At 51.0% G+C, this 456,463-nt stretch carries 478 protein-coding genes, 1 tRNA gene and 34 pseudogenes (2 of these 513 cut by a window edge); 300 read left to right on the plus strand and 213 right to left on the minus strand.

Annotation, left to right across the window (positions count from 1 at the left end):
* Window positions 1-1,373, minus strand: the 5' portion of a protein-coding gene (dnaE, locus tag MKQ70_RS05545) for a DNA polymerase III subunit alpha (RefSeq protein ID WP_248069005.1). It extends 190 nt beyond the left edge of the window; the window shows 1,373 of its 1,563 coding nt (coding positions 1-1,373); its start codon is at window positions 1,371-1,373; the stop codon falls past the left edge of the window.
* 573 nt (window positions 1,374-1,946) lie between these two features.
* Complete coding sequence (locus MKQ70_RS05550) at window positions 1,947-2,501, minus strand: type 1 glutamine amidotransferase domain-containing protein (RefSeq protein ID WP_248069008.1); 555 nt, start codon at window positions 2,499-2,501, stop codon at window positions 1,947-1,949.
* 194 nt (window positions 2,502-2,695) lie between these two features.
* Here MKQ70_RS05550 and MKQ70_RS05555 point away from each other — a divergent pair, with 194 nt between their 5' ends.
* The 6 genes from MKQ70_RS05555 to MKQ70_RS05580 all read left to right on the plus strand — a co-directional run bounded on the left by MKQ70_RS05555 (window position 2,696) and on the right by MKQ70_RS05580 (window position 10,527).
* Window positions 2,696-3,085: a hypothetical protein gene (locus MKQ70_RS05555; protein WP_248069011.1), complete on the plus strand. Its 390-nt coding sequence runs from the start codon at window positions 2,696-2,698 to the stop codon at window positions 3,083-3,085.
* A complete protein-coding gene (locus MKQ70_RS05560) occupies window positions 3,079-3,870 on the plus strand; it encodes a FecR family protein (RefSeq protein ID WP_248069015.1) in 792 nt (263 codons plus the stop codon). Before MKQ70_RS05555 ends, MKQ70_RS05560 begins: the two co-directional genes overlap by 7 nt.
* An 831-nt stretch (window positions 3,871-4,701) precedes the next feature.
* Window positions 4,702-5,316 carry an RNA polymerase sigma factor gene (locus MKQ70_RS05565; RefSeq protein WP_248069018.1) on the plus strand — a complete coding sequence of 205 codons (615 nt, stop codon included), beginning with the start codon at window positions 4,702-4,704 and terminating at the stop codon, window positions 5,314-5,316.
* Window positions 5,317-5,674: 358 nt separating this feature from the next.
* Window positions 5,675-8,602, plus strand: a complete 2,928-nt coding sequence (locus tag MKQ70_RS05570; RefSeq protein ID WP_248069022.1) for a SusC/RagA family TonB-linked outer membrane protein — start codon at window positions 5,675-5,677, stop codon at window positions 8,600-8,602.
* 4 nt (window positions 8,603-8,606) lie between these two features.
* On the plus strand, window positions 8,607-9,179 hold the full coding sequence (locus MKQ70_RS05575) for a hypothetical protein (protein WP_248069025.1): 573 nt from the start codon (window positions 8,607-8,609) through the stop codon (window positions 9,177-9,179).
* A 16-nt stretch (window positions 9,180-9,195) separates the two neighbouring features.
* Window positions 9,196-10,527, plus strand: a complete 1,332-nt coding sequence (locus tag MKQ70_RS05580) for a RagB/SusD family nutrient uptake outer membrane protein (protein WP_248069027.1) — start codon at window positions 9,196-9,198, stop codon at window positions 10,525-10,527.
* A 20-nt stretch (window positions 10,528-10,547) separates the two neighbouring features.
* Here MKQ70_RS05580 and MKQ70_RS05585 read toward each other — a convergent pair whose 3' ends face one another.
* Window positions 10,548-10,886 carry a hypothetical protein gene (locus MKQ70_RS05585; RefSeq protein ID WP_248069030.1) on the minus strand — a complete coding sequence of 113 codons (339 nt, stop codon included), beginning with the start codon at window positions 10,884-10,886 and terminating at the stop codon, window positions 10,548-10,550.
* A gap of 445 nt (window positions 10,887-11,331) precedes the next feature.
* Entirely contained in the window at window positions 11,332-11,487 is a 156-nt protein-coding gene (locus MKQ70_RS05590) for a hypothetical protein (RefSeq protein ID WP_248069033.1), read from the minus strand.
* A gap of 65 nt (window positions 11,488-11,552) precedes the next feature.
* Here MKQ70_RS05590 and MKQ70_RS05595 point away from each other — a divergent pair.
* Together MKQ70_RS05595 and MKQ70_RS05600 are read left to right on the plus strand one after the other, a co-directional pair.
* Window positions 11,553-11,921 (plus strand): annotated as a pseudogene (locus tag MKQ70_RS05595) (DEAD/DEAH box helicase); the annotation flags it as partial.
* Between the two features lie 107 nt (window positions 11,922-12,028).
* Entirely contained in the window at window positions 12,029-12,907 is an 879-nt protein-coding gene (locus MKQ70_RS05600) for a helicase-related protein (RefSeq protein WP_282456237.1), read from the plus strand.
* On the opposite strand, the gene MKQ70_RS05605 is transcribed toward MKQ70_RS05600, so the two are convergent.
* Complete coding sequence (locus MKQ70_RS05605; protein ID WP_248069036.1) at window positions 12,827-13,231, minus strand: hypothetical protein; 405 nt, start codon at window positions 13,229-13,231, stop codon at window positions 12,827-12,829. The two genes, MKQ70_RS05600 and MKQ70_RS05605, sit on opposite strands and share 81 nt — an antisense overlap.
* 456 nt (window positions 13,232-13,687) lie before the next feature.
* On the opposite strand from MKQ70_RS05605, the gene MKQ70_RS05610 reads away from it, so the two are divergent.
* Window positions 13,688-14,101, plus strand: a complete 414-nt coding sequence (locus MKQ70_RS05610) for a hypothetical protein (protein WP_248069038.1) — start codon at window positions 13,688-13,690, stop codon at window positions 14,099-14,101.
* A gap of 44 nt (window positions 14,102-14,145) precedes the next feature.
* Here MKQ70_RS05610 and MKQ70_RS05615 read toward each other — a convergent pair whose 3' ends face one another.
* From MKQ70_RS05615 to MKQ70_RS05650, 8 genes are all read right to left on the minus strand, one after another.
* Entirely contained in the window at window positions 14,146-14,820 is a 675-nt protein-coding gene (locus tag MKQ70_RS05615) for a hypothetical protein (protein ID WP_248069041.1), read from the minus strand.
* Window positions 14,793-15,200 carry a M56 family metallopeptidase gene (locus tag MKQ70_RS05620; protein WP_308199420.1) on the minus strand — a complete coding sequence of 136 codons (408 nt, stop codon included), beginning with the start codon at window positions 15,198-15,200 and terminating at the stop codon, window positions 14,793-14,795. The genes MKQ70_RS05615 and MKQ70_RS05620 overlap by 28 nt, the downstream gene beginning before the upstream one ends.
* On the minus strand, window positions 15,083-15,469 hold the full coding sequence (locus tag MKQ70_RS05625; RefSeq protein ID WP_248069044.1) for a M48 family metalloprotease: 387 nt from the start codon (window positions 15,467-15,469) through the stop codon (window positions 15,083-15,085). The genes MKQ70_RS05620 and MKQ70_RS05625 overlap by 118 nt, the downstream gene beginning before the upstream one ends.
* The gene (locus tag MKQ70_RS05630) at window positions 15,412-15,651 is read right to left on the minus strand and encodes a hypothetical protein (protein WP_248069046.1); all 240 of its coding nucleotides are present in this window, start codon (window positions 15,649-15,651) and stop codon (window positions 15,412-15,414) included. Before MKQ70_RS05630 ends, MKQ70_RS05625 begins: the two co-directional genes overlap by 58 nt.
* A 205-nt stretch (window positions 15,652-15,856) precedes the next feature.
* On the minus strand, window positions 15,857-16,228 hold the full coding sequence (locus MKQ70_RS05635) for a BlaI/MecI/CopY family transcriptional regulator (RefSeq protein ID WP_248069048.1): 372 nt from the start codon (window positions 16,226-16,228) through the stop codon (window positions 15,857-15,859).
* A 179-nt stretch (window positions 16,229-16,407) separates the two neighbouring features.
* Entirely contained in the window at window positions 16,408-17,340 is a 933-nt protein-coding gene (locus MKQ70_RS05640) for an alpha/beta hydrolase family protein (protein WP_248069049.1), read from the minus strand.
* Entirely contained in the window at window positions 17,340-18,920 is a 1,581-nt protein-coding gene (locus tag MKQ70_RS05645) for a DPP IV N-terminal domain-containing protein (protein WP_248069051.1), read from the minus strand. Before MKQ70_RS05645 ends, MKQ70_RS05640 begins: the two co-directional genes overlap by 1 nt.
* A gap of 317 nt (window positions 18,921-19,237) precedes the next feature.
* Window positions 19,238-19,663, minus strand: coding sequence for a Dabb family protein (locus MKQ70_RS05650; protein WP_248069053.1), 426 nt, complete (start codon window positions 19,661-19,663; stop codon window positions 19,238-19,240).
* Between the two features lie 159 nt (window positions 19,664-19,822).
* Between MKQ70_RS05650 and MKQ70_RS05655 the strand changes: the two genes are divergently transcribed.
* The 6 genes from MKQ70_RS05655 to MKQ70_RS05680 all read left to right on the plus strand — a co-directional run bounded on the left by MKQ70_RS05655 (window position 19,823) and on the right by MKQ70_RS05680 (window position 24,855).
* The gene (locus tag MKQ70_RS05655) at window positions 19,823-21,166 is read left to right on the plus strand and encodes a transglutaminase family protein (RefSeq protein WP_248069056.1); all 1,344 of its coding nucleotides are present in this window, start codon (window positions 19,823-19,825) and stop codon (window positions 21,164-21,166) included.
* On the plus strand, window positions 21,139-21,843 hold the full coding sequence (locus tag MKQ70_RS05660) for a DUF3858 domain-containing protein (protein ID WP_248069058.1): 705 nt from the start codon (window positions 21,139-21,141) through the stop codon (window positions 21,841-21,843). The genes MKQ70_RS05655 and MKQ70_RS05660 overlap by 28 nt, the downstream gene beginning before the upstream one ends.
* Window positions 21,840-22,652 carry a DUF3857 domain-containing protein gene (locus MKQ70_RS05665; RefSeq protein ID WP_248069061.1) on the plus strand — a complete coding sequence of 271 codons (813 nt, stop codon included), beginning with the start codon at window positions 21,840-21,842 and terminating at the stop codon, window positions 22,650-22,652. The genes MKQ70_RS05660 and MKQ70_RS05665 overlap by 4 nt, the downstream gene beginning before the upstream one ends.
* An 8-nt stretch (window positions 22,653-22,660) precedes the next feature.
* Window positions 22,661-23,743, plus strand: a complete 1,083-nt coding sequence (locus tag MKQ70_RS05670) for a DUF3858 domain-containing protein (RefSeq protein ID WP_248069064.1) — start codon at window positions 22,661-22,663, stop codon at window positions 23,741-23,743.
* A 113-nt stretch (window positions 23,744-23,856) separates the two neighbouring features.
* Window positions 23,857-24,159: an MDR/zinc-dependent alcohol dehydrogenase-like family protein gene (locus tag MKQ70_RS05675; RefSeq protein WP_248069066.1), complete on the plus strand. Its 303-nt coding sequence runs from the start codon at window positions 23,857-23,859 to the stop codon at window positions 24,157-24,159.
* 75 nt (window positions 24,160-24,234) lie between these two features.
* Complete coding sequence (locus MKQ70_RS05680) at window positions 24,235-24,855, plus strand: NADP-dependent oxidoreductase (RefSeq protein WP_248069067.1); 621 nt, start codon at window positions 24,235-24,237, stop codon at window positions 24,853-24,855.
* A 34-nt stretch (window positions 24,856-24,889) separates the two neighbouring features.
* Here MKQ70_RS05680 and MKQ70_RS05685 read toward each other — a convergent pair whose 3' ends face one another.
* Entirely contained in the window at window positions 24,890-25,537 is a 648-nt protein-coding gene (locus tag MKQ70_RS05685; protein WP_248069070.1) for an OmpA family protein, read from the minus strand.
* Window positions 25,537-26,145 carry a DUF937 domain-containing protein gene (locus tag MKQ70_RS05690; protein ID WP_248069072.1) on the minus strand — a complete coding sequence of 203 codons (609 nt, stop codon included), beginning with the start codon at window positions 26,143-26,145 and terminating at the stop codon, window positions 25,537-25,539. The genes MKQ70_RS05685 and MKQ70_RS05690 overlap by 1 nt, the downstream gene beginning before the upstream one ends.
* A 402-nt stretch (window positions 26,146-26,547) precedes the next feature.
* Between MKQ70_RS05690 and clpB the strand changes: the two genes are divergently transcribed.
* Window positions 26,548-29,055, plus strand: coding sequence for an ATP-dependent chaperone ClpB (clpB, locus tag MKQ70_RS05695; RefSeq protein WP_248069073.1), 2,508 nt, complete (start codon window positions 26,548-26,550; stop codon window positions 29,053-29,055).
* Between the two features lie 146 nt (window positions 29,056-29,201).
* A complete protein-coding gene (locus MKQ70_RS05700; RefSeq protein ID WP_248069076.1) occupies window positions 29,202-29,690 on the plus strand; it encodes a nucleoside deaminase in 489 nt (162 codons plus the stop codon).
* A 38-nt stretch (window positions 29,691-29,728) separates the two neighbouring features.
* Here MKQ70_RS05700 and MKQ70_RS05705 read toward each other — a convergent pair whose 3' ends face one another.
* The 5 genes from MKQ70_RS05705 to MKQ70_RS05725 all read right to left on the minus strand — a co-directional run bounded on the left by MKQ70_RS05705 (window position 29,729) and on the right by MKQ70_RS05725 (window position 32,360).
* Window positions 29,729-30,058, minus strand: a complete 330-nt coding sequence (locus MKQ70_RS05705) for an anti-sigma factor family protein (protein WP_308199421.1) — start codon at window positions 30,056-30,058, stop codon at window positions 29,729-29,731.
* A gap of 50 nt (window positions 30,059-30,108) precedes the next feature.
* Entirely contained in the window at window positions 30,109-30,696 is a 588-nt protein-coding gene (locus MKQ70_RS05710) for an RNA polymerase sigma factor (RefSeq protein WP_248069083.1), read from the minus strand.
* A 60-nt stretch (window positions 30,697-30,756) separates the two neighbouring features.
* Window positions 30,757-31,404: a tetratricopeptide repeat protein gene (locus MKQ70_RS05715; RefSeq protein WP_248069086.1), complete on the minus strand. Its 648-nt coding sequence runs from the start codon at window positions 31,402-31,404 to the stop codon at window positions 30,757-30,759.
* 124 nt (window positions 31,405-31,528) lie between these two features.
* Window positions 31,529-31,801, minus strand: a complete 273-nt coding sequence (locus MKQ70_RS05720; protein ID WP_248069089.1) for a zf-HC2 domain-containing protein — start codon at window positions 31,799-31,801, stop codon at window positions 31,529-31,531.
* Window positions 31,794-32,360, minus strand: coding sequence for an RNA polymerase sigma factor (locus tag MKQ70_RS05725; protein ID WP_248069092.1), 567 nt, complete (start codon window positions 32,358-32,360; stop codon window positions 31,794-31,796). Before MKQ70_RS05725 ends, MKQ70_RS05720 begins: the two co-directional genes overlap by 8 nt.
* Before the next feature lie 71 nt (window positions 32,361-32,431).
* Here MKQ70_RS05725 and MKQ70_RS05730 point away from each other — a divergent pair, with 71 nt between their 5' ends.
* The 3 genes from MKQ70_RS05730 to MKQ70_RS37760 are packed head-to-tail and all read left to right on the plus strand — an operon-like array spanning window position 32,432 to window position 33,200.
* A complete protein-coding gene (locus tag MKQ70_RS05730; protein WP_248069095.1) occupies window positions 32,432-32,686 on the plus strand; it encodes an SH3 domain-containing protein in 255 nt (84 codons plus the stop codon).
* On the plus strand, window positions 32,683-33,072 hold the full coding sequence (locus MKQ70_RS05735; protein ID WP_248069099.1) for a C40 family peptidase: 390 nt from the start codon (window positions 32,683-32,685) through the stop codon (window positions 33,070-33,072). Before MKQ70_RS05730 ends, MKQ70_RS05735 begins: the two co-directional genes overlap by 4 nt.
* Window positions 33,066-33,200 (plus strand): hypothetical protein, encoded by a 135-nt coding sequence (locus MKQ70_RS37760; protein WP_282456238.1) that lies wholly within the window; start codon window positions 33,066-33,068, stop codon window positions 33,198-33,200. Before MKQ70_RS05735 ends, MKQ70_RS37760 begins: the two co-directional genes overlap by 7 nt.
* A gap of 75 nt (window positions 33,201-33,275) precedes the next feature.
* Here MKQ70_RS37760 and MKQ70_RS05740 read toward each other — a convergent pair whose 3' ends face one another.
* From MKQ70_RS05740 to MKQ70_RS37770, 4 genes are all read right to left on the minus strand, one after another.
* Complete coding sequence (locus MKQ70_RS05740) at window positions 33,276-33,812, minus strand: inorganic diphosphatase (RefSeq protein WP_248069102.1); 537 nt, start codon at window positions 33,810-33,812, stop codon at window positions 33,276-33,278.
* A 187-nt stretch (window positions 33,813-33,999) separates the two neighbouring features.
* Window positions 34,000-34,380: a nuclear transport factor 2 family protein gene (locus MKQ70_RS05745; protein WP_248069104.1), complete on the minus strand. Its 381-nt coding sequence runs from the start codon at window positions 34,378-34,380 to the stop codon at window positions 34,000-34,002.
* Window positions 34,381-34,653: 273 nt separating this feature from the next.
* Window positions 34,654-35,022: a PhoH family protein gene (locus MKQ70_RS37765; protein ID WP_282456240.1), complete on the minus strand. Its 369-nt coding sequence runs from the start codon at window positions 35,020-35,022 to the stop codon at window positions 34,654-34,656.
* Complete coding sequence (locus MKQ70_RS37770) at window positions 35,019-35,609, minus strand: PhoH family protein (RefSeq protein WP_282456241.1); 591 nt, start codon at window positions 35,607-35,609, stop codon at window positions 35,019-35,021. The genes MKQ70_RS37765 and MKQ70_RS37770 overlap by 4 nt, the downstream gene beginning before the upstream one ends.
* 484 nt (window positions 35,610-36,093) lie before the next feature.
* Here MKQ70_RS37770 and MKQ70_RS05755 point away from each other — a divergent pair, with 484 nt between their 5' ends.
* The 4 genes from MKQ70_RS05755 to MKQ70_RS05770 are packed head-to-tail and all read left to right on the plus strand — an operon-like array spanning window position 36,094 to window position 39,505.
* Window positions 36,094-36,852, plus strand: coding sequence for a PAS domain-containing protein (locus tag MKQ70_RS05755; RefSeq protein ID WP_248069107.1), 759 nt, complete (start codon window positions 36,094-36,096; stop codon window positions 36,850-36,852).
* Between the two features lie 35 nt (window positions 36,853-36,887).
* Window positions 36,888-38,891: a PAS domain-containing sensor histidine kinase gene (locus MKQ70_RS05760; protein WP_248069111.1), complete on the plus strand. Its 2,004-nt coding sequence runs from the start codon at window positions 36,888-36,890 to the stop codon at window positions 38,889-38,891.
* Window positions 38,891-39,106, plus strand: a complete 216-nt coding sequence (locus tag MKQ70_RS05765) for an ATP-binding protein (protein WP_248081090.1) — start codon at window positions 38,891-38,893, stop codon at window positions 39,104-39,106. The genes MKQ70_RS05760 and MKQ70_RS05765 overlap by 1 nt, the downstream gene beginning before the upstream one ends.
* A 6-nt stretch (window positions 39,107-39,112) precedes the next feature.
* Complete coding sequence (locus tag MKQ70_RS05770) at window positions 39,113-39,505, plus strand: response regulator (RefSeq protein WP_248069114.1); 393 nt, start codon at window positions 39,113-39,115, stop codon at window positions 39,503-39,505.
* A gap of 110 nt (window positions 39,506-39,615) precedes the next feature.
* Here the strand turns inward: MKQ70_RS05770 and rpe are convergent, their stop codons facing one another.
* The 7 genes from rpe to MKQ70_RS05805 form a co-directional block, all read right to left on the minus strand.
* A complete protein-coding gene (rpe, locus tag MKQ70_RS05775; protein ID WP_248069115.1) occupies window positions 39,616-40,188 on the minus strand; it encodes a ribulose-phosphate 3-epimerase in 573 nt (190 codons plus the stop codon).
* A gap of 19 nt (window positions 40,189-40,207) precedes the next feature.
* The gene (locus tag MKQ70_RS05780) at window positions 40,208-41,224 is read right to left on the minus strand and encodes a tetratricopeptide repeat protein (RefSeq protein WP_248069118.1); all 1,017 of its coding nucleotides are present in this window, start codon (window positions 41,222-41,224) and stop codon (window positions 40,208-40,210) included.
* A 373-nt stretch (window positions 41,225-41,597) separates the two neighbouring features.
* On the minus strand, window positions 41,598-42,905 hold the full coding sequence (gene thrC, locus MKQ70_RS05785; RefSeq protein WP_248069121.1) for a threonine synthase: 1,308 nt from the start codon (window positions 42,903-42,905) through the stop codon (window positions 41,598-41,600).
* A gap of 10 nt (window positions 42,906-42,915) precedes the next feature.
* Complete coding sequence (locus MKQ70_RS05790) at window positions 42,916-43,854, minus strand: homoserine kinase (RefSeq protein WP_248069124.1); 939 nt, start codon at window positions 43,852-43,854, stop codon at window positions 42,916-42,918.
* Between the two features lie 14 nt (window positions 43,855-43,868).
* Window positions 43,869-44,996 (minus strand): homoserine dehydrogenase family protein, encoded by a 1,128-nt coding sequence (locus MKQ70_RS05795; RefSeq protein WP_248069128.1) that lies wholly within the window; start codon window positions 44,994-44,996, stop codon window positions 43,869-43,871.
* Window positions 44,993-45,952 carry an aspartate kinase gene (locus MKQ70_RS05800; protein ID WP_248069131.1) on the minus strand — a complete coding sequence of 320 codons (960 nt, stop codon included), beginning with the start codon at window positions 45,950-45,952 and terminating at the stop codon, window positions 44,993-44,995. Before MKQ70_RS05800 ends, MKQ70_RS05795 begins: the two co-directional genes overlap by 4 nt.
* 92 nt (window positions 45,953-46,044) lie before the next feature.
* Complete coding sequence (locus MKQ70_RS05805; RefSeq protein WP_248069134.1) at window positions 46,045-46,311, minus strand: amino acid kinase family protein; 267 nt, start codon at window positions 46,309-46,311, stop codon at window positions 46,045-46,047.
* A 538-nt stretch (window positions 46,312-46,849) separates the two neighbouring features.
* On the opposite strand from MKQ70_RS05805, the gene MKQ70_RS05810 reads away from it, so the two are divergent.
* The 9 genes and pseudogenes from MKQ70_RS05810 (at window position 46,850) to MKQ70_RS05845 (ending at window position 53,846) form a co-directional block, all read left to right on the plus strand.
* Window positions 46,850-47,101 (plus strand): hypothetical protein, encoded by a 252-nt coding sequence (locus MKQ70_RS05810; protein ID WP_248069137.1) that lies wholly within the window; start codon window positions 46,850-46,852, stop codon window positions 47,099-47,101.
* Between the two features lie 32 nt (window positions 47,102-47,133).
* A complete protein-coding gene (locus tag MKQ70_RS05815) occupies window positions 47,134-47,991 on the plus strand; it encodes a homogentisate 1,2-dioxygenase (protein ID WP_248069140.1) in 858 nt (285 codons plus the stop codon).
* 46 nt (window positions 47,992-48,037) lie between these two features.
* Entirely contained in the window at window positions 48,038-49,030 is a 993-nt protein-coding gene (locus MKQ70_RS05820; RefSeq protein WP_248069143.1) for an aldo/keto reductase, read from the plus strand.
* Between the two features lie 36 nt (window positions 49,031-49,066).
* On the plus strand, window positions 49,067-49,927 hold the full coding sequence (locus MKQ70_RS05825; RefSeq protein WP_282456242.1) for a 4-hydroxyphenylpyruvate dioxygenase family protein: 861 nt from the start codon (window positions 49,067-49,069) through the stop codon (window positions 49,925-49,927).
* Window positions 49,858-50,193, plus strand: a complete 336-nt coding sequence (locus MKQ70_RS37775; protein WP_308198941.1) for a 4-hydroxyphenylpyruvate dioxygenase family protein — start codon at window positions 49,858-49,860, stop codon at window positions 50,191-50,193. The genes MKQ70_RS05825 and MKQ70_RS37775 overlap by 70 nt, the downstream gene beginning before the upstream one ends.
* 336 nt (window positions 50,194-50,529) lie before the next feature.
* Window positions 50,530-50,934: a L,D-transpeptidase family protein gene (locus tag MKQ70_RS05830; RefSeq protein WP_248069146.1), complete on the plus strand. Its 405-nt coding sequence runs from the start codon at window positions 50,530-50,532 to the stop codon at window positions 50,932-50,934.
* A gap of 121 nt (window positions 50,935-51,055) precedes the next feature.
* Window positions 51,056-51,280, plus strand: a complete 225-nt coding sequence (locus MKQ70_RS05835) for a hypothetical protein (protein ID WP_248069148.1) — start codon at window positions 51,056-51,058, stop codon at window positions 51,278-51,280.
* 248 nt (window positions 51,281-51,528) lie between these two features.
* Window positions 51,529-52,104: a gluconate 2-dehydrogenase subunit 3 family protein gene (locus tag MKQ70_RS05840; protein WP_248069150.1), complete on the plus strand. Its 576-nt coding sequence runs from the start codon at window positions 51,529-51,531 to the stop codon at window positions 52,102-52,104.
* Window positions 52,105-52,148: 44 nt separating this feature from the next.
* Window positions 52,149-53,846: pseudogene (locus tag MKQ70_RS05845) on the plus strand (GMC oxidoreductase).
* A 129-nt stretch (window positions 53,847-53,975) separates the two neighbouring features.
* Here MKQ70_RS05845 and MKQ70_RS05850 read toward each other — a convergent pair.
* Entirely contained in the window at window positions 53,976-54,734 is a 759-nt protein-coding gene (locus tag MKQ70_RS05850; protein ID WP_248069153.1) for an NYN domain-containing protein, read from the minus strand.
* Window positions 54,735-55,058: 324 nt separating this feature from the next.
* Here MKQ70_RS05850 and MKQ70_RS05855 point away from each other — a divergent pair, with 324 nt between their 5' ends.
* Window positions 55,059-55,502 carry a CBS domain-containing protein gene (locus tag MKQ70_RS05855; RefSeq protein WP_248069155.1) on the plus strand — a complete coding sequence of 148 codons (444 nt, stop codon included), beginning with the start codon at window positions 55,059-55,061 and terminating at the stop codon, window positions 55,500-55,502.
* On the opposite strand, the gene MKQ70_RS05860 is transcribed toward MKQ70_RS05855, so the two are convergent.
* Window positions 55,499-55,900, minus strand: coding sequence for a hypothetical protein (locus MKQ70_RS05860; RefSeq protein WP_248069157.1), 402 nt, complete (start codon window positions 55,898-55,900; stop codon window positions 55,499-55,501). The genes MKQ70_RS05855 and MKQ70_RS05860 overlap by 4 nt on opposite strands.
* Window positions 55,873-56,730 carry an amino acid kinase family protein gene (locus tag MKQ70_RS05865; RefSeq protein ID WP_248069159.1) on the minus strand — a complete coding sequence of 286 codons (858 nt, stop codon included), beginning with the start codon at window positions 56,728-56,730 and terminating at the stop codon, window positions 55,873-55,875. The genes MKQ70_RS05860 and MKQ70_RS05865 overlap by 28 nt, the downstream gene beginning before the upstream one ends.
* 218 nt (window positions 56,731-56,948) lie before the next feature.
* Here MKQ70_RS05865 and MKQ70_RS37780 point away from each other — a divergent pair, with 218 nt between their 5' ends.
* The 6 genes and pseudogenes from MKQ70_RS37780 to MKQ70_RS05890 all read left to right on the plus strand — a co-directional run bounded on the left by MKQ70_RS37780 (window position 56,949) and on the right by MKQ70_RS05890 (window position 60,712).
* Complete coding sequence (locus MKQ70_RS37780) at window positions 56,949-57,494, plus strand: class 1 fructose-bisphosphatase (RefSeq protein WP_282456244.1); 546 nt, start codon at window positions 56,949-56,951, stop codon at window positions 57,492-57,494.
* Window positions 57,433-57,956: pseudogene (locus tag MKQ70_RS37785) on the plus strand (hypothetical protein). Before MKQ70_RS37780 ends, MKQ70_RS37785 begins: the two are co-directional and overlap by 62 nt.
* 110 nt (window positions 57,957-58,066) lie before the next feature.
* Window positions 58,067-58,540: a CAP domain-containing protein gene (locus MKQ70_RS05875; protein ID WP_248069160.1), complete on the plus strand. Its 474-nt coding sequence runs from the start codon at window positions 58,067-58,069 to the stop codon at window positions 58,538-58,540.
* A gap of 310 nt (window positions 58,541-58,850) precedes the next feature.
* Window positions 58,851-59,681: an ABC transporter ATP-binding protein gene (locus MKQ70_RS05880; RefSeq protein ID WP_248069162.1), complete on the plus strand. Its 831-nt coding sequence runs from the start codon at window positions 58,851-58,853 to the stop codon at window positions 59,679-59,681.
* Window positions 59,624-60,157, plus strand: coding sequence for a YfiT family bacillithiol transferase (locus MKQ70_RS05885; RefSeq protein WP_248069163.1), 534 nt, complete (start codon window positions 59,624-59,626; stop codon window positions 60,155-60,157). Before MKQ70_RS05880 ends, MKQ70_RS05885 begins: the two co-directional genes overlap by 58 nt.
* Before the next feature lie 6 nt (window positions 60,158-60,163).
* Window positions 60,164-60,712 (plus strand): NUDIX hydrolase, encoded by a 549-nt coding sequence (locus MKQ70_RS05890; protein WP_248069165.1) that lies wholly within the window; start codon window positions 60,164-60,166, stop codon window positions 60,710-60,712.
* 39 nt (window positions 60,713-60,751) lie between these two features.
* Here MKQ70_RS05890 and MKQ70_RS05895 read toward each other — a convergent pair whose 3' ends face one another.
* The 3 genes from MKQ70_RS05895 to MKQ70_RS05905 all read right to left on the minus strand — a co-directional run bounded on the left by MKQ70_RS05895 (window position 60,752) and on the right by MKQ70_RS05905 (window position 65,400).
* The gene (locus tag MKQ70_RS05895) at window positions 60,752-62,038 is read right to left on the minus strand and encodes a bifunctional folylpolyglutamate synthase/dihydrofolate synthase (protein ID WP_248069166.1); all 1,287 of its coding nucleotides are present in this window, start codon (window positions 62,036-62,038) and stop codon (window positions 60,752-60,754) included.
* Window positions 62,039-62,050: 12 nt separating this feature from the next.
* Window positions 62,051-63,535 (minus strand): DUF5723 family protein, encoded by a 1,485-nt coding sequence (locus tag MKQ70_RS05900; RefSeq protein ID WP_248069169.1) that lies wholly within the window; start codon window positions 63,533-63,535, stop codon window positions 62,051-62,053.
* Between the two features lie 149 nt (window positions 63,536-63,684).
* Window positions 63,685-65,400 (minus strand): sulfite exporter TauE/SafE family protein, encoded by a 1,716-nt coding sequence (locus MKQ70_RS05905; protein WP_248069171.1) that lies wholly within the window; start codon window positions 65,398-65,400, stop codon window positions 63,685-63,687.
* Between the two features lie 71 nt (window positions 65,401-65,471).
* Between MKQ70_RS05905 and MKQ70_RS05910 the strand changes: the two genes are divergently transcribed.
* Window positions 65,472-66,716 carry an MFS transporter gene (locus tag MKQ70_RS05910; protein WP_248069174.1) on the plus strand — a complete coding sequence of 415 codons (1,245 nt, stop codon included), beginning with the start codon at window positions 65,472-65,474 and terminating at the stop codon, window positions 66,714-66,716.
* Here the strand turns inward: MKQ70_RS05910 and MKQ70_RS05915 are convergent.
* Genes MKQ70_RS05915 through MKQ70_RS05925 form a run of 3 tightly spaced genes read right to left on the minus strand, consistent with a single transcriptional unit; the run spans window position 66,679 to window position 69,543 of the window.
* Window positions 66,679-67,974: a radical SAM family protein gene (locus tag MKQ70_RS05915; RefSeq protein ID WP_248069176.1), complete on the minus strand. Its 1,296-nt coding sequence runs from the start codon at window positions 67,972-67,974 to the stop codon at window positions 66,679-66,681. The genes MKQ70_RS05910 and MKQ70_RS05915 overlap by 38 nt on opposite strands.
* Before the next feature lie 23 nt (window positions 67,975-67,997).
* On the minus strand, window positions 67,998-68,597 hold the full coding sequence (locus MKQ70_RS05920; protein ID WP_248069180.1) for a hypothetical protein: 600 nt from the start codon (window positions 68,595-68,597) through the stop codon (window positions 67,998-68,000).
* Window positions 68,590-69,543 carry an agmatinase family protein gene (locus tag MKQ70_RS05925; RefSeq protein WP_248081093.1) on the minus strand — a complete coding sequence of 318 codons (954 nt, stop codon included), beginning with the start codon at window positions 69,541-69,543 and terminating at the stop codon, window positions 68,590-68,592. The genes MKQ70_RS05920 and MKQ70_RS05925 overlap by 8 nt, the downstream gene beginning before the upstream one ends.
* A 244-nt stretch (window positions 69,544-69,787) precedes the next feature.
* On the opposite strand from MKQ70_RS05925, the gene MKQ70_RS05930 reads away from it, so the two are divergent.
* The 21 genes and pseudogenes from MKQ70_RS05930 (at window position 69,788) to MKQ70_RS06030 (ending at window position 85,435) form a co-directional block, all read left to right on the plus strand.
* Entirely contained in the window at window positions 69,788-70,186 is a 399-nt protein-coding gene (locus MKQ70_RS05930; RefSeq protein WP_248069182.1) for a cytochrome c maturation protein CcmE domain-containing protein, read from the plus strand.
* Between the two features lie 163 nt (window positions 70,187-70,349).
* Complete coding sequence (ccsA, locus tag MKQ70_RS05935; protein ID WP_248069186.1) at window positions 70,350-72,308, plus strand: cytochrome c biogenesis protein CcsA; 1,959 nt, start codon at window positions 70,350-70,352, stop codon at window positions 72,306-72,308.
* Window positions 72,250-72,804, plus strand: coding sequence for a hypothetical protein (locus MKQ70_RS05940; RefSeq protein WP_248069188.1), 555 nt, complete (start codon window positions 72,250-72,252; stop codon window positions 72,802-72,804). Before ccsA ends, MKQ70_RS05940 begins: the two co-directional genes overlap by 59 nt.
* A gap of 126 nt (window positions 72,805-72,930) precedes the next feature.
* Window positions 72,931-73,896, plus strand: a complete 966-nt coding sequence (locus MKQ70_RS05945; protein ID WP_248069191.1) for an alpha/beta hydrolase — start codon at window positions 72,931-72,933, stop codon at window positions 73,894-73,896.
* A gap of 377 nt (window positions 73,897-74,273) precedes the next feature.
* Entirely contained in the window at window positions 74,274-74,444 is a 171-nt protein-coding gene (locus MKQ70_RS05950) for a hypothetical protein (RefSeq protein WP_248069193.1), read from the plus strand.
* Between the two features lie 50 nt (window positions 74,445-74,494).
* Entirely contained in the window at window positions 74,495-74,887 is a 393-nt protein-coding gene (locus MKQ70_RS05955; RefSeq protein ID WP_248069195.1) for a DUF4294 domain-containing protein, read from the plus strand.
* A gap of 77 nt (window positions 74,888-74,964) precedes the next feature.
* Window positions 74,965-75,609, plus strand: a complete 645-nt coding sequence (gene bshB1, locus MKQ70_RS05960) for a bacillithiol biosynthesis deacetylase BshB1 (RefSeq protein WP_248069196.1) — start codon at window positions 74,965-74,967, stop codon at window positions 75,607-75,609.
* A 201-nt stretch (window positions 75,610-75,810) separates the two neighbouring features.
* Complete coding sequence (locus MKQ70_RS05965) at window positions 75,811-76,494, plus strand: TlpA family protein disulfide reductase (protein ID WP_248069198.1); 684 nt, start codon at window positions 75,811-75,813, stop codon at window positions 76,492-76,494.
* 40 nt (window positions 76,495-76,534) lie between these two features.
* Window positions 76,535-77,437, plus strand: coding sequence for a serine hydrolase (locus tag MKQ70_RS05970; RefSeq protein WP_248069200.1), 903 nt, complete (start codon window positions 76,535-76,537; stop codon window positions 77,435-77,437).
* A 447-nt stretch (window positions 77,438-77,884) separates the two neighbouring features.
* Window positions 77,885-78,289: a redoxin domain-containing protein gene (locus tag MKQ70_RS05975; RefSeq protein WP_248069202.1), complete on the plus strand. Its 405-nt coding sequence runs from the start codon at window positions 77,885-77,887 to the stop codon at window positions 78,287-78,289.
* Window positions 78,290-78,506: 217 nt separating this feature from the next.
* Complete coding sequence (locus MKQ70_RS05980; RefSeq protein ID WP_248069204.1) at window positions 78,507-79,097, plus strand: carboxymuconolactone decarboxylase family protein; 591 nt, start codon at window positions 78,507-78,509, stop codon at window positions 79,095-79,097.
* A 158-nt stretch (window positions 79,098-79,255) separates the two neighbouring features.
* On the plus strand, window positions 79,256-79,492 hold the full coding sequence (gene rpmB, locus MKQ70_RS05985) for a 50S ribosomal protein L28 (protein ID WP_248069206.1): 237 nt from the start codon (window positions 79,256-79,258) through the stop codon (window positions 79,490-79,492).
* 28 nt (window positions 79,493-79,520) lie between these two features.
* Window positions 79,521-79,703, plus strand: a complete 183-nt coding sequence (rpmG, locus tag MKQ70_RS05990; RefSeq protein ID WP_149837928.1) for a 50S ribosomal protein L33 — start codon at window positions 79,521-79,523, stop codon at window positions 79,701-79,703.
* 99 nt (window positions 79,704-79,802) lie between these two features.
* Window positions 79,803-79,976, plus strand: coding sequence for a DUF4295 family protein (locus MKQ70_RS05995; protein WP_248069209.1), 174 nt, complete (start codon window positions 79,803-79,805; stop codon window positions 79,974-79,976).
* Between the two features lie 88 nt (window positions 79,977-80,064).
* Window positions 80,065-81,023, plus strand: a pseudogene (ftsY, locus tag MKQ70_RS06000) (signal recognition particle-docking protein FtsY).
* Window positions 81,024-81,217: 194 nt separating this feature from the next.
* On the plus strand, window positions 81,218-81,475 hold the full coding sequence (locus MKQ70_RS06005) for a cupin-like domain-containing protein (RefSeq protein WP_248069212.1): 258 nt from the start codon (window positions 81,218-81,220) through the stop codon (window positions 81,473-81,475).
* A 123-nt stretch (window positions 81,476-81,598) separates the two neighbouring features.
* A complete protein-coding gene (locus tag MKQ70_RS06010; RefSeq protein WP_248069215.1) occupies window positions 81,599-82,093 on the plus strand; it encodes a cupin-like domain-containing protein in 495 nt (164 codons plus the stop codon).
* A 183-nt stretch (window positions 82,094-82,276) separates the two neighbouring features.
* Complete coding sequence (locus MKQ70_RS06015; protein ID WP_248069218.1) at window positions 82,277-83,074, plus strand: radical SAM protein; 798 nt, start codon at window positions 82,277-82,279, stop codon at window positions 83,072-83,074.
* A 5-nt stretch (window positions 83,075-83,079) separates the two neighbouring features.
* The gene (locus tag MKQ70_RS06020) at window positions 83,080-83,583 is read left to right on the plus strand and encodes a TRAM domain-containing protein (protein ID WP_248069221.1); all 504 of its coding nucleotides are present in this window, start codon (window positions 83,080-83,082) and stop codon (window positions 83,581-83,583) included.
* Between the two features lie 77 nt (window positions 83,584-83,660).
* The gene (locus MKQ70_RS06025; protein WP_248069223.1) at window positions 83,661-84,275 is read left to right on the plus strand and encodes a DEAD/DEAH box helicase; all 615 of its coding nucleotides are present in this window, start codon (window positions 83,661-83,663) and stop codon (window positions 84,273-84,275) included.
* Window positions 84,203-85,435 carry a DEAD/DEAH box helicase gene (locus MKQ70_RS06030; protein ID WP_248069224.1) on the plus strand — a complete coding sequence of 411 codons (1,233 nt, stop codon included), beginning with the start codon at window positions 84,203-84,205 and terminating at the stop codon, window positions 85,433-85,435. The genes MKQ70_RS06025 and MKQ70_RS06030 overlap by 73 nt, the downstream gene beginning before the upstream one ends.
* 161 nt (window positions 85,436-85,596) lie before the next feature.
* Here the strand turns inward: MKQ70_RS06030 and MKQ70_RS06035 are convergent, their stop codons facing one another.
* Window positions 85,597-85,782: a hypothetical protein gene (locus MKQ70_RS06035; RefSeq protein WP_248069226.1), complete on the minus strand. Its 186-nt coding sequence runs from the start codon at window positions 85,780-85,782 to the stop codon at window positions 85,597-85,599.
* On the opposite strand from MKQ70_RS06035, the gene MKQ70_RS06040 reads away from it, so the two are divergent.
* From MKQ70_RS06040 to MKQ70_RS40975, 10 genes and pseudogenes are all read left to right on the plus strand, one after another.
* The gene (locus MKQ70_RS06040; RefSeq protein ID WP_248069227.1) at window positions 85,772-87,040 is read left to right on the plus strand and encodes an alpha-amylase family glycosyl hydrolase; all 1,269 of its coding nucleotides are present in this window, start codon (window positions 85,772-85,774) and stop codon (window positions 87,038-87,040) included. The genes MKQ70_RS06035 and MKQ70_RS06040 overlap by 11 nt on opposite strands.
* A 17-nt stretch (window positions 87,041-87,057) precedes the next feature.
* Entirely contained in the window at window positions 87,058-87,582 is a 525-nt protein-coding gene (locus MKQ70_RS06045; protein WP_248069229.1) for an alpha-amylase family protein, read from the plus strand.
* Between the two features lie 46 nt (window positions 87,583-87,628).
* Window positions 87,629-87,902: pseudogene (locus tag MKQ70_RS06050) on the plus strand (alpha amylase C-terminal domain-containing protein).
* 107 nt (window positions 87,903-88,009) lie between these two features.
* Complete coding sequence (locus tag MKQ70_RS06055; RefSeq protein ID WP_248069231.1) at window positions 88,010-88,165, plus strand: lmo0937 family membrane protein; 156 nt, start codon at window positions 88,010-88,012, stop codon at window positions 88,163-88,165.
* A 260-nt stretch (window positions 88,166-88,425) separates the two neighbouring features.
* The gene (locus MKQ70_RS06060; protein WP_248069233.1) at window positions 88,426-88,875 is read left to right on the plus strand and encodes a DUF4382 domain-containing protein; all 450 of its coding nucleotides are present in this window, start codon (window positions 88,426-88,428) and stop codon (window positions 88,873-88,875) included.
* Entirely contained in the window at window positions 88,872-89,321 is a 450-nt protein-coding gene (locus MKQ70_RS06065) for a DUF4382 domain-containing protein (protein ID WP_248069235.1), read from the plus strand. Before MKQ70_RS06060 ends, MKQ70_RS06065 begins: the two co-directional genes overlap by 4 nt.
* Window positions 89,322-89,431: 110 nt before the next feature.
* Entirely contained in the window at window positions 89,432-90,025 is a 594-nt protein-coding gene (locus MKQ70_RS06070; RefSeq protein WP_248069237.1) for a toxin-antitoxin system YwqK family antitoxin, read from the plus strand.
* A 239-nt stretch (window positions 90,026-90,264) separates the two neighbouring features.
* Window positions 90,265-90,525 carry a hypothetical protein gene (locus MKQ70_RS06075; RefSeq protein WP_248069239.1) on the plus strand — a complete coding sequence of 87 codons (261 nt, stop codon included), beginning with the start codon at window positions 90,265-90,267 and terminating at the stop codon, window positions 90,523-90,525.
* Window positions 90,519-90,734, plus strand: coding sequence for a hypothetical protein (locus tag MKQ70_RS06080; RefSeq protein WP_248069241.1), 216 nt, complete (start codon window positions 90,519-90,521; stop codon window positions 90,732-90,734). The genes MKQ70_RS06075 and MKQ70_RS06080 overlap by 7 nt, the downstream gene beginning before the upstream one ends.
* A gap of 17 nt (window positions 90,735-90,751) precedes the next feature.
* A complete protein-coding gene (locus MKQ70_RS40975) occupies window positions 90,752-91,588 on the plus strand; it encodes a sensor histidine kinase (RefSeq protein WP_248069243.1) in 837 nt (278 codons plus the stop codon).
* Window positions 91,589-91,729: 141 nt separating this feature from the next.
* On the opposite strand, the gene MKQ70_RS06090 is transcribed toward MKQ70_RS40975, so the two are convergent.
* The 6 genes and pseudogenes from MKQ70_RS06090 to MKQ70_RS06115 form a co-directional block, all read right to left on the minus strand.
* Window positions 91,730-92,950, minus strand: coding sequence for a sterol desaturase family protein (locus MKQ70_RS06090; RefSeq protein ID WP_248069245.1), 1,221 nt, complete (start codon window positions 92,948-92,950; stop codon window positions 91,730-91,732).
* Between the two features lie 119 nt (window positions 92,951-93,069).
* Complete coding sequence (locus tag MKQ70_RS42010; protein WP_372490093.1) at window positions 93,070-93,699, minus strand: DUF5110 domain-containing protein; 630 nt, start codon at window positions 93,697-93,699, stop codon at window positions 93,070-93,072.
* Window positions 93,700-93,792: 93 nt separating this feature from the next.
* Window positions 93,793-95,044, minus strand: a pseudogene (locus MKQ70_RS42015) (glycoside hydrolase family 31 protein); the annotation flags it as partial.
* Entirely contained in the window at window positions 95,034-95,459 is a 426-nt protein-coding gene (locus MKQ70_RS06105; protein WP_248069246.1) for a DUF4968 domain-containing protein, read from the minus strand. The pseudogene MKQ70_RS42015 and the gene MKQ70_RS06105, both read right to left, overlap by 11 nt.
* 234 nt (window positions 95,460-95,693) lie before the next feature.
* Window positions 95,694-96,086 carry a WD40/YVTN/BNR-like repeat-containing protein gene (locus tag MKQ70_RS06110; protein WP_248069247.1) on the minus strand — a complete coding sequence of 131 codons (393 nt, stop codon included), beginning with the start codon at window positions 96,084-96,086 and terminating at the stop codon, window positions 95,694-95,696.
* Entirely contained in the window at window positions 95,999-96,688 is a 690-nt protein-coding gene (locus MKQ70_RS06115; RefSeq protein WP_248069248.1) for a WD40/YVTN/BNR-like repeat-containing protein, read from the minus strand. The genes MKQ70_RS06110 and MKQ70_RS06115 overlap by 88 nt, the downstream gene beginning before the upstream one ends.
* 172 nt (window positions 96,689-96,860) lie before the next feature.
* Between MKQ70_RS06115 and MKQ70_RS06120 the strand changes: the two genes are divergently transcribed.
* From MKQ70_RS06120 to MKQ70_RS41005, 13 genes and pseudogenes are all read left to right on the plus strand, one after another.
* Complete coding sequence (locus tag MKQ70_RS06120; protein ID WP_248069249.1) at window positions 96,861-97,577, plus strand: two-component regulator propeller domain-containing protein; 717 nt, start codon at window positions 96,861-96,863, stop codon at window positions 97,575-97,577.
* Between the two features lie 4 nt (window positions 97,578-97,581).
* Window positions 97,582-97,764: a hypothetical protein gene (locus tag MKQ70_RS06125; RefSeq protein ID WP_248069250.1), complete on the plus strand. Its 183-nt coding sequence runs from the start codon at window positions 97,582-97,584 to the stop codon at window positions 97,762-97,764.
* Complete coding sequence (locus MKQ70_RS06130) at window positions 97,761-99,767, plus strand: sensor histidine kinase (protein WP_248069251.1); 2,007 nt, start codon at window positions 97,761-97,763, stop codon at window positions 99,765-99,767. The genes MKQ70_RS06125 and MKQ70_RS06130 overlap by 4 nt, the downstream gene beginning before the upstream one ends.
* Window positions 99,764-99,931, plus strand: a complete 168-nt coding sequence (locus MKQ70_RS06135; RefSeq protein WP_248069252.1) for an ATP-binding protein — start codon at window positions 99,764-99,766, stop codon at window positions 99,929-99,931. The genes MKQ70_RS06130 and MKQ70_RS06135 overlap by 4 nt, the downstream gene beginning before the upstream one ends.
* 85 nt (window positions 99,932-100,016) lie before the next feature.
* Complete coding sequence (locus MKQ70_RS06140) at window positions 100,017-100,397, plus strand: response regulator (RefSeq protein WP_248069255.1); 381 nt, start codon at window positions 100,017-100,019, stop codon at window positions 100,395-100,397.
* 103 nt (window positions 100,398-100,500) lie between these two features.
* Window positions 100,501-100,644, plus strand: coding sequence for a response regulator transcription factor (locus MKQ70_RS06145; protein WP_282456246.1), 144 nt, complete (start codon window positions 100,501-100,503; stop codon window positions 100,642-100,644).
* Between the two features lie 163 nt (window positions 100,645-100,807).
* Window positions 100,808-101,143: a hypothetical protein gene (locus tag MKQ70_RS06150; RefSeq protein WP_248069257.1), complete on the plus strand. Its 336-nt coding sequence runs from the start codon at window positions 100,808-100,810 to the stop codon at window positions 101,141-101,143.
* Between the two features lie 90 nt (window positions 101,144-101,233).
* A complete protein-coding gene (locus MKQ70_RS06155) occupies window positions 101,234-102,634 on the plus strand; it encodes a TolC family protein (protein ID WP_248069259.1) in 1,401 nt (466 codons plus the stop codon).
* 55 nt (window positions 102,635-102,689) lie between these two features.
* Window positions 102,690-105,054: pseudogene (locus MKQ70_RS40985) on the plus strand (efflux RND transporter permease subunit).
* Window positions 105,027-105,881 carry an efflux RND transporter permease subunit gene (locus MKQ70_RS40990; protein ID WP_308198943.1) on the plus strand — a complete coding sequence of 285 codons (855 nt, stop codon included), beginning with the start codon at window positions 105,027-105,029 and terminating at the stop codon, window positions 105,879-105,881. Before MKQ70_RS40985 ends, MKQ70_RS40990 begins: the two are co-directional and overlap by 28 nt.
* A 132-nt stretch (window positions 105,882-106,013) precedes the next feature.
* On the plus strand, window positions 106,014-106,160 hold the full coding sequence (locus MKQ70_RS40995; protein ID WP_308198944.1) for a hypothetical protein: 147 nt from the start codon (window positions 106,014-106,016) through the stop codon (window positions 106,158-106,160).
* Entirely contained in the window at window positions 106,154-106,333 is a 180-nt protein-coding gene (locus tag MKQ70_RS41000) for a hypothetical protein (protein WP_308198945.1), read from the plus strand. Before MKQ70_RS40995 ends, MKQ70_RS41000 begins: the two co-directional genes overlap by 7 nt.
* Entirely contained in the window at window positions 106,330-106,971 is a 642-nt protein-coding gene (locus tag MKQ70_RS41005) for an efflux RND transporter periplasmic adaptor subunit (protein WP_308198946.1), read from the plus strand. Before MKQ70_RS41000 ends, MKQ70_RS41005 begins: the two co-directional genes overlap by 4 nt.
* 55 nt (window positions 106,972-107,026) lie before the next feature.
* On the opposite strand, the gene MKQ70_RS06165 is transcribed toward MKQ70_RS41005, so the two are convergent.
* Both MKQ70_RS06165 and MKQ70_RS06170 read right to left on the minus strand, forming a co-directional pair.
* A complete protein-coding gene (locus MKQ70_RS06165; RefSeq protein ID WP_248069261.1) occupies window positions 107,027-108,004 on the minus strand; it encodes a hypothetical protein in 978 nt (325 codons plus the stop codon).
* A gap of 12 nt (window positions 108,005-108,016) precedes the next feature.
* Entirely contained in the window at window positions 108,017-108,454 is a 438-nt protein-coding gene (locus MKQ70_RS06170; protein WP_248069262.1) for a hypothetical protein, read from the minus strand.
* Window positions 108,455-109,319: 865 nt separating this feature from the next.
* Between MKQ70_RS06170 and MKQ70_RS06175 the strand changes: the two genes are divergently transcribed.
* From MKQ70_RS06175 to MKQ70_RS06195, 7 genes and pseudogenes are all read left to right on the plus strand, one after another.
* Window positions 109,320-111,092, plus strand: a complete 1,773-nt coding sequence (locus MKQ70_RS06175; protein WP_282456247.1) for a toprim domain-containing protein — start codon at window positions 109,320-109,322, stop codon at window positions 111,090-111,092.
* Window positions 111,068-111,214: a hypothetical protein gene (locus MKQ70_RS37810; protein ID WP_282456248.1), complete on the plus strand. Its 147-nt coding sequence runs from the start codon at window positions 111,068-111,070 to the stop codon at window positions 111,212-111,214. Before MKQ70_RS06175 ends, MKQ70_RS37810 begins: the two co-directional genes overlap by 25 nt.
* A 12-nt stretch (window positions 111,215-111,226) precedes the next feature.
* On the plus strand, window positions 111,227-112,093 hold the full coding sequence (locus MKQ70_RS41010; RefSeq protein ID WP_248069264.1) for a DUF1835 domain-containing protein: 867 nt from the start codon (window positions 111,227-111,229) through the stop codon (window positions 112,091-112,093).
* On the plus strand, window positions 112,086-112,493 hold the full coding sequence (locus MKQ70_RS06185) for a hypothetical protein (protein ID WP_248069267.1): 408 nt from the start codon (window positions 112,086-112,088) through the stop codon (window positions 112,491-112,493). The genes MKQ70_RS41010 and MKQ70_RS06185 overlap by 8 nt, the downstream gene beginning before the upstream one ends.
* A gap of 174 nt (window positions 112,494-112,667) precedes the next feature.
* Window positions 112,668-113,775: pseudogene (locus MKQ70_RS43715) on the plus strand (DNA gyrase subunit A); the annotation flags it as partial.
* 174 nt (window positions 113,776-113,949) lie between these two features.
* Window positions 113,950-114,573: a hypothetical protein gene (locus MKQ70_RS43720; protein ID WP_504909714.1), complete on the plus strand. Its 624-nt coding sequence runs from the start codon at window positions 113,950-113,952 to the stop codon at window positions 114,571-114,573.
* Entirely contained in the window at window positions 114,548-115,027 is a 480-nt protein-coding gene (locus MKQ70_RS06195) for a hypothetical protein (protein ID WP_248069269.1), read from the plus strand. The genes MKQ70_RS43720 and MKQ70_RS06195 overlap by 26 nt, the downstream gene beginning before the upstream one ends.
* A gap of 97 nt (window positions 115,028-115,124) precedes the next feature.
* Here the strand turns inward: MKQ70_RS06195 and MKQ70_RS06200 are convergent, their stop codons facing one another.
* From MKQ70_RS06200 to MKQ70_RS06230, 7 genes are all read right to left on the minus strand, one after another.
* Window positions 115,125-116,096 carry a hypothetical protein gene (locus MKQ70_RS06200; RefSeq protein ID WP_248069271.1) on the minus strand — a complete coding sequence of 324 codons (972 nt, stop codon included), beginning with the start codon at window positions 116,094-116,096 and terminating at the stop codon, window positions 115,125-115,127.
* A 68-nt stretch (window positions 116,097-116,164) separates the two neighbouring features.
* The gene (locus MKQ70_RS06205) at window positions 116,165-117,304 is read right to left on the minus strand and encodes a glycosyltransferase (RefSeq protein WP_248069272.1); all 1,140 of its coding nucleotides are present in this window, start codon (window positions 117,302-117,304) and stop codon (window positions 116,165-116,167) included.
* Window positions 117,305-117,315: 11 nt separating this feature from the next.
* Window positions 117,316-118,182 (minus strand): glycosyltransferase family 2 protein, encoded by an 867-nt coding sequence (locus tag MKQ70_RS06210; protein WP_248069275.1) that lies wholly within the window; start codon window positions 118,180-118,182, stop codon window positions 117,316-117,318.
* Window positions 118,183-118,370: 188 nt separating this feature from the next.
* Window positions 118,371-118,769: a DUF4199 family protein gene (locus MKQ70_RS06215; RefSeq protein WP_248069277.1), complete on the minus strand. Its 399-nt coding sequence runs from the start codon at window positions 118,767-118,769 to the stop codon at window positions 118,371-118,373.
* A 7-nt stretch (window positions 118,770-118,776) separates the two neighbouring features.
* On the minus strand, window positions 118,777-119,148 hold the full coding sequence (locus MKQ70_RS06220; RefSeq protein ID WP_308198947.1) for a hypothetical protein: 372 nt from the start codon (window positions 119,146-119,148) through the stop codon (window positions 118,777-118,779).
* A 167-nt stretch (window positions 119,149-119,315) separates the two neighbouring features.
* On the minus strand, window positions 119,316-120,041 hold the full coding sequence (locus MKQ70_RS06225) for an amidohydrolase family protein (RefSeq protein WP_248069279.1): 726 nt from the start codon (window positions 120,039-120,041) through the stop codon (window positions 119,316-119,318).
* 156 nt (window positions 120,042-120,197) lie between these two features.
* Window positions 120,198-121,175 carry a helix-turn-helix transcriptional regulator gene (locus tag MKQ70_RS06230; RefSeq protein WP_248069280.1) on the minus strand — a complete coding sequence of 326 codons (978 nt, stop codon included), beginning with the start codon at window positions 121,173-121,175 and terminating at the stop codon, window positions 120,198-120,200.
* 284 nt (window positions 121,176-121,459) lie between these two features.
* On the opposite strand from MKQ70_RS06230, the gene MKQ70_RS06235 reads away from it, so the two are divergent.
* Together MKQ70_RS06235 and MKQ70_RS06240 are read left to right on the plus strand one after the other, a co-directional pair.
* Window positions 121,460-122,071, plus strand: a complete 612-nt coding sequence (locus tag MKQ70_RS06235; RefSeq protein ID WP_248069281.1) for a hypothetical protein — start codon at window positions 121,460-121,462, stop codon at window positions 122,069-122,071.
* A gap of 121 nt (window positions 122,072-122,192) precedes the next feature.
* Window positions 122,193-122,266: transfer RNA gene (locus MKQ70_RS06240), tRNA-Pro, on the plus strand.
* 120 nt (window positions 122,267-122,386) lie between these two features.
* Here the strand turns inward: MKQ70_RS06240 and MKQ70_RS06245 are convergent.
* The 14 genes and pseudogenes from MKQ70_RS06245 to MKQ70_RS06305 form a co-directional block, all read right to left on the minus strand.
* Window positions 122,387-122,983, minus strand: coding sequence for a short chain dehydrogenase (locus tag MKQ70_RS06245; protein WP_248069282.1), 597 nt, complete (start codon window positions 122,981-122,983; stop codon window positions 122,387-122,389).
* Window positions 122,984-122,994: 11 nt separating this feature from the next.
* Window positions 122,995-123,216, minus strand: a complete 222-nt coding sequence (locus tag MKQ70_RS06250) for a putative antibiotic biosynthesis monooxygenase (protein ID WP_248069283.1) — start codon at window positions 123,214-123,216, stop codon at window positions 122,995-122,997.
* A gap of 67 nt (window positions 123,217-123,283) precedes the next feature.
* Window positions 123,284-123,520: pseudogene (locus MKQ70_RS42020) on the minus strand (helix-turn-helix domain-containing protein); the annotation flags it as partial.
* Window positions 123,521-123,799: 279 nt separating this feature from the next.
* A complete protein-coding gene (locus tag MKQ70_RS06255; RefSeq protein WP_248069284.1) occupies window positions 123,800-124,132 on the minus strand; it encodes a cupin domain-containing protein in 333 nt (110 codons plus the stop codon).
* Window positions 124,133-124,281: 149 nt separating this feature from the next.
* Window positions 124,282-124,740: a DOMON domain-containing protein gene (locus MKQ70_RS06260; protein ID WP_248069285.1), complete on the minus strand. Its 459-nt coding sequence runs from the start codon at window positions 124,738-124,740 to the stop codon at window positions 124,282-124,284.
* A gap of 44 nt (window positions 124,741-124,784) precedes the next feature.
* Complete coding sequence (locus MKQ70_RS06265; protein ID WP_248069286.1) at window positions 124,785-125,219, minus strand: hypothetical protein; 435 nt, start codon at window positions 125,217-125,219, stop codon at window positions 124,785-124,787.
* A complete protein-coding gene (locus tag MKQ70_RS06270) occupies window positions 125,216-126,004 on the minus strand; it encodes a sialidase family protein (protein WP_248069288.1) in 789 nt (262 codons plus the stop codon). The genes MKQ70_RS06265 and MKQ70_RS06270 overlap by 4 nt, the downstream gene beginning before the upstream one ends.
* Before the next feature lie 332 nt (window positions 126,005-126,336).
* Window positions 126,337-126,804, minus strand: a complete 468-nt coding sequence (locus MKQ70_RS06275) for a hypothetical protein (protein ID WP_248069290.1) — start codon at window positions 126,802-126,804, stop codon at window positions 126,337-126,339.
* Window positions 126,805-126,806: 2 nt separating this feature from the next.
* Window positions 126,807-128,675, minus strand: coding sequence for a hypothetical protein (locus MKQ70_RS06280; RefSeq protein WP_248069292.1), 1,869 nt, complete (start codon window positions 128,673-128,675; stop codon window positions 126,807-126,809).
* A gap of 23 nt (window positions 128,676-128,698) precedes the next feature.
* The gene (locus MKQ70_RS06285; RefSeq protein WP_248069293.1) at window positions 128,699-128,932 is read right to left on the minus strand and encodes a carboxypeptidase-like regulatory domain-containing protein; all 234 of its coding nucleotides are present in this window, start codon (window positions 128,930-128,932) and stop codon (window positions 128,699-128,701) included.
* Between the two features lie 6 nt (window positions 128,933-128,938).
* Window positions 128,939-129,367 (minus strand): GLPGLI family protein, encoded by a 429-nt coding sequence (locus MKQ70_RS06290; RefSeq protein ID WP_308199423.1) that lies wholly within the window; start codon window positions 129,365-129,367, stop codon window positions 128,939-128,941.
* Window positions 129,364-129,768 carry a hypothetical protein gene (locus tag MKQ70_RS06295; RefSeq protein WP_248069294.1) on the minus strand — a complete coding sequence of 135 codons (405 nt, stop codon included), beginning with the start codon at window positions 129,766-129,768 and terminating at the stop codon, window positions 129,364-129,366. The genes MKQ70_RS06290 and MKQ70_RS06295 overlap by 4 nt, the downstream gene beginning before the upstream one ends.
* A 94-nt stretch (window positions 129,769-129,862) precedes the next feature.
* Window positions 129,863-130,174, minus strand: coding sequence for a hypothetical protein (locus MKQ70_RS06300; RefSeq protein ID WP_248069295.1), 312 nt, complete (start codon window positions 130,172-130,174; stop codon window positions 129,863-129,865).
* A 52-nt stretch (window positions 130,175-130,226) separates the two neighbouring features.
* Window positions 130,227-130,586 carry a hypothetical protein gene (locus MKQ70_RS06305; RefSeq protein WP_248069296.1) on the minus strand — a complete coding sequence of 120 codons (360 nt, stop codon included), beginning with the start codon at window positions 130,584-130,586 and terminating at the stop codon, window positions 130,227-130,229.
* A 232-nt stretch (window positions 130,587-130,818) separates the two neighbouring features.
* Between MKQ70_RS06305 and MKQ70_RS06310 the strand changes: the two genes are divergently transcribed.
* From MKQ70_RS06310 to purE, 3 genes are read left to right on the plus strand one after another with little or no spacing between them, the layout of a single operon-like run.
* Window positions 130,819-131,277, plus strand: a complete 459-nt coding sequence (locus tag MKQ70_RS06310; protein ID WP_248069297.1) for a 5-(carboxyamino)imidazole ribonucleotide synthase — start codon at window positions 130,819-130,821, stop codon at window positions 131,275-131,277.
* Complete coding sequence (locus MKQ70_RS06315; protein ID WP_248081101.1) at window positions 131,277-131,936, plus strand: ATP-grasp domain-containing protein; 660 nt, start codon at window positions 131,277-131,279, stop codon at window positions 131,934-131,936. The genes MKQ70_RS06310 and MKQ70_RS06315 overlap by 1 nt, the downstream gene beginning before the upstream one ends.
* Before the next feature lie 5 nt (window positions 131,937-131,941).
* The gene (purE, locus tag MKQ70_RS06320; protein WP_248069298.1) at window positions 131,942-132,436 is read left to right on the plus strand and encodes a 5-(carboxyamino)imidazole ribonucleotide mutase; all 495 of its coding nucleotides are present in this window, start codon (window positions 131,942-131,944) and stop codon (window positions 132,434-132,436) included.
* 53 nt (window positions 132,437-132,489) lie between these two features.
* Here purE and MKQ70_RS06325 read toward each other — a convergent pair whose 3' ends face one another.
* From MKQ70_RS06325 to MKQ70_RS06345, 6 genes and pseudogenes are all read right to left on the minus strand, one after another.
* Window positions 132,490-133,437 (minus strand): hypothetical protein, encoded by a 948-nt coding sequence (locus tag MKQ70_RS06325; protein WP_248069300.1) that lies wholly within the window; start codon window positions 133,435-133,437, stop codon window positions 132,490-132,492.
* A gap of 1,097 nt (window positions 133,438-134,534) precedes the next feature.
* The gene (locus MKQ70_RS06330; protein WP_248069302.1) at window positions 134,535-134,984 is read right to left on the minus strand and encodes a LytR/AlgR family response regulator transcription factor; all 450 of its coding nucleotides are present in this window, start codon (window positions 134,982-134,984) and stop codon (window positions 134,535-134,537) included.
* Between the two features lie 124 nt (window positions 134,985-135,108).
* On the minus strand, window positions 135,109-135,642 hold the full coding sequence (locus MKQ70_RS06335; RefSeq protein WP_248069304.1) for a LytR/AlgR family response regulator transcription factor: 534 nt from the start codon (window positions 135,640-135,642) through the stop codon (window positions 135,109-135,111).
* Window positions 135,593-135,841 (minus strand): LytR/AlgR family response regulator transcription factor, encoded by a 249-nt coding sequence (locus MKQ70_RS42025; RefSeq protein ID WP_372489937.1) that lies wholly within the window; start codon window positions 135,839-135,841, stop codon window positions 135,593-135,595. Before MKQ70_RS42025 ends, MKQ70_RS06335 begins: the two co-directional genes overlap by 50 nt.
* A gap of 16 nt (window positions 135,842-135,857) precedes the next feature.
* Window positions 135,858-136,928 (minus strand): annotated as a pseudogene (locus MKQ70_RS06340) (sensor histidine kinase); the annotation flags it as partial.
* Between the two features lie 120 nt (window positions 136,929-137,048).
* Window positions 137,049-138,128, minus strand: coding sequence for an L-dopachrome tautomerase-related protein (locus tag MKQ70_RS06345; protein WP_248069307.1), 1,080 nt, complete (start codon window positions 138,126-138,128; stop codon window positions 137,049-137,051).
* A gap of 318 nt (window positions 138,129-138,446) precedes the next feature.
* On the opposite strand from MKQ70_RS06345, the gene MKQ70_RS06350 reads away from it, so the two are divergent.
* From MKQ70_RS06350 to prfH, 4 genes are all read left to right on the plus strand, one after another.
* Complete coding sequence (locus MKQ70_RS06350) at window positions 138,447-139,142, plus strand: hypothetical protein (protein ID WP_248069309.1); 696 nt, start codon at window positions 138,447-138,449, stop codon at window positions 139,140-139,142.
* Between the two features lie 124 nt (window positions 139,143-139,266).
* The gene (locus MKQ70_RS06355) at window positions 139,267-139,767 is read left to right on the plus strand and encodes a hypothetical protein (protein ID WP_248069311.1); all 501 of its coding nucleotides are present in this window, start codon (window positions 139,267-139,269) and stop codon (window positions 139,765-139,767) included.
* A 217-nt stretch (window positions 139,768-139,984) separates the two neighbouring features.
* The gene (locus tag MKQ70_RS06360) at window positions 139,985-140,752 is read left to right on the plus strand and encodes a hypothetical protein (RefSeq protein WP_248069312.1); all 768 of its coding nucleotides are present in this window, start codon (window positions 139,985-139,987) and stop codon (window positions 140,750-140,752) included.
* Entirely contained in the window at window positions 140,749-141,366 is a 618-nt protein-coding gene (gene prfH / locus MKQ70_RS06365) for a peptide chain release factor H (protein ID WP_248069314.1), read from the plus strand. Before MKQ70_RS06360 ends, prfH begins: the two co-directional genes overlap by 4 nt.
* 80 nt (window positions 141,367-141,446) lie before the next feature.
* Here prfH and MKQ70_RS06370 read toward each other — a convergent pair.
* Window positions 141,447-142,268, minus strand: a pseudogene (locus MKQ70_RS06370) (AraC family ligand binding domain-containing protein); the annotation flags it as partial.
* A 44-nt stretch (window positions 142,269-142,312) separates the two neighbouring features.
* On the opposite strand from MKQ70_RS06370, the gene MKQ70_RS06375 reads away from it, so the two are divergent.
* Entirely contained in the window at window positions 142,313-142,543 is a 231-nt protein-coding gene (locus tag MKQ70_RS06375) for a hypothetical protein (RefSeq protein ID WP_248069316.1), read from the plus strand.
* Window positions 142,540-143,739 carry an arabinose isomerase gene (locus tag MKQ70_RS06380; RefSeq protein WP_248069318.1) on the plus strand — a complete coding sequence of 400 codons (1,200 nt, stop codon included), beginning with the start codon at window positions 142,540-142,542 and terminating at the stop codon, window positions 143,737-143,739. Before MKQ70_RS06375 ends, MKQ70_RS06380 begins: the two co-directional genes overlap by 4 nt.
* Window positions 143,740-143,749: 10 nt before the next feature.
* Here the strand turns inward: MKQ70_RS06380 and MKQ70_RS06385 are convergent, their stop codons facing one another.
* Together MKQ70_RS06385 and MKQ70_RS06390 are read right to left on the minus strand one after the other, a co-directional pair.
* On the minus strand, window positions 143,750-144,535 hold the full coding sequence (locus MKQ70_RS06385) for an SIR2 family protein (RefSeq protein WP_248069320.1): 786 nt from the start codon (window positions 144,533-144,535) through the stop codon (window positions 143,750-143,752).
* Window positions 144,536-144,654: 119 nt separating this feature from the next.
* Window positions 144,655-144,861: a hypothetical protein gene (locus tag MKQ70_RS06390; protein WP_248069321.1), complete on the minus strand. Its 207-nt coding sequence runs from the start codon at window positions 144,859-144,861 to the stop codon at window positions 144,655-144,657.
* Between the two features lie 120 nt (window positions 144,862-144,981).
* Between MKQ70_RS06390 and MKQ70_RS06395 the strand changes: the two genes are divergently transcribed.
* Window positions 144,982-147,396, plus strand: coding sequence for a phosphocholine-specific phospholipase C (locus MKQ70_RS06395; RefSeq protein ID WP_248069322.1), 2,415 nt, complete (start codon window positions 144,982-144,984; stop codon window positions 147,394-147,396).
* A gap of 130 nt (window positions 147,397-147,526) precedes the next feature.
* Here the strand turns inward: MKQ70_RS06395 and MKQ70_RS06400 are convergent, their stop codons facing one another.
* The 15 genes from MKQ70_RS06400 to MKQ70_RS37830 are packed head-to-tail and all read right to left on the minus strand — an operon-like array spanning window position 147,527 to window position 157,808.
* Window positions 147,527-148,144: a hypothetical protein gene (locus tag MKQ70_RS06400; RefSeq protein ID WP_248069323.1), complete on the minus strand. Its 618-nt coding sequence runs from the start codon at window positions 148,142-148,144 to the stop codon at window positions 147,527-147,529.
* Between the two features lie 50 nt (window positions 148,145-148,194).
* On the minus strand, window positions 148,195-149,970 hold the full coding sequence (locus tag MKQ70_RS06405) for a DUF4838 domain-containing protein (RefSeq protein WP_308199424.1): 1,776 nt from the start codon (window positions 149,968-149,970) through the stop codon (window positions 148,195-148,197).
* Window positions 149,882-150,439, minus strand: coding sequence for an alpha-glucuronidase family glycosyl hydrolase (locus MKQ70_RS06410; RefSeq protein WP_248069325.1), 558 nt, complete (start codon window positions 150,437-150,439; stop codon window positions 149,882-149,884). Before MKQ70_RS06410 ends, MKQ70_RS06405 begins: the two co-directional genes overlap by 89 nt.
* A gap of 2 nt (window positions 150,440-150,441) precedes the next feature.
* The gene (locus MKQ70_RS06415; protein WP_248069326.1) at window positions 150,442-151,383 is read right to left on the minus strand and encodes a YaiO family outer membrane beta-barrel protein; all 942 of its coding nucleotides are present in this window, start codon (window positions 151,381-151,383) and stop codon (window positions 150,442-150,444) included.
* On the minus strand, window positions 151,308-153,311 hold the full coding sequence (locus MKQ70_RS06420) for a tetratricopeptide repeat protein (RefSeq protein WP_248069329.1): 2,004 nt from the start codon (window positions 153,309-153,311) through the stop codon (window positions 151,308-151,310). Before MKQ70_RS06420 ends, MKQ70_RS06415 begins: the two co-directional genes overlap by 76 nt.
* 2 nt (window positions 153,312-153,313) lie before the next feature.
* Window positions 153,314-153,532 (minus strand): hypothetical protein, encoded by a 219-nt coding sequence (locus tag MKQ70_RS06425; protein ID WP_248069330.1) that lies wholly within the window; start codon window positions 153,530-153,532, stop codon window positions 153,314-153,316.
* Window positions 153,492-153,905: a glycosyltransferase family 2 protein gene (locus MKQ70_RS06430; protein ID WP_248069332.1), complete on the minus strand. Its 414-nt coding sequence runs from the start codon at window positions 153,903-153,905 to the stop codon at window positions 153,492-153,494. Before MKQ70_RS06430 ends, MKQ70_RS06425 begins: the two co-directional genes overlap by 41 nt.
* Entirely contained in the window at window positions 153,893-154,807 is a 915-nt protein-coding gene (locus MKQ70_RS06435; protein WP_248069334.1) for a glycosyltransferase family 2 protein, read from the minus strand. Before MKQ70_RS06435 ends, MKQ70_RS06430 begins: the two co-directional genes overlap by 13 nt.
* A gap of 4 nt (window positions 154,808-154,811) precedes the next feature.
* Window positions 154,812-155,405, minus strand: coding sequence for a glycosyltransferase family 2 protein (locus MKQ70_RS06440; protein ID WP_248069336.1), 594 nt, complete (start codon window positions 155,403-155,405; stop codon window positions 154,812-154,814).
* Complete coding sequence (locus MKQ70_RS06445) at window positions 155,365-155,739, minus strand: glycosyltransferase family protein (RefSeq protein ID WP_248069337.1); 375 nt, start codon at window positions 155,737-155,739, stop codon at window positions 155,365-155,367. The genes MKQ70_RS06440 and MKQ70_RS06445 overlap by 41 nt, the downstream gene beginning before the upstream one ends.
* Window positions 155,691-156,248 (minus strand): glycosyltransferase, encoded by a 558-nt coding sequence (locus tag MKQ70_RS06450; RefSeq protein WP_248069339.1) that lies wholly within the window; start codon window positions 156,246-156,248, stop codon window positions 155,691-155,693. Before MKQ70_RS06450 ends, MKQ70_RS06445 begins: the two co-directional genes overlap by 49 nt.
* The gene (locus tag MKQ70_RS06455) at window positions 156,248-156,667 is read right to left on the minus strand and encodes a HEAT repeat domain-containing protein (protein WP_248069341.1); all 420 of its coding nucleotides are present in this window, start codon (window positions 156,665-156,667) and stop codon (window positions 156,248-156,250) included. The genes MKQ70_RS06450 and MKQ70_RS06455 overlap by 1 nt, the downstream gene beginning before the upstream one ends.
* Window positions 156,649-157,392 (minus strand): hypothetical protein, encoded by a 744-nt coding sequence (locus MKQ70_RS06460; protein WP_248069343.1) that lies wholly within the window; start codon window positions 157,390-157,392, stop codon window positions 156,649-156,651. The genes MKQ70_RS06455 and MKQ70_RS06460 overlap by 19 nt, the downstream gene beginning before the upstream one ends.
* Before the next feature lie 39 nt (window positions 157,393-157,431).
* Window positions 157,432-157,572, minus strand: a complete 141-nt coding sequence (locus MKQ70_RS37825) for a response regulator transcription factor (protein ID WP_308198949.1) — start codon at window positions 157,570-157,572, stop codon at window positions 157,432-157,434.
* On the minus strand, window positions 157,569-157,808 hold the full coding sequence (locus MKQ70_RS37830) for a response regulator transcription factor (protein WP_282456249.1): 240 nt from the start codon (window positions 157,806-157,808) through the stop codon (window positions 157,569-157,571). The genes MKQ70_RS37825 and MKQ70_RS37830 overlap by 4 nt, the downstream gene beginning before the upstream one ends.
* A gap of 381 nt (window positions 157,809-158,189) precedes the next feature.
* Here MKQ70_RS37830 and MKQ70_RS06470 point away from each other — a divergent pair, with 381 nt between their 5' ends.
* The 12 genes and pseudogenes from MKQ70_RS06470 to MKQ70_RS06520 all read left to right on the plus strand — a co-directional run bounded on the left by MKQ70_RS06470 (window position 158,190) and on the right by MKQ70_RS06520 (window position 165,250).
* Window positions 158,190-158,657, plus strand: coding sequence for a CHASE3 domain-containing protein (locus MKQ70_RS06470; protein WP_248069345.1), 468 nt, complete (start codon window positions 158,190-158,192; stop codon window positions 158,655-158,657).
* Between the two features lie 50 nt (window positions 158,658-158,707).
* Complete coding sequence (locus tag MKQ70_RS06475) at window positions 158,708-160,432, plus strand: sensor histidine kinase (protein WP_248069347.1); 1,725 nt, start codon at window positions 158,708-158,710, stop codon at window positions 160,430-160,432.
* Window positions 160,383-161,084, plus strand: a complete 702-nt coding sequence (locus MKQ70_RS06480; protein WP_248069349.1) for a response regulator transcription factor — start codon at window positions 160,383-160,385, stop codon at window positions 161,082-161,084. The genes MKQ70_RS06475 and MKQ70_RS06480 overlap by 50 nt, the downstream gene beginning before the upstream one ends.
* Before the next feature lie 180 nt (window positions 161,085-161,264).
* Window positions 161,265-161,495: pseudogene (locus MKQ70_RS06485) on the plus strand (response regulator); the annotation flags it as partial.
* Between the two features lie 136 nt (window positions 161,496-161,631).
* Window positions 161,632-161,829, plus strand: coding sequence for a protein-glutamate O-methyltransferase CheR (locus MKQ70_RS06490; RefSeq protein WP_248069351.1), 198 nt, complete (start codon window positions 161,632-161,634; stop codon window positions 161,827-161,829).
* Window positions 161,830-161,840: 11 nt separating this feature from the next.
* A pseudogene (locus tag MKQ70_RS06495) lies at window positions 161,841-162,433 on the plus strand (CheR family methyltransferase).
* Entirely contained in the window at window positions 162,433-162,624 is a 192-nt protein-coding gene (locus tag MKQ70_RS42030) for a chemotaxis protein CheB (protein WP_282456250.1), read from the plus strand. The pseudogene MKQ70_RS06495 and the gene MKQ70_RS42030 overlap by 1 nt, the downstream one beginning before the upstream one ends.
* A gap of 10 nt (window positions 162,625-162,634) precedes the next feature.
* Entirely contained in the window at window positions 162,635-162,991 is a 357-nt protein-coding gene (locus MKQ70_RS42035; protein ID WP_282456251.1) for a chemotaxis protein CheB, read from the plus strand.
* 34 nt (window positions 162,992-163,025) lie between these two features.
* Window positions 163,026-163,772, plus strand: a complete 747-nt coding sequence (locus MKQ70_RS06505) for a response regulator (protein WP_248069352.1) — start codon at window positions 163,026-163,028, stop codon at window positions 163,770-163,772.
* Window positions 163,773-163,798: 26 nt separating this feature from the next.
* A complete protein-coding gene (locus MKQ70_RS06510) occupies window positions 163,799-164,125 on the plus strand; it encodes a sensor histidine kinase (RefSeq protein WP_248069354.1) in 327 nt (108 codons plus the stop codon).
* 247 nt (window positions 164,126-164,372) lie between these two features.
* Window positions 164,373-165,077, plus strand: a complete 705-nt coding sequence (locus MKQ70_RS06515; protein ID WP_248069356.1) for a cupin domain-containing protein — start codon at window positions 164,373-164,375, stop codon at window positions 165,075-165,077.
* Window positions 165,065-165,250 (plus strand): helix-turn-helix domain-containing protein, encoded by a 186-nt coding sequence (locus MKQ70_RS06520; protein ID WP_248069358.1) that lies wholly within the window; start codon window positions 165,065-165,067, stop codon window positions 165,248-165,250. Before MKQ70_RS06515 ends, MKQ70_RS06520 begins: the two co-directional genes overlap by 13 nt.
* Window positions 165,251-165,526: 276 nt before the next feature.
* Here the strand turns inward: MKQ70_RS06520 and MKQ70_RS06525 are convergent, their stop codons facing one another.
* Together MKQ70_RS06525 and MKQ70_RS06530 are read right to left on the minus strand one after the other, a co-directional pair.
* The gene (locus MKQ70_RS06525) at window positions 165,527-166,999 is read right to left on the minus strand and encodes a DUF885 family protein (RefSeq protein ID WP_248069361.1); all 1,473 of its coding nucleotides are present in this window, start codon (window positions 166,997-166,999) and stop codon (window positions 165,527-165,529) included.
* Complete coding sequence (locus MKQ70_RS06530; protein ID WP_248069363.1) at window positions 166,996-167,220, minus strand: hypothetical protein; 225 nt, start codon at window positions 167,218-167,220, stop codon at window positions 166,996-166,998. Before MKQ70_RS06530 ends, MKQ70_RS06525 begins: the two co-directional genes overlap by 4 nt.
* A 146-nt stretch (window positions 167,221-167,366) precedes the next feature.
* On the opposite strand from MKQ70_RS06530, the gene MKQ70_RS06535 reads away from it, so the two are divergent.
* Entirely contained in the window at window positions 167,367-167,570 is a 204-nt protein-coding gene (locus MKQ70_RS06535) for a phosphatidate cytidylyltransferase (RefSeq protein WP_248069365.1), read from the plus strand.
* On the opposite strand, the gene MKQ70_RS06540 is transcribed toward MKQ70_RS06535, so the two are convergent.
* On the minus strand, window positions 167,567-168,070 hold the full coding sequence (locus MKQ70_RS06540; protein WP_248069367.1) for a sigma-70 family RNA polymerase sigma factor: 504 nt from the start codon (window positions 168,068-168,070) through the stop codon (window positions 167,567-167,569). The two genes, MKQ70_RS06535 and MKQ70_RS06540, sit on opposite strands and share 4 nt — an antisense overlap.
* A gap of 1,165 nt (window positions 168,071-169,235) precedes the next feature.
* On the opposite strand from MKQ70_RS06540, the gene MKQ70_RS06545 reads away from it, so the two are divergent.
* Window positions 169,236-170,150, plus strand: a complete 915-nt coding sequence (locus MKQ70_RS06545) for a FecR family protein (RefSeq protein WP_248069369.1) — start codon at window positions 169,236-169,238, stop codon at window positions 170,148-170,150.
* Between the two features lie 161 nt (window positions 170,151-170,311).
* Window positions 170,312-172,597 carry a S9 family peptidase gene (locus MKQ70_RS06550; protein WP_248069370.1) on the plus strand — a complete coding sequence of 762 codons (2,286 nt, stop codon included), beginning with the start codon at window positions 170,312-170,314 and terminating at the stop codon, window positions 172,595-172,597.
* Between the two features lie 142 nt (window positions 172,598-172,739).
* Here MKQ70_RS06550 and MKQ70_RS06555 read toward each other — a convergent pair whose 3' ends face one another.
* A complete protein-coding gene (locus MKQ70_RS06555; protein WP_248069371.1) occupies window positions 172,740-173,621 on the minus strand; it encodes an AraC family transcriptional regulator in 882 nt (293 codons plus the stop codon).
* Window positions 173,622-173,823: 202 nt separating this feature from the next.
* Here MKQ70_RS06555 and MKQ70_RS06560 point away from each other — a divergent pair.
* From MKQ70_RS06560 to MKQ70_RS06740, 40 genes and pseudogenes are all read left to right on the plus strand, one after another.
* Window positions 173,824-174,758, plus strand: a pseudogene (locus MKQ70_RS06560) (dihydrodipicolinate synthase family protein).
* A 22-nt stretch (window positions 174,759-174,780) separates the two neighbouring features.
* A complete protein-coding gene (locus MKQ70_RS06565) occupies window positions 174,781-174,930 on the plus strand; it encodes a hypothetical protein (RefSeq protein WP_248069372.1) in 150 nt (49 codons plus the stop codon).
* Window positions 174,931-174,959: 29 nt separating this feature from the next.
* A complete protein-coding gene (locus tag MKQ70_RS06570) occupies window positions 174,960-176,264 on the plus strand; it encodes an aldehyde dehydrogenase (NADP(+)) (protein ID WP_248081104.1) in 1,305 nt (434 codons plus the stop codon).
* Between the two features lie 149 nt (window positions 176,265-176,413).
* Window positions 176,414-177,055, plus strand: a complete 642-nt coding sequence (locus MKQ70_RS37845; RefSeq protein ID WP_282456252.1) for an amino acid permease — start codon at window positions 176,414-176,416, stop codon at window positions 177,053-177,055.
* Window positions 177,037-177,468, plus strand: coding sequence for an APC family permease (locus MKQ70_RS37850; protein WP_282456253.1), 432 nt, complete (start codon window positions 177,037-177,039; stop codon window positions 177,466-177,468). Before MKQ70_RS37845 ends, MKQ70_RS37850 begins: the two co-directional genes overlap by 19 nt.
* On the plus strand, window positions 177,462-177,863 hold the full coding sequence (locus MKQ70_RS37855) for an amino acid permease (protein WP_308198953.1): 402 nt from the start codon (window positions 177,462-177,464) through the stop codon (window positions 177,861-177,863). The genes MKQ70_RS37850 and MKQ70_RS37855 overlap by 7 nt, the downstream gene beginning before the upstream one ends.
* Before the next feature lie 788 nt (window positions 177,864-178,651).
* Window positions 178,652-179,208 (plus strand): annotated as a pseudogene (locus MKQ70_RS42040) (alpha-L-arabinofuranosidase family protein); the annotation flags it as partial.
* A gap of 120 nt (window positions 179,209-179,328) precedes the next feature.
* A complete protein-coding gene (locus MKQ70_RS06585; RefSeq protein ID WP_504909716.1) occupies window positions 179,329-180,405 on the plus strand; it encodes an alpha-L-arabinofuranosidase C-terminal domain-containing protein in 1,077 nt (358 codons plus the stop codon).
* A gap of 96 nt (window positions 180,406-180,501) precedes the next feature.
* The gene (locus tag MKQ70_RS06590) at window positions 180,502-180,786 is read left to right on the plus strand and encodes an RNA polymerase sigma factor (RefSeq protein ID WP_248069376.1); all 285 of its coding nucleotides are present in this window, start codon (window positions 180,502-180,504) and stop codon (window positions 180,784-180,786) included.
* Window positions 180,787-180,811: 25 nt separating this feature from the next.
* Window positions 180,812-181,099, plus strand: coding sequence for a sigma-70 family RNA polymerase sigma factor (locus MKQ70_RS06595; protein WP_248069378.1), 288 nt, complete (start codon window positions 180,812-180,814; stop codon window positions 181,097-181,099).
* Window positions 181,100-181,161: 62 nt separating this feature from the next.
* The gene (locus tag MKQ70_RS06600) at window positions 181,162-182,322 is read left to right on the plus strand and encodes a FecR family protein (protein WP_248069379.1); all 1,161 of its coding nucleotides are present in this window, start codon (window positions 181,162-181,164) and stop codon (window positions 182,320-182,322) included.
* Between the two features lie 245 nt (window positions 182,323-182,567).
* Window positions 182,568-186,056: a SusC/RagA family TonB-linked outer membrane protein gene (locus MKQ70_RS06605; protein WP_248069381.1), complete on the plus strand. Its 3,489-nt coding sequence runs from the start codon at window positions 182,568-182,570 to the stop codon at window positions 186,054-186,056.
* A 112-nt stretch (window positions 186,057-186,168) separates the two neighbouring features.
* A complete protein-coding gene (locus MKQ70_RS06610; protein WP_248069383.1) occupies window positions 186,169-187,698 on the plus strand; it encodes a RagB/SusD family nutrient uptake outer membrane protein in 1,530 nt (509 codons plus the stop codon).
* 11 nt (window positions 187,699-187,709) lie between these two features.
* Entirely contained in the window at window positions 187,710-188,648 is a 939-nt protein-coding gene (locus tag MKQ70_RS06615; RefSeq protein ID WP_248069385.1) for a hypothetical protein, read from the plus strand.
* A gap of 154 nt (window positions 188,649-188,802) precedes the next feature.
* Window positions 188,803-189,348: pseudogene (locus MKQ70_RS06620) on the plus strand (DUF5117 domain-containing protein); the annotation flags it as partial.
* A gap of 31 nt (window positions 189,349-189,379) precedes the next feature.
* Window positions 189,380-191,176, plus strand: coding sequence for a zinc-dependent metalloprotease (locus MKQ70_RS06625; protein ID WP_504908037.1), 1,797 nt, complete (start codon window positions 189,380-189,382; stop codon window positions 191,174-191,176).
* Between the two features lie 29 nt (window positions 191,177-191,205).
* Window positions 191,206-193,431, plus strand: coding sequence for a DUF5117 and DUF5118 domain-containing protein (locus MKQ70_RS06630; protein WP_248069387.1), 2,226 nt, complete (start codon window positions 191,206-191,208; stop codon window positions 193,429-193,431).
* A 15-nt stretch (window positions 193,432-193,446) separates the two neighbouring features.
* Window positions 193,447-194,535 carry a thioredoxin family protein gene (locus MKQ70_RS06635; protein WP_248069389.1) on the plus strand — a complete coding sequence of 363 codons (1,089 nt, stop codon included), beginning with the start codon at window positions 193,447-193,449 and terminating at the stop codon, window positions 194,533-194,535.
* Window positions 194,516-196,708 (plus strand): S9 family peptidase, encoded by a 2,193-nt coding sequence (locus tag MKQ70_RS06640; protein ID WP_248069391.1) that lies wholly within the window; start codon window positions 194,516-194,518, stop codon window positions 196,706-196,708. Before MKQ70_RS06635 ends, MKQ70_RS06640 begins: the two co-directional genes overlap by 20 nt.
* 530 nt (window positions 196,709-197,238) lie before the next feature.
* Complete coding sequence (locus tag MKQ70_RS06645; RefSeq protein WP_248069393.1) at window positions 197,239-198,591, plus strand: hypothetical protein; 1,353 nt, start codon at window positions 197,239-197,241, stop codon at window positions 198,589-198,591.
* Complete coding sequence (locus MKQ70_RS06650; protein WP_248069395.1) at window positions 198,537-199,757, plus strand: hypothetical protein; 1,221 nt, start codon at window positions 198,537-198,539, stop codon at window positions 199,755-199,757. The genes MKQ70_RS06645 and MKQ70_RS06650 overlap by 55 nt, the downstream gene beginning before the upstream one ends.
* Window positions 199,758-199,801: 44 nt before the next feature.
* On the plus strand, window positions 199,802-200,362 hold the full coding sequence (locus tag MKQ70_RS06655) for a hypothetical protein (protein ID WP_248069397.1): 561 nt from the start codon (window positions 199,802-199,804) through the stop codon (window positions 200,360-200,362).
* Window positions 200,363-200,508: 146 nt separating this feature from the next.
* Window positions 200,509-206,358: a Calx-beta domain-containing protein gene (locus MKQ70_RS06660; protein WP_248069398.1), complete on the plus strand. Its 5,850-nt coding sequence runs from the start codon at window positions 200,509-200,511 to the stop codon at window positions 206,356-206,358.
* Window positions 206,319-207,422, plus strand: a complete 1,104-nt coding sequence (locus MKQ70_RS06665; protein WP_248069399.1) for a Calx-beta domain-containing protein — start codon at window positions 206,319-206,321, stop codon at window positions 207,420-207,422. Before MKQ70_RS06660 ends, MKQ70_RS06665 begins: the two co-directional genes overlap by 40 nt.
* Complete coding sequence (locus MKQ70_RS06670) at window positions 207,419-207,646, plus strand: T9SS type B sorting domain-containing protein (protein WP_248069400.1); 228 nt, start codon at window positions 207,419-207,421, stop codon at window positions 207,644-207,646. The genes MKQ70_RS06665 and MKQ70_RS06670 overlap by 4 nt, the downstream gene beginning before the upstream one ends.
* Before the next feature lie 85 nt (window positions 207,647-207,731).
* Window positions 207,732-208,733, plus strand: a complete 1,002-nt coding sequence (locus tag MKQ70_RS06675; protein WP_248069401.1) for a PorP/SprF family type IX secretion system membrane protein — start codon at window positions 207,732-207,734, stop codon at window positions 208,731-208,733.
* Between the two features lie 18 nt (window positions 208,734-208,751).
* Window positions 208,752-209,465 (plus strand): tetratricopeptide repeat protein, encoded by a 714-nt coding sequence (locus MKQ70_RS06680; protein WP_248069402.1) that lies wholly within the window; start codon window positions 208,752-208,754, stop codon window positions 209,463-209,465.
* 100 nt (window positions 209,466-209,565) lie between these two features.
* Window positions 209,566-210,492, plus strand: a complete 927-nt coding sequence (locus tag MKQ70_RS41020; RefSeq protein ID WP_248069403.1) for an OmpA family protein — start codon at window positions 209,566-209,568, stop codon at window positions 210,490-210,492.
* Between the two features lie 206 nt (window positions 210,493-210,698).
* Window positions 210,699-210,860, plus strand: a pseudogene (locus MKQ70_RS42045) (two-component regulator propeller domain-containing protein); the annotation flags it as partial.
* A gap of 83 nt (window positions 210,861-210,943) precedes the next feature.
* Window positions 210,944-211,462: pseudogene (locus MKQ70_RS06690) on the plus strand (two-component regulator propeller domain-containing protein); the annotation flags it as partial.
* A gap of 29 nt (window positions 211,463-211,491) precedes the next feature.
* Complete coding sequence (locus MKQ70_RS06695) at window positions 211,492-211,707, plus strand: hypothetical protein (RefSeq protein WP_248069409.1); 216 nt, start codon at window positions 211,492-211,494, stop codon at window positions 211,705-211,707.
* Window positions 211,629-212,147, plus strand: a complete 519-nt coding sequence (locus MKQ70_RS06700; protein ID WP_308198955.1) for a two-component regulator propeller domain-containing protein — start codon at window positions 211,629-211,631, stop codon at window positions 212,145-212,147. Before MKQ70_RS06695 ends, MKQ70_RS06700 begins: the two co-directional genes overlap by 79 nt.
* The gene (locus MKQ70_RS06705) at window positions 212,144-214,372 is read left to right on the plus strand and encodes a hybrid sensor histidine kinase/response regulator transcription factor (RefSeq protein ID WP_248069411.1); all 2,229 of its coding nucleotides are present in this window, start codon (window positions 212,144-212,146) and stop codon (window positions 214,370-214,372) included. Before MKQ70_RS06700 ends, MKQ70_RS06705 begins: the two co-directional genes overlap by 4 nt.
* A complete protein-coding gene (locus MKQ70_RS06710) occupies window positions 214,339-214,707 on the plus strand; it encodes a helix-turn-helix domain-containing protein (RefSeq protein ID WP_248069412.1) in 369 nt (122 codons plus the stop codon). The genes MKQ70_RS06705 and MKQ70_RS06710 overlap by 34 nt, the downstream gene beginning before the upstream one ends.
* A 91-nt stretch (window positions 214,708-214,798) precedes the next feature.
* Entirely contained in the window at window positions 214,799-215,494 is a 696-nt protein-coding gene (locus tag MKQ70_RS06715; RefSeq protein ID WP_248069413.1) for a sugar-binding domain-containing protein, read from the plus strand.
* Window positions 215,495-215,536: 42 nt separating this feature from the next.
* A complete protein-coding gene (locus MKQ70_RS06720) occupies window positions 215,537-217,210 on the plus strand; it encodes a glycoside hydrolase family 2 TIM barrel-domain containing protein (protein WP_248069414.1) in 1,674 nt (557 codons plus the stop codon).
* A 449-nt stretch (window positions 217,211-217,659) separates the two neighbouring features.
* Entirely contained in the window at window positions 217,660-218,055 is a 396-nt protein-coding gene (locus MKQ70_RS06725) for a carboxypeptidase-like regulatory domain-containing protein (protein ID WP_248069415.1), read from the plus strand.
* Entirely contained in the window at window positions 218,052-220,670 is a 2,619-nt protein-coding gene (locus MKQ70_RS06730) for a SusC/RagA family TonB-linked outer membrane protein (protein ID WP_248069416.1), read from the plus strand. The genes MKQ70_RS06725 and MKQ70_RS06730 overlap by 4 nt, the downstream gene beginning before the upstream one ends.
* A gap of 53 nt (window positions 220,671-220,723) precedes the next feature.
* A complete protein-coding gene (locus MKQ70_RS06735; protein ID WP_248069418.1) occupies window positions 220,724-220,879 on the plus strand; it encodes a hypothetical protein in 156 nt (51 codons plus the stop codon).
* 10 nt (window positions 220,880-220,889) lie between these two features.
* A complete protein-coding gene (locus tag MKQ70_RS06740; protein WP_248069419.1) occupies window positions 220,890-222,875 on the plus strand; it encodes a RagB/SusD family nutrient uptake outer membrane protein in 1,986 nt (661 codons plus the stop codon).
* A 642-nt stretch (window positions 222,876-223,517) separates the two neighbouring features.
* On the opposite strand, the gene MKQ70_RS06745 is transcribed toward MKQ70_RS06740, so the two are convergent.
* Complete coding sequence (locus tag MKQ70_RS06745) at window positions 223,518-223,910, minus strand: helix-turn-helix domain-containing protein (RefSeq protein ID WP_248069421.1); 393 nt, start codon at window positions 223,908-223,910, stop codon at window positions 223,518-223,520.
* Between the two features lie 44 nt (window positions 223,911-223,954).
* On the minus strand, window positions 223,955-224,395 hold the full coding sequence (locus tag MKQ70_RS06750; RefSeq protein WP_248069423.1) for a hypothetical protein: 441 nt from the start codon (window positions 224,393-224,395) through the stop codon (window positions 223,955-223,957).
* Between the two features lie 132 nt (window positions 224,396-224,527).
* Between MKQ70_RS06750 and MKQ70_RS06755 the strand changes: the two are divergent.
* From MKQ70_RS06755 to MKQ70_RS06775, 5 genes and pseudogenes are all read left to right on the plus strand, one after another.
* Window positions 224,528-225,732: pseudogene (locus MKQ70_RS06755) on the plus strand (alpha-L-fucosidase); the annotation flags it as partial.
* A 42-nt stretch (window positions 225,733-225,774) separates the two neighbouring features.
* Window positions 225,775-226,152: an alpha-L-fucosidase C-terminal domain-containing protein gene (locus MKQ70_RS06760; protein WP_248081111.1), complete on the plus strand. Its 378-nt coding sequence runs from the start codon at window positions 225,775-225,777 to the stop codon at window positions 226,150-226,152.
* Window position 226,153: 1 nt separating this feature from the next.
* Window positions 226,154-227,008, plus strand: a complete 855-nt coding sequence (locus tag MKQ70_RS06765; RefSeq protein ID WP_248069424.1) for an aldo/keto reductase — start codon at window positions 226,154-226,156, stop codon at window positions 227,006-227,008.
* 134 nt (window positions 227,009-227,142) lie between these two features.
* Complete coding sequence (locus tag MKQ70_RS06770; RefSeq protein ID WP_248069425.1) at window positions 227,143-227,484, plus strand: alcohol dehydrogenase catalytic domain-containing protein; 342 nt, start codon at window positions 227,143-227,145, stop codon at window positions 227,482-227,484.
* Window positions 227,481-228,152, plus strand: coding sequence for a zinc-binding dehydrogenase (locus tag MKQ70_RS06775; protein WP_248069426.1), 672 nt, complete (start codon window positions 227,481-227,483; stop codon window positions 228,150-228,152). The genes MKQ70_RS06770 and MKQ70_RS06775 overlap by 4 nt, the downstream gene beginning before the upstream one ends.
* Here the strand turns inward: MKQ70_RS06775 and MKQ70_RS06780 are convergent.
* From MKQ70_RS06780 to MKQ70_RS06815, 8 genes are read right to left on the minus strand one after another with little or no spacing between them, the layout of a single operon-like run.
* Window positions 228,149-228,655, minus strand: coding sequence for a hypothetical protein (locus MKQ70_RS06780; protein ID WP_248069427.1), 507 nt, complete (start codon window positions 228,653-228,655; stop codon window positions 228,149-228,151). The two genes, MKQ70_RS06775 and MKQ70_RS06780, sit on opposite strands and share 4 nt — an antisense overlap.
* A 36-nt stretch (window positions 228,656-228,691) precedes the next feature.
* Window positions 228,692-230,518 carry a CHAT domain-containing protein gene (locus tag MKQ70_RS06785; protein ID WP_248069428.1) on the minus strand — a complete coding sequence of 609 codons (1,827 nt, stop codon included), beginning with the start codon at window positions 230,516-230,518 and terminating at the stop codon, window positions 228,692-228,694.
* Window positions 230,519-230,571: 53 nt separating this feature from the next.
* Window positions 230,572-231,843 (minus strand): tetratricopeptide repeat protein, encoded by a 1,272-nt coding sequence (locus MKQ70_RS06790; protein ID WP_248069429.1) that lies wholly within the window; start codon window positions 231,841-231,843, stop codon window positions 230,572-230,574.
* A 3-nt stretch (window positions 231,844-231,846) separates the two neighbouring features.
* Complete coding sequence (locus tag MKQ70_RS06795; RefSeq protein WP_248069430.1) at window positions 231,847-232,572, minus strand: tetratricopeptide repeat protein; 726 nt, start codon at window positions 232,570-232,572, stop codon at window positions 231,847-231,849.
* A gap of 1 nt (window position 232,573) precedes the next feature.
* A complete protein-coding gene (locus MKQ70_RS06800) occupies window positions 232,574-233,122 on the minus strand; it encodes an RNA polymerase sigma factor (RefSeq protein WP_248069432.1) in 549 nt (182 codons plus the stop codon).
* Between the two features lie 59 nt (window positions 233,123-233,181).
* Window positions 233,182-233,544, minus strand: a complete 363-nt coding sequence (locus MKQ70_RS06805) for a hypothetical protein (protein WP_248069434.1) — start codon at window positions 233,542-233,544, stop codon at window positions 233,182-233,184.
* Window positions 233,541-234,533: a hypothetical protein gene (locus MKQ70_RS06810; RefSeq protein WP_248069436.1), complete on the minus strand. Its 993-nt coding sequence runs from the start codon at window positions 234,531-234,533 to the stop codon at window positions 233,541-233,543. Before MKQ70_RS06810 ends, MKQ70_RS06805 begins: the two co-directional genes overlap by 4 nt.
* Window positions 234,518-235,729 (minus strand): hypothetical protein, encoded by a 1,212-nt coding sequence (locus MKQ70_RS06815; RefSeq protein ID WP_248069438.1) that lies wholly within the window; start codon window positions 235,727-235,729, stop codon window positions 234,518-234,520. The genes MKQ70_RS06810 and MKQ70_RS06815 overlap by 16 nt, the downstream gene beginning before the upstream one ends.
* A 151-nt stretch (window positions 235,730-235,880) precedes the next feature.
* On the opposite strand from MKQ70_RS06815, the gene MKQ70_RS06820 reads away from it, so the two are divergent.
* From MKQ70_RS06820 to MKQ70_RS41025, 13 genes are all read left to right on the plus strand, one after another.
* The gene (locus tag MKQ70_RS06820) at window positions 235,881-236,462 is read left to right on the plus strand and encodes an RNA polymerase sigma factor (RefSeq protein WP_248069440.1); all 582 of its coding nucleotides are present in this window, start codon (window positions 235,881-235,883) and stop codon (window positions 236,460-236,462) included.
* A 92-nt stretch (window positions 236,463-236,554) separates the two neighbouring features.
* Window positions 236,555-237,151 carry a hypothetical protein gene (locus tag MKQ70_RS06825; RefSeq protein ID WP_248069442.1) on the plus strand — a complete coding sequence of 199 codons (597 nt, stop codon included), beginning with the start codon at window positions 236,555-236,557 and terminating at the stop codon, window positions 237,149-237,151.
* Window positions 237,148-237,555 (plus strand): FecR family protein, encoded by a 408-nt coding sequence (locus MKQ70_RS06830; protein WP_248081114.1) that lies wholly within the window; start codon window positions 237,148-237,150, stop codon window positions 237,553-237,555. Before MKQ70_RS06825 ends, MKQ70_RS06830 begins: the two co-directional genes overlap by 4 nt.
* Before the next feature lie 10 nt (window positions 237,556-237,565).
* Window positions 237,566-237,733, plus strand: coding sequence for a DUF4974 domain-containing protein (locus MKQ70_RS42050; protein ID WP_372490095.1), 168 nt, complete (start codon window positions 237,566-237,568; stop codon window positions 237,731-237,733).
* Between the two features lie 272 nt (window positions 237,734-238,005).
* Window positions 238,006-238,464: an STN and carboxypeptidase regulatory-like domain-containing protein gene (locus MKQ70_RS06835; protein ID WP_248069444.1), complete on the plus strand. Its 459-nt coding sequence runs from the start codon at window positions 238,006-238,008 to the stop codon at window positions 238,462-238,464.
* Window positions 238,465-238,487: 23 nt separating this feature from the next.
* Window positions 238,488-240,080, plus strand: coding sequence for a TonB-dependent receptor plug domain-containing protein (locus MKQ70_RS37870; RefSeq protein WP_308198956.1), 1,593 nt, complete (start codon window positions 238,488-238,490; stop codon window positions 240,078-240,080).
* Window positions 240,038-241,375: a SusC/RagA family TonB-linked outer membrane protein gene (locus tag MKQ70_RS37875; RefSeq protein ID WP_308199425.1), complete on the plus strand. Its 1,338-nt coding sequence runs from the start codon at window positions 240,038-240,040 to the stop codon at window positions 241,373-241,375. The genes MKQ70_RS37870 and MKQ70_RS37875 overlap by 43 nt, the downstream gene beginning before the upstream one ends.
* 16 nt (window positions 241,376-241,391) lie before the next feature.
* Window positions 241,392-243,068, plus strand: a complete 1,677-nt coding sequence (locus MKQ70_RS06845; RefSeq protein ID WP_248069446.1) for a RagB/SusD family nutrient uptake outer membrane protein — start codon at window positions 241,392-241,394, stop codon at window positions 243,066-243,068.
* A 34-nt stretch (window positions 243,069-243,102) separates the two neighbouring features.
* Window positions 243,103-244,347 carry a TonB-dependent receptor plug domain-containing protein gene (locus MKQ70_RS06850; RefSeq protein WP_248069447.1) on the plus strand — a complete coding sequence of 415 codons (1,245 nt, stop codon included), beginning with the start codon at window positions 243,103-243,105 and terminating at the stop codon, window positions 244,345-244,347.
* 17 nt (window positions 244,348-244,364) lie between these two features.
* On the plus strand, window positions 244,365-244,721 hold the full coding sequence (locus MKQ70_RS06855; protein ID WP_248069448.1) for a hypothetical protein: 357 nt from the start codon (window positions 244,365-244,367) through the stop codon (window positions 244,719-244,721).
* Entirely contained in the window at window positions 244,696-245,883 is a 1,188-nt protein-coding gene (locus tag MKQ70_RS06860; protein WP_248069449.1) for a SusC/RagA family TonB-linked outer membrane protein, read from the plus strand. The genes MKQ70_RS06855 and MKQ70_RS06860 overlap by 26 nt, the downstream gene beginning before the upstream one ends.
* 177 nt (window positions 245,884-246,060) lie before the next feature.
* Window positions 246,061-247,737 (plus strand): RagB/SusD family nutrient uptake outer membrane protein, encoded by a 1,677-nt coding sequence (locus tag MKQ70_RS06865; protein ID WP_248069450.1) that lies wholly within the window; start codon window positions 246,061-246,063, stop codon window positions 247,735-247,737.
* The gene (locus MKQ70_RS41025; protein ID WP_248069451.1) at window positions 247,727-248,839 is read left to right on the plus strand and encodes a glucuronyl esterase domain-containing protein; all 1,113 of its coding nucleotides are present in this window, start codon (window positions 247,727-247,729) and stop codon (window positions 248,837-248,839) included. Before MKQ70_RS06865 ends, MKQ70_RS41025 begins: the two co-directional genes overlap by 11 nt.
* A gap of 183 nt (window positions 248,840-249,022) precedes the next feature.
* On the opposite strand, the gene MKQ70_RS06875 is transcribed toward MKQ70_RS41025, so the two are convergent.
* Entirely contained in the window at window positions 249,023-249,724 is a 702-nt protein-coding gene (locus MKQ70_RS06875; protein ID WP_248069452.1) for a hypothetical protein, read from the minus strand.
* Between the two features lie 164 nt (window positions 249,725-249,888).
* Between MKQ70_RS06875 and MKQ70_RS06880 the strand changes: the two genes are divergently transcribed.
* Both MKQ70_RS06880 and MKQ70_RS06885 read left to right on the plus strand, forming a co-directional pair.
* On the plus strand, window positions 249,889-250,218 hold the full coding sequence (locus MKQ70_RS06880) for a SemiSWEET family sugar transporter (protein WP_248069454.1): 330 nt from the start codon (window positions 249,889-249,891) through the stop codon (window positions 250,216-250,218).
* A 151-nt stretch (window positions 250,219-250,369) separates the two neighbouring features.
* Window positions 250,370-251,290 carry a ClpXP adapter SpxH family protein gene (locus MKQ70_RS06885; protein WP_248069457.1) on the plus strand — a complete coding sequence of 307 codons (921 nt, stop codon included), beginning with the start codon at window positions 250,370-250,372 and terminating at the stop codon, window positions 251,288-251,290.
* A 50-nt stretch (window positions 251,291-251,340) separates the two neighbouring features.
* Here the strand turns inward: MKQ70_RS06885 and MKQ70_RS06890 are convergent, their stop codons facing one another.
* The 6 genes from MKQ70_RS06890 to MKQ70_RS06915 all read right to left on the minus strand — a co-directional run bounded on the left by MKQ70_RS06890 (window position 251,341) and on the right by MKQ70_RS06915 (window position 254,979).
* Window positions 251,341-251,700, minus strand: coding sequence for a winged helix-turn-helix transcriptional regulator (locus MKQ70_RS06890; RefSeq protein ID WP_248069459.1), 360 nt, complete (start codon window positions 251,698-251,700; stop codon window positions 251,341-251,343).
* A gap of 9 nt (window positions 251,701-251,709) precedes the next feature.
* Window positions 251,710-252,675 carry a fatty acid desaturase family protein gene (locus tag MKQ70_RS06895; protein WP_248069461.1) on the minus strand — a complete coding sequence of 322 codons (966 nt, stop codon included), beginning with the start codon at window positions 252,673-252,675 and terminating at the stop codon, window positions 251,710-251,712.
* Window positions 252,676-252,848: 173 nt separating this feature from the next.
* Window positions 252,849-253,823: a lysophospholipid acyltransferase family protein gene (locus MKQ70_RS06900; RefSeq protein WP_308198957.1), complete on the minus strand. Its 975-nt coding sequence runs from the start codon at window positions 253,821-253,823 to the stop codon at window positions 252,849-252,851.
* Window positions 253,824-253,853: 30 nt separating this feature from the next.
* A complete protein-coding gene (locus MKQ70_RS06905; RefSeq protein ID WP_248069465.1) occupies window positions 253,854-254,078 on the minus strand; it encodes a hypothetical protein in 225 nt (74 codons plus the stop codon).
* Window positions 254,048-254,290 carry a hypothetical protein gene (locus MKQ70_RS06910; RefSeq protein WP_248069467.1) on the minus strand — a complete coding sequence of 81 codons (243 nt, stop codon included), beginning with the start codon at window positions 254,288-254,290 and terminating at the stop codon, window positions 254,048-254,050. Before MKQ70_RS06910 ends, MKQ70_RS06905 begins: the two co-directional genes overlap by 31 nt.
* 2 nt (window positions 254,291-254,292) lie before the next feature.
* A complete protein-coding gene (locus MKQ70_RS06915; RefSeq protein WP_248069469.1) occupies window positions 254,293-254,979 on the minus strand; it encodes a family 43 glycosylhydrolase in 687 nt (228 codons plus the stop codon).
* A gap of 208 nt (window positions 254,980-255,187) precedes the next feature.
* Here MKQ70_RS06915 and MKQ70_RS06920 point away from each other — a divergent pair, with 208 nt between their 5' ends.
* The 4 genes and pseudogenes from MKQ70_RS06920 (at window position 255,188) to MKQ70_RS37885 (ending at window position 259,264) form a co-directional block, all read left to right on the plus strand.
* Window positions 255,188-256,192, plus strand: coding sequence for a 4-hydroxyproline epimerase (locus MKQ70_RS06920; RefSeq protein WP_248069471.1), 1,005 nt, complete (start codon window positions 255,188-255,190; stop codon window positions 256,190-256,192).
* 38 nt (window positions 256,193-256,230) lie between these two features.
* A pseudogene (locus MKQ70_RS06925) lies at window positions 256,231-257,492 on the plus strand (NAD(P)/FAD-dependent oxidoreductase).
* Window positions 257,493-257,561: 69 nt separating this feature from the next.
* Window positions 257,562-258,851, plus strand: coding sequence for a DUF885 family protein (locus MKQ70_RS06930; RefSeq protein WP_282456256.1), 1,290 nt, complete (start codon window positions 257,562-257,564; stop codon window positions 258,849-258,851).
* Window positions 258,833-259,264, plus strand: coding sequence for a DUF885 family protein (locus MKQ70_RS37885; RefSeq protein WP_282456257.1), 432 nt, complete (start codon window positions 258,833-258,835; stop codon window positions 259,262-259,264). Before MKQ70_RS06930 ends, MKQ70_RS37885 begins: the two co-directional genes overlap by 19 nt.
* A gap of 120 nt (window positions 259,265-259,384) precedes the next feature.
* Here the strand turns inward: MKQ70_RS37885 and MKQ70_RS06935 are convergent.
* Together MKQ70_RS06935 and MKQ70_RS06940 are read right to left on the minus strand one after the other, a co-directional pair.
* Window positions 259,385-260,716 (minus strand): annotated as a pseudogene (locus MKQ70_RS06935) (TonB-dependent siderophore receptor); the annotation flags it as partial.
* Window positions 260,717-260,897: 181 nt separating this feature from the next.
* The gene (locus tag MKQ70_RS06940; RefSeq protein ID WP_248069475.1) at window positions 260,898-261,734 is read right to left on the minus strand and encodes a TonB-dependent receptor; all 837 of its coding nucleotides are present in this window, start codon (window positions 261,732-261,734) and stop codon (window positions 260,898-260,900) included.
* Between the two features lie 233 nt (window positions 261,735-261,967).
* Between MKQ70_RS06940 and MKQ70_RS06945 the strand changes: the two genes are divergently transcribed.
* The 7 genes and pseudogenes from MKQ70_RS06945 (at window position 261,968) to MKQ70_RS06970 (ending at window position 269,418) form a co-directional block, all read left to right on the plus strand.
* Window positions 261,968-262,117: a hypothetical protein gene (locus MKQ70_RS06945; protein ID WP_248069477.1), complete on the plus strand. Its 150-nt coding sequence runs from the start codon at window positions 261,968-261,970 to the stop codon at window positions 262,115-262,117.
* Window positions 262,118-262,848: 731 nt separating this feature from the next.
* Entirely contained in the window at window positions 262,849-263,556 is a 708-nt protein-coding gene (locus MKQ70_RS06950; RefSeq protein WP_248069479.1) for an NUDIX hydrolase, read from the plus strand.
* A gap of 132 nt (window positions 263,557-263,688) precedes the next feature.
* Window positions 263,689-265,344 carry a ribulokinase gene (locus tag MKQ70_RS06955; RefSeq protein WP_248069481.1) on the plus strand — a complete coding sequence of 552 codons (1,656 nt, stop codon included), beginning with the start codon at window positions 263,689-263,691 and terminating at the stop codon, window positions 265,342-265,344.
* A complete protein-coding gene (locus tag MKQ70_RS06960) occupies window positions 265,341-266,039 on the plus strand; it encodes an L-ribulose-5-phosphate 4-epimerase (protein ID WP_248069482.1) in 699 nt (232 codons plus the stop codon). Before MKQ70_RS06955 ends, MKQ70_RS06960 begins: the two co-directional genes overlap by 4 nt.
* Before the next feature lie 36 nt (window positions 266,040-266,075).
* Window positions 266,076-267,575: an L-arabinose isomerase gene (gene araA, locus MKQ70_RS06965; protein WP_248069484.1), complete on the plus strand. Its 1,500-nt coding sequence runs from the start codon at window positions 266,076-266,078 to the stop codon at window positions 267,573-267,575.
* A gap of 144 nt (window positions 267,576-267,719) precedes the next feature.
* Window positions 267,720-268,256: a sodium:solute symporter family transporter gene (locus tag MKQ70_RS41030; RefSeq protein ID WP_308198958.1), complete on the plus strand. Its 537-nt coding sequence runs from the start codon at window positions 267,720-267,722 to the stop codon at window positions 268,254-268,256.
* Window positions 268,253-269,418: pseudogene (locus tag MKQ70_RS06970) on the plus strand (sodium:solute symporter family transporter). Before MKQ70_RS41030 ends, MKQ70_RS06970 begins: the two are co-directional and overlap by 4 nt.
* A gap of 219 nt (window positions 269,419-269,637) precedes the next feature.
* Here the strand turns inward: MKQ70_RS06970 and MKQ70_RS06975 are convergent.
* From MKQ70_RS06975 to MKQ70_RS06985, 3 genes are all read right to left on the minus strand, one after another.
* Window positions 269,638-270,111 (minus strand): hypothetical protein, encoded by a 474-nt coding sequence (locus MKQ70_RS06975; protein WP_248069486.1) that lies wholly within the window; start codon window positions 270,109-270,111, stop codon window positions 269,638-269,640.
* 41 nt (window positions 270,112-270,152) lie between these two features.
* Window positions 270,153-270,869, minus strand: coding sequence for a hypothetical protein (locus tag MKQ70_RS06980; RefSeq protein WP_248069488.1), 717 nt, complete (start codon window positions 270,867-270,869; stop codon window positions 270,153-270,155).
* 140 nt (window positions 270,870-271,009) lie between these two features.
* On the minus strand, window positions 271,010-271,495 hold the full coding sequence (locus tag MKQ70_RS06985) for a hypothetical protein (RefSeq protein ID WP_248069490.1): 486 nt from the start codon (window positions 271,493-271,495) through the stop codon (window positions 271,010-271,012).
* Between MKQ70_RS06985 and MKQ70_RS06990 the strand changes: the two genes are divergently transcribed.
* The gene (locus MKQ70_RS06990; RefSeq protein ID WP_248069492.1) at window positions 271,494-272,447 is read left to right on the plus strand and encodes a hypothetical protein; all 954 of its coding nucleotides are present in this window, start codon (window positions 271,494-271,496) and stop codon (window positions 272,445-272,447) included. The genes MKQ70_RS06985 and MKQ70_RS06990 overlap by 2 nt on opposite strands.
* A 197-nt stretch (window positions 272,448-272,644) precedes the next feature.
* Here MKQ70_RS06990 and MKQ70_RS06995 read toward each other — a convergent pair whose 3' ends face one another.
* From MKQ70_RS06995 to MKQ70_RS07060, 14 genes are all read right to left on the minus strand, one after another.
* The gene (locus MKQ70_RS06995) at window positions 272,645-273,397 is read right to left on the minus strand and encodes a hypothetical protein (protein ID WP_248069494.1); all 753 of its coding nucleotides are present in this window, start codon (window positions 273,395-273,397) and stop codon (window positions 272,645-272,647) included.
* 17 nt (window positions 273,398-273,414) lie between these two features.
* Entirely contained in the window at window positions 273,415-274,356 is a 942-nt protein-coding gene (locus tag MKQ70_RS07000) for a RagB/SusD family nutrient uptake outer membrane protein (protein ID WP_248069496.1), read from the minus strand.
* A complete protein-coding gene (locus MKQ70_RS07005) occupies window positions 274,353-274,604 on the minus strand; it encodes a RagB/SusD family nutrient uptake outer membrane protein (protein WP_248069498.1) in 252 nt (83 codons plus the stop codon). The genes MKQ70_RS07000 and MKQ70_RS07005 overlap by 4 nt, the downstream gene beginning before the upstream one ends.
* A complete protein-coding gene (locus MKQ70_RS07010; protein WP_248069500.1) occupies window positions 274,537-274,974 on the minus strand; it encodes a hypothetical protein in 438 nt (145 codons plus the stop codon). The genes MKQ70_RS07005 and MKQ70_RS07010 overlap by 68 nt, the downstream gene beginning before the upstream one ends.
* Window positions 274,975-274,987: 13 nt before the next feature.
* Window positions 274,988-275,569, minus strand: a complete 582-nt coding sequence (locus tag MKQ70_RS07015) for a hypothetical protein (protein ID WP_248069502.1) — start codon at window positions 275,567-275,569, stop codon at window positions 274,988-274,990.
* Entirely contained in the window at window positions 275,505-275,849 is a 345-nt protein-coding gene (locus tag MKQ70_RS07020; protein ID WP_248069503.1) for a hypothetical protein, read from the minus strand. The genes MKQ70_RS07015 and MKQ70_RS07020 overlap by 65 nt, the downstream gene beginning before the upstream one ends.
* On the minus strand, window positions 275,834-277,144 hold the full coding sequence (locus MKQ70_RS07025) for a SusC/RagA family TonB-linked outer membrane protein (protein ID WP_248069505.1): 1,311 nt from the start codon (window positions 277,142-277,144) through the stop codon (window positions 275,834-275,836). Before MKQ70_RS07025 ends, MKQ70_RS07020 begins: the two co-directional genes overlap by 16 nt.
* Window positions 277,145-277,209: 65 nt before the next feature.
* Window positions 277,210-277,527 carry a TonB-dependent receptor plug domain-containing protein gene (locus MKQ70_RS07030; RefSeq protein ID WP_248069508.1) on the minus strand — a complete coding sequence of 106 codons (318 nt, stop codon included), beginning with the start codon at window positions 277,525-277,527 and terminating at the stop codon, window positions 277,210-277,212.
* The gene (locus MKQ70_RS07035; RefSeq protein ID WP_248069509.1) at window positions 277,520-278,023 is read right to left on the minus strand and encodes a carboxypeptidase-like regulatory domain-containing protein; all 504 of its coding nucleotides are present in this window, start codon (window positions 278,021-278,023) and stop codon (window positions 277,520-277,522) included. Before MKQ70_RS07035 ends, MKQ70_RS07030 begins: the two co-directional genes overlap by 8 nt.
* A 93-nt stretch (window positions 278,024-278,116) precedes the next feature.
* The gene (locus MKQ70_RS37890; protein WP_282456258.1) at window positions 278,117-279,250 is read right to left on the minus strand and encodes a glycoside hydrolase family 31 protein; all 1,134 of its coding nucleotides are present in this window, start codon (window positions 279,248-279,250) and stop codon (window positions 278,117-278,119) included.
* Window positions 279,250-280,905 (minus strand): TIM-barrel domain-containing protein, encoded by a 1,656-nt coding sequence (locus MKQ70_RS07045; RefSeq protein WP_282456259.1) that lies wholly within the window; start codon window positions 280,903-280,905, stop codon window positions 279,250-279,252. Before MKQ70_RS07045 ends, MKQ70_RS37890 begins: the two co-directional genes overlap by 1 nt.
* Window positions 280,906-281,100: 195 nt before the next feature.
* Window positions 281,101-282,690 carry a hybrid sensor histidine kinase/response regulator transcription factor gene (locus tag MKQ70_RS07050; protein WP_248069511.1) on the minus strand — a complete coding sequence of 530 codons (1,590 nt, stop codon included), beginning with the start codon at window positions 282,688-282,690 and terminating at the stop codon, window positions 281,101-281,103.
* Window positions 282,675-283,094, minus strand: a complete 420-nt coding sequence (locus MKQ70_RS41035; RefSeq protein WP_248069513.1) for a triple tyrosine motif-containing protein — start codon at window positions 283,092-283,094, stop codon at window positions 282,675-282,677. Before MKQ70_RS41035 ends, MKQ70_RS07050 begins: the two co-directional genes overlap by 16 nt.
* A 38-nt stretch (window positions 283,095-283,132) precedes the next feature.
* Window positions 283,133-285,145: a two-component regulator propeller domain-containing protein gene (locus tag MKQ70_RS07060; protein WP_248069515.1), complete on the minus strand. Its 2,013-nt coding sequence runs from the start codon at window positions 285,143-285,145 to the stop codon at window positions 283,133-283,135.
* A gap of 360 nt (window positions 285,146-285,505) precedes the next feature.
* Here MKQ70_RS07060 and MKQ70_RS07065 point away from each other — a divergent pair, with 360 nt between their 5' ends.
* On the plus strand, window positions 285,506-286,387 hold the full coding sequence (locus MKQ70_RS07065) for a pectinesterase family protein (RefSeq protein WP_248069517.1): 882 nt from the start codon (window positions 285,506-285,508) through the stop codon (window positions 286,385-286,387).
* A gap of 38 nt (window positions 286,388-286,425) precedes the next feature.
* Here MKQ70_RS07065 and MKQ70_RS07070 read toward each other — a convergent pair whose 3' ends face one another.
* From MKQ70_RS07070 to MKQ70_RS41050, 9 genes are all read right to left on the minus strand, one after another.
* Window positions 286,426-287,211 (minus strand): PorP/SprF family type IX secretion system membrane protein, encoded by a 786-nt coding sequence (locus MKQ70_RS07070; RefSeq protein WP_308199426.1) that lies wholly within the window; start codon window positions 287,209-287,211, stop codon window positions 286,426-286,428.
* Entirely contained in the window at window positions 287,166-287,342 is a 177-nt protein-coding gene (locus MKQ70_RS07075) for a hypothetical protein (protein ID WP_248069519.1), read from the minus strand. The genes MKQ70_RS07070 and MKQ70_RS07075 overlap by 46 nt, the downstream gene beginning before the upstream one ends.
* Before the next feature lie 27 nt (window positions 287,343-287,369).
* Window positions 287,370-289,565 carry a T9SS type B sorting domain-containing protein gene (locus tag MKQ70_RS07080; RefSeq protein WP_248069521.1) on the minus strand — a complete coding sequence of 732 codons (2,196 nt, stop codon included), beginning with the start codon at window positions 289,563-289,565 and terminating at the stop codon, window positions 287,370-287,372.
* A complete protein-coding gene (locus MKQ70_RS07085; RefSeq protein ID WP_248069523.1) occupies window positions 289,559-291,004 on the minus strand; it encodes a cadherin domain-containing protein in 1,446 nt (481 codons plus the stop codon). The genes MKQ70_RS07080 and MKQ70_RS07085 overlap by 7 nt, the downstream gene beginning before the upstream one ends.
* On the minus strand, window positions 291,001-292,275 hold the full coding sequence (locus MKQ70_RS07090) for a hypothetical protein (RefSeq protein ID WP_248069525.1): 1,275 nt from the start codon (window positions 292,273-292,275) through the stop codon (window positions 291,001-291,003). The genes MKQ70_RS07085 and MKQ70_RS07090 overlap by 4 nt, the downstream gene beginning before the upstream one ends.
* Window positions 292,276-292,327: 52 nt before the next feature.
* On the minus strand, window positions 292,328-293,017 hold the full coding sequence (locus MKQ70_RS07095) for a hypothetical protein (protein ID WP_248069526.1): 690 nt from the start codon (window positions 293,015-293,017) through the stop codon (window positions 292,328-292,330).
* 258 nt (window positions 293,018-293,275) lie between these two features.
* Window positions 293,276-294,049, minus strand: a complete 774-nt coding sequence (locus tag MKQ70_RS41040) for a cation:proton antiporter domain-containing protein (RefSeq protein ID WP_308198959.1) — start codon at window positions 294,047-294,049, stop codon at window positions 293,276-293,278.
* Entirely contained in the window at window positions 294,025-294,375 is a 351-nt protein-coding gene (locus MKQ70_RS41045) for a cation:proton antiporter domain-containing protein (RefSeq protein ID WP_308199427.1), read from the minus strand. Before MKQ70_RS41045 ends, MKQ70_RS41040 begins: the two co-directional genes overlap by 25 nt.
* Window positions 294,376-294,463: 88 nt before the next feature.
* Window positions 294,464-294,850 (minus strand): cation:proton antiporter domain-containing protein, encoded by a 387-nt coding sequence (locus MKQ70_RS41050; protein WP_308198960.1) that lies wholly within the window; start codon window positions 294,848-294,850, stop codon window positions 294,464-294,466.
* 416 nt (window positions 294,851-295,266) lie between these two features.
* Between MKQ70_RS41050 and MKQ70_RS07105 the strand changes: the two genes are divergently transcribed.
* The 3 genes from MKQ70_RS07105 to MKQ70_RS07115 all read left to right on the plus strand — a co-directional run bounded on the left by MKQ70_RS07105 (window position 295,267) and on the right by MKQ70_RS07115 (window position 298,252).
* Complete coding sequence (locus tag MKQ70_RS07105) at window positions 295,267-295,533, plus strand: hypothetical protein (RefSeq protein WP_248069528.1); 267 nt, start codon at window positions 295,267-295,269, stop codon at window positions 295,531-295,533.
* Complete coding sequence (locus MKQ70_RS41055; RefSeq protein ID WP_248069530.1) at window positions 295,458-296,573, plus strand: pectate lyase; 1,116 nt, start codon at window positions 295,458-295,460, stop codon at window positions 296,571-296,573. Before MKQ70_RS07105 ends, MKQ70_RS41055 begins: the two co-directional genes overlap by 76 nt.
* A gap of 143 nt (window positions 296,574-296,716) precedes the next feature.
* Window positions 296,717-298,252: a glycoside hydrolase family 43 protein gene (locus MKQ70_RS07115; RefSeq protein WP_248069532.1), complete on the plus strand. Its 1,536-nt coding sequence runs from the start codon at window positions 296,717-296,719 to the stop codon at window positions 298,250-298,252.
* Window positions 298,253-298,420: 168 nt separating this feature from the next.
* On the opposite strand, the gene MKQ70_RS07120 is transcribed toward MKQ70_RS07115, so the two are convergent.
* The 8 genes from MKQ70_RS07120 to MKQ70_RS07155 form a co-directional block, all read right to left on the minus strand.
* On the minus strand, window positions 298,421-298,969 hold the full coding sequence (locus MKQ70_RS07120; RefSeq protein ID WP_248069534.1) for a hypothetical protein: 549 nt from the start codon (window positions 298,967-298,969) through the stop codon (window positions 298,421-298,423).
* Window positions 298,970-298,983: 14 nt separating this feature from the next.
* The gene (locus tag MKQ70_RS07125) at window positions 298,984-299,448 is read right to left on the minus strand and encodes a helix-turn-helix domain-containing protein (RefSeq protein WP_248069535.1); all 465 of its coding nucleotides are present in this window, start codon (window positions 299,446-299,448) and stop codon (window positions 298,984-298,986) included.
* A 157-nt stretch (window positions 299,449-299,605) separates the two neighbouring features.
* A complete protein-coding gene (locus tag MKQ70_RS07130) occupies window positions 299,606-299,908 on the minus strand; it encodes a hypothetical protein (RefSeq protein WP_248069537.1) in 303 nt (100 codons plus the stop codon).
* Between the two features lie 221 nt (window positions 299,909-300,129).
* The gene (locus MKQ70_RS07135) at window positions 300,130-302,064 is read right to left on the minus strand and encodes a sigma 54-interacting transcriptional regulator (protein ID WP_248069539.1); all 1,935 of its coding nucleotides are present in this window, start codon (window positions 302,062-302,064) and stop codon (window positions 300,130-300,132) included.
* A gap of 353 nt (window positions 302,065-302,417) precedes the next feature.
* Window positions 302,418-304,814, minus strand: a complete 2,397-nt coding sequence (locus MKQ70_RS07140; RefSeq protein WP_248069541.1) for an ABC transporter permease — start codon at window positions 304,812-304,814, stop codon at window positions 302,418-302,420.
* Window positions 304,815-305,258: 444 nt separating this feature from the next.
* Entirely contained in the window at window positions 305,259-305,546 is a 288-nt protein-coding gene (locus MKQ70_RS07145) for a substrate-binding domain-containing protein (RefSeq protein ID WP_248069542.1), read from the minus strand.
* A complete protein-coding gene (locus MKQ70_RS07150; protein ID WP_248069544.1) occupies window positions 305,524-306,171 on the minus strand; it encodes a LacI family DNA-binding transcriptional regulator in 648 nt (215 codons plus the stop codon). Before MKQ70_RS07150 ends, MKQ70_RS07145 begins: the two co-directional genes overlap by 23 nt.
* Window positions 306,165-306,287 carry a LacI family DNA-binding transcriptional regulator gene (locus MKQ70_RS07155; protein ID WP_248069546.1) on the minus strand — a complete coding sequence of 41 codons (123 nt, stop codon included), beginning with the start codon at window positions 306,285-306,287 and terminating at the stop codon, window positions 306,165-306,167. Before MKQ70_RS07155 ends, MKQ70_RS07150 begins: the two co-directional genes overlap by 7 nt.
* A 321-nt stretch (window positions 306,288-306,608) precedes the next feature.
* Between MKQ70_RS07155 and MKQ70_RS07160 the strand changes: the two genes are divergently transcribed.
* The 22 genes and pseudogenes from MKQ70_RS07160 to MKQ70_RS07265 all read left to right on the plus strand — a co-directional run bounded on the left by MKQ70_RS07160 (window position 306,609) and on the right by MKQ70_RS07265 (window position 328,927).
* The gene (locus MKQ70_RS07160; RefSeq protein WP_248081124.1) at window positions 306,609-306,983 is read left to right on the plus strand and encodes a carboxypeptidase-like regulatory domain-containing protein; all 375 of its coding nucleotides are present in this window, start codon (window positions 306,609-306,611) and stop codon (window positions 306,981-306,983) included.
* A gap of 41 nt (window positions 306,984-307,024) precedes the next feature.
* Window positions 307,025-309,493 (plus strand): SusC/RagA family TonB-linked outer membrane protein, encoded by a 2,469-nt coding sequence (locus MKQ70_RS07165; protein WP_248069548.1) that lies wholly within the window; start codon window positions 307,025-307,027, stop codon window positions 309,491-309,493.
* A gap of 10 nt (window positions 309,494-309,503) precedes the next feature.
* The gene (locus tag MKQ70_RS07170; protein ID WP_248081127.1) at window positions 309,504-309,599 is read left to right on the plus strand and encodes a lipoprotein; all 96 of its coding nucleotides are present in this window, start codon (window positions 309,504-309,506) and stop codon (window positions 309,597-309,599) included.
* 37 nt (window positions 309,600-309,636) lie between these two features.
* Window positions 309,637-311,142, plus strand: coding sequence for a RagB/SusD family nutrient uptake outer membrane protein (locus MKQ70_RS07175; protein WP_248069549.1), 1,506 nt, complete (start codon window positions 309,637-309,639; stop codon window positions 311,140-311,142).
* Window positions 311,143-311,153: 11 nt separating this feature from the next.
* Window positions 311,154-311,630 carry a glycosyl hydrolase family 28-related protein gene (locus tag MKQ70_RS07180; RefSeq protein WP_248069550.1) on the plus strand — a complete coding sequence of 159 codons (477 nt, stop codon included), beginning with the start codon at window positions 311,154-311,156 and terminating at the stop codon, window positions 311,628-311,630.
* On the plus strand, window positions 311,627-312,520 hold the full coding sequence (locus tag MKQ70_RS07185) for a glycoside hydrolase family 28 protein (protein ID WP_248069551.1): 894 nt from the start codon (window positions 311,627-311,629) through the stop codon (window positions 312,518-312,520). The genes MKQ70_RS07180 and MKQ70_RS07185 overlap by 4 nt, the downstream gene beginning before the upstream one ends.
* Entirely contained in the window at window positions 312,496-312,804 is a 309-nt protein-coding gene (locus MKQ70_RS07190; protein WP_248069552.1) for a hypothetical protein, read from the plus strand. Before MKQ70_RS07185 ends, MKQ70_RS07190 begins: the two co-directional genes overlap by 25 nt.
* Window positions 312,805-312,812: 8 nt before the next feature.
* Window positions 312,813-314,726, plus strand: a complete 1,914-nt coding sequence (locus MKQ70_RS07195; RefSeq protein ID WP_248069553.1) for a DUF4350 domain-containing protein — start codon at window positions 312,813-312,815, stop codon at window positions 314,724-314,726.
* 3 nt (window positions 314,727-314,729) lie between these two features.
* Window positions 314,730-316,241, plus strand: coding sequence for a tagaturonate reductase (locus MKQ70_RS07200; RefSeq protein ID WP_248069554.1), 1,512 nt, complete (start codon window positions 314,730-314,732; stop codon window positions 316,239-316,241).
* 10 nt (window positions 316,242-316,251) lie between these two features.
* Window positions 316,252-317,692: pseudogene (uxaC, locus tag MKQ70_RS07205) on the plus strand (glucuronate isomerase).
* Between the two features lie 124 nt (window positions 317,693-317,816).
* Window positions 317,817-318,218: a BlaI/MecI/CopY family transcriptional regulator gene (locus tag MKQ70_RS07210; protein ID WP_248069558.1), complete on the plus strand. Its 402-nt coding sequence runs from the start codon at window positions 317,817-317,819 to the stop codon at window positions 318,216-318,218.
* Window positions 318,219-318,237: 19 nt separating this feature from the next.
* Window positions 318,238-320,178 (plus strand): M56 family metallopeptidase, encoded by a 1,941-nt coding sequence (locus MKQ70_RS07215; RefSeq protein ID WP_248069560.1) that lies wholly within the window; start codon window positions 318,238-318,240, stop codon window positions 320,176-320,178.
* Window positions 320,136-320,330 (plus strand): hypothetical protein, encoded by a 195-nt coding sequence (locus MKQ70_RS07220; protein ID WP_248069562.1) that lies wholly within the window; start codon window positions 320,136-320,138, stop codon window positions 320,328-320,330. Before MKQ70_RS07215 ends, MKQ70_RS07220 begins: the two co-directional genes overlap by 43 nt.
* Before the next feature lie 251 nt (window positions 320,331-320,581).
* Window positions 320,582-322,012, plus strand: coding sequence for a M28 family peptidase (locus MKQ70_RS07225; RefSeq protein ID WP_248069563.1), 1,431 nt, complete (start codon window positions 320,582-320,584; stop codon window positions 322,010-322,012).
* Entirely contained in the window at window positions 321,931-322,764 is an 834-nt protein-coding gene (locus MKQ70_RS41060; protein WP_248069564.1) for a transferrin receptor-like dimerization domain-containing protein, read from the plus strand. The genes MKQ70_RS07225 and MKQ70_RS41060 overlap by 82 nt, the downstream gene beginning before the upstream one ends.
* 86 nt (window positions 322,765-322,850) lie before the next feature.
* On the plus strand, window positions 322,851-325,973 hold the full coding sequence (locus MKQ70_RS07235; RefSeq protein WP_248069565.1) for a SusC/RagA family TonB-linked outer membrane protein: 3,123 nt from the start codon (window positions 322,851-322,853) through the stop codon (window positions 325,971-325,973).
* 24 nt (window positions 325,974-325,997) lie between these two features.
* Window positions 325,998-326,138 (plus strand): hypothetical protein, encoded by a 141-nt coding sequence (locus MKQ70_RS07240; RefSeq protein WP_248069566.1) that lies wholly within the window; start codon window positions 325,998-326,000, stop codon window positions 326,136-326,138.
* Window positions 326,138-326,665: a RagB/SusD family nutrient uptake outer membrane protein gene (locus MKQ70_RS07245; RefSeq protein ID WP_248069567.1), complete on the plus strand. Its 528-nt coding sequence runs from the start codon at window positions 326,138-326,140 to the stop codon at window positions 326,663-326,665. Before MKQ70_RS07240 ends, MKQ70_RS07245 begins: the two co-directional genes overlap by 1 nt.
* Entirely contained in the window at window positions 326,590-327,486 is an 897-nt protein-coding gene (locus MKQ70_RS07250; RefSeq protein ID WP_248069568.1) for a RagB/SusD family nutrient uptake outer membrane protein, read from the plus strand. The genes MKQ70_RS07245 and MKQ70_RS07250 overlap by 76 nt, the downstream gene beginning before the upstream one ends.
* 54 nt (window positions 327,487-327,540) lie before the next feature.
* Window positions 327,541-327,867 (plus strand): DUF4369 domain-containing protein, encoded by a 327-nt coding sequence (locus MKQ70_RS07255; RefSeq protein ID WP_248069570.1) that lies wholly within the window; start codon window positions 327,541-327,543, stop codon window positions 327,865-327,867.
* The gene (locus MKQ70_RS07260; RefSeq protein ID WP_248069572.1) at window positions 327,839-328,483 is read left to right on the plus strand and encodes a peroxiredoxin family protein; all 645 of its coding nucleotides are present in this window, start codon (window positions 327,839-327,841) and stop codon (window positions 328,481-328,483) included. Before MKQ70_RS07255 ends, MKQ70_RS07260 begins: the two co-directional genes overlap by 29 nt.
* Window positions 328,484-328,612: 129 nt before the next feature.
* On the plus strand, window positions 328,613-328,927 hold the full coding sequence (locus MKQ70_RS07265; RefSeq protein WP_308198961.1) for a DUF6686 family protein: 315 nt from the start codon (window positions 328,613-328,615) through the stop codon (window positions 328,925-328,927).
* 282 nt (window positions 328,928-329,209) lie between these two features.
* Here the strand turns inward: MKQ70_RS07265 and MKQ70_RS07270 are convergent, their stop codons facing one another.
* The 3 genes from MKQ70_RS07270 to MKQ70_RS07280 form a co-directional block, all read right to left on the minus strand.
* Entirely contained in the window at window positions 329,210-330,550 is a 1,341-nt protein-coding gene (locus tag MKQ70_RS07270; protein WP_248069576.1) for a DASS family sodium-coupled anion symporter, read from the minus strand.
* Window positions 330,551-330,648: 98 nt separating this feature from the next.
* Window positions 330,649-331,554 (minus strand): porin, encoded by a 906-nt coding sequence (locus MKQ70_RS07275; RefSeq protein ID WP_248069577.1) that lies wholly within the window; start codon window positions 331,552-331,554, stop codon window positions 330,649-330,651.
* Complete coding sequence (locus tag MKQ70_RS07280; RefSeq protein WP_248069578.1) at window positions 331,548-331,802, minus strand: hypothetical protein; 255 nt, start codon at window positions 331,800-331,802, stop codon at window positions 331,548-331,550. Before MKQ70_RS07280 ends, MKQ70_RS07275 begins: the two co-directional genes overlap by 7 nt.
* A gap of 115 nt (window positions 331,803-331,917) precedes the next feature.
* Here MKQ70_RS07280 and MKQ70_RS07285 point away from each other — a divergent pair, with 115 nt between their 5' ends.
* Window positions 331,918-332,457 (plus strand): hypothetical protein, encoded by a 540-nt coding sequence (locus MKQ70_RS07285; RefSeq protein ID WP_248069579.1) that lies wholly within the window; start codon window positions 331,918-331,920, stop codon window positions 332,455-332,457.
* Here the strand turns inward: MKQ70_RS07285 and MKQ70_RS07290 are convergent.
* From MKQ70_RS07290 to MKQ70_RS42060, 4 genes and pseudogenes are all read right to left on the minus strand, one after another.
* Complete coding sequence (locus MKQ70_RS07290) at window positions 332,454-332,879, minus strand: SGNH/GDSL hydrolase family protein (protein ID WP_248069580.1); 426 nt, start codon at window positions 332,877-332,879, stop codon at window positions 332,454-332,456. The genes MKQ70_RS07285 and MKQ70_RS07290 overlap by 4 nt on opposite strands.
* Window positions 332,880-332,914: 35 nt before the next feature.
* Window positions 332,915-333,766 (minus strand): SGNH/GDSL hydrolase family protein, encoded by an 852-nt coding sequence (locus tag MKQ70_RS07295; RefSeq protein WP_248069581.1) that lies wholly within the window; start codon window positions 333,764-333,766, stop codon window positions 332,915-332,917.
* Between the two features lie 55 nt (window positions 333,767-333,821).
* Window positions 333,822-334,061 (minus strand): T9SS type A sorting domain-containing protein, encoded by a 240-nt coding sequence (locus MKQ70_RS42055; RefSeq protein WP_372490097.1) that lies wholly within the window; start codon window positions 334,059-334,061, stop codon window positions 333,822-333,824.
* A gap of 50 nt (window positions 334,062-334,111) precedes the next feature.
* Window positions 334,112-336,728, minus strand: a pseudogene (locus tag MKQ70_RS42060) (polysaccharide lyase family 8 super-sandwich domain-containing protein).
* 190 nt (window positions 336,729-336,918) lie between these two features.
* Between MKQ70_RS42060 and MKQ70_RS07315 the strand changes: the two are divergent.
* The 6 genes and pseudogenes from MKQ70_RS07315 to MKQ70_RS07335 all read left to right on the plus strand — a co-directional run bounded on the left by MKQ70_RS07315 (window position 336,919) and on the right by MKQ70_RS07335 (window position 344,189).
* On the plus strand, window positions 336,919-337,353 hold the full coding sequence (locus tag MKQ70_RS07315; RefSeq protein ID WP_248069586.1) for a hypothetical protein: 435 nt from the start codon (window positions 336,919-336,921) through the stop codon (window positions 337,351-337,353).
* A 98-nt stretch (window positions 337,354-337,451) separates the two neighbouring features.
* Window positions 337,452-337,988 carry a hypothetical protein gene (locus tag MKQ70_RS07320; RefSeq protein WP_248069587.1) on the plus strand — a complete coding sequence of 179 codons (537 nt, stop codon included), beginning with the start codon at window positions 337,452-337,454 and terminating at the stop codon, window positions 337,986-337,988.
* Between the two features lie 434 nt (window positions 337,989-338,422).
* Window positions 338,423-339,550, plus strand: coding sequence for an efflux RND transporter periplasmic adaptor subunit (locus tag MKQ70_RS07325; protein WP_248069589.1), 1,128 nt, complete (start codon window positions 338,423-338,425; stop codon window positions 339,548-339,550).
* A gap of 41 nt (window positions 339,551-339,591) precedes the next feature.
* Window positions 339,592-341,160, plus strand: a complete 1,569-nt coding sequence (locus MKQ70_RS41065) for an efflux RND transporter permease subunit (RefSeq protein WP_308198963.1) — start codon at window positions 339,592-339,594, stop codon at window positions 341,158-341,160.
* Window positions 341,115-342,766: pseudogene (locus MKQ70_RS41070) on the plus strand (efflux RND transporter permease subunit). Before MKQ70_RS41065 ends, MKQ70_RS41070 begins: the two are co-directional and overlap by 46 nt.
* Window positions 342,767-342,776: 10 nt before the next feature.
* A complete protein-coding gene (locus MKQ70_RS07335; RefSeq protein WP_248069590.1) occupies window positions 342,777-344,189 on the plus strand; it encodes an efflux transporter outer membrane subunit in 1,413 nt (470 codons plus the stop codon).
* A gap of 129 nt (window positions 344,190-344,318) precedes the next feature.
* Here MKQ70_RS07335 and MKQ70_RS07340 read toward each other — a convergent pair whose 3' ends face one another.
* The 14 genes and pseudogenes from MKQ70_RS07340 to MKQ70_RS07400 form a co-directional block, all read right to left on the minus strand.
* Complete coding sequence (locus MKQ70_RS07340; protein WP_248069591.1) at window positions 344,319-345,782, minus strand: PKD-like family lipoprotein; 1,464 nt, start codon at window positions 345,780-345,782, stop codon at window positions 344,319-344,321.
* Between the two features lie 18 nt (window positions 345,783-345,800).
* Window positions 345,801-346,559: a DUF4843 domain-containing protein gene (locus MKQ70_RS07345; RefSeq protein WP_248069592.1), complete on the minus strand. Its 759-nt coding sequence runs from the start codon at window positions 346,557-346,559 to the stop codon at window positions 345,801-345,803.
* A gap of 19 nt (window positions 346,560-346,578) precedes the next feature.
* Entirely contained in the window at window positions 346,579-346,887 is a 309-nt protein-coding gene (locus MKQ70_RS07350) for a RagB/SusD family nutrient uptake outer membrane protein (RefSeq protein WP_248069593.1), read from the minus strand.
* Window positions 346,812-348,011 carry a RagB/SusD family nutrient uptake outer membrane protein gene (locus tag MKQ70_RS07355; protein ID WP_248069594.1) on the minus strand — a complete coding sequence of 400 codons (1,200 nt, stop codon included), beginning with the start codon at window positions 348,009-348,011 and terminating at the stop codon, window positions 346,812-346,814. The genes MKQ70_RS07350 and MKQ70_RS07355 overlap by 76 nt, the downstream gene beginning before the upstream one ends.
* A 19-nt stretch (window positions 348,012-348,030) precedes the next feature.
* Complete coding sequence (locus MKQ70_RS07360; protein WP_248069595.1) at window positions 348,031-348,597, minus strand: hypothetical protein; 567 nt, start codon at window positions 348,595-348,597, stop codon at window positions 348,031-348,033.
* 274 nt (window positions 348,598-348,871) lie between these two features.
* A complete protein-coding gene (locus MKQ70_RS07365) occupies window positions 348,872-349,645 on the minus strand; it encodes a SusC/RagA family TonB-linked outer membrane protein (RefSeq protein ID WP_248069597.1) in 774 nt (257 codons plus the stop codon).
* A complete protein-coding gene (locus MKQ70_RS07370) occupies window positions 349,636-350,439 on the minus strand; it encodes a SusC/RagA family TonB-linked outer membrane protein (RefSeq protein WP_282457151.1) in 804 nt (267 codons plus the stop codon). Before MKQ70_RS07370 ends, MKQ70_RS07365 begins: the two co-directional genes overlap by 10 nt.
* Window positions 350,419-350,658, minus strand: a pseudogene (locus MKQ70_RS37910) (hypothetical protein); the annotation flags it as partial. The pseudogene MKQ70_RS37910 and the gene MKQ70_RS07370, both read right to left, overlap by 21 nt.
* Before the next feature lie 8 nt (window positions 350,659-350,666).
* Entirely contained in the window at window positions 350,667-350,918 is a 252-nt protein-coding gene (locus tag MKQ70_RS07375; RefSeq protein WP_248069599.1) for a carboxypeptidase-like regulatory domain-containing protein, read from the minus strand.
* Entirely contained in the window at window positions 350,897-351,409 is a 513-nt protein-coding gene (locus tag MKQ70_RS07380; protein WP_248069601.1) for an STN domain-containing protein, read from the minus strand. Before MKQ70_RS07380 ends, MKQ70_RS07375 begins: the two co-directional genes overlap by 22 nt.
* 128 nt (window positions 351,410-351,537) lie before the next feature.
* Window positions 351,538-351,966: a FecR family protein gene (locus tag MKQ70_RS41075; RefSeq protein ID WP_248069602.1), complete on the minus strand. Its 429-nt coding sequence runs from the start codon at window positions 351,964-351,966 to the stop codon at window positions 351,538-351,540.
* A gap of 23 nt (window positions 351,967-351,989) precedes the next feature.
* Window positions 351,990-352,565 carry a FecR family protein gene (locus MKQ70_RS07390; RefSeq protein ID WP_248069605.1) on the minus strand — a complete coding sequence of 192 codons (576 nt, stop codon included), beginning with the start codon at window positions 352,563-352,565 and terminating at the stop codon, window positions 351,990-351,992.
* A 100-nt stretch (window positions 352,566-352,665) separates the two neighbouring features.
* Complete coding sequence (locus MKQ70_RS07395; RefSeq protein WP_248069606.1) at window positions 352,666-352,956, minus strand: RNA polymerase sigma factor; 291 nt, start codon at window positions 352,954-352,956, stop codon at window positions 352,666-352,668.
* Window positions 352,957-352,979: 23 nt separating this feature from the next.
* Window positions 352,980-353,237 carry a sigma-70 family RNA polymerase sigma factor gene (locus MKQ70_RS07400; RefSeq protein WP_248069607.1) on the minus strand — a complete coding sequence of 86 codons (258 nt, stop codon included), beginning with the start codon at window positions 353,235-353,237 and terminating at the stop codon, window positions 352,980-352,982.
* Between the two features lie 142 nt (window positions 353,238-353,379).
* Between MKQ70_RS07400 and MKQ70_RS07405 the strand changes: the two genes are divergently transcribed.
* Window positions 353,380-353,733, plus strand: coding sequence for an MmcQ/YjbR family DNA-binding protein (locus tag MKQ70_RS07405; RefSeq protein WP_248069608.1), 354 nt, complete (start codon window positions 353,380-353,382; stop codon window positions 353,731-353,733).
* A gap of 91 nt (window positions 353,734-353,824) precedes the next feature.
* A complete protein-coding gene (locus MKQ70_RS07410; protein WP_248069609.1) occupies window positions 353,825-354,757 on the plus strand; it encodes a ring-cleaving dioxygenase in 933 nt (310 codons plus the stop codon).
* Between the two features lie 87 nt (window positions 354,758-354,844).
* Here MKQ70_RS07410 and MKQ70_RS07415 read toward each other — a convergent pair whose 3' ends face one another.
* From MKQ70_RS07415 to MKQ70_RS07450, 9 genes and pseudogenes are all read right to left on the minus strand, one after another.
* Window positions 354,845-355,672 (minus strand): PorP/SprF family type IX secretion system membrane protein, encoded by an 828-nt coding sequence (locus MKQ70_RS07415; protein ID WP_248069610.1) that lies wholly within the window; start codon window positions 355,670-355,672, stop codon window positions 354,845-354,847.
* Window positions 355,603-355,833 (minus strand): hypothetical protein, encoded by a 231-nt coding sequence (locus tag MKQ70_RS07420; protein WP_248069611.1) that lies wholly within the window; start codon window positions 355,831-355,833, stop codon window positions 355,603-355,605. Before MKQ70_RS07420 ends, MKQ70_RS07415 begins: the two co-directional genes overlap by 70 nt.
* Window positions 355,834-355,862: 29 nt before the next feature.
* Window positions 355,863-356,554, minus strand: a pseudogene (locus MKQ70_RS07425) (T9SS type B sorting domain-containing protein).
* Window positions 356,555-356,653: 99 nt separating this feature from the next.
* Window positions 356,654-358,609: a translocation and assembly module lipoprotein TamL gene (gene tamL, locus MKQ70_RS07430; RefSeq protein ID WP_248069614.1), complete on the minus strand. Its 1,956-nt coding sequence runs from the start codon at window positions 358,607-358,609 to the stop codon at window positions 356,654-356,656.
* On the minus strand, window positions 358,588-358,995 hold the full coding sequence (locus MKQ70_RS07435; RefSeq protein ID WP_248069615.1) for a hypothetical protein: 408 nt from the start codon (window positions 358,993-358,995) through the stop codon (window positions 358,588-358,590). The genes tamL and MKQ70_RS07435 overlap by 22 nt, the downstream gene beginning before the upstream one ends.
* Before the next feature lie 3 nt (window positions 358,996-358,998).
* Entirely contained in the window at window positions 358,999-360,033 is a 1,035-nt protein-coding gene (locus tag MKQ70_RS07440) for a translocation/assembly module TamB domain-containing protein (protein WP_282457155.1), read from the minus strand.
* On the minus strand, window positions 360,017-360,529 hold the full coding sequence (locus MKQ70_RS37920) for a translocation/assembly module TamB domain-containing protein (RefSeq protein WP_282457156.1): 513 nt from the start codon (window positions 360,527-360,529) through the stop codon (window positions 360,017-360,019). The genes MKQ70_RS07440 and MKQ70_RS37920 overlap by 17 nt, the downstream gene beginning before the upstream one ends.
* Window positions 360,516-361,892, minus strand: coding sequence for a translocation/assembly module TamB domain-containing protein (locus tag MKQ70_RS07445; RefSeq protein WP_248069616.1), 1,377 nt, complete (start codon window positions 361,890-361,892; stop codon window positions 360,516-360,518). The genes MKQ70_RS37920 and MKQ70_RS07445 overlap by 14 nt, the downstream gene beginning before the upstream one ends.
* A gap of 17 nt (window positions 361,893-361,909) precedes the next feature.
* A complete protein-coding gene (locus tag MKQ70_RS07450) occupies window positions 361,910-364,036 on the minus strand; it encodes an AsmA family protein (protein ID WP_248069617.1) in 2,127 nt (708 codons plus the stop codon).
* 212 nt (window positions 364,037-364,248) lie between these two features.
* Between MKQ70_RS07450 and MKQ70_RS07455 the strand changes: the two genes are divergently transcribed.
* The 3 genes from MKQ70_RS07455 (at window position 364,249) to MKQ70_RS07465 (ending at window position 366,232) form a co-directional block, all read left to right on the plus strand.
* Window positions 364,249-364,890, plus strand: coding sequence for a hypothetical protein (locus MKQ70_RS07455; protein WP_248069618.1), 642 nt, complete (start codon window positions 364,249-364,251; stop codon window positions 364,888-364,890).
* Window positions 364,891-365,372: 482 nt separating this feature from the next.
* A complete protein-coding gene (locus MKQ70_RS07460) occupies window positions 365,373-365,594 on the plus strand; it encodes a hypothetical protein (protein WP_248069619.1) in 222 nt (73 codons plus the stop codon).
* On the plus strand, window positions 365,588-366,232 hold the full coding sequence (locus MKQ70_RS07465; protein ID WP_248069620.1) for a hypothetical protein: 645 nt from the start codon (window positions 365,588-365,590) through the stop codon (window positions 366,230-366,232). Before MKQ70_RS07460 ends, MKQ70_RS07465 begins: the two co-directional genes overlap by 7 nt.
* A gap of 166 nt (window positions 366,233-366,398) precedes the next feature.
* Here MKQ70_RS07465 and MKQ70_RS07470 read toward each other — a convergent pair whose 3' ends face one another.
* The 3 genes from MKQ70_RS07470 to MKQ70_RS07480 all read right to left on the minus strand — a co-directional run bounded on the left by MKQ70_RS07470 (window position 366,399) and on the right by MKQ70_RS07480 (window position 368,620).
* Window positions 366,399-366,866 (minus strand): hypothetical protein, encoded by a 468-nt coding sequence (locus MKQ70_RS07470; protein WP_248069621.1) that lies wholly within the window; start codon window positions 366,864-366,866, stop codon window positions 366,399-366,401.
* A gap of 168 nt (window positions 366,867-367,034) precedes the next feature.
* A complete protein-coding gene (locus tag MKQ70_RS07475) occupies window positions 367,035-367,997 on the minus strand; it encodes a peptide chain release factor 3 (RefSeq protein WP_248069623.1) in 963 nt (320 codons plus the stop codon).
* Window positions 367,970-368,620: a GTP-binding protein gene (locus MKQ70_RS07480; RefSeq protein ID WP_248069625.1), complete on the minus strand. Its 651-nt coding sequence runs from the start codon at window positions 368,618-368,620 to the stop codon at window positions 367,970-367,972. Before MKQ70_RS07480 ends, MKQ70_RS07475 begins: the two co-directional genes overlap by 28 nt.
* 98 nt (window positions 368,621-368,718) lie before the next feature.
* On the opposite strand from MKQ70_RS07480, the gene MKQ70_RS07485 reads away from it, so the two are divergent.
* The 7 genes and pseudogenes from MKQ70_RS07485 (at window position 368,719) to MKQ70_RS07515 (ending at window position 373,913) form a co-directional block, all read left to right on the plus strand.
* On the plus strand, window positions 368,719-369,627 hold the full coding sequence (locus tag MKQ70_RS07485) for an ABC transporter permease (protein WP_248069627.1): 909 nt from the start codon (window positions 368,719-368,721) through the stop codon (window positions 369,625-369,627).
* A gap of 29 nt (window positions 369,628-369,656) precedes the next feature.
* A complete protein-coding gene (locus MKQ70_RS07490) occupies window positions 369,657-369,971 on the plus strand; it encodes an ABC transporter permease (protein WP_248069629.1) in 315 nt (104 codons plus the stop codon).
* Between the two features lie 36 nt (window positions 369,972-370,007).
* Entirely contained in the window at window positions 370,008-371,021 is a 1,014-nt protein-coding gene (gene tsaD, locus MKQ70_RS07495; RefSeq protein WP_248069631.1) for a tRNA (adenosine(37)-N6)-threonylcarbamoyltransferase complex transferase subunit TsaD, read from the plus strand.
* A 162-nt stretch (window positions 371,022-371,183) separates the two neighbouring features.
* A pseudogene (locus tag MKQ70_RS07500) lies at window positions 371,184-372,130 on the plus strand (alpha-L-fucosidase).
* On the plus strand, window positions 372,127-373,098 hold the full coding sequence (locus MKQ70_RS07505) for a hypothetical protein (RefSeq protein ID WP_248069633.1): 972 nt from the start codon (window positions 372,127-372,129) through the stop codon (window positions 373,096-373,098). The pseudogene MKQ70_RS07500 and the gene MKQ70_RS07505 overlap by 4 nt, the downstream one beginning before the upstream one ends.
* Window positions 373,099-373,335: 237 nt before the next feature.
* Window positions 373,336-373,629 (plus strand): annotated as a pseudogene (locus MKQ70_RS07510) (methyltransferase); the annotation flags it as partial.
* Complete coding sequence (locus tag MKQ70_RS07515; protein ID WP_248069635.1) at window positions 373,596-373,913, plus strand: hypothetical protein; 318 nt, start codon at window positions 373,596-373,598, stop codon at window positions 373,911-373,913. The pseudogene MKQ70_RS07510 and the gene MKQ70_RS07515, both read left to right, overlap by 34 nt.
* Here MKQ70_RS07515 and MKQ70_RS07520 read toward each other — a convergent pair whose 3' ends face one another.
* Genes MKQ70_RS07520 through MKQ70_RS07530 form a run of 3 tightly spaced genes read right to left on the minus strand, consistent with a single transcriptional unit; the run spans window position 373,914 to window position 377,077 of the window.
* Window positions 373,914-375,125, minus strand: coding sequence for an NAD(P)-dependent oxidoreductase (locus MKQ70_RS07520; protein WP_248069637.1), 1,212 nt, complete (start codon window positions 375,123-375,125; stop codon window positions 373,914-373,916).
* 45 nt (window positions 375,126-375,170) lie between these two features.
* Window positions 375,171-375,926: a DEAD/DEAH box helicase gene (locus MKQ70_RS07525; protein WP_248069639.1), complete on the minus strand. Its 756-nt coding sequence runs from the start codon at window positions 375,924-375,926 to the stop codon at window positions 375,171-375,173.
* Window positions 375,827-377,077 (minus strand): AAA domain-containing protein, encoded by a 1,251-nt coding sequence (locus tag MKQ70_RS07530; RefSeq protein ID WP_248069640.1) that lies wholly within the window; start codon window positions 377,075-377,077, stop codon window positions 375,827-375,829. The genes MKQ70_RS07525 and MKQ70_RS07530 overlap by 100 nt, the downstream gene beginning before the upstream one ends.
* A 100-nt stretch (window positions 377,078-377,177) precedes the next feature.
* On the opposite strand from MKQ70_RS07530, the gene MKQ70_RS07535 reads away from it, so the two are divergent.
* The 7 genes from MKQ70_RS07535 to MKQ70_RS07565 all read left to right on the plus strand — a co-directional run bounded on the left by MKQ70_RS07535 (window position 377,178) and on the right by MKQ70_RS07565 (window position 385,129).
* Window positions 377,178-377,621, plus strand: a complete 444-nt coding sequence (locus MKQ70_RS07535) for a hypothetical protein (protein WP_248069641.1) — start codon at window positions 377,178-377,180, stop codon at window positions 377,619-377,621.
* Window positions 377,584-378,564 carry a hypothetical protein gene (locus MKQ70_RS07540; RefSeq protein ID WP_248069642.1) on the plus strand — a complete coding sequence of 327 codons (981 nt, stop codon included), beginning with the start codon at window positions 377,584-377,586 and terminating at the stop codon, window positions 378,562-378,564. The genes MKQ70_RS07535 and MKQ70_RS07540 overlap by 38 nt, the downstream gene beginning before the upstream one ends.
* Window positions 378,522-378,854 carry a hypothetical protein gene (locus MKQ70_RS07545; RefSeq protein WP_248069643.1) on the plus strand — a complete coding sequence of 111 codons (333 nt, stop codon included), beginning with the start codon at window positions 378,522-378,524 and terminating at the stop codon, window positions 378,852-378,854. Before MKQ70_RS07540 ends, MKQ70_RS07545 begins: the two co-directional genes overlap by 43 nt.
* Window positions 378,848-379,720, plus strand: a complete 873-nt coding sequence (locus MKQ70_RS07550; RefSeq protein ID WP_248069644.1) for a hypothetical protein — start codon at window positions 378,848-378,850, stop codon at window positions 379,718-379,720. The genes MKQ70_RS07545 and MKQ70_RS07550 overlap by 7 nt, the downstream gene beginning before the upstream one ends.
* 3 nt (window positions 379,721-379,723) lie before the next feature.
* Complete coding sequence (locus MKQ70_RS07555; RefSeq protein WP_248069645.1) at window positions 379,724-381,187, plus strand: alpha-2-macroglobulin family protein; 1,464 nt, start codon at window positions 379,724-379,726, stop codon at window positions 381,185-381,187.
* 57 nt (window positions 381,188-381,244) lie between these two features.
* Window positions 381,245-384,169 (plus strand): alpha-2-macroglobulin family protein, encoded by a 2,925-nt coding sequence (locus MKQ70_RS07560; protein WP_248069647.1) that lies wholly within the window; start codon window positions 381,245-381,247, stop codon window positions 384,167-384,169.
* 117 nt (window positions 384,170-384,286) lie between these two features.
* Window positions 384,287-385,129 carry a phosphatase PAP2 family protein gene (locus tag MKQ70_RS07565; protein ID WP_248069649.1) on the plus strand — a complete coding sequence of 281 codons (843 nt, stop codon included), beginning with the start codon at window positions 384,287-384,289 and terminating at the stop codon, window positions 385,127-385,129.
* 99 nt (window positions 385,130-385,228) lie between these two features.
* Here MKQ70_RS07565 and MKQ70_RS07570 read toward each other — a convergent pair whose 3' ends face one another.
* The 3 genes from MKQ70_RS07570 to MKQ70_RS07580 all read right to left on the minus strand — a co-directional run bounded on the left by MKQ70_RS07570 (window position 385,229) and on the right by MKQ70_RS07580 (window position 387,466).
* Entirely contained in the window at window positions 385,229-385,384 is a 156-nt protein-coding gene (locus MKQ70_RS07570) for a hypothetical protein (protein ID WP_248069651.1), read from the minus strand.
* A complete protein-coding gene (locus MKQ70_RS07575) occupies window positions 385,368-386,027 on the minus strand; it encodes a KilA-N domain-containing protein (RefSeq protein ID WP_248069653.1) in 660 nt (219 codons plus the stop codon). The genes MKQ70_RS07570 and MKQ70_RS07575 overlap by 17 nt, the downstream gene beginning before the upstream one ends.
* A gap of 110 nt (window positions 386,028-386,137) precedes the next feature.
* The gene (locus tag MKQ70_RS07580; RefSeq protein WP_248069655.1) at window positions 386,138-387,466 is read right to left on the minus strand and encodes an APC family permease; all 1,329 of its coding nucleotides are present in this window, start codon (window positions 387,464-387,466) and stop codon (window positions 386,138-386,140) included.
* A 582-nt stretch (window positions 387,467-388,048) separates the two neighbouring features.
* Here MKQ70_RS07580 and MKQ70_RS07585 point away from each other — a divergent pair.
* The 21 genes and pseudogenes from MKQ70_RS07585 to MKQ70_RS07680 all read left to right on the plus strand — a co-directional run bounded on the left by MKQ70_RS07585 (window position 388,049) and on the right by MKQ70_RS07680 (window position 407,068).
* Window positions 388,049-388,225 carry a hypothetical protein gene (locus tag MKQ70_RS07585; protein ID WP_248069657.1) on the plus strand — a complete coding sequence of 59 codons (177 nt, stop codon included), beginning with the start codon at window positions 388,049-388,051 and terminating at the stop codon, window positions 388,223-388,225.
* 47 nt (window positions 388,226-388,272) lie between these two features.
* A complete protein-coding gene (locus tag MKQ70_RS07590; protein ID WP_248069659.1) occupies window positions 388,273-389,184 on the plus strand; it encodes a WD40/YVTN/BNR-like repeat-containing protein in 912 nt (303 codons plus the stop codon).
* 5 nt (window positions 389,185-389,189) lie between these two features.
* On the plus strand, window positions 389,190-393,644 hold the full coding sequence (locus MKQ70_RS07595; protein ID WP_248069661.1) for an Ig-like domain-containing protein: 4,455 nt from the start codon (window positions 389,190-389,192) through the stop codon (window positions 393,642-393,644).
* Between the two features lie 2 nt (window positions 393,645-393,646).
* A complete protein-coding gene (locus MKQ70_RS07600; protein WP_248069663.1) occupies window positions 393,647-393,910 on the plus strand; it encodes a T9SS type A sorting domain-containing protein in 264 nt (87 codons plus the stop codon).
* 792 nt (window positions 393,911-394,702) lie between these two features.
* Entirely contained in the window at window positions 394,703-395,092 is a 390-nt protein-coding gene (locus tag MKQ70_RS07605) for a carboxypeptidase-like regulatory domain-containing protein (protein WP_248069665.1), read from the plus strand.
* Window positions 395,077-395,490, plus strand: a complete 414-nt coding sequence (locus MKQ70_RS07610) for a TonB-dependent receptor plug domain-containing protein (RefSeq protein ID WP_248069667.1) — start codon at window positions 395,077-395,079, stop codon at window positions 395,488-395,490. The genes MKQ70_RS07605 and MKQ70_RS07610 overlap by 16 nt, the downstream gene beginning before the upstream one ends.
* A complete protein-coding gene (locus tag MKQ70_RS07615; RefSeq protein WP_248069669.1) occupies window positions 395,451-397,823 on the plus strand; it encodes a SusC/RagA family TonB-linked outer membrane protein in 2,373 nt (790 codons plus the stop codon). Before MKQ70_RS07610 ends, MKQ70_RS07615 begins: the two co-directional genes overlap by 40 nt.
* 21 nt (window positions 397,824-397,844) lie before the next feature.
* The gene (locus tag MKQ70_RS07620) at window positions 397,845-398,048 is read left to right on the plus strand and encodes a hypothetical protein (protein WP_248069671.1); all 204 of its coding nucleotides are present in this window, start codon (window positions 397,845-397,847) and stop codon (window positions 398,046-398,048) included.
* Window positions 398,026-398,598, plus strand: a complete 573-nt coding sequence (locus MKQ70_RS07625; RefSeq protein WP_248069674.1) for a RagB/SusD family nutrient uptake outer membrane protein — start codon at window positions 398,026-398,028, stop codon at window positions 398,596-398,598. Before MKQ70_RS07620 ends, MKQ70_RS07625 begins: the two co-directional genes overlap by 23 nt.
* Window positions 398,549-399,454: a RagB/SusD family nutrient uptake outer membrane protein gene (locus MKQ70_RS07630; protein ID WP_248069676.1), complete on the plus strand. Its 906-nt coding sequence runs from the start codon at window positions 398,549-398,551 to the stop codon at window positions 399,452-399,454. The genes MKQ70_RS07625 and MKQ70_RS07630 overlap by 50 nt, the downstream gene beginning before the upstream one ends.
* 178 nt (window positions 399,455-399,632) lie before the next feature.
* Window positions 399,633-399,953, plus strand: a pseudogene (locus MKQ70_RS42065) (ArsR/SmtB family transcription factor).
* 7 nt (window positions 399,954-399,960) lie between these two features.
* On the plus strand, window positions 399,961-400,431 hold the full coding sequence (locus tag MKQ70_RS07640) for an SRPBCC domain-containing protein (protein ID WP_248069677.1): 471 nt from the start codon (window positions 399,961-399,963) through the stop codon (window positions 400,429-400,431).
* 6 nt (window positions 400,432-400,437) lie between these two features.
* Entirely contained in the window at window positions 400,438-400,821 is a 384-nt protein-coding gene (locus MKQ70_RS07645) for a DoxX family protein (RefSeq protein ID WP_248069678.1), read from the plus strand.
* Window positions 400,818-401,399 (plus strand): YdeI/OmpD-associated family protein, encoded by a 582-nt coding sequence (locus MKQ70_RS07650; protein WP_248069679.1) that lies wholly within the window; start codon window positions 400,818-400,820, stop codon window positions 401,397-401,399. Before MKQ70_RS07645 ends, MKQ70_RS07650 begins: the two co-directional genes overlap by 4 nt.
* Window positions 401,396-401,569 (plus strand): annotated as a pseudogene (locus MKQ70_RS37925) (DUF4256 domain-containing protein); the annotation flags it as partial. The gene MKQ70_RS07650 and the pseudogene MKQ70_RS37925, both read left to right, overlap by 4 nt.
* 59 nt (window positions 401,570-401,628) lie before the next feature.
* On the plus strand, window positions 401,629-401,958 hold the full coding sequence (locus MKQ70_RS37930) for a DUF4256 domain-containing protein (RefSeq protein WP_282456263.1): 330 nt from the start codon (window positions 401,629-401,631) through the stop codon (window positions 401,956-401,958).
* A 308-nt stretch (window positions 401,959-402,266) separates the two neighbouring features.
* Window positions 402,267-403,199 (plus strand): tetratricopeptide repeat protein, encoded by a 933-nt coding sequence (locus MKQ70_RS07660; RefSeq protein WP_248069680.1) that lies wholly within the window; start codon window positions 402,267-402,269, stop codon window positions 403,197-403,199.
* Window positions 403,126-403,875: a sensor histidine kinase gene (locus tag MKQ70_RS07665; RefSeq protein WP_248069681.1), complete on the plus strand. Its 750-nt coding sequence runs from the start codon at window positions 403,126-403,128 to the stop codon at window positions 403,873-403,875. Before MKQ70_RS07660 ends, MKQ70_RS07665 begins: the two co-directional genes overlap by 74 nt.
* On the plus strand, window positions 403,868-404,620 hold the full coding sequence (locus MKQ70_RS07670) for a LytR/AlgR family response regulator transcription factor (protein WP_248069683.1): 753 nt from the start codon (window positions 403,868-403,870) through the stop codon (window positions 404,618-404,620). The genes MKQ70_RS07665 and MKQ70_RS07670 overlap by 8 nt, the downstream gene beginning before the upstream one ends.
* A gap of 153 nt (window positions 404,621-404,773) precedes the next feature.
* Window positions 404,774-406,876, plus strand: coding sequence for an outer membrane beta-barrel family protein (locus tag MKQ70_RS07675; RefSeq protein ID WP_248069685.1), 2,103 nt, complete (start codon window positions 404,774-404,776; stop codon window positions 406,874-406,876).
* A gap of 24 nt (window positions 406,877-406,900) precedes the next feature.
* Window positions 406,901-407,068 (plus strand): hypothetical protein, encoded by a 168-nt coding sequence (locus tag MKQ70_RS07680; protein WP_248069687.1) that lies wholly within the window; start codon window positions 406,901-406,903, stop codon window positions 407,066-407,068.
* Here the strand turns inward: MKQ70_RS07680 and MKQ70_RS07685 are convergent.
* On the minus strand, window positions 407,065-407,982 hold the full coding sequence (locus tag MKQ70_RS07685; protein ID WP_248069688.1) for a family 43 glycosylhydrolase: 918 nt from the start codon (window positions 407,980-407,982) through the stop codon (window positions 407,065-407,067). The genes MKQ70_RS07680 and MKQ70_RS07685 overlap by 4 nt on opposite strands.
* Before the next feature lie 155 nt (window positions 407,983-408,137).
* Between MKQ70_RS07685 and MKQ70_RS07690 the strand changes: the two genes are divergently transcribed.
* Window positions 408,138-408,701 (plus strand): Crp/Fnr family transcriptional regulator, encoded by a 564-nt coding sequence (locus MKQ70_RS07690; protein WP_248069690.1) that lies wholly within the window; start codon window positions 408,138-408,140, stop codon window positions 408,699-408,701.
* A 29-nt stretch (window positions 408,702-408,730) separates the two neighbouring features.
* On the opposite strand, the gene MKQ70_RS07695 is transcribed toward MKQ70_RS07690, so the two are convergent.
* Complete coding sequence (locus MKQ70_RS07695) at window positions 408,731-408,961, minus strand: LytTR family DNA-binding domain-containing protein (protein WP_308199429.1); 231 nt, start codon at window positions 408,959-408,961, stop codon at window positions 408,731-408,733.
* Window positions 408,931-409,134 carry a hypothetical protein gene (locus MKQ70_RS07700; RefSeq protein WP_248069692.1) on the minus strand — a complete coding sequence of 68 codons (204 nt, stop codon included), beginning with the start codon at window positions 409,132-409,134 and terminating at the stop codon, window positions 408,931-408,933. The genes MKQ70_RS07695 and MKQ70_RS07700 overlap by 31 nt, the downstream gene beginning before the upstream one ends.
* A 191-nt stretch (window positions 409,135-409,325) precedes the next feature.
* Here MKQ70_RS07700 and MKQ70_RS07705 point away from each other — a divergent pair, with 191 nt between their 5' ends.
* Window positions 409,326-409,952, plus strand: coding sequence for a hypothetical protein (locus MKQ70_RS07705; protein WP_248069694.1), 627 nt, complete (start codon window positions 409,326-409,328; stop codon window positions 409,950-409,952).
* A 561-nt stretch (window positions 409,953-410,513) separates the two neighbouring features.
* On the opposite strand, the gene MKQ70_RS07710 is transcribed toward MKQ70_RS07705, so the two are convergent.
* Complete coding sequence (locus tag MKQ70_RS07710) at window positions 410,514-411,005, minus strand: DinB family protein (RefSeq protein ID WP_248069696.1); 492 nt, start codon at window positions 411,003-411,005, stop codon at window positions 410,514-410,516.
* Between the two features lie 99 nt (window positions 411,006-411,104).
* Between MKQ70_RS07710 and MKQ70_RS07715 the strand changes: the two genes are divergently transcribed.
* Together MKQ70_RS07715 and MKQ70_RS07720 are read left to right on the plus strand one after the other, a co-directional pair.
* The gene (locus MKQ70_RS07715) at window positions 411,105-411,776 is read left to right on the plus strand and encodes a hemerythrin domain-containing protein (RefSeq protein WP_248069698.1); all 672 of its coding nucleotides are present in this window, start codon (window positions 411,105-411,107) and stop codon (window positions 411,774-411,776) included.
* Between the two features lie 163 nt (window positions 411,777-411,939).
* Entirely contained in the window at window positions 411,940-412,800 is an 861-nt protein-coding gene (locus MKQ70_RS07720; RefSeq protein WP_248069701.1) for a helix-turn-helix domain-containing protein, read from the plus strand.
* Here the strand turns inward: MKQ70_RS07720 and MKQ70_RS07725 are convergent.
* Window positions 412,787-413,884, minus strand: a complete 1,098-nt coding sequence (locus MKQ70_RS07725) for a TFIIB-type zinc ribbon-containing protein (RefSeq protein ID WP_248069703.1) — start codon at window positions 413,882-413,884, stop codon at window positions 412,787-412,789. The genes MKQ70_RS07720 and MKQ70_RS07725 overlap by 14 nt on opposite strands.
* 12 nt (window positions 413,885-413,896) lie before the next feature.
* Window positions 413,897-414,892, minus strand: a complete 996-nt coding sequence (locus MKQ70_RS07730) for an SPFH domain-containing protein (protein ID WP_248069705.1) — start codon at window positions 414,890-414,892, stop codon at window positions 413,897-413,899.
* A gap of 169 nt (window positions 414,893-415,061) precedes the next feature.
* Between MKQ70_RS07730 and MKQ70_RS07735 the strand changes: the two genes are divergently transcribed.
* The 9 genes from MKQ70_RS07735 to MKQ70_RS07775 all read left to right on the plus strand — a co-directional run bounded on the left by MKQ70_RS07735 (window position 415,062) and on the right by MKQ70_RS07775 (window position 421,163).
* A complete protein-coding gene (locus MKQ70_RS07735) occupies window positions 415,062-415,904 on the plus strand; it encodes an MBL fold metallo-hydrolase (protein ID WP_248069706.1) in 843 nt (280 codons plus the stop codon).
* Window positions 415,889-416,131, plus strand: coding sequence for a hypothetical protein (locus MKQ70_RS07740; protein ID WP_248069707.1), 243 nt, complete (start codon window positions 415,889-415,891; stop codon window positions 416,129-416,131). Before MKQ70_RS07735 ends, MKQ70_RS07740 begins: the two co-directional genes overlap by 16 nt.
* 22 nt (window positions 416,132-416,153) lie before the next feature.
* Window positions 416,154-416,801: a hypothetical protein gene (locus tag MKQ70_RS07745; RefSeq protein ID WP_248069708.1), complete on the plus strand. Its 648-nt coding sequence runs from the start codon at window positions 416,154-416,156 to the stop codon at window positions 416,799-416,801.
* Window positions 416,756-417,643 carry a hypothetical protein gene (locus tag MKQ70_RS07750; protein ID WP_248069709.1) on the plus strand — a complete coding sequence of 296 codons (888 nt, stop codon included), beginning with the start codon at window positions 416,756-416,758 and terminating at the stop codon, window positions 417,641-417,643. Before MKQ70_RS07745 ends, MKQ70_RS07750 begins: the two co-directional genes overlap by 46 nt.
* Window positions 417,570-418,397, plus strand: coding sequence for a hypothetical protein (locus MKQ70_RS07755; protein ID WP_248069710.1), 828 nt, complete (start codon window positions 417,570-417,572; stop codon window positions 418,395-418,397). Before MKQ70_RS07750 ends, MKQ70_RS07755 begins: the two co-directional genes overlap by 74 nt.
* Window positions 418,398-418,520: 123 nt before the next feature.
* Entirely contained in the window at window positions 418,521-419,543 is a 1,023-nt protein-coding gene (locus MKQ70_RS41080; RefSeq protein WP_248069711.1) for a sensor histidine kinase, read from the plus strand.
* Complete coding sequence (locus MKQ70_RS07765; protein WP_248069713.1) at window positions 419,540-419,911, plus strand: LytR/AlgR family response regulator transcription factor; 372 nt, start codon at window positions 419,540-419,542, stop codon at window positions 419,909-419,911. The genes MKQ70_RS41080 and MKQ70_RS07765 overlap by 4 nt, the downstream gene beginning before the upstream one ends.
* A gap of 17 nt (window positions 419,912-419,928) precedes the next feature.
* Window positions 419,929-420,252, plus strand: coding sequence for a LytR/AlgR family response regulator transcription factor (locus MKQ70_RS07770; protein WP_248069715.1), 324 nt, complete (start codon window positions 419,929-419,931; stop codon window positions 420,250-420,252).
* Between the two features lie 293 nt (window positions 420,253-420,545).
* Window positions 420,546-421,163 (plus strand): TapB family protein, encoded by a 618-nt coding sequence (locus MKQ70_RS07775; protein ID WP_248069717.1) that lies wholly within the window; start codon window positions 420,546-420,548, stop codon window positions 421,161-421,163.
* Window positions 421,164-421,253: 90 nt separating this feature from the next.
* On the opposite strand, the gene MKQ70_RS07780 is transcribed toward MKQ70_RS07775, so the two are convergent.
* Window positions 421,254-421,520 carry a hypothetical protein gene (locus MKQ70_RS07780; RefSeq protein WP_248069719.1) on the minus strand — a complete coding sequence of 89 codons (267 nt, stop codon included), beginning with the start codon at window positions 421,518-421,520 and terminating at the stop codon, window positions 421,254-421,256.
* Window positions 421,521-421,652: 132 nt separating this feature from the next.
* On the opposite strand from MKQ70_RS07780, the gene MKQ70_RS07785 reads away from it, so the two are divergent.
* The 3 genes from MKQ70_RS07785 (at window position 421,653) to MKQ70_RS07795 (ending at window position 423,860) form a co-directional block, all read left to right on the plus strand.
* Window positions 421,653-422,102, plus strand: a complete 450-nt coding sequence (locus tag MKQ70_RS07785) for a glycoside hydrolase family protein (RefSeq protein WP_248069721.1) — start codon at window positions 421,653-421,655, stop codon at window positions 422,100-422,102.
* On the plus strand, window positions 422,053-423,321 hold the full coding sequence (locus MKQ70_RS07790; protein ID WP_248069723.1) for a GH39 family glycosyl hydrolase: 1,269 nt from the start codon (window positions 422,053-422,055) through the stop codon (window positions 423,319-423,321). Before MKQ70_RS07785 ends, MKQ70_RS07790 begins: the two co-directional genes overlap by 50 nt.
* Before the next feature lie 176 nt (window positions 423,322-423,497).
* The gene (locus tag MKQ70_RS07795) at window positions 423,498-423,860 is read left to right on the plus strand and encodes a response regulator (RefSeq protein ID WP_248069724.1); all 363 of its coding nucleotides are present in this window, start codon (window positions 423,498-423,500) and stop codon (window positions 423,858-423,860) included.
* Between the two features lie 62 nt (window positions 423,861-423,922).
* Here MKQ70_RS07795 and MKQ70_RS42070 read toward each other — a convergent pair.
* Window positions 423,923-424,221 (minus strand): annotated as a pseudogene (locus tag MKQ70_RS42070) (winged helix-turn-helix transcriptional regulator).
* A 183-nt stretch (window positions 424,222-424,404) separates the two neighbouring features.
* On the opposite strand from MKQ70_RS42070, the gene MKQ70_RS07805 reads away from it, so the two are divergent.
* A complete protein-coding gene (locus tag MKQ70_RS07805; RefSeq protein ID WP_248069726.1) occupies window positions 424,405-425,544 on the plus strand; it encodes an SDR family oxidoreductase in 1,140 nt (379 codons plus the stop codon).
* Between the two features lie 82 nt (window positions 425,545-425,626).
* Entirely contained in the window at window positions 425,627-426,595 is a 969-nt protein-coding gene (locus tag MKQ70_RS07810; protein ID WP_248069727.1) for a hypothetical protein, read from the plus strand.
* A 75-nt stretch (window positions 426,596-426,670) separates the two neighbouring features.
* On the opposite strand, the gene MKQ70_RS07815 is transcribed toward MKQ70_RS07810, so the two are convergent.
* From MKQ70_RS07815 to MKQ70_RS07825, 3 genes and pseudogenes are all read right to left on the minus strand, one after another.
* Window positions 426,671-427,306, minus strand: a complete 636-nt coding sequence (locus tag MKQ70_RS07815) for a hypothetical protein (protein WP_248069728.1) — start codon at window positions 427,304-427,306, stop codon at window positions 426,671-426,673.
* Window positions 427,303-427,983 (minus strand): annotated as a pseudogene (locus MKQ70_RS07820) (glycoside hydrolase family 43 protein); the annotation flags it as partial. The gene MKQ70_RS07815 and the pseudogene MKQ70_RS07820, both read right to left, overlap by 4 nt.
* Window positions 427,968-428,162 (minus strand): hypothetical protein, encoded by a 195-nt coding sequence (locus MKQ70_RS07825; RefSeq protein ID WP_248069729.1) that lies wholly within the window; start codon window positions 428,160-428,162, stop codon window positions 427,968-427,970. The pseudogene MKQ70_RS07820 and the gene MKQ70_RS07825, both read right to left, overlap by 16 nt.
* 199 nt (window positions 428,163-428,361) lie before the next feature.
* Between MKQ70_RS07825 and MKQ70_RS42075 the strand changes: the two genes are divergently transcribed.
* The 12 genes from MKQ70_RS42075 to MKQ70_RS07885 all read left to right on the plus strand — a co-directional run bounded on the left by MKQ70_RS42075 (window position 428,362) and on the right by MKQ70_RS07885 (window position 439,560).
* A complete protein-coding gene (locus MKQ70_RS42075) occupies window positions 428,362-428,574 on the plus strand; it encodes an RNA polymerase sigma factor (protein ID WP_372489939.1) in 213 nt (70 codons plus the stop codon).
* A complete protein-coding gene (locus tag MKQ70_RS07835; protein WP_308199430.1) occupies window positions 428,529-428,993 on the plus strand; it encodes a sigma factor-like helix-turn-helix DNA-binding protein in 465 nt (154 codons plus the stop codon). Before MKQ70_RS42075 ends, MKQ70_RS07835 begins: the two co-directional genes overlap by 46 nt.
* Entirely contained in the window at window positions 428,971-429,879 is a 909-nt protein-coding gene (locus MKQ70_RS07840) for a FecR family protein (protein WP_248069732.1), read from the plus strand. The genes MKQ70_RS07835 and MKQ70_RS07840 overlap by 23 nt, the downstream gene beginning before the upstream one ends.
* 198 nt (window positions 429,880-430,077) lie before the next feature.
* Window positions 430,078-430,998, plus strand: a complete 921-nt coding sequence (locus MKQ70_RS07845) for a DUF4974 domain-containing protein (protein WP_248069734.1) — start codon at window positions 430,078-430,080, stop codon at window positions 430,996-430,998.
* The gene (locus MKQ70_RS07850; protein ID WP_248069735.1) at window positions 430,995-431,339 is read left to right on the plus strand and encodes a hypothetical protein; all 345 of its coding nucleotides are present in this window, start codon (window positions 430,995-430,997) and stop codon (window positions 431,337-431,339) included. Before MKQ70_RS07845 ends, MKQ70_RS07850 begins: the two co-directional genes overlap by 4 nt.
* Window positions 431,234-432,631 (plus strand): SusC/RagA family TonB-linked outer membrane protein, encoded by a 1,398-nt coding sequence (locus tag MKQ70_RS07855; protein WP_248069736.1) that lies wholly within the window; start codon window positions 431,234-431,236, stop codon window positions 432,629-432,631. Before MKQ70_RS07850 ends, MKQ70_RS07855 begins: the two co-directional genes overlap by 106 nt.
* On the plus strand, window positions 432,613-433,416 hold the full coding sequence (locus MKQ70_RS07860) for a hypothetical protein (RefSeq protein ID WP_248069737.1): 804 nt from the start codon (window positions 432,613-432,615) through the stop codon (window positions 433,414-433,416). The genes MKQ70_RS07855 and MKQ70_RS07860 overlap by 19 nt, the downstream gene beginning before the upstream one ends.
* 12 nt (window positions 433,417-433,428) lie before the next feature.
* Window positions 433,429-434,853 carry a RagB/SusD family nutrient uptake outer membrane protein gene (locus MKQ70_RS07865; RefSeq protein ID WP_248069738.1) on the plus strand — a complete coding sequence of 475 codons (1,425 nt, stop codon included), beginning with the start codon at window positions 433,429-433,431 and terminating at the stop codon, window positions 434,851-434,853.
* 9 nt (window positions 434,854-434,862) lie between these two features.
* Window positions 434,863-435,627 (plus strand): DUF4843 domain-containing protein, encoded by a 765-nt coding sequence (locus MKQ70_RS07870; RefSeq protein ID WP_248069739.1) that lies wholly within the window; start codon window positions 434,863-434,865, stop codon window positions 435,625-435,627.
* 6 nt (window positions 435,628-435,633) lie between these two features.
* Window positions 435,634-437,193, plus strand: coding sequence for a PKD-like family lipoprotein (locus MKQ70_RS07875; protein WP_248069740.1), 1,560 nt, complete (start codon window positions 435,634-435,636; stop codon window positions 437,191-437,193).
* 49 nt (window positions 437,194-437,242) lie between these two features.
* Window positions 437,243-438,400 carry an AhpC/TSA family protein gene (locus tag MKQ70_RS07880; RefSeq protein ID WP_248069742.1) on the plus strand — a complete coding sequence of 386 codons (1,158 nt, stop codon included), beginning with the start codon at window positions 437,243-437,245 and terminating at the stop codon, window positions 438,398-438,400.
* Window positions 438,397-439,560 carry a TlpA disulfide reductase family protein gene (locus MKQ70_RS07885; protein ID WP_248069743.1) on the plus strand — a complete coding sequence of 388 codons (1,164 nt, stop codon included), beginning with the start codon at window positions 438,397-438,399 and terminating at the stop codon, window positions 439,558-439,560. The genes MKQ70_RS07880 and MKQ70_RS07885 overlap by 4 nt, the downstream gene beginning before the upstream one ends.
* A 117-nt stretch (window positions 439,561-439,677) precedes the next feature.
* Here MKQ70_RS07885 and MKQ70_RS41085 read toward each other — a convergent pair.
* A pseudogene (locus tag MKQ70_RS41085) lies at window positions 439,678-440,436 on the minus strand (helix-turn-helix domain-containing protein); the annotation flags it as partial.
* Between the two features lie 16 nt (window positions 440,437-440,452).
* Window positions 440,453-441,424, minus strand: coding sequence for an aldo/keto reductase (locus tag MKQ70_RS07895; RefSeq protein ID WP_248069744.1), 972 nt, complete (start codon window positions 441,422-441,424; stop codon window positions 440,453-440,455).
* A 144-nt stretch (window positions 441,425-441,568) separates the two neighbouring features.
* Here MKQ70_RS07895 and MKQ70_RS07900 point away from each other — a divergent pair, with 144 nt between their 5' ends.
* On the plus strand, window positions 441,569-442,429 hold the full coding sequence (locus MKQ70_RS07900) for a hypothetical protein (protein ID WP_248069745.1): 861 nt from the start codon (window positions 441,569-441,571) through the stop codon (window positions 442,427-442,429).
* 728 nt (window positions 442,430-443,157) lie between these two features.
* Here the strand turns inward: MKQ70_RS07900 and MKQ70_RS07905 are convergent.
* From MKQ70_RS07905 to MKQ70_RS07935, 7 genes are all read right to left on the minus strand, one after another.
* Window positions 443,158-444,195 carry a hypothetical protein gene (locus tag MKQ70_RS07905; protein WP_248069746.1) on the minus strand — a complete coding sequence of 346 codons (1,038 nt, stop codon included), beginning with the start codon at window positions 444,193-444,195 and terminating at the stop codon, window positions 443,158-443,160.
* Between the two features lie 286 nt (window positions 444,196-444,481).
* Window positions 444,482-445,162, minus strand: a complete 681-nt coding sequence (locus MKQ70_RS07910; protein WP_248069747.1) for a DUF421 domain-containing protein — start codon at window positions 445,160-445,162, stop codon at window positions 444,482-444,484.
* Window positions 445,163-445,296: 134 nt separating this feature from the next.
* Window positions 445,297-446,763 carry a RagB/SusD family nutrient uptake outer membrane protein gene (locus tag MKQ70_RS07915; RefSeq protein ID WP_248069749.1) on the minus strand — a complete coding sequence of 489 codons (1,467 nt, stop codon included), beginning with the start codon at window positions 446,761-446,763 and terminating at the stop codon, window positions 445,297-445,299.
* A 19-nt stretch (window positions 446,764-446,782) separates the two neighbouring features.
* Window positions 446,783-447,016 carry a hypothetical protein gene (locus tag MKQ70_RS07920; RefSeq protein WP_248069752.1) on the minus strand — a complete coding sequence of 78 codons (234 nt, stop codon included), beginning with the start codon at window positions 447,014-447,016 and terminating at the stop codon, window positions 446,783-446,785.
* On the minus strand, window positions 446,988-449,579 hold the full coding sequence (locus MKQ70_RS07925; protein WP_308199431.1) for a SusC/RagA family TonB-linked outer membrane protein: 2,592 nt from the start codon (window positions 449,577-449,579) through the stop codon (window positions 446,988-446,990). Before MKQ70_RS07925 ends, MKQ70_RS07920 begins: the two co-directional genes overlap by 29 nt.
* Window positions 449,498-449,947 (minus strand): carboxypeptidase-like regulatory domain-containing protein, encoded by a 450-nt coding sequence (locus MKQ70_RS07930; protein WP_248069754.1) that lies wholly within the window; start codon window positions 449,945-449,947, stop codon window positions 449,498-449,500. Before MKQ70_RS07930 ends, MKQ70_RS07925 begins: the two co-directional genes overlap by 82 nt.
* Window positions 449,948-450,455: 508 nt before the next feature.
* Entirely contained in the window at window positions 450,456-450,932 is a 477-nt protein-coding gene (locus MKQ70_RS07935) for a nuclear transport factor 2 family protein (protein ID WP_248069756.1), read from the minus strand.
* A gap of 285 nt (window positions 450,933-451,217) precedes the next feature.
* Between MKQ70_RS07935 and MKQ70_RS07940 the strand changes: the two genes are divergently transcribed.
* From MKQ70_RS07940 to MKQ70_RS07960, 5 genes are all read left to right on the plus strand, one after another.
* A complete protein-coding gene (locus MKQ70_RS07940; RefSeq protein ID WP_248069758.1) occupies window positions 451,218-451,610 on the plus strand; it encodes a hypothetical protein in 393 nt (130 codons plus the stop codon).
* Between the two features lies 1 nt (window position 451,611).
* On the plus strand, window positions 451,612-452,277 hold the full coding sequence (locus tag MKQ70_RS07945) for a sensor histidine kinase (protein WP_248069759.1): 666 nt from the start codon (window positions 451,612-451,614) through the stop codon (window positions 452,275-452,277).
* Window positions 452,255-453,001, plus strand: coding sequence for a LytR/AlgR family response regulator transcription factor (locus MKQ70_RS07950; protein WP_248069760.1), 747 nt, complete (start codon window positions 452,255-452,257; stop codon window positions 452,999-453,001). Before MKQ70_RS07945 ends, MKQ70_RS07950 begins: the two co-directional genes overlap by 23 nt.
* A 129-nt stretch (window positions 453,002-453,130) precedes the next feature.
* Window positions 453,131-453,580, plus strand: a complete 450-nt coding sequence (locus MKQ70_RS07955; protein WP_248069761.1) for a hypothetical protein — start codon at window positions 453,131-453,133, stop codon at window positions 453,578-453,580.
* The gene (locus MKQ70_RS07960) at window positions 453,547-454,011 is read left to right on the plus strand and encodes a hypothetical protein (RefSeq protein WP_248069762.1); all 465 of its coding nucleotides are present in this window, start codon (window positions 453,547-453,549) and stop codon (window positions 454,009-454,011) included. Before MKQ70_RS07955 ends, MKQ70_RS07960 begins: the two co-directional genes overlap by 34 nt.
* A 10-nt stretch (window positions 454,012-454,021) precedes the next feature.
* Here the strand turns inward: MKQ70_RS07960 and MKQ70_RS07965 are convergent, their stop codons facing one another.
* From MKQ70_RS07965 to MKQ70_RS07975, 3 genes are all read right to left on the minus strand, one after another.
* Window positions 454,022-454,981 (minus strand): helix-turn-helix domain-containing protein, encoded by a 960-nt coding sequence (locus MKQ70_RS07965; RefSeq protein ID WP_248069763.1) that lies wholly within the window; start codon window positions 454,979-454,981, stop codon window positions 454,022-454,024.
* Window positions 454,935-455,675, minus strand: coding sequence for an SDR family oxidoreductase (locus MKQ70_RS07970; protein WP_248069764.1), 741 nt, complete (start codon window positions 455,673-455,675; stop codon window positions 454,935-454,937). Before MKQ70_RS07970 ends, MKQ70_RS07965 begins: the two co-directional genes overlap by 47 nt.
* A gap of 127 nt (window positions 455,676-455,802) precedes the next feature.
* On the minus strand, window positions 455,803-456,463 hold the end of the coding sequence (locus MKQ70_RS07975) for a redoxin domain-containing protein (RefSeq protein ID WP_248069766.1). Its footprint extends 725 nt past the window's final position; only the last 661 of its 1,386 coding nucleotides appear in the window; its start codon lies off the right edge, out of view — the gene reads right to left on this strand; it ends in the stop codon at window positions 455,803-455,805.

The raw sequence follows: 456,463 nt of genomic DNA on the forward strand, positions 1-456,463 counted from the left end.
ATGGTACCATAGGTAATGATCTGCGCTACCTGGTTTTTGCCGTATTTATCAACTACATAATCAATTACCTTCTGACGGCCTTCATCATCGAAGTCCGTATCAATATCGGGCATGGACTTACGTTCCGGGTTCAGGAACCTTTCGAACAGCAGGTTATACTTAATAGGGTCGATATTGGTGATGCCGATACAGTAGGCTACCGCAGAACCTGCGGCGGAACCACGTCCGGGACCGATAAATACCCCCAGGTCGCGGCCGGCTTTGATAAAGTCGGATACAATAAGGAAGTAACCGGCGAATCCCATGTTCTCGATTACATTGAGCTCAAAGTTGAGGCGTTCCTCAATTTCGGCCGTCATTTCAGTATAACGCTGATGGGCGCCTTCCATGGTGAGGTGGCGGAGGTAGTGGTCCTGCGTGAAGAACTGTGGTGGGATAGGGAAGTTGGGCAGCAGGATGTCGCGTTTGAGGTCCAGCAGTTCCACCTTATCCACGATTTCGTTGGTATTGTCAATGGCGGCGGGGATGTCCGAGAATATTTTCGTCATTTCCGCGGTGCTCTTGAAATAAAACTCGTCGTTGTAAAACGCGAAGCGCCTGTTTTTCATCACCGTGTCGTCATCGAAGTCCTTCATGGTGGGCGTGCTCTTTTTCTCGCCGGTGTTGATACACAGGAGGATGTCGTGCGCGTTGGCGTCTTCCCTGTCTACATAATGCGAGTCGTTGGAGGCAATGATTTTCACATTGTATTTCTCCGCCCATTTCACGAGCAGCACGTTCACTTTGTCCTGCTCCGGAATACCGTGGCGCTGCATTTCTACATAGAAGTCCTCGCCGAAAATATCCAACCACCATTTGAATTCCTTTTCCCCTTCGTCTTCTCCTTTTTTAAGGATGGTTTTTGGTACAGAGGCGCCGAGGCAGCAGGTGGTAGCGATAAGTCCTTTATGATATTGCAGGATCAGTTCTTTGTCGATACGGGGATATTTACCGTAGAGTCCTTCCATATATCCCAGGGAACATAGCTTGATGAGGTTGCGGTAACCTTCATCATTTTTGGCGAGTAAAACCTGGTGGTAGCGGATATCCTTTTCCTCACGCGTAAACGCTCGCTTATGGCGGTTTTCCACGAGATAAAACTCACATCCTACGATAGGCTTTACCTTCAGGCGTTTGTCTTTCGGGTCTTCCGGGTTCAGCTTGTTGTTATAGGCCTCTGCAACGAACGAAAACGCGCCGAACATGTTGCCATGGTCCGTAATGGCCAGGGCTGGCATGCCGTCGGCAATCGATTTTTTGTAAAGCGACTTGATGTCCGCGGCGCCGTCCAAAAGGGAATACTGCGTATGCACGTGCAGGTGAGAAAACTTCATATAATCGGTCTAATTAGGTTTAAACGGCCGGGGACCGCTTTTCTTTTACATCCAACCAGCAAAAAAACAACAGTTACCCCAGATCACAAAATCACCTTATCCACAGTTTTTGAAGAGTTTTTCTTTAACTATCAATCAGTTAGTTAGAAATAGAGATTGGCCAAATGTGAGTATTTCAATATTGTGACGGGCTTCAGGAAGTTGCCTCGGGCGCGGTCAAACGGTCTATACATTTACGACCCGGCTGAGCGCTACAAACCTGTTGGACGAGCCAAAGTGTAAACCTTAATCCGGATTACTTAACATGGGCGTACACCTATTTCAGGACGTGGCACCTTGGGGTATATTTTATACATCTTAGGTTCATCCTAGGTTCAAGGTAGGTTCAAGGTAGGTTCAAGATAGGTTCGGGAACCTACCTCGAACCTAAGATGAACGAAGTATAAGCGAAGCATCAACGAAGGATGTATTAAGGATGGTCCGGGGGATACAATGGCGGCTGATAAGCCATAAGTGATTGACGGTGAGCTAACTAATAAAAAAGGCGGCCCTTCCGGACCGCCTGTTATTACCTTAGTTCCTGTTATGTATCCCTTCGCCTAACTCCTCGATCAACTTTCGATTAAAGGCCTCGAGGTCTTTCGGCGACCGGCTGGTGACCAGTCCCTGGTCTACCACCACTTCTTTGTCCTCCCAGCTTACACCTGCGTTGGTGAGGTCGGTTTTAAGCGACGGGTAGGAGGTCATTTTACGGCCACCGAGTTTGCCGGTTTCGATGAGCAGCTGCGGTCCGTGACAGATAGCGGCTACGGGTTTGCCGCTGTCGAGAAACTGGTTGGCCAGCTCCACGGCGCGGGGCTCGGTGCGGAGTTTGTCCGGGTTCATGACGCCGCCGGGGAGCAGCAGGGCGTCGTAGTCAGACTCCTGCACTTCGTCGAAGGTTTTGTCGACTTCGAGTTCAATGGACCAGTGGTCGTGGTCCCACGCCTTCACCTTTCCTTTTTGGGAGGAAATAATATCTACCCGCACGCCGGCGGCCTCCAGTGCTTTTTTGGGACTGGTGAGTTCTACCTCCTCAAACCCACTTTCGGTGAGGATCGCTACTTTTTTACCTGTAAGATTTGCCATAGAATAGTATTTTACGGTCTGAAATAAGAGGGGAGGCCCAAATACCCTGCCATGCCCCGCAAACTATTTTTAAATTTTTATTGAAACCTTTTTGTTGAAAATCAGTCACATAGATCCCTATTTTGAGAAAGTTGCTCCACTTTTTGAAATTTTTTTCTCATGATATGGTCCCTCGTGATACAACTTGTCGTTTTATGGATAGAATGAAGCACAAAAGCCATTACATATTGCAACTATATGTTCAGAAGGTTTCAGGCACCATCAGCGAAGATGACCTGAAGGAACTGGAAAATGTGCTGAAGGAAGACGCGGAAATGAGGGCGATGTGTGAGGAGTGGGATCGCGATCTTTCTACCGAGGAGAGTAAACGCCAGCAAGACCCCGAATTAACGAATCAGCGCTGGCAGCGCATTAAGCGACAATACGAGGACCGTGGTCCCGAGAGGCTGGCCGAGCGGCGCAAAGCACGTGTAGTGCGACTTGCGACAATCGGCAGTGCTGCGGCAGCAGTTGTAGTACTGGCCATTGGGATTAGCGTGTTCCGGACCCCAGAGGAGAGCGGCCATCATCCCCTGGCTTGTTAGCCACAAACACACAAACACATCTGACTTTACCCGGCGGCAGGGTGGTTAACCTCAACGATGCCCTGCCTGCTCAACCTTTCACCATTGGGAGTGTTACCCTGAATAATGACAAAGAGGTACTCGTTCTTTCTGCCGGTAAAGGAACCGGTGCTGGCAAAGCCAGCCTAGAAGTGCCTGCAGGTAAGCAGCACTCTGTTAAGTTGCCCGATGGCACTGTGGCGCGCCTGAATTCGGCATCCAGCCTGAAGTTTTCGGTGGATTTCAACGAAGGCGTAAGGGAAGTGGAGCTCACCGGCGAGGCGTACTTTGATGTGGCCAGAGACGAGAAGCGGCCGTTTATAGTGCGCAGCCATGCTGCCCAAATTAAAGTACTGGGCACTTCATTCAATGTTAACTCGTATAACCCCAAAAATATTATCACCAGCTTGCGCAGCGGAAGTATAATGATGCAAGGCGCGGGTAAAGACACCGTGCTTAAGCCTGGTGAGGCGGCGACTGTAACCGCCAGCAGCATGACCGTAAGCAAGTATAGCGACGACAAGGCATTCACCTGGAAAGATGGTATTATCGACTTTGATAAAGCCTCCCTGGAAGAAATAGGCGATGCCCTCGCGCGCTGGTACGATGTTAAAGTGGCATATGCCCGGCCCGGACTGAAGGGTGGCAGCTATAAGCTGCGTATCGACAAATCTAAACCAATACAGAAATCATTAGACGTATTAAAACGCTTGTCAGACGGGAAAGTAAATTACACATTAGAAAAGGGACAATTAACTTTCAAATAAACAATGAAGGTTGAGTATATAATGAATTCGCTTTTCTCCATTTCTAAATATATAGCCATGTTAACAGGGAAACCTTTCCAGGGTTCCCTTTTTTTTAGCCTAAGACAGCAATATTACATCATATCCTGTGAAAGCCGCAACTTGTTTGCACCCCTTACTAACAGACAGTGCTCGTTCGTTGTTTGAAGATCCTTTCCAATTCAGCTTAAGTGCCGCATTGCACTGCATCCTTGTTTGAAGTAATCCACCTCGCATCCATTGTTAACACCCCCTTTAGCTAAAGACAGCTGTCATTTGCTGTCGCCATCCATGTTTGCTGAATCCGGTTTAGCTTAAATATCCATTACGGTTTGCCCCTCTTTTTAGCTTGATTTGCGCGATCGATCGCCGTACATCCATGTTAACCTCCAATTTAGCTTAAGACAAAGTATCTGCGTAAATATTCCATATTTACGAGAAGGTTTTTTATTTTGCGGCGTCTTTGCAATCCATTCAGAATGAAGGGATACCGAATACATTTTTCGTTAACATAGCATTAACCATGTTTTCATTTTTTATGGTAACGCGGTTGTGTTGCAGTGCGTGTTAATAACGGCTCGTTAACGAATAAAAATCGTATATTCGGCCCTAACATGTCGGTTTGAATTGCATGGCTAATGGCTAAATGAAGGATTTTTCGTGTGGATTCACCACCAGCTGTCGCATTTAAAATCCTATTTATTCCAATCCATAGCTTAAGAAGTAATTATTAATTACTGGCTGATTTGCTTTTGGCAGATGGGGACTGCTTCCCATACACCGCAGCAGTACAGCACTTAAAATTGCAATACCATGGATAAATTGCGGAAGTCACCGTCGGCACTTATCGTGGAATCACAAACGCTTTCGAAAATGGAGGAAAAGGAGAAAGCTCTCGCACAAGCCTGTAATGAATTATACCTGACCTACGGGCCTCAGCTGATTCGTTATGTCATGGCGCTTGGTCAGCTCGATTCCGAAGTGGCCGATCAAATCGTTTCGAATGTATTTATCCATATCTGGGAAAAAGGGATGACGACCCGTATCCGGGAAATGGAAAAACCACAGTCTTACCTCTACACCGCCGTACACAACCGTTATCGTGATTACAAAAAGAAAACGGAGCGTGAACGAAAAAAGTCAACCGCCTATATGTTAGGCATGGCCGATTACCAGGACGAAACGTTCAGTGAACAATTCAGTACACGCGGAAGAATCGCCGTGGCCATGAACGGTCTTACCGACCAGCAACGCCTCGCCGTCGTATTTACCCGGGTGGAGGGAAAGTCGCACGAAGAAGCCGCCGCGGAAATGGGAATTTCAGCCAGCACGGTAAAGAAACACCTGAAAGCTGCATTGTCGAAATTGCGTAAAAGTTTAAAAGATCTATATACATTCGTCGTCTTGTTAAGTTTGCTGCTGTATTAAATACGCTGTCTTTTTATTTATGTATTTTCCTATTCCAGTTTTTTTACCGAAAAGCCATCTAAACCGAAATATTAAAAACACAACGTTGCGTAGGGGTGAAAGCCTGTCTGACTCGCATGCTTTTCTTTTATCCGGCAAAAAAATTGTGTGTTCAAGTATGCCACATCCTGCAACCAATGCTGCGGGAGGGCATAGATATACATAAACGCCTCCCGGGTGGTGGCAAGAAGGGAGAACAGTGTAAAGATAAACAGGAGAATGATTATGGAATTACCAATTTGCGTGATAGATTATCAATTTTCCCATTAGCTCGTAGCCGGGTATCCTGAACCATCTGAAATTATTTTATTACATATCAATGATCAAGTACCTTACACCTAAAAAACTGATCCGGCATATTATTATGCTGGCTTTGTTATGGGCAGGTACCACCGTGGCGCAGGACCGTAAAACCGTTACGATTACTGCCCGCAACATTACGATAGAAAATGTATTGTCGGTAATCGAAAAGCAAACGGGTTATACTTTTCAATACGATGCCCGCCTCCTCGAGCTTTCCCGTAAGGTAACTATCAATGCACACAACAAGCCTGTTGCTGAAGTAATCTCGCTGCTGTTCGGCCAAACACTGGTCATGGAACTCGACGGCCCGCTGATTCTGTTGTTGCCCAACAAGGAAGACCCGGGCGTTTCCAATAAAGGCATTACGGTTAATGGTAAAATCATCACCGACGATGGCACACCCGTTATCGGCGCCAACGTTATGGTGAAAGGCAGCGCCATGAGAGCTATGGCAAACACCGATGGCCGCTTTGCATTAACGGACGTGCCGGCCGGCGCTACGTTAACGATCAGTAGTATTGGCTTTAAGACGCGCGATTTTATTGTAACGCAAACCCGCCCGGTGATTCGCCTCGACATGCAGGTGCAGCAAATGAAGGCACTGGAGGTGGTGAGTAATGGTTACCAGTTTGTGCAGCAGGGGAAGATTACAGGGTCAGTGGAGAAAGTGCCCAATGCGTTGTTTAACAGAACCATGTCGACGGATGTATTGAGCCGCCTGGAAGGAACGGTGCCGGGGCTTGTTTTTAACAGGTACTTGGGCTCAAAGCAGGCTAACTTCTTAAGTGTACGCGGAGTGAGTACAATTGGCACCACAAATGGAGCAGATGCACAGCCGTTGATCATCGTCGATAATTTTCCGTATGATGGAAATATGGACAACATTAACCCGAACGATATTGAAAGTGTTACTGTGTTAAAGGATGCCGCTTCCTCGTCTATCTGGGGAGCGCGTGCAGGAAATGGGGTAATTGTTTATACGACTAAGAAAGGAGGGTACGATAAGAAGTTGAGAACGTCGTTCACTACTAATATTATGGTCGGTGGCAAGCCGGATTTATACTATCATGATCAATTTCCTTCGTCCGAATTTATTGAGGTCGAGCGGATGTTGTTTGATAAGGGTTTTTATAATAACATGCTGAATAATACAGCGACCAGGCCAGTAGTATCACCGGTGGTAGAATTACTGGCGGCGGTAAAAGCTGGTACAATGGATGCAACAGTGGCGGAGAAAAAGATAGCTGAGTATAAAAGGAATGATGTGCGGAAAGATTATGAGCAGTATTTGCTGCAGCCCTCCGTTAGGCAGCAATACGCTATTAATGCATCCGGAGGTGGCCAGCGATTGAACTACTATTTTTCGGCAGGATATGATAAGGTACGACATAGTTCCGTTGGCGATGCCATGGAGCGCATGAGCTTCAGAAGCTCGATCAATGGCAGGGTGACGAAGAAACTGGAGATCGAAACCGGCGTCGCATTCGTTGAAACAGATACAAAGGATAATGGGATCGACCTGCCGTTGCGTACTGCCACCTTAGGCATCGGCACTACTTCCCTGAATAAGACATTGTATCCATACGCTCAGCTCGCCGATGAAAATGGGCGGCCTTTGCCAACATTGATGTCTTTCAGGCAGCGTTTTCTCGACACGGTTGGCGCCGGAAAAATTCTGGACTGGAATTACCGGCCTCTTGATGAACTATCGCTAAACGATAACACGACTAAATTAAATGATGTCGTGCTCTACCTGGGAGCCCGGTACGAGCTATTTAAGTCTTTGCACTTAGACCTGAAATATCAATACGAGGAAGCTAATTCAAAACGGAAGGATGAGCATGCACTGGCCAGCTTTTTTACCCGGAGTATGATCAATCTGGTTACGCCCACAGGCGGTGATAGCAGCCAGTCACTGGTGCCATACGGAGCGATCCTGGACTATTATAAGGATAACCTGAACTCGCAGAACTTAAGGGCGCAACTGAATTATGGACAAATATTTTCAGGAAATCATATTGTGGATTTTATTCTCGGAGGGGAAGTGAAACAGCTTCGTCAGCGCGGCAACAGTGGCCGTTTTTATGGGTATGATAAAGACGGACCCGTGTTCTCGGAAGAACCTAAGTCGTTTACTACGCCTACTTATTATGGATTGCAGGGAACATTGTATACTATACCGGATTTAGCCAGTTTAACCGGCAGCTTATCAAGATTTGTATCCCTGTACGCGAACGGTACTTATAGTTATGATAAGCGATATGTTTTCACAGGTAGTGTCAGAAGAGACGCATCTAACGTGTATGGTGTTGCGACAAACGCGAAATGGAAGCCTTTGTGGTCAATAGGAACAGGTTGGGTGATATCTAAAGAGCATTTCTATGATGTTGACTGGTTGCCTTTGCTTAAGGTCAGGGTAGCATATGGTTATAGCGGAAACTCCAACGTAAACGTGGCCGGGATAGCTACAGTGCAAACGGTCGGCAATAATTTGTATAGCGGACTTCCCGCATTGTCGCTCTCCAATGTGCCTAATCCAGACCTTAGATGGGAGCAGGTGAGGACGCTCAATTTTGGATTGGATTTGGTGGCAAGTAACAGGATCACTGCCAGCATTGAGTATTACAGGAAGAATTCGGAAGACCTGATATCGCCGGCTCCCGTGAGTTTGCTAAGTGGATTCAAGGCGTTAACCCTGAATAGTGCAGCTTTTAAAGCACATGGTTTCGATCTGAATATAAACACGTTAAACCTGAAAGGGGTATTGAATTGGCAAACAGCATTCATCCTGTCTTATAATCAAACCAAACTTCGGACTTATGCGACGGCGTCTGACAGAGCGAATAGCGCTTTCATTGGTTCCGGGGACTTAATCCGATTGATAATGAATATGTCTATGGCATCGTTAGTTATAAATGGGCCGGGCTGGACCCCTAACAGGTGATCCCATGGGTTTTATCGGAAGTGAAGCTAGTACGGATTATGCCAGGATTTTTGCCAGCACAGATCGGAGAGGGCTGGTTTTTCACGGTCCTGCGAGGCCGCAGATTTACGGAAGCCTGAGAAATACTTTTAGATATAGAAGCCTGTCGTTATCGGTCAACATCGCATACGAACTAAAGTACTTTTTCAAGGATCCTCATGCTTTAGGATACTCGGCCCTGGCAAATGACTGGAATTTGGACGGATATGATAAGTATTTAAATAGATGGAAGCAACCGGGGGATGAATTAGTTACCAGCGTTCCATCGTTCGTATATCCTTTAAATACCCGGCGCGATAACTTTTATACAGCGTCATCTGTTAATGTTCATCCCGGCGATCATATCAGGTTGCGAGACATTGCCTTAGACTGGATTGTTCCCGGTGAAAGGTTAAATAGAAAAGGGATTACGGTCGCGCTGAAAGGGTATGTGAACAACCTGGGAATTATTTGGAAACAGACGAATTTAAAAGTCGATCCTGCATACGGAATACCACCGCCCATCGATTTTGGGATAGGCGCCATGATCAGCTTATAATATTGAACTGTTATTTATGAAAGGCATTTTAAAAAGCTTCTTCACGATATTGGTTTTTGCGTCTGTCAGCACCTGGTGCAGCAGCTGCAAGGATTTTCTTGCCGCGTCCCCCAATCGTGATCTGAACGAGCTGGATAATCTGGAAGATCTCCAGCGGTTGTTGGACCAATCCACGCACAATAGTGAATATCCCAGCTCCGTGATGCTATGTGGCGAGAGTTATTATATTAGAACCGTTGATTGGGTTAATTCCACCAATGCTTACGAGAAAGCCTGTTACATATGGAGCAAGGATGTTTTCGTGGAGGATGACTGGTATTACACCTATCGCAGACTATTCGATCAGAATTTAGTTTTGAAGTCGCTCGGAAAGCTGAACGTGGATAAAGACAATGAAGACTTTAAAAGAATTAAAGGCACGGCGCTCTTTTTAAGAGCATATAATATGTACCACTTATCGCAGGCGCTGGCGCCACAGTATTCATCGGCTACGCTTAATACTAAAACCGATATAGCCCTGCTGGATCAACCTGTCATCAATGAAACCAGGGGCGACGCCACTGTTAAGGAAATTTATGAGTCGCTGGTAGGCGACTGTCTGGTGGCTAAAAATCTGTTACCGGATATAATGATCTATAATACACGGCCAAGCAAGGCGGCTGTTTGGGCTCTTTTAGGAAAGATATACCTTCAGATGGGAGAATACCGGCTTTCGGGCCAGGCGGCAGATTCAAGCCTGAAGTATCAACCTACGTTGCTTGACTTTAACCGTGTTGATTCAACGGTGGCAGCCCCTTTCGTCCCAAAGGATAATCCTGAGGTGTTATTTTTATCACTGGTGCGAACCAGTTCATTTATGGGCCCATCGACTTGTAAGGTAGACAGCGTACTTTATAAATCATACGGCAAAAATGATTTAAGAAAGGGATTGTTTTTTCAACGAAATACTGATGGTAGTTTTCGTTTCAGAGGCAATTACAATGGAACGGTAAGTGCGTTTTTATTTAACGGACTTGGTGCTGACGAAGTTTATCTTATCGCCGCTGAGGCAAGAGCACGTTTAGGAGAAATAGAAAGCTCCATGACTTATTTAAACAAAATGGCTGAAAAACGTTACAAAGCCGGTTCGTTTTCCGGATTTAATCCTGTAAGTCAAGAGGAGGCGCTATCATTAGTCCTGTCAGAAAGACGTAAGGAGATGATATTTAGGGGAGTTCGGTGGTCCGATTTGAAGCGCTTAAATCTGGATGAGCGATTTAAGGACACTATTGCAAGAGTGGTCGATAATGTTGCGTATAAGTTACTTCCCAACTCGCCCCAATATAAGTTGGGGTTAACAAAACCATAGTTGAAAAGAACATGGATGCACTAGCGCATGGCATCTGAATAATATATTACACCAACCATCTGGTCGTTGTTTTCGAGCGCAAGCTCCAGTTCGCCATTAGGTACGATGTACGGATAGGTACCACTTCCATTAGTGTAAACGCCGCATAGATTATCACTTCCCTGGCCGCAGCTTGATGAAGTAGGTGGCTGATTGGCGACAAAAACATAGTTGGTTGGATCCGTTCTTTCGTAGGCGTCATAAGGATTTCCTACGTACTGATAATAGCCGATTGTAGAAGGTTTGGTCTGGGCTTTCACAGCATAAAAAGTGCCCGCTGCAATTGCCAGCAGCGCTAGTGACAACATGTACTTTTTCATAATCTTACTATTGGTTTTAAATAAAAGATATTGCTCTCATTCCGAAAATCCGGAATAGCTTTTCACTGGCATAGGTCTGTAAATTTGTTGTGGTGTAAGATTCATCCCCCGAATGCGATCACATGATTAATAAAAATCCGGGTGGATTTTGGAGAAGTGAAGTGGTGTTCCAGGATATTGCGTTGTGGTCGTCAACAACACGTAGGTGTTGCGTTGTAACCGTTATACAATACATACGTGCCCCGGATATAGGACAGTTTTTTTCTCTTCGAACATTCAAGTCAAATTCTCAAAACGCTAGTATAATAACAAGCTGTTCACTGTAATTTATACTTCACATGATTTACACACCATCTAACAAGCAAGCTTATACGTGACAGTGGGATAGCCAGGCCTAAAATTAATAATATCCCGGAATTGTGCAATTATTTTTTTATTTAATACGTTAATCCCATTCATTTTTCTTTAGGTGGTCATAATCCTCTTTCTTCACCGTACCCTTCTTCTTACTGCGTGAGATGCCCTTATTCTTCCGCGCATTGATGTTGTTAACCAGCGAGTTTTTAACGCCCAGCTTGTTCTTTTTCCTACGTGTCGCCATGGTAATGCTTTTGCTACAGGTAACACAAAGTACGGGCCGTAACTTTTTCGTACCTTTGCAGCCACATGAAATTCGAACAATACAATATTTCGCACGAAGTCAAACGCAGCCTGGAAGAACTGGGCTTTAAAAGGCCTACGGACATCCAGTTCAAGGCCATCCCGTCCATCCTGAACGGCGACGACGTGCTGGCGATCGCGCAGACCGGTACCGGTAAAACTGCCGCCTTTGCCATCCCGGTGATCCACATTCTCCAGCGCAAACGCCAGCGTATTGCCCGCAAAGAGGTGCGTTGCCTGGTCATGGTGCCTACCCGCGAACTTGCCATGCAAATCGCGCAAGTGTTCGAAACCCTCGCTAAGTATACCAAACTGAATATTCTTGGCCTCTTTGGCGGCGTAGAGCAGGCCGACCAGGTAAAAAAGCTCGATAAGGGCGTGGATGTAATGATTGCCACACCAGGCCGTATGTTCGACCTCATCAACCAGGAACATATCGACCTCAGTAACCGGACATCCTTATCCTCGACGAGGCCGATCATATGCTCGACCTCGGCTTTATCCGCGATATCCGCGACGTGCTTAAGCATATCCCGAGAGATCACCAGACGCTGTTCTTCTCCGCCACGATCGATAAAAATATTAAAGAACTGGCCTATTCTGTTGTGCGTAACGCGATCAGGATCCAGATATCGCCGCAGGACCCGGTTTCCAAAAACGTAAACCATGCGGTGGCTTTCGTGGAAATGGACGATAAGCGCTTTTTCCTTGAGCGATTGGTGAAAGAACTGCCGGAGGCGAAGATACTCGTGTTTGTACGCACTAAAGTACGCGCAGAGCGGGTGTTCGCGGCAATGGAGCGGGTGGGGATCAAGTCGCTCACCATGCACGGCGGTAAGGAACAGAAGGATCGCCTGCAGATCATGGAGGAGTTCAAAAACGGAGATGCTAAATTATTGATAACCACCGACGTTAATGCCCGCGGTATTGATATTCCGAACGTAGATTATGTAGTCAACTACGATCTGCCGGATGTGCCCGAAAACTATGTTCACCGTGTTGGTCGTACCGGCAGGGGCGTGCAGCATGGCCAGGCCGTATCCTTCTGCGCCACGGAAGAAAAGCCCTTGCTCGAAGCGATCGAGGCGTACATCACCAAAAAGGTGACCGTCATGAAAATTGATGTAACCGACTACCGCGAAACGCTGAGCTTTTCGGAAGATATTCCCAACGATAACTGGCAACTGCTCATTGACGAGCACGAGAAACAGCTGAAGGGCAAAAAAAAAAAAGAAGTAAGCAACTGCCTACTCCTTTTTCTATTCACGAAACATTGTAGCCTACCGTTCTACACCAACGATCAGTCCCTGATCCAGCCATATTTTAAGGTCCTTTCGCGAAAACCCGACCGGTGCGGGTAAATAAGCGGAAGGGCCTTTTCCTTTGATGACATTCAAGCCGCTTTCCTGGTCGGTCTCGAACTGGTTCATCAGCAGGTAAGCCGAATCGGCCGTGGTGTTTTGTACTTTATAAAGGGTATAAGTGCCGCCCCCACGCTTCACTGCCAGCACATCGCCAGCTTCCGGCGCCACTACCCGCGATGCCGTGCGGACCGTTTCCCGCTGATCGCTGATAAAGCCCGTAGCGATAATACCCAGCGCAAGGATAATCCCGGTATAAGTCCAGGCCGGTGCGCGTATCGGCTGCTTCACCTTATTATAAGCTGTTTTCAGAGAAGACGGCATCTGCCGGTTATGCAGCGTGTCTTTGCAATAGCTGCACTGGCTCCGGCCCGTTTTGCCGACAGGAAAAAAAAGGAACCATCAGCACATGCCAGTAGTGCTGGTGAATGTCCATTGTGACTGTCCTTTCTTTACCGCAGGTAGGGCATCGCTGCTCCAGCAGCGCCGCACCAACATGGGTACTTTTTGATCCTCCGACGATCATAGGAAAATAATGTCCTGTTTTAACAAATATGGATGTTTTTCTTCACATAACAGATAGCACAAAAATGTAATATTCTTGCCTGGCTACTGTGACCGGTCCCATTAAACCACAACGAATGTGCCGAAATCGTTTAACCAGTCAATAACACTGCCGTCATTGGCCGGTATACACAACTTCTTTACCTTCAGGCAACTTCGCGATCGTTATCCGCGTAATCATGTAAAGTGAACAACTTATCTGAAATCTAAATGTGTATGAAAAAATTAGGCATGTTGCTGTTATTGTCAGGCGCCACCTTGTTTGCGGCCTGTTCGAGAAATGATGATAATAACGCGGTAAACCCCGGCCCGGTCGCTGCTTCCGGTACCTGGAGGGTAACATTGTTCTCTGAAAGGGGAGGGGATGAAACGTCGGACTTCAGCGGGTATACTTTTACGTTTGCCGATGGCGGTACGGCTACGGCAGCCAAAGGCGGCACTTCCAAAACCGGCAGCTGGAGCAGCAGCAGTAAAAAGTTCAATATCGATTTCGGCGTTAAGTCAGATGCCAATAAGCCGCTCGGCGAACTCACCGACGACTGGCTGGTTATTTCCGCCAGCAGCACGGAGATCAAACTCCGCGATGATAATAGCAGCAGCGCAGAATACCTGACCTTCACCAAAAACTAGTTCATAAAAAAGCGGCCCGGAGGCCGCTTTTTTATTTATGATGATTAACAGCGATCGTCCGGATCTACTGGTTTGGGCGGGTACCATGACTGGTAAACCTGCGTCCGTACCGGTCCTTTGCTTTTCACGTCGTCTGCCGGCACCGGTTTACGCTTGTCTTCCTTCGATGGCTTTTGCGGTTTGATAGGTTGCTCCGCTTTTAAGGCTTTCGCTGGCTTACTCGCTTTTTCAGGTTTAATCTTTTTCCCGGGTTCAACCTGTATGTTCATTGCCTCAATGGGCTTTATCTTCACGTTTAACGGCCGTACCGGTTGTATTTGTACGTCCAGGTTATGCAGGGCCTGCACCTTCACCTGCAGGTTATGCGTGGCGTTTATATGCGTTTCCATCTCCTTCACCTGCACATTCAGTTCCTGTATCTTTTTGTCAATGTGGAACTCGTAATTAGCCGCTAATGTGTCCATCCCGGCTTTCGGCTTTTGAAAAGCAGGTGTCTTATGATAATCAGCGTGCATGGTGTCCGGTGCTTTATCTTTTGATTGCACCGGTTTCATTGACTTCGGGCTGCCAACGTTCTTATTTTTTTCAGTTTGATGTTTGGGTTTTGCAAACGGCACGTATTTCTTTTTGGGTACGGTATCCTTTACCGGCGCAGCGGAAACCGTGGGCGCAATAACCGGCGTAACAGGAGTCACCGCGGAGGCAGCGACCGGGCGCATATTGCTGAATACCAAAAGCGCGGCAAGCGCGAGTGCACCGCCCAGCAGCAGCAGTTTACCTTTGCTGCCGAGGGGGCCGTTTTCCCGGTAATCATGCGTTGGATCCGGATAAATAATTGCCCGGGGTGGTCTTTTAAGCTCATGGCGTAACTATTTTGGGTGAGGGTAAATTCCTGGAACGACACAAGGGCCTGCATATAGGCATCTTCTCCACGGGTTTGGTCCAGCACCATTTCGTCACAGCAGGCCTCCCGCTCTTCCTTCAGCAAAGCCGAAATCCACAGCAAACCGGGATTGAAAAAGAAAATGGTTTCCGTAATATGTTGCACCAGGTTAACCAGGTAATCATTCCGGCGGATGTGCGCCAGTTCATGCAGCAGGATGGTTTCCAGCTGCTCTGCCGGTAAGTTTCAAGCAGCCCCAAAGGTACCAGCACAATGGGTTTCAGCGTACCAATGGTAACGGGTACCTTCACCAGCCGCGACTCCAGCAACTTCACCACTTTGCGGATGCCCATATCATGTTTCAGGTCGTAGAAGCGGTTGCGCCACTTCGTGTCCGGCACTTGTATTTCCCGGGTACGCAGTTGTTTTATCCGCCATAAGCCACTGCCGGTTTGTACCAGTTTAAAAGAAAAACCAGCATCCATGCCGCCACGATCCACCCCGCGTATGCGTTGCTCCAATCCACCACAGCGGCCACCAGCCCGGGCCGCGCAACGTGAATGGCGGAAGGAGCGGCATCAGCGACGGAAACCGCCGCCTGGCCCGGACTGTTGGCTGCCAGCTGCAGGCACAACGTGAGCGCCGTACCGCATAGGAATAATAGCATAATCCCCCGATCCACCAGTACCTCACCCGTGCCGCGCTGCGTCGCGTGCTCATAATTACAATACCGGCAAGGGCCGCAGCCAGCACGCCCTGCCAGAGCGAATGCAACAGGGTAAGGCCGAAAGCGCTTACCAAAGGATGATGTAACAAGTGTTGAAAAAGGGTGCGGACATAACGAATAGTTTATTGTTCTTTATCCATCTTCTTTAAGAGTGCTTTAATGGCATCCAGCTCTTTTTAGAGGTCTTATGGTTGCCCAACAGCTGCATCATCAGGTTGCTCGCCGAGCCATCGTACAGGTTTTCCACGAACTTGTCCAACAGCATGCTCTTCGTTTTGCTCTCTTCCATCGCGGGACTGTACACATGTTTCATCGCGCTTTCATCGCGCACGAGCAAACCTTTCTCCACCATGATCTGCATCAGCTTCAGGGTAGAAGTGTATTGCACTTCACGTTTCTCCTCGTTCAGCTTGTCATTTACCGTGCGCACGGTAGAAGGACCGTACTTCCACAGTACCTGCAATATCTCCAGCTCCGAACGGGTAGGTTCCTGTAAATCCTGGTTTTCCTTTTTCATAGTTTAAAGGTAGGAAAAATTTCGTACGAAAAAAGTTTTATGTTATTTTTACCGCGGTTGAGTGGGAAGAATAACTTCCCACAGAAGAAAGTCTTCCTATGGAAGTAACTTTTTCATCATGATAAAGAAAATCCCCCGCGCTGTCCAGCACAGGGGATTCTTTCTTATGTTGATGTCGTTTATCGCCTTCCACCCATCGCGGCAGCACGGGCAGCGGGACTGCCTTTCTGTTCCACTTCGCGGTTCATTTCCATAATGTCCACCGGTTGCGAGAAGTCGCCCAGCAGCCATTTGGCGTAGTAGTCAGCCAGTCCCCAGAAGAACCATTCCTGCATATCGCCGTAAGCGTGTGCCTGGCCGGGTAGCAGCATAATGTCAAAACGTTTGTTCGCGCGGATCAGCGAGTTGATCACACGGATGGTATTGGCCGGGTTCACATTATCGTCCACATCGCCGGTAGTCAGCATCAGGTGCCCTTTCAGGTTACGTGCCAGGTCCGGGTTTTTATCGATGTTGTAAACAAAGCTGGTATCGCCTTTTTCGCCGATCACCTCTTTTACGCCGTGATGTTTTTCGCTCCACCAGCGGTTGTAAATGCTGTTATCGTGGTTGCCCGAGCTGGATACCGCTACTTTAAAGAAGTCGGGGTACACCAGCATGGCTGCGGTAGACATAAACCCGCCACCAGAGTGGCCGTGGATACCAACACGGTTGATGTCGATGTAGTTGTAGCGATCAGACAGTTGTTCGATGGCGGCCTTCTTATCAGCCAGGCCATAATCGCGCAGGTTGCCGTATCCATAGTTATGATACCATTTGGAACGGCTCGGGTTACCACCGCGATTGCCCATCGTTACCACGATCATCCCGATCTGCGCGAGGCGGTCGGTACGATCAGCGCCTTTATTGAAGCTTTTCAATACCGCTTCGGTTTGCGGACCAGGGTACACGTACGCCACGATCGGGTACTTCTTCGTGCTGTCGAAGTTGTAAGGCTTATACATGACGCCGTAGATGTCGGTAATGCCGTCATCGGCCTTTACAGTAAAGATTTCCGGGAACTTATAACCGGCAGCGAATAGCTGACTGAGATCGGCGCTTTCCAGGTCCATTACTTTTTGCCGTTCGCGTCGTACAGCGCCGATTTAGGCACCGTGTTCACACGGGAATAGTTGTCAACAAAGAAAGTATTGTTATCGTTCAGGCTCATGTTATGGTCAAAGTCGCCGGCATTCAGCAGCGTCAGACCAGAACCGTCGAAGTTTATTTTATAGAGATGCAGATAGTACGGATCTTCTTTGCCCTCACGGCCGTTGGCGGAAAAGTAAAGTACCCTTTTCTTTTCGTCGATACCCACGATGTCTTCGCAGTGGAACGCGCCGGAAGTGATTTGGTTTTTAAGGGTACCATTGCCATCATACAGGTAGAAGTGGCCCCATCCGTCTCTTTCGCTCCACTGGATCAGTTCTTTGCCATCGTTTACCAGGCCCAGTTTACGGATTTCCACGTAGGTATTCATGCGCTCTTCGATCAATACTTTAGGGGTGCCGGTGGCCACGTCGATGCTTACTACGTCAATACGTTTCAGGTCGCGGCTGGTACGGTTCAGGTAGAATTTATCTTTTGTACCAAGCCAGGTCAGCGGGCGCCAGTCATCGTCTCTTTCATTTTGTTTGAAGTTGGAGGACCAGATGCCAACATCCTGGTTTTTGAACGCGGAAACCGCCAGCGCCTGCTGGTTACCGGTGGCAGCGTCGAACAGGAGTACAAACTCGTCCGGCGCTTCTTTTTCGCCAGGCAGCTGGTATTTATATGTTTTAAGGGTAGGGCGGGGATCGGCGACGCTGTTGATCACCCACATTTCCTTCAGTTTACGGGTATCTGAACGCACCATGGCGAACTTCTTGCTGTCGGGCGACCATAACACGTAAGCCGCGCGGCGCTTGGGTTTTGCCTTCGTGCTATCGCTTGCGTTATCATCGTCTTTTTCACCGCCGCCATAAGCGAAAAACTCAATACCATCTTTAGTGAGCTGTGTTTCCACGATGGTGCTGTCGCTTTCGTTTTTCAAAGCCTTTTCGTAGTTGGCTTTGTCCATCTTATACAGGTTGTAGTTACGTGCAAAGATGATGGTGGAGCTGTCGGGCGATACAGACGCCCAGTTCGGGCGGCGCGCCGGCTTTTTAAACTCCTTCAGTTCCTGCAACTGGCCGGTACTGAAAGTATACTCGAAATAAAAGATCTTTTTACCACGCGGCTGCGGTGTTCCACGGCGTACGGTGGTATCTTTTCTTTCTTCGTCGATCGTGCTTTTGATCTCAAAGCGCATCCCGTTCTCGCTCTCCGTCAAACGAAGGCTGTCGATCGGCAGGTGTTGCGCATCGAAAGGGTCTTTGACGATCTGTGTAAGCTGGGCGGCGAGTTTCTCCAGGTCGAACATCTCTTTTTTCTCACGGGTAGCGGGATTTACGAGGTACCATTTTCTTCCGGAAGTCGTTTCGTACATATACCAGAACCGGTCCGATTTCTTGAACCAGTGCGGGCTTACGGAAGTAGAGAACACCATCTTGCCCAGTTTCTTTGGCGAAAACTTAGAAGCCAGCTGGTAATTGGCTTTCTCCGCTGCGGGCGCCTGCGCCATCAGCAGTTGCACGTTCAACAGGAAGAAGGAAAAGCATAAGAGTTTTTTCATTCAGCAGTAGATTTTGATAAAGTTGACAGGCTTTACCGCGGTATAACAGCCCCGGTGAATGCCAGGGATATTTACGGTTAAGTAATGGATAATTTTTGATAATTCAAGCCCAGTAAGGGTTTGGACGGATTGCAAAATAAGCAGCGGGTAGGGGAAACAGAAAAAAAGGAGTATGAAAGGTTGATAGGCGGTACGGGTGGCGGGCGCGCTGTCCGCCTACCGCCACGCCAAACAGGACGGCTTTCACAAGAAGTTCCATAGTAAAGGTGTATTGGAAAAAAAATGCAGGCGGCCGGCCTGCATGGGGAATGATGTTGTTATACGTCCACCGAATCGTACACGATCACCTTACTCCATAGCGAAGAACATTCTTCAATGAACTTCAGGTGTATCGGGTCCGTCTGGTAAGCATCCTGGTCCGCCTTATTCTTGAAAAACAGCAGCCAGGAAACGGCATAAGAGCGGTCAATCACATCGCGGTTGGTGGGCGCAGGCTGGCCAATATAAAACCTGTCAATGGTAGATGCGGCGGAAAGTTTCTTCAATCCCGCTACCAGCTTGGCCTTATCATCCTGGCTCGTGGCATTTTTAAGCCAGAAGTACACGTGATGGATAAACGGGCCTTCTGCGTTTTCATTAGCTGCCGCCCTGGCGGACCGGCCCGCCAGGAAAGGAGTGATGGCCGTTACAGCGGCTGCTTTGCCGGCGTTGGTCAAAAACTGTCTGCGGGATGGTTTGCGCATATATTGGTGAGTTTTGTTCAGGGGCTAATGTAGCAAATCCCGGCCGTGTTTTTACTTTTATATATTATCATGCTGATAATCAATGTAAAATATTTTACGGATGGATACGAAGGTTTACTTTAATTTTATCCTCAGATTGCGATTAACCTATCATCCCATATGCCATTCAAAGTATCCCTTATTGCAACGATCAGTTGCCTGTTAATCCTCCGGGCAGGTGCCCGGGATAAACTCGACGTTAAGTATGGCAAGGTCTCTGCCGATGACCTCCAACGTAATTACACTATTGATACCAGTGCTGCCGCCGTGGTCTTATTCGACATCGCCAGCTCCGAAATTGAAGCGGATGCCGATTGGTTTCAGCTGGTATTCAAACGCCATTGCCGCATCAAGATCCTCAACAAAAACGGGTACGATGCCAGTAATGTGAGCATCCCGGTGTATGTAGACGGGATGAAAGAGGAGCGTGTATCCAACCTCAAAGGCGCTACCTACAACCTTGTGAACGGGGCCGTGGTGAGTACTTCGCTGGAAAGTAAATCTGTTTTCACAGACAAACTGGACAAAAAGCATTCGGTGAAGAAGTTCACCCTGCCGAACGTGAAGGAAGGCGCTATTATTGAGTTTTCGTACACGATTACCTCAGACTTCCTGTTCAATCTGCAGCCCTGGGAGTTTCAGTCGAAAGACTATCCCACGATGTGGAGTGAATATTCGGTGGCGATCCCTTCATGGCTGGAGTACATTACGTTGCGCCGCGGATATGAGCGGGAACATGTTCCCAACAACCCGAAAACCAACATGCGTTCCTTCAACTTCCGGATAGATGGCGGCGCCGGACAGGCGAACGAGCGGGCCACCTACACCATTCCTGTTACCACGCACCGCTGGGTGTATAAAGACCTGCCCATGTTGAAGGAGGAGGACTTCACCACGTCGATCGACAATCACCTGACGGCCATCCGCTTTCAGCAGTCGGCCATTCGTATACCGGAAAGACCCGTGCACCCGGTGCTAAGCACCTGGCCTAAGTTGTATGAAGATTATATGAAGGAAGAGGCGCTGGGCGCCTGCCTGAAAGCCAACAACAACTATTTGAGCGATAAAGTGGACGAACTGGTAAAAGGCGCAGGGTCCAACATGGAGAAAGCGAAACGCATCTACGCATTTGTGCGCGATAACTACACCTGTACCGCCCACAGTGCGCTGTCGATGCAAACCTCGCTGCGCAACGTGTACACCCGTAAAAATGGTAACGTAACAGAGTTGAATATGCTGCTGACGGCGATGCTGAACAAAGCGGACCTCGAAGCTTATCCCATGATCCTGAGCACACGCGCTAACGGTACCGTGTATGCGTTTTACCCGATCATCGACATGTTTAACTACACGATCTGTGCGTTCAGAGATGGCGAGCAGTATCACTACCGGATGCGAGTTATCCTTATCTCGGTTTCGGTAAACTGCCGGTATCCGTGTACAATGGCCATGCGCGCATCCTGAATGCCGGTGTGGAGCCTATGGCGCTGAATGCCGACTCTGTGCGCGAGCGGAAAATGACGACCGTGATGATTACGCCGGATGAGAACGGCCATATGAAAGCCATGTGGCGCCAAACGCCTACTTATTTTGAGTCCTGCGCCATGCGCGCCATGATCAAGGAAAGTGGTGAAGAAAGTTATTTTAAAAAGACCGCGAAAAGCTTTCCCGGCGAGGTAACGCTGGAGCATGCAAAAATATCGAACCTTACGGAAATGGAACTGCCACTGAGCGTGGAATATGAGTTTGCCGCACAGGAGGATGCAAAAGCAGATGTACTGTATTTTAACCCGATGTTTTCCGAGGCTTATAAATCTAATCCCTTTAAGTCTGCGGACCGCACTTATCCCGTGGAAATGCCATGTGTGATGGATGAATCCTATGTGTTGTCGATTATGGCGCCGGAAGGATACGTGGTGGACGAGCTGCCCAAATCCGTGCGGGTAAAGTACGGCGATGATGAAGGACTTTTCGAATACCTCACGGCAGAAATACCCACCGGCGTACAGATGCGTTGCCGTATTAAACTGAACCGCGCCACTTTTGAGCCCGATGAATACGACGAGCTTCGCGGTTTCTTCGATATGATCGTAAAAAAACAGGCGGAGCAAATTGTATTGAAAAAGAAAAAGTCGTCATGAGAAAAACGCTGATTAGTCTGTTTTTGCTGATCCCCTCGCTGGCCGTTGTCGCCGGCGACCCCGATTATAATGTGGCGGCTATTCCCGCCCCGTTGCAAATCGGCGCCGACGCGGTAAAGCGTATGGAGCGCTATAGCGTGCGCATGGAAGGTTTAAAGGACGTGACGGTGGTACACACCTTCGCGATCACGGTGATGAACGAAAGCGGCGTCGATTATGCCGACGTGCAGGAGGATTACGGGCCGCTGCGTGATGTGAAATCTATTAAAGGCATACTGTTCGACGCTTCCGGCAAACAGATACGCAAATTGAAATCTTCAGAAATAAAAGATGTGAGTGGCGTAGACAACGCGGCGCTCATGGAAGATACACGGTATAAGCTGCATAGTTTTTATCATCGCAGTTATCCTTATACCGTGGAGTACGAGATCGTCACCAACAACAGGCAGTCGTTTGCACTGCCGCTCTGGATTCCGCAGGAGGGGCCGAGTTTCGCTGTGCAGCAAAGTCTGTTCGAAGTAACAGTTCCCGAAAGCTACCCGCTGCGTTGGCGGACATTCGGCTACCACGGAGAGCCGAAAACCCAGGTGGTAAAAGGGCAGAAAACGTTCACCTGGGAAGCCACCATGCTGCCCGCGATCAAGTCCGAACCCTTTAGTCGCGACTGGCACAACCGTGCTACATCGGTGTTTTTAGGTCCGGCGGAATTTGAGATGGGCGCATACAAAGGGCAAATGAATTCCTGGCAAGACTGGGCTCTTTTGTATTTACGCTCAATAAAGGCCGCGATGTACTGCCCGACGCCGTAAAAAAGACGGTGCACCAGCTGACCGATCATCTTACAGATCCGAAGGAAAAGATTTCCGCATTGTATACCTACCTGCAGCAAAATACCCGGTACATCCTGGTGATGTTCGGCATTGGGGGCTTCCAGACCTATGACGCCATGTACGTGGCCACTAAGGGCTACGGCGATTGTAAGGCATTGTCGAATTATATGTGCGCCCTGCTGAAAGAGGCGGGTATCCGTGCCAATTATACGCTGGTAAGGGCAGGACAGGGGAACACTGAAATGATGGAGGATTTCCCGGTATCGCGCTTTAACCACGTGATCGTGAACGTGCCGCTGGAAAAAGACACGGTATGGTTAGAATGTACCAGCCAGACTTTACCCGCCGGCTACCTGAGCGGTTTTACGGCCGGCAGGCCCGTACTCTCCGTGGATGAAAATGGCGGTAAACTGGTGCGAACGCCCAAGTATGGCATGGCGCAAAACCAGGCGACGTCATTAGTGAACGCAGTAATTGATGAAAACGGAGATGCATCGATCAAAGTGTTGAATCATAGCACGGGGCAACTGCAGGACGAGCAGCACAGTATCATCCACAGCATGTCCCGCGAAAAACAACTGGAAGAGCTGCGCGATAATATCAGCCTGGCCAGTTACGATATCGTGGACTTCGGGTATAAAGAATATCCCGGAAGGTTGCCTGCGCTGGACGAGCAATTGCACATAAAAGCAGCTGCGTATGCATCGGTAACCGGTAAGCGCATGTTTATTGTACCGAATATATTGTCCCGCAGCAATACGCGCCTGCCCGACGATTCTGCCCGCCTTTCCGAAATATTTCTGCCTTACTCGGCGCGTTCGGTAGATACGGTGATGATTACCATCCCGTCAGGATATAAACTGGAAAGTGGTTTTCAGCCGGTAGCTATTGCCAATAAATTCGGAAAGTATGCCGCGAGCGCCAAGCTGGAGGGCGACCGAATTGTATATGTGCGTAGCAGGGAAATTTATGATGGGGTATTCCCGCCTTCGGACGTACAAGAGTTGAAAGCGTTTTACGACCAGGTGTTTAAATCGGACCGCAGCCGCATGGTATTGGTCAAAGAATAGTTTTATTTTGATAAGAATATAGGAAAGCGGCCTGCAAGGGCCGCTTTTTTTTACCGCTGGTTCAACTTTTGATGCATTGCGGCGTTGATGAATAACCGAGAAAATTATAAAGCATGAGCGCAAAACAAATTGTACTGGCCGCGCGACCGAAAGGTTTGCCCGATGCCTCCACCTTCCGCACCGAAACGGTGGAAGTAAAAACGCCCGAAGCGGGCGAAGTGCGGTTAAAAGGACTGTATTATTCTGTTGATCCTTACATGCGCGGCCGTATGAGCGACGCCAAGTCGTATGCGGCGCCTTACGAGGTAAACCAGCCTATCGTAGGCGGTATGGTGGGTGAGGTGCTTGAAAGCAAAGCGGACGGTATCGCAAAGGGCGACCTGGTAACCGGCCGCGTACCCGGGCAACAGAAATGACCGTGCCCGCCTCCGAATTGTCCAAAATCGATCCCACGCTGGCGCCACCCTCGCATTACCACGGGTATTTTGGGCATGCCTGGTTTAACGGCTTATTTTGGGTTGATGGATATCGGGAAGCCGAAGGCAGGCGAAACCGTGCTGGTATCCGGCGCGGCCGGGGCAGTAGGCACCGTGGTAGGACAACTCGCCAAACAGGCGGGCTGCCGTGTTGTGGGCATTGCCGGGAGTGACGAGAAGGTAGAACTGTTAAAAAATGAGTTCGGTTTCGACGAGGCCATTAATTATAAAACCACGCCGGACATGACCACCGCCATTGCCACTGCCTGTCCCAACGGTGTGGATATTTATTTCGATAATGTAGGCGGAGAAATTACCGATGCTGCCATTATGAACCTTAACTTCCATGCACGTATTGCGCTGTGCGGACAAATTGCGCATTACAACGCCACTGAAGTGCCGATGGGTCCAAGGTTGTTTCCCCGGTTACTTACGCGTAAAGTATTGCTGAAAGGTTTCATCGTAAGCGATTACCTTGACCGGGTGCAGGAAGGTTTTGCAGCCCTGGCAAAAGGGGTAAAGGAAGGAAAGCTGAAATACAGGGAAACGATCGTGGAGGGCTTTGATAAGTTGCCTGAAGCGTTTTTAAGCCTGTTTTCCGGCGAGAATAAAGGAAAGATGATCGTGAAGGCATAAAAATAGAAGGGCTGCATTTCGCAGCCCTTTTTCGTTATTTTTCCCGTACACTGACGGAGATGCGGCGATCTTTTACCCGCTCTTCGTCCGGCGCATCGGCCGCAGCTTTCGCAAACCGGGAGCCATATCCTTCGGCGCCCTGCAGCTGGCCGGCTTTTACACCTGCATTTTGCAGGGCGGCATGCACGGCTTCGGCGCGGTCTTTCGATAATTTGAGGTTCACGGCTTCGTCGCCCTGTTTGTCGGTATAGCCGCCGATTTTGATCCGGGTGGATGGGAAAGCATTGAGGATAGCCGCCAGGTTGTTTACCTGTTGCTGGCTTTCCGGCGTAATGGTAGCGCTGCCCGTCTCAAAGTTAAGGTTGTCGAAATCGAACCATACGTCTTTGCCGGGCCTGCTGGCCGGATCTTTCAGGAAACTGACGAGTTGGTCTTCGATACCGCCTTTGTAAGCGTCCAGTTCGCGGCCATCCGGCAACATGACTTTGATGGACGCGCGGGCAGGTGTGCTTACGTTGGCAATGGCGTCGTTTTCCATTTGCCCGGTGGTCACGGTATCTTTCACAGGCATTTGCATATTTGTTTTATTGCCGCAGCCGCGGAGCAGCCACCAGAGGATGATCACGAGCAGCAGTAAGAACAGCAGGGGCGTGGTCCACTTGCGGCGGCTTACGTGGGTCACTACTTCCGGATGTTCATTGGTATTGTGTCGCCAGCGCCAATGCTCGAAATGATGCCCGAGAGTTTGCGGCCGATATCGTCCAGGTGGCCAACGCCTAAGATAGACGCAAGACCGAGATGGGCGGGAACGGCTTTGAGTATAGCATCCTTATGATTATTGAGGAAGGCCATGAAACCCAGTGGGCTCATGCGGTGGTCGAGTGCATATTTGCCGACTTCGCCCAATGTAAGCGGGGCCGTGGTTTGCAGCAGGGCAAGTGCGGAAGTCTGCTTGATGCCGGCATATTGGGCGAGCGAATTAGCAACATCCTCCGATTTATGGCCAAAGAGCGACGATAAAAATTGAGATCCTTTCTGGATGAGGCCTGCCGCCACTCCCTGCGTGGAAGTGCCCGCCGGGTGCTGGGCTGCATCTTTCACCAGTCCGAAAACGCTGCCTGCATCGTCAGGGGCAGATACCTTGGCCAGCAGTCCGGCTAATACCGTTGGAATCGCCGCTGCGAGCGCTTTCTGGATACCCTGTTCCGGCTCGGCTAATTGTCCGGATACTTTACTGATAAAATCGCCTGTAAAAATTGCCCTGGCGGATTGAAGCAGATCATATGACATAACGCATTTTTTTGAGGGGTGAGAAAATGTTGAAGGGTGCGACGCAACGGCGGCTGAGGAGCCCGTTGCGGCTGAATTCAACAAAAAAACCGGTCAACAAGGGATACGTTCGTTTGCGTGTGTACGTTGGGTCGGCAATCTCGGGGATGAAGCAAAACCTGCAATTTTAGCAGAGAACTCCGCTGCAACCTGTTAAAGGTGCAGTTTTTGGACGCAATAGCTGCCAAAATTGCCTTTTTTGTTTTGGTGCACCGTTTGCTTATTTACAACAAAACAATCAAAGAATTGTTAGCCAAAAAGGAAGAAAGTAAAACATTATGAACCTGAATAACTTCACCATCAAATCGCAGGAAGCGCTTCAACACGCGCAGCAACTGGCCTTCAATCACAAGAATCAGTCGATTGAAACAGCATCTCCTGAAGGCACTGCTGGACGATGAAGACAACGCTATAGATTACTTATTAAAGAAGAACGACGTTAATACGGGCTTTCTCGAAAATAAACTGAACGAACAGTTACAACGCTACCCGGTTGCCAGCGGCGAGCCGGGGCAAACGTTGAGCCGCGACGCCAACAACGCGATCTTACGCGCCGGTTCGGTGATCAAGGATTTTAAAGATGAATTTGTAAGTGTGGAACACTTGCTGCTCGGACTGATGGGCAGCGATGACACGGGCAAACTCTTAAAGGACGCGGGTCTTACCGAAAAAGGTTTGAAGTCTGCCATACTCGAACTGCGTAAAGGCGGCACCGTGAACTCACAAACGGCGGATGCGCAATATAATTCGCTGCAGAAGTACGCGAAAAACCTGAACGAGCTGGCTGCCGCGGGCAAACTGGACCCGGTGATCGGCCGTGATGAAGAGATCCGCAGAACGCTGCACATCTTAAGCCGCCGCTCCAAAAACAACCCGATATTAGTGGGTGAACCGGGTGTTGGTAAAACAGCCATCGCAGAAGGATTGGCGCATCGTATCGTCAACGGCGACGTGCCTGATAACCTGCGTTCCCGTATCATTTTTGCCCCGGATATGGGTAGCCTGATGGCAGGCGCCAAGTACCGCGGTGAGTTTGAAGAAAGGCTGAAAGCCGTGATCAAGGAAGTGACCGAAAGCGAAGGGAATATCATCCTGTTTATCGATGAAATACATACGCTGGTAGGCGCCGGCGCCATGGAAGGCGCAATGGACGCGGCCAACATCCTGAAACCCGCCCTGGCGCGTGGTGAGCTGCGCGCGGTAGGTGCGACTACGCTCACCGAATACCAGAAATATTTCGAGAAGGACAAGGCGCTGGAACGCAGGTTCCAGAAGGTGCTGATCGATGAGCCTACTGTAGATGACGCCATTTCCATCCTGCGCGGTTTGAAAGAACGTTACGAAACGCACCACCATGTGCGCATCAAGGACGAAGCGATCATTGCCGCGGTAGAACTGTCGCACCGTTATATTACCGACCGCTTTTTGCCCGATAAGGCCATTGACCTGATCGACGAAAGCGCAGCGAAACTGCGGCTGGAAATGAATTCTATGCCCGAAGAGCTGGACGAACTGGAGCGCCGCATCCGTCAGCTCGAAATTGAAAGAGAAGCGATCAAAAGAGAGAAAGACGAAGATAAATTACGGGAACTGGCCGCACAGATCGAGAATTTAAGTGAAGAAAGGAATGCGTTTAAAGCAAAATGGCAGCAGGAGAAAGAGGTAGTAGATAAGATCCAACAGGCGAAAGCTGCTATCGAAGACCTGAAGCATGAGGCGGAACAGGCCGAACGTAATGGAGAATACGGCAAGGTAGCGGAAATCCGCTACGGCAAGATCAAGGAGCAGGAGGAAGTAGTGGAAGAGCAAACGGCGGTGCTGGCCGCGATATCCGACAACCAGAAGCGTTTGTTGAAAGAGGAAGTGGATGCGGAGGATATTGCGGAAAACGTGGCGAAAGCTACCGGTATCCCGTTGGCAAGGATGATGCAGAGTGAGAAAGAGAAGTTGTTGAACCTGGAAGCAGAACTGCATCAACGTGTAGTAGGACAGGAAGAAGCGATTACTGCCGTGGCGGACGCCATCCGCCGGAGCCGTGCGGGTTTACAGGATCCGCGCAGACCTATCGGGTCTTTCATTTTCCTGGGTACGACCGGTGTGGGTAAAACCGAACTGGCCAAGGCTTTAGCGGATTATTTGTTCGATGATGAGAGCATGATGACCCGTATTGACATGAGCGAGTACCGGGAGAAACATTCGGTAAGCCGCCTGGTAGGCGCGCCTCCGGGATATGTAGGATACGATGAAGGTGGGCAACTGACAGAGGCGGTTAGACGTAAACCTTATTCGGTAGTGTTGCTCGACGAAATCGAAAAAGCACACCCGGACACCTTCAACATTTTGTTGCAGGTGCTGGACGATGGCCGCCTGACCGATAACAAAGGCCGCGTGGTGAACTTTAAGAACACCATCGTGATTATGACGAGCAATATGGGTAGCCATATCATACAGGAGAATTTCGAGCGGATTAACGAAGAGAATAAAGATGAAGTGGTGGAAAATACCCGCGACCAGGTGATGGAATTACTCAAACAGACGATTCGTCCGGAGTTCCTGAACCGTGTAGACGAGGTGATAATGTTCCAGCCGCTGATGAAGAGCGAGGTGCGTGGCATTATTAACATACAATTACAAAACCTGAAAGAATTGGTCGCGAAAAATGGCATGATATTGGAATTCTCTGATTATGCGATTGATTACCTCGCTGAACAGGGTTACGACCCGCAGTTTGGCGCCCGACCGCTGAAACGTTTGATCCAGAAACAGATTGTGAACTTGTTGAGCAAAAAGATTCTGGCAGGAGAAGTGGAGAAAAGCAAACCAGTGCTGATAGACGTGTTCGACGGGGTGGTGGTAATCCGAAACAAATAACTTCAAATACGACGATATACAGTTACAGAAAACGCCCGGGTGATTCCTCACCCGGGTTTCTTGTTTTTGGGGACTGGTATACTAAGCTTCATTTGCCATGGTGGCAGCTGATATTTCCCGTATCTTTAAAACAAACCCACATCGAAATGACTTATCCAATCGGAAAAAGAGAACAACACTTTATGGAGATAGCAGTGGCCTTGTCGGAAAAAGGCATGAAAAACGGCGATGGCGGCCCTTTCGGCTGCATCGTTGTAAAGGGTGATGAAATAGTGGGAGAGGGCTGGAACCAGGTGTTGCTGCATAACGACCCCACGGCACATGCCGAGGTCGTAGCCATCCGCGATGCCTGTAACCGCCTGCATACTTTTCAGCTCGACGATTGCGAAATATACACCTCCTGCGAACCTTGTCCCATGTGCCTCGGCGCCATTTACTGGGCGCGGCCGGCGCGGGTCTTTTATGCGAATACCAAAGAGGATGCAGCGAATATTTTGTTTGATGATTCGGATATTTACGAGCAGCTTAATTTACCGCATGCCGAAAAACGGATTCCTTTGATAGCGCTGCCAGACGGGCATGCGATAGAAGTGTTCAAAATGTGGGCGGGGAAAGGGGACAGGACGTTGTATTAGGGCATAAAAAAGGTGCTGCTCCGCAACACCTTGATTCTTTATTTCTTCACCATAAAATGATACGCGAAAAAGCAGGCCAGTACTATAAAAAGTAACACCAGCGTAATCATTCCCAGTGATACATAAAACTCGCGTTTCCGCTTTTTACGGTTCTTCCGGCGCAGGTTCTGCAACACGTTCCATTTCATTTGCCGGATGACCCCGGGTATTTTTTCCTTTTCGGGGATGGCGGACAATCCTTCCATGGCGTCGCTGCAGAACGGGCAATCGGCCAGGTGCATTTCCACCCGGTGCCTGTCTGCCTCAGGCAGCCGTCCCTGCAGGTAATCCAGCAGCTCCTGCTGCGATACGCAGCTCGTTTCTAAAATATGTCGCGAAAATTTTCGTTCATAACTATTACCGCTAACCGTCGTCTAAGTTAGCGTTTATTTTTACTGTACTTTTCTAATAATAACTTCAGGTTACGCTTTCCGTTCTGGATGTAGCTCTTCACATGCGAAAGCGAATAACCGGTATCGTCGGCAATTTCCTGGTAGGAGCGCTTATCCAGGTAAAACTGCTTCACGCAGGTTTGCTGTTCTGCGTTGAGCATGCTCATGGCGTCCTGCATATTTTCGAGCATCAGGTCTTTATGCTCTTTTTCTGCTTTGGCCTCTTTTTCCAGCTCCGGTTCGGAGGCGCCACCCATGGTGGTTTCGTCCAGTTCCTTTGCATAACGCGTGTTGGTTTTGCGCAGCTGCATCAGGCAATGGTTTTTAGCCACCTGGTAAATCCAGGCTTTAAAATGTTGTACTTCGTGCTTATGTACTTCGGACAATACTTTCAGGAAAATATGCTGAACGCTGTCGCGCGCATCCTCTTCATGCTTGAGGTATTTCATACATAAACCCAGTAGCAGGATAGCATAACGATCGAACAATATGCCTATCCATTCGCTATTGCCGTCGGTTTTGTACCGTTGCAGCAATTCCAGGTCGGTAAGGTTTTGAAAGCCAGGATAATTCACAGCGTAAATATAGATATCAGTCAGTAAGATGCAGCTTCTTTATAATTCCATAAAAATGGATTAATCTTTCAGCGCATTTTCGGCGGCTACTTTCATGCTGCCGTCCATTCTTACTACTTCCTTAAAAAGTTTGCGGGCTTTGCCGGATTGTCCCCGGTTTTTATAACATACCGCCATCTGGTACCGCGCCAGCTCTCCGAAACGGCTGCCAGGGGATACTTTCTTGTATCGTTCAATGGCCTGGTCGAGGCTGCCCTGCTGTTGCAGCATCATGGCAGATTTGTACAGCGATTCGTCGATATTCACCGATTTGGAGGAAGATTCTTCCTTCTCTTTTTCCTTTTCTTTAGGCGCTGGTGTAGCCTCCGTTTTAGCCGGTTCCGGTTTTTTCTCGTTTACAGGCGCTGGCGCCGGATGTGCTACAGAATCCTTCGCCACGGTTTTGCGCGGCGCCGGTGTTGTGGCGGAGTCTCGTTTAGGCAATGCCGTAGTTTGCGCGGCTGCCAGTATTTTTACCGAATCTTTCTTTAAGTTGAGCTGTTTCGTGGTGTCGCGGGTTACTGCCACAGCGTGTTGCGTGGTAGTGGGAGGCGTTTCCGCTGTGGGCTGTCCTGTGCTATTTAAAGTAGCGTACCGTGCGTCACCATCCGTTTGCGACACGGTTTCGGGCACGGCTACTGGTATGCTGCTGATATTAGCGGCCTTCATACCGCGGTGTTTGATGGCGGCCTGCACCACGTAAATCCCCCGCCGATAAAACCAATAATGGCCAGTGTCCAGAAGTAGGCGAGCAGACTTTCCTGCTTGCGTCCTTTGCGGATTGCCTGTTGTTTTACAACATCGCGTGGCGCGGGTAATAATGTTGATGGATATATGAAATCGTATTAGTCGTGAGTGATTCGTAAGGTTCACGGTTGGCGGCCTTTTCCAGCGTTTGCATGGCGGTGTAACAGAGGTCACAGGCTACCAGGTGCTCTTCCACTAAGTGTTTTTCGATGGCGGTCATTTTGCCATCTATATAACGGGGAAGCTGGTCGCGGTTCAGGCAGCGTACCGGCGTAAAGATCTTGAGGATCCGTTCTTTTATGGGAAACTTGTTATTCATAGGCCTGGTCCATCAGTTGAGTGGCTAATTTTTTACGCGCGTCCTTCAGGATATTGCGCACCTTGTCCCTGCTTATGCCCTTCGCCACCGCAATTTCGTCAAAGGATTGCTGTTCCGCATAGAACTGCGTTACCACTTGCTGATCGTCCGGAGAAAGTTGAGCGAACCGCTGCAGCAGCTCGTCACAGAGTTGTTGTCGTTCAATAGGATTGCTGCCGGATTGTTGTACACGGTTTTCGGCGCGGTAAATCGCCTGCACTTCCCTTGATACGTGATTCGGGTGGATATTGCTCTTCGGGTTGAAATAGGTGGCCAGCGTATGTGCTACACAGTCGTTGGCGCGGGGGATGTGCATGGTCCTGAAGTTCTGGTCCAGCGTACCAAGCAGGGCCGGAATCACTTCCGCCGACTTTTCACGACTGGCCATTTTTGGAATGCAATAGGCTACCAACAGGTGGCTGTAACGCTCCAGTAAAGCGCCTACAGCTTCCTCGTCACGCATTTTGCGGATGCGGTTCAGGAGTTCCTTGTCGTTCATATTATTTAGTAGCGGCTGCATAATCGTATTTATAATTTACGCATTTTCGTGTTCAGTTCTTCGAACACTTATATAAAAAAATAACAATTAGTATGCCATACGCCGTAACCATTGTACCGGTAAGTCCCATGCGGGCTGAGCCAAAGCACCGGAGCGAGATCATTTCACAGGTATTGTTCGGGGAATTTGTTGAAACCGAACCAGTTAATACAGACGGCTGGGTGAAGGTACGGAACCGGTACGACAATTATGAAGGTTGGGTAACCGTATCGCATCTCGAACCGGTGGAAAAGGACGTTTTCGACGCACCTGCCCGCTTTTTGCGCCCGGGTGGATCAACCCCGTGATCTTCAATGGCCAGCCCATGCAGGTGCCGTTTGGCGTACTGCTACCGCATAACGGAAGCGAGGTCACGAATTGGGGAAAGTATACCGTACAGTTTGAGGCGCCCCTCGAACCATTGCCGCTTACGCCCGATTTAGACGCCGTATTACGCTACGCAGCTGTTTTCCTGAACACTTCTTACCTATGGGGCGGAAAATCCGTATTTGGGGTCGATTGCTCCGGTTATACGCAAACGTTGTATAAGCTGGCAGGCATTCCCTTATTACGGGATGCCTATCAACAGGCTACACAAGGGGAGGGCGTAGGCTTTTTGCAGGAAGTGCAGCCCGGCGACTGGCCTTTTTCGACAATGCGGAGGGCCGCATTACCCATGTGGGCGTGTTGCTGAACGATCATGAAATCATTCACGCTTCGGGCAAGGTGCGTATAGACGCCATCGATAATGAGGGGATCGTCAATAGTGACACGGGGGAAAGAACGCATAAACTGCGGTTGATCCGTCGCTATCGCCAGTAAAGGGATGCATATCCGGTTGAAAATAAAAAGCGCAGTGGCCAGGGCCGCTGCGCTTTCTCAATATTTGTTCAGGAACTATTTTTTAAAGGTAGTGTTGTACAGCTCAATGCTTTCCAGTACGATGCGCTCTGCAACGGCTTTATTCTGGAACTCTTCCACCTTAACGGTTTTATGCTCCAGTTTTTTGTACTCTTCAAAGAAGTGGCGCATTTCGTGGATGAAGTGCGGCGGTAATTCTGAAATATCGTTGATGTGGTTTACACTCTGGTCGTGTGCGGCAACGGCGATAATTTTATCATCGGCCTCGCCACCGTCGATCATCTGCATTACACCAATTACTTTGGCTTCTACCAGGCACATAGGTACGCAGGTGATCTGGGAGATGATGAGGATGTCCAGCGGATCATTATCGTCGCAATAAGTTTGCGGGATGAAGCCGTAGTTGGCGGGATAATATACGGAAGAATACAATACCCTGTCGAGTTTCAGCAAACCACTTTCCTTGTCCAGCTCATATTTGGCACGCGAGCCCTGGGGGATTTCGATGATACCTGTAACGATGTGCGGTGCTTTATCACCGTAACTCACGCTATGCCAAGGATTTGTTGTCATAATCTTAGATGCTTTCTGGTTTTGTATATGTGTTCAATTGCATATCCTCGTAATCCGAGGGGGCAAATTTAAAAAAAAAAGAAATAAATACCGGCAATATTGTCATTGCGGTACATGTGAACGATGGAAATATAAAGGGGAATTGCCTGACTTACATGGTGAGCAGGTGCATGGTCCGTATCTTAAGCTAGTGCGACGCTGTATCCAAAGGCACAAGGCTGGTGTCGAGTGTCACGATGGTAGAGTCTAATACCGGAGTTTCTACGCCCGGAGCTGAAATGGGAATGATGCTTTCGAATGTAAGCGAGATTTTCCAGGTGGCATTTTCTTTTACCAGCTGAAGCGTTTCTTTTTGTTGGGTAGATGAATTCAGGATCGTTACCTGCGCTTTGTCGCCGGCATCGTTTTGCTTGGTATCCAATACTTTAATCTCCGCCTGTTTAATCTTTTCCCTTTCTTCGGCCGTTCTCCTGCCATCGAAAAACGAGTAGAGGGTAAGGACCTGGTGCGATTCTTTCGTAATGTATTCCTTGGCCTGTTCGAAGTTTGACTGTTGGATGGCGTGCATAAATTCCAGTGCTACTTCGTCCGGAGTGGTCTGTTTTTGACAACCAACTATCAGAAGGCCTAAGAAGATACCAAACAAAAGTACAAGTCGCCTATAATAGCTCATGTGGCTGATAAATTAAAAATTTTGCACAAAAATAGGGGGATTGTTTGAATTGCACAACTTACAAATACGGAAGTTAAGGTTCTGTTAAACCGTTTTGGAAAAGCCAGGCCACGGTTGACACACGGCTTAATTACGTGTTGCAACATGGGCCTGGCTTTGTTATAATAATCAGTTTTCGTCTTTGTTCGCCTCGTAAGCCTTGATGATGGCTTTTACGAGCCTGTGGCGCACCACATCTTCCTCATCGAGTTTCAGGTTGCCGATACCGTCGATGTTCCGGAGGATCCTGGAGGCTTTTTCGAGTCCCGAGCGTTGGTTCTTAGGAAGGTCGATCTGCGTAAGGTCGCCGGTAATAATGGCTTTGGCGCTGGAACCGATACGGGTAAGGAACATTTTGAGCTGCAGTTCGGTCGCGTTCTGGGCCTCATCGAGGATGATGAAGGCATTATCCAGCGTACGGCCGCGCATGTAGGCCAAAGGCGCGATCTCGATTACACGGTTGGTCATGAAGTACGTGAGCTTGTCCGGCGGGATCATATCGTCCGGGCGTCGTAGAGCGGGCGCAAATACGGATCAATCTTTTCCTTGAGGTCACCGGGCAGGAAACCCAGGCTTTCGCCGGCTTCCACCGCGGGGCGGGTAAGGATGATTTTTCGTACGGCCTTATTTTTCAGTGCACGAACCGCGAGGGCTACCGCGGTATAGGTTTTACCGGTACCGGCAGGACCTATCGCGAACACGATGTCGTTTTTGTCGACCATACTCACCATCTTTTTCTGGTTGGCGGTTTTGGCGCGAACAGTGCGGCCATTGGGGCCAAACACGAGCACCTCGTTCGGGTTGCGGTCGCTGAAATTGTCCACACTCACCTCTTCATCACCCAGTATCTGTTCGAAATAATTTTCGGAAAGGTTACCGTTGCGTTCGAGGTATTTAACGATCTGACCGATCTTCTCCTGGGCCGTGGCTACTTCTTCTGCGGACCCCGACAGTTTGAGCTGCGTACCGCGGGAAAGGATTTTAAGCAGGGGGAATTTCTTTTTCAGCAGATCAAGTTTACCATTGTTGACCCCGAAAAACTCTATGGGATTTACGCTATCCAGGCTAATGATCGACTCTGTCAATGGACCTTAAGTTTAAGATAAATAATACGGTTTAGTTCCCGGGATAACTGCGATCAACGTTTATTGAACGCTGCTTGTTGGCCAGCTCCCCGTTCTGATTTGTGGCCTGCCTGACCGGGCAGAGCAGCGTGTATACAGCAGCAATAACAACGCCAAAACTTTTTCTGTAACGGTAATAACGCATTGACGTTTATCACTTTTAGTTACCATGAAATTTTCATTGAACGTTTCCAACCAAAGATATTTGAAAAAATGCAGAAAAGGCGCAGCACAATATCCCAGTTAGCTATCAGGTCCTTATGGATAAAGGGTTTGAGTTATCCACAGTTTATCCCCTCCCGCTCATCAATGATAATATTGATTTTTCCGGGTGACAAGGAAATGTGTTATATTATACATACTTTTATGTTTGATTTTATTGGCCGTCTAAGCAGAGCATGATGAATTTCCGGGAGTACAAAATGCCAACAGACTTACTTACAACATGAACGACGCTGCTTTAAGTCAGGTGCTGGATGATATCCAGGACGGGATTGCCATATTTGATATGGAATGTCGTTTTGTGCGGGTGAACAAGGTATTCGCGGCAGAATGCCGCAGGCTTTATGGAGCCGATATCAGGCCGGGCATCAGTGTTTTATCCCTTTGTGAAGCGTACCCGCAATGGGCTCAGCAATGGTTATATCATTGCAAACGGGCGCTTGCCGGGGACAGCAATACGTATGTCTGTTCCATTCCCAACGTGGTACCGGGCGGCGCACATCACCGCATTTCTTTTAAGCCACTTTACGATCAGGAAGGCCGGGTAACCGGCGCCTTCATGATGAGCCGTAATGTTAGCCACGAGCTTGCCATTTACCAGGACATGCTGCACGCAAACGACCACCTGCACCAGGTACAGGCGGCGCTGGATGCATGCGCCCTGGTAGCATTGCTCGATAGCCGCGCGCGTATCATGCGTGTAAATGAAGCGTTTTGCCAGGCTACCGGTTTGCCCGCCCCGGCCCTGGTTGGCTTGTCGTTCGGACAAATCATCAGCCAGATAGAATCTGCCTGCGATATTGATGATATATGGCGTACCCTCAAAACCGGGAAAAACTGGCATCATGAAGTTGCCTATAACAGCGCCGATGGCAGCCTTATTTGGGTAGACGCCACCGTGAGTCCGTTCAGTACGAGCGACGGACAATCGGGGTATCTCGTGATTTGTTTTGATATCACCACGCGCAAGCGCGGGAACTGAAAGCGCGGGAGAATGAACAGTTCTTCCGTTCCGTATTGGAAAACCTGCCCGTAGGCCTGCATCAATACACGCCCGATGGCTGGAGTGTTGATCTTAACGGGCATATGCGCGATATCCTGGGGGAAGGCCACCTGGCTGTAAGCGGCTTGCCGTACAATGTTTTGGGCGATCCTATCAACCGCCACAATGGCCTTAACGCACTATTCGAAGAGGTGATCCGTCGCCGGGTACCCATCAAAAAGGAAATACTGCTGAAGTATACAGAAGTACAAAACGGCTCCATTACGCGTATCAAGCCTGCCTACTATGAAGCCACCGCCTTCCCGGTTATCGGCCAGCAGAACGACCTGGCGTACCTCTTTCTCATCCTCAGCGAAATCACAGAGAAAAAACTGGCAGAACTCAGTCTCGAAAAGAGCGAGCGACTCCTTAATAATATTGTGGAAAATCTGCCCATCGGGTATATCCAGTTTGATAATTTCGGCTTCATCCGTCGCGTAAACCAGACGCAGCGCCTGTTCTTCGGCAATGTCGGCGATTCGCAGGAAGAGGCCTATAACATGATCAACGATCCGTTCGCGAAACTGTTTGAGCTTGACCAGTTGTTCATGCAGGTGCTGCAACACGGCAAAATGGTGCGTATGGAGAAAAAGCTGGATTTCTCACTCGACAAGGAATGGACGAAGAATGAGCGCGAGGTTTACCTCGATCTGACCATGTTCCCGGTATACGATCCGGTGGATAAGGACCAGATCGTGGTGGCGCTTGTCAATGATATCACCGATAAGAAACGCCAGGAGATCGAGAATGCGAAGTCGCAGGAATTCATGTTGCAAACCGGCGAAATCGGTAAGATAGGCGGGTGGGAGATCGATGTGCCGTCTTACAAAGTACGCTGGTCGCCGCAAACCTACCGCATCCACGAACTGCCGCCCTATACGCAGATGTCCATGGAAAAAATGGGCACCTTTTACGGCGACGACGAGCGTATCCGTATGGAGACCGTAATCATGGAATGCTGCCATACCGGCAAGTCGTTCGATGAGCAACTGACACTCGTAACCGCACGCAACAACGCTATCAAAATAAGAATGATCGGCCGGCCCGAGTTTAAAAACGGCCGCATCGTACGCATACACGGCGTGATACAGGATATTACCGAACAATTCCAGATCCGCGATCAGCTGTCGAGAAATACAGAGCTGATGAGCCTTTTCTTCGATACCATCGATATGGGTTACGCGGTGTTGGGGCAAGATGGTAAAGTGAGCTTCCTCAATAAAAAGGCGGAAGAGATCATTGACCATAATTCGGTAGTGGGGAATAATATCTTCGAAGTGTTCCCGTGGCTGGTGGGCAGCACGTTCCACGCAAAGGTGATGGAGTGTATTGAACACAGGCGACCGGTATCGTTCTTTAATTATCTGCCGAAAACCAATAAGTGGTACGAGTTTTTGCTGGCTTCCATGCAGGATGGCAGCATCTCTATTTTTACCAGGAATATTACGTCCAGCCGCCAGATGCAGAAAGAGCTGCGTAAGGCGAATGAGCAATTGCTAAGTCTGAATAAATACCTGGTAAATCAGAACAAACAGCTGGAAGACTTTGCCCACATTACGTCGCACAACCTTCGGGCGCCTATCGCCAACCTGAAGGCGCTGATGCAGATTTATAATAATACCGAGAGCGAGAGCGAACGTGAACTGTATATCAATATGCAGCACGATGTGATCCTGAACATCGATGAAACATTGAACGACCTGATCGAAGTAGTGCAGATCCGCAAAGACCTCAACCTGGAGCGGGAACGATTGTCGTTCCAGGAAAGGCTGCAGCGCATCAAAGAAATTCTTACGGTGGACATTGAAACCAGCGGGATAAAGCTGACTGCCGACTTCGAGGATTCGCCGGAAATAGAATATCCTAAAATTTATCTCGACAGTATTTTGCAGAACCTGCTCACGAACGCGATTAAATATCGTGCGTCGGACAGGCCGCCCACGGTGCACTTCAGGAGCTGGAAGGTAGAGGGGGCGTGATGTTGACGGCGGAAGACAATGGTGTGGGCATTGATCTGGACCGTTATGGCAACAAATTATTCGGGTTCAGGAAAACATTCCATAAGAACAAAGATGCGAAGGGCATCGGGCTATTTATCACCAAAAGCCAGATAGAAGCTATGGGCGGCAATATACTGGCAGAGAGCAAACCTGGGAAAGGAACGAAATTTATTATTACTTTTAGGCCCGAATAAGAAGATATGAAGCCGTTAAATACAATTTTTATTGTAGACGATGACCCTATACATCAGCAGATCACCGAGATTATGCTGGATCGTTTAAATATTACCAATGCAGTGAGCAAATACAGCGACGCGCAGGAAGTGCTCGACTATCTTAGCGCTTTCGGTAGTGATGCTGCAAAACTCCCGGACATTATATTACTGGACTTAAACATGCCCGTCATGGACGGCTGGGAATTCCTGGACCGCTTCCAGCAATTTCGCCATGGCCTTACCAAACCGATACGCGTGTATGTACTGACTTCTTCGATTGATGAAAAGGACCAGGAGCGGGTATCTTCCTACGGTTTCGTGAACGGGTACCTGACGAAGCCTTTGACGAACGATGTGATTATGCAGCTGGCCGACTAAGTGTGGGAGTGCTTACTCCCGCCACGGATATTTCAATTGACCGATCATCTTTTTCGGATCGGGCGCGCTGAATACGGTGTTCCCAGCCACCAGCACATCGGTGCCTGCCGCTACGATCTCCTGGCATTCGCCAGCGTTACACCGCCATCAATCTCGATTAACGCTTCGGAACCGGCGTCGTCTATCATCTTACGCAGCTTGCGGATTTTTGAAAGCGTTTGCGGAATGAACTTTTGTCCGCCAAAACCAGGGTTTACACTCATGATCAGCACCAGGTCCAGGTCGTTGATTATGTTTTCCAGTACATTGATCGGTGTATGGGGATTCAATGCCACACCGGCTTTCATGCCCAGGTCTTTGATTTGCTGGATGTTGCGGTGCAGGTGGGGGCAGGCTTCTGCGTGTACGGTAAGACTATTCGCACCCGCGTCACGGAATGCTTCCGCGTATTTCTCCGGCTCCAGTATCATCAGGTGCACATCGCACACTTTATCCCTTACAATTTTCGTGACCTGCGAAATAACCGGCAGGCCGAAGCTGATATTGGGCACAAAGCGGCCATCCATCACATCGAGGTGCAGCCAGCCGGCTTCGCTTTCATTGATCATTGCTATTTCCCTGTCCAGTTGCAGGAAGTTGGCCGCGAGTAACGACGGCGCAACAATTACATTCCGATTTTCCATATCGCTACAAACCTAAGGTTTATTTCTTTTCCGACACGCGATTAAGTGCTTCAGTCGCCTCCGGGTAGTTTTTCCGGAAGCCCGGGGCTTTCTGGTAATCCGCCTTTGCAGCCACTTTATCGCCCAGGTTTTCTGTGGCCAGTCCCCGGAAATAGTAGCCCCTGGCACTGTTCGGACGGTTACGTACCGTCAGGTTGGCGTAGTGGCGCGCCTCTTTCCATTTACCCGACTGCGCAAAAATATGGGCGATCGAGAGGTAGGCATCTTCATATGCAGGATCGGCCAGAATAGCTTCCTGGTAAGCCTTGATGGCCTCCTGCGGATTACCGGCCGCTTCAAAGTATTGTCCGGCCTCGTAATGCGGCTCTGCCATCACAGGATCTATTTTATTGGCCAGCGCATAGTATTGCAGCGCCTCCTGTGAACCACGGCTTTTCAGCAGGGAAGCCAGTTCCATGACCGCATCGTAGTCGCTTTCCTCGCCGGCAGCTTTTACAGCAAACTTCAGTTGCATAATCGCGTTGCTGGTATCTCCCTTATCTTCCGCAATGCGGGCTTTCAGGTAAAACCCTTTATCCTGCTCAGCGGAGCGGATCAACAGGCCCGCCATGCTGTCCGCAGCAATGGTTTGCTTATCCTCGATTAGGGCAATGCCCAGCTTATACTGGATGTACGGATGCGTAGGTGCTGTAACCAGCGCCTGTCGGAAGGCGTTTACCGCCAGTGAATATTTTTCGGTTACCAGTGCGGCTTCGCCGGTTGTGGCCCAATAATCAGTATAAGAAGGATTTAATTTCGCGGCAGCCTCAAAATCCTGTAAGGCCAGTTCGGGCGCATCATTAAACAGCGCCAGGCCGCGCCGGTAGTACAAATCATGTTGTTTCGGAAACTGCTGGATCGAATCGGTTAAAGGCTTTACCAGCGGCGAATACAGCACCGAGTCCGGACGAGCCGCCACCGGTTTGCTATCGTTGTTGCAGGCAGTCAGCGCCAGTACGCCAGCTGTGAATAGGGAAATGTACTTCGGGTACTTCATAAGGTCAAACCTACAAATTTTTATAAATAGGAAGGGTGCATCTATAACGATGTACCCCATCAACATAGTATATTTTTTTTTATCTGCTTTTTTCTCTCTTCTCGGCCGCCATTGTGTCACTCACTTCAGCGGCTGTATCGCTATTAAACCAAAAGTAGCGCAACCCATTCATCTGAAAATGCAGGTGGTGGTGAATGCAGTCGAAAAATGTGGTGAAAGCGCTCCAAAGTGGGGCTGAAATCGGGGTAAGTCCTATAATCCTTCGATGATCCCTCGGTGATCCTTCGGTCATCCTTCGGTTAAAGCAGGTCAAAACCAAGCCTGCACCGAACAACACCGAAGGATGACCGAAGGATTGCCGATGGAACACCCGCTATTTAACCGGCACTGACATCAGCCAGCTTTTCATGGCTTCATAGTCGTTCGGCAGCAACACCGATTGTTTTTCCTTGTCGTACAAGGCTTTTACTTTTTCGGGAACCGTAATTTCCTTGCGCAAGGCCTCCGGCATGGTATCATCAAACTTTACCGGGTGGGCGGTTTCGAGAAATACACCCACGTTGTTCGGGGACTTTTTCAAATATTCCTTCAATCCTAAATAACCCACGGCGCCATGTGGTTCCATCAGGTAACCATGCTCTTTAAACACAGATTCAATGGCGGCTACGGTCTGCGCATCCGTAAAGCTGTACGAGGATAATTGTGCTTTTAATGAAGTTTCGCTTTTTGAGAACAGTTGCAGTATCCTTACAAAGTTGCTCGGGTCGGCAACGTCCATGGCATTCGACAGGGTAGGGATGGCCGGATGCGGCTCGTACTGACCGTTTTGCATGAAGCGCGGCACAGTGTCGTTCACATTCGTGGCGGCTACGAAGTGGGCGATCGGTAAGCCCATCTGCGCAGCCAGCATGCCGGCGCAAATGTTACCAAAGTTGCCGCTCGGTACGGCGATAACGGCATCTTTCTTCCACTGCTTGATTTTCCGGTACGCCAGGAAGTAATAAAACATCTGCGGCAACCAGCGCGCCACGTTAATGGAATTGGCGGAGGTCAATAAGTATTGCTCCTGCAGTTCTTTATCTAAGAATGCGGTTTTCACCATCCGCTGGCAGTCATCAAAAGTACCCTGTATTTCCAGCGCCGTGATGTTGCCACCGAGTGTGGTCAGTTGTTTTTCCTGTAGTGTGCTTACTTTCCCGCTGGGGTAGAGGATCACCACGTTCACGCTGGGTACATTATAGAACCCGTTGGCTACCGCACCGCCGGTGTCGCCTGAAGTTGCTACCAGCACGGTTACCGGGCGGGGATCGTGTTTGCGGAAATAGCCCAGGCAGCCCGCCATAAAGCGGGCGCCCACGTCCTTAAACGCCAGTGTAGGACCATGAAATAACTCCAGCGCATATACGTCTTTCTCAACTTCCCGCAGGGGAAAAGGAAAAGAAAGTGTTTCCGCCACGATCTGCTTCAAATAATGGTCAGGAATTTCTTCACCGATAAAAGGCTGGATCACGTGATGCCCGATGTATAAAGGATCATACTCCTCCAGTCTTTCAATAAAATCTTTCTCCAGCCGCGGCAGCTGTACAGGAAAATAAAGTCCCCTGTCCGGCGCCAGGCCCTGTATCACGGCGTCCCGGAAAGAAACGCGGTGCTGCGGGTTTTGTAAGCTGTAATATTGCATGTTCAGTTTTTTAAAGTTCAATTTGTCGTACCCCTTGTGTATTTATTCTCGATACATACACTTTGAAATCCACACCCATCGGGGTGTATACGTCATTCATCACCTGTGCCACCTTACGTGCGGTTTCTTCGCCACGGCTCATCATAAATACAGACGGTCCCGAGCCGGAAATGCCACCGCCCAGTGCCCCGGCTTCTTTACATTTCAGTTTCAATTCGTAAAACGCGGGTATCAATATAGCCCTCACCGGTTCAACGATCACGTCTTCCAAAGCGCGGCTGATCAACCCGTAATCATTTGTATATAACGCAGCCACGAGCGCGCCCACATTGCCCCACTGGCGAATGGCATCTTTCAGTTGCACCTGCTGTTTCAGGATCTCGCGCGCGTCCGAAGTCTTTACTTCAATCTGCGGATGGATCACCGTTACCCACAGGTCTTCCGGCGTGTGCAGGCGAATGAGGTCCAGCGGCTGGTAACTCCTTACCAGCGTAAAACCGCCCATGATGGCCGGCGCCACATTGTCTGCATGCGCGGTCCCGCTGGCCAGGCGTTCGCCTTCCATCGCAAAGCGAACGAGCTTTTCCGGGGTAAAAGGTTTGTCCAGCAGCAGGTTGGCCGCTACCACCACGCCGGCCGAACTGGCGGCGCTGGAACCGATGCCGCTACCCGGCTGAATATTCTTTTTTATCTGCACGTCCAGTCCTAGGTCCGGCTGCCCCAGCTCCTGCAAAAATGCCTGTAACGCCACGCCTGCAACATTCTGCGCCGGGTCTTTCGACAAATGAGGTGCGCCTTCGATGTTCGAAATTGAAATACCGGGTGTGTCTTTCCTGCTCACGATCATCTCATCTCCGGGTGCGTCCAGTGCCAGCCCGATTACGTCGAACCCGCAGGCCACGTTGGCGACGGTACCGGGAGCAAATACTTTTATACTATCCTGTTTCATCGTTTATGCTTTGCTTAGTTCCTTACTGTTCTCATGATGTCCGCAAAAATGCCGGAAGCTGTTACGTCCGCGCCGGCGCCTGCCCCGCGTACGATCAACGGTTGTTCGGCATAACGGTTCGTGGTATACAACACTATATTATCTTTCCCTTCCAGTTTGTAAAACGGATGATCGGGCGCTACGGATTGTAGTCCTACCGAGGCTTTGCCGTTGCTGTAGCGGGCTACGAACTTCAGGCGTTTACCTTCATCGTCGGCCGCCTGTCGCAGCTGCTGGAAATGTGCGGCGTGTACATCCAGCTGGTCGTAGAATGCTGCTACATCGGGTGCATTCAGGCATTCCTCCGGTAAGAACGAGCGGTTTTCAATATCGTTCAGTTCCATCTCTGCGCCACTTTCCCGCGCCAGGATGAGTATTTTGCGCATTACATCTTTACCACTGAGGTCGATGCGCGGATCGGGTTCGGTGTAACCTTCGTCCTGTGCGGCTTTTACGACGGTGCGGAAGTCTGCGCCGTTCACGAAATGATTGAACACAAAGTTCAGGCTGCCGCTGAGTACCGCTTCGATGGTTCTTACTTTGTCGCCGCTGCGTACCAGGTCGTTCAGGGTGTTGATCACCGGTAAACCTGCGCCCACATTGGTTTCAAAAAGGAAAGAAGCATTGTATTTCCTGGCCAGGTCTTTTAACTTTTTATAAGAAGCGAAATCGGCCGAGCAGGCAATTTTATTACAGGTCACCACCGATACGCCATGTTGTAAAAAGGTGTCGTAAATCGCCGCGACGTCTTCGCTGGCGGTGTTGTCAACGAAAACACTGTTGCGCAGGTTCATCGATTTCAGTCTTGCTGCAAATTGCTGCAGGTCCATGCTATCGCCCTGCGCCAGCTTTTCTTTCCAGGCATTATGCGGAATACCGTCTTCGCAGAAAAGCATGGTTTTACTATTGGCGATCGCGATAACGCGCACCTGCACCCCCAGTTCATGCAATAAAAAATGCTGCTGCTGGTGCAGTTGTTCCAGGAGTTTACTGCCTACGTTGCCTACGCCGGCCACAAATATGTTCAGCTGTTTGGTCTCGTTTTCGAAGAAGGCTTCGTGTACGACGTTCAGCGCCTTTTTTACGTCTGCTTTATTGATCACGGCCGATATATTTTTTCGGTTGATCCCTGTGCGATGGCCCTTACGTTGATGGCATTGCGGCCTAATGCGCCGAACAATTTACCACTCAGGCCATGGTAATTCTTCATATTATCGCCCACAGCCGCCACGATGCACAGGTCTTTTTCCACCAGCAGCGGTGCTATCTTCTTATCAAAAATCTCCTGCGAAAACTCACTGTCTACGGCAGCTTTGGCTTTCAGCATATCGGTTTCGTGTATGCCCACGGTGATGGAGTGCTCCGACGAGCTTTGCGTAATCAATATTACGTTGATCCGCTCTTTCAGCAGGGCGTCGAACAGGCGTTTGGAAAACCCGGGGATGCCCACCATGCCACTGCCTTCGAGGGTAAGCAGCGCGATGTGTTGTATGCCTGAAATGCCGGTTACCGGCACGCGGTTTTCCGCTTTGTCCTGAATGAGGGTGCCGTAATCATGCGGGGCAAAAGTGTTTTTGATCCAGATGGGAATGCGGCGGCTCATCACCGGCTGAATAGTAGGCGGGTAAATAACCTTTGCGCCGAAGTGCGACAGTTCCATCGCTTCTGCATAAGAAATATGCGGGATGGTGATCGCCTGCGGCACCATGCGCGGATCGGCGGTCATCATGCCGCTTACGTCGGTCCATATTTCGAGCAGGTTGGCGTCCATGGCCGCTGCAATGATTGCAGCAGTGTAATCAGAACCGCCGCGGCCGAGGGTAGTGGTATCTCTCTCGCTGTTGGCGGCAATAAAGCCGGGTACTACAATATAATCAGCCGGCGGATGCTGGAAGAAGCGGGTGATCTGGTGCTCGGTCATTTCCTGGTCTACCTGCGCGTTGCCGAAGTGGTCGTCGGTCATGATCAGCTCGCGGCTGTCTTTCCAGGCGGCATTCAGGCCGTGTATTTTCAGCTTTTCGGCCACGAGGTAGGAGGAGAGGAGTTCCCCAAAGCTCATGATCTGGTCCAGGCAGCGTTTAGATAACTCACCTACCTGGTAGATACCGTCGCACAGCAGTTCCAGTTCGTTTAAACGCTTCTTTACAAGACTTAGCAGCGCGCTTTGCGCGCCAATCGGAAACAGTTCGCGGATGGTGTCCGGTGGCGGGTTTCAATTTCCTGTAACAGTGTTTTATAGCCTTCGTGACTTTTGCCTGACAATTCACCTGCTTTAATGAGCTTGTCGGTGGTGCCGCTCATGGCAGAAACAACAATTACGAGGAGTCCTTTGCGGGGGTATTGACTAACAATCTGGCATACCTGCTCTATTGCCTGGGCGCTTCCAACGGAAGTGCCTCCGAATTTTAAAACTTGCATTGAGAAATTAATTTATACGTAGAGAAAACGCAGCATTCTTAGCTTGCTTGCTACCAGTAAGGCCTGGTCGTGGGACGATATGATATAATTAACCCCGCGATGGGGTTGTAATGGTCGTCATAATAGTGGCGCTCGCCCCGGAGATGGAGCGTGTTATAATGATAATATGTGAGGATTTAAAACGCACTATTTTTTTATGACTTAACGCTTACAAAGATTAAAAAACCAAATGAGAAAACCATGCACCGCACTCAATTTTTGAAATAATTTAATAATGAGAAGATTGTTTGACGATTTTCGAACGTTGTTGCAGCAACCTTTTTCCTGAAAAAATTTTGCGCTGTTAAAAAATACCCTAATTTTAGCATGTGCATTTACAATCCACACATAAGTATCAACTCGGATACTACTGCCTGATGGCTACCCTGGCCATGGATTCTGTTGTTCTTTAAACAACAGTTGCACGATTCCCGTTCTATTTATTGTCTATAATCCTTCGCCGGTATGGCTGGGCATTATTCATTCAATCCATTCCTTTATGCCACATTACCATCAATTGGGGCAGATTCCGCATAAAAGGCATACACAGTTCCGTAAACCGGACGGTGGCCTGTATTCGGAACAGTTATTTTCCACGGAAGGTTTCTCCTCGAATTCCACGTTATTGTACCATTGCCATCCGCCGACTGCCATTGTAAAGGTGGATGAACCTTATTCCGTTGCCCCCTCGGTGGCGGAAGAAAAGATGCTGAAACACCGGAGTTTCGGGGCTTTAACATTGCCCCCGTAGCGGGTTTCCTGGAAAGCCGCAAACCGGTACTCGTGAACAACGATGTGCACATTGTGCTGGCTGCGCCGCAGCATAGCATGACCGATCACTTTTACAAGAATGCCGACGCGGACGAAATGTTGTTTGTACATGAAGGCAGCGGCGTACTGCGCACGCAATATGGTGTGCTGGAATTCGGTTACGGCGACTACCTCGTTATTCCACGCGGAACGATTTATAAAATTGAGTTCTCCACAACCGGGAACCGGCTTTTTATCGTAGAATCATTTAGCCCTATACGTTATCCTAAACGTTACCTGAGCCGTTACGGCCAGTTGCTTGAACATGCTCCGTACTGTGAGCGGGACATCCGCCAGCCAAAACATCTTGAAACAATAGATCAGCAGGGCGACTTCCTGATCATGATTAAAAAGAAAGGCGTGATGTATCCCATTCATTATGGCCACCATCCCTTCGATGTAATAGGATGGGACGGCTGCGAATACCCGTTTGCCTTTTCGATCCACGATTTTGAACCGATCACGGGCCGCGTGCATCAGCCGCCGCCCGTGCATCAAACTTTTGAAGCACACAACTTCGTGGTATGTTCATTTTGTCCGCGTTTGTATGATTATCATCCCGAAGCCATTCCGGCTCCGTATAACCACAGCAACATCGACAGCGATGAGGTACTGTATTATGTGGATGGCGATTTTATGAGCCGCAAACATGTAACGCGCGGGATGATCACCCTTCACCCGGCAGGTATTCCGCATGGCCCCCATCCGGGCGCTGTGCAGAAAAGCATTGGGGCGAAGGAAACAAAAGAGCTCGCGGTGATGGTGGATACATTCCACCCCTGCAGATCACAAAAGAGGCTTTGGGCATCGAGGATACCGGCTATACCATGAGTTGGGCGGAATAATGCCTAACTTTCCGGCCTAAAAGTTAATCATTATGGAATACAGGCAATTAGGAGAAAGTAATCTGAATGTATCGGCCATCACCTTTGGCGCATGGGCTATCGGCGGCTGGATGTGGGGCGGCGCCGAACGCAGGGACGCAGTAACCGCGATTAAAGCCTCGCTTGAGCATGGCGTTACTGCTATCGATACGGCGCCTATTTATGGCATGGGATTGAGTGAAGAGATCGTCGGCGAAGCGCTGGAAGGCATATCCCGCGACAAGGTGCAGATATTGACCAAATTCGGAATGGCATGGGAGGGCAATAAAGGCCAGTTCTACTTCAAAAGCAAGGACAACAACGGGAAGGATATCGACATCTACCGTTATGCCGGCAAAGAAGCCGTAATCAAAGAATGTGAAGCAAGCCTCAAGCGCCTGCGTACCGATTACATCGACCTGTACCAGATCCACTGGGCCGATGAAACGACGCCGATCGAAGAAACTTTTGAAGCCGTACTTCGACTGAAAGAACAGGGCAAGATCCGCGAAGCGGGCGTATGCAACTACGACGTAGCGCAGATGAAACGCGCAGACAGTGTACTGCCGCTGGCTTCCAACCAGGTACCTTTCAGCATGGTAAACAGGGCGATAGAAGAGGAGTTGGTGCCATTTTGCATAGCGCACAAACGCGGCATCCTGGCTTACAGCCCGTTGCAACGCGGTTTGCTGACCGGTAAAATTAAACCCGACCACCAGTTTAATGATGGCGATAGCCGCGCCGGCAACCGGTTTTATACCCCGGACAATATTGCCCGCATCAACGCCTTCCTGTCACTGATCAAACCACTGGCGGAAAGTAAGAATGCTTCGCTCTCGCAACTGGTATTGCGCTGGACGATTGAACGACCCGGCATCACCGTAGCCCTTGCAGGCGCGCGTAATGCAGACCAGGCCATCCAGAATGCCAAGGCGATCGACATTAAACTGACGCCGGAAGAAATAGATTTCATTAATAAACACCTTTACGCATTAACACTATCCTGAAAGGGATAAAATCAAAAACCAACCAAATTTGTTTCTATGAACACAGCAGTTGTAAAAGAGTCACCTGTACAGGCAGAAGATTTCCTGCCATTGAATGGCACCGACTATGTAGAGTTCTACGTGGGTAACGCCAAACAAGCCGCGCATTTTTACAAAACCGCTTTCGGCTTCCAGTCGCTGGCCTATGCAGGCCCTGAAACTGGCGTGAAAGACCGCGTTTCTTATGTGCTGGTGCAGAATAAGCTGCGCTTTGTACTGACTACACCGCTGAAAACCGGCTCTGATATCGCTAAACATATCGATATGCATGGCGACGGCGTGAAAGTACTGGCCCTGTGGGTGGATGACGCCCGTTCCGCTTATGCAGAAACCATTAAAAGAGGAGCGAAGTCGTACATGGAGCCGGTTGTTGAAAAGGACGAATTTGGCGAAGTGGTGCGCAGTGGTATATACACCTACGGTGATACCGTGCACATTTTCGTGGAAAGGAAAAATTACAGCGGCGCTTTCCTGCCGGGCTTCAAAACCTGGAATACCGTGTACAACCCGGAGCCTACCGGCCTGCAATATGTAGACCACTGCGTAGGTAACGTAGGTTGGAACGAAATGAATACCTGGGTGGAGTTCTATGAGAACGTAATGGGCTTCCGCAACCTCATTTCCTTCGACGACAGCGATATCTCTACCGAGTATTCCGCCCTCATGAGTAAGGTGATGAGCAATGGCAACGGCCGTGTGAAGTTCCCGATCAACGAACCGGCAGAAGGTAAAAAGAAGTCCCAGATCGAAGAGTACCGGATTTCTACGGCGGCCCCGGTGTACAGCACGTGGCTATCGCTACCAATAACATTATCGAAACCGTTACGGCGCTTAAAAACCGAGGTGTGGAGTTCCTGACCGTTCCGGGCAGCTACTATGAAACCCTGCTGGACCGTGTTGGACAGATCGATGAGGACCTGAGCCCGCTGCGCGACCTGGGAATCCTGGTAGACCGCGACGATGAAGGTTACCTGCTGCAGATTTTTACCAAGCCCATACAGGACAGGCCCACCGTATTTTTCGAGATTATCCAGCGCAAAGGGGCGAAATCCTTCGGAAAAGGCAACTTTAAGGCGTTATTCGAATCCATCGAAAGAGAACAGGCGTTGAGAGGAAATCTTTAATAGGCTGATAATCAGGCTTTATTTGATACAATGTTAAAGCAGGGTTAAAAACTTGCATATTTTTTAAGGTTTGGATATTTTTGTGAGCACCCCATTCGTTATTACAATCGAATGGGGTGCTCTTTTTATATGGACACACAACAATTATTCGGGTATCTTTTCCTGTTAGCGGGTGTTTTTCAATTACTTACGGCCTGGCTGGTATGGAACGGACAATCCCACTACATATTAAAAATTACAGGAAGGAAAGCAGGAATGATAATATATATTATTTTTGCACTATTATTGTTTTACCTGGCCTATCGAAATTTATCTAAATAGAATTTGTTATTGTTTATGAAAAGAATCATTGCATCGGCGCTGTTGTTGTTGATCATGGGCGGAGCGAAAGCACAGCAATCTTTCCTGGAAAACCAGAAGTTGTTCCCACGCGTGGGTGTGGCTTATCGCGAACGTGAAGAAGCACTCAAGAGCGAATTTGCGAAAAAGGGGTTAACCTATCCCGCTAAGTATATATACGTCCGCTCCTTTAAGCTGGATAGCGAAATGGAAGTGTGGGTAAAAAACAGCGTAACGGACACCTTCCGCCTGTTTAAGTCCTACCGTGTTTGTTCGCTTTCCGGTAAAATGGGGCCCAAACGCAAGGAAGGTGACCGGCAGGTGCCGGAAGGGTTCTATTACATCAATGATTTCAACCCGAACAGCAATTACCACCTGAGCCACGGGCATCAATTACCCTAACTATTCCGATAAAGTACTCAGCGACCCCAAAAAACCGGGCGGTGAGATTTATATACACGGAAGCTGCCTGACCATCGGATGCATCCCGCTCACCGATGAAATCATCGAGGAAGTGTACATCATGGCCGTAAATGCCAAAAACTCCGGCCAGGACTTTATTCCCGTGCATGTGTACCCTGTTAAGTTCGGGAACCCGCGTTCCATGGACTACCTGGGTACCGTGTCGCTGAACGACAATGATGCGCAGAAGTTCTGGGTAAACCTGAAGGGGGCTTACGATTACTTCGAAAAACACCATAAGCTGCCGGTGGTAATGGTGAACCAGCAGGGTAAGTATATTATGTAAAAAAGTATCAATAAAGATAAAAGAGTAGGGTAACGGTGGCCGTTGCCCTATTTTTTTGTTTTGATTTCCGTTTTATTTACTAATTTTTCCGACGGAACCCACGTTATGCATCAGCAAGTTTTGCACATCTCGGCATTCCAGCTCAATCTGATAGCAGCAGAGAACACGTCATTCCTCCGTTGTGGTCTTTTAATTAAGGATAGTTTTTTATAAATAGAATTTGGTTAAGGTCAAATCAATTTAACATTATGAACAGAAGAGATGCCCTCAAGAATGTGGCTATCCTGATGGGAACAGCCATTTCTGCTTCCACGTTGGCGGCCCTCGAAGGTTGTAACACCGCGGGCCCGAAAAATTATACCCTGCAGATGCCTGAAACAAAGACACTGCTGGCGGAAATTGCGGAAACCATCATACCGGAAACGTCTACGCCGGGGGCAAAGGCCGCGAAGGTAGAAGAGTTCATACTCACCATGATGAATGACTGCTATGACGAAAAAGCGCAGAACATATTCGTGGCAGGTTTGAAAGACGTGAATGATAAGGCCAATGAAAAATACAAGGCCTCTTTTGTGAACATCACTCCCGAACAACGCACGGAACTGCTGACGGACATCGACCGCGAACGCATTGCCTACAACAAGCGTGAGAACAAGAAGGAAGATGACGGTCCGCACTATTTCCAGCTGATGAAGGAACTCACCCTCACCGGTTACTTCACTTCCGAACCTGGCGCCACCAAAGCCCTGCGTTACGTGAAGATTCCCACGAAGTACGAAGGCTGCGTACCTTACAAAAAAGGGGATAAAGCACGGGCATCCTGATAAGGAATTGCAGCTGTTTCTAATCTGATCAAAAAATTAAGGGAATGATAAATCTGAATCTGAAAGCAACTCAAGAAAATACATACGACGCCATCGTTATCGGCTCTGGCGTTAGCGGCGGCTGGGCAGCAAAAGAGCTCACCGAAAAAGGACTGAAAGTACTGATGCTCGATCGCGGTAAAAACCTCGAGCATGGCAAGTACGAAACCGCCATGAAAGATCCCTGGGAGTTTCCGCACAGAGGTCGCATCACTACTGCGCAAAAGGAAACACACCCTTACCTGAAACGCGATTATCCGTACTCCGAGCATAACGAAAGCTATTGGATCAACGATTCCAAAAGTCCGTATATCGAAGAAAAACGCTTCGACTGGTACCGTCCCGATATTGTGGGTGGTAAATCCATTATGTGGGGCCGCCAGAGCTACCGCTGGAGCGACCTGGATTTTGAGGCCAATGCGAAAGACGGTATTGCCGTGGACTGGCCTATCCGTTACAAAGACCTGAAGCCCCTGGTACGAGTATGTAGAGAAGTTTGTAGGTATCAGCGGCCAGGCCGAAAACCTGCCGCAGCTGCCGGATAGCATCTTTATGCCGCCCATGGAAATGAACTGCGTGGAGAAAGACGTGGCAGCCGCCATTAAAGGTGGTTTCAGTGGCCGTTTGATGACCATTGGCCGCGTGGCGAACATTACGCAGCCACTTCCCGGCCGTACGAACTGCCAGTACCGCAACCTGTGCAGCCGCGGTTGTCCGTTCGGCGCGTATTTCAGCACGCAGTCGTCGACTTTACCGGCAGCTAATGCCACCGGCAACCTGACCCTGCGCCCGGATTCAATTGTAAACTCTATCATCTATGATGAAAAAGCGGGTAAAGCAACCGGGGTTCGCGTAATCGATAAGAACACCAAGGAGATGACCGAGTACTACGCGAAAATCTTCTTCGTAAACGGTTCTACACTGGGTTCCACTTTCGTGCTGCTGAACTCTACTTCCAGCCGTTTCCCGAACGGTTTGGGCAACGACAGCGGTGTGCTGGGTAAATACCTGATGGACCACCACTTCCGCAACGGTGCATCCGGCCGCGCAGAAGGCTATGACGATAAATACTTCTTTGGCAGAAGAGCCAACGGTATTTACGTACCGCGCTACCGTAACGTGGGCAGCGACAAGCGTGATTACCTGCGTGGTTTCGGCTACCAGGGTGGCGCCAGCCGCGGCGGTTGGGGCAGAGGTATTGCCGAACTGGGTGTGGGTAAAGATTTCAAAGAAATGCTGACAGAACCAGGCAACTGGACCATGGGCCTGGGCGGTTTCGGTGAATGTTTGCCGTACGAAGACAACTATGTAACGCTCGATAATTCCAAGAAAGACGATTGGGGTCAGCCGGTGCTGAAGTTCCATGCGGAATTCAAGGAGAATGAACTGAAAATGCGTAAGGACATGTGAACGACGCGGCGGAAATGCTGGAAGCGGCGGGCATCAAAGACGTAAAAACGTATGATAATGGCTCCTTCCCGGGCATGGCTATCCATGAAATGGGTACCGCACGTATGGGCCGCGATCCGAAAACGTCGATGCTGAACGGTAACAACCAACTGCATGCGGTGAAAAACGTGTTCGTGACAGACGGCGCGTCCATGACCTCTGCCAGCTGCGTAAATCCTTCTCTTACTTACATGGCGTTAACTGCCCGTGCGGCAGATTTCGCGGTGAAAGAGCTGAAGAAGAACAACCTGTAATTAATAGTGCACAATAGAAAAAGCCGGTCGTATGATGACCGGCTTTTTTATTTTAGTGCGATGCCCGCCGCATGCGATGCACCGGCGAAATGAGCGTTACATCGCCGGGCAAATGAGATTGTCAGGTCGTTATGGCTTGAGCCGGATATACACCAGCTTATTTTTTTCCTTTTCCGAATGACGTTCATCAGCCTCAAATTTGCCGATGCTTTTAATCAGTGGCGCCAGCTTTTTGAAGCCATAGTTGCGTGGATCAAAGTCGCGTTGCTTCTTGAGGATCAGGTTGCCTATATCGCCTAAAAAAGCCCATCCTTCTTCGTTTGCAAGGTCACTGACGCTCGATGCGATGAGGGCAATCACCTTGCGGTCTATTTTCTTGATCGAGGTTTCCGCTTTCTTTTCCCGCTTCTTCCCGGGATGCGGTTCTTCCACGACATCGGCCGCATCTTCTATCCCCAGAATTTCTACATAAATAAACTTATCACAGGCAGATATGAAGGGCATGGGTGTTTTCTTTTCGCCCATCCCGATTACCATCATGCCGGCTTCGCGCAGTCGGATGGCGAGGCGGGTAAAATCGCTATCGCTCGATACCAGGCAAAAGCCATCTACACGGCCGCTGTACAAAATGTCCATTGCGTCGATGATCATCGCGCTGTCGGTGGCATTTTTCCCGCTGGTATAGCTATACTGCTGTATGGGGATAGCGTTTTCGAGTAACACGCCTTTCCACCCCGTGGTGTGGGGTTTGGTCCAGTCGCCATAAATGCGTTTGAACGTAGGTGCGCCATACTTTGCCAGTTCCTCCATCATGTTGCCCACATTCGCGTACGATACATTGTCCGCATCGATTAACACTGCCAGTCTCAGGTCTTTATTTCTATCCATGATACATGCTTCTTCTTTAAAGTTACGTTGTCATGGGTAAATAGTAAAATAGTATCATCGTTAAAGAACCGGGGCGATTAGCTTTTGGGGCGTTTTTAATAACCATCATTAGTCCCGCGCCGCGGCCCAAGGAAGGGGCAAATGAAATTATGACCTGCATCAGACGGGGCGGACAACGGTTACGGATTTGATAACATGCATTAAAGTAGAGGGCGCTGAGCGCGCGGTTATAGGAGCAAAGTGGGGCAGGTCAGAAATTTGCCAGTTCAGGAGAAATTCATTATCTTAAGATAGAGTTTTTTCACACCCTAAATCAGGCTAGTTATGGGAGCGAGAGTCAAAAACATACTGCAGGCCAAGGGCCACGCCGTATATTCCATCAGCCCCGATACCACGGTTTATGAAGCGCTGGAAGTATTGGTAAACCGCAATGTAGGCGCATTGCTGGTCACCGACGGAGAGCAGGTACTCGGCATCTTTTCCGAACGTGATTACGCCCGCAGAGTGATCCTGAAGGGGCGCTCTTCCCGGGAAACGCAGATCCGCGAAATCATGACGGAAAACCCCATCACCATGAGCGAAGATGCTTCGATTGAAGATTGCATGGTAAAAATGACAGACAAACACATTCGTCACCTGCCCATTACAGACGACAAAGGTCGCCTTGTAGGAGTAGTATCCATCGGCGACCTTGTGAAGTTTATCATTGACGAGCAGCGCTCAATTATTCAAAGTTTAGAGGGGTATATCAACGGTACCCATCATTAGGCAACATCTGACGTAGACGGTTGCTGCATGAGCAATTGCGTGGTTTGCAGCGAACGCTGTTCCAGCAATATCGTTTTCCCTTTGGCCAGTTCTTCCAGCAGGCCATTTTTGTTGTGCCTTACCGTGAGCAACTCCAGCCCTTCATGGTAAGTGATTTTGTAATCCTCATGCAGGGTTTTGATCAGTTGTTCGATCTTCTCCGGACTATGATCAATGCAGCAGCTGAAGCTGATCGCCGCATTCTGCATCAGGTTAATTTTGATCTTAAGTCCGAAGAGGATATCGTAAATATCCGCCACTTTATCTTCCGTGATAAAACCGAAGTCTTTGGACGTGATCGTTAACAGTACCTGGTTCTTCTTCAGGACGATCAGCGCGGGCAGTTGGGCGCTGTCCACATCTTCCTTGATGACTGTTCCGGGCAGGTTCTTGTCCAGAAACATTTTACGTATAAGGGTATCTGTTTATTCTGTAACGGTTTAATGGTTTTCGGGTGAATCACCCGGGCGCCATAATAGGCCATTTCAATCACCTCTGAAAAGCTGATTTCGGGAATGTTAACCGTGTTGGGAAACAACTTGGGATCGGCATTCTTAAGCCCTTCCACATCCTTCCAGATTGTTTGGCTTTCGGCGTTGAGCACGTTGGCGAATACGGCGGCGGAAAAGTCGCTGCCCTCGCGGCCGAGCGTAACGCTTTCGTTCTGATCGGTGCTGCCAATAAAGCCCTGTGCGATAATAACATTGGTAGTATTGAACAGCGGTAATACTTTCTCATTCACCTGGCGCTGGGTTACCTCCCAATCTATGTTGGCGTCGCGGAAGGTACTGTCGGTGCGGAATACATCGCGTACATCGATCCAGGCATTGTTAATGCCAACCTGGTTAAAGTAGGCGCTAACAATGCAGGTGGATAGCAACTCGCCCAGTCCCACGATCTGGTCGTAATAGTAATCGTACTGGCGAACGGGTTTTTCACCGAGGGTCCATTCTGCTTCCGTGAAGAACTCCTGTAATTGAGTAAAAACGGCGTTGGTTTTATTGCCGAGCAGCTTTTCCGCCAGCTGGATGTGCGTTTGTTCGATATTAAACAGCAATTGTGCGGCAATCTCCCTTTTACGCATGAAAAAGTGCTGCGCTACCTTTTCCAGTTCGTTGGTCGTTTTGCCCATTGCGGAAATAACGATCAGGATTTTGTCGTCCGGAAACGATTGCACGATCTCGCCCACGTTTTTTATGCGTTCAATACTTTCTAAACTTGCGCCGCCAAATTTGAAAACCTTCATATTCAGGATGATCTTCTGTTAAAAAAATGTCCGGCAAAGTACGGCAACTTTAGATTAGTTTAAAAATATCCTTTGCAAGAAATGACAGGCAGCTTAAAAAACTGTGCATTTAGGTTAATTTGCGGGCACCACACCATTATGATCTTTTTTTAATGAATAGCATGAACAACCACCAAAAAGTAATGACCCTGGACGAGTTCACGATCCGGGACCTCAAGAATTACCCTGCGGCCACGGGCCAGTTATCCGGTTTACTGCGCGACATCGGGCTCGCAGCCAAACGAGTGAATGTTGAAGTCAACAAGGCCGGTATCGCGGATATACTTGGCGAGGCCGGGAAAACCAACGTACAGGGCGAATCGGTAAAGAAGCTCGACGAATTTGCGAACGATCAGTTCATCAACTCCCTGCGCGGCAGCATTTACTGTTGCGGAGTAGCTTCGGAGGAGAACGAAGACTTCATTCCTTTTACGGACGCACATTCCATGAACTCCAAGTACGTGGTGCTCATCGATCCGCTTGATGGCTCCGGCAACATTGACGTGAATGTCTCTATCGGTACAATCTTCTCCGTGTACCGCCGCCTGACGCCGAACGGGGAGCCCTGCAACCCTGGACGACTTCCTGCAGCCGGGCCGCGAACAGATAGCCGCCGGGTACATCATTTATGGCTCCAGTACCATGTTGGTGTATGCCACCCGCCGTAGTGTACAGGGATTTACGCTGGACCCTTCCATCGGTGAGTTCTGCCTGTCGCACCCCAACCTGAAGTGCCCGGACGATAGCGATATCTTTTCTGTAAACGTGGGGTACTACCATCTTTACGAAGAAAAGGTGCGCCATTCGATCGACCATTTCATGGCTAAAACAGAAGGGGAGAAGATCTATCGCCATCGCTTCGTAGGTTGCATGGTCGCCGAAATTCACCGCACCCTTATCCGGGGAGGCGTATTCTTTTACCCGGCATTCGGTAAGTACAAGAATGGCCGTTTGCGCCTCTGTTACGAATGTAATCCCATGTCGTTCCTCGTGGAAAAGGCGGGGGCGTGGCATTAATGGATGGCAGCACCCGTTTGCTGGACGTACAGCCCAAGCAACTTCATCAACGCATTCCCGTGTTCCTCGGGTCCCGGAAGCTGATGGACCAGATGCAGGCGATCCTGTCGTAAATATGGCATAGTTTTTTCTTTTACAGGGATTATAACAATAATTGTTTTTCTAATGCGTTTAGAACACATGTCACTGAAGAGAAAAATTTTTGCCTTATCCTTTGCGGTATTTGCCGCAGTCCAGGCATCTGCCTGCAGCCGAAACACCATCCCTTCCGACACTGCTGCAACCACCGTTAACAAGGGGAGTCTGGAAGAAGACATTCTTTTACACCAACAAATACCGTAAATCAAAAGGCCCGGCGCCGCTGGAGCTCAGTGAAACGGTAAGTGTACAGGCACGCGAACATAGCCGCGATATGGCGAAAGGGCGCACGGGTTTTGGACACCGGGGTTTTGAAGAAAGAATTGACGATATCTCTAAAAAGATGGGTTCCGTGAAAGGGGCCGCTGAAAACGTAGCTTATGGCACATTGGATGCCGAAGCTGTGGTAAAAGGATGGATTAACAGTCCGGGGCACCGGAAAAACCTGGAGGGGAATTACAACGTGATCGGCATCGGTACAGCTGATAAAGGCAGGATTACGTTCTTTACCCAGATTTTCATTAACAAACCGAAAACAGCCGCACCGGCTGGCAAGTAATATTTTTACAAAGCAATCAACAGAAGGGCAGCGCGTGTAGCGCTGATTTTTTTGCGCCTGCGATAAGAATGAGGTACCTGGACTTCCGGAATAGCACCCATCAGCATGACAATGGCAATAAAGGAGAATTGCCTCCCAATAGCCCCATTAACATGAATAACAAGTGCTTTCGTCAGGGACCGGGGATGGCCTCGGCATGAACTTTTCATGGACTTACAGTAGCATCATAGTAGAATTACAGTAGAATTCCCCCGCCTAAACACCGCTTTCGCCCCGCACATTTCCTCCATTTATTTTGTAATTTGCCCTCATGGAAAAAAGGAAGATGATCGCGGTAAAGGACCTCGTGAAGCAGTACGGTGATTTTACGGCGGTGAACGGGATCAGTTTTGATGTATATGAAGGGGAGATTTTCGGTCTGCTTGGCCCTAACGGAGCCGGTAAAAGCACCACGCTCGAAATCATTGAAACCCTCCGTTCCAAAACCTCTGGGGAAGTTTGGGTAGACGGCATCAACCTGGATGAAAACCCGGAGGCCATCAAGAAAGTGATCGGGGTGCAGCTGCAATCGTCCGGTTATTACCCGGGACTGAACCTGGTAGAGCTGATCAGGCTGTTTGCCGGGCTTTACAACCAGGAAGTGGATCCAAAGGCATTGCTGCAGCTCTTTAACCTGGAAGATAAGGCCAATGCACGTTACAAGGCGCTTTCCGGCGGACAGAAGCAGCGTTTTTCCATCGCCACCACCCTCATTAACAAACCTAAGGTGATTTTCCTGGATGAACCCACTACGGGCCTGGACCCGCAGGCCCGCCGCAACCTGTGGGACCTGATCCTGAAGGTGCGGGCGCAGGGTACGACCGTGGTGATCACCACCCACTATATGGATGAGGCCGAGTTCCTCTGCGACCGTTGTGCTATTGTAGACAGCGGCCGTATTATTGCGATAGACAGTCCGGATGGGCTGATCGATCAGCTGGTGGCTTCAGGTTTTGAAAGGAAGAAAGGTGAAAAAGGCGAACCTGGAGGATGTGTTTATCCATCTTACCGGGAAAGATTTAAGGGAGCATTAAAAACACAGATATGGACCTGGAAGCACTCAAATACCCCATTGGGCACTTTAAATTGCCGGAAACGGTGACGGACAGGCAACGGATAGGATTTATCAATGATATCCGCCATTTGCCAACCCTCGTGGAGATCGCCGTTCAGCACATGGATGAATACCAGCTGCAAACGCCTTATCGTCCCGGTGGCTGGACAGTAGCGCAGGTGGTGCATCACCTGGTGGATAGCCACATGAACGCCGTGACGCGTTTTAAGCTGGCCCTCACCGAAGACAATCCTGTTATTAAACCCTACGGGGAGGCAGCCTGGGCCGAATTGCCCGATGTAACCAGCACGCCGATCAACGTGTCGGTCACGTTGCTGCACGCATTACATACCCGCTGGGCCAATTTGCTGGAGGCATTGTCGGACGAACAGCTGGCGCGCACTTTTGTGCACCCGGCGAATCAATACACCTATAAACTGCGCGAATCACTGGCTAACTATGCCTGGCATGGCAAACACCATCTCGCACACATTGTAAATCTGAAAGAAAGTAAAGGCTGGTAACATATCATGGAATGGAAATTACTGCAATCTGAATACCTGCATCGCGAGCCCTGGCTTACCGTGCGTAAAGACAAAGCGGAAACACCCGACGGCAAAATTGTAGAGGCTTATTATGTGCATGAATACCCGGATTGGGTGAATGCGGTGCCCGTAACAGAAGATGGTAAGATCATCATGGTGAAACAGTACCGCCATGCAATTGGCCGTACCCTGATCGAGATTCCCGGCGGCACCATGGACCCGGACGATGTGAGTCCCGAATTTGCCATGCGCCGCGAGTTGCTGGAGGAAACAGGGTATGCGTTTACGGAAGTGATAGATTTAGGGGCTGTATCCGCGAACCCTTCGACCAATACGAACCTCACCCATATGTTCCTGGCAAAAGGCGGTAAAAAGGTGCAGGAACAGCAATTAGATCATAATGAAGATATAGAAGTGATACTGATGACGCCCGCCGAAGTAGTCCGGTTGCTGAAGGAGAACAAGATCGTGCAGAGTTTGCATGCATCCTGTTTGTTTTATGCCCTGGCGGAGCTGGGACTATTAAAATATTAGTGGTTGTTTGCGGGGCATATATGCATGCCCCACAAACAATTACATTACTTCCGCCACGATGAAGAAACTTCCGCACACGAGGATCATATCTTCCTTATCCGCCGCCTCGCGCGCTGCATGAAATGCCTCCGCCACTGTTGGATACGTTTGCCCCGATAACCCGGCCTTTACCGCAAGTTCATAGAGTTCATGTTCCTCCATCGCCCGTGGGATCTGCGCTTTCGTGAAATAGTATTGCGCGAAGCCTGGCAGTAACTCCAGCGCCTTGCTCACATCTTTGTCTTTCACAAAACCGGTAACGATGTGCAGTTGCTTATAGTTCACCAGGGTAAGCTGTTGCAGTATTTCGCGGATGCCTGCCTCGTTGTGTCCCACGTCCAGCACGGTGTAGGGCGCGCGGTTAATCACATCCCAACGGCCGCGGATGCCTGTTAATAGTTTTACTTTGGAGAGGGCGCTGTGTAATTGTTCATCGCTGATCTGCCAGCCTTGTTCCCGGAGTATATTCGTAGCCGTTAGTACCGATAAAAGATTCTTTTCCTGGTAATGACCGGTAAGGTCCAGCGTGAAGTTGTGCGCTACGGGATCGGCGTCCTGCAGGATGGTAAGGGTGAGGTTTTCCAGTTCGGGCTGCCTGTCCGTAATACGCCACTGCTGGTCTGCGAAGTAAATGGGCGACGCTTTACGCTCCGCTGTTTCCACGAATACGTGTTTCACTTCTTCCTGCGTTTCGCCGATGACTACGGGCACGTTGGGTTTAATAATGCCCGCCTTTTCAAACGCGATCTTAGGCAGGGTATCGCCCAGTATATGCATATGATCGAAGCTGATGTTCGTGATCACGGATAGTTCCGGCGTAATGATGTTGGTGCTGTCCAAACGGCCGCCCAGTCCCGTTTCGATGATGGCGATGTCTACCTGCTCCGTGGCAAAGTATTCAAAGGCCATCATCATGGTTAATTCAAAAAAGGAAGGTTCAATGTCTTTGATGCCCTGCTGCATACGCTCCACGAAGCTGATCACAAAGTCTTCGCGGCAGGGGTGCCCATTAATGCGGATCCGCTCCCTGAAATCCTTCAGGTGTGGCGATGTATAAAGCCCTGTTTTATACCCGGCTTCCTGGAAAACGGCCGCCAGCATATGACTTACAGAACCTTTGCCGTTAGTGCCGGCAACATGAATGGATTTGAATTTATCCTGCGGCTGATCCAGCAGGGCCGCCAGGGCAAAGGTATTGTTAAGGTCTTCTTTGTAAGCAGCAGCGCCGATGCGTGTAAACATAGGCAACTGGCTATACAGGTATTCGATGGTTTGCGCGTAGTTCATGGTCCGGCAGCATCATGGCAGCGGTGGACAGTCTATGCCTGGTCTGGCTTTTTTACGGAACCATCCGCCTCCGCCTTTGTTAAAGTGAATGGGAATTACCCGCAAAGCTACAAAAGCATCCGCATGATTCAATTCCTTCCTTATAAGGTTGCTGAAAAGACTGGCAGAGCCGATCACCAGTGGGCCGGCGCGAAGTACAACACCCGCATCGGCCTGACCAAACCTGTTCACCTGGAAGGGGAGGTAGGCGCCGAACATATTGATATCGTAGCGCGGTGTAATCTGCAGCTGCGTTAAGGCATATGTTTTATGATCGTCGCCGGTAAAGCTGTTGAGGGCGATGGCCGCATTGGTCGATATGAAGAAACGTTGATTGATATTGTAGTCTGCCATCAGGTTGAGGGTGGTAGGCAGGTTCATATAGAATTTATCCTTTGAAGGAATTTCCTGGAAGTAAGATCCAACGCGGGTTAAGTACTGATTAAGGCTCTCGTTGCGCTGCTTGCGGGCAAGGTCTACGATAAATCCTTTCTGGTCCAGGTTCAGGTCGCGGTTGTTATCGGCCTTTGCATAACTGATACCGCCTATATCGGTAATGGATACGCCAAAACGGGCTTTGAAATCGTCGCTGTCCGGGTTCCAGTTCGCGTTGTCGTCTGAATCGCGACTGCCGAAACCGTCGTTGTCGGGGCGCCATTCGTAAATAATGCCAAGGTCGAGGGCCACACCGGGATTGCCAAAGAGGCTTACGGTGTTACGCCAGTCGTCGCCCGCATCATCCAGCTCGCGGTTGTAACCGAAGTGCGCTTCGCCGGTGATATCAACGCTGTTGCGGTTATTCAATAACACCGAGGCATCGCGGGCTACGCCATAACCGGCAGCAAAGCCACTGAGAAACTTCAGGGTGGCGCCGGCTTTCCAGCGGCCATTATAATCGTCGCGGATCGTGCGGGCATAGGTCAAGCCGAATTCATTCCAGCCATGGGCCATGCCTGCGCCGTATTTGTCGGCCACGGTTTTATTATAGTATTTCGGATTGTCCGGAAAATTATCCGCGAGCAGATTCGCGCTCGAGGTTTGTATACCTCCGCCATTCGCCATGCCACGTACGCGCCAGGTAAAGGCGACAGACGACTCCGTGTTGATGGAATACAATACTGAAGGCATCATCACATCTATACTGCCCCAGGCATATTGTTTGCCCGAGCCCAGCGTGTCATAAAAGTAATCCGTATTACGCACGAATTTGTCTGGCGGCGCAAATACAGACGATTTCAGGAAACTTACATAAGTGTTGCCCGCTTTTACATCCAGCCCAACGATGTTAACGTCCCATTTATAACGGGTGCCGGCTGCGGATGCAGGGTTAGTGGAAACACCGTGTATACCGGCGAAATGGCTGTTCTGATAGCCCGGAAATATCTGCGCGTGAGCATGCCCTGCAATTACCATTAAACCGGTAATAATGAGCAATTTAGTGTTGATTCGGAATGTCATGGTTTTCGTTCGGGCGTTCGTCCTATAACGCGGAAGTTACTACGCTTATTGGATGGTTGTGTCCCTCGAAAGTTGTAGAAGGCAAAAAACGCGCCCGAAATGTAGCGCTCGCCGTATGCGTTCCTTAAACCAGTAATGGAAAAATAATTTTATCGGCCGAAGAAGCAGCGGATTTTTGCGAATTGAACTTCGGCGGCGTCCGGATTAGCATTGTACTTGATCTCTTTCGCCGCGCTGATCGCTTTGTCAATCAGGGCGCGGTTATTCAGCGTACTGCCTTTGGGGTTATAGGTAGCCGATATTACTTTGCCGGTACGGTCTACTTGTATATCTACCGCTACGTATCCACTTTCCGCACCATCGTAGGTAAGGCTGGGTACATGCACCAGCGAACGCCCCGACAAACGGAAGTTAGACGCGCCACGGGTATTACCAGTACCGCCATCGCCATCGTAACCTTTGGCGTTAGGATCGCCATTGATCTTACCACGATCGCCGGGTTTGCCGGTATTACCTTCGCCATTGGAATTATTGGAGCCATTAGCGCCATTGCCGGCATTAGCTGCCGTGTTGGTGCCGCTGGAGCTGAAGATTGCTTTTGGTTTCGGAGCAGGCGGAGCGGGCGTAGGTTTGGGTGCTTCCGCTACCGGTTTGGGCTTTGCCTTTTCCGGTTTCGGCATCAGTGTTTTAGGTGTTTCTTTACGCGGCTCGGGTTTAGGAGGCGTAGGCACTTCCGGCGCATCTTCGTCGGTTTGTGTAGCCATTTCCTCAGTATTGCCCTGTTCCTGCGCCTGGGCTACAGGCGCCGACTGCGGCGTGTGTACAGGAGCCGAGGCAGCAGGAGGGTTCGGGTTGAGCGGCTGCTCTTCACCCATACCATCATCAGAAGTACCGAGGTTCACTTCCATTCCCATTTCCTGGTTGGGAAGCGGCGCCGCCGGTTGCGACAAAGGAATAAACAGCAATATAGCGAGTACTATCGCATGTACTACGATCGTTACCACCAGTGCTTTGGTATTCTTTTGTTGCGTATTTTCCTTCGTCATGCTTTCAAAGTTAGTATTTTTCTTTATGCTGATGCGCCTTTTATGGGAACGGTAAATATCCGCTATTATTGTTTGCCCGGGGAAGAGGTCGTATGCGAACCGCAGGATGGTACAGCAGATAACGCCCGGGAAGAACCAACGCACCATTTTATTTCCCTTCAATATCGCAAATCTTGCGCCCAGGAACGAGCCGGCCAGGTTGCTCACCGCCATGGGAATGGTCATCTTCCAGATGATTAATCCTTTTGCCCCGAAATAGATGATGGAAGCGGTATTCGTCGCCAGGTTCACGCACTTCGCATGTGCGCTCGCGTGCAGGAAATCAAGGCCCATCACACCAATGAAAAGTAATATGAAAAAGCTTCCCGTACCCGGACCAAAGAACCCATCGTAAAACCCGATCAGTGCGGTAATCGCCACCGCTATGGGCCAGGCGTTACGGATCGGCGGGCGCGCTTCGGTGGCTTGTCCGAAGTTCTTATTGATAAATGTATAGATCGCAATACCTGTCAGTAAGCACAGCATAAACGGTTTCAGGAACTGGTTGGGCAGCCTGCTCACCATCGAAGACCCGAACATCGAAAACAAGAACGCGGTAACACCCATGACGAGCAGCAGTTTCGTATGCAGCGTTACTTTTTTAGCGTAAGTGTACGTGGCCAGTGCGGTACCCGAGCCGGAAGGAATTTTAGTGGTGGCCAGCAGTGCAGGCACCGGGTATTGCGGAAAGAGAAACAACAAGGCGGGCGTTTGTATCAGTCCGCCGCCGCCAACGATCGCGTCCACAAAGCCCGCGCAAAAGGAAAATGCGCACAACACAAGTATTGATGTTTCCAACATGGACGCAAAGGTACAAATGTGGCGGTAAAATGCTAGTTTCGCAGCAGACTATGCTGAACAAAACTATTGCACTGTACCGAGGTGCTTACGGAGGTTTGTCCCCATCTTCCTGGCTGTTATCGCTCGTACTTTTCATTAACCGCTGTGGCAACATGGTGATCCCGTTTATGACGGTATACCTTACGCAATCGCTGCATTTTTCCCTGGCCGATGCCGGGCTGGTGATGGCATGCTTTGGTCTGGGCGCTATTTTAGGTGCGTACATCGGCGGCAAACTCACAGACAGCATCGGTTTCGATAAAGTACAGTTCTGGAGCCTGCTCCTGAATGGTGGGTTTTTTATATTGGGGCAGATGCAAAGCCTGCATGGCTTCATGATCTGCATCTTTTGTATGAGCGCGGTGGGAGAGGCTTTCCGTCCGGCCAACGCCGCTGCCATTGTGCACTATGCCCACGATAACGACCGTACCCGCGCTTACTCGCTCAACCGCCTGGCCGTAAACCTCGGTTTCGCCATTGGTCCGGCCATCGGTGGTATTCTTGCCAGCTTCAGTTACCAGTTGTTATTTTGGGTAGATGGGTGTACCTGTATCCTTGCCGCTTTCCTCATCCGCTTCCTGCTCGATCCGTCCAAAGCGAATAAACCAACGGTACACCAGCAGGTGGGGCCGCTCACAGACGGTACTTCCGCTTACCGCGATCGTTTATACATCGTATTCATCTTTCTTTCGCTGATTAACGCCATGTGCTTTTTCCAGATGTTTACCATTGTACCGGTATACTTCTCGGAAGTGATGCACATGAGCAAGTTCTCGATCGGCGTATGTATGGGCCTCAATGGCCTGATCATCGCGGCGATCGAAATGCTGCTCATCTTCAAAATAGAAGGGCGCCGCCATAGTCTCGTGTTTATCGGCTACGGCCTGCTGCTCGAGGCCATTTGCTTCTTAGGTTTTGTGTTGATGCCCAAAGCCGTATGGGTAGCCTTCATATTCATGGGCGCCATCACCTTTGGGGAGATACTCACGCTTCCTTTCATGAACGCCTTCTGGACCTCCCGCTGCGGCCCGCGTAACCGGGGACAGTACGCCGCGCTCTACACCATGTCTTACTCCGGCGCACACATCCTGGCGCCCACGGTAGGGGCGCGCATGGTACAGTGGACCGGCTTTACCAACTGGTGGCTGATCGTAAGCGTACTTTGCCTGTTAACCTTCGCAGGTTTCAGGTGGTTGTACAGTAAAGTAACGGAGGAGACTAATAATGCGCAAAATCCGCTTCATAATTCCCTTTGATCCTTTCCATCGGCGGGTTAAAGTAGCCGTATTTCAGGTTCGGGAATTCTTCCTGGATCAGGTCCATCAGCTGTTTCATGCCTAATATCTCCCCGGTTTCCACCACGCCGATTTTGCCGAGGTACCAGTCCGGGTCAATATTAAAGTTGCGCCATTGGATCATCTGCAGGTCCGTATCGATAATCAGTTTGCGGAGCGCTTCGTATTCGGCTACAGAATCGGTCATACCCGGGAATACGAAGTAGTTGATGGAGGTCCAGCCGCCGAACTCGCGTACTACTTTCAGGCTTTCGACGATGTCTTCGAACTTGTAGTTATTCGGGCGGTAGTAAGGTGTATATATTTCTTCGCGCGCGGAGTTCAGACTCACGCGGATGCTGTTCAATCCCGCTTCGCACAAGGCTCTTACGGCATTGGGTTTGCTTCCGTTCGTGTTAATGTTGATGCTGCCCTTCGGCGTGTGCTTGCGCATTTCGATGATGGATTCGCGGATGGTTTCCCACATCAGCAAAGGTTCGCCTTCGCAACCCTGGCCAAAGCTCACGATTGGGAAGGGGGCGCTTTCGAGATGCGGTACGGTAAACTCTACGATCTCTTCCGCCGTAGGTTTAAACGTAAGACGGTCCTGCGTGCTCACGATGCTTTCTTCTTCCGGCTGGAAGGAGATGCAGCCTACGCAGTTCGCGTTACAGGCGGGAGACGAGGGGATCGGGCACTCCCATCTGCCCATAAAATAGTTACGGGCTGCGGGGCAGTGGTAAGTAAGCGCACAGTTGTTCGCGAGGTGCTGTACCAGGCGATTATGCGGGTAGGCTTCGAGCATGTCGGTTACGCCCGTTTTTACCTTTTTGTCGTCGAAGCCGGCGCATTCCTGGCGGATGTCCTGCTCCACACGTCGGGCGGGTACATAAAACTTCCCATCGTACCAGCCTACTGCTGTATAACAGAACAGCGGCAGGGTAGGCGCATCGGGCAGGGTTTCGTACGCAGCCACGTAGTAGCCGGTATGTGCGGGCGGAATAAAAGCCGCTACCGCCCAACCTTTATCACACAATGCCATTTCTCCCGTTTCAGCATCCAGTCCAATACCTCTGCGGCCCGGCAGTTCGTACAGCTGGCCGCCGTCCGGCAGCTCGATCCATTCGTCGTCGGGGATTGGCATGGCGTCCCAGCCGCTACGGCCGGCAGGATGGAGGGAAAGGTCTTCGAAAATATTGCCTTTACCGTCGGAGTATAATATGTATGGTGTGATATTCAATGTTTATCGTTTATTGGTAACCGTTATTGTTCGCTTTTTCCCAGCCGTTGCAGGCAAAAAGCGTTGATGTCCGCTGTTTCCACCGTTCCTATTTCATCCAGCACCTCCAGCTGCATCAGCTTGTTGTTTTTGAAGTCGACGGTAAACAGCTCATTGCGCAAAATTACGTTATTCAGATCGTTCCAGGGATACCGCTTTTTGCCGAAGATGGTCGGCAGCGAAACCCCTGTGGTGTCCAGCTCTGCGTAAGAGGGCTGGAGTATCTTATATTCCGCATACCCTATGTAGGCGATCGCCAGTCCCGCAAAAAACAGCAACATGGCGGAAAAGGGAATTTGGTGGCTGAGGAAGTACAGGCAGCTGCTCAGGAGCAGGAGAGCCTGTATAAGCCTGGCCATGGTATTTACTTCTGCGAACTTCTGCGCCTTTCTTAACTGGAAAGGCAATGCCAGGCTGGATATGCCGGCAAAGAAGAACAGGCCCACAATGCCCCAGTTAGGCTGGGGAATGCGGTACGCCCCAATAGCGTTGAACAAAAACAATACGCCTACCAGCCCGTGCATGGCAGGTTGCAACCTGAGCCGGGTAACGGCATTGGGATGGAGGATGCGGAATTTATGCATTGCTTTTAATCATGAAGTTACAGAGCTTGAATAACACCCTGGCGCCCACGTTCGCGTCCCACTCATCATGTCCGGCGCTCACCTCGTTCAGGTCAAACCCGATCAGCTGGCGGCCGCTCTCGATCACACGGCGGAACAGGTAAAATATCTGCTCGGCCTCAAAACCACCCGGTACCGGTGTACCTGTATGGGGACACAGCTTCGGATCCAGGCCATCAATATCGAAACTGATATATACCTGTTGCGGCAAGGTGGTAATAATGCTATCGCAAACCGATTTCCAGCTTTCGCCTTCGAACATTCTTTCTTTGATGTCTTTGTCAAAGAAGGTGGTCACGCGGTCGCTGTTATCGTTAATGTAATTTACTTCTTCTTCGCAATAATCGCGAATACCTACCTGTACCAGCTTTTTGAGCTGCGGCACTTCTTTGAGTGCATTGTACATGATGGAGGCATGCGAATAAGTAAAGCCTTCGTAACTGTCGCGCAGATCGCAGTGTGCATCGATCTGCAGGATCCCGAAATCGCCTTTGTGCTCGCCGATGGCTTTAAAGAAGCCAAGGGGCGTACTATGGTCGCCACCAACAAGGCCTACCAGCTTGCCCTTGTCCAACAGCTCTTTGGTCTGGTCGTACACCCACTGGATCATTTTCTGGGAACCTACGTTCACGTCATTGATCGAGCGGCGCAGGAAGTCGTTCTGGGTAACGTCACCGCCTTCGATGAGGCATTTGAGGTACAGTTCCGCTTCCTTGCGCAGGTAGTCACTGCGCAGCAGCAGCTGCCTGTCCGGCGTACGCATATAATACCCCTGCTTCCAGCCGTCCTTTACATCGGCATCGTACAGGTCTACCTGCAAAGAAGCATTGAAAATATGCTCCGGACCGCGCGCGGTGCCATTGCTATAGGAAACGGTAACTTCCCAGGGAACGGGAACTAATACCAGCCGGCTTCTTCCTCGGAAAAAGGAAGGCCGAAAACATTGTTGGACAGCAAACCGACCGCGTTGGGGTCAAATTGCGATAAATCAGCCATGATCGTCGTACTTTTCGTAATTCGGCGCAAAGTTAAGGTAATTTAGCAACAAGAAGGGTCCGAACTCATCCTTCCCATTTTCCGCTGCTCCTTTTTTAGTCATTCTAAACATATTTTGACGTAATTTTGCGCTGTTATTTTAATCTGGTAAGGGAATGAAGAAGACTAATATTGTTTTGCTGGTCATGATTGCTGCATGTGTTGCCGCACTCGTGATGACGATCGGGGATTTCGGTACATATGAGACTTTTGCCACCGCAAGCGCTAAGGAAGGAAAGATGTACCATGTAGTAGGCGCACTGGACACTACTAAGGAAATGCACTATGATGCACAGAAAGACGCCAACCACTTCACCTTTTACATGAAGGATAAGTCCGGCGAAATCAGGAAGGTGATCTATAACGGCACCCGTCCTACCGACTTCGACAAATCCACCGAGCTGGTACTCACCGGTAAGATGAAAAACGGCGAGTTCTATTGTAACAAGATACTGATGAAATGCCCGTCCAAGTACAAAGACCAGCAGACCGCATCCAGCGGCCGGTCAGTCTGATACGGGTATAGAAATATATTATATCTCCCGGAAATAGCCACGGACCTTCAGTCCGTGGCTATCCCATTACAAGGGATGAACATTTCATGACAAAAGTCATCCGCCGCGTTGACCTGAATACTTATTTTAGCACACTTTTTTAAACACAATCCTGCTGTATATCTTGGAAACGAAATTTGTTGGAGAACATTTGCTCCCCGGTCAGATAGGGCACCTTTTTGCGATAGTAGCCTTTGTGGCGTCTATCCCGGCGACTGTATCTTACGCCTGCGCGGTGAGAGCAAAAGATGTGGCGGTCAGCGACAGCTGGCGCAAACTGGGACGTTGGGGTTATTATGTGCAGTCGGCTTCCGTGCTGGTCGTATTCTGTACCTTATATTATATCATTTCTAACCACCTGTTCGAGTATAAATATGCTTTTCAGCACTCCAGCCGCTCGCTGCCGATGAACTACCTGCTGGCGTGTTTCTGGGAAGGACAGGAGGGCAGCTTCCTGCTCTGGAGCTTCTGGCATAGTGTATTGGGTGTTATCCTCACCTTTACTACCAAAAAGTGGGAAGCCCCTGTAATGGCCGTGATTTCGCTGGCGCAGGTTTGCCTGGGCTCTATGTTGATCGGCATTTACATTTTAAATTATCATGTAGGGTCTGACCCATTCATTCTCATGCGTTTAGAGAATGTGGGTGCGCCCATTTTCCAGTCTGCCAACTATATGCAGATGGACTTCATGAAAGACGGTAACGGCCTGAACATCCTGCTGCAGAACTACTGGATGGTGATTCACCCGCCGGTGCTGTTCATGGGTTTTGCCTGTACTATTATTCCGTTTGCTTACGCAGTGGCCGGTTTGTGGACCAAAGACTTTGGCGGCTGGATTAAACCGGCTTTGCCCCGGGCGTTGTTCGGCACGATGATGCTGGGTACCGGTATTATGATGGGAGCCGCCTGGGCCTACGAATCGCTGACCTTTGGCGGTTACTGGGCATGGGACCCGGTGGAAAACGCTTCACTGGTGCCGTGGTTAACCATGGTGGCGGGCATTCACACGCTGCTGGCTTATAAGAGCAGCGGTCATGCATTAAAATCGACCTTCTTCTTCTTTATTATCACGTTTGTACTGATCCTGTACTCTACGTTCCTGACCAGGAGCGGTATTTTGGGACAAACTTCCGTACACGCGTTTACGGACCTGGGTATGAGCGGCCAGCTGCTTGTATTCATGGGCATCTTCACCATTCCGGCGATATGGATGCTGATCCGATACAGCAAAGAGATCCCTTCTCCCAAAAGAGAAGAAAGCACATACAGCCGTGAGTTCTGGCTGTTTGTAGGCTCCCTGGTATTACTGGTGGCCGCTATCCAGATCACGTATGCTACCTCTATCCCGGTATGGCAGAAAATACCCGGACTGGAAAAACTGGCGCCGCCGACAGAGCCGGAGTTCTACTATAACAAAATCCAGATTTGGGTAGCTATCGTGCTGGGACTGTTAACCGGTTTGATCCAATTCCTGAAATGGAAGGACACCCCGCGCGGCACCGTGCTGAAGAAGCTGTTGCTGCCCCTGGGCTTTTCCCTGGTGGCAACGGTGGCCATCATCGTTTTCGGTAAAGTAGATTACAATAAATACGGCCCGGGCTTCCTGGTGGCGATTTACATGATGTTGTTCGCCAGCATATTCGCGATCGTGGGGAACTTTACATACATCTTCTCCGGTCTGAAAGGTAAACTGAAGGCCGCTGGTGCCTCAATAGCGCATATCGGTTTTGGTATGGTGCTGCTGGGCGTATTGATATCTTCTTCCAAGATGCAGGTACTGTCGCTCGACAAAGCCGGTATCCCGGATGGATACTTTAACGAGGAAAGCAAGCAGAACTCACGTGAGAACCTGATGCTGCCGAAAGGCATGCCTATACAGATGGGGCCTTACTATGTTACCTACGAAGGCGATTCTTCGGCGGTGGGCGACCCGAAATCGTACTACGTGGTGCGTTACGAGCGCAAGCCTAATCGTGAGGCAGTGCCTACGGAACGTTTCACCCTGTACCCGGACGCATTTACCAATGCTAAAGGGGGAAGGCACGATTACGCCGAACCCTGCTTCCAAGCACTATCTTACTAAAGACATCTTTACCTATGTAACAGGTTTGCCGAACAAGGAAGCCCTTAAATCGGCTGCGGTGTATAAACCGTACAAGGTGAGAGAAGGCGATTCCGTGTTCTTCTCGCAGGGCTTTATGGTGATGCGCGGGCTGGAAAGAGACCCCGTTCGCGATGGCTTCACGGCGCAGCAGGGCGAGGTAGCGGTAGCAGCCAACCTGGAAGTGATCACGAAGAACCAGGAGAAGTTTACCCTGAAGCCGATCTTCGTATTGCGCGATTCAACCGTTCGCCAGGTGGAAGACTCCATTAAGCCGCTGGCACTGAACGTGCAATTTGCCCGTATTTTGCCCGAGACCAAGCAGATTGAGCTGATGATCAAGGAGGTGGACAAATCCGAAGATTATATTGTATTGCGGGCGCTGGTATTTCCGTTTATTAACGTACTTTGGATAGGGATCGTCGTTATGATTATCGGCTTCCTGATGAGTATGTACTACAGGATCAGGCAGCGATAACGTAACGGACGGCTCCGGCGGGAACTGTTAACGCGGTTCCTGCCGGCATCCCGGTCCTGCGTACGTTAAATGAGATCCTTATGCTGAAAAAGAAATGGCGCATTCTCCGCCATTATTACCCTGCTGGTGGCCCTCTATTTTATCGGACCCGTTCCGAAGCCACCTGTTGTTACCGGTCCCTTGCCGGCCGTTCCTTCCCAACCTGATAGCCTCGAACATTTTATCGCTGCGGGCGAAAGCCTGCACCACCTGAAGCCCAATAACGAAGCACATATCGTGTGGTACGATTCCCTGCGCCGTAAAACGCCGGTGAGCATCGTTTACCTGCACGGGTTTTCGGCCAGTGAAATGGAGGGCGACCCGGTGCACCGCAACACAGCCCGCCGTTTTGGCGCTAACCTGTACCTGGCACGCCTGGATGGGCACGGTATTGATACGACCGAGCCACTGATGAATATGACAGCTACCGGTCTGCTCCGCGATGCCCGCCAGGCATTGTCTATAGGGCGTGCTTTGGGTGACAGGGTGATCCTGATGGGTTGCTCCACGGGCGGCACGCTGGCACTGACCCTGGCCGCGGAGTTCCCAAACGAGGTGTATGCCGTGGTGAACCTTTCACCGAACATTGCCATTAACGAGCCGATGATTAAAATGGTGAATACACCCTGGGGACTGCAGTTATCCCGTTTGGTGCGTGGCGGCAACTATAACATTTCCCAACCCAAGTACCCGGATCAACCTAAATACTGGTATATGAAATACCGTTTGGAAGCAGTAGTAGAATTACAAAATCTGTTAGATAACACAATGTCTGACAATATGTTCAGGGCGATACATCAACCAGTACTTAATTTGTATTACTATAAAAATGCCCGGGAGCAGGACCCTACCGTAAAAGTATCCGCTATCCCGGAAATGAACGGAGCGCTGGGTACGCCGGCTGCTCAGAAAAGGGCGGTGGCGATGCCGGAAGCCGGGGCGCATGTGATCGGGTCGAGTATTACCTCTAAAGATGTGAAAGGGGTGGAAAGGGAGATCGCAAGGTTTATGACGGAGGTGTTGGGGTTAAAGCAATATAGTGATGTGGAATAGTAGGTGAAGTCCTTATAGTGTTGATAAGCAATCAGTTGTTGTAATGTTGTCCTTGCGCACCGTAACAGCATCTTAGCAGCATCCTTCGCTCATCCTTCGCTCATCCGACGTTAAAACGGCTGTGGCAAAGGGTTTAGCGAAGGATGAGCGAAGGATCAGCGAAAGGAACAGTAAAGATGTAGCTTGTCATACCTTTACCGAAACACCACTGAACCGTCACCGGACCATCACTGAACCATCCGGGGCAGGGTTACTTTTCAGTCAAATTTGTATTAATGATCATACCTGGTATCATTTTTTATTTTAAATTGATCTGAGTAATTTTAGCGGAACAACCCCGTTTATTAATTGGGCCCGATGCCTGTGGACTTATGCTTATGCGCCGTACAAGCACCTTGATTTCTTTCCTGGCCATTTGCGCCTGCCTGTTGGTAGCCGGTCTGCCGACCCGCGCACAGCAGCGCAGAGGGAGAGACACCATTGCAGTACGCGTTGCGATTTACGGCACCGATACGATTCCCTCCATCACCTGGGCATTTTTGAGGTAACGGACCGCCTGCCCAAACGCCTGCGCAAGCAACGCGAAAAGTGGACCCGGTTGCGGAATGCGGTATATGTTACCTACCCGTATGCCCGGCAGGCCTCCCGTATCCTGAAAGACGTAAGTGCGCAGCTGGACAATATGCCGGATAAGAAAAAGCGGAAGGCTTATCTCAAAACCAAGGAAAAGGAACTAAAGGACCAGTTCGGCGATAAACTCGAAAACCTCTCCATTTATCAGGGTAAGGTGCTGATGAAACTCATTCACCGCGAAACCGGCGAAAACTGCTTCGAGATCCTTAAGGAACTGAAGGGCGGGTTCAATGCGCAATTATACCAAACCGTTGCTTTCTTCTTCGGCGGCAACCTCAAAAGCGAGTTCGATAAGAATGATGACCGGGACATTGAGGCGATTGTACAGGAAATTCAGCTCTATAACTACTACAACTAGACTTTTTTAGCTCCCGCATTTTACCCATCTTTGCAAACTATTTGTTGCAACACACGAACCAATATTAATACGCAAAGATGATTAAACTCGATATTCTCGCAATTGCCGCTCACCCGGACGATGTTGAACTGGCCTGTGCCGGTACCTTGCTGGCGCATAATGCGCAGGGGTTAAAGACTGGTATCGTCGACCTGACGCGGGGCGAACTTGGTACCCGTGGTACGCCGGAGACCCGCCAGGAGGAGGCCAGCGCTGCGGCGAAGGTGCTGGGCGTGGAAGTAAGGGAGAACCCGGCGCTGAAGGATGGATTTTTCCGCAACGACACCGAAGAACAACTGGCGATCATTACTGCCATTCGCAAATACCGCCCGGACATCGTACTGGCCAATGCCATCGACGACCGGCACCCTGACCACGGCCGCGCTGCCAAATTGATAGCCGATAGCTGCTTTATGGCTGGTTTACGCCGCATTGAAACGAGCGTGGACGGCGTGGCGCAGGAAGCATGGCGCCCGAAACAGGTATTCCACTTCATACAGGACCGCTATCACGAGCCTGATTTTGTGCTGGATATTACGCCTTACATGGAACAGAAGATCGAGGCGATCAAGTGTTTTAAAACGCAGTTCTGGCCGCCAGCGATAACGAGCCGCAAACCTATATTTCCGGACAGGGATTCTTCGACAGCGTGGTGTACCGCGCCCGGATGCTTGGTAAGATGATCGGTGTGGAGTATGCAGAAGGATATACCTCTCAAAAAATGATTGGCCTCCGAAGTTTCAACGACATGATCAGTAACGTATCCTGATATTTAGCGCGCCTGCAACGTTTGCAGGCGCGCTTCTTTTATATAGATGAGATTGGCATTTTTTTGACTTAACCGGGCTGTTGCATTTATTCCCTTTTTGTAAATGATGTTACCTATGCGCATTCAACCTAAGCATGCTGTTCTGCTTGTTGCCATATTTGCCCTTGCGGCTTTTTCCTGTAAAACAATACTGATTAACCAGGTCGTAAAAGGCTACGCTAAAAAAGCGGGGGAGTCCTTTGCAGGCTTTGAGGTGGAAGACACCTCCGGGAATAAGATCATGCTGGATACTACGGCCGGCAGCGTGTTATATATCGGTTACTGGGCGGTTTGGTGCGGCCCCTGCATCGGCGAAATGCCCGATCATAATAAAATGGCGCAGAAGCTGGAAGGAAAAGACGTGACCTTTGTGAATGTTTGCCTGGGTACGCCCGACGAAAAGGCGAAGTGGCGGCAGTTAGTGCGGGAGAAGCAGTTGCGCGGCCTCAATTACTTCGTGGACCGGGGAGAACCCCGGGTGCTTTGGGCTGGTAATGAAGGATTACCGGCGCATTTGCTGGTAGGTCCGGGCGGAAAGGTGCTCGGAAGCGGATTGGCGCCGGATGAAGGCGGCTGGGTGGCTTATGCGTTGCTGCGTGCGCGGGAAGGATATACTGTAAAGCAATCGTTCAAAGCGTATGCAAAAGATGGGGTGAAGATCGACGATATGAAAAAGTCGGACCCGGACCGCTATTTCACGCTGCTGCACTTCGACCTGGATTCAACATCGGCCGCACGGTTGGAGGCACAGGGGTATTAAGGGATAAATTCCCTATTTTACCAGCGCCTAAACAAACGTCATGAGAATAAAAATCCTTTGTCTGCTGCTGCTGGCGGCAGTTCCCGCATTTTCCCAGAAAGAAGACAAGCAATTATCGGCTAAACTAAAACCCCTGCTGGACGCACATCGGGGCGTAGCGGGCGTGTATGTGCATCATCTTAAGAAAGATAAATTTGTAGCTATTAATGCAGATACCGTTTTCCCGACCGCGAGTATGATCAAAACCACGATCACCGTGGGTGTTTTTGATAAAATAGCCAAAGGGGAGTTGAAGTATGATTCGCTTCTCGAGTACAAAGATTCGCTGCTATACGCCGGCGAAGATATTCTCGGTTCCTTCAAAAGCGGGGAGAAGATCGCCCTGTCTAAAGTAATGATGCTGATGCTCACCATGAGCGACAATACCGCCAGCCTGTGGCTGCAATCCCTGGCCGGTGGCGGCGCCGCCATTAACAGCTGGTTGGAGGAACATGGCTTTGCCGTTACCCGCGTAAATTCGCGTACGCCAGGCCGCCGGGAAAATCAGCAATTGTATGGCTGGGGACAAACCTCGCCCCGGGAAATGGCGCGGCTGATGGAGATGATCTATCGGGGAGCGGTGATTTCGCCCGCAATCAGCGATCGCATTTACCGCAACCTTACCCGCAACTTCTGGGATGGGCAGGGGCTGCAGCAGGTGCCCAATCATGTGCGCACGGCTTCTAAAAACGGGGCGGTGAATGAATCGCGTTCGGAGGTGATTATGGTGAATGCGCCACATGGCGACTATGTATACTGTATTATCACGAAAGATAATAAGGACCAGCGCTGGACTAAAAACAACGAAGCCCTCGTGTTACTGAGGGCTGTAGGCTATACTATCTGGAAACATTATGAAAAGGATGGCAATTGGAGGCCCATCCCCGTTGGGGATCAACTGTAGGAACGTGTTTAAAGGCCCGTTTTGCAGGGTGCTTTACTATACACGTTAAAACTAGATGAAAAGGTCTCTTGTGGCATCGAATTCATCCTGTTTGCCGAGGTTTTTTAACATCGGTATCAAAGCAAGGCCAATCGTGAGCACAACGAAAAGTACATTTCTGATTTTCATATCCTGTCAATTTAATTTCTTACATCATTATAACTAAATATTGTGCCAAAAGGTGAAGGGGTAACATAATTTGAGGGTTATTTTTTACCTGTGTTTTTAAAGATAATGCATGGCGCTGCGGAAGCATCGCTGGTGGCTTCCTCTAAAGATATAAACTATCAATTTTGAAAAAGAAATAGATTTTCTTTATAGTACAAAACATAAAATCGATTTGATTTTAATAAGCGTAAGTAGGACTTTTGCACCCGGATAAAAATCAATAAACCGAGATATAGTATCATGAAAAATGCAGTAGTTTCAGTAGGTGCACAGTTCCCTGAGTTCAAAAAGAAGGCAGTTGTATCCATCGAGAAAGGCAAAGAGTTTTACGACATTTCCTCTGAAGAAATCCGTTCTTCCGGCAAATGGATGGTGATGTTCTGGTGGCCGAAAGATTTCACTTTCGTTTGTCCGACCGAAATCGCTGAATTCAACAATCACTACCAGGACTTCGCAGACCGCGATGCTATCCTGATCGGTGCTTCTACCGACAGCGAATTTGTACACGCTGCATGGAGAAGGGATCATGAAGATCTGCGTGGTCTGAAATTCCCGATGCTGGCCGACACATCCAAATCACTGGCGTCTGAGCTGGGTATCCCGGAAGCGGAAGAAAAATCGCTTACCGCGCTACTTTCATCGTAGACCCGCAAGGTATTGTACGCTGGACTTCTGTTTATGACCTGAATGTAGGCCGTAACGTGAAAGAAGTGATCCGTGTACTGGACGCGCTGCAAACAGACGAGCTGTGCCCCTGCAACTGGCAGAAAGGTGAAGCGACCCTGACAGCTTAATCTTTTTAAAGCCGGTGGGACCTCCACCGGCTTTTCTTCCTCTACTCAACAAATTTCAATAGAAAAATATGTTTGCAACAACTAACCAGGATACCGCTCACCAGCTATTGCAGGTGGTAGGTATGGCCGGTTCCGGTATGCCTGCGCAGCTGGATAAACTGGCGGCTACCGACGCCCGGTACCTGAAAGATCTGAAAATCAACGTAACGAACGCGCTGGATGCCCAAACGCTGACAAAGAAGGAAGCATACCTGATTGGTTTGTCTGTGGCGATGAACGAGAAATTGGGGACTTTACAGGCGGCTTTTGAGAAACTGGCTGCAGAGGCGGGTGCTACCGATAAAGAAGTGGCCGAAGCGATCAGCTGTACTTCGCTGATGAACGCGAACAACGTGTATTACCGTTTCCGTCATTTCGTAAATAAAGAGTTTTACACGAGCGCGCCGGCGGGTATCCGTATGAGCATTATGGCGAACCCGGTACTGGGAAAAGAGTTTTTCGAGCTGTTGAGCCTGGTGGTTTCCGCTTTGAATGGATGTGAAATGTGCGTAACTTCGCACGAAGAAGCTTTATTGAAGCACGGTACGGCGCAGCAGCGCGTGGCTGATGCGGTGAGACTGGGGGCGGTGATAAAGAGTCTTGTAGTGGTGCTGGCGTAAGCTACCACCAGCCATTTTGTAAGTAATTTATGTCTAAACAATATTGCAAAAGTGTCTATTTTATTAGACGGTCAGATTTTTTGTGAATAAATAGAGATTATATAATTTGCTATTTATCCAAAAGATTGCGACATTTGCAGTCCAAAATTTTAAGGAACATGGCAAGAGTATGTCAGGTGACGGGAAAGAAGCCTATTACGGGTCATCACGTATCTTTCTCTAACATCAAAACTAAGAGAAGGTTTCTGCCCAATCTGCAGAAAAAACGCTTTTTCCTCGCCGAAGAGGATCGCTGGATCACATTGAAAGTGTCTGCTGATGCTATCAGAACCATCAACAAGAGAGGTTTGTATGTAGTTGTAAAAGAACTGCGTGCTGCCGGCCAGGAAATCTAGTTTAAAGACCAATTAACATTTATACGAAATGGCAAAGAAAGGTAACAGGGTGCAAGTAATACTGGAATGTACAGAACATAAAACTTCTGGCCAACCCGGTACTTCACGTTACATCACCAACAAGAACAAGAAAAACACTCCGGAGCGTCTGGAGCTGAAAAAGTACAATCCTATTCTGAGGAAAGTAACCGTACACAAAGAAATTAAATAAGGTAGAAACTTTAATTGCCTGGCTGTTAATCGTTTAAGACTACGATTAGCGCTTGACGATTGACAACCTTAACAATTAACGTATTAACTTTTATATAAGATGGCAAAACAAGCTTCAAAGAACTCAAAAGTAAAAGACCTGAAAGCAGCAGCTGAAGCGAAAGTGTGGACTAAAGTGATCAAAGCTGTGCGTTCTCCTAAAACCGGTGCTTATACTTTTAAAGACCAGATTATCCACAAGGATAAAGTTACTGAGTATTTTAACCAGAAGTAATTCGGCTTTACTAATCATACTGCACGAAAGCTGTCCGTTTATGGGACGGCTTTTTGTGTTTTTCCGTTAACCATCAACATTTGAACTAATGGGTTTTTTTAATAAACTCTTTTCGCGTGAAAAGAAAGAAAGCCTGGACCAGGGCTTACAGAAGACGAAAGAGAGTTTTTTAGGCAAGATCGGCCGCGCTATTGCGGGTAAGTCGACCGTAGACGCTGAGGTACTGGATAACCTGGAAGAGGCGCTGGTAAGTGCGGATGTGGGCGTAGAAACCACGGTGAAGATCATCAACCGCATTGAAGAGCGTGTGTCGAAAGATAAATACATGAACACCAGTGAGTTGAACCAGATCTTGCAGAACGAGGTGGCCGCCATGTTGGTAGACGCTCCGGACGCTGGGTTCCGGGATTTTGATACGCCCGCGGATAAGAAACCTTATGTGATCATGGTGGTGGGTGTTAACGGGGTGGGTAAAACCACCACGATCGGTAAACTCGCTTATAATTTTAAGAAAGCCGGTAAATCGGTACTGCTGGGAGCCGCGGATACCTTCCGCGCCGCCGCCGTAGATCAGCTGACCATCTGGAGCGAAAGGGTGGGCGTACCCATCGTGAAGCAGCAAATGGGATCTGACCCCGGTGCGGTTGCTTTCGACACCGTTCAGAGCGGTGTGGCAAAAGGTGCGGACGTGATCATTATTGACACGGCCGGCCGCCTGCATAACAAAATTCACCTGATGGACGAGTTGAGCAAAATCAAAAGGGTGATGAACAAGATTATTCCCGATGCCCCGCACGAAGTATTGCTGGTGCTGGACGGCTCAACCGGACAGAACGCACTGGAACAGGCCCGCCAGTTTACGGCGGCGACCGAAGTGACCTCCTGGCCATTACGAAGCTGGACGGTACGGCCAAAGGCGGTGTAGTGCTGGCCATTGCCAACCAGTTTAAGATCCCGGTGAAATACATCGGTATCGGCGAAAAAATGGAAGACCTGCAGGTGTTTGACCGCGTGGAGTTCGTGGATTCGCTGTTTAGTGTGAAATAGTTTTCAGAATGATATTATTTGGAAGGCTGTCCGGTTCGGGCGGCCTTTTTTGTTGGACGGGTGGTTGCCCGACGGTGCTGAAGGGGAGATGACCGCTTGATAACCAATAAAAATATTACGTGTGCGTTAAAATGATCTATTCCTTAAATTTGGTTATTGCAATATTGTTTCACTCCCATCTATTCCATAAAATTATGCAGATCAGAGAAATTGACCGCGTTTCAGATATCAGCCCGGAAGATTTTAGAAAGAACTACTATGAGCCTAAGCGGCCACTTATCATCACTGGTTTGTCGAACGACTGGGTGGCGAAGAACAAATGGACCTGGGATTACTTCAAATCCATTGTAGGCGACAAAACGGTGGGTGTGTACAATAATACCAGGGCCGGCGCCAGGGTATTGGTAAATGGCGCGGACGATTACATCCGTTTTGGTGATTACCGGACATGATCCAGGCGGGACCGGTGGAGCTGCGTATTTTCCTGTTCAACATTTTTCAGCATGCGCCGCAGCTGGTACAGGATTTCAAATGGCCCGACAATATTATGAAGGGTTTCCTTAAAAAAGTACCCCATGTTGTTCGTAGGCGGGGCGGGGTCGGTGGCCCATATGCACTACGATATTGACCTCAGTCATATTATACACACCCAGTTCGTGGGCCGCAAAAAGGTGTTGTTAATGGATAACAGCCAGTCAGACCTCATTTACCGCATGCCCTTTACCGTGGAAAGTGCCGCCAGCTTCGTGAGGTGGTATGAAAACCACGATACGGAAGGTTTTCCCGCGGTAAAGTACGCCCGAGCCTTTACTACCACGCTGGAGCATGGCGATACGATGTTTATGCCGGCGGGATACTGGCATCATATGGAGTATCTTGAGCCCGGCTTTGCCATGAGCTTGCGGGCGGTGGATGAGACTTTCAGCGGAAAGGTGAATGGTTTATACCATTTGTTGGGCCTGCGAAATATGAATAACCTGCTGATTAAGATGGCGCCCGAGTGGTGGTACCATTATAAACGGCGGATAGCGCACCAGCGGGCGCAGAGGGCCATGTCGAGGTTGGCTTAAGAAATAATTAACTTGGTTTACCAAATTAATCCTTAACTTTGCAACTTCCTCAGCCACACTAGGGCTCATAGTCACATTACAACGGTCAAGTCTGCCGTTTTCGCATTTCGTGTCTGCGTGTCTTCTGTAGTGGTAACGGTAACCAGGAGCTATCCTCCTTACCGGGACTTAAAAACAGCGCTTTTGAAGACGAGAACATTACAAAAAGATAAGGTTAATATTATTACGCTTGGTTGTTCCAAGAATATGGTGGATTCAGAAGTTTTAAGCGGTCAGCTTAAAGCCAATGATATTGACGTAGTGCATGAAAGCGCTAAGAAAGACCACAATATTGTAGTCGTAAATACCTGTGGATTTATTGATAAGGCAAAGGAAGAATCCATTAACACCATTCTTGACCAGGTAGACCTGAAGAAAAAGGGCAAACTGGACAAGGTGTACGTAACCGGCTGTCTCAGCGAGCGTTACCGCGGCGATCTCGAACAGGAGATCCCGGAGGTGGACGCATGGTTTGGAACGATGGAGTTGCCTTTGATTTTGAAGAAGTTTGATGCAGACTACAAAGCCGAGTTGATTGGCGAACGTTTGCTGAGTACACCCTCACACTACGCTTATCTGAAGATAGCCGAAGGTTGTAACCGCACCTGTGCGTTTTGCGCCATCCCGATCATGCGTGGTACACACGTTTCCAAGCCGATTGAAGAATTGGTGGCAGAAGCGGAAAAGCTTGTACGTTCCGGCGTAAAGGAAATTATGCTGATTGCGCAGGAACTGACCTATTACGGTCTGGACCTGTACAAAAAGCGTCGCCTGGCCGATCTGATGAACGCTTTGGCCGATGTGAAAGGTTTGGAGTGGATCCGTTTGCACTATGCTTATCCGACCAAGTTTCCCATGGAAATACTGGAAGTGATGAAGCAGCGCGACAACATCTGCAACTACTGGACATGCCTTTGCAGCACATCGCTGATCCTATGTTGAAGGCGATGAAAAGGCAGATTACACGGGCGGAAATATTGGACCTGGTGAAAGCCATCAGGGCGGAGGTGCCGGGCATTTGCCTGCGTACTACGCTGATTGCGGGTTTCCCGGGCGAAACGCTGGAAGACGTTGAGGACGTGAAGCGGTTTTTAGAGGAAGTGCGTTTTGACAGGGTAGGCGTATTTACCTACAGTCATGAAGAAGGCACGAGCGCCTATGCTTTGGAGGATAATATTCCGGCCGAAGAAAAAGAGCGCCGCGCACAGGATATCATGGAAACGCAACAAGAGATATCACTGGAAAAGAACCAGGAGAAAGTCGGTAAAGTGTTCCGCGTGATCGTGGACAAGAAAGAATCCGGCCGTTACCTGGCACGTACTGAGTTTGATTCGGTAGAGGTAGATAATGAAGTAATCATTAATACCGACAGGAAGCTGAAGCCGGGCGAATTCGTGAACGTGAAGATCACAAAAGCATTTGACTACGACCTGGAAGGAGAGCTCGTTTAGAACGTCCGGGTTGATAATAATCACCAACGGCGTGGAGCCGTTACAATAACAGGCTAAGGAAGCCTGCTTTACACAAGATGACAACATTTGAATCATTAGGGCTGAAGGAGCCCATTTTACAGGCTATTCAGGACCTGGGTTTCGTATCGCCAACTCCCATTCAGGAGAAAGCTATACCGGTTTTGTTAGGCGGAGACAAAGATTTTGTGGGACTGGCGCAAACCGGTACCGGCAAAACCGCCGCTTTTGGCCTGCCCCTGCTGCACCAGCTGGATGTTAAAAACAAATTTCCGCAAGGCCTCGTGCTTTGCCCTACCCGCGAACTGTGTTTGCAGATCGCCAATGACCTTAAAAACTTTTCCAAACACTTAGGCGATATTAATATCGTAGCCGTATACGGTGGCGCCAATATTGGCCTGCAGCTGCGCGAACTGAAAAGAGGCGCGCACATCGTAGTAGCTACTCCCGGCCGTTTGCTGGATATTATTGAGCGTAAGGCGGTGAACTTCGAGCAGGTGCGTTATGCCGTACTGGACGAAGCGGATGAAATGCTGAACATGGGCTTCCAGGAAGACATCAACAGCATCCTGTCCAACACGCCCGATGAGAAAACCACTGGTTGTTCTCTGCGACCATGCCGGCTGAAGTACGCCGCATCGCCCAGAAATACATGGAAGATCCGTTCGAATTGACCGTTGGCGGTAAAAACACCGGTAACGTGAACATCGAACACGAATACTATGTGGTTCGTCCCCGCGAAAAGTACGCTGCACTGAAACGTATCGTGGATTTCAACCCTGAAATTTTCGGTATCGTATTTACCCGCACCAAGATCGAATCGCAGGAAATTGCGGAATCGCTGATCAAAGACGGTTACAATGCAGATGCCCTGCACGGCGACCTTACCCAGCAACAGCGCGATAAAGTGATGAAACGCTTCCGCGAAAAATCACTGCAGGTGCTGGTAGCAACCGACGTAGCGGCCCGTGGTATTGACGTGGATAACGTGACGCACGTAATCAACTACGAACTGCCTGATGACGTAGAGAACTACACACACCGTAGCGGTCGTACCGCGAGGGCTGGTCGTTCCGGCGTTTCCATCGCGATCATCACCGGTCGTGATACCGGTAAAATCCGCCAGATCGAACGCGTAATCGGTAAAAAATTCATTAAGGCGGAAGTGCCCGATGGATTTGCTGTTTGCGAAAAACAACTGTTCGGCCTTGTTCACCGCGTACACAATGTGGTGGTAAACGAAGAGCAGATCGATCCTTATATGGAGCGTATCAACGAGGAGTTTAAAGATATGAGCAAAGAGGAACTGATCAAAAGGTTCGCTTCGCTGGAATTTAACGAGTTCCTCGAATACTACCAGGATGCTCCGGACCTGAACGCCAAAGACGACCGTCGTGTTGCCGGCGACAGCCACAGCATGAGAAGCGGTGGTGGTAAATTCACACGCTTGTTCATCAACCTGGGATCTGTGGATGATTTTACCCGTGGTGATATGCTGCGTTTCCTGTGCGATAGCACCGGCATCCGTGGAAATAAGATCGGCCGCATCGACCTGAAAGGCGTTTATTCCTTCTTTGAAGTAGAAAGCGACGAAGTAAGCAAGGTGTACGAAAGCTTCAAAAAACTGGATTATAACGGTCGTACCGTGCGCATTGAAATGTCGCAAGACAGCAACGGTGGCGGCGGTGAGAAGCGTAAATTCGGTGGTGGCAACCGTTCCGAAAGCGGCGGTTTCCGTAAAGGCTGGCAGAGCGGCGAAGGTTCCGGCAGCCGTGGTTTCCGCGAAAAACGGGAGTACGGCTCACGCCCTGCTTTCAAAGGCAAAAAAGCATAATTTTTTATAAGATCGGATTGGCTCCGTGTTTGCTAAGGTTTTGTTACCGATGGCAGGCACGGAGTTTTTTTATGCTATGCTTTAAGGTGAATTTTCTATCTTGTATCAAACCCAATCCAAACACCTCATGGCGACAGCAAAAAGAAGGCGGCGGCCGAAGATCAGGTAACACCGGCAACTGGCAAAAAAGCCTCCCCTAAAAAGGCGGCGGCGAAGAAAGAGACGACTCCGGCTTCGGAAGAGGGAACGACTGCTGCTCCTAAAAAGGCTGCTGCGCCTAAGAAGGCTGCTGCGGACAGCGAATCGACATCCAAAGTGGGAAAGAAAAAGACAACATTGGATGACACGAACGCGAGCGTGGGCAAGGCTGTTACCGGAAGTAAGGCTGCATCGAAGAAGGCGGCAGATAAAGGAGACACGACTGCGAAAGTGGGGAAGAAGTCGGCCGCGCCGAAGAAGGCTGCTGCCGGGGGACAGGGCGTCTTCAAAAAAGCAATTACAGAACATGCAGAACCTCATTCCGCATTGGCAGAACAACCAGATACATTCCGCGAGCTGGGTGCCGTAGAAGCCTTCACGCTCTTTTCCGCAAAAGATATAGAACTGTTCCAGGCAGGCCGCCACTATGGCCTGTACGAGAAATTCGGGTCCCACGCCGTTACTTACGAAGGCGTGGCCGGTACCTACTTTGCCGTTTGGGCGCCATCAGCCGCATTCGTATCGGTAGTGGGCGAGTTCAATAACTGGACGCCACATACCCATACGCTGTTGCCGCGCTGGGACAAATCCGGCATCTGGGAAGGTTTTATTCCCGACGTTAAACAAGGACAACTCTATAAGTACTTCATTCGCGCCGAATCCGGAGAGGAACTCTGGAAAGGCGACCCCTTTGCCCGTTTCTGGGAAGTACGCCCGAAAACGGCTTCCATTACCCACGAATCATCTTATAAATGGAAGGATAAGAAGTGGATGGATGGCCGTATCAAAAAGAACAGCCTGAAAAGTCCGTACTCCGTGTACGAACTGCATCTCGGCTCCTGGCGCAAGCCCGATCCCAACGAAGCCGAAGTGTTTTACGCTTACGGCGAAATTGCGGAGAAACTGGTGCCTTACGTAAAAGACCTCGGTTTTACCCATATTGAGCTGATGCCTATAAGCGAACATCCATTCGATGGTTCGTGGGGATACCAGCAAACCGGTTATTATGCGCCTACATCGCGTTATGGTACTCCGGAAGAGTTTATGGCCTTTGTAGACGCCTTTCACCAGGCAGGCATTGGTGTGATACTCGACTGGGTGGCATCACACTTTCCATACGATGATCATGGCCTGTTCCGGTTCGACGGCTCGCATGTGTACGAGTATGCAGACATGCGCAAGGGGTATCATCCCGACTGGAACAGCTACGTGTTTAATTACGCCCGCGCGGAGGTGCGGTCGTTCCTGGGAAGTAACGCCATTTACTGGCTCGATAAATTTCATGTGGACGGGCTGCGTGTAGATGCAGTGGCGTCTATGATCCATCTTAACTACTCCAGGAAGGAAGGTACCTGGGAGCCGAATGAGAACGGCGGTCCCGAAAACCGGAGGCCATCACCTTCCTGAAAGAGCTGAACCAGGAAGTGTATAGCCGCTTCCCGGACGTGCAGACCATCGCCGAAGAATCCACGAACTTCTATGGCGTTTCGCGCCCGGCGTTCATGGGAGGTTTAGGTTTTGGCATGAAGTGGATGATGGGTTGGATGAACGATACGCTCGACTATTTCAAAAAAGATCCTTACTACCGCAAATATTACCAGGACCATTTCACTTTTAGCCTGATGTATGCATATAGCGAAAACTTTATGCTGCCATTGAGCCATGATGAAGTAGTGCACGGGAAATCGCCGCTTATCTACAAAATGCCGGGCGATGACTGGCAGAAATGTGCGAACCTTCGTTTATTGTATGCGTATATGTTTACGCATCCCGGGACGAAGCTGCTGTTTATGGGCGGAGAATTTGGACAAACAACGGAATGGAATTATAAATCTGAACTGAACTGGGAACTGCTGGAACACAAAACACATCGTGGTATCCTCGGAGTTTGTGAAAGACCTGAATCACCTGTATACCGGTCAGCCTGCGCTGTACGAAAAGCAATTTGACGTAACGGGCTTTGAATGGATCAGTGTAAATGACCGCGACAACAGCGTGTTGGTATATGCGCGGAAAGGGGAAGATGAAAAGGACGTGATCCTAGTCGTGTTGAACATGACCCCAGTAGCGCGTGAAGACTACGCCATCGGCGTATCGGCCGCAGGCCTGGAAAGAAGTGCTGAACAGCGATGCGGCACAGTATTTTGGCAGTGGCGTGGTGAACACGGAGTTAATTAAATCTTACAAAGAGGAGTATAACGGTAAGCCGTACACGATAAAATTACGTGTGCCGCCATTAGGCGCAACGGTATTGAAATTGCAACCGTAAAGTTGATGAAAACGCCTCGCCTTTAGCGGGGCGTTTTTTTTGCTGCTGCAACTCTTCCGTGGTTTTGGAACAACAATTGCGGTATTTTCCGTAAAAACCTGAAAACCATGGGCAACCTGCTTTATCTCATCGCTATCGTATTGGTGCTGTTGTGGGTGTTTGGCTACTTCTTTGAAGGCTTCGGACATCCGGGAGCACTCATCCACATCTTATTGGTTATTGCCGTTATCGCTGTTTTGCTAAGAATCATAAGACGGGCTTAAGCAATTGTAAATGAGCATAATTTGAATAGATATTTGTGATCAATGAACCATATCTTTTATCCATTACAGGAAAACTGAAAAAAAAGTTGTCGGTTTGTTAAACCTTTCCCTTTTTGCCTGATCTAACGTACGCGTAATGGTTGTATTGCTGTGCAATAACTTGCAGCAAACCACCGTTTTACAGGCACTATTTAACCATAACTTTAGTTGCTAGTTTTTTAATTGATTTAAGTATTCCTAATCTTAAAACCTTGGCATTTATGAAAAACTTCGTGCGCAGGATAGGTGCGTCCGTACTGGCCGTGACGGCACTATCCATGATCATCTGGTCTTGTTCCAAAGACGATTCAGCTTCCGGCGGAAGCGTAGGCGCCAACCAGCAACGTTTACAAGTTTACCTCACAGACGATCCCGGCCTGTTTGACCCGGTATTTATCGACATCCGCAGCGTGGAAGTGCTCGTGGATACCTGCGGCAGTAATGATGACGACGACAACCGTTGGGACAAACACTCCCGCTGCTGGTGGGACGATGGTCGCTTTGACCGCAAAGACACCTGTAAAGTATGGGACACCCTCGGCATCCGCGCCGGTGTGTACGACATCCTGAGTTTCCGTAATGGCGTAGATACCTTATTCGCAACAGGTCTTGTTCCGAAAGGCACCGTGAAAAAATCCGTATCACTATCGGTAATAATAATTCCCTGGTGAAAGACAGCATCAGCTATCCGCTGAAAACGCTGACCGGCGAAACTAAACTGATCGTAAACGTCCGCGGCGATGAGTGGGAGGAATACACCCCCGATCAATTGCGCCTGTGGCTCGACTTCGATGTTAGCCGTTCTATCGTGGAAGTAAGGAGGGGCTCCTTCGTCCTCAAACCTTACATCCTGGTATGGACGCCGAAAATTACGGGCAGCCTGTCCGGCAGAGTAACACCATCCGACGCATACCCTGTGGTTACTGTATGGAACACTTCGGACACGCTCTACGCACTGCCCACCAAACGTGGCGAATTTAAAATACGCGGTCTGAAAGAAGGATCCTATAGCCTGTTCGTTAATGCGGGCAATGGTTATAAAGATACCACGCTTACCGGCATCGAAATAAAACGTAACAAGGAAACTAAAGTGCCGGAGATTAAACTCCATAAATAATTCCAATTAGCAAAGACAACCATCAACGCGGGGCCGGTTTGTTAATCCAGACCGGCCCTGTCTGTTGTTTTTTGCCATAATCTTTCTAAATTGTATCAAAATCCTATCCGATGAAAAAACTCTTGGTGACCCTGGCGCTTTTGGGAGCAGTGCTCAGTGCAGTGGCGCAGGATAAAATTAACCAGTACGACGCGAAGAAACAGAAGCAGGGGCCCTGGTCTGAAAATATGCCTGAACTGCGGGGCGAGCCCGGCTACATTTGGGAAGGCGTGTACAAAAGCGGCCGTAAAGAGGGCGTTTGGATCAAGTACAGCACCGGCGGTACCAAACTCGCCGAAGAAACGTACAAAAACAATGTACTGAACGGCCCCGCTAAGTATTATTTCAATAACGGCAAACTGATGTCATCCGGCAGTTTTGTCGCCACGGATATTGATGGCCAGGTAGATACGATCCGCGTGATCGATGCCGCCACCAACGAAGAAAAGGATGTTGTGATCACCCGGCAGGGCAATCCCGTAATGCACGGCGCCTGGAGGGTATTTGATGAAGAAACGAATAAATACATCACGCAATATTACCAGATGGGAGAGATGGCAGAAGCGCCTGCAGACACATCGCAGCAGCAAAAGGCCGCTCCGGCTAAAAGCAGCGCACTGCCGCATGAAATGAAAAGCGGGGCGCCTAAAAAGAAAAAGCAGTAAGGCAAAATACTTAACCCCGCAGGGTTGTTTTAAAGATAAACGGTTGTGGGTGGCGAATCCAAGCGCTTAGCCACGACGTAAATTAGATCGCGTACTACACGGCCAATGTCGGGTAGTTTGTTATATTGAACCAAGTTGCCAATTTATAGACACCAGATTTAGTTTAAGATTTATTAATCCCCGCACTACAACTTTGTTACATGAGCGTCAAACAGATTTTCCAGGCCGTAGGCAAACACATGGACCAGGTCAGCTCAGTGGGCATCCCCGCAAGTTTGTCAAAAGAAGAAGCAAGACGAAAAAAGGTGATCAGCACATTGGCTTATATCACAATGTATCTCGTTGCTATCTATGGTACTATATTTTTCATTTTTACGCATGATTGGTTAATTCTGCTGCCTGCGTGGGGCTTTGCCGGCATTTTTGCGTTATTGCTGTGGGCGGGCCGCCAACAAATGTTCGGACTGGCGCGCCTGGGGCTGATCTTTACTTTTTGTTGATCCTGATTTATTATGGTATTAGCCTTGGCAGGTCTGCCGATGCACAGGTACTCGCCATATTTATTATGAGCATTACAGTATTAACAAGCGATCCGGAAGATGGTTTCAGGCAACGCATTTTTGCGGTGTCAGTTGCTGCACTGGGAATCGGGATCGTAGAGGTAGCTTATTACTTTAATTGGACTTTTTCGGTTATAAAGCGGATTTAAAGGAACCGGTTAGTTTTGTGTACCGGGTGCTGATCATCGCAGTCGTAGTAGCACTTAATTTTATAGCGATTCACCTCTACCAGGACAGTGTGGAAAAACTCCTTGTGGTACTTCGCAACCGCAACAACACCCTGCGCAAAAGCCGCGATGAAAACCAGCGCCAGAAGAAGCAATTGCAGGCGCATGGCGATAAGCTGGCCAAAGATGTGGAGGAACGTACGGCGGAGCTGCATCGCGCCAATGAATCCAAGTCTATTTTTATTGTTGAATTGGGGAACGAAATCAGTAGTCCCCTGAATGCCATTATCGATATCAGCCGGCAGTTGTCGGCATCTGCCAGTGGAGGGCATATTACGCCACAACAGTTACAGGTGATACAGTCGAACAGCGACCAGCTGCAACAACTGATGCGGAACGTGCGGCAATTATCCGAGCTGGAAGAAGGTGGTCAGGGGCCATTAAAGCTGGCGCCATTTGAGCTGCGGGCATGGGTGGAACATGCCGTTGGGTTTTACAGCGTGTCTGCCAAATCGCATCAAATCACCATTTTAAAAGAAATTGACAACCGCTTCCCCGATACGATCGTTACTGACCGGGATGTGCTGGGAGATGTGGTGCATCACGTATTGTCCAGCGCGGTAAAATTTACGGAAGCGCGCAAAATAGTAAGGGTAAGGTGTTTCATGAATGCCGGCAAATTATTTATCCAGGTATGTGACCAGAGCACAGGCTTTGCGATGGATAAAATCGGTTCCTTATTCCGCCCGTTTGACCAGGCCGATCGTGAGCTGTGTCGCAGGTTTGGCGGCAGCGGTTTCGGTCTGGCGGTGGCAAAAAGAAAATTCAACTGTTAGGAGGCGACCTGCAGATCAGCAGTTCGGTGGGTGAGGGTACCAACTTCCTTATCAGCTGGCCGGCAAAAGTTCCGGAAAGAATTGAAGCATAAACAGACAAGGAAGCCGTAAGCAACTTCCTTATCTGTTATGCTTATATGGTCAATTGACGCGCTGGTAAAGTATCCTGTCAAACCGTTGCTGGCAGGTGCGGAAGTACAGCGTTACAAGTAGTATTGCGAACAGTGCTGTTCCGATCGCATAAAGGTGCGGGAAGTACAACACGAGCGCGAGCAGTATTACCAGCATGCGACTATATTCCAGGTAAAAAATCCATTTACGTTGCTCGAGAATGGCGCCGGTATTTACCAGGCTGATAAGGATGAATAACACAGAGAGTGCTGCCAGGCCGCCGGGAATGATCTTCTCAAAAAGCACGACAAAAAATAATAGTATAATACTGATCGAAGTTTGCAACACGATATAGATGCGCTGAAACCGCGTATTCTTCGCTTTCTCCGGCGCAAAAAGCCACTTTTGCTCCAGCTCCGGCCGTATCCCCGGATCAATATCATCCGGCTTGCCGAAAATAACGATCCACTTCGCTTTAAAACCCTTTGCCCGCCGGAAGGCTGTCAGCAATTCCAGCATAAAATGGAACTGCTGCCACAGGAAACTGTAGCTTTTCAGCGGTGTGGTAAGGCCGTACACACATTTTACATCGTCCTTTTCTTTTACAAACGTGCCGAACAGTTGATCCCAGATGATAAACACATCGCCGTAGTTTTTGTCGAGGTATTCTTCGTTGGACGAATGATGCACGCGGTGGTGCGAAGGCGTCACCATAAAGTGTTCCGGGATGCCCAGCTTGCCGATGGTTTGTGTATGGATAAAGAAAGGGTAAAGGCCATGCACCAGCAGCAGTGAAGTGATCATCGCAGGTGGAAACCCGATAAACGGCAATACGGCCCAAAACAACGACCGGAGTGCCGCCTGGAACACAGTGATGCGGGCAGACACGGTATAGTTAAAGTCCTCGCTCTGGTGGTGCACCACATGCGCCGCCCACAAAATATTTACCTCATGCGCCAGCCTGTGATACCAGTACCAGATAAAGTCCGTAAACAACAATAACGCCAGCCATGTGGCCCAGTGCGGTTTGATATTAAACAGGGCGAATTGATCATGAATGTAAACGAAGAAGAAGTAGAATACGCCAGTGGTGAACACATCCAGCAGCCGTTCGGCAATGCCAACATTAATGTTGGCCACAGACTCGGCGAACTGGAAATAATTTTTACCCGTCTTCCTGGATAGCAGGTATTCCAGCCCCATGAACAATAAAAAGCCTATGATCGCAAAGGCGAGCAGGTTAAGTTTCATTAGTCTATAGGATTTGTAGACAAATATAAAAGAAATCAAAAAGAAACAAAATATTATTTGATGGCAATAAAAAACGGGCGCCGCCTGGCGCCCGTTCGTATAACCGTATGTGTTATTGCTTATTTGATGATGATCTCCTCGAACTTTCTTTCCAACAGCAGTTCTATCACGCCATTTTTCACATCGGCAGCTTTCAGCGGATGGCTTACGCCGTCGATAATAAATTCTTTCGCAGTAAAGGGTATACCATGTATAAACACGTGGTGGTGGCGGTAACTGGCTTCATATCTCCCAACAAACTTCTTTTTCAACCTGAAGAGTTTTTTCTCAGAAGATTGTTTAAAACGTACAAGGTTGTATTGCCCGTTTTTATAACCGTAATGGTCGCCGGCATCCTCGTACAAAATGCTGTGCGTTACGCCTTCGCCGTAGTACACGTGCAAAATCATTTCTTCAAACTCTTTTTCACCCACGTATTGCATGGGAGGGTAGTGCGTTACTACCGCGCCGGCTTTTACGAAAAGCGGCATTTCATCGATCGGTGTTTCGATGTTGATGAGTTGTTTGCCTTCAAAATGCCTGTCGTCGAAGTAGTAATACCAGTTGCCTTCGGGCAGGTATACTTCTTTTTCCTGCAGTCCCGCTTCGTGCACGTGGCTGATGAGCAGGGAGTCGCCCATCATAAACTCGTGGTTACGGTTATGCGTGTTCACATCCTTTTGCGCTACGAAAGCAAGTGGACGCAACATCGGGGTGCCATAGGCCGCGTATTGCCAGAAAGTGGTATACAGGTAAGGCAGCAAGCTATAACGGAGTTCGATAAATTTTTTAATGATGGCTTCATACGCTTCGCCGAAACTCCGGGGATCCTGGTCAAAATTGGTTTCGTTGCTGGCGCTGTGCGTACGCATCAGCGGGTGGAAAGTGCCCAGCTGAATCCAGCGGGTATACAGTTCGCCGTCCGGCTCCCCGATAAAACCGCCAATGTCGCTGCCGGCAAAGGACAATCCGGATACTGACAAGCGCTGGCATTGAACAGAAGCCAGCCACAGGTGTTCCCAGGTAGAGCAGTTATCGCCCGTCCACACAGAGCTCCAGCGTTGTGTGCCGGAATAGGCGGAACGTGTGATTACAAAGGGTCTGCGCGGCATCAGGTGACGCTTTAAACCCGCAGCCGTGGCCTTACTCATCAGGTGTCCGTAAATGTTGTGTGCTTTACGGTGGCTCACGTTTTCACCATCGTAATCGTGGCGTACATCCTCGGGGAAGGAGCCGATTTCGAATACAGCAGGTTCGTTCATATCGTTCCATACCCCACGGACACCGGTTTCGGTTAATCCGCGGAACAGTCCCGCCCACCAGTCGCGCACTTTGGGATCGGTGAAATCGGGGAATACGCATTTGCCGGGCCATACGTCACCTTCCATGGGGGCGCCGTCGGCACGTTTACACGCATAGTCGTTTTTAATCAGTTCTGGTATATTTCGTAATCGGGATCGGATTTAATACCCGGGTCGATGATCACGACCACCTTATAACCATCATCGGATAAGCCTTTGACGAATTTTTGCGGTTCGGGGAAACCTTCCTGGCTCCGGTGAAGCAGCGGAAGCCTTCCATGTAGTCGATATCGAGGTACAGCGCATCGCAGGGAATCTGGCGTTTGCGGAACTGGTCGGCTATTTCCCGCACTTTTGTATCGGGATAGTAGCTCCAGCGGCACTGGTGGTAACCCAACGCCCACAGCGGCGGAAGTTCGGCCGCACCGGTGATGCGGGTATATGCTTCGGCCACCTGCATCAGCTCGGGACCATAGATAAAATAGTAATTCATTTCGCCGCCTCTTGCCCAGAAGCTGCTCACATCATCGCGCTCTTTTCCAAAATCGAACAGGGTGCGGAAGGTGTTATCGAAGAAGATGCCATACCCAATGCCATGGTGCAAACCATAATAAAAGGGAATGTTGCGGTACAACGGATCGGTATCCTTGATATACCCGTAAGCATCGGTGGCGTAGTTCTCTACACGTTTACCGCGGAGGTTTAGTTCCGTCGGCTTATCACCAAGGCCGTAAAAACACTCATCATCCTGAATTAATGGTGCAGTAGACGATTTTGCCGCCCTTTTTCAGGTAGTACTGCCAGTGGAAGCCCATTTCATCCTGGTTGATGATGCGACCGTCCAGGTCAGTAATGGTGATGCGCATATTGTCGCGGGCAATGTACACCCGTACAGCGGAAGTATATATTTCAAAAGTTTCTTCCCATTCTTTAATGCCGAAATCTACGGGTGATTCTTCCAGTTTTTCGCTGATGGCGTAAGAGAAGTCGCGCTGGAATTTACCATCCGCAGCATACCTGAAGCGGATGATTTTGTCCGAAACCACCCTGATTTCCAGGATTGTTTCTGTTGTATAGAAATAAAAATAGTTTCCTTCTTTTTTCCATGACTTGATCAGGTCAGGGTAGTGCTTCACTGAGTATTTACCTGATGAGGTAGTAATTTGCATAATTCACATTTTCTAAAGTCCCGGCATCAATAATGATACATATTACGGGCTAAATTAATAAAAATCTGTGTCGCAACCCGTTTTCGCCGGTATGTCGACCGCTTACACCGGTCATTCCTGAACTAAAATACAGTATTGGCGAGGTTTGAGCAAGAAATCTGCCATCAAAAATTTAACTTGAATGAGTACTTTTGCTTTAACCTGGAATGCCCTATCCAGGCGGCCCTTTATCATTTATTGTTGTTTTGACAATAAAGCCGCAATGCGGCCACCACTACCGGCCAGGTATACTTTTTCACCTTTCTTCGCTTTGCGGGCCACGTGATAACCTTCTTTCGAAATATTATGCCAATGTATGCCGCCATCTTCGGAAATATCGGTACCGGAAGTGCCTGTAGCAATGAGCAGCTGGGGGCGGATATACTCTACGCAGGATCGGAAGCCGAAGGGCGGGGTAACCGGCGCATCCCAGGTGGCGCCACCGTCTTTTGTGAAGTAACAATTATTAGTGCGTAAGGTATCTTTTTGATAATCACCGCCTACGGCAATGCCCCTACGATCATTGGAAAATGCGATGGAAAAGGCGCCGGTGCTGCTTTCGCCCTGGATGAGCGGGGTGGGGCGCACCTGCCAGCTGTGGCCGTCGAACATGAATAACCGCGAAGCCGCGCCGCCGGATACCAAAGCGAATGATTTGCCGCCCAGGGTGCGGATCGTGGTGCCGCTGGCCGCAAAGCTGGCCTCGCCCTCTTTACTGCCGGGGTTTTAACGGCAAAAGGTTGCCACGACTGGCCGCCATCGCTGGTGTGAAGGAGGGAGAACGTACCATTTAGCGGATCGCCAACGGCAATACCTTCTTTATCGTTCCAGAAATCCAGCCCGTCGTAGAAAATACCTTTAGTTGCATCGAAATGTACTTTTTGCCGGGAATCACCACCATTATTGGTGAGGAAGATGTGAGCGGGCTCGCCGGCATTGATAATAACGGCCCGGGTAGCGGAAAAGGCTTCAATATCGCGCCAGTCGCAGGAGTCGCAACCGCTTACGCTCGACCATTTCCAGGTTTTGCCGCCATCTATACTGCGGCCGGTCATGCCCTGGGTGCCCGACACCCATAAAACCGAGTCGTTTACCACGCTCAGGCCGCGGATGCTGCTCATGGGCGCTTTGGTTAGCGGCGTTATGGCAAAATCGGACTGGCCTTTTGTTTGCAGTACACACATCAACATCAACAGAAAAAGTAAGGGATACCCGCTTTCATATAGTATATAAGTGGTTAGTGATAAGAAAAATACGAAAACATTCGAAAGTGTACCACAGATTTATATATTTGCAATCTACCTAACTCCTGGCTCATCGTGCGAAAACCTGATTTAATAGGCAAGTTTTTTTTTCTTTTGGTTGATAACCACCAGCCTGTTAGCACGGGCGCAGGAGAGGAGTTACATCTTTGATGGATACGGTGTAAACGAGGGGCTGTCGCAGAATAGCATCCTTAGTATTATGCAGGACCAGGAAGGTTTCCTGTGGTTTTCTACCGGCGACGGTATTAATCAGTTTGACGGCTACTCGTTCAATGAATACCGTGCCAATCCTACCCTTAAGAAAGATATCCAGAAACAGAAAGGCAATTTAGTATACGGATCATCTGGCCGGGGCCGGGCTATGATTAATATCTATGGTATCGGCGGTACGCGCAATTATCGCTTTTACCGCGATAATCGCCGGCAGTTGCTCGTTTCGCACAATAACGGCATCAGCCTGTTCGACCGCTATCGCAACGCCTTCCGGAATGTATTTGAAGATTCGACCTACCTCAATGAATACGAACGCGATTTCGGCGAGAAGTTTAAGATATTGGGGGAGGATTCTACCAGCCTGTACGTGTGGCGACCGCTGAAAGGCGTGTACGTACTGGATAACCGGGACTACGAAATCAAAAAGCTGATCCTTTATCCCGCCGCTTACCAGAGAAATAAACAGGCGCCGGTATCGGCCATAAAAGATAACGGCCACATCTGGTTTAAGTTTACCGACGGCGAGCTGCTGCGCATGGAAATTGCCACAGCACGCTTCGCAACATATCATTCCTACGATCGCAGGCCAGCCCATCTTTAAAACATTGAATGCCGATTCGCTGCTGATGGTGAGCAATGGCCACATTACGGTATATAATAAGAAAACCAACCGGTATACGGACCTTCCGTACGACGCGCACACCGTTTACGGCATGCCCTTTATCCCCACGGCGGTAGAGCTGGACAACCAGGGCAACGCCGGATTGGCGGCAATAACGGTGTATTGATTTACGATATCTCTACGAACCAGATCGTCAAACATATTGTGAGTTTTAACACGGTGGAAACGCGCTCGTTTAACTTCGTGTTCAGCCTGTACCGCGACTTCGCGGATAACATGTGGATCGGTACCGATGGCGATGGGGTGAAGAAATACAGTCCGCACAAAAAGGTATTTAACCTCTACCGTTCGCCCTACATTACGCACAGCATGACCAAGGCCATCTACAAACACGAAGACGGCCGCCTGTACGTAGGACTTTTCCAGGACGGACTGGATATTTTTGAAAAGGGAGGAAAATTCCTGAAACGCATTTCGAATGAAGACACGCCGGGTAAATTTCCCGCCGCCGACCTGCACGCGATTTGCCGCGAAAACTATGAGCAGCTGTGGTTCCACTTCCGTAATGCGATAGGGTTGTTCGATATTAAAACAGAAAACTTCAAAGACCTGACAAGTCAGGTGAAAGCACTGGGCCTGCCAGAGCAGCGCGACGTGAATCCGTTTGTTGCCAAACGTTCCAATGAAGAAGTATATTTCAACTGGGGTGAATATCTGCTGAAATTCAGTGCGGGCGATAAAGATTACAATGTAGCCATCGTACACCGTTTCCCCGGAGAAAACCTGAGCTGCTTTTTTGAAGATTTTTATGGAACGATGTACATCGGCACCAAAGCCGGCATCTACATGAAAACGCCTGAGAATAACAACTGGACGAGCATTCCGTTGCCTGCCGGTACCGAAGTGAAATCTATCAATAAAAACGCGCAAAAGCAGCTGTTAGTGGCGAGCAATAAAGGATTGTTCGTATTCGATAATAACCATAAAGTCATCAAACATTACAACAGTTACGACTACCCGGATATTGTAAATGACTTCATGTACGGCGTATTGCTCGATGATAAAGACCGCATCTGGGTAAGCAGCAACCGTGGCCTTTTCCAAATCAATCCGGCTGCGAAGGATACGATCACGGTATATAACCACCAGGACGGATTACAGTCGAACGAATTTAATACCGGGGCTTATTACAAGTCGACCGACGGAGAATTGTTCTTCGGTGGCATCCGCGGCGTGAATGCGTTTTACCCGCGCAACTTCGTCAACAATAAGTATCTGTCCCGGGTGGTAATTCGTCGTCTCGATGTGCTGGACAAGCCTTTTGCTTCGGATACTAATATTGCCCTGCTGAAGAAAGTATCGCTCGCTTACAACCAGAACACCATTGCCATTGAATATGTGCCGCTGGAATATACCAATCCCCTTAAAAACAAGGTGAAATACATGCTGGAAGGGGCAGACGATGACTGGCTGGATGCGGGAAGCGCGCGGATAGCGCGTTATACCAACCTCGCGCCGGGCAATTACATCTTTAAAGTGAAGGCCTGTAACAATGACGGTATCTGGAACGAACACCCGACCGCACTGGAAATCAATATCAAAATACCTTTCTGGCAGTCGCTCTGGTTCCGCTTTTTGCTGCTGCTGCTGGTGCTGGGCGGCGCGTATTACTTGTCGGCCCTTTATCTCGAGTACAAAATCAGGAATGAAAAACTGAAGCTGGAAAAAGAACAGGCGGTAGACCAGGAACGTGCACGTATTTCGAGCGATATGCATGATGATCTCGGTTCCGGGTTAAGCACCATTCGTCTCTTAAGTGAAATTGCAAAGCGTAAGATCAAGGATACCGGGCAAACCAAGGAAATTGAGCGTATTTCCGAAGCGGCCGCCGAGCTGGTCGATAAAATGAGCGAGATCATCTGGGCGATGAACTCGTCTAACGATTCGCTGGCGAACCTCATCGCGTACATGCGCAGTTTTGCGGCAGATTTCCTGGAACATGCGCACATTTCGCACCATTTCATCATTCCCGAAAATATTCCCAATATCAAGCTGAGCGGCGGGACAAGACGTAATATTTACCTGGCGGTGAAGGAGTCGTTGCACAATGTAGTGAAGCATGCGCAGGCCACGGAAGTAACAATCGAGGTGCAGATGGAAAAAATATGAAAATCCGGATAAAGGATAATGGTAAGGGATTTGACCCCGAAAAGGTACGCCTGTTCGGCAATGGACTGAAAAATATCCAGAAGCGGATGGAAGTAGTGGGAGGCGAGGCCCAAATATTTTCTGAAAATGGAACGACCGTTTTGTTAGATATACCATTAAATTAATATAAATTTGTTTCTAATAACATTTACGTGTTATTCCTGTTAAATCCTAAAGATGGTATATTCGAAAAAAAAGCTCCCAAATAGCATGGATATCATTTCAGTCGCTATCGTAGAAGATAATCATGATATCCGGACTGCCATGGAGTTGCTGATCAATGGTTCTGAAGGATATGCGTGCATAGGTGCATTTAACAATGCCGAAAATGCCCTTGAACGCATCCCACATTTGTTACCCAACGTGGTGCTGATGGATTTTAACCTGCCTGGCATGAATGGCATTGAATGTATAGCCCGGTTAAAAGCAGAATACCCAGACATGCAGTTCATGATGCTGACGGTATATGAGGACGACGATAAGATTTTTATGGCCCTGGAAGCAGGCGCCAGCGGTTATATTCTGAAAAAGACGTCGCCCGGCGAACTACTGGACGCGATTCGCGACCTGCACGATGGCGGCTCCCCATGAGTTCTCAGATTGCACGCAGGGTAGTGGCTTATTTCCAGAAACAGGCCAAACCTAACCCGGCCCTGGAAGCCCTCACTTCCCGTGAAAAAGAGATCTGGACCAGTTGTCGAAAGGTTTCCTGTACAAGGAAATAGCCAGCAACCTGTTTATCAGTATCGAAACCGTGCGCCGGCACGTGCACAATATTTATGAGAAACTGCATGTACGCAGCCGTACCGACGCGGTGAATAAATACTTTAACAGGTAAGCCTGTTTACATAACATTTTTAATGAAGGAGGAGGCCGCGGCTTCCTCCTTTTGTTATGCCCGATTTTCCGCTCATAAAGTTTGCCCGGTGCCGAAGCGCTGCTTTGTCTACTTTTAAGCTATGCGGAATCGTGTAGCAGAAAGATCCCTATTATTCAAAGTTATGCTGGGCTGGATGTACCTGTCCTTCTTCTTTGTGCAGCTACACCTGAGATATGTTGTTGCCTTCGACTCGCTTATTTCCGTTAAAGCACTTTCTACCGGTAAAAAGCAAATTGATAAGCCTGAACTGAAGGCCAAAAACATTTATGTAAAAATAAAGCTGAACAAGCGTTACCAGCCCGAGCCAATATTGAGCGTGGCGCTGGCAAAAGCGCCGTTGCCGGCTTACACACCCTGTTTTATTTTCCTTCGGGATGATGTGACACCCGAGATTTCCGTCGCAACGCCCTTACTACTTTCCCTTCGCGGTCCGCCCGCTTCGCAGTTTTTAAGTTGATGTAATGCCTGCGCTATCTGGCGCATGTGCAGAGATGTGCGCCTGTGTGACAGGCAGCACCCGAACGTGATCTAAAAACTGGTTTTTTTCATGATGATAGGTAGAAAATTAATGCGCCTTTGCTGCATCGGCGCGCTGTTGCCCATACACGCCATGGCGCAGCAGCAGGCCCCCGCGCCGGTTGGATTAAGAGAATTACTGCTGCGCGTTACTACGAACGCACCTTCGCTGGCAGCCGACGAATCGGCCATCCGCGTAAAATCAGCGCAGGAAGAAGCTACGCGCTTCAACTGGCTGCCTTCTTTAAAATTAAACTACCAGGCCGCCCTGGGTACCAATAATAATATTCCCGGTGGTTATTTTTCCAATGGTATCGTACCGGGTAACTCCCGCGTACGCGAGGCCGGTAATAACAGTACAATTCTTACAGATTTAGGGATTGCGGCTTTCGACTGGGAGTTGTACAACTTCGGCGGCTACAACGCCCAACGGGATGTCGCAAAGTCAGAAACAGCCCTGGAAAAAGCGCGTTATGCGCAATCCAAATACCAGTTGCAGGCCTATGCGTTAAACGGGTACCTGCAACTATTGCGGCTCGGTGAGCAGCAAAGTATTCAACAGTTAAACATTACCCGCAACGTGGAAATCCGCCGGTCTATACAATCGCTGGCGGTAAGTGGCGTAAAAGCCGGGGTAGATACGAGTATCGCCGAAGCGGAGCTTTCGCGTTCGCGGCTGGATTTAATGGAATTGAACAACCAGGTAAAACAGCTGCAACTGCAATTGTCTGCCATCAGCGGTTTGCCGCCGCAGGCTATCGTAGCGGATACCACGCTTCCCGATAAAATGTACGCGGCATTTCTGCAGCTGGGCGCCTGGGAAGGCGATACCTCGTTCGCCGGCCATCCATTATTGCAGGTGCAGGAATTAATGGAAACGAACAGCCTGTACCGCGAAGAGCAGGTGCGCAAAAGTTACAATCCGAAGGTGTTGCTGCAGGCCGCCGCTGGGGGGCGTGGCTCCAGTGTGAGTCCGGAGGATGAATTCCGCGCGCTGTCTAAAGGTTTTGGTTTTGAGCGGAACAATTATCTCGTGGGACTGGGCATCAGCTTCAACATATTTGATCTGAAAAAGCGCCAGTTGCAATTACACACACAGCAGGCGCAAACAGCATATGCGCGTAAAAAAATTGAAGAACAGGCGAACGTGTTGCAAACAGGCAATGCACAGGCAGATGTGGAGCTTGAAACCGCCCGCGACCGCCTCGTGGAAATGCCGCATCAGCTGGAAGCCGCACAGGCGGCCTATCGCCAGAAGTTCTCGCTGTATAAAAACGGCCTTACGGATATCGTGGAGCTGAATGCTGCGCTGGCCATTTTGTACCGCGCAGAAACGGGATATACCGCCGCCCGGTACGCCTACTGCCGGGCAATGTTCCAGAAAGCCTATACCACCAATCAACTGGAAGCCCTGCTGAACCTGTTAAACTGATCTTATTATGTCAATTATCGCATCATCTTTAAAACGGCCGGTGACCGTAATGGTCATGACTTTCAGCCTGCTGCTCTTTTCTGTGCTGGCAGCGCTGCGCATCCCGGTCGATATATTTCCGAAATTGAACATGCCCACGATTTATGTGATTGAATCGTATGGAGGCATGTCGGCCCAGCAAATGGAGGGCTTTTTCTCCACCCGCCTGCAAGACCAGTTTCTATATGTAAACGGGATCAAAAGTATTACCACTAAAAATATACAGGGCCTCACGATGTTGAAGCTCAATTTCTACGAGAGCACCGATATGGCGGAAGCCTCGGCCCAGGTAGCCCTGCAGGTGAACCGCGCGATGAAGTTTTTTCCGCCGGGCGCTTTACCCCCGCAGGTGGTGCGTTTCGATGCATCGTCGCTGCCGGTGGGACAATTGGTGATTTCCGGCGAAACACGGAGCCTGAAGGAGATTTATGACCTGGCTGCGACCCGCATCCGACCCGCCTTTTCGGCGGTTGCTGGTTTGTCCGCCCCACCGCCGTTCGGCGCCAACTCACGCGCTATTACGGTAAACGTGGATCCCGCCAAGTTGCGTAGTTATAACTTAACGCCAGACGAAGTGGTGACGGCCTTAGCGAAGTTCAACGTAATGTCGCCTTCGGGCAACCTGCGGTTGAACAATACCATGTACCTCACCACGATCAACACATTGGTAAAGGAGGTAGACGAATTCGGCGATATTCCCATCGCCATTAAAGGAAGTGTGCCGGTAACGATCAAAGACATAGCCCGGGTGGCCGATGCAGCGGATATTACAGTAGATTATGCTTTGATCAATGGAAAACGATCCGTTTACATCCCGGTGGTAAAAACGGCTGACGCGTCTACCTGGCAGGTGGTGCAGGACCTGAAAAAGGCTGCCCGACATGCAAAGCCTGCTGCCCGAAGATGTAAAAATTTCCTACGAATTTGATCAGTCGGTATTCGTGATGAACGCGGTGAAAAGTCTGATCACGGAAGGCGCACTTGGCGCGCTGCTAACCGGACTGATGGTACTACTTTTCCTGCGCGATTTAAGGAGTAGTTTAATCGTGGTGATCACTATTCCGGTATCGATTTTAATTGGCTTATTGTTGATGAAATTGTTCGGACAAACGATCAATATCATGACCCTGAGCGGGCTGGCGCTGGCGATCGGGATCCTGGTGGACCAGGCAACGGTGACGATCGAAAATATACATCAGCATTTGGAGATGGGTAAAGAAAAACGGCAGGCCATTTTCGACGCCTGCAGGGAAGTGGCGTTTCCGCTGCTGCTGATCCTGCTGTGTATTCTGGCCGTATTTGCGCCGTCGTTCCTGATGACAGGCGTGCCGAAAGCGATGTTCCTGCCACTTTCGCTCGCAATTGGCTTAACGATGATCGTATCGTACATCGCGGCATTGAGTATTGTGCCTATTCTTTCTAACTGGATGATTAAAGCAGCGCGTTATCAGCACTATCATCATGGGGAAGTGCATGCACATGCAGGCCAGGCGATGGACAGCGAGGAAAGTAAGCAGGTGGCGCATCATCTCAGAGAAGAAGAAAGGGAGCCGGAGAAGAACGATTTCTTCGAGCGCATCAAACTGAAATATATTAAGACGCTTAATAAAAATTTGCCCAGAAGTGGTTGGCTGATCCCGCTATACCTTTTGCTGGCTATCGGTTTTGCCGGATGGGCTTTTGTTTACATCGGGAAAGATATGATGCCGAAGGTAAACAACGGTCAGTTCCAGATACGTATTAAAGAGCCCGACGGTACGCGGTTGGAACGTACAGAGGAAAAGGTGCGCAAAGTGTTGCAGATTATCGATACTACGGTAAACCATCATGTGGCGATCAGTTCGGCCTATGTGGGGCTTATCCCGAGCAGCTACGGCACCAGTAATCTGTATGTTTTCAATACGGGCACCCACGAAGCAGTGATGCAGGTAAACCTGGATGAGCACTATAAAGTAAACATGGATGATCTCAAAGAAGCGTTGCGCAACAACATCCGCCATGCTTTACCCGGACTGCGTATCAGTTTCGAACCGATTGATATGACGGAGAAGATCATGAGTCAGGGCGCTGCCACGCCGATCGAAGTGCGGGTAGCGGGCAAAGACATGGACCAGATCCGCGGTTATGCGACTAAGCTCGTGAATAAATTGAAGGGTGTGTCTTATTTGCGGGATGTGCAGATCGCACAGCCGCTGGAGTTTCCGGTGGTATCGATCAGCATCGACCGGCTGAAAGCCGCGCAATTAGGGCTTAATGTGCAGGACATTGCCCGTTCTGTTACGGCCAGCACCTCTTCCAGCCGCTTTACCGAAAAAATCAGTGGCTCGATGAAAGCAAGGCTTATACCTACCAGGTGCAGGTCCAGATACCGGAATACGTGATGAATACGATGGACGAGCTCCGCGAAATCCCGCTGGTAAAGGGACAGAGCAGTCCTACGTTGGGCGATATCGCGGAATTTAAAGTAACCCGTGTACCGGGCGAATATGATCGAAGTGGTCCGCGCCGCTTCCTGACGGTAAGCGCCAACATTCATCAAACCGACCTGGGGCGGGCTACCACGGCAGTTAACGAAGCATTAAAATCACTGGGACCCGTACCACGTGGCATGGTTACCGAAGTAAAAGGGATGAGCAGTCTGCTCACAGAAACGCTGGCCAGCCTGCAAAGCGGGCTGTTATTCGCGGTGCTTGTCATCTTTTTATTACTCGCTGCCAACTATCAGTCCATGAAGCTGGCGGTTACGGTATTGTGCACCATTCCTGCTGTTATAGCAGGGTCGCTGGGACTGTTGCTGCTAACGGGCGCCACGCTCAACCTGCAATCGTATATGGGCATGATTATGTCTACCGGGGTATCGGTGGCCAATGCGATTTTGATTGTTACCAATGCCGAAAACCTCCGGCTGGAATACCGGGATGCATCGAAAGCTGCCGTTACAGCGGCGTCTATCCGTTTGCGCCCGATCCTGATGACCAGCTTTGCCATGATCGCGGGAATGATACCGATGGCATCTGGCATGGGAGAGGCCGGCGAACAGTCGGCTCCGCTGGGTTGTGCGGTGATTGGTGGACTTGCAGCCTCCACGGTGGCGGCGCTGTTCGTACTGCCACACGTGTTTGCCCGGCTGCAAAAGAAAGCGAAGTACCATTCCTTATCATTAATGCCTTTGCAAAAGAAATCCGCGAAGCTTCAACCTCAACGCTAAAACGAGAAATATGAGATACTTAACGATATCGCTGGCCGCTATCTCCCTCTGCGCCTGCCATTCAAAGCAGCAGCCTGTAGATTTAACCGGTGGCCGGGAACAAACGAAAAAAGCAATTACGAAATAGGATCAGTGGAAGAAAAGCCGTTGGCAGGTTACATTAAACTGCCCGGGCAATTGCGTCCGTTCGAAGAAGTGAATATTTACGGTAAAGTGAACGGCTTTGTGAAAGAAGTGCTGTCAGACAGGGGCTCCTCCGTCCGCAAAGGCCGGTGTTAGTCACGTTGGAGGCACCCGAACTGGAGTCGCAACTGCAGGCGGTGACGTCCAAATTCGTGCAGGCGCAGGAAAACGCATCATCCAGCAAGGAGAAATACCGCCGCTTAAAAGAAGCGGCCAAAGAAGCCGGCGCGGTAGCGCCATTGAGCTGGATAATGCGCTCTCGCGGATGAAAGGAGACGAGGCGATCGTGCTGGCGGAGAAAGCGAACGTATCCGCCATGAGCAACATTCGCAGCTATCTTACGATTACGGCGCCTTTCAATGGCATGATCGTACAGCGTAATGTGAGTGCCGGCGCACTCGTCGGGCCTGGCAGTAAAGGAAACGACCTGCCTATGCTGGTGCTGCAATACCTGGAAAAACTGCGCCTCGAGGTATATATCCCCGAGGCTTACGTTGATAAAGTGGACCTGGATAGTCCGGTGCGGTTCGTTTTTAATGCGTTACCCGGCGAACAACATACGGCGCGTATCAGTCGTAGTGCGAATGCCCTTACAAGTATGCGTTCCGAAGCGATAGAAATTGATGTGCAGAATAAAGGAATGCAATTAAAACCCGGCATGTACGCGGAAGTGAAGATCCCTTTACGCTCGGCTGCCCGGTCGCTGCTGCTGCCGGAAAACGCGCTGGTACGCTCTACCGAACGCCAATATGTGATCAAGGTGAAAGATGATAAAGCTGTGTTCGTAGACGTGCGCGAAGGATTGAAGTCGAACGACTCTATAGAGGTGTTTGGCGATTTGCAACGAGGAGATGCAATTGTGTTGCATGCCACCGACGAAGTCAAAGAAGGTACTACGATCAGGTGATGATTGTAGCTGAATAAATAGATGTAAAAGGAAGGGGCGGATTTCCGCCCCTTAATTATTCTTCCCCGATCATTCCTTTTTTAAAGATGTTGGTCCACGTTTTAACGAAAGTCTCGCTAAGCAAGGGTGTCCGCGATGTCGCGAATGCAACATGGAACGATGAGCGCCCCTGCAGAATATAATACAGGTTCGATTCCGGCATTTTATCTTTTAAGATTGACGGCGATTCAATCTTGAAGAGCGCCCAGGTATTGCCTGGCTTTTCTTCTTTCTGAATGAGTGTGAATTTCGCTTTATCCGACTGCAACCTCCCGGCGGCGCGGAAATTAGTCAGTGTTTGTTCCAGCGAATCCATGCGGCTGTTTTTGTACGACATCACGGTGAGTGCCGTGCTGTAGCGCGCGGAATTTTCATCCTGCGGGATCCACTGTTTCAGTTTCATGTCCTCATTTTCCTGGTCGGCAATTACCTTCCAGGACTTACCAGCAGGCAGTTGCAGCAGCAGGCGTTCGAGCTTTACATCGGCGCCTACGCGCAAATGTTGTCCCATCCGGTGGAACATTTCCAGGGATTCCGGTGCTGTAACAGCGGGCGTATTGGCGATGCTCATGTAACATTTCCCGTTGTCGGTGGTCACGAAACTTGTTGAGTACATGGAGTCGTTGGTCCGGGGATTATTATACCATACGTCCATCCAGAACATTTCACGGTCGTTTACCACAATAAAGCCCGAATCGGTAAGATGCGCGTTGTTACGCTGGCTGATAGCCGGCAACATTTCTGCGACCAGTTGGGAAAGCGAGTAATTGCCGATATCAAAAATATTAACGGAAACGTTCTGATAGGAGGGCTGGGTACTGTCTACCACAGGTGGCCAGGCGCTGAACTTATACTGGCTGGGCTGGAGGTTGTAATGCCAGCCAAAAGGCACGGCAATGGCAAACTTGTCGGCAGTATCCTTAATAATCGAAAACTCCCGGCAACGCGTGGCGATACTGAAAAGCAGGCAGCAGGAAAGGAGGAAGTATTTCATGTTGAAGCGGGATCATTTAGTGAGCAGCATTTCTTCGTCGATTAGCAACGACAGCCCCATGTGCTTGAAGATAGAGAAGGAATACCGGTAAGCATTTTCATTTGGCGCCTCACCTTCAAAAACGAAACTCCTGTTGCCATGCGTGCGAAGCACGACGGTGGATTGCCAGTTGCTGCTGTCGGAAGGATCGGTGTACGTCATAAACATAACAAACGCTTCTCTGCCACCCATTTGCACGGTTGCGGAATCGTGGAGTACGGCTTTGCGGTCTTCCACGTGCGATTTGAGCACCAGCGCCGTGAGTTTTGGAATAGTGGATGGAAAAGCCACTGTAATCAGCTGCGCCGTTTCGAGACCATTCTCGGGTTGCTGGTCACTGAGCGGTTTCCATGTCTCGAAGTTTCCCCTTTCGGGCGTTAAAAGATAGCGCCATCCGAAGGGGACCATCAACGAAAACTGGTCGGTACTGTCAGTGATGCGCTGGAACTGCTGTTGTTGCTGCGCAGCTGCGAAAGCGGCGCTGGCGAGCAGGAATATTGTGAAAAAAGTCTTTTCATATCTGTCTCAAAGAAACAAAAAAGGGAATTATCGCCAGATAATTCCCTTTCAAACAGTTAATATGCTGTTTCGCAAATAGACGGATAAATAGGTAGAAGTAGCTCGTTAGTGTGCAAGTTTAGGTTTATGAAGCATTTTGTTAATGAATTTGCGGGCAAAATGCGCCATCAAAACTACGGATGCGATGCAAAGGCACGCTAATTTGAACAATAAACCGGCTTTCATAGGAATAGGGATTTATAGGATATGGATTAAAAAAACTGAAGGGAAATTTGTGCGGAACGCACACTGTATCAACGCATCATCTGCCATGCATCGAATTTTTGCATCATGCGGATGAACAAGTCTTTGAATCTGTACATAGACGTCTGTTCTCTTTTTACCATATAAGTTACCAATAACGCGACTGCAAGAACAGATATCACCAGGGTGAAAAATAATAGCTTCATAGAATAAGGTTTTTCTGTTATTAGAAGTTCAACACTGTAAATTTAGATATTTTAATCATATAAACTAATTTTTGAATAGATTTTTATAGAAAGACATAAGTTATACACAAACGTGTTATTCCAGCATATTTTATTGAGGTGTATAAATTGTGCTTGGCATATTCGGGGGTAATCATTTATTTTTGCCCATAACAGGATTTTGCTAAAAGTTTTAGTATTTGGCATATATTTGATGGGCGGGAAGCAGGTTGTTAACTTCGTAACCCCTTCATCTTCAATAAAAAGGAAAAAGAAATAAACGCAGTAATATGGCAACGGATAACAAAGATTTATTTGCCGCCTATACGGAAGACTCGATACGATCCCTTGACTGGCGCGAGCACATCAGGCTTCGCCCGGGCATGTACATCGGCAAACTGGGCGATGGTTCCAGTATGGACGATGGTATCTATATTCTGTTAAAAGAGGTGGTGGATAACTGTATCGATGAGCACACGATGGGCTTTGGCAAACAGGTAGATATTAAAGTTACCGAGCATACTGTGACGGTACGCGATTACGGTCGCGGTATTCCATTGGGCAAGGTGGTAGACGTGGTGAGCAAGATCAATACCGGCGCCAAATACGACAGCCGTGCTTTCCAGAAGTCTGTGGGCCTCAACGGTGTGGGTACCAAGGCGGTGAATGCCCTGTCAAGCTACTTTAAGGTGCAGTCCGTACGCGACGGCAAAATGAAAGTGGCGGAATTTGACCGGGGTAACCTGATCAAAGAGCATAAAGAAACTGCGACCACGGAGCCGAACGGTACGTACGTTACCTTTACCCCGGACGATACTGTATTTAAGAATTACCACTATATCCCCGAATTCCTTGAAAACCAGATGTGGAATTATTGTTTCCTGAATGCTGGTTTAACGATGAACTTTAACGGGAAAAAATACTTCTCTAAAAACGGTTTGCTGGACCTGCTCCAACGTAAGACCAATGCGGACGATCTGCGTTACCCGATCATTCACCTGAAAGGAGAGGACATCGAGGTGGCCATCACGCATGAAAACTCCTACGGTGAGGAATATTACAGCTTTGTAAACGGTCAGCATACGACACAGGGCGGTACGCACCTGGCAGCTTTCCGCGAAGCCTTTGTAAAAACCGTAAGGGACTTTTACAAGAAAGATTATGATGCAACGGATATCCGCGCGTCTATCTGCGCGGCTATTTCAGTACGCGTACAGGAGCCGGTATTCGAATCGCAAACCAAAACTAAACTCGGTTCACTGGTGGTGTTCGATGGTGGTCCTTCCATGAAGGCGTTTGTACTGGAGTTCCTCTCTAAACAACTGGACGATTTCCTGCATAAAAATCCCACCGTGGCAGACGCCATGAAGAAGAGAATTGAGCAGAGCGAAAGAGAACGTAAGGAGCTGGCCGGTATCAAAAAACTGGCGAACGAACGTGCTAAAAAGGCCAACCTGCACAATAAAAAGCTCCGTGACTGCCGCCTGCACATGAACGAAGAAGTAACGGGTAAAGATAAGGCGGAGCAAGAGGCGAAACGTTTTGAAACCACGCTGTTCATCACGGAGGGCGACTCTGCGAGCGGTTCCATCACCAAATCGAGGAACGTGGAAACGCAGGCGGTATTCAGTCTGCGCGGTAAACCGCTGAACAGTTTCGGTCTGACTAAAAAGATCGTATACGAGAACGAGGAATTTAACCTGCTGCAACACGCCTTAAATATTGAAGAAGGGCTGGAAAGCCTGCGCTACAATAACATCGTGATCGCTACGGATGCCGATGTGGACGGTATGCACATCCGTTTGTTGCTGCTCACGTTCTTCCTGCAGTTCTTCCCCGATCTGGTGAAGAATGGGCACGTGTACGTGCTGGAAACGCCGCTGTTCCGCGTGCGTAACAAGCAGGAAACCATCTATTGCTATTCTGAAGAAGAAAAACAAAAGGCGGTGAAAAAACTGGGTAACAGGCCGGAGATCACACGATTTAAAGGCCTGGGTGAAATTTCTCCGGAGAATTCGGCATGTTCATCAACGAGAACATGCGTAAAGAGCCAATCATCCTGAGTTCGGATACCCATATCCAGAAACTGCTGGAATACTATATGGGAAAGAATACGCAGGACAGGCAGGAATTTATTATCGGCAACCTGCGCTATGAGAAAGACCTTATCGAAGAAGAAGCATAAACGTACATTATAGTGGTATTACATATCGTATTCGGGCAATCATCTGCCGCAGCGCTGAAAGCGGCATTTGAACTGGATCCCATGTTGCAGGGCGAACTGCTTTGCTTTGAGGAAGACCTTTCGGTGGGGCCTTTATTTATACTGGACACGCCGGACGGCAAAGCTGCCCGCAAACAATGGTGGAACCAGGTGCAGGATATTCCCGCACCGGTAGTTGACCCCGAGGCACCAGCTGCTGAGCCGGTACCGGAACCAGATCCCGTGAAAGAGCTGAAAGGCCGTCTTCGGGAGGAAGAGGAACTGGAAGTTTGGATCTGGGCTGGTCAGAATGCAACTGATGTTTGCGGTTACTTCTGGCTGGTGAGCCAGCTGGAGCGTTTTTCCGGCCGCATACATATCCTGTATCTCAACAACCTGCCTTTCCTGAACGAGAAGGGAGGTGTGTTTTACCCCACGCATCTTTCCCAGATTCTGCCCAAAGAATTCCTGAAAGCTAAAAAACTTGTACGCGCTGTATCCACCGCAGAGTTTGAGCTGGATGGAGAAGAATGGCGCCGGTTGATGAATGAAAATGCAGGTGTCCGGCTGCTGGAGGGTGGTAAAAAACTCAGGGGAGAAGCGGCTGATTTTTACGATAAAGAATTGATGGGCCAGGCGACCAAAGAGTTCCAGAAAGCATCTAAAGTAATTTCGGCGGTGACCGGCAAATTCAAATACCCGGTGATGGACCAGTTCCTTTGCTGGCGTTTGAAGGAGCTGATAAAGGCCGAGCAGCTGCAGGCGCGTGGTGAACTGAAAACGATGAAAGAGTTCGAGGTGAAAGTGCCGAGCGGCGAGTTGGAATTTGAAGAAACTCCTAACGCGGAAAATAATGGCTGAGATAAAAATTAGCGCGCTGGAACTGCTTGGTAGTGATGATCGTGGTGCTAACTATAACTGGGACTGCAACCGTATTGGCACGTTCATGATGTGTACGCGCAAAGCGGGCTCCACGAGCGGGCAGCACTACCATGAGGGAAAAAGTGGTAACAAAAACCCGGAAATTCAATTCCTTGTAACTGGCACTGTGAAAATTCACTATTGCGGGATACACGAGAAAGTAATAAAGGTCGCAGTTGCAACGGCCCCTGCTCGCATTGAGATTCCTATTTTGCTCTGGCATGAGGTAGAGGCTGTTACTGATTGCGTGTTAATGGAAATGAATTCATTGCAGGATGTGCAACAGGATTCGGTGCGCATCTGGCGAAAAGATTTTGAAGAAAGGATTAAGACTTTATAATTAAACTATCATGGAAGATCAAGTTCAATCAGACGAATCATTGCACACGTGATCCACGTTGGTGGGATGTATGAAAACTGGTTCCTCGATTACGCATCCTACGTGATCCTGGAAAGGGCCGTACCGAGTATAGAAGACGGATTGAAGCCTGTGCAAAGGCGCATTCTGCATGCCATGAAGGAAATGGATGATGGCCGCTATAATAAAGTGGCTAATATCATCGGTCAGACCATGCAGTACCATCCGCACGGTGACGCGTCTATTACGGACGCCATGGTGAACATGGGACAAAAAGAATTACTGATTGATACCCAGGGTAACTGGGGTGATATCCGCACGGGGATTCCGCGGCGGCGGCCCGTTACATAGAGGCGCGTCCGTCCAAATTTGCGCTGGACGTGCTGTACAATCCCAAAACAACACAGTGGCAGCTGAGCTACGATGGCCGTAAAAACGAACCGTTGTTCCTTCCTGTGAAGTTCCCGCTGTTACTTGCCCAGGGCGCGGAAGGCATTGCGGTGGGACTCTCCACCAAAATTCTCCCGCACAACTTTTGCGAGTTGATCGATGCTTCTATCAAATACCTGCGCGGTAAAAAATTTGAACTGTACCCCGATTTCCTGACGGGTGGCATGATTGACGTAGCGGGGTATAATGATGGCCGGCGTGGCGGTAAAGTGCGTGTACGCGCACACATCGAGGAGCGTGACAAGAAAACGCTGGTCGTTAAAGACGTTCCGTACGGCGTCACCACCACCAGCCTGATGGAGTCGATCGTGAAGGCGAACGATAACGGTAAGATCAAAATCAAAAAGGTAATTGATAATACCGCGAAAGATGTGGAGATCGAGGTGCAGCTGGCGCCGGCATTTCGCCGGATATTACGATCGATGCGCTGTATGCGTTTACTGATTGTGAGATTTCGATTTCCCCGAACGTTTGCGTGATCGTGGACGATAAACCCAAATTCATCGGGGCTTCCGAATTGCTGCGCGAATCGGCCGAGTTTACGAAAGGTTTGCTGGAACGCGAACTGCAGATCAAACTGGCGGAGTTAGAAGAAAAATGGCATTACACCTCGCTCGAAAAAATCTTCTTCGAAAAAGGTATCTATAAAGAATTAGAGCAGAAGCACAAAGATTGGGAAGCGGTGATCGGCGCTATCGACAAAGCTTTCGGGCCGTATAAAAAGAACCTGAAACGCGAGATCGCACGGGAAGATATCCTGAAGCTGACGGAGAAGCCGGTACGCCGTATTTATCGCCTCGATATCAATGAACTGAATGAACAGATCAAGGGGATTGAAGCCGATATCAAACAGGTGAAACACGACCTGGCGAACCTGGTAGATTATACCGTGGCTTACTATGAGGGGTTGCTGAAGAAATATGGTAAAGGCCGCGAGCGCAGAACGGAAATCAAGGTGTTCGATACCATCCAGGTGCAGCAGGTGGCTATGGCCAATACCAAAATTTACGTGAACCGTGAAGATGGCTTTATCGGTACTTCGCTGAAGAAAGACGAATTCGTAGCCGATTGCTCCGATATCGACAACATCATCGTATTCCGCCGCGACGGTAAAATGCTTGTTACCAAAGTGGCCGATAAAACTTTTGTGGGTAAGGACATCATTCACGTAGACGTGTTCCGCAAGAATGATGAACGAATGACCTATAACATGGTGTATTCGGACGGCAAAAGCGGTATCAGCTTCGCGAAACGCTTTAACGTAACCGGTATTACCCGTGATAAAGAGTATGATCTCACAAAAGGAGAGAAGAACTCGAAAGTGTTGTACTTCACGGCTAACCCGAATGGGGAAGCAGAAGTGGTGTCCGTTAAACTGACCGCAAACTCCGCGGCCCGTATCAAGGAGCTGGACCTGTACTTCGAAACCATTGCTATTAAAGGTCGCGGGTCGATGGGCAACCAGGTCACCAAATACCCGGTACGCGCAGTGAAATTCAAAGAGAAAGGGGTTTCCACGCTCGCGGGTCTTAAAATCTGGTATGACGACGCCGTAGGCCGTCTGAATACGGATAGCCGGTGTATACGTGGGCAGCTTCCAGAACGAAGATAAGATCATCGTATTCTACAAAAATGGTACGTACGAACTGACCAACTTCGAACTGACAAATCGCTATGACCCCGAAGAGGCGGTGTACATAGAAAAATTCAACCCGGAGAAGATCGTTTCTGCGATTTACTTTGATGCGGATAAAAAACAATTCAACGCCAAACGCTTCAAAATTGAAACCCTGACGTTGAACAACAAATTTTCGTTCATCAAAGAAGGGGCGAAAAACTACACGGAACTGGTGACCACGCAGGCCGAGCCCCTGGTGCTCCTTAAAACAGGTAAAAAACGTGATCCGGAAGAAGAAGAGGTAGCCTTACATGATTACGTGGAAGTAACCGGCTGGCGCACCGTTGGTACGCGCATCGCCGGGGATGATTTGATCAGTGCCGAGCTGCTGACGGAAGATGAAGAGGAAGAAGCGGAAGATGGACAGGTGCAGGGTGAATTATTCTAACTGGCTGTTTTATACCAGGAAGCCGTCTGCCAAGAAGCAGGCGGCTTTTTTGTTGAATGAAAAAGCCGCCCTCACGGCGGCTTTAACTATCGAAAAATCAATTCTTTTTCTTCTTCTTTCCACTATTATTGATCTCCCCAAGCACCTCTTCATCCGTCCGGATCCGTTGTAGTTCTTTCTTGCGCTGGTCCAGCGGTTGTGGTACTGGTTCCTTACCCTGTTGCAGCGCATCGTGGAAGATCTTTTCTACATGCACCCATTTGCCGGCTTTCCAGCGGAAGCCTTCGTAATCCATGTCTGGCACGTAGGTGGCCGGCTTACCGGGTTCGTTGGATTCGGAAATAAGGTGATCATATACAACGAGCTGCATTTCCGGGTTGTAGTTGAGCGATACGTTCACATCCTGTTTGTATTCGATGTAAAAGCGGTTGCGCGTAGGTTTGCGGATCGTATCCTCTGCGAAGCTGAACATGGGCGCGCCGAATACGGGCTGACCGTTTTCGAAAGAGAGCATGTCGATCAGCTTCTTCTGGCTCTGGAAATTGTTGCCATCCCAGCCGAACAGCGTATAGTATTGTTTATTGAAGTACTGTGTTTGCAGAATATTGTAATACAGGCAGCCGATCCAGGCTTTGGGGCCGGTAATCGTATCCCAGTTATTGATGTAATCGGAGTTGTCGAACAGCGGAAATAGTTTGAGCCCGTTATCCGCGGTTTTAAGCTGAATAGCACCGAAGTGACGGAAAGAGCGGTCGTCGCGCTGCAGGGCCCAGGTAAAGATGCGGAACGTACTGTCTTTAGGATATTTGATGGACACGGTGCGCAGTGAATCAAACTTATAGTAAAAGGAGCCGGGCACTTTGAGCGCCTGCACCAGCTTTGGAATGAATTCGTCGCAGGCCTTTTCACGCTGTTCCTGCTCGTGCGCAAAAACGATTTGCGCCGATATGTATTGCAGTGAATCTTCTTTTTCCGCGATCGCTTTGGCACTAGCCGGGCTGATGCGCTGCGCAGATACAAGGAGCGCGGGCGAACAGGCGATCAGTATGCAGATGAGTCGTTTGATCATGATATTGTATAACAATTGAGCCTGCCTGGGTGTAAAGGCATCAACATAAAAACAAATTAAGACTAATTTTATTGCATAGCGGCCAAATTTCCCAGCGCCTCCGTGAAATTAGCCCAGGAGTAGCGCTGTTTTTGGCTGGCCACGAAGTCGGAAAAGCGGTCAGGTCCCTCTTCCAGCAGGCGCAAAATGCCTTCAGCGATGGCAGCGGGCTCCGGCGCTACTACATACCCTGCTTTTCCATCAGGTACAATTTCCGGAAGGCCGCCTACGTTGGTGACGACCATCGGTTTACCGAAATGATAGGCCATCTGCGAAATGCCGCTCTGCGTAGCAGATCGATAGGGTTGTACCACGATATCGGCCGCGGAGAAGTAGTATTTTACCATTTCGTTTGGAATAAACTCATTTGCCATCACCAGCTTATCTTTCAATTGAAACTGGTTGACCAGTGCCTCATATGGCGCGCGGTCTTCATAGAATTCACCGGCAACTACCAGGCGTACATCCTGTCGGGCAGTCAATCGCGGGTCGCCCATGGCTTGCAGCAGCAGATCGAGGCCCTTGTAATCCCGTACAAATCCGAAGAAAAGTAGATAGCGGTAGGTGGATGACAGCCCTAAAGCAGCCATTGCGGCCTGTTTGGGCACCGCATCCCCGAAACTGTCATACACCGGATGCGGCGAAAACACCGCCGGCTTATTCGTCATGCCACGCAAATCGTTCAGCACTTCCTGGCTTAACGTAATAAACGCATCGCACTGTTGTACGAAATACCTTGTGAAAGGCACATCTCCCGGTCTTTTTTCATGCGGCACCAGGTTGTGGATAAGACCGACTACCCGTGTTTTACCGTTCTTTTTAGCCTGCTTTACCACGGTGCCCAAACTCGGCCCCATCAAAGGCAGCCAGAACGCAACAATAATAAGATCCGGCGCTTCCTGGCGCAGCCGGCGGCCCACCAGTATCCAGTTCAGCGGATTCATGGAATGTACGGAACGGCGAATGTGCAGTCCCTCCGGCGCCGGGCCTTCCGCATATTGCGTTTTACCCGGGAACATAAACGAGGGATACTGGAACGAGAACGTTTCAATACGCACCTCGTTACCCTGCTGTTGCAGTTCGCGGGCCAGGCGCTCATTAAAAGCCGCCAGCCCACCGCGTAAGGGGTGGGCCGGACCGAGTATAATGATTTTCTTATTGGTGATCAATGGAAATGCGTTTAGACTTTATTATCCAGGCGTTCTTCCACAAGGTAAGTATTCCTGTCGGCGGAGTTGCGCGTTACCAGTTCAGCGATAAAGCCGGTGAGGAACAGTTGCGAACCGATAATCATGAATAACAGGGCGAGATAAAAGATCGGCCTGTCGGTCATGTTGTACTGCAGGTTCACAATTTTGGCGTATGCCAGGTAAAAGGAAATGAAAAAACCGAGGATGAAAAACACGAAGCCTAGTGCGCCAAAGAAGTGCATCGGGCGTTTCCCGAATTTGCCAACGAACATGATGGACGCCAGGTCCAGGAAGCCGTTCACGAAACGCTCCAGGCCAAACTTCGTAACGCCGTATTTGCGGGCGCGGTGCTCCACCACTTTCTCGCCGATCTTTCTAAAGCCGGCCCATTTGGCTATTACGGGTATATAGCGGTGCATTTCGCCATATACTTCTATCGATTTAACTACTTTTTTACGGTATGATTTAAGGCCGCAGTTGAAGTCATGCAGTTTGATGCCGCTCATGCTGGCCGTTACCCCGTTGAAGAATTTCGAGGGGATGGTTTTCATGATCGGGTCGTAACGCTTTTTTTTCCAGCCGCTGATCAGGTCGTAACCATCGCGCATAATCAGGTTGTACAGGTCGGGGATTTCGTCCGGACTGTCCTGCAGATCTGCGTCCATCGTAATGACCACGTCGCCTTTGGCGGCGCGGAAACCTTCGTTGAGCGCGGCGGATTTGCCGTAGTTACGTTGGAAGCGGATACCTTTAATGTTCGGGTTTTCTGTTGCCAGCCTGGTGATTACTTCCCATGAGTCATCGGTACTGCCATCATCGACCATCCACACCTCATAGGCATAATTATTGGCCTTCATGACGCGATCGATCCACGCGGCCAGCTCCGGTAGTGATTCATCTTCGTTTTTAAGGGAACGATTACGGATATGTCTAAACTCATGTTGATGTCCGGATTATAGGTCTTATTGTTTTTTGAGGATCAGTGCGCTGAGGGCGGAAAATATGGCGCCGGTTACGAGGATGCTGATTACCACGCCGGCCATTGTCATGGGGACGAGCATTTTACGCATCGTTTCCGGGCATCTTTCAGTACTTCCTGCGGATATCCCTCTTTTGCAGCGCTGGCGGCAGCTTCCGCCATGAATTTTTCCTTGATGCCTGGTCCGAAGGCGATGTACGCACCAACAAAAATGGCGAGCAGTACGGCGATTACCGCAGTGGTCCGGAAGCCGTTTGCGAACAGGTTGCTGAAATTAGCATTGTCCGCCTTTTTACGATAATCCAGTACGGAACCTACGACGGCTGCCAGCAACAGGATACGTGGGCCCCAGGTCATCATAAAGCTCTCGGAAGGCGATTGCGCCAGGTAAATGCCGGCCACAAAAGCCGCCATCCCCAATATTGCCGCAGGCACTCCAAATATTAAATGCGATTTCGTCTTCATGCGTCTTTTATCCTAAGTAAACTTTACCATTATTGATGATACCCAAAGCCATGCCTTTCAGCTGCCGGCCAAGATAAGCCGAATTTTTTGATTTGGAACCGATGTGCGTTTCACTGAAAGTATATTCACGGCCCGGTGCAAACAAGGTTAATTGTGCGGGTACACCTTCTTCAATGGCGGGTATCGTACGACCAAACACCTTGCGGCCGCCTGTTGCCAGCATTTCCACGATCTGTTCTACAGGAACATCGGGCAACGCAGCGCACAATGCGCCGAAGCAGGTTTCCAGGCCAATCATGCCATTCTTTGCATATTCAAATTCTACCTCCTTGGCATCCCAATCCTGCGGCAGATGATGGGTAGCAAAGCAATCGATCACGCCATTTTTAACGGCGGCTTTTAGCGCGGTTACATCTTCTTCGCTGCGAAGGGGAGGATTTACCTTTAGATTGGTATTATAATCTGCCAGGTCGGCATCAGTAAATGTAAGATGGTAGGGTGTTACAGAGCAGGTTACCTTTACACCTTCCGCCTTCGCTGCGGCAATCAGTTCAACCGATTTTGCAGTGCTGATGGCGGTGAAGTGAATATGTGAATCGGTATAACGTGCCAGTTCCGGTCGCGGCGGATCATAATTTCCTCGCCGATCGCGGGCCTGCCGGGCATACCCAGGCGGGTGGAATGAATACCTTCGTGCATCAGGCCATGACCTGAAATACTGGTATCGTCGGGTATCTGGATAATTACGCCGTTGAAAGCCTTCACATATTGCAGGGCCTTCAGGAGTAAACCGGAGGATTGCAACGGTTTAAGTCCGTCGGAGAATGCGGCAGCGCCGGTTTCACGCATTTCATACATTTCGGCGAGCGAAGTGCCTTCTATATTTTTGCTGATGGCGCCGATCGGCAATACTTCCACCAGGCCGTTGCGGGTCTGGCTGAGGATATATTCCACCTGAGGTTTCGTCTGGACGGCCGGTTGCGTGTTGGGCACCACCATTACGGTCGTAAAACCACCCACGGCCGCGGCGCGGGAGCCGCTTTGCAGATCTTCCTTATACTCCTGTCCCGGATCACAAAAGTTCGCAAATATGTCCATCCAGCCGGCAGACACATGGAGGTCTTCCGCTTCGATCACCTGTGCCCCATCGGGAGCGGTAATATCTTCGCCTATTTTCTGAATAACGCCATTGGAAATAAGAATGTCCTTTTGCTGCCCGTTAAAAGGGGAATAAGATGCAACTATCCGTACGTTTTTGAGTAATATATACATTGCAGAATTTAATCTTTATGGTCTACAACCAATCCGGGGCAAATGTAATATAAATGTACTAAAGATGAATGGGGCAGGGGCTGGCAGAAATAACGAACCCCTGCCGTAGACGTAGCAGGGGCCGTGCTTTAATGGTAACTTGGAGAACTGTTAAAATTATTGTTCCCTGCGGAGGGACAATGGATCACAACCGAAATATTTGATAAAGGCGCGTATAAAACCCATGTAACTGCTGTATCCCACGCGGTGCGCCACCTCGGATTTACCGGCGGAGGTCTGCATCAGCAGGTCATATGCTTTGTACATCCGCATCTGGAGGAGATAATCGTCAAAACTAATATTATATAGCTGCTCAAACCCGCGTCCGATGGTCTCTATGCTCAACTGGGTTTTGGCGGCCATGTTCACAACGTTGATATCCGCATCCGGATGATTGCCAATGTACATGCGCAGGAGCGAGAGTCGGTCGCGTGTACGCTGGTCCAGCGGCAGCTCCGGCAGCGGCTCATTTTGCAGCTGTTTCAGGAATTGCAGGTACATGTCCAGGAAGTTGCGGCGGAAATAATAGTAGGCCGCGGAGTGTACATACTTGCAGGATATAATGCGGTTCAGTGTTTCTCGTCTTACTTCATCTATCTTATATGGACGACTGTTTACAATGCTGCTATGCTGGGCGAGCGGCAACCGGGCCAGTTGGCCAAATGCCGGGTGTTTGGACGCCAACTCCTTCACTTTCAGCGGGTCCACATTTACATGCATGCTCAGTGAACTGTCGATCGCAGGCCAGGCTGCGTGTACTTCCGGGAGTATATTAAAGAGATTACATTCATTATCACCGAGTATCATCGGGTTGCTTTCGCGCAGTTTCGCGGGAATATTACCGCCGAACCAATGGTGCAATGCCAGTACGTGACTTGCGGAAAAAGGATTGATCGTGGCCAGTTCGCGCATGCTGATATAGTGCATCCAGAAGGAGAAGGGCCCTGCTTTAATATTCAACTCCAGCAAATCGCCCTGTTCGTCACCGGAAAAGTAGGTGCGGGCGTAGGGTATAAGATGTTTCACGAGGTACTGCGGTACCTGAGCGGCAGGTACGGTCAAATTATCAGCCCGTTCAATAAGTAAAACGTTCATCGTTTACCATTTAAGAAGTAAGGATTTTTATACGTAGGCTAAATGGAGATCGGATAACTTTTCCCTATATTATTAACGACAAATATGCATTCCCGGGGGTATACGTTTGGAAAAAATAAATGTTAAAATGAGCGCCCTTCAATCAATCCATGGTTATAACTCAATGTCAGTGGGTCTATTAAAGGTATTAAGTATTATTGTAAACTATGCATTTAATTTTAATATTATGTTTATTTGACACAATTACATAACTTGCGACATATCCCACACCTAAATAAATGCAGATGTTCAGCAGAACTTACCCCGCCGCCCTGTTGTTGGCCGCGTTTTCTACCATTTTTGTTGCCTGTGGCAAAGAAGATAGCGTAACCCCCGGTGCTGCTTCCGGGAAGGAACTTAAAGGGTCGTACGACTTCGTAAACCTGACGGTAATCGTCACAACAAACACCACGCAAACACAGTTTGGTGAAACCGTACGGTCGACCGTAAAAACATATTATATCACTAAAGACAACAAAGGCATCGTGACATTCGACGGCGGTACGCTGAAGAACACGGGATTTGCTTATACGGTGGACACGACTGTGTTGGCAACAAGTACGATTGATGGTGTTACCGAGGAATTCGAAATGCCTTTTACGTTTACGCTGCCGGAGACCAATAGTACATCGCCTTATAAATTAAAGGGAGCGGATTCCCCGGTGTTCGCCGGCGGTTCGGTGCAGTCGCCGGTATTTGGTGGTGGCGAAACGCCCTCATTGCCGGGAGTTTCCCATTATAAGTGGAAAGGCGATACATTGGTGCTGACGCAGGGCATAAATTTGAGAGTGGGAACTGCTGGTGTGACCACTGTGCATACCGGTACGACGATTATGAAATTGAAAAAACGGAGTTGATTGTTGTTAGTTCCTCTTTTATGTCAATCAATTTTTTCAAATCCTGAAAAAGATTTTAAAAAATGAAAAAGATGGTTACCTTTGCATCCCGTCACGAAAACATTCGTGTAAACAAATTGTTCGGGACGTAGCGCAGCCCGGTAGCGCGCTTGCATGGGGTGCAAGAGGTCGCTAGTTCGAATCTAGTCGTCCCGACGAACAAAGAGATGTAACAGTCTCAAAGCCCGCAAAACTCAAGTTTTGCGGGCTTTTTTGTTAGAAGCCAGCCAATTGGTATCAAAATGTCAATTGAACGGTTATTCCAATCCTACTTTTTCATCTCACCCCAATCACCTGACCCGTCCCCGCACCAAATACACTTTTACGAAAGCCTTGCTCAAGGTGTTCCATACTTACTGGTACATCGCCGGGAAAATAGGGGAAGTATTGCGGCGAGGCTTCAATAACGCCCGGACTTACCGCATTAATTCGTATACCATTGTCCAGTTCAATAGCAGCTGCCCTGACAAAACCTTCTACCGCTCCGTTTGCAGCAGAGGCGTTGGCAAAATGTAGTTGTGGTTCGTTGGTTAAGGCGCCGGTTATCAACGTAAATGATCCTTTGGGATTAATATAATGTTGGCCAATTAACACAAGGTTGATCTGGCCCATCATTTTGCCTTCTATTCCTTTCCTGAACTCTTTGTCCGTTAGGGTTTTCCACGGACCAACATACGTGGGGCCCGCGGTGCATATGAGTGCGTCGAAAGCGCCGGCTTGTTCGTACATGTTCTTGATAGATGAGGTGGAGGTAATGTCTGCACGGATGTCGCCGCTGTTAGCGCTTACCTGTACTATTTCATGGTCTTTACTGAAGGCGTTGGTTAGATGTTTGCCCATGGTGCCTGATGCTCCTACGATGATTATTTTCATGTTGACGTATTTTAAGATTTGTTGTTAGCGGTGAGGTGACGAATAATGATGCGCACTAATGGCATGCCTATAAATACCATCCAGGGCACGAGAAAAATAGTGAGCAGGAAGGTGCGCCGGTATAAAGGCAAAGTAGCCAGATGATCCCCAAACAGATATAGAAAAAGGGTGATAGAGGGGTAGATAACGACCCATGTTTTCAATGTGGTAATAAATTTATCCCTTGTACTCATAATTTTTATACAAAGGTATCGCCGGTGCACGGCTCAGTGGTAGGACAAAAATGCAGTTGTACAGGACTTATCTTGAATTGTTTCGGAAAGCTTCGGGTGTTTGGCCGGTACGTTTTTTAAAGAACCGGGTGAAGTAAGAAACGTCTTCGTAGCCCAGGTGCCAGGCTATTTGGTTTATTTGTTCCGTAGTAGCTAAGAGATGACGTTTGGCTTCCAGTATAATATAATCGTTTATTACTTCCGAAGCGGTTTTGTCCAGCGTGGCTTTGGTGATAACGTTAAGTTGATATGGGGTGAGGTGAAGTTGGTTGGCGTAATAACCACCTGCTTGTGCTCAATTACGTGGTTGGTAATCAGTTCGGTGAATATTTCCAGGCGTTCCGGAGTTGGTCGTTGCCGCTACCGGCAGACTGTTTAGGATTCCGGCTTTGCCGCAAAAGTTCAATGAAAAAGATGTGGAGATGTGATTGAATGACGTGTTCAAATTGTTCCTGTTTGTTATTGTATTCATCCAACATACTTTGCAGTATCACGGATAGCTTATTGAAGCTTTCTGTTTTAACGGGACAGTAATGTTTATTACTTACGCTTCGAAATACCTCGCTGGCAGCAGTATTGGGAGGAGTGTAGAAATCGGGACTGAATTTGAGCAGGTAGCCGGTGCTGCCTGATCGCAGGGTGAGTTGGTGTACTTGTCCCGGCCGCATAAAAATACAGAAGTGTCGCTAACAGGGTAAGGAGTGAAGTCTATTTGATGTTCGCCTGTTCCTTTTTTCAGTACCAGGATAAAGAAGAAGCTGTGACGGTGCAGTGGTTGTATCATATCTTTTTCACCTAACAGCGCTTCTATCTGCTGTATGCTGAAGTTGCCACGTAAAGCTGGTTCAACTATATGTCTGATCGGGACTTTCTTCACGTATACTACGTTATTCCGGGTGTAAGATAATCATATCGGGGCGGTTTCGGGTACTTCGTGGCCCAGGTTCGAATCCAGTCATCCCGACAACAAACCCAAACGCCCGCCAGATCCAAATCTGACGGGCGTTTTCAATACACTACCACCATCTACAGCCCCGACACCTCGATCCACTTCGCCGTATTCGTCGACGTCGTACTAAATATCGCATCCTCCCCACTCACCGTATCCGTAATAGAGAAGTTAACAAGTATCTTCCCCGATACAATCGTAAGTTTAGAACGGGCGATGGCCATCTCCACTACATAACCAGTATCTGTATCGCTATCCTGCGCAATGGTGCCCTGGTACGTAGCCCTAATGTTAGCCTGCGGATTTCCCGCAACCCAGCCACCATTATATCCATTGGTAGATACCAGTCCGCTGTGAGAAACAACGAAACGTCTTGCGCCATTGGTTAGTTGGTTGTTCGTGGTAACAGGGGCAATCAGTAGGGTGGCAATGTCTCCTGACGCAATTTTTTCATCCAATACCTCGATCAGGAAATACACGCTGTCGTTATTGGCAGCAGCCCTGAGCGTAGCCTGCGCCTGGGATTTTTCACCCACGAAAAGCGCCTCATTGGTGTTAGTCCATTCTGAACTGTTCCCGTTTACTTGTATGGTCTGTGCTTTTGCCGGATGCGGTGGTTCAATATAAATTTCGCAAGTTTTATCACACTGCTGCCAGGGTTCGGAAACACGCCAATCAGCTGATGACTGTTCTCCAGTTCCAGTGAGCCCCAGTATCCGCCGGTGAAAGGGGTGTAATCATCGCCGAAGTTATGAGCAGCGGTATCGCCCATTTTCAGGTGAAATCCATTCGAGCGGTTGTAGGAAACCACTGTTTCTCCCGAAGGGAATTGCCTGATATAGGGCGCGCTACCAGGGAAAGCCATGTCGTGGCGGTCGGCCGGACCTTCCTGGTTTACGTTCAGGTGGGTCCATTCGCCATCTGTTCCGGAGTAAGCAAAGGATATGTAATAACTATTGCCCGTGTTGGCTTCCATCGCGGCAGCCAGCTCGTTCCTGTTGTTAAGTTTTATCACCGAAGGCATCTGGTTATTGAAAAAGTGTTGCCATTGTACGTGTACTGGGTGCGCAACACGTAATAAGGGGCAGCGCCGAAGCTGGGCGTCCAGGTAACGCCGTTATCGTTGGATACGACCATATCGGTGCCGGTATCTGTTCCTATGACGGCTGTGCGGGCTGCATCCGTGAAATAGCATTGGATTTCACCGGAAGGTAACTGCAGCAGGTACGGTTCCCAGTTCACGCCCTGGTAAATCTGGGCCGCAGTGCTCCATGTAACGCCGTTGTCGGTGCTGCGACGTATAGCGAGACCGGCATCGAGCGGCTTTTGCCGGTAGCCGGAATTGGCCCGGTAGGAGGCTACTGCCAGAATGTCTCCGTTGGCAAGCACCAGTGCATCACCGTTTGAAAACCGCCGCTCATTGGCCAGTCCGTCCTGGTCGGTAATAGCATAACTTTTAAAAAGCTCGTTTTGATACGTCCATGTTTTTGCATCGGGACTGGTGGCATAACGTACGCTGCCGCCTATCTGGTTGTTATGATACAGCATCATGTAACTGCCGTTAGCCAGTTTCTTTACGCGGGGATAGTTGGGAGCCGTAACACCAAGTGAAGTCTGGCCGATGGATACATAGGTCCTGAAGTTCATTTTGAGGGACGACCGCGCAGTAGACGTGGCATGGGAGTTAATGGGGGATACACCCTGGTTAAGGTCCTGGATGGGGGTGATGGCCAGCGTGCGGAGCGATAGTTTTTCATCGTTGCCGGTACTTTCGGGGAAGTACCTTTTTACAGGCTCCAAACAGGAAAGCTGCCGTTGCCAGCATAACAAAGGTGCTCATTGCATCATTTTTTAGCTTCATTTTTTTTTCTTTTTGATGTTATAGATGTCGCACCTGTAACTGGTTTTAACAGGCACGGGATTTCCAGGTGTAAACACGTCAGTCATCCCCGTTTCAAGGACGCATCGCATAAAAAATAAAGAGAATTGAGGGCGGGTTACGCGGATGTCAATTCGGAGAAATAAAATGTGAGGTACAAATTGGTTAACACAGTTCTCTTCACAACGTGGTGATTCAAACTACAAAGAAATACAGGAATGAAAAAATTGGATGTTAGGGGAATTCTGCTATTTTATAATGTAAATGCGTATTTCAGCAGGAGGGTTCTCACCCGCAGCGGCAACTGGAATGTAGACAATTGATTCGGGGTAAGGTTGATCTGTTTATAAACGCCCTGGTCCAGCAGGTTGATGCCCACCAACTCAAAATAGCTCTTCCATTTTGCAGGCGTGTACCTGATATTAAAATCCAGGAAACCATTGATGATGGCAGGTTGCGTGGATTGCCGGTACGCCGTGTAATTATAAGTGATGCCGTACAACACTTTTTCGGTCAGGTTATGCTGCCATTCGCCCTTGGCTTTTAGGAATCGGGTAGTGTTGGAAACCGCTGTTTGTTCATTGATGAATTGTCCCGCTTCACCGGTCACGGAGAACGTGCCGTCAGCAAACAGTTTTTTCCTGGCGGTAACGGCCACGCTCATGCTATAGGAGCGGAACGGCGATATTTGTTCATTGTAGTAGATAAAGCCTTTCTGCAAACTCAGGTTGCCAAGCGCGGAAACATTGGTAGCGAGGGAAAAAGGTATTTGGAGACATTCCCCGTTAACGCATACTTCTCCGCATCGTTTTTGAAATCAATGGCGACAGATTTCGTCAGACCGCTATCAATAGTGTACGCTGTAATGAAGTTCTGCCTGGTTTTATCGTAAGTGAAATTCAATCCGTAGAAAAGCATTTTAATAGGCTTCCTGTACGAATACCGCGCACTGAACGACGTTACATCTGTTTTGGGCAGCGGTGTATTATTATAATTATACTGCCGGTAGTTCACGAGAATAGTTCCCGGGTAAATATCATTCACCTGTCCAAATTCCGTCCTTTGCGCATACCGGATCGTCGCTTCGCCGTATTTGCCAATGTGGTTCCGGACCTCAGCTACGGGATTAAGCAGGAACGATTTATGCGCTTCTCCTTTATATTGAATAACGTTGTGGGTAGGATTAGCCTCCGGGCTAACCGAGCCTTTCTTCAGCAGGTAAATGGCCGATACTTTACCATACAACTGGAGGTTCGTAAATGTAATATCGTTCGAGAACCGGCTGCCCGCGTGCTTCAGTACATGGTTGCTGTCGGTCTGGTACAGGTCCGTCTTAAGATGATTTTGTTCGTAAGACATGCCCAGCGCACCGGAAAGGATAAGTTGATCGATCCGGGTTTTATAAGTAGCGGATTGATTGATGAAAATGCTTTTCGTCTGCACCTGCTGGTCAAGCAGATCTTTGCCCGGAACAACTGCCAGCTGCTCGCTCAGCTTGTTGTATTGCAGCACCGAGTTGTATTGAAACATATTATTCGTTCCTACCGCCTTTACCAGGTTGGTTTCATTGCTCAGCGAAGTGTAATCTGTGGGCTGCTGTTGCCTGAACCCCGATCCGTTCTGTACCATGTTACCCTGCCTGTCCCATTTCGGTATATCTAACCTGGTGGCCGACATCAGGTACATCGACTGGCTGTTTTTCTCTACCTGTGATTGAACCTGCCATTGGTTAAGATGAAAAACGTTTCGTTGTATTTCATCATAACTGATGGTGTCTGCATTGGGAAGAAAGTAGGAGTACAGGTTGTTGTGCCGGTACTTTCGCTTCAGTTGAAGCGTGGCCACATTCAGGCGTAACGACCAGTCATCATTGAATTTGAATAAAGTATTAACGTTCGCCGCGTTATCGTTATTCATTAAATAGTATTTCTCCGCAACGCCGGGCTGTGTTTCATTTTCCATGGAAAGGTAGGGGCGGGGCGTCATTAAATTGGGCTCGTTGCCGTTCGAGGATACGCCGATATCCGCATGCTCTTTTTCCAGGTTCTCGCCGATGTTATTTACTTTAAGGTTGTTGATGCTTTTTATCTGCTTTTGAAAGATAAGGTTGTTCAATTGTGCGGTATAAGCGTTGTTGCCCAGGCCCACATCGCCGGTGTTGATCGTCATCGTGCGGGCGCTGTCGGTAAGTTTAAGGTTTAACGATACATTGTTGGATACTACGTACCCGTTAAGCGCTTTTATGGGTTGGTCGCGCTCAATCACCTGTACCTGCTCAACAGCGCCAACGGGCACGTTGTTGGTGGCGAGCCGGTATTTGCCGCCTAACAGATTATCGCCATCAATATAAATATTATTGATGCGCTTGCCATTATAACTGATCGCCCCCTTGTCATCCACCTGTATGCCGGGCAACCTGCCGATCAGATCGGCAATAACACGGTCGTTTTTATCGGCAAATGCCTTCACATTATACTTCAGCGTATCGCTATCGAGCGATATTTTATTATTTGATTTGATGACTACTTCCTGTAGTTGTTGCGCCGCATTTTTCAGTGTAATAACATAGGGGCCGGAAGATAGCGGCAACATAACAGGCTGGTAGCCCAGCGCCGTTACCTTAATGGCCGGTGTTCATTACCGCCGCTATACGTACAGTTGAAAACGCCCTTTTGATCGGTTCTTTCAAAAGTAATACCTGCTCCATCCTTATCGATGATCGTTACCGATGCGCCATTAACAGGCCGCCCCACACTGTCTTTCACAACGCCCGAAAGGGTATTTTGTGCGAATAGCAGGGTGGGGAAGCACAACAGGCAGATAAATACAAGCAGGCGTATGATAGACAAAATGTATTAGTTCGTTAATTCCAGCGGATAATTGACACCGGGTTTTTTACGGGCTTTCGCTTGTGTATCGCCTTTCACATCCACCTTGTCGATGGTCACGTCGCCGCCGTTAGCTCCGTCGGCATTCAGGCTTTCGCGGTATGCTTTTTCCATGCGGTCATATTCTTTATGGGTGGTAACAGTGGCGTCGGTGGGCAATTCCAGGGAAATATCGCCGGGCAGCGATGCGCCTAACGTTATTTTGGTACAGGTGATTTTGATTCGCTGGCTCGCATCAGAGGCTTCCATAATTAAACCAGGCAGGCCCTGTAATTTCCAGGGACCAAAGCTCACCGGAATATCGGTGGTGAACCATGCGGTGTATTGTCTGCCTTTGCAGCTGCCGGTAGCTTTCTGGCACGTATAACCCAGTATTGTTTTGGTTTCTTTTTCTATCTTCCAGTCGGTCTTTTCCGGGCTTCCGTAATCAAATAATCATTATCACTGAAAGGCTTGCTTATATACAATGATTTATCGGCTGCCGAGGTGTATATCTTTTCCGCGGTCGAAGGAACGAGCAATCCCATGGTGATATTATTGCTGCCGGCTTTTGTAGCGGCTTCGATCTGCGCTTTGTGAGCAGCATCCTGCAGCTGTTTGGTGTAGCTGGTGTACACGCTCTTCCGGTCATTAAAAGCCATCTGGAAATCTTCCTCCCAAACCCGCCATGCATTGGTGGTGTCGCGGATGTGCGACAAATGATAAATAGCAACACCCGAAATTTCATTCCTGCTGATAAATGAACAAAGGGAGCAGAGCAATAATGCAGGGGCGAGTAATTTTATATAGCGCAGCATAATGTCGTTATTGTTGATGTAAAGAACCCCGGAACAATGTCCCGGGGTATATAAACAGAGAAAAACCATTTTCGTGATATAGGCCATCAATTAATTAGAAGCAACCGCCACCCGCGTTTGCATAGCCACAAGCGTAGTTGTACGCGGTAGTAGCCATGGATGCAGTTGATACGGAGTTGCCGGCAGATACATACACAGTAAGCGTGCCGCCACAGTTGTCATGGAATGTAAAGGCGATCTGGCGACGGAAAGCGCTTTCATCTCCTTTCATTTCAATTACTTTTACCGTGTTTTTGGTGTCGGCCGATACCTTCGTTGCTGCTGCTTTTTTCGCAGTAGCAGGGGTATTAGCGTAGGCGCCGATAGCCATGAATGAGCATAACAATGCAATAGACAGACGTTTCATCTTTCTTTTCTTTGTTTGATAAAATAAAGGTGGAAATTGGCGGGTTTACTTACTAGAAGCAACCGTTTGAACCCAGTTGGCTTTCTGCGTAAGCATAAGCGGTTCCGAACAGATCACCGGGTGTTTTGTTATGGCCGCCGGATACCCATACGGTCATTTTTGTACCACAGCCATCATAGAATACGAAAGACATCTGATAGCGGCGGAAAAGTCCTTTTCCAGCTTTGGTGTCAACGGTCTTGTTGTTTTCTGAAGTGGTGGTTACGGCTACTTTTGTTACTGAAGGCGCGGATTTTTTAGCGTTTACATCCTTTGCGGACGCGCTGAAGCCGATCGCCAGGAAGGCCAATGCGATAGATAATTTTTCATGATTTCCCTTTTTGGTAGTTAAGCGATATATGGTCCCGAACATAGGAGCATGGTCATCTCTCTATTCAGAACAAATTTAAAAGTGTGGGCTGAAAACACAAAATTTAATTCTCACTAGTGAGACATAAAGGTAGTTACCATTTGGAAACTACCCTGTCGGAGGCAGGATTTGGGTAACGGTATTTGAAGATGTATCTGCCAGATATACAGGGACTTATAGAATAGTGTAGCCATCATGGCAATAGTTTTATACCTTTGCCTCCCAACAAAAGGTTATGTTAGAAAATTTGAAGATAGGTATATTAGGTGGCGGTCAATTAGGTGGAATGCTTTTAAGGCACAGCATAGATCTTGGCCTCAGCATTTCGGTTTTGGATAAAGACGAAAACGCGCCTTGTGCACGCAACACTTCCTCCTTTTTCCTGGGTTCTCCTACATCTTATGATGATGTTTTAGCCTTTGGTAAAGGCACGGATGTGATCACGATAGAAATGGAGGCCGTAAACATTGATGCTTTAAGGGAACTCCAACAGCAAGGCGTGAAGGTTTTTCCAACACCAGATACAATCAAGATTATCCAGGACAAGTTTACGCAGAAGCAATTTCTGCAGTCGCATAACATACCGGTAGTCCCGGGCGTCGCGGTAGAAGGCAGGGCTGATCTGCACAAATTTGAAGATAAGTTACCCGGCTGCCTGAAAAAAGGCGCGATGGCTACGATGGCTATGGCGTGATGATGGTAAGAACAGTCGCCGATATCGACAAGGCCTTTGAAGCGCCCTGCGTACTGGAAGAGCTGGTGAATATTAAGCATGAAATAGCCGTTATTGTAGCAAGAAACGAGCATGGCGCCATTAAGTGTTATGATGCGGTAAAGATGATATTTTCGGAAGAAAAGTTTGTGCTCGACTTCCGGGAGGCGCCGGCGCAGCTGGAGACTGGCATACTGAAGGAAGCCAATGCTATGGCCGAAAAGATTGCAGATGCCATCGGTCTCGTTGGTATTCTTGCGGTGGAAATGTTTGTTACGAACGATAATCAGCTGCTGGTAAATGAAATGGCGCCACGCCCGCATAATAGTGGTCACCATACGATTGAAGCGAGCATCACTTCACAATATGAACAACTGCTCCGCGCTATTCTCGGCATGCCGCTGGGCGATACTGCGTTGCATAGTCCTTCTTTAATGTTGAATATCACGGAAACCGAGGCACTGGCTGCTGACCGTACCGGCAAATTGCAGCAGGTATTGAACGTACCGGGCGCACATCTTCACTGGTATGGCAAACAGGGCGGTAAGCCGGGACGTAAAATGGGCCATATCACTGTAACAGATACCAATATGGAAAGCGTGCTCGCAAAGGCTGAAACAATTCGGAAAATTTTAAATTAATAGATATGAAACAGGTAGAAGTAGGCATAATCATGGGCAGTAGTTCTGATGCGCCTATTATGCGTCAGGCAATAGAGGTGTTAAAGAAGTTCGACATTGGCTATGAATTTAGCGTAGTGTCTGCCCACCGCAGCCCCCAAAGAATGTTCGATTATGCAGCCAGCGCTGAAGGGCGTGGACTGAAAATCATTATTGCAGGTGCGGGTGGCGCTGCTCACCTTCCCGGTATGGTGGCTGCTATTACCACGTTGCCTGTAGTGGGTGTACCTATTAAATCCAGTAACTCGCTGGACGGCTGGGATTCCCTGCTCTCTATCGTACAAATGCCCGGCGATATTCCGGTAGCCACTGTTGGTGTAAACGGCGCAAAGAACGCGGGTTTACTGGCGGTGCAGATCCCGGCTACGCACAATGCGGAACTCAGGGCGCAGCTGGCGCAGATGAAGAAAGAAAACAATGACAAGGTGACGAAGATGAATGAGACGTTAGAGCAATTCTAAAAGATAATAAAGGTGAAAAGCCCTGCAGTGTTTAACATTGCAGGGCTTTTTCGTTACAGCGTTAATTCCCCCGTCTCCATATCCAGCGCCGTGGCTTCCGGCTGCTGACGCGTAATGTAAGGGATCGTCGTGACCATATGCGCCTGCATGGCGTTCTGTGCTACCGCCCCGCCGATTAATCCTCCACCTACTGCGCTCCACAGCATGGCCTGGTTACGGCGGCGCGCCTGTTGCAGGTAATTCGATATCACAAATCCGTGGCCACTCTTTTCAATCGGAAACACTACATCATCCGTGCAGCGGTATAATTCGCCTTTCAGGCAAAAGCCCCAGGGATGTTCGATGGGCGTTTTAGCTGCATCATCTCTGAATGTTTTTATTCTTCTTTTTATATTTTCCACTTTAAATGCCGTGATAGAAGGGTTGTTCGCTTTGAACTCTTCGAAGTTGGCATACACACCATCCACATAGGCTGCATCCCGGAGGATGGGCAGCTCCCGTGCCGCCAGCTGCGCCTTCTTAATGTCGGCTTTGGGCTGCAATGCTGGCTGCGTATTTAATAACGCTACACCTTTGCTAAGTGAGCTGCTGATCAGCAGATTGACGGCTTTAGCAATATTCTCATCATGTTTACCGGTAACATCCATGCCGCCGCGCAGCAATACCGTGTCAAATGCCTGCACGAAAGCGTACTCCTGGCCGTTCGCTGAGATGTAGGCATCTGCTTTAACACGGCAGAAGGCTTTTTCGCTCATCTGGAACGTGCGTTCGTTGATGCGTATGTCCTTTACGGCGAGCAGCAGGTGTACGCCCGAAGCTGTCAGTTTACCGCCATATTCCTGTTGAATGTATTGTTGCAGGTAAATACCGTGCGGCAATGCCGGAACGGCCTCAATTCGTTTATTCATCATGCCTACCTGCACAAACCCTAGCCGTGCGGTATCCCATTGTACCGACATGATTTCTATCGCCGCCACCTTTTCAAGTTGCGGTGTTTTCATGCTATATGTTTTAAGGTTGATGAATTTGGGCCTGTCGCCGGTGCTGTCGCGGTATGTTGGATCTGGGCGCGAACAGCCTGCACAAACAGTGTTGTGTATAAGAGCAATTGGAGAAGCTTCATGGTAGTGGGTTTTGCGAGATCTAAAATAGGCTTTTTCGGTATTGCCCGTTTCCTACGAAAATGTTATACGGCTGCCGGAAAAAATGGAAATGCAGCCGTTCATTCTGCAAAAGACCTCGCTAAATTCCTGGCATATGTTGATGGGTTTACAGTACGCCCGGATATCATCACCAGCCAAAGTTTAACGACAATGGTGACGACTTCTTCCGCAAACGCCGGTTAAAGAATCCAACGAGTTTAAATAGCTGTTAAAGTCTGCTCACGACGGGCGGACTTTTTACCGCGGCAGGGTTTCGAGGTTATTCAACAGAAGGTGTTTAAATCAACTTCTTATTTTAAAATATCAATCAAAATCAAACTTTATTGATATTTATTCAAATAAATATAATTTTCATTGAAAAATTTGGAATGAAACGCCAAATAATTGTATGTTTGCATTATCGAAAGAGACACACATTGTGGGATGATGAAACTGGCAGACATGCCCTCTTGTCTCGGGGGTGAGGATTACGGGATAAACCAGCGTATAAGCACTAACCATTACGTTATTGTACGTCGGCTAACTGCCTCGTGTAGGTTCGACTCCTACTCCTACAGCACCGGAACCGGAAGCGATCGCTTCCGGTTTTTTTATGCCCGGCAGGCAGATCCTAAGAGGATCGTAACTGGATCGTAACTAAAACCTTACTGAAACCCAGTAAAACCAGCTAAAGTTAGTTACAGTTAGTTACAATTCAGTTACGATGGTCTTATGATCCTCTTAGGATGGGGGAGCTGTTATTTGCAGTTCACCACCCGGAAAACCCGTCGCCACCAACCCGGAAACCCGTTGCCACCAATTGGTGAATTTTTGGAGGGGCATGATGTGTTACTTTTGAAATGTCAGCAGGGAAGAAGTACTGAAAAAGGCCGCCGTCTCCGGCAGCCCTCCTTTTGGGGCCAGCAACAACGCCGGCCGCACATGTAAAACAGTACTTATTCGCCCAGCCACTTTTTAAATTCGCCTGCTTTCAGCCGGCTCACTATAATATCTTCGGGGATCTCTGGTTTCACCTTTACTTTCAGCTTCCCGCTAAACCACGATTGTACCTGCTGTATATGCCGGTAGTTCACAATAAACTGCCGGTTGATGCGGAAAAACACGGTGTTGTCGGTTTCCTGCTCCACTTCGTCCAGGCTTTTCGTGATAAAGTGGTCCGTGTTGTGGATCGTGCGGATGCAGCACAGGCGGTTCCGGATGTAGAAATAAGCAATGTCTTCCACCGGCACCGAAAACAGCCTGCTGCCTGCACGGGCGAGGAAGCGTTGGGCATAGGTGCGGGGCATGGTTTCATGTACGATCTCGATCCTCGGGTCGATAGTGGAAACGAGTTCCATCAACCGCCTCGCGGCTGCCATTTCATGGTCCTTGCAAAGAATTTTCATATAATTCGCTGTTGTGTTGTTAGATGGATGATCCATGAAATTATAACAGCGTCGGCAAACGACGGGGAGTTTCCTACCAACTGCGGGAAATGGCTACGAACTGCAATATTTGTCTACCAAATACTCAATAAATCAGTTTTTTAAGTTGATGGAGATAATTACGGCTCACGCTGATTTCGATGCCGCCATGTAATAAAATAAACGTGCGCGATATTTCGCGGTAGACTTCTTTAATGTGGTAGATGTTTACGATATACGACCGGTGCACACGCATGAACCGGCGCGGGTCCGAGCGTTTTTCCATCGCGTTGATGCCCTGCGAACTGAGATAGGAATCGCCCGCCGTGTAAATGCGTGTATACTCTTTTTCGGCCTTGAGGTACAATACCTGGTGCAAATCGAGGCTGCGCAGGCGCCCGGGCAATTCTACAAATATTCTTGCCGGCCAGGCCCCCTGCTGCATCGGCAGGTTCGATGCCAGTTCGTATAACGCGTGTTGGTCCGTGCGTAACCGTACTTTTTCTACCGCCAGGTCAAAGCGTTGCCTGGTATAAGGTTTTAGTAGGTAATCCACCGCGTTCAGCTCGAATGCCTTGATCGCAAAGCGGTCATAAGCGGTAGTGAATATGATCAGGGGTACGTGGGTAATTTCCTGCAATACGGAAGCCGTTAAGGCCGGGCATCTGCACGTCCAGAAATACGAGGTGGGGTTTGTGGGTGTTGATGGCTTTCACTGCTTCCAGGCCATTCTCGCACTCCTCCGCTATCTGCAGCTCCGGGTGGGCCGACAGGTACTCCCGGATCAGGTAGCGTGAGGCCTCTTCGTCGTCGATGATTAGTACGGTTTTGATTGACATGGTATTGCACTGGAATGAAAAAGTAAAAGATCAGCCCTTTGGGCATATTTTTTTCTATGTGGATGTTTTCGTTAAACAACAATTGCAGCCGCCGGCGGATGTTTTTCAGTCCCACGCCACCGCGCTGTAACAGCTCCTGCAGGTCACCTGCGTAACCCTGTCCCGTATCCGCCACACTGATCTTCAGCCGGTCGCCCTGCCGCTCAAATGATACCTGTATGCCGCCACCTTCCACACTATCTGTAATCCCATGCCTTATGGCATTCTCGACCAGTGGTTGCAGTAACATGGATGGTACTGCCAGGTTGGCCAGTCCGTCCACTGTTGAAATATGATACAACAGCCGTTTTCCGAAGCGATGATGCTCCAGCTCCAGGATGGTGCGGATAAAGTCTGCTTCCTCCGCCAGCGTTACCCATTCGTGGCTGCTTACGTGCAACGCATACCTGAAAGTATCTGCCAGCCGGGCAATCAGCTCCCGCGTACGTTCCTGTTCGGCCGGCACACTGGCGCTGATGGAGTTGAGGGTATTAAATAAAAAATGTGGTTGTATCTGTGCTTTTAATGCATTGATCTCGCTGTGATAGGCGAGCGACGATAATTCCTTCTCCCGCTTCAGCTGCGCTTCCCGCTCTTTAAAAAAGTGATAAAGATGCATTACACTGAACAGTTGCAGGTAAAACAAGACGTTCGGTCCCGCGTTATACAACACCCGCCAGGCAGTGAGCGGCTCGTGCCCGGCGATGGGGTTGTATACCACGTAGCATAACAACCAGGTGCCGTAATACAGCGTTGCCGTGAGTACATGCAATGCTATCCGCCAGCGCAGCACTGCCCCAGCAAACAGCCGGAAATGCAGCCACCAGGCGGGCAGGGCGGCGACCGACATAAAGATGCAGTCGACCAGAATTTCCAGCACGCTCCGGAGCGACATGTTCCCGGAGAGCAGTTGCGGCAGCGTGTACAGGCCGCTGATCGACAGCACGAGTAAAAAGAAGATCGCTCCTTCCACCCATGTGAAGCCCTGTCGCCAGGCGCGCCTGGACGAAGAGGGGACCGTGCTGCCGTTGCCAATACGTTTGCTCATTGCCGGATTTGCTGCTGGTTTAACCAGGCCGCAAAATAGGGGAATGGCCTAAACATGAAAATGCCGGTCGTTTAAACCGGCATTCCATCTGCTTTAAATGCTTTATTTCGATTTGAATTGTTAGAGCCGTACCCGGTAAATGGCGTAGGGGCCTGTACGTTTATCCTCGCCCTCGTTGTATTCCGGCTGCTCGTGTATCCGCGATACGCTTACGTACAAATAGCCGCCGTCCGAAATCGTAAAGCTATCCGGCCAGCTCAGCCTGCGGTCTTTAATTAACGTTTGTTTCCTCAGTTGCGGGGTGATGCGCACGATGCTGTAGTTTTGCATATCCGATAAATAGAGATTGCCTTTTTGATCAAAGATCATCCCGTCGCTGGCGGCAAAACGCCCAAGGTCTTCAACATGTCTTTCCAATTCGGTTTCACTTAAACTGCCATCGCGCAGGTACTGTGTTTTGATACGATAGAGTTTGTCGTCCGTCAGCGGTTTGTAATACAGCCAGTCACGGTTGGGCGTAAGCGCGATACCATCGGAGTTCATCTTCACTTCTTTCCCAAATCGGGTCAGCACTTTACCATCAATTTTAAACGTATAATTCGGATCTGATATCACAGAGTAGTGATTTTGCAATACCTGGCGCGCCTGTCCGGTCGTGAGGTTCAGTACAATAATACCGCCTTCTTTACTATTGGTGAGATAGGCCATGTCGCGCTCCGTATCTACCTGTACATCATTGAGGTATGCGTTCGGACTGGCGATGCTGTCGAACGAATAGGTGCGCAACATTTGATTGGTGGCCGCATCTATCTTCACCAATTTGTGGCTGCCATCTACTACGCCCTGCATTTTTGGCGATGCCGGGTCCACGACCCACAGGAAACCTTCGTCGTCTTTATAAACCGCCTGCACACAAACCCATTTATTTTCCCCGTTCTGGCCGGGCGCCCAGCTGTTCCAGGTTTGGTCCGGGTAGGGGGATGACGAATGAACGCCTGTGACCTGCACCATGTCGTACAAATGTGTGTCCGACCAGCGGGGGTAGTTTGTAAATATCTTGCCGGCCGCTACGGTAACGCCCGTTAGCTGGTAGGTGGAATCTTCATACACTAATTCAAGCCGGTTAATTTCTACGTCGTCGTCATGACAGGAAGATAGCATCGCGGTAGCCGCGAATGCGAGTAAAAGTCGGGTTTTCATTGCACGGTGTTTAACTGAATGCAACATCAAACCGCGCGCCACCGGAATGACGGATTTATATAGCCGCCTGTCACGCCACGCGTTAGCCCTGTGCTGTAGTAACAAACTGATATACAGTCGTCTCCGTTTCCGGGGAAATATTTTCCAGCTTGTTTGAAAATTACCATTAGTTTTGCTACGCAATTCTCCCCGATGAGGTTCTTATTTCACATACCATCAGTCTGATTAAAACCGCCCCCAAGGGCGTAACCTACTTATGTTCCGGTGATTTTTCGCCGGACGGATACCTCATTTCCATACTCAGATAATTAAGGCTATATGCGAGCGGATTACTTCCCGTTTGAGGGAGGCTATTGCAAAATAAGGACCGCCAGGCGCAGGAAGCGCGCGGTAAAAAAGGACTTCGAAAAACAATTGATCAATCTGCATAGAGAACGGCGGCGGCTCGAGCGACTACGCGATCTGCAACCGATGGTGCAGTTGCCCGAACCGCGGCAACATGGCTGGAAGCGGACGTTCGTATTGTGTTCGAGCATAGCCCGAAGTGAACATGCGCCATTCTGGGAAGCATTGCTGGCGAAGATTAACACCGTACAATACTGTGAAAACCGCGATTTTGCAGTGCATAATGTAAAGCAGATGGCGCAATATGCCTCGCAGCGTTTGCGGACGTTCACGCATCCCCGGAATGAAGATGCAGCTTGTCTCACCACCGCCGAGCGCAGGCATTTTGCATATGCAAATTGGGGCTTCGGTATGCGCTATGCTCTAAAGAAAACATGGCGATATGAACTGCGGATAATGCCCAACATTGTTACCCATGTACGGCGCCGTGACGAGGCGCTGGAGCGGCAATACGAACAACTGGAGCATTTTATTGATCATCATGCACTGCGTCACCTGGTGCTGAAGTTGCAGGATGGTTATGCGAATGCGCAGTTGCCGGAGCGGCGGGAGCGTTATCCTTTTAAACAAAAACAACTACACAAAATAGTCGCGGAATCGCGACGATAATATCTATCCGATGAGATACTTATTTCACATACCCGTTGTCTGATATTTTCAAATAACTGTAGTTGTTCCGGTGATTTTTCACCGGACGGATATCTATTTCCATTACCCAGATAATTAAGATTGTATGCAAACAGATCACCTGCTGTTTGGGGGAGGCTATTTCCCTGTAAGGACCGCAAGGCAACGGAAACGTACGGCAAAGAAGCATTTTGAAAAGAAAATAATCAAACTAAGAAAAGAGCCGATTAAAATAGCACGGCTGCGAAAGGAGTTGCCGATGGGGCGGTTGGCGAAGCCGCGGCAGGAGGGGTGGAAGCGGACGTGGATATTATATCCGGATACAAAAGGGACCTGGTGGGGATATGGTTATGAACAAGTACTTAAGAATTTCAACACGGAGGAGTACAGCGATAACAAAGAGTTTGACGCAGGTTATCCCCGAAAATCCGGTAAAGGCCTGACCCAACAGCTTGCGGCCATCGAACATTATAAACGACAACACTTTGTAACACCATTCATAAACAAGAAAAAGAATCGCCCGCAACAACGGCGCAACCGCTATCCTTTTAAACACAAACAATTACAACAAATTATAGCCGACGCACGTCACGAATTTGGATGCTAAGAAAATTCAATCTACTTTTGTGTCGCTAAAATTTGATTGTGTAACCCTTAAATACACAATACCCATGATGCAACATACCCACATATCACAACATTATTAGCGCTGCAAAGCAGGCTATTACTTCTCTTTTCCAAAAGAAAAATGAATTCGTTTGCCGTAATGGCAATGGTCTGTCTTTGTGCAGCGTAATTTTTAATTACCTGAACAGGACTTTATTATGCAAACAGATACAACGCTGTTTGAGGACGACTATTGCCTTACCCGTAGCGCCAGGAGGCGCGAAAGAGCCCGCCGATGGCACGCAGACAAGGAACTGCTGCGCATGGGAAGAGAGCTCGACGCGCTGTATTCGGAGCGTCGTTATCTGCCGCTGGTGCCGCTGGATGTACCTAAACAACATGGCTACAATCGCACTTTTGTAGTGCGGGAAGATATCCTGCGTAGTTACGATGGCTTGTTTTACAGCACACTGCTCACGAAGATCAACACGGTACAATGGTGTCGGCAGCCCCATCACTTTTATACGTATAGTGGAAAAAAGTGGAGGAAACGCAAGCGACTGCATCATCATCCACAGGCGTTGCGCAGTTTTACGGAGCGGGAGTTTAATAGCCCCGATTGTCCGCTTACTTCCGCAGAAAAGGCCCTGTTCCGACCCATTCCACGGCGTTGGCGCGGAAACGTATGGCAGGGCGAATCGATCGTATACATCCTCAAAGATGATCAGGCTTTTGAATTGAAGATCGTACCGAATATCATCACGCACGTAAAAGCGCATGATAGTGTGCTGGCAGCGCGCATTAAGGAGCTGGGCGATAAGATCGGAATAGCCGGTCCCGCGCGCGGACGCTATTGCCGGCTTCTTGGCGGTGGCTATCACTGGTGGAGCCGGGAGGAAATTTACCCCGATCGTTACCCCTTTCATAAAAAAACAATGCCGCAAAAGCTTGCATTAGCAGCGGCCGAACAAATCGAACAACCATGAACAAGTTAATCATACAAATCAGCTCCGGCCGCGGCCCCGTTGAATGCAGCAGGGTAGTAGCCAAAGTACAGGAGCTGATCATCAAATCCGCCCGCAAAGCGGATATCAGCATCGCCGTGCTCGACAGCACACCCGGCGATCATAAAGGAACATTGTTATCCGCTACATTAATGGCGGAAGGCGATGAATTAAAAGCATTCGTCAGCGAGTGGGAAGGCACCATCCAGTGGGTAGCGCAAAGTCCCTACCGCCCGATGCATAAGCGTAAAAACTGGTTTGTAGGGGTAGCTGCTTTTGATGTGCAGCAACTCATGAACTGGAATGAAAAAGACGTGGCATTCGAAACCTGCAGGGCCTCCGGGCCGGGCGGACAACACGTCAATAAGGTGGAAACTGCCGTGCGTGGTACGCACAAACCTTCCGGCATACAGGTGCTGGCGATGGACGGCCGTTCGCAATGGCAGAATAAGAAGTTGTGTCTTGATCGCCTGAAAGCCAAGGTGACGGCCTGGCGCACTGGGCAGTTATTGGCGCAGCAACAGGACCAATGGCAGGAGCATAACGAGCTCGAACGCGGCAACGCGGTGAAAACGATTAAAGCGTCATTGTTGTGAGGTCTGTTTTCGATATTCCATGGGCGTAATGCCCATTTTTTACGGAAGATTTTAGAGAAGTAAAAGGCGGATTCAAAGCCGGCTTCCACCGCGATCGCCTTTACCGGCAAGTCGCCCGCGGCGAGTAATGACCGGGCTTTTTCCATTCGCAGGTCGAGCAGGTACTGATGCGGTGGCATGCCGGTTTGTTGTTTAAATACTTTCCGGAAACTCGAATAGCTCACCTGCAATTCGGCGCTTAATGCTTCAAAAGAAATATCTTCCGCCAGGTGGGTGCGGATATATAAGCGCGCTTTGGCCACCAGGCCATCGTCTGCGGGCGATTCGCCCTGGCGGCCGAGCGCGTGTATCCAGCCGAAAAGATGTAATACGGCGCCTGCGATCAAGGGTTGATAGCCGGGCTTTTCTTCCCGGCTTTGTTCAATGATCTGCTGGAAGATCTGCGTGAGTTCTTCGCGGTAACCGATGTGCAGCAAAGGTTGTTTCGGCGAGAAGAATTGCCGGCGCAGGAGATTGTCGAGCACAGGGCCTTTGCAGCCGGTCCACCACTCGTCCCAGCCGGTATCGGTATCGGGGCGGTAACGGTGCCATTCAAACGGGAAAAGAAGGAATACGGTTCCGGCGCTCACTGCTGTAGGCGGACAACTGGCCGATTCGAAAATGCCTTTTCCTTTCGAGATATAGATCAATTGAAACTCCTGCAGCACGCGGCCGTTCTCCCATTTAAAGGAATAGGGCGGAGGATGGCCGCCTGTAGGGTAAGTCTTCTGCGGCTCCACGTGGTTGCAGCCCGCATTCAGCACGTACAGTCCCCACTTTTTATCTTCGGCGCTAACCGGCAGGTATTTATAATAATTGGTCATGTTTGTCAAAAAGTAAATCGAATATATCAAATTGGCCATTGCTTTGAAAGCCCGAACAGCCGATCTTCCATAAAATTCCCGATATGAGTACGATGAGCATAGGCCTTTTCGGCATAGGACTGGATACTTACTGGCCGCAATTCCCCGGTCTAAAAGCACGCCTGGAAGGCTACCTGAACATGGTTGCGCAGCGATTGCAGGAACTGCATCCGAATGTCATTAACGGCGGATTGGTAGATAATGCCGACGCCGCGTTCCGCACCGGCAAACTATTCCGCATGGAGGATGTCGATATTATCTTTCTATATATGTGACGACATATGCCTTGTCGTCTACGGTGTTACCTGTTGTGCAACGCGTAAAGGTCCCGGTGATTATATTAAACCTGTCGCCTGCGGCAGCCATTGATTACACCGCATTTAACGCCTTATCCGACCGCACGCAGATGACCGGCGAGTGGCTCGCACATTGCGCTGCCTGTCCCGTTCCGGAGATTGCGAACGTGTTTAAACGCGCAGGTATCCGCTTTCACCAGGTAACCGGTATGCTGTACAACGACGAAGCCTGCTGGCAGGAAATTGCCGGCTGGGTGGAAGCCGCCCGTGTGGCGCACATCATGGCCTATAACCGCCTCGGTTGCATGGGGCATTACTATAGTGGCATGCTTGACATCTACACTGATCTCACACAGCAATACGCGACCTTCGGCGGACACATCGAACTAATAGAAGTAGAGGAACTGGCAGCCTTACGCAAAACCGTAACGGACGGGGAAGTACAGCAACGCATTGCGCGCTTTCATGATGCATTTGAGGTGCAGGCGGATTGTTTGCCCGATGAACTGGAAAAAGCGGCGATTACGTCCGTGGCGTTGGATAAACTGGTGGCGCACTACCAGCTGGGTTCCATGGCGTATTATTACAAAGGCACGGGGAATGCCGATAATGAAACGGCCATTGCATCCATCATCCTCGGCAACTCGCTGCTCACGGCCCGTGGCATCCCCGTGGCAGGCGAATATGAGATCAAGAACGCACAGGCCATGAAGATCATGGACAGCTTTGGCGCCGGAGGTTCTTTTACCGAATATTATGCGATGGATTTCACCGATGATGTAGTGTTGATGGGGCATGACGGCCCCGGTCATATCGCGATCGCAGAAGGTAAAACGCGCGTGCGGCCGCTGGAAGTTTATCATGGTAAGGTAGGAAAAGGGTTATCGGTGGAAATGATGGTGAAACACGGACCGGTCACGCTTCTGTCGGTTGTGGAGGCGCCCGGCGGGGGATTGTTATTACTCGTAGCCGAAGCCGAATCCGTACCCGGCCCGATTTTACAGATCGGTAATACCAACAGCCGCTATCGTTTCGCGATCGGCGCGCGGCGTTTTGTAAACGACTGGAACAGCCATGGTCCCGCGCATCACTGTGCTGTTGGTGTGGGGCATATTGCTGATAAAATATCTAAATTAGGCGCGTTACTGAATATGGAAGTACGCCGGGTTTGTTAACGTTGATGCTTTAAACGCCCGCCGCTCTGGTAATTTCATCCAACACCAGGTGGTAATAGGCCAGGGGAGAGGCATAAGGCAGCACAACAACGGTTACGCCCGTCGCCTGCAACATTTCAAGTTTAAACTTGCTGCTCTCCGCGAATTTATCCGGCACGTAGTAAAATAGCTCATTATTAACCGCTGCTTCTTTATAAAATTTCAGCCGCGCGCGGAAAGTGAGCAGCCACCAAAGATCGGTTTCGGAGAAGTCGAGCGACAGGCCAAATATGTGCACATTGGTCGTGAAGAATAAATCGAGCCACGACTGGTAATTGATCTGCTTTTCGCGCAGCCGGTATTCGAGCGAATCTTTTAGAATTTTATCAGTTTGATACAGGGTGCCGGTCACCACGTAATTCCGCATCTGCTGCAGTTGTCCGCCGTAGTGTTCGTAACCCAGGTTGATGGAGCGCGGGGAGCGGCATTCACCGTGTACATGCCAATAGGTGGTGTCTTCGTGCCTGGCGCAGCGAAATACGCTGTAAAGCTGCTCTTTTACGAGGCTGCTATTGCTTTTAGGCGGCTTTCCTTCGAGAGAATACTCGTAGTTAGTCGTCATGATATGCGGAATACGCAGTGCGCGGATGCGCGCATGAATTTCGTTAGGCTGAATCCGGCTCACTTCTTCCGCGATATACTTTTTCAGCTCCACTTCCTTCATCCTGTTCTTTTGGAGTGAGGTGAGAAATATTTCTTCATACAGCAGCGGGAACGGCTTTTCTTTATGGGGGCGATTTGCTGCTCCACCCCGCAACGCGCGATGATTTTGGTCAGCAGATCGCTCCAGCTGAGTTGCTGGGTGGCGTTGTTGATGTCGTTGCCTACAAGCAGGGAAATGGGGGCATCAGCAGGTGCTTTCTTTTAAAAGTACGCTTATTTGTAACAATACCCGCAGGGCTTTTTATGTCCCGAAGCAATGGCTTCTTTAACAGTTACGGTATCTATACGGTGCGTACATTTTTTCAGTCCCTGGCAAACCTTTTTATGATAGGCATAACTGGTACCGGATTTACAAACATACACTTTATCCTCCGCCGGTCGCGCGAAAAACGCGCATGCAACGAGTAATAACAGTTTCATGTGCCCAAAATAGTACATTGTTTGCGGCCACCACTAGCATTTTGGTGGTAATTAGTAGCACTATCTTAATATGTTTTTTAAAAGATAATGATTACTTTTTCCGCTCAATTTGAGTTGAATATGGATTCCAGAAGGGACTTTCTGAAAAAGGCGGCCCTGCTTTCGGGCAGTGGCGTGTTTGCCGGACTACCAGCCTCCGTACAACGGGCGCTGGCCATCGATCCTGCCCCGGGCAGCACTTTTGAGGATGCGGAGCATGTAGTGATCCTTATGCAGGAGAACCGTTCGTTCGACCACTGCTACGGCAGTTTGCGCGGCGTACGGGGCTTCAACGATCCACGTGCCATTACACTGCCTTCGGGCCACCCCGTGTGGCTGCAGGCCAATAAAAAGGGCGAAACATATGCACCTTTCCGGTTAAATATCAAAGACACAAAATCTACCCGGATGAGCTCTTTGCCGCACTCCTGGGAAAACCAGGTAGATGCGCGCAATGATGGCAAATACGATGGATGGCTGGTGGCGAAACGCTCCGGCAACAAAGACTATCGTGAAATGCCACTCACCCTGGGGTATTATACCCGCGAAGACCTGCCATTCTACTACGGACTGGCCGATGCTTTCACCATCTGCGACCAGCACTTCTGTTCCTCGCTGACCGGCACCACGCCTAACCGTTTGTACTTGTGGAGCGGCACTATTCGTCCCCCGCAAGATGACGACTCGCACGCGGCCGTACGTAATTCGGATATAGAGTATGATTCGTGGGCCACCTGGAAGTCGTTTCCCGAGCGACTCGAGGAGCATGGAGTGTCGTGGCGCATTTATCAGAATGAAGTAAGTATCTCCACCGGTTTTTCGGGAGAAGAAGATGCCTGGCTCGCCAACTTTACCGACAATCCCATTGAGTGGTTCCCCGAGTTTAATATCGGGTATGCGCGCAGTCATATGGCCTACCTTGAGCGCCGCGCCGCCGAACTGCGAAAGGAAATTGCCGCACTGCCGGAAACAGACAAGAAATATGCGGAGAAAAAAGCCGCACTCGAAAAGATAGAAAAGCGCCGCGAACAATTCAACCCGGCTAATTTCGACAAGTTATCAGCCTATCACAAAGCATTGCACGAAAAGGCTTTTTCTACCAATGTAAACGACCCGCATTACCGGGAACTGTCTTCGCTCACCTACGAGGATAACGGGAAGGAGCAAACGATGAAAGTGCCAAAGGGTGATGTGTTACACCAGTTCAGGGAAGATGTGAAAACCGGCAAACTGCCTGCGGTGTCCTGGCTCGTAGCGCCTGAAAACTTTTGTGATCATCCGTCTGCCCCATGGTATGGCGCCTGGTATGTATCCGAAGTAATGGACATCCTCACGCACAACCCGGAAGTATGGAAGAAAACGATTTTCATTCTTACTTATGATGAAAACGATGGGTACTTCGACCACGTGCCGCCTTTCGTAGCGCCGAACCCGAACGACCCGGCCACCGGTGCGGTGTCTAAAAGCATCAATGCAAAAGGGGAGTGGGTAACGCGCGAACAGGAGCTGCGCCGCAAAGACCTCGACTCGCATGAGGCGCGGGAAAGTCCTATCGGACTTGGGTACCGCGTGCCTTTCGTGGTGGCATCTCCCTGGAGCCGTGGTGGGTATGTGAATTCACAAGTATTCGATCATACTTCGCCGTTACAGTTCCTTGAAAAGTTCCTTAGTAAGAAAACAGGCAAGGAGATTAAAGAAACGAATATCAGTAGCTGGCGCAGGGCGGTTTGTGGGGACCTGACGTCGATATTCAGACCTTATAATGGCGAGAAAATAAACCTGCCGGAGTTCCTGGAGCGTAATGAAGTGCTGCAATCCATCCATGAAGCGCGATTAAAACCATTGCCCGATAGTTTTAAAGCACTAACACCGGAGGAAATTAAAAACTTCCGTCAAACACCGTATGCGCCGAAGCAAGAAGAAGGAACAAGGCCGTCTTGCGCATTGCCTTATGAGTTGTATGTGAATGGGAGTTTAACGAAAGATGCTAAAACCTTTACCATCAAGTTTAAGGTGGATGTAAAGCGGTTCAATACCAAATCTGCCGGCGCCGCATTTTCGGTATACGCCAATGGAAAAGTCCGCAACTTCGCGGTGGCAGCCGGGGAAGAACTGGAAGCCGCATGGCCGCTGGAACACGGGAAGTATGCTATCGAGGTATACGGTCCGAATGGTTTTTACCGCGGCTTCAGGGGCACGGAAAAGGATGTTGTTTCGGTACATGTTACCGCACGTTCCGACGGGAAAAGTAAGTATGATAATGTCGCCGTAGGTTTAATGTCATCTGCTAAGGGCGCAGTGGCACTTACGGATAATGCGTATGGTCAACATAGCCGTAGTATGGCCCTGAAACCAGGCAGTACTAACATGAGCGTGGACACGCAGCACTCAAAGGGCTGGTATGATTTCACGGTCAGCGAAGGAAATATGGCATACCGTTTCGCCGGCCGCCTCGAAAATGGCAAAGAGAGCATCAGCGACCCTGCTATGGCGTAAAGAAAAGGGGCTGACCAAAAAGTAATGGTCAGCCCTAATTTATTCGGGTACCTGTTATCGTTTATACGATTCTCAAAGCCTCCATTTTACTTTTGGATCAGCCCTTTCTATTTTTTGATTCCCTGTAAACTCACCCCCATTTCCCCAACTGATCTACGGGCACTTTCCCGTTCAAACTCCCGCTCAATAACACCCGCGCCGCATTTTGCCGTACCCGCATATTCTCCAAAGCATCCTGTAACGCCACACCGGTTGTTACTTTCCACTTCACTAACCGCGAAGGATCTACGTTTTTCAACACGGCGCCCAGGTCAAATACCAACATGGCGTAGAGGTCGTCGGCTACCTGCTGACCGAGCAGCTGGTCCTTATCAAAATGTGCGATGTAGGAGGGGGCATACAGCCGAACCGCGAGGAAACCTTTTGCGTAATTATAGCGGTCGGCCTTTTCAGCAAACTCCTGCTCAAAGATGGCGGAGTGGTGCAATGCCTCCAGGCGTTCCCGCACGAGGTCTGGCCATTCGCCTTCACCTGCCGCGGCGCAGCGCCGGGCAAGGTCTTCCAGGGCCAGCATGGCAAAGCGCGTGGGTTCGCCCCGGATCTTCAGTTCGCGGTTGTTAAGGGTATACAGCAACTCCCGTTTCCGGCAGTAGTTATCAATAACGGTGAGAAACCGCATGTAATCTCTTTGAGAGAAGGATGCGGCCCAATATGGTATGAGGGCCTTCGGGTCCAGTATCGGCTCCATTTTGTCAGACAGTTACAGTTAGCGGAGCCCAATTTATGAAATTTTCTAATTTATAAAACGGTTATTTCATCACAACATAGTCCGACCTTCTTATCTACTCCCCTCCAGCCTGGCATGGCGGGGAGGCATTTCGCGGTCACGCGGATGTAACGAATACCGGTGGCAGGTGTTTGCAAGGTGATGTTGCGGATCGCGGCCGTATAATCTTCCTCGGCTGCTGCCGGCAGGTCCTGGCGGGCTGCCGGTTTAAACGTGCGTCCGTCTGCCGATGTTTCCACCGTAACGCTAACGGGTGCAAAAATATAATGACGTGCATCCTGCAGGAAGCCGGCCTGTATCGTTTTAATGTTTTTCGATTGTCCGAGATCAATGGTGGCCACCATATCCTGGCCGTAAAAGTATAACCAGTTGGTGCTGAAGTCCAGGCCGCCGGTAAGACCGTCGGTTAAAGTGCGTTCACCTTTGGCCGGGTAATCTTCCGAATAAGGGAATTGCAGGCTCACCTTTGCCCCAAATGCCACGCTGTTCAGCCATTTCTTAGCAAAGATCTCCGCCCATTCTTTCGCATAAGCGTCCGGCGTTAAACCGCCTTCGGAAAGCTCCGTTACGCCCGCTTTCTTCGCCAGCTCCGTAAAGCGTTTCACCCGCTCCGGCCATTTAGGGTTTACCACGTAAGCGTTCCCCTGTGGTACCAGGTATCCATACTTTTCGGTACCGTAAAACCTCGACTGTTGCAGCACCACGTATTCCAGCGGCAGCCGGGCTTCGTATACCCGGTCCTGCAGGTAAACGTTATTGGCGGCCGCTTTCTCCGCCTGGTCCAGGTGAGTGGAGTACTGATCGAGCAGCGCCGGTTGCAGGTAGGCCGCATTCGTGCCGCCATAAATATCCAGGCGTGTTTTGGAAGATTGTACACCTTTCAGCAAAGCATCCACGTACGCGGCGATATGTGGCCCCGCCGCACCAAAGTTATCAGTAAAGAAAGACTTACTTAACGCGGCGTAGTCTGCATCCTGTTGCCAGAGCAGCTTCGCCTGTATAAAGCTGTTAAAAACAGCCATGTCGCTATGCGTGGCGCCGCTTCCCTGCGAGAATACGCCTTTCACCCCGTTCTTTGCAAAGTATTGCAGGTTAGGCTGCAGGTTCGCATAGTCGGGGAAGGGAGCGAGGTAATTGGTAAACTGCGTGGTATAGTCCCAGATAAAGATATTCGGTGTTTTGTCCGACCAGCCCTTCAGGTCTTCCCTGAAACCTGCGGCCGATGCGGTGGTCGCGATCGGCTCCTGGCGGTATACTGCAATGGTGCTCAGCATCACGTATACATTGGCTGCCGGCTTAATATTTTTAGGAGGATGAACGGTCTGCTCGTACGCCAGTGTAGTAATGTTCTGCTGCGGAAACCTGGCTGCCACACGATTTACAAAACTGATCAGCGAACCCTGTGTGCCACCTTCCGCCGCGTTGATGCCGCGGCATTTATCGCAGCTACAAAAGCCGCCGCCGTCTTCCTGGCTTACCGACCAGTACATCGCATCGGGATTGTCGGCTATGGCCTTGCGCAGCGATTCTGTCACGATGCGTAATACGTTATCGTTGCTCAGGCACAATTGTGTTGCCTGCCGTTTACCGTTTACCAGCGCGTAATATTCCGGGTGAGAGGCAAAGTAAGTTGTAGGCGGTACCAACTTAAAGAACGAATGCCCCCAGATGCCCCAGAGGTCTTCGAAGCGGTGCAGTTTATGCCATTCCAGGTATTCGGCATCGGCAGAGGCAGGGTAGTAGGTTTCGCGGTAGGCGAATACCGGGCTCGGCGATCGTCGAGGAATTGAGGAATGGTAACGGTTTTGCGCGCAGGTACTGTCGCCGGGCCAGCGCCATATTTTTTACATCCAGGTAATTTTCCAGGATGGTGTATACGCCATACAGCACCCCTTTGCCTGTTCCGCCAAGGATAAAAATGTTACTGGCATCCGAAGCAATCAGGAAGCCTTCTCCCTTTATCTTGTCCTTATTTAAGGCCGCATTACGATTGGTTTTGCCAATGAAGATCGCCGCCCTGTCCTTATTATACGCACTTTCTTTCAGGATCGAAACGCCTGCACCGGACATCCTTTTCAGGTACTGCTGCAATACCTCCGCCGCGCGGGTTTCCGCCCTGGATGGCTCGTCCGGCAGCACAATTACATGTTTGGCCGAACCGTTCTGCACCAGTGTAATATCGCCGGCTTTAATGTGGCAACCGGGGCCCGTTAATATGGCCAACATCATCAAAAAGGCCTGTAGCAGTTTTTGCATGGCTAGAATTTTCGCAGGAACATCAGGTAAAGATCGTACTGGTTCTGAAACTGGTTGTCACCAATTTTCTGGTTGATCCAGGTTGCGTTGATGCTGAGCGTGTTCCTGTATTTGATTGTCTTCTGATAACCCGCGCCCACACTGCGTGTCAGCAAGCCCGATAACTGCGGGAAGGCGATCAGGCGGCTGCGGTCATCCGGTGAAGTACCTAAGCCTGCCATCACGGTTAAAAAGTCCTGGCCGCGGTTCATGTAATAACGCGTGGTCAGGTTAAAAGAGGTGTTGAAGTCGGAAGAATCGACAATGAAATATGCCCGGCCATTTATCCAGAAGTCGTTAAACGTTTTGGCCAGCGACACCACACCGGAAATGCTCGAAATGCTGTCCGCCTTCAGGTAACGGGCGCCCAGCTCGGCTTCAATATCATGTTTAAAAGTCTTGAAGATGGAATACCCTAAACGCATCTGCGGAAAGGCTACTGCGTTGGAATAAGTTGCAATACCGTAGCTGTATAATGATTTGCTGTGGTTGATATATGCCTCCAGTTCGCCCTGGATGCCCGTCCCCACCTGTCTTCCCGCATAACTTATGCGCCCGGCGATCGACCCTTTTTTGATAAAGCGGCGATACTCCAGGGTCGCAATCTGGTATTTGCTGGATGAGTAATCGTACGTGGTATTCAGGTAATAAAGACCAAACTGGTTCTTCAGGGTTTTGCTGCGCAGGTAGTCGGCGTAATCGGTGTTGACGAAGCTGCCGTTCAGTTTCACCAGGCTGTCTGCCGCCAGCGTGGCTTCTGCGAAGCGCTGCTGGTTTTCGAGGGATACTACGCGTTTCATGAGGAAGGTTTCCTGCGAAGGATAGTATTTTAACCCCTGTTCCGCCAGCGCCAGTGCGCTGTCGTTCTGTCCGCGGCTGCTGTAAATGTTGATGCTGTATAGCAAAGCGGGGAGTCTCGTTTATTCAGCTGCAGCACCTTACGGAAAGCCGCCAGTGCGCTGTCCGGCTGGTTGTTTCGTTGATAGTCCTGGCCCTGTTGCAGCAGGCCGTCACTGTAAGCGGTTTTATAACGCAGCGTAAACGGATAACGTTGTAACAGCTGCGCATTGATGTCGTTAGCTTCGGCGTAGCGTTTCAGTTCCGTTAAAGCGGCCGCCTTCTTCAGTAAAAGGTCTTTATTGTCCGGGTAGTAGGAGAGTCCCTGGTTGGCGTAGGCCAGCGCGCTGTCCGGCTGTTTGGTGGCGCTTTCCAGGTTAATCATGTAGTTGAGGGCGTCTATGTTGTCGGGTGACTGTGCCAGTACCTGCGCAAATTGTTGTTTCGCGAGGTCATATTCTTCCGACTGCAACAGCAGGCGGCCGGCAGTCAGGCGCAGTTCTACGAAGGTAGCACTGTATCGCTCATCACCGGGATTTGCGCTGAGCAAGGTTTCTACGATTTCTGCAGATTCGTCATACCTTCCCATTTCGGCCAGCACACTCGATTTCTTTACTAAAAAGCGGGTGTTGGCGGGGTAATAGGAGAGGGCATTATCCAGCGCTGTTAAAGCGCGGTTATAGTCCCTGCGCGAAATATAGGTATTGGCCAACATGTCCAATACGGTCGTATCGTTAGGAGAGGCCTGCCGTGCGTTTTCGAGTTCCGCTACTGCCAGGTCGTACTGTTGTTGTGCCAGGTAATCGCGGCCGCTTTGTACTTTTAAGTAGGTATAACGGTTACGCAGGTCCGCCGACCCGGGGTTCAGCTGCCGCAGGCGACCAGCCAGCGACGCCGCCTCTGTAAATTTACGGTCAGCTTCCAGTACGTCTATCTTTAACCCGAGCAAACGCTGGTCATTCGGATTGGTTTTTAACCCGCGGTTAATCCAGGACAGCGCTTCGCGGTACGCACCCCTACTCATACTCAGTCCAATCAATTTGTCCAAAGCTTCGCGGTTACCAGGTTGCTTTTCCAGCACGCCCTGGTATAGCAGGTAAGGATCGGTGTCTGTATAATAAGTGGCCGCATCCATCCGCAGTTCGGTTTCAAGACGGCGTGCTTTTGTATCGTTCGGGTAGTGTTTCAGGATTTCTTTTAATGTGCCCAGGGCATCCGGGTATTGGTGTAGCTGCTCCTGCAATCCTAATTTCTTCATCAAAAGCTCATAAGAAGATGGATTTTTGGCCAGTTCGGCATTTATCTGCTCCAGTGCGGTCACATAATTCTGGTTGCGCATGTACATGTTCATGATGGCCACCTTTGCCTCCTCGTTCGCCGGCTCAACGGCCAGCACTTTTTCGAAATGTTCCTTTGCCATCACGGTGTTGCCGGTCCGCTGCGCCTGTTCGGCGGCCAGCAAATGGTGCCCGATGTAAGCCTTTTGTACGGTGGTATCTTGCGGGTAACGGTCGAGCAGTTGCGGGGCAAAGGCATCGCCACGGTAGTAGTTGCCGGAGGCGTCCATGATGCTGAGTTTTTTCAGCATCAGTTCTTTATCATTAGGGAACTCGTATAAAGCCTCATCCACGAAACAAACGGCTTCCTCGTATCTCTTTTCACTCATCTCGATATTGATGGCATACAAGTAGGCATCACGGTAGCGCGGCGCTTTCAGGATCACTGCGCTTACCTGCTGGCGCGCCTGTTTATTGTCGCCCGTAAGCATGTACAACCGGCCGAGCAGCAATTGCTGGTCGGTAAAGTCGGGGCGTTTCGCCAGTGCCTGTTTCGATAGCTCAATCGCCTTCTGGTAGTTCCGGTTCTTCGTTTCCTGTACGGCCTGCTCGTACAACGCGTCCGCATCGCCGCCTTTCCTAAACAGCTGCGCCTGCGCCCTTAATCCCATTAATAAAATCGAAGCGAATAAAATATATCTGAAAGATGCCATCATCATGTTTAAACAGTTTGTACTTTTTTCTTGCCAAAACCCTGTCGCTGCATATTGCCCCAGCTGTGCTTCTTCCCGATCAGGAAGAAGTAGTAGCCTCTCAATGCGAAGAACACAATGAGCGGGTGGTATATGAGTGGCTCCAGGAAGGCCATCAGCGCCAGTCCGATTACTTCCTTCCAGGTTTTATAATACCTGTAGGTGATGTGGTCCCACCAGATCGCCATGGGTGATCATGATGGAGTAGAGGTACACGAATATGAGCAGGATAATCGCATACGGCCAGTTGATCTGGCCGGTAATAATTAAGTAGATATAATAAAAGATGCCCGTTACTTCAATGATCGGCGCCGGGAACTCGAACAGCAGGTTGTAGGGGAGTACCACCATGCCCAGTTGTTTGTAACGCGGATTAAAGATCACTTTCCGGTGCATGGTGATGATCTCTGCCAGGCCGCGTCCCCAGCGGGTACGCTGGCGGCTGAACACTTTCATGTTGGGCGGCCCTTCCGTCCAGCACTGCGTAGTCGGAATATAACGGATCGCGTATTTCAGTTTGTTATCGATCATGTAGGTACACATGCGCGTCACGATGTCCATATCTTCCGCAAACGACTTGCTGTCATAGCCACCCGCTTTGATCGCAATCTCTTTATCAAATAAGCCGAGGCCCCCGATACGTTCGGTACGCAGTTGATCACGCTCCAGCCCATCTTGCCCAATACATAAGCGCGGATGTACTCCATTTCCTGGAAGCGCGGCAATAGTTGCCGTGGTGGCCTCACGCGAACCATTACACCTTCATCAATGTCAGAACTGTTGGCCAGGCGCAGGGTAGCGCCGGTGGCAATTACCCGTTTACTATCCTCTACCACGTGTACATACCCGCACTCCGGACAAGGTTCTCCTACTTCTTTGATCTTCTTGTCGTCCTCGTCCATAAAGGGTTTGATCATACGGAGCAGCGTATCTTTTTCAATGATACAATCCACGTCCGTACACAGGAAGTAGTCGAAAGCCGCGGCGTTAATGCCGGCGTTCGACGCATCCGCCTTACTTTTACCGTTCACTTTATCCACCACCACCAACTTGTCGTACGCCGTATTACGCGACTTAAACAATCGTTTTACGGGTTGCGATTTAATACGTTCGTTGTAGGCAAAGTCCACCTGCTCCAGTTCAAACTCCCGGATCAGTTTCTCGAGCGTATCATCGGTAGAACCATCGTTTACAATAATGATCTCGAACTTGGGATAGTTAAGCGTCATCAAAGAACGCACGTTTTCGATGATGGTCACCGATTCGTTAAAAGCGGGGGCTATAATGGAAATGCCGGGCGCCAGTGGCGACTGCAGCAGTTTGTCGTAGTCCACATAACTGTTTTTCCGCTGGTACTTGATGATCCCTATTAATGAAAGCATGGCGAGCAGGGCGTACATGAACAACATGGTACAGCCATACACGAACACAAAGCCTTCATAAAAATTCTTAAATAAATCCATCTCACTATTTTTGAGGCGCCACGGTGGTCTGGAATCCGCGTCGCTGCATGTTACCCCAGCCGGTTTTCTTGCCGGTCAGGAAGTTCAGGTACCCGCGTAAAGAGAAAATAACGATCAGCGGGTGGTATAAAAAGAATTCCATAAACGGTGTGGCGCAGAGGTACAGCGCCTCCCGCCAGGTTTTATAATATCTGAACGTCAGCTGGTCCCACAGGATGGCAATGGTGGTAATCATCACGGAGTACGTATATACGAACAGCAACAGCCATAACGCGGTGGGCCAGTTGATCAGCCCGAGAACAGCCATTACGATATAGTAAATGATACCGGTGATCTCCACGAGGGGCGCCAGCAGTTCAAAAAAGAAGTTATAAGGAAATACGATCATGCCCATACGGCCGTAGCGCGGATTAAAGAACATGCCGAAGTGCGCGTACATCAGCTGCGCCAGCCCTCTCGCCCAACGTGTCCGCTGGCGGTTAAAGATCTTTACGGTCGACGGTGCCTCCGTCCAGCAAAGGGTTTTGGGCACATAACGGATCGCGTAGTCGATGTTGTTATCGTGCGCGTACCGGCACATACGGGTCATCAGCTCCATATCTTCCCAAAAGAAGAGTGGTCATATCCACCGCAACGGATGGCCACTTCTTTATCGAACAAACCCAGTCCCCCGATACGTTCGGCACGCAGTTTAACAGGCTCCAGCCCATTTTTCCCAGTACGAATGCACGGATATACTCGACTTCTCGGAACCTGGGCAACAGCTGTTTCGGCGGCCGCATCCGCACCATCAGTCCCGCATCGAAGTCGCAGGAGTTGGCGATGCGCAGGGTGGCGCCGGTGGCGATTACCCGCTTGTTCTTTTCCTGCATCACAGGTTTGATCAGTTCCGTGATGGTGTTTTTATCCGGATACAGTCCACGTCCGTACACACGAAGTGGGGGTGCGCGGCGGCATTGATGCCTGCATTTACGGCATCCGCCTTACTTTTCCCGTTTACCTTATCGATCACCATCAATTTGGCGTAGGCGGGATTGGATGATTTATAAATACGCCTGACCGGTTTAGTCTGTATTTTGGCATTGTACGCAAAATCGACGGGCACGAGCTCAAATTCGTTGATCAGCTGTTCCAGGCTGTCGTCGGTACTGCCGTCGTTCACAATGATAATTTCGTAATTGGTATAGTTGAGGGTAAGCAGGGAGCGCACGTTAAAAATGATGGTGAGTCCCTCGTTAAAGGCAGGGGCCAGTACCGTTACGCCGGGCGCGAGGGGAGAGCTCATCAGCACATCCGGCTCATGAAATTTGTCTTTTCGTGCATAGGCCCTGACGGCAATGAAAGAAAAGATGGCCAGCAGGGCATAGGTAGTCAGCAGGATCAACCCGTATACAAAAATAGTGCTCTCATAAATCTTCCCGATGGTTTCCCAGATAGTCATCAATACTTTATTAGAGGGTTCATGCTATGTTTCAGAATCAGCTTGTTTTCCGCAGTTGCTGTATCCACCAGTTCCTGTACCAGTCCTTTGGCTGCCCATTGGTTGTTGATAATGGACTTGGCGGCGTGTTTGCGCACCTCGAAGTCGGTGGCATGCAGGAACTCCCGGCGGAGGAAGTCGATGTACTTTCCACTGCTGATGCGCCCGATCGCCTTCAGTATTTCGAGCTGGCAGAGCAGGGGCTGGCTGTCGTACATATACACCAGTTTCTCCTCCACGGTTTCTACCTTGAGTTTGCCTAAACAGTTGATCGCATCGGCGCGGAGGTAATGGTCTTTGGTGTCCAGCAGCTTTACTACGGCGGGCACGGCACTGAGCTGGTTATAGTGTACTACCAGCTTTAAACAGAACGAGACCACGCTTTTGTTTTGGAATACGTGATCCACTGCGCGAAATTGGGAATGGCAATATGCTCCGTGGTAGAAATGATCTTGAACAATTCTACCTGGTCCCATTCGAGCAAGGGCTCCGTGGCCACGTCGAAGAACTTGAAGGGTTCGTTTTTACTCAGTTTAATATAAGCGTGCCGTGCCGCTGCCCGCAGCTCTCGGTTGCGGCTGTTGGTAAGCGGCAGGATCGTTACGTCGGCAATCGACATGTCCATGCTGGTAAATTCGTACAGCGCCTGTACTTTCTTCTCCCATTTGCTGGACTTCATTTTTTTAAGCGTGTCTTTGTCAAGCTCCAGCTGTATGTAGAGATTACGGATCTGGTCGCCCATGGCGCCGCGCACGTTCTTGCGGAAGTTGATGAGGCGGTCGATCATGGCCTGCCGGGCCCATTTCTTTTCAAAAACGGGTAGTTCAAACACCTCTATGGGCAGTTGCACCTGTTCGGGCGATAACTCCGGGTCGTTCAGCGCATCGTTCATTAAAATATTCTCGATGAGCAGCTGGTCGATCATAGGCTGCAATTTGGCCAGCCGTTTATCTTTCCGGTAGCCTTTGAACCGCGCCATCAATATGGAAAGATACGCGAGGGTAGTAGCGGTAACAGCGATCACAATAAACACCAGCGCAACCTGAATTATCAGTGGCGCATAGCGAAAATCGTGGAACAACACAGAGAAGGACTCTGATATCATGCACTTTGTTTTTGGATATGGGTGTCTTTATATATGGTACTATCGGTACTGCATCAACAGGCGCTTTACGCGGATGAGCAGTTCGCCGGGAATCACGGGCTTTTTAAGAAAATCATCAGCTCCCAGTTTAAAGCCTTCCAGGATCATGTCCTCGTTGCCTGCGTTGGAAACAATGATCACGGGAATTGGTTTGGCGCCAGGGCGGTTTTTACCTTGCTAAGGATTTCAAAGCCATTGGCGTAGGGCATCATAATATCTGTAATGATTAGATCGTACCCATAATTCGTTTCCTCCAGCTTTGTGAAAGCCTCTTTACCATTGGTGACGTGGTCAATAGCATATTCCTCCCGGTGGAGTATTCGCTCCATGATTTTCGGCATTACTTCATCATCTTCAACTAACAAAATTTTACTCATACGGCAGGTGTTTTACGGAAGGAGGGAGCGTTGCTGAGCTGCAATTCCTTAAGGTGTTTTTACGGTTATATGATAATTAATGTTACACTGTGTTCCCGGTGATATTTACGAATACGGGAAGAGAATAGTTTTCATGGATAATAGATTTTTTATTGTTTTAATACGCTATTTTTTGCTGATATGTTATGTGCTATGATAATTAGGACTCTTACACAAAAGAAACAAATGTTTTGATTATAACCATAGCACATCCGTAATATTCTTTAAATATAACGGGATCTTTTACTACGTCGGTCATACTTCGGGCCAACTGGCTTATCTTTGTTGCCATAACCAAGGCTTGGTGGCCGGCACACCCTACAAAATATGATGACTATTTCGATGAAAAACCGTTTGTACATTGGATTTGCCATCTCGATACTGTTAGTGCTTACCGGTAGCATTCTATCTTATGTTACTTTTAAAAGGCAGACGCGCGAGTCGGAATGGGTGCAGCACACCTACGAGGTCATTACCCAGGCCCAGCGAATCAACCGGCTAATCTACGATATGCAGGTTTCCGGGAGTAATTACAGGTTGATACAAGATGAAAAATTCCTGGATCCCTACTACGCGACGAAACCTCGTATTGCCCCGGCCATTGCGGGGTTGCGCCGGCTTACGATCGATAACCTGGCGCAGCAGCGACAGATAGATACGATAGAAACGGATATCAACAGGCTTGTTCAATATTGGGAAGATCTGGGGACGCGCATCCCCATTGAGTACGTATTTTCCCACCAGCTGGAGGTATCGTTCACCGAAGGTAAATACCGGAAGCCGCGCACCGGCGTCTTCTTTCGCTGGTAGAGCGAGAGCGCGATCTGTTAGTAGTCCGAAATAACCGCAATAACACCTACGTGGGGCGCGCTACCGTCATGCTTGCTTTGAACTGTGTGCTAACGCTCGGGGTCGCCTTTATCCTCATGTGGTTCACGCTCCGCGAATTCCGCAACCGCTGGAGGGCGGAGCGGAAATTGACCCTCAAGGTGGATGAGCTGACCGCCCTCAACGAGGTGGCGAATGAGCGGAACTGGCTGCTCACGGGTATGAGCCGCCTCAATGAAAGTTTGCAGGGCACCGCCGACCTCCACTCCATGATGCACGAATTCCTGTACACCCCGGTATCGTACCTGCGCTACCCGGCCGGCGCGCTCTACTATTATGATGAGTTATCCAACACGCTGCGTATGGGCGCTACTGTTGCGCTGCCCGACCATGTAAAAAAGATATATAAATTGAAAGAAGGCATGATCGGCCAGGCCGCCATGCGCCAGGAAATTACCATCGTCACCGATGTACCGCCGTCTTACTGGCAGATAGAGGGCGCCTCCGGCGCGCAACAGCCCGGAACGGTGATTCTTGTTCCGCTCTGGCGCGACAATATGCAGGTAGGAGTGATCGAGCTGGCCGCCTTTACCTCGGTGCGCGACCGGGAAAAGCAACTGGTAGAGCAGGCTTCCGGCGATATCGCCGTGGCGCTTAGCGCAGCCTCCTCCCGCGATGTGGCCAACAAACTGCTGCACCAACTGCAACAGCAAAAGGAAGTGCTGGAAACCCAGCAGGAGGAACTGCGCCAGACCAACGAAGAACTGACCCGGCAGTCCGAAATCCTGCAGGCATCCGAAGAGGAGTTGCGCGTACAGGAAGAAGAGCTGCGGCAGATCAACGAGGAGATGAGCGAAAAGAATAAAGCCCTGGAAATTACCCGCCAGGAGCTGTCTGCCAAAGCCCGGGAACTGGAACAAACCAGCAAATACAAATCCGAATTCCTGGCGAATATGTCGCACGAGCTGCGCACGCCCCTTAACAGCGTGCTGATCCTGGCCCGCCTGCTCGAAGAAAACCGCGGCCAGAACCTCACGCCCAAGCAGATGGAATATGCCGGTATCATTCACAAGTCGGGATCCGACCTGCTGGAGCTGATCGACGATATCCTGAACCTGGCGAAAATAGAAGCAGGCAAAATCGAGATGAACTTCGAGCGGGAGCATGTGCGCGATATTGTTAATGATATGGAGCGCCTGTTCCGCGTGGTGGCCGACGAAAAGAAAATCAACTTCGCGGCTGAAGTGGATGCTGCTGTGCCGGACAGGGTGCGTACAGACAGGCTGCGCCTCGAGCAGGTGATTAAAAATCTCCTCTCAAATGCCTTTAAATTCACGCCCGCCGGTGGACACATTGACCTGAAACTACTGGTAAAAGCCGATGGCCTGCTTTACATTTCGGTAACCGACACCGGCACCGGCATCGCCGCGGAAAAGCTGCAGCTGATCTTTGAAGCCTTCCGCCAGGCCGACGGCTCCACCAGCCGTAAATATGGTGGTACCGGGCTGGGATTATCCATCAGTAAAGAACTTACACGCCGTTTAGGCGGCGAAATACGAGTAGAGAGCCAGATGGGAAAGGGAAGTGTTTTTACCATTATCCTGCCGCTGGAATCTAACGGGGAAGCAATGATTACCGCACCACCGGCCGCGCCGCCGCCGGCTAAGCAGGTGCCGGTCGCCGCAACCCCATTAATATTAATCCCCCGTGGTACAGGATGTGCGCGACGACCGCGACACCGTCACGAAATCAGATAAGTTGATCCTCATCATCGAGGACGATGCGGTCTTTGCCGGCATCCTGCGCGATGCGGCGCACGATAAGGGGTATAAGGTCATTGTGGCGCTCAACGGGAACGACGGGCTGTACATGGCGCGTAAATTTCTTCCCAGCGCCATTATCCTCGATATGAACCTGCCGTTGATCGATGGCACCAGCATCCTCAAAATACTGAAGGGCAATGATGAACTGAAGCACATCCTGGTACATGTGATCTCCGCCGGCGAAATATCGGCCCAGGTTATGAACAAGGTACATGGGTATACGCAGAAGCCGTTGCAGGTGACCGATATGGAAGCCGTGTTCAGCGGTATCAGCGCACAGTTGCAGGCAGGCTTTAAGAACGTGCTGGTCGTGTCGGCCGACGGGCTGCTTAACAACCCGGCTATCCAGGTCATGAGCGACGAGCGGCAGATGGAAACACACTACGAGCAGGTGGCTTCTGTAAAGGAGGCCATGGAGCGGCTGGTGAATAACGACTTTGAAGGCATCGTACTCGATGTGGGCTGTAATGTGCAGGAAGGCATCCGGCAGTTGCAGCGGCTGCGGCAGTTGACGAGCGCGAAAAATACGCCTATCATCGTATACATCGACCGAGGATATTTCCGAGGCCGACGAACAACTGATTAAAGGGAAGCCGCGGCGATTGTAAGGAATTCTACTTTTTCGGCCGACCGGTTAATGGACGAGCTGGAACTCTTCTTGTATAAGCTGAAAGAATCCGAAAACAACCCCGAACGGGCAGAGAAGCTGCTGCGCGCGGCGGATGTAAAGATGGAGGGAAAAAAGGTGCTGCTGGCCGACGACGACATGCGCAACGTGTTTTCGCTCAGCGCCCTGCTGGAAGGACAAAGCCTCGAAGTAATCACCGCATCCGACGGCAAGGAAGCCTTAAGGAAGCTGGAAGAACACCCGGACATCAGCCTGGTGCTGATGGATATTATGATGCCCGAAATGGACGGCTACGATGCCATGCGACAGATCCGGTCTAATCCAAAATATACATCCCTGCCCATCATCGCCCTCACAGCCAAGGCCATGGCGGGCGACCGGGAAAAAATGCATAGAGGCGGGGGCCTCCGATTATATCGCAAAACCAGTGAACAGCAACAAACTTTTATCGCTGATGAGGGTTTGGCTGGCTTAACAGACGCCCGGTATGAAAGAACAAATTTCGATGGCCGATTACCCGGATGTGATCCGGGTAATCCGGTTACGGTACGGATACGATTTTACAGGTTATGCACAGGCCTCTCTCAAACGGCGGCTGATGCGATTTATGGGGCACGCCGGTATTGAGGCGGTGTTCGACCTGAAACACCAGCTGATCAATGATGAAGCCTTTTTCACCGCATGGTGCAATACCTCACCGTGAATGTGACGGAGATGTTCCGCGACCCCGTATTCTACAAATCCCTGAAGGAAATTGTGCTGCCCAAACTGGCGGCCTATCCCAATATTAAGATATGGCATGCCGGTTGCTCTACCGGGGAAGAAGTATACTCCATGGCCATCCTGCTGCATGAGGCCGGACTGCTCGATCGCACCCGGATTTATGCCACGGACCTGAACCCGGCCAACCTTGAAAAGGCTGCCTCGGGTGTAGTGCAGCTGGAATATATGAAGGAGTATACGGCTAATTATATACAGTCAGGCGGCGAACAGGAGTTTTCGGACTACTACACCGCCCGGTACGATAAAGTGATCCTGAACAAAGAATTGCGGCGCAATGTTACCTTTTTCAGCATAACCTCGTTACCGACCAAGTGTTTAACGAGTTTCAGCTGATTTGCTGCCGCAACGTGTTCATCTATTTTAACCGCGATCTGCAGGACCAGGTGCTGAAATTGTTTTACGAGAGTTTGTCGCCCTGGGGTTTCCTGGCGCTGGGTATTAAGGAATCCTTACGGTTTACGGAAATGCGCAACGCATTTGAATCGGTACATATGAATCACAAAATTTACAGGCGGAAAAGATAATGGAGGCAACAAACCGGATCATATTAATAGGAGGGTCGGCGGGAAGTTTACAGCCCTTAACGGCCCTGCTGGAAGGCATTCCAGACGATTTGCGCGTGCCCGTGGTGATCGTGTTGCATCGCCTGAGAAATGTACAGAGCGAAATGGACCGCCTGCTATCGGTGAAAAAAGATCACAGAACCGGAAGATAAAGAGAAAATTTTGGCTGGTGGTATCTATCTTGCACCGCAGAATTACCACCTCATGCTGGAAACCGATCACACCTTTATGCTGGATTATTCCGAGCTGGTGAACTTCAGCAGGCCGTCCATTGATATGACCTTCAGCAGTGCTGCCCTTGCCTATGGGAGTCGTGTAACCGCCATATTGCTTAGTGGAGCCAACCGCGATGGAGCGGAAGGCCTTTGTGAAATTGTTGCCGAAGGAGGTACCGCCATTGTACAGGATCCTGCCAGTGCAGATTTTGACATTATGCCGCTGGCCGCCATTACTACCTGTAACGGTGCGCGCGTAATGGGCATAAACGAGATCATACAGTATATAAAAAGTCTAATGTAAAAACGCTAAAGGCGTTTTTGTCAACACCGAACCAATGACCGAAAAAGCCAAGCCTAGAAAATTCACCATCCTGCTGGTAGATGACCGTATCGAAAACCTGCTCTCCCTCGAGGAAATGCTGGCCGCGGATAATCGCGTGTTCATTAAAGCCAGTTCCGGTAACGAAGCCTTGAAACTCGTATTGCGCAATGAAGATATTGGGCTGATCATGCTGGATGTGCAAATGCCCGATATGGACGGATTCGAGGTAGCACGCCTGCTGAAAGCCAATCCTAAAACCCGCGACATCGCCATCATATTTGTAACCGCTATTAATAAGGACGAGCAGCATGTGCTGAAAGGTTTTGAAGAAGGTGCGGTAGATTATTTACCCAAACCGCTGGATATGATGGTCACCCGCGCCAAGGTAAATGTATTCGAGAAGTTGTATTTCTACGACCGCGACCTGAAAAATGCTTTAAGGGAAAAAGAACTGGTGAACAACCAGCTCGAACGGTTCATGTACGTGGTAGCGCACGACCTGCAATCGCCCCTCTCGGGCGCCATGGGACTCATGATGCTCATGCAGGAAGATGAACGCATCAAAGCACATGAAGACCTGCTGGAATATACCAACATGGCCGTGAAAGCCAGCTCCAGCCTGTCAGCTATGATCACCGCCATCTTTGAGTTTTCCCGTAAAAACGAATTGCAGCAGACCGTGGAAGATGTGGATACCAACGAATTGCTCCAGGAGATCATCGAAATGCTGTTTCCCCGGCGCATATCCACATCCGGGTAGAAGGCAAACTGCCAACGATTTTCACCGTGCGCTCCAAACTGCACCAGGTATTCCAGAACCTCATCGGCAACGCCATCAAATACAACAATAAAACCCAGGGCGAAATCAAAATAGGCGTAAAAGAAACCGATACGTTCTACGAGTTTTATGTGAAGGACAACGGTCCCGGTATCGAAGAAAAAGACAATGAACGCATTTTTAAACTGTTCGAGGTGGTAGACGAAGGCAATGCCGGCAGTACGGGTATTGGCCTCAATATCCTCAAATACCTGGTAGAGTCACAGGGCGGTAAAGTATGGGTAGCGTCATTCCCCGGCGAAGGCAGCTGTTTCTGGTTCCAATGGCGGAAATAGCGGGATTATCAAAAATTGTCCTTCTATTATCATAAATTGCCGCACACATAGCAATTCTGATTAAACCTGTTACATTTGAAGAAGCAAAATCATTTCATCCCCCGGGATGACATAACCAACCTCTTCATGCACCAATAAGTAGCTTAAAAGCCCCGTCAAATGGGGCTTTTTATTATTCGATGAGCGGCAAAAATGCCACCGAATGTGATCTGGTGGCGATTATATACTTTGTATTGAGCAATGTAAAATGAAAGTCATACAGTTTACCGTACCAGTCGCCACTGAAGACTCCGTGGTTGTGGAAGAAGACCTGCTTCCCAACTTCTATAATTACCTGCACCGGCACAAGGAAATGCAGGTAACGCTCATTGTGAAAGGGAGCGGTACGCTCATTGCCGGCAATTACACCCAGCCGTTCGAGCCGGGCGATATTTACGTAATGGGGGCCAACCAGCCGCATATATTCAAGTCCGATCCCTCGCATTTCGTCAATCCCAAAAAGGGAAATGCGCACGCCATCCACATCTTTTTCGATCACGAACGCATCCTGAAAAACCTGCTGCACCTGCAGGAAATGGAGCTCATCAAACGCTTCCTGGACCGTACCCAGAGCGGGTTGCAGATGCATACGCCGGTCAATGATCCGCACATTGCACAGGTTATTAAAAAAGTGAGCGACAGCTCGGGGTTCGAAAGACTGATGAACTTCCTGCAGCTGCTGCAAAATTTCTCCCGGGATGTAAAGGATTGGAAATCTTTGTCCACGGGCTTTTCCAAACACTCGCTGCCCGACTCCGAAGGTATCCGCATGAACGATATTTACCAGTATACGATGGAACACTACGGTGAAAACATCTCCCTGAAAAGGATCGCCGAAGTCGCCCATATTACGCCGCACGCCTTCTGCAAATACTTTAAAAACACACACGTAAGACGTATATGGCGTTCCTGAACGAAATCCGCATCAACGAAGCCTGTAAGAAGATCATCAGCGGCGAGTTTTCCAGCATTTCCAGCATTGCGTACAACTCTGGTTTTAACAGCGCCATCAATTTCAACCGCGTATTCAAAAAAACAACCGGCATTTCCCCCAGCGAGTACATCCGGGAGTATAAAACGAAATAAAAGTGGGCTGATCAGTTGTATTGGTCAGCCCATTTTTATCAGTTAGCCAGCTTTCGTCCGCTGGTCAGCCCCCGTTGCGACGCTCCCTTCCACCTTGTTACGCTACCGGGCCGATGGTTCAGTGATGGTTGGGTGATGGTTCAGTGACGGTTCGGTAACGTTGTCACGTCCTGTCACGTCCTAAAATAGGTTTACACCCTGGTTAGATAATCCGGACTTAGGTTTACACCCGTAGTTGTTAGTCTGTCACGTCCTGAAATAGGTTTGCACCCCTGGTTAAAGCGTCCCGGCAAACCGCCAGCTGGTCGTATAATCCTTCTTTAACTGCTGCTGCAGCAGAATAGCGCGGAACAACTCAATAGGCATTGTATTCTGCTGTAAGAACGTATCATGAAACTGCTTTTCCGTGAGCTTGCCCGTACCGACTACCTCCTTATGCAGGGCGCGCAGTTGTAAGCCGCCCATCATGTAGGCGATCTGGTACAGCGGGCCATAACCGCCCGTAAAGGAGCGGCGTACTTCCGATTCGGCGCTGAAGGGTTCGTGGCCCACGCGCACGGTCAGGAAGTCGATGCACTGCCGGGTGTCCATTTGCCGAGATGGTAGTTGAGGGAAAAAAATGATGCGTGCGCAGCGGTGCATGCGCCAGAACAGCGCGCCTACCTTTTCCTCGGGAGTGGCGTGGAAGCCTTTGTCCCACAGCAGCATTTCCCAATAGAGGGCCCAGCCTTCCACCGAAAATGGCGTATCGAAATAACCGCGGTGCGTGTTGTAGCGCGAGTTCATGTAAAACTGCAGGTTGTGTCCGGGAATCAGCTCGTGGAACACGGTGGCATGCGCAAAACCGTAGTTGTTGCTGCGGAGGCTCATTTCCTTGGTTGCTTCGTTCATTTCTTCCGTGGGATAGGCAATCAGGATCGATTCGCCGCCGAGGAAAAACGGCGCAAAACGTTGCTGCTCCGCGGTGAGCATGTTCATGCGCCAGGCCTCTTTGGCCAGGGCGGGTACTGTTACCAGGCTATTTTTTTCTACGAAGGCTATGGCTTCTTCCGCCAGCCGGTTAATCAGCTCCGGTTGTTTGCCGGGCGCCACATAGTTTTGCTTTGTTTTCTCCGGGGCCTTTTTCCAATCATCGCCAAAGCCCATTTCCCGGGAGGCTTTGCGCATTTCGGCATCGCACCAGGCAAATTCACGCTCGGCTACCTTTACCAGTTCTTCCGCGGTGTACGGAATCATCTCGAACTCCAGCAGCTTTTTCAGTTCGGCTGCGCCAATGGGCTGACCAATGATACCGGTACCGTCGTCCTTGCCACCGGCTTTAGGCATCGCTTTCAGTGTGCCGGCCAGTTCGTCCAGTTGTTTGTCGGTGTCTTTATAAGCCTGTGTTACCCGCCAGGTAAACTGCGGATCATACCCTTTATAAAAAGAAAAGAAGTTATCGAGGCCGCGATCCAGTTCCCCGGTGATGAGGATGGCTTTGGCCAGCTGCACCGGCTCCAGGGGCTGCTTTTTCCAGGTTTCGATGGTAGCGGCCACCTGCTTTTGTATGGTTTGCAGTTGTGCGGCGGTAGCAGCGCCATCGAGGTATTTGCCGCGACGGCGTTGCTGTTGCAATTGCAGGATCGTAGCGGCGAAAGGCATGTCCGGGGCGAGCTTTGCATACACAGCGGCACTTTCGCGCAGGCGGCGGTCCATGTCGGTAATGTTGCGTGTCAGCAACACATAATCCACCCGGTCGCCGGTGCTCATGCTGTTAAAGTCCAGCTTTTGCAGGGAGGCAGGGTTTCCGCGTTATGCTTTTGCAAGCGGTCGTAATACTCCGGGCTTTCACGGAAAATATACACCCGATCCAGGCTTTTTACATCCGTATAATATTGGTTGACGAGGTCCGGCATCACGGGCGCCTGTTGAGCGTAGCCGTTTATCCCCAGCAGCAGCAGGGCGGAGAGCAGCAGTTGTTTCGTTTTCATAAGTTTTAAAGTCAGTGGAAAATAGGCATAAACGCCCGCATTTTATAGCAGGAGAGGGCATTGGCCAAGATTTGTAAAGAGTTGCACAATACCGGCCACATCCTATTGGCACGTGATGTGTAATAACTTCCTTAAAACCACAACTTATGAAAGGCTTATCGTTGTCAGTACTGGCGTTTTTAACGCTGTTTTTAAGCAGTTGCGAACTGGTCGGAGGAATTTTTAAGGCAGGTGTTTGGACGGGGCTGCTGATCGTTGGTATCGTATTGTTCCTGATTATTTTCCTGATCGCGAAAATGGGGGAAAGAAATAACTGTTCGTGGCGTGCGCTTTCGGCGCACGCTGCCTAATCCCAGGTAACCCTGCCCAGCTTCAGCCGCAGGTGTTGTAATCCTATCTTTATCTGTGTTTTGATAGAGTTTTTGCTGATACTCAGCTGGTCGGCTGCCTGTTGGTAAGCCATTCCCTGTAAATACACGAGGGTGAATATCTGCGAACGCCGGGTGGGCATGTCGCCGATGGCAGCTGTAAGTTTATCGGTAATATCGGGCCCCTCCATCATGCGGATCTCTTCGTTGTCCTGCAAAGTCTTCTGCTCGTGGGCGGCAACTTTCTTTTCGTGATTGGCTTTGTTACGCTGGTAAGTAAGGCAGCGGTTGCGAACGGAAATCCACAAATATGCCCCCACATCCTTACGGATGTCAATGTCATCGCGTTTTTCCCATAGGTCGATAAAAAGAGCCTGAACCAGGTCTTTTGCTGCAGCTTCGTCACCAAGCTTCAGGAATGCTTGTGTGCAAAGACTATGAAAGTGTTCTTTAAAAACGGTTTCAAATGTGCTGGCGTCCATACGGCACTAAGATTTCGGATATATTACGTTAAGTCGGTACAGAGATGAATCCGTTGTCAGACGCGTGCATTGGAGAAAGTCTTCGGTTACCCTGTTTGCTAAACAGGCGGTTATCGTGTTAAGCAAATCAAAAGTAGCGGAATTGGAGGAGCTAAATTGTTAACAGCGTGTTAATGATTGTGTTACAAGCAAGCTGGGCGGGGACTGTAGCGAACAGCGCCGGATGTGGCAAATGAACGTGGCAAGTTGATTATAGCATTTGTATAATGATAAAACCTGTTGCACCGACTGCTAAAACGTGCCAATGCTGCGTGGGCAACTGCGACATTGCTGCGTTTTTTATGACTGGTTTGGCGTAGGTTGGCCAGCAGGAAGGCTTTCGGGGAACAGATAAGATGCGGTAAAACGGCGTTGGTGATTGAATTGTTAATGACTGCGATAAAAGGGCCCCGGTGGTCAGCCAGGGCCGTATTAACAATAGGATATGGTCATTCGCGCATCCAGCCACTTTTGCTGCCACGCGACGCCAATTGCAAGTCCCGGTACAGTTGCCGGTAAACTTTTTTGGTGTGTTGCTAACAGGTGTATTCGGTAATAGTTTAATTGACGCGGACTATCTTTTCTCCGCTGTTATCATAAAGACAATCAAAGTCATCCGGTCGGGTGAATGAATGGAATAAAAAAATAAGATATTTTTTTGTCTAATGCGTTTGTGTCTTTTTTACTGCAATATGATGGCGGTATCATTTAATATTCGATATTTACAGCGCGGCCATCGCTGCTGCTTCTCTCCAATGTACTATAAGACGGGCCGTCAGCGTAACTAATTGCCAACGTTGCATTTCTTCCTTGTCTCCCCGAACACAGCTCTTTAATGAAATAATCTACACATGCGTTCACCCCGCGAACGTGTATTATAGTCTTTATATCGTATGGAACAGGATCAAATAGAACAGCTCATGGTGAAAAGACTGGCGGGCATGACGACCGCCGGGGAAAACGCCCGTCTCGACGAGCTGCTAGCCGGTAATCCTGACCTGCAAGCCCAGTGGGACGAGCTCCGGGCCATGCCTGGCGCCCGCGACGTGCAGGCCTTCGCTCAAAGCCTGGATGTGGAAAGCGCCTGGGATGAACTGCAAACCATCGTCGCCCCCGCCGCCCGGTCATGCGTCACCTGCGCCGCTTGTCCATCGCCGCCGCGGTGTTCCTCCTGCTTGGTGGTGCGACGTACTTCCTGGTGAACAGGCAGTCCGATAAAAAGCCCGTAGCCGCAGCCAAACCCGCGGCCCAGCCTGTACACATCGATGGTATCCGCCTCGAAACCGGTAATGGTGAAGTACTGGCCCTCGACGGCAACAATGCCACCACCTCCGCTACCGTTAACGGGGTACAGCTTAATAATGATAAAGAAACCCTTCGTTTCGAAGGGACTAATACCACCACCGAAAAGTGGAATACGCTCACCGTACCCGCTAAGCTGGACTACAAAGTGGTGCTGGCCGATGGCTCACAGGTATGGCTCAACGCAAATACAAGGCTCCGTTTCCCCTTCGCCTTTCCGGCTAATTCCCGGGAGGTGATCGTAGATGGGGAAGCATATTTCAAAATTGCCCCGGATGCCGCCCGCCCCTTTATTGTAAACGTAGGGCATTCCCGCCTCGAAGTACTGGGCACCGAGTTTAACGTAAACAATTACGGCGGTAAAACCATTACCGCCTCCCTGGTAAAAGGCGCCGTAGCGGTAAAAAATGAAACGGACCGTGTGGTGCTCGCCCCGGGCCGCGAGGCTGTGTATGCCGACGCAGGCAAGGTAAAAGTGAAGGACTTCGAAGAAGAACACGTGATCAGCTGGATCAATGGCATCTACACCTTCCGTAACACGCCGCTGTCGGTCATGACCGATGTGGTACCACGCATGTTCGACGTGCAGGTAGTGTTCGATGACCCGGAAACGGCGGCCATCCGCTTTACCGGCGCTATGGATAAACACGACGACCTCTCTGTATTCGTCCGCAACCTGGAACTGGCGGCCGAAATCAAAAGTTATTATAAAAACGGGGTGCTGCACCTCAAGCAATAAAGATGTTTTTCATTCTCTTCGAATCAGGCCGTCTGTATCTACAGGCGGTTATTTCACGTTCATCCCTAATGTTAATTTTCGTAAACTTTTTGCTAAGAAGCGCCTAACGAGCGTGTCGCAGGTCTTGTAATTTTATTTGCAGGAACAATCCGCTGTAGAGTATGACCAAAATCGTTACATCCGGCCGTCTGTTGACAGTCGTATCCCTGTTTGCCTGCGCGCTGCCCGCCGCGGCACAGGCGCCCTTAATGCCTTATCACCCGGACCGCGAAGAAGTGGCCGTAAATTATAAAAGCGCCGCCGAACTGGACTCGCTCGTACGCAATAAAGCGTATCGCACGGGTGTTCGTCCGCGCTGGCAATCGGGCAAAAATGCATTCTGGTACAAAAACCTGCTGCAGGATAGCACCGCCGAATATGTATATGTAGATGCCACCGCCGGCACACGGCAACTCGCATTCGACCACGCCCGGCTCGCTGCAGGCCTGTCTAAAGCCACCGGTAAACCGCAGGACGCCGCAAAACTGCAGCTTACGGACATCGTGCTCGCCAAAGACGGTATCCTGGTGGAAACTGACGGTAAATGGTACAATTGCCACCCCGGCAGTTACGAGGTGAAACCGCAGGAAATCGCGCCAGAACGTTCAAAGGAATCGCTGAACCCGGGTTCCCGCCCGCGCTGGGACCGGGGTAATTGGGAGTCGCGCAATATCTCACCGGATAAGAAGTGGAAGATTGATATCCGTGAAGGTAATATCTGGCTGCAGCCCAACGAAGGCGGTGAGGCTGTTCAATACACGACCAATGGCACCAAAGCTGCGCCATACGGAGAAGTACGCTGGGCGCCCGATAGCCGTTTCTTTGCCATGTGCCGTATATACCCGGTAGAAGCTGCGAAGGTTTACTACCTCCTCAGCTCACAACCCAATACCACCCGTGCGGAATTGAAGTTTAATGAATACGCGCAGCCCGGCGACCCCAACACCATGTACGAAGTGTATGTAGGAGATGTAGCCGCCAAAACCGTACGCAAAGCGGCCATCGACAGCTGTAACGACCGCCCGTCGATCCGCTGGCGCAAATCCGATAACCGTTATTTCACCTACGAGCGCGCCGACCGCGGCCACCAGCGCTTCCGCATCGTGGAAGTAGATCGGGAAACAGGCGCTACGCGTAACATCGTGGAGGAAAAAACGAATACGTTTATTTACGAGCAACGCATCTTCACCAGCTACCTTGATGATAAAGATGAAATTATCTGGTCGACCGAAAAGGACGGCTACATGCACCTGTACCTCGTGGATGCGAAAAAGGGTGGTGTAAAGAACGCCATCACCAAAGGCGACTGGGTAGTGCGCGGTGTAGATAGTGTAGACGCGAAAAAACGCCAGGTATGGTTCCGCGCCAGCGGTATGAACGCCGGTGAAGATCCTTATAATGTACACTATTACCGCATCAACTTTGATGGAAAGGGACTGGTAAAACTGACCACCGCCAACGGACAGCACTCCTTAACTTTTTCTCCCGACAGAAGTTTTTATATCGATAATTATTCCCGCCCCGATGTGCCGCCGGTAACAGAACTGCGCCGCACTTCGGACGGCAGCCTGGTAACAACTATAGAGAAAGCGGATATCACCCGCTTACTGGCTACCGGACTGCGTTTGCCGGAGGTTTTTGTGGCGAAGGCCCGCGATGGTAAAACCGACATATGGGGCATTGTTTGCCGCCCGCGCAACTTCGATCCGCAAAAAAAATACCCGGTAATCGAGAATATTTATGCCGGTCCGCAGGATGCCTTTGTGCCCAAGAGCTTTAGCTCCTACAGCGAAATGCAAAGCATGGCGGAACTGGGTTTTATCGTAGTGCAGATGGATGGCATGGGTACGGCCAACCGTTCCAAGGCCTTTCACGATAAGTGCTGGCAGAATATTGCCGACGCTGGTTTCCCGGATCGCATTCTTTGGATAAAAGCACTGGCAGCGAAGTATCCTTATGTGGATGCCGATAGAGTAGGGCTGTACGGCACTTCCGCAGGTGGACAGAACACCGTGGGCGGCTTATTGTTTCACCCTGAATTTTATAAAGCCGGTGTAGCCGCCTGTGGTTGCCACGATAACCGGGTGGATAAACAATGGTGGAACGAGCAGTGGATGGGTTATCCCGTAGGCAAACACTACGAAGAGCAATCCAATATTACCAACGCGGCGAAACTGCAGGGGAACCTGTTGCTGATTGTAGGCGAAGCCGATACCAATGTGCCGCCCGAATCAACTTACCGCCTGGCCGATGCGCTGATCAAAGCCAATAAAGATTTCGACTTCCTTGTAGTGCCGGGCATGGGGCACAGCGATGGCGGACCGTACGGTCGCCGCAAGAAGCGTGATTTTTTCGTGAAGACCTTGCTGGGCGCAGAGCCGCCGGTAAGGAACATCGCATCTAACTAAAAAAGTTTAACAGGAAAGCAGCATACGCGCCCTGCCTGTAATGGGCGGGGCGTTTTTGTTGGTAGGAGGTGAAAATATGGTGTATAAAAAAAGCAGCTGTATATAAACGGCTGCTTTTTTATTTGTATCTTATAGAAAGAAGTTAATGCTCTACATTCTGGAAGTAACTGTTTACATAATCGCTCGGCGATTGGTCCGTAATACTTTTGAACACACGGTTAAAATTCGTAATGCTGTTAAAGCCGCAGGTGTACGCAACCGTGGCAATGTTATCGTATCCGCCGTCGGTCAGTTTTTTGCAGGCTTCATTGATGCGCACTTCATTGAGGAACGATACAAAGGTGTGTAACGTATGTTTTTTGAAATAACGGCAGAAGGCCTGCGGCGTCATGTGTGCTTGTTTGGCGGCGTCTTCCAGCGTAATCGGCTTATCATAATTGTGCATGATAAAGTTGTAGATGTTGCCGATGCGGATACCCTCATGCTCGCTGTACACAGGCGTTTGGCTGGCAGACGATAAGGACTTCATTTCTTTTATCTGGCTTAAAAACTTAAGCAGATCAATAAAGTGAATGAGCTGATCGGCGCCACTGCTTTGTTGTATGCGCAGCATTTTGCTCGATACCTCTGATACATGTGTTTGCGGAATGCGAAAGCCCGATTGCGCCTGGGTAATGAAGTTCTTCAGGAGTTTTAATTCCGGCAGATTAAAGAAAGAAGCAAGCTGCCCGTTTGGATTGAAGAAGATGTCCAGTGCAACAATTTTCTTTTTGCTTTTAGGCGTAAAGTAGGAGGGGTCGCTTTTGAATACATGTGGTTGATTGGCGCCGAGCCAGAATATCTCGTTATCGCGGAAGGAGTGCATGTTGTTTTCGGCCACCAGCGTGCCTTCGCCCTTCTGGATCCAGGTCATCTGGATTTCCTGGTGACGGTGCAGGTGCTGATAAAAATGCGCCAGCACATTCTTTTGAACGATGATCGTCTTATCGTGCGGGACAGGTATCGTAAATTGCAATACTTTCATTGCTTATACTATATTTTAACTGCTGATGTAATTGTTTACCCCTTTGGTTGACATTTGCTTAAAGCCTTACGGGCTGGTAGCTTACCCAATATTACTAAAAATTTGGCTGGTTTTGTAAACAGGTTAATATATGGGCACAATTGATTAGAATTGGGCATGCAATCCGAAACGGTTTGGAATACTTTTGAAAAAAAAGATAATTATGAGTATTGCCTGGAAGGGTATATATCCCGCACTGACTACCAAACTTACCGCCGACGAAGAACTGGATCTCCCTTTGTTCGAAAAGAACCTGAACGCACAGCTCGATGCCGGCATCGATGCAATCGTACTGGGCGGTACTTTGGGTGAGGCCAGCACGCTGACCACTGCCGAAAAGGAGAAGCTGACAAAGTTTGCAGTAGAACGTACCACGGGTAAAATACCGGTGATCCTGAACATCGCGGAAGGCTCCACGGCCGAAGCGCTGCTCCGCGCCAAAGAAGCGAAAGCCTGGGGCGCTAAAGGACTGATGATGCTGCCGCCGATGCGTTATAAAACCGACGCACGCGAAACCGCTGCGTACTTTAAAACAGTAGCCAACTCCACCGATCTTCCGATCATGATATACAATAACCCCGTTGATTACAAAACGGAGGTAACCCTTGATGTGTTCGAAGAACTGGCCGAATGCCCGAACATCCGGCGGTAAAAGAATCTACCCGCGATATCAGCAATATCACCCGCATGCGCAATGCATTCGGCGATCGTTTTAAACTGCTGTGCGGTGTGGATACACTGGCTATGGAAGAACTGCTCATGGGCGCCGACGGTTGGGTAGGCGGCCTGGTATGTGCATTCCCGGAAGAAACGGTTGCGGTGTACCGCCTCGTGAAAGCCGGCCGCATCGAAGAAGCGCTGAAAATTTACCGCTGGTTCCTGCCGCTGCTCGAGCTGGACATCCACGCCAAACTGGTACAGTACATTAAACTGGCAGAAGTGCAGGTAGGACTGGGTAGCGAGTATGTAAGAGCACCGCGCCTCACCCTCGTTGGAAAAGAGAGAGAGCGAATCCTGAAAGTAATCAACGATGCCCTGGCCATCCGCCCGGCGCTGCCTGATTACAAAGCGATTTCCGCCGAGCTGCAATCGATATAACAGTAAACGATAAACGAAAGATATGCCTGTAACAGAAGCAGTCAATGTAGACGTAGTGATGAACAATGCCGCAAAGGCATTTGATGAATACAAACGCCTCCCGGCCGCCGCCCGCGCGGCCTTCCCGGAGGCGATAGCCCAGAGCTGGAAGCTGCAAAAGATGCGCTGGTAGCAGCTGCACATGCAGAAACCAATCTGCCGCTGGCCAGGTTAAATGGCGAGGTAGGCCGTACCACCGGTCAGCTGCGCCTTTTCGCCAACGTGATCAGGGAAGGCAGCTGGGTAAATGCCGTGATAGATACTGCAGACGCTACCCGCACCCCTGCAAGGCCCGATCTGCGCAAAATGGCGCTGCCACTCGGGCCTGTAGCCGTGTTCAGCGCAAGCAACTTTCCTTTCGCATTTTCAACCGCCGGCGGCGATACGGCCAGCGCACTGGCTGCGGGTTGTACCGTAGTCGTGAAAGGACACTCCGCACATCAGCAAACGTCCCAACTCGTATACGAAGCGATTCAGAAAGCCATTAAAAGCAGTGGTGTTCCCGAGTTTACCATGCAGCACATTACCGGCCCAGGCAACCTGGTAGGAAAGGCGCTGGTGCAACATCCGAACATTACCGCGGTAGGCTTTACCGGCTCATTCAGCGGCGGTACCGCACTGGTGGAGTACTCCAGCCAGCGTGAAGTGCCTGTTCCGGTGTTTGCCGAAATGAGCAGCATTAACCCGGTAGTATTTTTCCCCGACGCATTGGAGAAAAACGGCGCACAACTGGCGCAAACCTACGCAGGTTCTATCACGCTCGGTATGGGACAGTTTTGTACCAACCCCGGTTTGCTGCTGGCAGTGAAATCTCCGGCCCTGGATGCCTTCACCGGCGTACTGGCCGAGGAGATCGCAAAAGTGGCACCGGCTAAAATGTTGCACACTGGCATCTGCCGCTCTTTCAACGAAAAGCTGGAAGAAGTGCTGGAGCACAAGGATGTGCAGCTGGTAAAACAGTCGGCGCAGGCGCCGGCCGAACTCGAGGCGTATCCGACACTCGCAAAAGTAAGCGGCGCCGCTTTCCTGGCGGATGCTGCACTGAAAGAAGAGGTGTTCGGACCGTTTTCCCTGCTCGTGGAATGTGAAAGTAAAGCAGAACTGATCAAGGTATTAAAAAGTCTGAAAGGCCAGCTTACCACTACCTTGATGGCCACTGCTGAAGATATTAAAGCCAACCAGGACCTGCTCGACCTGCAAACAACGCTGGCCGGCAGGATTATTCTTAACGGCGCGCCCACCGGCGTGGAAGTGTGTGCGGCCATGGTGCATGGCGGTCCCTTCCCGTCTACGACCGATCCGCGTTTCACTTCCGTAGGCTCCTCCGCTATCCAGCGTTGGGTACGCCCGGTGTGTTTCCAGGGTTTCACGGAAGAGATGTTGCCGGCGGAACTGAAAAGCGCCAACCCGCTCAACATCTGGCGCACGGTGAACAACCAGTTCACACAGGCGCCTGTTAGCGCATAAGGGATTCCGCATACTGCGGCACAACTAAACACGCGTAACTGCGCTTCCCGGTGGTGTAAAGCCACCGGGAATGCCGGTCGCGGAACGGTCGGTGCAGGTTGTTGTTAACTCCACGACGATATTTTTCGGTAACTATTCATTTCAACCTTATGACCAATCAACCAAAGTCATTTAAGCAATCGTTCGGATTGCTGGATGCCACCATGATCGTAGCCGGTTCCATGATTGGCTCCGGCATATTTCTCGTAAGTGCCGATATAACCCGCAACACCGGCTCCGCAGGCTGGCTGATCCTCATCTGGATCATCACAGGTTTATTAACTGTTACCGCCGCCCTCAGTTATGGAGAATTGAGTGGCATGTTTCCCAAAGCCGGCGGACAATATGTATACCTAAAAGAAGCTTTTGGCCCGTTAACGGGCTTTTTATTTGGATGGAGCTTTTTCACCGTCATACAGGCCGGCTCTATCGCCGCCGTCGGTGTGGCCTTCGCCAAGTTCTCCGCCTACATATTTCCCGCGCTGAGTGAAACCAACGTACTGCTCGATATCAGCGGGTTTAAGATATCCGCCGCACAGGTCACCTCGATATTACTTATCGTTTTACTCACGTTCGTGAATACGCGCGGGGTAAAAGAAGGCAAGATCATCCAGACGGTTTTTACGCTGACTAAACTGGCCGCGCTGTTCGGGCTGATCATCTTCGGTTTCCTCTTCGCCGCGAAAAAGAAATATGGGACGCCAACTGGGCTACCGGTTTCAGTATCGGTAAGATGGATGGTGCTTCGTTGATTTCCTACTCCGGCCTGTCTGTCCTCGGCGCCATTGCCGGCAGCATGGTGGGGAGCCTGTTCAGCAGTGATTCCCGGAACAACGTAACCTTCATCGCCGGCGAGATCCGCAACCCGAAACGCAACATCGGTCTTAGTTTATTCCTGGGCACCCTCATCGTTACCGTGATCTATGCAGCTACCAACTTAATGTACATCAGTATTATGCCCATGCAGGAAATCGCCTATGCAGAAAATGACCGTGTAGGAGTGGTGGCCTCCAGGTATATCTTCGGTCCCGAAGGCACCATCATCATTGCCGCATTCCTGATGATTTCCACCTTCGGTTGTAACAATGGACTGATCCTGGCGGGTTCCAGGGTATCCTACACCATGGCGAAAGACGGTCTTTTTTCAAAGGACTCGGTGTGCTGAACAAGAACGCGGTGCCGGGCAAAGCCCTGTGGATACAGTGCATTTGGGCCTGTGTACTGTGTTTGAGTGGCCGTTACGGCGAATTGCTCGATTACGTGATCTTTTGTGTACTCATATTCTACATCCTGACGATCCTCGGCATCTTCCGCCTGCGCCGCAAACGCCCGGACATTCCACGGCCTTACAAAGCATTTCTATACCCGGTACTGCCGGCCTTATATATTGCAGCCGCGTCAGTGATCTGCCTGGCTTTGCTCGTGTACAAGCCAATGTATACCTGGCCCGGACTGATCATCGTATTGCTCGGCATCCCGGTATATTATCTTGTATGGGGTAAAAATTATACCGGTACGCCGGCATCGGAAACGTCTCCGGTAGAAGAAGAAGTTTTATGAAGAAAGTAATCTTACTCCTAGGCGGAAGTCTTTATCTGACGGGTGTTTTTGCACAACAGGCAGCTACGGTTACCGTCGATGTGTCGAAGCCGCAGGCCCGCGTGTCCCCTTCGCTGCATGGTATTTTCTTTGAAGAGATCAGCCATGGGGGAGAAGGTGGCCTGTACGCAGAGCTCATACAGAATCGGGGCTTCGAAGAAAGCCGTATCCCGCAAGGTGTACAGCTGAAAGATGGCTGGCTGGTGCCCGATCCGAAACCACACTGGTTCCTGAACGGTAAACCGAGCGACTGGCGCATGCCCTGGCCGGTTAAAAGTGATTATCCCAGCTGGCGTGGTAGTGCCGGTATCGATATAACCCTTACGCAGGAGCACCCGCTGAACACCGCGACCCCGCGTAACATGAAAGTAACCGTCCGGCAACCCGGCGCCGGCAGCCGGTTGATCAATGAAGGTTTCTGGGGCATCAACGCCGTAAAGGGAGATGTGTATAATCTTACGTTTTACGCCCGTACGGACGCTGATTACAAAGGCGGCGTAGATGTGCAGCTGCAAAGTAAAGAGGGCCGCATACTGGCTAAAAATACGATCAAAAGCATTAGTTCCGGTGAATGGAAGAAGTACACGTGCAAACTCATTCCCACGGAAACCGATCCGGCGGCCGAGTTTGCGATCAGCTTCAACACCACCGGTACGGCCTACATCGATTTTGTATCGCTGTTTCCCGCCAAAACGTTTAAAGGCCGCCCGAACGGCATGCGCAATGACCTGTCGCTGTTGCTGGCCGGCATGAAGCCCGCTTTCCTCCGCTGGCCCGGCGGCTGTTTCGTTGAAGGTATTACCATCGAAAGTGCGCCGGACTGGAAAAAGACCATTGGCCCGCAGGAGCAGCGGGAGCCTACTTACAGTCCCTGGGGTTATTGGGCAAGCAATGGCTTCGGTTACCATGAATACCTGCAATTCTGTGAAGATATCAATGCCGATGCGATGTACGTGTTTAACATCGGTATCGCCTGCGAAATGCGCAGCGGTACGTTTTACGGGCAGGACAGCGTGCCTGCGCTCATCGGCAATGTGCTCGACGCCATTGAATATGCGATAGGGCCAGTGTCGTCGAAGTGGGGCCAACTGCGCGCCGCCAACGGTCATCCAAAACCGTTCCCGCTTAAGTACCGGAGATCGGGAATGAACAACACGGTGTAGCCTATGCGCAGCGCTATAACGAATTTTATAAGGCCATTAAAGCCAAATACCCGCAGCTGCAAATGATTGCCAGCATGGGCATTGGCGACATTAACCGCAATACGCTAGATAGTATGCATGCGGTAGACATCGCGGATGAACATGCGTACAAACCGGCCGGATGGGCCTTTTCGCACTACGATCACTTTGATAAATATAAACGGGGCGCCTGGGATGTGTATGTAGGCGAATACGCCACCAACAACGGCGTAGGCGCCGGTAATATGAAAGCGGCGCTGAGCGATGCCGCGTACATCATGGGCATGGAGCGCAATGGCGACCTGGTGAAGATGTCCAGTTACGCACCATTGTTCGAGAACGTAAACACCCGCCACTGGCCGGTAAACCTCATTAACTTCGATGCCTCCCGGAGCTTCGGCCGTATTTCTTATTATCTGATTAAGATGATGAATGATCACCGTGCCGACCAGAACTTCGCAGCAGGCGCCACCTTGATAAAGGAAGCAGACCCGCAACCCCGTTTCACCGGCGGTATCGGTCTGGCTACCTGGGATACGCAAACGGATTACAAAGACATACAGGTGATCAAAAACGGTCAGGTCATCTACCAGAGTGATCTTATCAACAAAAAAGACGAATGGCAACATATAGTGGGCGGATGGGAGGTGTCTGACAGTGTGATCGCTATGAAACAGGAAGGCCCGCAACGCTTCGCGCTGCTGAAGGGGCAGTCGTTCGATACCTACACGCTCAAACTCAAGGCCCGTCGCAACAGTGGTTACAACGCCTTCATTATTCCTTTTGCCGTAAAAGATAATAAGACCATGCTGCGCGCGCACATCGGTTCCTGGGTAAACCAGAACTGCGTGTTCGAATCAGTGACCAACGGGTTCGATGTGGCAGATGTATCTGTCCAGAAGCGTTTGCCTGCGCAGATAGCGACCGGGCGTTGGTACGAGATCACCCTGGAAGTAGGGAAGGAGAAAGTGGACTGCTACCTCGATGGGCAACTGCTGATGACCTTTGAACAACCGCAACAATTCCTCGCCATCGCCGGCCGCGACGAAAAGAACGGAGATATTATCGTAAAAGTAGTGAACGGACAGGCGAATGCGGTGAACACACAATTGCAGCTTACCGGCATAACAAGTGTCGGTAAACAGGCCACGATCACCACGCTGACCGCGCCTTCCGAAGAACTGGAAAACTCGCTCGACGCGCCGGAGAAATATGTGCCGCGTGAAAGCAAACTGGAAGATATGCGAACGGATTATCCGCTGAAGGTAGCACCTTTCAGCATTAACATACTCAGGATCCATGATCCTGCCTGGAAAAAATGACCAAGCATGAAATAACGGGGCACGTCTGCGCTCCGTTTTCTTTTGTCGCCCCTTTTGGGTATTATTGTATCCGGAAAGCAACCAAAGTTTATGTGAATGGCCGTAGCGGAGATATACCAGTTTTCGGATGAAAGGGAACTATTTGACCGGGTAGCAGAGGGCGACGAAGATGCTTTTAACGCGGTTTACCAGCACTTTATGCGCCTCCTGAGCGGGGCAATTCTTCAACTTGTTAAGTCTGAGCCTGATGTAGCCGAAGTGCTGCAGGAAGCCTTCGTGCGTGTATGGCTCAACCGCGATAAGCTCCCTGATATCGAAAATCCCGGTGGCTGGGTAAGGCGCATCATCATGAATGAATGTTACCGCTTATTAAAAAAATAACCTGCGCGACCGGCTCCACGATACGGTGCTCGCCGGCATCCAGGGCGAACCCGCATCCGCATTACGTGCCGAACACCGGCTGGTACTGAATGAAACCGAAAAGATCATACAGGCCGCATTAGCGGAGCTGTCGCCTCGGCAGTACACCATTTACCGCCTCAGCCGCGAACAGGGCAAACGCACTGCCGAAATCGCCCAGCTGCTGGACCTTTCTCCCGACTATGTAAAGAAAACCCTCGCTACCGCCCTGCAGAAGATCCGGAAAAAATTGCAGGACGCCGGTAAGCTATTACCCGCCGTATTATTTTTCTAAAAATATTTTCAGACGGATACCCCCTTTTCCTTTTTCAAAGGTTAATGATAGTAGAAACAGCTATGGAACAGCAACGACTTGCCTATTTATTGCAGCGACTGGCCGATAATTCAATCACCGGCGAAGAGCATAACGAAATGATGACGCACCTGCATGCGCATCCCGGAGATGATTTGTCTGCCGAAGCCGGGGAGGCTTTCCTGGCAGCCAATGAGCATATCCCCACGGATTTTACCCCCTACGAACATATTGCCCGCGATATTGCCGGGTTAGACCGCATGCCGGCACGCCGTACAGGATGGCTGGCGATGTTGAATCCGCGCAAGGTGGCGGCTGCCGCTATTATATTGATAGCGGGATATGGTATTTACACCTTGTTGCGCAAACCGGCAGATAAACCACAGCTGGTGCAGCGGGTAGACATACTGCCCGGCCGCGAGGGGGCTATCCTCACCCGTGGCGATGGCAGTACCGTGGTGCTCGACAGCGTAACTTCCGGCGAGATGACGGAGCATAACGGCGCACGCCTGAAAGTGCAGCAGGGGCATGTATCCTATGCGAACGCCACCGCCAGCAATACCGAAAATATATATAACACCATTACCACCCCCAACGCCGGGACGTTTCACCTGTTGTTGCAGGATGGTACGGAAATATGGCTGAATGCCGGCAGTTCGGTGACGTACCCGGTGGTATTTACCGGTAACGAACGAAAGGTAAAGATCACGGGTGAGGCCTATTTCGAAGTAGCAAAGGCCGCGGGTAAACCTTTCCTGGTAAACGTAAATGACCGCGCGGAAGTAGAAGTGCTGGGTACTCACTTTAACGTGAATGCCTATGCGGATGAAGCCGCGATTAAAACCGCCCTGCTCGAAGGGGCGATTCGTGTGCGCAGTAAAGAGGCGCGCACCGCGGTGTTGAAGCCTGGTCAGCAGGCAGTGATCGACAAGGCAGAAATGAAAGTGGAGCCGGCTGATGCCGAAGAAGTAAGCGCACGGAGAAATGGATTGTTCCATTTCCGTAAAGCCACCGTACCGGAAATGATGCGCGAAGTAGCGCGCTGGTACGATGTGGAAGTACGCTTCGAGGGGGCTGTGCCCGAACGTACCTTTTCCGGCGATATAGAACGTACGCTTAGCCTGCAACAGGTATTGACAATATTACGCGTAACACGTATCAATTATACTATCGACAACCAGAAACAAATAACGATCAGGAACTAACGAGTAAAATTTAAAAGTCAGCTTAGAGAAGTTCCGTTAGCCGGAACAAAAGCCTTCAGGTCATTAAAAAACCGGGGATCAGATTGGACCCTGCCCCGGTTAGCTAAGATCGAATGCTTACAGGGATTATACTGCTTAAATATCAACCTTAACACTGCAAAAGTATGCAAATTCAGGCGTTTTGCGGCCAGTTTCCCAACAGCGGGAAGCGATGGCCGTCGTTATCAACCAAAATAATGTTAGTCATGAAGCTAACAACGATCTTATTATTGGGCGCATTCCTGCACCTCAGCGCTGCAACAAAGGCACAAGTCGTGAATTACAGCGCAAAATCCGTAAAGCTGGAACAGGCTTTTGACGCGATTAAAAAGCAAACCGGGTACGTGTTTTTTTATGACGATGCAGAACTCAAAACTGCACAACCGGTAAGTGTACAATTGAAAGGTGCAAGCCTCTCCGATGCGCTGACGGCGCTGTTGGACAAGCAACCATTTTCCTACCAGATTACGGGCAACACCATCGTGGTAACGGCTATCGCCAAAACGATGTTCCCGGTACTGACGCAGGAAAAGGGGCCCGTGCGCGGTGTGATCATGAACAATGTGGGCTCGCTGCTCGCCGGCGCCACCGTATCTGTAAAAGGAAAAAAGCAAACGGTGTTTACCGATACGGAAGGCCGCTTTACGATCAGTGCGGATCCGGGTGATATACTGGAGTTCAGCTATGTAGGGTATTCCAAAATGGAAATTCACGTGAGCAAAGTAGTTGCCATGACCACGGGGCAGTCGGCCAGCAACGCCGGCGGCCAGATTACTAAAATGGCCAGCGGAGAACTGACCGTGATGCTGCAGATTTATGTAACCTCGCTTGGTGAAACGGTGGTAACAGGCTACCAGACGTTGAAGAAGTCGAGCGTGGCGGGCGCGGTAAGTTCCATTAAAGCAGAAGAGTTGTACCTGAACGGTATTAATACGATAGAACAGGCCTTGCAGGGTAAACTGCCCGGCGTGGTAATTACCAGCAATTCCGGGTTAACAGGCACCCGTCAGAAAACCAGGGTGCGTGGCACTTCTACGTTGCTGGGTACACAGGAACCAGTGTGGGTGGTAGATGGTATTATCCGGGAAGATCCGCTGCCATTTAAGGCTGCCACGCTCAGCGCGCTGGGGGAAATTACTTCCGATAATTTCGATTATATCCGCGACTTCGTGGGTACTTCTATCGGCTGGCTGAACCCGAACGATATTGAGGATATCACCGTATTAAAAGATGCATCCGCCACTGCCATCTATGGTGTGAGAGCGGCAAACGGGGTAATCGTCATCAACACAAAAAAGGGAAAAGTTGGACCTGCCACGATCAGCTATTCCGTGAATACAAGCATTACCGAAAAGGTGAATTACGATCGCCTGGAGATGATGAATTCACAGCAAAGGGTAGCCGTATCAAAAGAAATTTATCAACGCGGGTTAGTGACCAATAGTCTGAATAATAGCGTAGGTTATGCCGGTGCATTGTCCGACTATCTTAATAAAAGAATTACCGCGGAAGAGTTTGAACAGAAGGTTGCCCGCATGGAAACGGTGAATACCGACTGGTTCGATTTAATGTTCCGCAACCCTGTCAGCATGAATCATAACCTGAGCATATCGGGCGGTAATGCCAATACGCGTTATTACGCGTCGTTTGGTTATAACTCCACCAATGGTACGGCGATCGGTAACGATAGTAAAGGATATACGGGTAATGTGAGCATCACCTCCCGGCTCACCAGCAAGTTAAATGTGTCTATGCGTTTATCCGGGTCCAGGAAAACGGTGGATGGTTTTTACCTCGTGAACCCCTACAACTACGCCGCAAAAATCAACCGCGCCCTGGAAGCATACGATGCCGCCGGTCAGCTGGCTTATTACAACGGCGATAATGGTTTCCGTTACAACTTCCTCAACGAAAGGGATAATGCCGGTTTGCGCAACAACACGCTGGCAGCCAACACCAGCATTGATGTGAACTATGATATATTACCCGGACTGCGTTTTCAGACCATGTTCGGTTACAATACCACGGTGGTAGATGGTTATTCCTATGCTACCGAGCGCACGTCTTACATCGCGAAACTGCGCAACTTCGAATACGGCGCCGCCAAGCCTACGGATGCCGTGTATATCAATAGCCGCCTGCCCGTGGGTGGTGAACTGAATGAAGAACGTAACACGGTAGGCGCCTGGAACTGGCGTAACAGTCTCTCATACTCCAAAGTGATTGCAAAAAAACATGCACTCACCGTCATGGTAGGGCAGGAGGCAAGCAGCAGCAGGACGACCGGCGCCACCGCTACTACTTACGGCTACCTGCACAACCGCGGCAAATCGTTCGCTACTGTGCCGCTGACGTACACGGCGGCTAAAACGCCCAATACCCTGTACACAGAAATGCAGGCAACAAGGAAGAACACCGACCGCCTCGTAAACAACATGGGCCTGTATGGTACCGTGAACTATGTATACGACAACCGATACGTCCTCAATGCAAGCGTACGTTCCGACGCCTCCAACCGCTTCGGACAGTACACCGGGGAGAAATTTAACCCGGTATGGGCTGGTGGTGTGCGCTGGAATGCCGCGAATGAAAAGTGGTTCGATCGCAGCAACTGGTTGGCAGACCTCAGCTTCCGCGCCAGCTTCGGTTACCAGCGTAACATCGTGGCCAATGTAAGCCCCGAGCTGATCGTGCGTATCCCGACGGGCGCTGCCGCGAACATCGTAGACCAGTTTACCGGCGAAGACATGCTCACCCTCAGCAAACTGCCTTATGCGGATCTGCGCTGGGAAAAGAATACCTCTGCGAACTTTGGTATTAACCTGAGCCTGTTCCACGGTAAAGTGCAAACGAGTGTAGACTACTACATGAAAAAAGGTCGCGACCTGATCAGCAACCTGAATGTACCGGTGGAATATGGGGTGGAAACCATGCCGGTAAATGGTGGCAATATGGTGAACCGCGGTATCGAGATCAGCGCCAGCTTTACACCCATCCGCACCCGCGACTTTACCTGGAACGTTGGGGTGAACAGCGCCAAAAACTTTAACGAAATCCGCCGCACCGGCACGCAGCAGATCAACTGGAAAACTGCGGTGGGTGGTAACTATTATAAAACAGGTTATCCCGTTACCGGCTTCTGGGCATTTGATTATACCGGCATTAATAGTGTAAACGGTTACCCGATGTTTAATACCGTGGTAAAGCAGAAGGGCGATTCACTGAACGATCCTACGTCTTACATGCGTTACATGGGTAAACTGGACCCGGATTTCACCGGTGGACTGAGCATGACGTTCCGCTACAAACGTTTTTCTTTAGGCACCAGCCTCAACCTGCAGGTAGGCGGCAAGCGATTCCTGCTGCCGGTGTATAACACCTCTACCGGTAAGCTGCCAACCGAATACGAGAACCTGTCGGCCGAACTGGTAAACAGGTGGACGCCGGATAATAAAACGGCCATGTACCCGGGACTGCCCGATTACACTGTGCCGTCATTCCTGCTGCCCGACAAACGTACCTACACGCAGGTGTACGAAATGTACAACTACAGCACTACCCGGGTCGTAAATGCGTCTTCGCTGCAATGTAATAATTTGTCGCTCGGTTATAGCATGCCGGAAGTACTGGCGCGTAAAGTGAAGTGCCAGAACATCTCTATCAACGGCGGGTTTCACAACTGTTCTCGATCGTGAGTAAAGATTACCGGGGAAGAGATCCGGAAGTGGCTACCGGCCAGCAGCCGCGTACCAAAACGTACACCTTGTCACTCGCCGCCAGTTTCTAACCACTAAACGAAGATCAACAATGAAAAAGATATGGATATTACTGTTGCCGGTTTGCCTGCTGGCATCTTCCTGTAAAAAGTTCCTGGAGGAAACAAGTCCGGACGAGATCCGGCCTTCTTCCACCGAAGATTTATATGCCTTTATGATCAGCGATGCGTATCCCTATAGCGCACCCCTGGACCTGTTCTCAGATATGCTGACCGACGACGTGAAAAGCTACGGCATGCCGCGGAATACGAACGGGACCATTAATACGACCTACGCCAGCTTTTACGAAAACGGCCGTGGCGTATTCAGCTTCGATCCGCTGGAACTGGATGGTAGCACCGGCACTGCTTCCACTGCGCTGAATGCCTGGAAAAACTTCTATAGCCGCATTAAAGGCTGCAACATCGTGATCGATTACGCAGAAAAAGTAAAGGGCACCGACCAGGCGAAAGACGCATTGCGCGGACAGGCGATGGTATTACGTGGCTTTTACTATCTGAAGCTGGCGCAGTTATATTGCCTGCCATACAATGGCGCCGGCGTACAACCCGCTACGGCTATGGGTGTTCCGCTGATCCTCTCCATGCAGGTAAGTGATGAACACGTAGGCCGCCATACATTGCAGGCAACTTTTGACCAGATCGAAAAAGATATGGTGGAAGGCGCCGCACTGATCAAAGCGAATTACACCGCGCCAACGCCTTACCGTCTCAGCGAGATCGCCGCTTACGCCCTGTTAGCGCGCTTTTATCTTTATCGCGGGCTGGATACGGATATGGACAAGGTGATCGAATATGCAAGTAAAGTAATTGAAGCAAGACCGACACTGACCCTGATGAAAGCGTACGTGGTTTCCAACACCAGCCTGAACCCAGCGGGTATTTACGATCAGACCACGAGTTCGGAAGTGCTGTGGCAGTATGGATTCAACTCAAAAAACAACGCCAGTTTTATGCCGGTTACGGGTACCTATACCAATCTTCATGCACCCTATGCGGTATCAGACGAATTGCGCAATATGTACGAGAAGGGCAACGGCACCGATAACAAGGGCGACCTGCGTTATGCGCTCAACTTCCAGAAGTATTTCGTGAGCGGCGCGGAATTTCCTTCCCGCAGCCTGAAGATCGGGCTGAATGCGAATGCAGGCGACAAAGGTATTCGTACGGGCGAAGTATATATTACCCGTGCAGAGGCCTATGCAAGGAGATTTAAAAAATCAGCGCAGGACGCAGACCGTGTAGCAGCGATTAATGACCTGAACACCTTGCGCCTGAGCCGTTACGATACCCGCACGGCGGCTTACACGCCGGTGTCTTTTACGGATGCGGATGCATTGCTTAAATTCTGCACCGATGAACGCCGCCGTGAAATGAGCCTGGAAGAAGGTTCTCGTTGGGCTGATATTAAACGCCTGGGCCTGTCGGTAACGCATAACTTCATCGATGCGGAAGGTACCAGCACCGTGTTTACACTGGCGGCGAACAGCCCGCTGTACGCGCTGCCCATCCCGATCTCCGTGATCAGCCGTAACAACAATCTTGTTCCTAATCCCCGCTAACACCGTACAACATGAAACTGAAAATATATATCCTTGCTGCTGTCACTTTGCTGGCCATTGCCTGCACGAAAGAAGAAACACTGACGGCCTCGGGCGAAAGTGGCGCTTATACGCTGCCGCAGGGAAACCATGATTTCGATGCAACGATCAAAAGTTATTACGATAAGTACGGCAGTTACCTGCTGTATAAATTCTCTAACCGCGATTCTTACTGGACACCGGCAGGATGGAAGAATGCTGCATACGATACCATTAACAAACGCTGGAGCTCGGGCTTCCTCGTAAAACCGGCCGAGGAAACGTATGTACCCGCGCAACTGCAGGTGATGAATCGCCTTTGGTTCCGGTTTTATTCCGATAAGTTTTTGAAAGAGTTCCTGCCCGGTAAAGTACTGCTTTGTTCTGCGGTGGATTCTGTATATCTCGGGTATGATTTTACCACCGTGCCCATTACCAGCATAAAGCTGGAAAAATCGGTGGCGGCCTGGTTTAACTACGATGCGATCAACGTGAACTTTGGTAATGCGAAGGTGCTTACAATGACACCGCAGGATTCCGGCATCTTTATCTGGAAAACGAATACGATTTTCATGCAAAGCATTTTTGCCCGCAAGCCCATTGCAGCCACCGCCGATTTTACAAAAATCACCAGTTATGCAACGGCGTTTACCACGCAGGCAGCGGCTTACGCGGCCGGTTCCATTACCGATTATTACGCATCTAATGCACAGTCGGACTGGGAACAGTATATCCTTGCGATGACCGGTTACCCGGAATCTGTGTTAAATACCAGCGCGCCCAATACCACACGTTCCTACGTAGGTATCCTGAACGCCACAAAAGATACGAATGGAAAGATCAGGCAACGTTACAACCTGGTACGCAATTATTTTATCACGAATTACAACGTAGACCTGCAGATGATCGGCAACGCCGCCATCGCCCGGTAATTACATTTTATAAGCAGATGAATATGCAGTTTATGCTGCATACAGGCCATGCTTTGCTATAACGGAAATTGAGAACATGAGCATATTACGCAATTTTTTACTGACCGCCATTCTCGCTCCTGTGTCTGCACTCGTGCAGGCCCAGGATGCGGGCATGCCTTCGCTCCGGACTTACATTAAACCGGGCGCGCAGCGGTACCAGGGAATGTGCAACATCTACGTACAGGATGGCCGTTACCTGATGGAAGTGCCCGATTCGATAGAAGGACGCGATATCCTGGCAGCCATTACGATCGTACAGGGTTCCGCTCAGCGCGAACGGAGAACGGACAAACGCTTCGGTTATTCAGGTGATGCGGTATACGAATCTGTATTTCGCTTCCAGCGCGCCGCGGGCGACCGTTTAACACTGGTGCAGCCACAGTTCCGGAACGCGCGTGACACAAGCACTACTTTCTACCGCGCAACCGTGTCGTCCTTATTGCCGGTGATACAGTCGTTTGACATAAAGGCGCGGGATGAACATGCATCATTGATCGACTTCACCGAAGCTTTTAAAGGCGATGTAGACCTGTTTTCACTCCGCGGCGCCAAAGATGAACTGGGGATCGGGGAACTGCAATCAGACAAATCGTTCGTAAAAAGTGTTACCTGTTTCCCGGGCAATATCAACTTTCGTTCTGTCAAGAGTTATAGTCCCGGTACACCGCCGCCCGCAGCCCCTGGTGGGGATGCCCGGGGCATCCGCTCCGCCGAAAAAGCCCAGCGATGCCACGGTGTGGGAGGTTGGCGCTTCACGGATATTATTGCCCGAAACGCCGATGAAGCAGCGCTTCATGGACCCAAGGGTCGGTTACTTCACCAAAAGTGTGCAGGACCTGGACCACTACCCGGAAAATCCGCGTTGGGTGCAACTGGCTACCCGCTGGGACCTGCAACCCAAACCGGAAGATATGCCGCGTTACCTGCGCGGTGAATTAGTGGAGCCGGTGAAACCGATCATTTTTTATATCGACAGGAATACACCGGGTTACCTGGTGCCATATTTTATCGATGGTGTAAATGAATGGCGCCGGGCCTTTGAAAAGGCCGGTTTTAAAAACGCGATCACTGCGCTTCCGGAGCCACCTGCCGACGATACTACCTATTCCCTCGAAGACGTCCGTTTTTCCTATATCTCTTACAAAGCATCACCTATCCCTAATGCCTATGGACCGTCGGTATGTGACCCGCGCTCCGGTGAGATCATCAGTTCACGGGTAGCGGTGTTCCATAATATCATGGACCTTATCCAGCGTTGGTACTTTGCGATGTGCGCCACCAACGATCCCGCTGCCCGGCAGTTCCCGCTCAGCCGCGACGTAATGGGCCGGCTGGTAAAGAACGTGATCACCCATGAAGTGGGGCACGCACTCGGCCTGCGCCATAACTTCGCCGGCAGTTCTACTTATGATGTAGACAGTATCCGTAACCCGGCTTTTGTGAAAGCGAACGGCTTCGGCGCATCGGTAATGGACTACATGCGTTTTAACTATGTAGTACAGCCGGAAGATAAAATGCCCGTGGAGCTGTTATTACCCAACCTCGGCGTATACGACTTCTTCGCCATCGAATGGGGATATCGTTATTGGCCGGAGTTTAAATCGCCCAAGGCGGAAGCCGATTCCCTGGAACGCTGGGTAAGCGCAAAGCGAAAAGATGAGCGCCTGATCTTCGGTAAAGAAACCGACCTGCACGATCCCCGCTTTCAGTCGGAAGATGTAGGCAGCAACGCGGCTAAAGCGGGTGAACTGGGCATGAAGAACCTGCGTACCGCTATGTTGCATTTCGATGAATGGATGACCGCCATGAAGGCCGATGATATCTATTATGGACAGCAATACCGCAGTATGCTGGGCCGCTATCACAACTACTTGAACCATGCATTGCGCACGCTGGGAGGGCGCTATAATAACGAAGACGCCCTGCCGTCGGAGAACATGCCTGCCTTTATCCCGGTAAGTAAAGCCAAACAGGAGGAAGCTGTAGCCTTCCTTGAGCAATATATTATGCATTACCCTGAATGGTTGTTCCCTCCAAAGATCACGGACAAAGCCGGGTTCATATTCGACCGCGACGGCGCGGAACCGTTTGCGGTAGCACTGTCTAAGTTTTTCATGGCTTACTCCCGCATCCTGCAAAACGAAGTAGTGGCAGGGGACAAGGGCTACCATGCCAGCACGCTGTTCGACCGGATATACAGTTCCGTATACGGTAAACTCGCAAAAGGGCAACCCGTGAATGAGTTCGACCGTTTACTGCAACGCACGCTGCTCGCCAGCATGATATCCAATGCCGCCTCTAAAGCCGGTTTTAGTAAGGATGTGTCGGTGCAGTTGCTCATATTGATCGGAAAAGTTCAGGCGGGCTGTAAAGCAGGCATGCCGCTGGCAAAAGATGTGCTCACCAAAGCGCACCTGCAGTCAATGGCCGATATGATTACTATTTGGGAAACCGGTACCGGCCAGGGTTTATTGGCCAATAAATAATGATAACACCAATAACGATGTATAGAAGGATGTTGACAATAGCGGCCTGTGTCGCAGTTATGAGCGCTTCGGCGCAGGATGCGGCAAAGGGACCGATGCCGTTCGATAAGTTTTTTACGAAGGAAACCAAAACCATCAACGGCGATTTTCCTGTATACCAGCGCGGGAAAAGTTACTACATGGAAATTCCTGCCACCAGCCTGGATAAGGATATCCTGGTAATGGGATATGTACGGCGGGGCAATGCGTCTGCGATCGCGAAGTCGTCGGGCATTATCCGTTTCAGCAAAGGCATTAATGATTACCTCGACGTAACCCGTCCTATATTCAGCGAGGGTGCGTCCGGTGATGCGAACGGAGATATAGAACAGGTGATCAAAAAATCAGCGAAAGCGCCGGTGAACTACGGCTACCGGATCGAAGCACTGGGTAAGGAAAAGAACAGTTACATCATCGATGTTACCCGCCAGATCACGGATGCGGGCGACTGGTTCGCCTTCAATGACCTCAGTTTCCTGAGCCATCCCGATCCGCAGCGTTTCTACGTGCAGCGCATCTCCCCGGAAAATAACGGCGTGCGGTTTGTCGTTGAGCGCTCGCAGACAGATTACATGGGAAATACCGGCGCTCCTAAAAAGGCGCATAACAACAGTTACGAGATAGAAATGTTGTTCAGCGAACTGCCCGACAAAAAAATGCCCCGTAAGATAGCCCCCGAAGCCAGCGGTTTCGAAACCTTCAGTTTTACAGACTACGGGAAAGTGGCCTATACGGCCCGTAAATCGGAGTTTATCCGCAAATGGGATGTTCGTCCGGGGAAACAGAAAAAGGGCCTGGTTGCACCTGTAAAAGCGATCAGCGTGGTGATTGATCCGCTGACACCGGAATTCTACCGCAGTTATATAAAAGCAGGTGTACTGGCCTGGAACGAAGCGTTCCAGGCTGCTGGTTACCAGGACGTGCTGGAAGTAACGGTAGGAAACGACCTGCAGCTGGCGCCAGGCAAAATTGTGATCAACTGGGGAAATGCCTATGCCGGGGTGTTGAACTCCACGGTAGATAATCCCGAAACCGGGGAAATCATGATGGCCCGCATCAACCTCATGTCTAATAGTGTGGAAGAGCTGATGCTGCGTTACTTCGTACAATGCGGCGCTACCGATCCGCGTATCGTGAAAGATATTAAAAGTCGTGAGGTAACGGGTGAGATCCTTCGCTGGCAGGTAACCCGTACCATGGGACAGGTATTGGGGCTGAAAGAAAATCCTGCCGCCAGTACACGGTATACGCCGGCAGCACTGCGCGATGCCGCTTCACTGAAAAAGCACAGCATCAGCGCTTCAATTATGGACGAGCTGAACTTTAACTATCTGGCGCAACCGCAGGACCAGGTGCCTGTATCATTACTCATGCCGCATATCGGCGAAGATGATATCGCTGCCATTAAGTGGGCATATGGTACGGCGCCTAAGCCATCATATGTGTGGCTGCCCGAGGGTAAAACCGATCCGTTTACGCGTCAGTACGATCTTTCAAACGATCTGACGGAGGCGGCCATACTCGGGATCAGGAATCTCGAACACCTGTATCCCCAACTGAAAGCAGCGTCTCTGCAATTGGACGGCAGCGAGAACCTGTTCAATGCAAATGGCTCGTTATACGGCGCAGTGCAGCGGGAATACTACAAATATGTTACCGATGTTTTGTCCCAGATCGGCGGTATGGCCGATCGTAAAACAGGCCGCGTCGTAACTCCCGTAGCGCAGCAAAGGAAAGCCCTGCAGTTTTTATCCGCTTATGTTTTCAATGGCGCACCTGCCTGGATGACGGAGAAAGTAACACCCAGCGGCCGGGTGATTGATGTGGACGGCTGGATACAGCAATTGCAGGAAACAGCGCTGAACAGGCTGGCAAGTGTGGAAGTACTCGCCGCCGCCGCCCAGCCGGACGGCATCGGCGCAACAGAGATTTTCGCGTTCATTGATAAAACGGTATTTAAGTCCTTCGATAAAAAGCGCGCGCTCACGGCCGGTGAAAGAACCACGCAACTTACGTTCATGTACAACCTGGCGCAGGCCGCCTATAAGGCGAACATCAGTAACGGTCTTGGTGACGGCAACGTGCTGCTGCATTATTACCTGACTACGACCGCGCAGAAGCTGGCGCAACTCGGAGAAGAACACACCGACCTGCTGAGCCGCGAAACGTACCGCCTGATGAAGATGAGCGTGGACAAGGAGTTTTTAACAAGATAAAAGTGTAAGCAACATATGAAAAGATTAATAGCAGGTTTATTGCTGCTTCATGCCATAAACGGCCTGGCGCAAAACCGGGAAATAGCTTTTGCACATAACGATGTACCGGCAGTAATGGCCATGGCGAAAGCGGAAAAGAAAATGGTGTTCGTAGACTGCTACACAGAATGGTGTGGCCCTTGTAAATACATGTCAAAATCGGTATTTACGCAGGACAGCGTAGCCGATTTCTTCAACACGAATTTTATCAACCTGAAAATGGATATGGAGAAAGGAGAGGGGCCGGATATGCGCAAGCAGTACGCCGTTGGCGCATACCCTACTTTCCTGTTGCTGGATGGCGACGGTAAACTGGTATACAAATTTGTAGGTGGCATGGAAGCCGCGCCTTTCCTGGCGAAAGTTCGGGAAGGCATGAATCCTGCCAACCGCATTGCCAGCATGTTGAAGCGTTACAACGAAGGCGACCGCTCGCACGAACTGATGCGCGATTACATCTGGGAAGCCCTGAAGATGAAAGAGGTGAAACGCGCGCAGGAACTGGAACGCGAGTATTTTAATATGCTTACGCCGAAACAGCGCGCCGCAAAGGAAAACTGGTTCATGTTCGGGGAAAACATCTACTCCCGTGAACTATCCGATATGCACAGCGAAAATTTTAATTACCTCGTGGAGCATTGGCGCGACTTCGCCGCCGTACAGGGTAAAAAGGTGGTAGATGAAAAGATATCCGCCGTATTTCGCAAACTGACCGGTTATACGTTCCGCGGCTGGTACCAGAAAAGTATTCCTTACGACGCAGCCGATTTTGTTCGCTATCGCAAACAGATCAGTGGCACGAAAACACCGGATAAAAAAGATCTGCTGGTGATGATGGACATGGCGCAGGCTGCCTGTGAAAAGGATACGGTGAAGGTGTTACACCTCATGGCCGGCAACATCGCGAAATTTGACAGCAAGAACATGGATATCACTTTCGATTTCTTTAGTCTTTATCCTCACTACCGCGGCAAATCGGTTCCGGAATGGAGAGCGATCATGGAAGCAGTGGCGGAGCATTCTAAAAATCCTAACCTCCTCCGCCATGTTAAGTCGCTGCTGTAGGTTACTGCTGGTGGTATTGTTGCTGTCACATTATGGGTTTGCCCAGCAGGAAGATCCGGCCCGGCATTTCGATGCGCCTAACTTGCTGAAGCAGATCGGTTCCATGGGCATTGTACCTTTTTTCGTGGATAAGCAGGACAAGTTCTGGTTCGCGGCATCGGACAGTACGGACAGGAATTATTACTACATCGATCCGGCGGCGAAGATCCGCCGGAATATGTCGGACCGTCATGAAATCGCCGTGTTGCTGAAGAAGCTACTCCGCACGACGATAGATACGGCGCTGATCAAAGTTGAAGGAACCGGTGTTGGTAATGAAGGCGGCGTTGGTGTAAGCTATAAGGGGGACCGGTATGTGTATGAGTTCCTGTCGGGCCGGTTGGTGGCATCTCCGCCTAAGACGGTAAAGCGTGGCGACTGGCGTACAGGCCTATCTCCCGATAAACAGTGGCAGTTGTATTCGCGTGCGCATAATCTCTATTTAAGAAGATGTGCAGACAGTGCGGAGTACCAGCTGAGCCGCGACGCTGCGTTGTATTATTCTTTCCATATTAATGATGACGATACTTCCAGCATACGGGATTCCCAGTCTGAAGCCAACTGGATAAAAGGAACATCAAGTTTTTATGTCGTGCGCGAAGACCGTCGCGAAGTGGGCACCATGTCTGTCGTGCACACGTTAACTATGCCGCGGCCGCGGCTGGAAACGTACAAGTACGAGCTGCCCGGCGATAAACATGTAAAGCAGTTCGAACTGTTTGTAGGCGACACCGCCCGCAAAGCATTGCAACGCGTTAACATCGAACGCTGGAAAGACCAAGAGGTGGAAGTGGTCCACGCGGGAAGCCGCATCTTCTTCCTGCGGAAGAAACGTACCCGCGATGAGATCGAATTATGCACGGTAGATCCGGCAACAGCGGAAGTAAAGGTGTTGGTGCATGAAGTAAGCAAACCTTTCATCAATGAAGACCTGTTTAAAGTACATGTGCTTAATGATGGGAAAGACATCGTGTGGTGGTCTGACCGCAGCGGCTGGGGCCACTATTATCTCTACGACGGTAACGGACAGCTGAAACAGGCAATCACCGGCGGTGAATGGACAGCCGGTAAAATCGCAAAGATCGATACGGTTAACCGTAAGCTGTACTTCTATGGCTACGGGCAACAGCCGGGTGTAAACCCTTATTACGCATTTGTATACAGTGTACGTTTCTCCGGTAAGGACCTGCGCCTGCTGACACCTGAAAATGCCACGCACAACGTGTTTATTGGTCCCGGAGGAAAGTACATGGTGGATACTTATTCCCGCATCGACATGCCGCCCCGTGTTGTGGCGCGCTCCACTGAAGGTAAGGTGATCATGGACGTATGGGTGCCGGATGTCAGCCGCCTTTATCGCTATGGCTGGAAACATCCCGAGATGTTCAAAATAAAAGCGGCAGATGGGGTTACCGATATTTACGGGTTGATGTGGAAACCTTTCAACTTCGATGCTACCCGCAAATACCCCGTTATCTCGCAGGTATATCCTGGTCCGCAGACGGAAACAGTATGGTCGGAGTTTACGGTACTGGACCGTTACAACAACACTTCGCTGGCGCAAAACGACTTCGTAGTGGTGTGTATGGGGCACCGGGGTGGATCTCCTTATCGCTCCAAGGCCTACTATGCCTACGGTTATGATAACCTGCGCGACTATGCGCTCGAAGATGATATTGCCGGCCTGCGACAACTGGCTGCGCGGTATTCTTTCATAGACACGAGCCGGGTAGGCATTTTCGGGCATTCTGGTGGTGGCATGATGGCCGTAGCCGCGATCTGCACTTATCCCGATTTTTATAAAGTAGCGGTAGCCTCTTCCGGTAACCACGACAACCGGATATACAACCGTACCTGGGGCGAAACCTACCAGGGTATTGATTCCAGCTTCCGTTTCCAGGTAAAGTTGAACCAGGATCTGGCCCGTGGACTAAAAGGCCGCCTGTTGCTGGTAACAGGGGAGGTGGATGCGAACGTACACCCGGGTAATACTTACCGTATGGTAAATGCGCTCATACTGGCCGACAAGCCGTTCGACATGCTGGTGTTGCCGGGACAGAGCCACAGTTATGAAGGGCCATATAAAAGTTACTATCAGCAGCGGTTGAGAAGCTATTTTAAACAGTACTTGTAAGCGATATTTAAACTAATGTATAAAAAAGCGGAGCACGTTAGTGCTCCGCTTTTTATGTAGTTGTATTACTACATTCCTTGTAGTTGTAGTTAAGTAATTGTGTTGATGTTTGTAGTTTTATTCCTACAGGAGTGCGCTGTTAGGATGCCTTTCATTCTGTTGTAATCCTTTACAGTGAAGGGTTTTGCAGGGCGTTTTGTTTTCACTTACATACTGTAGATTTTTATCTCTCTTTCTTTTTCTTCATATAGAATTAACAGCTAATCACTACTTTTACCCCAAGAGTATTGTCGGGTCCATAGCAGTAGCATAAATAGAAGCCTAGTAGTAGACATCCATTCCTGTGTAAAGAAAGGACTATACCATTAAGCATAAGTATAATCATAACCTTAAAGACCGTAACAAACATAAAGCCATTTCCGATGTAGAGAAATTTACGTTCCTCATTAGATACCATTAACACCCTTAGATACCTCGCTGTCTGCCTGCCGGACGGCCTTGATTCTTATTGTCCTCTTACAACGACAGAAATGAAAAGACTAATCCTGATTCTTATCGTATTGCTTTCTGCATCGGGCGTGCATGCAGATGATTATTACTGGGTCGGCGGCGCCGGCAGCTGGTCCGATCTCAGTCACTGGGCTTCCTCGTCCGGCGGGCCTGGCAACAAGTCCATCGTACCCGGGCTTAACGACGACGTTTACTTTGATGGCAACAGCGGTCTTCTTAACAACACCATTGTTACGATGCCGACTACCGGTCACGCCTATGTGCGGAACATCTCGTGGGCGGGCGTTACCACCAACGCGATATTCAGAAATATTGCGGTGACCTACCAGTTAAATGTGTACGGCAATATGGAGCTTTCGGGCGCCATGCGATACGATATCAGGAATATTCTTTTCGCGGGAACAGGAAACGCCACGTTAAAGATGAATGGTGCCGGCAAGTACGTGGTTGCTAACGCTGTAAATGCAGTGAACGTAAATAAACCCGGTGGATCTCTTACTTTACTGGACGGCGCACCTGAGGCATTGAATGTGAACATTGTGCTTACAACCGGACATGTAAACCTATCCGGTAATACGCATGCATTAAACCTCTTTAATGGCAGCAGTTCCACTTCAACAAGAAGTGCGGATATCAGTAATGCCACGTTAATTATCGGCAACTCACGGGACTACAGGGGCGCCAATGGTACGCTGAACGCCACCGGGTCTTCCATAAAGGCTGCAGTTTTTCAGTCAGATCGATATACTTTTCCGAAAGTGGAAATTACCGGTACGTCCGACCTCATGATCATTACTACCAGTACGTTCGGTGAGCTGACTTTCAGCAATCCGGCTACGCCAACAGGAAGTGTAAGGATCGGGGGAGGCAATACCGTAGACCGGCTGGAGTTTATGGGTGGTGGCCGTATTGCTACCGGGGGCAGTGTGATTAATCAACTGATACTCGCGCCTGGAAAAGGATATATTTTCCATGGCACCAATACGATTAATACGCGTATGCAGCTGAATACGCCGGACTGCGAAGGACTTGGCCAGCTTACCGGCGCGGACGCGAATGCGAAACTGGCATTTGCTACCGGCGCCGTAGTGGATTTACGCAATGTTTATGTTAAAACATTGACCGCTACCGGTGCTGTTACCCCCATTACCGTGGTAGGGGCAGACGGTGGCAGTAACGTTGGCTGGAACTTTTTACCACGACCTTCCGGCACCACCCTCTATTGGGTAGGCGGCGCCGGGGACTGGAACGATAAGTCGCACTGGAGCAGTGCAAGCGGCGGCACAGGCGGTGCCTGTGTGCCTTTACCGGGGATGATGTGGTGTTCGACGCCAACAGTGGATTTACCGCAGGCAATAACACGGTATCGCTGAGTGGTAATTCCTGGTGTCATAATATGACCTGGACAAGTGTAACCGGTGCGCCGATCGTCAATATGACCGCAGGAATGCAGCTCGAAGTATGGGGCTCCATCTCCCTGGATCCTACCATGACGATCAACGGCAGCGTAACAGCCAGAGGTACGGAAGTAAATACGTTAACGACCAATGGTTGCAGCAATGGTACGCTCAGCCTCACGGTTAATAAAGAGAATACGGCGGGAGGAATGACACTTACGGATAACATCAATTTTCCCGGGCTCAATTTTGTGCACGCAAGGGGACAATTGAACATGTCCGGCCGTAACATCAACATGAACCTCTTTAATAGTACCAGCGGTGTTGGGCGTATTATGGATATCAGTAACGCAACGATTAATGTTGTGTTCTGGAATGTCGGCGCTACCAATGTAACCTGGGTAAACAACGCCGCCGGCTCCTTTATTACCTCGAGAGCCTTTACGGTAAATGGCCTCACTTATCCGAAAGTTTATTGTACAACCTCTGTAAATGAAGCCAGCATTCAAAATGCCACCTTTGGGGAACTGGTGTTTACGAACACCGCCCCAGCCAATAACCTGATCGGTCTGATTGGCAATAATACGGTTGGTACGCTGGAATTTAAGTCAGGTGCGGAAATACGCGGCAACAACACTATTACTAACTTATTGCTGGCGCCATCCAAGCCGTACACGATCAGGAATACACAAACGGTGAACGGCCTGTTCCGCTTCAGTACGCCGGATTGTAACGCACTTGGTGAACTGAGAGGAGTGGAGGGCACCTCGGCAACGATCAACTTCGGTCCGGCAGCTACCCGCGATCTGAATAATATTTATCTCCTGAACATGACCGCCGCAGGTAGCGGCTTGCCGGTAACGGTATCTGGCGCCGATGCAAGTGGCAATACAGGTTTTGATATCACAGCCTCCGGTGTGGGCGCACGCTATTGGGTTGGTGGTTCGGGCGACTGGAGCGATCCGGCACATTGGAGTAACAGTAGTGGCGGTGCGGGTGGCGCTTGCGTTCCCGGTGTATCCAACGATGTGTTTTTCGATGCAAACAGCTTCTCCAGCGGCAGCAATGCGGTAACGATCAATAACACACAGGCATATTGCCGTAACATGACTGGACAGGCGCGACCTTCAATCCAACGCTGACTAAGCCGGTTACCCTCGACCTCGAAATCTGGGGTAGCCTCGTATTGAGCCCCGGCGTAAGGATAGATGCCGCCATGAATTTTGTCGGGCCTTCCAATGTTTCCATTACATCCAACGGACCCAGTACCGGCCTCACGCAGTTCTACATCATGAAGCCAACGGGTTATACGGTTACTTTGCAGGATGATTTCAATAATTCGTTAGCATACATATTTCCACGCAGCGGCGGTGTTAATATGAGTGGCCGTACGGTAAACCTGAATGGTATGGACGATGGCTCTTCGGCCAGTCCCCTCACGATGAACATTACCGGCGCCACCATTACCGGCGCATGGCGCTATATGGCAGCGAACAAAACACTGCTGGCTGCCAATTCTGTGCTGAAAGCACGTCGTTTCCTCGTAAACGGCGGGGCGTACGACGTGGTGGATGCCAGCGGTGGTACAGCCAGCGATGCATATGTGTTCAGCACAACGGTAAACAGCCTGCTGTTCAGCAATCCATCCGGCGCTTCGGCAATATCTGTCGGCTCCAACAACACGATCCGCCGCCTTGAGTTCAAAGGCAGGGGGCAATCACGGGTGATAATACCATCGATACACTGATTTTCGCTCCCGGAAAAACTTATACGCTAACGGCGGGTACCAATAACACCGTTACAAAAGAATGGTACGGAAGCGGTACTCCCTGTAACCTCACAGAGATTACCAGCAGCACCGGTACCGCCACTATCACCAAAACAACCGGCGATGTGGAGTTCGACTACGTAAGGCTCCGCGGCATCATCACCGCCGCCGGTGTTACGCCTTTTAAGGCATTGGAGCATTCCGAGAACCTGGGAAACAATATGAATTGGGACATAGCCCCCTACAACGGCTCCACGCCGATTCTTGGTCTGGGCCCCGACCTGTTGCTTTGTCCGGACGCTTTCCCATATACTATTAAAACAGATGGTTTCTTCGCCTCGCCGCTTGCTTCTTTTACCTGGAATGATGGCAGCACGCTGGAAACACTGACCATCACAGATCCCGGTACGTACAGCGTAACGGTAAGTTATCCTGACGGTTGTTCGCGCACAGATAATGTGATCATCACCCGCAGCGATGTGCCGGTAGCGGCGCTTACAGGCACCACTGCTGTATGTACAGGCCGCACCACCACGCTGAGCAGCGCCACCACCGGCGGCGTATGGAGCACCAGTGATGCGGCAGTGGCTACTGTCAGCACCACGGGTGTGGTAACAGGTGTGACGCCCGGTAGCGTGACCATTACTTATACCATTACTAACAGCAACGGCTGCAGCGCAAGCCAGGATGCTACGATTACAGTAAATGCCGTGCCTGTGGTGGCCGATATCACCGGTACGCTGAGCGTATTCCAGGGCAGCACGACTGCATTGACGAGCACGACCGCAGGTGGCGTATGGAGCAGCAGCAACACCGCCATCGCCTCGGTGAGCAACACCGGCGTAGTATCGGGCGTTGCACCGGGTACCGCCACCGTCACTTATACCGTAACGAGTCCGCAGGGCTGCGATGCCGCTAAAACCGCCATCGTAACGGTGGATGGATTTACAGCCGACAAACGGGTACTTTCCCTCACCAAAACCGCTGATGCCGCAGAACCTACTACCAATGGCAGCTTCGCGCTACGGTTACCTTCCGGCGTACTGGCGGAGGAAAACATCACGATCAATTACACCGTAACCGGTACGGCCGGCATGGCCGATTACGCGGCACTGAGCGGTACCGCTACGATCCCGGCCGGACAAAACGGCGTTAATCTGCCGGTGACGGTTACAGACGATGCGCTCGTGGAAATCACCGAAACCGTGATCGTGACCCTGAACAGCGCGACAGGTGTTAAATACACCTATACGCTGAGTCCGACCGATAATAATGCCACTGTTAATATTACAGATGATGAAAACACCCCTGCAAAACGCACGCTGAGCGTCGCCAACGCGGGTAACGCTGTAGAAGGCGGCGCAGCGGGCAAATTCCGTATCAGTCTGCCCGCCGGTGTAAATACCTCAGAAGATATCACCGTTACTTATACCATTAGCGGTACCGCCACCAATGGTACGGACTACACGACCCTGGGCGGCAGTATAGTCATCCCTGCGGGACTATCCGGCGTGGATGTGACGGTGACCACGATAAATGACCAGATCATTGAGGGTAACGAGACGGTTATATTGACACTGACAGGCGGTACTACCGCCAGCATCGGCGCTTTCACCGGTACCGCCAGTGCTACCGTGAACATCGCGGATAATGACAATACAGCCGCTAACCGCACGCTGTTGGTATCCAATATCCAGAACGCGGCAGAGCCTTCCTCCAATGGCAGCTTTACCATCGGTCTGCCTGCCGGCGTAACCGTAACAGAAGCCATCAACGTAAACTATGCGGTAACAGGTACCGCTTTGAGTGGTGTAGACTACACTGCCCTGAGCGGCGTTGTAACAATACCGGCCGGACAAAACAGCGTGACCATCCCGATCCTGGTGATCGATGATGCATTGGTGGAATTGACGGAAACGGTGGTTATTACCCTGCAGAACAGTTCGTCCGCTTCCTTCAACTTTACGCCGGCCACTACTGGCGGCAGCGGCACCGTGAACATTGCGGATGATGACAACATCGCAGCGAATCGTGTGATCAGCATCACGAAGAAAACAGATGCGGCTGAACCCGCTGCATCGGGCGCCTTTCATATCGGGTTACCGACCGGCATCATAGCGTCTGAAAATATTACCGTGGCCTACACGGTAAGCGGCACGGCCACACCCGGCGCCGATTATGTGGTGCTCCCCGCCACGGCAGTGATCCCGGCCGGTTCAAATGGTATTGATCTGCCCGTGAATGTGATCGACGATACTGAAATTGAAAGTACAGAAACAGTGGGCTTATCGCTTAATAGCGCTTCCGCCGCTAATCTCACTTATACCATCAGCATCACGCAAAACGCCGCGACGGTAGATATTGCGGATGATGATTTTGCAGGAAACAGTAATGTAGTATTGCTCACGAAAGTATCCGATGCCGTAGAAGGCGGCGTACAGGGCCAGTACCGTATTTCGCTGAAACCGGGCGTAACCAGCTCGCAGGATATCACCGTCAGCTTTAGCCTGGGCGGTTCTGCGATCAGCGGCACCGATTATACATTAACGGGACTAACCGGTGGTAATATCGTGATACCCGCCGGGGCGAACGAGGTACTGATCAATGTGAACGCAGTGGATGATGGCGTCGTGGAAGGACCGGAGGAGGTGTTGCTCACACTTATCGGTGCGGCTTCGGCCAGCTATCCCTTCGTGGTGGATCCCGCGAGCAACAGCGCTACGGTAAATGTCATCGATGCGAACGCGTCTAACAGCACACCTATCGAAGTGATCGGCGGCGTTGTTAACGCATCAGAGCCTTCAACACCAGGCTCCTTTACCGTTAAACTGGCGGGTTCGGCAACTGCTGCATGGCCTGTCACTGTCGGTTATGCATTATCTGGTACGGCAGTATCAGGACTCGATTACGAAGCGTTGGGCACGATCGTGATCCCGGCGAATACGAATAGCGTTACCGTAGCACTTAATATACTGGACGATAAGATTATCGAGCCGGTGGAGACCGCGATATTCACCCTGTTGTCCGGCAGCGCCATCGCGGGCGCAGCACCTGCATATATCTTCCCGGCAGATGCGACGAACAACCAGGTCACCATCAATATCGCGGATGACGACCAGGCCGCCGGCAACCGTGTACTGACCGTTGTAAAAACGACGGATGGCACCGAACCGGCTACTGGTGGCGTTTATACGGTAAGTCTGCCTGCGGGTTACACTTCATCCACACCGATCACGCTTAATTATAGCATGGTAGGTACGGCCACCCGTAACACAGATTACACGATCTCCGGCACTACGCTGCCTGCCAACCGCAACAGCGTGACCATCCCGGTACCGGTGATCGACGACCAGATCATTGAAGGCACAGAGGTGCTGTCTATGCGCATGGGAAACAGCACAGATGCCAACGGTTTCATTTATACCGTTGATCCTGCCACTACCGAAGTGTCCATGAATATCACAGACGACGACACTGATCCGGCTAAACTGCAACTGGCGGTAACGAATAGCGGCAATGCGGCAGAACCTGCCACCAATGGCGAGTTCACGATCAGTCTGCCCACGGGCGTAACAGCGGCCATCGATATTACGGTGAACTACACCGTGAGCGGTACGGCCACCCCTGGCAGCGATTACGTGGCATTGCCTGCAACGTTGACTATTCCTGCGGGACAAAACAGCATCACCGTTCCTGTAACAGTAAGCGATGATCAGCTGATAGAAAATACAGAAACCGTGATCCTGGCGATCACCGGCGGTACGGCCGGCAGCCTGAACCTGACGCCTGCAAGCGGCAGCAGCAGTGCGATCGTCAACATCACAGACGATGAAAATACAGCGGCTAATACCGTGATCGGTATTGCGGCAGGCACAAATGCCACAGAAGGAACGGCGGACGTGAGCAGCTTTACGATCAGCCTCCCCATGAACATTCTTACACCGGAAGCCATAACAGTTACCTACACCATTGGTGGTACGGCGACTAACGGCGCCGACTATACTTTGTTAAGCGGTACTGCGGTGATTCCGGCCGGGCAGAACAGCGTGGTGGTAAGCACCCCGGCAACAGACGACGATATCATTGAAACGGATGAATCGATCATTCTTACGCTGACAGGCGCTACCTCCAATGGTTTCAGCTGGACGATCCACCTAACTGCCAACGAAGCCACCACGCTTATCATCGACAATGACAACACGGCCGCTAACCTGGCCCTGACCATCGTCAATGTAACTGACGCGGCAGAACCCGCCACCAATGGCATGTTCCGCCTCTCGCTGCCAACAGGTAAAACGGTAGCCGAAGATGTAACCGTGAATTATGCGGTTACCGGTACCGCAACCGCCGGCACGGATTATACCGCGCTTACCGGTTCCGTGGTGGTCCCTGCGGGACAAAGCGGCGTAAACATTCCTGTAACCGTTATCGACGATCAGGTAGTGGAACCCGCTGAAACAGTGATCCTGACAATCAATGGCGGAGCCAGCACCAGCTTTACTTTCACCGGTACAGGCAATGCCACCGTGAACATCGCGGACGATGAAAGCAGTGTGCCGGCTAACCTGGCGCTGACGATCAGCAACACCACCGATGCCGCGGAACCTCTTACCAATGGCAGTTTCAGCATCGACCTGCCTGCTGGTATCACGATCATGGAAGATGTGACCGTAGCGTACACAGTAACCGGTACGGCAACAGCAGGCACGGACTACACGGTACTTTCCGGTACCGCGGTAATCCCTGCCGGGCAAAGCTCGGTTAGCATTCCCGTAACAGTGATTGACGACCAACTGGTAGAACAAACAGAAACTGTGGTCGCTACCCTTAACGGGGGCAGCAGCACCAGCTTTACCTTCACCGGTACAGGCAGCGCCACGGTAAATATAACAGACGATGAAAGCGCCGGCAGCCTTACACTTGCCATCAGCAAAACAGCGGATGGTGCGGAACCTGCGACCAATGGCGGCTTTGAGATCAGCTTGCCTGCGGGCGTGATTTCTTCGGAAGACATCACCGTACATTACGCAGTGAGCGGCACCGCTACCCGCAATGCTGACTACACGGCGCTCAGCGGTACGGTTGTTATCCCTGCCGGACAAAACAGTGCCACTATTCCCGTGGATGTGCTGGATGACACGATCATTGAAGCCGTAGAAACGGTGATTGTAACACTGAACGGAGGCAGCAGCGCCAATTTTACCTTCAGCGGTACGGGTAGCGCCACGGTAAACATTGCAGACAATGACAATACAGCGGCTAACCTGGTCCTCACGATCACCAAACTCAATGATGCTGCCGAACCTTCGACCGCGGGCCGTGTGAGCATCGCGCTGCCGGCGGGTGTTACTGCCGCGGAGAGCGTTACAGTGACTTACAATGTTGCGGGCAACGCTTCCCCGGACGTGGATTACGCAGCCCTGTCGGGTACAGTGATCATCCCTGCCGGCGAAAACAGTGTTATGGTACCGGTATCCGTGATCGACGACCAGGTGATCGAAACAACCGAAACGGTGATCCTGGCGCTTAACGGAGGTACCAGCACCAACTTCGCTTTTACCGCTACAGGCAGCGTTACTGTAAACATTGCGGACGACGACAATGTGCCGGCCAACCTCGTGTTGAATGCCGCGGTCAATATTGCAGCGGCAGAACCGGATGTACCCGGCAGCTTTACCGTTGCATTGCCAGCGGGCATCACAGCCACCGAAGACATCACCGTGTCGTACGCGGTTGGCGGCACTGCTACTGCGGATGAAGATTACAGCAGTCTTACCGGCATCGCCGTGATCCCTGCGGGAAGCAACAATGTGGATGTGATGGTAAATATCCTGGACGACAAACTCATCGAAGGATCAGAAACGCTGACCCTCGAAATCACCGGTGGATTATCTACCAGCCTGGCCTTCGCGCCTGGCCCGGATAAAAAGCAGCGATGGATATTGCCGATGACGATGCCGATCCTATTAATATGATATTGAGCATCACCAACGGCGCTCATGCGGCAGAACCCTCCACCAACGGCAGCTTTATCATCAGTCTGCCCGCAGGCACACTGTTATCGCAGGATGTAACCGTAACCTACACCGTGGCCGGCACTGCCACCGCGGGTACGGATTACACGGCCCTCTCCGGTACTGCGGTGATTCCCGCCATGGGCAATAGTGTGACCATCCCCGTAACGGTATTGAATGATGAACTGATCGAACAATTGGAAACAGTTACCGTGACGCTGACCAACAGCAGCGCTGCGATCGGCGCCTTTACGATCGGCGCGGCAAACAGTGCTACTGTAAATATTTCAGATGATGATGCAGTTAATCTGAAACTGGGCGTAACCGCTACGCAGCCTGCTGCAGCGGAACCAGCCACCAACGGTGGGTTTACGATCAGTATCGCCGGTGGTAAACTGACCAGCGAGGCCATTACCGTTCAATATACGATCGGTGGATCAGCTACGCCGGATGCTGATTACCAGGCTATCAGCGGTATCATTACGATCCCTGCGGGCGCCAGCAGTGTAATCGTTCCCGTGAATGTGCTGAACGACGACGAAGTGGAAGATCCGGAAACAGTAGTATTCACCATCACCGGTGGTACTGCCGCGAACTTCAGCTGGACACCCGATACGAACAACGAAGCTATCGTGACCATTACCAGCGACGATGCGCATACCGGCAACCTCATGATCACCAAACAGATGGTATCGCCGGCTATCGGGCCGTACCGCCTGGGACAGGATATTACTTACCGCGTAACGGTAACCAACATCGGAACAGGCGTGTCTGCCGGTGTAACCGTAGCCGACTTCCTCGCGTCGCAACTCGGCCAGCCTGCCCGTACGGTAGCAAGCATCGGCCAGACCAGCTTCAATGCCACGGACTTGCGTATCGACTGGACGATCGGGGATATGGCAGCCGGCGCCACCGCGCAGCTGGAAGTAACCTACAGGCTTACAGACGGGGTGCGATGGTACTCACGGCAGAAGCAGCCAGCACGAATACCGATACAGATCCTGCCGATAATAAAGCCAGCATGAATTTACTGGTGGAAGGCTCCGACCTGCTGTTCCCGAACACGTTCACACCGAACGGGGATGGCAAGAACGAACGGTTTATCATTGGTGGGCTCGACAAATACCAGGGCGCCAAACTGCAGGTGTTTAACCGCTGGGGCAGCCAGGTATACCGCTCCAACGATTACCGGAACGACTGGAACGGTTCGGGCCTCGCGGAAAGCACGTACTACTACATCCGGAAGTGAAGAAAACAGATGGGAGTGTTAAAGCATACAAAGGATGGGTATTAATCGTACGCTAAAATTATCTGCTGATCATAAAAGTGAAAAGATGCAAACAGTAATCAGAGCAGCGGTAATCACCCTGCTGCTTATCACAGGAGGACGCGCCATGGCGCAACAGAACATACAGTTCAGCCAGTACGTTTTCAACGGCCTGAGCATCAACCCTGCGTATGCGGGGTACAAAGAAGACCTTTACCTGAATGCCACGTATCGCCACCAGTGGGCGGGCTTTCCCGGTGCTCCACGTACGGGCGGCATATCGGTAGATGGTGTGACGCCCGGCAGCGAAGGCAGGGTAGGACTTGGTGGCCAGCTGCTGTTCGATCAGCTGGGACCGCAGCAGGTCCTGTCAGCCTATGGCTCTTATGCCTACCGCATTCCGCTGGACGCCGAAAATACAAAACGCCTCAGCTTCGGCATCGGTGCAGGTGTTACACAGTATTCCATCGACGGGTCGGCGTTACAGTACATCGATAACGAAGATATGGCCATTACACCGGGGAAAACAAGTACCTGGGTGCCCGATGCGCGGTTCGGTGTGTACTATTCGACTTCCAGGTTTTATGCCGGCGTGTCGGTAATGGACCTGTTCTCACTGTATACCGACGCTTCGCGGTACAACTGGAAGGGGAATAATTACTCGACCATCCGTAAAACGCAGCATATGTATCTCACTGCCGGTACCGTGTTCCCGCTGGGTGAAAACCTGCAGCTGAAACCTTCTTTTCTTATCAAGGAAGATTTTAAAGGCCCCAGCAGTGTAGATCTCAATGCATTCCTGCTGATCGGAGAGATGTTATGGGTAGGCGGTTCTTATCGCACCAATGTGAACATCTGGCGCAAAACGGAGTTGCAGCGCAACCTGCAGCAACAGAACGCCGCCAGCGCCATGGTGGAATTTTATGCGACCAAACAGCTGCGCATCGGTTATTCGTACGACATGAACGTGAATAAAATGGCGGCCTATGAAGATGGATCGCATGAGCTGTCACTCGGATTTTTAATCCCTTCCAGGAAGTTCACCGTGCAGAACCCGCGGTATTTTTAACCTTATTACAAACAACGTATGATACGACGTAGTTTATCGACAATATTGATGATGGCTATTGCCGGCGGCGGGTATGCACAGGAGCAGAAAAGTGTACACCAGCTGGCCGATGAAGCCTATGCAAGGGAAGAATATGCAGTAGCTGGCGCATTATACCAGCGACAGGCGCGCAAAGGTGATAAAACACCGTTGAACACGCTGCTGAAAATGGCGCACAGCTTCCGGGAAACAGGCCGTTACAACGACGCCGCGGCCGTTTATCAGCAATTGATCGCCCGGCCCGGACATCCGGCAGGCGTGTACTTCGAATATGGCGAAACGCTGCGGCAGCTGGAGCAGTACGATGCCGCGCGGCAGCAATATGTTTTATTCGCCACGGCAAATGCCGACAGCCTCCGGTTAAAAGCGATCGGGCTGCAAAGTTGCGACAGCGCAGCCGTGTGGATGAAGGCTGGTCCGGCGGTGCAACTTACTCCCATGAAAGCATTGAACACCCCGGGGTCCGACCTGGTCAGCGGCACGTTAAGTAATGGCCTGTTGTTGATGTCCAACGGTTACAGGACGCTGGTAAACGCGGAGCACCGTCCGGATAAAGACCTGCGTACCCAACACCCTTATTACAAGGTGTATACGTACCAGCAAAACACGCAGGGCAACCCGGTCATGTACCGGATGAACTGGCCGCGGAGCTGGTGGGCAAATATGACTTTCACGTCGGCCCTGTTTGCCTGAACAAAGCAGAAGATACTTTATACGCGACCCTCAACATACAGGGTAAAGACATACCTGTAACCAACCGTAAAGGCCCCGTAAATGGCGTTCGGCAGCTCCAGTGTTCCAGTCGGTTAAAATAGCAGGCAAATGGGGTAAATTGGTATTGCTGCCCGGGATTAATGTGACTGGGTATTCCTCCAGCCACGCGGTATTAAACAGCGAAGGGAGTGTGCTGTACTTCGTGTCCGATCGTCCCGGCGGCATTGGGGAAACCGACATCTGGTATACGGAAAAACAGGAAGATGGCAATTGGGGTGGACCGGTAAATTGTGGCCGTACGATCAATACCGTAGCAGCGGAAACGTTTCCCACGATCAACGAAGATGGTTTGCTGTATTTTTCCAGCAAAGGCTTTCCCGGTTTAGGAGGATATGATATTTACCGCACGAAAGGAGAAAAGGCGCAATGGGAGATGCCGGAGAATATGAAAGCACCCATCAATTCGGGTGCCGACGAGCTCGGACTGGTGGTGGCCCGCAATGGTAAACAGGCGTATATGGCTTCCGGCCGGCCAGGTGGCGCGGGTAGCGATGACATTTACGCGTTTACCATACAAGCGAAGGTAAATCCAGTAACGCAACCAGCGCCCCAACCCGCCGCAACTTATAACAACGCGGACGAAGCCGCCGACAAACACACCCCGGAATCGCTCAAGTTGTTCTATGATTATAAAAGCGCCAGCCTGGTGCCGGCATCAAAACAACTGCTCGACGAAGTGGCGGCTATCCTGAAACGCAGACCGGACTGGAAGCTGACGATTGCCTCCTTCGCGGATAGTCGTGGTGGCTACCAGTACAATATGGACCTGTCTGCGTTGCGTTGCCTGTCCGTTATAGACTACCTCGGCAGCAAGGGCATCGATCCCCGCCGTTTGTACTACAGCAACAAAGGCGAACTGGAACCGGTGAACAAGTGTGAAGACGGCGTATCCTGCAACGAAGAAGAACACGCAGCCAACAGGCGTTCCGAACTGGAAGTAAAATAGAAAATTTCTTGATAGTTATAAGCCCGCTCCCAGAGCGGGCTTATCTTGTTTGTAACCGATTGCAGAGCAAATGCGGGTTAGTGGTTTTTATGTGTCAAACAGACAGTTAAGTGCGAAAATAGTTTATCTTACGGCCGGAGAACGCACATTCGGGCAGAGAAATCAACCGTGTATAGCCCGCAGAAACGATTGCAATTGGACACACCATGAAAAGAACAGGTTTACTGATCTTCTTACTGACCCTGCATCTTGCACTGAGTGGAAATGACCGGACACCCATCGTCCGTTATCTCGACATTACCCATGGTCTGTCTAATAATGTAATCACCGCCATCTTCCAGGACCACCATGGTTTTTTATGGTTTGGTACCTACGACGGACTGAATAAGTACGACGGGTATTCGTTTACGGTGTACCGGAATGTAATAGAAGATACCAACTCCATCGGCGACAGCCGGTATCTGCGATCAGCGAAGACAGAGAGTATAATATGTGGATCGGCACAAGGGCCGGACTTACGGTATATAATCCTTTACAGGGGCGGTTCTATCACTGCCGTTATAAACAGCCGGATGGTACGGTGGCGGCTATCGGTGGTGGTGCGCGGGGAATCATTCCGAAGGGCAGGAAGATATTTGTGGGTACCGGCAGGGGGCTGCTGTTGTTCACCGGTCCCGGCCGGGTGGGCGACGTGGTGAAAGTGAAAGGCGGGGCCTCCACTTATTCGGTCAGCTCTATTGCTTACGATTCCGCCCGCAACGAGCTGTGGGCGCTGGCCGACGACAACCTGTATAAATATGACGAGCATAGTAATGAACTGGTGTTTGTAGCGGAAGCGGTAAAAAGGCTAACTGCATTGCGCTGGGTGGTGGCGATATCATCTGGGTGGGTGCCGAAAATGGGCTTTATAGTTTCAGTAAAAGCAATCGTACATTTTCTGCCAACCGGGCTGCCCAGCCTTTGTGGGTAACTGCCATTGTACATGATGCGGAAAATAATTTGTGGGTAAGTACCGAAGGACTTGGCGTGTGGATGATGCCGCGCGACAGCCAGCAGATCCACCCGTTCCGCGCAGCGGGCGCTGGTATTAATAGTAACGCGATCGCCACTATTTATGTAGACAAGGAAGACAGGAAGTGGGTAGGTACGCTCCGCGGTGGCATCAACATCGTGGAGAACAGCCGCAACCCGTTCCGGAAGATCAGCTTCCTGTAAATGGCCCGGAAGACCTGGCCGCGAATTTCATTCTTTCTTTTAGTGAGGACACGAATGAAAACGTGTGGATAGGTACCGATGGCGGCGGTATCTGGTATTGGGACCGGCGCAGTAATCAATACACCCGTTACACGAAAGAAACAAGTGCATTGAGCAGCAATTTCGTGACCAATATTACAAAGGATCACGAGGATAATTTGTGGATCGCTACCTGGTTTGGCGGGGTAAACCGGCTGGCAAAGGGCGCCCGTTCGTTTAGGCAGTACCGTTGTTACAACCCGGCCCTGGCGCGCTATGAAAACAATATCTGGTTTATCCGCGAAGATCGCAACAACGGCTGTGGGCAAGCGCTACCAACAATGGTTGCCTGTACCTGTACGACCGCGCGGCCGACCAGTTTGAACTCTTTGATGCCGCGCTCACCAACCTGCAGGACATGACCGAAGATGCCCAGGGACACCTCTGGGCAGGCAGCTATTCTTCTATTATCCGTATCGATCCTGTTGGTAAAAAACACCAGCAGTTCCCGGTAGGCTACCCGGTACGGAGCATCCGCGATGCCGGTAATGGCCAGCTCTGGGTAGGTACCGGTGGCGGCGGCTTGTTGTTGTTCGATGTAGCCACAGGTACTTTCAAAAGATTCACTACTAATGACGGACTGCTGAATAATACGGTACTGCGCATCCTGGAAGATAAAAAGGGAGAATTGTGGATCAGCACTTTCGCGGGTTTATCACGCTTTAATCCCTTCACCGGTACCTTTAAGAATTTTACCCAGGCTGATGGCCTGCAGAGCAACCAGTTTAGCTTCAATGCCGCACTGGCGCTGCGGTCCGGTGAGTTTATGTTCGGCGGACTAAAAGGCTTCAACATTTTTAAGCCGGACGATATTGAGAATGCGCAACGCGAACCCGCTGTGCTGCTGACCGGCTTACGCATCAACAACCAGCCTGCCCATCGTAATGACAAGTATATCCGCGGGGTCATGGACGGCACTATCCGCTCCATTACCATTCCTGCCAGCGAAGCTAACCTGACCATCGATTTTACGGCGATTGCTTTTAATGATGCGGATAAGTTAAGATATGCCGTATACCTGGAAGGCTGGGACAGAAGCTGGAGCACCGGTGCCAGCAGTCGCAACGCGGTGTATTCCCGCCTCAGCGCCGGCAACTACAAATTGCATGTACGCACTACGAAAAGTGATGGTACCTGGGGCGCAGATACGGTATTGCTTACGGTTCGTGTGTTGCCGCCATGGTACGCTACCTGGTGGGCGTACTTGTTATATGGCGTGGCATTGTTTGCCGCCGGTTTTGTATACCTGCGTTACAGCAAACGCCAGCAACAGATGAAGTTTGAACTGCGGCTGGCCAACCTGGAGAAACTACAGGAGAAGCAGATGACGGAGAATAAGCTGTCGTTTTTTACCCACGTATCCCATGAATTCCGGACGCCGCTTACGCTGATCATCAACCCGCTGAAAGACCTGCTGGCTGATGAGGAAGTGCGCCCTGCGCATGCCACGCTGACATTGATACAGCGCAACGCGAAACGCCTGCTCAGTCTTGTAGACCAGCTGCTGTTATTCAGAAAGGTGGAGTCGGTAGACCAGCAACTGCGTTGGGAAAAGCTGGATCTTGGAGAAATTTGTAACGATGTGTATTTAAGTTTCCTGCAACTCGCCACCTCGAAGAATGTAGCGCTTATTTATACCAGGCCCGAAGAAGCCACCTGTTTTTATGGCGACCGGGAGAAAATTGAAATTATATTGTTCAACCTCGTCTCCAACGCGCTCAAATACACGCAGGCAGGAGAGGTGAACATCACGATACACCGGGAGGAAGAACGGTTCGAGGTATGGGTGAAAGATACCGGCGCCGGGATTGCCCCGGACGTGGCGGCGCACCTGTTCGAATCTTTTTACCGCGGGGCGGATAAAACACAGGCCGGTTTTGGTATCGGGCTGCACGTCTCGCAAAAACTGGCCAAGGCGCATTCCGGGTTGATTTCTTTTGAAACGGAACCGGGGGCAGGCAGCCTGTTTAAGCTCGCGCTCACAAAAAATACGCATATGTTCGGCGCGGAAATCGCCGTACCGGCGCCACCGGCCGAATCGCGCTTGCTGAATGAGCTGGTCGCCGGCGTGGGCACAATAATAGGCGACGTGGAGCCGGAACCGCATCATCCCGCCAGGGATATTGAAAAGGTGGTGTCGGGACTGCCGACCATGGTCGTGGTCGACGATGATCCCGAACTTCGCTCGTACCTGCACCAGGTTTTTGAGAAAACGTTCACGGTGTATATTGCCAGCGACGGCGAAGCCGGTTACGACCTGATCCGCGAGAAGTTGCCGGACATCGTGATCAGCGACGTAATGATGGACAAAATGGACGGCATCAGCCTGTGTAAGAAAATCAAAGGTGAAAAACACCTGTCCCATATCCCCATCATTTTATTAACCGGCAGCGTATCGGAGCAATCGAAAGTGAGCGGTTTCGATGTGGGCGCGGATGATTATATCGGCAAACCCTTTGACCGGAACATAATCGTGGCCCGCGTGGAGAACATTCTCCGGGCAAAAAGCCGCATGCAGCAGTACTTCCGGATTCTGTACTGGCCCGGCCAACCATGGGCTTCGACTTTGAGCATAAGGAGTTTGTAGACAACTGTATTGCCGTGGTCGAACGACATATGGATGATCCCGAATTCGGCATCCGGGCATTTTGCAGGGAGCTGGGCGTAAGTCACCCTACGTTATACCGGCGCATCAAATCGCTTTCGGGGCTAACCATCGTTGAGTTTATCCGGAGTCTCCGCCTGCGGAAGTCCGCCGAATTATTGATCACCACCGGGGCAGCCATCAGTCAGGTGGCGATGCAGACCGGCTTCAACGATATCAAGTACTTCCGGGAGCAGTTCGTCAAGTTGTTCGGGGTAACACCGTCGAACTTCATTAAAAAGTACCGGCAACCGCTGGGAAACAGGAAGGCAAGGTAGAATTTACCCCCTTTTTTTTTTATCATTTACCCCCCTTTTACAGTGCAGGCCCTTATCTATTTTTAAGCGTTCCTTAAAAAAAGTAAACGTTATGATAAGAGCAATAGCAGTCGTCGGCACGTGGATGACCCTGTACCTGTTTAGCCCGCAGGTTGCCAACGCACAGGCGGTTGAGCGGTCGCAGCTGATCTCGGCCGGTTGGAAATTTTTCCTGGGCGAGGCGAATGACGCCGCCAATCCAACATTTAAAGATGGTAACTGGAAAACAGTAGATCTTCCGCACGACTGGTCAGTGCACCAGCCCTATAATCCCTCCCTCGCGAGCGCGGCCGGTTATCTTCCCGGTGGCATCGGCTGGTACCGTAAAACGCTGGTGATCGATCCTGCCTATAAGGACAAACAGATAAGCATCTACTTCGAAGGTGTATCCAATAACAGCGAGGTATTTATCAATGGTAAAAGCACGGGCAAACGCCCTAACGGTTATATCTCCTTTTCATATGACCTCACGCCTTACCTGAAAGTGGGCGAAACGAACATGCTGGCGGTGCGGGTAGATCGTACCAAATACAATGATTCCCGCTGGTATGCAGGGTCGGGCATCAGCCGGAATGTGTACCTGCGTGCCACCCATCCCGTGCATTTACAGCAGTGGGGCACCAACTACTACACCCGCAGCATCGGCAAAGATGGCGCATCCGTGACTATCAGCAGTACCGTGGAAAACAGCAGCGCGCAGGCGGCGAACATTACGCTGCAACAGCGCGTCTGGATAAAAGAACCCTGAAAGTACTGGCCACCGCCACTAAAACGGTAAAACTCGTCGCCGGTGAAAAAGGAGGTGAGTGTTGCCCTTAAAGTGCCGGGCGCCCGCGCCTGGTCGGTGGCCTCGCCCAACTTATACACCCTGCAAACCACGGTGCAAAAGGGCAAAGCGGTATTGGATAAAGAACTGACTTCCGTTGGTTTCCGCATCATCCGCTTCGATCCGGATAATGGATTTGCCCTTAATGGCGAATGGATGAAACTGAAAGGCGTTTGTTTGCACCACGACGCAGGTGTACTCGGCGCCGCCGTACCCCGGCCGGTATGGGAGCGGAGATTGAAAACGCTGAAAACACTTGGTTGTAACGCCGTAAGGACCAGCCACAATCCGGCTAATCCAGACCTGTACGACCTGTGCGACGAACTGGGACTGCTGGTAATGGACGAAGGTTTTGACGAATGGAAGCATCCTAAACGTAAATGGGTAGAAGGCTGGAACGTGGGAACTCCCGGCTTCGACGGCTATGCGCCGAACTTTGAAGAATGGGGCGAGCGTGACATGGCCGACCTGGTGCTGCGCGACAGGCGTCATCCTTCTATTATTATGTGGAGCATCGGTAACGAAGTGGATTATCCCAATGATCCCTACTCACACCCGGTGCTCGATACCGCCACCTTCGGACAAAAAGCCTATGGCGGTTATCGTAAGGATGCCCCGGACGCGATGGAACTGGGCGTGATTGCAGAAAAACTGGCCAAAGTGGTGAAAACGCACGATACTACCCGTCCCGTTACGGCGGCGCTGGCAGGTGTAATCATGAGTAACTATACCGGTTATCCCGGTGCGCTGGATGTTGCGGGTTACAACTATACGGAGAACCGTTACGTACAGGACCATAAAACTTATCCTAAGCGCATTATTTACGGCAGCGAAAACCGCCACGACTTTGCCGCCTGGAAGGCAGTGCGTGACAGCAAAAACATTTTCGGACAGTTTCTCTGGACCGGTATCGATTACCTGGGTGAGTCCGGGCCATGGCCATCGAGGGGTTTTTATTCCGGGTTGATGGATTTTGGCGGATTCGTAAAGCCATTGGGTTACTACCGCAGGTCATTGTGGGCGGAGGAGCCGGTGATTTACGTAGGTGCTATTGCCCGCGGCCGGGGAAGCAGGGGGCAAATGACCAATGCACCCGCCCTCTGGAACTTTGAAGCCGGCGATACCGTGAGGGTAGTGGCGTATACCAACGCTGCCCAGGCAAAACTGCTGCTGAACGGTAAAGAGGTGGGCGCCGCCCGTGCCCACGACGATGCTACCGGCGTAATATTCTGGGACGTTGCCTACCAGCCGGGTAAACTGGAAGCCGTGGCCCTGAATAATGGCGCTGCGGTGGCCAATATGACGATCCAGACGTCGGGCCGCCCGTTCCGGTTGCTGGCAACCAACGCAGGCAGCGGCGACGTGGCCCAGGTAGTTGTAACCGTAGTGGATGAAGAAAACCGCCCCGTAGTACTGGCGGATAATAATATTACCTGCACCATCGAGGGGCAGGCCAAACTCCCGGGACTGGAAGGTGGTGACAATACCGACATGGGCGATTATACCGATAATAAACAACGCGCATACATGGGCAGACTGTTGGCCTATCTCCAACCTGCGCAAAAGGCAGGAGCGGTTAAAGTGACATTTTCTAGCCCGTATTTGCAACCGGTAACGCTGACGTTACCGGCCCGCTAAGAAGGTTGATGGGGACAAATCGCTGATAATGAATCATGTTTGATTTATTGCAGGTCGAATTTGTCCCCCTTTTTTACGATTTGTCCCCTCTCTTGCTGAACGATTAAGCGCTACTTTACAAATGCAATAGAACGATTTAATTCCACAAACTGATGGTTTAATCCTTAATACCCACGCGTATGAAAACGAATACCTTCCATACATGTCGGCTTGCCGGCGCCGCGACTAACGGCGTCAATATAAAGGGATTCCACTGCCAGCTTTCCAGATAGCAACGCACATCACCAACATAAACTGTGAACTATTGATTATCGTATGAATATGAACAGTCTACCTCTTTCCATGTTGAACGCCGTACCGCTGCCCACGTTGCAGGTGCGGCTGAGTGTTCGCCCGAATCGTTCCGCGGACGGTTCGTTTTTCTTAAACCGCTCTAAATCTTGCTTGTAATGAAAATTTGCACGTATCCACGGAGACGTACTGCTGCTCCGTTCTTTATCCGTATACTGAGCTGCGCGCCACTGCTGCTCCTATTAATGATGTTAACCGGCCAGGCTTCCGCACAAACCATCCCTGTAAAAGGGGAGGTGTTGGACACTGCCAGGCGCGGTGTGTCCGAAGCGACCGTCCAGGTAAAAGGTACATCTACCGGCGTTTGGACTGATGCTTCCGGCAAATTTACCATCAATGCCTCCAGGGGTGCTATCCTCCTCATTTCCTCCGTAGGTTATGCACCGCAGGAAGTAACCGTGAACGGTGAATCTGCGGGCACTATCATATTAAAACCCTTCAGCACCGACCTCACCGACGTAGTGGTGGTAGGTTTTGGTACGCAGAAAAAGTGAACCTGACCGGTTCTGTATCTACTGTAACCTCCAAACAGCTGGCCGACAGGCCGGTGCGTAGTGCATCGCAGGCCTTACAGGGGCTCGCAACAGGGCTGAACATTTCCCAGAATAACGGTTCGCTGGAAAGCAACCCAAGTATCAATATACGTGGTCTGGGTACGATCGGAACTTCCTCTTCCAGCCCGCTGATCCTGGTGGATGGTATGGAAGGTTCCCTGAACGCGATCAACCCGCAGGATATTGAAACCATTTCTGTACTGAAAGATGCATCTGCTTCCGCCGTGTACGGTTCCCGCGCCGCATTCGGCGTGGTACTGATCACCACCAAAAAAGGCAAGGCAGGCAAACCCAGTCTGAATTATAATAACAGCTTCCGTTCTTCCCGCCCGGTATTGCTGCCAAAACAAATGGATTCTTACACGTTCGCCCTGTACTGGAACGACGGTAATACCAACGCAGGCAGCGGAGCGTTCTTCTCGCCCGAGCACCTGCAGCGTATTAAAGATTACCAGGACGGAACCAACAAAAACAGCATTATTCCTAACCCGACCAACCCCACCCGCTGGGCCGACGGTTACGGTTTTGGTAATGCCAACGTAGACTGGTATGGTGAGATGTACAAGAGTTCAGCGTTTTCCCAGGAGCACAACCTCAGCCTCCAGGGTGGTACTGATCGCATCAGCTATTACCTCTCCGGCAACGCCATGAAGCAGGCAGGTATGATGCGTTTCAACACGGACCATTATGACCGTTACGGCATCACCGCTAAAGTAAGCGGTAAAATATCCGACGAAGTCACGGTGAACTACACCAACCGTTTCATTTATGAAGGATACGATCGTCCGTCTGCCATGACCGACGGTTTTTACCAGGACCTGGGCAGGCAGGGCTGGCCTACATTGCCTTTGTATGATCCCAATGGTTTCCTGTACAGTGCCCCTTCTCCCGCATTGAAAATGAGGGACGGCGGCCAGGACGCCAACCAGCGTTCCTGGAACTACCAGCAGCTGCAGATCGTGGCTGAGCCTATCGCAGGCTGGAAAACGTTCGCGGAACTGAACTACCGTTCCCGCACCGATTTCCGTCACTGGGATGTACAGAAAATCTACAACCACGACGTAGCCGGTAACCCATACATCTATGATGCATATTCAGAAGTATATGAATATGGTTATAAAGAGAACTACTTCAACACGAACATCTATTCAGAATACAGCAAACGTTTTGCGCAGAAGCACAACACGAAATTCATGCTCGGTTTCCAGTCGGAGCTGACCAAATATCGTGACCTGAGCGCTGTTCGCCAGGGTGTGATCGTACCGGGTAATCCTACGCTGAACACTACTTCCGGCGTAAACAACGCAGGTACCGTGGTGCCTCCGGGCGTTTCCGGCCAGTACCAGAACTGGGGTATCCGGGGCTTCTTCGGTCGTTTGAACTATGATTACGATGGCCGTTACCTGCTGGAAGCGAACATGCGTTACGACGCCTCTTCCAGGTTCCGTTCCGATAGCCGCTGGGGGCTCTTCCCGTCTGTGTCTGCAGGTTGGAACATTACCCAGGAAGCTTTCGCGCAGGATTGGTCTAACGTGGTTAGCCTGCTGAAACTCCGTGGTTCTTATGGTGAGTTGGGTAACCAGAATACCAACAACTGGTATCCTACTTATGTAACCATGCCGGTGGGCACCGCAAACGGCGCCTGGTTAATCAATGGCGTGCGTCCGAACACGGCCAGCGCTCCCGGCCTGGTGAGTTCCACGCTTACATGGGAAACCATCAAAAGTTCCAACGTTGGTATAGATTTCGGTTTCCTGAAAAACAGGCTGACCGGTTCATTCGAGGTGTTCGAGCGTAAAACGCTCAACATGGTGGGCCCTGCCCCGGAACTGCCCGTATCACTGGGTACTGCTGTTCCGCAAACCAACAATACCGACTTGAAAACCCGCGGTTTTGAAGCGGAAGTAACCTGGAACGATCGCCTGGACAATGGTCTGAACTACAGCTTCCGTTTCCTGCTGTCTGACTTCCAGACAACCGTTACCCGTTATCCGAATAAAACCGGCGCCCTCAGCACTTACCGCGAAGGCCAGAAACTCGGCGACATCTGGGGCCTGACGACGATCGGCATTGCGAAAAGCCAGGAAGAAATGGACGGTCATCTGAATAAACTGACCAACGGCGGCCAGAGCGCTATCGGTAACCAGTGGGGTGCAGGTGATATCATGTATAAAGATATCAACGGTGATGGCAAGATCGATAAAGGTAACTCGACCGAAGGTAATCCCGGTGACCTGAGCGTGATCGGCAACAGCACTCCGCGTTACACTTTTGGTTTCGATGCAAATGCCAGCTGGAAAGGCTTCGATGTACGCGCATTCTTCCAGGGTGTTATGAAACGCGATTACTGGCAGGGCAGCTACTTCTTCTGGGGTGCCACCAACAACATCTGGTGGTCGACCGGTTTCAAGGAGCATGAAGATTACTTCCGCGCCGATGAAAGCCATCCGCTTGGCCAAAACCTGAATTCTTACTACGCCCGTCCGCTGTTTAACAGTGGCCGTAACCAGAAACACAAACCCGCTACCTGCAGGATGCTTCTTATATCCGTCTGAAAAACCTGCAGATCGGCTACACCGTACCAGCCAACATCACCAGCAAACTGCGCATGCAGAACCTGCGTGTGTACCTGTCTGGCGAAAACCTGTGGACCGGTACTAAAACCGCTACCATGTTCGATCCGGAAACAATCGACGGTGGCTCGGGCGGTAGCGTTTACCCGCTGCAAAAAGTGATTGCTGGTGGTATCAGTGTAACCTTCTAAACTAACGAACATGAAATTGCTGAATAACTATAAAAGTGTTATTGCCGCTGGCCTCGTAGCCACCACGGTGTTTGCCGCTTCCTGTACCAAAGTGTTGGAGCAGCAGCCCCCATCCGCTATCATTCCTGAAAATTACCTGAACGAAGAATCGCAGCTGGCGGCATATGCCATTGCGCGATATGATATCCTGCCTTCACATGGCAACTGGAGCTTCGGCACGTTTGGTACCGATGGCAATACCGATAATATGGCCACACCCACCATCAACGAACGCTGGGTACCGGGCCAATGGCGTGTAGGCGCTGAAGGTGGCGACTGGAGCTTTGGGAACATCTACCAGATGAACTACTTCCTCGAAAAAGTGATCCCGAAATGGACGGCCAAACAGATTATTGGTAACACCACCAACATCGACCATTATATTGGTGAGATGTATTTCCTGCGCGCTTTCGAATACTTTAATAAACTGCAGGCGCTGGGTGATTTCCCGATCGTGCGTTCGGTACTGCCCGATAGCCGCGAACCGCTGGTAGCAGCGAGCCAGCGTGCGCCGCGCACGGAAGTGGCGCGCTTCATCCTGTCGGACCTGGATTCTGCGATTACATTATTGCAGACCAGCTCACCCAACGGAAAAAGCCGTATATCCAAACCCGTTGCACAGTTGTTCAAGTCAAGGGTAGCCCTGTACGAAGGCACCTGGCTGAAGTACTTCAAAGGAACGGCGCTGGTACCAAATGGTCCGGGCTGGCCTGGTAAGGAAAAATCTTACAATGCAAACTACCAGTTCAAATCCGGCAGCATCGATGGTGAGATCGAGTTCTTCCTGAACGAGGCGATGGTGGCTTCAAAAGCGGTAGCCGATGCGGTACAGCTGGTCAATAACACAGGCATCATCGAGTCGCCTAACAATGAAAATCCTTATTTCAATATGTTTAGCGCGGTGAACATGTCTGGCTACAGCGAAGTATTGCTCTGGCGCCAGTATGCCACTGCCATCGTTACGCACAACGTGCCGGTATACGCACAGAGCGGCAACTACGGTGTAGGTCTTACTAAAAGCATGGTAGAAAGCTTCCTGATGGCAAATGGTTTACCCATTTACGCCGCCGGCAGCGGTTACCAGGGCGATGACTCCCTGCAAACCATCCGCGCTGACCGCGACGGCCGCCTGCAATTGTTTTTGAAACAACCAGGACAGCGCAACATCCTGCTGAACGCTACCGCGGGTACGCATGGTACTGCGATAGAACCGATCCCGCAAATCTGGGTATCCAGCTGGGAAAGCAAGTACTCTACAGGTTACGCTATCCGTAAGGGGCTGAGCTACGATGGCGCGCAGACCAACAACGGTCAGGGTTTCACCGGCAGCATCACCTTCAGGGCGAGCGAAGCTTACCTGAACTATATAGAAGCTTCTTACGAAAAAACCGGCGCACTGGACGTAACCGCGATGGATTACTGGCAGAAACTGCGCGCCCGTGCAAAAGTGAGCACCGATATTGCCGCTACCATTGCTGCTACCGAAATGGCGAAAGAAACACAGGATTGGGGCGCTTACTCTGCCAACCAGCTGATAAACCCTACCCTGTACAACATTCGCCGCGAACGTCGTAACGAATTAATGGCGGAAGGCCTGCGTATGATGGACCTGAAACGTTGGAGAGCGCTGGATCAGATGATCGCCACACCTTACCACGTAGAAGGTTTTAAACTGTGGGGCCCGATGAGAAACTGGTATACACCTGCACAACTGGTGTACGGTGGTGGCAATTCTGCCGCCGTAGTGTCCGACCCGGCACTGAGCCAATACCTGCGTCCCTACGAGATCCGCAATAACGCTATCGGCTACAACGGCGTACGCTGGAACCTGGCGCACTACCTGAGCCCGATCGCGATCCAGCACTTCACGATCACCGCCAATGGTGCTGATCTCGGTACATCGCCGATTTATCAGAACCCGGGCTGGCCGATGGTGGCTGGACAGGGTGTTCAATAGCATTGTTTACGAATCACAGATAGAAAAGGATAGATCCCGTCACGAAAGTGGCGGGGTCTTTTTTTTATGCAGCATAAATAGCCAGCCCCAGTTGCCCCCAGGTAACGGGGGGCTTTCCTATAGGGATCCTCTATACATCCTATATGCTGATCCGCTGAAACCCGCCACCATGCTACCCCACCTTATAGGATCCATACAGGATGCATATAGGATGTCCGAACTATATTCAGTATTCTAAATAGTTAATACGAGGTGTATGCTGCAATAGCAAAGGTCTATATGATTGATTGTTAAGCATAAACAAAATATAAATATAATTGGTACAAGTTTTACCCCACGCCAGTAAAGGGTTTCAGCCGATCAGGCACCGTTCATACGTCCAAAATGGGGGTCACTACAGCGTTTATGCAGCTTCGTTACATCGTAACCCATATCGGTATTTCACGATAGTATCTTTGTAAAACGTCACCCAAAAGGGGTGAAATCCCAGCCTGTCGATCGTCGTAAGATGGAGGCCAGGCGCGGTAAGTTTTTTGACATATTGGTTAAGAAAATGGTCTGCTTTATCATATATAGGTAAGGGGGATTTGTATTCCTCAACCGGCTGAAAGCGGCCAGTTTGTATGAGTACACGCATTTTGCTCATATCACGTTCAACGACCTGTTCTGCAACCGGTACTGGTTCGGCGTCATCCCCGTCACTTTTTTAAACACCTTCGAAAAGTGGGGTAGGCTTTCAAACCCAAGCTGCTCCGCAATATCCGCATATGGCGTACTGCTGGTAGCGATCAGGTACTGTGCGCGCTCTATCCGTTTTTCATGCACATAGCTCAGCGGCCGCATGCCGGTAAACTTCTGGAACTGGCGCGAAAAGTAATCCTGGTGCTGGGTTACACGTGCTGCCAGGTGCGCAATGGTCAGCTTTTCGGCCAGGTGCAGCTGTATATAGGAAATGGTGTCCAGTATTTTAGAAGGGATGATCTGTGCCCCCGTTTGCCGCGCATTACTCACGAACCGGGACAGCAGTTGCAACAATATGCCCTGTGTTTCAAGGTACACCGCGTCGCTCTGGAGGTTGTTTAATTCACGGTACTCGCGGTAATAGGCGTCTTTTCATACACCTTCGGGTTGTCCGACCTGTTAATGCCTCTGCCCGGGTTGATGGCCAGCATCCTTTTAAAATTGGCGATATCGGTGTCAGTGGCGGGCAGCTTCATTAGCTGGCGGCTGTTGTAAAAGAGCGAGATGCCGTCCGGGGCCGCTTCAAAAAACTGGATAAAGTACTGGCTGAGGTACGAAGGGCAACTGAGGTTGCACAGGGTAAAGCTCGGAATAAGATAAATATGACCGGGTTCCAGCGTTACCTTGTCGCGCTCCCCCGATACCATGCCTTCGCCGTCGTCGATATAGTACATCCTGTAGTAGGGACTAATCACGTGTTTGTAGTTCCATTGGGCGTTCAGGCGAACATGGTCTACATGGAGTAAGGAGAAAGCGTGTTTCAGGAGGCGGCTGCTCATGGCATGAAAATAAGGAATATAGTGATAGGGCAGAAGGTCGGATTTGAATAAAATAAAGTCTTATTTATAGTGCGTGGAAAAACGGCGTTAGGGTTATTTTGAGACCATTCCACCAAATCCCGCGTTGCGTATATGAATAGAAGAACACTGATCAAACAATTGGGCCTGTCCGTACCGGCCTACCTGCTGTCCAGGCAAGCAGGCGCTTTTTCGCCGGCACCTTTTAAGTTTAAGCCAACATGGGAGTCCCTGGGCGGTTACACGGTGCCGGAATGGTACCGCAATGCCAAATTCGGCATCTGGGCGCATTGGGGCCCGCAGTGTGAGCCGGAGTACGGCGACTGGTACGCCCGTGGCATGTACCAGGAAGGCAGCGGCCAGTATAAGTACCATTTACAGCGTTACGGTCATCCGTCCAAATTCGGTTTCAAAGATGTGATCCATCAGTGGAAAGCCGATCAGTGGAACCCGGAATATCTCGTGTCGCTGTACAAAAAAGTGGGGGCGAAGTACTTCTTCGCCATGGCCAATCACCACGATAATCTGGACCTCTGGAACTCCACACACCAGTCGTGGAACTCCGTAAATGTGGGCCCCGGGAAAGATATTATCGGGGGATGGGCGAAGGCTGCAAAAAAGCCGGACTGCCGTTCGGTGTAAGCGTACATGCCGCACATGCACGGAGCTGGTTCGAAACAGCACAACGGGCAGACAAGTCCGGCCCGATGGCGGGTGTACCGTACGATGGCAAGTTGACTGCCAAAGATGGCAAAGGCGCCTGGTGGGATGGCATGGATCCGCAGGCCCTGTATGCGCAAGACCATCCGCTGAGCAAAAACAGCGGAGATGATGGAATGATCCACCAGCAATGGAACTGGGGGAACGGCGTAACACCGCCATCTAAAGCCTATTGTGATAAGTTTTTAAAACGTACCCTCGAACTGATCGATAAATACGAGCCGGAGCTGATTTATTTTGATGACACGGTATTGCCCTTTTATCCGCTGAATGATATCGGGTTGCAGATCGCCGCACACCACTACAATCAAAGTATCAAACGAAATAAAGGAACGTTGAAGGCGGTGATCAATGGCAAAATCCTGGACGAAATGCAGCGGAAGTGTATGGTATGGGATATCGAACGCGGACAAAGCAACAGGATAGAGCCCTTTACCTGGCAAACGGATACTTGTCTTGGCTCGTGGCATTACGATAAACGGGTTTATGAAAACAAGTGGTATAAGTCCGCCAAAACAGTGGTGCAAACACTGGTGGATGTTGTCAGCAAAAACGGTAACTTCCTGTTGAACGTGCCGGTGAAAGGAAATGGATCGATTGATGACCGGGAGCTGGCGATCCTCAATGAAGTGGCAGAATGGATGCACATCAATTCCGAATGCATTTATGATACGCACCCCTGGAAAGTGTTCGGAGAAGGACCGGCAATTACCGACGCTCCACCACTATCCGCGCAGGGTTTTAATGAAGGCAAAGGCCGTCCGTTCGGCGCGGAAGATATTCGCTTTACCCAAAAAGGAAAGGTACTGTACGCTGTAGTGTACGGTTGGCCGGAAGACGGTAAGGTGAAGATAAAGAGTTTGTCGGAAGGCAATGCTCACCGTCCCGAAACGATCACGCAGATCGAGATGCCGGGTGCCGGAAAACTTACGTTTCAGCGCAATCGTGAACACCTCGAGGTGCAGCTGCCCGAAAACCGGCGGGCACTGGCATATGGACTTGTTTTAAAAATAGTGTAGTATGATGGCAATGAATATCCCGAAGGTAATCTTCGGGACGAGTGCGTTAGGAAATTTATATACTTCGCTCACGCCCGCGGAGAAAACGGAAATCGTAAAGGCGTGTATAGCCGCTTCTCCTGTGCCGGCGGTATTTGATACTGCCGGAAAATACGGTGCAGGCCTCGCGCTGGAAGCTTTGGGTAACAGTCTCCGGGAATTGGGCGTACCGCAGCAAGCGGTAATGATCAGTAATAAGCTGGGCTGGTACCGTATTCCGCTCACCGGTGACGAACCTGCGTTTGAGCCTGGTGTATGGAAAGATATTCAGTTTGATGCCGAACAGCGTATCAGTTATGAGGGCATCCTGCAATGTTACGAACAGGGAAATGAGTTACTGGGCGGCTATCATGCTTCGCTGGTGTCGGTACACGACCCGGACGAATACCTGGCCGCCGCAGTGTCGGGGGATGAACGGGCAAAACGGCTGGCAGATATTAAAGACGCCTATCGCGCACTGTTTGAACTGAAATCGCATGGCAGGATACAGGCTGTTGGTGTAGGCGCCAAAGACTGGCGCGTGATCCGGGAAATAACGGATATGCTGGCGCTTGACTGGGTCATGATCGCCAATAGTATGACCTTGCACACGCACCCGGACGAACTGCTGGATTACATGGCACACCTGCAATCAAAAGGAACGGGTATTATCAATTCCGCGGTATTTAACGGCGGGTTTCTAACCGGTGGTGATTATTATAACTATCGTTTAGTCGATAAGGAGCATGTTGCACTGATGCATTGGCGGGATCAGTTTTTGCAGTTTGCGCCGATTTTGATGTACAACCGGCACACGCCTGCGTACAGTTCGGATTAAGCGTACCAGGTGTTACCGCCATAGCGTTAGTACCAGCAAAGCAGGAAAAGTAAAAGGAAATGTTGATATGGCGACGAAAAGTATTCCGGTTGATTTTGGAAAGCGTTAAGAGCGCAGCATTTAATTAGTACCAGATGAAAACATGGATATGTACAGCGCACGGCATATTTTCCCGGGGACAGGCAGCAATGCCTGTTGAGAAGGAGGGACATGCCATTATTAAAATCCGGCGCATCGGCATTTGCGGAACGGACCTGCATGCGTTCCAGGGTACGCAACCCTACTTTTCTTATCCGCGCATACTAGGGCACGAACTGTCGGGCACCCTGTTGTCGGAGGTAGATGGATTCACCGTCGGCGATGCCGTAACGTTTATCCCCTACTTCCATTGCGGTACCTGCATTGCCTGCCGTTCCGGCAAACCGAATTGCTGCGTTAATATCAATGTGTTCGGCGTGCATATCGATGGGGGATGATGGAATACGTACAGGTGCCTTCGGCCTCCCTGGTGCACGGGCGGGGATTGACATACGAGCAATTGGCACTTGTGGAGCCATTGGCGATCGGCGCGCATGCCGTGCGCAGAGCCGCGGTGTCGGCATCCGATACCGTGCTCGTGATGGGTGCAGGCCCGATCGGTATGGGCGTAATGGAACTGGCGCGTATTGCGGGCGCCCGCGTGATAGCAATGGATGTGAACGAAAACCGGCTGGCATTCTGTAGTATGCGGTTAGGCATCGCGGATACGATTAACGCCACAAAAACAGACGCCGCAGCTGCCCTGCGGGAACTAACAAACGGCGATATGGCCACAGTGGTGATCGACGCGACGGGCAACCTGGGCGCGATCAATAATGGCATTAACTTTTTAGCGCACGGCGGAACGTATGTACTGGTAGGACTGCAAAAACAGGCGTTTTCGTTCAGTCATCCCGAATTTCATAAAAGAGAAAGTACGTTAATGAGCAGCCGCAATGCTACCCGGGAGGATTTTGACAGGGTAGTGGCTGGTATCTGCAGCGGTCAGATTGATGTGACACGCTATATTTCACACCTCGCGGGGTTTGACGAAGTCGCGGAAAGCTTTCCTTTCTGGCTGGATCCCGCCAATGGAGTGATAAAGGCAATGGTGCGGGTGGATTAAGCCCTTAACCACCGCGCCATATCCGGGAACTCCGGCAACCCGTGGTGGTCTGCTTTACCCGGCTCTGCCGACATGCCCGCATATTGCAACATCGACACGCCAAACATGCCGCCATTATCAAAATTGGCGGCAATTTTTTTTCCGTTCCCTTTGTATCCATGTTCATGGAACACGAAATGAGGATCTAGATCGAGGTACAGGCAGGCAGCGTATGACCAGGCAACGGCCATCATCTCTTCGCCTTCGCGTTGCATGCGTAAAGGAATATTATCGTTGTGCAGGGTAGCACGCTCGCTGGCGGGCACTACGGCAATGTGTCCGGCTTCATGGAGAATGTCGCCGGGATAGCGGAGTTGTGACTTGTCGATGATCAACTGACCGTTCTGTATCAGGGCGCCGGGCAGAAAGGTGTCTGGCGGAAGTTCGGCGAAGATCACCGGGATGCCGATCGCCCAGATAAAGTCCACAGCGATGTCGAAGGAGGCAGCTTCATTTTTTGTCATCCTGTAAAGGTACGGATAAATCGCGGGACAGGGCTTTTATGCCCTGTAAGCGCTGCTTTTACGCCAGTACCATCCACCTGCAGCCAGCAGTAATAAAACGCCGCCAGCGAGCCAGAAGAGCGTGTATGGACGCTTATATACCACGCTGTCATCACCGATCAGGGTGAGTCCCGCCCAATAATACGGATGCGCCAGGCGGGGATCGCTATCCAGCAGGTCTAGTTTCGCTTTCCGCAGCGCCTCACTTTTTGTATAGCCCTTTGACAGGTAGTCGTAGCATCCCGTGATCACCTTCATACTGGTCTTCTCGTCAATCTTCCAGCCACTCATGATCACACTTTTACAACCCGCGTACATAAAACTGTGGGATAAGGACAGGATGCCTTCTCCTTCCTGCAATGCACCGGCGCCTGTTTCGCAGGCAGTGAGCACGGCCAGGTCGGCGTGCAACTGCATGGCATAGATTTCATAAGCATGCAGGTAACCATCTTCGGTATTGGCAGAATCGCCGGGCGCCGCCTGGGCGAAGTATAATCTTGAATGCAATTGCGCGGCGTCGTTCAGAGCAGCATGCGTTCCCAGGTGTAACACGCGGTAACCAGGCGCTGCCTGTTTAAAGGTTTGTTCCTGCGCCTGTTGTTCGGCGTACAGGTCATTCGGAACAATACGGCCGATCTGCCGGGCAGCCTCCAGCGCAAAGGGCTGGCGATGCAGGTACAGGTATTCTTGTTCGCTGGTATTACGCTGCCGGTACAAGTCCTTCATTTCATCCGTGAACACGGGTGTAAACAGGAGTGCTTTATCATTAGCGCGGCCTGTATGACCTTCGTTTAATTGTATGGCGCTGGTCGCCGACAATAAATAGCTGATATTGTAATCGCGCACCAGGTAAGGCATGTCGGCAAAACGGGCAGCGTTGTTTCGCGAAAGCAGTAATTCAAAATTGAGGTAAAACAACTCGCCATCGGGTACGACCAGTAAGCGTTTTCTGTTGACGTGCGCCACTGCGGGTTGTACCAATGCGTTATACAGGTGAAACGCCGGCGCCGCGAAGGCTTCGGGTGATAAGCCGCTCAGCTGCCGCAACGTGTGAATGTCTGCCAGTGCTTTACGGGGAATCCTTTGCATGCGGCAAACCTTGTCATTCACCACGAATAGAAACACCCATTCACCTGTAACTGTATATTCCAGCAAGGTTTCGCCGTGGCGCAGCAGCTTACTGCGGATGTCCTGCAAAGAGTAAGGCTCCAATCGGTACCTGGCTGCCAGCGCGGTATTGCCTGAGGTGCGGATGCTGTCCTGGAATATGCGGTATTGCTCGATTGCGCCGGTAAGTAAGTGCAGCACCGAATCTCCGCCCTCATTCAAATAACGCGCATTCAATTCCCCGATCCGTTTTCGGAACTGGTGATCACGTTCGGTGACGGGATCGCTGCTGCCGCCGGCATCCGCCAGCAGGTTGTTGGCTGCCAGCCGCAACAGGAGCGCCTTGCTTTGCTCGCTGTAGCCCAATGCTTTTTCGGGAAGTCCGAGCTCCCAGCATGTTTCAATCGCCGTGGCGTAAAGATGTTTATGTACGGCGGATAAGTCTTTTAATGTAGCCTGTGTACGAAACGCCGGGAGATGCGTGGCGATGTATTGCGTATACCGGTCAGCCAGCTGCAATACGGCACGGCCCTGCAATAATTTCATCCGGTGCCGGATGTACAAACTGGTGTTGTAACTGAACGGCAACTTACCCACCCATGATCCGTCTTGCGGCAGATGTGAGCGCCCCGTGAGCTCACAGAATACGCTGTCTGAATAGGCGAGCGCGTTCGCGGACTGTCCTGCCGCCAGGTAAATAACACTGATATTCTGCAATTTTTCTGCAATGCCATCATTCCCTTTTGGGTAGATGTTGCGAAAGGCAGTGACTACCTTTTGCTGAGATGGAGCGCTGCGTCATATTGTCCTTTGCCGGATAACACGGTGGCCAGTGCTTCCTGGGTTTGCAGCGCCAGGCGTGTTTGCATGGCTCCGGCCTGTTCAAAATGTTTTAACGCCAGCCGGTAGTATTGTTCTGCTTTGGCAAATTGTTGCTGATCGAGGTACAGGTCGCCATAAAAGGTTTCCACATAAGCCATGGCGTCCGCATCGGTGGGACCATGTTTTTGTTGCAGGGCATATGCGCGGCCGAACAGTTTTTCCGCTTCCGTCCATGCACCCAGTTTTCTTTTATTATCGGCCACACCCACCAATATTTTGATCATACCTGCTTCATCCGGGCCGTACACCTGCTCAAATATGGCACTGCCTTTGGCCAGGTATTCCTGCGCGAGGAAATGTTCGTTAATGTAGCTGTACAGGTTGCCCAGGTTCTGATAGGCGCTGGCCAGCGAAAAGCCATTATTCTTCTTTTGTTGATAATTTGCAAACTGGATATCGAGCGCTTTGCGGCGATGATATAAAGCTTCCTCGTATTGCAGTAATGCCTCGTAAATATTACCCAAACTATTATGCAATATGCCAATGGCGCGGTGCCCCGGCGGATAATGCAGCAGCATTACCCGTTGCAGTTCTTTGCCTTCCGCCAAAGCCTGCTGGTATTGTTCACTATATTGACTGATGTAATAGTTTGTTTGTAAAAGGGAAGGCATATCCTGCCCGTCTTTTCCCTGCAATTTTAGATTTAGCTGGTAGGCGCGCTGCGCCCAGGGCCGGGCTTTGTCGTATTCATCCTGCATCAGGTAAAGGATGGCGGTGTTGTTATACAGGAAAACGATGTGTCGGTTCATGGTGTCGCGCTCTGGAACAGCTTGGGCGGCGAATTGCAGTAAGGTGGCAGCTTTATTAAAATCCTGTTGCTGTACATAGATCTGTCCCGCCCGACTGAAAGCCGCTACAGTTGCCACGTGTTGTGCAGGCAGCTGTTTGCTTAGCCGGATAGCGGTATCCATTATTTTTAAGGCGGCTTCGGCGCTTTTGGCGTCCCAGGTAATGAGGGCCTGTTGTGTATAGGCCAATACGAGGCTGTCTTTCCGCGCTGTTTTTGTATACAGGCCAATTGCCTGTCGTGCGTAGTACCCGGCGCTGTCGAGCTTATTATCGCGATACAGCTGCACCGATCGGGTGTAGGCATGTTGCTGTGCGGCGCTGCGGATTGGCAGGCATAACAGGTACAGTACGATGATACAGGTGATGCGCATGCGTTATTTGGCTAATTCTTCCAACAGTGTACGGGCTTCTTCCCGCTGGGGTAATCGTTTCAGCAATTCCGCGGCCGTGGTGCGGTCACCGCTCCGGAGGCGGATGAGGGCAAGATACCAGGTGGCATCATCGGCAAAAGTACTTTCGTTGGTAGACACCGGGATGAGCAGTCGTTCCGCTTCCACGATGTGTTGCTGGTTCAACTGCGCCATACCCCGGTAGTAACGGAGGGTATCGTTATCGCCCTGAGCATCGGCTACTTTTTCCCATATGGATAAGGCGGTGGCGTATTGTTCTTCTTTATAACTGATCATCCCGTCGTTAAACAGGTAGTTGGCGGAATCGCTGCCCATGGTTACGGGCAGGCCCATATCCGGGGAAAAGTAGGTACTATACAGGCGTTCGTTGCTATCGCCCCGGGGCCATAGCAGCCAGGAGGCGGCTGCGACTAGGAGCAATACCGAGGCGGCGACCCACCAGCGGCGGTATAGCGGAACAGTTTTGCCGGGCGTTGACACCAAGGCATGAAAGGCGGGCAGTTTTTGATGCAGCGCAGCTTCTGCAATACCGATCGTCAGTTGACGCACTTCCGCAACTTTCCGTTCAAAAACAGGATCGGTGCCGATGCGTTGTTCGAATAACTGCAGCGCATTGCCGTCCAGTGTGCCGTCGAGGTACGCTTCGATCTCTTCCAGTTCTTCGGGTGATATGTCGTATTGTTGGGGCATACTACTGTTCGTTTTTAGTGACTAATGCTCTCAATTGCTTCAGGCAGCGGTATTTATTGTTTTTAGCGCTGGCTTCCGTCCAGGAAAAATGAGCAGCGATGGCGCGGAGCGAATCTTTTTTAAAATAAAACCTGGCCAGCAGTTCCCGGCATTGCTCACCCAGCACGGCGAATTGTGTTTTTACCGCATCTATGTAAGGATGGATATCATCTTCTTCTTCCGGTTGATCTTCCAGTGCTGCCGTATGCAGGTGTTTATGTGCCCGCAGATGGTCGATCCATTTGTTTTTGCTCACGCGGAACAGGTAAGCGCCATATTCAAGGCTGCTCCGCGGTGTAAATTTCCGCAGTTTTATATTACGCCAAACGGCTAAAAAGGCTTCCTGGTAAATGTCGCGCGCATCGTCGGTGGTGCCCTTGTTTTGGAGAACGTACCGCTCTACTCCGGGATAATTGTGCGTATACATTGCCTGTAACACTTGTTCGTCGTTCGACTGCAAGGCATCTAAGAAAGCAACGGGCGAAAGTAGGGATAAGTCAGCTTGGGCCATGCAGGCATAGTTTCCAGCTAAACTAATAGAAATTTCCGGCACTTTCGCCCGTTCCTGAATTAATAATAGTAAGTAACCTCTACCATTACACGGGAACCGTAAAATTTCCGGTAGTTGGCTTCCCATTCGTTGGCAGATCCGGCGTTACAGCCCGACTCAGCGCCTGCGCACCAGGTACGCCCGAACGAAATGTAATAGCTGCCGCCAACGATATCTTTTGTTTCCGGGTACGTACTGTAGGTGGTAGGGGGCACACCACCGGCATTCCAAGTGTAAATCCATTGATTGTCGCTGTAATTCACGGTGCCGGTAAAGTTGTAGAACCGGGTGCTGTACTTCTTCGCATCCTTATCCACTGGGAACACCGCTACTGGGTGGAGGTAACAGTTGCCGGGCGCCCAGCAACCGCGGAGGTACGTCATCGGCACATGAATGATCCGCTTTTTTCATCATTGTTGATTTTAACGGAGCCCGTTACTTCGTCGAACAAACGGTAGTCGGCCTCGTCTTTTCTTTTCGAGTAGATGCGTGCGGTAATGGTTTCGGTAGCTTCTTTGGTAGCTTCGTCCGTACAGGTATATGTGATTGCATTATCATCGTAACTGGTGACGGTGGTGGTGTTTCCCGCATCTTTGGCGCCCAATACGCCATGTTTTCCCGGCGTATTCCACACGATTTTATAATCGATGTCCGGGTTCTGTTTAATGTCAGCGATGCCATCCATTCTTTCAAGGTAAACTTTAACTTTGTTATAGGCATTCTCTTTACCACTCAGGGTAACGCCGTTCGGCAGCATCTTATAGCGGTACTTGCTGACGTTTATCTTCGCGGTATCGCGGCCAATGATCGTATTGCCCATCCTGGCGGTAACGTAAATGTATTCCCAGTTATCGCCGTCGCCCAGGTCGCTGGTTTTAGCATTGCAGTTGTAGAATACATCTTTGTCGGCGCTCTCAAACTTGTTGCTTTGATTCCCTTTCGTGTCTTTCAGGTAACCATATTTACCGGTAGTGCTCCACTCGAAGTAGGGATGGGTATCGCCGCCGGTTTCTTCCAGGTTTTTGATTTCGGCGGTAATTTTCTGCTGTGCCAGCGGGATGATTTTGGCTTCGCGTGGCAGCAGTTGCACTTTGCTGCTGCGCGCCTTCACTTCCCATTCTTCCAGCTGATGCGAGCTCGTGACGCCATGCGCAATGCGGATGAAATCAATACCCAACATGGCCGCATTGACGGCCTTTAAAATGACAAGTCCTTTTTCGGCGGCATTCACATAGTTGATAAAAGGGGCTGTTGGCTCTTTGCCAATGGCCTTTAATACCAGGGCGGTACCCACGGCGCCGGCAGCTTCCACGAGCGTCTGCGCCTGCTTATCTACTGCATTGGTCGCAATGGCCATCATCGAACTGCGCAAGGCCTGTACGTATTCACCCTTTTTACCTGTTCATAGGCATCCGGTACGACCTTCAGGAATACGTCGGTGGCGTCTATAAATTTATCCACGGGCCCATTACCGATGTCTATTCCTACTTTGCCCAATTCTTTACGCCAGCCGGCAGTTTCCATGATCAGCGGGAACATGAAGTCGATCGCGAAGGTTTCAATTTCAAGTCGGGTTTGTTTGGCTATTTCGGCATTGGTGGTGGGTTGTTTGCTGAATGGCACACCAGGGCCCACTACGCGCACTTTCCAGGTTACCTCGCTTTCCGAATCGCTGAGGTCAAGTACCACAGGGCCGCTTTTCACTGAAAAGATTTCGTCGGCCTTATTATCCGGTTGTATCATCGTGCCAATCTGCCCGGTGATGGAGGTATTAGCGGAGGCCGGGTCTATCGCCAGATCTTTATCTGCTTTGGTGCCACTGTTGATATCGCTGATGATCACCTGTTCCTGGCCATTCTCCAGTTTGCGCTTCATTTTGTAAAGAAAAGCGTGTGCGCGCCGGCGGTAGTTATTCCGGAATGTGAGTGCGCCCAGGTTTTCCTGGAATAGCTGGATGCCACTCAGAAAATCTCCCTGGTCTACCACGATATCGGAGGTACGCAGGTTGCCTATATCGAGTGTTTTACCTTTTCCCGCCATAGATTCCATGGTTTTACGAAGTGGAGCGGTAAAGGCGCCTTTGGCGAGTACCTGCGGATCGTTCTTCCACAGACTGGTAAACTCATCGGCCCAGGCTGTCGCCTGGGGCAGTTCGTATATCCGGTTAATAAAAATGTTCGTCATTGTATCGGGCCGGTAATGAATGCCGCACGCGAAATACAATAATACTTTGGCGGTGGTGGCGGGGGAGAGACTGGTAGTGCTGTCCGTAATAAATCCAGCCAGTATCAGCTGGTTGTTTTTATCGATCATGTAAGCAATATGCGGCGCGTCGTCGAAATCCTGGGCCATGGTGGCGCCGCTTTTGCTGACCGGGTAGCTGCTGCCGAACGACAGCAACTGCGAGCCGGTGAAATCAAAGGAAGCGCCCGCGGGCAGGGTTACTTGCACAGCCACGCTGCCCGCAAGGGGCTTTGGGTCTTCGCCGGGGCCCTTGGTTTTGCGGCAGGCATTGCCAGCCAGCACCAGGAGACATACAATCAGCAGATAGGGGATGTTTCGTTTCATTGTCGGGAGTTTGCGTGTTCTTTTCCCCTATATCGGAAGCAACAGCAAAAGGTCATCAAATCTTTACAGGATTTTTTTCCGGGAGACGGGCGCTATAAAATGTAAATGCTTTTTCTAGCTTTAAGTACTGATACGAAAAGACATGATACCCGTGCGCCTCCACCATGAGAAAGTTTTATTGGCTAAAATAGCTAAGGGGGACCGCCGTGCATTCAAGGAAATCTACGATCATTATTACCCGCGCGTATATCACTTTGCCTTCCGCCTGTTGCAGTCCCGCACGATTGCCCAGGAAGTACTGCAGGAAACGATGCTGAAGCTCTGGCAGCTGGGTGATCAGTTACTTCAGATAGATAATCTGGACGCCTATCTGCATAAGATCGTACGGCACCATGCCATTGACCTGCTCCGGAGAAGTGAACTTTCGGCCCGCGTACAGGCGGAGATCAGTTATACTTTCAACGATACCCATAACGATACGGAGGAACGCGTTATCCTGAACGAAACCCGTAAGATTCTTGAAGAAGGCATCCGCCAGTTACCCCGGCAGCAACACCTGGTGTACCAGCTTTGCCAGCAACAGGGCCTCAAATACGAGGAAGTGGCCGCCCGCCTCAACATTTCCCATGGCACCGTGCAAACGCATATGAAACTGGCCCTTAAATCCCTGCGTCGTTATATGCAGCAGCACACGGACATCGCCGTTTTGCTGGTCATCTGGCAATTAATCTGAATTTTTTTAAATCCCATTACCTCGACTTGTCCGCTGGTTCGTCTGTACTATCAGGCAGCTAATGTAAGCTGGCTGATTGCTAACCAGACCTAATGGACAAAAACAGACTTAGTTACTTATTTCAGCAATACCAGCGTCGTTCGCAGAGCCCGGCGGAGCGGGAAGAATGGCTTGCTGCCTTGTCGGACCCCGCACTGGACGCACTGTTGCACGAAGTAACGGGCGAGGAGTGGGGCAAAAGCAGTCACGACGAGCTTCCACCGGCCGATGCCGCCGCGGTGTACCGGCAGGTGGTGAGTCAGCCACAGCCCGGCAGGGTACGACGTTTATGGCCCAGGATCGCGGTAGCGGCCTCCATTCTTGTTTGTATTGCGGTGGGCGGCTACCTGTACCGGGAACAAGGTGCAAAAGCCCCCGCAGTTACCCGGCCGCTCGTGCAGGATGTAGCTCCCGGCGCCAACCGCGCCACGCTCACCCTGGCCAACGGGCAAAAGATCATATTGTCCGACGACCTCAACGGCGAAATCGCCAAACAAGCCGGGGTGCAGATCAACAAATCAAAAAACGGGGTGCTGACTTACACCGTGGAGGAAAACAACGACCAGCCGGCTAACTCCGTCAATACCCTGTCGACCGCCAGGGGGAAACTTATAAAATTATCCTGCCGGATAAAACCGAAGTATGGCTGAATGCCGCATCTTCCTTAACGTACCCGGCCCGCTTTACCGGCGCCGACCGCGTGGTAACGCTTACCGGCGAGGGCTATTTTGAAGTAGCGAAGGACCGGCAGCACCCGTTTAAAGTAAATACCGCGAAACAGCAGGTGACCGTACTCGGCACCCATTTCAATATCAACGCCTATCCGGATGAGCAGGCCACCCGCACTACGTTGCTGGAAGGGAGCGTGAAAGTGAGCGCCGGCAGCAACAGTTCCATCATCAAACCCGGAGAACAGTCGACCCTGCGGAACGGGAAGATCGGCATTCAGGACGTAGACCTGGACCAGGCCACCGCCTGGAAGGACGATAAGTTCGTGTTCGACGGCGATAACATTCAATACATTATGCGGATGGTGGAACGAACGCTGGTATAACGTGGAAGTAGTGTATGAAGGCGCGGTATCGGATGAAAAGTTTTATGGGGGCATCTCCCGTTATGAAAACGTTTCAGAAGTACTTAAAGCATTAGCATCAACCAACAGCATCGGTTTCAGGATCGAAGGCAAAACTATATATGTTCAACCAAAAGGATCAACTAACAAAATGAAGTAAACCGTAAAAATCCACCGTTATGGCAGTAGAAAAAGTTCCATGTTAAGCAGTAGCGAATGAGCTTAGAAAAGAAGCCAGAAGTGCGGAAACACTCCTGGCTATCGTCCGGCTCATATCGGCAGTAATCACTTATACCACGTTAATCGCAGGTCCGCCTTTGCTTCGACACGGGGGCGGCTGCTACAAACCAGACAAAACAAATGTATAGAATTTCTACCAAGGAACTCGGCATACCCGTGCCGATACGTCCCTATTTTGCAAAATTCTTGTTGATGATGCGTCTCATTACTTTTTTAATGTTAGCCACGCTGATGCAGGTGAGTGCAACATCCATTGCACAAAAAGTAAGCCTCAATGCCAGTAATGCTTCCCTGAAGGCGGTGTTGAAAGACATCGGTAAACAGTGCGGCTATAATTTTGTGATCACGGAGTCCAGTTTGAAAGAATCGAAACTGGTAACCGTACGCCTGAAGAACGTGGACCTGAAAGCCGCATTGGACGAGATATTCCGTTCGCAGGTGCTGACTTACAGCATCGATAAAACCACCATCGTCGTTAAAGAAAAGGAAATTACCACACCGCCGGACATACTGGCAGCAGTGCCGTTGCTGATCAATGAAGTGCGTGGCCGGGTGACCGATGATGGCGGCACGCCGCTGCCGGGCGTAAGCGTTAAGATCAAAGGTACCACCATTGGCACGCAAACCAACGACAGGGGGAGTTTACGCTGAATGCAGACCGTGGCGCCACACTGGTGCTGTCGTACATCGGTTTCGAATCAAAAGAAGTCATTATTGCCGGCAATAATCTGAACGTGGTGCTGGCAGGGAAACAAAGCGCCATCGATATGGTGGTGGTAAACGGGTACACCTCGCAGCGTCGTTCAGATGTAACGGCCGCCATCAGCAGTGTATCCGGCCGCGACCTGTTAAAATCACCGGTAACCAACGTGACCAACTCGCTGGCCGGGCTCGTACCGGGGCTGGTAGTACAACAAACCACGGGCCGTCCGGGGCTGAATACCGCTGCATTGTATATCCGCGGTCAGGTATCGTCCAACGCCACAGCGCTGATCATCGTGGATGGCGTGGAACGTACCACGTTCGGCGACATCGATCCAAATGAAATAGAAAGTATCAACATATTGAAAGACGCGTCTTCTACCGCCCTGTATGGGCTAAAAGGCGCGAACGGCGTATTTGTGATCTCCACCAAAAAAGGAAAGGAGGGACCGGCCCGCGTTACGTTTTCCAGCAACTTTGGCCGGTTAAGCGCCACGAAGCGGCCGGAGATCCTTTCCGCCTACGAAAGCGCCATGCTGCTCACCGAAGGACAGATGAACACCGGTGAACCGCGGACTTTTACCGATGAAGACCTGGCCATGTTTAAATCCGGTACCGGCGATAAACTGTTGTATCCTAATGTAAACTGGTACGATGAACTGGTGAAGGACCATTGGTGGCAGAACCAGCAGAACCTGACGGTGTCGGGCGGTACGCAGAACATCAAGTACTTCACATCTTTTGGACACCAGTTTGAAAACGGGAACTTCAAAGAATTTAAAACACCGCTGGATTATTCCACCACGCCGAGTTACCAGCGTTACAACTTCCGCGCGCGGGTGAGTATGGATATTACGAACTCCACCAACTTTGAAGTGAACCTCGCGGGCCGTAACGAACACCGGTATTCGCCTACCGGTTTTACGGAATACAACGACCCTGCCGGCGCGGTAAGCAATGGGATAGAAGGTGTGGTCGGCCGTGCGCTGAAGATACCGGCCTGGGGACAGCCCTTCTTTAAAGAGTACATCAATTCCAGCGACCCTGCGATCATTGGCCTGGACGGCACTTACAACCACATTGTGAATTACAACCTTACCGGTATCAACTCCGTGAACCCTTACGCGCTGCTAACGTACGGCGGGTATGCGTTTACAGATAACAATGTGGCGGAATCGGTATTTACACTCAGTCAGAAGCTGGATGTTATTACTAAAGGACTGTCGGTGAAAGCGCAGTTCGGGTATGATGCCACGCAAATGTCCGGTAAGCTGCAACGGGGCAGTATTGGGTATTTTGACCTCAACAGGACCACCAAAGAACTGACGCCAGTGGCAGGTTCCTACAACGACTTTTTCGGGGCACCGGCTTATACCCGCAGTGGTTATACCAAAACGAACCTGCAGGTGTTCATTAACTATGCCCGCTCGTTCGATAAACACAACATCAGCGCCAACCTGATCGGTCAGCGGGAACTGCGTGGCGCCACGGCAGCAGAGGCGCCGTTTGCGAACCAGGGGTTATTTCACAGCTCACTTACAATTATGGCGGCCGTTATTTTTTAACGGCAAGTGCCACGTATAACGGGTCCGAGAACTATGCGAAAGGCTACCGTTACGGCTTTTTCCCATCGGCCTCGCTGGGTTACAACCTGGCAAACGAATCGTTCATGAAACAATATGAATGGATCAATATGCTGAAAGTGCGCGGTTCTGTGGGCAGGGTAGGGCTGCCGAGTCCGGGTACGGGAAGGTTTTATTACCAGAATAAATTTGGCGCAGGCTCGAACGTGGTATTTGGTAACCCGAACAGTAACTTCAGTGCGCCCACTTATATCCAGACGCAATACGGCAACCCTTACGTGACTTTTGAAGAATCACTGAAGAAAAACATCGGGCTGGATGTATTATTGTTCCACGACAAGCTGAGTATTACCGCAGACATCTTTAACGATACGCGTTCGAATATCCTTACTACCCGCTCTGCCAGCAGCTTCGCGACTTATGGCGCTACGGTGCCGAGCACCAACTACGGCATGAACTATAACCAGGGATATGAGTTGTCGGTGATGTACCGCGACCAGGTAAAAGATTTCACTTATTCAGTTACGGGTAACCTGAGCTTCGCGCGCAATGAACGGCGGATACTGGATGAGGCGCCCGGGTTGGCCAGTAACCTGAAAGCGACCGGCACGCGCCTTGGCACCTACTTCGGCTACCATGTGCTGGGCTTCTACGCCGATCAGAACGATATTGATAAAAGTCCGGTGAATAAGGTAACATCGTTCACTTCCATTCCCGGTGATTTCAAATACCAGGACATAAATGGCGATGGCATTATCAATAACCAGGACGTGATGCCGATCGGGCATCCCAACATCCCGGAATACAATGCAAGCCTGAACCTGCAGGCCGGTTACAAAGGCTTCCAGCTGTCAGTGTTGTTTAATGGTGTAACGAATGTAAGCTCTAACGTGATTTTCCAGAGCGCCACACTGGGACAATATTATGGGCCGATGTTAGACAGATGGACGCCCGATAATCCGAACCCGTCGAGGCCGGCAAGCCGCCCGGGTTTGGTGGCGAATCCCAATGAAAGCCTGAACGACTTTATGCTGCAGGACGCTTCTTACATTAAACTGCGTAATGTGCAGCTGAGTTATTCATTACCGCGGCAAGTGTTGAACAGGTTGCGGTTAAACGGACTTACCATACTGGTAAGCGGCCAGAATTTAATCACCTGGACGAAGTTCTATGGACTTGATCCGGAGAATACGATGACGGGCAACGCCTACGCGCCGGCCACTACGACGATTCCGACGACCAAAGTGCTCAACTTCGGCTTAAACCTTTCTTTATAACCAACGATCACCAGTCATGAACAAATTCATATACCTGCTTAGTTTGGTTATTACGATAACCGCCGTTTCCTGCCAGAAAGACTTTTTACAACGTGATGTGGGCATCCAGACCGACCTGGACCAGGTGTTTAAAGATCCTTTGCAGGCATCTCGTTTTGGCGATTTTACTTATACTTTTTCTATCAATGATTATGGCCGCCTGAGCGGTTATAAAGGCATGACCTCCCAGTTTACGGATGAATCTATCGCCAACAACGCACAGACCGAAGTGGCAACAATGAACTCGGGGCAGTGGCTGGATGGTGGCGCATCGGACGTGACGGGTATTTATACACAGATGTACCGCGGTATCCGCAATGCAAACCTCATGTTAAAGATGATGGAGAAAACGCCCCGGACGCCGGAGTACAATGTGAACTATATCAAAGGAGAGCAGCTATACCTGCGTGCATATTTTTATTTTGAATTGTTACGCCGCTTTGGAGGAGTAGTAATACTGACGGAGGCGCAGGATTTTACAGCGGCCTCCGAAGACCTGCCGCGTAATACTTACGATGAAACGCTGACGCAGATATTGACGGATGTGGACCAGGCAATTTCCCTGTTACCGCTCACGAATGCCGACTGGCCTAATCCGGCTGCCCAGGCCAACAGGGCTACGGGTGCCGCTGGTATGGCGTTAAAAGCAAGGGTATTGATGTTCGATGCCAGTCCGCTTAACAACACCGCCGGCGATGCCGCCAAATGGCAGAAAGCTGCCGCAGCCTCCAAAGCGATCATCGACCTGGGAAAATATTCACTGGAGGCTAACTACGCGAATGTGCTGACGATCGCCAACTCCAATGAATACATCCGCATCTGGCCCCGGGGCGGCAGAGGGTTTATAGGAACTTACCTGAGCGACTTCCTCATCCCCACCAGCATGGGCGGTGCGCAATCGAACCTGTCGCCGGTGCAGAACCACGTAGACCTGTACGAGATGAAGAACGGTAAACCTATAACCGATCCTACCTCCGGTTACGATCCACAGAATCCTTACCTCAACCGCGATCCTCGCTTTTATGTAAACATCCTGTACAACAATGTGACCTGGCAGGGCCGTGCTATAGAAACCTGGCAAACGGAGCCGAATGCACAGGGGGTGATCACTTACGGCCGCGACCATGGCACGGCGGTGAGCGTAACAAAAACCAGTTACTACCTCAAACGCTTGTGGCCCGAGGCTTCAAGGTCGGGCTCTACCGCCAACGCCCTGTTGAACTACGTGTTTTATCGTTATGCGGAAGTGTTGCTCAACTATGCGGAAGCGACGAATGAAGCGACAGGCCCTAACGAAGAAGTATACAAATCTGTTAATGCCGTGCGGAAAAGAGCCGGTATGCCCGATTTACCCGAAGGGTTGTCGAAAGACGACATGCGGGCGCGTATATGGAACGAACGTGCGGTTGAATTTGCCTTTGAAGATATGCGCTGGTGGGATATTCTCCGCTGGAAAAAAGGCGCCGCGTATGTAGCCAAGCCGATGACAGGAATGAGGGTGATCAAAAACACCAATGGCACTTTTTCCTACACGGTAGTAGAACTGCCGGCGTTCCAGAAGGTATTTAATGAACACATGTACCTGTACCCGATACCACGGGCGGAAATGAACAAAACCTCGGGCGCATTGAAGCAGAACCCGGGATGGGAGTAAACAGGTTGTACACATTCAATTAATCAGCATCAACATGACAAAATATATAAAATTTCCGGGCCTGACGGGCGCACTGGTTGCCTTGTTTAGTCTGGCAACATATGCGCAGCAAAACACTGCCCCTGAAGATACGGCCACACAACAGCGCACCACGTATGGCGATGAAGAGGTATTTATTCCTTTTGCCACCCGTACCCGTGCGGAACTTAATTATGCGGTGAGCGCCCTGCGGTACGACCAATTATCTAAAATTCCCACGAGTAATATGTCTGGCTTGTTGATAGGCCGGTTAAGCGGGTTATGGGTAAACTGGACCGGCAACCTGCCCGGCGGCGGCAACCTCACGCACATGGTAAGGGGCCGTTCTTCTTACGCCGGCGGTAATACGCCGATGGTACTGGTAGATGGCGTGGTACGGGACTTTGAGGATATGGACATCAACGAAATTGAAAGCGTATCAGTATTAAAAGATGCGGGCGCACTGAACTGGTACGGCCTTAGCAGCGGAAACGGCGCTATATTGGTGACCACCAAACACGGCAAAGCCAATACACGCCAGATTACCGTAGATGCGCAGGGTGGCTTCCAGGTAGCAGCCAATCTGATCAGGCCACTCAATTCCTACGACTTTGCGACCCTTTACAACCAGGCGCTGACCAATGTTGGTCAGGCCCCCGCGTACAACGCCACGGCACTGGAGGCGTATAAAAATCATACGAACCTTTACCTGTACCCCGACAATAACTACCAGGAGCGTTTCCTGAACAAATCGGCCCCGACGCAGCGTTACGCGCTGTCGTTCAGCGGCGGCAGCCAGCGCATACGCTACTTCACCACGCTCAGTTACTTTAACCAGCAGGGCCTGTTCAAACACACGAAGAACGATAACTACGATTCCAACTATGGTTACAAGCGGTTTAACTTCCGTATTAACCTGGACTACGATGTGAGTGAGTCGCTGAGCGTTACATTGCTATCAGGCCTGCGGAGCGAGATCCGTAATGACGTGGGGGATGTAGCCTCATCGGTGCTGAACAACATCTCCAACCTGCCACCCAATGCGTTCCCGATATTGAACGAAGATGGCAGTTATGGCGGCACATCCATCTACCAGAATAATCCGCTGGGGCAGCTGCAGTCTACCGGCTATTCCCGCACCACCACCAACGTACTGCTGGCCAGTATTATGGCGAAGCAAAAACTGCACTTCATCACCCCGGTTTATCTGCCAATATCTTTTTCTCTTACGATGGATATGGCAACTATGGAGATGGTTTAACGCAGAATTATGCGGTAGTGAACAAGACGGTAACACCTGCGCAAACGTACCGTACACCCGCTGCTATCGCATACCGCACCGCGGCGTTCCAGACGAATACCAAGAACAATGAGTTGTGGATGGGATTTGATTATGAGCGCACGTTTACCGGCCGTCATAAGTTGGTCGCTTCCGCACGCGTGCAACAGTACATCAGTGCCGCGGTCGACCGCTTAGATTACCGGGAACGGATGCTGGTGGGCCGGGCTGACTATAGCTACAAGGAACGGTACATGCTCGGTTTTACCGGCAGTTACAACGGTTCGGAGAACTATGCCCCGGGACGCCGTTTCGGTTTTTTTTCCGGCGGTGTCGGGCGGGTGGCTCGCTTCTGACGAAAACTTCCTGAAGCAGTCCAAAACCATTGACTATTTAAAAGTGCGCGGCTCCATCGGCCGCTCCGGTAATATCGGGCCCACTTACGACGCCAATGGCAACGTGGTGCGCCTGCCGTATCGCACACAGTTTACCAGGGGCGCGGGGCCATTGCTGGGTTCTTCCTTCTCCACTTCCACCACGGCGTACCTCGTGAACCCCGCGGGCAACCCGGTAACTACCTGGGAAAAGATCGACCGCGTGAACGTGGGAGCGGATATCGTGTTATTTAAAAACACCCTTACACTTTCTGCCGATTACTTCGATGAAACGCGTAAAGACATCCTCGGTTCTCCCAATTTGCCAGGTATCCCGGGCATGGCGATCGCGCAGGTAAACTCAGGTAAGGTAAACAGCAAGGGGGCTGATTTCAGTGGCATGTATGACCGGCAGTTCGGGGATGTAAATATTGCCCTGAACGGTAATTTCACGTATGCTAAAAACACCGTGCTGGCGCGTACGGTAACAAACGGGCTGGATGGCCAGTCGCAGGTGGGCCGCTACGTAAACAGTGGCCACTATTATATCGCGGAAGGCATTTTCCAGAGCCAGGCAGAGATAGCTGCCAGTCCGAAACAAACCCTTTCCGGCCTGGTGGTGCCGGGTGATATCAAGTATAAAGATGTCAACAATGATAAGGTGATCGATGCGAAGGATGATGTAGCGACAGATTATACAGACATTCCAAAAATGTATTACGGCTTTGGCCTCACGGTGCGGTACAAACAGTTCGACCTGAGCACGCAGTTTCAGGGAGTGGAAGGCCGCACGATCAACCTTAACGGGCAATTGCATGCAGGGCCCAATGGTTTTAATCAGCTGATGCTGGATAGCTGGACGCCCGCTACCGCCGCCACCGCGAAGTATCCGCGTGTTGGGTTAACCGATAATGGCAACAATACCGCTAACTCTACGTTCTGGCTGCGTTCGGGCGACTTCCTGAAAATGCGCACCGCCGAATTCGGGTATTCCACACCGGAGCGTTTTAACCAGCGGTATCGCTTTAAAGGCGCCCGCTTTTTCATCAGTGGTTATAACCTGTTCACGATCTCGAAGATCAATGACCGGGCATCGATCCCGAAACGCCAAACGCAGGCAGGGGGTCGAGTTTCCCGTATGTAAAAACCTATTCGGCAGGTATTAACGTTAAAATCTAATCTACATGAACAGCAACGCTTTGAAAATATATAGTGCATTACTCCTGCTGATGATTTGCGGCGGATGTAAAAAGATTTCTTCGCACCTGAGTACAGTGAGGGGCCGATCTCCGAAAGCGCTATCTGGACAACAGACCGGCGCGTGCGGGAGTACCTGAATAATGGATATACCTACCTGTTATCAAGATACAACGTAGATAACGGCGGGGCACTGCTGGCAAGTGGGAGCGACGAGGCAGTGAACTCGAACCTCAACAGCAATGTAAACTATTTCAATAATGGCACCTGGAGCAGCCTGAAAACTTTTGATGAACAATATACGAACCTGTATACCGGTTTGTGGGTGGTAAATACCTTCCTGCAGAAGTCGCCTACTGCAGTGGTATATCCTGCCAGCGACCTGGCGGGATTAAGGGGAGAAGCGTTTTTCATGCGGGCGATGATGCACTTTGAGTTGTTCAAAAGATATGGCGGCATTGTACTCGCCACGAAACCGTTTACAGCGGGCGATGATTTAAATCTGCCACGCAATTCGGTAGATGAAGTCGTGAAACACATCGTTACCGATTGTGACTCCGCCATTGCCCAGATAGGCCCGGCCTGGACGAGAGACTGGGACGCCGCCAACTGGGGCCGTGCCACCAAAGCCGCGGGTATGGCCTTAAAAGCCAAGGTGCTGCTGTACTATGCTAGTCCCTTATATAATACCGCTAATGATTTAGTAAGATGGCAGGATGCCGCTGATGCTGCGAAAGCACTGATAGACCTCAATAAACATGGCTTGCTTTCCAAAGCAGATTTTCCGTCGCTCTGGGACTACACGGCTACTGCGACTACGTATAACAAAGAGGTGATATTTGCTACCTCTGCGAGCAACATTAACACGATTGAGTCCAATAATGCGCCCATTGGTTTTACCGGCGGGTTGGGCAGAACAAATCCCACGCAGGAGCTGGTAGATGCATTCGAGATGGCGAACGGCCTGCCGATTACCGATCCTGCTTCGGGGTATAATGCCCAGAACCCTTATGCTGGACGCGATCCCAGGCTTAACCAGTTTGTTATATATAATGGCGCTACGTTTAAAACGGGCAGCCTGACCCGTGCCGTGGAAACTTTTGATGGCGGGCTGGATAACGTACTAACGAACGTCAACAGTACGAAGTCGGGCTATTACCTGCGCAAATTCCTCAGCAGCAATGCTACCTACAACGTGACGAGCATCACGAACGTGCGGAGACCCTGGGTATTGTTCCGTTATGCCGATATACTGCTGGTAAGGGCGGAGGCATTGAACGAGGCGGTCGGCCCGGATGCGGAAGTGTACGATGCGGTGAATGCAGTGCGTAACCGTTCCGGCATGCCTTCCCTGCCCGCAGGTTTGTCGAAAGACGAAATGCGCGCCCGCATCAAAAACGAAAGACGCGTGGAGTTGTGTTTCGAAGAGCAGCGTTTCTTTGACGTAAGGCGCTGGAAGGAGGGGGAAACTTACTTCAACAGGGCGGTACACGGGATGAAGATCACGAAATCCGGTACCACGCTCACTTACACGCCATTTGTGATCGAAACAAGGTTATTTGCTGCGAAGAATTATTTTTATCCTTTCCAGCAGAGCGAAATCAATAAAGCGAAAAACTGTCCCAGAACCCTGGGTATGAATAGCATTATCCTATCACCCGGTGGCAGCGATGCTGCCGGGTTTCAAAAATCAAACATGTCTGTACATTTCAGATCGGCAGTTGCAGGATTGCTTTTGTTAGTCAGCATCCACGTTACCGCACAAAAACGGATAAGTTCATGGGGAGATCGTGAACTATGACGAAACCACGGTTCCCGCTTATGTACTGCCCTCATTATTAAAAAACGTTAAAACATCCGCCGCCTGGGAAAGGCAGCGCCGACCGGAGCTCATTGAACTGTTCTCGGAAAACGTGTATGGCCGTACCCCGCGTACGTTCGACAGCATCCGGTACCAGGTAACGAACGATGTGCCGGATGCGATGGAAGGGCGTGCGCATCTCAAAGAGGTGACAGTAACGGTATGGAATAAAGGAAAGTCGGTAAGCATTCCCGTGGTTTTGTTCACGCCGAACAAACGGAAAGGCCCTGCACCGGCGTTCTTGCTGATCAACAACCGCCTCAAAAGAAATACCGATCCTACCCGCACGATCAAAAGCGAATTCTGGCCCGCGGAAATGGCGATCGACAGCGGCTATGCGATTGCTGCATTTAACGTGAACGATGCTGCACCGGATAAAAAGGACGCTTATCAGCACGGCGTGCTCGACCAGTTATTTCCTGAAGCGCTGGACCAGCCGGATGGTATGAAAGCCATTGGCGCTTGGGCCTGGGCAGCCAGCCGGATAATGGATTACTTTAAAACCAATCCCGATATCGACTTTAAAAAGGTGGCCGTTGTAGGACACTCCCGTGGTGGCAAAACAGCGCTGTGGGCGGGCGCGCAGGATACCCGTTTCGCGATGGTGGTGAGCAGTTGCTCCGGCAGTTCCGGCGCCTCGCTGGCCCGCCGCAAGTATGGCGAAACGGTGAGCCTGATCAATAAACAGTTTGGTTATTGGTTCAATGATAACTATAAAAAATACATGAACAATGTAGAAGCGTTGCCGGTAGATCAGCACATGCTCATCGCGCTGATCGCGCCGCGCCCGGTGTACACCACCAATGCGGTGGAAGACAGGTGGGCAGACCCCCGCGGTTCTTACTTGTCGCTGGTAAATGCGTTGCCCGCCTACCAGTTGTATGATAAAAAGCTCACTATCCCCGCGGCGTTTCCGGCGGTGAACAACCCGGTAATGCAGGGGCCGATCGGGTATCATTTCCGGGAGGGGAAACACGATCTGAACTTGTATGATTGGGGACAGGTGATAAAGTTTGCGGGAGATAGGTTTGGGAGGATGTAGCGGTAAATTGAGGAGGAACACCGGGGGCTCCGCATCGGTCTTCATAACAGTAATTAGGGGCTGACCAAAAAGTAAAATGAAGGCTTTAGTAATCGCATAAACGATAACAGGTCTCCGTCAGGTACCCGGATAAATTAGGGCTGACCATTACTTTTTGGTCAGCCCCTTAAGAATTTTTTTTTACTACAAAACGTACGGGAACGTACTCGCATACACCGTTACCGGGTTCATGGTGTAAGCATCGCTGGTCGTTATGTTCCGGATATACACGTATGAGCCAAAACTGCCATTAGCCCAGAAGTTGGGACCAGGTGTAGAGATGGGCACACCTTTAAACATTAAGCCGACTTCAGCCCAATCAAAGGTCGTATACCATCGGTAACGAGTAAGGGTGAAGCTCTGGTTTTCGGCAGGTACTTCTCCTACCGTTTCGTAGAAATCGTTACCGCGGGGAGGACAGGATTCGTACATGTAGAGATAGTACTTGCTGCCACTTGGCGGTTGAGGGTAGGTGGAATTGAACGTCCAGTGTACGCGCACTTCTGTTTTAGCGAGATCCGAGTAAACCTCGTAGCTGAAGCTGGCCGGTCCGGGAGGCGGGTTGCTCCCGTTGTTGGGCGCTCCGGTGTAAGTGTAGCTGGCGCCGGCTGTACCAAGGGGCGGTACACTCACAGATACATTAATCACGTCACCCACCACGAGGTTGTCTCCCACGTATACATCCGGGTAAATTACGTTGCCGGCGTAGTAAAGCGGGATGTTACCGTTTTTCGTGACAGTGATGGAGTACGGACCTCCAGACGTAATGGTAAGGATGTGGATCATTTGCGAATTTGGCGAGTAGTCGATGTGTATGGAAGCAACATTCGCGAGCTTCTCCGTCATCTTTTCGGTTTTCTTTGGCGGTATCACTGTGTCTTGTTTGGTACAGGATAACAAAAGGGCGAGGCACATTGCCCCCAGCCATAGTTGGGTTCTTTTCATTTACTAAGCGGGTTACGGGTTAAAAAAGACAAGTTATAGCTCAGTCCGTAAAAAGTGATTTTAAAATGATGAACGGCACAGGCATGTTTTTGGCTGTTGCGGTTATAAAAAACTACATGGGCATCGATAAAGTAATCGGCATCGCCGCCAGCGTGGCCACGGGTATTTCACTACTTCCCCAACTCATCAAACTGCTGCGGGAGCGGAAAGCGGAGAATTTGTCGCTGGGCATGATGGCGGTATTATTGTCCGGGCTCATTCTATGGGTTATTTACGGCATCTACCAGGAAGACTATATCATCGTTACGTCCAATAGCGTTTCCCTCGTACTCAATGTATGTATTATTGTCCTCAGCCTGAAATACCGGCAGGGCAAGGAACTTCCCTCCAGGTAACTGGTTACCCATTGGAAAGGCATGGTGTTCCAGCACATCTTCTTCACTAGTTTTGTATGGTTAAAAGTGACAGATGATTTTCAGATGTATCAGCAGTTTATTGCTTGCTGCCGCCTTCCTTGGCTGTCAGGGACAAACAAAAACGTCAACAATGGAACAAGATAGTGCAAAAGTGAATCCTTTATTATGTGATCCCGAAACAGGGATCTGTGAAATTCCGACTACCGGCGAAAGTGCTGCTGTGCAACGGGTCGTGTCCAATAACAAGCCGGTGCAGATCGTTTACTTTACCGACCCGATATGTTCTTCCTGCTGGGGCATTGAGCCGCAATTAAGAAGATTGAAACTTGAGTATGGTGGGGATGTTGAAATAAACTACCACATGGGTGGCTTGTTGCCTGACTGGAGTTATAACAGCGGCGGTATCAGCAAGCCGTCTGACGTGGCTCATCACTGGGACGAAGTAAGTCAATACTATAAAATGCCGATTGACGGCGATGTATGGCTCAGCGATCCGCTGCCCTCTTCCTATCCGCCCTCTATCGCGTTTAAGGCGGCGCAGTTGCAGGATAAAAGCAAAGCGATCGGCTTTTTACGGGTACTCCGCGAAATGGTGTTTCTGCAAAAGAAAAATATCACGAAGTGGGAGCATATGGAGCAGGCGGGACTTCGGGCGGGGCTGGATACAAAGCAGTTGAAAGCAGATTATGAGGGAAGGGCAAAAGACTTATTTAACGAAGATCTTGCGCTGGGCAGAAAGCTGGGGGTAAGAGGATTTCCCACCATTTTTATCAGCAATGCGGCAGGCGAAAGTGAGATGGTCTACGGCTTCAAGCCCTATACAAACTTCGAGGCCGCCATTAAGAAAGTATATGCAGGCGCCGCTAAAACGGAGTACGCCAAAGATTGGAAAAATCTGTTTAACACGTATCCTACGCTGACGTTGCGGGAGTTTGCCGAGTTGAGCGAAACGTCCTTTACGCAGGCGGAACAGCTCCTGACGAACCTTGTGAACGAGCAGCACACGGAGATGACCAGTACCAAAAACGGTGCGATCTGGTCAAAACGATAGTGTGTCTTAATAGTGTGAATATACTTTGCCGCGGGATGTTTATCCCGCGGTTATTTATTTAGGAGAGAAGAGCGATAGGAGATACCCCACTTCGCAATTTCGTCGATAATCGGGCTGAGGGTTTTACCATACTCGGTAATGGCATATTCTACCGTAATGGGTTTGGTATTGCAAACGGTACGGTTTACCAGTTGGTTTACCTCCATGTCCTGCAGCTCTTTCGACAGCATTTTAGGCGCAATTCCTTCCACTTCCCGGAGCAGGTCCATAAAACGCATACTGCCGCCCTGCATCAGGGTACCAAGGATGTGGAACTTCCACTTGCCGGACAGGATTTCCATGGTGTCTTTAATTGCCTGTATCCTGTTTTTACAGATGTTGGTGTTGTTTACTACGGATTGCTTTTTCATGGTCATCATTTAAATACCCGTCATCATCTGTTTCTCCGGGTCCCAGACCTTCAGCCTGAAACAGGCGCGGATATCTTTAATACGCAGGGAGGTTGTAGTCGCCGTCTGCAATTCCGGTATCTCGTTAAAAGCGTCCGGTAAACGATAGAACGGAATACGCGCATTGAGGTGGTGAATGTGGTGCAGCCCGATATTGCCGGTAAACCAAGCCATCAGTGGATTCATCAACATATGGCTGGAAGATAATAAAGCAGCTTTATCGTAACACCAGTTTTCTTTCGTGTTAAAGACTACACCCGGGAAGTTATGCTGCGCGTAAAACAGGTACGAGCCCAAAGCGCAGGCGATCATTACGGGAACGAGCATGAACAGCACCCAGGCCATCCAGCCGCCGTAAACGACCAGTAAAGCGGATATAGCGATGTGAAGTGTCAAAGATATCAATGCATCCCAATGCCGGCGTGGGCTTGCAAGCAATGCGTTTACACACATGCCGATGAGGAACATAAAAAGGTAGCCGAACAGGATGGTGAGCGGATGCCTGGTAAACAGGTACATTCTGCGTTCGCCGGGCGTCATCGCTTTAAATCCTTTGTCGGTAGCCACGGGATATGAGCCAATACTGGCGCTGAACAGTTTTGAGTTATGTTGATGGTGATAATCGTGCGAACGTTTCCAGATACTCGGTGGTGTGAGCAGGTAAATACCAAATGCGGTCATGATTACCTCGGCGAGTTTGCTGTTTTTAAGAATGGTATGGTGCTGATAGTCATGATAAATCACGAACATGCGCACCAGCAGCAGCCCTGCTAATACACTGCAAGCAATCTGCAACGGCAGGTAAGGCAGCAGAATGGTGCCGGAAAGTGCAGCAATAACCAGGAATAACGTAGAGAGTGTATACCACCAGCTACGCCCGCGCTGCTCGTGCGCGTACTCCTTGGTGGCCAGAATGAGTTGTTTTCCTTGTAACATTGCGGTGATTTAGGCTTGTGCTGTTTTAATGGTTCGTTTATGTTTCCATCTGCGGTGCGACCATAGCCAGGTAGCTGGCTGGCGCACAATGTCAGCTTCAAGCCGCGCGGTATGGATGCTGGTGATATGTCCTGCTGGTTCGGTGGCAGGTGATTCTACCAGAATTTCTGCGTCTACGGTGTAATATCCTCTTTTTCACGAATAACGGATACATAGACAACCTGGTAGTTCATTTTAGCAGCAATGCGCTCAGTGCCGGTAAACACGGCTGTGTCCTGGTGTAAAAAGTTCACCCATTGAGCGTTGTCCGGGTGAGGGGACTGGTCAGCGATCAGCGCTGTAGCGTTTATTTCTCCCCGCAGTTTCACCATTTCGCGGAAAGTTTCTTTCATCGGGATCAGTTTGGTGCCGAAACGCGTACGCATACGGTACATCAGTCCGTCAAATTCTTTATTACGAAGCGGATGGTATACCACGTACAATTGTTGCGGACATAAAATGCTGAATGTATTGCCCGCCCACTCCCAGTTGCCCTTATGACCCATAACGAGCACTACGCTTTTACCTTCGGCATGCAGCTGATTAAACAAGGCCACGGCAGATGGTGTTAGCGCGCAATGACGAAGCATGGCAGCTTTGCTAATGGTAAGCGTTTTGAAAGTTTCGAGGAACAGGTCGCAGAAATAGCGGTAAAAGTCACGGCGGATGGCAGCCAGTTCTTTTTCCGATTTGTCGGGGAACGAGTTCGCAAGATTTTGCGCGACCACGTTTTTCCTGTAACCGACTACGTAGTAAAGCAAGCAGAAAAAGAAATCTGAAAGCAGGTAGAGCAAAGGAAAAGGAAGAATGCTAATAAAGTAAACAACTGGTAATAGCAGGTAATAAAAAATTCGACTCAAAAGCGTTAGTTGTAAGGTGGCATAAAAATGAACATTCCTCTTTAGAACGCCCGACTCTGCGTGATATTGGGGCAAGATATCACAATATTTTGTTAAATGAAAGGCTTTGTTTATAATTATCTTGCTGAAAATTAATGCCGTTGGCGGGATTACTTTGCCAGTGCGGGGTTGGGGGAGATTGATAGGATTACATTTTTTGATGTGGCAGTCTTTGGTCGCGTACGCTTCGGCGCAATCTACAACGTACAAAAAGCGGCATTCACATGCCGCCTTTTGTAATTATTTCTTGCCAGGTACCGCCTGTGCCGTCGTTGTCGGCCCTTCCACCACGAGCTTACCATCTTTCTGAATTTTCATCCGGTCGATAAACACAACGCGCTCATCGCCGGTAGAGAGCGTACGCGCATGGTACACGCAAAACATTTCTTTGCCATTCGGAGAATAGGTAACGCTGTTGTGCCCAGTGCCGGTCACTACGCCGCCCTGTTCGGTGTTTTTCTGCAATACCGGGTTATTAGATGCTTTTGTAAACGGGCCCAGCGGGTTTTCGATGTCGCATATCCTACGGCGTAGTTCTTACCGCCGAAGTAGTTAGCGGAGTACATCATATAGTAAGTATCGGCTTTTTTGAAGATAACAGAGCCTTCCGTCCACCTGCGGTTCACTTCTTTCGAGGTCACCGAGCGGCTTTCCCATTCGGCCTGTTTATCATCCATTTTTACCGGGGACGCAGCAGCAGCACCGGTTCGCCAATCACGCCGCTGAAGTCGGGTTTCAACTCCACACCGTATACCCAGCTTTCTTCAATCACGTCGTACCATCCCTGTTTCTTCGCCCAGGCTGCTACCTCGCTTTTCACCGGGTGTTTGTAGCAGCAACGGGAGTAATACAGGAACAGTTTACCGCTCTTGTCGAACAGTACATTTGCGTCGATCACGGGGTAACCGGGGTCGAACACCGGTTTTTTATGCAGGTCTGTGAACGGACCGGTGGGTTTGTCGGACACCGCCACGCCAATGCGGAAGTTCTCGACATCTTTGCCGGGATTGTTTTTCCACTGCGCGCTATAGAACATGTAATACTTGCCTTTGTATTCGTATACCTCGGGCGCCCAGTACGCGCCGTTCCAGGCGGCGGTAGAGTCGCTCCAGCCGTTTTTGTTGGCGGCGTAGAACACCTGTCCTTCGGACTTCCAGTTCACCATGTCAGGGGAGGAGTAAGCCGAAAAGCCGTTTTTGGCGCCGGCGCCCGTGCCGTACATGTAGTATTTGCCTTTGGTTTGTAGTACATACGGGTCGCCGAATGCGACTTTCAGCGGGTTCTGATAAGTTTGGGCGAATCCTGAGTAGTCGAGGGCCAGCGTAAGCAGCAGTGTTCCGGCTAAAGTCTTAATTGTTCTTGTCATGGTGGAATATTGTAAGTTGACAAATATAACAGCCACACCTTACATATGAAAGCGGTTTTTCACAAGTGGTCAGGCGATACTTAACAGCTTCTGTTTTTAAATCCGCTGAATTATGTTAATTTTTGCAAACATTTGATTAAATCTCGCGAGAGTATCCTGCCTGCCTGCGAATATCTTTGTCAATATCAGATTATAATATAACATCAGCGTGAATAAGAAGACATTTTTTTGTATTGATGCGCATACCTGCGGCAACCCGGTAAGACTGGTAGCGGGTGGCGGACCTGTGCTGGAAGGCGCCAACATGAGTGAAAAAAGAGGGCATTTCCTCAAGGAATACGACTGGATCCGCAAAGGACTAATGTTTGAGCCGCGTGGCCACGACATGATGAGCGGCAGTATTTTGTATGCGCCCCACGACCCGGCCAACGACGTGGCGGTGTTATTTATCGAAACCTCCGGCTGCCTGCCCATGTGCGGTCACGGGACCATCGGCACCATCACCATTGCTGTCGAAGAAGGGCTGATCACACCGAAAGTACCGGGCATCATCCGCATGGAGGCGCCTGCGGGACTTGTAAATATTGAGTACATCCGGGAAGGCCGCAAGGTAAAAAGCGTAAAACTGACCAACGTAGCGTCTTATCTCGCCGCTGAAAACCTGGAAGTAGCGTGCCCCGATCTCGGTTTGCTGAAAGTCGACGTGTCGTATGGCGGCAATTTTTACGCTATTGTAGACGTACAGGAAAACTTCCCGGGACTGGAGCATTACACTTCTTCCCAGCTGGTATCCTGGGCGCGTGAGTTACGCAAACGTATCAACGAGAAATATACTTTCGTACATCCGGACAATCCCACGATCAACGGCTGCTCGCATGTACTGTGGACGGGCAAAACCATTGATCCCGCGGCTACGGCGCGGAATGCGGTGTTTTATGGCGATAAAGCCATTGACCGTTCGCCCTGCGGCACCGGTACTTCCGCCCGTATGGCGCAGTGGTACGCCAAAGGCAAGCTGAAAAAAGGCGATGAGTTTGTGCATGAAAGCATCATCGGCTCCAAGTTTATCGGCCGTATCGAAGAAGAAACGACCGTTGGCGGCAAACCTGCTATCCGTCCGAGTATCGAAGGATGGGCGCGCGTTTACGGGTATAATACGATTTCCATCGACCCGGAAGATGATCCGTTTGCCTATGGATTCACCGTAATTTAACCACACTTAAGTTTATCAATCAAATCATATTTACACAAATGAGCAGCACCCAGGGAAAACAGGTGATCATTGTTGGCGGCGGCATTATCGGATTAAGCAGCGCGTTTTATTTACAGGAAGCGGGCTTTAATGTTACCGTCGTAGATAAATCGGATATGTTAAATGGCTGCTCGTATGGTAATGCCGGCTATCTCTGTCCCAGCCACTTCGTTCCGCTGGCGGCGCCGGGCATTGTAGCACAGGGTTTTAAGTGGATGTGGAATGCTAAAAGTCCTTTTTATGTACAACCCCGTTTGGACAAGGACCTCATCAGCTGGGGGCTGCAGTTCATGAAAAGTGCTAACGCCGCACACGTAAAGCGCTCGGCACTGCCCCTGCGCGATATCGCCCTGCTGAGCAAGAAGTTGTACGAAGAATGGGCTGCCATCCCCGGCCTCGACTTCGCTTACGAGCCAAAAGGGATGCTGGAGTTCTTTAAAGATGAAGCCAGCGCACATCATGCGGAACACAGCGTAAAAGAATCCCGCGCACTGGGCCTGGACGCACGCCTCATCGGCCGCGAGGAGGTGCAGCAGATGGAGCCGAATGCTAAACTCGATATCCGGGCGCAGTATACTTCGCCTGCGATGCGCAGCTTTACCCCAATAAGTTGATGAGCAGCCTGATCGCATACCTTGGCGCCAAAGGCGTACAGTTCCGTTCCAACACGGCCATCACCGGTTTTGCCACCAGCAACGACCGCATTACCGGCGTAACAACGTCAACGGGTATACTGGAGGCCGACGAAATTGTATTGGCTACCGGCGTATGGAGCGGCCAGCTTGCCCGGCAGTTATCGTTAAAGATTCCGATGGTGGGCGGACGTGGTTACTCCGTTACGTACGAAAATTCTCCTTATAAATTGCATCATTCCATCATCCTGAGCGAAGCCCGCGTGGCCATTTCACCGATGGATGGCAACAAGCTGCGATTCGGCGGCACCATGGAAATTACCGGTATCGATGCGCCGCCGCGTATGAAGCGTGTGCAGGGCATCCCGGAGTCGGTTGCGCGGTACCTGCCGGAAATTAACCTGGCCATGCCGCCGGAAAAAGACATCTGGTACGGTTACCGTCCCTGCAGTGCAGATGGTTTGCCGCATATCGGCAGGACCAGCAAATGGAAAAACCTGACCGTTGCTACCGGGCATTCCATGTTAGGTATCAGCCTGGGCGCCGCCACCGGCAAGCTGGTACAGGAAGTGATACAGGGGAAAGCTACTACCATGGATATTCAACCATTTACCGTAGAGCGCTTCTAGGCGCTCCAGTATCAACCACAAGTCTCCTCTTATGATCCGCAACAAAAGCTTTTAAAAATAGCACTGTTTATGATGGGCGTCCACAGCATGCCGGGACAATTGACTGCGCAGGATAAAGGCCAGCAGGTGCTTTATCAGCAAACAAGTGAAGTAAATAATATCATGGTAAAATATAAAGCGGACCGGGGTAACCTGCTGCGCTTCTATTTTATTGACAACTCGCCCGAACGCCGGGAGCGCCTTCGTGCCGTGTACGATGGCTACCTCAAAGACCTCGCGCAGCTTGATTTTGAAAGCCTGCCCGTGGGTTCGCGGGTAGATTACCTGCTGTTCCGCCGGGATCTGCAGGAGCAGTTGCGCCGCCTGGACGTGGAGAAGAAGGAAGTGGACCAGCTGAAAGACTGGTTTGGCTTCGCGGATAAGCTGTATGAAACGGAGAAACAGCGCCGCCGCGGCGCCGAGCTGGAAGCACAACCGCTGGCGGCCGACTGGCATAAGATGGCATTAACCATCGGGCAAAAAATCAAAGCGCTGGAAACGGCTGGCGGTATGAACATCTACCAGATCCGCCGGGGTAGCGGCATTGTGAAGGGGTTAAAAGAAGTGGTAGAAACCGTTGACCAGTTTTATAAAGGATATGACCCTTCTTATACCTGGTGGATGGCCGGCCCCGCGAAAGAGCTGAACGAAGCCCCGGACGCGTATGCCGCAGCCTGGAGAACCAAGGAGAAAGCAGCGCCGTCCGGCAAAGACGACGGCAGCGGCATCATTGGTTATCCTATCGGAAATGAGGAACTGGTGCGCCAGTTGCAACTCGAAATGATCCCGTATTCACCGGAAGAACTGGTCGCGATTGCGAATAAGGAATTTGCTTATTGCGATGCGGAAATGTTGAAAGCATCCCGCGAGATGGGGTTTGGCGATGACTGGAAAGCCGCCATGGAAAAGGTGAAGAATACTTATGTAGCGCCAGGCAAACAGCCGCAGATGATCATGCGTTTGTATAATGAGTCTGTCGATTTCCTGAAGAAAAACGATTTGATCACCATCGCACTGGCCGAAGAAGCCTGGTCAATGATCATGATGACGCCGGAACGCCAGCTGGTAAACCCTTTCTTTACCGGTGGCGAAACGCTGAGCATTTCTTATCCGACCAATGAAATGACGGAGGCCGACAAGCTGATGAGCATGCGCGGTAACAACCCGCACTTCTCCCGCAGTACCGTACACCACGAACTGATCGCCGGTCACCACCTCCGGGCTTCATGGAATCCCGCTATAAAACTTACCGCGATTTCCAGACCCCGTTCTGGATCGAAGGCTGGGCACTGTACTGGGAAATGCTTCTGTGGGATATGAAATTTCCGCAATCTCCTGAAGACCGCATCGGCATGCTATTCTGGCGTATGCACAGGTGCGCGCGTATCATCTTCTCGCTCAATTATCACCTGAATAAATGGACACCGCAGCAGTGTATCGACTTCCTGGTAGACCGCGTAGGCCATGAGCGCGCGAACGCAGAAGGAGAGGTGCGCCGCTCTTTTGTAGCGGGCGGCTACAGCCCGCTGTACCAGCTGGCTTACATGATCGGCGGGTTGCAGTTCTATGCCTTGCAGCGCGAGGTCGTTCCTTCTAAAATGACAATCAAACAATACCACGATGCGGTGTTGCACGAAAACGGATTACCCGTGGAAATGGTGCGGGCCATCCTGACGAATCAGCCGTTGAAGAAGGATTTTAAAACGAACTGGCGTTTTTACCAGGTGAAATAAGTAATTAGTTGTAACCTGCATATATGCAAGGCGGGCGTCTCTTTCGGGATGCCCGTTTTATTTAAAAACACTAAGCCGGCCTGTGAGGGACCGGCTTTGTTTATGAGAATAATGCAATCACTAAAACTTCAATGCCACGCTCGCCAGCACATTCATCGGTTTCTGCGGCGTTCCGCCCGGGTTCCAGTACTTTTCATCCGACAGGTTATTCCCTTTCACAGAGATGCGGTACTTCGGCTGATCGTAGTACAAGGCCGCACTTAACAATGTATAACCCGGCAGTACGAACACATTGGTCGCTTCGAACCATGACTCCGAAATATAGTTGCCGCCTACACCCAGGCCAAGGCCTTTGGCCTTACCATGTGTCAGGAAGTAGCTCATCCAGATATTGCCTACATGTTTAGGGCTGGCGATAACGCTTTTGCCCTCCAGTGCAGCGGATGCTTTTTTATAAGTGTTTTCATTGAATGCATACCCGCTCATGATGTTCAAACCTGAAATAGGGTTGGCGATCACTTCGAACTCAAAGCCCTGGCTCAGCTGCGTGCCATCCTGTACGGTGAAGTTGCCGCCGGTGCGGGCTTCCGTACGGGTCGAGTTGCTCACATCGATGCTGTACACATTAAGTGTCGCATTCAGTTTGTTCGCGAATACGTCGATTTTCACACCGCCTTCCCATTGATTCGCGTACTGCGGCCTCAGTTCCAGGATAGTGCCGTCCGGTTGCGTTGCCGGGGCCAGGTTGGCGAAACCGTTCATATAGTTGGCGAAGACCGATACTTTATCTTTTACCACCTGGTAAACGAGGCCGAGTTTAGGCGACAGCGCATTCTGTTGGTAGGCACCGGTAAAACGTCCTGTGACAATATTGTAAGTGCCTTTAGTGGTGTAGCGGTCTGCGCGAAGGCTCACCATCGCCATTAAACCAGGTGTGATGTTGAATACATCAGAAATGTACGCACCATAGTTGTATGCTTTGGTGTAGCTGTTCGAGTAACCCACTGCATAAGAAGTATCGGCGATTTTATCCGCGTTGATGATGCGGGTGGGACGTAATACATTCTCTACACCGCTGAAATTGAAAACGGAACGGTACAGCTCATTGTAGTTGTAGTTGTAATCTAGGCCGATCACCACGCGGTTGCGGAATTTGCCGATCGTGAAGTCACCGATGAAATTCTGCTGCAACTGGATGTTGCCAAAGGTTTCAGGTGTCTGGTTGCGCATGTTGCGGGTCACGGTGCTGTCGGTCAGGTAGTTGAAGGTCGTCCACATAAGGCTTTTATAAAAACCCTCGGAATACAGGAAGTTGGTTTCTGATTTCCACTGGTCATTGAACTTATGTTGGAACTGTACCTGCAGGTTGTTGATACCATTTTCTACGTCCACGCTGTTATTGATCATCGACTTTTTATAATCCAGGGGAGGTCGCGGAAGCTGCGGGCCTGCATGTTCGCCAGGGAAGCGGCGGGAATGCCGAACGTGGCGACCGTATAGTTGCCGCGCGTCAGTTCTGCTTCTACCGTAAGTTTCGTGCGATCATTGATCTGGTAAAGGAAGCTGGGAGAGATCGTGTAGCCTTTGCTGAAACCCTGGTCCTGGAACGAGGACTCCGATTGGTAAGCGGTGTTCAGGCGGAATAGCAGCGTTTTTCTTTATTCATGGGGGCGTTAATGTCTGCCGTGATACGGCCGAAATTGTAGCTGCCGCCCGTAGCGGTCACTTCGCCACCAAAATATTCATAAGGTTTCTTGGTTACATAGTTGAATACACCACCGAACGAAGTGTTGCGGTTGCTGCCGAATAAAGTACCGGAGGGGCCTTTGATCACTTCCACGCGCTCGAGGATCACCGGGTTAAGTGGAACGATAGCACTGGTAGCCATGCCGTTACGCATACCGATGGTGCCCGAAAAGCCCCTGATGCTGAGCCCCTGTGAACCGCCGGCCGAAAAGTTGGGCACGGCGCCGGGGATGTTGCGGTAAATATCGGTGCGCTCTACCGACAGCTGCTCCAGGATCAGGGTTTGTCCAACAGTATGATACACCTGCGGATTCTCTAGATTTTTGATGGGCAGGCGGGCAATCTGCTCACTTTCCTTCGTCACGAATTTATTGGAAACACCACCGGTAATAGTTATCTCTTTCAGCTGGGTGCTGCTCACTTTCAATTGCAGGTTCACAGCCGTTACTTGTCCCTTTGTGATCACTACCTCCTGTTGCAGCTTCTCATGACCGATGAAAAATACCTCGAGCGTATAAGTGCCTGCGGGTACACGATTGATGGCAAAGGCGCCCTCTTCATTAGTAATGGCGTATTTGTTGGCGCCATTCAGCACAACGGTTACAGCTGCAGCCGGATGGCCTTCATTCGAGGTAATTATGCCTTTGATCGAGCCATATTCCGGGTCAGCCGCCATGGCGGTAACAGAAAGGAAAAGTAAAACTAAGGTGAGCAGTTTCTTCATCTGAACAATAAAAATTTTCGCAAAGGTTGGGATCTATCTGTCACCTTGTTTTAACATTCCGGAAAATTTTTGCATGATGAAGTGAATTGACATCGGAATGACAAACAGGAGGGCCGGACAAGCAGTCTGCTTTTTATAGGATAATTATAGGTAACTATAGGATAAGCTACTAATTGCCGCCACGCCCCAAACGCCAAAAACGCCAAAAACGTCAACTGATTTGGTACATAGCAGTGGCAAAGGTAGATTCGCCTGAAACAGCATATCATGACAAATCAGCTATCGGGAACCGCGTGGAGGCCACCCTGCATGGGCATACGGTTATCCGCATGGACAATGGCCTGAAAGTGCGCCGTCAGCGTCTTTCACCCGGCTCCGGTTGATCCAGCCGGCAAAGTATTTCAGTTAGCGCTGTTGCGGATGGTGAGCAGCCGCGTGACCCCTTGTGGCCGAACAAAACGGGGAGGGGTTTACCGGGCGTGAGGGCGATCATGGGGCACAGGATAGTACAGGGATGTTGATGCCCATGGTGTCCCTGCATGAGGAGCCATTGTTCGCGGCCTTGGGTACTGGTGTTGTATGGGGAGCGGCAAAAGGCGTCAGTTGTATAATTCTTCGTAGTTGCCGCGTTGCAGGGGGCGGCTCCAGCCCGGTGGAACGGCTCGCCCAATTTGGCTCCGGCATTATACTAATGAGGGTGAGATCCTGCAAACGGCGGTCCGGTACGCGGTATCATTACCTATATTTTCACATGCCTTATCTACATGCAGTCAATGTGGATGGGAAGGTATCCATGGTATCGTTAAATGGACCGGGGCAGGCTTCGGCTGGAGAGAAAACAGCGGTTACAGCGAACAGGAGGGAGGCTGGTAAAGTTGCAACAAGGCACGGCTGAAAAATTAACCTGCCTGAAACTGGCTGGTCAAAAGTAGGTAGATACACTTATTATTCACCTCATCTGAACAGATTTTAACCAGTATCCCCCTTTCATAAAAAACCTGCTCAAATAGTTGTTTTAGCCACTTTTTATAATTTATTTTGATTGGAATAGTCAAAAGCCGGGTAACCAGCTACAGGCACAAGTTCAAATATTGCAATAAATTTCGCGTTAATTATGACCAGTTACGGTAAACAGAAGCGGTTGTTAGTGGCAGTGGATTGTATCATCTTCGGATTCGACGGACAGGAGCTGAAAGTATTGCTTATCAAACGTGGCTTTGAACCCGAGCGCGGAAAGTGGAGCCTGATGGGCGGTTTTGTGCAACCCGACGAAAGTTTCGAAGGTGCGGCAGAACGCGTATTGAAACAACTGACCGGCCTGGAAGATATTTATATGGAACAGCTGTACGCCTTTAGCCGTCCCGACCGCGACCCTATCGAACGTACTGCCTCCATTGCTTACTCTGCGTTGCTGGACATTAACCAGTACCACCGCCAGCAGTTACGACACGAGTTTCACGCAGAATGGTTTTCGCTTTCGCAGGTACCCGATCTGATTTTCGATCACACCGAAATGATCGATATGGCCAAAGAGAAACTTCGGTATAAAGCAGCCATTCACCCGATTTTATTTGAACTGCTGCCACAGAAATTTACCATCCCGCAGCTGCAGCTGTTGTACGAAGGTGTGTATGAAACCGACTTTGATAAACGCAACTTCAGCCGCAAAATCCTGTCTTTGAAACTACTCGTTAAACAGAAAGATAAAGACAAGGAAAGCTCGAAAAGAGGCGCATTCTATTACAAACTGGACAAGAGAAGGTATAATGCCAATTTTAACTCTTTCCTGAATTTCATCGCCAAGCCGCATAACCTGAAATAATCACTGTCCTGCACCATCCTGCCCCGCAGGAATGTTGAAAAAAGTGTTATTTTGGGAATAATTGTCGTGCAGACAATTTATTTTTGTTTACTTTTATTAAATGTCAAACTGACAATCATCACAAAACGCGTTATGAATCAGAGTGCTTATGTTATAGGCGTCGACTTTGGAACGGATTCGGTGAGGGCACTGGTAGCCAGCACGCAAAACGGAGAAACGATCGCCACCGCTGTACAGTATTATCCACGTTGGAAAAAAGGCCTGTACTGCGACCCATCCTCCCAGCAATACCGCCAGCACCCGCTGGATTACCTGGAGAGCACGGAGGCCGCCATCAAACAAGCATTGGCCGCCTGCCCGGACGGGGTGAAAGCCAACATTAAAGGAATTTCAGTGGATACCACCGGCTCAACCCCCGTAGCAGTAGACGCTATCGGAACACCTTTGGCCCTCACGCCCGGTTTTGAAGAGAACCCGAACGCCATGTTCGTGCTCTGGAAAGACCATACCTCCAACGACGAAGCAGAACTGATCAATACCATCGCCCACAGTGGCAAATTCGAGGACTATACCAAATATTGCGGCGGTATTTACAGCAGCGAATGGTATTGGGCTAAAATGCTGCATGTTGTGCGTGTGGACGCAAAGGTACGCGACGCGGCCGTATCCTGGGTAGAGCATTGCGACTGGATCCCGGCGGTACTAAGCGGCAATAAAGATGTAAAAACACTGGTGCGCAGCCGTTGCGCCGCCGGACATAAAGCGCTGTGGCACGAGTCCTGGGGCGGTTTGCCCCCGGCCAGCTTCCTGAACGCGATTGACCCGCTGCTGGTAAAGTATGCAGATATGTTTAAGGAAACAGTGGTAGCCAGCGAACCGGTAGGCACCCTGAGCGCCGAGTGGGCAGCAAAACTGGGGCTCCCGGAAACCGTGATCATCGGCTCCGGCGCCTTCGACGCCCACATGGGTGCAGTAGGAGCGGATATTCAGCCCTACGCACTGTGTAAGATCATCGGCACCTCCACCTGCGACATCCTCATGGCTCCCATGGATGCAACAGGCCACCTGCTGATCAAGGGCATCTGCGGACAGGTAGACGGCTCCGTAGTGCCCGGCATGCTGGGCATGGAAGCAGGCCAGAGTGCCTACGGCGATGTATACGCCTGGTTGCGCAAACTCATCATCAAACCAATGGCCGCGCTTATGAATGGTGACGTCGACGCCGAAAGGCTGCAGCAGTATGAAGATAAATTACTGGCGTATTTGTCAGGCGAAGCGGAAAAACTGCCTTTAAAAGACAATGACGTGCTGGTACTCGACTGGTTCAACGGTCGCCGTACACCGGACGCTAACCATACGGTAAAAAGCGCCATGATCGGTCTGCACCTCGGCACCGACGCGGCACATCTCTTTAAAGGACTGGTAGAAGCCACCGCCTTTGGCGCACACAGCATCGCGCAACGATTTGAAGAAGAAGGCGTGCCTATTAAAGAAGTGATTGCCCTGGGCGGCGTAGCCAAAAAGTCGGGTTACGCGATGCAGGTACTGGCGAACGTGATGAACCGTCCGATCAAAATCGTGGCGAACGAACAAGCCTGCGCTATTGGCGCCGCTATGTTTGCAGCGGTAGCCGCCGGTGTGCACAAAGATACTGCCACCGCGCAGCAAGCCATGTTTGGCGGATATGAAAGAGTATGGGAGCCGCAACCGGAAAAAGTGGATTACTACGCCAAACGTTACCAGCAATTTTTAGCCCTGGGAGCCTTCTCAGAAAATGTATACGCATGAGCAAATACCAGCAACTGAAACAAACTGCTTACGAAGCCAATATGCAGCTGCCTAAATTGGGCCTGGTACTGTTCACGTTCGGAAATGTGAGCCTGGCCGACCATAACGAAGGCGTATTCGCCATCAAACCCAGCGGCGTGCCTTACGAGCTGTTGACGGTGGACGACATGGTGATCGTAGACTTCGACGCTAACACCATCGAAGGAACAATGCGCCCATCTTCCGATACAAAAACACATGCGGTATTGTATAAAAACTGGCCGAAAATAGGCAGCGTGGTCCACACGCATTCGACCTATGCTACCGCCTGGGCACAGTCGCAGCGCGACGTTCCCATCTTCGGCACCACGCACGCCGACCACCTGACGGTAGATGTGCCCTGCGCGCCGCCGATGAGCGACGACATGATCAAAGGCAATTACGAATACGAGACCGGTTTCCAAATATTGAATTGCTTTAAAGAGAAGGGACTGAGTTACGAAGAAGTGGAAATGATACTCGTAGGTAACCATGCGCCGTTCACCTGGGGCAAAGACGCAAACAAAGCGGTATATAACGCCGCTGTGCTCGAAGAAGTGGCCCGCATGGCCTACCTCACCGAAAGCATTAATCCGCAGGCGCCGCGTTTGAAGGATGCGCTTATCCGCAAACATTTCGAACGTAAACACGGACCAGATTCTTATTACGGACAATAGACACTACTAAAATCATCTTATAAATTTCACTAGAACATGGCAGATTTGAAAGCTTTAGAAGTTTGGTTCGTTACCGGCAGCCAGCACTTATACGGGGAAGAAACATTGCGCCAGGTAGCGGCCAATGCGCAGGCTATCGCGGCTTCGCTGGACAAGGCGCCACAGGTGCCGGTACGCGTGGTGTTTAAGCCAATCGTTAAATCAACAGAAGAAATATACGCTGTTTGCCAGGAAGCCAACGTGGCTAAATCCTGCATCGGCATTATTACCTGGATGCACACTTTTTCCCCGGCGAAAATGTGGATCGGCGGTTTGAAAATTCTCCAGAAACCTTTACTGCACCTGCATACACAGTTTAACCGCGACATTCCCTGGGGCGATATCGATATGGACTTCATGAACCTGAACCAAAGCGCCCATGGCGACCGCGAGTTCGGTTTCATGGTATCCCGTATGCGCATGAACCGTAAAGTGGTAGTAGGTCACTGGCAACAGGAAGAAGTGCTGAACAGCATCGAAACCTGGGCAAGGGCTGCAGCTGGCTGGGCCGACCTGCAGGGCGCCCGTTTTGCCCGTATTGGCGATAACATGCGTTTTGTAGCTGTAACGGAAGGCGATAAAGTAGAAGCAGAACTGAAATTCGGTTTCTCTGTAAATACATATGGCGTGGGCGATGTGGTAGAACACATCAAAGCGGTATCCGATGCGGCAGTGGCGGCACTTACCGACGAATACGAAGCGACTTACAATGTAGTAGCCGGCCTGCGTAAAGGGGGCGCGCAATACGATTCGCTGAAAGAAGCGGCAAGGATCGAAATTGGCCTGCGCAGCTTTTTGGAGAACGGTCATTTCAAAGGCTTTACCGATACGTTCGAAGACCTGCACGGCATGGTACAGCTGCCCGGCCTGGCCGCGCAGCGCCTCATGGCGAGCGGTTACGGCTTCGCCGGTGAAGGTGACTGGAAAACTTCAGCGCTCGTAAGAGCGATGAAAACCATGGGCACCGGCCTGAAAGGCGGTAACGCTTTCATGGAAGATTATACTTATCACTTCGATCCGAACAACCCGATGGTACTCGGTTCGCACATGCTGGAAATCTGTTCGTCCATCGCCGATGGAAAACCGAATTGCGAAGTGCATCCGCTGGGTATTGGCGGTAAAGCCGATCCGGTTCGTTTGGTATTTAACGTAGCAGAAGGCCCGGCGATCAATGCATCTATCATCGATATGGGCAATCGTTTCCGTTTACTCGTGAACGATGTACAGGCGGTGAAACCACAGCACGATCTGCCTAAACTGCCCGTAGCGCGCGTGCTCTGGAAACCTTTGCCAGACATGAACACCGCGCTGGCAGCATGGATACTGGCGGGTGGCGCACACCATACCTGCTATAGCCAGAACCTGAATGTAGAACACATGCAGGATTTTGCAGACATGGCCGGTATTGAGCTGGTGCATATCGGCGCAAAAACCGACCTGTATCAGTTTAAGAACGAGTTGCGCTGGAGCGAGGTGTATTACCAAATAAATAAGTAATCAGTATATAAAAATTTGCTTTATTACGTTAACTTGGGAGACAGTGAAAACAGCTGTCTCCCGTTAGCGCAAAACAAAATCAACCAGCTAAACCTATTCCAACTGATCATCATTCCACTTAAAAATCAACATAAGTTCTAGGTTATGGATAGACTGTCACTCATTGACTATGTCATTTTCGTCATTTACTTCTTCCTGGTAGCAGGTTACGGTTACTGGATCTATCGTCGCAAGAAGAAGGCGACTACCGATACAAAAGACTTCTTCCTGGCCGAAGGTTCCCTTACCTGGTGGGCTATTGGCGCTTCTCTTATTGCATCGAACATTTCTGCCGAACAGTTTATCGGCATGAGCGGTAACGGTTTTACCGTAGGGGTAGCCGTTGCGGCATACGAATGGGTAGCAGCCGTTGCGCTGATTATCGTAGCGGTTTGGTTTATCCCGGTATACCTGAAGAATAAGATCTTCACGATGCCGCAATTCCTGAAAGAACGCTATAACGAAACAGTGGCGCTGATCATGGCAGTGTTCTGGCTGTTCCTTTACATCTTCGTAAACCTGACCTCCATCCTGTACCTGGGCGCCGCGGCGATCAGTACACTGGTGGGCCCGAACGGTAACTTCCATTGGATCATGATAGGTTTGGCAGTATTCGCGCTGATCATCACCCTGGGGGTATGAAAGTAATTGGCTACACCGATGTAATACAGGTGGTGGTGCTTATTATCGGCGGTCTGGCCACTACTTACCTTGCGCTGACCATGGTGAGCGAGCATTTCGGTTTGGGCAAAAATGCCCTGGCCGGCTTCAACCAGTTGCTGAAAGATAGTCCCGAACACTTTAAAATGATTGTTCCGAAACCCGGTCCCAATGCGACGCAGGCGGATATTAACAAGTACCTGATGCTGCCAGGCATAGCGATGTACTTCGCGGGACAATGGATCGTGAACCTGAACTACTGGGGCTGTAACCAATACATTACTCAACGGGCGCTGGGGGCCGACCTGAAGACAGCCCGCAACGGTATCCTGTTCGCAGGTTTGCTGAAGCTGATGATGCCTGTGATCGTAATGCTGCCCGGTATTGCTGCGTATGTATTGTATAAAAATGGTAGCTTGCAGGCAGAAATGGCCGCCGGTGGTAAATTCAACCCCGACAATGCCTATTCTGCGGTACTGAGCTTTTTGCCCACCGGATTAAAAGGACTTTCACTGGCGGCCTTAACGGCGGCGATTGTGGCTTCCTGGCAGGTAAAGCGAACAGTATTTCAACGATCTTTACATTGGACGTCTATAAAAAGTACATCAAAAAAGAAGCGGACGAACAGAAACTGGTGTGGATCGGTCGCATAGCCATCGTGGTGGCCATGCTGATCGCCATCGGTTTCACCTGGAACGATACCCTGGGTATTTCCGGCGAAGGTGGATTCACCTTTATCCAGAAGTACACCGGCTTTATCAGCCCCGGCGTATTCGCGATGTTCCTGCTGGGTATGTTCTGGAAACGGACAACCGGCGCCGCTGCCGTGGTGGGTGTAATCACCGGTTTTGTACTTTCAGTAGTATTTAATAACTATGCACCACAGTGGTTTGGTCCCGAAACGATCCTGTACACCGCATTCCTTAACAAAGACGGCGTGTACGAGATTCCCTTCCTGATCTGTATGGGCTGGGCGTTCTTCTTCACCATGGTGCTGATGATCGCCGTGAGCCTGGCGGGTCCGAAAGTAAACCCGAAAGCGTTTGCCCTGGACAAAACCATGTTCAAAGTAGCGCCTTCCACACTGGTGCTCATCGTAGTAACAATATTGCTCCTGACCGCGCTGTATGTGCGTTTCTGGTAGCTTGATAATATTAAGATTTTCTGGGAATCTTACTTTCATAAGATCTCAGCATGACGTGGATGCTAACGGAGGCCGGATTTTTCTGGCCTCCCTCTTTTTTGTACCAGCCCCAAATCTTTTCCCAGCCGCAGTTGTGTCACTCACTTCAACGATCTCTTCTCTTATCAAAAAAAAGCGCCCCCGTTACCAGGGACGCGCTTTGTTGGCATGGTGTTGTTGTTATGGGTGCTTTACTTTAAACTTTCCTTCCACTTTGTGTACACTTTTATTAAAGCCGCCCGCCACGGGATATTTTCCCGAACTGGTAGCCGTAAATGTGCCGGTGAGGTAGCCCGCCTCGTTCTCCAAACTGGTAATGTTGATGTTACCCGGACTGTCGCGCCCTTCCCATACGATCGTGTAAATGGAGCGATAGGTAAACTCACCCGTCGCATCCAGTATCTTAAATTGTTCGGTGTGGGTGAATGGGCGTTCGCCCAGGTGGTCGTTAAATGTCAGTTCAAATGATTTTCCGCCGGTACTGGTTATTTCAGCCATACCATCTTCCCGCTTTTTAAGTTCCACCGATTTGATCTGCCATTCGCCGTCATCGACGCGGTATTGAACCATGCTGCCGTTTACGCGCACTTTGGATACCATGGTTACGCTTTCCTGTTGCAGGTGAAGGGTAACGACGTCAAAGTCCGGCGGCACGTTAGCCGGGGCTTTGTAGGTCGCTTTGGCGCCATTTGTGGTTAATACGCCCGCACCGGTGAGCTCCCATTTTTAATGAATTGCGTTTCCAATGCGGTGGCGGCTTCTACGGGAATAGTGGCGCCCTGTGCTTTCGGCTTCAGCAGGCCGTTCTGTATGGCAAGGGGCAACACCCGCAATGCTTCAAAGGTTTGGCTGTCATTTACGTTCAGGTCGGCGAAGTAGGGATTGATGAACATCCACGTCATCAGTGACCAGTCGCCCAGCCGGGTGCTTTGTACAGTAACCGTTTTCAAACCGGTATTGATCATGTGTTGCGGCAAAAATTGCCATATGCCCTTATCGTCCTGGAAGGCCATGCCGATAGTAGTAATGTGTTGCACCAGCAACTCCACCGGCTCGTACGAACATGCGATGCTGACCGGCTTTTTGAAGGTGATATTGCCCGGCGATAACCGGTAACCGGATCCGATACCGCCGGTATTAGTATTCTCTATGCGTTGAATACCGATCGTGGTGGCGGCATCGAGTGCACCCGCAGGGATGGTCACAGTTAAATAACCGTCTGCGCTGGTAACGGTACCGCCTTCCGGACCCACCTGCTTTTCAAGCGGCGGTGCAATGATCGCTCCCTGCGGGCGAACGACACCAGTAGCGGGGAGTTGGGGCGATGGTTTGTCTTTATCCTTTTCTTTGCGGCAGGCGGTGAATAACGTCAGGGAGAACAAACAGCAAAGGAGGGGCAGTGTGCGTTTCATTGTTTTTATTTGAACGCAAAATTATTGAGTGGATGGGGCTGGCGGAGCAGTAGGAGGGCGTGGTTTTGAAAATCAGTAGTTGTACGGATTGGATGCCTTCAGCTCAAACACTTTCCCCGCCCCCGTAAACCGCGTATCCTTCACCGCCGCCGCGCCATTAAACTTGTATTGCAACCCACGATCCCGGTCGCTTCATTGGTAAATGTCAGCGCATACACTTTACGTCCATTGATATAAATCTTGGCCTGTTTGTTCACGGTTTCCACGCGTACAGTCGTCCACCGTTTAAGGTCGCAGCCGAAACCGGAAAGGTCGGCCGACTTACTCTCGGCACGCCATCCGCAGAAGTAGAGGGCCAGGTCACCTGCGCAGGAAGGAGCGGATAGGGGGAGGAAGATCACATCGTTTTTGCATTCGATTAACAGCTGCACATTGTGGCAGGCATTGGAGCCGTCGTCGAACTCGTTTTTGATGGTGGTTTCAAAAGTGAAGTTATCGGTCATCAGCGGACCCATGTCCTGTATGTTAAACAGGCGTAACTGGCCAGGATTTGCTGCTTCCACGATGCCGTTCTGCGCGCAGGAGAGGTATTTCGGCGCCGGGGCACAAGCCCAGCGCATCCCCATGGAGCCCGCGTATTGGCAATACAATGCTTCCTCCGTGGACTTTATCACGCAAGATGGCCTGAAGGCGGCGCACCTGAAAGACGGTATGCCCTTCATCCCTAAAAACCTGCAGTTCGCTAATGGTACTATTGAGTACGATGTGGCGCTAAAGCTCGGTTTCCCCGGTATCAGCTTCCGCATATCAAAAGATGGGAAGAGTGCCGACCAGTTCTACCTGCGTTATTTCGGCTCCACCTCACCGGAGCGCCGCACGACGATCCAGTACGCCGCAATCGTGGACAGTATGAGCATGTGGGATATGACCGATGAGTACCAGGGCGGCGCAAAGCTGAACATCCCGGGGTGGAATCATGTAAAGCTCGTGGTCTCCGGCAAACAGCTGAAGGCTTATGTGAACAACATGACCCGCCCCGCGTTGCTTGTGCCCATGCTGGAAGGCAGCGAAGCAAAAGGTGGACTGGCCTTCTCCGGTGGAGATGTGACCATCACCAACTTCATCGTACGGCCGGATGTTACGGAGGGACTGGACCCGGCGCCCGGTTATGTGCCTCCTTACAACGACACGCGCTATCTGCGCAACTGGCAGGTAAATAAACCGAACGCTTTCCCGTTCGGGCGCGAGGTGGCCGCCTTTTTGCCGGGCCGCGGTATGGTAAGGGCGCCGGAGTACCCGGACAGTACCGCCAGCTGGACGCCGGTATGGGCCGGGCCGCGCGGCATCGTTAATCTTACGCGTGCACTGGGAGCCACGCCGTTCGGGCAGCGCCGGCTTGCCTGGATTAAAACGACGATAGCATCAGCCACTGCGCAGGAACACACGTTGCAACTGGGCTTCAGCGATGAAATTTGGTTATTCGTGAATGGCGATATGGTGCTGGCGGATAAAAACCTTTTAACACACCAGGACAAAAGTTCCCGGAAGGCCGGTGTACGATTGAGAATACGAGTTTAAAGCTGCCGTTGCGACAGGGCAAGAATGAGATATTGATCGCGGTGGCTAATTACTTTTATGGTTGGGGCGTTATCGCGCGACTGGATGATACAGAAGGCATCCAGCTACCATAAAGAAATCCCCCGCATCGTCGCGGGGGATGGGGAGATCAACAAGCAATCGTTCCCATTGTGCGTATGAAAACTGTGTAGCACGAGTTAATACGCGAAACCTTTGCGTTTGAACAGCCAGAGGTTTCGCCAGCCATCGCCTTGTTCCACCACGGTGAGCTCGTTGTTGTTGATCTTCACAATGGTGTAGGTGATGTTTTTACCGTTGCTGATGTCGCTGCCGGTGATCTTGATCGTTTTCTTTACGGTGTCCAGCGCAAAGAAGCCTTTCTCAGTTTTTCCCTTGCTCACTTTGGTGAAGTTGGCGGCGCCGTTAAGGTCAAAGGTCATTTCGTCATTAAGCACACCCCAGCTGGTGAGGTCGGGAACGCCCACGCGCCACCATTCCGGTGTGAGGGCGCCTCCCGATCCATTACCATAACAGGCGCCATTTGGCTCGTCGATGGCCCATACCCATACTTTGCCGGCAACGCCGTTGGTCAGCTGGTTCCACATCGGGTTGCTGAAGTAGTTGGCGTCGTTTTTGTTACGGTAACATTGGCGGAATCTTTTACGGGTCCGCCCCTGGCTGTACGCGTAAAATTTAATGTTGTACGTGCCGGCAAAGGGAAGGATGATGGTATCCTTTTGTTTGTTGGAAATGCCGATGCCATAGTCCCAATACGCAATCGTACCAGCGGTCTGGTTTTCGAGCATGACTTTATTGTCATAGCCGGCTTGTTGTGTAACAGAGAATTTGAGTTGTGCGCGGTCTACCGGCGCGGGCATGTTCTCCCGGTCTTCCCGCGGATCGCAGGCGGCCAGCAGTAACAGGGCGTATGCTAAGTGAATGCGTTTCATGATCGTTCTTTTTGTGATTACAGGCTCCAGCCTTCATTTTGTTTCAGCGTGCCATTACTCAGGTTGATTTGCTTCTGTGGTATCTGCAACAGTCCCTTGGTTTCGGAGCGGAAGCTCACGTTAAACTGTGCGTCCGTACTACTGTTATCGATGGCCTGTTTGGCCACGTTCAGGCCCTGCCGCAGCAAGTCCCAGTAACGTACACCTTCCAGCGCCAGTTCCAGCCTTCGCTCTTCCATGATGAGTGCTTTGCCTGCAGCATCGTTGGTTAAGGGTTTGCGGTGCGTGGTATTACGGAAAGCGCGGTCGCGCACCTGGTCATAATAGTGCTGCGCTTTGCCCAGGTCACCGTCCAGCTGCAGTTCTGCGGCCATCAGCAATACGTCGGAGAAGCGGAGCACCACGTAATCATAGAAGTTATCGATCTGGAAATCTCCGCCTACATCTTCGGGTTTCAGGTTGTTCATCGGCATATATTTTTTCCAGAAATAGGTGGTGTACTGCGGAAAGGTTTCGGCGTACGTGAGATTTTCGTCCGCAATCGAAATGATGGTGCCGGCTTTGCGTGTATCCCCGGTTTCGTAAGCATTGTACAGCTTCGGGTTTACCGGCCCTGCGCCCCAGCCCTTGTAATAAGGAAGCACCACTTTGTTCCGGATGCCGATCATCACCATCATGCGGTTACCGTCGTTCTTGTCCCAGTTTGCCAGCCCTTTGTAGGTAAATTTGATGGCAAACACGGTTTCCTTGTTATCTTCTTTTGCGAAGTTGGCGCCGGCCGACTGCCACAGTAACGGGAAGGAATCAACGAGTCCGTAACCGCTGGTGTTGATCAGTTCTTCGAGGTACTCCCGCGCTTTCGCTTTGGTGGTTACGCCCGCAAGGTCGTTTTGGGCATAATAGCCCGTATAATACAGGAATACCCGCGCGAGCAGGGCTTGTGCCGACCAGCGCGTCACACGCCCGTAATCGGCCTTGGGAATGACGCTGTAGGCGGTCGCCGGCAGGTTGGCGATGGCGAATTCCGGTCTTCGGCAATCAACTTATACACTTCCTCGGGCTTCGCCTGCGGCTGATAATACTCCGTGGGGTCCAGCGCTTTGGTGACCAGCGGAATATTGCCGAACAGGCGCACCAGGTCAAAGTAAAAGTAAGCGCGGAGGAAACGGGCTTCCGCGATGTAGCGGGTTTTGTTGGAGCTGTCCATACCCCAATTCACGTGGCCGATATTTTCGAGCAGCACGTTGGCGCGGTAAATGCCCCTGGTAGTATTTCGTCCAGGGACCATCATTCGTATTGATGTCATTTTCAAACCTGTCCCAGCGTTTCCAGGCCATGTCTGACTCGCCCCCACCGCCGAAACAATTGTCGCTGGCGATTTCAGATACCAGCTGAATGTTGTCGTACCCGCCGATCTGGAGTACGTCATACACGGCCACCAGTGCTTCGAGGGCATCTTTGGGTGTCTTGTAAAAACTTTCGGTCGTTCTTTTGTTGATCGGGTCCCGTTCCAGGAAACTCTTGCTGCAGGAGGCCACGAGCGTGAGTGCTGCGAGGGCGTATAGTATCTTTTTCATAAGGAAGATCAGTTTAGAATTTGACATTAATGCCGGCTATCAAAGATTTAGGTTGGGGATAGGTGCCGATATCGATACCGGATGCCCATCCGCTCGGGCCATAACCCACTTCCGGGTCCATGCCCCTGTACTTCGTGAGGGTAAGCAGGTTGCCGCCCGATACGTAAATCCGGCATTGTTGCAGCGGCACGTTCTTCAGCAGGCTTCGTTTCAGATCATATCCCAGGTTGATGCTGCGTACGCGGAGGAATGAAGCATCGTGTACAAACAAGTCAGACGCGCGGTTGTAGTTCAGGTTCTTTTCGTCCGCAATGGTCATGCGGGGCAGGCGGTTGGAAGTACCTTCGCCTGTCCAGCGGCCCAATATGTCAGTACTGTAGTTGCTTAGTGGCCGCGAGAAGTCGCGGATGCCATCGAACACCTGGTTGCCGGATACGCCGTAGAGGTATACCGACAAATCCAGTCCTTTAAATCCAACACTCAGGTTCAGCCCGTAACTCAAGTCGGGATTGGGGTTGCCGATCATCGTTTTATCGTTTGCATCGATCACGCCGTCGCCATTGCGGTACAAAGCGTACGTCGCCAGGTACCGCATCGGGCTGAATTCTTTTCCCGCCTTTATCTACATAACTGTTTACTTCCTGTTGGTTCTGGAAGATGCCAGCTGTCTGCAATCCGTAGAAGAAGCCCATCGGCCGGCCCTGTTGTGCGCGGTAAAACTCATCCGCGCCCACGAAGTTGATGCCCGCTTCGCCCTGTATGATCTTCTCCTGGTTCGGAATGTCTATTACTTCGTTCTTGTTGAAAGTCACATTCGGATTGATGCTCAGCGACACGTCGCCAAATGTGTGACGGTAACCTAAGCTGATTTCCACGCCCTGATTTTTACGCTGCCACCGTTGATCATCGGCGGGTTGGCGCCGGCCAAAGCGGGTACGGGTGGGGCGATCAGCCAGTCTTTCGTGGTTTTGCGGTACCAGTCGGCGGTCAGACTGAAGTCGCCGAACAATTGTAAGTCCACGCCAATGTTTGCCTGCTCGGATGTTTCCCACCGCAGGTTGGGATTGGCTACGCGGTCGGGGGAGGAGCCCACGAACTGTACATCATCTTCTCCAAAGAAATAGTCTTTGTTGGTGGAAGTGACGGTAGCGAGATACAGGAAGTCATCGGTCGGCTGGTTACCGTTCTGGCCCCATCCGGCGCGAAGTTTCAAAAAGTTCAACCACGAGCTTTGCAGGAACGTTTCGTTACTGGCCACCCATCCCGCGGAAACAGAAGGGAAGTATCCAAATCGGTTGTTAGCGCCGAATTTTGTGGAGCCGTCCGCGCGGAAAATACCGGTGATCATATACTTCTCCGCATAGTTGTAACCCACGCGCCCGAAGTATGATACAAGTGCACTTTCGTTGCGGCTGCCATTTACTTTACGTGTTTCTTCCAGGGTGCCGTTGTCGATCACCGAATGTGCAAAGTCCAGCACCAGCAGGTCTTCCTTCGATCCGCTCATGTTGAAGCCGTTGAATTCATTGGCCGTCATCCCCGCGAGCACGGTCAGGTTATGCTGACCAAAAGCACGTTGATAAGAAATGGTGTTATCCCAGTTCCAGGTGGCATACCTGCCCATATCCTGGGCCGCGCGGGAGTGGTTATTTACGACGTTGGTAGATAAATTGTATGCCGGGAAAAAGGCGTTACCTGCCACGAAGTTTGCATCCAAACCGAAGTCACTGCGGAGTTTCAGCCCTTTAATAGGTTCTATTTCCAAATATGCATTACCTAAAAAGCGATCGGATTTTGTCTTGTTATTATACTGATAGTACATCAGCGCCACCGGGTTGGTTTCATCCGGGTTAAAGGCCGATTTGCCGAAGTCGCCCGCGGAGTCGTACACCGGGAACTGCGGACTGGCATTAATCACGGAGCGAAGGGAGTTGCCGTAAATATTGCCCACACCCACACCTTTTTTATTCGACATGGTGTACGTGAAATTCTGTCCAAACCGTACTACGTCTTTATACATTTTATGTTCGGTACTCAGGCGGATGTTTACGCGTTCGTACTGCGACTGTCCTTTAAAGCCGATGACCCCGTCCTGCTTCATATAGCCGATGGACGTGGAATACAGCGATTTGTCCGAGCCGCCGGAAATGGTCAGGGTATGACTTTGCATGGGTGCGTTTTTGTTATACATCGCGTCCTGCCAGTCGGTGCCTTTATCAAATTTGTTGATCTCGTCTAACGTAAAATACGGGGCCTGCCGGAGTTGATCGCCGCTTCATTCATGATGATGGCGTACTCCTTTGCATTCAGCAGCGGCAGTTTGCGCGCGGGGTTCTGTACGCCGTAGAAGCCATCATAGCTCACGGTCATATCGCCCTTGCGGCCTTTCTTCGTGGTGATGAGAATAACCCCGTTCGCCGCGCGGGAACCGTAGATCGCTGCGGAGGCCGCATCTTTCAGTACGTCCATGGAGGCTACGTCGGAAGCATTCAGGTAACTGATGTCGCCGGTAGGTACGCCGTCTACAATGTAAAGCGGGTTGGAGTTACCCACCGTACCGGTGCCGGATGCGCACTTTCATCGCTTCTCCGGGTTGGGCGGAGTTGGTGGTAATTTGCACGCCGGGTGTTTGTCCCTGCAAGGCCTGGTCTATCCGCAAGGTATGCGTTTCCTGCAGGTCTTCGCCGCCTACGTGGCCAATGGCACCGGTGTTCAGTTTGCGCTTTTCGGCGCCATAACCTACCACCACCACTTCGTCCAGGCCGGTACTGTTCTCGGCAAGTGTGATCTGCAGGCTGCTTCGGCCATTTACCGCGATCTGCTGTTTTACATACCCGATCAGCGATATTTCCAGCGTGTCGTTGTTATCCACCATTACCTGGAACGAACCGTCGGCACCGCTTACGGTACCGCTGCGGGTGCTTTTAACAAGTATGTTCACGCCCGGCAGCGGGCTCTTGTCAGTGGCGGCTATGACCCTGCCGCTCAGCGGGTGTTTGTCGCGTGGAACTGCGCCCGCTTTGGCCGCGGGAAGCAGACAAAGGAGCATTACGGCTCCCAGGAAGTTTGTACACGTTTTTCATAATAGAGGAATTTAATTTTTCAGGGAACGATTGCGTCTTAAAGCCTGTCTGTTGGGGAATTACAGTTGTATCGTTTGTGCCTTGCCGTTATATTGCACAGTTTTGTCCGCCGCACTATCCGGGTTAAAGGCCTTCGGCTTTTGCTTGTTGATGTATACCATACGGAATACCCTGTTCGTCAGCATTCCCGGGAAATCGCCTGCCCGGTCGCCAATGGTGAGTTGTTTCGTCGCTTCGTTATAGTTGATGGGTATCTCGCTGAACTTTCCTTTTTCATATTGATAATTGATGCGTTCATCTTCGTACAGCGAAAACTGTGCATCGCGGCCGCCATACACGAATAATGTAAGGGTATCCGCCGGTTTTTCGCCGGTATATTGTAAGGCCGAGCCAGTGGGCACAATGCTGCCTTCCTGTATGTAGAGTGGAATACGGCCGAGTGGCGCATCAGCCTCGATAAACCGGCCGCCGGTCAGTTGTTTGCCGGAATAGTAATCGTACCAGCTGCTGCCGGCAGGCAGGTACAGGCGGCGCTGCCGCGCTTTATAGTGATACACCGGGTTTACCAGTAACGAAGGCCCAAACATGAACTGGTCACCAATGTTGCGCACGGCAATGTCGTCCGGGAAATCCATCACCAGCGCACGCATGATCGTATAGTCGTGATGGTAGGTTTGTCCTGCCAGTGAATAGATGTAGGGCATAAGCCGGTAACGGAGCCGGTTGTAATACAACATCGAGTTATATTCTTCGCTGCCTTCTTCCGCGATGTTGAACACTTCCCTGTAAGGAAACTGTCCATGAGCGCGGAATAGTGGGCAGAAAGCGCCGTACTGGTACCAACGGGTATTGAGCTCGCGCCATTCCTTCAAAGCTTCACCGGTGGGCGCAGGGCGGTCATATTTATCTTCCACGAAGAAGCCGCCGATGTCTGTCGTCCAATATGGCAGGCCGGAAAGCGACATGTTCAGTCCCGCCGGTATCTGCCTTTCCATTTCATCGAACCTGGCGGCAATATCGCCGCTCCAGCTGGCCGCGCCATAACGCTGGATGCCGGGAAATGCCGTGCGGGTAAGGATGAATACGCGCTGGTCATTATTCACGGACCGTTGCCCTTCGTACACGCCCTGTGCATTCATCAGCGTGTAGCCGTTAAAGTATTGTTCCGCGGGACCTAACGCCGTTGGACTCATCAGCTTTTGCGGTGCTCGATGCTGGAGTTGGAATAGATGTCCGGTTCGGAAGCGTCCAGCCACCAAGCGTCTACGCCTTTGGAGAAAAGGTGCTCGTTCATCAGCTGCCAGAACAGGCTGCGGGCGCCGGGATGATAGGCGTCGTAAAAGGTGGATACATACCCTTTGCCAATCCAGTCGCGCTGGCGGTCCGCAATGTTTTGTTTGTACAACCATCCTTTGTCTTCAAACTTTTTATAGTTGCTGATGCCCTCGTAGAACTTGGGCCATACAGAAATCATGAAGTGCGTGTTGTATTGCCTGTGCAACTGGTCGATCATGCCTTTGGCATCCGGGAAACGTTTTTCATCAAACTCCTGGCTGCCCCAGGCATCTTCTTTCCAGTACGACCAGTCCAGCACGATATTATCCAGCGGGATCTTTTTGTCCCGGAAGGTTTTCACCGTTTGCAGGATCTCGGCCTGCGTTTTATAACGTTCACGGCTTTGCCAGAAGCCCAGCGCCCATTGAGGGAGCAGCGATGCTTTACCCGTAAGCGTACGGTAGCCGCTGATCACCTCGTCGAGTTGCTTCCCATAAACAAAGTAGTAGTCTATTTTTTCGGCAGCCTCCGAACTGAGGCTCATCTTATCTTTCAAATCGCGCGAAGGCCCTAACCACTTAAAGGAGAAAAAGGATTGGGCCGATTCGGGTATCCACTCTATTTTAAGTTGATGTGGTGTATTGGCCGTAAAAGACTGCTCAATAATACTGGGACCAGGGTTCCAGCTTTCGCGCCACCGGTCCAGCCGCAGTTGCCCATCTACCCAAATTTTAATATAGCCCGAGGAGGTGGTATAGAACTTATAACGACCGTTTTCCTGCGGTTTTAATACCCCTTCCCACGTCACTTTGCCCTTATCCAGCGGAAAGCCGGCGGGCAGTGCATCGAGAGAAGCGATGTAAGTATAATCGATCTGCTGTTCCGGCCTACTGGTGTGTACTTTCCCATTCACGCTGTAATCGGCGGTAAGGGCGCCCAGTTCACCAATGGGGCGGGGCGCGCGGTCGTCGCCGAACTTCGTAATCGAATAATTATCCCACAGAATACCATAGTTACGGCTCGATACGAGGAATGGTACTGCAGCGATGGCGTTGTATTGGGTAAGGTCTACATCCTTGTCTTTATAGTTTATCAACCCCGTTTGCGGCTGGCCCAGGCCGTAAAATGCTTCATTTTCGGGGGACAGGAAACTTTGTTTCACCTGGTATAAATCTTTGCCGCCAAACTCCACGGGCTTAAAACTTTTGGCTGCTTCTTTTAAAAGGATGTTGCCCGCCGCATCCCGGAAGGTAACGATGCCACTGCTGAGTTGCACGGAGGCAGAAAGGACGGCTGTTTTCAGCACTACCTCGTCGGGGCGCTCCAGTGATTCCCACTTTACCCCCGGCACTCCACTGGTAACTACCATCAGGCTGGGTGTTTGCGAAAACGTATCCTCAGCGCTCGCGGTTACATGAATAATCTTCTCGGATACCACCTGCAGCTTTACCTGCCGCGCCCCACCGGAGGGCGGTTGTTTAAGGAAAACGATGAGTCCGTCGGGGAGCTTTTCGATATGGCCGGCAGTTGCGCGGCACGAAAACATAACGATCAGTATCAGTAACCTGGCCATGCTTTTTTCATACGGGTGGAATTGTAAACGATTGACTTGTGGTTGATGCTTATACCGCAAATGTAGCAGCAGCAAGGATAGGTGATGGTACGGGGATGTTTTCGATTAGGGGTTATTTTGTTAAGGACGAGGGGGCGTTTTGATAGGAGGAGGGGTGGGTTTGTTAAGGGAGGTGGGAGTGGCTCGTCCCCACGCTTACTGCCCTCCGCCTTTAAACCGGGCCCCGTATGCGGACGGGAGCTCCTTAAACTCCGCCTTAAAATACCGGGCAAAGTACTTGGGGTTGTTAAATCCAACCTCATACGCCACTTCCGCCACAGTTAGCTGGCTCTTTTCAAGCAATACGGCCGCCCGCTTCAGGCGGATGAGGCGTATAAACTCGATGGGTGTTTTCCCGGTGAGGGCGAGTATTTTCTTATAGGCGGTTACGCGGCTCATAAACAGGGTGCGGCTCAACTCTTCTACGGAAAAGTCCGCGTTGCTGATGTTTTCCTCCACGATAGCGGTGGCCCTTGCCATCAGTTGCTCGTCTGCCGGCGTTATTTCCGGCTGCGAGGGGTTGACTTCCAGCTTTTTGCGGTAGCTGTCGCGTAGCGACGCCTGTTGTGCAATGATGTTCCGTAGGCGGGACAACAGCATCCCAAAGTTGAACGGTTTAGTGACGTAGTCGGTTACGCCCAGCTCCAGCGCTTCCAGCTGCTCCGTTTCGGCTGCCCGGGCGGTGAGCAGCACAATGGGAATATGCGTGGTGGCATGGTCGCGCCGTACCTTACGGCAAAACGCCAGTCCATCCATTTCGGGCATAGACACGTCGCTTACGATCAGGTCGGGCTTTTGTTGTTGCAGCAAATCCCAGGCGATGCGGCCATTGGGCGCCTCCACGATGCGGAAGTACAGGCGCAGGTTATCTTTCAGGTAAAAACGGAAGTCTTCATTGTCTTCCACCAACAGCAACAGCGGCTTTTTACCGGGTTTTTCGGGCGCTTGCGGCGTTTCGGGCGGGCCGCCGGACATTACCTCCGTTTGCGGGGCTTTAACGGCCTGCTGCGCCGCGCCGTGCAGGGGGAACACGATCGTGAAGCAGCTGCCCATCTCGGGGGCGCTGTCTACAGCAATAGTGCCGCCATGTAGTTTTACGAACTCGGAGGTAATACTGAGGCCGATGCCGCTGCCCTGGTTGAGTAAAGATCCGGGCAGCTCGTGCTGGAAAAACCGTTCGAATATCCGCTGCTGCTGTTCCAGCGGAATGCCGATGCCGGTATCTTTTACACTGATCTGGCAGGCGTCCGGCAGGCGCTGCATGCTCACGGTGATGCTGCCATTGTCCGGTGTGAATTTAAAGGCGTTCGATAACAGGTTAAAGATGATTTTCTCCACCTTGTCGGGGTCGTATGGCATAATCACCGCTTCCGCATTACTTTCAAAGTGCAGGCGGATATGTTTTTTATCGGACAGGTCGGAGAAGGACTGCGTGAGCTCGCGAACATAGCTTACAATGTCGCCTTCCGTAGCGTGAAGTTTCAGCTCCTGCATTTCGAGTTTGCGGAAGTCCAGCAGCTGGTTCACGAGGTTCAGAAGCCGGCGGGCATTGCGTTGCATGAGGCTCAGTTGTCCTTTTATCTGGTCGTCGCCGGTATGTTGTAAGATTTTTTCCAATGGCGCCAGGATGAGGCTCAGCGGTGTCCTGAATTCATGGCTGATGTTGGTGAAGAAGCGTATTTTAAGTGCGTCCAGTTCGTGCATGCGTTGTGCTTCCTGGCGTTCCTGCGTTATGCGGAAACGCATGCGTTCCCGGTCCAGGGTAATGCGGCGGGCGAGTAGCAGGGCGCCGAGGACCAGCAGTGCATACAGGCCGAATGCCAGCGGGGTGCGCCAGAACGGGGCTGCACCGTAATCCGCAACGCCTGTTCCTGTCCGGTCCAGTCACCATCGCTGTCGATCGCTTTTACGAGTAAGGTATATACGCCCGGATCAAGGTTGGTATAGGTTACCTTGCGCGTGGCGCCGGCGGGTACCCAGTCTTTGTTAAAGCCTTCCAGTTTATACAGATAGCGGTTCCTTTCCGGGTGGAAGTAATTGAGCGCGGCGAATGATACGGAGAACACGTTTTCGCGGTGCTTTAACGTAATTTCCGGCGACTGTGTAATGGACTGGGAAAGGAGCACGCGGCCGTTCAGTTTTTCGCCCACGCTTAACGCCCGGTTAAACACTGCTATCTCCGTAAATACTAAGGGCGGCGCGTGTTGCGACGAGCGGATGTTGTTCGGGTAAAAAGGTTAAAGCCATTGGAACCGCCGAACAGCAGCTCGCCCTTGCGGGTTTGCAGGGCGGCGTTTTCGTTAAACTCCTTGCCTTGGAGGCCGTCGGCTTCATCATAATTTTTAAAACGCAGATGGTTATAGTCGAGGCGGCTGATCCCGTTCGTGGTGCTCATCCACAGGTGCTTCTCTCCATCTTCCAATATATTAAGTACCGTGTTTTCAGGCAGACCGTCTTCTTTTCGAAAGGTGCGGATGGATTGTGCGGCTGCGTCATAGCAGTTCAACCCTTCGCGGGTGCCGGCCCACAGCAGTCCGCGGCTGTCTTCGTACAGGCAGATCACGTTATTGTTGCTCAGGGTGCCCGATTTTACCGGTAAATCCGAAAATTCGCCTGTCTGCGGTGCAAAACGGGTGATGCCATTGCTCGTTCCCAATACCAGTTGCCCGCTTTTATCTTCCAGTATCGAAGCTATGTAATTGCTTTGGACGGTTGTGTGGCGGTAGGTCGAAAAGTTGTTTTTTTCAGGATGATATAAGGCCAGCCCGCCGCCGAGCGTCCCTATCCAAAGGCGTTGCTGCCTGTCCTCAAAAAGTTCCCAGACATTGTTATTGGGCAAACTCTGTGCATCGCCGTCCACATGTTTGTAGTGAACAAAACGCCCGTTCTCAAAGCGCTCCAGTCCACCGGTATACGTGCCTATCCAGAGCCGCTGCTGATGGTCGATCAGCAGGCTCACGATCACATTACTGCTGATGCTGGCCGCGTTACCCGGCTCATTCCGGTATTGCGTAAAGCTGCCGTTGCCTCGGTTAAAGTAAATAAGCCCGCCACCATTGGTGCCTATCCAGATATTGCCTTTCGCATCTTCCACGAACCGGTTTACATCGTCATAGGGCAGGCTGCGCGGGTTGTACGATTGGTTGCGGTACAGTGGAAATTGTTCGATGTACTCGTGGTAAGCATTCAATCCCTTTTTATAGGTGCCGAACCATACAATGCCGTTGTTGTCGCGATAAAGTGACGTGATGCTGTTCTGGCTTAAACTCTTTGGATTCGCGGGTTGATGCAGCAGGTAGGTGATGCGCTGCTGTTTTTTGTTCAGCAGGTTCAGGCCGCCATGGTCCGTGCCGATCCATATTTGCCCGTGATTATCCTGCGTTACACCACGTACAATGTCGTTGTTCAGGCGTAGCGGGCCTTCGTGTTGGGTGTAATGCACGATGCCGCCGGTGGAGGCATTCAGGTAATAAAGTCCGCGTGCTTCACTGGTGCAGTAAAGCCATATGTCGCCATCCGCATCTACCATTAACCCGTAGTTCTGATTTGGGAGGCGTTGGGCAAACGTATACTGCTGCATCACTTCGCCGGTGCGGCCATGCAGCTTTTCGAGGATGCCGTTATGGTGTACGATCCAGATGTGTTTTTGTGCATCTTCTGCAATGGCTGTAATAGTGTCTGTCGCGATACTCTTGATGGCGCCGTGCTTCAGGGTCATCGTTTTGCCGCTCTTCGGATCATGGCGATACAGGCCTGCGGTGGGATGTACAAACCAGTACTGGCCGGCAGACGACTTCAGAATGGTGGTGATGATGCCTGCCGGGATGCCCAGTTGTTGCAGGGCTTTGTCGTTGGTGCGTGTAAACTTTTCGGTGCGCGGATCATAAATGTTTTGTCCCGTGCCCGCCGATACCCACAGTAACCCGCCCGGCCCTTCCGCGATCCGGGTTACAATATCATCCGCCAGGGTAGTGGAATCACGCAGGTCGTGGCGGTACACTTTAAACTCGTATCCATCGTAGCGGTTCAGGCCAGACATGGTACTGATCCACATAAAGCCGCGACTGTCCTGCAAAATATTATTTACCTGGTTGTTGGAGAGGCCATCGGTAATATTTGCATGCGTAAAAGAAAAATGATCGCTTTGCGCAATGGCTGGCACACGCATCAACAGGAATAATATGGGCAGAATGTATTTCATGAACAAGTGGAATCTTTCTAAGATAAGGAAAGGGGTTAAAAAAGAAAAAGGTTGAAAGACTTCAACCTTTTATTGCTAAAATTCCACGTTATGACATTTGAGGGTCATAATTACTTAACGCTCTTTTATAGAAAATATCTAATAATTATTATCGTTCGTTTGATAATGCAAAAATAAGGCCTGGGTTAACGCGCTCCAAAAATATCTTTTACCGGGAACGATTGCGTAAAAAAATAATCGCTTTTTTTTCTTTAAAGAATATTTTAGGTCGATAAATTCCCGTGTATGAAATGCCTCCTCGTTATTTGTTTTTCCTTGCTGTTGAGTACCCTCAGGGCAGCCCCCGTACCAGATTTTGTCGTGGCTAAGGATGGTAGCGGCGACTTTACCACAGTGCAGGAGGCCATTAATGCCGTGCCAGACTTCAGAAAGAAGCCCACTATCATCTTTATTAAAAAAGGTATTTATAAAGAGAAACTCGTACTGGCGAACTGTAAAAATAACATCACTTTTATTGGAGAACAGGTAGATAGTACCATCATTACCTATGACGATTTTGCCTCGCGTAAAAACCGCTTTGGCGAAGAGGTAGGTACCAGCGGATCATCCGGCTTCTATATTTTCGGGAGTGATTTTACGGCGCAGAATATTACGTTCAGTAATACCGCGGGGCCGGTCGGACAGGCAGTGGCCGTGTTTGTGAGCGGCGATCATGCACGTTTTTATAACTGCCGGTTCACGGGCTTCCAGGATACCTTATATACTTACGGGCACAATAGTCGCCAGTATTATAAGAATTGTTACATCGAGGGCGCGGTGGATTTCATCTTCGGTTCTTCCACCGCCGTGTTCGAAAGCTGCACCATCTATTGCCGCCGGGGCGGTTATATTACCGCCGCTTCCACGCCGGATACCAGCCGTTACGGTTACGTATTCCTGCACTGCAACATTACCGGCGACGCGCCTGCGCATTCTTTTCATCTGGGCCGTCCCTGGCGCCCTTACGCCAAAACGGTATTTATAGGCTGCCAGCTGGGCGCCATTATAAAACCGGAGGGTTGGAATAACTGGGGACGTAAAGAAAATGAACAGACAGTATTTTATGGAGAGATGGGTAATACGGGGCCGGGTGCAACACTAAAGCAACGGGTGCCCTGGGCTAAGCAATTAAGTAACAGGGAAGATTATACGTTGGAAAAGATATTTGGTGACTGGGCTAAGATTGCCGTAAGTGGGATATAAAATAAGCGGGCTGCCTGAACGGGCAGCCCGCTTATTTTTTACATGTTCCTGAACAAGTTGATCGTTAACCCGAGCGTGAAGTTCGCATCCGGGTAATTGCGCAAACCGGAGGTCTGCGAAGTATACGCCAGCTGGAAATTCACCGTCTCTTTTACTTTAAAACCCGCACCCGCGGTGAAGTTTTTAGAGGTATGATATAACCCGAAAACATTCAGCGAATTATCGAGGAAGGTAAGGTTACCACCGAAATCTACAATGTTCTTATAGTGACGTACGCCACGGAAGGCAACTTTCGGCTCCAGGGTGGTGGCCGCATCGCCCATACCAAACCTGTAACTGGCTGCGGCATAAAAGGTGCTGCTGTTCGCGATCTCGCGGTTTTCTTCTTTCAGGTAACCGGCAACGTTTGGCAATGCTGCCTGTAACGTCCAGTGCTGATCGGTATATGCTATGCCAAAGTCTCCGTCGAAGTAGTTATCGCGACGGTTGAACAGGCCCATAGACGGATCGTTGGGATCGGCGTTGATGCTTTTTGTATCCAGGCGGTCGTACCGGAAACCGGCAGATAAACCGAAGTGCAGTTGCTGCTCGCCGGTTATGGATAATGGCAGGTGGTAAGCATAGGTGAGCGTAACGCGGGAGCGGGAGAGCAGTCCCGCTTTATCCAGCTGTACATTCACACCGGCACCTACACGGCGGCCTACATAGTAGTCGGCAGTGAAAGCCATTGTTACCGGTACACCAGGCGCATTCTCGTACTGGCGGCGGTAGGCGCCGTTCAGGTGCAGGCCGGAGTCAACACCGGCGAAGGCCGGGTTGCCCAGTACTGGTTCTGGAAGTACATGGAGGGCAAGGGGTCGACCTGTGTGCTGGTGTAACCAAGTTCCTGTGCGTTCACCTTACCGGCGAAAAGCGCGCAAACCGTACAGCCAACTATCATTAAACGTTTCATCATCTTCTATTTTGTATTCAGGTAATGTGATTATTTATCGCGAACAACAGTAATAAAGCCTTTTACTTTCGGCAAACCAGGACCGAAGTCCAGAATGTAATAGTAAGTGCCTTCTTCCACGGCGCGGCCGTTGAGGCGGGCATCCCACTCGTTACGGTAGCCTTTCTTCGTGTAGATCATACGGCCGGAGCGGTCGAATATTTTCAGTTCGTTCGCCGGGTAGCTGTCGATGTTTTTGATTACGAAGCGGTCGTTAATACCGTCGCCGTTCGGCGACATGAAGTTGGTTGCATCTACTTTGTAGTCCTCGGTAATGGTTACGTTGTATTCCGCGGTAGCAGAACACCCCGCGCCATTGTACGCCGTTACGCGATAAGTAGCGTTCTGTGAAGGACGAATGGCCAGGGTGGCGCTGTTCTGGCCGGAAACGATATCCAGGGCGTTATCCCACACATAGGATACGCCCCCTGCAGCCGTCAGTGTCATATCGATACCTTTGGAAACCGGGTTAGCGGCGCTCGCTGTGATGGTTGGTGCCGCGATAGTGGTAACCCCTACGTTGAAGCTGCGGCTAAAGGTGTTTACACCGCCGTTCGCCGTGCCACCATTGTCGGTCAGTGTTACGGTGATGGTGGCAGCACCCGTAGCTGCTGTTACAAAGCGGAGGTGTACGCCGCCCGCGTCGGCGGTCAGACTGCTGAACAGCGCCGCGTTGTTGGAGGTTACACTGTAAGTGAGCGTTTGCGCCGTTTCAGGACCAGGGGTTACACCGGTTAGTGCAATGGTGTAAGTGCTGCTGGTAGCACAGAGCGACTGGTCAGCGATCACGTTCAGGGTTGGCGCTTCGTTCACGTCACCGATGGTGATGGTGAATACTTTGTCGAAACTCAGCCCGTTATTAGCCGTGGCGCGTACGCGGATGCTGTAGCTGTTTTTCACTTCGTAATTGAATACTGCCGCGGCGTTCAGTTGCACGCCGGTAAGCGTAAACTGACCGTTGTCGGTATCGCCGGTACCTGCAGCCAGGCTGTAGGTGAACGTAGCACCCGGTTCGTCGCTTGCAGCGCTCAGTGAACCGATAAGAGCGCCAAGCGCATTGTTTTCGAAGATGGTAGCGTTACTTAATATAATGTTGCTCGGCGGTTCCGGAACATTCGTCACATTGATGGTGAACGTTTTTTCGAACCATAGGCCTGCATTCGTGGTGCTGCGTACCCGGATGGTAAAGCTGTTTTTCACCTCGTAGTTGAAGGAAGCGGCGGCTTTCAGTTCGTTGCCCGAAATCGTAAACTGGCTGTTGTCCGCATCGCCTGCACCTGTCACGAGTGAGTAGGTGAAGGTCGCGCCGGCATCCGGTGCGGTAGAGGTCAGGTTGCCGATGGTGATGCCAACTGCATTATTTTCCGGGGTGCTGTTCGCGCTCAGCTGGATGTCGGTAGGTGGTTCGTTTACATTCGTTACGTTAATGGTGAATGCTTTTTCGAACGACAGCCCGGTGTTGGTGGTACTGCGAACACGGATGGTGTAGCTGTTCTTCGTTTCGTAATCGAACGAGGCCGCTGCGCGCAGTACGTTGCCTGCAATTGTAAACTGGCTGTTGTCGGTATCGCCTGCGCCGCTTACCAATGTATAAGTAAAGGTGGCGCCTGCGTCCTGTGCAGTAGAACTGAGGGTACCGATATTGGCGTTGATGGCATTGTTTTCAGCAATGCTGTTCGCGCTCAGGGTAATATCTGTCGGTGGTTCATTTACGTTCGTCACATTAACAGTGAATGTTTTCTCGAAGATCAGGCCGGTATTGCTGGTGGTGCGAACGCGGATGCTGTAACTGTTCTTTGTTTCATAATCGAACGAAGCAGCTGCCTGCAATGTGTTGCCGGAGATGGCGAACTGGCTGTTGTCTGTATCACCTGTACCGCTTACTAACGTGTAAGTATAGGTAGCCAGCGGATCCGGCGAAGCACTGCCCAGGTTACCGATGTTGGCGCCAATGGCGTTGTTTTCGGCAATTGTATTTGCGCTGAGGGTGATATCGGTCGGCGTTTCATTTACATCAGTAATGTTGATGGTAAATGCTTTTTCGAACCAGAGCCCGGCGTTGGTGGTGCTGCGAACGCGGATGGTGTAGCTAGTCTTCGTTTCATAATCGAACGAAGTGGCTGCACGGAGTACGTTGCCTGCAATCGTAAACTGGCCGTTGTCGGTATCGCCTGCGCCGCTTACCAATGAATAAGTAAAGGTTGCGCCTGCGTCCTGTGCAGTGGAACTAAGGTTACCGATGTTGGCGTTGATGGCATTGTTTTCCGCAATGCTGTTCGCGCCAGGGTAATATCGGTCGGCGGTTCATTCACATTCGTCACATTAACGGTGAATGTTTTTTCGAACGTCAGACCGGTATTGCTGGTGGTGCGAACGCGGATGCTGTAGCTGTTCTTTGTTTCATAATCGAATGAAGCAGCAGCCTGTAATGTGTTACCGGAGATGGTAAACTGGCTGTTGTCCGTATCGCCTGTACCGTTTACCAGTGTGTAGGTGTAAGTAGCCCCGCCCTGTGCACTGGTAGTGCTTAGCGTGCCCACGCCTGCATTTACGGCATTGTTTTCCGCGATGCTGTTGGCGCTGAGCGTAATATCTGTCGGCGGTTCGTTTACATCTGTAATGTTAATGACGATGGTGGTGGCTACGCTGGTATTTACGCCATCGCTTACAGTAAGGGTGAGCGTAAAGCTGGTATTTGCTTCGTAATCGAGGTCGCCTGCATCATTTACGGTAATGGCGCCGGTGGCTGCGTTAATCGTAAAGGCGTTGCTGGCATTACCGTTCGGGTTGGCATTGGTGGTAATCGTCCAGTTTTGCAGCGTGCCGGATGAACCCGGATCGATGCCTGCCACGGTGCCTACCGCAGTGCCCGCGGCACTGTTTTCGGCAATCGAGAAGGTTTGTCCGGCTGTAATGATCGGTCGCACCGCATCTACCAGTACACCTGTCGTGGAAGGAACGGTGAGGGTGTTAGCCGCATTGTTGCCGGCAGCATCGCGGATGCTGGCGCCGCCAGTGAACGTAAGGGATGTGGCAACGGCAATACCGTCTCGATCCAGGTCGCCACCTGTAATGGTGTAACGGAAGTTCAGCGTATTGCCCGAGGTGCTGGTATACGCAGCGCTGCGCAGGTTGCTGCCGATCGTAATGCCCAGTACCGGGGTACCGGTTACGATTACCGGCTCGCTGTAGGTGATGCTGAAGTCAAGCGTTTCCGGGGCCGTGTATAATTTATCTGCCGGAACGGTAACGCTGTTAATGGAAGGCGCTACCGCATCTACCAGTACGCCTGTAAGAACGCCGGTATTGTTTAACACCAGTATAGCGTCATTGCCTGCTGCATCCCGGATAGTACCGCCCGCCAGCTGTATCGAGTTCAATCCAACGCCGTCGGCATCAAGGTGGCCATTGGCGACCGTGTATGTGAAGGTGATGCTATTGGCGGTTGTGCTGGTCACAGGCGCCTGTAAGGCGCTGCCACCCACTTGTACAGAGAGGTATGGTGAGCCAGCCACCGTGATGTTTTCGCTGAAGTTGGCGGTAAAGCTAAGTGTCTCACCGGCGATGTACGTATCATTCGCCGGAACCGCTACGGAAGTAATAGTTGGACGGATGCCGTCGATCACCGGGCCTTGTTTGCCCCCAGCGAGCCGGCAGCGCCAGGCGCAGGGAGGGTGAGATTGGCTGCCAGGGCCGATGCGGCAGTGATGCTACCACCGTTCAATCCCAGGGCTGTGGTAGATATATAATCCAGGTCGCTGTTGTTATCGCCTGCCTGCACGGTATAAGTAAAGTTGAGGGTATTGCCGCCCGATACGTTCACGAAGGTGGCGATCCTGTCGGTAGCGCCGGTTTCCAGCGTAAGCTGGGGAGCGCCAGTAACGATCACGTTCTGGTCGAACGTAACGCTTACAGCAATTATGTCTGCGGTTTTGTAAGTGCCATTGGCCGTAGCGGAAGTAACATTCGCCACTTTGGGCGCAGCCTGTTGTATGGTTACGTTGATTGTTGCAGACGCCTGTTTCGGATCGGACGCAAACTGATCATTTACGAGCAGCATTAAACTGCCAGCGCCATAGTAGTTGGCAGTGGGGGTATAAGTGAGCCCGTTTAAAGCATTGTTGATATTGGTGAGCGTACCGGTGAAAATCATCGAAGCATCACTGGTGCCGTCGCCAACGGAGAACGACAGGCCGGCGGTGGTGCTTAATGTTACGAGGGCCGGTGTGGCCGCAATTTCTACCCTCATCATGTCTGTTCCGGCATCCACGTCTGTAATAGCTACCTGGTTGCCGTTGCCCGTGTTGAACGTGAGCGATGTATTCATCGTCATGTGCTGCGTGGCAGGGGCCGAAATAACAGGTGCGTCATTTACCGGGGTTACGTTAAGGGTAACGCTGCCGGTGCCGGTTTTAGCGCCGCCGCCACCGGTGTTGCCGTTATCGTTGATGGAAATGCTCAACGTGCGGCTGGTTACGTCGTTCGCGGCCGTTGTATAAGTTACATTGGAGGCTGCAATAAAGGCGTTGATGTTGGCAATGGTACCTGCGAGTGTCCTGGCCGATGCGCTGCCGCCTACGGTAACGCCTCCTCCTGAGGTAGCCTGCAGGGTGCCCGCCGGTACGCTTAATGTTACTGTAACACTCCCGGTACCTGCATCCTCATCTGCAAAGCTGAAACCGGTGATGGCGGTGGCTACGTCTTCGGTAACACTCAGCGGTGATGTTACGCTTACCGTCGGCGCATCGTTTGTGGCCGTTACCGTCACCGTTACGGAGCGCGCAAACGTTTTATTGCCTCCCGCGCCCGTGTGGCCGGCATCGTCTGTATAGAGTTCGATAGTTTCGGCTACACCCGTCGTATTGGTATACTTCACCGCCGTAGCCGCGCTGGCCATAAAAGTGCGAATGTCCGAGTAAGCGCCGGTCAGCGTGAGAACGCTGGTATTATTACCGCTTACAGTAACGCTCCCCCGCAGTAGCGGTAAATATGCCCTGGGTAGCCGTGAAACGCAGGGTTACGTTGGAAGCCCCTTCTTCCGGATCGGTGGCAGATACGCCTGTTAATGTATAGGCCGCATCTTCTGTTACTGCGATGGGACCATAAGGATCGATCGTTGGAGCGTCGTTACCCGCATTCACCTTGATGATGAAGCTGGCTGACTGGTCAACCGGGTTACCTGTACTGATGTAGAACACCCACATGGTGCGATCTATCACAGTCGGTTCCTGGCTGGTATTAGTATAAGTTATGGCGCGAAGCAGTGCGGAAATGCTGGCCGGGGTAGCTGCCGCATTCAGGCTGAAATCCATATATCCCCCGGAGTTGCTGAAGGAGGCAAACGCTGTTCCGCCGTAATAAACGGTGTTGCCGGAAACGCCGATCTGGCCCGGGCCGCTTCCCTGGTTGGTAATATCCAGCACATCCTGGCTGGCATTATAACCACCCATCATTTGCACCAGGAAGTGACGGTTAGATGTGTTGGGGTCCGAAGTAGCAAAACTCCCGGTGGGCGCTATGTTAACGGTCAGGTTGGCCGATGTTTGCGGCTCGTTGTAAGTCACCTGGTTCAGACCAGTAAATTGCGCAACGGCTGCCGATGACCACAATATTGCTATCGTCGCCAAAGCCGCCATCATCCAATTCTTTTTTCTTTTCAGTAAAGTGGAAAAGTAAAACTCCTGCATTGTATGTCTGTTAGTATGTGTCAGTTTGATAAAAACACGCCGCCCGTGGCCCTCTCATGGAAGCCCGGATACGGTATAGGGGTTTTGCTAAGAATGTGGTTAAAATCGAGAAGAGAATGGGGTATCTACTTCAGGATGAGCTGCATTACATGATCGTTACCACTATGTAACAGGGCGCAAGTTAGTTAAATATTTTATATATATGATATTTTATTTGCGGAGACGTGCTTCCTCCAGGTCTAAGTTGCTTTCGTGCCTGCGTAATAGTTCGTCGTCGTAGTCGTGCTCATGCCTCAGGCGGTTCAGTTCTGCACGGCGCACATCGATCAGCTCTACCAGTATTTTCCGGTATCTGCGGGCTACCGATTTGTCCATCCGCTCTGTATTGTTCTCTATGATACCGCTATATCGTTTCCTTAATTCCTGCAACGCCGGGGATCTTTCCAGTTCCTCGCTATGGTTGTTTTCCAGGTAGTTTAGCGATACTTGCGCCATCTGCAGGTTAATGGACGATTCCTGCTCGCTCTCTTTCATCACCGCATCACCCGCTTCTATATTTAATAACCGGATGATCAACGGCAGGCTAAGTCCCTGGAAGACCAGCGTAACCAATATCACCACAAAAGTGATAAAGAGAATGATGTTCCGCTCCGGGAACGCCACACCCGGACTTACCGCCAGCGGAATCGACAGGGCAGAGGCCAGCGATACTACACCCCGCATGCCCGACCAGGCCACGATGAACACAGATTTAGCGGAAGGCATCGGTTCTTTCGTCCGTATTTTATGGCTCATCATCCTGGGTAAAAAGGTAGCCGGGTACACCCATATGATGCGGATCACGATAATCAGCAGGCTTACCAGCAGTCCGTAATAAATGGCTTCGGTAAGGGAGTAATCTTCCAAACCCTCAACGATGCTCGGTAATTGTAATCCTATCAATATAAATACAAGGCCGTTCAGTAAGAAACAACGGTAGACCATACATTGGCCGACTGTATCCGGGAGCGGTAACTCAAAAAGCTGTGCGACCGGAAGGAGAGGAACAATCCTCCGCTCACGACCGCCAGTACGCCGGAGAAATGGAACTCCTCCGCCAGCAGGTACATCAGGTACGGCGCCATTAAGGTAAGCGCCGTATCGATCTGCGGGGTGGTCGGTAAGTATTTATGTAACAGGTAAAGGATCTCACCTACGATGAGTCCCACCGCAATACCCGCCAGCGATACGATAAAGAAATCGCCCACGGCCTTACCTAAGATAAACTGTCCGGACGTTACCGCCGCCAGCGCAAACCGGAATACGATCAGGAAGAGGCGTCGTTCACCGTGCTTTCGCCTTCCAGTATCGTGGTTACTCTTTTGGGGATACTGAGGCCTTTCAGCACTGAGGTCGCGGCTACTGCATCGGGGGAGAGATGATACCGCCCAGCAAAAAGCCCAGCGCCAGGGTGAATCCCGGGATCAGCGCATGGGATACGTAGGCCACAATGGTGGAGGTGAAAATCACCAGGCCAAAAGCCAGCAGTGAAATCGGACGTTTCCATTTCCAGAATTCCTTCCAGGAAGTATACCAGGCCGCCTCATATAATAAGGGAGGCAGGAAGATGGTGAAAATTAGGTCGGGGTCGATGTCTACGTGCGGAGTGCCGGGGATAAGACTGATCAACAGTCCCGCCAGCACCAGGAAAATGGGGTAAGACACGCGCAGTTTCTGCCCCAGCATAACCAGGAGCGAAACCACGAACAACATCGAAATAATCAACAAAAGATGCTCGTGCAGCATAAATGAAAGGCGTAATTTTTATTCTGCCGCCAACGGGCGGTATGGGCGCAAAATAAGGCTTTTTACCGGGAACGATTGCGTAAATAATCAATCGTTTTGTGGCATATTTCATCGAAAATCTGTTTATCATTGTTGCAGTCTGATACAATAAAGAGGGCGTTTTTGTCAATCAATTTTTACAGCTGTTACCTTGATGTCGCGAACGTAGCATGAGTTCATGAAACATTCCGCAGGAAACAATTCGCACAAATTTGGCCACGTATGAAAAAGGCAGTCAGCCTCCTTCCAGTTTTCCTGTTCCGTGTGTTGTACACTATGTCGGGAGGGATCGATCAATCACCACTAACTTTGGATCATACTGCGCACTGCAGGCAAAAGGGCGGTCCTGTTGGCGATCCGCACCGGACTTATTAGATATGAAAAAACTTGCGTTGTTTCTAGGATTGTATTTGTTACCGGCCGTGCTCTCCGCGCAGCCGGTTGCTTTCCCCGGTGCGGAAGGTTTCGGCCGTTATGCAACCGGTGGCCGCGGAGGCGATGTGTATACCGTTACTTCCCTGGCTGATCATGGACCCGGCAGTTTGCGCGAGGCGCTGGATAAACAGGGGTGCGTACCATTGTGTTCGCAGTATCGGGTACGATTGCCCTGGAATCTCCGCTGCATGTGGTTAGTGGCGATGTAACCGTGGCGGGACAGTCGGCCCCCGGCGATGGTATTTGTTTGCGGAATTACCCGGTGGATATTGTGGCAGACAATGTGATCATCCGTTACCTGCGGTTCCGCATGGGTGATGAAGCGAAGCAGGAGGGCGACGCCCTGGGCGGGCGCTATCATCGCAACATCATCATCGATCATTGTTCGGTGAGCTGGTCTACCGACGAATGTGCATCCTTTTATCGTAACCACGATTTTACTATGCAATGGTGCCTCGTCTCGGAAAGCCTGAACCACTCGGTACACGTGAAAGGAGATCATGGTTACGGCGGCATCTGGGGCGGAGCGCGTGCTTCGTTCCATCATAACCTGCTTGCCGCTCATAAAAGCCGGTTGCCGCGGTTTTCGGGTTCCGCATCTACTCAAAACCCCGACGATGAACTGGTAGATTTCCGCAACAACGTGATTTTTAATTGGGTGATCAACAGCAGTTATGGCGGCGAACGAGGCCGGTATAACGTGGTAAATAATTATTACCGTCCCGGTCCGGCCACACAAAAGCGGCGTATAACAACGATCGTGAACCCCTCTGTACCGTATGGGCAGTTTTATGTGGCCGGCAACATCATGCATGATAATGCAGCCGTTACGCGCAATAACTGGGATGGCGGCGTGGATTGTGAACAGCCGGATTCGGCGCGGGCAGCGCAGCCGTTTACTGTGGTGGCAATACCCGAAGAAAGCGCCAAAGAGGCCTATCTGCGTGTACTGTCTGCCGCCGGCGCCAGTTTACATCGCGACGCAGCGGATGCGCGCGTTGTTGAAAGTGTACGCAGCGGTAAAACATCGGCGGGACAAAACGGGATCATTAATTCACAGCAGGACGTGGGAGGATGGCCTTTGCTCAGGAGCGGTATTCCTTTACCCGACAGCGATGGCGACGGTTTGCCGGATGCCTGGGAACGTAAGCAGGGACTGGATCCAAACGATAAAAAAGATGGCAAAGCGACCAGGCCCGGCACACATTACACCCACCTGGAAGTATACCTGAACGGGCTGGTGAAGTAACCGGTGAATAGTATCGTTTTGATGGCTATTGACAAAGGGAAATAAAGAAACTGAAATATGCAAGTAAAGATGAAAGCGCTGCTGACCGGCTGCGCACTTACGTTGTCGGTAGCAGGAATAGCGCAACAGCCGGCGGTTTCAAGGTGTGGGCACCGGACAATGGCGATGGAACGTTTAAGAACCCGGTGATCAATGCCGACTATTCGGATCCGGATGCCGTGCGGGTGGGCAGCGACTTCTACCTGGTATCTTCCAGTTTCAACATGGCGCCGGGTTTGCCGATCCTGCACAGTAAAGACCTCGTGAACTGGACCCTCATCGGGCATGCGCTGCCGCGGCAGATACCCTTTGATCACTTCTCGAAAGTGCAGCATGGCAACGGCGTTTGGGCGCCCGCTATCCGCTATCATAAGCAGGAATTTTATATCTATTATCCCGATCCGGATTTCGGGATTTATATGACGAAAGCGGCGTCGATCAAAGGCCCATGGTCCGATCCTGTGCTGGTTGCCGGTGGCAGTGGTCTCATTGATCCCTGTCCGTTCTGGGACGAGGATGGAAAGGCCTACCTGGCCCACGCTTACGCCGGCAGCCGCGCGGGTATTAAAAGCATCGTGGTGTTGAAACGCATGAACATTGAAGGGACTAAGGTGCTGGACGCCGGCACCATCGTATTCGACGGGCACGACCAGGATCCGACACTCGAAGGGCCGAAGATGTATAAACGTAACGGTTATTACTACATCCCGGCGCCCGCTGGCGGTGTGGCCACCGGCTGGCAGCTGGCTTTACGTTCGAAAAATATTTACGGTCCGTATGAGCGTAAAGTAGTAATGGACCAGGGAAGCAGCAGGGTGAACGGTCCGCACCAGGGCGCCTGGGTGAATACGGCGGGTGGCGAAGACTGGTTTCTGCACTTCCGGGACAAGGGCGCCTATGGCCGTGTGGTACACCTTCAACCGATGAAATGGCGCAACGACTGGCCAGTGATCGGTGAAGATGCAGACGGCGATGGGAAAGGCACACCGGTATCTATCTATAAAAAACCAACTACCGGCCCCGCACAGCCCAGGGTGAACCCGGTGGAGTCGGATGAATTCGATACTGTACAACCCGGGCTGCAATGGCAGTGGCAGGCCAACCCGATGGCCTATTGGGCGCATACGAATGTGAGTGCCGGCACCATGCGACTGTTCGCCGTTCGTGTGCCGGATAGCACCCACAATTACTGGGATGTGCCGAACCTGTTACTGCAAAAATTTCCCGCCGATGAATTCACTGCTACCACAAAGCTCACTTTTAAACCGCGCCTGCAGGGCGACAGGGCAGGATTGATCGTGATGGGTATGGATTACGCGCAGCTTTCCCTGGTGTACCGGGACAGTATCATCTACCTGGAGCAGGGCGTTTGTAAACAAGCCGATAAAGGCAAAAAGGAAGCGCTTACATCATTGGGAACGGCTACCGGGAAGGACGCCTGGCTGCGGGTAAAAGTAATGCCCGGTGCAAAATGCAAATTCAGCTATAGCTATAACGGAAATGATTATACGGATATTCCCGGTGAGTTCACCGCCCGCGAAGGCCGGTGGGTAGGAGCGAAGGTGGGTTTATTCGCGACGGGTGTACAGCAATCGAACGATGCCGGTTGGGCGGATGTAGACTGGTTCCGGATTGAATAAAGATGTCGATGGCCGGGATATGAGTATCCCGGCCATGTAATTAAACCTACAACTGTCGCTCTTATGTAACTTCTTTTTGTTATTGACTTGATGATACAAAGTTGCTTTTTATTCGTGGCCGGTGCAAGGTCGATATAAAGGATAGATTTGTACAAACCCTTGCTGTGACTAGGTATGCCAGATCAGCTCCGTAATATCGGGCGCATGTCGTTTATGCACTTCGTACGTGAAATGCGTGGCCAGTGCAACCGGTATGCCCACCATTAACATATTGATCAATAAAGTAAGCATGCCCATTAACGGATCGGGAGCCTGTACCGTTGCATGACTAAGGGGAATAACCGCGCCGTACATCACGAGCCAGGTGATGACGCCGTACAGGAGGCCGGAGCGAAAGGGGTGCCGGCGCACGAAACGAAACAAGCTGTAAGCCGTTAAATACACGGCCGCTACCACGAGCGAAAACATACAATGGAGGAAAAGGCCGGCCACTACGCTACGGGCGCCCTCTGTAAATGCGTTGGCGCCACAGATGCCCGAAGCGACAAACTGTAATACCTCCATCGGCGTACGTTCCCGGGCCAGCCACGACACCAGCACCATCCCGGTAAGCTGAAGGACGCAGGCCGCCACGCCGGCGAGAAGAATCGCCTTAATGAACGTGGGGGAGCGGCGGACAATCAGCCGATTGCCCGGGTATACCAATAGATTTGCCATAAACTAAGATTTAACTAATCCATCGCCACCTGCATGGCGGCCTGTTTTTTGAAATCGGAGAAACTGACACCAGACACGTTTTTGAAGAACCGTGAGAAGTGGGTGATGTCATTAAACCCAAGCTGGTAGGCAATTTCCTTCATGCTCGTTTCCACATACGCGGCCTGCCTTTTAGCTTCGAGGATAATGCGCTGCTGGATGTGATAACTCGCCGGGAAGCCCGATACTTTCTTTACGATTTCGTTGAGGTAATTGGGGGTAACCGCGAGGGCCTGCGCATAGTCCGTTACCATCTTACGCGTGGTGTAATGCTGTTCCAGCAGGTTCAGGAATTTCTTCGTAAGTTCCTGGTTGCGGGTGTGCGCTACACCGGACGTGCTATTGTCCGACTCACGGCTCAGGTAAATCAGAAAGATCTTTACCAGCCCGCGCAGGATCTCGCCGCGCAGCAGGTAGTAGTTGTCAAATTCCCTTTTCATTTTTAACATCAGTTCCTCCATCTCGAGGCTCAGGTCTTTGTCGAGCTGAATAGCGGCCGAATGCGAAAACGTGTAAAACAGGCCGGTTTTAAACAGCAGGTCAAAGTTGTTTTCATGCAGGCTGAGAAACTCGTTGGTGAAGGAGAGTACGTAACCTTCAGTGCCTTCTTCCGCTTTCAGCAGATGAATTTGTCCGGGGTAAGACAGTAAACAGAGTGGTCGCCGAGGTCGTAGCGGGCCAGGTCGATGAGATGCACGCCGGAAGCTTTTTCAGCCAAACGATCATGAAAAAATTGTTACGCCGGGGCGTATCCAGCTGGTGTTGCCAACGGTGCTGCTGCATCCATTCGAGACTGTGGATCTCGAACGGCAGGTTGCTTTCCGCTTCCAGCTGTTGCATGGGGGCCACCGTTTTCAGGTACGGTGAAGTTTTTCCCGGTAAGGTAGAAAGTCGCGTCATAATCACAGATTTTGGGTGTTCGCAATAACCCGGCGACGATATACAGTGTTAACCGGGTACGACTGTATACAGACGATTAATGTGCCGCGTTTCGGAGTTAATAAGGGAAGGAGCTATTTGGCTGGTAATCTTTTAGTTATGGTTGTATTTTATTTCACGTTGATGATATTGGGCTCTGATTATTTTGGAGATGGTCCTGGAAACTCCGAAATAATTGGAGGTTACTGCACATCCTCTTTCCTGATTCCCAGCTTAAATATGCGGGACTCGAGCGTTGTGGGTTTCAGGTTCATCAATTCCGCAGCGCCGCCATTGCCACGGATGCGGCCATTGGTTTTTTTCAGGATGGATAAAATATATGCTTTCTCTGTTTCGCGCTGCGCCGTTTTTACATCTTCCAGTGTTTGCGGTGTGGCCACTAAAGGTGCGGGCGCCGTTCCGCTGCCCAATGGTCTGCGCAGGTTAAGCGGTTGATCGCCGCTGTGCAGGATCACACTTTGTTCCATCACGTTTTCCAGTTCGCGGATATTGCCGGGCCAGTGCCAGGTTTCCAGTTCGCGCATCATTTTATCGGAGATGTTGACGGCTGGCTTGCTGAAGCGCAAGGCGAACTTTTCGGCGAAATGTTCGGCCAGCGGGCGAATATCCTCTCTGCGTTCGCGCAGGGGCGGCAATACGATCGGGAACACGTTCAGGCGATAGTACAAATCAAGCCGGAACCGCCCTTCGGCGACTTCCTTTTCTAGATTGCGGTTGGTGGCGGCAATGAACCGTACATTGATTTTTACAGTGCTCTTTCCGCCTATTCTTTCAATTTCTTTTTCCTGTAATACCCGCAACAGTTTTACCTGCAGTTCCATAGGCATTTCGCCGATTTCATCCAGGAAGATGGTGCCGCCTTCGGCCTGTTCGAACTTGCCGATGCGGCGTTCTGTTGCGCCGGTAAACGAACCTTTCTCATGCCCGAACAATTCTGATTCGATCAGGTTGGCAGGCAGCGCGGCACAATTCACTTTTACCAATGGATGCTTTTTGCGGGACGACATATCATGGATCGACTGTGCGATGCGCTCCTTGCCCGTACCGCTTTCGCCGAGCACCAGCACGGAGGTGTCCACAGGTGCCACCTGGTTAACGAGGTCGAGAACGCCGAGCAGTAAATGACTATTGCCTACGATGTTGCTGAACTGTCGGGGCTCCGGCACAACTGCTTTATTTGCTGGTGGGGTGGACGCCTGGTTATACACCACTGCCTGTATCACCCGCGTAAGCATGGGCGTCAGGCGGATGCCCAGCGACAACTGCTCCTGCTGGTAAGCATCTGCACGCCGGCTGTAAAAAGATAAAGAGAAGATATGTCCGTCCGGCATGAGCAACGGCATCACCAGGTTACTTACGAGCTGAAAGCTGCGTGCATACAGCTTTTTCATGGCGTTTTGCTCGCAGAGGTCCGCAAAAGCGGTATCGCTGTAGCTGGCCTGAATCGTTTCGACCGGCGAGCGTTGTTGCAGCGCAGCCAGGTCGGCTGGCCGTGTACGCGTGATGGTACTCAGTTCCGGCATGCCAATTAACTGATATTGATCGAACCCTATGCGCAGGAAACATTGGCCGCTGTAGGGCAGGGCATTCCTGTCAAGGTTACCGGTACTGAGAAAATCGAAGGGGAGGTGCGCCTGCAACGTTTGTGCGATCTTCAGCAATTGTTCCTGCTGATCGCCGCCGGTGGCGGTAATGTCCGCCAGTTGTTGTTCCAGTTGTGATTCACGGCGCAGGGATGCCTCCAGGCTGTTTTCGTGACGGTAACGGGCAATATCCAGCGTTACCAGCACGTCTTTTCCACGGAAAGGTTTTACCAGGAACCCGTACGGCTGTGTGGCGCGGGCCGCCTCCAGTACCTGCTGGTTGGAGTTGGCGGAGAGATATACAAAAGCAATGTTGGCGGCGGATAAATAACGGGCGAGATCGATGCCGGTTTCTTTTCCTTTCAGATAGATATCCAGTAACACAATATCAGGCCGTTCCCGCTCAAGCAATTCCCTGGCCTGTTTTACAGAATCCGCAACGCCTGTCACCAGGTAGCCGGCAGATTCGAGGATCAGGCGGAGATCATTGGCCACAATAAACTCGTCTTCTACTATTAATATCTTCTTATTCATTCGTGTCCTTTTTACCCGGAAAAGCACCGTGTCATGCGTCTTTTTCAAAAACAGCGCCGCGTACGTAAAATCAGCTTAAACGATTTCGTAACAACGTTCAGGTTGGTGCATGATGGTGGTAGCGTACAGCAGGTTTTTCCCAAAAGAAAGGCGGTCCGGGGTGAAAATCTAGTCACTCAACATCACGGCAGACCAACGCGCTAAAGGTATAAAATATCCTGAAAAGGGACAAAGGCTGCTGGAATGCAGCCTGCTGAATGCGCCACAAAAACAGGAAGTGGCGGCGCAAAAATAACCCGCCGGTGAGGGCGGGTCAAGTTATGGATGATGGTAATGTTTGTATAAATGGCGCCCTATTCTGAGCGCAAACTCTTCACCGGTGAGGCTGCCGCGGCTTTCATCGCCTGTGCGCCTACCGTTAGCACTGCCACCAGTAGGGTGAGCAGTCCGGATACCAGGAAGGTCCAGCCGTTAATGGATACCCGGTAGGCAAATCCGCTTAGCCAGCTATGCATCACCCACCACGAAAGCGGCCAGGCGATCAATACAGCGATGGCTACTAATTTGATGAAGTCGCGGGAGAGTAAAAGTGTAACGCCGGTCACCGAAGCGCCCAGCGTTTTCCGGATGCCCACCTCTTTTACCCGCAGTCTTGACGCATATACGACGAGGCCGAACAACCCGAGGCAGGACACCAGTATCGCAAACCCGGAGAAGACGCGGAACAACTGCATCATGCGGTTTTCGGAGGCATAGAGTGTTTCGAGTTTATCATCGATGAAATTATAGGTGAATACGCTGGCAGGCGCGATTGTTTTAACCTGTTGCTCCAGGAAGGCAAGCGTTTCCGGCAGTTTGCCGGCCTGCGAGCGTACCAGTAAATAGTTGGCGTTCAATGGCCGGTATTCCACGATCAGCGGGTCTATTGGCGCATGCAAAGAGGCAAAGTTGAAATCCTTGACTACGCCCACGATTACGCCGGTATCGCCGTCCAGCCGCACCCGCGTGCCGATGGGGTTTTGAAGTCCAAGTTTTTTTACGGCGGTTTCGTTTAGCCAGAAGCTGTACGGACTCACGGCAGGCCACTGCGGACGGAAGTTTTCGCCTGCGGCGAGTTGCAGTTTCATCGTGGGCAACAATTGTTCATCGGCCCAGATGGCGCGGATGGTTTCTTCTTCTTTATCCCTTCCTAATACCTTCACGCTCTGCATGCTGAACCGCTCGCCGGGCAGGGTAGAGGTGATGGAATAGGAAATGACGTCCTTGTTCTGTGCCAGCGCATCCCGAAGGCCGTCGAAATGTTTCCAGGTTTCGTCGTACATCGTGATGGCCACCAGCTGTTCCTGGTCGAAGCCGAGATCTTTATCATGAAACAGTTTTAACTGCCGGTACATCACCACCGTACTGAAAATGAGGAACACCGCGATCGTAAACTGGAATACGATCAGGCTTTTGCGCACGGTGCCCGCAACGCGTGTATTCGCACCTTTGAGTGCGTTCACCGGGCGATACCCGCTGATGATCCATGCCGGGTAAAGCCCAGCCAGTAGGCCAACAGCTGTAGTAAGTCCCAGCAGTATCCATAAGTTTTTTAAATTCACAAGTTCTTCGATATGCAGTTGCCGGCCGGTAACCTGGTTAAACAGCGGCAGCGCCGCATACACCATTGCAATGGCCAGTCCCGCGGCTATCAACGTGATGCAGAACGATTCGCCCAGGAATTGCTGCGCCAGTTGCGGGCGAAGTGCGCCGATCACTTTGCGCAGGCCTATTTCTTTCGTGCGGCCGTTTGCCTGTACGGTGAAAATATTGATAAAGTTTACTGCGGCGATCAGCAGAATAAACAGCGCTGCGATGGAAAAGATGTATACGTAACGGATATCGCTGTTGGCCTCCATTTCCTTTTCCAGTTTGGAATGCAGGTGAATGTCGCGCACGGGTTGCAGGTGCAGGCGGCGATGGGCGCTGATTTCAGCAGGCGTTTCCCCCAGGCCGGCGTAAAACTCCCGGTTAAAAGCAGGCAGACCGTCCTTTACAGCCTGGCAGGCGCGTTGATCGGGCAGCAGTATATAGGTGTACAGCGCGTTCCAGGTATGGTTGTCGCGCATCTCCGGTGGTAAATTATTTAGGAAGGTGGAAAGGGAGATCAGGTAATTGAATGTGGCGTGCGACGGCACTTCCGGCGTGGCGATAACGCCGGTAACGCGCAGGGGCTGCTGGTTCACTTCTTCGCGGAGTACTTTGTTCAGTACGTCGGTGGTGCCGAAATACTTAATTGCGAGTTGATCGGTGAGTACAATGCTGCCGGGTTCCTCCAAGGCAGTAGCGGCATCGCCGCTCAGAAAATGCAGGTTGAATACGGCCGGTACGTTTGCGTCGGCGAACAGGCCGTTGCGCTCTTCGTGCCGCTGCGATACGCCGTTGGCATCGGTGTAACTCAGTACCTGCAAGGGCCGGGATTTATAAAAGCGCACCATCCCCTGTATCTGCGGGAACCGCCGGGTCATTTCCGCGCCAATACCCGGAGCAGTGGCGGCCCAGTGCCGGCCGTCCTCCATGCTTTCCATGGTTACGCGGTACAGGTTGGGGGCTGATGGGTAGCCCGTATCGTACCGCAGTTCGTTTTTTACATGTAGTATCATCAGCAGGGAACAGGCAATACCAAGAGCCAGCCCGAATATGTTGATGAAGCTGAAACCTTTGTGTTTCCAAAGGTTGCGGAGCGCTATTTTTATGTAATTCCTGAGCATGTTGTAGCGTAGGCGAATGAAGTGCCAAAATAGGGACCCCTTGATAAAATTGTCCCTACAAATTATGCTTTATGATGATTTGTTCGCTTTCGGGCGGTTAGGTGTTCGGTTGTGGATTCGCAAAGGGCTTATCGTGCACTCTTCGTGCACTCCCCGTGCACTGTGCGTGCACTCCCCGTGCACTACGCGTGCACTCTCCCTCTAGAAGTTTTGCACTCAAACGACAGATTACGTCAATAGACGACACTTTGCGACAATGCTGTATGCACCTTTTTACCACGCTTTACGCCTTTTTGAGAAAATAACATCCCCGGGGAAATTTCCTCCATCCTCATCAATTTTTCGGTGTGACGAGGCAGTATCTTTGTTTGGTGAGATGGAAAACTGCCGCTGAAGTGAGCGACCAACGGCGGCTCGATAGCAGATCAAAAGCTGGTGCAAAAGTTACTTCTTACTCCCGGACGCATTCACAATAAGGCTGGTAGTCAGTATCCGCCGCTCGAAATCACGCACCGGGCGTTTGCTTTCGATGAGTTGCAGCAACAGGTCCGTAGCCACTTCGCCCATTTCAAAGGCCGGCTGGCGTACCACGGTAAGCGGTGGGTTCATCAGTTCAATGAGATCGGAATTGGAGAAACCTACCAGCGCAATATCTTTCGGGATGGAGAGATTACGGCCATGTAATACGCGCAGGCAGCCGGTGGTGAGCTTATCGCCCGTAGTGAATGGCATCCGGCCGTGGGCGCAGCTTCAGGAGTTGGGTAACGGCCTGTTCGACTTCGGACAATACCATGCCGCCATTCGGACAATATTTGATGAGTGATTTGGAAGGTTTAATGTGTTTATGCGCCAGTGCTTCCACATAGCCTGCGATGCGCTCGCGGCTGATTGACAAATTCTCCGATCCGGTAATGCAGGCGATGTTCCGGTAACCGTTCTGCAACAAGTGCATGGTCGCATCGTACGCGCCGCGGAAGTTTTCGATCACTACTTTGTGCGTCTGGATATCTTCCACGATACGATCGAAAAACACGATGGGAAAACCCCGGTCATGCAGCGCCCGCAGGTGTTCCAGGTCTTTGGTGGCAGCCGAAACAGAGATAAGCAGCCCATCGACCGACCGTGACGCCAGGTAGTTCAGCGTTTGTACTTCTTTTTCGAAGGATTCGTGACTCTGGGAGATAATTACATTGTAGCCGCGTTCTTTCGCCACCGATTCAATACCGTTGATGGCCTGCGAAAAGAAGCTGTTGGCGATTTCTGTCACGATGACACCAATAGAGCGGCTCCTTTTTTCTTTCAGGCTGAGGGCAATCGGGTTCGGCCGGTAATTGATCTGGGCAGCATATTTCAGCACCTGTTTTTGGTTTCCTCGCTTATTTCGTGGCTGTCGCGCAAGGCACGTGATACCGTGGAGGTAGAAAGTCCGAGGGCTTTAGCGATATCTTTAATAGTAGCAGCTTCAAATTTCATAACGTCCAAATGCAGATGTGGCTAATATAAACATTATTCCTCGCATCCCCTACAGCATTGCCATCGTTGCCGGGAACGATTGCGTAAATAAACCCGCTGGAATGCAGCGATTTTAAGCAATATATCACTAGACTTGCTTCAGTAATTCCACTTGATGAGAACATATTGCAAAGGCCACTAGCGCAGTTTTAACCCCACTAGCAGAGCATGTATCGGTAATCATTTAGTCAACTTATTCACGTTAGACGTTATGAAAAAGATTTACCTGTTTTTTTACTGCTGCTCGTAACCGTCCATTGGGCGCAGGCACAAACACGCACCCTGAAAGGAAAGGTCACCGACGCTGGTACCGGCGCAGGACTTCCCTTCGTAAGTGTACAATTGAAAGGCACCAATACGGGTGTAAAAACGGATGAAAATGGCGATTTCACGCTAACAGTACCAGCTGGAAAAGCCGAATTGCAATTCACTTACCTCGGATATATTGCTGTATCGCGGGTGGCGGATGGCAATTCAAACGTTGTAGTAAAAATGGAGAAAGACGATAAAAAGCTGGAAGAGGTAGTCATCATTGGCTACGGACAGGTACGCAAACGCGATCTGACCGGCTCCGTCGTTTCTGTGAAAGGAGAGGAGCTGCGCAAAATTCCTTCCACAAACGTGATGGAAACCATCCAGGGAAAGTACCCGGAGTAGACATCACCAAAGCCAGCGGTGCATCCGGCGCAAAGGTAAACGTGACCGTGCGCGGTAACCGTTCGATCAATGCGCGCAACTCGCCGCTTTACATCGTTGACGGTATGCAGTATGGCAATATCGAAGACATTAATCCGAATGATATACAGTCGATGGAAGTGCTGAAAGATGCCTCTTCCACCGCTATTTACGGTTCGCGCGGAGCGAACGGCGTGATCATCATCACCACCAAACGCGGCGCCACTGGTAAAGCGCAGGTCTCGTTCAACGCGTATGGTGGTATGTCAGAAGTAGCGGGGTATCCGCAGGTGAATACCGGGCCACAGTACGTGGCACTGAAACGCGAGGCCAATCGTACCACCGGTCGCTGGAACAGTGTGGCCGACGATGCGGCAATCTTTAATCCGATGGAGCTGGCGGCGATCCGTGATGATAAATGGACGTACTATGCAGACGAATTGCTGCACAAAGGGTCACAGCAGGATTACCAGCTGGGCGTTTCTGCAGGTTCCGAAAAAACGAAAGTTTATCTCTCGCTGGACTATTTCAAAGAAAAAGGACTTTTCAAGTTGGATAATCTGCAGCGCTACACCGCCCGCATGAACGTAGACCAGCAGGTCGGTGATATGTTGAAGGTGGGCATGCAAAGCCAGGTAACCTACTACGATCAGAACGTGCGCCGCGATCCGCTGAACCAGGCAAATAAAATTATTCCGCTGGGCTTGCCGTTTGACAGTACCGGCAAGTTCATCGCGTTCCCGAATGCAGGTCCGCACATTAATCCGCTGGCAGACGAACAACCGAACGCGTACGTGAACAATGTACGTATGACCCGCACGTTGGTGAACGTGTACGCGGAATTGCAGCCGATCAAAGATTTAACACTAAGGACGAACGTGGGCATATCGCTCGATAACACACGCGTGGGCATCTACGCTTCCCGCACCACGATCGACCGTGCCACCTTCTCAACTTCACGTTCGCAGTACAACACCAGCGAAAACCGCTTCCTGAACTGGGAAAACATTGTAACGTATAAAAAGGAACTCGGTGATCATAGTTTTGCTGTAACAGGCATCAGCAGCCTGCTCGGCTACCAGACCGACAGCAGCAACGCGCAGGGCGAGGGACAATTGCTGCCCAGCCAGTTATATCATGCACTGCAGAACAATGTAAGTGGCATCGCGATCCGCAGTGCTTACCAGGAATGGAACCTGGTTTCTTTTACAGGCAGGATCAATTATGCTTATAAAGGCCGGTATCTCTTAACGTTGACAGGTCGCTCCGATGGCTCGTCGAAGCTGTCGGATGGCAACAAGTGGGCATTCTTTCCCTCTGCTGCCGCGGCGTGGCGCATCAGTGATGAGAAATTCATGAAGAAACAACGCGTGTTCAGCGACCTGAAATTGCGCATGAGTTATGGTGTGGCGGGCAATGATGCCGTGGCGCCGTACAGTACACAGAGCCTGTTGTACCGTATTCCTTTTTCTTATGATGATAATACGGCTGCACCGGCGTACAGTATCAGCGACCAGATTGGCAACAAACTGCTGAAGTGGGAATTGTCCGGCACCACGGATGTGGGCGTGGATATGGGTTTCCTTGACAACCGCATTGCCGTCAACTTTGATTATTACGATACGCATACCTCGGATTTGTTGCTGTTACGCACGTTGCCTACTTCGACCGGCGTTGGTAAAACATTACAGAACATCGGTAAAACCCGCAACAGGGGCGTTGAACTAGGTATCAATACTGTAAACTTTAAGTCGCCGGATTTCAGCTGGACGACCAATATTTCGTTCACACGGAACAAAGAAGAAATAGTATCGCTGGCGGATGGCAACACGAATGACATTGCCAGCGGCCTGTTCATCGGATATCCTGTGAACGTATATTACGATTATGATAAGATAGGTGTGTGGCAGTCGAAAGATGTGGATCAGGCGACGAAGTACAAAGCTAAAGTGGGCGATATCCGCGTGCGCGATATTAATACCGATACGGTCATCAACTCGCTGGATAGGGTAGTAGTGGGGGCGCAGGTTCCGCGCTGGTCGGGCGGTTTGAATAATGACATCCGCTGGAAAAGTTTTGATCTGAACGTGTACATCTTCGCCCGTATTGGTCAATGGATCAATTCGGAGTATGCCGCCAAGTATGATCCGCAGGGTCTGGAGAATAGTGCGAACGTGGACTACTGGACGCCGGAGAACCCGACGAACGCTTATCCACGACCCAATTCCAGCGTGTCTGCTTCCGGAACGCCTTTTATATCAACCCTTGGCTACCGCGATGGATCTTTTGTGAAGATCCGGAATGTGTCGCTGGGGTATTCGCTGCCCTTAGATGCAGCGAGGAAAATCAGGATGAGTGCTTTGCGCATTTATGTAACAGGTAAAAATCTGGCCACCTTCAGTAAAGTGAAGGATTATGACCCCGAACGCGGCGGACAGCTTAGTTTCCCGCTGACGAGAATGTATGTGGCCGGCTTAAACGTAACCTTTTAATTCCTGAATGATGAAAAAGATAGTATCCTTTATCATATTGACCTTTACGCTTGCTTCCTGCTCCAAACTGCTGGAGGAAAAAAAATCCGGGTGGGCTAACCGCTGAAGCCGTATTTACCACGCCGGAAGGTTTCGAAACCTTGGTGACGGCTGCCTATAGTTATAATCGCTGGTGGTATGGGAAAGAAGATGGTTATAATATTTCCGAGATGGGCACCGATCTGTGGACGAGCGGCACTGGCGATAAGTATACCGATCTGACTAATTATTATAACCTGCAATCGTCCAACGCCGCGGTGTCGGATTTGTGGAAGCGGTTGTATGCGGGTGTGAACTTGTGTAATACGGGCATCAACCGCATCGACAAGGCGGGTTTGACAGATGCGATGAAAGTACGCCGTACGGCCGAGCTCCGGTTCCTGCGCGCGTTCTTTTACTGGCATATTGTAGAAATGTGGGGAGATGTGCACTTTACGGAGTCGGAAACGACCGAAACCATCACTACCGCCAATCGCACACCCGTAGACACATTCTATGCCCATATTTTCAAGGACCTGGAATATGCGGTAACGAACCTGCCGCCGACCACCACCGACTACGGCCGGGTAACCAAGCCTATCGCCGAAGCGTTCCTGGCGCGTATGAGCCTTACACGCGGATTAAACCAGCAGGCGTTTGACCTGGCGGATAAGGTGATCAAAAGCTATGGCTACGTGTTGCAGCCCAAATACGCGGATTTATGGAGCATGAGTAATCTCACCAACAAAGAAGTGATATGGGCGGTGAACTATTTCAAAAACCTGGCCTTCAACGATCGTACCGACGCGACGCTGTTCCCGGGTGGCCACCCACGTGGGGCACACAACGGGCACCTGATGTATATCATGAAGTACGACGATTTACCGGGGATGACGAGGGATGTGGCGAACGGCCGGCCCTTTAACCGCTATATGCCTTCCCTGTACGCGTTAAGGTTGTTCGACGAAACGAAGGATGCCCGGTATAATGCTACCTTTAAGCAAGCCTGGCTTTGTAATACATTAACGTCCGCGCCCGCGGGCATGAAGATTGGCGACACCGCAGTATTCTGCACCAAGTACGAGATACCGGCCGATGTGGAAGCGACGAAGAAATACCGTATTTATGATTTGAGTAAGATGTATAAAGCGAATGGCGGTGGGTTGGACAGGCTGCATTATCCATCTTTGCAGAAGTTCGATGATCCTACCCGTGCAGCGTTTAATGAAGAGCAAAGCGCCCGCGATGCTTTTATCATCCGGCTGGCAGAAATGTATTTGATCGCGGCTGAAGCGCAGTTGAAATTGAACAACACTACTTTGGCGGTCGGTTATATTAACGCCGTGCGGCGACGTGCAGCTGTGCCGGGACAGGAAGCGGCTATGGAGATTTTACCCGCGCAGGTGACGTTGGATTTTATACTGGATGAACGGGCACGCGAATTTATGGGCGAGCAGCTGCGCTGGTTTGATCTGAAGCGTACCGGTAAATTGGCAGAACGATTGGTGCTGGCTAACCCGGATGCCGCTGTCAACTTTGATGCACATCATTTGGTAAGGCCTATTCCAAAGGACCAGGTAGATGCAGTAACCAATAAAAAAGAATTCAAACAACACACAGGATATAACTAAACTGATTCAAATTGAGGCTACACTTTTCCATTTTGTCGATTGCCATGGCGGCCGCCTTCCACGTACAACCCGTGGCGGCCCAGTATTCCTGGAACAACCTGCCGGTGGTGCAGGAACCCGTTTTCCGGAAAGACACATTTAACATCCTGCGCTACGGCGCCAAAGCGGATGGACTGTCGCTTAACTCCGACGCCATCAATAAGGCGATTACCGCTGCGAGCCAACGTGGCGGCGGGGTGGTGTTGGTACCCGCTGGCTTATGGCTTACGGGGCCCGTTGTTCTGAAAAGCAATGTGGAGCTTCACCTCGCAAAGAGCGCTTTATTGCAGTTTACAAAGGATTTTGACCAGTATCCGCTGATCGAAACATATTACGAAGGACTGGCCGCCGTGCGTTGCCAGGCCCCGGTTTCGGCAGTAGATGCGGAAAATATCGCGATTACCGGCAGCGGTATTATTGATGGCGGCGGTGATGCTGGCGCCAGGTGAAAAAGGACAAACTCACCGAATCGCAATGGAAAAAACTCACAGCTTCCGGTGGACTGGTAAGCGCCGATAATCGTACCTGGTATCCTTCTGAAAAGTCACGCAAAGGTACGGAAGTGAAACTGGCCGGTGTGATCCAACCGGGTAAAACCACGAAGGATTATGAAGATATAAAGGATTTCCTGCGTCCTAATATGGTGGTGCTGACGCGTTGCAAAAAGGTATTGCTCGAGGGGGTAACCTTCCAGAACAGCCCGGCGTGGTGTTTGCATCCGCTGTTGTGCGAGCACATCACACTGCGCGGGGTGTATGTCAAGAACCCATGGTACGCGCAAAATGGCGATGGTGTTGATCTCGAATCCTGCCGCTTTGGCCGCGTGGAAGATTGTGTATTCGACGTAGGCGATGATGCGATCTGTATCAAGTCCGGCCGTGATGAGCAGGGCCGAAAACGTGGGGTGCCGACCGAAAACTTTATCATTAAGAACAACCTGGTATACCATGCCCATGGCGGGTTTGTTATCGGCAGCGAAATGAGCGGCGGCGCCCGTAACCTGTTCGTGTCCAACTGCACCTTTATGGGTACAGATATTGGTCTGCGGTTCAAAACAACCCGTGGTCGGGGTGGGGTAGTAGAGAAGATTTTTATCAAGGATATCAATATGACGGATATTCCGGGCGAGGCAATCCTGTTTGACATGTATTACATGGCGAAAGACCCCGTGCTGTTAGCCGGCGAAAAGGCAGGTGAGGTAAAAGTGGAAACCTTCCCGGTAACCGAAGCCACGCCGCAGTTCCGTGATTTCCATATCAGCAATGTAGTTTGCCACGGCGCGGCCAGGGGATTTTTATCCGCGGGCTGCCCGAGATGCCGATCAACAACATCAACATAGATAATGTGGTGATAAAAGCAAAGAAAGGCGTGGAGCTGCTCGAGGCCTACAATATCCGCATTACCAACGCCACGTTTGAAGTGGCCGATGCCAACCCGCTGGTAACCGTGCGTAACAGCCGCGAAATCCAGCTCGACAAGATCAAATTTACAGAAGCGAAAAACTTTATCACCCTGCAGGGGGTTAATGCAGGTGTGGTGGTAACCGGTACCGATGTGAAAAAGGCAAAAGAAAAACCAGTGCTGGCGGATGGTACTAAACCTGGTGCCCTGATCATTAAATAGCAACCGACATGAAAGGAATATTGGCATTTATAGCTTGTTTGGGCGTATCAACTTCGCTGGTGGCGCAATCCGCGCCAACCAATCCGGCGGAGGATGTAAAGAGAGTGGCTTTTACCGTTACAGAAGATATCTGGAAGGATTCGATGTACATGGAGACGGGCCGCCCGGTGCGCTGGTCGTACGATCATGGTGTGGTGTTAGAAGGCATTACGCTGTTATGGAAAAATACCGGTAACGGCGATTACTTCCGTTACATCCAGAAGTGTATGGACCACTTCGTGGATAAGGACGGCAACGTGCGGTTCTACAAAGAAAGTGAATACAACATCGATCATATCAAAAATGCGCGTATCCTGCTGACGTTATACAAAGTGACGGGCCAGGAGAAATACCGCAAAGCGATAGAGAAGTTCCGCAACCAATTGCGTAACCATCCGCGTACGAAGGAAGGCGGCTATTGGCATAAACAACGTTACCCCTGGCAGATGTGGCTGGATGGATTGTATATGGGACAACCGTTTTACGCGGAGTATTCCGACTTGTTCAACGAACCCGGAGCGTTTAACGACATTACCCGACAGTTTGTGCTGATGGAAGTACATTCCCGCGATAGCAAAACCGGTTTATTGTACCATGGTTATGACGAATCGCGTGAGCAACGCTGGGCTGATAAAACCACCGGCCGCTCGCCGAACTTCTGGGGCCGCGCCATGGGCTGGTATGGCATGGGGCTCGTGGATGCTTTGGAATATTATCCCGCGAAACATCCCGGCCGAGATAGCCTCATCGCGATCCTGAACCGCTTTGCCGCTGCGGTACAAAGCTACCAGGAGCCCAAATCCGGGCTTTGGTACCAGGTGCTGGATAAGGGCGCATCAAAAGGAAACTATTTTGAATCATCTGCGGCGTGCATGTTCGTGTATGCACTGGCCAAAGGTGTTCGCCTGGGTTATCTTCCCGAAAAATACTTAGCCGTAGCGCAGAAGGGGTACAAAGGCATACAGCAACAGTTCCCGGAGCCTACCGCCAAAGGTGGACTGAACCTCAAAGGCACGGTGAGCGTGGCGGGTCTGGGTGGTGAGCCTTACCGCGATGGCAGCTATGAATATTATTTAAGTGAGAAGGTTATTACGAATGATGCCAAAGGCGTAGGCGCGTTCCTCTTAGCTGCCGGTGAACTGTCGATTGCCCCTTCGCAGAGGAATGGTAAAGGCTTGACGGTGTTGCTCGATCAATATTATAACAACGAATGGAAAAATGGTGCACGTACACATTACGTGTGGAATGAAATGTCGAACGGCGGTTACTCGCTCTGGGGACACATCTTTCACAAGCAGGGCGTTAAAACGGACACGCTTTCCGAAGCCCCGACTACAGCAGGTTTGAGCAAGGCGAACATCTACATCATTACTGATCCCGATACTGAAAAGGAAACCGCACAACCGCACGGCGTAACCGCGCAGGATGCAGATGCTGTATACAATTGGGTGAAGGCGGGCGGTGTGCTTGTGGTAATGCAGAACGACAGCGGTAATGCGGAGATCAAAGCATTTAACAGGATGACAGAGAGATTCGGGATCACGTTTAACGAGAACAGCATTCACCGCGTACAGGGAAACCGTTACGAGCAGGGGGCTTTAACAGTGCCTGCCGGCAACAAAGTGTTGCCGAAAGCGAAAACGGTATACATCAAAGAGCTCTCTACGCTGAATTTGAAGTCGCCTGCGCAACCGGTATTGAAAGAGAACAACGACGTGATTATCGCCACCGCGCTGGTAGGCAAAGGCGCGGTGTTCGCTGTAGGCGATCCCTGGTTTTATAACGAATATCTTGATGGGCGGAAACTTCCCGCTACGTACGAAAACTACCAGGCGGCCTCCGACCTGGTGGATTGGTTGATTAAAGAAGCGAAAAGCAAGTAATACATGATGCAACTGTCAAAGAAAAATCTCCCCGTCCATATTGCACCCTCTTTGCTGGAACTGCCGGAAAAGGTGCTGCAGTTCGGTACGGGCGTGTTGCTGCGCGGACTCCCCGACTATTTTATCGACAAGGCCAATAAACAGGGCCTGTTTAACGGCAGGGTAGTGGTGGTAAAGTCCACCGCACAGGGCGACACCTCCGACTTCGAGGCACAGGACTGCTTATATACGGTTTGTGTGCGCGGTATTGAAAACGGGCAAAAAGTCACTGAAAATATTGTGAATGTGTCGATTAGCAGGGTACTGTCTGCCGCCACCGGGTGGCAGGCGATTCTTGCCTGCGCGGCCAATCCCGACATGGAACTGGTGATTTCTAACACCACCGAAGTAGGCATTAGCCTGGTAGCAGACGATGTGCATGCAGCGCCGCCGGTATCCTTCCCGGGTAAGCTGCTGGCCTTTCTGCTGGCACGTTACAACTACTTCAACGGCGAGCCCGATAGGGGGATGGTGATCGTGCCTACGGAACTGTTGCCTGATAATGGCCGCAAGTTAAAAGAAGTGGTGGTGCAGCTGGCTAAAAACAATAACCTGGATGCCGGTTTTATCCAATGGCTGACGGACCATAATGAGTTTTGTAATTCGCTGGTAGACCGTATCGTGCCGGGCAGGCTGGCGGCGGATGTACAGGCGGCTACGGAAAAGGAACTCGGTTATAAAGATGGATTGATGATCATGTCGGAGGTGTATCGCTTGTGGGCCATTGAATCATCGTCGGCCAAAGCCAAACGCGTACTTTCTTTTGCTGCTGCCGATAGTGGTGTGGTGATTGCGCCCGACATCAATGTATTCCGCGAGTTAAAACTGCGCCTCCTGAATGGTACGCATACCATGAGTTGCGGCCTTGCACTGCTGGCCGGTTTCGACACCGTAAAAGAGGCAATGGACGATCACGATATGAGTGCCTGTATCGAAGGCATGATGAGGCAGGAGATCGTGCCGGCCATTACTGACCTGCATATCCGCGAAGATGCGGCCTGGCGTTTTGCCGGGGCCGTACTGGACCGTTTCCGTAATCCGCACATCGCACACCGGTGGCTAAACATTACCATGCAGTATACATCAAAAATGAAAATGCGGAATGTGCCGATTCTGCAACGTCATTACCAGCGCAGCCAGGAGGTGCCGGCATTGCTGGCGCTTGGTTTCGCCGCGTACCTGCTGTTCATGCGCAGTGAAAAAGCAGCCGACGGTCGCTATGAAGGTTGGGCTAACGGTGTAGCTTATACGATTACAGATGACCAGGCCGCCTGGTTTCACGATGCCTGGAAACGCCTGGAACCTGCGGTATTAGTGCAAACCGTGTTAAGCAATATAGCGTTGTGGGGCACCGACCTTTGCGAGCTAAAAGGTTTCTCACAGGCGGTAACGGCGATGCTGGGCGCTATGCTGACCGGCGGTGTATCTCAACTTGTAAAAAAGCGGGCGCGGAAGCGGCCCTGGTTAAATAAGTAAGTCTCTATTTATGAAGAAGAAGTTCCTGGATGAGCATTTTTTGCTGAATACCACTACTGCGCAAAAACTGTATCATGATTTTGCGAAAGATATGCCTATCATCGATTACCATTGCCACCTGCCACCCGCGCAGATCGCAGCCGATTCCAACTTCGAAAACCTGACGCAGGCGTGGTTGTACGGCGATCACTATAAATGGCGCGCCATGCGCACCAATGGGGTGCACGAAAGCTATTGTACCGGCGATAAAAAAGACTATGAGAAGTTTGAGAAGTGGGCGGCTACCGTTCCTTATACCCTTCGTAATCCGCTTTACCACTGGACGCACCTCGAGTTGCAACGCTACTTCGATATCGATGATATCCTGAATCCTGCCTCTGCACGCAGGATCTATACTACTGCCAGCGAAAAGCTGCAGCAGCCGTCACATTCCGTGCGTAACCTGTTACGCCGCGCGAACGTGGCACTTGTATGTACTACTGATGATCCCGCCGATAATCTCGAATACCACATCCAGATGAAACAGGAAGCCTTCGAAATTCCGATCCTGCCTGCCTTTCGTCCCGATGCATCGATGAATGCGGACGATCCTGTAGTATATAATCGTTACCTCGACCGGCTGGAACAGGCCGCCAATGTAACGATTGCATCGTATGATGATCTGTTGCAGGCACTGAAAAGCCGGCACGACTTCTTTGCGCAGCACGGCTGCAGCGTGTCAGACCACGGCATTGAGGAGATTTATGCGGATGAATTTACCGCGAAAGAAGTGGAGCAGATCTTCAAAGAAGTAAGAAGTGGTAAAAGGCTGGAAATAGCAGCACTACGTAAGCTGAAGGCTGCGCTGTTACTGCAGCTTGCCGAATGGGACTGGGAAAAGGGCTGGGTGCAGCAATACCACCTGGGTGCTTTGCGTAATAACAATTCCCGCATGATGCGCATCCTCGGCCCGGACACCGGCTGGGATTCCATCGGCGACTTCTCCCAGGCGCGCGCACTGGCGAAGTTCCTCGACCGGCTCGATAGCCGGGATAAATTGGCCAAGACCATCTTATATAACCTGAATCCCGCCGACAACGAGCTGCTGGCCACCATGATCGGCAACTTCAATGACGGCTCCGTGGCAGGAAAAGTTCAATTCGGCTCCGCCTGGTGGTTCTGGACCAGAAAGACGGCATGGAGCGGCAACTGAATGCACTGTCAAATATGTCGCTGCTGAGCCGTTTTGTGGGTATGTTGACCGATTCGCGGAGTTTTTATCGTTCCCCCGGCATGAGTACTTCCGCCGCCTGCTTTGTGAGCTGTTAGGGCGCGAGATAGAGAACGGCGAGCTGCCGGACGATATTAACTGGGTGGGCAAAGTGGTCCGGGATATCTGCTTCCATAATGCACGGCAGTACTTTAACTGGCAACACCTCGGGAAGCAGGTGCCGGCCGGATTCAGTGTGTAAACTGTTTTTTTGCTTCATACGTACGGGCACAGGTTTCCGGGCTAACATACCGGTCCTGTGCTTTTTATTTTAAAAAAGTTGACCTAATACTTGTTTCGTACGAATCTATTCGTACCTTTAAGTCATGAAAGAAGACGTTCAAGGCAATCAACAGGCTGAGCCTAGCCGCGGCGAGCTGGAAATACTTCAACTATTGTGGAAACATGGCCCTTCCACGGTACGATTCGTAAATGACCAGCTGAATGCGGAAAGGAACGTGATTTATACTTCTACCCTCAAAACGATGCAGATCATGACCGACAAGGGCATGCTGGCCAGGGATGAGACGAGTATGAAGCATGTATACAGGCCGTTGCTGGAGGAGCAGTCTACCAAAGGACTGCTGTTGAACAAATTCCTGGAATCTACTTTTAACGGATCTGCCACAACACTGCTGCAACAGTTGCTGGGCAACGGCAACACCTCCCGGGGAGAATTGCAGCAGATCAAATCATTGTTGGACAAACTGGAGAACGAACAACCGTAACTTTTTAATGATAACCCATATGCAAGCGCTGCTCCATCATGAAGTGATACGCGCCATCGGCTGGACATTGATCCATTCGCTCTGGCAGGGTTTTGCCCTCGCTATCTTGGCCGGACTGATCGTCCTGTTTACACGTAGTGCCAGACCCGCGTTGCGGTACAACCTGTTTACAGGTTTGCTGTGCGTGTTCCTTATTGGAACGGTGATCACTTTCTTTTGTGTGCTGGAAAAGCCAGCGCCTTTACCGGGTACAGATGGCGTCACACAGACAATATGGGTGTTGAAGGCAGGAGAGAGCGTTCAGCAGGAGTATATAGCGCAAGCCACTTACACCGCGTGGATGGAGCGTTTCGTTGCTTATTTCGACGAGCATGCGCCATTGCTGGTAACCGGTTGGTTCATCGTATTCGTGGGCAAATTATTATGGTTGTTTTCTTCCCTCGTATATCTGCAGCGGGTGCGCCGTTACAATACCCTTGTGCCTGCGGCGGAATGGGTAGATAAAGTGACGGAGCTGGCCGGCAGGTTAGGACTGTCTGTTAAAGTAAAATTGATGGAATCCACGATGGTAAAAGTGCCGTCGGTGGTCGGCGTACTGAAACCTGTGATCCTCGTGCCCGCCGGCCTGCTGGCCGGTATGCCGCCCAACCAGGTGGAAGCCGTATTACTGCACGAACTGGCACACATCCGTCGGCGCGATTTCCTGGTGAACCTGTTGCAACACTTCGCCGAAACGATCTTCTTCTTCAATCCCGCTTTATTATGGTTATCCGCGCTTATTCGCGAGGAAAGGGAACATTGCTGCGATGACATGGCCATCACTGTTATGCAAAGCAAATCGGGATACGTTAGGGCCATCGTATCTTTCATGGAGTACAACACGGATGCCAGGCAAAAGTACGCCATGGCCTTCCCTGGAAAGAAAGGGCAGATGCTGGACCGGGTGAAGCGTATTGTTCACAACAACAATAAAACACTCAACATGGCAGAAAAATCATTCCTATTGATATGTATCAGCATTATCGGCGCAGCCGGTTTTGCTTTTTCTCAGCAAGCAAAACAAAAAACGGCATCGCCGCAAACAGACACGGTGGTCGCAGCATCCGCGGAGGCACAGCCAGTTCCGGATAGCGTGATCACACCTGGCACAGGTAATGAGACCTATGACACTGTGTTAGCGGCTCCCGTACCGGACCTTGCGCCGGTATCGCGCGAGATCGATGAGTTAGTCCCGGCAGCAACCGATTCGGTGCCGGAAATCAATAAAGAGGACTACACACTTAGCGGTACCGTGAAGCATAAAAAGGACGGCAAGTCCTACTTAATTGCGGTGAAAAATAATGTGGCTACCGGTTTAACGATCGATGGCGTGAAGGTTGCCGCTACGGATTTGCCGAAGTATTACGATGTAATCAATGAAGCGTTCCGCAAGATAGAAGACTCGCCTGTAGTGGCGCCTACTCCGCCACCGCCACCGGCTGCAGTGAGCGGCATCGCAGGACCTCCACCTCCACCGCTGCCTGCTCAAAGAGGAGTTCCTGCTGCGGCATCACTGCCTCCACCGCCAGCCGGAAGAACAACTGCTGTTGCACCACCACCTCCACCGCCGCCTCCGTTGCCGGCAACCGTTTATGCCGGTAGTGTAAATGGCCGTCCCGGAGACGTATATACCTTTACCAACGGCGCCGGGGGACAGGTAACCATGTATTCCAGCAATGGTACTACCACTTCCATCGGGGGAACCGGTACGCATGTATACACCGAGGTCGATACCGCTTACGGCAGTGCCGACGTTATTGTAACATCGGGACAGCGGGCAGGGTTTACAACGATGCTGGGAGCACTGTTGTGCGCTCCCGTGGCACGTATAACAGGGCGCCGGCCACCCGCGGAACAGTCGATAACATCCTCGATGAAATGGTGTCCGATGGCCTCATCAAATCCCGCGACAGCAAAGTGAAATTTACCCTTACGAGCGACGAGTTTAAAGTGAACGATAAGTCGCAGTCAGAAGACAGGCTGGCGAAGTACAGGCGTAAGTTCCTCAGCAACGGATCTTCCTATGTGTACAGCAAAGACAAAAACGAATCTTCGATAATTATATCGCAATAACATTCTTCTTTCCGCCAGGAAAAAATATTTAAAGGCCGCGTAACCAAGTGTACGCGGCCTTTTACGTTGTTATCATGATACAGCCATTTATGTAAAAGTCTACAAACTTGGTGGGATAACTTGGTTATTTAGTTTTGTGTCGATACATTTGCATCATAAACATTAGCCATAGCCAGTGCCGAACTGGCCGTGGAAAAGTTATGCCAACCTGGGAAAAATCCGTAGTTTATATAGATAATTAGAAGGCATTTATGAGAAAATATTTACGTACCGGCAGCCTTGCGATCGCTGTTTTATCCGGTATCCCGACGCTGGCACAAACTCCTGCCGGGCAACTGCAACTGGAAAAGAAATTTGATGCGCTGATAGACGCAAAACATATCGGCGAAAATATAAAGTTGTTCTCCGCAAAGCCCCATGCCATAGGCTCTCCGCAGGGCAAACTGGTGGCGGAACAGATTCTCGCGCAGTTTAAAAGCTACGGTTGGGACGCAAAAATCGAAACGTATCATGTACTGTTTCCTACACCTAAAGAAAGGGTGCTGGAGCTGACAGGTCCCTTGAAATATAAAGCCGTGCTGAAAGAGCCGGTATTGAAGGAAGACGGCACATCCGGACAGGAGGGGCAGCTGCCCACCTACAATGCCCGGAGCGCCGATGGTGATGTGGAAGCGGAGCTGGTATACGTAAACTTCGGCTTGCCGTCTGATTACGAGCAGCTGGAGAAACTGGGCATCGATGTAAAAGGTAAGATCGTTATTGCGCGCTACGGCCGTTCCTGGCGTGGGATCAAGCCAAAGATCGCACAGGAGCACGGGGCGATAGGCTGCATCATTTATGCAGACCCCAAAGAAGATGGTTATTACCAGGGAGAGGTTTATCCGAAAGGTCCTTATAAGAACGAGTTTGGGGTACAACGCGGCTCCGTAATGGACATCGTAAAGTATCCCGGCGATCCGCTGACTCCCGGCACGGCGTCTACTGAAAACGCGCAGCGGCTCGATCGCCTGAACGCGCCGAACCTGTTAAAGATCCCGGTATTGCCGATCAGCGCACACGATGCGAAACCTTTACTGGCAGCGTTAGGCGGACCAGTGCCACCGGCAGACTGGCGCGGCGCTTTCCCCTTCACCTATCATGTAGGGCCGGGCAAAGCGAAGCTGCACCTGAAAGTGGCGTTCAACTGGGATATCAAGCCTGCCTATAACGTAATTGCAACGATCAAAGGCGCGCAGTATCCCGACCAATGGGTGATTCGCGGTAACCATCATGATGCCTGGGTAAACGGTGCGGCCGATCCGGTAAGTGGTCTGGCCTCTTTACTGGAAGAAGCAAAAGCCATTGGTGAACTTGTGAAAAGTGGCCACCAGTTCAAACGCACGCTCGTGTATTGCGCATGGGATGGCGAAGAACCCGGTCTCCTCGGCTCCACCGAATGGTTGGAAGATCATCAGCAGGACCTGCAACAGAAAACGGTCGCTTACATCAATACCGATGGTAATGGCCGCGGTTTCCTCGAAGCGGGCGGTTCGCACGCATTGGAAGGCCTGGTAGGTGATATCGCCAAACAGGTAAACGATCCGCAGACGAACGTAAGTGTGTGGGAGCGAAGCAAGGCGGAAATTGTAGCCAACGGCGCATCCACCAAAACGAAAAAGAACTGCTGGCGCGGGAGAGCGTAAAGCTCAGCGCACTGGGCTCTGGTTCTGATTACTCGAGCTTCCTGCAACATGCTGGCATTCCCGTACTGAACCTGGCTTTCGGTGGGGAAGATGTGGCTGGCGAGTATCATTCGATCTATGATTCTTACGATTTGTTCGTGCGTTTTAAAGATCCGGGTTTTGTATATGGCGTAGCACTGTCGCAGGTGGCCGGCCGCTCCGCGATCCGTTTGGCGGATGCGGAACTGTTGCCGTTCGATTTCCGCAGGCTGTATAAAACCATCAATGGCTATGCGACGGAGCTGCAATCGGCGGTAGATGCAGAACGGGAGAATACACAAGTTGAAAATCAATTGATCAACAGTAAGGTTTACGCACTGGCTGCGGATCCTACTGATAAACAGGAATTGCCGAAAGCGAAAGACGAAGTGCCTTTCCTCGATTTCTCACCTTTGCAGAATGCGCTGATCGCCTTTGATAAAGCGGCATCGCACCTGGCGGATACGTTGGCGAAACGACCTGCTTCTGCTGCAGTGAACAAGGCTTTATATCAGGCCGAACAGCAATTGCTGACACAACAGGGTTTGCCGCGCCGCGACTGGTATAAGCACACGATTTACGCACCCGGATTTTACACGGGTTATGGCGTAAAAACACTGCCCGGCATCCGCGAAGCCATCGAACAGCGCAACTGGAAGGAAGCGCAGGAACAGATTGAGATCGTGGCAGGCAGCATCAACAAATTAACAGCCTATCTGCATCAGATTCTATAATAAACAGCCCTAAGACGAACAACAATTATCGACTAAAAAAGGTGGCGGATACGCTGCCCGGAAATCTATTGCCTAAAAAAACTGTAATGAAAACACTTACTTATCTATTTACTTTTCTGTTGCTGGCGGCCACGGCCTCGGCACAGAAGCGTGTCGCCGGCACCGTGAGGTCGTCCGACAATACCGCATTGCCGGGCGTATCCGTGCAGGTAAAAGGCAGCAGCCGCGGCGCAGCCACCGATGCCAACGGCCGCTACCAGCTGGAGCTGCAGCCCGGCGACCAGGTACTGGTATTCAGTTACACCGGCCAGCAAACACAGGAAGCCCGCGTAACGGATACTTTGTTAAACATTACACTGAACGCTTCGAACAAAACGCTGAACGAGGTGCTCGTGGTTGCCTATGGTACGGCGAATAAGCTGTCGTATACGGGTTCCGCTTCTACGGTGAGCGCTAAGGAAATTGAGCGGCAGCAGGTATCGAGCATCAGCCGTGCATTGCAGGGCGCGGTGCCCGGTGTGCAGTCGGTGTCGTCGGCCGGGCAGCCTGGCAGCAATGCCACGATCCGCATCCGTGGTATCGGTTCCATCAACGCGTCGAGCGATCCGCTGTATGTGGTGGATGGTGTACCGTTCTCGGGGAATATTAATGTGATCAATCCTGCCGATATCCAGTCCATCAGCGTGCTGAAAGATGCGGCGGCCAGTGCGTTGTACGGCTCGCGTGGCGCCAATGGTGTCGTGATCATTGCTACGAAACAAGGTCGCTATAACGCAAAGCCTACGGTGACGTTGAATGCCAGCACGGGTTGGTCGAGCCGCGCAGTGAAAGATTATTCCACTGCCAGTATCGGCGAATATTTTGAACTGCAATGGGAAGCATTGCGGAACAAGCAGCTGGACAACGGCCGTACTGCCGAAGCAGCAGCGCAGTACGCGACAGATAACGTTGTAAACACCCTCAAAATAAATCCTTTTGGTCCCAATTACCTGAAGCCGGTTGGCCTCGACGGTAAACTCGTATCCGGCGCAACGCCGCTCTGGAACGATGACTGGAGCGAATCGACACAACGTACGGGCATCCGCCAGCAGGTAGACCTGAACGTGAGCGGCGGTAATGAAAACTCGCGCTACTTCGTATCGGCCGGTTACCTGGATGACAAAGGTTTTATCATCGGCTCCGGCTTTACGCGTTACAACGCCCGCGTGAACTATAATACAAAAGTAAACCGCTGGTTTGAAGCCGGTGTCAACTTTGCCGCCACTTCTGCGGTGCAGGACGCGCCACCGCAGGACGACAGCCAGCAGGGCAACTATGCGAACTTCGGCCGCATCGTGTCCAACATTTATCCGATTTACGAACACAACGCGGACGGTACCCTGAAGCTGGATAATAACGGCAACAAGATTTATGATTTTGGCAACTATCGTCCGAGTGCAGCCGCTACAGGCAATAACCTGCTGGGTTCCTCCAGGTTGAATAAATACAACAACAAACAAGATAACCTGATCTTCCGTGGTAACATTCAAATCAACCTGCTGGAAGGATTGAAATTTAAAACGAGTATCAACGCCGATTATACCAACGGATTAAGTCATAGTTATAGCAATCCGCTGTACGGTGGCGGCGTTAGCACCCGTGGTTCGGTAAGTAAGAGCGAAGGTCGTACCCTGGCCTATACGCTGAATAACTTCCTCGACTATACGTTCAAGCTGTCGGACGATCATTCTTTTAACGTGTTAGCAGGGCAGGAGGTGTACGTGTATAACTACTCGGCACTGTCCGGCAGCAAAAATAACTTTGGTTTCATCGGGAAAGATGAACCTTCCGCGGCCTCTATCATAACAGGCTTCAACGGCAGCAGTGACGAGTACAAACTCGCCAGCTATCTCGCGAAAGTGGATTATAATTTCCAGGAGAAGTATTTCCTATCCGGTAGTTTCCGCCGCGACGGCTCCTCCCGTTTTCACCCGGACAGCCGCTGGGGCAACTTTTGGTCGGTAGGTGCTTCGTGGACATTAACGCAGGAAGAATGGCTGAAAGGTATCAGCGGCCTGGATGTATTGAAACTCCGCGCCAGCTACGGCGCGCAGGGTAACGATAACCTCGGCAGTTATTACCAGTACCGGGACCTCTATTCCATTTATAACAGTTTGGGAGAAGCCGGCGCGATCAGCGCACGCATGCCCACACCGGGACTGAAATGGGAAACGAACCTGAACCTCAACGTGGGCGTAGATGTAGCATTACTCAACAATCGCCTGTTGTTCTCCGCTGAATACTTTGAACGCCAGTCGAAAGACCTGCTGTTCCAGCGCCCCATCGCTCCTTCACTGGGTTATGGCTCGATCGATGATAATATCGGTGCGATGAAAAACACGGGCTTCGATCTGCAACTGACAGGTACGCCGGTGGTGACGAAAGATTTTAAGTGGGACATTGGCATCAACCTGGGTCATTATAAAAACCGCATTACGGAACTGCCGCAGAAGGAGATTATCCCGGCCAACACCTCCGTGGTGGGTCCTACCAAGAAACTGGTGGTGGGCAGCTCGGTATACGATTTCTTTATCCGCGAATGGGCGGGCGTGGACCAGACCACTGGTCTGCCTACGTGGTATAAAAACGTGTATGAAACGGCGCCCGATGGCAGCCAGGTATTGAAAGGCCGCACCACAACGAGCGTGTACGCGCAGGCCGATCAATACTTTGTAGGCAGCTCGCTACCCGATGTAGCCGGCGGTATCAATACCACCCTTAATTACAAAGGCATCGAACTATCTGCTTTGCTGGCGTTTAACATTGGTGGTAAAGTGCTGGATTACGACCTCGTGATGCTGAGCCACAACGGTAACAATACAGGTCGCACCTGGAGCCGCGACATCCTGAACCACTGGACGCCTGACAACACCAATACCGATATACCGCGCCTGACCACGGATAATACCAACTGGAACAGTACTTCCACCAGGTTTTTGTTTGATGCGACTTATGCAAGGCTACGCAATATTGGTTTGAGCTACACCTTACCGGCGAACCTGGTATCCCGTTTACGTTTGCAGCAACTGCGCGTGTACGGAAGGGGAGAGAACCTGGTTACTTTTTATAAACACGATGGACTTGATCCCGAGCAGGCGATGGACGGCGTAACGTTTTATCGTTACCCCGCCCAGAAAACCTTCTCCATCGGGCTTGACCTGTCGTTCTAATTGTAATCACTTAAAAGAAGAAACATGAAAAGGAATATATATGCGCTGCTGGCGGGATCGATACTGTTTTTTTCTTCCTGCAAGAAAGAATGGTTTGAAACATCGCCCTCCGGAAGCCTGACTGGTAGCGAGATTTACGCCACCACAAAAACATCGATGCGCTGATGAACGGTACGCTGCGTTACCTGATGGAAACCGCTACCTCGCAGGATAACCCCGGTTACGGTTCGATTATGCTGTCGCAGGAAGTTATGGCCAGCGATGCCATTGCCCGCGATGGCGTGTACGGTTACCTGGCTACTTACGGCTTTACCGATCCGTTTGACAATACCACGCGTCGCGCGCTGTTTTACTGGACATTCCAGTATAAGGTGATTGACAACTGTAATGGTATTATCGCGAACGTTGATAAAGCGGAAGGCACGGATACCGAAAAGCGTTACCTGAAAGGCCAGGCGCTGGCGCTGCGCGCGTTTGTGTACCTGAACCTGGTGCGCCAGTACCAGTTTACCTTCGCAAAAGATGCGAATGCGAAAGGCGTTCCTATCTACACAGCGCCCACTACACCATCGTCACAACCGAAGAAACGGGCCAGCGTAACGGAAGTGTACAACCGGTGTTGGCAGATCTCCGCGAAGCCGCGCCGCTGTTACAGGGCTTTAAACGCACGGTTAAAAATCGCCTGGACCTGAACGTGGTAAATGGTTTGGCAGCCCGCACTTTCCTGGCGCAGGAAAACTGGGACTCGGCGGCTGCAAGGGCAGTGCTGGCCCGTCAGTCGTACCCGATCATGGAGGCGAGCGAATACAGCAAAGGCTTTAGCGATGTAAGTAACGTAGAATGGATCTGGGGCCATCCGCAGGCGACCGACCAGAACCTGGGCGGGGCTTCTTTCTTCGGTTATATTGATGTAACACCAACGACCGGTTATCGCAGCATTATGGCGGACCCTAACTTTAAGGCGATTTTTACCGATGGCGATATTCGTAAAAACCTGTTTCGCATCAACACAGATACTACAAACGCTTTGTTTGGCTGGTTGCAGTATACCAAATTCGTGAACAAGGCAGACCAGAGCGGTCATATTCCTTTGATGCGTTCGTCCGAGCAACTGCTGATAGAAGCGGAAGCGAAAGCGCGTCTCAACAAACTGGCTGATGCGATTACGGCACTAAATGGCTTGCGCAGCAAACGCGGCCTGTCCACACTCACCTCCGGTACCTTCACGCAGCCCCAGCTCATCGACGAAATCATCCGCGAAAGAAGGCGGGAGCTTTGGGGCGAAGGTTTTGCCTTATCTGATCTGCTGCGTTTGCAACGTGCGGTGGTGAGGACCGCATCTGCCGAAAAGTTCACGGTGAATACGGCTAACGGCGGCTCGCGGCAGGAAACCGTAAAAGGGCATCATCAGCTGAAGTTCCCGGATAAAACGGACTTCGTGGTGAACAGTAATTATTACCTGTTCTCGATCCCGTTCAACGAAATCAACAGCAATCCGCATATTAACGACTAAACCGCATCAACATGAAAAATAAATATTGGCTGCTTACCGCGCTGTTATTGTACCGTGGCTGCTTCGGCGCAATCGTTCGGACTTAGTGGTACGGTAAATGGTGTGAAGGACGGCAAGGTGTACCTGCAGCAGTTTCAAAATAAAATGTTTACGACAATTGATTCCGCAGTGATTGAGAACGGGCGTTTTACATTTCGCACGAAGCCGGTACTGCCGGAGTTGTATGGCATTACATTGAATCCCGCGAAGAGCCCGTATTTCCTCTTCCTGGAAAACAGTAAAATAGAAGTGACCCCTGGATACGGCGCGGTATTTCCGGAATACGACCGTAAAGGGATCGAAAGCGCAGGAAGTGTATACGGCCTGGCAGGCAAACAGTAATGTGCCGCTGGAGGAGCTGATCAAGGCGAATCCCGCGTCGCTGGCCACGGCGTACATCTTTTACCGCTATTACACTTATCGAACTACGCCGGAGGAAATAGAGCGCGGCATTGCCCTCCTGGATCCTTCGCTGCGGCAAACGCAGTTCGTGAAAGTGTTGCAGCAGTTGCCGACCACCCTGCGTTCCGTGGAAGTGGGCAAAAAGGCGCCGGACTTCGTGATCAATGATCCAGAAGGCAGGCCGGTACATTTTAAGGAGCAACTTGGTAAAAAGTACGTGCTGCTCGACTTCTGGGCGAGCTGGTGCGGTCCCTGCCGGGCAGAGAACCCGAACCTGGTGCGCACGTACAACTTGTATAAAGACAAAGGGTTCGACATCTTCGCCGTGTCGCTGGACCGTAACGGCGATCGCGATAAGTGGTTGAAAGCCATAGCGGATGATCAACTTACCTGGCATCATGCTTCCGATCTGGCCTACTGGAATTGCGAACCGGCTGCGCTGTACGGCGTGCGGGCAATTCCCTCCAACCTGCTGATCGCGCCGGACGGTACCATCGTAGCGCGCAACCTGCGTGGAAAGGAGCTGGAAGCCAAATTAGGAGAGCTGCTGCATTAAAATATCAGCTGCCGGCAGGTTCTGTACGTGCCGGCAGCCTTTTTCCCGTTTGCGTAAATCAATTTCCCGTTTCGATCCGCCCGGCAGCGCCAATGACCTTAATTTCATAGCATTAACCATTATTCAATTATGTGTGAAACAAGGGTTCTCAATCATGGAAATGATGCGCTGGTAAGTTATTGCGTCCATTGTAAGTCTATTTACTTCTGGTATAATAATTTGTTGCTGACTTTTAACCACGACAGCTTCACGGTATTCCGGGACATGGTCAACGATATCGAATTTGAAGAATGCTCCACCATTTTCCCCGACGGTATTGAACGCGCGGTGATGCACTCGCCTTGCCGGTCTATCCGTTTTACCTTCACGTTCGGTGAATGGAACCGAATGAAAGGCTCAATTGAAGATGCGGTGCTCATGGAGCAGGTGTACGCCTGTATGTGATAACAATCAAATGAAGATGGAAGGAGCGGTGCGGTAATCCGCACGGCTTTGCTGTTTATAGGTCATCTGTTTTTCTCTACTTATGAAAATATTTAAATACATACACCGCCTGGTGGTACGATAGTGGCCACCACGCCAGCATCAGCCAGTGGCAATGGCGCTGGAACGCTTTGCTAACGGGTGATAGCTATGCCGTGCACAACGTAACGGTAATGGAAAAAGAGGAACTGCGTGCCGAAGCCATGAAATGGCGGCAGCAGTTTAAAAACATTCATTAGCCACTTACCACAGGCCGAGCACTTTCCACCAAAGGCCGCCAATGCTGAACCATATGACGAGGAACAACACGCTGATGAAGAAGCCATACTTCCACCAGTCTTTCATATCTACATAAGTGCTGCCGAAGAAGATGGGGGCAGGGCCGTGACCATAGTGGGTCAGGCACCCCATCAGCGTGGCGCAGGCGCCAAGGAAAATCGCCAGCATGGTACCTGGTACACCTACAGAAATGCCGACGGCGAGGAATACGCCGTACATCGCCGCTGCCTGTGCAGTGGCGCTGGCAAACATATAATGGCAATAGGAATATACGATAATGATCAGCGGAAAGGCCCATGCCCAGGACAGCGTAGCCAGCTGCCCGCCAACCAGTTTGCCGAACCAGCCGATGAAGCCGAGCGAATTCAGGTACGAGCCCATCATCACCAGAGAAGAAAACCATACGATCGTATCCCAGGCGCCTTTCTCCGATTTTACATCTTCCCAGGTTAAAACGCTTGTCAGCAGCAGGATGCAGAGGCCGATCAACGCGGCGGTCGTGGCATCGACCTGGAATATATCCCCGAAGATCCAGAGCCCCAGCAGTATAAAAAAGGTGGCGACCATCAGCCACTCTTTGGTGGTGATCGGCCCCATTTCCTTTAGCTTTTGTGCTGCCATTGCCGGCGCTTCGGGCGTCTTCTTTAATTCTGGCGGGAAGAACTTATATAGGAACAGCGGTAACAGGATAAAACACACGAGGCCGGGCACGCAGGCCGCCAGTGCCCAGCTGCCCCAGGAAATGTGGATGCCCGGGTCTTTTGCGAATTTCTGCGCCATCGGGTTACTGGCCGTAGCCGTCAGAAACATCACAGAGGTAACCATGTTCGCATTGTAGCTGCTCAACGTGAGGAAAGCTCCGATACGCCGGTGGGTTTCCGGCTTTTCAGGATGCGAGTCCATGTTTACCGCGATGGACTTCATAATCGGGAAAATTACACCGCCTGCCCTGGCCGTATTACTCGGGATCGCAGGCGCCAGAATCAGATCTGCAATATTTAAACCGTAAGCCAGTCCCAGCGGACCACGCCCAAACAGGCGAATGAAATAATACGCAATGCGCGTTCCCAAACCTGTTTTGATAAAGCCGCGCGCAATGAAAAACGCCAGTCCGATCAGCCAGATGGTGGCATTCCCAAACCCACTGAGGGCGTGCGCTACAGCCAGCCCGGGTTTACCGGGTTCCAGCACTTGCGTGGCGGCGCACAAAGTAATACCCAGCATGGCCATCGTACCCATGGAGGCAGCTTTCAGTATAATACCAAAAATGGTGGCCAGGAAGATAGCCAGTAAATGCCCGGGCATTGGGCGCCACGCCTTCCGGCACGGGGATAAACCAAATAATTAACCCGATAGCCAGGGTAATGAGCAAAAATTTAGGCCTTATTTCCATCGTACAAATTTTAAAATCTGATTTGCAGTTGCGCATATCCTAATTGACGTGTATACGTAGTAGTTAATGGTATGTCGCGTTCAAAGAAATCCAGCGACATACCGAGTTGTACGGCCACGTAAAAATTATCTGCAAATACTAAATTGAAATTCGGGATCACCGTTTGTCGCACATTCCCAGCTTGTTTATAATCTTCGTCAAAGTATTCGTAGCGCGACGAAAACTCGATCGCTCTTACCCTTGGCCGGTGCCATTCGTAGCGCAGTATCGGGAACACGTAAAAGCCCTGCATGCGAAACTCGTTCAAATCCGGTTTGGGATTGAGCGTGCTGGCATTGTAATGCGCAAAGTGGCTGCCGTTTTTATATTCCCCCGAAAGAGAAACCGACCATTTGTCCGCAAGCGGGATTTTTGCGAGGAAGTCACCGCCCCATGCAGATCCTGTTCCGCTGCCCGCCTGGCTGCCCAGGGCCGCATTGATCCCTATCGTGAAGTTAGTCCCCAGGTCTGTTTCCAGGCGGCCGTACATGTTCTTGGTATCATCGTCATCCGACGGCTGATTACGGTTATTGCCGTTGTAAACACCCGCATAGTAGCGCAAAGGCCCGGTGACATCGCCGAAGATGCTCATGCCGATCTGGAAGCTCTGCCAGCCGTTACTACCGAATGCATAGTATTGGTTACTATAATCCAGCGTGCGGATAATGTCTACCGGCATCGCATCTTCTATCCCGAAAAATGGCCGGAATTCACCAGCCTGCACATTGAAGTGCTTGTTGAGCGTATATCTTACGTAGGCATTTTCCAATACCTTATTGGTCGGATTCCCGCTGAACTCGGCAAAGTTTACCATGATATTGGCGGAAAAGTGATCGTTGATGTTGGCTTTCGTTTGTATACGCGCCCGCTTTACCAAAAAGGTATTATTGATACCCTTTTCAGTAGCGGGATCGTAGTTTTTCCGTTGATGTCAACATGCCCGGTAAATGAATTCACAAAACGTGTTTGAAGCAGTCCGGCCCAACTGAGCGAACGTTTGTAGGCGGAGTAATTGGTAATGAGCGTGTCGCGCTCTTTGTCGAGGCTGGCGATGTCTTTTTGCTGTGAATACAGGGGCAACGCGGCGGCAAAACACAACAGGGTAGCGGTCAGCAGTCTTCGCATAAGGACTTTTGGGTTTATAATGCTGTGATCGATTGAGCAGTGACGTTAACATAACACGGAAGCGACGCAAAAGGTTCTGCCTAAAAATGCGTATCTTAAAGTATAAACCATTGTAATGCCCTGGGATGTAATAGCTCAAGTAGCCAGTAACCTTATCTATATTGCGGCCATTATCGCCATTGTGTATTTCACCCTGAAGGTTTTCCGCAATACGTCAGAAAAACCGTCGATCCCGCCGCTTGCTACGGTGGATGGGCGTACTTTACTCAATTTGTATATCGAATGCCGGTACGATGTGCGTATGGTGCGGGGGTGGCACTATCATGTGTCTGTTGTGATATACCCGATCAATACTGACAGTGATGAACAGCTGATAGATGCACAAGTAGCCGCCATCCGTTCGCTTAGTGTGGAAACCGCGGCCTTCGATGCCATGACTGTCAGCGATGGTGCGGGACCGCTTACCATCGATGGTATTACCGCTTCGTGGCTGCTCACCCCGTTATTGCCGGGCATGGCAAGTTTTCGCATACTTATTGAGGTAGAAAAGCGGGATGGTGGCTACGAGGTACTTCATATGCTGTATAGCGGTATACAGGTGAAACGCGATTTTTCCAAATGGTTCAAGAAGCCCGCAGTTTTCGGAAAACATTAGTTCCCATCCGGCTTTACGGCGTTCCCCATACCAGCGGCGGGCCAATAAAAGGCATCGGGTTCCATCGGTTTTTCCAGGTTGATTTTCTTTACGGCTAATGGTCGCAGATGCGCCGGAATATTTACGCGTTTTAATTCCCGGACCACGCACCGGGCAATTTCCCAGGCGCCCAGCGGCGAAAAGTGTGTATTGTCTTTTAATGCTTCTGTTTGTCCCGGAAACGTACCCGCCGGATAATGCACAAACGCCCGCAATGATTTTTCCGGTCCCCAGGATTCATATAGCGTTTTGGTCATCGCGTTCAGGTCTATCAGTCCCACATGCAGTTGTGCTGCGACCTGCCGCACTGCGGCCGGGTAATCGCCTAAGGAGTTAGTAATTTTACCCTGTTCGTCGAACGTACGGCGGTTAACAGGCGTCACCAGGATCGGTGTCGCTTCTCTTTTGCGCGTTTCCGTTACATAGTATTCCAGTTCTTTTTGAAAGAGGTGAAAGGTCCGACGTTATTGCCTTTTCGCTTCTGATCGTTATGCCCGAACTCGATCAGCAGGAAGTCGCCGGGATGCATCTGGCTGAATATTTTATCGAGCCGGCCCGCCGCGCGGAAAGTATGCAGCGCTTCGCCGCTTTCGGCGTAGTTGGCGATGGCGATTTTGCCTCCGTCGATGAACGCAGGCAGTATTTGTCCCCACGAACTCCGTGGCTCACGTGCCTGGTCCACCACGGTAGAGTTGCCGGCAAGGAAAATCACGTGATCCACTTCGGCCGGCGTAATGGAAATTTCGCATACTTTGGGCATGCTATCGGAGAACTCGAGGGTAAGGCGGTTATCCCAATGAAGGTAGCCGCCCTCGTTCGATTTCAGTTTAACCTTTCCTGTTACCTTCCCATTTTTCCGGATCAGCGAATCGCGGACATGCACGGTAAAGGAATTCGCTATTACCTGCCCTTCGCGGGTCTTCTGGTTGTAAATCATTAACCGGCGGCATTCGGCGCGGATGGTGGTGGCAGAGGTACCTTCTTTGTCGCCCGTAAACACGCGTACATCGTATTCGCCTTCGGGTAACGCCACCGAAAAGGAAAACGGCCGGTCGGCGGTCATGAACTCGCGTACCCGCGAATTTTTTATGCGTTCGCGGGTAACCATGTGCAGGCCGGTCGTATCGTCCCAGCCATAACCGCGGGCTTCGGTGTACAGCGTGCCGGTATTGAGTTCGTCTTTACCCGGTCCGACCTGGAACACGCGGCGTTGCGCGCTGGTGAAGGTCGCGAGGAGTAGGGCGCTTATTAGAAGAAGTTGATATTTCATAAGGCAGCACAACGGGGCCGTATGATTCGGCCCCGTTGTTTGTAAGATAAGGTGTTTATTCAGTTTTCATCACTTTTATGACCACCGGTTTCGTGCTGCCATGCATGTGCAGGAAATACACGCCCGCCGGGTAGTGCTGGAGGTCTACCTGGAACTTGGTTTGTCCCGTGGTGTACTGTGTTTTAAGCAGTTGTCCTGCACTGTTATATATTGTCGCCTTTTCGAATGGCTTGCCGGTTTCAACGGTTACCTGCCTGGTAGTTGGATTAGGGTAGACTTGGATGCTGTTAACCATGGCTGCTTCGCGATAGGCAACCCGGCTCAGACCGGTAGTTCCCAAGGCGATCAGCTGGGGGCGTACAGTAACATCCGCCGTTTCGCGTGAACTAAAAGAAGCATCCGTTTTAGCGCCGGTGTTGGTCGACACCAGTTTAAATGTCAGCAGACTATCCACTTCATTTTTCACGATGCCGGTCACGTTCCACTCCGCTTTGCTGCCCGAGGGTTTCCCGGTTATCGTGCCAATCAGACTGGTGGTGGCGGGCATGTTCGACCAGGTGATGCCGTTTTCGGTCCAGCTATCGTTGCTTACGTAGTATAACGCCCAACCGGTCGTATTTACATCGGTGTTGGCATAGTTTACATGCAGTCGCAGTTTGATGGAATCCGCTGTTACGGGTAAACTGTTCTTATTGAATTTGAAAAATATTTCCCGTGCATATCCATCTACATCTTTTTTGAGTACAAGTGAGGTGGCCGTGCCGTAGTTAACGGCGTTATAACTGCTGCCACTGCGTACGTAGGCGTCAGCTACCGGAAAAATACCTTCAGGCGTAAATACCGGGGTCGCATTAGTCAGGTGATAAACCGAGCTTTGTCCCGCGTAGTTGCCGCCGAGCAGTTTGCAGCTCAGCTGGCGGGTACTGTCGATCCCCGGCACTTTGATGAGCAGGTTCACCGTACCATATGTTTGCGCGGGATCAGCGATATATACGGTCACATCACTGGTGCCTACGTTTTTCAGCATCACTGCGCAGGGATGATCTGCAGTAATCGTTACACCGTCGGCGCTGAAGCTGGCGGCTTCATAAAAGAGCAGTTGCCAGTTATTGAGCGTGGTGTGTTTCACGGCCTGTACCGCATTGGTGTTGGCCATGATTTTGATCCGCGAGGTATCGTAGGCCTGCATCTCCGTAGCGGTGGCCTTTCCGGGCAGTACGATGTACGCATAACTTCCCCCACTGGGCGTTACACCATGGTCAAACCACAGTTTGAAAACATTGCTCGTTACGGTGGACGTACTGCCACCGGTATTGATGCTGCTCCAGGTGCCGGATTGCGCCTGGTTGCTTAGCTGCAGGTTGCCGCCGGCGGGAAAATAATAGCCTACATTATTATGCAGCGCCCATTTCAGGTTGCTATTGTAGGTGTAGGCGCCGGTCGATAGTACACTGGTGATGCCCGCGGAATTGACAGTTACATTGCCGCTCAGCAAACACTGGTTAACAGTCGTGTTAATGGTCTGCGCAGCCGAGGAACTAACATTGGCGCCTAAACACACTATTTCATCATCAAAAAAGAACCAGCCTTTGCGCGCCGAAGTACTATAATCGTTAAAGGCCAGGCCGGTAGCGCCATACAGCGAATCCGACACGCCCCCGAAAATGCTGCCGTGCCGTAATTCACGCCCCAGGCGGTTCGCTGCGGAATAGTAGTAATAGCGGGCACGGTCGTACCTGGGATCTTATTCCAGTCCCATACCGGGAAGATGTTGTAGTACTCATTTCCATTCACTGCGATATTGGTTGCGCCATCAGTGAGGTAATAACCTTTGAGGTTTTCGCCGTTACCATTTTCTGATTTAACAGTACGGGTAGATACATTCCGCAGGCCGAAGAAGTAACCCGGACGGTGGTGCACCGTATAGTCCGAATGCCAGAAGTGACTATGGCTGGGCGTCACGGCGTACGACACCGGCTGGGTGCCGTTTACACGGGCGACGGCGTTGTTATATTCGGTCGCGTGCGCGCTGTCCACCAGTTTCCATTTGTTTAACAATGAAATGGTGCCAAGTTGCTGGAGGTTATTTACCCGGCTGATGCTGCGGCCATTCACACTATAATCAATGTAGCGGCCCCGCATGACGGGCAGGTATCCCTTACGGAGAAACTGCGAAAGTACCTGCACCTTGTCCGACGAAGCAGCGAACGACGTGCCGCGCAGGTATACTGCCATATTCACCTCGCCCAGGGCCAGTACGGAACCATAGCCATACATATAGCTGCGGCCCGTGCTGCTGAAAGCTCCGGTCGTACTGGATGCCCTCGTCCGTGGTATAGGAGAGTGGCTGGAATACTTCACTCACGCCGGTGGCCATCAGGGTAGCGTTTTCAGTGAGGCAGGCGCGATAAATGAAGTGGATGGCCACGTCCATTTTGTTGGCGCCGGTCTGGTTAGCCGGTACGCCGCGGTTCATCTGGGACAGCAGGTTGTTGTACAACGTCGTAGGAAGCGTGTCCGGCGCAATACGCAGGATAATAAGGATTTCGCCGGTCCGTTGCGGGTTATAGATCTGGTTGTGGTACCAGTTCCAGCTTTGGGGGTCGGCGGTATCCCAGTAAGTAAGCGCGGTCACGATCGCCGTAAACAGGCTGCTGCTGTGATAATAACTGCTGCCTGTATGCGAGTAGGCCAGCACAAAATTTTTGACCCTATCCAGGTGCGTACCACCATTATACGTTGTGGCGCTGTACACGTAACTCACATCCGGCCACGAGCCGTTGGACTGCATGGTGGCCAGCGTACTGGTCACACCGTTATCCAGCGTAGTCACATTTTGTACGGCTGCCAGCTGGTCGGCCCGTATACGGTCCATGATCAGCGTGAATTCAGTCGATTGAGAATGGGCGCACAAGGGCAATAGCGTTGCCATGAGCAACAGAGAACATAGATACCTTTTCATACAGCGTGGAGTTTAATTAAGGGTAATAATGCAAACGTTTGCACAATCTAATAAACAAACAATTAATAGTCAAGATGAGATAAAAAAATCTACCTTGCGAGGGTAGATGGAGCCATTTCGTTAACTCGTCGTTGTTACCCGGTTCTCATCATTAGCCTATATTATTTATCCCTAAATTTCTTTTCACAAGATGAAAAACAGACTCTTATTATCCCTGATGCTGCTCGCGGCGCCTGCAGCTTTTGCGCAAACGAATACCTTTCCCGCAACCGGCAACGTAGGTATCGGGACCACGAATCCGCAAGGATTATTGCATGTGCTTGGATCCGGGAGTTACCGGAATTATTATGTCAATAGAACCATCCCGGGGGCAACCGAGGATTCGGGTGGACCTAACTACTTGTTGCTGCATAAAGCATATACAAATACACTGGTAATGCAGGACCGTTTTGTTTCAGGAAAGCTGGTGGCTACCCGTGGAGGCAACACTGGCTGGAACCGTAAATTTGTGGTGGAGGTGAACACTGCCAGTGCTTATGACTGGAACCGGGGCAATATAATGTCCTATATGGAGGGCACACGGCTGGTATATGTGACATATGGGGAGAGCGCTATCTCGCTTTAGAGATTGCGAATAATTCCACGCTGTATTATTGGTCGTTTACAGGTTATGCTGATAATGCCGTTCTCGAACTCGCTGCTGATGAAGCCATCAGTGATGTAGTGGCGTTCGTAAATCACGAGTATACGGCTTTGAATGGCCCGTTTTCTGCCGGTTATGTTAGGGTGACCAGGCCAGTCCGTGATTTTACAAGTAAGCTCTCAGACATCGATGGAATTTTCCTGGAGGGACAAAGTACGGGCGCCAATCTCAATGGTGAAATGGCTATTGGCTTTGCGGCCAATGGCGGCGGTTCTTCTGCGATAGGCTTTGGCCGCGGACATGGTTGGGACACCTACCTTAGATTTTATACTAATACCTACAGCAATGCCGGCAGCTATAACATGATGGAACGCATGGTCATCACTTCGGACGGAAACGTGGGCATCGGCACTTCCGCGCCCGGTACCAACAAACTCGCCGTAGATGGCACTATTGCCGCCCGCAAGGTAAAGGTGACACTCGCCAATCCCTGGCCGGACTACGTATTCGCGAAAGGCTACGAACTCCCGTCCATCGCGTCCGTAGAAAAGTTCATCCGCGAGCATCAGCACCTTCCGGGTATTCCATCCGCAGAAGAGGTGAAAAAGATGGAATAGAGCTGGGCGACATGAACGCCCGCCTCTTACAAAAGGTCGAGGAACTCACGCTCTATCTCATCGACCTGAAAAAGGAAAACGAGCAGCTCCAGGAGAGAGTTAAAGCCCTGGAAAGCCGAAGATAAGCTAACCGCCCGGCCGCAACGCCGGGCGTTTTTGTAGATTACCCGCTATCCTGTGTCCATGCAATCGTCGCAGGAAATCCTCATTTCGCCGCTAAATCGGTCGATGCCAGGCGGGGGCGTAGTACCTTGCAGCTTGCCACTAATAACACGGAAACACAGCAGCCAGGGGCGGGCACGCCTTTCCGAACCAGGCGTACGGAGAATCCGTATCTGTTTATGGGATAAAACTTTTGACCGGGTTCAGGTGTTTACTTTCCTGGCGGGTCGTTTGGTATATACATTCATCGGAAACAAACCAGAACTCACTATATGAAGTGTTACAATTATTGCATCGGTTACATGTGGATGTTGGCGGCAGGAGTGCTGTTAACGTCCTGCGGAGGGAAAAAGCAGGCCGGCGCGCCCGGTACGGGAGGAGTGAAATTATATAAGGTAGAAACGGTGACGGCTGGTAAGGCAGTACTATACACCGATTTTCCTGCAACTATCCAGGGGCAACAGGTTGTGGAGATCCGGCCCAAAATCGACGGGTTTGTGGAGAAGATTTTTGTAGATGAAGGGGCCACGGTTAAAAAGGGACAGTTATTATTCCGCATCAGCAACCCGATGTACGAGCAGGAGCTGCGTACGGCGGAAGCGGGCATCAAAACCGCCCAGGCGGAAGTGAGCACCGCGGAAATGCAGGTAAACAAGGTACGCCCGCTGGTGGAAAAAGACATCATCAGCAAATACGAACTGGAAAGCGCCGAATACGCGCTGGAAGCGAAAAAGGCCGCCCTGGCCCAGGCTAACGCCACCGTGGCCAACGCCCGCACCAACGTAGGCTACACGTCCATTACCAGCCCGGTTAACGGGGTAATCGGCACCCTGCCCAATAAGGTAGGCGCGCTGGTAAGCGCAAGTTCGTCGCAGCCGCTGACCACCGTGTCGGAGTCCGGCGACGTATATGCTTATTTTTCTGTGAACGAGAAACAACTGCTTTACGTTTCCCGCATGTATAAAGGGAATACCATCCAGGAGAAGCTGAAAAGCGCTCCCCATGTGCTGTTTCTCCTGCCCAACGGCGAAACTTACGACCACGAGGGTAAAATTGAAACGGCCAGCGGCCTGGTGACCACCGAAACGGGGTCTGTACAGTTCCGCGCCCGCTATCCCAACCCCATCGGCATTTTGCGCAGCGGAAGCAGCGGCACGGTACGTATTCCAAGGGAAATAGATACGGCGCTCGTGATCCCGCAGGTGGCTACTTATGATCTGCAGGGCAAACGTTTCGCATGGCAGGTAAAACCGGATACCACGGTTACCAGCGTAGCCATTACGGTAAGGCCTACACCGGATGGCAAATCGTTCGTAGTGGAAGATGGCCTGAAGCAGGGCGACCAGATCGTGGTGGAAGGCATCACCGACCTTAAGGAAGGTGCGAAAAGATCCGTGTGAAAAAGTAACGCCGGCTGGCATTGATCAATTAAACAGACATTATGCTTAGAAGATTTATAGAACGGCCGGTGCTGTCTACGGTTATATCCGTTATCATCGTGATATTGGGTATCCCGGGACTGGTAACGCTGCCGATTGCACAATACCCGGACATTGCACCGCCCACCGTGCAGGTTTCCGCCAGTTATCCCGGTGCAAACGCCGATGTGGTGCTCAATTCCATTATTATTCCGCTGGAAGAACAGATCAATGGGGTGGAAGACATGACGTACATGACATCGACCTCCACCAACGAAGGTACCGCTACCATCACCGTGGTATTTAAGGTAGGCACCAACCCCGACCTGGCCGCGGTAAACGTGCAGAACCGCGTATCCCGCGCTACCAGCCTGTTACCGGCAGAGGTAACACAGGCCGGTGTAACGGTGATTAAAAGGCAGAGCAGTAACCTGCTCATCTTCGCCCTCAACAGTGAGAACAAGGCTTACGATCAGACCTTTCTGCAGAACTATGCGAAAATTAACCTGGTACCACAGATCCAGCGTGTAAACGGGGTAGGTGAGGTAACGGTATTCGGTTCCCGCGACTACTCCATGCGCGTTTGGTTAAAACCGCAGGCTATGGCTGCTTACGGATTGATGCCTTCCGACATCACCGCCGCACTGGCCGAGCAGAACATTGAAGCTGCGCCGGGTAAGGTGGGGGAGAACAGCAACCAGGCTTTCCAATATGTAATTAAATACACGGGCCGTTTAAAAGATGTGACCCAGTTCGAAAATATTATCATCAAATCCATCGGCAATGGGCAGCAGTTATTGCTGAAAGACGTGGCCAGGCTGGAACTGGGGGCACAGAGCTACTCGGCGTACAACCTGGTAAATGATCATCCGGCTGTGGGTGTGGCGGTGGTACAGGCCGCCGGTTCCAATGCCCGCGATGTAATCAACGGTAGTAAAGCGGTACTCGAAGAAGCAGCCAAATCCTTTCCTCCCGGTGTGAAATACACCGTGCTGGTGGATGTAAACCGCTTCCCGGATGCCTCTATCGATAAGGTGTTGCACACCCTGGTGGAAGCATTCATCCTCGTATTTATCGTGGTGTTCCTGTTCCTGCAGGACTGGCGTTCTACTTTGATCCCGGCGATTTCGGTGCCGGTGGCGATCGTGGGTACGTTCTTCTTCCTGAATTTATTTGGCTTCTCCATTAACCTGCTCACCTTGTTCGCACTGGTACTGGCGATCGGTATCGTGGTGGATGATGCCATCGTAGTGGTGGAGGCGGTCCATGCCAAGTTGGACCATGGCGCCAAGTCGGCGCGAAAGGCTACTATGTCCGCGATGAACGAGATCAGCGGCGCGATCATTTCCATTACACTGGTAATGTCCGCGGTGTTTGTGCCGGTAACGTTCATTACGGGTTCGGCGGGCGTGTTCTACAAACAGTTCGGTCTTACCCTGGCGATCTCGATCATCCTTTCCGCGATCAACGCGTTGACGCTCAGCCCCGCGCTTTGTGCGCTGCTGCTGAAGCCGCACGACGAGCATGAGCATAAGAAAAGACTTACCTGCAACGTTTCTACAATGCTTTTAATACTTCTTTTGATGCAGTAACCGGTAAATATAAGAAAGCGGTACACTTCCTATCGATCCGTAAATGGATGGCGATTTTGATCATCGCGCTGTTTGGCGGCGGGTTGTACGTCATGATGAAAACCACGCCTTCGTCCTTCGTGCCGAACGAAGACCTTGGAACGATCTTCGCTTCGGTGAGTCTGCCGCCGGGTTCTACGCTCGAGCGTTCCGATTCGGTATCCGGGAAGGTAGCGGCGATTGCGCGGCAGGTAGATGGCGTGAACAACACCCTGCAGGTGGTTGGTACCAACTTCATCGCAGGTGCGGGTAGTGCTTACTCCATGGTAATTATTGAACTGAAGGAGTGGGGCGACAGGCCCGGCCGCGATGCGACCAAGATCATTGGTGAGTTGTTCGGCAGAACAGCGGGCATCCGCGAGGCCAGCAGCATTATCTTCTTTAGTCCGCCTACGGTGCAGGGTTTCAGCGCCAGCGGCGGTTTTGAATTCCAGCTACAGGATAAAGGCGGGCATACGATCCAGGATTTTTATAAAGTGAGCAACGACTTCCAGAACGCGTTGCGTGCCCGCCCGGAAATCCAGTATATCAACTCCACCTTCAACCCGAACTTCCCGCAGCTACAGCTCACGGTGAACACCGCCAAAGCGAAAGACGCCGGCGTATCGCCGAATTCGATCCTGACAACGATGCAGGGGTACTTCGGGGGATCTACGCCTCTAACTTCAACCAGTTCGGTAAACAATACCGTGTAATGATCCAGGCGGATTACCAGTACCGTACAAGCGAGGCAAGCCTCAACAATGTGTACGTGCGTAACAGCGCGGGACAAATGGCGCCAATCAGCGAGTTCGTTACGTTGGAAAGGGTTTATGGCCCGGAGGCGATCAACCGTTTTAACCTGTTTACGTCTATCGCAGTAAACGGTGCGCCGAACCCGGGCTTTAGCTCCGGCGACGCGATCAGGGCGGTGCAGGAAATTGCGGCACAGACCCTGCCGGCTGGTTATGGATATGAGTTTTCGGGTATTACCCGCGAGGAGTTGTCGGCCGGCAGCCAGTCGGTTTATATCTTTATTCTCTGTTTGATATTCGTGTACTTCCTGCTCTGTGCGCAGTACGAGAGCTATATCCTGCCATTTGCGGTGCTCCTGTCGCTGCCTGTTGGTCTGGCCGGTACGTTCCTTTTTAATAAAATTTTCGGGGTAGATAACAATATCTATACGCAGATCTCCCTGATCATGTTGATTGGTCTGCTGGCGAAAAACGCGATCCTCATCGTGGAGTTTGCCGTACAGCGCAGGCGTAACGGCGAATCGATCCCGGAGGCGGCAGTAGATGGTGCGGTAGCGCGTTTACGGCCCATTCTCATGACCTCCTTCGCTTTCATCCTTGGTCTCGTACCGTTGATGCTGGCTAGCGGCGCCGGCGCCAAAGGCAACCGCGCCATCGGTACGAGCGCAGTAGGCGGTATGTTGATCGGTACCATCTTTGGGGTATTGGTGATCCCGGCGCTGTTCGTGATCTTCCAGCACCTGCAGGAAAAAGTAGGGCGTAAAAAGAAGTTTGAAGACGAGGACGAGGAAGAAGATGAAACCGGATTGCCAACCATACCAGCCGCCCATTAAATTGAATAGCATGAAGAACAGATATATCGCATACATCATAGGTGTACCGGTGCTGCTGGCGGGATGCAAAATCACGCAGCAGTACGAGAAGCCGGACATTCAAACACCCGCCACCTACCGTGGCGCACAAACCGCTACGGATACGTCTACCCTGGCAGATATCCGCTGGCAGGAGTTGTTCAGTGATCCGCAGTTGCGCACACTGATACAACAGGGCTTAGACAGTAACCTGAACCTGAAAATAGCCGTAGCCCGCATGAAAGCTGCCGCGGCCAACCTTCGCCAGAGCAAAGATGCCTTCTGGCCTACGCTGAGCGTATCGCCGAGCTTTACGCACGCCAAACCTTCACCGGCACAGCTGCGTGCATTCGGTAACTCCAGCGCCACCTCTATTCCGTCGTACGACCAGTACTCGCTGGTGGGTACCGCCAGTTGGGAAATAGATGTGTGGGGTAAACTGCGCAGCACCAAACGTTCGCGCGTGGCGTTGTTCCTCGCGAGCGATGCTTACCGCCGTACGGTACAGACGCAGCTGATCGCCAACATTGCGAACAATTATTATACGCTGCTCGCCCTAGACCAGCAGTTAAAGATCACCCAGCAAACCGTAGAAATCCGCAAGAACGATGTGTCTACCATCAAAGCGCTGAAGGAAGCCGCGGTGCTTACAGGCGCCGATGTGGTAAACAGCGAGGCGAACCGTTACGCAGCGGAAGTCAGCATTCCCGATATTAAACGCAGTATCCGTGAAACGGAAAACGCGCTCAGCGTGTTGCTGGGGGTGTCGCCAGACAGTATTCCACGCAGCATACTGGATCAGCAGCAGGCGGTAGATTTTTTACGCACAGGCGTGCCGGTGCATTTGCTGAGCAACCGGCCGGACGTGCAACAGGCAGAGTATTCATTGATCAGCAATTTTGAGCTGACCAATGCTGCCCGCACGTACTTCTATCCGCAGCTGAACCTGTCGGCTACCGGCGGATTTGCAACGGTAAATACGCTGAAAGGTTTCTTTGACCAGACCTTCTACTGGAACCTGGTGGCCGGTCTTACACAGCCGATCTTTAACCAGGGCCTGAACCGCCAGCGTTTGCGCGTAGCGGAAGCCAACCAGGAAGAGGCGCTGTACAACTTTAAATCCGTGATGCTTACTGCTTCGCAGGAAGTAGCAGATGCTTTGTTCAGCTACCAGACGGCGGTAGACAAAGCATCCATCCGGCAGAACCAATTAGCGTCCCTGCAAAAAGCAGTAGAGTTTAATAAGGAATTGCTGCGCTATTCTTCCAGCACCAACTACACGGACGTGCTCACGGCCGAGCAGAACTTGCTGACGGCGCAGTTGAACGGGATCAACGATAAATTGCAGCAGTTACAGGCGATGGTAACACTTTACCGTGCACTGGGCGGCGGCTGGAAACAGTAATCGCATCAACATAAAGAGAAAATCAGAAAGGGCTGTCATGTAAATGGCGGTCCTTTCTGATTGTACATGGAAAAAGGCCGCCTAACGCGGCGGCCCTGGGTAACAGCAACATGGATCACAATAAACAGGTTACTCTTTGTAAGTGATGGTTTTTATTTTTCCAAGCCCGGAGTAACTGTTCTTCAACACCAGCTCGCCATTGGCGCCCGGTACGGTATAGGTGCTGATCGTGCCGGATGTTTCATCGGGCAACCCTGGGTCATTGACACATACTACCAGGTCCTCGCGGAGCGCCGTATTAGTGCCAGCGACATAGTTATGGAAACGGATATGGTTGATTTTCTTTGTGCCGAAATCCAGCATCAGTTTGCTGGTATTCGAAAAGATGTCGTATTCGTGTAGTTTGCCACCGGCGGCGTAAAACAGGTAGCCATAACGGGGGCTCACAGCAAATGTAGTAGCGTGTTCAATGTCCGCCCCGGCGATCGGCGTAAACTGGTTTTGCGTGATGGTCCTGGTGGCGACAAACCTGGCCAGGTAATAATTGGCTGCACCTGGGTCTTTCAGCACCGCATAAATGGACCCGGTGTTGTAGCGCGACGATTCCATGTACACCAGGTCTTTCCCCGTAGTGAAATTAAACAGCGTACCCGTCGGCATCTCGGCAGCATTGGCGCCGCCCAGGGTGAAGCGTACGAACTTACGTTTGGTTTCATCGTACAGGATCATCGGGTACGCGGTAGCGCCATCCGGCACCAGTGCGAACCATGGCGCCATTTTAAAAGGAAACGCTTCGCCGCTCATCACGTTCGCTGCAAGACCAAAATAGATGCCCGACTGCGCATGGCAGTAGTACAGGTTGCCATCGTTGGCCTGCATAAACGTATACCCGCTGGTGCGCATGTACATTTGCTGCGCAGTAAATCCTACCGGTTCATCCGTCAGCATTTCATTCCGGATATCGAATCCTTTCCGCCACACGTACGATGAGGGGTCGAAACGTTCGGTGGTGGTGGAGGTGGCCACGAATAAGGAAGCGGCGCCCAGGTAAGTATTGGCATACACATCGTTCGGTTTGCCGGTGAGCGTATAGCCTGCACTGGCGGCGGCTAACAGGTCATTCACCACACGCGGCGTATCTTTCACCCATACCATATCCAGCCGCGCCACGCCGTTTACATCGCACAGCGCGAGCCAGCCCGACACGAACGAGCGGATGATCGCCACTTTAAAGTGTTTGCGCGAAATAAGGCCCGTGCTTTTCTCGGTCACCGTATAATAAACATCCCAGGTGCCGGAACTCAGCGGGAAGCGTTTGTTATAGTTTAGGGTCGTGTCGAGCAGGCGGCGGGTATTGCCGCTCAGTGCCGCCCATTCGTACTTGTATTTCGCGGTGTCGCCCGATTGGTCGAGTGAAAATTCAAGTGTAGGGAAGATGCGCAGACTGTCGCCCTGCTGTATGCTGTAGTTATCAGCAATACCGGTAATGGTAATTTTGTTGAGCTCGTGATAGTCGTAGTTGCCCTCGTCTTTGTAACAGGCGCTTAGCCCGGCCAGGGAAACGAGTATCAATATAAAAAAGTAGGTACGCATAGTGTTATTTGTTAGTGGTTATTGCACGGAACTGCCCATTGCCATGGGGGTGCCATTAGCCTCATATACGGTATTGCCTTCGAGTTTTTGCTGGTTCAGGTAGCGCTGCATTTTTCGGCCGTAGTAGTTGGCATCACCTACAGATACAGTGCCGTCGAAGCGATTGGCGGCGATACCGAGTATGTCCACCATCAGGTACAGCTTTTCGCGGCTGAATACGCCAAAGTGGCTGGGAATCCAGTACCTGGGCTGGCGCAGGATGTCGGAGAGATACAGGCGGTGCCGGATATAACTCATTTTTTGTCCGGTCAGCGTGTTGTACACAAAGTCCTTCATGTCTACATTAAAATGCTCGTTCTGCTCCAGTTGCAGGATCAGCAGTTTGGTCGTATCGCGCATTTCGGCCGTACGTTTTACGCGGATAAACACGGAATCGGTCGTATAACCGCCACGTATTGCCGGTGCACCGGATACTAACTCGTAATCCACGCCGGCAATGGCGGTAGACGAATCCGGTATCGTCAGCTTATAGGTACGGTCTTGCGAAGAAGGCATACCCATGGTCATGATTGGTATTTTTAACACCGTGTCCTGCAACGCGGCGGTGTACAGGGCAAAGCTGAAGAACGAGCTATCGGTGCGCACATCCGACGAAGATATTTGTACGGCGTTGCGGAAATAAATGTTATTGGTGCCGTTGTAAGTCGGCAGGTCCTTTTCGCAGGCCATCAATAAGATGGCTGGCATTAAGGCGAACAGTTTGAAAAGTGTTTTCATCGTACCGTTGGTTTTATGGTTAGCGATACTGTGTTTCAGATAATGGAAGCGGCACCACGTATTTTGCCTTATTCATGGCAATGGTGGCCCCGGTGCTGATCGCGCTCGGAATGGTTGTTTCCGCGCGGCGTTTGTAATAGTAAAAGAGCTGGCCTTCGCCATAAAACTCTTTCATATATTCTTTGCGGATCTCGTTCTGGATGTTCACGGTGGCGGCCAGCGCCGGTAAACCGCGGTGTGCGCGTACCTGGTTCAGGTAGGCAAGCGCCTTTGCCGCGTCGGGCTGGCACTCGGCTGCGATGTAATACAGTTCGGTATTGCGAAGCACAGGCATATACTGGTACCATGCCGAATCAACGCCTGGCGCCTGGTATTTAAGAAAGGTCTTATAACTTTTAGCCCCGAAAGCACCCAGGAGTCGTGGTAGCGCACGTCGTTGCCATATCCCTCGAACGTAGCGTCCAGCACATTTTGCTCGGGACGATAAATACTGGCGTCCGTTACATCGGCCGCAAACCAGGCTTTGTGATTCTCTGCCAGTTTTGCATGATAGAGTCCCATCAGTACTTCGGTATAATACACGCGGTCGGGGTCTACTGAAATCATGGTCCGCGAACCTTCTACCCAGGGAAACCAGCGAGTGGTACCCTGCAACGCGGTTTCTGCTATCAGCAGTGCGTTAGTGGTATTGCCCCGGTAAAGTTCTGCACGGGCGAGCAGCAATTGGACTGCATAATAGTTCATCCGGTAGTTGCGGAGCCGCGCAAAATCGCGGCCATCATACAACAGCGTATGCATCGGCCCTTGTGTGATCACCGGGTCGGCAGCCAGTAAGGCCGACGCCATCCGCAGATCGCGCAGGATGCTGTCCATGGCCTGATTAGCGGGGAGCAGCGGCGAAAGAGCAGTGGCTACTTTATTGTAGTAAGGAACAGCCGGCAAGGTAGAATCGGTGCGGTATACCGGGCCAAAAAGCCGGAGCATGTCCAGCTGTATCATGGATCTGAGACCGATCGCCTCGCCTTTATACAGGGCCAGGGTAGGAGCATCCAGTACGGATACGGAATACGTTTCCAGGCTGCCGATGAATTCGTTGATGTCCGACACCGCGTTGTATGAATTGCGCCAGATGGCTTCAAAAGCATTCTGTGCATCGGTTTTATCGTACGCATATTGTTGCACCTGCGGTCTTTCACCTGTGGCGCCTGCATTGATGAAGTAGCGCTGCGCCAGCAGTTCCAAGGTGGTCATGCTCATACGCCCGCCGTACATGTTATTGTCCGACAGGGTTGCATACAGCCCGTTCAGCGCCTGCGCTATCCGCGTGGGATTGGTATATACCTGCTCCTGCGTGAACTGGTCTTCCGGTTGCAGGTCCAGCCATTTTTTACAGGAACTCAGCCCCGCCATCAACAAGGAAAAGAAAGTAATTTTTATGATGAATTGTTTCATGATCTTACGTTAAACTTGTTTAGAATCCGGCCCTCACACTGAACGACGCCGATTTCGCAAAAGGATAATCAATCCCTCTTTCCCGCGTGATCGTAGAGAAGTAGAAGATGTCGTTCATGTACGCATTCAGGCGCAGGCTGGTAAGACCGGCCTTCTTCATCCAGCGCCGGTTGTTGAATTCATATCCCATGTTGAGCGATTCGCCGATGATCACATTTTCTTCCTGTACAAAGCGGGACGACATCGGGGTGGTGCCGGTCAGACTGATGGCCTTGAATTTTGCGACGTCACCGGGTTTCTTCCAGCGATCGTATAATGCCCGTTTATCCTGGTTGTTCAGTATTTCACCGTCGGTGATATTCTCTACTTTTTCGAATACCGCGTTGTTAAAGATCTCTGCACCCAGGCGATAACGGAAATTAAGGCCGAGTGTAAAGCCCTTCAGGCTCAGGTTGCTGCTCACCACACCTTCTACAAGCGGGCGTGCGTTCCCTACTCGAACAATGTCCGCCGCGCTGTAGGTATAAGTATACTGTCCAAAGCGATCCACGAATACTTCGCGGCCGGTTGTTGGATCAATGCCCACGGATGTAACGGCCCATATATCGTCCGGGCTGTACCCGTCACTGAAGCGCTGGAGCGATTTGCTCAGTTCCTGCTGTTTGTTGAGTGTTGCCAGCTTGTTGCCAAAGCCGCCATACTTGCTTTTAACAGTGCTGCCGAAAACGCCCAGCGTCCATATAACACGGTCTTTTGGGCGAAATACCGGGGAGTATTTCAGGTTGAATTCGATACCTTTTGCATCCAGATACCCGCATTGGTGGCGTACGCTGTAACGCCAGTAGAGGAGGGAAGGTCCATCATAATGATGAGGGGATCGGTATGTTTTTATACACGTTGAAGCTGCCGTTCAGCCTGTTTTTCCAGAACGCGAAGTCAATACCGCCGCTGGAAGACAAAGTGTTCTGCCACTCGAGGTTTGGATTGCCCATTGCCTGCAGGGAAAGGGCCTGGCCGAACAGGTTCACGTAGCTTTCATAGTTGTATACCGAAGTAGAACGAAGGCTGCCAAAGTTCTGGTTGCCGGTCAGTCCCACGTTGGCGCGAATTTTCAGGAACTCGAGCCAGCTGAATTGCTTAAACCACGTTTCGCGGTGAATGTTCCAGCCCCCGCCCACCGACCAAAAAGAAGCGTATTTCTTATTGGAGCCAAAGGCCGTAGAGCCGTCGTACCGCAAAGACGCATCAATCATATACCGGTTGTCGTAAGCATAGTTCAGCGACGCCAGCAGGTTATTCCTGCGGAACCGGCTCGCCGAATAAGCCGGTTTACCCAGTTCGTCATATCCAAAAGAAAAAGAAGGATTACCATTGGTGCCGGCGGGGTAACCCACCGCAGTAAAGCTCGTACGACGGTTATTTGTTTCCTGTCCCTCCGCGCGGGCAGTGGCGTTTACGCTATGCACCCCGCGAAACACGCGGGCATAGGTGAGCATGGCGTTTACTGCATAGTTGAAGGAACTGGTCTGCGATTCCGTATAACGGCCCCGCTCGTAGACGGAACGGTTATCGAAGCTCGTATGTTCCGGCGGTGTAAAGCTGATCGCCGTAGCGGTGGTTTTGCCTACCTGCACCGAGCCCGGAAGCGCAGTCCCGGGTAAATATCATAAATGAGCGAAAGGTTGTTTTGTACGCCCAGACTTTTGTTATTGGAGCGGTTGCCGAGGCCTGCATTGTACAATGGGTTGGTCGATATTTCCGCATCCGTGGCGTTCGGGTCCGTAGTTTCGTCGAGGTAGCGGCTGATGCTGCCGTCTGCCAGGCGCTTTTTGAAGTAAGGGTTTGCATTCACGAAAGTGGCGAACGAACCGTAGGGCGATTCGCTGCCCTCGGCGCCGTTCACGAACAGGTTTTCCATGATGTTCAGCTTTTTGTTGCGGTACGACAGTTTGAGATTGCCGCCCCAGGTATCGCGTTTTGAGCCTTTCATGACGCCGCCGATCGTTTTGTAATTCACGCCTGCGGAGTACCGCATAGAGCCGTCGCCGCCATCCGCATAAATGGAATGGCCCTGTGTGATGCCTGTCCTTACGGGCTCGCTCAGCCAATAGGTGTTCACCCCGCTCTCCACGGCACTTAACCGCGCATTGTAAATACTGTCCCGCGTAATCTGAGTGTATACACCCTGGCTGCCAGCTGTGTACCGGCCCGCCAGTTTTTCGAACTCCAGCTTTTCGGCCGCGTTCATCATATTATAAACGCCCAGCATCGGTGCGGATACGCTGAAGTCGCCACTGTACGAAATACGCACGGCGCCCGGTTCTGGTTCTTTGGTTGCCACTACTACCACGCCGTTCGCTGCCTTGGCGCCATACAGGGCCGTAGAAGCCGCATCTTTCAGCAGGGTAACAGAGGCGATGCGGTTCATGTCCAGGTCTATAATGGTCTGTAATGTCGCTTCAAAACCATCGAGGATAAATAGCGGCTGGTTGGGATCCGCGCCAAATTCATCTTTCAGCGATGCGCTCGGCATGCTGCTTTTACCACGGATCTCTACGTCCGGCAACGCGTTGGGATTGGAGCCAAGGGCGTTGTTATCGTTGATGATAAAGGAAGGATCCAGTGTTTTCAGGCTTTGTAAGATGTTCGAGTTGCCTACCTGTCGGAGTTCATTGGCAGTAAACGTCGCAGCCGCGCCGGTGAAACTTTCTTTTTACGATTCACGATACCGGTAACCACCACATCGTTCAGTACTTTGGAGTCGGCGATCAAACGCACTTCGATACGGCCGGTGCCGTTTACTTTGTACTCCTGCGATTTGTATCCCATATAACTGGCTACTAGTGTGGCTTTCGAAGCAGGAATGCGTAAGCTGAATGCGCCCTTTACATCCGCCGCCGCGCCCACGGCGGTACCTTTACGGAGATCGTGGCGCCTGGCAAGGCTTCTCCTTCGGAACTCGCAATACGGCCGGTGATCACAATGGCGGTATCCGCCGTCGCAACCGGGTCGTCGGTTGCGAGGCGGTTGCCATCTTCCTTCTTATAGATCACAATTACTTTTTCACTGGCCGCTTTGTAGCTCAGGTCAAATGATTTCAACAGTTCGTTGAGCACGTCGTGTACGGGTTTATCCTTCACCCGCAGCGTAACGGTTTCGTTCACCGGTACTACCTGCGGACTGTAACTAAACCGATACCCGGCCTGTTGTTCAATCGACTTCAGTACTTTGCCGAGTGGCTGGTTTTTAACATCCAGTGTAATACCATTTTGCCGCGCGGCGCCCTGCGCAATGCTGATGAGAAATAGTGCGGCAGTAAAAAACAGCATCTTTCCATAGATCATCCGTAGCACAGATCGCCCGGGGGCTTTGACGGTCGTCAATCCCAACTTGTTCATCTTGTTTCAGATTTGGTTTTTAAAATGTTCTCCCTGGTGCTTTTTATGGCATATAATGCCCTTCCGGAGTGATCAGCTCCAGCTATTATAAGCACGTTTGTTTCCCCTTGTTATGGCCGGAAAGGCGCTTAACGGTTGATTCTTATTTCGTTGTTCGCTTTCTTATAACTGAATTTTTTAGAGAGGCTTAATGCCGCCAGTATTTCATCCAAAGTTTCATTCTCGTAAATCCCTGTATATGTATATTGTTTCACTGCGTCGTCTTCAAAAACAAAGGTGATGTTGAATCTTCTTGCCAGTGTTTCGGTAATGTCTTTCAGATTGCTTTCAGCAAACACGAGCTGGTTTTGCATCCAGGCGGTTTCCTGTACCAGGTTGCCGGGCATTACGCGGATGTTGTTCACCTGCACTTTCGGTTGCTGTGTTTCCAGCGTGCTTAATACGACTGCCTGGTCCTTGCGTAACACGAGTTTTTCACTCGGTTTCAGGATGATGCGCTCCGATGGGCGGTCGTTGAAAGTAACGGCAATTTTACCGTGTATCAGTGCGGTTTCCACCGTTTCATCCTGCGGGTAGCTTTTTACATTGAAAGCCGTACCCAGTACCGGATGTTGATTTTATCGGTATGGATCACAAAGGGACAAATACTGTCGCGGCTCACATCGAAATAGGCTTCACCCGTGAGGGTGACTTCGCGTGTTTTCTTACCTTTAAAGGACTCCGGGTAGCTCAGTTTACTGTCCGCATTCAGCCATACTTTGGTACCATCGGGCAGCGTAATGGTGGTGGTAGTGCCTTTCCTGGTAACTACTTCGCTTTTCGCTATCGCCGGCAGCGGATGTTCCAGCTTTTTATCCAGGTAGATAATGCCGCAGGCTAGCAGTACCAGGCTGCCCGCCAGTATCAGCCCCGTTTTCAGCGGACGGCGGCTTTGTTTTTCAGGAGCAGCCGAAAGGAGCGTAGTGGCATCTGTACGCCCGCTCAGTTGCATTTTAACGGCATGCGCGGCAAAGGCGGCTTCCGCTTCGTGCCGGCTAGCTTCCGTATCGGCCTGGCGGTGCTGCGGGTATTGCGCCATCAGCCCGCGCCATTCGGGATGCAGCCGGAGCATCCGCTCCAGTTCTTCCTGTTCCCTGGAGTGTAGCCTCGCCGGCAAACTTGCGGCTCAATAGTATATAAAACCTTTCTGGTAGCATCCTACCCGTACAGACAGTGAAAAGGGCAGGTTCCACCGGTCAGCTTCAAAAAAGTTGAAATTAATTCTGGGTAGGGGGTAGATAAGCCTGCAGCATCACGCCAAGCTTACGTAACGCCGTGCTCATATGGCCTTCCACGGTGTTCACGGAAATGCCCATAATGTCGGCCACCTGTTTGTAGGAGAAGTTGTTTTCGCGGATGAGCGTATATACCAGCTGGCATTTGGCCGGCAGCGAACGCACCGCCAGCGTCGCTTTTTTGTGTAACTCCGCGTGCAGCAGGTTTTGCTCCGGGGTGTACACTTCATGGATCATTTCAAGATGGATGGTGTCCAGGTCGACCAGTGGCACCTTATAATAACGGCTGAGGTAATTCAGGGAAGCGTTTTTACGCTGCGGAACAAATACACTTTTAAATGTGCTATCTCCGCCAGCGCAGGCCCCATGTCCCACAGCTTCAGCAATACGTCCGAATAGATTTCTTCCGCTGCTTCTTTCGACTTTACAATGTTGTTGGCAAACTTAATCAGTGGCTGGTAAAAGTGGACGAACAGGTCGTGGTAAGCGCGTTGATCGCGCTCAAAAGCAACACTCCGCTGCAATACAATAATATCTGTAGGAATCCTGTCCACCGTAGATCGCTAAATTAAAATAAAAAGAGGGCAAATATTCAACAATTTTCAACAGCATGATAAAATGCAGCCAAAGATCGATCAAATACTATGTTTTGCCCGGGTTCCGTCTAATATCTAACTTTAGGGCAAAGCTTTACACGTGAATCTCGAAAAATTCAGGGACTATTGCCTTTCCCTTAAAGGCACAACGGAGAAATTTCCCTTTGGTGAAACGACACTGGTGTTTTATGTGATGGATAAAGTGTTCGCCCTTACCGATATTGAACTGTTCGCCAGCGCTAATCTTAAGTGTGATCCCGAACTGGCGGTAGAACTCCGCGAACGTTACAGTGCCGTGGAGCCAGGTTATCACATGAATAAGAAACACTGGAACACCGTGGTAATGGACGGCACCGTGTCCGACAAGCTGGTACTGGAGTGGGTAAAACACTCGTACGACTTAGTGGTGGCGGGTTTAACTAAGAAAGCAAAAGCCGAACTGGCGCAGTTGTAACCGGCCCGATAAAATGTCCATCGTTTTATTCGATTAGTCCATTTATCAGCCCTTCGTGTAATGCTACCTTTGACTTGTTAATAATTGATATATGGAAAACAAGATTTTAGGTATCCACCACGTAACGGCGATCGCCGGAAATGCTAAAAAGAACCTCGACTTTTATACCCAGACCCTGGGTATGAGGCTGGTAAAGAAGACCGTGAATTTCGACGATCCTAATACGTACCATTTTTATTACGGCAACTATGCGGGCGAGCCCGGTACTATACTTACTTTCTTCCCCTGGGAAGGTATTACACAGGGCCGTCGCGGTCCCGGACAAGCTACTGAAACCGGTTTCGCGGTGCCGGAAGGCAGCCTGGATTTCTGGCTCAAAAGGTTGGATGAAAGGAATGTGATTTTTAATAAACCGGCCACCAAGTTTGGACAGGAGTACCTGACGTTTCTCGATCCCGACGGACTGAAACTGGAACTGGTGGCTGTACCCGAGAGCAAATTGATTACGCCTTACGAAACGACAGGTATTGATGGTAAAGCGGCCCTGGGCGGTTTCCACCACGTAACGCTTACGCTTACCAGCATCAAGCCTACTGTAGCCGTACTGGAATTGCTGGGTTACACGCTGCAGCAGCAGGAAGTAAACCGCTACCGTTATGTGCTGGAAGGCGGCCCTAATGCAGGCATCATTGACCTGGTGGAAGCCGCCGGCGAGCAACGCGGCCATGTAGCGGGTGGTTCTGTACACCACATCGCCTTCCGTGTGAAAAATAAAGCAGCACAACTGGAATTCCAGGAGGCGATCGCTAAGAAAGGTTTTAACATTACGCCGGTACTCGACCGTAATTATTTTACGTCCGTTTACTTCCGCGAACCAGGCGGCGTACTGTTCGAAATCGCTACAGACGATCCCGGTTTTGCAGTAGACGAACCACTGGATTCACTGGGCCAGGCACTGAAGTTGCCGGAGCAGTATGAAGCAAGCCGCGAGCAGATCGCGAAGGCGCTGCCCGATCTTGGATAAGGGTACATCATCAAAATATAAGAAGGCTGGTCTTGATGGATCAGCCTTTTTTTTTTGTGGCGAGCATACATAAAAAGGGACCGACCGTCACCTGGTCGGCCCCTCACGCAGGCATAGGTATAAAGAATCGCTAGGGCTCCTCCGTAGATGGCACCAGCTTTTAAACAAGTTCAGATGTAAGTTTACCTCAAACGTCCCATTGGTATAGTTCTTTAACCCCGCAGTTTGCGAGTTGTATATCAGTTGCACGCCAACATTCGATCTGAAGTTGAAACCCACTCCGGTGGAGAAGTTACGGGTAGAATGGTATACGGCGAACACGTTCGCGAATTCCTGCATCAGGGCAAGGTTAGCGCCGATATCGATCATGCTGCTTTCGCCTTTGATAGCACGTAGTGCGATCTTGGGTTCCACGTACGAGATCACGCCATCTTCTGTTTCAACTTTGTAACTGGCCGCCGTAAAAAACAGCGAGCGGTCAAAACTGTTGTATTTATCTTTCTTGAATTTCGCAAACAAGCTCGGCACAGCTGCCTGCAAGGTCAGGTTATGATTCGTGAACGCAGCGCCAAAATCCGCATCAAAGAAGTTGTCGCGGGCATTGTAACGCTGTACCAGCGGGTCATTGGGATCGCCCTCTAAGCCCTTTTTATCGATACGTTTTGCATCCAGCACAGCGGAAAATCCCAGGTGGAGCGCGGTTTCTTTTTCTATGTTTAACGTCAGGTGATAGGCGTAGGTCAAAGCAACGCGCGTTTGTCCCAGCAAGCCTGCTTTATCGGAATACACCTGTGCGCCTGCAGCTACGCGGCTCGTTACCGGGATGTCAGCGGTAACAGCGGTGGTTACGGGGCCACCCTGTATATCCTGCCACATGCGGCGATGCGCGAAGTCAAACTTAACACCCGTGCCCATGCCGGCCATAGCCGGGTTGGCCGGTACTGGTTAAAGAAGTACTGCGCGCCCAGCGGGTGTTGCGCCTGGGTTTCGTTACCCAATTCCTGGGCTTTGGCAACCAGCTGGAGAAGTACCAGCGCGGCCAACGTCAGCAGTGAAGCACGATAGGAATATTTCATAGGTTTTTCATAAGATGATGGTAACAATCTTAACGCTGCTCTCTTACCAGCGTAATAAAGCCTTTGTATTGCCTTGGACCTAAATCCATAATGTAATAGTAGGTGCCTTCCGCTAAATGGCTGCCGTTTACGCTGCCATTAAAGTCGTTCTGGTAGTTCTTTTACTATATACCATGCGACCCATGCGGTCGTAGATAAACACCTCGTTGTTTTTGCCGAGGTCGAGGTTTTTAATCACCCACAGGTCGTTTACCCCGTCGCCGTTTGGCGTGAGGATGTTGTTAGCTTCCAGTTTCGCGGGCGTTTCGTACACGTCGGCAATTAAAATGGTAAAGGTAGCCTCAAGGAATTCTCCTGCGCCGTTGGTGGCGCGCACCCGGATGTTGTAGCTCGATTTCGTCTCGTAATCAAATACTACCGCTGCCCGCAGAATGCCTTTAGTATCGATGGTAAAGGCGTCATTGCCCTCATCGTCCGCTCCGGCCACCAGGGTATAGGTGTAGGAACCTGCGTCCGCGTCGTTGCTTAACAAAGCGCTAACGGCCGTGCCTTTCAGGTTGTTTTCGTGAATCTCCTTAACGGGTAGTTGAATGTCCGTAGGTGGTACGGCGCCTGCCCGCAGCGGCAGCACGGGAAGCAGCAGCATTACGTACAAAGCATGCCTGCGGCAGCAGCCAAGGGCTTTGCGGCATAAGCCGGGATAGGATAGTGGGTACATCATACACTTTGCTTTAACGCACGGCAGTCATTACCTGCCGGGTCTACGGATAGCAAATATATATTATGTGTTTGTATTAATAAAATATTTCTTTTATATGTTCTAGAATGGATATCCGATAGCAATGTTAAGGATCAGGTTTTCTTTCCGCCAGTCGGGATCGCCGAAGCGGATCTGGTTACCCACCCATCGCTGGTTTTCGGGCAGCCAGGGTTTGCGCAGCGGGAAAGCTACGTCGAAGCGGATAATCAATATAGAGGCATCTATGCGTAAACCTGCACCGGTACCCAGGGCAGTTTGTTTAAACATATTACCCAGCTTAAACTGACCTTCTTCTTTACCTGGCAGCGATTCTTTCAGCCAGATGTTACCACCATCGAGGAAAGCCGCCAGCTCTATTCGGTTAGCCGGTTTAAAACGCAACTCCGTATTGAATTCCAGTTTGATATCGCCCGCCTGGTTAGCCAGCAGCCTGGCGGTATCCAGTCCCGGATCGCGATAACTGCCGGGGCCGAGCGTTCTCGCTCTGAAGGCGCGGATGCTGTTGCTACCTCCGATGAAGTATTGCTTCACAAATGGCAGTGTACTGAAGTTGCCGTAGGCCAGGCCATAACCCGCCAACGCCCTGTTCACCCACGTGAGGTTATCGCTCAGTTTCCAGTAGTGGCGGCCCTCCAGTGTAAAGCGGAGGTACTGCGAGAACGGGTTGTTAAAGATCAGCCGCTGGCTGTCCTGCTTCGGTATGATCAATCCCGCAATGTTGCCGGAGATGTCTGTATTGAAGCTCGCATAAAACGTATGGTAACGTTTTTCCGAAAGGTTGTTAAAGGTCAGGGTGTAGTTGCCGCCCAGCAGGAACTGTTTGGATACCGACTGCTGCAATGCAAGGTCCTGTTGCTGTTGTTTAATGAACTCAGGCGAAAGCTTCGATGGCAACACGTATGTGATAGCTACCGGGTTCAACTGGTGCTCGAGGAATTTCGTCTTCTTCCATAAATAGCCGTACTGGAAATAAAACGCGTTCAGGTTGTAAGTGGCCGGCCGGCTTAACAGCTCGTACCCGATACTGAACTTCGTGCGGGGAACGTAAGGCGTTCGAAGGTTAATGCCGCGAATAGGCGTTACAAAGCGCGGAATGGTCACCGACACATCGCCGGTTACACTGTAGCCGCTGGTGTTCAGCTGCGTGGTGCCACCGCCCACCTGTGTCTCGAAGCCGCCGCCCAGTTTAATTTCCAGCAAATTCGCACCTCGTAGCCAGTTACGGTTTTTCGCCGAGATGTTTAGCTGCGATCCCACGAAGTTGCTGCTCTTCGAGAAGCCGGACAAGTCCAGCTGCAACGAGCGTTTCGGGTAGGGGGTAAGGTAGAAGCTGGCGTTCAGGTAACCAGTATCCCTGGCTGCGCGGAACTGCCCGCGTACAAACTTGAATACGCCGAGGTTCACGAGCCTTTGCAGCGTGATATTATGGTTGCTCAGCCGGTACAGGCTGTCGCGCTGCAAGAACACCGAGCGTTCAAATACAATAGATTTAAACAGCGAATCCCGGTCTACAATAATAAACCCGGGTCGTTTGCGCTGTGGCCGGGTGCTGTCTGCACGCCTCGCCGCCCTTACCGCGCGGATCGAATCCGAAGCGCGCCTGTTCGTGCGCGCTGTGTCTTCGTCCAGGCTGTAATCCGTATACAGCGTCACGTTGCGCATGGTATACTGCCGCAGAGCCGTAGCCGGCGTTTGCGGTTTAATGCGCATGTACAGGTTTACCTTGCCCTGGTGCGTACTATCGATCTGTGTTAAGATATAATCCGGTGTAAAGTAGTAATAGCCCTGTTCTTTCAGGATGCTGTGTATGCGGTCACGCTCGTCCTTAATTTTATCCAGGCTGAAGTTGTCGCCGTGTTTCAGCAGGGAACGGCGGTCCTGTTCATGGATCAGCCGCGCCATGGTGCCGGTATCAATTTCAAAAACCGCGCTGTCTATGGTATAACGTGTACCCGGCATGGCCGTGTAGGTGACGCTTGCTTTTTTACTTCCTTTCAGGTTGACTTTATTCCGCACATCCGCCTGGAAGTAACCATTATCTTCCGGTATTGCTCGAGGATCAGGTTATTTGTACCCAGTTTCACCTGGCTGAGCAACACGGGCGCCTCGCCCCATTTTTTACGCAGCAGGTAGTTCAGTCCTTTGGTTTTAGTGCCGGGGTCTTTACCCAGGTTGTATATGAGCAGTTTAAACGGAATACCCAATGTTCTTTTGTTGGGTTTGGGGCGTAAACGACTTTCCATGCCGCTGTTGAGCGTGCCTTTGTCCTTTGGTTTTTTGCCATCCCATTTAATCGTGGATCCTGTGAACAATCGTTCGCCCTCCGGCACCGTTTTGGTGGTGGAACAGGCTGCCAGTACCGCCGTTAATGAGATCAATATGTATAGCTGCTTGCCTGTCATACCTTATTTCGATTTTTTAGCACGGATGCGTTCCTGCTTTTTCTCTTTCCTGCGTTCAAATATTTCTCTGAATTCGTCGTAGTCCATCACGAGCATAAAGGCCACGCCCGTTTCGATTACCTGGCCCTCAATAATCGTTTCGCTCAGGTTGCGCCGGTAAGCGCGCAGGCGATAGCGCCCGTCGCGCGTCAGCGCGTATTCGGCCGTTACATCGCCCACCAGCGTACTTGCTTCCTGCGGATCGCCATTGCCCGTAATGCCCACGTTGGAGCCTACGGTAACGGTTAAACGGTCATTGAACAGGCGTTTGGATACGTCCACTTTCAGGTTCGTGCTTTCTTCCCGCGTGCCGCTGCTGTAGTCATCTTCCGACTGCAGGTCAAAGTTGATGTCGAATCCTTTTATGAGACTGCCCGCCAGGTTATTCAGCTGCTGCGACAATACTTTACTCACGGATTTGCGTGCAATGTCCTCGAACGAACTGCCCGTGCGGCTATCCAGCTGGTCAAACGGATTCTCCGAGATGAACCGGTTCAATACCAGCAGACCCATTACTTGTTTGTTCAGTTCGGACGGCACCTGGTTAATTTGCTTCAGGCGCGTGTATAAAGCCCCGTCCAGCACGTTCCGCGAGTTCTCCGGCATATCCAGCTGGAAGCTGATTTCGGGTTTTAGTAATTCACCCGTGATGATCAGGAATACTTCCACCGGTACCTTCTGATTGTACTGTGCCTTGTTGGTGGTGGCGTCGGTCACCTGGTCGCCAATAAGGTCGATCGCCGGCGCGTTTACCGCATACTTGGCTTTAATATTTACATCCGCGCTTGTTGCTTCGCCGTTCCAGATGATGGTACTGCCTTTCTCGATCTCAAACTCTCGTTTGATCAGCTGGTTCAACGACATCGCATATTTACCTTCAGATATTTCATATCGCCCGGTCAGGCTCATTTTATTACTCGGGTCCAATGTCATGTTCAGCGTGGCGTTACCCTGTACTTCAAGATAGTCGCCGTTGCCGGGATCAATCACCAGCCGCATCACCGCTTTGGTCTATTTCCACGTCGCCGGAGAACACGATGCCTGTGAGGGTCGGCATGGACGGTAAGCTGTCTTTCCGCACCAGCAGCGCACTGTCCGGCATATTGTCCCTGTCCACGAACTCCACGATGCCTTCCCGGCTTTCGATCTGCGGATCGTTTTCCGGCAGCACCACGGTTACCTGCGATTTTTCCAGCAGTTTCACGTTCAGCTGCACGCGCGGCAGGTCAAGATCGCCCCGGATCTTGGCGTTCAGGTCAATAAAGGCAGGGCCGTAGTAAAGTTGGTCGTCCTTGGCTTTAGGCCCCAGGGCGCGGAAGTTTTCGGCGGTTAAATCCAGGTTGAAGTCGAAGTCCGCGTAGTCGTTCGTGCGGATCTGCCCGTTCAGCACGGCCTCGTTGCCTACGCTGTCGGCAATTACAAACTGGCGGAAGCGGATGCCCTGTTCTTCAAACAGGATGTCTTCGTCGGGCAGTTTAAATTCAGCGTTGATCATGCTCACCGTACTCCATGGCCTCGTTGAAATGGAGGTTGCCGCGGATGCGGGGCCTGTCGGCCGTTCCCTGTAACGTGATGCGGCCATTCGCGCTGCCGCTCATTTTGCTCACGTTGCCGAAGGTGAAGGGCTCTACCGATTTCATGTTCAGCGATTGCAGGCTGAGCGTGAAGTCCATCTCATCGCTGTAAGTACCGCTCAGTTCAACATCGTTATCGTTCCCCGTAATGCGCGCGTCGAGGGTGTAGGCCTTGTCGGCGGTAGAATTGGCTTTCAGGGCCAGGTCGCCAACAGCGGTGCCCATCGCACGCAGGCTGTCTATTTTCAGATCGCCGTCCAGTATCGGTGTGGCTTCCAGGTTGCTCACGGTAATCGCGCCATTGGCGATACCGTTTATGAGGGCCGTATCTTTTTCAATAATGCTTGTCAATGTCGCCAGCCGGAAGTCTTTCAACTCCACCGTGATAGCGGGCATGGTGGTGTCGCGGGCGGCTTCTTTCGTAAAGATGCGCAGTTGCTGATCCTGCCGCATAAAGCCGACATCCGCGAAGGAGAGGTTGCCTTTTTTGATCACGATTTTATTGCCGCCGGCAGCGCTCCAGTCCATCTTATTGAGTAATAATTTTTCCTTTAGCGAAAAGAGGAGGCTATCGCCTTCCAGGTAGTGCAGCTTACCGCCCAGGGCGTATTTCGCTTCCTGCTTTTTATCGTTGATCTGCAGGTCAAAGTCCAGCAGCCCGTTTTGCGCTTTGGCATCAATGGTAGTACGCTCCAGCGGGATGGTCGGGTGACGCAGTGCGCCGAGGAGCACGTTGGCGGTCATGATGGAGGTATCCGCACGCAGTTTCACCTGGAAGGTGTCTACGAAAAAGGAGTCATAACGTAACCGGTCGAGGTTCAGGTTCGCCCATAACAGCGCGCTGTCGCTGCTCAGGCGGCCGCGCAGGAACAGGGGTTTATCCATTTCCACATCGGGGAACAGGCGTTGCATGGATTTGGGAATAAACACGGCGCCATTCAGCGTCAGGTCACGGTGCTCGCCTGGCATAGCCGTAGTATCGGTAGCTGCCGATAAGTGTTTGCCGATGATGGCCTGCGCGGTAGCGGCTACCGTCTGGTAGTTGAAGTCGCCCGCTACGCGCAGCCTGCCGAACGGGGCACGCACCAGTACCCGTTGCATGCCGCTGTCGTTATCGGCGCGTACGGTGATGCTGTCCAGCGCATAGATGTCGGTTTTATCCGCCACCTGTATTTTGTAAATATCCGCGAAAGCGTTCAGCTGGCGGGGACGCAGGTCGTTCACCCGGGCATCCAGCGTGGCTTTGATGGTCATGGTGTCTTTGCTGAAGCCGGTTGTTTTCATGTCGAACTTCTGCAGGTCTACAAAAGCAACAATGTCTGGCCGCAGGAATCTATTTTGCCGGACAGCTTCAGGTCCAGCTGTACGGCGTTATCATCGATGTTGCCGGTAGCGTTATACACGCCTCTTTTTAAACCCCCGTCCAGTACAATGTTATGGTACGTATAACGGTTATAGGTAAACGTTTTAATATTGACATTGGCATCCGCCACGGCTTTTTGCACATCGGTGCCGCTGCCTTTCGCGTAGATGGTGCCGTTGAGCGCACCCAGCGTCGTGTCTTTAATGAAAGCCCCGGTTTGCAGGCGGTCCGCCAGCAGGGTAATGTTATAACTCAATTTATCCGGGTCGGTAAATTGGGCGAGGTCGCCTTTCACCGACAGGTTGCCAAAATCGGTGCTTAATAATAAGTTAGGATGAACCTGCTGCATGCCGCCCCGTACCGCCCCGGTCAGTTGCAGGCGGTTGGGCAGCTGCACGCTGTTCGGAATCGTACCTGCCGGTACCCAGCTGCGCAGGCCGGCATTGCTGCTCAGCATTTTTATGTTGATAAGATCGATACCCAGTTTATCCGTTTCCGTTACATTGGCTGCCGAACCTTTTACGTATAGATAGTTACGATCGTTATCCTGCACTTCCAGGCCGGGTATCTGCAATTGTGCCAGCGATCCGTCGAGCTGACCTTTAAGGGAAAGCTGCTTGCGCCACATCGGCTGCATGGACTTTTGGCGGCTGAGGTCTGGCGCAAAGTACAGGGCCTCTCTTAAGGTAAGCGTGGTAGGCCGCAGGTCGGCTTTGATCTGCATAGCGCCCAGGTTGTCCGACAAGGTGCTCCAGGAAGGCACGCGCAGCTGTACGTCCGCATCGATCTTGCTGGCGGCGGTTTGAAGCAGGAAGTTCCCTAAGTTGATTTCGGTATTGGTGTATAATATGTTGCCTTTCAGTTGTTGCAGGGCGAGGCCACTTTTTTCCGTCAGACTGCCCGTCGTGATATGCGCGTGTGTGCTGTCTGCGTTATACCCGATATCATTCGCCTTAATCACCACACCGGCCAGGGCCAGGTGGTTCAGGTCAACGGCATTTTTATACCGAACGGAGGGCGAATCCGGGTAATCCATATTGAAGTCTACGCCATCCAGGTCCAGCGCCCGCGCCGTCACGCGCCAGGTGTTAGGGGAGGAGGTATCTTTCGGCTCACTGGCGCCGGTAGTATCCAGCCCGGTCGCCATCAGCAGGTGTATGGCGCTCTGGCGCAGGCTGAGTGACTGTGCATCTACCAGTGTTTGCAGCAGGTCGAAGCGGGCGTTTTGTAAAGTAAGGTTGCCGATGCTGCCGCTTACGCCGATACCAATGCCATTATCTGAGTAAAGGAATTGCGTATTGCTGATAGTGAGACTTTTAGCGCGGAGGTCCAGCGGTGTGGAACCGGTATCGGCCGGTTCGTCCGGCGGTGGCGGCGGTGGCGCCGAAGAGGGTTTGTATTGCTGTACGAAGGAGGCGTTCACGCCATCGAGCAAAAACTTCTCTATATAATATCTGCCCTTGTCGGTATCGAGCGTGGAAGGCTCCAGGTGCAGGGTAGTTAAACCCGCGTGGACAAGCATCCCGCCAAGCGAGTCGTTGTAATTCAGGTCGATGCGGCGCAGGTCTACGGAGCCGATGTCATACTTAAGCGTGGTGCCGCTTTCTTCGATCACCGTATCCTGTTTGGGACCAGGCGACGTAAAAGCATCGATGATAAACTGGTAATTAAAACTGCTGTCGTTCGCGGGACGGTAAACATTGGCTTTTACATCGTTCCAGTCGAGCGAGTACACGCGTATTTCGTTGTGCAGCAGGGCGAGCAGGTTGTAACGCACTTCGAGTTCGCCACTTTTAAACAACGTTTGCTTTTGCTGGTCCTGTACCGATACATCGCGAAGACTAAGGGCATGCCACCAGGTGAAGCGGAGGCGGCCAATGTGTACTTCCGTACCCAGTTCCTTACGCAGATAATTCTCAGCTTTTGCGCGCACGAAGTCCTGCACAGCGGGTAGCTGTAACAACAATAAAACCAAAAGGGGCAGGCCAACCACGGTAATCACAATGCCAATCAACCATCGCTTCAATTTTTTTCTTCCGGGCTTGGCGGTAGAGGGTTCCTTCACGTATTAGATATCTTATTAATAAACTGAATATTAAACCTTTGGTGCAAATATCGTACCGCGGCAAATATAGCATTGTAAAGAAAATACGGTATCGATGAATGCCGGGATTTTATCGATGAATGATTTGGAATCCTTACCGGTAGCGGCTTTTCAGAAACTTTAACTATTTGTATCATTTTAAAAACCCGATATTCGCCGCAAATTATGACTGCATGAAGAAATGCCTTTTTGCCGGCGGGATGCTGGCCTTACTGTTATCCGTTCGTGTTGCCGCGCAGGCGCAAAGTGCGCTGGAAAAAGAAGTACGCCAGTTCAGCTGGGGACTTTACGATGAGGTGAAACAGTTGCCGGTGGCCCTCGATCGCGTGTCGGTAAGCGACGGAGGTGGCGCGTATTCCTGTGCTGGCAAAGATCAATGCGTTCCTGAAAAAGCATGCAGATGCATTCTATCAGAGCCGCCTGCAAAGCCGGAAGCAGTGAAAGGCAAAATTCCGGACGTGCGCGCTTATAAGCAGGTAGGTTCCCTTGCCATGGAGGAAATCCTAAGGGGCTTTTTGATGGACGATAGCACATTGAACCCTGTTTATGCATTAAAGACGAGTATCAGTGCCGAAACCCTGACCAACAATATGGCCACTACCTTTTTTATCATGCTGGATGAAAATGCGCAAACCAGCGATGAGAAATACCGCCTGTACGGTGCTTATGTATTCTCGGGCCTCAAACTTACGGCTCAGCAGGTGTCCGGCGACCTGTGGCATATATGGGCAGATGGTCAGTGGCGGGTGCTCGACCTCAACTGGGATATCCGGCAGAACAAAGTTTCGGGGGTAAAGGTTTGGACGAAGGGATAGATTTCGTTTATATATTATACGTTAAAGGGCCAGAAGCTTCACTGAACCGTCACCGAACCATCACCCAGCCATCACTGAACCATCCAGGTAAGTTACATATGCTTTGCTGTATCCTTCGCTGATCCTTCGCTCATCCTTCGTTAAAACCGCTACTATGGCCGAAAGAGCGTTGGATGAGCGAAGGATCAGCGAAAGATGCTGTTAGGATGCCCTTAAGGGCGCATCGCTTTGCCCCAGGGGGAGTACAACGGCGGGCGAACAGTTTTTCTACCAGTCAGATGACTTTTTTAACTATTCTTTAAATAATTAAATTAATTCGTTAATAGATTGATAATCAGTTTGTATTTCGTTTAATAATAATAATCAATATGCTGATTATGAATTGATCTGAAAAATGCCTAATTTCGGCCCCATAATTAGGGTATGATAATTTTTTTGTGTATAAAAACGTTACTAATCAATAATCTGTAAACCTTACTCTCTTGAAAAAGATCTTAGGCATTTTTTTGTTGTCCACGGCCCCGTTGTTGAGTTTTGCGCAGGATTGGCATGTTGGTGTGTTTGCAGGGATCAGTAATTATAGTGGCGACCTGAATCAGAAAGCGGTCGATTTTGGGTATACGCGTCCGGCGCTGGGTGTTCTGGTACGAAAGGACATCAGCCCGTTTTTACCCTGCGTGGCCAGTTTACCTGGGGCATGGTAGCGGCGGCGGACAGTACCAATAAAGACGTTGCCTTATTACAACGTAACCTCAGTTTTAAATCTAATATATGGGAGGGCGCCGTTATGGGCGAACTGAATTTCATGGACCTCGAGATGACCGGTTTTACGCCTTACATCTTCGGCGGTGTGGGCTTGTTCAGTTTTTATCCTAAAGCGAAAAATGCCGCCGGCGAATGGACGCCGCTGCGTCCTTTGCGTACGGAGGGCCAGGGTTTACCGCAGTATCCCGAACGGCCGATGTATAGTTTATACCAGGTGTCGCTGCCATTTGGCTTTGGCGCTAAGTACATTTTAACGGATAAGCTTACACTGGGGATTGAACTCGGGTGGCGTAAAACATTTACCGATTACCCGGATGATGTGAGTACTACTTACATAGACGAAAACACGTTGTTGGCCTATGCGGGGCAGCAGGCGGTAGACCTCGCGTTCCGTGGTGATGAAACCGGGCACTTTTTACCCCCGACTACTTATCCGCCCGATGGTACCATTCGCGGTAATCCTAAGAAGAAAGACTGGTACGTGTTCAGCGGTCTTACGCTCACCTATCGCATCGGCTCTGGTGGTGGTTATGGTGGTCGCCGTTCAACCAACTTCTCTAAGTGTTTCAAGATGTAATACCTTCTTTCATATAGATAGAAAGCCGCTTTTACGAGCGGCTTTTTTATGGCATACTTCTTGAATTTACAGGGTCAGGTTACCAAACGATACACCGGTGTTAAGCAGAAGTTGGTAACAGACAACCATCAATTAAAATATTAAGCTATGAAAAAGCTCATGCTCCTTATGTTGCTTGCCACGGGTGTTTCGTTCTCCGTTTCCGCGCAGGGCCGTGGTCACCACAAGGGTCATCATAAACGCCAGTATTGCGATGATGACCGCCGATATTCACGTAGAGATGATTGCCGTGACAGAAGATATTACCGCGTAGAAAGACATGAACACGTTTATTATGCGCCACCACCGCCGCGCCCGCGTGGTCGTGTAGTCGTAGCCGCTCCGCTGCCGCTGCCGTTACCACCGCCGCCGCCATTGTTCCCGCTGCCGCCAAGGCCGCGTGTGAGTGGACATGTAGTAATAAACGCAGGATTTTAGACGGAACCATGCATATGTAGAAATAGCCGTTCGGGTAACACCGGGCGGCTTTTTTATTTTCCGCATCGCGTAAATCATATTTCCAATATCGTAAATGATGAAAGTGAGCGGGGGCTATCTTCGTGGCAGGTTGATAAAAAAGAGGTTTGTTAAACACCCCAAAGATTTTACAACGCGATAATTGAGTTGGTCGTACGAATAAGCCGCGCCTTATCCCGGGCGCGGCGTTTTTTATGAAGCAGATAAACGCACGGATGATCAGTTCCGAAAGCACATAAAAAAGCCGGCCTTTGTTAAGACCGGCTTCGATATCAATATGTTAAACCTATTTGTGTATTTCCGAAGTAAAATGGAATTCGATCTCCGGGTTGTTCGTCCGTTCGGTGTTGAGGTACCATTCCGACTGCGCCAGGTAAACTAAGTGGCCATCTTTGTCCTCCACCACGTTCGAGCTTTTGAAACGGATGAAGTCCTCCACTTTTTGTTTAGGGCCGGTAATCCAGCATGCTTTGTAAAAAGGCAGGGTGTTAAACTGGCAGGCCGCACCATACTCCTGTAACAGGCGGTATTGGATAACCTCGAACTGCAGTTCGCCCACACAACCGATAATTTTGCGGTTGCCGCCATGCTGGGTAAACAGCTGGGCAACGCCTTCGTCGGTGAGTTGGCGAATGCCTTTTTCGAGTTGTTTGGTCTTCATCGGGTCCTTGTTCACCAGCTCTTTAAACAGTTCCGGGGAGAAGCTTGGGATACCGGTAAAATACAGGTCTTCGCCCTCGGTTAAGGTGTCGCCGATTTTGAAGTTGCCGGTGTCGAACAAACCTACCACGTCGCCGGGATAGGCGTCGTCCACGATGTTTTTATCGCGGGCCATAAACGTATAGGGGTTGGAGAAGCGCACGTCTTTATCCAGCCTTACGTGATGGTAAAATTTGTTTCTTTCGAACTTGCCGGAGCAGATGCGTAAAAACGCGATACGGTCGCGGTGACGCGGATCGAGGTTGGCGTGGATCTTAAAGATAAAGCCGGTGAACTTATCCTCACCCGGTTCGATCTCGCGCACAGTAGATGGGCGGGGCGCCGGTACCGGTGCAATTTCCACAAAGGTGTCCAGCATATCTTTTACCCCGAAGTTATTGACGGCGCTGCCAAAAAATACGGGCGCCATTTTACCTTCCAAGTAGGGCTGTTTATCGAATTTATCGTACACGCCTTCGATCAGTTCCACGTCGCTGCGCAGCTGCTGTGCGTCCCTGGGCGTTAAACAGTTCGTCCACTTCCGGTGCATTTACATCGGGCATGGGGATGATATCGTCGTCGGTCGCTTTTTTTGTTCGCCGCAAAGCTCACAAAGCTCTTGTCGTACAGGTTGTATACGCCTTTGAAGTCTTTTCCGCCATTGATAGGCCAGGAGAGGGGGCGAACGGATATGTTCAGTTTTTCTTCCAGCTCATCCAGCAGGTCGAAGGGGTTTTTACCGTCGCGGTCCATCTTGTTAACGAAGATGATCACCGGGGTATCGCGCATGCGGCATACTTCCATCAGCCTTTCGGTCTGCTCTTCCACGCCCTTCACGCAGTCGATCACCAGTACCACGCTGTCCACCGCCGTGAGCGTGCGGTAGGTATCCTCGGCAAAGTCCTTGTGACCAGGGGTATCCAGCAGGTTTACGAGGGTGTCGCGGTATTCGAAGGTCATTACGGAGGTAGCCACGGAGATACCTCTCTGCCGCTCAATCTCCATAAAGTCAGAGGTCGTATGTTTCTTGATTTTATTCGATTTAACCGCGCCCGCCGTCTGGATAGCGCCGCCGAACAGCAGGAACTTTTCCGTCAGGGTAGTCTTACCCGCATCTGGGTGGGCAATAATGGCAAAGGTTTTTCGCCTGTTGATTTCGCTAGCGTATTTCATTGAAATAAAAATGGCTGCAAAGGTACGTATTTTTAGGTAGAAGGGGCCTTTGGTCATTTATTCCCGCATCACATCAGTATAAATATTAAATTTGATCTATGCGCTCCACTGTAAAGATTCTCTGGAATAGTTTAAAAATGGCCCTGCAGGAACTGCGGGTGAACAAGGTACGTACGTTCCTGTCGCTGCTGGGGATTACCATCGGCATCTTCTGTATCATCGCGGTTTTTGCCGCTACGGACAGTATGGAGCGCAACGTTCGCAGTGAAGTGGAAACGCTGGGCAGCAACGTAATTTATATCCAGAAATGGCCCTGGGGCGGCGGGCCGGATATGCCCTGGTGGAAATATGTAAACCGGCCGGTGACTGCCTATAAAGAATTGAAGCCTTTGCAGGAAAAGGTGCCTAGCGCCGAACACGCGGCGTTTACTTTTAATAGTGGCGGCAAAAAGATCGAGGTGGGCAGGGACTACATGGAAAACGTGGAACTCATGGCCGTTACGCAGGACTTTGATAAGGTGCAAACCCTCGATATCATCTATGGACGCTATTTCAGTCCTACCGAAACAAATACGGGCGCTAATACCATTATCCTGGGCGGTAATATCTGGCAGTCTTTGTTTCCCACGCCCGAGGCGGCTATCGGAAGCATTGTGAAAGTGAGCGGCCGGAACTGTAAAGTGATTGGCCTGTTGAAGTATAAAGGAGAGGGAGGGCTCATCAATATCAACTTTGACGATGCGGTACTGGTTCCCTACCTGTTTGGTCGTACCATCGTGGATGAGCGTCGTTTTGCAGACCCCTATATCATGGTAAAAGCCCGCCAGGGCGTATCGTTGCAGCAGCTGAAAGATGATGTAACCGGTACGATGCGTGCCACACGCAGGTTGCAGCCTAAGCAGGAAGACAACTTTTCACTGAATGAGATTACCACGATCAATGATGACTGGATTCCCTTTTCAGCCTGCTTAACACCGCAGGCTTATCCATCGGCATCTTCTCGCTGATCGTAGGCGCCTTTGGTATCGCCAACATCATGTTCGTTACGGTAAAAGAGCGTACGAACATCATCGGTCTGAAAAAAGCCATTGGCGCCAAGCGCAACGTGATCCTGCAGGAGTTCCTGCTGGAGTCGATCCTGTTGTGTGTGATCGGGGGATTACTTGGGCTGCTGGCGGTATTTGCCGTAGCGCAGATCGCGACGGCGCTTATGGGCTTCCCCTTTATTCTTTCTACCAGGAATATTATTATCGGCGTAGGTTCTTCGGTGATAGTGGGCCTGCTGGCCGGCTTTATCCCCGCTTGGTCGGCCTCCCGCCTCGATCCGGTGGTAGCCATCCGCGGCAATTAGTAAAAACGCCGCGCGCTGCTTATCTTTGCAAACTTTATGACGGCAGTTAAAATTTTAGCGATAGAATCCTCATGTGACGAGACGAGTGCTGCGGTGCTGGTAGACGGAAAAGTGTTATCCAACATCATTGCCAATCAATCGGTACACGAACAGTACGGTGGCGTAGTGCCCGAACTGGCTTCCCGTGCGCACCAGGAGAACATTGTTCCCGTGGTGGACGCGGCGCTGAAGAAAGCCGGCGTGGATATGCAGGACCCGGACGCCATTGCTTTTACGCAGAGTCCCGGCCTCATCGGCTCCCTGCTGGTAGGCAGCTGCTTCGCCAAATCGATGGCCCTGGGGCTTAATATCCCGCTCATCGGGGTCCACCACATGCAGGCCCACGTACTGGCCAATTTTATCGAAGATCCCCAGCCATCCTTTCCTTTCCTTTGCCTCACCGTATCCGGCGGTCATACGCAGATCGTACAGTGTAACAGTCCGCTCGATATGAAAGTGATCGGCGAAACCATGGACGATGCTGCCGGCGAGGCATTCGATAAAAGCGCCAAACTGATCGGCCTGCCTTATCCTGGCGGACCGTTAATCGATAAGCACGCCAAAACAGGCAACCCGCTTCGTTTTAAGTTCCCCGAGCCGCAGATTCCCGGCCTCAACTTCAGTTTTTCCGGGCTTAAAACCGCGATTCTTTATTTCCTGCAGGAGAACAGGGCGAAAGATCCTTCGTTCGTGGAAGACAACCTCGCCGACATCTGCGCATCTATCCAGCACCGGATCATTACTATTTTGATGAACAAACTGGTAAAGGCTTCGCAGGAAACGGGCATCAAACAGATGAGCATCGCCGGCGGTGTAAGTGCAAACTCAGGTTTGCGTGCGGCGCTGGCGGAATACTCGGCCAAATATGGCTGGTCGTATTACATTCCTAAATTTGAATACTGTACCGATAATGCGGCCATGATTGCCATGACCGCTTATTACAAATACCAGGCTGGCGAATTTGCCGCCCTGGACGCTGTTCCCAGCGCCCGCGCCATTTTTGGCGAGTAATTTTAACCCGATTCCTTGATTGGCCTGCTGATCCCATTTAACCGCAAATACCATTGCATGAAGAAGTTTGTCCTGCTGACGATCTGGACCCTCGTTACAACATTTACAAGCATGGCGCAGCAGCGTCCGTCGCAACAGAGCTGGAAAGAGCAGAAGTATTCCATGTTTATCCACTGGGGCGCCATTTACAGCACGCTTGGCGGCGTGTGGAAAGGTCAGCCCGTCAAACAGGGCTATAGCGAACAGATTCAATCGCAGGCCGGTATTTTCAGCGATGTGTATGGCAATGTGGCCAACCGTTTTAACCCGGCGAACTGGAAGCCCGATTCTATTGCCCTGCTGGCCAAAGCGGCGGGTATGAAATCGGTAGTGATCACCGCCAAACACCATGATGGTTTTTGCATGTTCAAGTCGGCTTACACCAACTATAACGTGGTAGATGGCACGCCCTATAAACGCGATGTGGTAAAGGAGTTGGCCGATGCCTGTAAACGCCGGGACTGAAGTTCGGGGTGTATTTCTCATTGATCGACTGGCACTTTCCGCCTGCTTACCCGATGTCCAGCCACAACGCCGATCTGATTCCCGATCAGCATCACCAGCATAACATGGACCAGGTAACGGAGCTGATGAATAATTACGGCCCGATTTCCGAGATATGGTTTGATATGGGCTCACTGACCCCGGTGCAAAGCCAGGAGCTGGCCGCACTGGTGCATCGTTTACAACCCGATTGTATGGTGAGCGGCCGGTTAGGGAACGATGCCGGTGATTTCTGCGTGATGGGCGACAATGATTATCCCGATTATAAAATAGCGACGCCCTGGCAAACGCCGGCGTCGATGTACGACGAAACCTGGGGTTACCGCTCCTGGCAGGAACACGTTGCGGTTGCGGATAAAGCTTTGCAGAAGCTGGAGGGATTACTGAAGGTAGTGAGCCGCGGCGGTAATTATTTGTTGAATATCGGCCCCCGCGGCGATGGGTCTGTTGTGGATATAGAGAAAGATGTGTTGCTGCGTAACGGCAAGTGGCTCGCCGTAAACGGGGAGGCCGTGTTTGGCACATCGCCCAATCCTTTTCACCAGTTTTTAGCTGGGGAGAAGTGACGGCGAAGTCTGGCAAGTTATACCTCAGCATATTTCATCAGCCCGATAATAATACGATCGCGCTACCCGGCCTGAAAGGTGACATCAGCAGCATACAGGTGCTGGATAGCAACAACGCAAAACTCAACTGCCAGATCACCGTAGCAGGCGATGTTACGTATATCGGTCTGCCGGCGAAGTTCAAACTGAACGGGCGCGCGCGGGTATTAAAGCTGAATTTCAAAAGTGGTTACAGCGTGCTGCCGGATCACGTCATGGATATGGGCCTTAATAAGCACCTGGTGCTGGACCGCCACAACGCGGAGAAGCATTACAGCTTTTCCGGCGTGGATTATTACAGCTTCTACCGCAGCACGGTGGAAAACAGCTGGCTGGTCAGGGCCGATGCGGATATGCGCATGGTGCCGTGGTTGTCGTACACCCAGCAGGAACGCGACAAAGCGATTACCCCGGTGATGAACGACCGCCTGCAGACCGTTAAATTGATTTGCACCGATTCTATCCTGATCAGCGCCCCTACGCGGAAAATCGACTGGGGTATTATTTACCTCGCCGGGCCGTATCCGGTGGGCGCCAACTGGACGAGTGAGAAGGTAACAGCGAAAGACCGCAAGCCGCAACTGGAGCCGACGAAATGGAAGAACGACGAGGTATATGAATTGACCAATGCAGGCGATGCCGTGTGGACCATTTACCAGGAAATCACCGCTGCTGAAGAAGGCCCGTACATCATCCGGCTAACGAGCGGCGATGGCATCCAGGTGTACCTGAATGAAGAGGAGCAAACGGTGCACAATAACCCGGCACGCGGTTTAACGCAGCAGGAATACCTGGTTTTGCCGCTGAAGGCGGGTGTAAACAGGTTGTTCGTGAAAGTGTACAAACGCTTTGCGCCGAAAACCGTGGTACGATCGATAAAAATGTGCCGCAGTACATGTATCGCCAGCGCCTGGCGCCACAGCAACTGAAAAGGGGCGATGTGGGGAGTACAGCTGGAAGCTCTACAACCCGGTATCCGTGCACCGCGATATGCGTCTGCCGAACCTGGAATTACATTTAGCGCAGTAAGATGGCAAACGATTATTTCCAGTTTAAACAATTCACCGTACACCAGCAGCGCGCTGCCATGCGCGTTTGTACCGATGCCTGTATCCGGGCGCCTATACGGCCAGCTACCTGCGTAACGGGCCTCCCGCACGCATCCGGATATCGGCGCCGGCACCGGCCTGCTCAGCCTCATGCTGGCCCAGGCGGTTCCTGCTCATATAGATGCACTCGAACTGGACGAAGACGCCTTCGCACAAGCCGGTGAAAATTTCGCGGCTTCGCCCTGGGCACAACGCCTCCGTGTCATACATGCCGATGCGCGCAGCTTCCGCAGCGAACAGCCTTATCCCTTTATTATTACGAATCCTCCTTTTACGAAAACGCCCTCAAGAGCGGCAAGGCTGCCCGCAATGCCGCCATGCACGCCACCGATCTTGATTTCGGGGCGCTGATCAGTATTATCGATCAGCAGTTAAGTGCAGATGGCAAATGTTCTGTGTTGTTGCCGTACAGCGAATTCCCAAAGTTCCTGCAACTGGCGCAGGCGCGCGGCTTCGGACTGGCGCTGCGGCTGGACGTGCAGCAGTCGCCCAGGCATGGCTTTTTCCGGACGGTGGGGATTTTCACGCGAGGGGAGGTAGTAACCCAAGCGGATACGTTGTTGATTTATGGGGAGGGAAATCAATATACGGATGCGTTCGTGGCGTTGTTGAAGGAGTATTACCTGTATTTGTAGTTACTTCCCCTCCACATACTCGCCCAAATACGCATACTCCTCAGTTAACCTACCGCCCTTCGCAATCGTCGCTTTCGCGATCATTTTACTATCGCCTTTCATCAACTCATCGAACACAAATTTCATCAGCTGGTCGCCGAAGTACTGCGATGCATCGCGGGGCAGCTCGTTCGGCAGGTTGCCCACGCACATCATGGTCACGCCCTCTTCATGGAAGGGCGGCAGTTTTTGTTGGGTAAAGCGGTTTACGTCATATACCGGCTCTTCGATGGTGCCGTCGCCCAGGTTGCAGGGAATGGAGCCCTGTGCGTCGTCCGTAATGTCGGCGATCACGCGGATGCGGAAATTGTCTTTCGCCAGGTCCGCCCAGGAAAAGAGCGGTTCAATATTTTTATCCCAGTAAATGCCGTTCATTAAAATGTCGCTGGCCGTCACGTAAGGAAGAAACTTGCAGTCGTAGTTTTCGGGATGTGCGTGAAAGTCTTCGCGGCTATAGGTTTTATCTGTTTTGCGCAGGTAAAGTTCGCCCGCTTTCAGTTGCGTGTACACCGGGTAAGCGTAACTGTTAATCAAAAATTCCTCTGGTGGAATATACTTGATGCCCAGTAAGCCCATCACCTCTAAAATGCCCGCCGTTACACGGCCGGAGCCGGTCGCCACGATTTTGATGGGTGGTATCTTTACCCCGAAATAATGGGTGATCAGCTCACGGAAATCGCGGCATTCGTGTACCCGCTTAAATTTAAACGTACCGGTACGCTCGCCGTAAGCCAGCAGCCCGTTATGCGCGCCCACTACGCCGGCAAAGAAGCCGAAGCCGAGTATCCGTTGCCCGTCTTCATGCACCAGGCATTCGTAGTCGATCAGCGTAATGTTTTTTTCCAGTATGGCCTGCAGCATCCCGCGGTTATGGGGCTGTTTCTTTTTAGTATGAGAGAAGAAAAGGTACGTTTTACCCGCCAGCAGCTTATCGGTCGGAATTTCCTTGATGCCGAGCAGCACTTCGCAGTCCGATAAATCTTCTGCGAGCTGCACCCCTGCCGTACGGTACTCCTCATCGCTGAAACAGCGTCCTGTAGAAGGTTGCACGGTGATGGTTACGCCGGGATAATGCGTCATGATCCATTTACATTGCAGGGGCGTAAAGGCTACGCGGTTGTCGTGGGGTACTTTCTCCTCGCGGATCAGTCCAAGATGCAGCTTTTTAGTCATAGCGTCGGAATAGCTTCCCCTGCAACATAACGAATTTCAGGCAAATCAATCTATCATAAACTCCCAGGCGCTCTGGTAGGCATTATGGCGCTCAGCATAACTGATAAAGCCGGCATAGAACTCATCCTGCGAAAGTGTACCGCTGTCGCCGATCACCACCAGCTTTTTACGCGCGCGGGTCATGGCCACGTTCATCCTCCGGATGTCGCTCAGGAAGCCGATCTTGCTATCGGCATTGCTGCGCGTCATGCTGATGTACACGATGTCGCGCTCCTGTCCCTGGAAGCTGTCGATCGTGTTCACGGTTATCTTACTGGCATAAGGTTGCAGGTCCGGCGAACCGGCCAATTGTTCTTTCAGTAGTTGTATCTGTTGTTTGTAAGGCGATATCACGGCAATGGTCGGGAAGTCCTGCCCGCGGTAATGCGGTTGCAGTGAGGCGACCAGCTGCGACAGGTGTTTAAATACAAACGCCGCTTCTTCCGGGTTGGTGGTACTGGTGCCGTCCAGTTGCTCTTCAAATCCGCAGCCGGCCGTATCTATAAAGTGCAGGGGCACGTCTTCCTGGTGCAACAGGTGTTCGGCCACCGAAGCGTGCGCCTTTAATTTATCTTCATAAAAAACAGCCGAAGAATATCCCATGATCGCAGCGTGCATACGGTACTGTTCCTGCAACAGTACTACCGTTTCCGGATACAGCTTTACGCATTTTTCCAGCAGGGTAACGGCCAGTCCTTTGCGCGCTGCTTCGTCCGATTTAATGGTGGGTGATAACTGGCAATGGTCGCCGGCGAGCACCACTTTTTTCCTTTCAGGATGGGTATCCAGCAGGCGGGCTCCAAAGCCTGACCGGCTTCGTCGATCACCACGGTATGGTATTGCAGGTTCCGCACAGTATAGTGATTGGCGCCCACAAGGGTAGCGGCAATCACCTGCGCCTTGCCCATCAGGTCGTCGATGATATACTGTTCGGTGTTTTCCACCTGCTTCATGATGTTGCGGGCCTCGTCGAACAGGGCTTTACGCTGGTCACGCTCCGCTTTTCCGAAGCTGCGCTTGTATTTATGCGCCATGTTCTTAAACTCCGACGCCTGCTTTTTCATCCGTTTGATGTCTTTCATCTGAGGATGGCCGGCCATTTTACTGTCCAGCGTTAAAGCCGCCAGTCGCTCAGACACGCGCGCGGGGTTGCCTACACGCAGTACGTTCAGTCCCGCCCCCGATAATTTATCGCTTAGCAGGTCTACGGCCGCATTACTCGGCGCTACCACCAGTATCTTACGCGGATCGTTTTTCGCCAGGGTTTTAATTGCCTGCACCAGCGTAGTGGTTTTGCCCGTACCGGGAGGACCGTGCACAATAGCGAGGTCGTTGGCGGATAATATCTTGTTTACCGCATCCTGCTGCGAGGCGTTCAGTGCCGGCAGGGTAACCGGGTGTACGTCGGTATCGAAAGTGGGGGATTGCTCCCCGGTAAGGATGCGCACGAGGCGGCCTTCTTCCTTCTTTTCGCCCAGGCTGTCGGCCAGTTTTAACGCGGCTTCCATTTCATCGTAGCTGTTATCATCAAACAGCAGGTCGATGCCCAGTTTTCCATCGCGGCTCCATTCTGGCAGTTCGTCGGTGCGCAGGGTAATGCGGAGCCGGTCGCCGCCCTGCCAGGCAATGACGCCTTCTTCGCGGCAATGTTGCGGGTCGTGGTTGGAAAAGAAAGTGGCGGCTGCGCCGAAGCGCAATTGGTGAGGGATGTCCTGGTGGGTGGTACGTTCCACTTCCACCGATATATAGTCGCCGCGCGTCATTTCCGTGTCGCGGATTGCGATCGGGTACCACGTGAGGCCATTGGCGCGTCGTTCATTTACGGAGCTGTTTTCGGTCAGCGCCCGGTAACTGCGTTTATCTTCATCCAGTTCTATTTTCAGCAGTTCCAGCAGCTTTTTAAAATAATCCATCCTGCAAAGTTAAGCATTTATGGAATTAGGCATTTTGGTGCATCATGTGGCCGGGAGTGCGTTTGTGTGGCAGGAATCCATTTACCTAAATCTAGCTGTGTTGAAGTACCTGTTTTTACTTTTGCTGCTGACGGGCGGCTGTTTCACGTTAAGAGGCCAAACGAACGGGCCGGTCAGGTCGAACGATTATGAGGAGCTGGTGCGGCAACAGGCTGCGCAGCGAACCGGCGATACGGTCTTTGGCCTCAACCCGGTGGGGCGTTCACCGCTGCGTGTGCTCAATGAATACGACTTGTACATGGGGATGGTGAAGTCGGTACAGTATACCGATTCATCCCTGTATGTTCAACCCTGGTACGGCAGCAACTCCGCATCGGTGCTGCTTACACGGCCACCTGGGAGCAACGTTACCTCAACCGCCAGCCCGCGTTACAGCAAACTTATGCCCAGGGCCGCAACAATACCTGGCGTGGGGCCGAAACGGGGAGTTATTCAGCTACGGCCCGTTGTTGCCGACGCTTTTCTACGATGGCGCCCCCTATGAGTATGATGAAAAGGGGCGCCTCTCCGCCATGGGCAGCGGCCCGGTGGCAAAGCCCTATCGGAATAATATCCTCCGCAACCCAACCTTGTTATCACAGGTGTTTAACGTAGATCTCGCGTACCTGCGTAATAGCGACAAAACAATATGGAGCGGTATGAAAATATCCCGCGCAGATGAAGCGACACCGGTCAGCAACAACGATCATACGCTCCGCAGCCTCGACCTTATGCTGGGTGCGGGCTTCCGCGGTTGGAAACTCCAGTCTAAATTGCTCCGGCAGGAGGATGACTTCTCCAATTCCAATCGAACGGGCTTTCTGAACCGCGCTTATCAATATGGCCTTTTAACACCGGCCAGCTTCGAAAATGCGCAGGGGGCAACGTTGCAGAATGGCGCGCAGCGGAGTTACAGCCTCCAGGCAGATAATCCCATCTTCCTGTTGCACAATTATGGTCATTTCTATCACCGGGAACAAACGAACGGTGGGCTTGAAGTAGAGAAGTCATGGAATGGCTTTCGTTTGTCGCTGATACAGGCGATGGAAAAGGTGCACGATATAGCGGAAGAAGGCTACGAGGCCGGCACGGCCGGTTTTCCGGACAGGGCAGCCTTACGCCGGTCGCAGGACGATCGTTCCTATTATTTAAAATTTGATGCCGCACGGGAACGTATTGAACTGCTGGAGGGTGCGGTCGACCTGGGGTTACGTATCAGGTATACACTGGCAGATAATGAAACCGTCATTAACTACCTGGCGGGAGATGCCTGGAAATACGGGCGCAGTACGCATGAAGTGCATACCAGGACGGAGTTAAAACATCATTTTAACGGTGGAATTGACCTTATCCTTGAACTGGGTAACACCGGCTATACTTCTAATACTGCGGCGGCGGGGCAGGCGTGGCTGCCTTCCGCAAGCTACAGCTCAACCGTATCCGCTTAGGACCGGGAAATCTTTACCTGTCGGGCGGTTATGCCAGCAGTGTAAGCGAAAAGTCTGTCAGCCGTTCGCTTTCCTATATCGGCCTTACGGCATTGGACCCCTCGCAGTTAAACAGCTATCGGCCTGTGAACGAAGTGACCTCCTTCCGCGGTTTATGGCCTACTGAAAGTCGTTCCTGGGAGGGAGGTGTGCGTTGGAGCCTTAACAATTGGTGGCTGAACCTGCAAAGTTATACCCGCCAGTTAAACCGCGATGTATTTCCTGTACTGGAAAATAGCCGGTGGTGCTGAAAGATCTTGCCGACCACCGCGAGAACGGGTTTGAGGCCGTTGTGGCGTACAATGAAGCGTTTGGCCAATATAATTATCCCGTTGATAATCGTTGGCATGTATCGGGGCAACTTTCTTTCAACAAAACAGTCAGTAAGGTAACCGGTATTGGTAACGGGTATGATTATACGCCATTGGTGGGATTCCGGGGTATTAACCGGGCAGTGGTGAAAGGCGCCCCGCTGGGCGCTATTGTTGGCAGTTCCTACCGCCGCGATGCGGAGGGGCGGGTAATAGTGGGAGCAGATGGGTTTCCGTTGGTCGACAATACGCCGAAGGTGATCGGTAATCCCATCCCGGATTTTGTGATGAAACACTCCCTGGGTTTGTCGTGGCGTCGTATCCGGTTTAATCTTGATTTGCAGTACCAGCGCGGTGGGCAGGTATGGAATGGGACGCAGGCGGCCCTTGATTATTATGGCCGGTCGGCTGTTAGTGCGCAGTGGCGTAATACGCGTGATTACATCTTTAAAGGCGTGAAAGAAGATGGGCATGTGAACGATATACCCGTAGCTTTTAACGACCCTGTCGCGCCGCTGGAGCAAAACCGCTGGGTGCGTTATGGCGTGGCCGGTGTGGCGGAGCAGTATATACAGGACGCAGACCATACTCGTGTCAACAACGTATCGCTGGGATACGAGCGGAAAGTGTTCCGGGCCACCGGTTTCAAAATTACGGCCTATGCCCGTAACCTGTTGCTGTGGACGGCTTACGACGGTAACGATCCGCAGCAGGAGCTGATGGGGATCAAGGGCGGTAACGGCCTCGATTTTTTTAACCTGCCTTCGACTAAAAACTTTGGTGTCACCTGCTCAATTACGCTCTGATCTATGAAGTCACGGATACATTTTCTGATGGCGGCGCTGCTGCTGCTTATTGCCGGAAAGGCAGGCGCACAAAAGGCTTATGCCAGCATGCGCGAAAAGGCTTATGCACATACGAACCACGTTTTTTTCAAACCCGGCGAATCGCTCTATTACAAAATATATATCGTCAACGCATCGGATAATACCCCTTCCAATGTAAGCCAGGTGGCCATCGCCGAGCTGCTCGGACCTTCCGGTGCGCTGGTGAAGAAACGGAATGTGCCGCTCGTGTATGGCCGTGGCGACTCCGGCTTTCAGCTTGACCCCAACTGGCCGGGCGGGGTGTATAAGCTGCGCATATATACGCAATGGATGCGCAATGAAAGCGATAGTCTTTTCTTTGAGAAGTCGATTACGGTACAAAAAACGATCAGTCCCCGTGTGCTGATGAAGCTCGATTTCCCGGCTAAAGGCCTGGGGCCGGGCGACGAAGTAGTTGCCGACCTGGAGGTGCGCAACCTGGCGGGTTTACCTATCAGGTACCAGCAGGGCAGCTACCAGGTAACATTCGCCGGAAATGTTTACCGGTCGGGTATTTTTGAAACAGATGAAGCAGGGAAGTGCCAGTTTAAATTGCGCTTACCCGACACCCTTGCTACCCGGGATGGGTTGTTGAATATCTCCTTCAACTACAACGGTTACACGGAAAACATTGCCCGTAATCTGCCGCTGGCGTCCGGCCAGCTGGATATGCAGCTGATGCCGGAAGGTGGTACGCTGGTGGCCGGCCTGCCTAATAATATTGCTTTCCGGGCAATAGGTGTTGATGGACAGCCGGTAGATGTAAAAGGATATTTGCGCGACAGTAAAGGCAAGCAGGTGGCCACCTTTGAGGCCTATAAATTCGGGATGGGCCGTTTTATATTAACACCCGAAGCAGGCATGACTTACGAAGCAGTGATCACCTCTCCCAAAAACATACAACAACGGGTCGGACTTATGCCGGTGGCCACACAAGGGGTGGTGCTGAATGTGCTGAACGACCGGCGGCCCTCGTTAAAAATTTTGTCTACCATGGAGCAGGAGGTATTGATCACCGGCACCACACACGACAAACTGATATTCCGCGATCAGGTGAGACTCAGAAAAGGACAACTGCTGATCCCCATCGCCGATACGGTTTTCCCACCTGGTATTGCACGTTTTACGCTCACCGGCCTGGATAACCGCCCGTTGGCGGAAAGAGTCTGCTTCCTAGGTGGCAACCGGTTGTTGCGCACCCGTATAACAACAGATAAAGCCGTATACGCGCCGCGCGAAAAGGTGAAGCTGTCTGTACGCACCACCGACCAACAGGGCCGGCCTTTGCCCGCTGATCTGTCGCTGAGCGTGGTGGATGATAAACTGTGGACTATGGCGGACGACCGGCAGGACCATCTTATATCCCTGGTTGCTCATGAGCAGCGAGCTGCGGGGAAAAGTATATGAGCCTCCTTTCTATTTCAAAAGGATGAGGAAAAGGCCGCCGGTGCGCTGGACCTTGTAATGCTGACGCACGGCTACCGCTACTTTGCTTACCTGCCGGAAGTAAGGCAGTCGGGCCTCCTGAAATACGCGCCGCAGCTGGGTAACATCTTTAGTGGTATTGTTACTGATACTGCTGGTGTGCCGGTGGTGGCGGACGTGTTTATGATCGACTACCGGGTGTCGAAGCGCGCGGTTCGGATAGCAACAGGGCCGGATGGAAAGTTCTTTTTCTCCGCACCCACAGCGGCCAATCAATTGCTGGTCATTGCTAAATCCAGGCAGGCAAAGCAACCGGTAAAGATCAATATGGAGAAGTCCGGTTCCAGTCTTAACGCGCCGCTGCCCGAATCGGTGTTTATGGACGATGCGGTTACGTGGGAGGCGCAGCCGCTGCAGCAGGATATCAGGAAAGGAGAGGAACTTTTTGCAAATAAAATCAAAGTGGCGGCACCGGACCAGGCGCTGTCTGAAACGGTGGTCGTTGGTTATGGAGTACAGCGGCGGGAGGCATTGACCGGGGCTGTCAGCAGCATCCGGAGTATTGAGGTGGCCGGTGGTAATCTCACCGGCGCACTGCAGGGAAGAGCGGCAGGTATTATGATTCGTGGTGCGGGTGCAGCGACACCCAGCTACGAACTGTATGGATCGCGCAGTGCCGTGGCCACGGAGCCGTTGTTTATCGTGGATGGCTTGCCGGTTGACAAGCTGAACGCGTCGCTGAACATGAACGATGTAACCAATGTATACGTATTAAAGGACGCAGCAGCCACCGCGATTTATGGCAGCCGTGGCGCCAATGGTGTAATACTCATCACCACCAACTATGGCGGCGGTTCTTTTGCTGTGTCGCTGAATAAACGCTATTACTACGCCCCGGAGAACGTTCATAACTGGCAGGAACATGACTATGAGCGATTGTTTTATGCGCCGAATTATGGATACGACGATGACGAACGTGTGAAGAATGATTTCCGCGAAACGATTTACTGGACCGGCACCGTACAAACCAACAAAGATGGAAAAGCTGACCTGGAATTTTATAACTCAGATGCCAACACGACGTTCAGGGTAATTGCGGAGGGGCTTTCGTACGACGGGAAGCCGGGAAGAGCAGAAGTCACTTATACGGCACAATCGCCGCTGAGTGCGGATATTAAAGTGCCGCCTTACTTAACGGTTGGAGATAGTGCAATGTTGCCGCTGGTACTGAAAAACAACCGCGATACGAGTGTGGCCGTTAAACTTGCGCTGTGGCTGCCGGATGGCTTTAGTGCCGGCAACTATCAAGATAGTTTAGTATTGGGTGCCGGAGAAAGCAGGCGCGTTTTATTACCGGTTGCGGCCAGCAAGGCGGTTGGTGGCGTGCTGCGGTTAGGTGTTACCACGGGCAAACGCACGGAACGGCTGGAGTGGCCTGTGTCAGCGGGTGCAAAAGGCTTTCCGGTAGTGACCACCCTGGGCGGGACCGACCAGGTGAAAAAGAGCTTCGAGGTCAGGAAAGCGCTGCCAGGCAGTGTGGTTGCCAGCCTGGGGGTGTTTAACGACCTGGCGGAACAGCTTTCGTCCGGTATAGATGATATGTTACGCGGGCCGCATGGTTGCTTTGAGCAAACGGCCTCGGCGGCCTATCCGAACATCTATATCCTTCGTTACCTGCGAAGCAATGGGAAGGCCAATTTTAACAAGGAAGACCGGGCATTGAAATACCTGCAGCAAGGGTATAACAAGATGGCCGGGTACGAGGTGAAACATGGCGGTTTTAGCTGGTTCGGGGAGGCGCCGGCCAAAGTAGCCCTTACAGCTTATGGCTTGCTGGTGTTTAAGGAGATGAAAGAATTTATCCCTGTTGATTCGCAACTGCTGGTGCGTACCCGCGATTTCCTGTTAGCGCGCCGCGATGGCAGGGGAGGCTTCAGGGTGAACAGCGATGCCGCGCCGGATGCGGTACAGGACATGTACATCGTGTACGCGTTATCGCAGGCCGGGTATGGCGAACAGGTAAAGAAAGAATACGAAGTTAGTGCAGCAAAGACCGCCACCAGCGGCGACGGTTATCGCCTGGCACTGGCGGCGCTGGCGGCGCATAATATGGGTAAGTTGGCCGACTACGACCGGTTCCTGCAACTGCTGGCCGCCTGTAAGGATAAGCCGCTCATGGGCGCCGTGAGCGGTTTTACGGGCAGTCGCGGGGAAGACACGGAGGTGGAGGCCCGGGCGTTGTATGCGTTGGCGCTGATGCGGGCGGTGCAGCCGGACCAAACATTGGTAACAGAACAACTGTCGAAGTTGCGCCGGCTTGTTAGCGGTTATGGCAACACGCAAAGCATTTCCCTCTCGCTGAATGCAATAACAACATACAGCCGCCAGTTATTAAAGCATGCTATGGACGGACAAATCAGCTTAACGCTGAACGGCCGTGCGGTAACGCCGAAAGACAGCATAGCTGGTTTTATAAGGGAGGGCGAAAATACGGTGGACGTACACTTTGGTCCTGGTGAACGTACGCCTTACAAACTGGCCGTGGGTTACTACACCTTGCTGCCACCGGATAGCGAGGGCGCTGCAATTCACTTACAGACGAAGTTACAGGTCGGGCGCGCAAAAGCCGGTGAAACCGTGCGTTTACAAGTGGAAGTGAAGAACACCAGCGAGTGGAAGCAACCCATGGTTGCCGCGCAAATTGGTATTCCCGCGGGATTAAGCCTGCAGCCCTGGCAGCTGAAACAGTTGCAGGAGCAGCATGCATTTGATTACTACGAGATGTTCAATAATTACCTTGTATTTTACTGGACGGGCATGGAAGGATCGGCGGTGAAAAATATTAACCTCGATCTGAAAGCGGAGATACCCGGTGTGTATACCGGTAAAGCCAGCAACGCCTACTTGTATTACATGTCGGGTGCGCGCCACTGGAACCCTGGTCTGTCCATCACCGTGGAGTAGCGGATATATCCGAACCTTACCGGAATATGTACAATTATATTTGAATGGAGGAAGCTGTAAATTGCTTAGTTTTGGCCGTTAAACAGGTTTTAATTTTACAATGCACAGGCTTTTTCTATGTTGATGTGCTGCGCGCTGGGGGTGCAGCAAATGCAGGCCCAGACGATATCCGCAGACAGTGTAACCAATACCGTCACTTCCTCCGCCGATACCGTTCCCACACGCGAAAAGGTATACAAGGTGAATCCCTGGGTGGAGTTGCCGGCAGGTTTTGGCGGTGTATTGCTCTTTTCGACCGTGGCGCTGCCTGCCCTTACCCGGCATGCAGCTCTCAACGAGCAACAGGCCCTGGCCCTGAATCCTGCTGATGTGAACTGGTTCGACAGGCCCGTTATTTTCAACGACCCCGCAGGGTATGGCAAGGCTATGAGCCGTTCCGACCTGTTCCTGAACATCTCGGTGTTAAGTCCTGCTATTTTAGGGCTGGATAAACGCATCCGCAAAGACTGGTTCGATTTGCTGGGCATGTATTTCATGACGCACACCGTTAACCAGACGCTCTATACCGGCCTGGCCTTCGCTTTCCGTCGCGAGCGCCCTTACACGTATAACGCAGACGTTCCTGTGAAAAGTAAGGTAGGCGATGCTAAAGCGAATTCGTTTTACAGCGGCCACGCCGCCGTAGCTGCAGCCTCCACTTTTTTTCTCGCGAAAGTATACACCGACTACCATCACATCACCGGTTGGCGCAGGATTTTGCTGTATGGCGCCGCCGCCGTTCCGCCGTCTGTAGTAGGCTACTTCCGCATGGAAGGTGGCCGCCACTTCCGTACGGATGTAATGACGGGTATTGTAATGGGCGCAGCTACGGGGATCTGGTGCCGGAATTACACCGGTTCAGGGACAAACATAAAGGCATCAGCATGTCACCTTATTACGCTCCACAGTCGAGTGGACTGAGTATGACGATTGCGTTGAATAAACAGTAGGCGTTCCCATATTTTAACGGGCCCTGTCGCGTTGCGTGGCGGGGCTTTTTGTTTTGCTGGAGCCCCATCGCTACACGATCCGCAACGGACTTACAATCGCCCCTGCACCGCGCTGCAATGCGCTCATCTGCGCAACCGCGGCATCCCGCATCATCTCGTACCGGTCTTCTTTGCTCAACCCTTTTTGCAGCAACACCGCATTAATGCTCTCAAGGTTCGAGAGCACGATTAACTGGTGGGTATCCGCATAGTCGCGGATCGTTTTGTTGCCTGAGGCAAGGGCGGGATGTTTCTCTTTCCATTCGCGGGAGCCCCTGGCCAAACAGGGCAAGGTTGATCAGTTCTGCTTCTTCGGAGTAGGCGGCTTTTTCTTCTTCGCCGGAGAAGCGCGATTTAACGGCGGCGCTGTGGATCTTGTAGTTGGTGGCTGCCAGCGCGCGGCGGAAGCTCCATTCGGAATGTTGCCCGCCGCTGTCCTGCAGCGTTTTGACGAGGCGCAGTTTGAACATCGGGCTGATCCAGCCGGCAAACTCCACGGCAATGTCGCGGTGTGCGTATGCGCCCGCGTAACGGCCTGTCCTGATGCACAAACCCGTGGCCGCGGTTTTCTCGATCCAGGTTTTAACCGTGATGGTAAAGTCCGGCCGCGCGCTTTCCTGTACCAGTTCTTCGAAGGCTTCGTCCGGGAAATATGGGTTGTACAACTGCTCCCAGATGCCGAGCAATACGAGGGTGGAAGTTTGTCCCAGCCAGCGCGTTACCGTGAACGCGTCTTTTTCCATGTCTGAAAGTGAAAGGTGGCCGGATTGGCGGAGGTCAACAACGGAAATAATCGTTTCGTCAACGACAAGTGCTTTTTTCTGTACCATAAAATGTGGGTTAACAATGATACTTGAAGGTACAAAAAACAGGGCAATAAAACAAGTTGAGCGGCGTGGAAAAAGCGGAAGTTTGTGACCCAACTGCGCCTGAAAAAGGGCTAAAGCGGGCGCCCTTTTTTCACCGATTCTTTGATAAAATACACCACTATGCCGAGCATCGCAAAGCTGATGCCGGTGAGCATCATGACCGTGCCCGTAGATACGAAAACGGCGCCCCATATCAGCAAGGCAAGGATCACGGGTAAAGGGTACAGTGGCATGCGCCATTGGAGCGAGGAGCGGCCTGCGCGGCGGCTGAGGAGGATGAGTCCTACTGCCTGCGCCATAAACTGCACCAGGATGCGCATGGCGAGGATCGCGGAAATTACGTACTCGAGTTTTACCAGCAGGCTGAACACGAAGGCTACGCCGCCTAAGAACAGCAGGGAAATATGCGGAAAATTTCTCGTCGGGTGCAGTTTGCCGAATACACGGAAGAACGCGCCATCTTGCGCAGCGGCATATGGGATGCGGCTGTAACCGAGGGTGGCCGAGAACACGGAGGCAAAAGCCACCCACAGGATCATGATGGTTACAATGACCGCGGCTACCGGTCCGGCTAATGTTTCAATGAAATCGCTGACCACATATTTGCTGGCGGTGATTTTGTCCATCGGCAATACAGACGCTACACTGATGTTCATGCAGAGATACAAAATTGTAATGCCGGTAATGGAGATGAACATGCTGCGCGGGATGTTCCGCTCCGGGCTCGTAATTTCGCCGCCCAGGTGGCACACGTTATAATAGCCGAGGTAGCTGTACATGGTTTTTACGCTCGCTACGCCCAGCGCGGCGCCAAAGGCATAATTCAGTTCTAATCCCGTGTTGATGTTGTGGATCGGCGCCATGAAGTTACCGTGTGCAAAGCCGCTGCCGATAATCCAGGCCATGGTGATGAGCACGCCCATCCACAGGAGTACGCTGATTTTACCGATGGTTTCTATTCTGCGATAGAGGAGGAGAATAATGAGAATGACCACACCGCCGCTGACGAGTTTTTGTCCGTAGAAGCCGAGCGGAAGCAGGTAAGAGGCGTATCCTGAAAATCCGATCGCGGCTGAGGAGATCACCAGCGGGGCTTGTATCATGGTTTGCCATACGAACAGGAAACTCATTAACCGGCCGGTACGCGGACCAAATCCTTCCTTCAGGAAGTTATAACTACCGCCGGCCTTTGGAAAGGTGGCGCCTAATTCGCTCCACACCATCGCATCGATGAACGAGAGTACTGCGCCGGCGATCCACGCGTATAAAAAACCTGGCCCGTTCATGATTTTAGCGACCAGGCTCAGCACGATGAAGGGCCCGATGCCCACCATGTCGGTCATATTAATGGCGGTGGCCTGAAGGAGGCTGATTCTGCGCGAGAGGTGTGGTTGATCCATAAGCGGCGGTAAAAGTAACCTTTTTCGTTGAGCCGCTGGCGGCAGGAGTGCTTTCCTTGAGGATAGTAGATTTCGTATTATCCGGTTGATAGAAATAATCAATGCGCCGTGGCGGGGTGATTTTGGTGTCGTGCCGTGGTGGCCTGTTTTCGGAGAAGGTGTAAATGATCGCGTTAGATTTTAATCAGAATAGGATAAAAAAATATTAGTACCTGCGTTGAAATTGTAATAGTTTTGGTAATACCGGTTTTTACCACGTTAGCAAAATAAAGACACGTTAGATGAAATGACACTTAAGATGCCGGTATCCCGATTTTATTTATGAGCGCTGAGTGAATATCATGCCCTTCATATTCCTTTTGTTCCACCCGTGTGTACATGTTGTGCCCTTGCCGAGTGCTTGACCCGTTTGTCCTGAAACATCGTATGCCCACGTTATTCGTATCACCACAAGTTGGGCGGTTTGTTATGCCCTCCCAGTAACCTGAGTATTTTAATTCCAAGCAATATGAAAAACCCGCTGTTCGAGTAGCGGTCAGGCAACAAAAGAAATAATATCCTTCATCTCTAAATTTCACATTCATGAGAAACTTTCTACGAACGTGGCTGTTGCCTGCAATGTTGGTGCTTGCGCCATCTGTTGCAGCGGTGGCACAGGGGTACAACTGGAGCGCCGTCCGCATAGGGGGCGGCGGCCGGGTGACCAGTATCAAGGCGCACCCTAAAGTCCAGAATCTCTTTTTATTACCACCGATGTAGGTACTTCCTACCGGTGGAACCATGCGTTACAGCGCTGGGAAGAACTGGTGCTGGGCGCCAAAATTCCTGCTACGTACTGGAACTGGGCCAATGGCGCGGTAACCGGCGACCTGGCCTTTGATCCGAATGATGTTACGGGCAACACCCTATACGTGACCCTGGCTAACGGTAAGGGCGCCGCACCCGGACAGGGGCTGGACACGAAAGGTACCGTGATGAAATCCACCGACCGCGGAGATTCCTGGACCGATTGCGGACTGGCGGTAGACATCAAGCCTAACAGTGATCAGACGTTTACAGATCGTTTGGTAGTGGACCCGAACAATAGCAATGTGATCTGGCTGGCCACACGTTCCAATGGTGTTTGGCGCAGCACTTCTGCAGGCGTTACCGGCAGCTGGGTGAAGCAAACCAGCATCAGCGATACGCTTTTCGGTCGTTTCATCAAGTTTGATGTAAGCGGCGGTACGCAGGGTGGCGTGACCAAAAACATGTTCATTGGTACCAACTACGGCATTTACCGCAGTACCGATGGCGGCGCCACTTTTGCGGCGATGATCGGCGGCCCAAGCGGGGTACGCAGGGCCAGTATCGCTAAAAATGGCGTGATGTTCGTAACCGCTACGCCCTCCTCTACGAACAACGGCGTTTGGAAATGGAATGGCAGCGGATGGTCCGGCGTTTCTCCTGATAATGCGCGCGAGTTTAAACATGTATCGGTGAATCCTGATAATTCGAATGAAGTAATTGCTGCTTCTACCAGCAGCTGGGCCAGCGAAAAAATGTGGCGCAGCACCAGCGGCGGTAATCTCGGTACCTGGACGGAAATGTCGCATACCCGCGATAAGACAGAAGCGCCGCATTCTGAAATGAGCACGGCGGCAGGTAATATCGGTTTCAGTATCGATATGGTCACTTTTGATCCGTTTAATCCGGGCATGTTTGGTTTTCCGATATGATCAACGTGAACCAGACTACAGACGTGTGGGCTACGCCGGTACACTGGAAGCTCCGCGTGGCGGGCCTGGAGGAAGTAGTGCCTACCGGCCAGCTCACGGCCCCGCCAACCGGCCGCAACGTGTTGCTGTCGACCACCGGCGACGTGGGTGGTTTTGATCACCAGTCGCTGACGGAGCCGCCTGCAAAGGGTATGGCTTCTTACTTTTCTACCGCTACGGGTATTAATACTTCCGGTGTCGATGTGCAATTCAGCGATCCCAACTTCATCGTACGCGTGGGCAGTGATGGCTGGAATGGTCCCGCTAAAGGTGGTTATTCCACTAATGGCGGTGTCACGTATAATAACTTTCCTACGTTCCCGGGATCCGGCGGCGCCCGTGGCCGTGTAGCTGTTTCTGCTACCAGCCGCAACTTTGTATGGGTGCCGATGGGCGGACCTTCTTACATGTCTAATAACCTCGGCGCCACCTGGACAGCTTGCTCAGGCCTGCCGAACAATGTATTGAGGTCGGGCAGCATTTATGAAATTTATGCGGGCCAGCTCCCGATCGCAGCGGATCGTGTAAGTGGCAATCTTTTTTATGTATATGCACAGGGCGTGATATATGTAAGCCAGGATACCGGCCGCACTTTCACTGCGAGGGCTACCGGCCTGCCTAATGATGGCGGTTATGCCTCGTATGCCCACCTGGAGGCTACGCCCGGTAAATCCGGAGATGTGTGGTTTTCACATCCTGCCGGTTTGTATCACTCCGTGGATTCGGGTAAGTCTTTTGTACACGTAAATCCGTCCGTAATTGTAAGTCCCAAATGGATGTCTGTCGGTCGTACCGATACTTCGGCTGCCGGCCACAGTGTGGTGTATGTAACCAACCAGGGGACTGCCATCAATGGCGCTTACTATGGCGTTTTCCGTTCTGATGATAACGGTGCTAACTGGACCGAAATCAGTTCCCGCGTACCGACCGTGGTGTCGAACATGGCGGCTGACCAGTTTGGCCGGGTATTCATTGGCCTGAATGGTAACGGTATTTTTGTGGGGGAACCGGTCAGCGGGCCGGTAACGGGTGTGGGTATTACGCCTCCGGCGGATACATTGGTAGAAACAGATTCTGTTAAACTGAATGTAACGCTGGTGCCTTTATATCCTGCTAACCGCGCTTACACGCTCAGTTCCACCAATCCTTCCGTAGCTACGGTAGATGCAAATGGCTGGGTGAGGGCGTTAACTGCCGGTACTGCCAGCATAGTGGTCACCACGCAGGATGGCGGCTTTACAGATACGACCGCTATTACGGTAACGCCGTTCATCCACTTGTCCAGTGTTGCGCTGGATACTGCCATCTGGATGGGGATTGGCAATACGGTGTCGCTTGTGCCTAAAATATTGCCGTTGGATGCGACCAATAAAAAACTGGTATGGACGACTTCCGACAGTACGAAAGTGCGTGTAAGCAGCGGCGGTAGCGTAACGGCGCTTGGCTTTGGAACGGCTACCGTTACGGCAACTGCAGTAGATGGCGGCGCTACCGCCACTATCACCGTTAAAGTGAATACTATTGCCGCGGCGATCAACCTGGGCGATACCGTGCAGATAGGCAACTTTAAACGCGATCCGTATACACAGTCCTGGCTGGGTACGATCCGGACAACGAACGCTATTAACCTGACCGGGGTAACCAATCCCGCTCCCGAAGGCGTATACAAAACTTCCCGGGTTGGTCTTGATGCCATTAATATCGGTGGACTGGTGCCTGGCGGACGGTATACCATGCGGCTGCACTTTGCGGAATTGGGGGCGACCGTCGGTTCCGGTGGCAGACGTTTTGATATTATTGTGGGTACGGACACTACGAAACTATACGACATCTTTAACGCCGCGGGCGGCCGTTACAAAGCGGTGGTGCGCGAGTACGTGGTGAACGCCAGCAGTGCAGGCGGAGTAGGGGTCAAGCTTCGCGCTTATACCAATAGCACAGCGATTAATGGTATCGAGCTGGTATTACGTCCGGTCGACAGTGTAAGCCTGCCCGTTACCAATGCGTTCGTGGGTATAAACGATACACTGCGCATTACTCCGACCGTTTGGCCGGTGGAAGCGAGCAACAAAGGTGTTACCTGGGTTTCTTCCAATACATCAGTGGCCACGGTATCGACCAACGGCCTGATTACAGGTACCGGTGTGGGTACCGCGGTGATATCGATAATTACCGACGAAACCGGCAAGCGTGATTCCGTTCTTATTACTGCCGACAGTATCCTGGTAGACAGTGTACGTTTGCAGCAAAGCGCAGACACAGTAGGCGTCCGCAATACACGTCAGCTGAAAGCTACCGTGTACCCGGCCAATGCCAGCGACAGGTTTATCAGCTGGAGTTCTTCTGATACGGGCATTGTAAAAGTAAACGCTGCCGGCTTGTTGAGTGGCATCGCTCCGGGTAATGTAACCGTTACCGTAACTACCCGCGAAGGTGGCAAAACGGCCAGTACGTCGGTGTTGTCGGTCGTGGTGCCGGTAACGCAGGTGAACCTGACCAGGAGTACGTTAACAATCGGTGCTTTCGATACCACCACGATCGGTGCTACTTCGCTGCCTTCCAATGCGAGCAACCTGGCAGTAAGCTGGACATCGTCCGATACGACTGTGGCGACGGTGAGTGCCAATGGCCGCATTACGGCGATTGCTGCGGGTAATGCAAACATTACCGCTACTGCCCAGGATGGCCAGGGAGCGAACAAGGTGTTGCCGGTAACGGTGATCCCGGTGCAAAACTGCGGCGCGATCAGCAACGGCGGTTTTGAAAGCGGTTATTACAACTGGACGGGCGCGGGTTATACGACCTCGCGTATTTCAGAAGTTCCTGCGGATGTGCATGGCGGCCTGAGAGCGCTGATCCTCAGCGGGGATGGTACGGCGCACAACCATATTGGCCCGGTGAATGTACCGGGTGGCGTGCCCATTACCGTGAGCTTCTGGGCTAAAACAGGCGGTTCAACAGTGCCCTATTGGGCAGGTGCCGGTTTCGATTACATTGACTCCCTCGGTAACAAACTGGGTAGCGCATCCGTGGTAATTCACCCGGGTGGTACCACACCGCATGTGGCGAACTACAAACAGTTCTTCATTAACGGTAATGCCCCTGCAGGTACTGCCCGCCTGGGTCTGTGGGTGTCTAAAGCTGGTCCGGTCACGAGCAGCATTTACTTAGATGACTTCTGTGTAACCGTGAACGTTAGTTCCGTAACGACTGATGCAGCGAGTGCTACAATAGCCATTGGCGCCAGCAGGCAACTGTCGGCCGCCGTTCTTCCGGCCAGTGCCACTCATCCGGCTGTCACCTGGACTTCCTCCAACAGCGGCATTGCGGTTGTGGATAGTACAGGCTTGGTGACCGGTGTGGCACAGGGTACTGCAAACATTATCGCGGCGTCTGCGGATGGCCTGAAAAAAGACACCGTGCTGGTAGAGGTATTGCACCAGCTGGTGAATGTGAACAGTGGCGACACTACAGAAGGTGCTTTCCACAAAGATCACTCTTATACTTCCGGCAGTGCGACGACGACCTATACTGGTGTTAGCACCGTAGGTGTGGCGAACGCCGCGCCGACATACGTATATGTACAGCGTCGTTACGGCGATACATTCTACTATGATTTTACCGGCTTTACACCGGGACAGCGCTATGTGGTGCGCATGCACTTCGTGGAGCCGTTCTATGCACAGGCTGGCAAACGGGTATTCAGCGTAAAAGCGAATGGCGCGGATGTGCTCACATCGCTGGATGTATTCGCGGAAGCAGGCCAGAATAAGGCATTGGTGAAAGATGTATCTGCAGTGGCGGACAGCATCGGCAACCTGCGGCTGTTGTTCACAAAGGATATCGATAATGCCGCGGTGGCAGGTATTGAAGTACTGGGCAGCATTACCGATTACGAGCAAGTAATCGCCGTTAACAGTGCGGATGTGGCGATTGACGGCTTCTCTGCCGACAGTGCTTACACCGGTGGGTCTGCGAGTGCAGCTACGGCAATCAGCACCATTAACTACAACGGTACCGCGAATGCTGGTCCGCTTGCATTGTACGGTAAACGCCGCTATGGCAACTTTACCTACAACTTTACTGGCCTGGCCGGCAACGGTTCCTATGTATTACGCCTCCATTTCATCGAGCCATGGGCAACGACTACGGGGCAACGTGTAATGGACGTAAAAGTGAATGACGAACTGAAGCTGGATAACCTCGATCTGATCGCGGCCGGTAAAAATAAACGCCTTCGTCCGATCTTGCGGGATATCGCTGTAATGGCGGATACTGCGGGCAATTTGAACGTTCAATTTATTTCCGTGACCGACAATGCAGCGGTAGCGGGTGTTGAGCTGTTGCAGGTTCCGGTGCTAATGGCGGAAGCCTGCGTGCCGGTGATGCACAAAGTTACGCACCGTTACAGCCTAAAGTGAGCATGCCGGTATTGCTGAGCATTGCACCGAACCCCGTGGCCGGTAACATCCGTTTCCGTTTAAGCGGTGCGGTATCTGACAATGAGCAGCTACAGGTAACAGTGACCAGCATGCAGGGCAGGGAAGTGTTCCGTACAAGGATCACGTCTTCCAGAACTGATACCCGGCATGAGTTGCAGACGGGCAGCCTGCTGAAGAAAGGTATCTACATTCTGCAGGTGGCTGGCAAAAATTACAGCCAGACCGCGAGGGTAGTAGTATTATAAAGCTGGCGTAGTACCGTTCCTGTTATGCAACCGGGAGAGGCGTATAGCCTTTCCCGGTTGCTTTTTTGTGGGCAGGTGTCGGAGCTGTATTTTTCTTTGATGATACTGGCTTATAGCCGCAGTGGCGTATAATATGTTCAGGTGGCATAGTTGATTTCGTATTATAGGCCTGAAAGAAAATAAATAGCACCAGGTAGTCAATTTAGCTTTATTTAGTATGCTGACAGCGGATTTAAGGCACGTGTTGCTAAACGTGCCGTCATATTTTTACAACAATACGCTAAAAAAGTATTACAGAGCAGGTAGAAATAGTAGTAGTTTTGGTAAAGATTCCTGATAAGTGTTTTTAGACCACGTTAGCGATAGAAAAAGACAGGATAGCATTCCCGATAAAATGAAAACTGAGTCTTAGGTAAGAGCCGGTAATCGTGTCCGGTTAAAGAAGCCAAATTTCAAACGATTTTGTAGCAACCCGTGTGTGCAATGTAGTGCGCTTTGTATTGTATTGTGTCCCTTTGTGCCGTAGCATGGTATGCCCAAAAAATTAGTCTGTGTTGCTGCATGGTAAGTTCATTGCCCTGGCAGGCCGTTATTGTCAATCCAAGTAATTACTGGTTAAGCTCAATTTCATCGTAATGGAGAATGCTCTTCCAGGCAGCTTATTGCCTGAACTTCCGTACTTATTTCAAATTTATCAACCTGAAAATTACGCATACGGCTGTATGTAAACTTAAAGTCCGGAGAGGATCATTCCTGCCGGTTCTTATTGATCAATTCAAATCCTTTACCACCATGTTCAAAAATTCCACGTTCGCATGTTTTGTATGGCTCCTGTTGTTAGGAGTTTGTACCAATTTGCGTGTACAGGCGCAGGAAGTTACGGGTACCGTCCAGGGCAAAGTAACGGGCGAAGCCGGGGAAGCGCTCCCGATGGCCTCTGTTAAGTTAAAAGGCACTACAAATGGCGTTGTTTCAGACGCAAACGGCAACTTCCGGCTGGAGCGGGTAAAACTGAATGCCACGCTGGTTATTTCTTATGTGAATTACGACGAGAAAGAAGTTACAATTACTGATTTCAGCCAGCCCGTACAGGTAAAGCTGGGATCTTCCACTAAACAACTGACGGATGTTGTGGTAGTGGGTTACGGCGCCACCCGCAAAAAGAGGTGGCCAGCGCTGTGAGTGTAGTGTCGGTAAGAGAAGCCGGCGCCACCACTGCCGCCATGCCCTCCGCGCTGCTTATCGGCAAAGCTGCCGGTGTACAGGTAGTGCAATCGAATGGTAACCCTGGCGCCGATGCACAGATCATCATCCGCGGTACCGGTTCGTTCAAAAGCATCGAGCCTTTATATGTAATTGATGGTATCCAGGCTGGCAAAGGGTTGTTTAACACCCTCAGCACACAGGACATTGAAAACATTACTATACTGAAAGACGCATCGTCTACAGCGATCTATGGTTCCGCCGCGGCCAACGGGGTGGTAATCGTTACAACGAGAAAAGGCCGCTCCGGGGCGCCGCGTATCACTTTCACTTCCCAGTGGGGGTGGCTAAGCCATGGCGCACCATCGATGTGTTAAAGGCGAGAGATTATGTAGACCTGATGAAGGACTTCGCCGCTACGAACAACACGACGCTGCCTGCTAAGTTCGCGACCGATGCGGTGTTGAAAGACAGTGCCTACTGGCAGGACGAGATCTTCCGTTCCGGCCTGGCCACCGAAAACTACCTCGGTATCACCGGCGGTGCGGAAAAAGTAACGTACAACTTCTCTGCTAACTACGTATCACAGAAAGCCATCGTCCGCGACGCTACTTCCCGTCGTTTGAACCTGCGTTTAGGTGTAGAAGAAACCTTCGGGCGCTTTAAGCTCGGTCAGACTTTAATCGTGCGTTACAGCCATGGCGACGGCGTGATGGGTTCTATTACGAATGCCCTGCAATTCGCCCCTTACAAACCCATTCTCGATCCGAACATCCTGGGCGGTTACTCCAACGTATCTAACGTGGCAGACGCCAGCAATATTGATAATCCATTGTTGAATCCGGGCGTTAAGCGCTCCAAAAGCCAGGGCGTGCTGCTGTCTCCGCAGTTGTTTGGTGAGGTAGGTCTGATCAAAGACCTGCGATTCCGCACGCAGCTCTCGGCTGAAATTTTTTCCAGCCGCAACAGCAGCTACCAGTACGCGCACGTAGCCGGTAATAACCTGAGTTATGCGCGCCAGGCGACTTTAGGGTACAGTGATTATTATCATTATACCTTTGAAAATTATCTTAACTACAACCGCACCTTCGGCGATCATGGTATTTCCGGTGTGGCGGGTATGAGTTTCCTGTGGCCTGGTAAGAATGCGAGCCTGAGCGCCATCGGTACCGGCATTGCGAATGATAACATCCAGACCATCAGCGTGGCTACCTCACGCTCGGTGTCTGCTGCCGGACAAGGGTATGCACGTACGGCGGTGATCTCTTATTATGGCCGCGCCAACTATGTGTTCCAGGAAAAATACATTGTGAATGCAAGCTACCGCCGCGATGGTGCATCTAACTTCGGTGAGGCCTACCGTTATGGTAACTTCTACGGCGCAGGTGCTGCCTGGCGCTTCTCTGACGAAGCGTTCATGAAAGGCGCCACGTTCCTGTCTGACGGTAAGCTGCGTGGCGGTTGGGGCCGTACCGGTAACAACAATATCGGTAACTTCCTTACACAACCTTCCACCTTTGCGGGTAACCCGGCCGGTATGCTGGTGTACGCACTGGGTACCAACGAGACATTCATTCCCGGCGTTACGGTAAATACCCTCGCCAGTCCCGATCTGCGTTGGGAAACCACCGACCAGACCGATATTGGACTCGACCTCGGTTTTGTAGAGAACCGTTTCACGTTAAGCCTCGACTATTACAAACGTAAGAGCAATGGCCTGCTGGTGTCCGTGCCGCTGCCTGCGAGCGTGGGTATTGGCTTAACCGGTGGTGTAGGTAATTTCAAAACCATGAACGCGGCCAATGCTTATAACGAAGGGGTGGAACTGACAGTCGGTTACCAGCAGCAGTTTGGTGACCTGAAAGTGGGACTGAGCGCAAATGGCTCGATCAATAAAAATGAAGTATTGTCGCTCGGCGGACAGTTCGTGGCGCCCATCATTGCGGGCAAATTCAACAACCTCGTGGAAATGACGCGTACTGCGACCGGTGGCTCTATCGGTGCGTTCTATGGCTACCGTATGGACCATGTGATCCGTGACCAGGCCGAGATCGATGCGCTGAATAAAAAAGCAGTAGACGCGACCGGCAATGCCACGGCGGTTTACCAGTCTGGCATGAAGCCCGGCGACTTCATGTTCAAAGACCTGAACGGCGATGGCGTAGTAACCGATAAAGACCAGCAGGTGTTGGGCAGCCCGATCCCTAAATATGTGTATGGCATCAACGGCAACCTGGAATACAAAGGATTTGACCTGAACCTCGTGATCTCCGGTGTTTCCGGTGTGGAGCTGATCAACGGGATGAAATTCCATACCCACATCATTGCTACCGGGCACAATGCCTCTACCGCGATCCTCGATCGCTGGCGCCAGCCGGGCGATGTAGCCAGTGTACCACGCGCGGGACAAAATGCTACCGGCGCGGGCAACCTGCGGCCGTCCGACTGGTGGGTGGAAGATGGCAGCTACATGCGTCTTCGCAACCTGACACTTGGTTACAGACTGCCTAAAACCATTGGTAACGGCGTTTTGCGCAATGCCCGTGTTTACGTGGCCGCGCAAAACCTCTTCACCATTACCAACTACAGCGGTTTTGATCCTGAGATCGGGGCGATGCCGGGTGGTGACTTCCTGTTCAGCAGGGGCATCGACCTGGGGGCATTGCCACAGCCAAGAACATTCCTGGCAGGTATCGAAATCGGGTTTTAATCAATCTTAAAAAGCATCAACATGAAAAAAATATTTATAGCCGCTGCATTACTCGCCAGTTTAGCGGGCTGCCGGAAATCGGAGCTGGAGCTACAGAATCCATCGGTGTATGACTTTGAAACCTACTTCCGCAGTTCGGAAGCATTGAACCAGGCCACGGTGGCTACCTATGCCACACTGATGCACCAGGGGCTTTGGGCGCGTGAATACTACTTTATTTTTTGACCTGCTCAGCTTCGAGGCAAAGAAAACGTCGAACATGCAGGGCGATATGGCGCAGCTGGCCGACTATAACTTTGGTCCGGAACAAGTGCAGCTGACCCAGCTGTGGCAGTCGCTGTACCGCATCATCTTCCGCGCCAACGTGGTAGAAGACCGCGCTATTGCACGGAACCCAACGCTGGAAGCCGATAAAACAAAAGTTGCGCAGTATGTGGCAGAGGCGAAGTTTCTCCGCGCCTATGCTTACTTTCATCTCGTAAGCCTTTGGGGTGGCGTGCCTTTGTACGAAACTTACAACGAAACGATCACCAATAACTACATTCCGCGTGCTACCGCAGCTGAAGTGTGGGCATTTATCGAAAAAGATCTGAGAGACGCCCAGGCGGTACTGCCGGTGGCTTATGGTAACGCTGACCTTGGGCGTGCCACGAAAGGCGCTGCTACCGCGCTGTTAGGCCGTGCGCTGATGTTCCAGAAAAAATGGGGCCCTGCGCAGGCGGCTGGTGAAACTGACACAGGCGCCTTACACGTATGCGCTGGAGAAAGACTATAACGCCAACTTCACCCCGACTAACCAGGGCACCAAAGAGAACATCTTCCAGGCGATGAACGCTGCCTGGACGGATTGGGGCATCGGCAGCCAGTACTATATGTTTGGTGCGATCGAAAACTCCGCGGCCAACGGCGGTGGCCGTGCGACACACTCCGGTCGTGCACAGGAATATGGCTTCAACGACTGGGATAACATGTACATCTCTACTGCGGCTGTAAATGCCTTTACCTATCCGAATCCGGTGGGTGGCGCTCCTTATACAGATCCCCGTGCGAAGTTCACGTTTTATGGCAATGCGGCCAGCGGTGGTGCTACCGTGTATTGCGAGCAGTGCACCGGCGGCGCGATCAACTTTCCTTTTAACGCTGCCGATCCGCAGGGATATTTCAAATGGAAGAAGTATGAATATTATGACCGCGCAAAATCATACGGTGCGCCGATCAGTTCCATCAACGGACAAATCATTCGTTTTGCCGATGTGTTGCTGATGCTGGCTGAAACCCACATCCAGCAGGGGGAGGTGGGCGATGCGCCGCGTCAGTATATCGATAGTGTGCGTGCCCGTTCCGGTGCAGTATTATACACTACGCTCGGCGATAAAACAAATGCGATGAACCTATTAATGCGCGAACGCCAGCTGGAACTTTGCGGCGAGCAGGTACGCTATTTCGACCTGATCCGCTGGGGTATTGCCAAACAAACGATTAACGCCATCCGGAAATCGGAGCCCGGCGACGGTAAAGAACCGTTCAGGACAAGCACGTGCTGTTCCCGATCCCGAACGCAGAAAGAACTACAATCCCAACGTTCTTGCCGGCGTGCAGAACGAATGGAATTGAGTAACAGAGGAATATGAAAAGGCTGTCCTTCTTAAAGGACAGCCCTTTTTTTTGTAAAAACGATACTGGTTGTAACCCGGTTTTGCTGCTCCCAGGCGGCGGGCCGGTTACAACTTTTGTTTTTCCAGGAAGATGGGAAAATATATTTGCGTAGTTAAATGACTACACATATATTTGTAGTCAAATAGCTACATAATGAACTTACGGAGAGACGTATTCAGGCAATAGCAGACCCCACCAGGCGGGCCATATTGGTGCTGGTGGCTTCGCAGGGTATGACGGCCGGCGCTATTGCCGCCAATTTCGATACGGCGCGGCCTACCGTATCCAAACACGGCGATCCTTACCGAATGCGAGTTGTTGAAACAGGAGCAGAGTGGCCGGGAAATATTTTACCACCTCAATCCTCACAAAATGAAAGAGATAGCGGACTTTATAGAGCCCTTCCGGCAGCTGTGGGACGAGCGCTTTAATAAGCTGGAGGATATCATGAAACAGTATAAACCCAAAAAATAACCTGGTTATGGAACGTAAAACAAAAGTGCATGCCGAGGAAGGCAAACAGGAACTCTTTATCACCCGTGAATTTGATTTGCCGGTAGACTTGCTCTTCCGGGCTTATACAGAGGCGGAGATCATCCAGCAGTGGATGGGAACTAAAGTGCTTAAGCTGGAAAACAAAGCGCACGGACACTATGCCTTTGAAACCAGCGATCCTTCCGGCAAGGTGATGTTCCGCGCCAACGGTACCATTCACCGCATTATTCCCGATCAGCAGATCACGCGTACGTTCGAGATGGAGAATGCGCCCTTTGATGTGCAGCTGGAGTTCCTCGACTTTGAAAAGATCGGAGAAGACCGCAGCAAACTTACCATGCAGGTGGTGTTCCGTTCCGTAACGCACCGCGACCAGCAATTGAAAATGCCTTTCGAGTATGGGATCAATATGGCACATGCGCGACTGGAAGAAATACTTGCATCACTTAAAAAATAACACGTAATGTCACCAAAGATTAAAACGATCATTTACTGGGTAGCCACGCTATGGCTGGCCCTGGGCATGGTATCTACCGGCGCCGTACAGGTATTGCAAATCAAGGAGCAAATCGACCCGGTGATTGCGCTGGGCTATCCCGCTTATTTTCTTCTGATATTGGGTGTGGCGAAAATTTTGGGGGTTATTGCCGTATTGCTGCCTAAATTGCCATTGCTAAAAGAATGGGCGTATGCCGGTTTCGTTTTTATGATGGCAGGGGCGATCATCTCGCACGTGGCCATGGGGGATGCGGCCGGCATGTTCCCGGCTTTGCTGCTGCTTGTATTAACGGGGTTGTCGTGGTATTTTCGCCCGGCTTCCCGGCAACTTTTAAACTATACGGTATGATCAATCCTAAAGCGGACTTCTTCTTCGAGAAAGCCGATAAATGGCAGAAGGAGTTTGAACAGCTCAGAAAACTCATTGACTCCTGCGGGCTCAACGAGGAAGTGAAGTGGGGTGTACCCTGCTATACGTTTGAGGATCGTAATATCGTGCTGATACACGGGTTTAAGGAGTACTGCGCTATGTTATTCCACAAAGGCGCGCTGCTCAGCGATCCCGAAGGTATATTGATACAGCAGACCGCTAACGTACAGGCGGCCCGGCAGATCCGTTTCACCAGTCTGAAAGAGATCAGGGAATTGGCGCCCGTACTGAAACAGTACGTGTACGAAGCTATTGAAGTAGAAAGAGCCGGCATTGCTGTGCCTTACAAAAAGGCAGAGGAGTTTGCGGTAGCGGAGGAGTTTCAGCAACAGCTGGACTCGCAGCCCAAACTCAAAAAAGCCTTCGAAGCGTTAACACCCGGCCGCCAGCGCGGTTACCTGTTGTTTTTTGCCGCGCCCAAGCAATCTAAAACGCGGGCCGCACGCGTAGAGAAATATATTCCCATCATCCTGGGAGGAAAAGGTTTAAATGATTGATACATGAAAAAGAACTATCCGCCACAGACCGCAAAGCGCTGCTGGCGACCCTTAAAGCGCGCTTCGAAAAACACCCTGAACGCCACAAAGGCATTGCCTGGGAAAAGGTGCAGGAGAAGCTGGAAGCACATCCCGCCAAACTGTGGTCGCTGCAACAAATGGAGGAAACCGAAGGAGAACCGGATGTCGTGGGCTTCGATAAGCCGTCCGGCACATACATCTTCATGGATTGCTCCCCGAAACGCCCAAGGGGCGCCGTAATGTATGCTTCGACAGGAAGGCGCTCGACGATCGTAAAACCGCCAAGCCACACGATTCGGCCATGGAAATGGCGGCCGCTATGGGCATAGATATGCTGGATGAGGAGCAGTACCGTGCGTTGCAGGCCGTTGGTCCGTTCGATCAGAAAACGTCCAGCTGGATACAAACACCGGCCGGTGTACGGAAGCTCGGCGGCGCTTTGTTCGGCGACTACCGGTACGGGCAAACGTTTATTTACCATAATGGGGCTTCTTCGTATTACGCTGTTCGCGGTTTCAGGGGTGTGTTAACCGTGTAAACCACCGGCTCAGCCAATCCCGTCAACCAATCATTACCGTCCGTAAACTGGCCGCTTTTTATTAGTTTTAGGGCTTCACCAGTTTTTATCCTGATGCGGAAAGCGGCTTTCCTGATACTGTTTTGTTGTCTGAACCTACCCTTGCTGCTGGCGCAATCGCCACAGGACAGGGCGAGGAGAGGTGTGCACATGGGTAACAATAAGCTGTGGCAGTTTAAGCCGATGGAGGCCTACGTTTTTACCGCGGGGCCTTTGACCTGGCCGACAGTATCAACAACCGCTACCTGAAGGCGGAAGCGCTGTTCGGCATGGGGCAGGCCCAGTGGTATATGGGCTATTCGCAGCATGCCGTTGACACCGTAAAGCTGGCCATTGATTACTACCGGAAGGTAAGCGCCAGCATCGATATTGGCGGCGCGTTCCGGATACTGAGCAATATTTACGACGACATGGGCAATTATGAAAATGCTTTTGTCACAGCCATAGAAGGATTAACCTATTTTAATAAAAACGACCGGCGCGATAATCATGTGCTGCTGCTCGTGCAGCTGGGATCTCTTTATTCAACCCTGGGCGATTTTCATACGGCGCTGGAGTACTATGCCCGTGCCGAAGCGCTGGACCCCTGGACGGGCGGTTATCCTTACCGCGAAATGAACCACCGCATCGGTGACCTGTACGCTGCGAGCGGCGATATAGACAAAGCCCGCCTGTACTACCGGCGGGCGCTGACCGGTAACCCGAAAAGCAAGATCATACGGCTTCGCATCGGTGATCTGTTCCTCGCTGAAAACGATTACGAAACCGCTTTTAAATACTACGACTCCCTTTACAAGGAAGCGCGGCCGATCACCGATGGCAATATCATGATCGCTTCCATGCTGGGCATGGGCCGGGTGTATATGCACCGGAAGGACTACGCCAATGCTGCCGACGTGATCATGCGTTCGCTGGAGCATTCGTCGGTCCGCGGCGCAAGACAGAACCGCCGTGATGCCTATAAGCTGCTGGCGGCGATCGCCGAAGCGCAGGGCGACGACCGGCGGGCACTGGAATATCAGAAGCGGTTCGATTCGCTGAAAGACCGTTTTTTCAGAGAACTTCAAACGGCAGCTGTTTACGTTCCGGCAGGAATCCGAAGCGGAGAAGCTGCTCAACCAGCGCAACATGCTGGTGTTCGTGATCCTCGGCATCGTATTGCTATCGGGCGCTGTGCTGGCCGTGGTGATCCTTCGGCATAAGAATGAGAAGCTGCACCTGCGGCAGCGCGCCGACGAGTTAAAGATGCAGGCATTACGTGCGCAGATGAATCCTCACTTCATCTTTAACTGCCTGAGTTCCATCAATCATTTTATTTTGAATGAAGAAGGCGATAAAGCCTCCGAATACCTCACCCGCTTCTCGCGCCTTATTCGCACGGTGTTGCAGAATGCCGGTAAAATGACCGTTACCCTGGAAGAAGAGCTCAGCATGCTGCGGTTGTACCTAAATATGGAGCAACTACGCTTTAAAGAGGTGTTTGATTATACCATTGGCTTCGATGGCGATCTGCACCCCTCGATGGTGTACGTGCCCTCGTTCATCTTGCAGCCATTTTGCGAAAACGCGATCTGGCACGGGTTGTTGCATAAGGATGGCAAGGGCATCCTGAACATTCATTTCGCCATGCGGAACGACATCCTGGTATGCACCATACGCGATAACGGGATTGGCCGCCAGCGTGCGGAAGCGCTTAAAACCAGCCCGGTGGAAAAGGGTGCTTCTTTTGGCAACCGGCTGAGCGCCGAAAGGCTTTCCATCTTTAACGGGGAGCACACCGGGACCTCTTTTGTAATGGAAGATGTGAAGGATGCGGAAGGACAGGTAGCGGGAACGGTCGTAACTTTAAAGATCTATAACAAACAGGCGCATGATTAAAGCGGTGATCATAGACGATGAGCCTTATGCCTGCCAGGCATTGGCTACTTTGCTGAAGAAACATTGCCCGGACGTGGAAGTGCTGGCCCTGGTGAATAACGCCAAGGAAGCAGTGAAGCTCGTGCGCGAACTGCAACCTCAACTCGTGTTTCTCGATATAGAAATGCCTTACCTCAATGGTTTTGAAGTGCTGGAAATGCTGGCGCCTATCGGGTTCGAGTGCATCTTTACCACCAGCTACGACCAGTATGCAATAAAGGCCATCCGCTTTAGCGCCCTCGATTACTTATTAAAACCCGTCGATGTAGAAGAATTAAAAGCGGCTGTGAACCGCGTGAGCAGCAAAGCAACACCTTCGCTCCCCGAGCAGATGGAACTGTTGCTGCAACGTTACCATCAGCCTACCCAACCCAATGTTAACCGTATTGCCCTGCCCACGCTTGACGGACTGCAGATCATTCCCGTTGATACGATTCTTTATTGCAATGCCAGCAGCAATTATACCGTGTTTACCCTCAAAGACCAACAGAAGCTGGTGATCTCCCGCACCTTAAAAGAGATCGACGAAATGCTGGAGGAATACCGCTTTTTACGCGTGCATCATTCTTGTCTTGTGAACCTCGATGAGGTGAAAAAATACAGCCGCGGCGAAGGCGGTACCCTGCACATGAGTGATGGCGCGGAGGTAGATGTATCCCGATCAAGAAAAGAAGCGCTCCTGCGCCGGTTAATGCCCGGCAAATAATTCCCGCAACGGCTCATTCATCCCCGTCAACTGCTCATTACGCCCCTGGCCAGGGTGCGTGCTTGTTACCTTTACAGTACTTTTTTATAAATAGTTTGTGTACGGGAGTGTATGTCTATGCATTCCCCTCCATTTAACGCTAAACGTAACACCATGAAAGGATTACTGCTCAGCATCGCCGCACTCATTTACTTGTTGCCTGCTACGGCGCAGCGCGACACCGTGAAACAATTAAAAACCTTCGAGGTGCAGTCGCGCAAGCCCCTGGTGACGCGTAAAGCGGACCGCTATATCGTCAACATCGAGAACAGCGAACTGAGTACGGGGCTCAATGGGCTGGAAGTGTTACAGAAGTCTCCCGGACTGTGGGTAAGTCCCGAAGGCAAGATACAAATCACCGGCGGGCAGGGCGTAATGGTGATGGTGAACGATGTGGTGCAGCGCATGTCCGGCGCCGAGCTGGCCGACTTTCTCCGTTCATTGCGGTCAGAAGATATCCTTAAAATAGAAGTGTTGCCCAATCCGCCCGCAGAGTACGAAGCGGCATCGGCCGGGGGCATTGTACATATTGTATTAAAACGTGGCCGGCAGCAGGGTATTAGCGGCAACCTCGGCGTGCAATACCGCCAGCAGGACGATCAGCCGTTGTATTCCGTGGGCGGCAGCATCGACTATAAAATGAAGCATTGGTATGCCTTCGGCAGTTACAATGTGGTGCGCGACAGGAGCCGTTATAAAGGCAGTGTGGACACTGATTATCCCGATGGTACGCACTTTGCCAGCAGCAACAGCCGCGTGAACAACAACACCCGCCAGCAATACCGCGGCGGACTGGTATTTGATTTTTCCGATAACCAATCCGTTACCGTACAGCATAACGGCAATGCCAACCGCTTTGTGCAGGACTTTTACGCGAATATCCTTTATGATGATATAACAGGCGCTTCGCATACCGCCTGGCGCAGAAGGCCCACGATGAACAGTACCACAGCCACCTATGTGTGGAACATTGATTCGCTGGGTTCTTCCTTTAAAGTAATAGCCGATTACGCCCGGCAGGAGAAGGCGGAAACGAATACCTTACACTCCGAGTACAGCGATGCCGCGAAGAGCGGCGGGTTGCGTACCACCACACCCGGCAATACGGAGATCATCAGTACACAGGCGGATTACACAAAGGCGCTCAATACCAAATCGCTCGTCCGCACCGGGGCCAAGTACGTGCGTACCAACCGGGAAAACAGCATCCTGGCCGAAGATGCCATAGGCGACGGCTGGATAAAGGACGATGGCAGGAGCAATGAATTTGCGTACCGCGAAGACCTGCTCATGTTTTATGGCACCTATGAAATGGCCGTACGCAACACCAGTATAAAAGGTGGATTACGCGGCGAGCAAACCTATGCCAGCGGACATTCTATCACCACCGGCCAAACGATCCGCCGGCAATACTTCGGTTTGTTTCCTTCGGTGTTTATTAATCATACCATGGACGATAACTCCCTGCACCTGAACTATTCCCGCCGCGTAGGCCGCCCGGCGTTTAATGATTTAAATCCCTACCGCCTGCAGATAAACGACTTCGAAATACTTACGGGCAACCCCGACCTGCAACCACAGTACACGCACAACGTGCAGGCCGGTTACGCCTGGAAGAACAGCTTCACCGCGGATGTTTACTTCAAGTACACCCGCGATTACATCGCTCAAACAGCAACAACATTGCCCGATAACATCATCGAATACAAATCCAAAAACTATCCCGGCGCAAAGGAGTGGGGCCTTTCGGTAGATGCGCCCATAACGATCAGCCCCAACGTGCGTTTAAGCAATGGGCTGATACTGTACCATAACACCGCCGATTTTGACACCTATAAGATCAGCCGGACGGCCATCAGCCTCAAACTGATGCAGTCTGTAAAGTGGCCTAAAGTGGCTGATTTTGATATGTATACCGAGTTCAGCTCGCGCTATCGTTCCGAAAACTCGCTGCAATACGCCGTATTCTTTACGGACATCGGCGCCACCCGGATGTTTTGGAAAGGAAAGCTCCGTTTACGTGTAGCCGCCACAGATATTTTTAACACCTTCCGAGAAAAAACGCTGACGGAGTATGCGGGTACGCGCATCCTGTTTTACCAGAAGCGGCCTACGCGTACGGGTACAGCCACACTGGTGTGGAATTTCAGCGCGGGTAAAACATTTGCGAAGAAGAAGATCGATGCGAATAATACCGAGGAGAAGGGGAGGATGTAAAATAAAAAATGTACTTTAGGTGCTATGAGTATTCCCGCAGTTATTATCGTATTTCTGATGTTGTTTTTTGGATGTGGCACTGTTATTCACCATGGTGGTGAGGAGACGGTTACTGATTCGGCGGTGGCAGTGGTAACTGAGTTGCCGGATGCACCGGTGGTGATGGATTCGGCGATGGTGGTGGAAGACTAATGCCCCACCTCCGGCCACCCCGTCCTCCACAGTAACACCTTCATCTGCAACTTCGACCGCCCACTATCCCCCGCATCGTACCCATGGTAAATCAAATAATCCTTCCCATCGAAAGTAGCCACGGCATTATGTCCTACCCCATGCCAGTGCTCATCGCCCTGCAACAGCAGCGTGCCGCCGCCCTGCATTAAGTCTTTTCCATCTTTATCAAGATATGGCCCTGTGAGTGTTTTCGAGCGGCCAAAGATCATCTTATAGGTACTGTTCTCGCCGCGGCAACAAAAATCGGTGGAGGCGAATAGGTAGTAGTAGCCCATCTTCTTAAAAATGAAAGGCGCTTCTATGGCTTTGTTGCCCTGCTGCCTGCTGGCGATGCTGTATAACTCGCCCACCGGTGCGGTTAAAGAATCGTTCAGCCGTGTTAGTTTTAGTCCACTCCAGAACGAACCGAAACTTAGCCAGGGCTGACCTTTATCATCAATCACCAGATTAGGGTCGATGGCATTCCAGTCGTCGCGGCCGGGTTCCGATTGTATCACTTTACCGTGATCGGTCCAGGGAGAGCCGGGATGCAATGAAGTGTTGGTGGCCATGCCAATGCAGGAGCCGTTTTTGCCGAAGGTGGATACGGAGTAAAAGAGATAATACCTGCCTTTGTAATAGTGAATATCCGGCGCCCAGGTGTGGCCATTGTAGCCAGGTACCGCCTGTACGGCCCACTCCGGCGCTTTGTCGAACACCGGCTTTTCGCGTTTCCATTGCTGCATATCGGTCGATGACCATACGGAAATGCCACGGCCGGTGCAGAAAAGATAGTAGGTACTGTCTTGCCGGATCATCACCGGATCGTGCACCGACGGGGCCTGGGCGGTTGCGGCGAACGGGAAAAATAACAGGAAAAGGTAACGGAACATGGAGAAAGATAATGCAAAGTATTGATTAGTTTAGCGGCAAATCACGCCTTCGTTCGATCGACGAAGTACCACCCGGATACAAATTCACGCAGTGGATAGTGAAGCAGAACGAACCGCGGTAATTTTTAGTATCTTGTCTGGCATAACACCGCGCCATGGAACTACAATACCCGGAATATGCCGGGGCCTGCCAATTTCTGAGTGCCCGCAGAGTGTACTTCACCGAAGGTGAATTTGCCACCATCCGCTCCCTCACGAGGGTCGTTACCTATCCCCGCAACACGATCTTAATGGAGCAGGGAAAGCCCGTGGAGAAAATGTACTTTCTCAACAAAGGCGTGTGTCACCTGTATCGCATTCATAAAGAGCAGAAATATATCGTGGGACTGATCCCCTCCGGCGATTTCATGTCTACACCGCTGTATATGTCTAATGGCGTGCCTTCGTCCTGCGAGATTGAAAGTCTGACCGAAATAGAAGTGCTGGAATGGGGGATGCCGGAATTTAACCAGCTGATGAAGGAGTTGCCCCAGGCAAACGAACTGTTCTGGTCGCTGATGGAGCGGGTAATGATGTGGGTGCAGGATAACCAGATAGATCAATTGTGCCTCACGGCCGAAGAGCGTTACCAGAAATTGCTCGACGAGCATCCGGAGGTGTTGCGGGAGGTGCCGCTGAAGTACATTGCGGCGTTTTTAAATATTCACAGGACAGCTTGAGCCGTATCCGTAAGCTGGCGAGTCAGCGATTATAAAATCAACTGCTTTACTACCGGCAGATAATGCCTACCCACCGCCACTTCCACATTATTTGGAAGCGGTACCACCACGCGTGTATAATCCCTGTACAACTCCTTCACATGCGCGATGTTCACGATGTACGACCGGTGAATACGGATAAACAGCGAGGGATCTAATTTCTTTTCTATCTGGCTGATGCCATTGTTGCTCAGGAAAGAGCGATTGTCCGTGGTATGTATCCGGTATAATCACGATCTGCTTTCAGGTAGATGATCGTGTTAACGCAGATGTTCACGAATTTCTTTCCATTATCGATCAGTACGCGTTGCAGGTATACCGGTGGAGGTGTTAGCCTTACCGGTTTGATAATTTCGAGTGGTGGTCGTTGCTGGGTGGCGAGTATCGTGTTCATATTGCAAAAATATCCGCGATCGGAATCGGGTGGTCTGACATATGTCAGGAAGTTGCGCGCCCATCACTGAACCTTCACTTAACCATCACGAAACCATCCAAATTACACTTTGCGACAAATTGACTCTTTTTGCGAGAAAGTGATATGTCAGATCGCACAAAACACCCCCATTTTTGCATAAAAACAGGCAAATGATCCGTGAACAATTTAATGCCATATCCTCCGGCGCCCGCGGCCAGTTCGGCAAGCAGGTGGTCGTGTACTTCCGCTATGGCCGGCAGATTATCGCGAAGGCGCCGCGCCGCCGTCCCGGCAGGGGAACTGCGGCACAGGAGCGCACAAAAGCACAATTCAGGGAAGGGGCTCTATGGTCAGCGAAGGCGCGGAAATCGCCGGTGTTGCATGCTATTTATAAAGCCGGACTACACGATGCCTTAAACGTGCACAACCTGGCGATAGCCGACTACCTGCAGGCGCCCGTGATCCACGATGTAGCGGTGGGCGACAAGGGGATTACCGTTACTGCAACGGACAATTTCAAAGTGGCGGGTGTAGTGGTGAAATTATACGGTCGTAACGGCGTGCTGGTAGAAAGTGGAAAGGCGGTGCAACACGACGGTGAAACGTGGTTATATGCACCTGGGAAGCAACAGCTGGACGGCTGCCGGATAGTAGTGTGTGTGAAAGACCTGCCGGGCAATGAAGCGGTGAAGGAAGTTATAATCAAGGGGGAAAGAGTGATATATCCGCCTGCTGTTAACACCGTCCTGGCGGGTGATGCGATGGAGGGAGAATATCCATTGCTCCTCAATGGGTAGCGCATCCGGTTGCTGCCTGTATTACCGTCGGAAGACGCTTTAAGGTCGGCACCGGAACAGGAGCATCACAAAAGGTAATGCATCCTGTAGTTAGTTCTTTGACATATTGGATAAAACGCGGTATCTGCATTTCTTTATAAAGCAGGAAGCCACTAGTCCTGTTCTCCGTGGCCCGGGCTATCGAGGGAGGACGGTGGCTTCTCTTTTTGTTAAGCATCTTTATATAAATTTATTTTATTATATTTGTTGCTATGTAAATATTATCCCAATGCCGAATTGTTATCATTGTGCAACAAAAATCCCAGCAGGTAAAGGCGCTAGAAAGGAAGTGTACGTTGGTCGCTCCAGGCCGAGTATTTTCGGAAAGCGATTTTGGTCCGGAAGACGAAGTTATTACAGCCAAAGATGGGTTTGCGACGCATGCGCCAGACCTACTGTGAATGACTGGATAGTTATTGGACTCAAAGTAATTGGAGTGGCGCTGGTGGGTTTGTTCATTCTAGGATTGATAAGCCGTAAGTGAGCGAAGGATATTCCGAAAGCACACTGCGGAAGCTCAGATTAATCGAACCGGGCTTTGAAATTATCCATCAATCCAATCACTTTCTTCAAAATCACCATCTGCCCCAAATGATAATGCGTATGCTCAATAATCCCATGCAGGTTACGATAATAATTCCCATACTTCGCATCCGTAAAATCTTCAAATAACTTCTCCGCGGGCAACCGCTCAATAGCCGAAGCAAACAACTCCGCATCGCGGATGGCTTTATCCGCCAGGGCGCGCCATTCGGCTTCGGTTTCCAACGGGGGCAGCAGGAAGCTCTGTTTATCGTTGCCCATCAACGGCCCGCCCTGCAATACTTTCAGTACGGTATCAACATAATAATTCACGTGGTAGGTGAGCACCGCGATCGTGTTCAGGTCGCCTATTTTACGGGTGGCTTGTTCGAGGGTAACGTCCGACAAGACAGCTTGAAGGTTAACGCTGGTCCAGTTACCACCGGTATGTACCTGGCGGAAGTGTTGGGCAATTTGTTCGGTGTGGGTCATGGCAGATATCAGTTGAAATGGAAGATAATCATAATGTCGCTTTTTTCTATATGCCCATGTTGACGCGTAATAATTTTGCGACATCAAAACATTATCGCCATGATGAACAGGTATAATATTTTTAATCAGATCCACAAAGGACTGCGCGTTGTATTGTTTGAAACCGCCACCCTCATTCAGCAATCAGATTTCCGCAGCAAAGCTGCATCAGCGGCTGCCATTGTAAAACTCCAGCAAACATTGGGTTATTTCGACGGACATGCCGAGCATGAACACGGTTATATTTTCCCGCTGATTAACAAAGTGAACCCTACGCTTGTAGCTGAATTCGACAGCGAACATGAAACAGACGAAATGCTTGCGCGGCAGATGCGCGAGCTGGTAAGTTCCTGGTATAACGTGGAGGATGGCCCGCTCAGCTGGGAAATCGGGCGCACGATACTGGCTTCTTTTAATGAGTTTATTGCTTTTAATCTCACGCATATGAACAAGGAAGAACGGGTGCTGAACGAGGTATTATGGTCATATTACAGCGATCATGAACTGATGGCGGTAGAACAGGAGATCGTGGCGTCATTGCCGCCGGAACTGCTGTTCGAGGAAAGCCGGTTTATGATGCGTGGAGCGAACGATCCGGAGTTGTTGGGCTGGCTGGGCGGCATGAAAGCAAACGCCCCGGCGCAGGTGTACGAACTGTACCTCCGCATGCTCGACGAAGAAATTGCTCCTGCGCGTAGCCAGGCCCTTACCCGGGAACTGGCGACAGCATAGGGGTATGCTTTCCGTTTGAGAAGGAAGACCGGCGCGCGGCAACAGGGCCGGTTTTTTGATTGCATCTGTGCATTTCAATCACTAAATTTGACATTTCATACGTCCCTGACTACCACGTGCGGGAGCCCCGGTTAATTTTGTATAGTCGTAAAGCTCACACTACATGAATTATCGCGAGTACAGACCAACAGCTGCATTGTTGCCCTATATCGAGTGTTTCTGGACATATGGTGCGCCTGCAACGTCCGACCTGGAGAGTCAGCCGGTGAACTATTGTGTGCCCCTGGGTACCACGGAGCTCATCATCCACCTGGAAGAAAAGCCCAGCCACATCCTGAATCTTCATGGAGAAGGCTGGGGGAAGTCATATAATGCCTTTTTTACGGGGTTGTTCGACTATACGGACCTCTGGAAGGCCAGTCCGGGTTCCACGTTATTTGGGGTGCGGATGAAGCCGGAAGCGGTGGAACTGTTCTTCGGGTTGCCTGCAGCTAAACTGTTTAACCAGGTGACCGATGCGGATGCTATACTGCCGGTAACGCAAAAGCAATGGCTGCGACGGTTTTACGAGCACCGGGACGCTGCGGCGCTGATCCGCGATATGGAGCCTTTTTTCCTGGGTAAAGTAGCGGATGCGGGAAATGAACGCAATTATGTGGTGGAAGGCTGCCGGTTGATCCGGAAGCAGGAAGGGGTTTCTATTGAGGATTTGAGCGCACAGCTGTACATCAGCCGCAGGCAGTTGGAAAGAAACTTTAAGCAGTCTATTGGCATCAGCCCGAAAAACTACCAGCAGATCATTCGTTTCAGGCGATTATATCAATACATCAGGAGCGCCGGCGGCAAACCGATCAAGTGGGCGGGATTAAGCTATCCACTCGGTTATTCCGACCAGGCGCATATGGTGCGTGATTGTAAGAAATTCAGCAGTTTAACACCGCTGCGGCTGGCGGCGCCGGACAACGGTGTTTTCCAGTCGCTGGAAGCGTCGGCAGCTGCCAAGCCTGCGCTTATTGTGCGTTAAACAGGAATACCAGGCCGATAATCACCACCAGGGCCAGTAATATTGCCAGCGTCACCTTCGTGGCGGATACCGGCTTTTTCCCATAAATACGACCGGTCTGCCCGTTAATCAGGAAGTGATATTGCTTCTTTTTATAAAAATAAGAGCAGATCCAGAGCGGTAGCAGCACGTGTTTGTACGTTTGCTGCGAATACCTGGTGCTTACGGACAGGTCGCGGTAGGTGTCGATGCGGCACAGGTCTGCACACGCGTTGTAGATCGCGTTTTTCATGATCTCTTCGGCACGTTCGTAGCCATCCGCCACGGGAATATCGTATACATCGGCCGCCCAGCCGGAAAGATAGCGGGCGTCGAAGTTTACCAGGGCTTCGAGCTGATAGGGAAAAATACTTTCATACTCGCGCTGCGACAATTCTGCCGCGCCGCCAATCAGGATATCATCAAAGAAGTAATTGTAATGGCCGCTACGGTAATGCCAGCGCGTTTTCTGTACGCTGCGGCTTTGTCGTTTACCTTCTGAATCCGTGTAGTATTCTGTATCCCAGTAATGTTCGCCGCCATAACCTTCCCAGCTGCTGTTGGTTTGCGCGTCGTACGTCCAGAAGGGGAGGTACATGCCGTGCAGGCTGTCCTGCCGCGCAAACTCCGTTAAATCATTCGGGGCCCAAAATCCCTTACCCAGCCAGGTTTTAAAGATCGATACCGACTGTTGCCGCTCAATCTTAAAGGGAATAATGCCGGAGGGCTGGATGATGCGCGTTTTATACGCCACCGGGTTCACCACCTCAAAATTGCAGAAGGCGCAGATGAAGGTCGGCGTTTCGGAACTAAAGGCGGTTTGAGAGCCGCAACGGTTACACTTGTACACCAGTTGCTCCACCTCCACGGATGGATCTGCGGCGGCGGTCATTTGCCGGTGCAGGTCATTTTCCCGGATGTTATCAATGCCACTTTCGATGGCCACGCGGGTGCCACAATGTTCGCACTCCAGTTGCTGGTGTTTCGGGTTGTAATGCAGCTGCGCATTACAGCCCGGGCATGGGAACAACAGCAATGGGTCTTTTTCTACAGGTAATTGTTCCATTCGGGATCAGCCTTACAGCTTGCTTAATATTTCTGCTTTTTTCTGATTGAATTCTTCTTCGGTAAGCAATCCGGCCGATTTCAGTTCGCCCAGCTGTTTGAGCAGTTCGACCAGCTGCTGCTTATCGTCGGCCGCCGGCGCCGCGCCTGCATTCGCCGGGGCCTGTTGCTGCTGCAGCATGTTGGTGAGGATCATGCCCGCGCCTATGCCCGCTGTACCCGCGGCGCCCGGATTATCCGCCAGTTTCTCGATAGCGATACCGCCCTGCATCTGGTTAAACTTATTGAGATCGTTGCCAAGCATGTTGATCTGCGTGGTTTTATCCAGCATTTTCTCTACTTCTTCCGGCAGCGTCACATTCTCGATGTAGAACTGGCCCAGCTCAATCCCCCAAACATCAAACTCCTTCTGGAACACGGGTTTCAGCTTTTCACCGATCTCGGTGAAGTTAGCGGCAAGGTCGAGTACGGAGATGCCTGTTTCGGCCAGCCCTTCCGCCAGCCTGCTGGTGATCGTGTTGCGCAATTGTTCGCTCACCGCATCGATGCGCACCCAGGGATGTGTGCCGGCAAAGCCCGCGATGAACTTCTTGGGATCGGTTACCCGCATGGTATAAGATCCAAAGGAGCGAAGACGTACCTGTTTAAACACCGGGTCGCGTACGATGATCGGGTTGGAGGTGCCCCATTTCAGGTTGGTGAAGAACTTCGTGCTCACGAAAAACACATCTACCTTAAAAGGCGAATTAAAGAGGTATTTCCAGCTTTTCAGCGTGGTGGTGATAGGCATGTTCTGGGTGTTCAGTTCATGCCGGCCGGGAATGTATACATCCCCAAACTCGCCTTCGTTCATGAGCACGGCCACCTGGCTTTCGCGCACGGTGAGCTGCGCGCCGTTCATGATCTTGTTCCCTTTGTCGGGGTATTTATAAATAACGGTATCGTTGGTATCGTCTACCCACTCAATGACCTCGATAAACTCGTTCTTGATAAAATCAAAAATTCCCATATTGAATGTTTTAGCATGGATGATGGGGGTAATTTACAATCAAATTTGATTATTTCAGCTACAATTGCCGGAAAAGAAAAGGAGGTCCTACCCACCCAAAATAAATATAGCGGCTTATAGTATTAACACGCTGATAATGATTATATTTAGATAATCATTGTGTTGCCTCATGTACAAAGTCCATTTACTCCCCGCGGCTTTTGGTGATGCCATTTTAATAGAATACGGCGTTGCAGCAAATCCCAGCTATATTTTGATCGACGGCGGTCCTTACTATGCCTTTTACGATCTATGGAGCGCCCTTAAAAAAGTGGCTCCTGATCTTCGGGAACTGGAGTTGTTGGTCGTCACGCATATCGATATCGACCATATCGATGGCATTGTGCGTTTACTGAACGTGGACCCGCAGCCGGTCGCTATCAAAGAAATATGGTTCAACGGCCGCGAGCAGCTGGGACTGTCCGCGCAGGAACTTGATCCCACGCACCTTGGGTCTTTACAGGGTGAATACCTGACCATATTGATGCGTCAAAATGGCTACCGCCAGAACGAACGGTTTTACGGTGGCCCTGTTTGTGTGCGCGATCATCACGCACCACCGGAAGTAACGCTCAATGGTGGTATGAAAATCACTTTGTTGTCACCCCACCTGACACAGCTGGCCGATCTGATCCCGGTGTGGGACGAGGAGCTGGCCGATAAAGATCCCGCGCAAATGCTCGGGGATGATTACAGGTATGAAACCACGTTATCCGGTCATGTAGAGGAATTGCAGGAGCTGGCGTTTAAACCGGATAAAAGTGCCGCCAACGCCAGCAGCATTGCCTTCCTGGCTACGTACGATTACACCACCTGCCTGTTCGCCGGCGATGCCCCGTCTCATATATTACTGAACACCATTGAACCTTTGCTTGATAAACGGGGCGACAAAAAGCTGGAAGTGAACGCCGGAAACTGGCGCATCACGGCAGTAAAAAGAGCACGAAGGACAGCATTATGGAGAAGGTGGTGAGTAAACATATTCTCGTATCGTCGAATGGCGTGCGGTATAAACACCCGGAGGAGCCGGTGATCGCGAAACTGCTGAAACACAATGCGCCGGATATGGTGTTTCATTTCAATTACCGGACGAAGTTTAACGAGATGTGGGATGATGCGGACCTGAAGCGGGAGTATGCATATGAGACGAGGTACCCGGAAGATGGCGGGGAGGGGATTACGGTGGATCTGATGCAATAAGTGATTACGTTAAATATATTTTATGTTATCGGGCAAACTGAACGAAGTGATCGTTACCGGGTTGTTACATCATAACGACGCGCTGCAATGGCGGGCAGATCACCCTGAGCAGGTGGAGCAGCTGCGGTATATAGCTGCACAGCTGGAAGCGGGAGAGGGCAACGAGGATCTTCAGCAGATGGTGAACAATATCGTTACGTCTATCTGGGAGAATAATGGCGACTGGGCCACCAAGCAGCTGCTTTACTTCCCGGTGGAGCTGTATTTTAAGCATGGGATCGTGGCAGATTCAGGGAGCTACCCGGATGCCAATTTCAACTGGCGACGGCTGGCGGATTATTTCCAGCGCAGCGAGCAGGCGAACAGTTATCGTCCTCACCGGTGGGATTTTGGTGACAGCGGGGCAACTGATGGGGATGAAGCTACTGGTCCGGAGGGACTGCCTTCGGAACAAAGTGACCAGGAGAAAACCATTAACGCCTGGATCGAAGGATTGGAAGGCTCGCCGGTGTTGCAGGAGGATAAAGATTACGAGCTCTGTTTCCGGGTAGGCGATCCCGTTAAAGACAATCTTTTTCGGGACAAGAAACTGCTATCGACCTGGCCGAAATACCGGATGAGGGATTGCTTACGGAATGGGTGGTTACTGCCGCCGATCCTGTACTTTTAGGCCAGTACTCCGCATTGGACCCGGTGAAAGTTTTGCCCGTGGCCGGCGCGGCAGGATTGGCCGTAAAGTTCGGGCTTTTGATCCCGCGCGAGGGCGACAGCGAAAAAGTAAGATTGTCCCTGAAGCCGCAACAGAAAGGCCGCATTCTGCTGAATGTTTTGGTCTATACCTGCGCCACAGCCGGAAGAGAGTTGAGGGAGTTATATCGCCAGTTTGAAATTCAGCTGCAGGTGGGAGATGCGGTGCATGCACACGATGCGGCTAACCTGGTACAAAACCAGGTCGTGCATGCCCCGGCCTCGCAGCAACATATACGCACCATGCACGAGTGGACCACGCCGCCCGGCGAATTGAATATAACAGTGGTAAGCCCAACACAGGCCATGATCAGTGGTGATGCGGGCAACGATACGGTGGAAGAATTGGTGTCGTGGCATGGCGCGAGCCCAACGATAGCAGGACCGCTGGCAAACATGATCACCTCGGCCGAGAAATTCCGCGCCACCTGGTATAAGGCATTAAACGACCTGCCGGACGTGGATTTCATGGACCGTTTAAACCGCCGCGAACATCAATACAACTGGGATAATTTCCAGTTCCGGGTGGATGATGCGCATGAAGCCACCTGGAAGCAGATGGCATCCAGTAGTGAACTGCTCGATCTTGCTTACGATGCACACATCGTATACCAGGTGTTTTTCCCTCCGGCAGCCGTATCCGCGAAATTATGGATGCACTCACCCCGGACAAAAAATCAAGATATCGTGGATGGCGGCAGTGGATGCCGGTTTCGCGCCGCATGTTCCCTGGGCGATGATGTATACGCAACCTCCCGCTGCTAACGAAGTGGATGGCAGCCTGTTTATGGGCCTGCGTTACCGGATCGGTTATACTTCGAGCAAAATATATGCGTCCAAAGCATTAGGTAAGCTGGACAAGGCCTTTAGCGCCAACCTTTTTTATTGGGACGATCAGCCGGGTGATCCGGTGCATGACGAGGTGTTATGGCAGCAACAACAGTTCGGAGCACTCCTGGATAACAGGGTAAATGTGCCGGAGGCGGGAGACGCATCTCCCAAACAGGCGCTGGTGAGCATGCTCAATCAACCGGGTGTTACGCCGCTGGCCGTGATGTATCTCTATTGCCATTGCAGTGTCGGCGACGGCAATACACCGGTGTTGCGCTTCGGCGCCAAACCATCGCCTGACTACACCATAAGCCGAAGGGAGCTGGGCGGCAGCGCCTTTGCCGACAAACCGCTGGTATTTGCGAACGCCTGCACCACCGCCGTGGCCGATCCTTATATGGCGAACGAACTGGCGGCCACTTTCTTCCGGCGCGATTGCCGGGCTTACATTGGTACCGAGATCAAAATGCCGATCGTATTTGCCAGCCGCTTTGCATTTTTGTTTTTCAATTTCTTTTACAGGAAGATAGATCCGGATCCTATTGCGGGCGGCGAAGCTGTTGCACAGTCGCGGGTTTGGTTGTGGACGAATTACCGGAATATTGGTGGGTTGTTTTACAGTTATGTGAATCAGTACGACCTGTATATGGCAGATGAGGAGGAGGTAAAAGGGATGCGCCGCCGCTGACCGTTCGTCGACGATCCGCTACCGTCTATCGACGCCAGCCAATTCCTGCCGTTATTCTGCTATCTTTGGCAGATGGGCTTCTCTGGCGTCAGGCGTATTTTATTACACATACTTTTCTGGACAGTGGCCTCCCTTGCCACCTTTCTCCTGTACAACGCGTCTATCGGCGATGCGAAAGTAACATTGCAGGTAGTGCTGCTCAGCCTGCCCGCACACCTGTTCTACTTTTACATCGTGGCTTATATCGGTTTGCCGAAGTTGTTGTTCCGCAAACACTACGTGGCTTTCGGGGTGTTCCTGGTCAGTTGTATGCTGCTGGCAACGGTGCTGTTCCGCATTATTGAAATCCTGGTCGTGGAAGACCTGATCAATGCCGTTATGGTCCGCGACTCCCCGGGTTTTATCTGGCACAAAATGGATGGCAGCTTTTGGGAGCGGCTTACGCGCACCAAATACTTCATTATCGCCATGGAGGAAACCAATATCGCCGTATGGCTCGCCCTTACCATCAAATTTTTTAAGATGTATACAGAACGGCGGCAGGCGGCCCTGCAGGCAGAGCTGGAGTTTCTGAAAGGACAGGTGCATCCGCATTTCCTGTTCAATACGCTCAACAACCTGTACGCCCTTACTTTACAACACTCGCCCCGCTCGCCGCAGATCGTGCTGGGATTGTCTGAAATACTCCGGTATATGCTGTATGAGTGCAATGTGGAACGCGTTTCCCTGAAGCGCGATATCGCTATACTGCAGAGTTATGTAGCGCTGGAACAGTTGCGGTATGAAGAGCGGCTGGATCTCACCTTCAGCATCAACGGGGATCCCGGGGCGCACCAGATTGCGCCGCTGCTGGTATTGCCGCTGGTGGAGAATGCCTTTAAACACGGCGCCAGCGAAGATGCGGGCGCCCCCTGGATCAATATCGACCTCCGGGTACATGATGATCATTTTAAGTTCAAGATAGCGAACAGCCGGCCCGAACAGGCGCCGAACGATGCGGCCGTGCATTTCGGTAATATTGGCCTGCGCAACGTGCGCAAACGCCTCGAAATCCTGTATCCCGGTGCGCACCAGTTACGTACCGTGGCAGAAGACGATACGTTTATCGCTATATTGGAAGTAGCCCTGAACAAACATTTGCAATGAAATTGAAAGTGCTGATCGTAGATGATGAACCGCATGCCGTGGAAATAATCGCGCGGTACCTGGAAAGCTTCCCGGAAGTGGAAGTGGTAGGCAGTTGCCACGCCGGCGTGTCGGCGTTCCAGTTTTTGCGGCAACAGGCGGTGGACCTCATGTTCCTCGATATCAAAATGCCCGGCCTGAACGGCATGGCCCTGTTGCGCAGTTTGCCCAATCCCCCTAAAGTAATTTTCACTACTGCTTACCGCGAATACGCGGTGGAGGGGTTTGATCTGAATGCGCTGGACTACCTGCTGAAACCCGTGTCGTTCGAACGTTTCTCGAAAGCGATGGCGAAAGTACTGGTACCGGCAGCGCCCCGGATGCCATAAAGCCCGCACCTGCCGAGATGCACAATGATATTTTCCTCTACCTGAAAGTAGACCGTAAAATGATGAAGATTAATGTGGATGATATCCTTTGGATAGAAAGTTTGCGCGATTATGTAAAGGTGGTGCTGAAAGATAAGAAGACCCTGCAATCGAAGCAGAAAATCAGCCTGCTGGAAGAATTATTGCCACAGGAGCGGTTCCTGCGTATTCACCGGTCGTTTATCGTGTCGGCGAATAAAATTGAAGGGTATCAATCAGCTTTTGTAGAAGTGGCAGGGCAGGAGCTGCCTATCGGGCGCAACTATAAAGCCGCCTGCCTGCAACGGTTGCAGGCCCGTTAATGGGCTTGTCGACGAAGTGCATTAAATCGAAGATAAACGGCGCGATGCGGTAGAATGTACGCCAATCCCGTGTGTCCGTCTGCGTTGCTTGGCCGGCAGCTTTTTATCGCGGAAGTTTGCGGCATGAAAAAGATAATTGCACTGTTAACACTCAGCCTCGCCTTCGCTGCCTGTGGCACCGATGAGCAAGAAGGCCCCGAATCGCCCGCTGGCTCTAAAGCCAATTTTATCCCTACACAAGGAAAAAAAAATATAAGTACACCGTTACGGATGCCAGTGGTCAGATAGCAGACGTGACTAAATGGGTACTGGGCACCCGCGACTCCGCCGGGTACAAAGTTTTTAATGTCCGCACGCACATCAGTATGACCGATGGCAATATGGACGTGGACAACCTCCACCTCGATGCGAAGAATAAAACCATCGTGGAAATGGTGATGCCGGATATGTGGAACGACGTGATTGACGCCTTGCGCTCACAGCCTAATGTACAGGTACTGGAAGCCACCCCAACGGGCTTTCCTCATTACATGTTCATGGACAACATCATTAAGGAGAACAGCGTGATGACCTTCCAGGGAAATGCCGGTCAGCCTGGCCAGTACATCAAATACGCCATCACATCGGCCGGCACCACTACCACTATGGAAGTGACGCAAACAGTACAATACAAGCCCGGTAAAGTGGTGGCAGTGGAAACGATTACCGTACCTGGCGGCTCGTTCGTGTGCAGTAAATGGCAGTACGCGATGGACAATACCCAGGAGTTCAAGCAGAATGGAAATTTCCTGACGTCAAAGAGTTTTCATGAAGATATTACGCTGTGGACAGCACACGGCGTAGGTGTGGTGAAGTCGGTGAACGTTACCGAAACCGGAGAGTCTACCACCCAGTTGATAAAAATAGAATAGATGATTTCCATCCGAGGTAGCCGGGCTTCTGCCCGGCTTTTTTGTGTCCGGCCGGGCAAAGATCCGCAGTTGCTTCCAGCTTACGGCAACTCAGGAAGGAGATTTTTCCTGCTCGGCCTTCCTGGCCTCGAGGATAGCCGTATACCCTGCAAGAAACACAAGCCCGATCACTAAGCGGCCCATATCCCAGGTGCCCAGTATATCGTGAAAACCTGCCGCATACACCGGGTAAAAGCAATCGAGTATAATACCGGCGGCGCCCGCCACGGTAAAGAGCATCCCCATGATGAGCGCAAAGACTGTGTAGCGTTTGTTGTTGATGACTTTCAGGTAGTCTTCGTACATCTGTTGTTCCATGTGTTCTCTATAAGTACGTAAGATATTCTTTAGGTTGAGAAACCGAAATGTATATGTACTTCTTATTGAAATTATATTAACTTGATGGTTGATTGTCAGATTGACACGTTATGAAACCCGGTAAAACCGCTAATGCATGAAACGTATACTGCTCTTCGTTTTCTCTGTCACACCATCGCGGCTTCCGCGCAATCCGTTGCTGTAGAAGCGGATCTGAATAATGTTAAAGGCCCTTTGAAACACATCTGGGCCTGGTTCGGTTACGATGAACCGAATTATACCTACATGAAAGATGGTAAGAAACTCTTGTCCGAACTAGCGGCCCTGAGCCCGGTGCCGGTATACGTTCGCGCACATAACCTCATGAACACCGGCGATGGTGAAGCCGCCCTCAAGTGGGGCTCTACCAATATGTATACGGAAGATAAAGATGGTAATCCCATCTACAACTGGCGCATCGTGGATGCTATTTTCGATACGTATATCGAACGGAAAATGAAGCCGCTGGCGCAGATCGGTTTTATGCCGGGCTTTGTCTACCAATCCCACGCCGTACCGCCACTTCTGGCAACCAGGCGTTAATTACAAGGAAATTTGCACCGGCTGGGCGTATCCGCCAAAAGACTACGATAAATGGGCCGAGCTGATTTACCAGTGGGTAAAACACTGCATTGACCGCTATGGTAAAAAGGAAGTGGAATCCTGGTATTGGGAGTTGTGGAACGAAGCCGACGGGTATTATTTAATGGTGGAAGATAAGTTCCGCGTGTACTGCAAGATGTACGACTATGCCGCAGATGCGGTAAAACGGGCATTGCCCTCGGCGCGTATGGGCGGACCGCACGTGACCGGTGGGGCAGGGGAGTTCATGCGTAAGTTTATCATTCACTGTTTACAGGAAAAGAACGAGGCCACCGGTAAGATCGGTGCGCCGCTGGACTTCCTCGCTTTCCACGCCAAAGGCTGGCCAACGTTTACGGATAATCGTGTGCGCATGGGCATTGCCAACCAGTTAAAAGATGTAAACCGTCACCTGAAAGTGATTTCCAGTTTCCCGGAAATGAAGAATATCCCGGTGATCATTGGTGAGTCCGACCCGGAAGGTTGCGCTGCCTGCGGCATGAAAACAGATCCGCAGAACGCGTACCGCAATGGCACCATGTACTCCAGTTATACGGCCGCATCGCTCACCCGTATTATGGACCTCAACGATTCGTACGGCACTAATATCATTGGTGCGGTAAACTGGTCGTTTGAGTTCGAAAACCAGCCCTGGTTTTATGGCTTCCGCGACCTGGCGACCAATGGTGTAGATAAGCCGGTACTGAACGTGTTCCGCATGCTGGGCATGATGCGTGGCAACCGGGTAGCGGTTACCGGCGATCTTGCCTATGATGCCAGTTCTATTATCGCCGCGGGCGTACGCGGCGAACGCACCGATGTAAACGCGCTCGCTTCGGGCGATAAGCAGTCTGCCGCCGTGTTGCTCTGGAACTATCACGACGATGACATTACGGAGGGTGCAGCTGAAGTTGACCTGGCTATTAAAAATATCCGCTTTAAAAAAGGCACGCTTTACCATTACCGCATCGACCAGCAGCATAGTAACTCCTACGAGGTTTGGAAGAAGATGGGTTCTCCGCAGTCGCCCACCCCTGAACAGTACAAAATACTGGAGAAGTCCGGGCAGTTGGAGCTGTTGTCTGCCCCGGAGAAAGTTAGTATCTCGAACGGTACGTTTGCGCGGAAGGTGCGTTTGCCCAGGCAGGCGGTGTCACTGGTCTTGCTGAAGGCGTCTTAAGCCGTAAGCCAGCACTGGCGTGTGTTGCCGGACTGTGCTATAGTGTTTTTTTCTTGATGAGTCAATTACTTTCCCTAATTTGAGTAACTAGTTGGGGATGAGTTCCCTGTTTTCATGTGTGCACAACTATTCAATACCCCTTGTAGCCGCAATTCGGTACTATTTAACCTTGTTTTATGCAGAAAGTAATCATCGTCGACGACAACGAGAGCATCCCGGAAGCAGTATCGCTGGTATTAAAACGCCAGTCTATGGAAGTGGTAGCATTAAGGAGCCCCGCAAAGCTGGAGAACCAAATCCGGGAGCATCAACCGGCTTTATTATTAATGGATATTTTTATGGGGGCGTACGACGGCCGCGATGTTTGCCGTTCCCTGAAGAACAACCCCGTTGCGGAAGCCCTGCCGATCATATTATTTACTGCGCAGCAATACACGCCAGAGTCCGTGGAGGCAAGCGGTGCGGATGCTATACTGGACAAACCTTTCTCAATGAAAACATTGTTCGGGGTGGTGAATGAAGTACTACACAGGCATTAGATATCATACAGTGGCAGGAGTTGTTGATAAACGGCTTAACTAACCGAAGTATCGCCTACATGTTACAAGGTAATTTGTTTTAGAATAACCCTGCGTAGCCGTTCTTCATGTTCGTCGCCCCAAAGGCCGATGGATTGAATCAGGGGAATGAGCGATTTCCCGAAGTCAGTAAGGCTGTATTCTACTTTGGGGGTAAAACCGGAAATATCGTTTTCGTCACCAGTTCATGATCTTCAAGTTCCTTTAGTTGAACATTCAATACCCGCCTGGTTACATCCGGGATTTTCCGCTGAAGTTCGCTTGGGCGCAAGTTGCCCATGTGGATGAACCAGAGAATCCGGATCTTCCATTTTCCATACAATACTTCGCCAACAAGGTCAAGTCCACAATTGAGCGTCGGAGTAGTCTTTTTATGTACATAGCCTCAAATATACATCACACCCCACTAGCGGCCAATAGGGATAAATTTGTCCGTATTTGATTCGTAACCCCGTAATTGTTTGCTATCCGTGTACTATCGACTTTTGTACTACAAACAAAACATATGGAACAGCAATTCAATTACAGCAACGAGTTATCCGGAAAGGTAGCATTGGTAACAGGTGGAACCAAAGGCGCCGGTAGAGCAATAGCGGCGCGCTTACAGGCCGCTGGTGCAAAGGTAGTCATTACCGCCAGGAATAAACCCGAACAGGCAGATGCTGCACTTCATTTTATCCCTGCTGACCTGGGCAAGGCAGCAGATGCGCAAAAGGTAATCAGCGAAGTAATGTCGACCTATGGCAGGCTGGATATTCTGGTAAACAATCTTGGTTCTTCCTCAACACCCGCGGGTGGTTTTTCAGCATTGAACGATGAGGACTGGATATCGACCCTGCAAGCTAACTTACTTGCTCCTGTGAGACTTGACAGGGGATTTTTACCGCAAATGATCGACCGGAAAAGTGGTGTTATTATTCACATTGCTTCCATCCAGGGCAAATTGCCGCTACACGACTCTACCTTGCCGTATGCTGCTTCAAAAGCAGGATTAATCAACTACAGTAAAAGTTTATCAAACGAAGTTACGCCCAAAGGCGTCCGCGTGCTAACTGTTTCGCCGGGATGGATCAATACGGCAGCATCGGTGGCCTGGTTGGGCGAGATTGCGAGAAATGCAAATACTACGGTAGAAGAGGCGCAGAAAAGTGTCATGGACGCATTGGGTGGAATACCGTACGGCAGGCCCGCTGAACCGGAAGAAGTAGCCGAATTGGTTGGCTTTTTAGTTTCGCCGAGAGCAAACTACCTGACAGGAACAAATTTCGTCATTGACGGGGAACGGTTCCCACCATCTGATCACTCTTTAAAATATAAATACATGAAACTGCCAAAAGTAGTAGAAGACCTGGTGCAGGCGCAAAACAATTTTGACCACATAGCTTATGCCGCTTGTTTCTCTGAGACGGGCGAAATGCTTGAAGAAGGCAAGCCTTACAGAGGGCGGGTGGCGATCCAGCACCTGATCGCTGAAACAAATGAAAAATACCGGTCCGTGATGAAACCGCTCGCGTACGACGAAAGCGGTACATCTAGTGTTCTTTCCGCAGAGGTCTCCGGAACATTCCCGGGAAGTCCGCTCGTGTTGAAGTTTCACTTTGATATTGTCGATGGGGAAATCCAGCACCTGACAGTGACCGGTTAGTCGCTGCTTGGCGCTGCCTGTCCGGCGGCGCTGCTTTTTATTTCCGGAAGATGAGTATCTTGCCGGGGAACAACCTGTCATCATGCGAATTATCAGATTATTGGCCTTTGTTTCCTGCGTATTGTTTGTGAGCTGTAAGCAACCCGGATTCGGGGTGCCCGACCATGTGGAAGTCGTTAAAACGCCTGCGCATGTGCAGCTGCCCGGAACTAAAACCTTCATCGCGGTGCCCGGCAATTATAAGTTAGTAAAAGAGCTGGACCGATATCAGAAAGACGAGAATACCTATGTGCAGATCATAGAAATTCCCGACGCAGACTTCGCCGTTAAAAAAGAGGAGGCATTACAGGGGGTAGACAAGCAGATTAAAAGCGGGAACATTGTCAAAGAGTACTACCGGAAGGAATTTAAACACGGCACTCAGGATGCGGTGCTATTTTACGCGGCCGATGCCCGCCAGGATGAAGACCAGATCGTATTGTTGTTTGGCGGTAAGCATTTTACCGTGATGGCGGTTGGCCGGATGCCTGCTAAAGACACAGCTTCCCGGGCGGAGGTGCTGAAGTCGCTGCTGTCGGTATACTATGACCCGAACGCTGCTTCAGACCCGCTGGCGCTGGCCAATTTCACTATTGATGTAAGCGGCACCGGGTTTAAATATTCCGGTCATCTTTCACAGATGTATCATTATACTTTACAAGGAAAAGGTAACCCGGTGGATGATCCTTTTGCCGATATGATTATGATTGCCTCGCTGCCCGCGATGAGCGAGGAAGAAACGGACGCCTATGCGGACGATATGTTGCACCGGCATCAGTCCGGCGGTATGGAAGTAGGCCCGGTACAGGAAACGGATACCCTGATCGATGGCCATTACGCACGGTTGTTGTCGTTTAACGCCGTGTTTAAAGGAAAGCCTGCATCGGTTTACCAGCTGGTCGTGAGCGGTGAGCATACAGCGGTAACGTTCCTGGGTTGTGTATATGACCGGCGGGAAGAGTTAATGGGGCAGGTGAGGAAGATTGCGGGGACGCTGAAGCTGAAAGACTAAGCCATCACCGATACCATTTCCAGCGCCTGTTTGGCCAATTGTCAAAGGGCAGACCAAGCGTCTGCCCTCCGCATATCATTTATTAACAATTTCGAATCCGCTAAACTCCGCAACATCGTCTTTACCGCCCTTCACATGTAGGCCCGCTCGCGGACTACGATCCCATTGCGGCAGGAACCCTATGTCCTCTTTACCTCCCAGCGGTTGCCATGCGCTACCGGCCTGTTTGTAGAACACTTCGCAGGTTAGGTCCGGTAACATGGAGAATTTCAACTGAACGGGCACTCCCGGCTTTATGTGCTCCGTCGCGATCACGCGGCGTTTATTGTCTTTCACGATCCAGAACTCTACCCAGTCGTTCATGGCGCCCACACCAATCGCAGCGTTTGCATCGCCGTAAAAGGAAAGGCCCTTCACGGCCGCATTGGCATTGCTAACGGTGGTGGTCATATCAAAATGGGTGCTCACCGGGCGAACGGTCAGTACCATACCGGTGGGGTTAGTGGCGGTTACTTCACCGGAGAGCGACAGTTTACCGTTTTGCTGGCTAACAACCGGGGAGGCGTGGCGGAAATCCCATTGCCAGTAATTGGCTACGGTTTTCTCTTTAAAAGAGGCGGTGAGGTTTTTGACGGTATTGCCTGCGGGCGGCCTGTTTACGAACGATGGCCATCCGTTTTCGTCAGTCGGCCAGATGAGGTCTGCCATCATGCCCGGCGGCCGGTGAATACGGTGCTCTGCTCGTTATACGCGTGGTACAGGTATACGTACTGACCATTCGGCTGTTGCGCGAACGTGCCGTGGCCCGGGCATTTCCAGGCTTCGATGGTTTGTAATACCGGGGTGCTGTACTTCTCGTACGGGCCGCGGAAGTTTTTCGAGCGGGCCACGCGTACGTGGTAGCTGCAACCGCCGCCGCAGCAGGCGCCAGCGGAGTAAAACAAGTAGAAGTAGTTGCCGTGTTTCAGGATCGACTGTCCTTCCATGCCAATACCTTCATCGTCTTTGAGCATGGGGAGAATGTCGCCTTCCAGTTTGAGGCCGTCGGCCGATAAACGGCTGCCTACTAGTTCTATCGGGCGTTTGTCAAGGCCGTAGACTTTAAACGTCATGTACAGCTGGCCGTCCACGTTATTGACAAAGGCGTCTATGGCTTCTTTGCCAAAAGCCACGATGATACCATGGTCTTTGAAGCCCTTGTCCGGGTACTTTGAAGTGGCCACGCCAATGCAGGATACGTTATCGGACTTGCGGCGGGCGGTATAATAGAGGTAATAGGTGTTGTTATGAAAATAATATTCCGGTGCCCAGAATGAGCCGGAAGTCCATTCAGGTGCCTTATCGAACACGTAACCCACCTGCTTCGAGGATTTCAGGTCCGGCGAAGAATAGACGGGGTAATGTGGCGCCCATTCGGACGAAGTGCCGGTGGCGAAATAACCTTTGCTGGTTTTTTAATAATGGACGGGTCCGCAAAATCGCCGGGAATAACGGCGGCTGGCGACTGGGCTTTCAGCGCGGCAGCAGTACATAAGAACAGGCCAAACGTGGCAAATAATCGTAGCATGAACATCATTTCTAGTCAGTGAAGCAGGTAAACTACGAACGATTTATGTAAAAACAGAAGATTTTAGGTCAAATGAACCAACAAGTAGGATAATCGGCCAACGTGCTCTATATTCGTCTCAACGGATAACAACTACCAGTGATGCAATAAGGAAATGACGCGTAACCTATCGGATCTTACGGATCAGGAACTTCTGGAAATGATAAAACGGGATAATCAACCAGCCTTCGTCTGTATTTACAGGCGTTACTGGTCTGAATTGTATCGTTGTGCCTTCCGGATTTTTCCCAACCAGCAGGCCTGCGAGGAACTCATTCATGATGTATTCCTCCATCTCTGGGAAAAAGGACGTGACGTACATATCCAATCGCTGAAGGATTACCTCTATATCGCCGTAAAAACCGTTCCTTAAACCGTATCAGGGCCGAGCATAATTTACTAAGGGTGATGGGCTCCCGGCCCGAATCCGACACCTCCACCATGGCCGTGGAAGAAAGGTTGCATTGCCTGGAAATCAATCGTATTTATGATGAAGCCCTGTCCGAACTGCCGGATAAATGCCGCGCCATCATGCTCATGAGCCGTAAAGAACACCTGTCTAATAAGGAAATTGCCGCCCGGCTCGATATTTCTGTTAAGACCGTGGAAAACCAGATCACCATTGGTTTGCGCCACATCCGCGCAAGACTGGGGAGTACCTCATACTGCTCCTCTGTTGTTACGCCCTGTTACCGGTGTGTAAAAAAAAATAGTAATTCTTTTTGGGGGATGGTCCTGTTAGCGGTGTCTTTATTATTAAAGCACAGCAATGGTTTTTCGGTTCTTCGGTAAAAAACGACAGGAAAATGAAGCGCAACGCGGTATCGCGGATGCGATCGAGCATTTGAAAGAAACTCCGGGCAGCTGGGACGCCGTTAAGATGGGTGATGAACACGCAACCGGGGAAAAGATCCTGGGTCGTTTGTTGTTAAGCATCGATGACAAACGTCGCAGGGTTCGCCGTGTCCGCACCTGGTCGGCTGCTGCTGCCGTATTGGCCCTTGCGCTGCTCGCAGGTCTTTACAGGCATGATGTGACGCCCGACATGCTCATCGTAAAAACACCGGCCGCACAGTCAAAGCAACTGGTACTGCCCGATGGCTCCAGGGTATGGCTGAACGCCGGCAGCCGCCTGCGTTATCCGTCTGTTTTTAAGGGTAATACCCGCGAAGTGGTGCTGGAAGAAGGAGAGGCGTATTTCGATATTCGTCCCGACCAGCAACATGCTTTCGTGGTTTTGCATGACCAGCTGCAAACCACCGTACTTGGTACCAGCTTCAATATAAGGGCTTACCGCTTTTTTAATGATGTAACGGTCACCGTGGCAACCGGTAAGGTGCGGGTGAGCGACCAGGTGGTAACGCCCGATCAGCAGGCGAGTTACAGCAGGGAGAACGGCCGGGTGCAGGTAAAAGCCGCTGCCGCTGCCGATGCGCTGGGTTGGACGCAGGGCCGCCTGCTTTTCACGAACGAAGACTTCCGCGAGGTAGCCGGTTTGCTGGAAAACAAGTTTAATGTGAAAATCATTTTTGATGAGGAGGCTTTGACCCACTATCACTTCACCGCTTCGTTCGAAGCCGGGGAAACACTGCACGATGTATTAGATGCGCTTACGCTCACCAAGGGATTGCAATATTCCCGGAGCGGCGCCACTGTTCATATTTTTCAATCTAAGTAAGCGTTAAAAGAAATCAACCAAAAAACTAAAACATGCCGTTTTACTGCAACCTATGCTGACAGCCGGAAGGCTTTATTATGACCAGAATTTAATCGCTATCAACCAATTAATCATCTACAAACACTTGCCGTAATTATGAACAATTATGCCTGCAGGAATTTGCTTGCCTTGATCCGGCTAAAAAACAAACCCTGGCTCATGGTTTGTCTGCTGCTCCTTCTGCCATCTCTTTATGCCACTGCGCAGCAGCCCGAAGACAGCCGGCTGAGCGTAAACTTTTCGAACACGCCACTAAAGCAGGCCCTCAAGGAAATCGAAGGGAAAAGTACGCTCAAGTTCGTGTTCAACGACGAATCGCTCGCACCTTACAAAGTATCGCTTAAGGCGACCAACGAGCCGCTGAAACAGGTGCTGGCCAATGTATTGAAAGGTACGAAACTCGATTTCCAGTTAAAGGATAACAAGTGTATCATCGTAGAGCGCAAAGGGGTAAGCGCTGTAAAGATGACCACCACGCAGGCCCAGCCGGCCTCCGTGCCCATGACGAGCCTGGCACAACGCCGCCTGCGCGGTAAGGTGCTCGCGGCTGACAACAATGCTCCGTTGGCCAACGCCAGCATTAATGTACGCGGGCAGGAAAACATCCACAGCATGTCGGATGAAAAGGGCGAGTTCGTGGTGGTACTGCCGCCCAGCGCCCGCGTGCTGGTGATCACCCACGTAGGTTATAACACGAAGGAAGTGGTGGTAGGTCCGTCCGATGAATATGTGGTAGGCCTCGAAGTATCACAGGAGAAACTGAACGAGGTGGTGGTGATGGGGCCTTTCAACCGCAAACAGGAGAGCTTTACGGGATCTTCCGCCACGTTCACGCAGGAACAACTGCGCAGCGTGGGCAACCAGAACCTTATCCAGAGTTTAAAAATATTAGATCCTTCTTTTGTGCAGATAGAAAATAATCTCGCCGGGTCGGACCCCAACACGCTGCCCAATCTGCAGATCAGGGGCGGCAGCAGCTTGCCGGGACTGCAGGGCGAATATTCCAGCATGGCAAACCTGCCCCTTTTTATTCTTGATGGTTTTGAAACCACACTGGAAAAGATATACGACCGGACATGAACCGCGTGGCCTCTGTTACTTTGCTGAAAGATGCAACGGCCAAGGCGATCTATGGTTCCAAGGCCGCTAATGGTGTAGTGGTGGTAGAAACCAAACGTCCGCAGGCGGGTAAATTACGGGCTACTTATACCGCCGATCTTAAAATTACCGCGCCCGACCTGAGCAGCTACCGGCTGACAGATGCCAGCGAGAAACTGCAGGCAGAGGTGAATGCAGGTCGTTATAAAGGCACTTTTTGCACTCCACGCAGGCCCTGGCGGAGCAGTATAACATCCTGTATTCCGAAGTGGCCCGCGGCGTTAATACCGACTGGCTTGCGCAGCCGGTGCGTACGGGTGTAGGACAAAAGCATACGATTTCGCTGGAAGGTGGCGACGAGTTTTTCCGTTACGGCGCAGATCTCAGTTATAATGATACTAAAGGCGCCATGAAAGAGTCCGGCCGCCGCACTACTTCGGCTGCCGTATTGTTATCTTACCGTGTAAAGAAATTCGTATTCCGCAACAACCTTACCGTGGGGTTTAACCGCAGCGACGACTCGCCTTACGGCTCCTTCGCGCAATACTCCCGCCTCAATCCTTACTGGACGCCATACGACGATAAGGGTAACATGAAACGTTTGCTGGGCACGTTCAGCACCGGTTCCGGCACACCTAACAATTACTTTAACCCGATGTACGACGCGAGCATCGGCACCAAGAACTTTTCGCGCTACACGGATATTAATAATAACTTCCAGGCGGAATGGAACCTGGCTTCTTCATTGAAAGTGGTGGGCCGTTTTTCCTACAACCTGCACCAGTCATCCCGCGAAGACTTTTATCCCGCGAACAGTACGCGGTACATTAATTACCCGGACTCGATGTTCTTCATGCGTGGTGATTACACGATTACCGACGGCCGCGATGTATCGCTGCGTTCGGACCTGACCCTGAACTATTCCAAACAACTGGGTAAACATTTGTTCTTCCTGAACGTTGGCGGCAACATTGCAGACGATGCCGGTGAAACACACGGTTTGCAGGCACAGGGTTTCTTAAATGACCGCGTAGATAATATCAGTTTTGCCAAACAATACCTGCAAAATGGCCGCCCGCTGGGGTCCGACGCCAAGTCGCGCGAAACGGGCGTATTGTCTGCGTTAAATTACTCGTACGACGACCGCTTCCTGGCCGACCTGAGCTACCGTCGCCAGGGCTCCAGCATTTTTGGTGCGGATAACAAATGGGGCAGCTTCTGGTCAACCGGTGTGGGCTGGAACCTGCACCACGAGAGCTTTCTCCACAATGTAAGCTGGGTAGATCAGTTGAAGCTGCGTGCTTCCACCGGTTACACGGGCAGCCAGAACTTTAACCCGTACCAAGCCATGTCGACCTACACCTATTACACCGATACCTATTACGATAACGTGGTAGGTGCTAAGTTGATGGCGTTGGCAAATAACAACCTGAAATGGCAGGAAACACAGGACTATAACGTGGGCATCGACCTGCGTGCTTTAAACAGGCTGAGTGTGCGGTTTGATTTTTATGTGAGCAATACCAATAACCTGCTCACCGATCTGCCTTTGCCCGGCTCTACTGGTTTTAACACCATCAAGGAGAACCTGGGGGCGTGCAGAACAAGGGCATAGATGCTACGTTCAGTTATAAAGTACTGGCCAATAACAAAAACGGTGCTTTCCTGAATGTATTTGTCAGCGCAGCTGGTTACCGCAACAAACTGGTGCGTATTTCCGATGCGCTCAAAACATTGAATGATCAGCGCGAGGCGGCCAGGGCGGCTTCCGGGCAAACAGCGCCGTTTATCCGGTACAAGGAAGGTGAATCTACCACCGCTATCTACGCGGTGCAATCGCTGGGTATCGACCCTTCGACCGGTCGCGAGATCTTCTTAAAAACGAATGGCGAAAAGACCTTTGTGTGGGATGCAAACGACCAGGTGCGCCTGGGCGACTCCAACCCCTTGCTGAACGGTAGCTTTGGCTTTAATGGCCAGTACCGTGGCTGGGGACTGAACTGCGCGTTTACCTACCGTACGGGCGGTCAGTACTACAACCAAACGCTGGTAGATCGCGTGGAGAACGTAGATATCCAGTATAACGTGGATGAGCGCGTGTTTACCGGTACCTGGAAACAGCCGGGCGACAAAACCTTTTTCAAAGCCATTGGCACATTGCCTAACCGCACCCTGCCTACGTCGCGCTTCGTGCAGGACCTGAACGAGCTGACCATGTCGTCGCTGAACGCTACTTACGACTTTAAAGACGCGGCTTTCCTGAAAAGAAGCAGGATCCAGCGTTTGCGGGCTACGTTGTTTACGAACGATCTGTTCGTTCTCTCTACTGTAAAAGCGGAGCGCGGGTTAAACTATCCCTTTGCGCGTACGTTGTCATTTTCCGTTCAGGCCACCTTTTAAAACTTGCATTACATGAAATCAAACATATTGATAGGCTGCCTGCTCAGTGTTTCCTTACTGTCCTGCAATAAATGGCTGGATGTGAAGCCGGATTCGCAGGTGAAGGATTCCGAACTGTTTTCTTCCGAAACAGGATTTAAAGAGGCATTGTCGGGCGTATACAGCGCCATGACCTACGAGCCGCTATACGGCCGCGAATTAACCTTCGGGTTGATGGGCGCACTGGCCTGTGAGTGGGATTACCAGAACTCGAGTTACCAGGCGGACAAAGCCTACGCGTATAAAACCAGTTCTACCTCGCTCGACCGTATCGATGCGATCTGGGAAGGCGTGTACAACGCTATTGCGAACGATAATAAAATACTGGAGAACATCGATTCCCGTAAATCTGTGTTCGGCGGTGATAACTATTCGATCATTAAGGGAGAGGCGCTGGCATTGCGCGCGTTCCTGCACTTTGACCTGTTGCGCACGTTTGGCGCCAGCTATGCGGAAGATCCTGCCAAGCTGACGATTCCTTACGTAACGGCCAGCTCGAAGCAGATATTCCCGCAGCTGTCGGTTACGCAGGTCATAGATAAAGTACTGGAGGATTTAACCGCCGCGGAAGCCTTACTGAAAGCAGATCCTATTCTTACCGGTAAAACCGTGACGATTGCCGACGATAACGGTTACCTCATGAACCGCCAGGTACACCTGAACTACTACGCCGTAAAGGGACTAATGGCGCGCATTTACCTGTATAAACAGGATTATCCGAACGCGCTGGCCAATGCGGAAGCCGTGATCAACTCGACCCGCTTCCCCTGGATTACACCGGCGGCACTGAGCAACAGGACGATAGCAGACCTGACCTTTTCTACGGAACACCTGTTCGCGTTGAACAACATCCGCCTGAATACTATTGCGCTCAACGCGTTTTCGTCGACCGGCAGCAGTGTGTTTTATATTTCATCCGCCAGCCTGCAGGACTATTACAACAGTCATCCGGAAGACTACCGCTATCTCTACTGGTTTAAAGTAAACGACCTGGGCGATTACTATTTGGACATGTACACGCAGCTGACCAGCACCAGCTGGCCGATGGCTTACCGTAATAAAATGCCGCTGTTAAAGGTATCGGAGATGCACTTCATCGCCGCGGAATGCCAGCAGAAAACCGATTATGATAAAGCGGTGGAACACATCAACGCGGTAAGAAAGGCGCGTGGATTAACCGCTTCGCCGATCAATGCCGCCGACTTTGAAACCGTGCTGGCGCAGGAATACCGCAAGGAGTTCATCGGGGAGGGGCAGTTGTTCTTTTACCATAAAAGAAAGAATAATACTGCTATTCCTAAAGCCACCGGCCTGAACCTGGTGCAGCTGAAGGGATACAAACTGCCGCTGCCGGTATCGGAATACGAGAATGGTGTAAACCGGGTCGATAATCAATAAATCTAACACATGAAAAGAAAAGCATTTTTCATATTGATCGTATTGGCAGGAGGATTATTGGGCGCCTGCAAGAAGTCGCCGGAGATGATGTACAACTCCGCTACCGACGCGATCAACATCTGGCTTGGTACTTCCCTTGCGCAGAAGCCCGATAGCATCGAATATAACTTTGCCTTTAAGCCGGTGGTGGATAAAGATTCCATCGTGTTTACCGGTATGCTGCTGGGACAACAGGCGGACCATGACCGCACGTTCATATTGAAAGCAGTAGGTGGCGATACCAACAAAGTGAAGCTGGGCGTGCATTACGAATTTGGGAATTACATCATCAAAAGTAATACCCATACGGCCCAGTTCCCGATTTACATTAAAAGAACAGGCGACTTCAAAACCGGTGCTGCCCGTATTGTACTGGGGATTGCCGAAACGGGCGATCTGAAAAAGGGGCTGGTGGAGAATTCTAAAGTAACACTCATTTTCAACGACGTATTTGCCAAACCCGCGAACTGGGATGTAGATCCTTATCCCTATACCAAACTGTCTACCTATTTCGGCGTGTACAGCAATACGAAGTTCCAGTTTATCACAACGGTGATTGGTACGGCGCCTGTTTTCAGGGTGCTGAGCGCGGGTACGCCGGCTACTGGTGAAGTTGATTTTACGACGGTGAGCTATTACAAGAGCAGCTGCGTAAAGCGGCTGAATACCTATAACGCCGCCAATCCGGGTAACCCGATGAGAGACGAAAACAATAATCTTATCACCTTTCCTTAGCAGATCATGAAGATATTTTTTTATACCGCGATTAGTATTGTCCTTTTCACCCTGTTCGGCAGCTGCGCGAAGGACAAGGGGAATTACGATTATACCGTGCTGGATACGGTATCGATCGATGTATCGTCGCTTGCCGAGTCTTATTCCATGCTGCGTTTCGATACCTTGAAACTGAAGCCGGTGGTGAAGTACAAGGGGCAGACCGTGAACGGCGACAAACCGCAGTTCCCGGAGCTGTCGTTTGCCTGGGAAATGTATCCCAGCGCGATCAATACCTCTTTCCAGGAGAAATACACGTTTGACAGCACCATGGCACTCAATGCGATCATGGATAAAAAGGAGGCCGTGTGGACGGTGCTCTTTACCGTGACCAATACCGTGACGAACGTCAAGGCCTTCGCGAAGTTTTCGGTGGCTATTACGCCTTCTTTGGCAGAGGGATGGATGGTATTGTATGAAAGGGGCGGCCATACCGATGTGGGGCTGATCGTTAATAACGATATAACGAAAACAGCCACGCTGCAGGAGAAGGTGTTGCTGGATATCTATTCGGCCTCTAATGGCGAACCGCTGCCCGGCACGGCCGGCTCCCTTGGTTATTCGCTGGTGAACCTCACGGGGGCGCATAAGATTTACATCCAGAGCGGGGGCGAAGCGGTATCGCTAAACCCGACCACTTTTGCGCGCATCGATGATTTCAGCTCCATCTTCTGGACTAAACCCGCCGTGCAAAAGCCGCAGTTGGTAAAGATTACAGAACGCCGGAAGGAGTTTATGATCAACGACAACAAACTGCATGTGATCGATTATACCATTTTGGGGAATGGCCGTCGTGCATTTGAAGATGGTCTTACCGGCAACTATGGGACGCTCGCGCCCTGGATGGCGACGACTACCGGCGCGGCTTTCGATGCAGTGTTGTACGATCAGACCAATAAGCGTTTTATGAAAGTGGTGGCGCGGGGTACCGAAATCATTCCTTTCACCACGGCGCAAAATGCCACGGCTCCTTACGATGTAAGGAACGTGGGACTCACCTTCGTGATGGCCGACCTGGGCTGGAACTACTGGGAGCATGCAGTGATGAAAGACGACGCTGGCAAATACTTCCTGCTGACGGCCGACTTCCGCACCGGTGAGATTGCCACCATCGGAAAGGGTAAATACGATATGAGTAATTGTCCCGAGATCGCGGATGTGAATTCCATCAGCGCGGGTTATTATGGCGAGGTGTTTTATTATGCGTCTTCCAAAAGCGTGTACCAGTTTAAGTATTCGGCCGGTACCACCGACAAACACTGGACAGCGCCGGGTAATGAGAAGATTACCAATATTTCTTTACAGAAGTATTACAACACCAATCCCGGTTTAGGCAGGTATTACGATCCGAAGAACATTTGTAAAATCCTGTACATCGCTACTTATGATGAAGCCGCGCAGGCGGGACATGTATACCAGGTGGAGGTGAACCAGTCGAGTGGCGCCATCATCGCCGGTACCGAAAAGAAATATTCAGGATTCGGCAAAATAAAGGCCATGGCCTGGAAGCCGTTCATCATCCTGTAATTGCATCAAACTAAAAAAAAGCAACTGATATCAAATGAAACCAACATTCATGACCGTTTTAGCGGTATGCGCCGGCATTCTTACGGCCAAAGCGCAGGCCAGCTACCGCATTACGGGGAAACTCGAGGGACAAGGAAATGAGAAGATCAGCATCAGCTACTTCGACGGGAACAAGAACGTAACAAACACAGTCGTAGCGGTAGATGGCGCCTTTACGCTCACGGGAGATGCTCCGGAAGTGCCGACGGTAGGTCGTTTGACTACGAGCGTAGACCGCAACCTGTATTTGGGCGAGCGCGCCAATTCCATGGCTATTCCCGCCATGCCGCTGGACGTAGTACTGAGTAAAGATTGCCAGCTGACGATTTCCGGCACTGCAATGGACCTGAACTTTGCCACCGTGAAAGGGGACGCTTACAATGAAAGCTTTAACCAGTTGCGTGCCGCTGAAGCAAAGAACCTGAAGGAGAAAGCCGAATTGCAAAAGAACCTGATGCAGCTGCGTAAAATGGGCGTAACAGACGGCCTGGACGAGGTGGGTAAAAAGATGCTGGCGAACTTCCGGGAGCTGAATGCTATACATAAGACGTTCGTAAAGGAGCACCCGGATGCTTATTCAGCGGCGAACCTGTTGCTGCGTACTTCCAAAGAATATAGCCTCACAGAACTGAAAGCCGCTTACGACGCATTAAGCGCGGAGCTGAAGAACAGCTACATCGGACAGAACATCGCTTCCCGCATCTCGATCGTTGCGGCTACGGCTACTTCCGGTCCGGCGCCCGATTTCTCCAAGCCTTCGCCCGATGGCAGTTTTATTTCCCTGTCGCAGTTCAAAGGCAAGTACGTATTGATCGATTTCTGGGGCAGCTGGTGTGCGCCGTGCCGGTCTGCCAACCCGCACCTGAAGGAGCTGTACGCGAAGTACAAAGACAAAGGATTTGAGATACTCGGTGTATCCAGCGAGAAAGTGGACGATGTGAACGCCGCTAAAGCCGTATGGAAAAAGGCGATCGAAACGGATGGTCTTACCTGGCCGCAGGTACTGAACAATGAGCTGGGTATGAAGGTCGATGTGGTGAAGCTGTATGGCGTGAACGCTTATCCCACCAAACTGCTGATCGACAAAGGCGGTAATATCATTGCCCGCTGGCAGGGTGCGGAAAGCAGGGGACTGGATCTTAAACTGAAATCAATATTTGGCGAATGAACAGGAGACTGACAATTGCAGCTTTGCTGTTAGCCGCTGCTATCCCTGGCTTTGCGCAGGTGAAGAAAACGATCAACATCAGCGGTAAGGTGCAGATATTAAATCCTGAACCGTTGAAGAAATATAACATGGTATGGCTGAAAAAGGGTGCGGGTGCGTCCGCAAAAACCGTGGATTCAGTCGCCGTGAAACCCGACGGCTCGTTCAGCTTTAAACTGCCGGTAAGCAAACCGGGCGTGTACCAGCTGGACATCCTGAAGTGGCAGACCACCGCCTTTTGGGCCGACCAGGATCTTACCGTACTGGCACGTGGTTACGATACTTCCAAATACCAGCGTAAGAATTCCGGTTTTGTGGAAGTGACCAGCAAATCACCGGGCACCCGGTTGATTAACATGGCCATGTATGACCGTTACCTGGACGAAATCGTGAAAGACGATCTGCTGGACGAAGGCTTTGCCGCCCAGAAAAACCGCCAGGCCGATACGGCCTGGTATACTTACTACCGCAAACAGATGTTGTACCGCAAGGTGGAAGAACTGGGCGACGCCCGTGAACGCAAGTTGATCGCGGCCACCGGCGACCACCCTGCATCTGTATACCTGCTGGCGACGAGTGCAAAGAAAGACGGTAATTACATCCTGGGCCAGTTGGACAAGCTGCTGGCAGCCGATCCCACGTTGGAAGACGCGATCATCGTTCGCAAAGAACTGGCGGAACGGATAGCGCAGGAGCGTAAGTTGCAAAAGGGAAGCGTGGCGCCGGAAATTGCATATAAGAATCCCGAGGGCAAAGTAACAAGCCTTTCTTCCTACAAAGGAAAGTACGTACTGGTCGATTTCTGGGCCAGCTGGTGTGGCCCCTGCCGGAAGTCGATTCCGCGCCTGAAGGAGCTGTACGGTATGTATAACGCGAAAGGCTTTGATATCCTGAGCATCTCTGTAGACAAAGACAGCGATGCCTGGCGCCGGGCAATGGCGGAAGAGCAGATGCCCTGGTCGCAGGTGATCAGCCCCAATTCGAATAAAACCTTATCGGACTTTATGATACAGGGCATTCCAACCATGTTCCTGCTGGACAGGGACGGGAAGATCGTAGAACGGTTTACCGGCTACAGTTCCCGGCTGGATGAATTGTTGAAAGAGAAGATGGGCGCATAAAAGCAATGCCGGGGAGTTGTCCCTGGCATTGTTGTTTTTAGAACGAGGACGGCGCCTTCCCAAACATCTTTTAAAAGAATGAGAAAAGTGAGAAAGGCTTTCAAACCCCAGGTCGAGATAAATAGACGAGGCCTTTTTATGCTTTTTCTCGATCAGGTATTTTGCTTCTAACAACCGCCTTTCCTGCAGCCACTGCCTTGGTGATGCATCGAACGTTTTCCTGAAATCTCTTTTAAATCCCGCCAGGCTTCTGCCGGTTAGCTGCGCGAATTTCTCTACTGGCACGTTAAACTGGAAATTGCTCAGCATAAATTGTTCGAGGTCTATTTTGTAAGGCTCAGAAAAATCGAACAGGAACGACTTCAGTTCCGGCATGGCATGCAGCAGCAGTTGTACGGCTTCTTTCACTTTCAGTATACCCATGGCATTGCTCAGCTTTTCGTCCGGGTTGCGCACATAAGGCAGCACGGATTGAAAGTACCCGCGCAGGAAATCGTTGGGCGGTATCAATATGTTAGCCGGGCCGGTGTGTTTGTCGTGCACGGTGATCTTTTGTTCCAGCGCGATCATGCGGAGCAGTTCCTCTTTCAGGGAGATGACAATCGTTTCATAGTCCTCGCCGGGTAATGGGTTTTTAGTGATTTGCCCGAGCTGGTTTTTACCGATGAGGAGCATTTGTCCCTTTTGCATAGACACCTTCTCTGTCGCGGTTTCCAGGATGAAGTGGCCGGAAACGAGCATCACCAGGGTGTTGTGCGACAGAAAGCCCACTGTTTCGCGGCGCATGGCCGTGAGGTGGGAGAAGAAGATGATGCCGGGAACGATTTCGTTGGGATGCGTCATGCTGTAAAGGTATTGAATAAAAGGGGCCGGCATGCGGCCCCTCAATTGTCTAGCGTTGCAGGTACGTCCCTCCGAGGATCGCTCCTGGCGCAAATACCGTGTTTAAGGTGTTCATTTCGTCATTGGAGAACGTGATGCTCATAGCAGCGGTGTTTTCCGGCAGTCGGGACCTGCGGCTCATGCTCACGAGGGGCATGATGTGGGCGCCCTGTGCATTTACCCACGCGATAGCCAGCTGGGTAGGCGTATAGCCCTTGTCGTTGGCCATCTGCTTCAGTACTTCCACTTTCTCCAGGTTTTTCACGAGGTTGTCGCCCTGGAAGCGGGAGAAGTGGTTGAGATGGCTGTTAGCGGCGAGCGGCGCTTTCATATCGCCGGTGAGCAGGCCTTCGGCGGTATTAGCGAAAGCCACCACGCTGATGCCGAGTTCTTTGGCGGTGGGCAGCAGTTCGCTTTCAATCTGGCGGTCGGCCAGCGAATAACCAATTTCGAGAGCGCTTACGGGGTACACGCTATGTGCTTTACGCAACTGTGCAGCGGTAATTTCAGAGACGCCGAGGTGCCTTACTTTTCCTTCTTTGATCAGGTCGGCGATGGTGCCGATGATATCTTCCACGGGCACGCTGTTATCCATGCGGCAGGGCTGGTACAGGTCGATGTAATCGGTGCCGAGGCGGGTTAAGGAATAATTGATGAAGTTTTTGATCGCAATGGGACGGAGGTCGAGCCCGAGCCACTGGCTGCCGTAGAAGATAGCGCCGAATTTAACGCTGATAAAGGCATCGCTCCGGCGGCCTTTGATGGCTTTGCCCACGAGCAGTTCGTTGTGGCCGGCGCCGTAGAAATCGCCGGTATTCACGAAGTTGATGCCATTGTCCAGGGCGGCCTGTATGGTGGCGACGCTTTCTGCTTCGTCCGGGTGCTGGCTGCCCCAAACGGGCGACATGCGCATGCAGCCAAGGCCAAGTTTGGAAACCTGCGGGCCGTTGGCGCCGAGGGAGATCTTTGGTATTGTGGTCATGTTCGTTGTTTTATCGTTGATGATACAAAGGTGGGGGATTAGGCTTTTAGGGGGATTTCCTTAGTGGCTCAATTTGGTTGTCTGGGTGGCTCATTTGAAAGTTGGGATAAACTTCGTATTTTCTACAGGAAACAAACATCCATTATGCCACCAGTTTTGTTAATCATCTGTCTTTTTGTTCAGTCATCCCAGCAGCCATACCTTGGACAGTCGCCTCCCGGCATGACCCCGGAAATATTTGCACCCGGCCTGGTGTCGCTGCCAGGGCAGCATGAATTCGGTTCCGTATTTTCCCGCGATGGGAGTACGTTGTACTATGGCGTGGACAAGCACGGCAAAGCGGAAACACGCTGTTTTAAAACGGGTTGGACGAAGCCACAGGTCATTCTTTCCGATTCGATCTTCAGTTTTAATGATCCGATGTTATCGCCGGATGAAAACAGGTTGTATTTCATTTCGGATAAATCGCAGGGTAACGGGGCTAAGAAGAGGGATTACGACATCTGGTATGTAGAGAAAGCGGGGGAGGGCTGGTCGGCGCCCGTTAACGCCGGCGCAGCGATTAACTCGGATGCTCATGAATACTATGTTTCGTTTGCACAAAACGGGACAATGTATTTTTCGTCCAATCGCAATGCCGCAGGAGGCTTCGATATTTACACGGCCGATGGTGTGCAGCAGCCGTTGCCACTGGATAGCAACATCAACACGAAAGAATATGAGGCGGATGTATTTGTGGCGCCGGATGAATCGTACCTTATCTTTTGCGCTGCGCGGCCGGATGGATATGGCGCCGGGGATTTATACATCAGTTTTAAGAAGAAAAATGGGAGCTGGACACCCGCGAAGAATATGGGAGAAACGATCAATTCGCCGGGGCATGAGCTGTGCCCGTTCGTTTCCGGCGACGGGAAGTATTTCTTCTATACGAGCCGGCAGGATATATATTGGGTGGATGCGGGCATCATTCACAAACTGAAAAGATCGCTTTGGCCGGCTTTTTGAAAGGAGTATCTTGCAAAAAAGATTTGTTTAAATAACCCGTGCTTAAATGAAACCGCACTACCTGAAACTGGGCATCGGCGCCCTTGTTGGCCTTTTCGCCATATCCGCCTGTAAAAAAGACAAAGACAACAAACCTGGCAACCCCAATCACCTGATATCCGCTATTCACCTGGATGGAGCGCTGCTGGACAGCTTTACCTACAATGACAAACGACAGCTGACGCAATTGTTTCATCTGGATGGACATATACAGTTCGAGTACGACGCCAGCGGCAGGTGTGTATGCGTGAAATATTACGAATTGGGGACTACCCTCACGGGAAAGGATACACTCGTATACAGTGGCCGCGATTTTACCATTTACACCGAAGATGACGACGATCCGTTTGAGCTCGACAACGGCCGTGTATATAAGGTGGGGAACGATGGCATTACCCTGGCAGGCAGTAAAGATACCGTTGTGAGCTCAACGGACAGGAAGCGCCTGAACTATATAGAAACGACCTACAGTGGCGGCAACCCGCTTACCAATAAAACCGTGGACTACCTTGCCATTCCCACTTCCGGGTATGTAAGCAGCCAAACCACTACGCTCACTTATCGATATGATAACAAGCCCAATGGTTTGCGTTGGATCTTCCAACATAACCCGTATGCAGGCTACCTGTTAAACCATGTTATCTTCCCTTCACCCGTTTTTTCCGGCGGTAAAAACAACTTTACGGGCTTTAAGTACGAAGATGTAACGACAAGTTACACGGATGTGATGGACTATGTAGCGGTGAATACTTACGATCCCGCCTCGGGCTTTTTAGCAGCGCAGGAGATAAAAGCGGGCAATAGTGTGGAGACGACTTTAACCTACCATTACCGGGTAGTGGAGTAAAACGGTGCTTCCTGGACGGCTTTGGCGTGATGGCGATGCAGGGGGCAGGGAGTAGGCGTTTGCGGCGTGGCTCCGGTTGTTTCACTGCTGCGGGCAGTAATTGCTGCACCGCTTCAATAACTGGTAATTCCACTTCAATTGCCTGTGCTGCTTCGGCCACCTCCGCTATGACTGCGGCGCCGCCATACACTTCTTCCTTCCCGTCGAATAAACTAATACCAAATGCAAGGAATCCGCATCCTGTTGCCTCTTCCGGCAGTTGCACGTGGAGGTGGGTTCCTGCGGTTTGCGCTGCATGCAGCGAGATAGCTTCAGAGAGCACGGTTTTGTTCACTGTTGCCCCTGCCTCAAAGTCTATCATGGCAAATACGGCCCGGAACTTTACGTGTGTAACGCCGCCGGGGCAACGTAGTTGCGTGGTCGGGCGAAAGGCCGGTATCTCCACCAGGGCTTCCTGTTTTGCGGTATCAATATGTGTGGTGTAAGTAGCAAAAAAGGTATTGCTTAGCGTATGTCGGGAACCACCAAATTCAAACCGGCGGAGCAAGTGGAGCGATCCTTCCGCGAGTAGCTTTTTCCCACATGCAGCAGCGGGGGCGGAGGCGATCACTTTATGCAGTACGCTGGTCAGGCGGTTGTGCATGTCTTTGTCCTTTGTAGTACAGATAATCTCATGCAGGGCGGTACGCAGTACTTTACCGCTGCTGGAGGCCTGTAGAAAGTCGGACAGGCTTTTGCGGCTGCCCTTAAATGCCTTGTCATGTAATACCTGCTCTCGTTTGGGGCCGGGTTTGCGCCTTATTTTGTAGCCGTTTTCCATCCGGATGATCGTGTGACCTTCCAACATGGCGTCGAGTTGTTGTTGCATTTTGTTTCTCATAAACGATGGTTTGAATTAAAGATAATGGGGCTGAGGGACCTGGCCAAACAGGGTGTCGTAAAGTGTCGCAATTGTCGTTTTTTGTCGCAATTGTCGTTTTATGTCGTTTTGTGTCGTTTTCTTAGGCAATGTATCAGCAAATAAAGAGTTAGCTTTAGCCCGCCTTTTCCTACTGTAATTCTACTATGATCCTACTGCGATAGCATGAATACGCCATCCCCAATGGCGAGCAAGGGCTATGTAAAGGCATGGTTAAGCCCATCAACCTGTAGAAAAATAGCAACATTCAAGTGATACGCGGGCAGTTCAGGGACTTTGCCCACTTTTCCTGTCCGCAACGTTTGCAGATATGTTTGCCGGTGTGGAGAGGTCCGGTAGTGCCGCAGTAGCAGCAGGAATAGAGTCCTTCTTCTGAAATCTCTGAACATTCTACGGTATGCGTGGATGGCAATACCGGCAGCCCGGGCTTTACTTCTTCATCCGGGAAATAGAAAAAACTCACGGAACCATTGGTCTCCAGGATGCCGAGCCGCACCTGTCCCATATGTTCAATTCCCTTTCCCCGCATCTCGGCAAAAAATTCATCTTTGGCAAAGGGGGATTTGCCTTTGTTATTGAGCACAATTTCTCCGTTCTCGATGATCACCACGGGATCGCCTTCCAGTACGCTTTCGAACTTCTCGTTTTTGGCGGCCAGCCAGGTAAGCAGGCGGTAAAACGCAAGGATCGCGGCAAATACGACCAGGGAGGGTATAATGGCGTCGTCTTCATGGAACATCGGGTCACCGGCGGCGGAGCCCAGGGCAATGATGATCGCTACCTCGAAGATCGATAACTGCCGTACGCCCTTTTTACCGGAGGCGCGGAGGAGGAGCAGTACGAAGATGAACATGATGAGGGTGCGGACGACGATTTCCAGGGCGGCGGCGCCGTCGAAGTCTTTGATGAATATTTGTTGCCATTCCATATGGGTAGGCTGTGGCAAATTTTATTCCAGCAGCGGAGTTACGATGAGGGAGTGATCTGGATTGAAACTTCCCTGTGCTGCTTTAACATGATAACGCCCCGGGTTACTTCCCGGGGCGCTTCTTAATTTAATCGCTATTGATTATACTGCGGATTCTGCTGTTCCTGCAACCCAGGGTTCGCATTGATCTCCGTTTGCGAAATAGGCAGTATCGTCTTAAAGAACGTCCTGTCTATGGTTTTAGGCCGTGTGGCTACCGTTAGCCCGATCACTTCATCATTAAATGTGATAGATTTATTCAACCGCATCATATCAAAGAAACGGTGCCCCTCGCCAAACAATTCTTTACTTCTTTCGTCCAGGATCATGTCTATTGTTATCGTGCCTGCAGTGGCAGCGGGCAGGTTCGGCGAACGTTTGCGGATGGCGTTGAGGTAAGTGGCGGCTTTGCCCGCATCCGTCGGCAGCGCCGCTTCGGCTGCTATTAAGTAGATTTCAGACAACCTGATTACTTTTATGTTCACAGCGGTGGGCGTTGTTTTGCCATCGCCGGCCAGTGCGGTACTACCGTTGTATTTGTACAGCGATCCTTTACGGGGAGCGAGGGCTGTGGAGGTTTCATCGTCGTTCATCACGCCCCATCTTACATCTGCTGCATCCTGTTTTAACCGGTTCAGGAAGTAATCGCTTGCCATATACCAGCCCAGCACATTGCTGCCGCCTTCTCCTTTTTTCCGGAGATAGGCGCCCAGGGAGGTAAGCCCCAGATCGCCCTCCAGCGGATAAATACCCAGTTCAAAGATGGACTCTGTACCAAACTGTGTTTTCCAGGAGTCTACCCAGTTAGCGTTGGTGTACAACACATAGGGACTGGTAGTAATCACTTCTTCGGCATATTTCAAGGCGTTGGCGTGATCTTTCATATAGAGATACACACGGGCCTGTAAGGCAATGTTGCCGAAGTAATTGATGAAGCCATTGGTTTTGGTCTTCACCAGTAACGGCGCGGCGGTGGTGAGGTCGCTGAGGATCTGCGTGTAGTTTTCCGCTACGGTATTCCGGAGCGGCTGTGCGGAGGAAACGAGGGGTGTGGTCACATTGGGTACACCGTACGCGTCTTTGTTATCATCATATGATTTGCCATATAAACGCACGAGATCGAAATACATCAATGCCCGGAGGGTGAGCGCCTGTCCTTTATAGGTGGCAAAGCCGGTAGCGCCGCCGGCTTCCAGTTTTTCGATGTTTTGCAGCAGGTTGTTTACCTGTAACAGGATGAAGTAGATCTGTGACCAGTAACCGGAATAACTGCCGGTGGTGGGAGCGTGGTTAAAGGTGTACAATCCGTCATTACCTCTTCCCTGCGATGGAATGACCATATCGCCGCCTTTGGCGTCTGCGTACATTATGAAGTTTCTGCCATAGTAGTCGCCGTTGGTCATGCTGCGTTCAATACCATTAATCATGATCTGCGCATCCGCGGGCGTTTTGATGGAGGTGCCGGCATCTACCTGGTTGGTGGGCTTTTCGTCGAGAAATTTACTGCACGAAGAAAAACCGATGACCACCGCGCATACCAGTAATATTTTCACTTTATTCATCTTCAATAAGTTTAGTCAATTAGAAATTGAGGTCAAGACCAAAGGTGTAAACTTTGCCTATCGGCGTTTCCCATCCGCGGGTACCATAGTTATTAACCTCGGGGTCGGCAATTTTGTATTGGGAGAACGTGAGCAGGTTGGTGCCATTGAAGAACACCCGGGCGTTCGATAACCTCACTTTGCTTAGCAGCTGCGCCGGTAATGAATAAGCCAGGTTGATGTTTTTAAGCCGGAAGAAGCTTGCGTTGTGCATCTGGCGGGTGCTGTACTGCATGGGGTCTGTTAAGTCTGCCGCCGCGCAGCAGGGGCAGTGTACCGCCTTTTCTTTCCGGCGTCCACATATTATCCCAAACTTCCTGCGCACGGATTCTTTCCCAATAGTAACCGTCGTCTTCCACATCTTTAAAGCCGCCGTCGTATAAATTGCCGCCTATTTTATAAATGAAGTTGAAGGCCAGTGTAAGTCCTTTATAAGACACGTCCGTGTTTAAGCCGCCATATACTTTTGGTGTAGCGTCGCCGATGATCTTGTAGTTCGCTTTATTGAAGCTGTTAGTGGCGCCTCGGCCATTGTATAAGAAGTCGCCGGCCTTGGCGTCGGTGGGATTGTTAACGTACCATACGTTGGCGCCGTTCGCGGGATCTACACCTGCCCACTCATAACCGTAAAAGCTGAGGGTCGGTTGTCCTTCCCGGTACATGTATTGCGCCCTGGCATCGCCACCGGTAGGGTCGTACCAGATGATGTCGCGGCCGCCATACAGTTTGGTCACTTTCGATTTGATGAAGGAGGCGTTTACGGAGGCCGTCCACCTGATGCCGTTCGCGGTGTTGATGATATCGCCGCCCAGTTCCACTTCCACGCCACGGTTGTTCATTTCGCCCACATTGCCTAATGCACTGCCAAAGCCCGTGGTGCCGGAGATGGGAATGTCCTGCAACAGGTTTTTGGAGTCGCGGTTGAAGTACTCAACGCTACCGGTCAGGCGTTGGTTGAACAGGCCAAAATCCAGCGCGATGTTGGTTGTGTAGTTGGTTTCCCACGTTAAGTCGGGATTGGCGTTGGTAGACAGGAAGCCGCCGGCATTCCCGTTATATTTATTGGTATAGTTGGTGAGTGATCTCCATCCGTAGTTCTGGGTAGGCAGGGTGCCATTAACACCATAGGAAGCGCGTAAGCGGAGGTTGCTGATCGCTTCGAGATCCTTCATAAAGTCTTCGCCGCTGATTCTCCAGGAAGCGGCAGCCGACCAGAAGTTGCCCCAGCGTGTTTCCGGCGCTAACTTCGAAGACCCGTCGCGGCGGTAAGAGGCGGATGCAAAGTATTTCTGATCGTAGTTGTATTCTACGCGCGACAGCACGGAAACGATCGCGTTGCCATAATCAAATCCACTGGCCGTAAATGCGCCGGCCGTAGACAGTGTCTGTAACGCGCTGGAAGGGAGGTTGGTGCCCGTGGCGCTCTGGAAAGACGTTTTGTTCTTTTCCGCCTCAAAACCAGCCAGCACTGTCACATTGTGTTTGTCAAACTGTTTGGCGAAGTTGGCGGTATTGGATGATACCAGTTTGCTGATATTCGCGGAGGTTTCGTTTACAACACCATTCGTTGCCGCGCCGTTGTAATGGATCGCGCTGTAGTACAGGTGATCGTTGATGGCGGAGTTATCGAACGAGAATACCGATTTGAGATTTAACTCCGGCAATATCGTCAGCGTAATGGCTTCATTGATCGTGAACCTTTTGGTGATCGATTCATTATCCCAGCGGTCATTGTAGTAAACATTGTTCTGCGCTAAACTACCGTAGCGGGCTGTCCACGGCAGGCCCGTTTTGTAATCTGTAGGCCAGTAAAAAGGCCACAGCAGGTTCCTTACCTGGAAGAAGTAGTTGGCACCGGTATTGCGCGTGTCGTTGAACCCGGACTGACCATTTCTCGCAATCGCTACATTCGTTGCGAACTCCGTGTGTTTGCCCACTTTTTGCGTTATGTTCGCGCGGCCGGAAATACGGTCGAATTTATTGATTTTGATCCTGTTCTGATCCTTGGTGTAGTTCAGGGAGGTGTAATAGGTGGTATTCTGATCACCACCGCTTACAGAAAGATCATTGGTTTGATAGATGCCCGTGCCGAAGTAGGCGTCGTCCCAATTAAAATAAGTGCCTTCCCGGTTGACGAGTCCATCCGTCATACCTGTGATGATCACATTTTCATTAAGGGTGGTGCCGGCTGTGGCGAACTTATAACCATGCTTGTTGAATTTGGTGTTCAGCTGTCCCAGGGCATAGGTATTTGCCTGTTCGGGTGTTTGTCCCGCGGAGGTCCTGTAATCGTAAAAGATCCGGTACAGCATATTGGTTTGTTCCTGTGGACCGGCGGCCTCGTAGTTATCCGTTGCCCATGAAGGGGTAAAGCCGATGGAGGAGGCGAGGTGTACGGATGGTTTTCCCTGTTTGCCTTTTTTGGTGGTGATAAGCACCACACCATTGGCGGCCCTGGAGCCATATAAAGAAGATGCCGCAGCATCCTTGAGGATCGTGATAGTCTCGATATCGGCAGGGTTCAACGTGTTCATCACGTTGTTGGAGCCGATGTAGGAGCCGCTCAAATTACCCTGGTCGCCGGCGACCACGGGCACGCCATCTATCACGTACAGCGGTTCGTTGCTGGCATTCATGGAGCCAACGCCCCGGATGCGGATCGCGGGCGTTGCGCCTGCCTGTCCGCTCGATGTGGTTACCTGCACACCTGCGGCGCGGCCCACCAGGGCATTCTGGAAGGAGGTAGCCGGCACATCTTTAATATCATTTTGTTTGATGACGGAGGCGGAGCCGGTATAGGTGCCTTTTTGGCGGTGCCGTAAGCTACGACCATCACTTCGTCCAGTGATTTCGAGCTTTGTTGCATTTCGACGTTGAGGACGGAGCGGCCGTTAATGACCACCTCTTGTGTGGCAAAGCCTATCAGCGAAAAAACGAGCGTAGTACCGTTGGCGGGTACATCGATGCTGTAGGTGCCATCGCCGCCGGTCACCACACCTGTGGTGCTTCCTTTCACCTGGACGCTGACGCCTGGCGCAGCCGTTTTCGTGTTGTCCACAACTTTGCCCCTTACCGTAGATTGGGCGTAGGCTGCCAGGCTGCCGGCGAAAAGCCCGATTAGGAGCAATAAACCATTCTTGATCATAAGCGAATAATTGAGGTAATTGATTACGTATTAATGCATGGATACTTCGGGAGTATGCGCCTGCGGGCGGCATAACGGGCAAAGCAATGTAGTGTGAAGGATTGCGTTTGTTTTCGCTATTTGCCGGGAACGGGGCGATTTTGGTTGAACATTAAAGGCGGCGCATGAGCGGTCGATAGATCAGTCGACTATTGGGCTGACGCGGCGCGTGTATTTCCGGAGATTAAAATAAAAAATAAATATTAAATAATGGAGGATAATTATTTGGGTGGCGGGTACTATAAAAGTAGTAGACAATGGTCTACTGTTTTGGGTTGCGCTGGCGCTTGGCACGGCTCCTGCGGAAATACAGTGGCAGGTTGATGGCCAACCCCGGCTTCACGCGGGAAGTGGGAAGTATAGTGGAGCGGAAAATGGGTATGCTGATTATCCTGTTGCCTGATTCGTGGTGAACATCAACGGTGGGGCAAATAAAGCCTGCGGATATCAAATCTGCAGGCTTGACTTTTTAATGTCTGGCCGCCGTTCCATTACTTTCGACCGGGAACAACTGCTCGTCCACAATCGTTCCCTGTCCCGCTACCCGGCACCAGCCCGCCGTACTTTTATGATAAACTTCCAGCCGGCGCACTTTGATGTGCACATCACGGCCGTCAACCGCCAGATGTACATTGGCCAGGAAGTTAATGACTGCCATTGTGCCATCATAAATACGGATGAATTCATGGCCCGGTACGGGTGCTACGGATTTGAACACGACTTTCTGTTTTATTTGTGCGGCTTTCCATTCGTCAAAGGAGAATGAAATATCTCCCTTGGGGCCTACCGCGATGAAATCTTTACAATCCAGGCGGGTGCCGGGTTTTGCTTCGTGTATCAATTGCCTGAGTGCCTGCCGTTCCTCCGGAAAGCTGGTCGTATCTGTTTGTGCGTACAGGTGGCAGCAGGCGATCAGGGCGATGGTGATGGTTAATAATTTCTTCATGGGAATGCGTGTTTTTCCAAAAGTAAGTCGTTCAGCCGCCGGCGAAAGTAAAAATAGACGAGCCACGGCAGCAGCTCTGTTGAATCCTTTCGTCGACGACAAAATGATTTCGTAGCGCCGGGAGCGTGGCCTGGTCGAAATAAGACCTGGAATGCGGAGGCAATTCGTATCTTAGTGTAAACCTCCCCGGATGCAGCAACTGCCTTTTTCTTTTCCCATGAGCGTAGGTGGCGTTATGCCCGGCATCTTTGTTTCTGGGTCCTTTGGTTTTTATTCCAATTGCTGTTGTATTCTTTTGTTCCATCGCCGATTTTACAGCAACAACCGTTCTGGCGCCGCATCATCATCACCTTCCCGGAAACTTTCTTATTTCTGCTGCCCAGTATATTCCTGGCCTATTCGCTGATGTACCTGGTCATCCCGAAACTGGTATTGCCAGGGCGTTATATGATGGCAATAATAAGTTCACTCGTATTGATCCTGCTCACCGCCGCTTTTTCAGCTTTTTTGTCGGTATACGTTGTCGATGCGTTCAGGCACCTGGTGGCCGATCGTTTGTCGCCGGTATTGGCGAAAGAAGCACATCCACCTTTTTATGTTCAGATTGGGGCGGCGATGCTGGCTGGACTGCGTGGCAGCATTACCATCGGGGAGTGGCGGCGGCTATTAAATTACTGAAGTGTTTTTTGAGAAACAACAGGCGGCACTGATATTGGATAAAGAAAGAACGGAAATCGAATTGCAGATGCTGAAGGCGCAACTGCATCCGCACTTTCTTTTTAATACCCTTAACAATATTTATTCGCTTACGCAGGATGTTTCGGCGAAAGCGTCGGGCATGATCATGGGCCTTTCGCAACTGTTACGGTACATGTTGTATGATTGCAATAAGCCGATGGTGCCGTTGGACAAAGAGTTGAAAATGGCCCGTGATTACCTTGAACTGGAAACGATCCGCTACGATCATCACCTTGATATCTCCCTGCAGTTGCCGCAACAGGGTGGACATTTGTTCATAGCACCACTGATCCTGCTGCCCTTCCTTGAAAATGCATTTAAACATGGCGCCAGCAAAATGACGGAGCAGCCCTGGATCAGTATGAGCATCGATATAACGGGGCAGGAGCTTAGCATGAAACTGATTAACGGCAAACGAGCAGGCACCCGTTCTCCTGCGCCTGGTATTGGTATTATGAATGTCCGGCAACGCCTGCAGCTGCTGTACCCGGGTACACATCAGCTACAGATCGATGACCTCGAAGAAATGTATATCGTTAATTTAAAGATCACACTGGATACCGCCAGTGAAAAGTCAATTGCTTATGGAGTCGCAGCAGAAATTTAAATGCCTGGTGGTAGATGATGAACCGCCTGCCAGGGAGGTGATTCGCCGGTATATCGAGCAAATCTCGTTTTTAGAGATGGCAGGGGAATGCAGCAATGCCTTGCAGGTTATTACCTTATTGCGTCAACAGCAGATCGACCTGCTGTTCCTTGATATACAGCTGCCGCAGATGAGTGGTATGGACCTGATCCGGACCTTGCAGCATCCGCCTAAAATTGTGCTGACGACGGCTTACGACCAATACGCCGTGCAGGCATTCGAGTTGGCTGTAGTTGATTACCTGGTGAAGCCTATTCAGTTCGACCGCTTTCTGAAATCCGTGATGAAGGCATTGCCGGAGAAAGAGGCGCCAATTACCGCCGAGCCCGCGGCATCTGCCAATCGCGGGTTCCTGTATTTTCGCGCGGACAGAAAAATGGTGAAAGTATTTTTGAGTGATATTTGCTACGTGGAGAGCCTCAAAGACTATGTAAAGATCCACACGGTAAAGGGACCCGTCATCACCAAGTATGCCCTGGTTGCCCCGGAGGCGATGTTGCCGGCCGCCGCGTTCCTGCGGGTACACCGTTCTTACATAGTGGCGGTTGATAAAATAGAGTCGTTAACTACAGAGGAGATTCAAATTGCCGGCGACCTTGTGCCGATCGGGAAACTTTTCAGGCAGCAGGTATTTAAGACCCGGATATGGAGTCCTAGCCCGGGAATTTCATCGACGATGAAATGATTGCATCTATGAATAAACGCTGTATGGCTCCTGCGATACTTAGTTTAACGATACGCTACAAAATCCGCGCTGGTTCCCTTTAACTTCGTACCATAAATTATTTCTAACCCCTCATTCAGCTTCTGAAATATGAAACTATTTACATTCTCCGGGGCACTGCTCATGGTACTGGCATTATCCAGTTGTGGTAAGAATAATTCGCCCGGCGGCGGAACTGCGAATCCTACCGTACTACGTCCGGCAACGATGAAGTCTTACGAAGGAACAATCGGTACCCTGGCCCCGGTGTGGACATATGAATACGACAAGGATAACCTGCTTATCAAATTTGGAGAAGAAGGCACCACCTTCAGAAATGTAAGCCCCCGTCGTTCGCAGCTTAAACTATTTTACCAGGATGTTGAAGCTACGACCAATTATGAGTTTGGTTATACAACAGACTTTTCCAGCATTTATGAACTCCAAAACCAGCCGACAGTAGTGTCTGTCCAAACCTCCATCTACAACAAAATGTTCAACCAAACCACTAAACCGGACGTGTATGAATGGAGATTTGCTTACAATGCGGACTTCTGGTAGTAAAGGATGTAACGCCACTCGGTACGGGTACCACGGTCGACTACACCTACGACGATAAAAAGAATTTGAGGAAAATAGAGTTTTCCTCTATAGTGGCCGGTCTTTGGAGGGTACATACCCGCACGACGATTACTGGTTACGATGACAAGCATTCACCGTTTTCCGCGGTAAAAGCTTATCGCCTGGCGTCCTTCCCGCAGAACTATAATGATCAGTTTGCACAGGCTTTTTGCATCCATAACCCTACGCAAATGAAATCGGAGCGTTACAGTACGACAAGGAATATTTATTACCTGGCCGAACAAACCGATTTCGATTATACTTATAACGCGCAGGGATATCCGACTAAAATCGTTGTAAAGACTACCTATTTTCCCGAAACGGGACCTGGCGGGTCTGGTATGAAAATATATGAGTTTACTTATAAATAGCGAACTCACATTAATCGAACGACCGCCTGAACTGTAAGGGAGATAAGTCCGTTTTAGCTTTGAATAGCTTACTGAAGGACTGGGGATGCCCGAACCCGAGCTCATAGGCTATTTCTGCGACGGACAGGGTAGTGGAGCTCAATAAATCTTTCGACCGTTCAACAATCTTATGTTGGATGTACGCCTGCGTGTTGTGGCCCGTCAGTGAACGTAGCATGTCGCTCAGGTAGCGCTGCGATACGGCCAGTTGTTTGCTGATGTCCTGTACTACGGGTAGCCCGTCGGCATGTAAAAAGTGTTCGGTGAGCAGCCTGTCCAGCGCGGAAATGATGTCATGTCCGGTTGTTTTACGGGTAAGGAATTGACGATCATAAAAACGAAGGCTGTAATTCAGCAGCAATTCTATTTGCGATACCAATACTTGTCCGCTAAATTTATCGATATCGCCCGACAGTTCGGCAGCGATGATCGCGAATACTTTCGCGACCAGTTCTTTTTCTGCAGCCGACAGTGAAAGCGCTTCCGATACGGCATAGTCGAAGAATCCATAACCATGAATAGCTTTTCCCAGTGGATAATTCCTTACCAGATCGCGATGGAAATACAGCACCATGCCTTCCTGGCTGTCGACTGCTGTTTTCGTGACCACCATTTGCTTTGGCTTTAAGAAGGCAAGCCCGCCGTTTTCAAACCCGTAATGGCCCTGGCCATATTTAACCTGGCCGGTAAACGTGTTTTTAAAGGATATCTTATAGAAGTCCAGCGTAACTTTTGTACCACCCTCAAATGTTGCCGGCGGGACTTTATTATAATCTACCAGCGCAATTAACGGATGTAGCGGCGGTGCGTACCCCGACTCGCGCATTAGCTGCGCAATACTGCTGAAATGATGGATATTGGATGGCTTCACGTTTCCAAGGTAATCAATTTTGTACAGCGGGGCGAATGACAATGTCACCGACTTCAACATCGTTTGGCTGGCTCAGTACGTATATGACTGCCTGTGCGATTGCTTCCGGGGCAATTCCCAACTGTTTCATATTGTTTTGAACAGCGTTTTTCATGGCCTCATTCTTCATTGCATCCACTAAACCTGTTTTCACCACACCCGGCGAAATTCCCGTGATACGGATGCTGCCATCCGATTCCTGACGAAAAGCTTCCGCGATGGTCCGTACGGCGTTCTTGGTGCCCGCATATATGCCCTGCATGGGTACGATCTTCAAGCCGGAAGTGGAAATGATATTTACGATATGCCCGCCCTGTTGTTGCCTGAAAACCGGTATCGCTGCGGCCATGCCATACAGAACGCCCTTCAGATTGATGTCGATCATCTCATTCCAGCCATCGATATCCAGTTCATCGATCCTGCTAAGCTCACTCACGCCGGCATTGTTGATGATCACATCGAGGCGGCCATAGCGTTCCACTGCGGCGGCGACCAACTTTTCCAGGTCCCCTTTCACTTTGACATTTGTTTCCACATATATAGCATCGCCGCCTTTCGTGTTGATCACGTTACAGATCTTTGCGAGCTCCTCCGCTCTGCGTGCGCCCAATACAACTTTGACGCCCTGTTCACTAAGCCCGAAAGCGATGGCTTTCCCGATGCCGCTGCTGGCCCCGGTAATGGCTACTATTTTTCCATTGATATGATCTTGCATGGTTTCTTTATTGATACTATGCAAAGTTGCTGCTGTAAGTTGGAGAAAAAGTAGCCAGGTTGGTAAATAGTGTAGCCGGATTGGCGGGGGAACTTTGCGCTCCCACGGGTGAACTGGCCTATGCTTCCTATTGCAGCAGGCGGATCATCCCATTCAATTCGGCGATAAGCGCCTCCTCATCACCGTCGAAGCCATGGGTGCGGAAACGTACTTTCCCGTTTTTGTCCAGTACCACCTTGTACGGGACACTCGCTACCTTATATTGATTAAAAGCCTTGTACCCGGGGCTTTTGATTAATTTTTCATCCAGGAGGTAGCGGAATGGGAATGCCTTTTCAGCAGCAAACTGCATCACTTTGCGGAGGGCATCCCCGGTTTCGAACGTGGCGATGAACAGGAACACTGCTTCCGGATGCTGTTGCATTACCTGCTGCATGGCGGGGAACGATTGTATACAAGGCTTACACCAGGTAGCCCAGAAGTCGAGCACCACGATCTTTCCTTTGAGGTCTGCGATATTCACCACTTTGCCGTTGATATCTTTCAGGCTGATGCCGGCTATCTGCTCCTCCAGCATGGCTGCGCGGAGGTCGCGTGTATGGTCGGCGGTTGCACTTGCGGGTTGCAGGCCGGTATAGTATGCCGTGAAATCGCTGCCAGGATATTGGTTGCTGTATAAGGTTTGCAGTAGTTGTTTTATCTGGGAAGACGACTGGCCTTGCTGTACAGCTGTTTCAAGCAATCGCAGCGCTTCCGCATCATTTCCAAGAGCATGGCAGGTTTGCGCT

This window comes from Chitinophaga sedimenti, from assembly GCF_023156195.1.
Classification (GTDB): domain Bacteria; phylum Bacteroidota; class Bacteroidia; order Chitinophagales; family Chitinophagaceae; genus Chitinophaga; species Chitinophaga sedimenti.

What these genes read in the sequence shown, in the direction of transcription:
- MKQ70_RS05835 (WP_248069148.1), top strand. Translation starts at nt 51,056, where the DNA reads ATGGCCGTAAATGCCAAAAACTCCGGCCAGGACTTTATTCCCGTGCAT.
- MKQ70_RS06995 (WP_248069494.1), bottom strand. Translation starts at nt 273,397, where the DNA reads ATGAAACGCATTCACTTAGCATACGCCCTGTTACTGCTGGCCGCCTGC.
- MKQ70_RS07005 (WP_248069498.1), bottom strand. Translation starts at nt 274,604, where the DNA reads ATGGACAGCTCCAACAAAACCCGCTACATCGCGGAAGCCCGTTTCCTC.
- MKQ70_RS06950 (WP_248069479.1), top strand. Translation starts at nt 262,849, where the DNA reads ATGACCAGTTACGGTAAACAGAAGCGGTTGTTAGTGGCAGTGGATTGT.
- MKQ70_RS07335 (WP_248069590.1), top strand. Translation starts at nt 342,777, where the DNA reads ATGAAGAACAGATATATCGCATACATCATAGGTGTACCGGTGCTGCTG.
- MKQ70_RS06625 (WP_504908037.1), top strand. Translation starts at nt 189,380, where the DNA reads ATGCCCGGGGCATCCGCTCCGCCGAAAAAGCCCAGCGATGCCACGGTG.
- MKQ70_RS05745 (WP_248069104.1), bottom strand. Translation starts at nt 34,380, where the DNA reads ATGCACGCCATCCAACAGTCAAACTTCGAACAGGCCAAGGAATACATT.
- MKQ70_RS37810 (WP_282456248.1), top strand. Translation starts at nt 111,068, where the DNA reads ATGCGTAAAGAGCCAATCATCCTGAGTTCGGATACCCATATCCAGAAA.
- MKQ70_RS07515 (WP_248069635.1), top strand. Translation starts at nt 373,596, where the DNA reads ATGCACGCCACCGATCTTGATTTCGGGGCGCTGATCAGTATTATCGAT.
- MKQ70_RS43720 (WP_504909714.1), top strand. Translation starts at nt 113,950, where the DNA reads ATGGCCAATACCAAAATTTACGTGAACCGTGAAGATGGCTTTATCGGT.
- MKQ70_RS07190 (WP_248069552.1), top strand. Translation starts at nt 312,496, where the DNA reads ATGCCGATCAACAACATCAACATAGATAATGTGGTGATAAAAGCAAAG.
- MKQ70_RS06890 (WP_248069459.1), bottom strand. Translation starts at nt 251,700, where the DNA reads ATGAAAAAGCAATCCGTAGTAAACAACACCAACATCTGTAAAAACAGG.
- MKQ70_RS06010 (WP_248069215.1), top strand. Translation starts at nt 81,599, where the DNA reads ATGTTGTTCGTAGGCGGGGCGGGGTCGGTGGCCCATATGCACTACGAT.
- MKQ70_RS07840 (WP_248069732.1), top strand. Translation starts at nt 428,971, where the DNA reads ATGGTTTTTCGGTTCTTCGGTAAAAAACGACAGGAAAATGAAGCGCAA.
- MKQ70_RS07605 (WP_248069665.1), top strand. Translation starts at nt 394,703, where the DNA reads ATGTTCAAAAATTCCACGTTCGCATGTTTTGTATGGCTCCTGTTGTTA.
- MKQ70_RS05830 (WP_248069146.1), top strand. Translation starts at nt 50,530, where the DNA reads ATGAAAAGAATCATTGCATCGGCGCTGTTGTTGTTGATCATGGGCGGA.
- MKQ70_RS06635 (WP_248069389.1), top strand. Translation starts at nt 193,447, where the DNA reads ATGAAAAGATTAATAGCAGGTTTATTGCTGCTTCATGCCATAAACGGC.
- MKQ70_RS07730 (WP_248069705.1), bottom strand. Translation starts at nt 414,892, where the DNA reads ATGGGAATTTTTGATTTTATCAAGAACGAGTTTATCGAGGTCATTGAG.
- MKQ70_RS07410 (WP_248069609.1), top strand. Translation starts at nt 353,825, where the DNA reads ATGGAAAACAAGATTTTAGGTATCCACCACGTAACGGCGATCGCCGGA.
- MKQ70_RS06885 (WP_248069457.1), top strand. Translation starts at nt 250,370, where the DNA reads ATGGAACAAGATAGTGCAAAAGTGAATCCTTTATTATGTGATCCCGAA.
- MKQ70_RS07600 (WP_248069663.1), top strand. Translation starts at nt 393,647, where the DNA reads ATGCCGGTATTGCTGAGCATTGCACCGAACCCCGTGGCCGGTAACATC.
- MKQ70_RS07965 (WP_248069763.1), bottom strand. Translation starts at nt 454,981, where the DNA reads ATGTTGAAGTCGGTGACATTGTCATTCGCCCCGCTGTACAAAATTGAT.
- MKQ70_RS06230 (WP_248069280.1), bottom strand. Translation starts at nt 121,175, where the DNA reads ATGAACGTTTTACTTATTGAACGGGCTGATAATTTGACCGTACCTGCC.
- MKQ70_RS06910 (WP_248069467.1), bottom strand. Translation starts at nt 254,290, where the DNA reads ATGGATGATAAACAGGCCGAATGGGAAAGCCGCTCGGTGACCTCGAAA.
- MKQ70_RS06955 (WP_248069481.1), top strand. Translation starts at nt 263,689, where the DNA reads ATGAATCAGAGTGCTTATGTTATAGGCGTCGACTTTGGAACGGATTCG.
- MKQ70_RS42055 (WP_372490097.1), bottom strand. Translation starts at nt 334,061, where the DNA reads ATGGTTAACAGCATCCAAGTCTACCCTAATCCAACTACCAGGCAGGTA.
- MKQ70_RS06845 (WP_248069446.1), top strand. Translation starts at nt 241,392, where the DNA reads ATGAACAAATTCATATACCTGCTTAGTTTGGTTATTACGATAACCGCC.
- MKQ70_RS07215 (WP_248069560.1), top strand. Translation starts at nt 318,238, where the DNA reads ATGCAAGCGCTGCTCCATCATGAAGTGATACGCGCCATCGGCTGGACA.
- MKQ70_RS06490 (WP_248069351.1), top strand. Translation starts at nt 161,632, where the DNA reads ATGGCCGATTACCCGGATGTGATCCGGGTAATCCGGTTACGGTACGGA.
- MKQ70_RS06425 (WP_248069330.1), bottom strand. Translation starts at nt 153,532, where the DNA reads ATGGCGATCTGGTGGGACCACATCACCTACAGGTATTATAAAACCTGG.
- MKQ70_RS05950 (WP_248069193.1), top strand. Translation starts at nt 74,274, where the DNA reads ATGCGCCGTACAAGCACCTTGATTTCTTTCCTGGCCATTTGCGCCTGC.
- MKQ70_RS06330 (WP_248069302.1), bottom strand. Translation starts at nt 134,984, where the DNA reads ATGAAAATTCTTTGCAAGGACCATGAAATGGCAGCCGCGAGGCGGTTG.
- MKQ70_RS41050 (WP_308198960.1), bottom strand. Translation starts at nt 294,850, where the DNA reads ATGCTGCACGAGCATCTTTTGTTGATTATTTCGATGTTGTTCGTGGTT.
- MKQ70_RS07195 (WP_248069553.1), top strand. Translation starts at nt 312,813, where the DNA reads ATGAAAGGAATATTGGCATTTATAGCTTGTTTGGGCGTATCAACTTCG.
- MKQ70_RS07045 (WP_282456259.1), bottom strand. Translation starts at nt 280,905, where the DNA reads ATGGCCAGGTTACTGATACTGATCGTTATGTTTTCGTGCCGCGCAACT.
- MKQ70_RS07735 (WP_248069706.1), top strand. Translation starts at nt 415,062, where the DNA reads ATGTACAAAGTCCATTTACTCCCCGCGGCTTTTGGTGATGCCATTTTA.
- MKQ70_RS06780 (WP_248069427.1), bottom strand. Translation starts at nt 228,655, where the DNA reads ATGACAAAAAATGAAGCTGCCTCCTTCGACATCGCTGTGGACTTTATC.
- MKQ70_RS06670 (WP_248069400.1), top strand. Translation starts at nt 207,419, where the DNA reads ATGAATTTACTGGTGGAAGGCTCCGACCTGCTGTTCCCGAACACGTTC.
- MKQ70_RS07025 (WP_248069505.1), bottom strand. Translation starts at nt 277,144, where the DNA reads ATGCAAAGTCATACCCTGACCATTTCCGGCGGCTCGGACAAATCGCTG.
- MKQ70_RS06795 (WP_248069430.1), bottom strand. Translation starts at nt 232,572, where the DNA reads ATGCCCCAACAATACGACATATCACCCGAAGAACTGGAAGAGATCGAA.
- MKQ70_RS07270 (WP_248069576.1), bottom strand. Translation starts at nt 330,550, where the DNA reads ATGCCCGGGCATTTACTGGCTATCTTCCTGGCCACCATTTTTGGTATT.
- MKQ70_RS07370 (WP_282457151.1), bottom strand. Translation starts at nt 350,439, where the DNA reads ATGAACCGCATCGCCTCTGTTACCCTGCTGAAAGATGCGGCTTCTACG.
- MKQ70_RS07155 (WP_248069546.1), bottom strand. Translation starts at nt 306,287, where the DNA reads ATGAAATTTGAAGCTGCTACTATTAAAGATATCGCTAAAGCCCTCGGA.
- MKQ70_RS07950 (WP_248069760.1), top strand. Translation starts at nt 452,255, where the DNA reads ATGGAGTCGCAGCAGAAATTTAAATGCCTGGTGGTAGATGATGAACCG.
- MKQ70_RS07740 (WP_248069707.1), top strand. Translation starts at nt 415,889, where the DNA reads ATGGAGAAGGTGGTGAGTAAACATATTCTCGTATCGTCGAATGGCGTG.
- MKQ70_RS06505 (WP_248069352.1), top strand. Translation starts at nt 163,026, where the DNA reads ATGACCGAAAAAGCCAAGCCTAGAAAATTCACCATCCTGCTGGTAGAT.
- MKQ70_RS05780 (WP_248069118.1), bottom strand. Translation starts at nt 41,224, where the DNA reads ATGAAGTACCCGAAGTACATTTCCCTATTCACAGCTGGCGTACTGGCG.
- MKQ70_RS42075 (WP_372489939.1), top strand. Translation starts at nt 428,362, where the DNA reads ATGATAAAACGGGATAATCAACCAGCCTTCGTCTGTATTTACAGGCGT.
- MKQ70_RS06305 (WP_248069296.1), bottom strand. Translation starts at nt 130,586, where the DNA reads ATGTTCGGGACCATATATCGCTTAACTACCAAAAAGGGAAATCATGAA.
- MKQ70_RS07490 (WP_248069629.1), top strand. Translation starts at nt 369,657, where the DNA reads ATGTTCGTTACGGTAAAAGAGCGTACGAACATCATCGGTCTGAAAAAA.
- rpmB (WP_248069206.1), top strand. Translation starts at nt 79,256, where the DNA reads ATGGCAAGAGTATGTCAGGTGACGGGAAAGAAGCCTATTACGGGTCAT.
- MKQ70_RS06675 (WP_248069401.1), top strand. Translation starts at nt 207,732, where the DNA reads ATGCAAACAGTAATCAGAGCAGCGGTAATCACCCTGCTGCTTATCACA.
- MKQ70_RS07170 (WP_248081127.1), top strand. Translation starts at nt 309,504, where the DNA reads ATGAAAAAGATAGTATCCTTTATCATATTGACCTTTACGCTTGCTTCC.
- MKQ70_RS41030 (WP_308198958.1), top strand. Translation starts at nt 267,720, where the DNA reads ATGGATAGACTGTCACTCATTGACTATGTCATTTTCGTCATTTACTTC.
- MKQ70_RS07825 (WP_248069729.1), bottom strand. Translation starts at nt 428,162, where the DNA reads ATGCTACGATTATTTGCCACGTTTGGCCTGTTCTTATGTACTGCTGCC.
- MKQ70_RS07555 (WP_248069645.1), top strand. Translation starts at nt 379,724, where the DNA reads ATGAAGTCACGGATACATTTTCTGATGGCGGCGCTGCTGCTGCTTATT.
- MKQ70_RS06395 (WP_248069322.1), top strand. Translation starts at nt 144,982, where the DNA reads ATGGATTCCAGAAGGGACTTTCTGAAAAAGGCGGCCCTGCTTTCGGGC.
- MKQ70_RS06715 (WP_248069413.1), top strand. Translation starts at nt 214,799, where the DNA reads ATGATAAGAGCAATAGCAGTCGTCGGCACGTGGATGACCCTGTACCTG.
- MKQ70_RS05725 (WP_248069092.1), bottom strand. Translation starts at nt 32,360, where the DNA reads ATGCAGCCGCTACTAAATAATATGAACGACAAGGAACTCCTGAACCGC.
- MKQ70_RS06280 (WP_248069292.1), bottom strand. Translation starts at nt 128,675, where the DNA reads ATGTTGCCGCTATCTTCCGGCCCCTATGTTATTACACTGAAAAATGCG.
- MKQ70_RS06090 (WP_248069245.1), bottom strand. Translation starts at nt 92,950, where the DNA reads ATGAAACTTAACCTGCTCGCCTTTGCGATCATAGGCTTTTTATTGTTC.
- MKQ70_RS07930 (WP_248069754.1), bottom strand. Translation starts at nt 449,947, where the DNA reads ATGATCAAGAATGGTTTATTGCTCCTAATCGGGCTTTTCGCCGGCAGC.
- MKQ70_RS07670 (WP_248069683.1), top strand. Translation starts at nt 403,868, where the DNA reads ATGATTAAAGCGGTGATCATAGACGATGAGCCTTATGCCTGCCAGGCA.
- MKQ70_RS06535 (WP_248069365.1), top strand. Translation starts at nt 167,367, where the DNA reads ATGAAAGGCTTATCGTTGTCAGTACTGGCGTTTTTAACGCTGTTTTTA.
- MKQ70_RS06165 (WP_248069261.1), bottom strand. Translation starts at nt 108,004, where the DNA reads ATGAAATACTTCCTCCTTTCCTGCTGCCTGCTTTTCAGTATCGCCACG.
- MKQ70_RS37890 (WP_282456258.1), bottom strand. Translation starts at nt 279,250, where the DNA reads ATGAGTCCAACGGCGTTAGGTCCCGCGGAACAATACTTTAACGGCTAC.
- MKQ70_RS07710 (WP_248069696.1), bottom strand. Translation starts at nt 411,005, where the DNA reads ATGACCCACACCGAACAAATTGCCCAACACTTCCGCCAGGTACATACC.
- MKQ70_RS07530 (WP_248069640.1), bottom strand. Translation starts at nt 377,077, where the DNA reads ATGGATTATTTTAAAAAGCTGCTGGAACTGCTGAAAATAGAACTGGAT.
- MKQ70_RS05805 (WP_248069134.1), bottom strand. Translation starts at nt 46,311, where the DNA reads ATGCAAGTTTTAAAATTCGGAGGCACTTCCGTTGGAAGCGCCCAGGCA.
- MKQ70_RS07050 (WP_248069511.1), bottom strand. Translation starts at nt 282,690, where the DNA reads ATGCGTTTCCGCATAACGCAGGAACGCCAGGAAGCACAACGCATGCAC.
- MKQ70_RS06550 (WP_248069370.1), top strand. Translation starts at nt 170,312, where the DNA reads ATGACCAAAATCGTTACATCCGGCCGTCTGTTGACAGTCGTATCCCTG.
- MKQ70_RS07780 (WP_248069719.1), bottom strand. Translation starts at nt 421,520, where the DNA reads ATGGAACAACAGATGTACGAAGACTACCTGAAAGTCATCAACAACAAA.
- MKQ70_RS05840 (WP_248069150.1), top strand. Translation starts at nt 51,529, where the DNA reads ATGAACAGAAGAGATGCCCTCAAGAATGTGGCTATCCTGATGGGAACA.
- MKQ70_RS07520 (WP_248069637.1), bottom strand. Translation starts at nt 375,125, where the DNA reads ATGACTAAAAAGCTGCATCTTGGACTGATCCGCGAGGAGAAAGTACCC.
- MKQ70_RS06210 (WP_248069275.1), bottom strand. Translation starts at nt 118,182, where the DNA reads ATGAAGGCCAATAATTATGCCTATGAGGTGTGGATGGTCGATGATGGC.
- MKQ70_RS05655 (WP_248069056.1), top strand. Translation starts at nt 19,823, where the DNA reads ATGCCATTCAAAGTATCCCTTATTGCAACGATCAGTTGCCTGTTAATC.
- MKQ70_RS06440 (WP_248069336.1), bottom strand. Translation starts at nt 155,405, where the DNA reads ATGGAGCTGATGACCCGTATGTGCCGGTACGCGCACGATAACAACATC.
- MKQ70_RS07560 (WP_248069647.1), top strand. Translation starts at nt 381,245, where the DNA reads ATGCTGACGCACGGCTACCGCTACTTTGCTTACCTGCCGGAAGTAAGG.
- MKQ70_RS05965 (WP_248069198.1), top strand. Translation starts at nt 75,811, where the DNA reads ATGCGCATTCAACCTAAGCATGCTGTTCTGCTTGTTGCCATATTTGCC.
- MKQ70_RS07745 (WP_248069708.1), top strand. Translation starts at nt 416,154, where the DNA reads ATGTTATCGGGCAAACTGAACGAAGTGATCGTTACCGGGTTGTTACAT.
- MKQ70_RS07765 (WP_248069713.1), top strand. Translation starts at nt 419,540, where the DNA reads ATGAAATTGAAAGTGCTGATCGTAGATGATGAACCGCATGCCGTGGAA.
- MKQ70_RS06665 (WP_248069399.1), top strand. Translation starts at nt 206,319, where the DNA reads ATGGATATTGCCGATGACGATGCCGATCCTATTAATATGATATTGAGC.
- MKQ70_RS06225 (WP_248069279.1), bottom strand. Translation starts at nt 120,041, where the DNA reads ATGTATATATTACTCAAAAACGTACGGATAGTTGCATCTTATTCCCCT.
- MKQ70_RS06460 (WP_248069343.1), bottom strand. Translation starts at nt 157,392, where the DNA reads ATGATATCAGAGTCCTTCTCTGTGTTGTTCCACGATTTTCGCTATGCG.
- MKQ70_RS06645 (WP_248069393.1), top strand. Translation starts at nt 197,239, where the DNA reads ATGAAAAGACTAATCCTGATTCTTATCGTATTGCTTTCTGCATCGGGC.
- MKQ70_RS07920 (WP_248069752.1), bottom strand. Translation starts at nt 447,016, where the DNA reads ATGCACAACGCAAGCTTCTTCCGGCTTAAAAACATCAACCTGGCTTAT.
- MKQ70_RS07075 (WP_248069519.1), bottom strand. Translation starts at nt 287,342, where the DNA reads ATGATGAAACGTTTAATGATAGTTGGCTGTACGGTTTGCGCGCTTTTC.
- MKQ70_RS07910 (WP_248069747.1), bottom strand. Translation starts at nt 445,162, where the DNA reads ATGGAATGGCAACAAATATTCATCAAAGACTTCGACGGCGCCGCCGCC.
- prfH (WP_248069314.1), top strand. Translation starts at nt 140,749, where the DNA reads ATGAACAAGTTAATCATACAAATCAGCTCCGGCCGCGGCCCCGTTGAA.
- MKQ70_RS06825 (WP_248069442.1), top strand. Translation starts at nt 236,555, where the DNA reads ATGGACAAAAACAGACTTAGTTACTTATTTCAGCAATACCAGCGTCGT.
- MKQ70_RS06175 (WP_282456247.1), top strand. Translation starts at nt 109,320, where the DNA reads ATGGCAACGGATAACAAAGATTTATTTGCCGCCTATACGGAAGACTCG.
- MKQ70_RS05850 (WP_248069153.1), bottom strand. Translation starts at nt 54,734, where the DNA reads ATGGATAGAAATAAAGACCTGAGACTGGCAGTGTTAATCGATGCGGAC.
- MKQ70_RS05680 (WP_248069067.1), top strand. Translation starts at nt 24,235, where the DNA reads ATGCCTGGTTTAACGGCTTATTTTGGGTTGATGGATATCGGGAAGCCG.
- MKQ70_RS06300 (WP_248069295.1), bottom strand. Translation starts at nt 130,174, where the DNA reads ATGAAACGTCTGTCTATTGCATTGTTATGCTCATTCATGGCTATCGGC.
- MKQ70_RS07960 (WP_248069762.1), top strand. Translation starts at nt 453,547, where the DNA reads ATGGAGATTTGCTTACAATGCGGACTTCTGGTAGTAAAGGATGTAACG.
- MKQ70_RS06375 (WP_248069316.1), top strand. Translation starts at nt 142,313, where the DNA reads ATGAGTACGATGAGCATAGGCCTTTTCGGCATAGGACTGGATACTTAC.
- MKQ70_RS05630 (WP_248069046.1), bottom strand. Translation starts at nt 15,651, where the DNA reads ATGCTATTATTCCTATGCGGTACGGCGCTCACGTTGTGCCTGCAGCTG.
- MKQ70_RS06565 (WP_248069372.1), top strand. Translation starts at nt 174,781, where the DNA reads ATGCCTGTAACAGAAGCAGTCAATGTAGACGTAGTGATGAACAATGCC.
- MKQ70_RS37850 (WP_282456253.1), top strand. Translation starts at nt 177,037, where the DNA reads ATGGATGGTGCTTCGTTGATTTCCTACTCCGGCCTGTCTGTCCTCGGC.
- MKQ70_RS06435 (WP_248069334.1), bottom strand. Translation starts at nt 154,807, where the DNA reads ATGGATTTATTTAAGAATTTTTATGAAGGCTTTGTGTTCGTGTATGGC.
- MKQ70_RS07915 (WP_248069749.1), bottom strand. Translation starts at nt 446,763, where the DNA reads ATGAATAAAGTGAAAATATTACTGGTATGCGCGGTGGTCATCGGTTTT.
- MKQ70_RS06710 (WP_248069412.1), top strand. Translation starts at nt 214,339, where the DNA reads ATGGGCTTCGACTTTGAGCATAAGGAGTTTGTAGACAACTGTATTGCC.
- MKQ70_RS07440 (WP_282457155.1), bottom strand. Translation starts at nt 360,033, where the DNA reads ATGCGGCTGGTGATTGATCCCGGCAACGGCGACTATCTTGAAGTACAG.
- MKQ70_RS06235 (WP_248069281.1), top strand. Translation starts at nt 121,460, where the DNA reads ATGTTCAGCAGAACTTACCCCGCCGCCCTGTTGTTGGCCGCGTTTTCT.
- MKQ70_RS07135 (WP_248069539.1), bottom strand. Translation starts at nt 302,064, where the DNA reads ATGAATAAGAAGATATTAATAGTAGAAGACGAGTTTATTGTGGCCAAT.
- MKQ70_RS07265 (WP_308198961.1), top strand. Translation starts at nt 328,613, where the DNA reads ATGTGTGAAACAAGGGTTCTCAATCATGGAAATGATGCGCTGGTAAGT.
- MKQ70_RS05615 (WP_248069041.1), bottom strand. Translation starts at nt 14,820, where the DNA reads ATGCGCCCGGTCGCTGCCTCCGCGGTGACTCCTGTTACGCCGGTTATT.
- MKQ70_RS05890 (WP_248069165.1), top strand. Translation starts at nt 60,164, where the DNA reads ATGGAATGGAAATTACTGCAATCTGAATACCTGCATCGCGAGCCCTGG.
- MKQ70_RS07130 (WP_248069537.1), bottom strand. Translation starts at nt 299,908, where the DNA reads ATGACGCGACTTTCTACCTTACCGGGAAAAACTTCACCGTACCTGAAA.
- MKQ70_RS07095 (WP_248069526.1), bottom strand. Translation starts at nt 293,017, where the DNA reads ATGATGGCGGCTTTGGCGACGATAGCAATATTGTGGTCATCGGCAGCC.
- MKQ70_RS06515 (WP_248069356.1), top strand. Translation starts at nt 164,373, where the DNA reads ATGAAAGTCATACAGTTTACCGTACCAGTCGCCACTGAAGACTCCGTG.
- MKQ70_RS05880 (WP_248069162.1), top strand. Translation starts at nt 58,851, where the DNA reads ATGGAAAAAAGGAAGATGATCGCGGTAAAGGACCTCGTGAAGCAGTAC.
- MKQ70_RS06310 (WP_248069297.1), top strand. Translation starts at nt 130,819, where the DNA reads ATGTTAGAAAATTTGAAGATAGGTATATTAGGTGGCGGTCAATTAGGT.
- rpe (WP_248069115.1), bottom strand. Translation starts at nt 40,188, where the DNA reads ATGGAAAATCGGAATGTAATTGTTGCGCCGTCGTTACTCGCGGCCAAC.
- MKQ70_RS07870 (WP_248069739.1), top strand. Translation starts at nt 434,863, where the DNA reads ATGAAAAGAAAAGCATTTTTCATATTGATCGTATTGGCAGGAGGATTA.
- MKQ70_RS06880 (WP_248069454.1), top strand. Translation starts at nt 249,889, where the DNA reads ATGATGAACGGCACAGGCATGTTTTTGGCTGTTGCGGTTATAAAAAAC.
- MKQ70_RS07885 (WP_248069743.1), top strand. Translation starts at nt 438,397, where the DNA reads ATGAACAGGAGACTGACAATTGCAGCTTTGCTGTTAGCCGCTGCTATC.
- MKQ70_RS06450 (WP_248069339.1), bottom strand. Translation starts at nt 156,248, where the DNA reads ATGACTATCTGGGAAACCATCGGGAAGATTTATGAGAGCACTATTTTT.
- MKQ70_RS05675 (WP_248069066.1), top strand. Translation starts at nt 23,857, where the DNA reads ATGAGCGCAAAACAAATTGTACTGGCCGCGCGACCGAAAGGTTTGCCC.
- MKQ70_RS06940 (WP_248069475.1), bottom strand. Translation starts at nt 261,734, where the DNA reads ATGAAGAAACTGCTCACCTTAGTTTTACTTTTCCTTTCTGTTACCGCC.
- tsaD (WP_248069631.1), top strand. Translation starts at nt 370,008, where the DNA reads ATGACGGCAGTTAAAATTTTAGCGATAGAATCCTCATGTGACGAGACG.
- thrC (WP_248069121.1), bottom strand. Translation starts at nt 42,905, where the DNA reads ATGCAATATTACAGCTTACAAAACCCGCAGCACCGCGTTTCTTTCCGG.
- MKQ70_RS07200 (WP_248069554.1), top strand. Translation starts at nt 314,730, where the DNA reads ATGATGCAACTGTCAAAGAAAAATCTCCCCGTCCATATTGCACCCTCT.
- MKQ70_RS06835 (WP_248069444.1), top strand. Translation starts at nt 238,006, where the DNA reads ATGATGCGTCTCATTACTTTTTTAATGTTAGCCACGCTGATGCAGGTG.
- MKQ70_RS06640 (WP_248069391.1), top strand. Translation starts at nt 194,516, where the DNA reads ATGTTAAGTCGCTGCTGTAGGTTACTGCTGGTGGTATTGTTGCTGTCA.
- MKQ70_RS05900 (WP_248069169.1), bottom strand. Translation starts at nt 63,535, where the DNA reads ATGACATTCCGAATCAACACTAAATTGCTCATTATTACCGGTTTAATG.
- MKQ70_RS07955 (WP_248069761.1), top strand. Translation starts at nt 453,131, where the DNA reads ATGAAACTATTTACATTCTCCGGGGCACTGCTCATGGTACTGGCATTA.
- MKQ70_RS06760 (WP_248081111.1), top strand. Translation starts at nt 225,775, where the DNA reads ATGCACATCAATTCCGAATGCATTTATGATACGCACCCCTGGAAAGTG.
- MKQ70_RS07700 (WP_248069692.1), bottom strand. Translation starts at nt 409,134, where the DNA reads ATGAACACGATACTCGCCACCCAGCAACGACCACCACTCGAAATTATC.
- MKQ70_RS06545 (WP_248069369.1), top strand. Translation starts at nt 169,236, where the DNA reads ATGCGTCACCTGCGCCGCTTGTCCATCGCCGCCGCGGTGTTCCTCCTG.
- MKQ70_RS05910 (WP_248069174.1), top strand. Translation starts at nt 65,472, where the DNA reads ATGCTGAACAAAACTATTGCACTGTACCGAGGTGCTTACGGAGGTTTG.
- MKQ70_RS05635 (WP_248069048.1), bottom strand. Translation starts at nt 16,228, where the DNA reads ATGAAAAAGGAAAACCAGGATTTACAGGAACCTACCCGTTCGGAGCTG.
- MKQ70_RS06800 (WP_248069432.1), bottom strand. Translation starts at nt 233,122, where the DNA reads ATGGCCCAAGCTGACTTATCCCTACTTTCGCCCGTTGCTTTCTTAGAT.
- MKQ70_RS06930 (WP_282456256.1), top strand. Translation starts at nt 257,562, where the DNA reads ATGATGGGCGTCCACAGCATGCCGGGACAATTGACTGCGCAGGATAAA.
- MKQ70_RS05855 (WP_248069155.1), top strand. Translation starts at nt 55,059, where the DNA reads ATGGGAGCGAGAGTCAAAAACATACTGCAGGCCAAGGGCCACGCCGTA.
- MKQ70_RS06585 (WP_504909716.1), top strand. Translation starts at nt 179,329, where the DNA reads ATGAAAGCGGCGCTGAGCGATGCCGCGTACATCATGGGCATGGAGCGC.
- MKQ70_RS06360 (WP_248069312.1), top strand. Translation starts at nt 139,985, where the DNA reads ATGCAAACAGATACAACGCTGTTTGAGGACGACTATTGCCTTACCCGT.
- MKQ70_RS05570 (WP_248069022.1), top strand. Translation starts at nt 5,675, where the DNA reads ATGATCAAGTACCTTACACCTAAAAAACTGATCCGGCATATTATTATG.
- MKQ70_RS06525 (WP_248069361.1), bottom strand. Translation starts at nt 166,999, where the DNA reads ATGAGCACCGGCGACCGGGTGGATTATGTGTTGCTGACACGCAACATT.
- MKQ70_RS05730 (WP_248069095.1), top strand. Translation starts at nt 32,432, where the DNA reads ATGCCATACGCCGTAACCATTGTACCGGTAAGTCCCATGCGGGCTGAG.
- MKQ70_RS07455 (WP_248069618.1), top strand. Translation starts at nt 364,249, where the DNA reads ATGAAGAAATGCCTTTTTGCCGGCGGGATGCTGGCCTTACTGTTATCC.
- MKQ70_RS06740 (WP_248069419.1), top strand. Translation starts at nt 220,890, where the DNA reads ATGAAATTGCTGAATAACTATAAAAGTGTTATTGCCGCTGGCCTCGTA.
- MKQ70_RS07850 (WP_248069735.1), top strand. Translation starts at nt 430,995, where the DNA reads ATGAACCGCGTGGCCTCTGTTACTTTGCTGAAAGATGCAACGGCCAAG.
- MKQ70_RS05995 (WP_248069209.1), top strand. Translation starts at nt 79,803, where the DNA reads ATGGCAAAACAAGCTTCAAAGAACTCAAAAGTAAAAGACCTGAAAGCA.
- MKQ70_RS07715 (WP_248069698.1), top strand. Translation starts at nt 411,105, where the DNA reads ATGATGAACAGGTATAATATTTTTAATCAGATCCACAAAGGACTGCGC.
- MKQ70_RS06850 (WP_248069447.1), top strand. Translation starts at nt 243,103, where the DNA reads ATGACAAAATATATAAAATTTCCGGGCCTGACGGGCGCACTGGTTGCC.
- MKQ70_RS07805 (WP_248069726.1), top strand. Translation starts at nt 424,405, where the DNA reads ATGGAACAGCAATTCAATTACAGCAACGAGTTATCCGGAAAGGTAGCA.
- MKQ70_RS06770 (WP_248069425.1), top strand. Translation starts at nt 227,143, where the DNA reads ATGAAAACATGGATATGTACAGCGCACGGCATATTTTCCCGGGGACAG.
- MKQ70_RS06005 (WP_248069212.1), top strand. Translation starts at nt 81,218, where the DNA reads ATGCAGATCAGAGAAATTGACCGCGTTTCAGATATCAGCCCGGAAGAT.
- MKQ70_RS06985 (WP_248069490.1), bottom strand. Translation starts at nt 271,495, where the DNA reads ATGGGGATGCGCTGGGCTTGTGCCCCGGCGCCGAAATACCTCTCCTGC.
- MKQ70_RS07475 (WP_248069623.1), bottom strand. Translation starts at nt 367,997, where the DNA reads ATGCACCGGAAGTGGACGAACTGTTTAACGCCCAGGGACGCACAGCAG.
- MKQ70_RS07690 (WP_248069690.1), top strand. Translation starts at nt 408,138, where the DNA reads ATGGAACTACAATACCCGGAATATGCCGGGGCCTGCCAATTTCTGAGT.
- MKQ70_RS07645 (WP_248069678.1), top strand. Translation starts at nt 400,438, where the DNA reads ATGTCACCAAAGATTAAAACGATCATTTACTGGGTAGCCACGCTATGG.
- MKQ70_RS07905 (WP_248069746.1), bottom strand. Translation starts at nt 444,195, where the DNA reads ATGAGAAACAAAATGCAACAACAACTCGACGCCATGTTGGAAGGTCAC.
- MKQ70_RS06615 (WP_248069385.1), top strand. Translation starts at nt 187,710, where the DNA reads ATGAAACTGAAAATATATATCCTTGCTGCTGTCACTTTGCTGGCCATT.
- MKQ70_RS06200 (WP_248069271.1), bottom strand. Translation starts at nt 116,096, where the DNA reads ATGATCAAACGACTCATCTGCATACTGATCGCCTGTTCGCCCGCGCTC.
- MKQ70_RS06215 (WP_248069277.1), bottom strand. Translation starts at nt 118,769, where the DNA reads ATGAAGACGAAATCGCATTTAATATTTGGAGTGCCTGCGGCAATATTG.
- MKQ70_RS06345 (WP_248069307.1), bottom strand. Translation starts at nt 138,128, where the DNA reads ATGAAAACCCGACTTTTACTCGCATTCGCGGCTACCGCGATGCTATCT.
- MKQ70_RS05700 (WP_248069076.1), top strand. Translation starts at nt 29,202, where the DNA reads ATGACTTATCCAATCGGAAAAAGAGAACAACACTTTATGGAGATAGCA.
- MKQ70_RS06725 (WP_248069415.1), top strand. Translation starts at nt 217,660, where the DNA reads ATGAAAATTTGCACGTATCCACGGAGACGTACTGCTGCTCCGTTCTTT.
- MKQ70_RS07340 (WP_248069591.1), bottom strand. Translation starts at nt 345,782, where the DNA reads ATGCGTACCTACTTTTTTATATTGATACTCGTTTCCCTGGCCGGGCTA.
- MKQ70_RS07210 (WP_248069558.1), top strand. Translation starts at nt 317,817, where the DNA reads ATGAAAGAAGACGTTCAAGGCAATCAACAGGCTGAGCCTAGCCGCGGC.
- MKQ70_RS05575 (WP_248069025.1), top strand. Translation starts at nt 8,607, where the DNA reads ATGGGTTTTATCGGAAGTGAAGCTAGTACGGATTATGCCAGGATTTTT.
- MKQ70_RS42025 (WP_372489937.1), bottom strand. Translation starts at nt 135,841, where the DNA reads ATGTCAATCAAAACCGTACTAATCATCGACGACGAAGAGGCCTCACGC.
- MKQ70_RS05610 (WP_248069038.1), top strand. Translation starts at nt 13,688, where the DNA reads ATGAAAAAATTAGGCATGTTGCTGTTATTGTCAGGCGCCACCTTGTTT.
- MKQ70_RS07795 (WP_248069724.1), top strand. Translation starts at nt 423,498, where the DNA reads ATGCAGAAAGTAATCATCGTCGACGACAACGAGAGCATCCCGGAAGCA.
- MKQ70_RS06705 (WP_248069411.1), top strand. Translation starts at nt 212,144, where the DNA reads ATGACCGAAGATGCCCAGGGACACCTCTGGGCAGGCAGCTATTCTTCT.
- MKQ70_RS07235 (WP_248069565.1), top strand. Translation starts at nt 322,851, where the DNA reads ATGAAAACACTTACTTATCTATTTACTTTTCTGTTGCTGGCGGCCACG.
- MKQ70_RS06075 (WP_248069239.1), top strand. Translation starts at nt 90,265, where the DNA reads ATGGACCAGGTCAGCTCAGTGGGCATCCCCGCAAGTTTGTCAAAAGAA.
- MKQ70_RS06630 (WP_248069387.1), top strand. Translation starts at nt 191,206, where the DNA reads ATGTTGACAATAGCGGCCTGTGTCGCAGTTATGAGCGCTTCGGCGCAG.
- MKQ70_RS06775 (WP_248069426.1), top strand. Translation starts at nt 227,481, where the DNA reads ATGATGGAATACGTACAGGTGCCTTCGGCCTCCCTGGTGCACGGGCGG.
- MKQ70_RS06135 (WP_248069252.1), top strand. Translation starts at nt 99,764, where the DNA reads ATGAAAATCCGGATAAAGGATAATGGTAAGGGATTTGACCCCGAAAAG.
- MKQ70_RS05790 (WP_248069124.1), bottom strand. Translation starts at nt 43,854, where the DNA reads ATGAAACAGGATAGTATAAAAGTATTTGCTCCCGGTACCGTCGCCAAC.
- MKQ70_RS06555 (WP_248069371.1), bottom strand. Translation starts at nt 173,621, where the DNA reads ATGAAAGTATTGCAATTTACGATACCTGTCCCGCACGATAAGACGATC.
- MKQ70_RS41005 (WP_308198946.1), top strand. Translation starts at nt 106,330, where the DNA reads ATGAAAGGAGACGAGGCGATCGTGCTGGCGGAGAAAGCGAACGTATCC.
- MKQ70_RS06355 (WP_248069311.1), top strand. Translation starts at nt 139,267, where the DNA reads ATGCAAACAGATCACCTGCTGTTTGGGGGAGGCTATTTCCCTGTAAGG.
- MKQ70_RS06980 (WP_248069488.1), bottom strand. Translation starts at nt 270,869, where the DNA reads ATGAAACGCACACTGCCCCTCCTTTGCTGTTTGTTCTCCCTGACGTTA.
- MKQ70_RS07785 (WP_248069721.1), top strand. Translation starts at nt 421,653, where the DNA reads ATGCATGAAACGTATACTGCTCTTCGTTTTCTCTGTCACACCATCGCG.
- MKQ70_RS07875 (WP_248069740.1), top strand. Translation starts at nt 435,634, where the DNA reads ATGAAGATATTTTTTTATACCGCGATTAGTATTGTCCTTTTCACCCTG.
- MKQ70_RS07380 (WP_248069601.1), bottom strand. Translation starts at nt 351,409, where the DNA reads ATGAACAAGTTGGGATTGACGACCGTCAAAGCCCCCGGGCGATCTGTG.
- MKQ70_RS06245 (WP_248069282.1), bottom strand. Translation starts at nt 122,983, where the DNA reads ATGAAAATAATCATCGTAGGAGCATCAGGCACCATGGGCAAACATCTA.
- MKQ70_RS06105 (WP_248069246.1), bottom strand. Translation starts at nt 95,459, where the DNA reads ATGCAAATTACTACCTCATCAGGTAAATACTCAGTGAAGCACTACCCT.
- MKQ70_RS06410 (WP_248069325.1), bottom strand. Translation starts at nt 150,439, where the DNA reads ATGCAAAAACTGCTACAGGCCTTTTTGATGATGTTGGCCATATTAACG.
- MKQ70_RS06060 (WP_248069233.1), top strand. Translation starts at nt 88,426, where the DNA reads ATGAAAAACTTCGTGCGCAGGATAGGTGCGTCCGTACTGGCCGTGACG.
- MKQ70_RS07355 (WP_248069594.1), bottom strand. Translation starts at nt 348,011, where the DNA reads ATGAAACAATTCATCATAAAAATTACTTTCTTTTCCTTGTTGATGGCG.
- MKQ70_RS07675 (WP_248069685.1), top strand. Translation starts at nt 404,774, where the DNA reads ATGAAAGGATTACTGCTCAGCATCGCCGCACTCATTTACTTGTTGCCT.
- MKQ70_RS06430 (WP_248069332.1), bottom strand. Translation starts at nt 153,905, where the DNA reads ATGGACATCGTGACGCGCATGTGTACCTACATGATCGATAACAAACTG.
- MKQ70_RS06895 (WP_248069461.1), bottom strand. Translation starts at nt 252,675, where the DNA reads ATGTTACAAGGAAAACAACTCATTCTGGCCACCAAGGAGTACGCGCAC.
- MKQ70_RS07970 (WP_248069764.1), bottom strand. Translation starts at nt 455,675, where the DNA reads ATGCAAGATCATATCAATGGAAAAATAGTAGCCATTACCGGGGCCAGC.
- MKQ70_RS07465 (WP_248069620.1), top strand. Translation starts at nt 365,588, where the DNA reads ATGGTAGCGGCGGCGGACAGTACCAATAAAGACGTTGCCTTATTACAA.
- MKQ70_RS06025 (WP_248069223.1), top strand. Translation starts at nt 83,661, where the DNA reads ATGACAACATTTGAATCATTAGGGCTGAAGGAGCCCATTTTACAGGCT.
- araA (WP_248069484.1), top strand. Translation starts at nt 266,076, where the DNA reads ATGGCAGATTTGAAAGCTTTAGAAGTTTGGTTCGTTACCGGCAGCCAG.
- MKQ70_RS06875 (WP_248069452.1), bottom strand. Translation starts at nt 249,724, where the DNA reads ATGACGGAGAAGCTCGCGAATGTTGCTTCCATACACATCGACTACTCG.
- MKQ70_RS05645 (WP_248069051.1), bottom strand. Translation starts at nt 18,920, where the DNA reads ATGAAAAAACTCTTATGCTTTTCCTTCTTCCTGTTGAACGTGCAACTG.
- MKQ70_RS07665 (WP_248069681.1), top strand. Translation starts at nt 403,126, where the DNA reads ATGCTGGTGTTCGTGATCCTCGGCATCGTATTGCTATCGGGCGCTGTG.
- MKQ70_RS07575 (WP_248069653.1), bottom strand. Translation starts at nt 386,027, where the DNA reads ATGGTACAGAAAAAAGCACTTGTCGTTGACGAAACGATTATTTCCGTT.
- MKQ70_RS05755 (WP_248069107.1), top strand. Translation starts at nt 36,094, where the DNA reads ATGAACGACGCTGCTTTAAGTCAGGTGCTGGATGATATCCAGGACGGG.
- MKQ70_RS07935 (WP_248069756.1), bottom strand. Translation starts at nt 450,932, where the DNA reads ATGAAGAAATTATTAACCATCACCATCGCCCTGATCGCCTGCTGCCAC.
- MKQ70_RS07565 (WP_248069649.1), top strand. Translation starts at nt 384,287, where the DNA reads ATGTTGATGTGCTGCGCGCTGGGGGTGCAGCAAATGCAGGCCCAGACG.
- MKQ70_RS07585 (WP_248069657.1), top strand. Translation starts at nt 388,049, where the DNA reads ATGAGAAACTTTCTACGAACGTGGCTGTTGCCTGCAATGTTGGTGCTT.
- MKQ70_RS06325 (WP_248069300.1), bottom strand. Translation starts at nt 133,437, where the DNA reads ATGAAAACACCGCAACTTGAAAAGGTGGCGGCGATAGAAATCATGTCG.
- MKQ70_RS05665 (WP_248069061.1), top strand. Translation starts at nt 21,840, where the DNA reads ATGAGAAAAACGCTGATTAGTCTGTTTTTGCTGATCCCCTCGCTGGCC.
- MKQ70_RS07125 (WP_248069535.1), bottom strand. Translation starts at nt 299,448, where the DNA reads ATGAAAAGGGAATTTGACAACTACTACCTGCTGCGCGGCGAGATCCTG.
- MKQ70_RS06350 (WP_248069309.1), top strand. Translation starts at nt 138,447, where the DNA reads ATGCGAGCGGATTACTTCCCGTTTGAGGGAGGCTATTGCAAAATAAGG.
- MKQ70_RS07485 (WP_248069627.1), top strand. Translation starts at nt 368,719, where the DNA reads ATGCGCTCCACTGTAAAGATTCTCTGGAATAGTTTAAAAATGGCCCTG.
- MKQ70_RS07705 (WP_248069694.1), top strand. Translation starts at nt 409,326, where the DNA reads ATGATCCGTGAACAATTTAATGCCATATCCTCCGGCGCCCGCGGCCAG.
- MKQ70_RS07755 (WP_248069710.1), top strand. Translation starts at nt 417,570, where the DNA reads ATGGCGGCAGTGGATGCCGGTTTCGCGCCGCATGTTCCCTGGGCGATG.
- MKQ70_RS05605 (WP_248069036.1), bottom strand. Translation starts at nt 13,231, where the DNA reads ATGCCGTCTTCTCTGAAAACAGCTTATAATAAGGTGAAGCAGCCGATA.
- MKQ70_RS37885 (WP_282456257.1), top strand. Translation starts at nt 258,833, where the DNA reads ATGCTTCTGTGGGATATGAAATTTCCGCAATCTCCTGAAGACCGCATC.
- MKQ70_RS06610 (WP_248069383.1), top strand. Translation starts at nt 186,169, where the DNA reads ATGAAAAAGATATGGATATTACTGTTGCCGGTTTGCCTGCTGGCATCT.
- MKQ70_RS07445 (WP_248069616.1), bottom strand. Translation starts at nt 361,892, where the DNA reads ATGAAAACAACCGGCTTCAGCAAAGACACCATGACCATCAAAGCCACG.
- rpmG (WP_149837928.1), top strand. Translation starts at nt 79,521, where the DNA reads ATGGCAAAGAAAGGTAACAGGGTGCAAGTAATACTGGAATGTACAGAA.
- MKQ70_RS07140 (WP_248069541.1), bottom strand. Translation starts at nt 304,814, where the DNA reads ATGCTCAGGAATTACATAAAAATAGCGCTCCGCAACCTTTGGAAACAC.
- MKQ70_RS07650 (WP_248069679.1), top strand. Translation starts at nt 400,818, where the DNA reads ATGATCAATCCTAAAGCGGACTTCTTCTTCGAGAAAGCCGATAAATGG.
- MKQ70_RS06140 (WP_248069255.1), top strand. Translation starts at nt 100,017, where the DNA reads ATGGATATCATTTCAGTCGCTATCGTAGAAGATAATCATGATATCCGG.
- MKQ70_RS07120 (WP_248069534.1), bottom strand. Translation starts at nt 298,969, where the DNA reads ATGGCAAATCTATTGGTATACCCGGGCAATCGGCTGATTGTCCGCCGC.
- MKQ70_RS06055 (WP_248069231.1), top strand. Translation starts at nt 88,010, where the DNA reads ATGGGCAACCTGCTTTATCTCATCGCTATCGTATTGGTGCTGTTGTGG.
- MKQ70_RS06400 (WP_248069323.1), bottom strand. Translation starts at nt 148,144, where the DNA reads ATGGAGCCGATACTGGACCCGAAGGCCCTCATACCATATTGGGCCGCA.
- MKQ70_RS05770 (WP_248069114.1), top strand. Translation starts at nt 39,113, where the DNA reads ATGAAGCCGTTAAATACAATTTTTATTGTAGACGATGACCCTATACAT.
- MKQ70_RS42030 (WP_282456250.1), top strand. Translation starts at nt 162,433, where the DNA reads ATGGAGGCAACAAACCGGATCATATTAATAGGAGGGTCGGCGGGAAGT.
- MKQ70_RS06735 (WP_248069418.1), top strand. Translation starts at nt 220,724, where the DNA reads ATGCAGAACCTGCGTGTGTACCTGTCTGGCGAAAACCTGTGGACCGGT.
- MKQ70_RS05765 (WP_248081090.1), top strand. Translation starts at nt 38,891, where the DNA reads ATGTTGACGGCGGAAGACAATGGTGTGGGCATTGATCTGGACCGTTAT.
- MKQ70_RS06150 (WP_248069257.1), top strand. Translation starts at nt 100,808, where the DNA reads ATGCTGGGCTGGATGTACCTGTCCTTCTTCTTTGTGCAGCTACACCTG.
- MKQ70_RS07285 (WP_248069579.1), top strand. Translation starts at nt 331,918, where the DNA reads ATGCCCTGGGATGTAATAGCTCAAGTAGCCAGTAACCTTATCTATATT.
- MKQ70_RS06295 (WP_248069294.1), bottom strand. Translation starts at nt 129,768, where the DNA reads ATGCTGCGCTATATAAAATTACTCGCCCCTGCATTATTGCTCTGCTCC.
- MKQ70_RS07685 (WP_248069688.1), bottom strand. Translation starts at nt 407,982, where the DNA reads ATGTTCCGTTACCTTTTCCTGTTATTTTTCCCGTTCGCCGCAACCGCC.
- MKQ70_RS07345 (WP_248069592.1), bottom strand. Translation starts at nt 346,559, where the DNA reads ATGAAAACACTTTTCAAACTGTTCGCCTTAATGCCAGCCATCTTATTG.
- MKQ70_RS05820 (WP_248069143.1), top strand. Translation starts at nt 48,038, where the DNA reads ATGGAATACAGGCAATTAGGAGAAAGTAATCTGAATGTATCGGCCATC.
- MKQ70_RS07415 (WP_248069610.1), bottom strand. Translation starts at nt 355,672, where the DNA reads ATGGGCACGGGTGTTAAGTTTGACTTCGCGCATCGCCGCATGTGGCAG.
- MKQ70_RS37780 (WP_282456244.1), top strand. Translation starts at nt 56,949, where the DNA reads ATGAACAACCACCAAAAAGTAATGACCCTGGACGAGTTCACGATCCGG.
- MKQ70_RS05940 (WP_248069188.1), top strand. Translation starts at nt 72,250, where the DNA reads ATGCTAAAGGGGGAAGGCACGATTACGCCGAACCCTGCTTCCAAGCAC.
- bshB1 (WP_248069196.1), top strand. Translation starts at nt 74,965, where the DNA reads ATGATTAAACTCGATATTCTCGCAATTGCCGCTCACCCGGACGATGTT.
- MKQ70_RS05555 (WP_248069011.1), top strand. Translation starts at nt 2,696, where the DNA reads ATGGATAGAATGAAGCACAAAAGCCATTACATATTGCAACTATATGTT.
- MKQ70_RS06540 (WP_248069367.1), bottom strand. Translation starts at nt 168,070, where the DNA reads ATGGACGCCAGCACATTTGAAACCGTTTTTAAAGAACACTTTCATAGT.
- MKQ70_RS07845 (WP_248069734.1), top strand. Translation starts at nt 430,078, where the DNA reads ATGGTTTGTCTGCTGCTCCTTCTGCCATCTCTTTATGCCACTGCGCAG.
- MKQ70_RS06960 (WP_248069482.1), top strand. Translation starts at nt 265,341, where the DNA reads ATGAGCAAATACCAGCAACTGAAACAAACTGCTTACGAAGCCAATATG.
- MKQ70_RS05580 (WP_248069027.1), top strand. Translation starts at nt 9,196, where the DNA reads ATGAAAGGCATTTTAAAAAGCTTCTTCACGATATTGGTTTTTGCGTCT.
- MKQ70_RS05650 (WP_248069053.1), bottom strand. Translation starts at nt 19,663, where the DNA reads ATGCGCAAACCATCCCGCAGACAGTTTTTGACCAACGCCGGCAAAGCA.
- MKQ70_RS07480 (WP_248069625.1), bottom strand. Translation starts at nt 368,620, where the DNA reads ATGAAATACGCTAGCGAAATCAACAGGCGAAAAACCTTTGCCATTATT.
- MKQ70_RS06805 (WP_248069434.1), bottom strand. Translation starts at nt 233,544, where the DNA reads ATGACGTACCTCCGCGGTTGCTGGGCGCCCGGCAACTGTTACCTCCAC.
- MKQ70_RS07090 (WP_248069525.1), bottom strand. Translation starts at nt 292,275, where the DNA reads ATGGCCAGCGCGGCTACGGCGGTGAAGTATACCAATACGACGGGTGTA.
- MKQ70_RS06530 (WP_248069363.1), bottom strand. Translation starts at nt 167,220, where the DNA reads ATGAAAACGAAACAACTGCTGCTCTCCGCCCTGCTGCTGCTGGGGATA.
- MKQ70_RS05980 (WP_248069204.1), top strand. Translation starts at nt 78,507, where the DNA reads ATGTTTGCAACAACTAACCAGGATACCGCTCACCAGCTATTGCAGGTG.
- MKQ70_RS07245 (WP_248069567.1), top strand. Translation starts at nt 326,138, where the DNA reads ATGAACGGTACGCTGCGTTACCTGATGGAAACCGCTACCTCGCAGGAT.
- MKQ70_RS07220 (WP_248069562.1), top strand. Translation starts at nt 320,136, where the DNA reads ATGGTGTCCGATGGCCTCATCAAATCCCGCGACAGCAAAGTGAAATTT.
- MKQ70_RS07420 (WP_248069611.1), bottom strand. Translation starts at nt 355,833, where the DNA reads ATGAAATATTCCTATCGTGCTTCACTGCTGACGTTGGCCGCGCTGGTA.
- MKQ70_RS06420 (WP_248069329.1), bottom strand. Translation starts at nt 153,311, where the DNA reads ATGATGATGGCATCTTTCAGATATATTTTATTCGCTTCGATTTTATTA.
- MKQ70_RS06600 (WP_248069379.1), top strand. Translation starts at nt 181,162, where the DNA reads ATGGAACAGCAACGACTTGCCTATTTATTGCAGCGACTGGCCGATAAT.
- MKQ70_RS07660 (WP_248069680.1), top strand. Translation starts at nt 402,267, where the DNA reads ATGGGGCAGGCCCAGTGGTATATGGGCTATTCGCAGCATGCCGTTGAC.
- MKQ70_RS07815 (WP_248069728.1), bottom strand. Translation starts at nt 427,306, where the DNA reads ATGATGGCAGACCTCATCTGGCCGACTGACGAAAACGGATGGCCATCG.
- MKQ70_RS07580 (WP_248069655.1), bottom strand. Translation starts at nt 387,466, where the DNA reads ATGGATCAACCACACCTCTCGCGCAGAATCAGCCTCCTTCAGGCCACC.
- MKQ70_RS06790 (WP_248069429.1), bottom strand. Translation starts at nt 231,843, where the DNA reads ATGCGCATCACCTGTATCATCGTACTGTACCTGTTATGCCTGCCAATC.
- MKQ70_RS07295 (WP_248069581.1), bottom strand. Translation starts at nt 333,766, where the DNA reads ATGAAATATCAACTTCTTCTAATAAGCGCCCTACTCCTCGCGACCTTC.
- MKQ70_RS07315 (WP_248069586.1), top strand. Translation starts at nt 336,919, where the DNA reads ATGAAAAACAGACTCTTATTATCCCTGATGCTGCTCGCGGCGCCTGCA.
- MKQ70_RS07620 (WP_248069671.1), top strand. Translation starts at nt 397,845, where the DNA reads ATGAAAAAAATATTTATAGCCGCTGCATTACTCGCCAGTTTAGCGGGC.
- MKQ70_RS07015 (WP_248069502.1), bottom strand. Translation starts at nt 275,569, where the DNA reads ATGCGGTACCTGGCGACGTACGCTTTGTACCGCAATGGCGACGGCGTG.
- MKQ70_RS06765 (WP_248069424.1), top strand. Translation starts at nt 226,154, where the DNA reads ATGATGGCAATGAATATCCCGAAGGTAATCTTCGGGACGAGTGCGTTA.
- MKQ70_RS37845 (WP_282456252.1), top strand. Translation starts at nt 176,414, where the DNA reads ATGACCAATCAACCAAAGTCATTTAAGCAATCGTTCGGATTGCTGGAT.
- MKQ70_RS06990 (WP_248069492.1), top strand. Translation starts at nt 271,494, where the DNA reads ATGGAGCCCGCGTATTGGCAATACAATGCTTCCTCCGTGGACTTTATC.
- MKQ70_RS06020 (WP_248069221.1), top strand. Translation starts at nt 83,080, where the DNA reads ATGAAAAGGCAGATTACACGGGCGGAAATATTGGACCTGGTGAAAGCC.
- MKQ70_RS06815 (WP_248069438.1), bottom strand. Translation starts at nt 235,729, where the DNA reads ATGAAACGAAACATCCCCTATCTGCTGATTGTATGTCTCCTGGTGCTG.
- MKQ70_RS05895 (WP_248069166.1), bottom strand. Translation starts at nt 62,038, where the DNA reads ATGAACTACGCGCAAACCATCGAATACCTGTATAGCCAGTTGCCTATG.
- MKQ70_RS05800 (WP_248069131.1), bottom strand. Translation starts at nt 45,952, where the DNA reads ATGAGCTTTGGGGAACTCCTCTCCTCCTACCTCGTGGCCGAAAAGCTG.
- MKQ70_RS07810 (WP_248069727.1), top strand. Translation starts at nt 425,627, where the DNA reads ATGCGAATTATCAGATTATTGGCCTTTGTTTCCTGCGTATTGTTTGTG.
- MKQ70_RS07145 (WP_248069542.1), bottom strand. Translation starts at nt 305,546, where the DNA reads ATGCCATTCACTACGGGCGATAAGCTCACCACCGGCTGCCTGCGCGTA.
- MKQ70_RS07010 (WP_248069500.1), bottom strand. Translation starts at nt 274,974, where the DNA reads ATGAAAAAGATACTATACGCCCTCGCAGCACTCACGCTCGTGGCCTCC.
- MKQ70_RS07770 (WP_248069715.1), top strand. Translation starts at nt 419,929, where the DNA reads ATGCACAATGATATTTTCCTCTACCTGAAAGTAGACCGTAAAATGATG.
- MKQ70_RS07900 (WP_248069745.1), top strand. Translation starts at nt 441,569, where the DNA reads ATGCCACCAGTTTTGTTAATCATCTGTCTTTTTGTTCAGTCATCCCAG.
- MKQ70_RS41040 (WP_308198959.1), bottom strand. Translation starts at nt 294,049, where the DNA reads ATGGTCTACCGTTGTTTCTTACTGAACGGCCTTGTATTTATATTGATA.
- MKQ70_RS07105 (WP_248069528.1), top strand. Translation starts at nt 295,267, where the DNA reads ATGAAAAAACTTGCGTTGTTTCTAGGATTGTATTTGTTACCGGCCGTG.
- MKQ70_RS07280 (WP_248069578.1), bottom strand. Translation starts at nt 331,802, where the DNA reads ATGCGAAGACTGCTGACCGCTACCCTGTTGTGTTTTGCCGCCGCGTTG.
- MKQ70_RS41065 (WP_308198963.1), top strand. Translation starts at nt 339,592, where the DNA reads ATGCTTAGAAGATTTATAGAACGGCCGGTGCTGTCTACGGTTATATCC.
- MKQ70_RS06390 (WP_248069321.1), bottom strand. Translation starts at nt 144,861, where the DNA reads ATGAAACTGTTATTACTCGTTGCATGCGCGTTTTTCGCGCGACCGGCG.
- MKQ70_RS07240 (WP_248069566.1), top strand. Translation starts at nt 325,998, where the DNA reads ATGAAAAGGAATATATATGCGCTGCTGGCGGGATCGATACTGTTTTTT.
- MKQ70_RS06680 (WP_248069402.1), top strand. Translation starts at nt 208,752, where the DNA reads ATGATACGACGTAGTTTATCGACAATATTGATGATGGCTATTGCCGGC.
- MKQ70_RS06915 (WP_248069469.1), bottom strand. Translation starts at nt 254,979, where the DNA reads ATGACAAGAACAATTAAGACTTTAGCCGGAACACTGCTGCTTACGCTG.
- MKQ70_RS37920 (WP_282457156.1), bottom strand. Translation starts at nt 360,529, where the DNA reads ATGATCAACGCTGAATTTAAACTGCCCGACGAAGACATCCTGTTTGAA.
- MKQ70_RS37830 (WP_282456249.1), bottom strand. Translation starts at nt 157,808, where the DNA reads ATGAGTAAAATTTTGTTAGTTGAAGATGATGAAGTAATGCCGAAAATC.
- MKQ70_RS05690 (WP_248069072.1), bottom strand. Translation starts at nt 26,145, where the DNA reads ATGTCATATGATCTGCTTCAATCCGCCAGGGCAATTTTTACAGGCGAT.
- MKQ70_RS07325 (WP_248069589.1), top strand. Translation starts at nt 338,423, where the DNA reads ATGAAGTGTTACAATTATTGCATCGGTTACATGTGGATGTTGGCGGCA.
- MKQ70_RS06520 (WP_248069358.1), top strand. Translation starts at nt 165,065, where the DNA reads ATGGCGTTCCTGAACGAAATCCGCATCAACGAAGCCTGTAAGAAGATC.
- MKQ70_RS05930 (WP_248069182.1), top strand. Translation starts at nt 69,788, where the DNA reads ATGAAGAAGACTAATATTGTTTTGCTGGTCATGATTGCTGCATGTGTT.
- MKQ70_RS06250 (WP_248069283.1), bottom strand. Translation starts at nt 123,216, where the DNA reads ATGAGTACAAGGGATAAATTTATTACCACATTGAAAACATGGGTCGTT.
- MKQ70_RS07225 (WP_248069563.1), top strand. Translation starts at nt 320,582, where the DNA reads ATGAGAAAATATTTACGTACCGGCAGCCTTGCGATCGCTGTTTTATCC.
- MKQ70_RS06470 (WP_248069345.1), top strand. Translation starts at nt 158,190, where the DNA reads ATGAAAAACCGTTTGTACATTGGATTTGCCATCTCGATACTGTTAGTG.
- MKQ70_RS07720 (WP_248069701.1), top strand. Translation starts at nt 411,940, where the DNA reads ATGAATTATCGCGAGTACAGACCAACAGCTGCATTGTTGCCCTATATC.
- MKQ70_RS05590 (WP_248069033.1), bottom strand. Translation starts at nt 11,487, where the DNA reads ATGGCGACACGTAGGAAAAAGAACAAGCTGGGCGTTAAAAACTCGCTG.
- MKQ70_RS06590 (WP_248069376.1), top strand. Translation starts at nt 180,502, where the DNA reads ATGGCCGTAGCGGAGATATACCAGTTTTCGGATGAAAGGGAACTATTT.
- MKQ70_RS06185 (WP_248069267.1), top strand. Translation starts at nt 112,086, where the DNA reads ATGGCTGAGATAAAAATTAGCGCGCTGGAACTGCTTGGTAGTGATGAT.
- MKQ70_RS05720 (WP_248069089.1), bottom strand. Translation starts at nt 31,801, where the DNA reads ATGAATAACAAGTTTCCCATAAAAGAACGGATCCTCAAGATCTTTACG.
- MKQ70_RS06750 (WP_248069423.1), bottom strand. Translation starts at nt 224,395, where the DNA reads ATGAGCAGCCGCCTCCTGAAACACGCTTTCTCCTTACTCCATGTAGAC.
- MKQ70_RS05825 (WP_282456242.1), top strand. Translation starts at nt 49,067, where the DNA reads ATGAACACAGCAGTTGTAAAAGAGTCACCTGTACAGGCAGAAGATTTC.
- MKQ70_RS07640 (WP_248069677.1), top strand. Translation starts at nt 399,961, where the DNA reads ATGGAACGTAAAACAAAAGTGCATGCCGAGGAAGGCAAACAGGAACTC.
- MKQ70_RS05810 (WP_248069137.1), top strand. Translation starts at nt 46,850, where the DNA reads ATGCCACATTACCATCAATTGGGGCAGATTCCGCATAAAAGGCATACA.
- MKQ70_RS05885 (WP_248069163.1), top strand. Translation starts at nt 59,624, where the DNA reads ATGGACCTGGAAGCACTCAAATACCCCATTGGGCACTTTAAATTGCCG.
- MKQ70_RS42010 (WP_372490093.1), bottom strand. Translation starts at nt 93,699, where the DNA reads ATGTTGCGTCCACTTGCTTTCGTAGCGCAAAAGGATGTGAACACGCAT.
- MKQ70_RS05640 (WP_248069049.1), bottom strand. Translation starts at nt 17,340, where the DNA reads ATGGACCTGGAAAGCGCCGATCTCAGTCAGCTATTCGCTGCCGGTTAT.
- MKQ70_RS07895 (WP_248069744.1), bottom strand. Translation starts at nt 441,424, where the DNA reads ATGACCACAATACCAAAGATCTCCCTCGGCGCCAACGGCCCGCAGGTT.
- MKQ70_RS06115 (WP_248069248.1), bottom strand. Translation starts at nt 96,688, where the DNA reads ATGTTGATGTGTGTACTGCAAACAAAAGGCCAGTCCGATTTTGCCATA.
- MKQ70_RS07435 (WP_248069615.1), bottom strand. Translation starts at nt 358,995, where the DNA reads ATGACAGGCAAGCAGCTATACATATTGATCTCATTAACGGCGGTACTG.
- MKQ70_RS07725 (WP_248069703.1), bottom strand. Translation starts at nt 413,884, where the DNA reads ATGGAACAATTACCTGTAGAAAAAGACCCATTGCTGTTGTTCCCATGC.
- MKQ70_RS37765 (WP_282456240.1), bottom strand. Translation starts at nt 35,022, where the DNA reads ATGATCCCGCCGGACAAGCTCACGTACTTCATGACCAACCGTGTAATC.
- MKQ70_RS07035 (WP_248069509.1), bottom strand. Translation starts at nt 278,023, where the DNA reads ATGCTCCTTTGTCTGCTTCCCGCGGCCAAAGCGGGCGCAGTTCCACGC.
- MKQ70_RS07060 (WP_248069515.1), bottom strand. Translation starts at nt 285,145, where the DNA reads ATGAAATACATTCTGCCCATATTATTCCTGTTGATGCGTGTGCCAGCC.
- MKQ70_RS05975 (WP_248069202.1), top strand. Translation starts at nt 77,885, where the DNA reads ATGAAAAATGCAGTAGTTTCAGTAGGTGCACAGTTCCCTGAGTTCAAA.
- MKQ70_RS05585 (WP_248069030.1), bottom strand. Translation starts at nt 10,886, where the DNA reads ATGAAAAAGTACATGTTGTCACTAGCGCTGCTGGCAATTGCAGCGGGC.
- MKQ70_RS05550 (WP_248069008.1), bottom strand. Translation starts at nt 2,501, where the DNA reads ATGGCAAATCTTACAGGTAAAAAAGTAGCGATCCTCACCGAAAGTGGG.
- MKQ70_RS05920 (WP_248069180.1), bottom strand. Translation starts at nt 68,597, where the DNA reads ATGCATAAATTCCGCATCCTCCATCCCAATGCCGTTACCCGGCTCAGG.
- MKQ70_RS07880 (WP_248069742.1), top strand. Translation starts at nt 437,243, where the DNA reads ATGACCGTTTTAGCGGTATGCGCCGGCATTCTTACGGCCAAAGCGCAG.
- MKQ70_RS05970 (WP_248069200.1), top strand. Translation starts at nt 76,535, where the DNA reads ATGAGAATAAAAATCCTTTGTCTGCTGCTGCTGGCGGCAGTTCCCGCA.
- MKQ70_RS06070 (WP_248069237.1), top strand. Translation starts at nt 89,432, where the DNA reads ATGAAAAAACTCTTGGTGACCCTGGCGCTTTTGGGAGCAGTGCTCAGT.
- MKQ70_RS05600 (WP_282456237.1), top strand. Translation starts at nt 12,029, where the DNA reads ATGCTCGACCTCGGCTTTATCCGCGATATCCGCGACGTGCTTAAGCAT.
- MKQ70_RS07680 (WP_248069687.1), top strand. Translation starts at nt 406,901, where the DNA reads ATGAGTATTCCCGCAGTTATTATCGTATTTCTGATGTTGTTTTTTGGA.
- MKQ70_RS06315 (WP_248081101.1), top strand. Translation starts at nt 131,277, where the DNA reads ATGATGGTAAGAACAGTCGCCGATATCGACAAGGCCTTTGAAGCGCCC.
- purE (WP_248069298.1), top strand. Translation starts at nt 131,942, where the DNA reads ATGAAACAGGTAGAAGTAGGCATAATCATGGGCAGTAGTTCTGATGCG.
- MKQ70_RS05740 (WP_248069102.1), bottom strand. Translation starts at nt 33,812, where the DNA reads ATGACAACAAATCCTTGGCATAGCGTGAGTTACGGTGATAAAGCACCG.
- MKQ70_RS06605 (WP_248069381.1), top strand. Translation starts at nt 182,568, where the DNA reads ATGAAGCTAACAACGATCTTATTATTGGGCGCATTCCTGCACCTCAGC.
- MKQ70_RS05715 (WP_248069086.1), bottom strand. Translation starts at nt 31,404, where the DNA reads ATGAAGGCCGCTAATATCAGCAGCATACCAGTAGCCGTGCCCGAAACC.
- MKQ70_RS07865 (WP_248069738.1), top strand. Translation starts at nt 433,429, where the DNA reads ATGAAATCAAACATATTGATAGGCTGCCTGCTCAGTGTTTCCTTACTG.
- MKQ70_RS05565 (WP_248069018.1), top strand. Translation starts at nt 4,702, where the DNA reads ATGGATAAATTGCGGAAGTCACCGTCGGCACTTATCGTGGAATCACAA.
- MKQ70_RS06155 (WP_248069259.1), top strand. Translation starts at nt 101,234, where the DNA reads ATGATGATAGGTAGAAAATTAATGCGCCTTTGCTGCATCGGCGCGCTG.
- MKQ70_RS05625 (WP_248069044.1), bottom strand. Translation starts at nt 15,469, where the DNA reads ATGGATGCTGGTTTTTCTTTTAAACTGGTACAAACCGGCAGTGGCTTA.